Raw genomic sequence first — 461,373 nt, forward strand, 5'->3', positions numbered from 1 at the left:
GAAGTTTTCTAAGAAAGGTTTTTGTAATATGGATGAGCCAAACAATCCTTCTAGTCAGCAAAACCTAGCTAAACCAACAGAGAATAATCAAGAGTCGAAATCAGCACCAGAGATCAAGACAAGCACCAAAGTGGCAAAAGAAAAAAGTAACATAAAGCCCATCGTCTCACCCACACTCGATCCGCATCCGTGGCGCACGATGATGGAATACATGCAAGCACGCTTCCGTACCATCTCACAAAATGCCGCACAAAAATTAACCCGTCGTACTCTAAAAATTGGAATCTCTGCACGTATTTTTCATCCTTCCGAAGGCGCAAAAGGATTATCTAGCAAAACTTTGCAGTACTTAGAAGAGTCGATAGCCCACTGGGTAATGTCGCGTGACGTCATGGTGTTTATGATTCCATCGGTTAATACCAATGGCAGAATCCATCCCAGTAATATTCGCTTGCGTGACTACGCTAAGCACTTGGATGGTTTAGTTTTACAAGGTGGTGCGGACGTTGCACCAGAAACCTACGCAGAGCGAGCGACACGTCCAGAGTGGATTGGCGATCGCACACGTGATATGTATGAGCTTGAACTACTACATGAGTTTATTGAAGCAAGAAAGCCGCTACTGGGTATATGCCGAGGCTGCCAACTACTCAATGTCGCTTTTGGCGGAACGCTGTATCAAGATATCGCCACCGAAGTGCCCAATGCGATTCCACACGTTCACGATTTGTACGATAAAAACATGCACGAACTGCTGTTCACGCCAAATTCACATTTGGGAAAACTCTTCCCACAAAATACAGGACTCGTGAACTCGATTCATCATCAAGCGGTCAAAACATTAGGAAAAGGAATCGTGATTGAAGCGGTTTCCAAAAACGACAATATCATCGAGGCGATTCGCTTACGCGATTCAAAATTTGTCGTTGGTCTGCAATGGCATCCTGAGTTTCATAGCGCTGGTGATCCAAACTTAATTGACTGCACACCGATACTCGACAATTTTCTTCGTGCCGCGAGAGAGACGAGATTCTAAATTTGAGTTTCGCGCTACGAAAAATTACTGCAACACCCACGAAAGGACATCATGCTCGAACTCACACAACTTCAACATGACATGGCTTGGCCACTAAGCATACTACTAGCGTGGTTCATCGGCGAGTTTGCAAATCGATGGCTCAAGTTACCACGCATTAGTGCTTATGCAGTGGTGGGCTTTTTATTGGCGCCATCCCAACTCGGATTGTTACCAAGCAGCCAATCACCGACAATGCTGTTGATGGCGAATATTGCTTTTGGTTTGATCCTATTTGAGAGTGGCTATCGAATCAATCTGCGCTGGTTGCGCAGTAATCCTTGGCTGACCGCAGCGAGCCTAACTGAAGCGGTGTTAACTTTTGTCTGCGTCTATTTTTTGGTACTCGCTTTCGGGCAAACAGAAACGGCAGCGCTATTGCTGGCGGCATTATCAATGGCAACCTCGCCGGCTACGATTTTACGCGTAATCAATGAGCAAAAAAGTTCAGGTCAAGTAACGGAGCGTGTATTGCATCTGTCGGTGCTTAACTGTGTGTTAGCAGTATTAACCTTTAAAGTAATCCTCGGTCTGGTCATCTTTAAAACCTCGGGCAATATTTGGAACGCCAGCTACAACGGCTTAATCGTCTTACTCATTTCTGCCGCACTAGGTGTGACGTTTGGTGTACTCATACCTGCCGTCTTACGTAAAGCAAATCGTCTAAACCAAGATGGCACACTGGCGTTTACGATCGCAATCATCTTTATCGTTGCCTTGACTCACAGCCTAAAGCTATCGCCTGTGCTCGCCACCTTAACATTCGGTTTGGTGGTGAGACATCGCCGTATTATTTTAAATTCTTCACAACGCGGTTTCGGCGCTCTCGGTGATTTGTTAACCGTAATGTTATTTGTGTTTATCGCAGCAACGATCGAATGGCAACAGGTACTCGCTGGTATTAGCTTGGGCTTAGCAATCATATTCGTACGCCAGCTAAGCAAGACCATTGGCATCAGTATATTTTCTCGCGTTAGCGGCATCTCTTGGCGCAAAGGTGCGTTAGTCGGCATGGCAAGTTTGCCGATTTCCACCTTTGTTATCTTGGTGTTAGAACAAACCAGATACATCGGCGTTGATTTAGTCGACCAACTTGCGCCCTTAGCAGCGGCCGCTTTTACCTTAGAAATTATCGGCCCGCTATTCGTGCAACGTGCCTTGATTTGGGCGCAAGAAGTTCCAGAAAAAAAGGAGGCATAAGATGGCGCTAGAACAATTTAAACAATCTGCGGCACTCAGCATGGGTGTCGAACTAGAATTGCAATTAGTTAGTTTAAGCGACTTTGATTTACAAGCTGCCAGTCCAGATATGTTGGAGCTGCTATCGCGCAAAGCTTTTCCTGGCGTGGTCACGCCCGAAGTTACCGAGAGTATGTTGGAAATTGCGACCAGCGTGCAAACCAATCATAGCGGCCTACTCAGCCAATTAAGAGAGATGCGCGACATCTTGGTACAAGCCGCCGACAAGCTCAATATTGGCATCGGTGGCGGCGGTACACATCCGTTTCAAATTTGGTCTGATCGCCGCATCTTTAAAAAGCCGCGCTTTCAAGAAGTATCTGCACTCTACGGTTATTTAACCAAGCAGTTCACCATTTTTGGACAACATGTACATATCGGTTGCACCAGTGGCGATGAGGCGCTATTTTTATTGCACGCCTTGAATCGCTATGTACCACACTTCATCGCCTTGTCATCTTCATCGCCTTTTGTACAAGGACATGACACGCTATTTAACTCGGCTCGACTCAACTCCGTATTCGCATTTCCATTAAGTGGCCGCGCCCCGTTCTTCCTGAAATGGAATGAATTTGAAAATCACTATTTCACCAAGATGGAACACACAGGTGTCGTCAAAAGTATGAAAGATTTTTACTGGGACATTCGTCCTAAACCAGAATACGGCACGATAGAGCTGCGAGTCTGCGATACGCCATTAACGGTAGAGCGTGCGGCAGGTCTGGCTTGCTATCTACAAGCGCTATGCAAATATCTGTTAGAACGCAACGAACCCAATCCCGCAGAAGATGATTATTTAGTCTATAACTACAACCGTTTTCAAGCCTGCCGCTTTGGTCTCGATGGCACCATCGTCCATCCAAAATCATACGAGCAAATGCCGTTGCGCGAAGATATCTTAACGACATTGCGTAAAATTCAACCTCATGCCGATAGCCTAGGAGCTGGCGAAGCCATAGAGCACATTTATCAAGCCACACACACCGGAAGCGATGCCAGTCTTTTACGTGATGAATTTGCACATCGTGGCAGTGTTGAAGGGATGGTGGATTTTTCTTTGCAGAGGTTTAGACAAAGTGCGGCGTGAACATTAGCTTGCTACCAATTTATTTGCTTAACTGAATTGAAAGCGACACATGGGTCTCATTCACTATTTAGCGATGGCCGTCATATTGTTGGTGGCGGCCTATTTTATCGCCTTGGGTTTCATTGCCTTGATTAAACCATCGCTGGCAGCGCGATTCTTGCTCGGCTTTGCGCAGAACATAGTCGTTCATTACTGCGAATTGTTATTACGGTTGATTGTTGGCTTCGCCTTGTTGCATCTATGCGCCACGATGCCATTCACCAATGTGATCGAATTGTTCGCTTGGATACTGATCTTCAGCACCATGGTCTTGTTCGTTCTGCCGTGGCGCTGGCACCGCCAATTTGCGCAAAAAGTTGTGCCTTATGCCAATCGATATCTATCGGTGATAGGCGTCATCTCTTTGGCGTTGGGCATTAGCCTCATCTTCGCTCTCAATGCGAACGCACAGACACCTATCTTCGCGCCTAGGGCGGCACAGACATCACACTCATCACCGTCAACATTGGGCGAGCGTGTGCCGTTTAGTGTCATCAATGAGGCGAATTCTTTTCAGTACGGTTCTGTGTGTATCGATGCGGCGTATCGAGGGCAGGGCGTATTTCCGCGTTTGTTTGAGACTATGCGTTTGGGGATGTGTGCGCGTTATCCTATTGGCGTGACTGCATTTAATACACCCTTCAATCGCCTCAATCCGCATTCTTACCATGCGCATACCAAGAAGCTGGGAGTGACGGCAATTGATGAATTTGAATTTAATGATAAGCCGTATTATGGTTTGGCGTTTGATATGGCGCGCTCGGTGTTTCCTAGCAAGCTGTCGCCATAGTTGAACCTATTTGCTGTTTATCTTGTCTATTGCGCGCCTCTCTATCTACGCTTCTACGCAACAATCTCATCAAGAAAGAAAATTCTCGAATGAAGCTACAGCAGTTTACTTTAGGGCTGAAGTAGCCGCGGACTTTGTTGATCAATACGCTGTTGCCGCATAAGTAGATTTAACTGGCATACAGTTGCGCTCCCTTCACTTCGATGCATTGATATCGACAAAAGTACCAATTCAATTGAAAACTCTCTCACGATCGTGGGAGAGAGAATTGATTTAAGAAAATAGCTCAACTGTTGAACTCAATCGAGTGATTCCATCACGGCGCACATAAAAACAAATGCGGGCGCTTGACCAACACAGTCTCTGCGAGCTTTACTGTGGACTTTATGTTGGGATAGGCTTGTTTCAGTTCCGCTTCTATCCCAGGATAATTCCTACGGAGTTCAATCGATTTATCTTCTGTATAAATGAAATCGCCGATGTAAGTGATTTGACCAGCAGGTACATGAAAACCCTGTACTTGTTCTGAATGCGGATTGGGCAGATTGAATGGGCTATACGTGTAATAACCGGGGGCGAGATCGAATACGAAGTATTGCAGCGACTTTGTCTCTTTAGGCACCGAGGTGGTCATCCTATTAAAGCGCCAGCAATTGCCGGTGATCGCTTGCTTCTCAAGACTGTATTCGTCAAGGCTAAGAGAAAATCGTGGGTAGTTCCACACACCTTCTACAGCAACGCCAACAATTGCAATCCCGCGATCTTGCTTAGAGTTGATCACTTTTGCGTGCGGAATGGCATCAACATTATTTAGTAGCAAACATCCCTGCAAGGAACTTAACATCGTAAGGATTACAAGTGTTTTAATCAGCAACCGCATCTGTGTGGGCTTTCCTGTGTAGTGGTTGCAGTGAGCGTAATGTGTGTCATCGGCGTGATTAGACAATTCAGGATAATGATAGCTTCAATCTGTAAAGCGTATCGTACTAAATTGAAGTCACTGATCAAGCCAGTGCAAATTGATCTGGCTTGATTTCTAAGTCATGCGACTATTTAAGTAGCTTTGCTGAATCGACTAACTGTACTTCATGCATCATGTTTAAATACGCATCGAAATAAGGTTTATGCGAAGAGCCAACCACGCTTAACACGCGCGCGCCCGGTTGATTAGCAAATGCGCTGCGAATATTGGCGACCATCCGTAAATTACGCGTCTCCCACCATGCAACATACTGACGACCGTACAGTTCCGGCGTTGCATGTCGAATGCCGCCACCAAAGTCTGCTTTGATAAATGCACGCACTTTCGCCGGATCGTTATAGAAGCGATACAGGTTCAACACACCTTGTGCGGTATCCAATTTCGCTTCCAAAGCTTGCGACTCTTTTTTCTCAGGGATACGAATTTTGCTCCACATATCTTGCAAAGCTTCGCCATATTTTGGCCCAGCTCGATCTGTAATATCGTCAGCGACTAGGTGTGACATTTGGTTTACTCATACCTGCCGTCTTACGTAAAGCAAATCGTCTAAACCAAGATGGCACACTGGCGTTTACGATCGCAATCATCTTTATCGTTGCCTTGACTCACAGCCTAAAGCTATCGCCTGTGCTCGCCACCTTAACATTCGGTTTGGTTGTGAGACATCGTCGTATTATTTTGAATTCTTCACAACGCGGTTTCGGCGCTCTCGGTGATTTGTTAACCGTAATGCTATTTGTGTTTATCGCAGCAACGATCGAATGGCAACAGGTACTCGCTGGTATTAGCTTGGGCTTAGCAATCATATTCGTACGCCAGCTAAGCAAGACCATTGTCGTCAAAAGTATGAAAGATTTTTACTGAGACATTCGTCCAAAGCCTGAATACGGCACGATAGAGCTGAGGGTGTGTGATACGCCATTGACAGTAGAGCGCGCGGCTGGATTGGCTTGTTATCTACAAGCCTTATGCAAATATTTATTGGAACGAAACGAACCAAACCCCGCTGAAGACGACTATTTAGTCTATAACTACAACCGTTTTCAAGCCTGCCGCTTTGGTCTCGATGGCACCATCGTCCATCCAAAATCATACGAGCAAATGCCGTTGCGCAAAGATACGCTTAATTTTTAGTGTCGCATTAATGTTGCATAGCCCCATGATGCTGTACTCGAGCATTATAAGACTATTCGGCTGGGTGTTTATTGTTAGCACCATCGTCATGCTGGCTCTGCCTTGGAAATGGCATCAACGATTCTCTCGAAAAGTAGTTCCCTACGCGAATCAATATCTGAGACCGATTGGCATCGTCTCGATAGGGATCGGTTTCATTTTAGTGTGGAGTCTTTTTCCGGTACCAAGGCGGTAATTTAACACCATAAAATTTTTTCGAGAGCACAACTATTACAGATCGACAGTGATGTATATGTATTGTTTGAGAGATGGCGATTTTGATGACTAGTGAAGAGAAACTTCATCACCAAATGCGCGCAAATGTGACGGGTGAAGTATGAAATCACTAATTTCAACGTATGCTCTGTTCGTGAAAAAAATCGTCTGAGGAGTCTTTATCAAATTCCGACACTAAAGCGAAAAATGACTAAATCTTGATAGCAGATAATCTATCTCGGCCGTTGGTTTTTGCTTCGTATAATTGAGTATCTGCTGCTTCTAGTAACGAATCTACAGATCTACCATGCGTACCAATAGTTGAAGCAACCCCAATGCTGATAGTGACGATCGAATTCTCATTCGTTTTATTTTGAGGAATAGCTTGTGTACGCGTTTTCGTCAGCATTTGCTCCGCAAGTTTAACTGCGCCTTTAAGATCAGTATTTGGAAGTATACAGACGAATTCCTCTCCACCATAACGAGCAACTAAATCAATTGGGCGTTGCGTCACAGATTTAAGAATCTTTGCAATCTGCACTAAGCACTCATCCCCTTTCAAATGCCCATAAAGATCATTGTACTGTTTAAAGTAATCTACATCGATCATTAGGATAGACATCGGCTGTTCTTGGCGAATACACTGACGCCAATCAATTTGCAGCTGTTCATCGAAACGTCGACGATTCGCGATACCAGTTAATCCATCGATCAGGGCCATTGAACGTAGCGCGTCCGTTTGCAACTTAAGAATAAGATGTGTCTTTAAACGCGCACTTAAGACCAACTGATTAATTGGTTTCGCTATACAATCTGCTGCACCTAATTGAAATCCCAAAATTTCTTCGGCATCCTCAGTTTTCGAAGTCAAAAAAATAATCGGTATGTTTTTGGTATTCGGTTTGCTCTTCAAAATTCGACAAACCTCGTATCCATCTATTCCAGGCATCACGACATCTAACAAGATAATGTCCGGCATCTGTGCATCACACTGTGAGATGGCTTGCTCACCGTTAGTCGCCATAACAATGTCATACTCGTCCTTGAAAAGATCATGCACAAGACGAATATTCACCGCTTGATCATCGACCACCAGCACTTTTGGCTTACTTCCTCGTTCAACAATCAACCGGTCAAAAATCGCGTGCATTCTTTTTATTCCCTCTTTAACATTATTAAAACCTGAGCCAAAGCATCGTCAAATTTTAAGTTTCGAATCGACACTTCCAAATTCATTACGACGGAACTCTCTGACTCATCGAAACCATGTTTGATCGTATCAATGAGATCCAATGCGTTCATGTTACCAGCAATAAGTGCTGACTTAAGTGTCTGGAGGCGCTCCTCACGTTCTTCTGCTGTAAAGAGTACTTTCGGTGCTTGTATTGCTGCTGCGGCCGGTGTCGCTGCTAGGAATAGGCGATTTAATTGATCATTGCTTTGCACAACCAATGAAGTCATTGTGGAGAGCAATTCATAGGTCAACACGTCTTTCGCTTGCCCCTCTGGCGCTTCTTTTGCACGCTGTTCTAGCTCCGTTGCGATTTTGGCTAACTTCGCCGCCCCCACTGTGCTAGCCACACCTTTTAAAGCATGTAAAACCTCCGCCAGTTGCTTATTGCTTCCCTCAACAATCAAAAGGTTTAGCTCTGCGCTCAAACGATCATATTCAGGTACAAAGGCATCCAAAATAGTTCTATAGATGGTTTTATTACCGCCAAACCGTCTAAGGATGTGTTCTTGAGGCTCAGTCAAGCTTTCCTCGTCGAAATGCTTTACCTTTGTTCGATTAATCGGGGCAAACGGTTCGCGCTTTACGAGATCAAGAATAATTGGCACAACTTCTTCCATATCGATCGGTTTTCCGACGTGCCCGTTCATCCCTGCCAACATACATGCCAGTCTGTCTTCTTGCGATACGTTCGCAGTCATCGCCAAAATTGGAAGATCTGTGAATCGGTAGTCTGCTCGGATTCTTCGTGTCGCCTCCAAGCCATCCATATCTGGCATCTGTACATCCATAATTACAAGATCAAAGACACCCATACTCTCAGTTGCCAATATCACTCCCGACAAACCACCATCGGCTAGGGTAACGAGTGCCCCCTCAGATTTCATTAACTCGTCGACCACCTGTCGATTCAAGGGATTGTCTTCTACAACTAACAATTTCACCCCTTCTAAACGCTGCGCTGGTGCTGCCGCCTGCGTCATTGGAATTGCCTTTGGCGAAATCGCATTCTCTATCGACTCAATCAATTGAGCTGGTGTGACTGGTTTAGTTAAGAAAGCAACAAAGGGGGCCGTGTCTTTTCCAACGACTTCCGCCAAGACCTCTCGTCCGAAGCCCGTGAGCATAACAATTGCCGGGGGATAGGAGTTTGTGGTTGCTTTTTTGATGAGAAAAGCCGCACTCATACCGTCAATATCTTGCATGCGCCAATCCATGACGATGGCGTCAAAATGATTACCACATTCGATTTGCTCATTAACAAGTGCCAGCGCCTTATAGCCACCATCGACAGACATCACATCCCAACCGACATAAGCGAACATGGCGGTAATAATTTCAGTCGAAATCGGATTATCATCCACCACCAATATACGTTTTTTTTGCGCGCCTTGGTGGTGGACTATTCCACGACTCTCACGCACTGAAATTTGTAAAGGAATATCGAACCAAAAACGACTACCTTTGCCAATTTCACTCTCCACAAATAGTGTACCGCCCATCATTTCCACTAAACGTTTGCTGATTGTTAGGCCCAGCCCTGTTCCACCGAAACGACGTGAAGTAGACGTTTCAGCTTGATTAAATCCTTCGAAAATCCTGAGCTGCTGCTCTTTGCTAATGCCGATACCGGTATCACTTACACTAAACCTCAAAATCGCATTATCAATGACGCGATTTATCAATTGGACACCGACAATGACGAGACCTTCGCTGGTAAACTTGATCGCATTTCCCGCAAGATTAATCAGGACTTGTTGCAAACGCATTTGATCTCCGGTCAATTCGTTTGGTACGTTTGGAGAGAGATCAAACATTAACTCAACATTTTTTTGACCCAAATTTCCTGACAGAACCACACCAAGTTCACGCATCATTTGCTCTAATTCAAAGTGATGTGTTGAAAGCTCAAATTTGCCAGCTTCAATCTTGGAAAAATCCAAAATATCATTGAGTAAACTGAGCAGAGAACGTGCTGCACTTTGCGCCTTGATCGCATAATCGGCCTGTTGCTCCCCTAACTTGGTCTGTCGCAATAATTGCAACATACCCAACACCGCATTCATCGGTGTACGAATTTCATGACTCATATTAGCGAGAAATTGGCCTTTCGCCACGCTCGCTTGCTCCGCGTCATTTTTAGCTCTCACTAAATTTGTTTCAAACTCTTTACGTTCAGTGATATCGAGATTAATTCCCGTCACCAAAGTTGCCTTACCATCTTTATCGCGTTCAACATAGGCACCGGCTTGAACAAATCTGTATGATCCATCCGCCTGTTTAACTCTAAAAATTGGAGTGTAACGACAGCGCCCTTCTACCGCGCCGTGCAACTGGCTCTCAGCATCCGCAATATCGTCAGGATGTACTCTCGAACGCCAATGTTCATATCGCAAATGCGAACCGATCTGTTCTTCATCATAATCATACATGCGATACATTTGTTGATTCCAGGACAGCGCATTGGTCGCCACATCCCACGTCCAAACACCCAGTTGCGCGACCTCCGCAGCAAGCACCATTTGGTCCCTCGCTGCAGAAAGTGCACGCTGCTGCTCTTGCTTGGTCGTAATATCGATACGCAGAGCAATAAATTTTTCGATGTCTCCTTGTGCATTTTTGTGTGGTGCGATCACTGTATCAAACCAGCGCAAGCTACCGTCCGCACACTTGTTACAGATTTCGCCATTCCACACTTGGCCATCCAACAATGTTTGCCACATTGTTTTCCAAAATATAGGCGGGTGAGATGCAGAATTTAAAATACGATGTGTCTTCCCGATCAAATCTTCTTCTTCAAATCCATGCACTTGACAGAAATAGTCGTTCACTTCCAGGATCGTTCCTTCAGCATCAGTTACGGAATAAAGTAACTGTCGATTAATCGTGTCTAATAAAATTTGATATTCACTTAAGGCGATGTCCAATTTTTGACGATTCTCCACTAACTCAGTCACATCGTGAACGAAGGAGTAAAAACCTTTTACCTCACCATCGACAAGATCGGGCAAATAATGCGCTAAAGAATGACGAATCTTTCCATCGGACATGACAATCGCGCGCTCAAATAATTGAGGCTCGCCACGCAAAACTGCTTCGATATTGGTCAAATTTTGTTGAAACAATTGCGGCCCCAACAAATCAAGCATCGAAGTTCCCGGTAGAGTTTTGTGATCAACTCCAAACCAATTCTGGTAGGCATGATTGGCAACTCGATTGATCAGTTGTTTATCCCAATAGCCAATAATCGACGGCACAGAATCAAGCACGGTCTGCAAGTCTCTCTTCGCGGCCTCTAATTCGACAGTTCTCTCCTGCACCTGTCGTTCTAAACTACTATTGAGGGAGATAATTTTCCGTTCAGCCGATTTCAGTTCTGTGATATCGCGTACAGTTTTGGATGCCCCTACCAGTTGTCCTTTGTGATCAATAATCGGCGCAACCGATATTAAAACATCGATACGTTTACCATCTTTACATTGACGCACTGTATTGAAACTGGCAACATGCTCACCTCGTCGCACGCCGGTCAAAATTTCTTCCTCTTCGTGAAAAGCCTCTTTTGGAATGATTAAGTCAAGCAAGGATCGACCGCAAGCTTCGGCTGCGGTATAGCCAAACAGCACCTCAGCGCCCTTATTCCAGCTAGTCACGACCCCATCGAGGTTTTTCCCAATAATGGCATCAGTCGACGACTCGACAATCAATGCCAATTCCCGACGCGTCATATCGAGATCAATTACACGCCTTCTATTTGTGAGATATAAGAATAATGAAATCGCTGCCAAGAAGCTGGTCGCGATACCGACCACTTGAATAGCTACCAACGACCATAGGGGTAAGCTTGCGATAAATTTAGGAGAAACGGTGATGCTAAATTTCCATACCCTACCAAAAACCTCACGTTGCATTTCTCGCAGAAAAGAATGATCTTGCGCGTTGTTCCCAGAATATGAATCATAGAAAGGCTCAATTCTTTGTGGATTGGTGATGTCGGCGATAGACAATTGTGCTAGCTGACGGTCAAAGCCTGCGGCAGTCAAGATATCTTGCATCGACAACACTGCGTAACTCCAACCAATGCTCAATAAATTTCTTTCTTCCTCTGTCGGTGGCGTTTTTGTGGTTGCATAAATAGGTAACAAAAACAGAAATGACTGTTTGGGTTTGCTCGCTAGTTGAACCAAAGTAATCGGTCCTGTCATTACCGCCAGCCCCGAGCGAGTTGCAGCGATTGCAGCCGTTCGTCGGTTGATTTCTGATGCAATATCGAGACCAATCGCCTGCGCATTACTCTCAGCGGGTTCCACGTATTGGATGACGAATCGTTCCTGCATGTGTGGTGTTAACTGGCGTATGGAAAACTGCGGTGCATCGTCTAGACGTGCTTGTTGCAAAAAATTAAGTTCGTTTTCAGGCTTAACTCGCCGGATAAAACCAAAGCCGCGCGCACCAGGAAATTCCTTTGCAATATCACGGGTGTCAGCATATCTTCTAAATTTTTTTCGAGTAATCTGATTCGTATCGTCAACTATTATTGCGCCACGTGCACCTCGCAATCCATATTGATAAAGCCAGAGACGATCAACAACCGCATTAACTTCTTTTCCAAGCAAGGCGTCCGCTGCTTTACTCACCGTCTGTCGATTGTCATATTCTGCTTTCTTATATAGCAAGGTAGTCAACACTAATCCAGAGACAAGTAACGCGATTGGAGAAAGAAGCGCTAAGTGGCGATACTTATTTTTACGAATTAATTGCAAACTCATAGATTTAGTCTCTGTCAATTATCAAAAAAGCATAGATGATCTATATTTCTTTCCCCACGCTGTTGAACTAAGTCATTCTTGGTGCACTCACAATCATCCGCTAAACTGCCTCAACAGATACATCACGCCAAACTTTCCGAATTCAATCATTATTCTTAGTCAAGAATTCATCTATTTGACTTGCGGGCATAGGTCGCGCAAACAAATATCCTTGCATAATGTCACAACCTAATCCTAATAAGGTGTCCGCTTGATCACGCGTTTCAACGCCTTCAGCGACTAAGCGTAAACTCAGACTCTTTGCCATTTGTACGATTGCTTCTACGATTCCAGCATCACTACGATCGACCATCATATCTCGTACAAAACTTTGGTCGATTTTTAAGACATCGACAGGAAAACTCTTGAGATAAGTTAAACTCGAATACCCTGTCCCGAAATCATCAATCGCAACAGTGGCGCCGACTTCTCTAATCGCCTCTAGGATAGTCTGTGCTTTAGTTGCATCACCGGCGAGGATACTTTCAGTAATTTCTATTTCAATAAATCTAGGATCAATTTGTGTCTCATCGACGATCTCTCGGAGTGTTGCGATGAAAGCCCCTTCCATCATCTGCACTACAGACACATTCACTGCGATACGCAAAGAATAGCCCATTTGATGCCATTTTTTTCCGTCTAGGCAAGCTTGTTTAAGAACAAATTTCCCCAGCGGGATGATCAGTCCTGTTTGTTCAGCGGCAGGAATGAAATATGCAGGCGAGACTAATTGACCATCTTGATTGCGCCAACGCACCAATGCTTCAACCCCAACCACAATTTTTTTTCTTACATCTAACTTCGGTTGATAGTGAACCTCAAATTCGTGATCCTCAAGTCCAGCTCGAATTTGACGCGTCATCGTTAAATGGGCCTTTAGTACGTCCTCAATCTCAGCAGAAAAAAACCGCACACGATTTCGCCCTTCTTGCTTCGCCCTGAACATCGCCCCATCCGCATGGCGATATAGCGACTCCATGTCGTCGCTATCATCAGGGAAGATACTAATGCCGATACTCGCTGACAAATCGAAACGATTGCCATCAACGAAGAATGGCTCTGCAACTGCTTTCAATAAGCGATCGGCTAAGGTCGAGATAATCTCGAGTTCATCAATACGCGGTGACAAAATAACAAACTCATCCCCTCCTTGCCGACTGATGGTATCGATTTCACGTAAATTTGATTTTAAACGAATTGCAATTTGTTGAAGTAAGTGATCCCCAACAGTATGGCCTATTGAATCATTGATTGTCTTAAAGTGATCTAAATCGAGAACTGCTAATGCGACACGACCACTCTCTCGTTTGGCGGTCGCTAACGCTTGTTCTGTACGATCACGTAGCAACATTCGATTTGGTAAGTTGGTCAGCGCATCATGATTGGCCAAATGCGTCATCTTCACGGCCATCGCGCGAGCTTCACTGACATCATGAAAAACGATGATGGTACCGGTGATTTTTCCATTGTGGTCGCGAATTGGCGCGGCAGAATCCTCTACCTCAAATGGCATCCCATCTCGCCGAATTAAAGTACAGTTTAAAGCCATACCGACAATACGGCGCTCCTTGAGTGCTATCCTTATCGGGTTTTGCAATACATGACCATCAATCCCCTCACGTAATGGCATCACCAACTCAATCGACAAACCGATTGCTTCACTACCCAGCCAACCAGTCATTTCTTCGGCAATAGGATTAAGAAACGTAACAATACCCTGATCATCAGTAGCAATCACAGCATCCCCTATCGAATTAAGGGTAATGCGGATACGCTCTTTTTCGTCATGCAAAGCAAGTTCTGCTTGTTTGCGTGCGGTAACATCAGTCATCAACATCAAGAAACCACAAAATTGTCCATCTTGTTCACGACGCACAAAAGAAACTTGGCCATGTAAGAATTGTCCATTTGCTCGAATAAAGGCAATGTCGAATGAAGGATTAAAACCCTCTAACAAAGCCTTAAGATACGGCGCAACTGTCGCAAAATTGATGTCACCAATGACGTCAGCGAGCGCGAGTCCGGGCATTTTCTCTGCACTAATGTCAAACCATCGTCCTTCCAAATCGTTCGAAAAGACATTACGACATTGTTCATCCCACTGCGAAATAAAGGCAGGTAAATTGTGAACAATATCTCGAAGATCTCGTTGTACTTCGTCTAACAGTCGAGACTTCCTTCGTAACGATAAATGAGTTTCAATACGGGCTCGCGCCACAGGAAGATTGAGAGGTTTGGTTAAAAAATCGACGCCGCCAAGGTTCAAAGCTGCAATTTGATTACTGTCATCGTGATGCGAGGTAATAAAGATGACCGCAACATCTGCTAACAATGGATCAGCCTTAATCGCTTCACACACGGCCAATCCATCCATACCAGGCATCTCAATATCCATCAGAATGAGGTCAGGCACAACTCGCTGGACCATTTGTAGCGCTTGAGGTCCGCTATTTGCGAACAACACTTCGCCTAAATCTCGCACAATTTCATGCACTAGCAGGACATTACTTGGCTGATCATCAACAATCAAAATCGTCGCCACACTTTGCTTGGTTACCATCTGTAACTCCCTCATTAATGTGCGCCATAAATTTCAAATGCGTCGCTCAAACAACTCGTTGCATGTGCTTTAACACTGGCTCTTAATACAAAATACTAACTCAATTCGATATCTAAGAGTAATTAATAATACGAACCGGCAATATCGCGCAACAACTACTTTCTGACGTTTTATACACGTCACAGAATACAGAAAAGCACCTTTGCGCAAGGAATCACATCGGCAATATTTGAAAGAATGAGGCCTGCTACGAACTAACTTCGTGACAATAACAAATTGAGGAAATGGGCTGTATGTCTGTCACTGTGCTAACGTATGAGGCGTGATTGGTGAGAATTATTATTACTTTAGTTTTTCATGTACATCGGAAGGTATCAATCTCATCAAACCTGTGGGCCTGGAAGTTAAGTTTGTTTATCAAGCCAGAGTAAATTGATCTGGCTTGACTTTCAACATATGTGACTATTTAAGTAGCTTTGCGGAGTCAACCAACTGTACTTCATGCATCATATTTAAATACGCATCGAAATAAGGTTTATGCGAAGAGCCCACCACACTTAACACACGCGCGCCAGGTTGATTAGCGAATGCGCTGCGAATATTGGCGACCATCCGTAAATTGCGCGTCTCCCACCATGCAACATACTGACGACCATACAGTTCCGGTGTTGCATGTCGAATGCCGCCACCAAAGTCTGCTTTGATAAATGCCCGCACTTTGGCCGGATCGTTATAGAAGCGATACAGGTTCAACACACCTTGTGCGGTATCCAATTTCGCTTCCAAAGCTTGCGACTCTTTTTTCTCAGGGATACGAATCTTGCTCCACATATCTTGCAACGCCTCGCCATATTTTGGCCCAGCTCGATCTGTAATATCGTCAGCGGTATGATCATCGGTTGCATAAACACGTTCTAAGCCTAATCTCGCAGCTAACACCGCAGCGACTTCAAAATTTTCATTCGAGATAGGAGATTCGCGGTTTAAAAATTTCAGCATGCTTTCGGCAATGCCATCGGATGCTTTACGCTCGCTCGCATCTAGTCGTAACCATTGCACTAAGGCGGATGCTCTATCATTTGCTGCTAAGAAAACCGCGATCAAACGACGACGTTCCGCGGGGCTTGGTTTCGTACTGGGCTGCTGCGACCAGGTTTTTAAGGTCGACTGAATTTCAATCAAAGCTTCTTGCAAACCCAAACCGATCGCCTTCTGTGCAGGCGCGGGATCCCAGCAATAATCTTTAAAAACATCTGGATGCGTCAACGCATTGGTTCGCACGAACTCGCACTGCTCGCCAGATAAAGCTTCTATCGTAATAATTTGCGGCTTAAATTGCGCCAATCGATCAAGCAAGCTCGATAAGTTCGCGCGATTCAACTTATCGCCATACGCACTCAAATGCGGCGATCCCAACACCAATACTTGTGTCGGTTTTCCATACACATCTTTTTTCCATGCACGCGGATCAAAGTCAGCGGTTTGCGCCTGTGCCACGGTGTGAAATAAACTGGCGCAACATGCCAAAGCCAACAAAGTTTTTTTCATAGCTAGTCTCCTCAATAATGAAAGTCGGGCTAGCTTATCAAGCCAAGAAACTGATAGAAATCGGAGAGTGATGGAGTGTCAAATGGAAGGGATGCACTGCACATAGTTACGATTGAAATGCAGCGACTCTTTTTAAGAGTGTGCCTTGTAAAAAGAAGTTTCCTCGACCTTGAAGAGACTAAACACAAAACAATCAAGCCTTGCGACAAAACGTTTTATAACAAACGTCTGTCGCAAGGCTTGACCGTATCGCGTGCTTGATCCGCCGTACCTTTTAAGTGTCAGCGTTTCAATCTAAATTACATCAATTAAAACTTATACTCATACGTCATACTAAAGTTGCGTGCTGTCGGTACGGCACGTGCTGATTGGCTACGTGTATTACCCACACTAGCGTAGGTGAGGGAATCATAAGCCGAACCACCCAACAAATTATTCAAAGCAAAACGAATTTGACTTTGTTTGTCGAACTTCCACAAGGCATACACATCCACATTCTTCGGTGTCTTGACATATTGACGCTCGGTCAAGCTAATTTGCTGCCAATGTGAATCTTGAATTTTTGCGCTGATACCAGCAGTTAAAGGAATATCTTTTGCACGATAGTTCGCACCAAACGTGAACACATATTCATACGGTGTGAGTGAATTATAGGGTGTCGCCAAATCCTTCACGTTTGACCAGAAGTGAGAGTAGCTGGCAGAAAAATCCATATCAGGTGCATTATCCATCCAACGCTTCAATGGAAATTGCGTGGAAAGTTCTAAGCTTTGACTTTGTGCCTTACCTGCGTTCACAAACTGCTTCCAATACGATTTGTCCGCTTCAAATACGACTTCGCGATGAATATCTTTAATCGCTTGCGCTTTTGCACGAATGGCGTAATTAAGACCATCTTTACCATTATGTTCAAACGCTGCATCAAAGCTCCATGAGAGTTCTGGACGCAAATTTGGATTACCGACAATGTTCGGGCTTTCGATCGAATTGTTGATCACATAGATCTTCGGCATCAACAGTTGTGTGCCTTCAGGTGCCTTGAAAGTGCGCGATACGCCAAGACGAATCCGCTCTGTATTTTGCGGATCAAGCTGCCACATGGTTTGAATCACAGGGCTCAACACACTAGCGCGATTGGTGACTTTTTCACCGTCATTGTTTTCAGTACGAATGCCTTGTGATTCCCAGCGCAAACCGAGTGACACAGAAGAATTTTTCTTAAACTTCCAATCATCTTGTACGAAGAAAGCGGCATTATCCATAACCGAATTAGCGCTATGTGGGCGATAAATTGGCTTTTGGTTCAATGGGAACTGATCGATTTGATTGTTATCCACATCAACATCCGCACGCCAACCAGACCAACCCACGACCAAATCATGCTGAGCATTAGTTGGGATATTTAATTTACCGTTGGTCATACCGACGACGACATGCACATCGGTGTTCAAATCACGATTAAATTTGAGTGTGCCATCAGGCTGATAATTTTGTGATTGCGAACGGGCGATAAAATTTTGCGCTTGAAAACCTGCCGTCACATCAACGCCAATCTGATTATCCAAGCTGGTCACTGCTTTGAGCGTGCTACCAAAATTCGTACCTTGGTTACGATCTTTCGATGTTGTTTTGCCGATTTCAAAAACACGACCTGACAAGTTATTGAATTGGCTGGTGCTCTCAGAATTAAAACGGTTATGCGCAACAATCGAAGTCGAGGTCAGATTGATGTTGGAATCAGTCTTGTATTGAATACGTGGAGAAATACGCAGAGATTCATCGCTACGCTTGGCGTTCGAAGTATTTTGGAATTGACTCTTACTACCGGATAACAGATTTTCATTCACATAGTTAATCGTGGTGTCTTCTGGCTGACCAGCACTCATACGGTCTTTTGATAAGCTGACGCTGACGGTATGCGACAAGTTACCGTTTTTATCTGAATGGAACCAATCTACGCCACCGTTGTTCTTGAACATGTGACCAATGCTAGCTTTAATACTGTGCTGCTTATTAGAAGCCGCTTTCTTCAAAATGATATTGATCGTACCAGCCATCGCTTGTGTACTAAATTGCGCATTCGCACCGCGATAAATCTCCACACGCTCAATCATATTCAATGGAATATCTTCAATCGTAATGCCACGTGGCGCTTCGCCATCAATCAAAATTTGGGTGTAACCTGCCGCCATTCCTAACAAATGCAGTTTATTATTGGTCACTTGCACGCCCGGCACACGCTTCATCGCATCAACGATATTATTATCGCCAAAACGCGTCAGTTCTGCATTGCTCACGATAGAGCGTGAAGCGGTTTCTGTACGTGCGAATTGTTCTTGCGATTTACCTTGCACTTCAACACGTTGTGTTTGTTGCGACGCTTGTGTTTTAACTTCGCTAGGCTGCTGTGCGTGCGCAGAAGCAGCAATCACGTTGCAGAGAATAAGAGTAATAAGTGAGCTTTTGGATGTTTGCATGATCGTCTCGAATTAAAAAAGAACAGCAGAAATAATTGGCTAGCTGTTGATGGCTCGCACTGTATCTAATTTCTATTTTTGATTTAAGCGATATGCGACGAAACGACAAAAAGTGGGCCTGAAAAAACGATTTTCCATGCCGAACATATTTCATTAGAGTGATGAAACCATCGTTTTCAATGTCAGGAAAGTTCGCTTAGACCGTTAGCAATAGTTTGGTACGGTCACGCAAATGTGCGTGGCGAGGGAAGTTTGATGGTGGTGAATAAAAACCTTAGTTCACAGTAACGGTGTGTGAATTAAGGTTCGTAAATATTGCAAATAGGTAGATAAAGTGAGCTACTTCAATCTCATCCCCCCATTCAAAAAAATTAGAACGTACGACGAGAAATGTCATGTTGACCTACACGGAAATCAAAATCAGCGTTCTCGCTTGTATACGTTGTACCAAGTATTACTTGGTTGATTTTCGAAAACGTGGGTCTTAATTTTATCCACCGTTGCGTCCGGCACGTCGTCCGGCTGAAAGTGGCCGGAGCTATTGGTGACAATGATGTCATACTTGGTCACTGTTCTTCCCCATTTTTGACGCTCACCTAAATTGTTAACGTGGATCGTTCCAGCGGTTGTCACATCAGGATCGCCGCCAACTAGAGCAGGATGCGGTAACTTCTCACCGTTACGATTCGCTCGTTTAATCTCATCATTGTGGTGTACATACATAAGTTCCGAGCCACTTCCAGCGAGATTTGGAATCTCGGTGCCATTCTCCATCCGGTAATGCGCCATTCGTCTATAAGTAATTTCTCGATTATTTGTAACGGCTGTGGTCAAGCGCGCTAATTTTGAATTATAGCTACCGCCGCCAGTTGCAATCGCGTTGTACGATGGTCGCCATGCGCTAAAAATATTGTTATATTCGGCATGCAACAAGTCCGCAGCGACTGATTCAGGTCGTGTTTGTTTGCGTTGAATTAAGACAGCGGTATCAGATTTCGCTTGTAAAGGTGTAGCGCTTACCTTATCACTTTGACCTAGTTGCATTGCTTTCGCACCCATCACATCTGCCTCGTTTTCCAGCCCTACATCGTCGTTCACCGGCACCCCGGGCTTTAATTGCATAGTTGGCTTGACGCGTGACTGCGCCTGTTGCACGACATGCCAAGCTTCATGCGGTAGATGCTGCTCTTGACCCGATGCGACATGAATCTCATTACCCTGCGCGAACGCATGCGCGTTGAGTTGAGCAGGTCGATCTGAGTTGTAATGCACTTGGACATGATCCATATTCATGCCAGAAAGTGCTTCGATACCTGCTTTTAGTTGAGTAGGCAAACCGGAATTGTTTGTTAAAGATGCTGAGGATTTCTTTTGTAATGCTGTATTTATTAGTGATCTTTCCTGAACTAGTTCCTCATCTTCCGCTCTTTGAACGGTAACCAATTTCCCTTGAACGGGCTCCTCTTCTTCAACTTTTTGTACCGTCGCAAACTTTCCTTGTACTAATTCTTCATCTTCGGCTCTTTGTGCAATTTCAAATTTAGCTTGCACAGGTTCTTCATCTTCGACCTTTTGCAAAGTCGCAAACTTTCCTTGTACTAGCTCTTCATCTTCGGCTCTTTGGATAGCTTCAAATTTGCCTTGTACCGGCTCTTCGTCTTCGACTCGCTGAAGTGTTATATTGCTTGCCCCATTTAAGGCGTCTTTGCGTTCTTGAAGTTGCGCTGTCTGGACGCTAGCATTCATCATATCTTGTCGATTCGCTTGGCGCGAGACAACTTGGCGCTGGTCTAGCATGGAACTAGTAGCCAATGCTGATCTGCGCGCTTGAACTGTTTGGCTCACGCTATCTGCGTGATGATTTGATGTGGCTGCAATTCTTGTTTTCATGATGCATCCTTCTTTTCAAAAAAGAACATTACCCAAAGTAAACCACCCAGTAATTTGGTCGCACTCAAAAAATGATCTTGCAACCTTCCGATTTCGCACTGGCGAAACGCCCATTAGACAAGAGATCATTTCACCACCCTATAAGAGGCCAGCAATTTGTGTGCCCAAAAGCGCAGCACATTTATACCAGATATATGACAAAATTTATCTAAAAAGAATGATTAAGGGTTAATTTAACGCATGTAAATTGACTTGAATCGTTTTGCAAACATGTAAAAACCACGATTTGAGCGCAACTCAAGCTGTGTTGACACGAAAAGTGCAAATTAGAAAAACGAGGCCGATTCTAAGCTGGTAGCAAATGTGGTTTTAGCTTGTCACTCAACCATTCGATAAATTTCTGAGTGCGCTTCGCCAAATGACGACGGTCAGGGTAGAGGATAGAGACTGGCATTGAGGGCGCTTGGTAGTCGGGCAGAATCGAGACCAAATTTTGTAGACTCGCCGCGTGTAATTGTCCAAACTGCGGCACCTGAATAATGCCAAAGCCAGCCTGACACGCGGCGTGATAAGCGTCGCTGTTGTTCACGGTCATCCCACCTTTCATCGCCAGATAATGCGTCTTGCCAGCTTGTTGATATTCAAAACCGAGCGACTTATTTCCAAAATTGCTCACATAATGAATCAAAAAGTGTGCTTGTAAGTCATCAAGTTCACGTGGCGTTCCCCACTGTTCTAAATAGGTTTTGCTGGCTAAATTGACTTGCCCCAAATAACCCAAAGGGCGGGCAATCAAGCTACTGTCATGCAAAGTACCGACCCGCATCACACAATCAAAACCTTCTCGAATTAAATCCACCCGACGATCGGTACAGCTAAGTTCTATCTCTATCCCTGGATGCAGTGCTAAGAATTCTGGAAGAGCAGGAATCACAATGTTTCTCGCTGCGGCGACAGGTAAATCAACTCGCAAGCGTCCGTGCAAAGGTGTTTGCTGTGAATCAAACAAACTCGTCAACTCTGCAAAATCATATAGTAAATCTTTGCTGCGTTCGTAATACAACATGCCATCTTGCGTCATTTGCACGCTGCGCGTCGTTCTTTGTAGTAACCGCGTACCCAGCTGCGTTTCGAGCTGCTTAATTGCTTCTGACACCGTCGCTTTCGGCAAATTCAAACTGTCTGCAGCTTGCGTAAAACTACGCAAGTCAGCTACCCGCAGATAAATACGCATTGCTTCTAATTGATTCATCAGACTAACCCGATCACAACAGCACAAACGAAGAGAATTAATGTTGTTCGATTTTTCTGAACAGTGTAAACAAATTTAGCCCATTTATCGACATGAATGATCAATTTAAACTGCGCAATATCCAATGCTCCTCTTGAGTGTGGAACTGATTTTGACGACAGAACAAGAACTGAAAGGAAATAATAGAATGACGAAAATAGACGAATCCTCACCAAGCATCGCTTTGATTACAGGTGGTAGCCGCGGTTTGGGAAGAAGTGCCGCACTGCATCTGGCAAGACATGGTGTCGATATTGTACTCACCTACCAACAACAAAAAGATGCGGCTCAAGCGCTGGTGCAAGAGATCCAGCAACTAGGACGTAAAGCAGTTGCTATACAACTGGACGTTGGCAATATCGCCAGCTTTCCTAGTTTTATACAAAGTCTAAGTGAGGCATTAACTACGCATTGGCATACCAATCGATTTACGATGTTACTCAATAATGCGGGTATAGGTGCGCACCAACCGTTTGCTGAATTCAGCGAGGAGCAATTTAATCTACTGATGAATGTACATTTGAAAGGCGTGTTCTTTCTCACCCAACAATTGCTACCTCTCATCGAAGATGGTGGTCGCATCTTAAATGTGTCGTCAGGTTTAACCCGCTTCTCTTTACCCGGCTACAGCGCATATGCCGCCATGAAAGGCGCAGTTGAAGTACTAACACGCTATTGGGCAAAAGAACTTGGTGATCGAGGCATCAGCGTCAATGTGCTGGCACCTGGTGCTATCGAAACCGACTTTGGTCACGGCGCAGTACGAGATAACGCTCAACTCAATCAGTTCGTTGCCAATCAAACAGCCTTAGGACGCGCTGGCTTACCAGACGATATTGGCGCTGTCGCTGCGGCTTTGTTGGTACGAGATACTCAATGGATTAACGGTCAACGTATTGAAGCTTCTGGCGGGATGTTTTTGTAAATAGGCGTAACTCCTCAAATTCGCAGAAACCTAAAATCATCAGCCTTACTGCAACCAAGTTAATTGTCCTAACACAGCAAGACCTTTTACTATTGCTTAAATGACTCAGGCGGTGAAGTTTAAGGGTTTGGGATTGGGCACCTCACAGTTTCAGGTTGGGGTCCAATTCCAAACTGAGCATTTTATTCTTTTCTTTGACTGGTAAGTTTGTCGCTCTTACCACGTCAGCAAAATCGGCTTTAGTTTTACTGCCCGAACTAGTCATATGATTTTGAACCGCTGCGACAAACGATGCGCCTTTCGCTGGATTTGATAAGAATGCTCTGGTTGCAAGCGGCCCCCCACCGTTACCCCGAAGTATCAAATAGTCTTTTGATTCCTCTTTAGCGGCTTTATCGACAGGACCGTCAGATTTATTTCTGCTTCTAACAGGTCCGCCACTACCTTTTTTTCGCTCCACATTCATAAGGTCGTCGAACATCCGCCCGATACGAATCGACACCGGTAATAAGTTCACTTTGGTATTGGTTGTCGGTAACACAGACGGTGTCATTCCTTTTGGTGTCGTGGTGGCGGTGGGCTGATCACGGAGATCTTGCGGTTCTGGTTGGAACATAAAGCCACTAAATGATGGCTGCTGTCCCATATGAATCATGGTTCCACCGAATGTCGTCGCAGTTTCAAAATACCCTGCAAGAAATCCTGAATTTGTGCGTTTAATTCCTGGCCGTGTATGTTGAGCACTACTATTTGGTTCAATTACAAGGTCTTGAGCGGTTTGCTTCGATGACTGCAAATTATGAAAATGTGCGCCCTTATTAAAGGCGAGCAATGGAATATTCTTTGTACCACCTTTATCAACCGTTCCAGTCCAAAATGTTGGCACCCAACGTCTAAAGGTAACACTAGTGTTCTTTAGATCAGTAGCCGTTTGATTTCCTTTCGTGGGGAGCATATTCAAGATCGCACGATTGATGACACCCGCATCAACAAGTTGCTCACCTGTGCGGACATAATCATCACCCTGATATTCAACCTTGACGGAATAATCGAACTTATGACCATGTGACATCAAATGCTCTGGCACACTTTCCCAACCGCGCATCAAGCCCTGATTGAAATTTTTGTTCTCTTGCGGAGCGAGATTGCCATGTACATCGGCTGTTTGCCCTTCCATCAAAGTATGCTCGACAAGATGGCCCCCATCATAGGTATTACCTAGATTCTGTCGATTGAAAATGGCGCGCTCCATCACTCCAAAATGACCGTATGGACCGATCACTGAATTGTCTCGATTTTTTGAGTCCGCCTTAGAACTCGATTTTGGGTCGATTGAGGCGACCACCTCTCCCGCTCGAGAAAACGAGCCAGAATAAGTGGAGTCATTTGGCAAAATTTTCTGCAAGCTATGAAAGGTGTAGCTCTCGCTCAAGCCTGCACTTTTGAAAAATCCCTGAAATGCGGCGTGGAGAGAGGCTAGCGGTGTTGCCGCGTTTAGCTCGCGAGGTGAGTTAGACTTAAACTTCGATTTACGCTGCATCACCGACTCAGTTACTACCGTATTCTTCCAAGAATCTAAAGCCGACGAGCTTTTTGCTTGCGTCAGAACCCCAGCGCTCTTTTTCCTTTGCACTGAGCCAAGCCCTAAGGCTTTTGCCCCCATCACATCCGCCTCGGTTTCCAAACCCGCATCATCATTCACTGGTGCACCAGCCTTCATCTGCATCGTAGGCTTAACGCGTCCCTGCGCCTGCTGTACCACATGCCAAGCCTCGTGCGGCAAATGCTGCTCTTGTCCAGGTGCGACATGAATCTCACTACCTTGTGCATAAGCATGCGCATTCAATTGGGCTGGTTGTGCAGAGTTATAGTGCACCTTCACATGATCCATGCTCATGCCTGATAAAGATTCAATACCCGATTTCAAATTATCAGGAAGACCTGTGTTATTGGGCTGTGGGGATGTGGTTTCTACCTCGCGGCGCTGCGCCATCAAATCCTGCGTCTGCGCTTGAATTGCCTCTTCATCTTCCATCTTTTGCAGTACGGGCACATCGGTCATAGCGCTCATAGTTCTCAATTGCGTGCTACGTATACTATTTTGCGCCAGTTGATCAGACAGTTTAAGCTGTCGGGTTTGCGAACTATTGTTAACGATATCTTGTAGCCTACGCTGGCTAATCGCTTGTGATCGCTGATCAACAAACACAGGTGGCGCATCGTAAGCCGATGCTTGTTCAACTCGGGCGTGTGCAGGTTGTGTTGCCTCGGAATGTGCATGCTGCATAGGTACGGCTGAACTCATACTTGAACTCGCTCTCTATCTGCGCGCGACAGTTATAAAGTCGTGCAAAATGAAAAATAAGCAATTACTATTCTATTGTTTTTACTAATTTAATATCAAGTATGATAAATGATTTTTACCATAACTTTCTCTTTCACTGCAATCCGAGTTAGATGCTTACTATATGTTCCACACATAAACCAAGTTCGTAAAGAACAACACTCACATAAAAAGCGCATGACCCATGTGAAAATACCTTCATATTCTTTGTACCGCATGAACTTTATTTATACCGCAATCGTAATCGTACTTTGTGTTTGGGCAATCTCTATTTCACTTAACAGGATCGCTGATTCAATTTCTCAAGATACCTATCGAGCACAGGCGTTAAAGCAGTTTATGGAATATCGTACACATTCTTCGACACTTGAATTCATTCTTATTGGCTCAGAAGCAGAGATCATCAAATCGAGCGAAGATATTGTTAACAATGAAGGCTGGATTATGTCGTACTCTCTCACATGCTATGCCCGAAACGCTCATGGCGAATATTTTATGTTTGTCTCAAATTATGAAGATAAACCATTCTGCAAACACATAAGTCACGCAAATGCTAAGTTAATTTTAGAGCACAAATATCGAGAGCCAATTTGAGTTGTTTTCAAATTAGAAGATCAATATAAGCCGCAATATATGATCGACTGAGCCGCAAATTATCTCGCGCTAAAATCATTCTTTGCTACGCAAACAATACACAGCTTCGGTCGCGGATGTTTTTCCTTTCATACCGCCTTCTACCTCAGCGGTATGCAAGACCTCAATCGCATAAGCGCCTGCGTAGTGTTGTTCTACTTCCGATCGGGAAATCGAAAATGGTGGTCCGTCAACGACGTTTTGATCGTACTCATAGGTGATTAGTAATTGCGGCGCGTTGTCACTAAGGTCTAACAAATGCTTGGTGTAAGCTTGGCGCATCGTCAGTGGCAAGGCGACTAAGGCTGCGCGATCATAGATTGCATCAATGCGACCTAGGTGTTCTGCCGTAAGCTCAAAAAAATCGCCCACAAAAATACGTAACTGGGTCGTTTGATAGCAGCGCATACCTAGTACATCGCTGATCTCAGGCTGCACGCCAAGGTCTGCAAATAATTCTTGAACCGCGACTTCGCTCAATTCCACACCAACAAGCTGCAATCCAAGCTGCAAGAAGTAACTGACATCTCTAGTCTTACCACACAAGGGCAAGAACACAGTTTGCCCAGCTTGCAAGCCGAGGGTCGGAAAATACGCGGGCAAATACGGATTGATCTGCTCGCGATGAAACCCAATCTCGCGGCGTTGCCATTTGTCGTGCCAAAATTGTGCATCCATATCATCCTCGCTAAGTTTGATTAAGAGAACCCTGTACGCACAGCAAGTTGCGCACGAGTCTCATCGATTGAAGACATTAGCATACAAGTTCAAGTACACTTGAAGTCAAGGATTTTTTTGGAGTAAGACGATGGACATAGCCGAAGTGGTCAAACAAACTAGCATCCCCGCCTCACGTTTGCGTTATTACGAAGAACTCGGTCTAATCACCAGTCACAGTCGCAAAGGTCTGCGACGTCAATACGCGCCCGAGGTTCTTGAGACCATCGGATTTATCATATTGGCTCAGTCTGCCGGCTTTTCGCTGGCGGATATCAAAAATCTATTAGGGCCGGCAACACAAGGAAAACAACAGCTAAAACGCGATATGCTCGCCAACAAAGCAGCAGAAATCGACCGCCAAGTTCGCCAGCTACAAGCTATCGCTAAGAGCCTGCGCCATGCCGCCGTATGCCCAGCAAGCAGTCATTTTGAATGTCCGAGCTTTTTAAAACTTATGCGTAATGCGATGAAGCTTGGTAAAGGAGCACGCTAGGGTCGATTCATAGGAACAATGACAGCACCCAATTGGCTGACTGGCAATGCTATCGGCATCATGGTTTTTACTATTGAATTATTAGTGAATGCTAAAAGGCGAGGCCATATCGTATTAGCATATTTTCAGTCGACAGTTTCGAAGAAATGATGTGCGAAGCTTGTACAGCGATCAAAAAAGTTTTAGTACGCCTGAAATCACATTCTACGAGGTGGTATCTAATCGAAACTTTCCTTCTCCTTTTCTTTGTTGGGTAGCAAGCGACTGGCGGCGGAGTGCACTGGCTGGTCGCAAGAGCTAGTACTTTTATGCTAAAAATTGTGGTGCTGATGCAGGCTTCTTACACTAGCTGTCTTTACAGGCCGATACTTTTGACCGAGATACTTATGTTCTTATTCACTATCAAACCACCACGTGCATTCACTCTATTCGCCCTCGCATTGACAGGATTGAGCTTGAGCGCTTGCCAAACCGTACAAGATCAACGCATACCGCTGCCAGCAGACTTTGAACAACGAGCGGAAATGATCATCATACGCAAGCCCATCGCACAATATAAAGACCAGCACTTCGAACAAAACACGCCGCAATTTTTGGTGCGAGCAATGCATATTTCACGCGAAAAATCTGAACGCAGTGAACAACTTTTTTCAAGTAGCGGAATCAGTGGCTTACAACTAACCGGGGCAGATCGCTTTACCCGCTTTTTGTGGAATGAAGTCTTAGGGATGCGTTCAACGATACGGCAACAGTACAAACTCGCCAGCGAACGTGCATATCGCTTTCAAGTGCTTACCGCGGTAAGCTCTACGCTAATTCCAGAACCAGTCGATGTGCAATGCCAACTCTATCAACTAGATGATGTCGCCCATGTAGAACAACAGAAGCGTGACCGCCAAGGCAGGGATAGAAATACTACTACGACAGAACGCGATCGGCTCTACAGCTTCTTACGCTGCGAGCTGATCTTGCAGGATCAAGTCTGGCAACTCGGTCTTGACGCCGAAGGCAGTCAAGTACCAAGTATAGAATTAGGGCGCCCTATTTCCGAGAGTGCAAACGACTTCTACCTGATCGAACATGAAAAAGGACGCCAATTCTTAGTCGATGGCGAATGGCGCAACTTGCCATTCGCCGTTGCCGCCACATCCGGTCTGCATTTTTACAAAGACAATGCGCATGTAGCAGCGATGTCGTTTGAAGGACAAACACCAAAAATCTGGATAGAAAAAAGCAATGATACAAACGCGAAAAAGATACTCTTCGCAGCCTCTTACGCACTCATGATGTATGACTGGCTCGACCAAGAATGGCGCAGCCCGCTTTGAGTAGATTGTGACATTGTGACTAAGCTCAACTCTCGAACTTCAGGCGGATGCAACGCATCTCCGCATAGTACGTGTCACAGCAAGGCTTTATCATCGCATTGTTCGTATCAATCGCAATACGCCTTTGTAAAATCACACCCACATTTCATGCATTGTCGGTTCACAGAACCAGCATAGTAAGTTCCATTTGCAGTTCTTTTCCCTTGATAGGAAACAGAGGTACCACAATTTGGACATCGAACGCGGAACGCTAAAACATTGCCGATTAAGATCCACCCAAAAAATACGTATGGCATATGATCGCTTGCAGCGAACAAACTACCAATCAACAACCCGACAACGATGACGAAAAGGATTACCGACCAAAACTTTAAACGAACTGACATTTTCATACGCGGTTTGCTTTCTCCAAAGTTGGACATCGACAGCAGCCTCAAAGGTCAATTTTACTTTAAGCTCTACGTGAAGAGCTAGAGCTTGGTAAGCAACATCAAACGCCTAGGAGACCCATGACTCGAATTTCAAGTGCGATGGGAGGTGGGAAAACAGGATGTATCGATCATCTTTCGTATCCATGTCAATCTATTCACATCGGGTAATCCATGTACTTCACGTGCCGTCAAAGGCTATTACATCGCACCGCCAGGCATCAAAAGGTCGTGCTAACAACGCCCCAATCAAAAATAGAAAAGAAGATTAACGCTGATGAGCAATACCGCTTACCGATGTGGCATAGCGGCATCACCTACGATGCTCTAATTCATTATGAAATAGAGCAGCGGTGCGAATGACTAAGACATTCACACCTGCTATTTAACTGCTGTGAAATTAAATACGCCTTACTTACACAAGCGATTAAGGCAACTATCGATTTCAAAACATCACCGACGCTTAAACTCAAGACCCACAAACACCAAACCCGCACCGCCACGTTCTAATTCGAAATGACTCAATCGCCGATCACGATTTTGTTGGAGCGCTCGCTGCTCGTCACGCTCTGCTAATTTTTGCGCAATCAAAAGCTGTGCCAATTTTTTATTCGCATATTGGCTACGCTCGGTTTGTACCTTCACACTGATTCCACTTGCCAAATGCGTGGCACGAATTGCGCTATCGGTCTTGTTGACGTGTTGCCCGCCCGGGCCGCTGGCGCGACATGCTTGGAATTTGATGGTGTCATCAGCGGTGCACTCGTCATTTTGAAACAAGCGCAAACCGATGAACCAATTTTTGCGCGGATATCGTAAGCGATAAGGGCTTTCGCAAATCCACTGTAGGCTGCCCTGCCACTCTTGTATCCATGCGGTTGATGAATTTTCATTTTCACCCTCGAGACTCAACAACAAAGATTTATAATTGGATGCGCGCGCAGCACTAACGCTCTCAATTAACTCTAGACGACAAGCATGGCGCTTCGCCTCAGCTTGCAAGGTTTGCCAAACCTTCGCCACGCCTAGACAACATTCTTCTGGCCCTTGTCCAGCGCTGATTTGTACTAAGATCATACGCAGCACCTTCCTGAAGTTTTATAACTGATCAAAGGCTTGAGCTTGGCAACCACCTTGATTAAACCTGCTTCTTGTAGCGATGTAATCACACTGTCGATAGGTTTATAGGCCTCGGGGGCTTCTTCAAAGATCAAGCCTTTGTCGTGGCATACCACCCGACTATCGAGCGCGGTTCTGCTTAATTGCGCAGCCGTGTAACGTTGCTTGAGACGCGCTTCACATTCGCTACGCATCCACTTTCGCCCAGCGCCATGCGCTAAGGAAAATAGACTCTGGCTTGCCATTTCGCCGCGTACAGCTTGTACTACAAAAGAGTAATCACCACGTGAACCTGGGATCACAATCAAACCCTCGTCCGCAGGCGCGGCGCCTTTTCTGTGCAAGAAGCCACGCACGCCATCGATGCTAACTTCACTCAAGAAATTATGATGAATGTCTAGTACGGTTTCAGCATCCGTCGCCAAATTCGCGCAAATACGCTCAGCGATTAAACGTCGATTACACAACGCAAAATCTAAAGCCTGCTGATGTTGCTGCCAATAGACGATTGCGGCGGTGTTGTCTTCAGCGAGCCCGAGATGCCCAAACTGATCAATATGTTTGCGCAAAATGTGCCCACCCAAACCGCGTGAGCCGCTATGCACCAACAACATCACTTGTTTGCGATCTAATCCATGCGCAGAAAAAATGTCTTGATCAAACACTTCGATGATTTGCTGTAACTCGGCAAAATGATTGCCACCGCCTATCGTACCCAAGCTTTGTTCAAAACCACTATCTTGCAGTTGAAAAAAGCGCACGCGCTCGCGCCAAACATCATTTTGCTCTATCAAAGGAGCATCGATGTTGCCCAAACGTTTCACTAATTTATCTAGCGAGATCTTAGCAATCGAGAGATCGGTTTTTAGCAAGCGCATACCGCAACCGATGTCGCCACCAATCAATGCGGGATAGAAGCGGCCAGTCGAAAAGAAAGCCGCGCCCACAGGATAGCCGCGCCCCGGATGTAAATCCGGCATACCAACCACCCTGTGCATGCCAGGCAGTTTTGCTGTTGTTTGTAATTGTTGGATTGCGCCTCCTTCAATCCATGTTTTTGGTGAGGCGATCACAGAAACATTTTCTGCGATGATTTGTAATGAGGAATTGCCCATTCGGTTTCAACCTGTAAAAGTGCAGGTCGTCGCCAGGACGTGTTGATCGTAAATCTATTTAGCTAAAAATCTGCTGAATCTGACTATTCAGATTGAAGAGGTAAAAGAAATACGCTTAAGCCTGACGCAACCCGCTAATAAAAAAAGCGTGTAGTGGGAACAGGTTGATTGCATTCATGATGAGCTCCTTTTTATCGTTATTATGAGAGAGAGGGAATTGAAGTCGCTGTGGACTTCGGTTTGGATTATAGCAAGCTTTCTTTTTTGAACCAACAGGCGGTTTCATGACTCGACGCTAGCTTATATGCAACCAACACAGTAGTAATAGCAAACCCCAGCTCCGAATACCATGACTTTACGAGTGACGTTTGTTCGTGCTGGGGATTTATGCTGTCTTAGAGCTTAAATTATTGCCGTTTAAAAATTTTCCCAGCAAATGACTACGTACGAACAGGTGATAAGTGAGAAATGCGATGCCCAAGGTCGCGCAGAGTGAAAGGCTGAGCTTCACACCCCAATGCAAGTTCACATCCATTAAGGGAATTTGGATGACAAAGATCAATGGCAAGTGAACGAGGTAGACCCAATACGAGGCATCAGCGATATAACGCAGAGCGCCTCGTGGTTTGTCGAGCCAGCGTTGGCCGAAGATGATGCACACCAGTGTCATCCAATATCCGATGTAAGCTTGTAGTAGCACCAGAACTGCTTGCAGGAGTAGATCTGGTTTTGCCATGCCATTGGTTTGCAGAAGGTAGAGAAACAGCGCGTAGGCTAATAGCGATATCAACAGTAATCGTGGCGCGAACGGGCTGAGCTGTTCTAGCCACTGTCCTTGATGAAACAGACGAAAACCGATCAGGAAATACGTGCCGTAAAAAAGAATCGCCCACCATTGCGGGAAGAAGCTTTCCGGTGCGGGGAAAGGTGCTGGCACATCGAACAGTGCGGGCATCAAAAGCAGCGGTACAAGGCCGACCGTCTTCATTGGTGTCCACGCGCTTAGCGCACGGTCTAATCGAGCGAAATGTTTGTGCAACTCCAGTGTGGATGCCACCCAAACGAGGATGCAAAAACACATCATGTAGGCTAAGAACCAAAGGTGTACCAGTGTCGGTGGTGCGGATGGCGCTTGAGGATTTGCCAGCCAAGGCTTAATCATTTGCAGTAAGGGCGATAAATGCTCTACTTCTGTTATCGCGGTTCGAATCAGCCAGCTCATCGAGAAGTAGACGAGTGGCCAGAACGCTATCAAGGGCAAGACGATGCGCATGAAACGGTTCTTTAGCATGCCACCTATGCCGCGTTTTTGCACTAACAGAGCTGCGAAGAAACCCGCCACCACAAAGAACAAAGGCATGCGAAATAGATGAACAAACCAAGCAAAGGCATCGACGATGAGCGATTGCCCTTTGTCCGCAGTTGGCCAGAATGGATGTGCCAAGACGCTATAGGCGAGAGCCGCATGAAACACCACACCCGTCAACATCGCTAAGGCGCGCAGATTGTCCATGTAGTGTAAACGTGTATGCACTTCTGGCCTCTGCGCCGCAGTGTTCATAGAAAGGAATCCTTGCGACGATACACGGCACGGGCGAAAGCAAGCGCCAACAGCATCACGGTCAATTCCAAAGCAAAAAGACCTAAAGCTTCTGGGCTCAACACGACCTCATTCGATTGAATCTTCTTGCCGATGGCGTCAATGGTGCCGATAAAGACCATAAATGGGCCAACGAAAGTCGAGACCGCAATTTGTACGAAGATGTTCCACCCCTCTGATTCCAACACCAAGGCCGCGCTCAGTGAAATGAAAAAGTTCGTCGCCAAGAAACAGTAAATCAAAAATGACCAAATCAAAATACCGTCGGGCAAAGGCGTGAACAACACTAAGAATGCCGTCCCTGCCAACACAATCGTAAATGGTACGAGATACAGCACCAAGTTGGCGAAGACTTTGCTCCAAAAGAATGTCATCGGCGTCAAAGGCAAGCTCATCATGAAAGACAAAGTATGCTCCCTGCGCTCATTGAGTAGTGAGCTCTGAATCGCAAAGCCACCGACACAAATCAAGAGCACCAGCAAGATCATGCCGCCTGCATAAAATGCCCAGGTCTTTGCCATGCCGATCAGCGTCAAACCAATCAGTAGCCCAATCACATAAGCGGCAAACTGCTTCTGATACATGTGAAACTCTTTGAGTATCAGCCTTTTAATCATATGCCTTGTTTGCTGCGTTTCGCTGGTATTGTTTTGCGTTAGTGTGCTCATGATTTATCTCCCGCGCGAACGCTGGTCACGAATATGTCTTCTAAGTTCATGGGTTCGACTGCCTTCACCGTCAGATTCATTTGTGCCAAACGCGTTTCGAATACATCACCCGCATTGCGCACCTTGAGTTCAATGATGGACCCGTTATTGCGCGCACTGATTACTTCGGGGATGTCTTTCAAGCCATCTTGCCAAGGTCCATGACAAATAATGCGGCGCCAACTCGATAAGAAGCTTTCTTTATCTTCGGATGCCACCAGTTTGCCTTTGTGAATGAAGCTAATGGAATCGGAAAGCTGTTCGACATCGACCGTGTTATGCGATGAGAACAACACACTGCGTGACTCGTCCCGCAATACATCGGCCAAGGCTTCCAGCACTTCTGCCCGCGCGACAGGGTCTAAACCCGTGGTGGGCTCATCGAGTAGCAAGAGCTTAGGGCGGCGTGCCAGGATCAAGAGCAAAGCGGCTTTCACTCGTTGTCCGTGAGAGAAACCACCTAACTTCTGTTGCGACTTCAGATCAAAACGTTTGAGCAATTGCGCAGCGTAGGTTTCATCCCACTCCGGAAAAATCCCTTGGATAAAGTCCATATGCCAACGCAGCGTCTGCGTTTTGTATAAGCGCATGTCCTCAGAGGCATAACCCACATCGCGTTTCGCTGCCACCTGCGCTTCAGGCAAGCGATGGCCACAAACGTCGACTTCACCCGCATCGGCGCGAATCAGGCCCATGAGGATACGCATAATGGTCGATTTACCCGCACCATTGGCGCCCACCAAGCCCATGATTTGCCCCGTGGGCAATTCCAAATCGAGCGGGTGCAGCACAAAGTCAGCGTAGGTTTTTTCCACCGCGCGCAATGAAATAGCGAGATCGGTTGGCAAATTCATTTGATGGTCCTTGTCAAAGAAGTGGTGGTGGTGTTTGCATTCGCTGCTTTGCTAGATGATGAAGCTGCGGCAATTGCGGTCATGGCAGCACTCACATGCTCAGCCACTTCTTTGCCATCCATACCCAATTTGTGTGCAGCACCGACCATGCCCATGAGGTGCGTATCAAACTCTTCCCGCACCAGCTGTTTAGCGAGATCTTGAGTTTCGGCGACGAAGGAACCTTTACCTTGCCGAGTGACGATCACGCCCGCCCGTTCTAGTTCGAGATAGGCACGTTTCACCGTGATCACACTCACGCTACTCGCGCTAGCCAGCTCACGTATCGAGGGCAGAGATTGACCTGGCCGCCAATCACCGGCCATCACCTTGGTCGTGATCTGTTCCATGATCTGTTCGTACATCGGCGTACTGTCGTGATTGGAGAGAAAAAGTTTATCTGTTGTCATTATCTGCAGCCTTGTTGGGGTTCCGTGCCTTGTTGGGGTTCCGTGTCTAACTGAGCATATCAAGTATATACAGATAAATACAGGAGTCAAGTTTTCATTGCAGTTGCTTATTTCCTAGTGCGGAGTTCTGAGTAAGAAACGGGAAATTGAAGTTCGAAGCCAAGAGGGGTGCGGACTTTGTTTTTTGATGTTGGCATCCACATACTCAACACTTAATTTTGTCGCTAGAAATTTCTACACCAACATAACAATATGTCTGCTATGTGTCTATTTTTTGCGATATTTCTCTCTCTTAGAGAGTTATAGGATTAAGATAGAAAGCAATCATTGAGCGAATCCTCATTCAATAATTCAATTAAATCGTGATTAGATTGTTTTTTTTAATTCATCATCAACAATGGACAAGAATAATCAGTCTGGACATGTATGAACCAACAAATGCTCTCGCTGGCGAATTTCACAGAAGATAATCTGCGCGCCATTCTTCAAGCACTTCCCGCACTGATTTGGCTGAAAGATGCCGATGGGGTTTATCTTGTCTGTAACGAGCGTTTTGAACAATTTTTTGGTGCCTTGGAAAAAGACATCATTGGTCATACCGACTATGATTTTGTCAGCAAAGAAATGGCTGATTCATTCCGCGCTAATGATCTGTTAGCCATGCAAAAGGGCGGCCTAAACATTAACGAAGAATGGATTAGCTTTGCCCATGACGGACACCGCGAACTAGTCGAAACTAGCAAAACACCTTTGCACAATTCCGATGGCAAACTCATTGGTATTTTAGGTATTTCGCACGACATCACCAAACGCAAACAGCTAGAAAAATACGAAAAGTTTCGCAGTTCCACCTTGGAATTACTGGCGAAAAATATCCCTTTGCCCAGCGTGTTAGAAGCCATCGTACGCGGGGTTGAGCAGCTACATACCGACATCATGTGTAGCATTTTGTTGCTCGATAAAGAAGGTAAACATCTGGTCGATGGCGTCGCCCCTAGTTTGCCTAGCTTCTACAACCAAGCCATCAATGGCGTCGCCATCGGTGTGGGCGTAGGCTCATGTGGAACTGCGGCATTTTTAGGTCAGCGGGTGGTGGTGGACGATATCGCCAGCCATCCTTATTGGGCGCCGTATGCCGAGCTCGCAGCGCAAGCGGGTTTGGGCTCATGTTGGTCGCAACCAATACTCTCGTCCGAATTGCAAATATTGGGAAGTTTTGCCATCTACCACCGAAAAAAAAATGCACTCGCTGATTTGGATGTCTACATCATTGAACAATCAGCACAACTTGCCAGCATTGCCATCGAGCGCAAACGAATAGAATTGAAAATGCAGCATATGGCCTTCCATGATGCGCTCACTGGTCTGCCGAATCGCAGCTTGCTCGACGATAGGTTAGAACAAACCAAGGCCGCTTGCAGACGTCACCATTGCTTTGCCGCTGTGTTGTTCATCGACCTCGATAATTTCAAACCACTCAATGATGAACATGGTCATAACGCGGGCGATTTACTGCTGCAAGAAGTCGCACAACGCATCAGTCTTTGCGTACGCGAAGTCGATACCGTCGCCCGCTTTGGTGGTGATGAATTTGTGGTGATCTTCAGCGAATTAGAAACTGAGCAGACGCAGGCCGAACAGCTAGCTTGCAACATCGCAGAAAAAATTCGGGCGTCCTTATCCATGCCCTATCAAATCGACATTCCAAACGCACACAAACAAACCAGCGTTCAACACCACTGCACTGCCAGCATCGGCGTCGTCCTGCTACGCCACCTGCACAACAATGACATCGACATCGTCAAATTGGCCGATCAAGCGATGTACCAAGCCAAAGCCAAAGGTCGCGATACGATCTGCTTCCTAGACAGCAATCCCTAAATTCTTGGTTAGCAGAATATCAGCTAACGCCATGCGAAGAACTTCGACATCGCATTCTCCGTCTAATTTATTTACAGATAAATGTTGGGCGCTCGTGGATGAATGTGAAATGTGAAGCCATAGTCTAAGTGCGCCTCTGTGCTTCTACCGCGAAGACTTTGCCTCCACTTCACTTTAGTTGCTGACAAGGCTGCACAAATACGTAAAAATAGGATTTTTCTTCTCCACCTTCATCGTGACTATCACCCGCACCACACGTATTGTAATCGCCGCTTGGCTGTTGTTCTGGGCATTGCTGGTCGTCACGGCGGTGCAAGATTTTGTTCGAGATGGTGGGACAGCGATTTGGCAGCCAGTGCTATGGGAATTGTCGTCGGCGGTATCGGCGACCTTTTTGATGCTGGTGCAATTGCACTTAATGCGCCGGCATGATCATCTACTGGCAAGCCCATGGCTTTGGTTTCGACTGCAATTGATTTGGATACCATTCAACTCACTGTTGTTTGTTCCGATGGCATTTGGTATCCGCCATGGCGTGTATGCGCTGATGGGCGAAACCTATACGCACCAAGCTTGGCCGCAGCTATTCTTATATGAGTCGATCAAAGTAGCGCTGTTCTTTGCCATCTTCATCGTCACACGCTTTGGCGTATTGTCGTTTCAAAAAATGTTGGACGAGAGAGCACGTGCTGAACAGGCCAAGCAGCTATTGAAACAGGCACAGCTGTTCCGACTCACGCAGCAGATGCAGCCACATTTTCTATTCAATGCGCTCAACACCATATCGTCGCTCATGCAAACGGATGTGACACGCGCCGATGCCGTTTTGCAGCAGTTAGCGGATATGTTGCGCGCCAGTCTTGATTTGAGTGAGCAGTATGAAATAACACTCGCTAGCGAACTGCGACTGGCGCGGGCTTATGCGGCCTTAATGACCGAGCGCTTTGTTGATCGGGTAGAAATCGAATGGGACATCGATGAAGCAAGCTTGGCGTGTAAAGTGCCGGTGATGAGCTTGCAACCATTGATTGAAAATGTATTTAAGCACACGGTGGAGTCGCGTCGTCACATGACGCGCATCAAGGTGAGTGCCGCGTTATTACAAGGCCAATTAGTGCTCAGGGTGGAAGACGATAGCGGTAGTTTAGGGCCAAGTGGAAACGGCATTGGCATCGTCAATTTGCGGGCGCGGCTTGAAGCTCTGCATCTTGATCACGCTAGCTTTAGCCTAATGCAATTGTCACCAGCTGGGGTACAAGCAGAAGTGAGTTTGCCATGCGTGTATTGATCGTAGATGACGAGAGGCCTGCACGCGACAAGCTGCGCCGCTTATTGGCACAGGAGTCGGATATTCTCAATATAAGCGAAGCGCGCGATGGCATCGAGGCACTTGATCTGATCGCCGCAGAAACACCCGATGTCGTGTTTCTTGATATTCAAATGCCAGAGGTAAGCGGGATCGAGCTAGCGGCTTCTTTACCCACACCTGCACCACTGATCGTATTCGTCACCGCTTACGACCAATATGCCATTCGTGCTTTTGATACGAATGCGATTGACTATCTGCTTAAGCCCTACGACCAAAGGCGTCTGCTTCGTGCGCTGGAGCGAGTGCGTGAACGCATGTTGGCACAGAAAGTAACCACAGAAAACTCAGCAACCAAAGCAACAAGTTCAAGCCCAGCATCAGGTCTACCAGTCCGCCAGCTTTTAGTGAGTGAACGCGGCAAGACGAGAGTGGTTAAGGTCGAACAGATTCAATGGATAGAAACCGCCGATAATTATGTGATCTTGCACACGCTGGATGCCCACCTACTTCTGCGCCAAACCTTGACCGGATTACTTGAACAGTTAGGCGAGGCTTTCGTGCGCTGCCATCGGCGTGCGGCGGTACAAACCGATTACATCGAAACCGTCGTCGCACTCGAAAAAGGCGATTGCGAACTCGTCTTGCGTGGCGGCGCTCGGGTTCCGTGTAGCCGCCAGTTTCGCGCTTCGGTGATGGAAAAGCTATAAACTCTGTACCGAGTAAATACGCTGATAATCCAACTCGCCCCAGCCATAATCCAATTCGCCCCATCTCGCTAGCGTCTCCATTTATTCGCGATTAGTCTGCATCCTGTTATCACTATCAGGTCGCATACCATGCACACAAATCACCATGACAGCAGCCGCCAGTTCTTTCTGGACTGGGTACGCATTTTCGCTTTTTTTGTTCTTATTTTTTATCACGTGGGGATGTATTACGTCACCTGGGATTGGCACGTGAAGAGTGTCTACGCTAGCAATGCGATTGAGCCCTTGATGAAGCTTTCTGCACCGTGGCGGCTCGGCTTATTGTTCTTGGTGTCGGGTGTCGCATCGAGCTGGATGCTCAATAAACTCAGCGTTGGTGGTTTTATCCGTCAACGCAGTGCGCGACTCTTAATCCCACTCGTCTTCGGCATGTTGGTCGTAACGCCGCCTCAAGCCTTTGTTGAAGCAGTTGAGCAAGTCGGCTATCAGGGAAACTACTTCGATTTTATGAAACTGTATCCACAGGCTTATCACGGTTTTTGCGATAAGGATGGCTGCCTCGATCTTCCGACTTGGAACCATCTGTGGTTTGTACCTTACCTTTGGATTTACTCCTTATTATTGGCTGGAATCGCCCTCAGCCTTGGCAAGCATTTTGAGTCAGTCGGCAATTTCTTAGCTAAACATCTAAACGGTTGGAAGTTGATCGTGTTACCGACACTGCTACTTGCGTTGATCCGTATTTTATTAGCGAATCGGTTTCCGACGACGCACGACTTAGTCAACGATTGGTTTAATCATGCCAATTCATTTAGCTTGTTTTTGCTCGGTGCTTTGTTAGCGCGCCAAACTGAATTCTGGCAACGCTTGGATGCCGCGCGGTGGACTTTGCTTGGCACAGCACTCGCTTGCTGGGCTTTGGTGCTGGTCTTCGACGCTTGGCCTGACGATAGATGGCCAGCCACACCGTTTCCGTTTTGGAGCAAGCTGTTTCACTTGATTTACTCACTATGCCAGTGGAGTGCGATTGGCGCAGCATGTGGCTTCGCGCATAAGCACCTTCAGTTTGATAGCCCGAAACGACGCTATCTAACGCAAGCGGTTTTCCCGCTATATATTTTGCATCAGACTTTCATCGTGGTATTCGCCTATGTACTTAAACCAGCTTCGTTAGCGCCGGGTATTGAAGCGATAGTGTTAATCGTACTAACGATTACGAGCAGCTTTGCGGTATTTGAAATGGTGCGCCGCGTGCCAGTACTACAACCCATGTTTGGCTTGCGTGCGGACAAAGTCTTGGCACTGAAATCGACTACACCTCAGTAATAAAGAACAAACACCACCATGTCGGATAAACAGGCTTCAACATCCACACATTGGGTATTGGAGCCATTTCGACATCTCATTCGATTAGACACAGTTGCTGGGTTTGTTTCAATCAACAGGCGATTGGCTTGAATATTTCAACTATGTGCGCTAATATATTAACAGTATACTTAGTTTATGTGCTCATTGCTTTGCATGAATTTCCTATGTTTTTAGGCGAAAGCAAATATGATGAGTGGATGTCTGTTATTCCGGCTGTGCTGATTTAAAAGTTAAAAGTACGATCGCGATAGCAAAGACAATATGCACTCTAAGATCAACCGATGTTTAGCAAGTTTTGACATGTGATGGGCTTAGAGCCTTAACTTTAGCACTGTGATAGCGCAACCAATAAGCCTCCAGTTTTACAGAACGTGTTTAACTGTTATGACCTATTTGGTGGAATTTATATGTAATGTTTTTAAATGTAGGGCTTACGCAAAATTGCGCTAGCTAGGCGTGTCGCCGAAGACAGTACATTTGTTCGGCGAGGCGACAACAACAACGCTAGCGTCTGTTTTGCGTGAGTCCTAAAATAATAGGGAATATGATGGAAACGAATAGTAAAGATTGGCGATATACGGTGATGCCAGCGGTGTTCACATGGCTAAAAGAGTCAGAATCCGGCACTCTTGAAATTGACTTTGATGAGACAAAAAGACAAGCCGCATTGGTGTTAAAAGCGCACGGTAAGGGCGGCAGCAGATTTGGCGGGTTAGTCGCCTCTGGTACGCTCGGTGAAAACAGCTATCTAACTCCCGAACAACGTCTCGCGTTACTCAAATCCCTATCTGACGTTGCTAAAGAATACGATGTCCCGTTGATCAGTGGCGCCGCAGCAGAAACCAAAGAGCAGCTCGCGACTATCATTGAAGGACTCGCAGCGGTTGGTGTGAATACCGTCATGGTCATGCCGCCAAAAACGAAGGAAGCTCCCTCTGAAGAAGAAATGTATGCCTACTATGCACTTGCAGCAGCCACTGCAAAAAAAGTTGGCGTCACCATCATGCCGTATAACAATCCTGATGCTGCCGGTTATCATGCACTGTCAATCGAACTGCTTAGAAAACTGTCTGCGCTACCTGAAGTCGTCGCTCTTAAAATATCGACGCTCGATGTGTCAATTATCGAAACGCTGATTGTAGAGAACAAAGATTTAAAAGTCTTGGCAGGCGTTGATTCCGTCACGGTGCATGCGGGACTGGCTGGCGCATGCGGCGGCATTACCGGTGTAGGGACAATCTTCCCCAAAGCAAGTATTACGATGCAAGAGCACGTCTTAAAAGGCGAATGGGCTGAGGCAAACAAAATTTCTCAAGCGCTCAATTCCATCTCCTATCTTGATGCGCAGCCTTTGCTGTTGGAATATCTGAAGCTTGCGATGGGCATTCATCATAATGATGTCGAAGGTGGACTGCGTACTTATGGTAAGAAATTGACGCAACAGCAAATTGATGATGTGCGCGCAAGATATCTTCTTGCAAAACAAAGACTGGAACTTCTTGATTTGGTGGACTGATTCTCTCAAATTGAAGATCTACGCAAAATCGCACTACCTAGAGCCGGCCCCGAATGCTTAAATCGGGGGCGTGTCTTTATCTAATTCTGTCTGATTTTATTTTTATTCAATCGATCGTCGTACTGGCGAATGTTTTTTTATCCAAGCTTTGGCATGAATAACAATCATGTCGTTTCGGTCTTCCCATCGTTTGTTTGACGCATCATGAACTGGGTCAAGATCATCGCATGCATAGTAGATTCCATACAGAAGCGCTAATCCATGTGAATCGCATGCGTAAGATTGATCGTTAGGGAAACCATAATTCCAAATTACGCTCTCCATAAGTTGATGTAATCCACTTGCTGGATCAACTTCACCATTGGCAATCGGTATCAAGCAATATTCCGCCAGCACCCTGACAGCATCACTTTCACTAAAAACAGGAATATCGCAGTAGGCTAGCATTTCTAAAAACGTCGGATAGACATCATCATGACTGGGATCTGCATTGCTTAAAATATCCAAGCAATTATCAGAGAAAAATCCCTGATCCATCATGGAGGAAATACTCACTTGCATCGTTTCTGGTAGCAAGCTTCCTAAACTCAATTCAGCTGATTGGCGGCATAAAATTTCTTTGGTGAGCGTCATCGTTGTTTTAGTCATTTTTTAGCACCAACAAATGGGGGCCCATTTGCACCCGTAGTCAAGAAATCGACCAACTATTCGTAATCACGAATCTAAGGCATCGGGCTTCTTCAGAACCTTCTTATCTGCCGCACTCAAACGACGTTCAACTTTTTTCACGTCTTCGCATGCTGGCACGTTGCTTTTCGAATCGGATACCTTTTGACTAACTTAAGTTCGGGGCTCAAATATGATACATTTTTCTTTTTAAAATTCCATTTATTTTATCAATGAAAATCTACACTTCACACATCTACGAGCTAACAGACTGGAACCCTCCAAAAAATGCGGAATTCGTTCCATATCGTGAGGTCTTTCGAAAATCGATTCAAGACGATATGGATATTTGTAAGCTACCCACCTCGAGCGACCACGAAGTGCATATCATTCGATTTTTCAAAAGCATCAAGCAAGCAATGCGAACTATGGCAATCGTGTCTTTTATTGCAGAAGAAGCTTCAACAAAAGAACAAGCTGAAGAGATTATACGGAAACATGCGGGTAGCAAAGCGGGCTCACGTAAATCTGGGCAGATTTGGGTGAACGGTGAATTGGAAGAGATGCGGCTCAAAGCCTCTCAGTTCTTACGGAACAGCAATGCACTCACCGCCAGTTCTTTCGAGAGTCAGAACAACTTGCGGTTCGTTGCTGATGGCTTAGGGTTCGCCATTATCGACACAACGAAAATTTATAACTTTAACGAAGAAGAGTATTTTCAAAGACCCGCGCGGGTATCGAGAGTCTCCTGTCTTGCCCATGCCTACCTTAGTGTCTTAGATGACGTTATCGAAAGGCTGGGTGATGCCGTCAAACAGAACGGAACAAACGCGGAAAAAGAACTCAAACGATGGTCGGAGTTTATGACCGCCTGTTATTTTGCTGAGCCGATTAAACAATCAACGAATGAAGTTGGCCCATTTTTTCGAGCGATTCGCGATCGACAAATGGTCACTCAATTTGCTGTAGAAGTCACAGAACAGCTTCGGTTATTAGCTGAGTTGATTCGAATTGAGCGAAACGAACAACAAGCAACACGAGATAAAAAAATTCAATTTCGCTTAACTTTTGTGAATATTCTTATCGCCGCACTCGCGTTAGTGCAATGCACCCAAGTCACACCAAAGGTTTGGTCAGACTTTTCTCAACAATGGGGCGACAAATTCGCGGGCTCTAATAATGCCAATAAAGTGGAGCAGAAAGACACGAATTCAACAAAAAGGGAAGACTCGAAAAAGCAAACAATAAAACACAAGGAAAAATCCAAAGTGACTGATACGCATTAATAAATCAATGAAAGGGCATCACAAAAAGCCTGGTTAATTGAGGTCAAGCCTTACATTTGACATTCAGCGATCAATCCACACCACGCTCTTTCTGTCTTACAGCTCGACTAACCGTCGCGTAACTTACCCCAAATTGGCTACCTACTTGCTCAAGCGTGTAGTGTCCACTTAAGTATGTCAGTGCCATATTTTCGTTTCGCGTATTTCCCAGATTGGCAAAGTAATCCAATGGCTTCACGGGGGGCTTGTTTTTGTTTTTTGGGGATGTCTGCCAGCATACTCTTGCACAACGGTCTCGCCGATTCAATCTCCCGTCAATTTAGTTACGGTAACAGTCTAAAACTGCTTATCGAACTGTTATTTGGTAAACACCGCCAACGCCTGTCCAAAACTACCGATCGGTGTGGTGGATGGATCATTCGCATCAATAAACGTCAAGTGTTTGAAATTGAGCATTTGAGTAAATAGCGTGATGATTGTGCCCTGATCCAAAAAGGCATCGAGGTGTACTCGTGGCTGTCCATATTCGAGTTCTGTGACATGATTCAAGAAAATCTGGCGATGACTGGGTTCTTGCAGTGTTAGAAAGCTAAATATAAAGACGCCACCGGGTTTGAGTGCGCGATAGCAATCCTTGGCGTACAGAAAGGTTTCTTCAATCTGTAAATGAGTAAACAAGCTCCAAGAATAAATCATATCTTGGCTATCGTTATCGGCGTGGATCGAATAATCGGGGTGAACAAAAAAGCGGAACCCGGGATTACACGAAGTGGCATAGTTGACCAAATCAGGGATGATGTCCGCTCCTCGATATTCGCCATGCCAGCTATGCCGCAGCAGGGCGGAGGCGGTACGGCCAGAACCGCAGGCAAGATCGTAAATAGCTTGCCCGTTTTGCAAACCAAAGCGACACAGGACATGGTATTGTCGGTCACCAAAGTCACGAAAACTCTCCAACGTGGAGGAACCGACCGCCTTGGCCATCGCCAAATCAAGGTTGTCTGGGTGGCCATCAATCAGCGTGCGTACCAGCCGGGTATAGTCCTGAATCGAATGGCTGTTCGGATCAAAGCGCACCAACTTGCGTCCTTCTCTTTTACCATATAATTCGTAATGCTCTAGACCGGAGCGGAAGTAGCCGCGCTCCACGCCAAGTCGCACATCTTCGTTCATAGACAGGTAAATAGTTTCGTTAAAGTTGCTTTCCGTCATCGCAATCGCCTCAGTTATTTGGAAGATAATACATTTAGATTGTCAAAATAGCGTTTATTTCTGAAGTATCCAGCATTAACCAACAATAATAAAACAAGTGGTCGGGACGACCCATATTTTGATTTCTGATGCACTAAAAAAGCCTAATCTCTTGAAGCTGTCACTGGCACCTCCCACCGTTAATGCGAACCAATGCACCGCTGCAATAACCTACAGTATTTTTGGAATAATCTGGGCAAAGAAGAACGAATGAACGGGGTCGGGTCTTCCACTTAACATTCAGCAGTCAATCAACACCACGTTCTTTCTGTCTCACTGCCCGACTAACCGTCGCATAACTTTCCCCAAAATGACTACCTATTTGCTCAAACGTGTAGTGCCCGCTTAAGTAGGCCAGTGCCATATTTTCGTTTCGCGTATTTCCCAAATTGACGAAGTAATCCAATGGTTTGATCGGGGCTTGTTTTTGTTTTTTGGGGATATCTTTGAGTGATTGTTCGGGATCGAGCTTGCATTGCATATCGAGTACAAAATCATCGTCACCGAGATAAATTGGTTCTTCAGGCTCTGCCAAAGAGAAGGCTGTCCTTTGCCCTGCTGTACAAATTCACGATAGCGCTGCTGTGCGATATGCGTGGTCTTGGCAAATCCACACTGAACGCAATCAGTCGTCAGACAAACTTGCGCGGTTTGTTTCAATCAACAGGTGGTAGTGATTGTCCATCAGACAGTAAGCGTGGCAATACCAATCATAGCGATCCACCGCGATTTTCAACAGCGATAAAAACCGCTGGCTATCATCGTCATTCGCATAAATATTCGCGCGTGCATTGCCGCGGGCGGTGACGTGGTACAAGGCACCTGCATACTCTATGCGCAATAGTCTCGCCATCTGCTTAGGTTAGCGCAGTCATATAAGACAAACTTTTGTTTCAAATTTACACGTTTATGTAGTTTTTTTATTTTCTATAATTTAATTAATGGCCATTACCTATAAAATTCGAAAAGCTAAAAAATAAGCAGTCCTATTTCGATTTACAATCATCACTTCAACACACACACAAGAAGTTTATGTCTACGGCAAATATCAATACACAAATGCTCAGCTGGGCGCGTACGCGTTCTGGCATCGCTTTGTCTGATTTTGCTCAAAAGTGTCATGTGGACGAAGATCGTTTATTGGCTTGGGAATCGGGCGAGACTGCGCTAACTTTTAGTCAGGCTATGCACTACGCCGAAAAGGCTTACATCCCTTTTGGCTATTTATTCCTATCTACCCCGCCAGAAGATGAGCTACCTATTCCTGATTTACGCACAATCGATGGTCAAGGCGTACAGCGCCCAAGTGCCGAGCTATTAGATTTGGTCAAATTAATGTTGCAACGTCAGGAATGGTACAAAGACTATTTGAAACAACATTTGTCTGAGGCTAATACTATCGTCGGTCGCTTTAGTGTAAGTGACGGCGTTACAACCATCGTTCAAGATATGCGGAAACACTTAAACATCGGTGAGCATCCTCAACGTGGTAATTGGGAAGATTATTACCGTGACCTTGTGAAACGCATAGAATCCCTAGGGATTTTAGTCATGCGTCAAGCGCATCTAGGTCATTTTACTCGACCACTTAAAGTCGAAGAATTCCGTGGCTTCGCCATCGTAGATGAATTGGCACCGATGATTTTTGTCAATCACGCCGATGCGATGGGCGCACGTTTATTTACTTTGATCCATGAGCTCTGTCACATCTGGATAGGGCAATCTGGATTGTCTGATGGCAGTACGCAAACTCAAAGGCAAGAAGAAATTTTATGTAATGCAGTTGCCGCAGAGTTGCTAGTACCAGAGCAAGAGTTTCGTAGCCTATGGATTGATCAACTAGAAAATTGGCAAGCCAATCTCCCAGCACTCGAAGCGCGTTTCCATGTAAGCACTTGGGTACTCGCGCGACGTGCGTTGACTTTGGGCTTCATCTCTCAAGAAGAATACGGATTTTTTATCAGCGCAAAAGTCAAAGCGCATAAAAATAAAGAAGCTAACGGCCCTTCGTATTACACAATGAAGAAAGCACAAATCAGCACAGCATTCTCCAAGGCAGTGGTGACCGAGGCACTCAGCGGACAGCTTTTATTACGCGAGGCAAGTGCCTTGTTAGGTGGTATCAAACCACACAAAATCGCTCATTTCGCTAAGGAGCTAGGCCTTTGAGATACTTGTTAGACGCCAACACTTATATACAGGCGAAGAACCAATACTACGGTATGGATATTTGTCCCGCATACTGGGATTGGTTAGATCAACAATTTCAATTTGGTGTGGTCGCTAGTATCCACATGATCGCCAAAGAACTCAAAGATGGTAACGACGAATTAGCTAGTTGGGTGAAAGAACGCCCTGCACATTTCTTAGCGAATGACGATGTGGCTACACAATCTGTGTTTGCACATATCGCACAAACCGTAGTAGCAGGCGATTACAACCCTGGGAATCGAGATAACTTTCTAGCGAAAGCTGATCCGTGGATTATTGCAAAAGCAAAAACGATAGGCGCAACTATCGTGACGCACGAAGCTTTTGCAGCCGCTAATACGAAGAAAGTCAAAGTACCAAATATCTGCCAACAATTCGACGTGCCTTGCGTGAATACGTTTCAGTTTCTGCGGGAATTAAAGGCGCGGTTTGTGTTGTCTGTTTAGTTTTTGATTGATGCTGCCCCCTTTGATTGAGAGTCGATTTCTTCACAACATCCTTAGCATTCATGTTTAAAAAATTGCTCAAAATATTGCGCTTACCAATTTCCATTGAAGAACTACGGAACTGCGAAGAATGGATTAACTTCACGGATTACTCCAGTAGTGACCCGTTTTCGATTACACATCGAAACATTCTAAGTATTCCCTCAAACAAAGAAGGTTTCGAGGGATTTCTCTCATTTCAGTGGGCATACGACGACGAGGGTACATTTCGGCTGCCCACAAAAGACGAACAAAAATTGATCAGTGCTGTAAGCAATACTCTCGACGAGAGATTCAAAAAAGATCCCGACTCTTTTCTTCTCCTTCATTTAGCGTCGAATGGTCTTTCACAATGGCTTGTTATGACGAAGAACCCCAGTGCTGTATGGATACAGACAGGAGAAGCGATCAGTGTATCGAAGAAAGTAAACGCATTGCATGATCAATTCTCGCCAGTGTTTCGAACAGAAAAAATGCACGATCCAGAATGGAAAATAGTAAAAGATATGCAGAGAACTCTTAGATCATTCTCGTATAAGAAGATATCTAGCCTTTAGAACCTTCGAGTTATGAATTGGGGTTCAAGCCTTACATTTGACATTCAACAATCAATCAACACCACGCTCTTTCTGTCTCACAGCCCGACTAACCGTCGCGTAACTTACCCCGAAATGAGTACCTACTTGCTCAAGCGTGTAGTGCCCGCTTAAGTAGGCCAGTGCCATATTTTCATTTCGCGTGTTTTCCAAATTCACAAAGTAATCCAATGGTTTGATCGGGGCTTGTTTTTGTTTTTTGGGGATGTCTTTGAGTGATTGTTCGGGATCGAGCTTGCATTGCACATCGAGTACAAAATCGTCGTCACCGAGGTAAATTTGATTCTTCAAGCTCTGCCAAGGAGACGGTTGTCCTTTGCCCTGCTGTACAAATTCACGATAGCGCTGCTGAGCGATATGTTTGGTCTTGGCAAATCCACCCAGAACCCAATCGGTCGTTAAGCACGCAGCACCTTCTGCCATGCCTGCGGTAGCGCGATAACTGCTCCACGGCCAATCTTTAGCGCTTCGAACCATGCCAGCACGTACCGGATTTAAAGCAATATAGCGCGCCAACTCAAGCAGGTAGGATTCTTTCTGCACCAAAATAGCTTTAAATCGCCCCTGAAAAACATGGCCGACGCGTTGATACTGCCGATTGACATACTGGGTATAAGAACCATTAAGCAATTTCATACCGTCAGACAAACTTGCGCGGTTGGTTTCAATCAACAGGTGGTAGTGATTGTCCATCAGACAGTAAGCGTGGCAATACCAATCATAGCGATCCACCGCGATTTTCAACAGCGATAAAAACCGCTGTCGATCATCGTCATTGGCATAAATATTCGCTCGTGCATTCCCGCGGGCGGTGACGTGGTACAAAGCACCTGCATACTCTATGCGTAAGGGTCTCGCCATTTCAATTTCCCGTCGGTTTAATTACGGTAGAGTCTCGGATGGTGAAAGAGGAATGTCAAATGTAAGGCCTGATAATCATCTAGCCGCCTCCCTCCAATAGCGTATGCCGTTGGAGTAAAGTTGAGTTGCGAAACGAAACTTTAACAGGGAGGACGGTATGTTATTTTGCGGCATAGACCTACATTCGAACAATAGCGTTGTCGTTATTTTGGATGAATCAGACAAAGTGATTTACAGCAGAAGGCATCCGAATAATTTCGACGAGATATGCAGTGCGTTGATGCCGTATCAATCGCAACTCGCGGGTGTCGTGGTGGAATCAACTTTTAATTGGTATTGGTTGGTGGATGGCTTGCAAACACAAGGTTTTCAAGTCCACTTGGCCAATACGACCGCCATCAAACAATATGACGGTTTGAAGCATCGGGGAGACGAATCGGACGCACGTCATTTGGCGCACGTGTTTCGTTTAGGGCTATTGCCCACTGGGCATATTATGCCGAAGGAACAGCGTGCAGTTCGTGATTTGGCACGCAAGCGTATGCAATTGGTACAGCAACGTTCAATACATATTTGATCGATTGAAACGCAAATGGATCAACAACGCGGCGCACATTTATCGAGCAATCTCATTAAGAAATTATCGTGCAGCGATATTGATGCGATGGGTCTCGATGCAATGGCGTCAATACCGATGAAAGCGAATTTGAGTCTGATGCAATCGACAGATCAACAAATCGACCTGATTGAGAAAGCACTGGCAAGCCATTGCCAACAGCATCCTGGCTTTCCTTTGCTTAAAAGTGTGGCTGGCATTGGTGATGTACTGGCAACCGTGATTCTGTTGGAAACGGGTTCGATAGAACGATTTAAAGATGTCGGTAACTACGTGTCGTATTGCCGTTGTGTTAGTAGCATGCACACCTCCAACGGCAAGAAGAAAGGCGAAGGTAATACCAAGAATGGCAATCGTTTCTTAGCTTGGGCGTACGTTGAGGCCGCTAATTTTGCGATACGTTACAGCGAAGTGGCGAAGAAATTTTATCAACGTAAAAAAGCCAAACGCAACGGGATTGTGGCGATCAAAGCGGTCGCGCATAAATTAGCAAGAGCCTGTTTTCATATGCTTAAAACAGGTGAGGTATTTTCGGTGGAACGATGTTTCACTTAAGGTTTGGCAAGGCTGCGTGAGCCAGTAATCGGGGTTGGATGACAAACCACTAGGCTTGATTGGACGCGTAGTTTTCGCCATTCATTTGGACTGTCGACGCAAGTCAAATCGAACAGATGGATGTCAAACCATTAGGACTGATTGGACACGTTGCATTTGCCATCACAATAGTTTGTTTAAAATGAGTCGTCTCGCAGTTGCAACTTCGGTGAGCCACAAGGGGTTGGAACCGCAAGGTAGCCACAGATCTGCCCATCAATTGGACACAAAGCGGTACTGAGATGCTTCTGGAGTAGCAATGCGACTTGGGCGAAAAACAGCAACAATATTTTCGCTAGAACCACATGGGTGACTGGTGCGATTCACGCAACCACACATTGAAGCAAAAGGCACGACGGCATTTTGAAACGAATGTGTGATGGCGTGATAAGAAAATTTTTATCGCGGTAATTTGCGAGTATTTGGTTCGACTACTTGACTACCGGGGGCTAATGGGTGACCCCGTGCTCCTCCGAAATTAGAGCTTTTCAATCAAGTGTAGTTCCGTCTTGTACCCCATCATGGTCAGCTGTTCGACAACGCCACGGAGCGCCACTTTGCTAAAGAACGGAATGTTGAGCTTCTTCGTGCGCGCGTTCATTTTCTTCAAGACGCCATACACAATGGTGAAGTCCGATGGGTTGATGTTCGCCACTTTGGGCAACAAATTGACAAAGCCGGAACGAGCATGCTTCGTTTCGCGCTTCCCAGCTTCCCTACGGGCGTCTTTCCGGAATTTACTGTCAAGCCGAAACGATTGCGCCGAAACCAGTCCCTGGTTCCACAGATGACTGAGCGGCGCGGACGCCTCAGAATCTTTAAGGTGGATAAACTGCTGTTGCTTAGAAAAGAAGTCGCAGGGTTCCAAATTCGAGCCATTCGCTCCTGTGGGGGAGACTTTGGTCTGATCCATGCACAGCAGATCGGTATACCTTGGATCGCACAATTCAGAGATCAAAGCGCGTTCATTTTTGGCAGTGGACGACGACAGAAAGGCAGGTTTAAGCACCTCTAAATAGGACTGTTCCACTTCTTGATAGTAGTCGTCGCTGACCCCGAACCACTGCCCATCGAACAATATATAAGTGGTATTATTGTGGATGGTTTCGTAAACAAAACAGTCATACACCTTCATGCTACCAAATGATTTTCTAGGGTCTGTGCTCATCGCACGGACTTCATGAGTACGAATATCCTCGATGTCCTTATTTTTTGCGAAGTTGCCCGTCAGTTCGTGAATATAATCTTCGATTGCCAACGTGGAGAAGCGTTCTTTCTTTTGCGGAAGGTTCGAACCGTAATAGCAGAGTTCCGGCACTTGGTCTGGTCCAAGGAAATCCGGCACTGCCAAATGCAGATCAGAGAGCTTGCCAGCAACTAGGTCGCGCAGTTCAGAAAATAGCGCGGCGTTGAGGTCATCAAGAAGTGCGCCTCTATGCACCGGTTTGATTTGATCAATGAACTTAAAATCTTTCTTGTATTCCGTGGCGTTATAAATATTGAGTAGTTCTGCGCAAAAATGCGGCAAACTAGAGATCGCCATCTTCTTTCGCACTTGCAGCGCATCTTTGCCGGACATTGCCTTTGCGAGCGCAACATCGCTCGGTTTGCCAGACGCAAGACGCAGCAAATCACGATTAGTATCAAGCCCAAATTCTAGCAGATCGCTTTCGCGGCTGGCTTGGGTTCGGCGCTGGATCACCGTGGAGTCAAGGCTGGCGCTATCAAGTCCGCGCAATTTGTCACGTGCGACGCTGTTCAGAACAACGCGAAGACCGAATTGTCGCTCCATACGATCGGTCTCAATGGCGTGATGACCTTGCCCGAAGCATATGGTGAACAGGCGCGTGGCCCCTGTTGATCCCACCTCGATTAGCAATACGGCGGACGAGTGCTGGCCGCTCAGCTTAGCTTTAAGGCCGGGAGCACCAGATTCGAGGAAGTTAGCCCAATCGGGTGGCTCTGCATTTGGTGTCTCGTAGAATAACAAACCGTAATTGCAATCATGTTCTACCAACCGATGTTCGGCTTTCAGGGCGTCAGCTGACTTGACGCCAGGATTCATGAGACGAATCGACAGGTCTACGGTAGTTTCAAGATTGGCGTTGGACGAGGTTGCCTTTTTTCTGGTGGATACTGAGGTCGGCATCGCTTCCTTCTTATGAAATTTTAATGGTAGGATGAATTGGTCACTTCGTCTTAGCGCGCAACGTCAATTCCGATAGCTACAAGTCACAGATGGCTATGAATTGCCAAACTTCAATGGAACAAAAAATAGACTCGAAACTGGCCACATATTAGTTCGTTTACATTTCATTGATCACGCATACCATTCTCGGAACTTTATGAGATGCCGTCGAAAAAATACTCCAGTACATAAATATCAAACGCACCTAGTCCGTCTACATTTGTGGTTATTTTGGATCTAATTTCACGCAATTGATTGATTGCTGAATGCAGAGAAAGGGTTTCATCTTCAAAATCAATAAGTCGGGCTAAATGAATTTTTTTTGTCAACATTCGCGGCATCCCATATTCTTCTAATTCCATAACGCACGAGGGCAGAAATGCCTTAGATAATCGTGCAATGAATGGGGAAATGTCTATTTTGTGCTCTGGAATAATCTCTCTCTGAATGACATTTATATCGTTCAATAGTGCTGTCAGCTTAAATGTTGCCTTACGCTCCATTTTGAAGAACTCTTCGATAGCTACATTGTGTTCATCAAGTTGATCCAAAAGCTCGGGTATCGAATTATTCCAATTGGAAGATAGAACTCTTACAAATTCCACAAATTTTGTATGAGTTGAATCCCATTCAGCAGGAATTAATTTTAAAACTCTATAAAGAATCCAGCTCCAATTTTCGTTGGTCGCGGCATTTAAATTTGCGAGCCCTCTCCATGTTTTTTTATCTTCGTTGATTGCTAGAGCGATTGCCATAATTAGCTCAGTATCGCCAGAAACTAATGCGCCTTCGTCCCTCAACCGATCAAATACTTCTTGGCCAAAAACTTCGGTCATCGACTCTTTATAGTGTATTATTTTTGCTAGCTGCTCCTTTGAAAGTGCCTGTTTGTACTCTCCTTCGCTAACATCAGCCAGTAATTGATCAGGAAAAGTTAACTCTAGCTGTGTGTCCTTATGAATCGGAGGCTCTTCAAGTATGTATATGTTCCCGACGAAATGCTTAAACATTCGTCCACCACGTCCAATAATGTTGCGATAAGTAAAATCGTTAAGTTTCAATTTTCCGTTCTTGTTGCTCCAAACAATGACGTTTTCAGCAGATGTATTCACTCCTTCAATAATTGAAGAGGTTGATACAAGCGTTTGTAATCCACCCACTTTTTCTTCGAAAAGGCGAACCTGGATTTGGCTTAATGATCGATGCAGTTGACCTGTGTGAACGCCAATACCCCTTTTCACTAATGCTGTTAACTTCCAATTCGGATGGTAGTTTGTCGCAAGCCATTTAGAGAAATTTATTAATAACTCGCTACTCTCCTTTTCCGTACTCTCAATCAGTAGAGTCGCTACACTATCAACGTTTGCATATGAGCCAACATAGATAAGTGATTTAGATTGCTGCTTAAGTATTCCTAACAATGCATCATTCTTCTTCTGAGCATCCTTATTTATATCTTTATACAGGTCATGCTTTTCAAGGAACACTGTATTGAAATCAAGAGGTAAGAACAGCATATCCTTAGTGAATGCACTATCGGCAAGATGTGAAATATTCGGTGCCAAATAATATTTTTGCGAGGCTTTTTCCCCAAGTTTCATCATCGCTTTTAAAAGTGCAGGCGAGCGTTCCTTATCAAATTCTCGACTTGCCTTGTAAAATTCATCGACAACAAACAGATCCAAATGCTCTAGTTTATCAAAATACTGAATAGCCCTTTCCTGAGGAAATATCAAAATATTCTTTTCGCCGAGTTCAACATCTGAAGTAGTTACAATTTTATATTCGGAAGAAAATTTCTTACTCAGACGTCGCCTAGTTTCATCCGTCAATGCAATCGTAGGCACAAGAATCATGACATTTTTTGGTCGTTTTATCGCAATATATGCATCAATGATTAAACTTTTTCCAAAGCTAGTTGGCGCACTAACGGCAAGGTTCGTTCCATCTAATAGATGCTTCAGCACCAGTGACTGTTCGCTATGAAGCGTTACTGGTGCTGACTGTCCTATATCTACTTTAAACGACTCAAAAACGAACCGATCTTGCCAACTTGATGTATTGGGATCCAAATAGGGGAAAAGGCCAGATTCCCTTATAAGATGATTCACCAGTTGATCGTACGGTTGATTAATTTTATTAAGCTTATCAAGTAAGCGAATGAGACAATTCCTCGCCTCAGCTTTTTGATTAGCCTGCAGCAAATCGTTGATAGCCACGCATTCTTCAAAGATTTCCATTAAGCTTTATCCCTTATGAAACGCAACGGCGTTAGTGAAATTTTTTATTAATTTCGGCCTATCCGGAACAGGAAAAAGAATGATATGAAACTTAACTTCTGAATATTTACCTACCGTGTGAGCCAGTTTGTCGATTTGTTTCTTAAAGTAGGCAGTAGCTCTTTCTAAATGGTAGGTACGAATTTTTTGCCGATAGTCATCGTTCATCTCCTTTGCGGCGTTGGTGATCGCGCACTCATGCAGAAGTAAAATAGGGATGTGAATCTTCGATTTAATGTTATCCATCGAAATATCTGGAGAAAGCGCGAGCTTAATTTTGGTCGCTAACTCCTTATTTGTAACTAAGTGATCTATGTCAGACATATTCGTAATGATGCTGTTTTCTTTTTTTAATTTTGCGGTATTGAGAGAGTTTCCTACCGACTCAACGATCTTTGGCAGTCGTGCATCCTCGATGCTGTTGAAAAACTTTGCTTCTCCAAACCAAAGTGAAAAATCGTCGTCGCCCTCAATAACGATATGAACGCTATCAGCACCCTTTGCGTTATCCTGAACGTTCTGTTTGTGAAAAATCTTTGGCACAACTGATAACGCCTTGTAATGGTGATGCATAATCCCATATAGGACAATTTCTGCAAGTTCGCTACCCTGTCCAATATCCCCCTCCGTTTCGGATAGTCGAAGATTCTTAGCAGAATTCCTTAGAGTAGTTGAATTTTTTCCTGATAGCTTTTCGCGTTCTTGAGCAGACAATGCTGTCAAGGCAATATTGTCCCAAACGAAGTTTTCAAATCGTTCATATCGCCAAGTTTGATCTTCAAAATCATTTACTAAACTCAAAATGCTCTTGTTATTAGCAGGAGAAATTACTACATCCTTGAAGATGTCAAGATAATGGTCGTCAATAAGTATTTCGAAATCTATCATGGTCGCGCGCTCAAAGATTTAATCATTTTTTTGTGTAATACACCTTTTGTACGAGAAACCCTCTTTGCTGCCATCTTTCAGAACGGCACAAAAGCATTGGGATCCATAATCCGCAGCCATCACCTCAAAATGACTAACTCCAGCACCATTCTTTTCTAAATAGTTTGGGTGTCTCTTAAACAATCCAAATAGATGAACGGTATCCTCAGGGGTGACAATTTCGCCAGGAACATACCGATTAAGTATTTCTTTGAAAAAGGCGTGAGCCAAGCTCTGGTTTGCGAAATGCACTGAATCGAGAGTTACAAATTTTCCTCGTACCATTTCTCATTTTCCTAAACGTTGAGACAAAAAAATTTATCGTTTTGCATTACTTCAGTTGTGTTTATATGTAATTGGCAGTCCGCTTACATGTAAAAAAAATGGCGATCAGTTGATCGCCATTTTTTTACTTACTTAATTTTTTATGTGTTGATGCATTGGTGCTGCGCTTCCGGAAAAATTTTTATTGATGCTGAATCATATCCGATAATTCTCATTTCACATTCATCATTTCAAATAATTTTTCACATTATTTTCAACTCAAAAATGCGTGGGCACAAAAATCGTGCCCACCCTAAAGTTCAACAACATTCAACCTCAAGCCAACCCACGCAACTCCCGCAAAGCCACAGACACAGGCGCTAAATCCGCACCCTGCGTCGTAATCGTCGCCAACAATTGATTCAACTTCGCAATCGCTGCTGTGTGTTGTTCGCGCCATGTTGCGATGTCTTCTTGGCGTGATAGCAGTGATTTGGTGACTTGGCTGGCGATGGAATACACGTCGTCGCGGGCGCTGCCTCGGGCTTGTGTTTGCCATAGCGTGTCGGTAGGTAGGCGATTGATTTGATCGCGCCAGCCGGTTAAGCCGAGTTCGGCATCGACACCAAAATAAGTGCGCGCTGCTTTTTCTAAATCACTGCCTGTGCTTTGTGCGAGGTCGACTAAATCCAACGCTGGGAAGATGAATTCCAAGGCGGCGAGATTTTCGGCGAGGCCTGCTTCCACACCAGCTTGTACCAAAGCTGCGCTGGCTTCTTGCAAGCTGGCGTAGGCCGCTGCTGGCAACCATGTGGAGACATTGGCGCGGAGTTCGCGTGCGCCTGGTTGATAGCGTTGGATCAGCGTTGGTAAATCGGCGTTTTGAGTGCGAGCGCGTAGCATCCAACGTGAGGCGCGTTGTGCGATCGCTGTTAATTTGCTGAGCAAGTCTAATTGCAGTTTGGAATCGACTTTGTAATCCAAGGCGTCGATTTGATCCCACAGCGCTTCTAAGTCAAAAATCTCGCGCGCTAAGGTGAAGGCGCGAATCACATCGGCGGCGGAAGCGGCGGCTTCTGAGGCGATGAAATTGACAAAGGTGGCGCCAGTGCGATTGACCACCGTGTTGGTGATGAAGGTGGCGATGATCTCGCGCTTCAATTGGTGATTGGCAATCGCTTCTGGGAACTTCTCTGATAAAACTTGAGGGAAGTAGGCTTTCAAAGCGCGGCTGAAGAAGGGATCGTCTGGCAAATTAGACGCGACCAATTCATCAAACACCGCCATCTTGGCGTAGGCTAAGACGACTGCGTTTTCTGGTGCAGTTAAGCCTTGTTTGTGGGCGCGACGACGGGCGATTTCTTCATCCGATGGGAGGAATTCAATCGCACGGTTTAAGCGACCTTGGCGCTCTAAGGTTTGCATCAAGCGTTGTTGACCATCGAGTACATACAAAGGACGGTGGCAAGCGATGTCGAGTGCTTGGCCTTGGTAGTAGTTGTCGGTTAACACTAAGTGGCCGACTTCATCGGTCATCGAGGCTAACAAGTCATTCCGTTGTTTGAGCGTGAGATCGCCTGCTTCGGTGATCGCGCCGACCAAGATTTTGATATTAACTTCGTGATCAGAGCAATCGACACCAGCGGAGTTATCAATCGCGTCGGTGTAGATGCGGCCACCTTTTTGCGCGAATTCGATACGACCGTTTTGGGTGCAACCGAGGTTACCGCCTTCTGCCAAGACTTTGCAGCGCAGCTCGTTACCATTGACGCGGAAAGCGTCGCTGGATTTGTCGCCGACTTGGGCATGGGTTTCAAACGTGGCTTTGACGTAGGTTCCGATACCGCCGTTGTAGAGCAAATCGACAGGCGCTTGCAAGATCGCTTTGAGCAATTCGACAGGCGTGAGTTCTGCGGTCTCTATGCCTAATACAGCGCGGGCTTCGGGACTCAAGCTAATTGATTTAGCACCACGTGGATAGACGCCACCGCCTTTCGAGATCAAGTCTTTGTTGTAATCATCCCAGCTGGAGCGTGGTAGATTGAACATGCGTTGGCGTTCAGCAAATGATTTAGCAACATCGGGATTTGGGTCGATGAAAATATGGCGGTGATCGAATGCCAGAACCAATTTAATTTGTTCGGATAAGAGCATGCCGTTACCAAACACGTCGCCCGACATATCGCCGATACCCGCGACCGTGAATGGCGTGGTCTGCGTGTTGTGACCGAAAGAGCGGAAATGACGCTTGACCGATTCCCATGCACCGCGTGCGGTGATGCCCATTTTTTTGTGGTCGTAACCAACTGAGCCACCAGAGGCAAATGCATCGCCTAACCAGAAGCCGTAATCGGCTGAAACGCCATTCGCAATATCAGAGAAAGTTGCCGTGCCTTTGTCAGCAGCAACCACCAAATATGGATCATCTGGATCATGGCGCACCACTTTGGTCGGTGGCACGACATTGCCTTTGACGATGTTGTCGGTCACATCTAACAGACCAGACAAGAAGATCTTGTAGCATGCCACGCCTTCGGCTTGGTAGGCCTCGCGATCCGACATCGCGGGTGGATTTTTGAGGACGAAACCACCTTTAGAGCCGACAGGCACGATGACGGTGTTTTTAACTTGCTGCGCTTTCACCAAACCAAGAATCTCGGTACGGAAATCTTCACGACGATCTGACCAACGCAAACCACCGCGCGCGACTTTACCGCCGCGTAAATGCACACCTTCGACACGTGGGGAATAGACCCAGATTTCGAACAAGGGTTTTGGTTCTGGTACGCCTGGCACTTCGCGTGGATTGAGTTTGAAACTCATGTAAGGCTTGAACGCGCCGGTCTCTGTGGTTTGCCACAAGTTGGTACGCAGCGTTGCCAAGATAGTGGCGATGAATTGGCGCAAGATGCGATCTTCGTCGAGGCTGGCGACTTGGCTCATCGCGGCTTCGATTTGTTCGCGGATATGCTTTTGTGCTGCATCACGATCACCAACAAAATCCGGTTTGAAACGTGCGCCGAATAATTCTGCGATCAATTGCGTGATGCCACAGTTTTTGTTCAAAGCCGCTTCGATATAGTTTTGGCTGTAGGCGAAACCGAGTTGTTTGAAGTAGCGTGAGCATGCGCGCAAGACTGCGATAGAGCGGGCGTCGAGTGCGGTGTTCAATACCAAACGATTCAGATCATCGCTCTCAACTTCGCCGCGCCATGCTTGGCAGAACAATTCTTCAAAACGGGCTTTGACCGCAGCCAGATCAGTTTCAACTGGTAATTGCAAACCCAAATCATGAATCCACAATTCGCTCGCGCCATCTGCCACGTGGTAAGGATGTTCGTCGAGTACGCGTGCACCCATGCGTTCTAGCACAGGTAGAGAATCGGACAGGGCGACTTTGGAGGTGTTGTAAATCTTAAAGCGCAATAAGCCCGCGACGGCATCTAAAGGACGATACAGTTTGACTGCCAATGGCGCGGCATTTGATAAGCCTGCCAAGATATCGGCATCTTCGGCACCTGCTTGTGGCGAGAAGTCTTCGCGATATCCACTTGGGAAAGCATTCGCAAAACGATTTGCCAAATCTAAACCACGGCCTTCGCCATGCGTGCGCAAGAGTTCGTTGCTGCAATCGTCTTCCCAACGTTGCGCGAGTTTGGCGATGCGCGCTTCGAGCGCGGCGACGTTCACATTCGCACTCATCGGTGCATCAGCTTTAGCGCGTACCAAGTAATGGATGCGTGCTAATGGGCTATCGGTCAGCATCGGTGTGAATTCGATCGAATGTCCGTCTAAGGCGGCCATTAATTCGCTACTGATCTTGACGCGCAATTCGGTGTTGTAACGATCACGTGGCACAAATACTTGCGCGGAAGTGAAACGACCAAACGGATCACGACGCAAGAACAAACGCACACGCTGACGCTCTTGCAAACGCAAAATGCCAATCGCGTGATCGGTCAAAGTTGCGGTATCGACTTGGAATAATTCATCGCGTGGATAGTCATCGAGAATCGATTGCAAGGCTTTTGCTGCATGGCTTTCTGGTACCACGCCTGCTGCGCTCATCACGGCAGCGGTACGTTGGCGCACTTGTGGAATTTCGCTGACGGGTGCGGAATACGCGGTGGAAGTATAGAGACCGAGGAAGCGCGATTCACCGATCACTTGTCCCGCATCATTAAAGCGTTTGACCGCGATGTAATCGAGCCATGCTGGGCGATGCACGGTGGCGCGTGTCATGGCTTTGGTGACTAAGACCGTTTCGTCGGAATCAATCAATGCCACAACTTCTGGCGGCAATAAGGTTTCGTTAGTATTGACCTTGCCGCGCAAAATGCCGAGGCCAGAATCTGGCAATGCTACCAAACTAACTTGATTGCCATTGCGTTTAAGTTCGTAATCGCGCGCACCCAAGAAAGTGAAATGGCGGTCTTCTAACCAACGCAAAAAGGCGATGCCTTCGCCATGACTTTGATGCGTGCTAGTGAATTTTTCTGAGGCGGTGATGAGTTCTTTAACACGACCTAACATTGGCTGCCAATCGACGACAGCACTGCGCACATCGGCAAGCACGTGCATCAAATCATCGACCAGCGCTTGTTGATCGGCTGCGCTGACGATGCGATCGCATTCGACCAAAATCAAGGATTCCACCGGATCATTACGGCCAGCAGCAGTTGCTGCGGCAACGGTACTGACTTCGGCAATACTGCCATCGGCATTGCGCGCTACGCTCATCAAAGGATGCACGATCCAGTGTGCGGTACGACCTGTGCGGTTAATCGCCATCGTGACGGAATCGACCAAGAACGGCATATTATCGTTCACGATTTGCACCACGGTGTGCTCGCTGACAAAGCCATCTTCTGCCAAACTAGGGTTAAACACGCGGATCTTCGGCGTATTCGCCGCACGCGGAGTGTCTAACAAGCGCCAATGCGCGTTCGCCAAGGCAAATAAATTCGCCGCGCCACGGGCGGTGATTTCATCGGGATCGGTGTTTTCAAAATAAGCAGCGATAAAGCCGCCTTGACGTTTGCTGGCTGAGCCAGAATGTTCTTGGGCATATGCCATGAGTTCGGCAAAATGGGATGAGGTCATGCTTGTTCCTTACTTGTTTAAAGTTCAAGAAGTGCCAATTTGTTTTAGTTTTAATGTTTGATTGCACGCACTTTCTGGGTAAGAAAGCTGACAATCAAACCTAGTGGAAAGTCTCTAGAAATTCCCATATTGCAAGTATCCTCCATTCGAGAGGGAATGACAAATGCAGCGAGGAAATTCCAACAGCGAGCAGACCACTAGCCAAAGTGGCGCTAGTGTAGCTTTAATTGAAATTGGCGGGCGGTAAGACCAGTGCGTGGAATAAGATTGTTTGGTTTAAATCAAATGCCAGTCGCGCGACAAACTGCCTGCCTTGTTGGAATGTTTAGCTGTCTGTGCTGCTTTGGGTGTTTTGTTGTTTGTGTTCGGGATCGTGAGAACCGATCAGCTATGCAAGCTAGCTCAGGTATTTTTATTTGAGCTAGCAAGAAGGCTTGATAGAATGATCAGCATTAAATCAGTATTAACGCAGCACGCTATTGCCGATTCTTATGTCATCAATAGAATGGATACAAGCCACAAGCTAGATCTAAAGCACCGCGCGGGTTGCACCCGCCCTACGAAACTAACTGGACAGCACAATGAACGAACCACTGTTTTTGACTGAATACCATTCTACTTCTAACAGAAATGTCGTCGTGGTCGATGAGGGCTCTTCCGTTTGGTGCTATCTGACCGAACCCAACGGCGATAACCCGATAGCGGATTGCTGGCTTTTGAATACTATAGACGCACCAGAGAACTTAGATGATTTCGGCTCATCAGAATCCGCTCCACCAGCGACGCGACGTTATGTCACTGATGCTGCTAAACGGGCAGTGCCAAGCGAAGCGTCGATTAAGCTTCTTTGGTCTAAGGATGGCGAATCGGTTGCGGTCTATGTTGGACAAGAGTTACTCGGCTTCATCGCGCATAACAATCCAAGAGGTTTTAGTACAAACTTGCGAGAAGAGGGTCCGTTTGGCTCGCCGCTTGATCGTGAGCTGTTTTCAATGCTATTCATGTCGGCATGACGATCCGTCCAAGACTCTAGCGAACATGCATGCTTGTAATATGTAGGGTGGGTGTATTTGTTTCCGAGTTGGTTGACCCTGCGTGGTTTGTTGAGGTTGAGGCTAATGCAGCCAAACGAGATAAAATTAATTCCTAACTTACGAAGCAGTCTTAAGTGTAATAAGTGTCTCCTCCGAAAAATCAAGCGCTTCAAGATATTCACGAGCAGGCAAACTCAATGAGGAGGCGGCATCACACGCCAACTTTACACTCAGCACACCACTTCGGTGATTGGCATCGCTCTTGAAAATGTTGGTGTCAATCACAAAGCTTTAGCCGCCGCCCCATTCTTCCAAAAATCAGCGCGCAAGCACTTTCTGGAACACAAAATACAACCTATCGTTGTCGGCAGAATCGGGCTTTCCGCTTCATCGACAGCGTTGATCAATCCAAAATGGAGACTTTCAAACTCAATCGAAAGAACCCAGTGGCAGACTTAGTCCAAATGCAGCCCTTCGCACAAGCGACGTTCGAAAGGGATGTCAAAACAGTAACCGATAGTCAGCATTGGAATCATCAATTCCAAGTCAATCGATGGCCTGTCTATGTAACTATAACGCCGAACAAGATGAGTTTGATTCATAAACTGAGTTATTCCACCGAGCAGATGATTGGCGGGAGAATCATCTTCAATATGGAGGACTTACAACAAAGGCGCACGACCGACATCTTGACGTCCCGTCATGGCGAAAAGTCCAATCAATAGATGCGAGATAAGCTGACCAGCTCAACAACTTTATTGAATATTTTTTCAAACAATGAGCCAAAAAGTAGGCTCGCTGAAGAACACTGACCATGGGATTGTCAAACATTTGACATGAAAATAATGAACGTCGTATAATTTTGTACGAAGTTCATTTTTTGGAGTGTTGATGGTAGACCCCGTTGCCGCCAAAGGCAAACGCCGAGAGCGCAAACGAGAGCAAACCGCGAGTCACCTCGCGGCTACTGCTTTCCGTCTGTTTGAGACGCATGGTTACAATATGGTCTCGATGGAATTGATCGCTGATGAGGCCGATGTAGCCAAAGCCACGCTTTACAACTACTTCCCGGTCAAAGAAGCCCTCCTCGCGCATTGTTTTCGGGAGGATATCGCTGCCGGCATGGTGGAAAGAGCGGCCACACTTGCTGCATTCAAGACCTTTGAATCCCGCATGAACTATCTGCTGTGCGAGTCAGCTGTTTGGCATACAGCGCGAAAGGCTTACTTGCCTCACTACCTCCGGTATCTGACCAGTCAGGCTCGTTATGGTGAAGAGACGCCCTGCGAAGGAAATGCCAACAGCGGTAGCCGCCAAATTCTCACCCTGATGTTCGAGGCCGCACAGCATTCTGGCGAGGTAGACAATCGGCAGACGGCTGCACAAATCGCCTGGAACTTTGAGTACCTACTCTTCGGTGCGATTACCGCTTGGCTCAATGACCCAAGCGTGGACCTGACACAAAGATTTCTTGCCGCTTTTGATCTCGCCATGCACGGCATAGCAAACACGCCTCGAACGAAACCACCGACATCAAGTGTCACAGGAGCCAAAAATGACGATTGACAGCAGCAACAACATAGCGCCCATCAGAACAGCCCCACTGGGTCTGCCGCTAATCTCTTACATACAGAAGGACCCGTTGGGCGCGGCCAGTCACTTCCAGCGCCACTTTGGCGATGTCGCGCGACTGAACATCTTGTTTCGCCGCATCTATTACTTTTTCAGTCCTGATGCAGTACGCCAGATTCTGGTCGATCATCAGTCCGACTTCACGCGCGAAGCTCGCTTGCTCAAGATCTTTGAATCCTTTCAAGGAAAAAACGTACTCACCACCGAAGGCGCGGACTGGGAGCGTCAACGACGCATATTGACGCCGGGTTTTTCACCCAAGCGCGTCGTCGGTTACTTGAATCTGATGCGTGATGCTATCGATGCCAGCGTTGGCGAAGAACTCCCGGTCGTGCCCGGGCGCAGTGCATTGGTCGATGTTGACTTCCTGACTACGCGAATCACGATGGACGTCATTCTGCGCACGCTTTTTTCTCATGCGACGACACAAGCCGAAGCCAACAGAATTTCAATGGCCATCCGCGCATTAACCCGACAAAGCATGCGTGAGGTTTACTGGACCTTTATTCCACCAAACTGGCTACCTTACCCCGGTCGTGCTGCCAAGCTTAAGCACATCAAAACCATCAGCGACCTAATTACTACGCATATCAAAGCACGAATCAGCAAACCCAAAGACATCGGCACACACAATGACGTGCTTGACATGCTGCTGGCAGCACGTGACGACGCTCCGACGACCGGCAGCGCATCGCTGACATCGCAGGAAATCCACGACAACTGCATCCTGCTCTTCAGCGCAGGTTTCGATACCGCGTCTTCAGCACTGACATGGTGGATTGGTTTGATGGCGACACATCCGGATATCGTGGAAAAGTTGCGCAGCGAAATAGAGGGCGCAAATCTTGGAAATCCGCCGATGGAAGACATCGCGCGTCTACCTTATCTAAACGCTACGATCAAAGAGGCGATGCGTCTTTACTCGCCGTCCACGGCTTTGTTTACCCGCGTCGCGCTTCGCGACGTCATGATCGGTGAGACAGCGGTTTCAAAAGGCACACTGGTAGCTGTGCCGATCTGGAGCTTGCATCATGATGAGCGATCATTTGCAGAACCGGACAGCTTTCGCCCCGACCGCTTCATGCCCGACGCTTCGCCTATCCCACGCAGCGCCTACATGCCGTTTGGGGCGGGGCCACATTTCTGCCTCGGGCAGCATTTCGCCAGTATGGAAATGGCGTTGATTGCCGCTCATCTCGTGCAGAATTTTGACTTCGCCCTAGAAGACGGCGCGGTTCTGCCCGAACCCTTTGTGGACCTTGCGCTTAAGCCCAAGTCGACCATGCGTGTACGGTTTACGCGGCGCGATGCACGCAAGAAGCCGACGTCATGAGGTGACTGTTGTTATCGAATCTATTATGTTCAACGAATGACATGAGATGCTTGCTCGCACAATCCGTTTTAGCCGTTTCGACACTCGTACACAAAGAAGACGAACGCCAATACAGTTTTGTGACAACGGATGGCAACAAGCTGGCCTATTCCTGAATTGGCAAAGCTAATAAATCAGTGTTGTTGATCGAGAGGCCTCATTAGAAATACTAGATTCATCCGAACGCTCATCCGGCACGTCAATGCCTTTTCTTGGTTGTTAGTCAGCACAAAGCACATCATGGAAAATTAATATGCAGATTCTGTTCTTCATTGCAGGCACTCTCGGAATCATTACAGGTATTGTTCACTCCGTGCTTGGAGAAATACTGATTTTTCGGCATCTCCGCAACGGTGGGCTTGTTCCCACACTTGGTGCACCTCCGCTTCGTGGACGAAATATCCGCATCATTTGGGCAACATGGCACTTGGCCTCGGTCTTAGGCTGGGCTTTTGCCGGCGTTCTAATGCGGCTTGCATTTGCCCCGCATGACACTTCGCTTCTCCCTTTCGTTTTAAATGCGATTATTTTTGCAAATCTTGGCGGATCTCTGTTGGTACTTGTAGGAACCAAGGGGCGGCATCCAGGCTGGATCGCGCTGTTAGCTACCGCTGTGTTCACATGGTTTGCCGCGAGTGCCTCATAACAACGCAACCAAATGAGCCTCTTTAAGAACATTTACTCAAGTCATTATCGGGCGCGAGCATTCCAAAACTTAAAGTCACCTCTTACTAATCATTTTACTCATTCTTCATTATTAATTAGGGAGCGCAAATGCGACATTTCATTTTCCCGACCGTACTTTGTGCACTCTTGTCTTTCTCGTCGCAAGCGACTCAGCTCGACAGATGGCAGGTGCCGGTAGCGATGAAAAAACTCGACAACGGACTAACGGTCGTGGTGTCGGAAGACCGTAGCTCACCTACGGTCGGTGTAAGTGTTGTATACCGCGTAGGCATGCGCCTAGAACCGCGCAACCGCAGCGGCTTCGCGCATCTGTTCGAGCACCTGATGTTCGAAGGCTCGCCCAACGCGAAGGAAGGTGTGTTCGACAAGGTGATCACTGGTGGCGGTGGCCGCTACAATGGCTCCACTGGCCCGGATTTCACCAATTACATCGCGCTTGCACCGGTCACTGCGCTTGAGCCGATCCTGTGGCTCGAGGCGGATCGCATGAAAACGCTTGACTTCAATCCCGCTACGCTCAAGAACCAAAAAGATGTGGTGAAAGAAGAAATCCGCATCAATGTGAAGAACCAACCCTACGGCGGCTTCATGTGGATCGACATCGGCCAGCACGCTTTCCAAAAATGGGAAAACAATCACGACGGTTACGGTAGCTTCGAGGATCTCGAAGACGCGAGCCTGCAAGACGTCATGGCGTTCCATCACGATTACTATGGACCCAACAACGCGGTGATTGGTATCGCCGGAGATATCGCTGCTGCTGAGGCGTTCGAGCTTGCGGAGAAGTACTTCGGTGGCATCAATGCTCGCCCTACGCCAAAGGCTCCCGACTACAGCGAAGGCTTGAACACGCAGGAAAAACGTCTTCAGCAGACCGATGAATTAGCGCAAGTGCCAGCGATCGCCGCAGCGTGGAAGATGCCTGCACGGGGCAGCAAGGATCAAGCACCAATGGCCGTGTTGAGCGAACTTCTGGGGGCCGGCAACGCCTCACGGTTCTATCAAGGCCTTGTCAAGGGTCGAGAGATAGCACTCAATGTCGATACGCACGGACTTGTTGGACCATGGGAATACGATGGCCCAACGCTGTTCACCGTCTTTGCGCTCTATAAGCCCACTACGAATGCTGACGCCGTGCTTTCCGCACTCGACGAGGAAATCGCCAAGCTAGGCAGCGAAGGCGTGGGTGAAGCAGAACTCGCACGCGTCAAGACGCGAATGCTGGCCGATTGGTACAAGCATCTAGAACCCTTCATTGGTCGCGCAGATATGCTAGCCAAACTGCATACGCTGTGGGGGGACGCAAATGTCGTGAATACCATTCCTACATGGATAGAATCGGTCTCCGCAGCTGATCTGCAGCGCGTTGCAAAGACCTATTTAACCTTGAGCAATCGTACTGTCATCGACCGTGTACCCGTCGCAAGAATCAACGCGGCGCCAACGACTGTATCCAAGTAGGAAGACGACCATGAACATGACTACAATCCTCGCATTCACCGCAGCCACTCTGTTGTCTAGCTCCGCCCTCGCTGGATCTAAGGCCGAGCTACCGAAACACCTGCCGTCGTTTGGGGCTGAAAAGCCACTGCCGGTCCCCAAGATTGAAAAGAGAATACTCGCGAACGAAATGGAAGTGTGGGTAATACCGAGAACGGGTCTCCCGCGCGTCGATGCGGTGCTCGCGGTGCGCGGAGCGGGTTTGGCCGCCGACACGGCAAACACATCTGGCTTCGCTGGTCTGCTCGCCGATCTGCTCATCGAAGGTACCGCCAAACGCAGTTCGCGCGAGATCGCCGAAACAACACAGGGTTTTGGCGGCGCAATCGACGCAATCGCTAGTGCTGACGGCATCAGCGTACGCGGTAACGCGCTCGCATCGCAAACGCCACAAATGCTCGGCCTGCTGGCAGAGATCGTTCGTACGCCGAGTTTTCCCGAAGGGGAAGTCCGTCTTGCTCAAGCTAACGCGCTGCAGGGCTTGAAAGCACAGGAGGCTCAACCTAGCTTCAAAGCTGAACGCGCCCTAACGCAGGTCATTTATGGCGATCATCCCTACGCCCGCATCACGCTGTCTGAGGAAGCGATCAGTGTCCTCACGTCACAAGCGCTGCGGCAGGCACACGCCGCTCGCTTCCGACCGGATCGCACGCTCCTGATCATAACGGGTTCTATTGCGCCGTCTCAAGCCATGCGCATTGCTGAAGAGGCCTTTGGCAGCTGGCGTGCGAGCGTTAGAGTTCCGGTCGAGGACACCACGGCAGCGCGCACCATGCCACCGACGTACGTTCTGATCAATCGTCCTGGAAGCGTCCAATCGACGATCCGGCTTGGCCGCCCAGCGATCGCCGCTACCCACGCCGACTACATCCCACTACAACTTGCCAGCACGGTACTCGGCGGCAGTTTCAGCTCGCGCCTGATGCAGAATCTTCGCGAGGATAAGGGCTACACCTACAGTGCACGTGGTGGCTTGAATGTACTGCGTACTGGCGGCCGCGTAACAGCATCTGCCGATGTGCGCAACGAAGTCACTGGCGCAGCGCTCAAAGAGTTCGTTAGTGAGCTGCGACGCATGGGCGATGAACTCGTGCCGACACAGGAGCTGGAAGACACCAAACGCTATGTCGCCGGCGGTTACCTTATCTCGACTCAAATGCAGGGCGCTGTCGCCACAACCCTCGCCAATAACTGGTTGGTCGGCCTGCCAGCGGAGTTCCTTGGTGAGTACGTACAAAAAATGCGTGCAGTTAGCTCCGCGCAGGTACAGGCAATGGGCCGCAGGTATCTCGATCCAAATGCAATGTCAGTCGTGGTGGTAGGCGACTCAAAAGCAGTAGCAGAACAGTTAAAGAATTACGGTAAGTTCCAGAATCGCGAACACTGATCGCAAAAGTGTTCAAACATCGACTAGAAGACTTTTTATGAAGCGTAGTGGTATCACTCCTTTGTTTTAACGACGCAAGATAAGCTACGTACAGCTCTCATTTTTTTGCAACACACGCCCAGTGCAATTTACCAAGACTAGACTAAAGAGACTGAGACCAGAAAACTTAAATGAGCTTGGCCCATCAGAATCCGCTCCACCAGCGACGCGAGGTTATGTCACTGATGCTGCTAAACGGGCAGTGCCAAGCGAAGCGTCGATTAAGCTTCTTTGGTCTAAGGATGGCGAATCGGTTGCGGTCTATGTTGGACAAGAGTTACTCGGCTTCATCGCCCATAACAATCCAAGAGGTTTTAGTACAAACTTGCGAGAAGAGGGACCGTTTGGCTCGCCGCTTGATCGTGAGCTGTTTTCAATGTTCTTCATGTCGGCATGACGATCCGTCTAAGATTCCAGCGAGCATGCATGTTTGCAATATGCAGGGCGATTGCAACCCGCGCTAGTTAAACCCGATCGACAAACAAGAAGCGATTCGAACTTGTTTAAGCCAGTTTAACGACCTTGACACCATCTATTTGTACATCAACTTGCTCTAGCATCTGCGCGCGAACCCGATTGCGACCCGCATTCTTCGCGGCGTATAGCGCAGCATCGGCGCGTGCTACTAGGTCTTTGCCTGTATCACCTTCTTGATAAGTCGATACGCCAACACTGATCGTTATGTGTTGGTCTTGTACGAACTGCTGTTGCTCGACTGTGACGCGTAGGTTTTCTGCTAGCGATAGCGCACCTTCGAGGTTGGTGTAAGGGCAAATCACAATAAATTCTTCACCACCCCAACGTCCAACCAAATCAATCTCGCGTGTTCGTTGACGTAATAATTCCGCCAATCCGACCAATAATTGATCGCCAGCTTGATGTCCATAGAGATCGTTGATCCGTTTGAAAAAATCGATATCGAGCATAATCACGCTCATGGATTGCGCTGCGCGTTGTGCGCGATGGATTTCGATATTGAGAGTCTGGTCGATTTTAAGGCGGTTGTATAAACCAGTTAATTGATCGGTTTCGGCCAGATGGATCAATTTGCGATTGAGATGACTGAGCTTGCGGTTCCAATAAAAAAAGATGAGCAATAACACCACCGCGCCACCCAATAATTTCCAGAACAATCGATAGTCGATTCCTTGCTGCACTTTCACCGAGACATGGCGATTCGAAATCATTTCTCGCTCTTGCGGTGTGATGGTGCGTGCGCCTTTGTCTAGAATACTCAAGAGCAGCGTCTCATCTTTAAGAACGCCGATACGTAGTTGGTTGACGAACTGCGGTACTTGACCGGCAATCTTTAAATTAAACAAACCTTCTTTCTTGATCGCGTAGGCCGCCACGATTAGAGAGCGTACGGTCAAATCTGCCTGCCGTGTAGAAACGAGCTCTATCGCTTCCTCCTCGGTATTAGTCAACACCACACGTAAGTTGGGAAACTCTTGTCGAATCCGCTCTTCTACCATGGTGCCACGCGGCAGCGCTAACACCTCATTCACTAAGCCACGCAAATCACCGACATAAGCATGCTCTTCTCGCGCGACCAGAATATTGGGATCAGAAAAAATCGGCGAAGTGAACTGTAACCAAGCAGCGCGATTAGCGCTTTCATTCAAAAAACTGGTGATCTGACAGCGACCTGCTTTCGATGCAGCTAAACTTTCTTCCCAAGTTTTAGTTTGCACCAATTGCGTCTGCAAGCCAACCCGCTGCACTACTAACTGAACCAAGTCGGCACCAATTCCTTCATGCTTGCCTTCTGGGGTAATGTGCTCAAACGGCACCCAATCTGGATCGACGCACATCGTGATTGGCTTCGCCTTTTGAATATAGGCGCGTTCTTCTGGCGTGAAATTGATAGCTGTCGCCGATATGGGGGCATCATTAGCAACACTCGCGAGGGTGTTCGCAGAAACAGCATTCACAGTCATTGCTGAAAGCAATAGTAGAACGGGCTTCAATAAGGGATAAAAGGTGGAAACCAGAGCTTTACGCATGACGATTATTTGCAAATAGAGTAAGGCTTTAGATAGGACAGATAATTAAAAGTTCACGCACGGCGCTATTCCGGCAATAATGCGCTAGCTTGGTTTCATTCGACAATCACATTCAAGTAAATCCGCTGTATTGCGTAGGGGTCACCATTGTTTATGATGGCAATGTAGCATTTCAGCAAAAGCACACTTTTAGATAAATCAAAGAAGCGACAGATAAATCTAGCGGGCTGAGGCAATTGGAAAGTAATCAAAGCGCAGCAGACTCCAGATCATGTTCTGAGCCACGCACATGCCGAAAAGACTACAATCTAGACATAATTTAGCATTAATTTTGCCCGCACTGATTTTGGATTCTTACCAATTGACAACTCGATTCATTCACTCCAACAAACACCACTACAAATGCGACTTCAAATGTTACTTCGCGCCCTTAATTCACCATTGCAATTACGGAACAGCAGCCCTGGGTGGAGCTTTTCCATGGCAGTTTGCTGTTTCTTGGGGTCATTGGACTGCGGCATAAATCACTTTAAAAACAGAAATACTAGATGAGTACGCAAACTACCTTAGCCCATGCGCTATTCCAACAAGCCTACGCGCTTCATCAACAAGGCAAAATACAACAAGCGAAGCCACTATATGAACAAGCGATCACGCAGTCACCCGACTTGACCGATGCCTACTTATTGCTCGGTGTAATCGCACAGCAGATGCGTGACTCTCCATTAGCAATACGTTACTTTGAACATGCGATACAACAGCGGCCCAAGTTTGCTGTAACCTATTGTCACCTTGGCGTCGCTCAAAAGAGTTTAGGTCAATTTGATCAAGCGCTTAAGAACTACGATCGAGCAATTGCACTTGACCGCAACTTGGCTGACGCATTTTACAATCGAGGTATTTTAAAATCTGAATTAAGATCGTTTGCATCAGCATTGCAAGACTACGATGCGGCCATTACCTTACGTCCTAACTATCCAGAAGCTTTCTGCAATCGCGGCATCGCCCTCCGTCAACTGAACCAAGTGTCAGAGGCACTCTCTAGTTATGACCAAGCGGTCTCCTTAAGACCAAATTTTGCGGATGCGGAATACAACCGTGGCCTGTGTCTGCTGCAATTGGGTAAATTTGAGCATGCGTGGTCGGCGTATGAATGGCGTTGGCAATGTGAGGGAATTAGCGCTTCGAAAAAGCGTCGCCAATTCAGCCAACCAATGTGGTTAGGGGAGACTGACTTAGTTGGGAAAACCATTTATGTGTACAGTGAGCAGGGTTTAGGGGACACTTTACAATTTTGCCGTTATATCCCTTTGATAAAAGCGCTGGGCGCATATGTAATATTTGAAGTACAAGCCCCCCTACTTCAGTTATTGCAAACACTTAAGGGCGTCGATGCATGTATCGTCCGCCCTGAACATTATCCGCAGTTTGATTTTCAGATTCCTTTAATGAGCCTACCATTGGCGTGTAAAACCTTGGATCTAGCGAGTATTCCAAACGATATCCCTTATCTGAAAGCAGATGAAAACAAGTTACGAGATTGGCGTCAAACATTGTCTGCGTACAAAGGTCGAAAAGTTGGATTGGTATGGAATGGAAGCAGTAATCATAAGAATGACCAACAGCGCAGTATCGATTTAGCGACTTTACTTGCCTATCTGCCGACCCATGAGGAACACATTCAATACGTCAGCTTACAAAAAGAATATAGGCCGCAAGATCATCAAGTGCTGCAAGCACACCCAAAAATCCTCGATTTTTCAGACAAACTACATGACTTTTCTGACACCGCCGCACTTTGTCAATCGCTTGATCTCATTGTAAGCGTCGATACTAGTGTTGCACACCTCGCTGGCGGTTTAGGCAAGCCCGTGCTGTTATTACTTCCATTTAATGCAGATTGGCGTTGGCTACTTGAACGTGAAGATAGTCCATGGTATCCAAGCCTACACTTAATCAGGCAAACCAAGATAGACGACTGGCACACATCACTATCAAAGCTTGGGACAAAAATTGAATGCGCTTTGGGTTAGCAATGTATGAGCCTAGTTTTCAATATGCTTCCCAAAGCCTAACGCAGTGTTCGATCGAGACATAACTGGTTTTCTAAGAAGAGAAATAAGTAGTTTGAAGCAAACGCAATCCTATTTGGTTTGCTCAAGTTCCTCTAATCGCAGCAAAATCTCTAAACGCCGCTCTCGTTTAATCTCTTGCCAATGCCGATTTTCTTGCGCACCAATCATCGCGTAAAGAAGGTTCAAACTGGTCGCTTGATTTGTTGATTGATGTTCCGATTGTATTCGCGCATAAAGTACAAACACGTCAGCTGCCATAAACTGTTCTACCGATGTCACGCCTATGCTGTGCAACATCGCTTTTGACTTTGGTCCTAGCCCGCGGAGGTCTGTTATATCGTTCATGGCAAACTAAAATGAGCAAAGATTTTGGCTGGGTAAGTCGCTTTATAGAGAGCGATCAGCTTAGCAGAAAGCCGTCTATGTTCACATTTTATTTGCTGCACTGCTAGCGACAACTACCTTCGTCACTTTGCGAGGGCTTCGAACTTTTAAACATCTCATTCAATAGTGGAGAAGATTGCAGCAACTTGGCCTTGGTGCGCTGCGTTTCTAGCTTGGATTCGGTACGCAAATTATTGCTAGTTAAAGCCTGAAACGACACTCTTTGCAAACCCAGATTACGTCTTTTTTTGTACATAGTTAGCTCCAAGCAATTTCATATTAACGATGAAAAACGAGTGTTCTAGTATGTACAATTACCAAACAAAGTTAGATCAACCGCGTCCATCGGAAGTCACTTTGACATAGCTAAATTTGTCACACTAGTGCGATGTGATAGAGCAAATCTACTTTGGGATGAGTTGCAAGATGCTGGGATTAATGGTTAGAAGATTGGGGTAAAGATTTGTGCGAACCGGGGTTCAGTTTGTGCTACTGACTACGCAAAAATCTCAACTTCCCTCTTTCAGTTGAAGATAGAATCGAGCAGAAAATTTGTCTAACTTAATTTGATCAGTGTGTCCATTACGACCCAATATGAAACTATTGAAGCTCTTCATCGCTTTCGCCTTATTGACTAGCCTGTTAATCTATTGGCGTTGGCAAGTTGCGGATGAAACAGTGAGAGAGATCGTGGCTACGACTACGCATGTCAAAAGTCCTGCGCAACTAGCGTCTAAAGACTTAACGCCAACGAGGTCACCGAAAACGCAATCCGATAAACCTATCGTGACCACTACTGAACTACCTGCCTACAACACTCCGCTCAAAGAGATTTACGAGCCACTCAAAAAACGTGTTCAACAAAACGATGCCAAAGCTGCGTGTCGGCTCGCCGAAGAGCTATTTCGGTGTGGCTATTTACTTCCAGAGCGCAAGAAACTCATTTCCCAACTTCAACAAGAAGCAGAAAGCACAAAGCTAAACAATTCAACACCGTTGAAATGGCAAGAGCGACTGAACGCATACAGAGCAGAAGATGAAATTGATCAAGCTGTTTGTAAAGGATACGAAGAATATGACGAAATTGAGGCTTGGCGATTTAAATTTGTCGCGGCATTGAATGGTCACATCAATTCTATGGAAGATTTCGCCACCAAACCGTATTGGAATCCGAATGATCTCAATGCAAACATTGACGCTTGGAAGGCTTTTCAAGTTTACCGCGAAACGTTTTTACAACAAGCAGCAAGCGCGGGATCAGCGTCTGCTGCACTCACACTTATTGAAGAATATAGTGGTGATTCTTCGATCATGCGCGGACCACTTGCGCCACTTTCAAAAATCCGAGTTGATTTCAGACAAGCAGCAAAATATGCGTATGTGTATAACTTAATTTCTAGAAGTGATGCTGGCAACAATCATTATGTTAACCGCGCATTACAACAAGCTGCACGTCAAATCACTCCTCAAGATTTGACAATCGCCAAACAAGAAGCCGATCAATTATTTAAATCATGGGGTTCTGATTACTTGCAAAAGAGAGGCGCTTCCTTCCAGCAGCAGAAAAAACAAGTCGGCGCAAACTGTAATAATCAGCTGTAATCACGCAAAACATGCTGCGCAAACGAGATCGCTTGCGCAGCAACGCATTATGGTTTCATCGAAAGTGTTTTCTTCAAACCCAATTCACCACCAACCACAGGCAGACTCAACGAAGTCTTAGCGAGGTCAACACTGAGCTCGGTGCCTGCTTTTGGCCATAATGTGAAGTCTTGATCACTGGACATGATCATCAAAGCTAAACGTTTGCCTGCAGGGACGATTCTGTCAATCGGCTGCAAGTCAAAAGTTAAGTCAACAAATTGGCCTGGTACGAGTGGCGTGCCTGATAGTTTGGAATCGTAATTGCCCGTTTTAGTTAATGCGCGATGATTTTGTGGATCGGCCCAACCGCGTGAAATCACACCTGCTTGTCCGGCTGAACCAACGACTTTGCCATCGAAAGGCAACATCACTAGCCATACCGACAAATTGGCTGCGGCTTTATTAGCAGCAACGCGTAGCTTGATGCTCGGTGTGCCGGATAAGTGCATCGCGTCGCTTAATTCTGGTGTCGCATAGATTAGGCGATGGGGCGATTGTTCGGCTTGTGCTAAAACACCGCCTTTTATCTGCACGTCGTCGATCAATTTTTCTATGCTCGCTTTACTTGGCGTGGATAAATTCAAATTACCGGCTTTGTTGCCGCCAGCACCTAAATATAAATTCACTGTACTGGATTCTGGATTTGGAAAATCTAAGTAGGGCGTTGGTGGCGTGCCGCGTTCTGCGTTTTCGCGCACGATCATGGCACGCGCATCGCGCTCTACGCCATTATCGACGCCATACAAATAATGCGAGAACCAGCGATTGCGCATTTCTAATGGTGGTGTGCCGCCACCATGTCCACCTTGATGCAGATACAACTGTGTTGGTACGCCTTGCTTTTTCAAAGCGTCATAAATGCGTATCGAATGCTCGGGCATCACGTTCCAATCTTGCTGACCATGCGCCAACAAGGTGGCTGCTTTGACGCCTTTGATCTTGGTCAGCAAATCGCGCTCTGCCCAAAAATCATTGTAGTCGCCATGCTTGCGGTCAAATTTGGCGGGGTACAAACCATCACGAATTGTCTTGTTGCAGTACTCGCGTTTTTCTGGGGCGCCGCTGTAGATGAAGTCATATAGTTGATCAATGTCTTCACCCAAATAGCCGCCTGGGTGACGGACCAAACCATTGCTGCGATAGTAGTGGTAGTAAGACGTATTTGGTGCAATTGGGATAATAGCTTCTAAACCTGCCACACCTGTGGTCGCTGCAGCTAGAGGAATGGTGCCATTGTAGGAAGTACCGGTCATGCCGACTTTGCCTGTGGCCCAGCTTGCTTTAACTTCTTGATTGCCATCGATGGTGGTGTAGCCTTTAGCACGGCCATTGAGCCAATCGATTACGGCTTTTGGAGCGAGTTCTTCTGGCGCGCCACCAACCGTCGGACAACCTTGTGACAAACCGGTACCGGGCGCTTCAGAATGTACCACTGCGAAACCACGTGGCAACCACGTATCAATTTCTGTACGTGAAATTTCTGGACGTACTGGGATAAATTTCGCTTGCTCATTGACTGGACGCGGTGGTGGCTCACTGCCTAACTCGTGCTTCACATCCCACATCTTTTGGTTTTTCATGGTGCCGGCAAAATAGGGCGATGATTCATAAACCACCGCCACTTTTAAACCTTCCGTCTCGGTTTGCTTAGGACGCGTGACAGCAACGTGTACGCGATCTGGCTTGCCATCAGCATCGCTATCAAACTCGGTCTCTACCCATAATTCTTGTTTAATCCATTGCGATTTATCTTGAAAACCCGGCACGATTTGGGCTTGTCCGTTATAGAAAACCGGAACGGTCTTCGTATTGGCTGTAGCATCTTGCGCCGTACTATTCGTCGAAAAAGCAGCGATAAGCGCGAGGCTTAACAGGGATCGTTGGCACAGTGTTTTGGAATATGCGTGGCTAGTTTTCATATTGAGTTGGCTGTGAAAGTAATCAATTAAGGAGTTGAAACTGGGTAAGTAGACCGCAATTATGCGCAGAAGTTTCGGTTAAATATATTAAGAAATTAAAATTTAGTGAAGCTTTGTGGTTAAAAAATGCTTACCTCGACTAAAACTCGTCGGCAAAGCGTGCTTACTCTTGACGGCAGAATGAGTTCAGTTTCGGTTAAAGACTCCTTCTCCCGTAAGCGGGAGAAGGCAGGGATGAGGGCAGTTTAGACTAACGAAATGTATCTTTAAATGCTGCGTTCTGTATTGAGAACAGATGCAATTGATATGTTTTCTCGCTTGCCAGCCGCCCTCACCCCAACCCTCTCCCGCTTGCGGGAGAGGGAGTGTTATCAGAACTACGACTTGACTGATAGACCAAGGTATTTCATCTCACACGATCAAAAAACACTACAAAACCCAGCCCATGCTTGCTATGCTGCGCATCCCGATGAGTGTTTAAGGTTTTTTATTCATGCAACGCCGTTCTTTGTTTCTCGTATCTGCAACTTTGTTGATTTCTGGTTTAGCCGTTTCTGGCTATTACTTGCTCCGCTCTGAGTCACCTTTACCCACACCACTCAAAACAGTGTTTGCCAAAAAACCGCTGGTCACCGATATGCAATGGGAAGCGCAGATCACGCCGTTTGCGATCCAGTATTCGCTGAATCAAGATCCGAATAGCGCAGAAACTTTTAGCGACCCGAATGGCATCGCTTTTGATGCGCAAGGCAATATCTATATCGCTGATGCGGGCGAACATAATCGAATTATAAAAATCAATAAGAAGGGCGAGTCTGTCATCTACGCTGGCAGCACCGAAGGTTTTGCCGATGCGATTGAAGGCAGCGCACAATCAGCCAAGTTTCACACACCGTCGGCGCTCGCATTCGATAAAGAGGGCAATCTTTATGTAGCGGATACTGGTAATCACGTGATTCGCAAGATTACTCCGAAAGGGCAAGTATCGACCTTGGCAGGAAATGGCGTCGCTGGCTATCGCGATGGCGCAGCACAGCAGGCGCAATTTAATGGCCCGATCGGCCTTGTGGTTGCCAAGGATGGCAAGGTCTATGTGGCAGATACCTACAACGACAAAATCCGCGTGATTTTGCCAGATGGCACGGTACAAACCATTGCTGGCGGCGCGATTCCTGGCTACCAAGATGGCGTCGGTACAGCCGCCTTATTTGATACGCCTAGTAGCATCGCTATCAATAGCAAGGGCGAACTAATCATCGCAGACACCCGTAATAATGCGGTACGTAAGATCAATGCATTGGGCGAAGTTTCCACATTGATCTATAGCGATCCTAAAGATAGAGAAGCCTTACTACGCCGTCCAGCTGGTTTAGCGATCACGCATGATGATCACATTTATGTCAGTGAACTCTCACATGGTCGCATCATGCAAATAGCGCCGAGCGGGGAGACTCGTGGCCTCACTGGTGTCGATATCGATATCATTCCCGGTGACGATACCAGCCCACGTATGCGCAGCCCTATGGCTATCGCCGTCAATCCGCATGGCAATCTGTTGGTCAGCGACAGTGGCATGAATCGCTTACATCAAGTTCATCGAAAAGATGCCAAAGAAGGCTTGAGCATGTCGCCGCAAGTCTTACGCATCGTCGAGCCAGTCGCGCCTGTAGTTCAACCATCATTGTGGCCTCTGTTACCGCAAGATCAGCCCCATGAAGTCGTTGGAACCATAGGCGAAGTGCGTGGCGAATATGGTGGCGACAGTCGACATCATTTTCATCGCGGTGTCGATATGCAAGCCAATATGGGCGAGTCTGTAGTCGCGATTAAAGATGAGAAAGTCAGCTCACCTGTGCCAGCTTGGGCGGCTGGCACCATCAACGAGGGTATGCGGATCAGTAAGCTATCGTATATCCACATGAAAGTCGGGCGTAAGCTGAATGAATCCGTGCTCGATCCTCAAAAATTTCGCGTGATCAAAGATGCCAACGGCAAGCTACAACAAGTTCGCGTCAAACGCGGTACGCGCTTTCAAGTTGGTGAAGCAGTTGGAACCATCAACAGCATGTATCACGTTCATTTGAATTACGCGCCCGAAGGCGATGTAGTTAATCCGCTGTCGCTACAATTCATCGGTTTCAAAGATAGCGTCATTCCGCAAATCAATCGTATCGATATCGCGGATCAAGACGGTAATATTTTGGGCAGACCTGTCATGGCAGCGACTAAAGCCAAGGGCAAGAAGAAAGACAAAGCGCCAGCAGCCGTCTCGCCAAGTAACACGCCATTAACGCTATCACGCAGCTTGGAACAAGTCAGCATCATCGTCGATGCCTTCGATCAAGCCGATGGCAATATCGCACGCCGTCGTTTGGGCTTATACGAACTCGGTTATCAGATCCTGAATGCCGATGGCACACCGCTACCAAGTTTTGAAAAACCGAAAATGACGATACGTTTCAACCATCTGCCAGCTGATGAAGAAGCCGTTAAAGTAGCTTATGCCGAAAATAGCGGCATTACCGTACACGGTAGCGCCGCGACCAAATTTTTATACAACATCACCAACGAAATCCATGATGGCCATGCCATCATCCAGTTCTGGCAGATCAAAGATTTACCTGCTGGGGATTATCTGATTCACGTCCACGCAGCAGATTACGCGGGGAATATTGCAAACCGCAACCATGTGTTGCGGGTGCGTTTGGAATAGCTTTTGGAAGAGCGATTTTATGCCGCGTAAAATTGGCTACAAATGTTCGTTCACTTCCGCTTTATTTCACACAGCTAAATGAAGAAGAAAAAATGTCTCGTTAACGAGTGAGCCATAAATAAGCAAAAAGACTAGCCTACTAACTTACGCCAAACATATGCGCCAAAAGATAAAAATACGTCGGGCGACACCCGATGATGCAAATGCAATTGAAGCGCTTTACCGCGAGTTAGTGAGCAATCCCACCATTCACGTTAGCCCACAACGCCTCGAGCAAGTGGCTCGAGATGAACATACTTTTTTACTTGTGGCCGATTGCGGCGGAGTAATAACAGGAACGGCGTTGCTTTCACTATGTTTAGACGTCATGTTTGGCGAACAGACCTTCGGGGTCATTGAAAACGTCGTGGTGAGCAGTAATGCTCGTTCGTCTGGAATTGGCGCGAAGCTGATGCTCGAAATTGAGCGCATCGCTACTACGAATCAATGCTCCAAGCTCATGCTACTCAGTACTGCAAGCCGAACTGATGCGCATCGATTCTTTGCACGTCATGGTTTTCAAGATGGCAGTAAACGAGGCTTTGTTAAATATCGTCGTGATTTTAATTTGGTTACGTAATTGTGATCCCGAATCTATCATCTACCACCCAAAAACCATGATCAAAATCCTAGAAAATTCCAAAGAGCACTTAAGCGAGTTCATCCGCCTCAACGAAGAATAGATCAGTCATTATTTTCAACTTGAGGAAACGGACAAGAAACTGGCGGCCGATCCGCATCAAGTTATTGACAAGGGCGGCTACATATTTTCCTTAGTTAGCGGCGAGGAAGTGGTTGGTGTCTGCGCCTTGTTTAATAACGGCGATGGTGTCTACGAATTAGCGCGCATGGCCGTATCGCCCGCGCATCATGGCAAGGCTTATAGCAATTTATTGATGCAGCACTGCTTGGACAAACTCAAAACCATACATGCGAAAAAGGTCTATCTAGTGTCCAACACCAAACTAACAGCGGCGATCCATTTGTATAAAAAGTTTGGTTTTCAAACCGTGTTCGAAGGGCCACATCCGGTTTATTCCCGAGCGAATATCGTCATGGAACGCGCGCTTTAAAAATTTTGTAGTTACGATATTGCCTTAACTCAGTGCCGAATATTGACGCAAAGCTTGTCCCATAAAATCCACAAAACTGCGTACTTTAGCGGAACCATCTCGTCCCTCTCGATGCACGATGTGAATCGGTAAGGGCGCTGATTCATACTCGCTGAGGATAGTTTTTAAACTGCCTTGTTCTAATTGATGCGCGACTTGATACGACAGTAATCGTGTGATGCCCGCCCCCTGCATCACGGCGGCAATCGCACCATCATTACTAGTCACTGTTAGACGTGGTTTGATACGAACCGCGGCAACGTGATCGCTGTCGACAAACTTCCATTCTATGGATGGACTGACACCGGTTGCTGCCACTATATGATGCTGCTTCAGATCTTCTGGAGTTTGTGGAATGCCATGTTGCGCCAAATAGTCCGGTGAGGCGCACAACACGCGACGCACTTGCCCCACCCTTAGCGCACGCATGCTTGAATCTGGCAGCGCGCCGATGCGTACGCCAACGTCCACGCCCTCTTCCATCATATTCACGACGCGATCTAAAAACAGGGCGGACACATCGACCGCTGGATAACGCTGTAAGAACTCAACGATATGTGGCATCACGAATATCTTGCCAAACAAGACCGGCGCGGTCACCGTCAAATGCCCACGCGGATCGGCATTAATCCCGGCTGCCGCCTCATCGGCTTCCTGCACCTTGGCGAGAATCTGTCGCGCATCATCTAAATAGCGTTGTCCAGCGTCGGTCGGCCTGACAAAGCGGGTCGTCCGGTTCAATAATTTCACACCCAGACTCTCTTCCAATGCCGCCACAGCCCGTGTTACTGCAGGTGGTGACATACCCAGACGTCTGGCTCCTGCCGCAAAACTTTCTTCCTCGGCCACCGCAACATACACCGCTATTTGATGAAACCTATCCATAAGAACCCCATTATTCCTATTTTCGCAATAATCAATTGTAATCCATGAGTATTCTTCATTTCAATGACGATAGGCACAATGCATGCATTCGCTGAACACCGACAAGAAATACCGGATCAAGGCGATGCAAACCAAATCGACATTCACTTATTGAAAAGGAAATACCATGAGCCGCATTCATCTCGTCACCAACGAAACAGCCACGCAAGAACAACAAGCATTGTTCGATGCGATCCAATCGCAATTGGGTGTAGTACCTAATTTTTTAAAAATCTTTGCTAACTCACCAGTGGCTTTGAAATCATTCCTCGGCCTATATGGCGTAGCGAATGAAGGCAGCTTAGATCCTTTAACCCGTGAACGCATTGCGCTCGCTATGGCTCAGCAAAACTCTTGCGAATACTGCCTATCAGCGCACACCGCATTAGGAAAAAAAGCGGGCTTGAGCAATGATGAAATCACGGCTAACCGCGCTGGCAGCAGCCAAGATGCAAAAGCGGCGATCGCCGTGAAATTGGCACATTCCTTAGCAGAACACAAAGGTGAAATCACCACAGCAGAATTGATCGAAGCCCGCAATGCTGGTTTCACTGATGGCGATATCGTCGAGATCATTACTCACGTTGGCATGAATATTCTGACGAATATTTTAGGCAAAGCCAGCCGCGTAGAAATCGACTTCCCGAAAGTCAACTTAGCGTAATCGTCCAGTGCTCAATGAAGTTTTTCATTGAGCACGACTAGCCAAAGCACTTCAACACTTAAGCATTTCACTATTTCATCATTAAAAAAGGAGTACATCATGTTTCACTCAACTTTACGTCGCACTATCTTGGCTTCCACTTTTTTGGCAGCATTTGCGGTCGCCGTTGGCACGCCGCTGACTGCACAAGCACAAGATCAAAACTCAACTGCTGCTGTCAATCTTGATACCCAAGGTGTGGCTTTGCACGGCTACGATCCAGTTGCTTACTTCACCGTGAAGGCTCCAACTTTAGGCAAGGCCGCTTACACGCATACGTTCGAAGGCGCCACCTATCGCTTTGCATCAAAAGACAATTTGGATAAATTTAAAGCACATCCAGCACAGTACGCACCGCAATTTGGTGGCTTCTGCGCCATGGGCGTGGTCTTGGAAAAGAAGCTCGACGGTGATCCGCAAGCATGGCGCGTAGTCGATGGCAAACTGTATTTGAACGTCAATAAAGACATCCAGAAAAAATGGTTAGAAGACGTGCCTGGTCATATCGTCAAAGCCGGCCAAGCTTGGCCATCGATCAAAAACAAAGCCCCAAAAGATCTGTAATCGAATCACACTTAAGCGATTTGATCTCATCCAATGTATATCGAGATCAGATCGCCCATCTTTGTCAGTTGAGGCTAGTCAATTAAAGCACAACTATCTAAACGAAAGAGAGAACACCATGCCTGAAATCACCATGTATAGCACTGGCACCTGCCCTTATTGTGTCCAAGCACAGGTACTCTTGGTCCGTAAAGGCGTCGAGGTCAATAAAGTGATGATCGATCAACTGCCGCAAGAGTTCGAACAAATGCTTGCTCGCACCGGCCGGAGAACCGTGCCACAGATTTTTATTGATGATTTGCATGTCGGTGGCTTTAGCGATTTGTACCAACTAGAACAAACAGGGCAGCTCGATCAACTTTTACATGGCGTTGCCGGAAAGAGCAGCTAATATGCAAACCAAGCCAAGCATCTCATTGCTAAAACCCATTGTTCATGCGCAGGAAGGCTTGCAAATCTTGTTGCCAATGACCGATCTGCTGTTGCGTCTCTATGTGGCTAAAATTTTCTTTATGTCTGGGTTGAGTAAATTACGCGATTGGGAAATGACCGTTTCCTTGTTCACCGACGAATATCATGTGCCTCTATTGTCGCCAGAAGTCGCTGCTTATGCGGCGACTGGTGCTGAGTTACTTCTACCTGTGCTCTTGGTCTTGGGGCTGTTCAAACAACTTGCCGCGCTTGGTCTGTTGGCCGTCAACTTTGTCGCTGTCGTCGCCTACTACAGTGTGTTGCAAGACATCCCTGCTGCGCTACAAGATCATATTGAATGGGGCTTGATGCTGATGTTGCTTACCTGCTCGCCCGCCAATTTATTTCAAGTTGATCACTATTGGGGTCGGCGCAAGACTAAGCATTCGATATAACGATCGCGACCACAAACCCATCACAGTTGTAAGATTCTTTTAATCAATCCAACATCTTGGAGAACACCATGCCACGTGCTTTCGCCACCATCAATTTCACGCCTAGCGTCAAAGCTGCACAAACACGTTACCACAGTCGTGAAGCGAATATGGGCTTTGAGTTAGCAGACGACACGCGTGGCGATTTGACCCTGCGTGAAGCGGAATTCATCGAAGCACGTGACAGCTTTTACCAAGCGACGGTGAACGAAGATGGATGGCCGTACGTGCAGCATCGTGGTGGGCCGATTGGCTTTCTCAAAGTCTTGGATAAAAACACCATAGGCTTCGCCGACTTTAGCGGCAATCGCCAATATCTGAGTGTGGGCAATTTACAAGCCAATGAACGCATCGCCATGATCTTGATGGACTATCGCGAACAAAGACGCATCAAGATTTGGGGGCGCGTCAAAATCGTTCACGAACATGAAGCACCCGAACTCATCGCCCGCTTAGAAATGCCAGCCTATCGCGCTCGCATTGAACGGGCTTTCATCATCACGGTCGAGGCCTGGGATTGGAACTGTCCACAACACATCACGCCGCGCTACACCGACCGCGACATCGAGCTCTTGCTAGCCCCCATGCAGGCGGAAATTGCCACGTTCAAGCAAATGCAAAAATCCAGTGATGAAACAAAAACGGCAAGCACGCCGACCGTGCCCGCTGCTGGTCTTGGCAACGGTCCATTGAGCCTAGTCGTCAGCGGTATCCGCCAATTAACACCAAAAATTCGCGCGATTGAATTACGCGACCCACAAGGTGCTGATTTGCCCAAAGTCGAAGCTGGGGCACACCTTAAGCTTCCCGTCATCTTGAGCAATGGGAAAACAGCGGTGCGTCATTACTCAATCGCATCGAATCCGGCGCGACGCGATATTTACGAAATCGCCGTATTACGGGAAGATCAGGGCGAAGGCGGCTCCGCCTTTGTACATCAACACTATCAATTGGGAAGCCTGCTGCATTGCGAACTGCCAAAGAATGACTTTCGTTTATCAAGCAACATCCGCCCCGTTCTCTTGATCGCCGGCGGTATCGGTATCACTGCCATTAAACCCATGGCGCAAAGCTTATCGGCTAGCGGTAATGAATTCGTGATCCACTATGCAGCGGCAAGCGAACGCCACATGGCCTTTGGTGATCGGCTACGCCATGACTTGGGAACACGATTGCATTGCTATTTTTCGGATCAAGGGCAACGTCTGGACATCGATGAATTGCTGCAACATGCCAACAAAGAAAGTGACATCTATATATGCGGCCCGAATCGTATGATTAATGCGGTGATGGCGGCAGCCAAGCACTATGGCTTCGGCGAAGAACAAGTCCATTACGAACATTTTTCTGCGAAAAGAACGACTGAAAATCGTCTCTTTGATGTCGTACTTAAACGCTCGAATAAAGTCATACCGATTCAAGCCAACCAAACCGTCTTGCAGGCATTAAGCGAGGCTGAGATCGATATGCTATCCGATTGCGGCGTGGGCAATTGTGGTACCTGTGCGGTCAAAGTGTTAGCAGGCGAAGTCGAACATCGCGATCATGCGCTCAATACCAAGCAACGAGAGAATAATTTGATGTGCGTATGTGTCTCTCGTGCCCTTACCGACACGATTACCCTAGATCTCTAAACCCAATAAGGACAACGATGACCATCGAAACCAAACCACCTTTACCGCCTTTCAATTTAGCCAGTGCAACACAAAAAGTACGACTAGCCGAAGACGGTTGGAATTCGCGCGACCCGCAGCGAGTCTCTTTGGTCTATACCGAAGATAGCCAATGGCGCAACCGTCATGAATTCTCCGTCGGTCGTCCTCAGATCATCGCGTTCTTGCAAAGGAAATGGCAACGCGAACACGAGTACCGACTGATCAAAGAACTTTGGGCACACGATCAACATCGCATTGCGGTTCGCTTTGCCTACGAATGGAAAGATGAAACTGGGCAATGGTTTCGCTCTTACGGCAACGAAAATTGGGAGTTCGAGGAAAACGGCCTGATGCACAAACGCTATGCCAGCATCAACGATCTAGCAATTAGTGAAAGCGAGCGTCTCTTTCATTGGCCGCAAGGCAGACGACCAGACGATCATCCTAGCTTAAGTGAATTGGGGCTTTAAGAGATAAAGCCTAATAAACCTTGCTCACATATGTCGGATGATTTCCCGATCATTTGTACACTACCAGCTCCGGGTTATAGATGAATAGCTGGTCAATTTCAGGCAAAAATCAGAAAATATCTACGATTCCTCTGTTGCTAATCGCAGCTTCGCTCTGTAAATTGCGCGATACATAATCACCCACGAAGCTCACAACGATCACGCTATCATCCGGTTTTGGCAGATCAAAGATTTGCCAGCGACGGATTATGCAGGTAATGTCGCAAACCGCAGTCATGTTTTGCGGGTGCGTTTAGATTGATAGTTTTAGAGTGATTTCGATTACGTTCAAGTAATTCAAGTAAGCATGAAATAGGACTTACCCAAAATTGCGCTGGCTAGGCGGGAAGCCGAAGACAGTACGGTTGTACGGCGAGGCGAACCAACGACGCTAGCGTCTGTTTTGCGTAAGTCCTAGAAACAATAAAAGGAGACATTTGACATGGGCATGACCATCTGGATTCACACACTAGAAGGAAGAAACTATTCACATGACAGCGATGATCATTCGCAGATGTGCCGTCATCTAGACGCAATCGATGAAACTTGCAAAAAGATAGGCGTGAAGTCCCTAAGTGAATTTATGGACTACACAGATCAAGAATACAACTATGACGAATTTGGTGATGAAGACGAGGATGAAGATGTTGCCTTAGATCCTGAGACTGGCCTTGGATACGGTATTGACGACATGACTTGGTTTGATTCGCAAGAAGGCTTATCTAGCTTTAAAGCATTGAAAACTGCCGTTGCCTCATCGGTTATTACAGGCCTCGACGCAGATGAAATCGTCGATCTGATGGAAGAATTGGAAAATTGCATCACCATTTTAGAAAAGTCGACAGCGCAAGCTGGCAAGTTCCATCTAAGTTTGATCGAATAAAATCCTAGTTGAACAGATCGCGCAAGAAGAGCAGAGCAACACGATTTAGTCTTGTCGCGCTGCTTTGCTCGATTTCCTGAAATAAAATACATTGCTTTTAGTTTAATTCAAGTATCATCGGGTCGATATCAATTTTTTACATTTACTGTAAATCTATAGAATGCTACGCATCCGTCGACTCACACAATTATTACTAGCACTGTGCGCTTGTGCGTTTATTTCCGCTCTCATGTCGCTTGGTCTTTACCGCTTGTTTGCAGTTAAAGCAGTCAATCAAATATCGCCTGAAATGCTTGCTGAGATCAGCAATATTCAAGATATCAATGTCATCAAAAGCTTCTTTTTACCCTTCGTTACTTTAGCTACTGAACTTCGAGATAGCGCGGATCGATTAGCCGGGTGGGGATTGTCCTTCGTCATCATCTGGGCATCATTAATTGGATTCGTGGCAATCGCCTTATATCGACAAATCATCTCTACACAGCAAGTTGAGATCAATCCACAATCAGAAAATACGATCGACCGTGCCTTCGCTGGAAAAGTCGAACTATGGAAAATCTTCTGGGGCGTCTACGTCATTCTGTTACTAGTGATGCAGGTCATTGCAAGTAAATTATTTGCTGCCTTCTCAGAACTAATATCAATGCATGGGCTAGCAAGTCTAATTTTGATTCCGATTGGACTGGCGATTCCTATCACCCTGCATTTGTTAGCTGCACTCTTAGTATGGAAATCGGCGACGAATACCTCCCATCGCTTTTGGACTTACCTTGCAAGAACTGTCGTCGTTGCAATTACTGTGCTTCCTAGTATTAAAGGAATTTATATCGTGCAGCTGCTGCTAGCTTAGATAAAAATTTTCAAACTAGCATTACAGGTTGATAGATTGCTGAAAAAAATTGCTTGGATAAGTTACTTATCTTATTGGGTAAGATAAGTAACTTCACTACAATGTTCTCGATAAAATTGATATGCTGTTCACGCATCAGTACATATCAATGCACATCAGCAACCCAAATTGAATTTCAGCTTAAACCTATGTCACCAGAATTCAGCATCATCTTACTCAATATTGTTATCGCCTTACTTGCTTATCTTTCTGTGTATCCAACGCTGGCGGGCAATGATTTCAACAAGATTGCGTTCTACGATATTTTTACATCAGCGATTGCACTGGCGATTGTTGGTTACCATTACTGGGGTAGCGACTATCAATTTAATTTATTGTTCGCTGAGGTCAACTGGTTTTGGTACACCTTAGCGATTTATACCGCTGTCGAGATTCCATTGATGTGGTGGTATTTCAAGAAAAATGGGGTGTCGATCAAGCGCTAAGCCGCTAGAGTAAAGCGACTTACTGATTCTAATACCAAGCTATATTGCTACGAAACTAGTATATCTTTCAGCTTGCTTCAAAGCTGCTTCAACAACACATAATCACGCTCGATGATGTCGCCGAACTGATAATCCATCCAACCCACGTGTTGAAAGCCGACTTTTTGATAATAGGCTAAAGCGCGCGCATTGTGTTCCCACATGCCTAACCACAATTGATTTGCACCGAAAGTTTTTGCGGCTTTTTCTGCTTCTGCTAATAGCGGTTGTGCGATGCCTTTTCCATGCCATTCTTTTTTGACGTAGTAACGATATAAGGCAACCGCATTCTCTGCTTCGATAGAAGGCGGGGCTGGATTGTTCACTACTTGTGCGAAGCCAACCAAAGCCTCATCATGGTAAGCCAGAATCACCACATAATTTGGATCGGCAATTTCTTTACTTTGCTGCGCGACGCCGAAGTTTTTATCACAGTGAGTACGAATCTGCTCTGCGTCATTTTGTTCAGCATAGGTCTCAATAAAGGTTTGCCGTGCTAAATCAGCTAAAGCTGAGGCATCTTCTTGCTTGGCAAGTCGAAATTGCGGTACTGCTGATGAATATGCTGGTGCTGGAGAGTGCATAAAAATGTCAATCGAAACGGAATTATCTTAGCATCACTGCGTCACGTGTTTTATGTGGTGGACAGCTAAGCTGAAAGCTAGCGAGAGTCCTAGCGTGTGCGAGTGCTATTTTTGGGGCCTCTTGTTTGGCTTAGTAGGGCATGGATTTTTAGGGTCTAGCGGACCATACACCTTTTGCATACCAGCGATGCCGCCAGTTTGCACAATATAGAACTGTTTGCCATCTGCGCTGATATGTAAAAAATGCTTGTAGCCATCCGCAATGCGCCCGAGTTCATTTAATTGATACAGATGACCGCTGGACTCGTAGGCAGGCACCGGATCTGCTAAAGGCAAATCGACGACCAAGCCAGTCGCGTTGACGCAGGGCTGAAAAACTTTGACAAGGGGATGTTGATCTTTCGTATCAGCTGGCGCGCCCAGCGATACATCGATAGGCAATTCCGTAGGCATTTTCTGTTGTGCCGAGGCTGACATGGCGATTGGCCCTAAAGTGGTTAATGCGAGGATATTCACAAAGGCAGTTAGCTTTCGATAAGTTAGAACGTGGTCGTTTTTCATGCGCTTATTGTCGATACTAAGGAGAACACTGAATACTTGTAGTGCTTCCATCTTAACAGCTTCACAGACTAGTCGCGAAACGATAAGCAAAAAGACAACAGGAAAAGTAGGTAAAGTTAAACCAACCCTAGATCTAACGGCGTCACGCCAGCAAAAACCTGCTGCATTTGACTCGCGCTCAATCCATAACTGCGCGCAAATACGCCGCCAAGGACAGCACGGTATTCATTCAACACCGGATAGTCACGATTTTGAAACAAACTATTGGCGGTCAAGGCAATTTGTTCGCCGACAATGCGACCACCTTTCACTCCGCCCCCCAACACCCAGTAAACACTGCCATGCCCATGATCCGTGCCGCGTTTGCCATTTTCACGGAAAGTCCTGCCAAACTCACTAATCACCACCACCGTGGTGTTCTTCCACACACTGCCCATTTCCGCTTTATAGGCCAATAAGCCGCGCCCCAATTCTTCTAACTTATTAGCTAACACGCCATTGGCACCACCTTGATTGACATGGGTATCCCAGCCTCCGACGTCAATAAATCCTAGCGCATATTTATCGCGCATCATTTTGCCTATGCGTTTGGCTTCTAGTGCGAATCCTTTGGTTGAGATAGCGTCGCGATTGCCATCATTATTGAGCGTGACTTCTTCTGCTTTCATGTTTTGAACTACTTCACCACGCACCGCAAAACCATCTTCGACTTGCTTTTCCAAAGCTGTTTTGCCATACATCTGGGCGATGATCTTGCTTTGTCGGTCGTCTAAACTATTTTTGCTAGCTTTTTGCAGAGCGACATTCGCAACTTTCGTTTCGCCTCGCATGATGATAGGAAGTTGTTCCGTGAATGACATCGCACTTGTCCCATTCAATTGCGCGGCTAAGCGATTCATAAATCCAGATTGAAAGTTACGACTTCCGCCAAGCTCTTGCCCCATCTCGATACTATCTTGCGTTTCGAAATGACTACGCGACAAATCATGAGTTCCTGCAAAAGGAATAAACGCCGCTTCACCTGCTTGAAACATCGGATAAATCGAATCACGCAGCGCCGGATGCAGTCCCCAATCCGCATTCAATGCAAGTGCCGACAGCGGATCAGCACTCGGTTTGGCGATGGCGATATTTGGTCGCGACTCATAATAAAAGCTACTACTAATAGGCACCAATAAATTACTCGCATCATAAGCACCACGCAAAAACACCACCAAACAACGCTGTTGAACCGTTGGTGCAGCCAATAGCTGTGTGCTAAAACCCGTTGCGCTCAAGCTTGTCGCTGCGACGGCAAATGATTTTAATAAGTCTCGACGATTCATCGTATTCACCTAAGATGGCTAAAGAAGTAATTAAGATTGAAAATGAAATTGCGCAGATGTGTTCAAGATGAACAAATCTATCGACGCATCATTTCTGGTGTTGAAAGAAAAAAAGCATTCCATTCTGGCGCTGAACCAGATTGGCTCAACGCATCGCGAGAACTCTGGCTAAATTGTTGACTAAGCTCTTTCACGTAAACATTCTGCGCCAGCGCAGGGCGAGCGGCTTCCCGATGTTGTGCGGTAGTTTCTTCCATCTCTGTTTTAAACAAATTCGGCGCGCCACGTGCGATCAATCGAGCAACATCAAAGCGTGCCGTCATTTGTGCCGGACTTGCCCAAGCCATTTCCTTCATAGAATAGCCATCAGGCGTTTGATGCCCATTTGCTTGTTGCCCCAAGCTATTAATCCAACTCAAGATCGGGCCAGTATTCACGATCATCTTGTCTTCATACGCAAGTCGTACTGATGAAATGACGTAATGCATAGGGTCTTTGAATTTCTTACCTAAAGAAGCGACAAATTCCGAGGATTCGAACATAGTTCGCAGTACGCGCGGAATATCACCTTTACTCTGCAAAAATTGTTCCGCCATGCTTTGCACCAAAGCATCAGAAGGCGCATCTGAGACAAAGAACTGCGCCAATTTCTGGCTGATAAACTTGGCAGTGGCAGGCTGACGCATTAACAAATCCAAGACCTGATCAATCTCACTAAGCCCTTGCCCTTTGATCGTAGTACCCAGTAATTTTTTCTCACCAAAATCATGCCGTCTTGGATGAAACTCAGTCAAGCCGAATCGTTGATAGCCGGCTAACTGCGCTTGATTTAGACGTGGGTTATCGGCTTTGACACGAATCCCCAAACCAGTCAACACACGCGCTAATTCTTGCACGTCGGTTTGGGTATAACCGCTACCAACCCCCATGGTATGTAGCTCTAATAATTCACGCGCATAATTTTCGTTGATCTTATTCACCGCATTGTGTTCATTATCGAGATAGCGCAACATCGCCGGATGTAACAGCGTCGCTTTTAAAAGCGCACGGAAGTTTCCAAGCGCATGTGGACGAATCGCGGTTTCTTCAAAATCAGCTAACATCGCTCTTACATTGTCTTTGCGATTCGAAATGTTGAAATGGTTCATCCAAAACCAATTCATTTGTTCTAGCAATTGATTCGAAGAATAAATCGAACGTAACAAAGAACGTGATGCTGCTTCGCGCGCAATTCGGTTTAGTTCTTGTTGATACGCTTGGCGCAGACTGTCGTCGGTGCCTCGCATCTTGGCAGATTCTTCACGCTGTTGATCAAGAGCTTGCATCATTTCGACAAAAGGTTTTTGCGAAATCGTCATCGCATCAATCTGACTTTGAATTTGCGCTGGAACTTGCGCTGATTGCGCCTGCAGTTGCTGCAATAAGTAGGCATCCGGCCCCAGCGCGCGTAATTGTTGTTCACTGGTCTTATTTGCGCCCCAAGTCAAGCGGTTGCTCAAGGCATACGAGTTGACTTGTGCTTGTTGAAAAAAATCGGAAGCACGCAGCGTTTGCGTCTGAGATGGTGGCTGAAGCGATTGATTACTACAAGCAGAAAGCCCACACAGCGCGCTCAGCACGAATAGACTCGGGGACAGAATCGAAGACAGTTTAGACATAGAACACTTTCCATTTTGAACAGAGTTCAACAATGACAAAATACGAAGTCTTCAGAATAAATCTTCGCCCTTTAAAATGCACGGGGTATTTAGTAACTTTAGGCGCAAGCTGGTAAGAACTTGTAACAGAAACTGGGCACGCTTCTGCAACATAGAATAAGAAAAAAATAACGATAGTTTTCACTATCGTTATTTTTTTATAAAACGACTTACTCGGTGATGAATTAATTCACAAAATTCACGCGACGACCATTCACATTGCGTTGCGCAGGATTACCGTACACGGTAACGCTGCCTGAGCCATTACTTTGTGCGTTGACGTTTTGTGACACTGCGGCATACACTGAACCAGAACCGTAGCTACTTAAATCCGCACTCAAACTTTTTACAGAAGACAATTGTGCAGAACCTGATCCATGTGTATTAGCGACTAAATTACGTACACTGCCGCTCGCATTGACCGAGCCAGAACCATTCACAGAAACCGATAATTCATTGCCATTAACAGCGCCCAAACTCAAAGAGCCAGATCCTTGCACGTTGACTCTTGCGTCATTGCTCATCAAGCCAAGCGCATTAATACTACCCGAACCACTATTGACAACTTCGAGACGCATTACACGACCATCTAAGTTGATGCTACGTGAGCCATAATTTTTCACTGCTAAGTTACCGCCATTTAAGCCACTAATCATCATGCGACCAGAACCATTCGATATCACTTCGGTTAATGCTGGTACGGTGTATACGACACGAATTGGATTGCTGCTATTGAATTTTTCATCAATCCAGATTTTTTGCGTATCGCCATTGACTTGTGTTTGCACCAAATTGAGAAGGTTGCTATCGCCACTGATTTCTAATCCTGCAGCACCACCAACACGCACTTCCACTTGCATAGGGCCACTGACATTCAACGCAGATGCGCCATTAACCTGACGTTTATCTAATTGCAAATCGCCATTACCTTTAATCGCATTGCTACTCCAAGAGGATTCAAAACGCGCGTCATTACCATCGGGAGCGATGATGATGGCACAACCTGAAAAGGCAAGAATAGAACACAGGGCAACAATAGTACGCATAATAATTTTTCCAATAAAAGTTAATCAGGCGCTGAACTTACCATCAATGAGCGTAACGGCTTCAGCCACAGACGCACTGTATCGAAACTCGCTGACTCGCTCTAGCACCAAGCGATGAACTGACGAGAAAATGGTCTGAAGCGTATAAATCGCGGTCTAAAAGACGGGGCTATTGCGGTTATCCACAATAGACGCTGTTTGTCTGTCTATCGATAATGTTTGCAAGGATCGCTCAGCCGTCGAATAAAGTGTCGCTGTCTATCCTCGACTCACCCACCTTAGTAAACCATAGAACTAAGCACGGTGATACCTATAGGACTTATGCAAAATTGCGCTAGCTAATTGACAGAAAAAGCACTAACGACTGTCTTGAGCGAGTCCTAGGCTATTTAATAATTATCAGGGGACAAACATGAAACGCCTTACTGGACATCTGTATTTCTGGGTTCTTGTTGCCATATTCTGTGGCGGCTTGTTCGGATTTCTTGACGCAGCAAATGCGGTCAAATTAAAGCCACTTGGCGATGGCTTTATTGCCTTAGTCAAAATGCTCATCAGCCCAATTATTTTCTGTACCGTGGTGCTTGGTATTGCTGGCGCTGGCGATATGAAAAAAGTCGGTCGGGTTGGTGGCAAAGCGCTGATCTATTTTGAAGTAGTGTCGACGCTAGCGCTCGCGATTGGTTTGATCGTGGTAAATATTCTGAAACCTGGTGCGGGCTTTAATGTCGACCCTGCGACCTTAGATGGCAAAGCAGTCGCTAGCTACGCCAAAGCGGCACATGATCAAAGCACAGTCGATTTTCTACTGCACATTATTCCAAAAACCTTCACTGACGCATTCACTGGATCTGGCGACTTACTACAGGTTTTGTTGGTCGCAGTATTGTTCGGCTATGCCATGATGCGCATGGGTAAAACAGGCCAAGCAGTGCATATGTTTATCGAAGAAGCATCACATATTTTCTTCGGCATGATGAATGTGATTATGAAGTTAGCACCAATTGGTGCGGGTGCTGCGATGGCGTTCACTATCGGTAAGTATGGTCTCGCCTCCTTAAAACCTTTGGCCGCTTTAATGGGTAGCTTCTATCTGACTTGTACTTTGTTTGTGGTAGTGGTGTTGGGCTTAATTGCCAAATTTGTCGGCTTTAGTATCTTCCGCTTTATCGCTTATATCAAAGAAGAGTTATTGACCGTACTTGGCACCTCCTCTTCCGAATCCGCCTTGGTGCCTTTGATGAACAAATTAGAGAAAATGGGTTGCTCAAAATCTGTCGTCGGTTTAGTGGTTCCTTCAGGCTACTCTTTTAATCTAGATGGCACCAATATCTATATGACGATGGCAGCAATCTTTGTTGCGCAAGCCTTAAATATTGATCTAACTTTAACGCAAGAATTAACAATGTTGGCAGTTGCGATGTTGACTTCCAAAGGAGCCTCTGGCGTGACGGGCGCGGGCTTCATCACTTTGGCAGCGACACTGGCAGTGATTCCAACGATTCCTGTTGCTGGCTTGGCTTTAATTCTCGGCATCGACCGTTTTATGTCTGAAGCACGCGCTCTAACTAACTTTATTGGCAATGGTGTAGCAACGGTTGTAGTCTCGCATTGGGAAGGTGAATTGAAGCATGATGTCATGCACAAAGAATTAGGCAAACCTGCCGTCGCAGCCAAATCAAGCAAGACCGCAAACACTGCAACAACAGCGACAGCATCAATGTCAGCGCCAGCTGCAGATCAATTATCTGCATAAAATACGCAATCTTAAAGTCACGCCAATCAAGTACGCAGAGAAGCTTAGCTTGGTTGGTGTGAATCCACGATAAGCTTTATCGAGGCGAATGTTGTTTTAAACACGCCAAATTGCGCTATGTGTGACCAGCACGTTTGCAGGCGCACTTAAATCAATCAAAATGCATGATCACCTTCTTTGGAGTTGTCATGCATTTTTTCTTTCCTGCTCAAGCCAAACATCGTTGGAGTTTGATCGCGCTGTTACTGTCTTTAGTGTTGCTGATTTATCTTTCTTTATCGCAGATACAACCCAAGCTGAAGCAAAACCCTGTCGACGCAGCCACCGAATTTTCACTACCAGCGGCACAAATCCAATTACAAAAGATCACCCAATACAAACATCCTATCGGTAGCGCAGGACATAGCCAAGTGCGCGACTACCTGCTGGCGGAATTAAAAGCACTGGGCTTAGAGCCACAAATACAAACAAGTTTCGTAAGTTCAGAAAGAGGTCACGCAAGTGGACGGGTGCAAAACATTGTGGTGCGATTAGCGGGGCGGAATAGCCAGCAAAATCAAGACAAAAAAGCTTTACTACTGATGGCACATTATGATGCGGTGCCAAACAGTTTTGGTGCCGCAGACGATGGCGTTTCAGTAGTATCCATGCTACAAACCTTGCGTGCACTAAAAGCACAAGCGCCACTTGCGAACGATGTAATTTTCTTATTCAGTGATGGCGAAGAAGTTGGGCTATTAGGCGCTTCGGCATTTGCGCAATCCCATCCATGGATGAAGGATGTCGGTATGCTGCTCAATTTTGATAATCGAGGGAACGCTGGTCCGATCATGATGTTCGAACCCTCTGCGGGCAACCGTCATCTGATTACTGGCTTAGCAAAAGCAGTACCGGAAGTGATCAGCAATTCATTGATGTATGAGGTCTATAAAGCCTTACCAAATGACACCGACTTCACGGTATTTCGTAAGCGAGGTGTCGCTGGACTCAATTTTGCGATGATACAAAATATTTCTAGCTATCACACGCGTTACGATCGCCATGATCTGATCAATCCGGCGTCACAACAGCAACAGGGACAGATGATGTTGCAACTGGTTCGGCATTTTGGTGAGCAAGATTTGCGTACGCACAATGTGTCGATGGGTGCGTCGATGGCTGCCTCGGTGAATGCGGAAGACAGCGTGTATTTCAGCCTTCCACTGTTCGGTCTGATTCACTATCCGGCAACGCTTGCCTTACCACTTGCCCTGTTCCTGACCGGATTAGCGATCACCGCTTTTTGGCTGACGACAAGAACGACGAAATTACGTCTCTTGGCTACCATTGCCAGTGCATGCAGTTTTATCTTGGCGATCGTCGCTATTGGATTTTTATCACAACAAGCTTGGAATCTCGTATTTAAGTTTTATCCGGCCTACTTGGAAATGCATGATCAAGACACCGGACATTTTTATTTGCTGGGAATACTGATCATCACCGCTCTCGCTTTTGGTCTCATTCAAAAAATACTGACGCGCTGGATTCATGTGAAAGAACTCGCTTTTGGCGCTATGTTGGTATGGGTCGCGATCTTACTATTTATTAGTGCGCGCTTCCCAGGTGCCAGCTTTCTATTCGCTTGGCCCCTCCTGTTTGTGCTGCTTTCTTACTGTTATTTAGCACTTAAGAAAGTACCTGACACATCTTTGGCTTATGCGTGGATTTTGCTAGCGGGCGCGGGATTTTCTATCCTCTTATTTTCACCACTGATTTTATTATTCAACATCGCTTTGGGTTTTCATTCATTAGGGGTGCCAGTGATTTTATTCACACTTTTATTAGGTCTATTAACGCCTTTACTGGTTTGGATCTTGCATGAAATCCGTGCTCGCATTGTGCTCTTGATTGGCCTCGTTGCGATCAGTTTAGGCGCGATTGCTACCGCGAATTTCCATGAAACACATCCAATCCCAACGCAATTAAGCTATGTTGCGATGCCTCAGAAAAATTTGTCGCTCTGGCTCACGCCACAACGCCATCTCGATCGCAAAACACTGAGTATGTTCGGCGAATCAAGCGTACAAAAGACTTTGCCCGAGCTATTCGGCAAAGAGCATGCTCGCAGCGCTTGGGCATACTGGAGTGCGCCCGCACCAGATGCTGGAATCGCTGCGCCGATAGTTTCGATACAGTCAGATCAACTCATCGAGAATCAACGCGAGATCCTCATCCATATTACTAGCCCAGATTCAGCAAGCAATACGCGGATTCAAATCGAAGGCGTGAGCGTTTTATTTGCCAGTATTCAAGATCAAGTTCTGATCAAAACAGCGAAAGAAAAGTGGATGACGAGTGTTCATGCGATACCAAAAACTGGCGTCACTTTACGCATTCGGCTCGCCAAAGATCTGACTGGCAAAAATGGGAAGATACGCGTGACAGATACTTTCTATGCTTTACCGAACAAGCTTAGTCATGTCGCGCTTCCGACGTCGGTCGATTTTGCCGCACAAACGATTACCTTGGTCGATATCCCTGAATAGAGGCCTAGACAATAAGAAGTAAACATCTTCAAGATTTCTGCAATGCCGCCAATAGACCATCGGCGGCATCTTCGATGTAATCTAACACCGTATCAAAACCACGACCGCCACCGTAATAAGGATCGGGCACCACATCGGATGGGCTATGGCTGGCATATGACATCATCAACTTGAGTTTATGTTGATACTTTGCCGGACATTGATTTTGTAAATGCCTTAGATTTTCTTTGTCCATGGCAAGGATCAAATCAAACTGTTGAAAATCGGCATCGCACACTTGGCGCGCTCGCTGTGGCGACAAATCATAACCGCGCTTCAAGGCATATTCTTGAGATCGCGGGTCGGGTTGTTCACCAACATGGTAGGCATGGGTTCCCGCCGAATCAATCTGCAATTGCGCGAGCATGTCAGCCGCGTCGGCTTTACCGCGAAACACACCTTCGGCAGTAGGCGAACGACAAATGTTCCCCATGCAAACAAATAATATCGAAGTCGTTTTGTGCGGATTCATGATGAGTGCCTCCTCTTGTGAAGCCGTAATTATAGTCAGAGATGACGCAAGCCTCACGTCAACATAGCCTTAGCCTTCATGGTATGTTTTAATAGCGACCTCGCTGCACTTGATTCATATCGCCAACCAGTATGTCTCACCACATTCCCACATTGCTACAACAAGCGATCATCAAACATCAACAAGGTTTTCTGCAACAAGCCGAAGATCTCTACGTGCAGGTTTTGCAAATCGATGCACAACAATTTGATGCTTTGCACATGATAGGTTTGATCGCGAAACAGCGAGGTGATACGCAAACGGCGCTAAACTTTTTTGCCAAAGCAATCCAGAGCAATCCGCGCGACGCTAAAGTGCATTGCAATTTAGGCGCGACATTCCAGCAAATTGGCAATTCCAAACAAGCACTTGCTTGCTACGATTTGGCACTATCGATCAATGCTGACTACGCCTTAGCTTGGAATAATCGCGGCAATAGTTTGCGGTCCTTAGAACGCTATCCCGAAGCTTTAGAAAGTTTTACTAAGGCGCTGGAACTACAAATCAATTATCCCGAAGCCTTTTTAAACCGTGGGATTTGTTTGCAGGCACTAGAGCAGCACAGCCAAGCCATACAGGATTTTGATGATGCACTCAAACTCAAGCACAACTATATCGAAGCGGAATTTGCCCGCGCGTTTAGCTTGCAACAGTTGCGCCTATACGATCAGGCGTATGCAGCTTATACCCGTGCCCTAGAGTTGACACTGACTGCCGATGGCCGTCATACCAATCCAGAAAAAATTGCGGCGATGTACTGCAATCGCGGCATGGTTTCGACAAAATTGCAGCGCGACATCGCAGCGCTAGAAGATTTTCAACACGCAATCTGCTTGCGCCCCCAATTTGCCAAAGCGTATTTGCATGCAGCGCATGTGTATCAGCGTCTACAACAAAAAGAAGCAGCGCTTGAACATTATCAAGCGGCTCTAGCAGCAACGCACAGCCAAGGTCAACCCGACGAGTCATTACAACAGCAAGTTACCTATCATCTGGCTGCGTTAGGGGCAGCACCAACGCCAGCAGCAGCGCCTGCTAGTTACGTCAAAGAGCTATTTGATCAATATGCAGATCACTTTGATACGCATTTACAAGAACAGTTGGCATATCAAGTGCCGCAACTCTTGCAGGCCGCTTTGCAGGACTTGAGGATAGGACAAAACAGGCTATTAAGCCATGCGATTGATCTTGGTTGTGGCACGGGCTTATGTGGAGATTTTCTTGCGGCGATTGCCACGCGTGTCACTGGGGTCGATTTATCTGAAAATATGCTAGCAAAAGCCCGAGCAAGAGCGGTCTATGATGACTTGGTATGCGATGATATTTTGCATTATCTTGCGCAGCAATCCAACACAGCCGACTTACTGATTGCCGCTGACGTGCTCGTGTATTTGGGCGACTTAGAACGCTTGTTTGCTTTGTTCCATGATCGCTTACAGGCCGGTGGCTATGTCGCTTTCTCAGTCGAGGAATCCGACTCAGCCGAAATCTGCCTACAAGCATCGCAGCGCTATGCCCATTCAGCCCCTTATCTTACAAGGCTAGCAGACCAATACGGATTCAACATATCACATTGCAGCCGACACTTTGGTCGGCGTGATGGACAACAAAACCTTACTAGTTTAATTTTGGTTCTACAGAAGAATTAAACTCAAGTTCAAACAACAATGCGTGCTACCAATTTGCGCGTGATAGGTGCAAATAATAAAACTAGTGGGAAGGCACAAGCCCACGCTACCAAAAAGGCGTGCAACCAGCGTGATATAAATCCACCATCCAAGCCTGTGTTCACTGCCGTTAAGATACCTGACATACAAAATGCCATTAGCATCGACATGATGAAGGCAAACGTTAGTTGTTGTTTCTTTTCTTTGGTCATAAGCAATTAGGATTGGTTTTATTGAAAAAATAGAGCAACGCTAACACCGACGCCACCGAACCAGATCAAGGAGCGCAGTGTGCTGCGATTGAGTAAATACGCGGCAACATAAAGGCAGCGCAAAATAATAAAAGCGATGGCCAGACCATCAATATTCGTCTGATTGGCTTGTGCTTGCTGCGCCAAAACTACGCCAGCGATAAACAAAGGCAAGGCTTCAAAACCATTTTTTTGTGCAGCGATTGCACGCTGTGGCCAGCCAGTGAGTTTGGCCTCCCATTCACGTGGATGGTCGTTATCGTAACCGCCTTTGCGGCGCGATAATTTAGCGCTACTGGCCTTAGCAAAACCGACCGTAATTACCGGCAAAAAACAGGCTGCTAATACACACCAATTTGCGATAGTCATCAATTGCTCCCTCTGTGATTAGAAATACTGCATCCATCGTACTGAGATGCTGGATTTACGAATTGTCCTTTACTAACTGCGCTGATTCACCTTTGCGATAGCTAGCGTCGCATCATAATCGAATTTGCTTTATCCAGTTTGAGAGCACCATCTAAAGTGATAGCGAATAATCATCTATCAATTACCCGCCGAAAATCAGTGCAATTTAATAGATCGGTTTTTTCGAAGTAAATGTCATTTATATTCGATTTGAAAGAAGCATCAATCACCCATAGATTAGTGGTGTGGCGCCGGACGTCACACAACGACAAGGAGAAATAATATGCAAATCGATATACAAGCACGTGGTTTTGAATTAACCGATGGCTTACGCGAACATACCAAAAAGCGTCTAGGTTTTGCGACCGATTGGGCACATGATGAACTGCGCACGATTCATGTCAGATTGTCTGACGTCAATGGTCCACGTGGTGGCGAAGACAAACGCTGTTTGATCCAAATCCCGCTGGTTGGCATGCAAGACATCGTGATCGACGAATTAGAATCCGATCTCTATGTTGCCATCGACAAAGCGGCAAATCGTATGGAACGCGTGTTAAGCAAACGGATAGAGCGTGCTCGTGAACATCCGCATGCTAGTCTTAAAAAGCATCACACAGACAGCCCAGCAGAAGCGCTGACCGACGATGCAAATTAACAGTGCACTGAGTATGCGGTGTCTAAGATCCGGCCATAAGTATTAAGAAGTATTAAGCAATTTCACACTTTATCGTAACCCAATTAAGGAGTTGAGCAATGAGGCAATATCGCACAGATAGTCCAGAAGCCATGGCAAGAATCATCGCTTTATCGATGCTGGTTGATGGTGGTTTAGATAAAACGGAATTGGATGTGATTCATCATCACAGCGTGTTGGAACATATCGGCATATCAACCGCTACATTTAACGATATCGTTCAAGAATTATGTGAAGACATGCTGCAATCGATGCCTGGATATCACCTAGGACGAATTGACCTTGATGACGAACTGACTGAACGCAGCATTGATGCCATGCTGATAGAGATCCAAGACCCACAGCATCGCAAGTTCTTACTGCGTATGATGCTGGCAGTGGTCGATGCGGACAACTACTTAAGTGACAGTGAGACGATTTTGCTGTCTCGTGCTATGCAAATTTGGGATCTGGAATTGACTAAAGAAAGCAAACAAGCCCACAACCCGAACGATATGCTTACGCAGCAATCTAACGCACGTCCACCTTCAATTATTGAAATGCATTTTTAATCGTCGATCTAACCATGCCAAAAAAGTTTTTGCGTCGGGTATTACCTAATCAACAAAGCATACAGCAGTTCTCGGTGAGCCGGCGCTTTACCGGCCGGCTAGATATTCCAGAATTATGGGAAGTGCAACGCGATAAAATCGCAATCGGTTTGGCTATCGGCGTTTTTTGTGGAATGATTCCCGGCCCCTTGCAAATGATTTCAGCGCTCGCGCTAACGATTTTATTGCGAGTCAATTTGCCGATGGCTTTAGTCGGAACATTTTTGACCAATCCGCTGACCATCGTGCCCTTATACATGCTTGCCTATATGGTGGGACAAAGTATTTTGGGTGAATCAAACTGGCAGGCACTACCCGCTTTACCAGTGGCAGATTGGACCGCACCAATTACGGCTATTCAAAATTGGACTAACTGGATCGGTGACTTGGGTGCGCCTTGGTTGGTCGGTATGCTGATTCTTTCTTGCGCCATGGCGGCGCTGGCGTATTGCGGCATGCAGTTAATTTGGCGTGTTAGTCAATATATGATGATGCGTAATCGACTAAGGCAGCGACAGGCGAGAGCCAGCAGACTAGATTAAATGCACGGCGAGACGAAGCTTAAGTCCGCAACTGTTTGCGACAACCAGGCAACTCGCCGCGCCAAGCCTTAAAAGCCGCGAACAAAGTCGCAACAAGCCAAGCGGCACTCAATAAGGTATCGATAATTCTATCGCTGGTACTACATTTGTCTTCTAGTTGGCAATCGACATGCACTAGTAAAACACCTAATACAGAAATGCCTGCAAAAGCACCGACAGAATAGCCTAGCGTGCACAGCACACGACGCCAAATCGGTGGATATTGAAATTGCGGGTCGGATTTAAATTGAGCACTTTGCATACAAGGCGATTTTTCGAATAACAATTAAGACATCAGCCATGATTGGCGGCACCACTGCACGATCAGCACCACGGTGCGACACCGCGACGCTTGGCTGGTGTCTATGCATATGTCCATTCCACATCGATAAGGCAGAAGCGCATACGCAGCGTGCAATTCTGGCATCAAGAATGGATTTTCACAAGCATGTTGTCAATTCACACTCAGCACACATAAGCTAATTTGTGCTTCATTCTCACTTCATACAGCACGGCTACAGTGCAGACTCTTCAACTTGGAGTCGAACATGCAAAAAACTTTATTTATCAAATCCCTGACTGTCGGGCTGCTAATGCTGATTATTGGCATTCCATTAATGATGATTGAAGACACAATCAAAGCCCGTAGTAATTTTCGTAACGAGGCGGTGCGAAGTATTGCAGCTGATTCAGTCGGACAGCAAACATTACTCGGACCGATTTTGGTAATTCCTTACAGCGAACAATACGAGGAAGAAGAAGTCGTCAATGCCGCTACAAAACACACAATCAAACGCCAACGTAACTTACAAAAACGTTTATATGTGTTCCCCGATGAACTAAAAATGCAATCGACGATTGATACCGATCAACGCTATCGTGGCATACATAAAGTGTTGGTATATAGCGGCCAAAACGATATCAATGGTAGTTTTCATTTGCCAAACCAAAGTGCATTTCAACGCGAAAAATCCGGTTCAACGATCGTGCTTGGAAATGCCTTTGTGAGTATCGGGCTCAGTGATACGCGGGGCTTAAAAAATGTACCTAGCATGCGTTGGGATGCTCAAGAAATCGAATTCCAACAAAATAGCCAGCTCAACTATATCAAGCAAGGTTTGCACGCGCTTATCGGAAAAATCCCGACTGAAAATAACAAAACTATTGCCTTCACACTCAGCTTACATATCGATGGTATCGAACAATTCTCCTTAGTTCCGATCGCAAAAAATAATCAAGTGACGATACGCTCTAAATGGGAACATCCACAATTCTATGGTCGCTTCTTGCCGTCGCCCAAAGAGCGTAAGATCGATGCCAGCGGCTTTCAGGCTACTTGGAAAATTTCTTCTTTATCTAGCAACGCACAACAACAATTTTTGGGGAGCGAATACGGTCAACAAGAGACGAGAGTGCTGACCAGCGCTCCTAACGGGGTCGAAGCCGCTGCACCAAGTGTGGCTAGCGTCGATAGCTTTGGCGTTGCCTTTATTGAGCCGATTAATATCTACTCACAATCTGATCGCGCGATTAAATATGGTCTGCTGTTTGTCGCACTGAGTTTTGCTGCCTTCTTTCTGTTTGAACTCTTAAAACAATTGCCTATCCATCCAATTCAATATGCTTTAGTTGGGCTGGCATTAGTTCTGTTTTTCTTGCTGTTGGTGAGTTTGTCTGAACACCTACAATTTGTTTGGGCCTATATGATTGCGAGTACCGCTTGTTTATCCTTGATCAGCTTTTATCTCAGCTATGCATTAAGAAGTTGGAAACGCGGGGTCGGCTTTGGTGTCGCACTCACGCTCTTGTATGGGGTTCTGTTTGGCCTGCTTCAATCTGAGAATAATGCCTTGGTCATGGGAAGTATCTTACTGTTTAGCGTGCTGGCAGCCATCATGTTAATCACTCGCAAAGTCGATTGGTATCAAATCGGCAAACAATCCCTAAGCAATAATTCAACGACGACAGCTTAAGTCATCAACAAGTCATCAAAAAACGCGGCTAGTGCTCATCTTAGGCTAGCCGCTATCCATGCGATAAAGCATTTTATTTTTGGAAATAAGTGTCGCTATTCTCTGCTGTAAGTGGCACTTAAGTTTTCATATACACTTTTATAGAAACAGCCGAAAAACCACGAAACATCATTTGCAGATGCGTACTCTGCAAATGTGGTCTAAGATTACTCCAAGACAAATTTTGTCGAACGATTTGTGGATACAAGTTCACCCTAGTTCGCACATATCGCATCGTCTTCGCGCCTACCGATTTGCATTCCATTTTCGAGCAAGCTGAACTTTTCATGAAGATAGGTTTTACGCTGTTACGATTGCTAGGAACTTGGCGATTTACGCTAAGTGTGCTGCTATGCTGCGCGATATTCCCCACTACTTTGGCCGCTAATTTAGGCTCGCTACGTTTCGATCACATTGGCCCTGACCAAGGCTTTAGCTATCAATCCATTACAGCGATTGCACAAGATCAGCAAGGTTTTATGTGGTTTGGTACGCAAGCAGGCTTGATTAAATTTGATGGTTATCGCAGCACGGTATTTCGCAGTGATCCGCTCAACCCGAAAACATTGAGTGACAATTTTACTTCTGCGCTTTACGTTCACCGTGACGGCAATCTATGGGTAGGCACGCAATCTGGTTTAAGTATTTACGATCGCCACAGCAATAGTTTCACCAACTTTCTGCGGGGCGGAAAAGACGCTGTTTTATCGGGTAATTACAAAGTCTATGCTATCGTCAACGATGGTGCCGAAGGACTGTGGCTGGCAACCGATTATGGCTTAATGCATTTTGATATGCGCAGCCATCAGTTTGAGGACTATCAACATGACAAAGACGATCCTACTAGTTTGCGTGACAATCTAATCACTGACATGGTCAGCGATGCACAGCATAATTTATGGATAGGCACGCCGATCGGCCTAGATCAATTTAATCCTGTCACCAAGAAGTTTACACACATCCAACTCGACTTAAATAATCGCTCTAAGTTACGCCAAAATAGCATTATTTCCCTGTCTATCGACCGCCAACAAGTCTTGTGGATAGGTAGCGATGCAGGTCTAAGCAAAATCGCACTCACTAGTGAAAACAAACAAGTTCAAGCATTTGGCGATGCCGAGGGTTTTGAACTTGCGCATATTCAAACTCTGTATCACGATAAAAACGATACGCTTTGGGTAGGTACGATCAATCAAGGATTGTTTCGACTCAATCAAACTAGCGGAAAATTTGAACAATTTCGACATCGCCCACTCGATCCTAACAGCCTGCTCCATAACCATGTCAGCAAAATTCTGCAAGATCAAACTGGTGTACTGTGGATAGGGACGAGATCATCCGGTTTAAGTCGTGTCGATCTGGCGAGTGGTGGCTTTCATCGCTATGTTCAACTACAAGATGATGCCACTGGCACCAGTGACAATCGGATTCGTGCGATCACAGCGGCGGACCCCGACCATTTATGGCTAGGCACTTACTCCGGCGGTTTGTTAAAAATGAACTTAAACAATCGCAAGGTCGAAATCTGGCAAAAACAAACTGGAAAAAAACTCGCGCTACAAGACAATCAAATCGTCAGCTTTTTGCCGGAGAAAAACGGCAGAATGTGGATAGGCACGCGAACCGGTCTGACTTTTTTTGATCCAGCAAAAAACACCTTTACGCCCGTATTTATCAGCCATGATGCGAACGATAATTATATTGAACGTTCGATACTCGATCGCACCGGTACCTTGTGGGTTTCTAGCCGTGGCGGCCTACACCGAAAACTGCCGGGTCAAAATCACTTCACCACATTCCGACACGACGCTGATGATCCACATAGCCTAACCAACAATTGGGCAATGGCTTTGGTGGAAGATCATCAAGGAAGAATCTGGATCGGCACCATGAACGGCTTGGATTATTTTGATAAACAAACCGAACGCTTTGTGCATTTCCGCCACGATGAGAAAGATACGCGGAGTCTGAGCCACAATCGTGTGCACAGTTTATTCGTTGATAGCAAAAGTCATTTATGGATAGGTACCTCAGGCGGTTTGAATCAAATGAAACAAGGTGCCGATGGGCGTATGCAGTTTCAATTTTTTCCAACGCGTGCCGATGGTTCGGCCGAATCAGTAGGTGGAATTTTAGAGGACAAATCTGGCAATATTTGGATCAGTAGCACCGCAGGGATTTCGCGCTTGGATATCAACACTGCTAAGTTCAAAAATTTCACAGATAAAGACGGCATGATACAAGGTTCGTTTTTAATCGGTGCGGTGTATCAGTCCGAAGATGGCATTATGAATTTCGGTGGCTGGACAGGTTTGACACGATTCAAACCAGAAGAAATTTCGGAAAACACCATTCCTCCTAAAGTTCTGATCACGGACTTTCTAATCTCGAATCAATCGCTTAGCAAATTGCATAAAGATGGTGAGCCGCGGCTGCAAACTTCGATACATGAAGTCAAAGATATTTATTTAAGCTACCTTGATTCGATTTTTTCTATCGAATTTTCTGCGCTACATTATGCCGATCCCAACGAAAATCGCTATGCCTATCAACTAGAAGGATTTGATCAAAAATGGGTTGAAACGGATGCCAAGAAACGTTTTGCGACGTATACCAATCTTGATCCAGGTCGTTATGTATTTAGGGTAAAGGCCAGCAATAAAAATGATGTGTGGAGTGAGCAAGCGCAGGAATTAGTGATTTATATCGCACCGCCGTTTTGGAAGACATGGTGGTTCAGAATTTTAGTACTGGTTTTCTTGATCGGGCTGACCTATGCCATCTTCTTGCTCAGAGTACGTCAACTGATGCAGCAAAAACTTTTGCTGGAAGAGCAAGTCGCACACCGCACGCAAGAACTACAGAACCAAAAAGTCGCGGTCGAAAAACAAAAAGAAACGCTCGAACATGCGCACAGAAATATCTCGCTATTAAGTGAGATAGGAAAACGAATCACCGCCACACTCAACACCGAAGCGATTATTGATTTACTGTACCGTAATGTAAATAATTTGATGGACGCGACTGTGTTTGGGATCGGTTTCTATGATCGAGACCGACAGCTAATTGAATTTCCATTCGTGATTGAAGATGGAAAACCATACGCTCCATACGTGCGCGATTTCAACAATAAAAATCAACTGCCAGTCTGGTGTATTGAGCATAAGCGTGAGATTTTTATCGCAGACTTGTACCAAGAGTATCAAAACTATATTCAAGACTTGTCATTCACGATTAATCCAGAAACTTGGGGCGCGGTGTTAGAAGATGGCAGTCCTTCTGGAACGCCACTTTCTGTCTTATACGTACCATTTTTCGTCAAATCAGAAATTCGCGGCATCATCTGTGTGCAAAGCTACCAGACACATGCCTACGAAACGACCGACCTCGACGTGTTACGCACATTGGCATCGTATGTTGGAATTGCGATGGATAATGCAGAAGCCTATCAACGACTACAAGAGACACAGGCGCAATTGGTCGAACGCGAGAAACTGGCAGCGTTAGGATCTTTAGTTGCAGGTGTTGCGCATGAGTTAAATACACCACTTGGCAATAGCTTGCTCATCGCCAGTTCAATTGAAGACAATGTGCAACAGATTTCGGAAAAAATTGAATCGGGTCCAGTGAAACGTTCTGATTTCAAAAATTTTGCTGAACGCTGCCAAGAAGCGGTCACGATGCTGCTACGTAGCTTAAATACCAGCGCCAATTTGGTTAGTAGTTTTAAGCAAGTCGCTGTCGATCAAGCCAGTGCACAGCTAAGACATTTCGATTTAAAACAAACCACTGCCGAAATCATCGCCACGATGATGAATCAAGTACGGCACGCGGAACACCAACTGGTCGTCGATATTCCTGAAAAAATTACGATGCACAGTTACCCCGGCCCTTACGGACAAGTACTGATTAATTTATTGCAAAACGCCATGCTGCATGCATTTGATGGTCGCAAGCATGGGCAGATGACGATTAGCGCGCAACGCTTAGGGAATGATCATGTGCAAATCACATTTAAAGATAATGGCGTCGGCATTCCTGAAGATTTTCTGCACCGTATTTTTGAACCTTTCTTTACCACAAAGCTCGGTCACGGCGGCTCAGGATTGGGCTTAAACGTCACTTACAATATCGTGACCTCACTATTGGGCGGGCAAATTTTTGTTGAAAGTGTGATGGGCGAGGGCACAACGTTTCGTTTGGAACTACCTCTTAATGTGACTTAGGTGATGAAAAAAAACGCTGTAAAGATGCATCAACAAAATAATTCACGCAATGCAGATGAACGCCTTGTTGATGTGTGAGATCGACATCTTGTTGTAGTCGATCTCACACCGTCGCAGCTTACTTCAATCAACTTAGCTTAGCTAACTTAGCTAATTTAATTTACTTAACTTACCTAACTAAGCTCAAGCTATTTATCTCAGATTTCAGTCTCAGATTTCAGTCTCAACTTTTAATCGGCGTGACCAAACCTTTTTGCTTCGCGGTTTGTATCAAGCTCCAGATTTGCTGCTCTGCTTGTTGCGACATTTTATCCATCTGTTTGCCCATCTGATCCATTTGCTTACCGAGCGCTTCCATTGGCTTTGCCGCGTCCGCCATTTGTTTCTCTAAGGCTTTTAGTGGCTCAAGCGATTTCTCGTATTGTTGACTTAATTGTTGCTGCTGTTGTTGAAACACCTGTGCGTTTTTTTGAAAATCTTGCATTAGATGCTGATACTTTGATTGCTCTTTCTGTAGTGCGCTCAAAGCATCTTGACGTGCTTGCGCATCTTTAGCGTTTTCGACTTTTGCTGCGGCAGCTTGCATTTTCAATTCAAACGCAGCCATTTTAGCTTCATGGGCTCGCATTTTTGCATCGAACTGTGCACTGATTTTTTCATCAAATCCTGGCTGCACGTCGCTCAATGTTTGCATTTGTTCGCCCAATCTTTCCATCACCGCGCCATGCGCTTCCATCTTTTTGCCTTGCGCTTCCATTTGCTCGCCCAAGTCCTGCATCGGCTTATGCGCAGCGTTGGCTTGATCCAATATGGCCTGGTCTTTGATTAAATATGACTGCCCTTTCTCGACAAACCACAAGAATTCTTGCGAATTTTCGCGCTTAAGCTTTTCAATTTCAGCCATTCCTTTGCGGTCACTACGCACGAAAGTCGTAGCGCTGCGATCTGGCTTAACCAAGGCAAACTGCATAATATTTTTTTCGCTTTTACTTTGCACTAGTGGTGGCATCGCAGCGACGCTGGTTGTCAGCGAAGTGTTGGTAGCAGTATTAGCTGAAGTGGTGGTCACCATGGTGCTAGCGCTTGTACTAGAAGTTGTACTAGCAATCGTAGTCGAGCCAGTGTTAGCAATTGCCTCAGCAGCGACGGCTGGTACAGGATGTGGCGACGCAATCGGTGTCGCCGGACTCAATACATTGGCCTGCGCAAATAATGCAAGACATGTGGCTCCCAATCCAAGACTTGGCAGTACCAGTTTCCAGCCCGCGGTCTTGATTGTTGCATCGGTTTGTATCAATCGTTTAATACGTAACATAAGATTTCCTCCATGTGCCCCTTGGGCGAGTTGAGGTTGAATAAACTGGAATTGCTCCAGCTCGGATAATGCAAGTGCTAGACGCCGCGGTTCGCCTAACAGACTTGCAGCTAAATCATCTGCAATTTGTTCTCGCTCTTGTCGAATTTGCTTGGATAACCACCAAACAACTGGGTGATAAAACAAGACAATTTCAATCAAGCTCTGCAACAAATTAATCAGATAATCAAAACGTTTTATATGTGCGACTTCATGCGCCAATAAGGCTTCCACCAAATGCGGTGGCATACCACTCAATAGTGAGGCCGGTAGTATCACGATCGGGCGCCACCAACCAGCGGTAACTGGGAACGGCAACTGCGTTGAGATTCCCAAACGTAGAACAGATTTCACTCCCATTGCGGTCGCAATCTGTTGCAGCTTGGCTTGCCAAATCGGATCACTGAACTGTTTCGCGCTCTTCACTTGTTGCGATACCCAACGCAAACCCAGCAACAATCGCAAGATCAAGACAGCGACACCGATTGCCCACATCACCGCCAAATACGGCAACACAGGCTGAAGTGCCATCCACTGCTGATGGGCGAAATGTGACACGGCCATTTGCTCCGCTGGATCGCCCATTTGCAAGACGCTGTTCGCAGGAACCGGTGATGAGTCCTTGATATGTGTCTGCGAAATCGTTTGTGCGCTAGCTTGAGCGGGCGCATTTTGAATCAGGTAATTAATTGGAAGCAGTAAGCAAAAACTCAGCGCGATGCAGTTCAACAGATAACGCGACTGCGCCGACGCGTGACGTAATAAGCGCAGCAAGCCAGCGACAACAACAGCGATCACCACGCCTTGCCAGACAAAGTGGAGTAGGGCTGTTGCTCCCAGCATGATCCATGCGTCGAAATTGGCGCTCATTTTTTGCCCCCGTTTTTGTCCTCGTGCAGGAAAGCTTGAATTTCTGCACGATCTTTATCGCTAACATGCTCCTTCAAAGCCGCCATGATTAATTCTTTACCCGATCCTGAGAAAGCACGCTGTATAAAATCCTTGAGCAAATTGGTTTGCAATTTTTCTTGTGGCTGCGCTGCTGCATACACATGCGAACGCGCACTTTCATCCCGCGTAAGCAAACTATCGGCATGCATAATTTGTAGCTGGCGCAAAACTGTCGCTTGATTGATCTCTGGACGATCTGACTGCACCCGTTCGAAAACTTGTTTTGCTGTGGCAGGACCTTGTTGCCACAACACGCGCAATAAGGCTAATTCTGCCGCGGTCGGCTTGCGAACCGGCGAAGTGATAGCACTCGTCTCGGGCGTTGTTGCATTATTTTGCGTTGCGGAGTTACTGGCTTTTTTTGCGATCGACATACAGTTTCCTTTTCTGAATATCGTCAGCATAGACCATCTAGAAAATTTTTTCTAGAAAAATTTTTCTAGATCGATCGAAATCTTTAAAGAAGTCGCCGAGACCACACTAGACGACTCAATATTTGCCACTTGGAAATAGTTATTAGTCATCACTTAAAGACAACAAAAAACAACAGTTTTCATACAAATTAATACAATTTTCTGAAAATCTATTTGTTTAACTTAGTTGTTGAATACATACTTCGATTTGATGCTGAGTTTGATATAAATCAAATTCTTAGTATCAGATGAACAATTATGAAAAAACTGTTTGTTTTGATTAGTTGATTTAAATTAAAAACAGTTGATACATAATTGGAGTTAGAACGCGTCAATTTATCGACAGTTCATGCAATTCAACTTACTTTTAATGCCAAACCTGGGGAGGCAAAATTATAATGAAAAAATTAGTAAAACTTACATTGGCTGCATCTGCTGTGATGTCTTGCTTTGCAGCACAAGCTGGTGAAATCCGAGGAATCAATGCTTCAAATGTGATTCCAAATCGTTACATTGTGGTGTTCAAAGACAATGCGATGATGAGCGCTAGAGGAGAGCGTCAAACATCCGAGATTGTTGCCAAGGGTGTGGGTATGCGCTTCGGTGCCAAAGTCGAACGCTCATTCAACCATGTTTTAAATGGTGCAGTTATTACAACGGATGTAGAAAACGCGAAGCGCATGGCGGATGATCCAGAAGTTGCGTATGTGGAAGCTGACCAAATTATGCGTATCAGCGGCACACAAACCAGCGCAACTTGGGGTCTTGATCGCATTGATCAAACCAACTTACCTTTGAATGGTTCTTTCACTTATCCATCGAGCAGCGGCGTACACGCTTACATCTTGGACACCGGTATTCGCGGCACACACAATGACTTCACTGGCCGCATGGGCAACGGCTACACAGCGGTCAATGATGGTCAAGGTACAAACGATTGCCAAGGTCACGGCACACACGTTGCGGGTACGGTGGGCGGCACCACTTGGGGCGTCGCTAAAAACGTTACCTTGCATCCAGTTCGCGTATTGGGTTGTGATGGTAGCGGTTCAAATTCTGGCGTGATCGCGGGGATGGACTGGGTTACTGCCAATGCAGTAAAGCCAGCAGTCGCTAATATGTCTTTGGGTGGCGGTGCTTCTCAAGCAACCGATGATGCGATTGCGCGCATGACCAATGCGGGAATTACCACAGTGGTTGCAGCTGGTAACGACTCAAGCAATGCATGTAACTATTCACCAGCACGCGCACCGAGCGCCATCACCGTCGGCTCCACCACTAGCAGCGATGCGATGTCTAGCTTTTCGAACTATGGTTCTTGCGTTGATGTCTATGGCCCAGGTTCCAATATCACATCTGCGTCTTATAGCTCCAACACTGGCTCTACATCCATGTCAGGTACATCGATGGCATCACCACATTTAGCTGGTGTTGCAGCACTGTATTTGGCAGCCAATCCAAACGCGACACCATCACAAGTGACGACAGCCATTGTCAATAATTCTTTGACTGGCAAAATCACTGGCATCCCATCTGGTGTGAATAAATTCGTCAACATTCAGTTCTTGAATGGTGATGTAGTGACACCGCCAACCGGTGGCGAATTAACGAAAGATGTGGCGAAATCCTTCTCTGCTGCTACTGGTCAAAGTGCAGCTTACACTTTCGTCGTACCTAGTGGCGCAAGCAATCTGACCTTCAAAATGTCTGGTGGTACTGGTGACGGCGACTTGTACACCAAGTTAGGCTCAGCACCAACTACCACTTCTTATTTGGCGAAATCAGATGGCTCTACCAATACCGAGACCATCACGATTGCAGCACCAGCCGCAGGTACTTACCATCTGTTAGCGAATGCTTATGCAGCAGTCAGTGGCGCATCGATTGTGGCCAGCTATCAAACCGGCACGACACCACCGACTGGCACAGCATTGGTGAGTGGCACGGCGCAAGGTGTGACATTGGCGACTAATGCATCGAAGCTGTACTACATCACAGTGCCATCTGGTAAAACCAGCCTGACATTTACTTTGTCTGGTGGCACAGGTGACGGCGATTTGTATGCACGTATGACAACCGCACCAACCACAACCAGCTACACGAAGAAATCGGATGGTTCCACTAACACCGAAACCATTACATTTAGTGCGCCAACTGCAGGTACTTACTACTTGCTAGTTAATGCATACGCTGCTGTGAGTGGCGCAAGCGTGAAAGCGGTCGTGCAATAAGTTGTTAACTCAGGTCATCAACGATTTATCAAATCAATGGTCCAATTCCCATCGAAACTAAGTCGATGGGATGGCACTAACTAGTTGATGTGAATGCCTGAAATTGCGTGAGATTGATCTCCATAAAACGAGAAAAATCTCACCAACAAAAAGCCGCTGATTCTGATATCAGCGGCTTTTTCTTTACTGATCAATCAAGCGTATAGATTCTCTGCTCTTTGCAGCAAAACCCAACTCGTCAAAATGTATTTGTCGCCTGAAACCGGCACACAGCCACGATGGGTATGTGTGAAATAGGCGGGCGCGATTACCATACGTCCCGTGCGCGGGGTGATCGACTTCTTTTGATAATAGAACTCCGTCTCGCCACCTTGTTCAACATCATTTAGATAGAACATAAATAGCAAACTGCGGTGCAACTGTTCATTATGCGGAGCCATGGGGAATACTTCACAATGCCAATAACGATAATTACCCAAACCTTGCGGATATTTTTGCGCTTGTACATTTCCCAAGCGATACAGATACTTCATTAAATCCGCCGTCTTACCGCTAGCTAACTCGTCATAATTCTCAATCGTTAAAGGGGTCGCTTGGCCAGTCAACGGATGCGGCAAAGTGAGTGCCAGTGGAGCGATCAGTGCAAACCGGTATTTCTCCATATAGGCAGTAAGATATTCGGCCGTCACGCTAGAAATGTGCTGCAATAATTGTGCGTATTCAGGATGCGAATTCAGTAGTAGGTCTTGACTGATCTTTTTACTGGTGTCCACCAAGCCACCCGCCTTACCTTGGATTAAATGCGGGCTTTGTTCAAAAGTGGCGATCATCTGCTGACAGAATTCGGGGCTCAAGGCCCCGTCATACACTTCAATAAAATCGTCCATTTGTCCCCCATTATTTGCTGTGGTTTTTATCGTTTTGTTGCAATCAGATTTATCCGAAAATCTGCATAGACATTCCATTTTATCAACCAATGCAGAACGAGGGAAACACTTTACTCAACCGCTATGTTTTGCGCCGACAAACGATCACGCGGATAAGCTTTTCCACGCAAAATCACGTGGCTAATGGTGTCGTATGCACCTATTTCACGTAATGGATTGCGCTTAAGTAAGAGCAAATCAGCCTGCTTGCCAATCTCAACGCTACCGATCCTGTCTTGCATACCAAGTGCACGTGCGTTCTGTATCGTCAATGCGCGAAATAGCTGTGGCAAACTAATCCCCGCTTCTAACCAACGATCCATTTCCCAGCGCCCATTCACGCCCGGAAATTGGGTATAAAACGGACCACTCGGTGTGTCACTGCCGAACAACAAGGGCACATCACGCTGATTCAGCTTTTTCGTCATATTCACCACGGTTGCCAAAGGCTTGGCGTAGCTATTCTTGATAGCCTGATACATCACGACGGGCGATTGATTTTCTTTGACAACTTCTTGCGCCAACAAGTTTTTCATCCATTGACCAGACTCCGTTTGATACCACGTCGCTAATCGTGCGGGAATTGCATGCGAGACAGCGGCTTGTTGAAAGAAATCTGGATTCAGCATTTCTTGTTCGCCGTAGAGAACTTGTATGGTTGGCTGTACCGAAATACCAGCGCGATTAAGTTCATCGGCAATCTGTGCAAGCCTTTGCTGGTTAGCAAATTGCTCGACATTTTTTGCTTCATGCCACAATCCATGCACCAAAGTTGTGACACCAGTCTTCAAAGCAAATTCATAAGCCGCTTGTGAATTGCCATGCAAGTAGACCGGCATCTTCAAACTTTTCGCCTGTGCCACGACCTTTTGAATCAATTCGACCGAAGGCACGGGTAAGTTCTTTTGTGCGCCAAATCCGGTTTCATAAAATACCTTGATGCACTGAGCACCGTCGTTTTTAGCATAGCTCACCACGGCTTCGGCTGTATGCTGTGCGGGATCGAAGCTGGCTGGATAAACTTGCGCTTGGGCGGGGTCGAATAGCATGTACTTAGTACCAGCGACTTGGAACTGCAATTCTTTTCCGATCCAAACTGCTGGATAACCATTCGGTATGGTCACAGGTGCGCAAAAATGTGCGGTGGGCGCAAGCGCTTGCTTATTCCAATTTGCGATAAATGTTGGATCACCGGTCAAATCTAATACCGTAGTAAAACCAAAGTAGACATAACTCCGAGGCATTTGTTGTTGCGCCTGATTGAGCATGACAAGATCTTTTTCCTGTCCCGCTCGATAACCGGGAATACCATCAAGATGGACATGGCTATCGATCAAACCAGGTATTAAGAATTGCCCACGCCCATCGATTTCTTGATCGACTTTGACTGCCGCTGCGGCAGCCGACTTACTTAGATTTTTCGTAATCCGGTCGATTTTACCGTCACGGATAAACACATCGGTCGGCGCAGAAACTTTCGTTTGATCACCGCTAATGATTTGTACTTGCTTAATCAATAAAGTATCAGCGTGCGCATACGCGCCATGCAATGTTGCCAAACTGATCAAACCAAGTAGGCTAGAAAAACGTAAAGTGGATGAATAAAGTAGCGCTTGAAACATCATCTGTCCTCCATAAAAAAGAAGTCAGTTTGCTGATGCACTCACACTTTTTCGACCTAAAACGCGATTAAGGTCAGAAAAGTAGCTAGAAAAGACTTAAAAACGCATTAAAAATATGTTTTATTCAACAAATTCAGCTTTGAATTGTTTTTTTGATGATGTGAAGAAAATCGCACATACATCGATGGCAGATCGTTTATCATGATCAATATGACATCAATTATCAGCCACATTCAAACCGCCAACGCCGTTTTATGCTTGTTAATGGCGGTGCAATTACTCAGCATGTCGGCGATGCGCCCCACACCAAAACGATTACTTGCGCTCAATTGCTTGCTATATGCACATCAAAGTTTGGCCTTGGTGATTATGTTCAACAGCAACATAGACCGCAGCTTAAGTGGATTTGGCTTCACCCGACCACTGTTCGCCATGCTGCTCGGCCCTGCCTTGTATCTCTATTTTTCTTGTGTGCATCGCCAGCCTTCGCAAATTAAGCTAAGTGACGCAGTCCACTTCTTGATTGGCATTCTCATTTTTGCCCTGTTGGTCTGGATCAAACCCTTGCGCGCCTTCATTGATCTTGCAATTACGAGCAGCTTTGTGATCTATTTTTGCTTGATCGCGCTACAAATGCGCGCAGGAAAGCGAGCGCTTGCTCACCTAGATAGTCATGCTGAGCCAGCATATCGCTGGTTGGTATGTCTGATGATCATGGCATTGATTAACATCACGCTTGAATTGGCAGTGAATTTAGAAATGCGTGCAGGCGTCAAATTACGCGAGTCAACATCCTTGCTAATTGCCAGCCTTGCTTTCTTTCTCATCAATATCACGATGATCGTGGCAGCACTCCGCCGCAGTGCGTGGCTAGAATGGATGTATCAATTTGGACAACAAACTCTGCAAGCCACCATCCAAGTAAACCCCAGTGCGATTGACCCGGAGCTTGCCCAACAGACCTTTGAACGCTGGCAAAATCTAGTCAAAACCGAACGACTACATCAACTTGAATTTGGCATTACGTTGGCGCAAGCAGCAAAAAAATTACAAATGCCAGCACGCCAATTATCGAATGCAATCAACCAAATTTACGGCCACAGCTTTTCGGTGTATTTGAATGATCAACGCATACAAGAAGCGCAAAATCGTTTAATTGAACATCCCGACATGAGCATCATCGACGTCATGCAAGCATCTGGCTTTAGTAGCAAATCTAATTTCAATAAAGAGTTTTTGCGCGTTTGTGGCACTTCACCTTCCGCATATCGCGACATGCACAGACAAGCTGCATCGACCGCAGCAAACGAACTCGCCTAAATTCGATGAGGTAGGCGAGTTCTATCCAGTCTATTTTTGCCCTGGGTGATAACGACGCTTCGTATGCTTGGCGATATCTTCAGGGTAAAACGACACGTCTTTAAATTCGCCTTTGCTGTACATCTCGCCTTGGTCATTAAAATGCGGCGAAGCTGGATCGCCGCTATTACCACCCGCCAAAATACTCTTAGCCTGCACCCGCGGACCAAATGACACCGCGGCGACAAAGCTATTCCCACGATCACCATAAATGCGTTTGGTGGTTTGCTTGCCGACCATACCAAATGCGGCCAACGATCCCCAGTTGCCCGAAGCAAACGCCACTGGCCAACTTGGTTTGTTGTCGTCATAAGTTGCCTGAATATCGCCAGATAAGCGCTGAAAGCGATTGATTTCGCCCCACGGCGTTTGCCATTGTCCGAAATCATCTTGCAAACGCTGACTTGCACGCTTCAATGCTGCTAGCAGAGCAGGTGCCGAAACGCTGGGCAAGTAATCCACGATAGGAATGTTTTTATGCTTTGCTTCGCCGCCGTGCTGCAATACCAGGTCTTGCGCCCAGTAAATAGCGAGCGAAGTCGCGCTTGAGTTTACAGTCGCGCGCATATCCCAATTCCGCAGTGCTTGAATTTGCTCCGCAAGCATGGGATCTGGTTTGGCTTCATACGCCTTAAACAAAGGCGGTAATAATGATTCGAATGCGGTTAATTCGCTGTCATACGCCAGTTTGATTAATCCGTTCAAATCGAGATTTTTCGCGTCCTGTAACATCTTCACCGCATGTAAGCCGCGCGCGTTTTCGCCGTTACTCCACATATAGCGCGGAAAATCTTGCAGACGGGGACTACTGCTTTCTGCCCCAATACCAGAAGCCGAGAACGGCCAGTTATTGGTATTTTGTATCCATCCCGTTGCTGGATTGAAAATCTGAATAATCTCTTTAACTGGATGCAAACCCTGCCAATCTGCAGAACGCAAACTGCCATCAACTGGTTTGGTCCAATCAAGCTGCGGGTTGCGGCGCGGTACAAAATTGCCGTGGAAGTAGGCGATATTGCCATCTCGATCAGCGTACACCGTGTTGTTCGATGAATTCGCACGCAACTCCATCACTTTGGCAAAACCCGCATAATCGCGCGTCTTCGTACGCAAATACGATTGCATTAAAGCCTTGGTCGGCTCATTCATCAATTGCACCGCGATCCACTTTCCATTTGCCGAGCGCACCACCGGACCATGATGACTAAAGTAAGTCTTAATCTTGCGGTTCACCATGCCATTAAATGCCTTAAAAGGCAGCGTCTGCTCGACTACTTTGAGTGGGCGTAATTGCCCTTCATACAGATAAAAATACTTATCGCCCTTTTGCGTTACATTCAAAGCAAACTCATCAATCACATCCGCCGCGTTAGAAGTGTGCATCCAACCGTTGTATTGATTAAAACCTTGGTACACGAAAAACTGTCCCCACGTCACGGCACCATAGGCATTCAAACCTTGCCCACTCATGACATGCACTTCTGGGCGGAAATAAAATGAGGTGTGTGGATTAATCATGAGCATCGCTTGCCCATTCGCGGTACGCGATGGCGCAATCGCAAAACCGTTAGAACCGCGCGGTTCAGGTAGGCTTACTGGCTCTTGCTGCGCTAACAATTCCGGCTTGTCACCGTATAAAGCCTCTAAGTCTTTCAAATTGATGGACTCAATATCGCCGCCGATACTACCTTCGCTAAAGGCTAAGGCCATCCACGGTTCAAAATGGCTAATCAAACGCGGCTTAACTTCAGGATGGGTATGCAGGTAATAATTCAAACCATCGGCAAAGGCGATCATCAACTGCTTTAACCATGCGGGACTTTTCGCGTACTGCTGCTTTAGCTGCGCGGGCTGGATAAATAACTTCATCCGCAAATCGCGCCAAATTTCGACTTCACCTTCAACCTCTGCCAAACGCCCCAGAGCATTGATGTAATTGAGCTCGATGCGCTTAAAGTCGTCCTCCGCCTGCGCGTACAAAAGACCAAACACCGCATCAGCATCGCTCTTACCCTGCACATGCGGAATCCCCCACTGATCGCGAGAAATCGTCACCTTTTTTGCAGTCGCTTGCCAACGAGCGCGGTCTTTTGCATCCGCAACTGGGGCCGCCGGAGCAATTGGCGCACTATGCGCAATGGCCAAACTACTAATACCTGAACCCAGCAACAAGCAGATTGCCAACATTTTTTTGTGGAACAAAAAGGTCTTCAAGCCTGTCTGAGAATTGTTTAAAACATGTAAGCGCATATCTTGTCCGTATTCAAGTTAAGCAGAAGTATTCTGCGTGAAAGACTAACACAGCTAACATGCAATGCAGCAGAATAAGGCGAGTTCATAGAACAGTCTTGTCTCAATTAACTACCGCCATTGCATGATGAAGCACGAATAAGTTAGAGACTCACCGAGGATAGATGAAGTTCCCAAACTGCATAAAGCACATCGCAAACGTAATGCGATTGTCTAAATTGATAACTAAGAAAACTTCTAAACGGATCGGGAAACAAACTGAACAAGGGCATTCAACCGAAACACGTAATCAAGGCGAAACGAGGTGCATCATGATCAAACTAGCTCGATATGGATTCTATCTATGGATGCTGATCTTTACCCATGCTATAGCAGCGCAAGCACTTCCCGAAAAGTTCCAGCCCGGTCTGATATCAAATGGCGGGGTATTCGGCTTTACGCTCTCACCTGATGGCAAGACTGCATTGTGGGTAGAATCCCAAGGCAAACGAGAAAAACTCATGATCATGGAATCGCATCTTCAAAACGGCAAATGGTCGCAACCCAAAGTCGCGCCATTCTCAACTGACAAGGGAGAATGGAAAGACATCGACCCTATCTTTAGCCCCGATGGACAAACCGTACTATTTCAGTCAAACCGCCCAGTAGGCACCAATTCAGTCTATCCAGCAAACCAAACAAGCAAACAAGCACCAAAAACAGATTTTGATATCTGGGCGGTAAAACGAAACGCCAAAGGCTGGAGCGAGGCTTTTCACATGGGTGATGTAATCAATACCCAAGCCTCAGAATCGTATGCGTCTATCGCAAACAATGGCAACATCTATTTTATGAAAGACCATGAAAGCCAAGCTGGCAATTCTGATCTATTCGTCGCCAAGCTAGTCGATGGAAGATACCAAAAACCAGTCAATCTAGGCGCACCAATCAACACCGAGCAGTTCAGAGAATCCAATCCATTTATCTCACCCGATGAAGACTATCTCATCTATTTTTCTTCTGACACCGCTGGCCATGGCGAGGTAGATCTCTACATCAGCTTCAATGAAAAAGGGCGATGGACAAAACCAGTCAATTTAGGTTTACCGATCAACTCAACATTCGCCGAGTTCTGTCCGTTTGTACATCAAGGAAAATTGTATTTCACTCGCCAGAAAAAAGAAGCTGACAGAATGATTGAGGACATTTACGTGGTCGATTTTGATCCTTATTCCTATAAGGCGCTGGTGAGATAAATATAGTGCTTACACCGAATCGCTTCCTTGACGCGATCCAGAAGCTTGGTAGAATTTAACTCATTTGAATGACGCTTTCCATAGAAATTTCAATACTGGTCAAATGCACAGTGCATCTCTGGAAAGCTAATATGCAAAAGACTTTAGAGGGCTTCTATGAAAAGTATTATGCGACAAGTCGCTTTTTCACCCGTCATTTCACCTTCTATATCTAGTTAGATGCCATGCCCAAGCACTGCTGCGACCAGATGCAAGAGCAAATAGACAACAAGTGCGCAGAGCACTCATCGCCCTATGAGTGCCCGGATTGCTTGGTCAATTATTCTCCTGTGTTTAACGAGTACAGAATCATCGTGCATGATGGCGGCTCAAGTTCTATCACCATAGCTTTTTGCCCTTGGTGTGGAGCGCACTTGCCCGAATCGCTCCGTGATCGCTGGTTTGAAGAGCTTGAATCACTCGGCTTCGATGATCCGTTCGCGCAAGACATACCAGAAAAATACAAAACTAATGAGTGGTACAGCATCTAACATGGCGATCAACCTCACTCCCTTCGGTCGCTGGACCCTGCGCGATAAAGCCGCGCAGCGCCGGTTAGCTTTACGTTAAACATCAGCACTAAGCCATGCCTAAACAGCCCCTAATTTGGAACGAGTGTCCAAACTGCCTTACATCTTCGCTGATCCAAGTTGAGCGATGTGGTGCTTGTGGCATGGAATTTTCTCAAGCGACCACGTCTATCATTGTCCTCGATGAAGCAGCACGAACTCTTATTGGTAGCTGGGGCGGTTTGTACTTTGACATAATTCAATATTTAGGCGATGTGATTTGCGTCTGCGAAGGTGGTGTTTTTAGGTTTAGTCCAGAAGATGGTGTTTGTTGGCAAACTGAAATTCCTATCATTACCAATTTTCAAATAAATGGTTCATCATTTACAGTTTCGGATCGGTCTTTTTCATTGGTAGACGGTAAGCCAATCTCGAGGGAGCATAACGATGTTTAACTCAACAATCGACAAAGACGCGTTTTCGCGCCTTTCATCTCGGCTTTGAGGCCGTATTTTTTAGTCCCTCAATCACAAAGCCTCCCAAATAAAGTAAATACCCTCGAAGAAGTATAAGTTCAATCCTCGCCCGATGAGCAGGATGTATGGCGCGTTTTAAGGCTATTGATCAATCACGAAACACTTGTCGAACTCTGTTCTTTTGTACACCAAGGCAAATTGTATTTACTCATCAGAAAATAGAAGCTGACAGAATTTGTGAAATAACCCGGGAACAAATGCAACAGCACACACGAACACCACAGCTTAAAAATTGTGTTCAAAATTCAGCCGCATCGTACGATAAGCGGCCTTTGTTTCTAACTTAGTAGTGGTGAATCTTCGGTCATAAAACTCAAAACCATCGGCGTAAGCGCGCTTTAATGCGTTATCAATGCTAAAGCGCAATTGCGTTTTCTTATCAAATTTCCAGACCCCATACATATCAAGATTAGTTTGCGCCTGATGTAATTGACGTTGACTCAAACTGACCATGAGTGGATTGCCGTCACGATAACGCAAACTAGCGCCTAGACTTAAGGGTATATCTTTCGCGGTATAGTCAATGTTCGTGTTTGCACTCAAACTGATTGGTGTGAGCCGATTGTCCGGTGGTGGTAAATTCGATAGCGAAGTCCAGTTTTTCGACACAGCAAAACTGAAATTCAATTCAGGTGCATTAGCAACAAATCGCTTCAAAGGAAACTGCGTATCGAAACTGAGGCTCTTACTAATTGCATGCCCAGCATTCACATATTGCTTCCACCAATCATTGCCAAATTTAAGTATATCTTGTCGGTGTAAATCATCGATCTTACGAAAGACTGTCCGTAAGTTGTAGTTCCATTTATCGGCACCGTTATGCTCATACGCGGCCTCAAATGACCACGCCAACTCGGGTCTAAGACGCGGGTTAGCTAAATCACTAGGATTTTCTATTGAATTATTAATGAGCTTGAATCCTGGATTGACCAATTGAAAGTTCGTTGGCGCGTTATAAGTTCGCGCAACACCAATACGTATACGATCAGTATTTTCAGAATTTAATCGAGGTAACTGCCATAAAGTTTGTACAATTGGACTCCAAACATGGGCATTAAAACGGCCAGAAAACAATTGATTTCCAGCGGTCTCTACCTGCACCGTCTCCCAACGTAAGCCGATAGATGCGGAGGATGTTTTTTGAAAACGCCAATCATCTTGGGCAAAAAATGCTAAGCGCGACACGACCGAACGAGTACGCTGATCATTGACTAACTGCGTCACTGCGCCATTAAGACCAAGCTCACTATCGACACTCAAGCTGCGCTCATTAACTACCTGACTGCTGGCATTCCACCCAGCTACGACATCATGATTTTCAAATCCGGGCGCCCTTAATTTCAGGCTACTATCGACACCACCACTGCGACGAACTCGCTTGATATCTCGATCCAAAACTAAGACCGCATCTTCAGTAAAGTGCAGTTGGTTCAAATAATTTTTTGTGTAGCCGCCATTCAAACCCAAGGTCAAATCAATATTCACATCCTTCCAAATGCGATCACCGATTCTTAATACGCTATTCGCTGATTTTGTATAGTCGTTGACGCGAACGTTTTCATGAGTAACCAGAAAAGCAGGGCCTTTTAGAAAGCGATAGTCCTCAGTGATCTCAACCGGAAAATTGTAAAACGCGAATCCAGAATCCAAACCAACATAAAAACCATCGGGTGCTTTATATTGTATCTTCGGATAGATACTGATCATCTTGCTTTTAAATTTGCTTTCAAAGTGTGTGTCATATTCGCTGACAACGATATTGTCAGAATCACGTGTGCGAACTGAAGAGCGTTTCGGTGGGCCGAAGGCGTTACGATCAATTCCTGCTGCAATCGATAAGGCATAAGACAACTTGTCATGCGTTGACGATCCTCGCCAATCCAGTTTAGTCGTAGGTAAATACGCGTCACTTGCGCTTAACTTAATTTGTTGCTGTGCTTCACGTGGAATTTTTTTCAGAATAATGTTGATCGTTCCTGCGATTGCAGCACTACTGAATTCCGCGTTACCTAGTCGATAGATTTCAACGCGGTCAATCATACTCATCGGAATATGGTCGATATTTGTACCGCGTAGCGGCTCACCATCGAGCAAAATTTGCGTGTACTGTCCACCCATGCCGGTCAATTGTATCGCACCGTTATTCACAATCACACCGGGTACACGTTTGATCGCATCGGTAACAGAGGTATCACCAAAACGCATCAATTCGGCATTTTCCACAACCAGCTTTGACGGGGCATCGCGCTTTGCATTTTCAGTAGCTGACTTGGCTTTTATTTCAATTTGCTGAGTTTGCTGAACTTTTTGCTCGACGTTTTGGGCTTGAATATTCGAACTGAAACCCGCTAGTAGAGCGCAAACAAGATTAATTGGAAGCTGGTTTGTACCAAGAGTTTTTTTCATCTGATCAAGCTCATTTTCCTTACGCACTAATGACGAGAAAGACGATATATAGAGCGATAAAAGTCACGCCTAAAATACGCCATACATAGTTGGAAATATTTTTCTTATATGAAGTCATCAGAATTGTGAATTCAACTAACTGCCTTCGTCCAACGAGGATAAATCCTAAACTCCGCTTGTTACATAGGCTTAAACCGCCAAGCATAAGCCTGACTTACTTTTAAAACTTCTTTGCTGCCGCGTAATTCAACCGTAACTTTGCCTAGTTCGTCACGATGTGCTTTGGCGATGGCGTCGGCGCGGACGACGACGCTGCGGTGTATTTGCCAGAACACCTCTGGATCGAGTCCTTCGATAATTTCTTTTAAGGGCTTGCGCACGTGTGCTTCATCATCGGTACATACGACACGGGTATATTTTTCGTCCGAGGTGAAAAATAGGATTTTATCGATAGGGAACATCTTGATCGTATCGCCGACGCTGGCGCTAATCCAACGTATGCGTTCGACATTTTGTGGCCGTAGTCGCTTGTCTAATTCTTGCATCAGACTACTTAAATCTGTTGGTGTAGCTTTGACTTCTAAGCGGGCTTTGAGCCTTGCGATGGCATCGACTAGGCGTTCTCGTGAAATCGGTTTGAGCAAATAATCAATCGCACCTGCCGAAAATGCTTCAAGCGCGTGATTATCGTAAGCTGTGGTGAACACGGCGTGACAGCGACCTTTGGTCGCATTGGCGACATCGAGACCTGTCATGCCTGGCATACGAATATCAAGAAACGCAATGTCGGGATGATGCTGATGTATCGCCTCTAAAGCGTCTGCGCCATGTTCGCATTCGGCGATGATGTCGAGTTCGGGCCACAAATCGTTTAGCATGCGGCGTAGGTCTTTGCGTGGTAAATCTTCGTCGTCGGCAATAATCGCTGTGGTCATAGTTATCCTTACACTTTGATGCTATTTTTAAATAGTTTTTTTTACGTTTTACATTATCAATGAATTTGTACTACCTGAGCAATTAAATACGCAACGAAGAATGCGCTCGGTTAGCGCCCCCCAGATATTCGATGAAGCTACCGTTAAGCGATCAAGGGAATAACAATGCTGGCAATCACACCACCTTCAGGTCGTGCTTTTAAAGTGAGTTTCGCTTTATCACCATACATGGATTCTAGACGTTCACGGATATTGGCTAAACCGATACCGGAACCAGAAGTAGTACCGCCAAAACCCACACCGTTATCGCTCACCGATACTTCTAATTTTTCTTCATCACCATCATCAAAATAACGCGCATTGACAGCAACATGAACCGGACCAATTTTTGGTTCTATGCCATGTTTAATCGCGTTTTCAACTAAAGAGATCAAAAGCAAAGGTGGAAAGGCCGCGTCTTTTAATTCTGATTCGACGCTGTAGCTAAGGCGCGGAATTCTGGCTTGCATTAAACCTAAATAGGCGCGCGCAGCCTCTAGTTGTTTGGCTAAGCGGCCTTGTTCGCTGGTGCCATCACCGCGCATTTGTGGAATCGTTGAACGTAAATAATCCACCAAATGATCGACGATCGCGGTAGCGCGCAACGGTTCCGTCAAGATTGCTGAGCGTACGCCTGCCAAGGTATTGAATAAGAAATGTGGTTCGACTTGGGCAACCAATACCGATAAGCGCAACTCGGCTTCGCGACGCGCATCTTGCGCGCGTTTTAATTCTTGTTGACGTAATGCCTCTGCAAGACGCTTACGTTGTCGGAAGAAAAACCATAAGTCAAAACCGCTCGCGGTGTAGATAATCAAAAACGCGATAGGGAAGGAACCGATGATCAATTGAATTAACTTGTCCAGCTTGACACTGTCGTTGTCCGCGGGTTTTTCCTTAGTTTCAGCTTTTGCCACGCTCGCTGAATTTTCCTCGTTCTTTGTTGAGGAAGCTGCAGAAGTTTCAGCTGGAACGGAAGCTGGTGTTTGCGCTGAAGCCGCATTCGCCGTCGCTGATGCGCTTGCATGTTGATGATCCGCATTACTCTTTTTGTTTTTTGAAACGACTTTATAATTCGCATCGCCATAGATCACAAACTTTGCCAAGTTATCTGTCGCCTGCGCAACGCCATAACTAATCGCCACGCCTGAAAGCAAAGCAATACACAATAAGATCGTCTCTTTACGACTCGCAAAATTCTTTTTTCTCACCCACACCGCCATTGCTTGACCAACGGTCGTCAAGCTAAGCGCCGCCAACATCACTGGCACCATGGTAACGGCATAGACTTTCCAATCCCCCTTGGTGACCGCAGCAATCACCGTCACCAAAGCAGCGATAAAAATATAGACGCCAACAAAGGCAACGGTACGATAGCGAAACCAGGTCTTCGAAAAGACCGGGAAGTTACGATAGCGATTTAACCAAGTATCACTTTGAATCGATACTTCTGACGGTAGAGCTTGTTCAGACATAGCAGGTTGGTTGGGAATTGATGACGGATTCATGACGCCTCCTTATTGATAGCATCTACTATAAGTGAGCGCTGAATGCAGAAGTAAAGTTGCGATGAAATCGATTATGGCTAGACAAAAGCTGCCGAACGGAAGATGAAATCAAAAGTTCAAATCGAGCTGAACAAAGCCCATTTAAGCTGGACTACTTGGTGGATCACCAGCGCTAGCCGGTGTCTCTGAGCTTGATTCGGCTTGCTGCTTTGAACGAGCCTGACCAGCGATACGCAATATCGTATTACGAATGGATGTTAGCACCGCAGTAGTATTAAATGGTTTCACAATAAAACCAACAACACCGCGACTTTGTGCGGCGGTGATCATTTCTGCATCCATCTTAGCGGACACCAGAAAAATCAGGGCTTTTGGTAATTGCGCTCGCACATTGTCTAACAAGGCAAGTCCAGCTTGATCTGCTTCACCGATATCCATACAGACAATTTGCGGTTGCAGTTTCACCATTTTGGCGAGATTGACTGAACTATGATTGCCATCACCAATGACTTCATGCCCGCCATTCATCAGCACCGAGCCCAATAAATTGCGCGCAACGGCTTGATTGTCGAGAATATAAACTTTTAACATGGTGAACCAAAGAGAGAATAAGTTGAGTTCATCATAATGGAAAACCTCGTGCTTGTATTCACAAAAGCGGCGAAATCCTAAGATTCGCAACAAGCTTCACCACAAGCATCCGAGGATTTCATTATTTTGCGGCTGGCTTTGCGTTCTTTACGTAACGATTGAGCCATTGGTCTTGTTCCCAAAGCATGTGCATTAAGGATTCTCTCGATCGATAAAAATGACTCTCGTACGGCAGCATGACCAAACGTGATGGCGTTCCCAAGCCTTGCAAAGCTTGATACATACGCTCACTCTGCATCGGGAAAGTGCCGGGATTATTATCGTCTTCACCATGTATCAATAGCAAAGGCGCATCAATATCGTCGGCATAATTAAACGGTGACATTTCTTTATAAGTGTTAAATGCGCGCCAATAGTTACGATCTTCTGATTGAAAGCCAAACGGCGTCAAACTACGGTTATAAGCACCCGAACGCGCAATGCCAGCTTTGAACAAACTGGTATGCGCCAACAAATTGGCAGCCATAAAAGCGCCATAACTATGACCACCAATCGCGATCCGATGACGATCAGCGACGCCCAATTTAACCACTTCATCCACCGCCGCTTGGGCGTTCATTTTGAGTTGTTCGATAAACGTATCGTTTGGTTCTTTGCGCCCTTCACCAATAATCGGCATAGAAAAACCATCTAAAACCGTATATCCACGTGCCAGCATCACTTGTGGACCTTGCACATTGATACGATTAAATTTATACATGGAGCCGCTAACCTGACCAGCACTTTCGGCAGATTTGAATTCGCGTGGATACGCCCACATCAACATCGGTCGCGGTCCATCACGTTTTTCATCGTAACCTGGCGGCAAATAAAGTGTTGCGCTTAGACTCACGCCATCTTCACGTTCGTAATGAATTTGGCGTTTCTGGATACCACGAAATTTAGGTGTTGGATGCGGATAATTGGTTAATGCCTTCGGCGCAGCGGTACCTGCCAAATTACGCAAGAATAAATTCGGTCTTTCGTCTGCTGCTTCGCGACTAGTAATGATCTGATGTCCTTGATCATCTAACACGCCTAACACTTCTTCGTAGTAGGGCGCTTTCGAGCGCCATAAACGAATCACTTTTTCTGTAGGAATATAGTAACGATCGAGAAATGGTCGATCACCTTCTGGGCTAGCACCAACACCCGTCAAAAACATGGACTGTTCATCGGAGGTGAGGCGAATTACTGAACGACCATATTGATTTAATTCCATTACCGGTGAGCCGGGATTGCTGTACTGATCTTCCGTTTTTCGGTGAAACAATAAGTCTGGCTTGGTAAATGGCGCACCTGGCTGTATCCGCCAAGTGCGCGTTTCTCGGGTTTTAGCGGAACTCTCGGTGACCAAAGCGACATGATCATTGCCCCACAAAACTTGGTTAAAGCGCCAAGGCATTTCCATCAACTTTTGTGGAGCACCTCCAAACGGAACACCGTGCTGCCACAATACGTCAGAAATACGAGCATTCGCGTCAGCTTCTACACCATGTGCTTCAAGCCAATACAGAGTGGCAGGCTGATCATTACGCCAAGCAAAATTACGCGGACCGGCTTGTACTGCATCGCTAGCACTTGGTAGACGTTCACGCATCACCACATCGGCGACGGTTTTGAGTTTCTTGCCGTCGATGCTCCAAACTTCAATCAAGTGACCAAATCGCTCCCACGGCAATTGATAGGAGTACGGGCGTTTCAATTGCGTTGTAAGTACCCACTTGCCATCTGGCGAGGCAAGCACTTTGGATAAAGTCATGACAGGACCAAAACGACGTACCGATCCATCGATATGCACCACGGCTAATTGGGTTTGCAATTGCCAATCCAGCATATTGGCATCATGCGCATTTTTTAATAAATCTGGATAAGTACGCGTCTGCGCCAATTTGCCGCCACGGGTTTCTTGCATATTTGGGCCAATCGGCACGCGAGGTTCAATCGGTGCTGGCTTTTGCGAGCGTGGTAGGAGTCGAACCAATAATTGATCACTGCCGTTTAACCATGAAAAACCGGCGCCCATTACTGCATTCAGTTTTTCATAAATCAATGGACGAGCCGTCGCTTGTTTCACATCGAGCAACCACAACTCCACGCCATTGCGCGCCCAGACGCTAAATGCCAACCATTTCTCATCAGCAGACCAAGCCATATCGGCGATTTTGATCTTGCTTGGCAAACCCGTCACCTTACGAATTTTGCCGCTAGGGATATCTAATAAACTCAAACCATCACTAAAACCAGTACGCGATGCGGCACGCAATTTAGGATGTATGCGCAGACCTGCTAGCTTTAATTCGGGTTGTGCAATCTCGGCAATGCTTGGTAGGCCAGGAATATTGACTAACAAACCCGTCTTATTTTTTGGTCCAAGCCGAAACTCGGGACCACGCGGCGCATCCACCAAAGATTGCAATTCAGCAGATGGCAATTGATAACGACTATCGCTGGCAACAGCGGGCGTAAGCAAACCAAGGCTGAAACTGATTCCTAGGCTAACAAGCAAACCACCAAGTGAACTGCTAACTGAGCTGCTAAGCGATCTGTTAAATAAGCAGCGAGCAAACACGCTGCCACGCTGGATAAATCTTGACGACATGACTTCGTCCTTATGAATTCATCAATAGCGTATGCAGCATTCCTTCACATTGGCGCCACATACCGAAAAGCAGGCATTATAAAGACAAAAGCAGGCATATTCTCGCAGGGTGGGCGAACTAGCGGTCAGCGGGAAATTCTTGGTACTGTAAAAATTTCATTTAATGCATCCTTATTCCCTGTGCTTATTAAACGCACAAAAACGCCGACAGTCTGTTGTTTTGCGATGAATTCCAAGACGAAAATACGCTCTTTGAAATGCTTTATTAGCATTTCCAAAGTAGACTAGAACGCTGATTAACCATGCAAAAAGGGCGAGCATTTGCCCGTCTCGATAGAAATCATGTCAGAACTCAATCAGTTACAAATCGCGCAAAGATTGCAGCACTTGACCGAACTTAGTCTGGCTCTGAATGGTCTGGCAGATACCAATTCCTTGCTTGAGCGAATACTACAAACCGCAAAGAAGTTGACCAATGCGGATGGCGGCACCCTGTATCGCATCGACAAAACCAAAACGCAGCTTGATTTTGACATCGCCATCAATGACAGTTTGCATATTCATGTAGGCGGTTCGCAGCCGCGTAGTACCGATATGCGGGCGATCCCATTATTCGATGAAAACGGCCAACAAAACTTGCAAGCGGTGGTCGCTTATGCAGCAAATTTGAAGCAATCAATACGTATTGCCGATGTCTATGCGGCGGATTTATTTAGTTTTTCTGAAATGCGACGCTTTGACGAACGCAATCACTACCACTGTCAATCTTTATTGACGGTGCCTATGCTCAATCACGAATCTGAATTGATTGGGGTTTTACAGTTAATCAATGCTACTGACCCGACAAACCAGCAAATCATTCCGTTTAGTGAAACCGATCAAAGTTTTATCGAAGCTCTCGCATCACAAGCAGCGATTGCGTTGAGCAACCAAGAATTAATTTATCAGCTAGAAAACTTGTTTGAATCCTTGGTCAATTTGATCAATATTGGGATCGACGAAAAATCACCAAACACTGGACGCCATTGCCAGCATGTACCCGAGCTAACCATGATGCTAGCCGAAGCGGTGCATCGTAGCGACTTGGCCGTGTTCAAAGATTTTAAGATGAGTGAACGTGATCGTCGCGAATTATGGATGGCAGGCCTACTACATGATTGCGGAAAAATCACGACACCGGTGCATGTAATTGAAAAATCCACCAAGTTAGAAACCATTTTTGACCGTATCCACTTGATCGATGCACGCTTTGAGATTCTAAGACGCGATATAGAAATTCGTTATCTCAAAATGGCTGCGGAACAGCCTGCCAATCAGAATAAGTTCATGTCCGAAATGCAGCAAGCCTTAGCACAAATCGAACTCGACCGCGCCTTTTTGCGTCATGCCAATATCGGTGGTGAACGCATGCGTGATGAAGATCAAGAGCGGGTACAAGAGATAGCCAAACAAAGTTGGATCGATAGTCATGGCGTACAACAGCATTTACTCACAACTGATGAAGTTGAGAATCTCACCATCAAAGCAGGAACCTTAACCGCAGAAGAGCGCAAGATCATCAATAACCATATCGCCGTCACGATCCGAATGTTAGAAGCGTTGCCTTGGCCTAAGCACTTGAAAAATGTCCCCGAGTTTGCGGGTGGTCATCATGAACGTATGGATGGTAAAGGATATCCGCGTGGCTTAACTGGTGAACAGATGTCCGTACAAGCCCGAATTATGGCGATCGCTGATATTTTTGAAGCATTGTCCGCCAAAGACCGCCCCTATAAAACCGGAAAAACCCTGACGGAATCTTTAGACATACTCGGTAAATTTAGTCTGAATGGACACATCGATCCTGATCTATTTCACGTTTTTGTCAAAGAAAAAGTGTATTTGGAATATGCGAAAAAATTCATGGATAGCGCACAAATTGACGAAGTCGATGAAAGCAAAATCCCCGGTTACCACCTAGCGATTCCTACTTAAGCCAGAACTTATCGGTCAACATCAAGCATGATCATGAAACGACGCGTCGGGTTTATTCCCATATTCAGCTTGATATTTGTATTGATAGCGATTGCCGAAATCGTATGGCTGCACAAGCTACAAAGATTGGATCATCTACTATCTGATTTTCTCGTCAAAACACATGCAGAAAAATTACAAGCAGATCCCGATATCGTGATCATCACGATAGACGACGCAAGTTTGGCGGAGATGGAAGGGAAAGTAGGGAAATGGGTATGGCCACGCTCTGTACACGCCGAAATCCTTGAAGCGATCTACCAACAACAACCGAAAGCCATCGTCTTTGATTTAACCTTCAATGAAAAAGATAAAGATCGTCCCGAAAGCGATCAATTATTTAATGAGGCAATTCGTGGCAAACAACATGTCTACTTTCCGATTACCTTACGCTCGTTAAATAACGACGCCTATGTGGGACGTTTGAGCGATCTGCAACAAGCACTTGGACTGATCAAAACCGCACAAGCAGATCCTGGCGCGCGCGGTGGTTTTCTACCACCGCTGGCAATTGACATGGCATCTTGGCAAGTCGGCACCATCAATTTTAATCATGATCGCGGCATCGGTCGCAGCTACGATTTATATAGCAATTTATCGGGCTGGTTAATGCCTTCCTTGCCGGCGAAAGTGATGCAAAGCCTAGGTTATCCAGTACCGCAGCAAGCTGAGATCTTGTTATCGTGGCGTGGCAGCAAGTATCCGTACAAGCGGATTTCTTATAGCGAACTATATGCAGATATTGACCGCGCTAAGCCCTTACGCCCAGCCAATGAATTTCGCAATAAGATCGTGATCATTGGTGCTGATGCTTCATCTTTGCACGATATTCGTCCAACGCCGATTGATAACGAATACTCCGGCCTCGATATTCTGGCAACCGCGATGGACAATCTAAAGAATCAGCGCGCCATGCAGATGCCTTCACAGTGGCCATTCTTACTAGTCACATTGATGGCGATTGCTGCCATTTACATTTGCTTTGTGAAACGCATCAATGCACTCATTCCAGCGGTGGCACTCAGCATGATCACGCCGCTAAGTATCGTGCTTGCCTATCTAGCCTTATCGCAATTGTGGATCATTCACATCATCACGCCGCTGTTGATCGTATGGGCGTATTACTTCAGTTTAGCCTTGCGTGAATATTGGATAGTTCATCGTTCTTATCAAGCAACCATCAAAGAATTTGGACGTTATGTCAATCCCCATGTAGTCAAAGATTGGATCGCAAAAGAAGGCTCAGAACATGTCGGCGAGAAAGCCGAAAGTCGCAACATCACCGTACTGTTTTCAGATATCCGCGGTTTCACTAGTCTGTCGGAAAATCGCAGCCCTGAAGAAGTGGTGGCATTACTCAATCGCTATTTCACGCTACAAGTTGAGGTGATTTTCCGCTTTAACGGCACCGTTGATAAATTTATAGGCGATTGCATTATGGCATTTTGGGGTGCGCCACTCGATAACCCGCAACATGCGCGCGATGCGGTGATGGCGGCAATTGAAATGTCTAAAGTATTGGAGAAATTTAAAGCAGAGCTTGAAGATACCAACCTCGATTTTGATGTCGGCATCGGTCTGCACTCGGGACCTGCAGTGGTCGGCTCGATTGGTTCTGCTGAGCGAAAAGAATTTACCGCGATTGGCGACACCGTTAATCTCGCTAGTCGAATCGAAGGCTTAACCAAAGGCGTGTCGCGTATCTTGGTATCCGCCGAAACGATGCAACTATGTGGTGACGCGCTTGACTTTCACCCAGTTGGCTCCTATAAGGTAAAAGGACGTGAACAAGAAGTCATTTTGTTTTCACCACTCGCTCCAATTAGTCCTCCCTCGCCACAAAACGATAAGGATGCAATATGAATCATCAGCAAAAAGTCTTAGCACTTGCTTGCGTAATTGGCTTATCCAACAGTCCATTACATGCAAATGCACAAAATACTGGACAAGCTACAGTAGCCCGTAGCGCCGAACTCAAAGCCCAACCTTTTAGTGATGCCGCGACGGTAAAAATGCTGGCAGAAAATCAAAAACTGGACGTACTCTCACGCAAAGCAAGCTGGATGGAGGTGCGAGATCAAGCGCAGACGGGTTGGGTCAAGATGCTTAGTTTACGTTTTGAAAGTAAGGGCGCGGAAACCAGCAGCAAAACCGGTGATACCGTCAAAAGCCTACTAAGCTTTGTGAAAACAGGTTCTAGCGGCAGTACCACTACCACTGGGGCAAAAGGCTGGAGTAAAGAAAGTTTTGCGAACCTCACACCAAACCCTGACGCGTTCGAAAAAATGAAGTTATTGTCTAGCGATAAATCTGATGCCATCAGTTTTGCAAAACAAGAGAACTTAAAAGAGCAAGAACAAGCCTATCTAAAAACCAAGGGAGAGCAACCATGAAGCCAATCATGCGTTCATCCGTGGGTTCAGCTGTGCGTTCACCGGTACGTCCCTCCATTCGTATCACTATCCTGTTAGCCAGTCTGCTATTTGCTGCGCAAATCTCAGCGGAGCCACAATTTAAATTGGACATAGGCAAAGCTTTTTCTGCACTAAAAAACACCAAGAGTGCTATCGTTCCGTTAACCGAACAAGAAGAGATCGCATTGGGTCAAGGTGTAGCCAGCAATTTGATGAGTCTAGCGCCTTTGGTCGCGGATAAGGAAGTCCAGCAGTATGTGAATCGAGTCGGGCGTTGGATTAGTCTACATAGCGAACGCCCCGACTTACCTTGGACATTTGCCGTACTCGATCATGATGATGTCAATGCCTTTGCCGCACCTGGTGGTTATGTGGTGCTCACCAAAGGAATGCTGCTTAAATTACGAAGCGAAGCGGAGTTAGCTGGTGTGTTAGCGCATGAGATTGCCCACATTGTACGCAAACATCATTTAAATGCGATTCAAAGTAGCAGTGGGAACCTTGCCATCAAAGAGGGCGCAAGCTTGTTTATGGATGCAAAAGGAAAAACAGGCAAAACAGATCAGTTTTTATTGAGCGCAATTAGTGCAGGTACAGAAATTTACGGCAAGGGTTTAGATAAAGAAGATGAGTTTGATTCTGATCGCGTTGGTATCGTACTGGCTGCCAGAGCTGGTTATGATCCATATGGTTTGCCTGCGGCACTACAGACCTTGCAAAGTATCACCTCAGACAGCTCTAGCTTGCAATTGATGCTGGAAACACATCCAAAACCGAATGACCGTTTGGCACAACTCGATCAAATCATGGGTAAAGATTTTGATCGCTACGACAATTTGCCTGCGCTACCAGGGCGCTTTGAAAAATTGATTGGTCGCTTAAAAGTAACACCGAAATAAACAACCCAAATAAATACGCTCTTAAATCGGTACAAAAAAACCTGCAAGTTGGAGCTTGCAGGTTCTTTATCGTGATCAATACATGTGATCAACGCATTAACGCTCAATCGCCAGCGCAACGCCCATACCACCACCGATACACAAACTTGCCAAACCTTTTTTAGCATCGCGGCGTATCATTTCGTGAATCAAGCTCACCAGAATACGGCAACCTGATGCGCCGATAGGGTGGCCAATCGCAATCGCACCGCCATTCACGTTGATCTTATTGGTATCCCAGCCCATTTCACGATTCACACCGATTGCTTGCGCGGCAAAGGCTTCGTTGATTTCCATCAGGTCGACTTCTTCATGCGTCCAACCAGCTTTTTTCAAACATAATTGTGCTGCTGGCACTGGCCCCAAACCCATGATCGTTGGATCGATACCGGCGGATGAATACGCCTTGATTTTTGCTAACACTGGCAAACCCAATTCAGCTGCTTTTTTGGCGGACATCATAATTACTGCTGCTGCACCGTCATTCAAACCAGAGGCATTTCCTGCGGTGACCGTACCCGCTTTATCAAAGGCTGGGCGTAATGCCGCCAAGGATTCTAATGTGCAACCATGTTTGATAAATTCGTCCGTATCGAACACGGTCGTGCCTTTTTTGCTGACGATTTCGTAAGGAATAATTTCATCGACAAACTTACCGGCCTTTTGTGCGGCCTCAGCTTTGTTTTGTGAAGCTAAAGCAAAAGCATCTTGTTCTTCACGCGTAATGCCATGTTTTTTTGCGACGTTCTCTGCCGTGATACCCATGTGATATTGGTTATACACATCCCACAAGCCGTCAACGATCATCGTGTCGACGAGTTTTGCATCGCCCATACGGAAACCATCGCGCGAACCCGCTAACACGTGTGGAGAGGCACTCATGTTTTCTTGACCACCTGCAATCACGATATCTGCATCGCCCGCCATAATTGCCTGTGCTGCTAAGTGCGTTGCTTTCAAACCGCTACCACACACTTTATTAATCGTCATGGCTGGGACCATGTTCGGCAAACCGGCACGAATCACCGCTTGGCGTGCCGCATTTTGTCCCACACCAGCAGTTAATACTTGCCCCAAAATCACTTCACTGATGGCTTCTCCGCTCAAGCCAGTTTTTGCTAATAAGGCTTTAATCACATGCGCGCCTAAATCAGATGCGGCAACTTTAGCCAAGGAACCACCGAATTTACCAACCGCGGTACGTCCAGCGGCAACGATTACGACTTCTTGCATGTGTAACTCCCTAAAGAATTAAGTCAAAGTTGGGGTGAATTCATAAGAGTACACCAGTCTGTTCGGCTTCGTACGCAATTGGCTAGGAAAATATTGCATTGCGTCAGAATTGCTGATTTTTTATGCAACTAATCTGGTTTTTCTAAAAATTGCGGACGAAAAAAAAGCCTTCTTTTCAGAAAGCTTTTTTTGCGCTGCCACTTCTAGGATTCAAACAAGTTCAATTGTACTTGTGGTCGAGCGTGGCGACTTCTTAGTCGTTTAGGGCGTGGTTTAAGCACACCCTGATCGGCTAAATTACTTCTTTTTTGCAGTTGTGGTTGCTTTTTCAGCAGCTTGTGTGAATTGCTTGGTTGCATTCGCCAAGTTGTCTTCCAAAGTTGCCACAGCTTGTTTGGTTGTTTTAGACAATTGTTCGTAGCCTGCGTTGATGTTACCAACCACTGTTTTCAATGCTGTTACTGCTTGCTCGGAACCTGCTGGTGCATTTTTTGTTACTTCGTCGATCAAAGAAACAACTTTTGCATTAGTGTCAGCGATATGAGATTCCACTGCTTTAGTGAATTCTTGTTGTGTTGCTGAAGTGATGCTTGCCAAGTGACGGCCATATGCCAATGCTTTTTCTGCATTTGGTTTTGCTTGTGCAGAAGCCAAAGCGATCAATTCTTGTGCGTCTTTTGCTTTCAACAACTGTTGTGTTGCTGCTGTGCCTTCTTCGAAAGTTGCTTTAGCAGCGTTCACGTTCAAGGACACGAATTGTTCCAAACCTTCAAACGCTTTTTGGTTCAATGCGGTGATGGCAGCGAATTGCGCTTCTAAGCTAGTCTTAGTAGCAGCGATAAATTGTTCTGGTGTTGTGTACATGGAATTCTCCGATAAGTTGAGGATTTAGTTTGAATCAAAACGGCAGTGAGTCCAAAAAATCTTAAACATGGTGCACCGCAACAATTCGCATTCTACTGACTATTTTTTAAGCGTCAAGCTTTTTTTGTGCATTGCATCAAAATTGTTATCGGAGAGGGTGCTTTTATTTGCTTTACGATAATTTTCTTTTGTTTTTCAAGGATTTAGCCGATTGTTTCAAAGTATGGCTGGTCGTATTAAGTGAGTAAAAATTAATCATTATTTGACGATTGAATGCCCAACTCTGGTGCTGATTTTTATTGACGACTTTCTAGTAATAATAAGCGCCGTTTATTTTCTAAACCACCTGCATAGCCTTGTAAATCACCATTGGCGGCAATGACTCGATGACAAGGAATTACGATCGATAAGGGATTACGCCCGTTTGCCACACCTAAGGCACGAATTGCTTTAGGCCTGCCTATCTGCTGCGCCAATGCAGAATAACTACGCACTTCGCCATAAGGTATCGTTTGCAAGGCTCGCCAAACCTCTTGCTGAAATGGCGTACCTTGTGTGCGATCCAAAGGCAAATCAAACTCACGTAACTGACCGGCAAAATACGCATCTAACTGTTGTGCAGCATCTTTTAGCAAAGCATCATTCGAATCCGCATGCCAAGCACTATCTGGCTGTAAATGCTTGTGTTCAGAAAAATAGATACCAGCCAAGCCTAGCTCACTCGCCAGCAAACGTAGCGGTCCATATGGCGATGGATGAATCAGAAATTTTTTAGGCATAATTTATTCGCTAAAACAAAGTTATAAAGATTGCCAAAGTAACAGAGCGGCATAACTACGCCACGGCGACCATGCTTCGGCACGTTGAAGTAGTTGCTTTTCGGTGCAGCGCAAGGCCATCTGCGATGGATCGTGACTAACCGCCTTTTGTAATCCGAGATCGCCCGCTGGAAAAGCATTGGAAAAACGCAAGGCGCGCATGGCGATGTATTGGGCAGTCCATTCACCAATCCCTGGCAATGCCTTTAATGTTCGAATTACCTCGTCTAAGCTGATACCAAGCTTAAATTGCAAACCACCCACTGCGGTAAATGCAGCGAACTGCTGTATCGTCGCAGCGCGTGTCTTCGGTACCCCTATGGTCGCGATCTCTTCTACGCTCAATTGCGCTAAACAATCGGGACTGGGAAAGTGATGCGAAATGCCCTGCCAAGGGCTCTGCATAGGAACACCAAATTTCTGCACCAAACGCCCGGCAACCGTGGTCGCGCCAGCGACACTGACTTGTTGCCCAAGAATTGCGCGAATCGCCAATTCGAATGCATCAAAACTTCCGGGTACCCGTAAACCTGGGGTACGACTCATTTGCTGTGCCAGTAGTAGATCTTGTTGCAAATGTTGTGCGATCACGATCGGGTTTGCTTCGACATCGAATTGTTGACGAATCCTTGCGAGCAAAGGCAAAAGAACCGAACTCAAACTAGGTGCGATGTGCAAAAGTAACTGCTGTTTATCGGCCGCGTGACTTACCTCAACCCAGCCAGTTTTTCCATCTAGCTGCACGCTACGACGGTAACAAGCTTGTTGTAGATCGACCTGTTCTAAACCTAACATCGCGCGCCCATGTAAATAGGTTAATAGCTGATCCCATGCATACGGTGGTCGATATGCCAGACGCAAGCTGATTCCTTGCTGACTTTCAGTAGGCGTTTGTGTGCGCCGGATAGAGGCTGGCGACATTTTGTAACGTGCCTCAAATAAGGCATTAAACCGACGCACGCTGCCAAAGCCAGAAGCAAACGCGATTTCTGTCATGCTTAGCTTGGTCTCTTGTATCAGTTTTTTAGCAAATAACAAGCGCTGAGTCTGTGCCAATTCAACTGGACTGACACCAAATTCCTGCAACATGACACGCCGCAATTGACGTGAAGATAAACCGACCTGCTCAGCCAATGTTTCAACGCTTGCTTCGTTTAACGCGCCCGCACTAATTTTTTGCCATATCGCGTGCGCCAGATTTTGTTGCAAGTTATACGGCGCTAACTCTGGCCGACAACGCAAACAAGGCCGAAAACCCGCTGCTTCTGCCGCCGCTTGTGAACTAAAAAAGACACAGGAAGTCTGACGAGGTGTTTTGACGCGGCAAATTGGGCGACAATAAATTCCCGTGGTCGTGATACCTGCAAAGAAGACGCCATCAAAGCGTGCATCTTTTGCGGCAAGCGCGCGGTAAAAATCATGATCTTGTGCGGAAATGTGCGGCTGCATTTTTTCTATTATCAAGTGAAACAAAATAGGTAAAACGAATAAGAACCCAAATTGCAGACAATTCGTCAAATCGACAACAAGGTCACACAAGAGTTAATTAGGTAAGAACAGTTGCTCGTTAGCTTAACCCCGAATATCCTAAGCGACTAGCCATTTTCGGACAAACAAATGTTGGACTAGCCAAATAAAAAAGCAGCACATGAACGATCTTATCCAGCGCATAGAAGAATGCTCACGACGCCATCCGCAATTGGCGATTTCGCTATTTCTAAAGTTAGAACAACGCGCCTACCAAGAAAAACGTTTGTCGCAGGCATTGAATGCCTTGGTTCGCCGTTTTTTTATTTGCGAACGTTTAGGTAGTGGAGACACCCTCAATGATGCGCTGTATTCAGGTCTACAAAGCGCAGAGCACCAAGGTTTAACCTATCAAGCGGGCCGCATCATGCTTTGCCTTGGTCGCATTCGCTATACACAGGGCATTTATAAAGAGGCGATTTATTTTTGGACGCGTTGTATCGATCTTTGCAAAATTACCCACGATACCGAGGTCGCGATTGAAGCCCGTATCGGGCTTGGGCAGATTTATGATGCGATGGGCGATTGGGAAACCGGCGCCAGTTTCCACCGACAAGCAGGCTCCCAACTAGAAACCTTTGATCGCCCTTATCTCAAAAGTAAGCAAGCGATTAATTTGGGCGTCAATTGCATGCAGTTGGGCCAGATCGAACAAGCGACAGAACTATTTCATCAAGCGCTAGCACATGCAGAGTGTGGCAATATTGCAGAGTATGTGGCTGAGGCGCATTGGTATTTAGGCGTATTAGCGCAACGCCAAGGGCAAACCCAAGTTGCTTACGATGAAGTGCAATTGTCGATTCAGTTAGCACAGGCATGTAAATATCAATGGTTACTGAGTGCGGCATTCAATACTTTGGGCGAAATTTTCATTGAACGGCAACAAACTGCACAGGCAATCGAGATCTATCTTCAAGCTTTACAGTACGCAGAACAAACTGGCTCTCGCAAACAAAGTGCGCAATGTTGTCAGGCACTTTCCGCACTCTATGAGGCAAACGGTGAACCTGCATGGGCGCTGAAGTACGCGCGTCTTCATCATCAGATCACGACTGAAATTGCCGAAGTCAATGTAATTGATCAATTCAGTGCGCTACGTGAATATGATTTATCAAAAAAGCCTCCAGTTGAACTATTGCTTGATTTATCGTCGAATAGCCAATTAGAAAATAAGAGCTTATCCGAAGCGTTGAATTATGTCGGCAGTGAAGCAATCAATATTTTGGAAATTGATACCGTCTGCTTATGGCTGAAAGATGGGCAGAAATTACGCTGCGAAATGTTGGCGAATAGCTCTGCGAATGAACATCCTGAAGAACTCACCAAGCAAACTTCTTTGGGTTTCGGAGTTGGAAAAATTCTTGAACCGCAGGAATTTCTCAAATATTTTCAAGTAGTGCAAAACTTGCACACGCCGATTGCCATACATGATTTGCGCATCCACCCAGCGGCTGCTGAACTGAGCGCTCTATATCAGCCATTAGCGCTGTGTTCACTACTAGAGATTTCCGTGCGTTTGCATGGCAATCAAATTGGCGTGATTAGTTTTGGTAAAGCAGGCCAAAGAAAAAATTGGTCGCGCGAAGATCTTTTATTCGGTAGCCATATCGCCAATTTAATTCAACAAATCTTAAGTCTAGACGAACATCGCAAAGCGCAAAGTCGTTTGGAAAATCGCGTTGCAGAACGTACTCAAGAGTTACAAGAACGAACCGAGCTGCTTCGAACCGCCCACCAAAATATTTTTATTCTCAGTGAAATCGGTAGAGAGATTACTTCTCAACTTGACCGTGAAGGCATTATTCGTACCTTGTATCAACATGTGCATAAACTGATGCCTGCAGAATTTTTATCGGTCGGTGTGTACAAGGCCGAACAAGGCTTGATCGACTTTCCTTGCAATATTTTGCACGGCAAAGATCTATTGCCCTATCACCGCGATTTGCAAGATCCTGATTTATTATCGGTATGGTGTATTCAACATAAAAAAGCAATCTACATCAATGATGTGCATGAAGACTACTTACATTACATCGGCATCGATGGCTTAGATAAACTGTTTGCCGAAGAATCTCTCGATAATAAAGACATCCATTTTGCGCCGCTCTCTTTGATCTATGTGCCTTTGATTGTTAAAGACCGATTGCTTGGCTTACTTTCGATGCAAAGCTCGCAGCGTAACGCTTTTGAACGCATGCACGTTGATATGTTGACGACGCTCGCTGCTTACACCGCGGTCGCATTCGATAATGCCGATACCTATCAACAACTATCTTCGGCACAACAGCTACTAATGTCGAAAGAAAAATTAGCGGCTTTAGGCGCTCTGGTTGCTGGGATAGCGCATGAAATCAATACGCCACTAGGAAACTGCTTGCTCACGGCAACAACCTTAAAGGAAAGCTCAAACAAATTTATTCGTCTTTATACCGAGAACCAATTAAAGCGTTCGGACTTTAATCATTTCACCAGTGTTTTACATGAAGCCAACGAAATGTTGATGCGAAACCTATTAAACGCGAGTGATTTGGTCAGTAGCTTTAAACAAGTGTCGGTCGATCAAACTAGCCAGCAACGTCGTTCGTTTAATTTGCTAAAAACCAGTCAAGAAATCGTGCGCACCATGCAAAGTCGGATCAATAAACAGAATCACCAATTGTTGATTGATATCCCAGAACAAATCGAAATTGATAGTTATCCAGGCCCATATGGTCAGGTGATTACCAATTTCATCAACAATGCACTTTTACATGGCTTTGAAGGTCGCGATGCTGGCATCATGCAACTAAGTGCTAAACTGACCGATCGCAAACATATCAAGATATGCTTTAGCGATAATGGTAATGGCATTCGCCCTGAACACTTGCGACGCGTGTTCGATCCGTTTTTCACTACTAAATTAGGGCACGGCGGCAGCGGCTTAGGTTTAAATATCGTGCATAACATCGTCACAGATTTGCTACGCGGTACGATCAAGGTGGATAGTAAGCTTGGCGAAGGAACAAAAATCACCCTGCAATTACCAGTATGTGTGGATTGAAATAAAAAAAACGCCTCCCAAGCTACTGAGAGGCGCGAAGTCCCACCAAGAAACGGTACAAATCGAATTGTTTTTGGATATACGCGGTAGCAATGAATTTGAGTTTAGAACATCATCCAAAAGGTCTTTCAAGGCGGATTTCAAAACTCACTGCGCAACGCATTTTAAAACTCTGTTCGAGATAGGATTCAGAGTCGGTTACTTCACCCAACTCTGAATCACACTCGCATCACCTCATTAAGAGTGATAAGCGGATTCACCATGACTAGTGATATCCAAACCCTCACGTTCTTCATCTTCCGCCACACGCAAACCAATCACCAAATCGACCAATTTGTAAGCGATCACAGAAACGATAGCTGACCAAATGATTGTCACACCAACTGCTGTTGCCTGAGTCGTGACTTGACCAACGATGCTGTAGGCGTCTGCGGACATTTTGTTGGCAACGTAATCAAAAATACCTTGGCCGCCCAATGCAGGTGACGCAAACACGCCTGTCAGTAAAGCACCTAAGATACCACCGACACCGTGAACACCGAATACGTCTAGAGAATCGTCCGCGCCCAACATACGTTTGAGACCATTCACACCCCACAAACAAACGATACCAGAAGCCAAACCGATCAATAAACCACCCATAGGGCCAACGAAACCACATGCTGGTGTAATCGCGACTAGGCCAGCGACAGCACCAGAAGCAGCACCCAACATCGATGGCTTACCTTTGCTCATCCATTCACCGAAAACCCAAGATACTGTTGCAGCCGCTGTCGCCAATAAGGTATTCACAAAAGCTAAGGCCGCAATATCATTGGCTTCATAAGCAGATCCTGCATTAAAACCAAACCAACCTACCCACAACAATGATGCACCGATCATGGTCATAGTCAAAGAGTGTGGTGCCATCGCTTCTTTACCGTAACCGACGCGCTTACCGATCATGAAAGCACCAACCAAACCCGCAACCGCTGCATTAATATGAACCACAGTACCACCAGCGAAATCTAAAGCGCCCATTTGGAACAAGAAGCCCGCTTTTGCGGTTTCTGTCGCTAATGTCGCAGCGTCTTTGATCGCATCCGGACCTGTCCAGAACCATACCATGTGTGCGATTGGTAAGTAGCTGAAAGTGAACCAAATCACGACAAATGCCAATACCGCTTTGAACTTTGCACGTTCCGCAAACGCACCAATAATTAAGGCACAAGTGATCGCTGCGAAAGTCGCTTGGAATGCGACGAAAACAAACTCTGGTATCACTACGCCTTTAGAGAAAGTCGCTGCACTCGTGAAACTTGCTTGTACAGGATCCCAAATTCCTTGCAGTAAGACGCGATCGAATTTTCCAATAAAACGACTGCCTTCAGTGAACGCAAGTGAGTAACCGTAAATACACCAAAGCACAACGATCACTGAAAAAATCATGAACACCTGTAATAAAACAGAAAGCATATTTTTGGCACGCACTAAGCCGCCGTAAAACAGCGCCAAGCCTGGGATCGCCATCATTGTCACTAATAAAGTAGCCACCAGCATCCATGCGGTATCGCCTTTATTTGCGGTTGGCGCAGGTGCAGCGGCAGCTGGTGCAGCTTCTGCTACGGCAGGAGCTACGCTTGCAACATTTGCGCCACTTGCAGCAACAGACTCACTGCTCGTAGTCGCACTTGCTGTCGATGCAGCTGCGACTTCAGCAACTGCAGATGTCACACTCGCAGCAGCACTCGCGCTGGCCGCTAAATCTTCGGTATTTGCCCAAACAGTTTGCGCCATCGCCAGCACACAAACAAAGGCGGCAAGAGATTTCAATAGTTTTTTCATTTTCTACTCTCGTCGATTAAAGTGCTTCATTGCCAGTTTCGCCAGTACGAATACGGACGACTTGCTCTAAGGAATAGACAAAAATTTTGCCATCGCCAATCTTGCCTGTACGTGCCGCTGTCTCGATCGCTTCAATCGCACGATCAACGATGTTATCTTCCACCGCAGCTTCGATTTTTGTCTTAGGCAAAAAATCGACGACGTATTCGGCACCGCGATAAAGTTCGGTATGCCCTTTTTGACGACCAAAGCCCTTGACTTCAGTCACAGTAATACCTTGTACGCCTAATTCAGAAAGTGCTTCACGCACTTCGTCTAACTTGAATGGTTTAATGATTGCCGTTATCAGTTTCATGATGGTCTCGGTAATGTTTTAGTTTGGTCTTCGATTTGAACTAGAACTTAAAATGCTTTTACTGCCGACAGGACTAAACTGGTTTTGCCAGTGAACTTGCCTGCGGGTGTGTAGTAGTACTTAACATCAGTGTTGGTACCAATGACTGCTAAGCTAAAATTGACGCCGACCAATTCTTTGGTCACGCCGAGTTTCCAATCGTTGTACGAGTAGGAGGAATTGTTTTTGATGGTTTGACGACCGTAGTGCAAGTTCAGGGTATAACCTTCACCCATGTCCAAGTTCGCGCCTAAGTCCAAGTAGCCACTATTTTTGCTATCAACAAAGCCGAACAAATTCGTCACAGAGTGAGAATATTTTGCATAGACTGGACCTGTGCTGATTTGGCCGTAAATTTCCGTCGTATTGGCATCGACAAATCCAGCCACATTTTTTAATCCATTACTGGGATAAACATAAGACAAAACGCCGACGTCATAGCTCACATCATTGGTGATCGAACCACGTTTGCCCGCATACAAATCCATTTCGATTTCGCCGCTACCACCTGCGTCTTTAGTCCATTTAATCGTTGATAACCACGTGCCGGCATACAAACCGTGGGTGTTGTTAACGTAATCAGCACCGCCTTGTAATGCAGGTTTCAAACGAGATTGCGAAATACCGCGATAGCGATAATCGCTAACCGCACCCAAATTAAAACTCACTTCGTGTTCAGGCTTTGCTTCTTGAGCTGAGACATTGCTCGCAAATAAACCACTAGCAAAACAACTACTCATTGCTGCACAGAATAAAATCTTTTTCATGGCGCTTCCCTCAGTTAGTTAAATATCAGTTCGTGTTAGTTCGAAAATTGGTGGCGCGAAGTTGAACGCTTTCTTGCTTACTAGCAGATCTCGTGCCAGCTTTATTGCAGTGCGCAAATTCAGATTGATTTTCAGTGGGAAAGGTGAGCGTCAACCATTAGAGAGGCGTGAATTCGCCTGTTTTGGCCTATTACGCCTGAGGTGCGTGAAGAAAATTGCGGATTTCCATGAACAAACAAACTTCTTAACTAGAGTAATTTATTTGCATTTATTTATACTAATTTTTTATTTCTCGCACTAAAATGACGCAAATTCATGTTGAGAAAAACCTATAATGCACCGGAAAAGCACTTTTCTATTTTCCATCCACTGGTAGTCATGCATTAAGGCCTACCAATTCACATTAGGACAGCTCTCATGGAACCGAATCAATTTTTTAATGATATGCAAGCCAAGATGCAACAGGCTTTAGAAAATTCACCTGCCAAAGATATCGAAAAAAACCTGAAGGCAATGATGTCGCAAGGTTTTGCCAAACTCGATTTGGTCACACGTGAAGAATTTGATATTCAGGCGCAGGTGTTAGCAAAAACGCGCAGCAAACTCGAAGCTTTGGAGTTACGAATTGCTGAATTGGAAGCACAATTACGAGACGAATAGCAGCACGCTCGTCTCTATTATGGGATAAGCAAACAGGATGGCACTCGCAGTTCTTAAAAGTCGCGCCTTAAATGGCATGGATGCACCAGAAGTCACTGTCGAAGTCCATCTTGCAAATGGTCTCCCCGCATTTACGATTGTTGGCTTACCTGAAACCGAAGTTAAAGAATCCAAAGATCGGGTTCGAGCCGCGTTACAAAACGCCCGTTTTGATTTTCCGGCACAGCGTATCACCGTCAACTTAGCGCCTGCCGATTTACCCAAAGAATCGGGACGCTTTGACCTACCAATCGCTTTAGGAATTTTGGCAGCATCAGGCCAAATTCCTGACGATGCATTAGACCAGTATGAGTTTGCTGGCGAATTGTCACTCTCTGGCGAACTAAGGCCTATCCGCGGTGCGCTTGCGATGACTTTCGCGATTTGCAAAAGTGCGCAGCGCAATCAATCCGCAGCACGCGCATTTATGCTTCCAAAACAAAATGCTGAGGAAGCCGCATTAGTCAGTGATGCAAAAATCTATCCCGCCGAATCTTTGCTACAAGTCTGCGCCCATTTTGCAGCTCGTGATCCAGATTCGAAAATTTCACCGCATCAAAGTCAGCCACATAAAAATACGATTAGCTATCCTGATTTCAGCGATGTGAAAGCGCAAACCCAAGCCAAACGCGCCCTAGAAGTAGCGGCAGCAGGGCGGCACAGTATCTTGCTAATGGGGCCACCAGGAACAGGTAAATCGATGCTGGCGAGCCGTTTTCCCGGAATCTTACCTGGCATGACAGACCAAGAAGCGCTTGAATCTGCCGCAGTGCAATCACTCAGTAATGGCTTTAGTTTGGCAAGATGGAAGCAACGCCCCTACCGCAATCCGCACCATACTGCCTCTGCGGTCGCTTTGGTCGGTGGTGGTGGAACACCTCGACCTGGAGAGATATCTTTAGCGCATCATGGCGTCCTTTTTTTAGATGAGTTACCAGAGTTTGACCGCAAAGTATTAGAGGTATTACGCGAACCTTTGGAGTCAGGCCAAATTCATATTTCGCGCGCTGCCAAACAAGCTAGTTTCCCCGCACGCTTTCAGTTAATTGCGGCAATGAACCCTTGCCCTTGCGGCTACTTCGGTCATACTAATAATAAGTGCCGCTGTACGCCCGACGCTGTGTTGCGATATCAAGGAAAAATCTCGGGTCCTTTACTCGATCGCATTGATATGCAAATTGTTGTGCAAGCGCTGCCACAAGATGAGTTATTTGCTTCTCATCAAAGCGAGAATAATGCAGCTATTCAAGCTCGTGTCGAATCAGCATTTCATCGGCAAATCAACAGGCAAGGCAAATCCAATAATCTACTCGACACCAAAGAAATCGATTTGTTTTGTACTGCCGACGCAGCCACAGAACAATTACTACGCAGTGCGATGCTCAAATTAAATTGGTCGGCGCGAGCCTATCACCGCGTCTTAAAAGTCGCCCGCAGCATTGCAGATTTAGCAAACTCTCCAAGTATATTACCGGCGCATGTGGCGGAAGCGATACAGTATCGACGTGCTTTGCGTGAACATTAACTTCCAGCAATAAGAGCTTCGCAATTTTCAAAACTTTGGCTTACACTGTTACTTAACGGTAAGTACATAAGGCACACATTACCGCTACTATTATTCGCCTTCTCGCTCGCTTCAATTCTCTTTTTCTAAGCAGAAATAAACTAAGCAAATTCTCTTTTTCACGAAATACGATTGTGCAGCTTGTTAGCTAAGGTCGGAAAACGATAGACGCCGACAGTTTTTTACAACATAAGTCGAGGTTTCTACATGAGTATCAAACGCAGAATTTGGGCCCTTCCTGTCATCGCGACCGTGATTTTTGGTGTTGGTATTGCGGCCAGTGTCTATTTTTCGACGACAGCGATGAAGTCCATCAAAACTACGGAAACGATTGATTATCCGGTGCTAGATCGATCAAAAAATATCCAAGCGGATGTGCAGGGCATCGTCGACGCGCTCAAACAAGCCGTTGGTGAAGATGATAAAAAAGGTTTAGATGTCATTGCTGAGCGCGCGAAGAAAGTTAAAGAGAAGTTTAAGAACCTTGCCAGCCTACCGGGTCAGCAAGCCTTGGGCGACCGCTTAGGAAAAGAATTTGACGCGTATTACACACCAGCGATTTCGGTTGCCAAGATCATGCTCGGGGTCGATCAAGGTGATCCGCAGGCTGCGATTGGACAAATGCAATCCTCATTAAAAGTACTAGAGGACGATTTAAAGAAGACCGTTGATACAGCACAAGCACAGTTCACCGCCGGCGTTGATCGCAGTGCAGATAATGTGAGCCGCGTGTTATGGACAGTGATTATCGCGGGTTTGATCGTCATTCTGGTACTCGGTGTAGTCTCCTACTTCATCATTCGCACAGTATGGGCGCAATTAGGTGGCGAGCCTGAATACGCACAAGAAATTGCCTCGGCAGTGGCGTCGGGCGATTTGACCATGCATATCGAGGTCGAGCGAGGCGACACAAGCAGCTTGTTGGCGGCACTCGCTGAAATGCAAAGCCGTTTGCAAAATATGGTTTCTGAAATTAAGACTTCAGCTGAAACGATCAAAGTAGCAAGTGCAGAAATCGCCTCGGGCAATACAGATTTGTCTTCTCGTACCGAGTCTCAAGCCAGCAGCTTAGAAGAAACTTCCAGCTCAATGGAAACCATGACCGAAACGGTTAAACAAAATGCGGACAATGCCCGCCAAGCAAACAAAATGGTACAAACCGCGTCAGAAGTGGCAGTGAAGGGTGGTGATGTGGTTAGTCAAGTCGTCACAACGATGGATGACATTAACCAATCGTCTAAGAAAATCGTCGACATTATTAGCGTGATCGATGGCATTGCATTTCAAACCAATATTTTGGCATTGAATGCGGCAGTTGAAGCGGCTCGGGCAGGTGAACAAGGTCGTGGTTTTGCGGTGGTTGCGTCTGAGGTTCGCAGTCTGGCACAACGTAGCGCGGCAGCGGCAAAAGAAATCAAAACCTTGATTGGTGACTCAGTGGATAAGGTCGCGACTGGTTCTACTCTAGTCGATCAAGCAGGTCAGACCATGGAAGAAATCGTTGCGTCTGTTCGCCGCGTCAGTGACATCATGTCGGAAATTACCGCAGCAAGTCAGGAACAAAGTACTGGCATTCAAGAGATCGGTTCCGCAATTAATCAAATGGATGAAATGACGCAGCAAAATGCAGCATTGGTTGAAGAAGCTGCGGCCGCTGCAGAGTCATTAGAAGAACAAGCGGATTTGTTGACCAAAGCCTTGGACGTCTTTAAGTTGAATAACACACACAACTCGGCCAAACCAGCCAGTCGTGCCGCACCAGTCAAACCAAGTAACAAAGCGTCACCAGTCAGAATCGCTGCTGCGCCGTCAGCAAGCAATACCAAAACGGAAAAAGAAAATGATGATTGGGAAGAGTTTTAAATCGAACTGCTAGTACTTCTAGCCCCCAAAAAAAAGCCAGCGTATCTCTATGGAATATGCTGGCTTTTTTATTGAAAATTTTATGAGAAAATTAGAGGCACACAACTCTCAACAACGACAGCCTCAAATTTCTGTACAACCTAGCTTGAGCAATACTATTTTATTTGGCCTTCAAAAATGCTTGTGCCAAAGCGACCCAATAACTCGCGCCAATCGGTAACAGGTCGTCATTAAAATCATAACTTGGATTATGTAGATTGCATGGTCCTAAACCATGACCAGCGCTGCGATGATCGCCCGTACCATTTCCTAAAAACACATAACAGCCAGGCTTGGCTTGCAGCATGTAAGCAAAATCTTCGGCACCCATAGTCGCTTCGACTTGTGTATCGACATGATCACTACCGACCAAATCGCGCATCACCTGTATCGCAAATTCGGTTTCATTCACATGATTGATTAATGGCGGATAGTTGCGTTGAAACTTGAATTCAATTTGCGCATCAAAAGCCTCTGCCGTAGATCTTGCGATGGTTTCCATACGTCGCTCAATTAAATCGAGCACATCAGTGCTAAAGGTTCTGACGGTACCGATTAATTTAGCCTCGTCAGGAATCACATTGGTCGCGCTACCCGAATGAATCTGCGTCAAAGATAATACTGCGGGTTCTAAAGGATTGACATTGCGGCTAACGATGGTTTGCCAACTTTGCGCAATTTGGACTGCGATCATGACTGGATCAATGCCTTTTTGCGGTTGTGCTGCGTGAGCACCTTTTCCAAGTACTGTGACTTCAAACTCGTTAGACGAAGCCATCATCCCGCCTGTCTTCACAGCGAATTGACCAGCCGCAATTCCCGGCCAATTATGCATACCAAATACCGCATCCATCGGGCATTTCGTAAACAAACCATCTTCAATCATCCGACGTGCGCCGCCACCACCTTCTTCCGCTGGCTGGAAAATCACATAAACCGTGCCATCAAAATCGCCCGTTTGCTGCAAATAACGTGCAGCACCCAATAGCATCGCGGTATGTCCATCATGACCGCATGCGTGCATTTTTCCTGGATGTTTTGATGTATGAGAAAACTGATTGATCTCTTGCATAGGCAAGGCATCCATATCCGCACGCAAACCCAAAGCACGCGAGCTAGAACCGCGCTGAATCACGCCGACCACACCGGTGCCAGCCATACCGCGAATCACAGGAATTCCCCATTCCTCTAGCTTTTGCGCAACCACATCAGCGGTGCGAAATTCTTCAAAACACAATTCAGGATGTGCATGGATATCTCGCCGAATTGCTTGGATTTCTTGTTGGAATTGTAGAATAGGGTCAAATAATTTCATGCTTATCTCCAGACTGCTTTTATGCGAATACAGAGCTAAAGTGTAAAGCATTTCCCTTAAAAACAATGCAGCTTGATTTGGGTACTATCAAGGAAGTAATGAGGCGCGAGAAATTAGGAATAGAAACTGGGTGTAGAGGCAAATCGAAATACGAAAGCGAAGATGCTAGATGAAAGATAAAGAAAATAGACAGAAAATTAAAAACAGTTAGAGAAAATAGCTGAATGAACAATAAAAAAGCAAGATATATATTTGGTTTATATCTGGTATACGAAAAATCAAGCAGACTTATTTGCTGCACTGCGATAAAGTAACTCCTGTCTCCTCCAACACCTCTTAAAGGTTTGGACTTAACCCGCAGCCTAGGCTAGCGGGTTTTTTTTTCGCCGCAACAATTTACGATTCAATTGACCAAAAGAAAACAGCGCCAATTGATCAATTGGCGCTGTCGATTATTCGAGAAAAAATGAGATTTTAGTGCAACAAAACAGCCTGTCCCATATAGGAATCAAATTTAGCAAGAAACTCGTCAATTTCTTCTATGCTAGGCTCATTTGAAATCAATTCTTGTACATCGTGACGGAAGGTCTCGGCCTGAATCCCACCAATAAAGCATTCACGGCGCACGGATTTATCGGTAATTTCGTATCCACCAAAACGTAATACTTCATGATCTGTTTGTGCACCAAACTCGACCACGCTGTATTGGTCGCTGTTATAAATAATATTCATTTTGTTCTTCCTCGCTGGTATTTATCTCTATTCAAGAACAAACCAAGGTGCTTTTGATCGATTTTTGGAGGCTAGACGAATCTGCTTCCGTATGAATAGTTACGGCAAGGAAATGGCTGAACTTTAGCTCAAAGTATTATTTCATTTTTGCGCTGCAAAATGCGCGCGTAAGTTGGACTTGATAAGGAAGTATTCAGAGCGGGCAAATGTTCTGCATCGTTCATAGCGATAAACAAATGACTAAGCCCTTGGCGCAATAAGCGATTTAAGGTCACACGCATGGCAATCTGGCCGATACAACAAAAGCAGCCTGGTGCGATCCGTTCCAATTTGATATGTGATGATGCTTGCAAAGACATGGAACCAGTCGGCAATCCTTCTAGCAATACACCATATTTTTGATACTCTGCAGCAGCGCAGAGTTTTTGTAGCTCGGTAGTTATCCAAGCTTCTCGCTCAGAATAACTACCTCCTGCAACAATGGTTAATCTAGTAAGCTTAGTTGACTCAAGCTTACTCGCCACGCTTACCATATTTCACAGATTCAACGCCCAATTGCTTCAGTTTGCGATACAAATGGGTACGCTCTAAGCCGGTTTTTTCAGCAACACGAGTCATGCTCCCACCTTCGCGATGCAAATGGTATTCAAAATAAATTCGTTCAAATGCATCACGCGCTTCGCGTAAAGGCAAATCAAAAGATAAATTATTAAATGAATGTTGATGGTTCTGCAGCATGTGATTTCCCATTGAGAAATCACGATTTTCATAGTTGGCTGGCGTCGCTGAGAACTGTGTAGTGGCAACGACATTAGAAGTAGTTTCCGATACATTGACGCGTGCAACAGGCACCACTGGACGTGGTACTTCAATATTTCTGGTCAATCCTTGCTGTACCGCTTTTAATAACTTTTGCAGGGCAATTGGTTTTTCTAAGAAATTGAGCGCGCCGATACGGGTCGCTTCAACCGCAGTATCAATCGTAGCGTGACCCGACATCATAATTACTGGCATCGTCAACAAACCATCACGCTGCCACTCTTTTAGCAAAGTCACGCCATCGGTGTCAGGCATCCAAATATCTAACAAAACCAAGTCAGGGCGCGATTGCGCTCTTGCTTCGCGAGCTTGTTGTGCATTTTCTGCTAATTGAACGACGTGTCCCTCATCGCCCAAGATTTCCGAGAGTAGCTCTCGAATTCCCATTTCGTCATCGACGACTAATATGTTTGCCATAAATCTACCCTAAACCCTACTCCGCTATATTTACGTGATGTCATTCTTCTCTAAGGAAGCTCTTGAACTATTTTTGACCTTAGTTTTATCTTGATGAGATCAAACCTCGCATCATACTAAGGTATTTACATCTGGTGCTAACTTTAACAGCAAAATCGAAACTTTGGCACCGTTTGAATCAGTTCGATTTTGAATATCGATCTTACCGCCATGTTCATCGACAATTTTTTTCACCATCGCCAAACCTAAACCTGTACCGCGCGGTTTAGAAGTGGCATAGGGCTCGAACGCGCGAGCCAATATTTTATTGGAAAACCCTGGTCCATTATCGATCACTGACAAACGCACAGCGACTCGCTCTGTTTTATCAGCGCTAATGTAATGAACGATTTCAGCAATCACATCGATGCGAGGAATCTGTCCAGATTTTACATTTTCACTCACCGCATCCTGTGCATTTTGGAGCAAGTTATGTATGACTTGGCGAATCTGGGTCCCATCCCCCATGATTAAAGGCAAATCATTAGCGATTTGTAAGTGAATAATATCGCGTCCATCACCCGATAAGTATAAATGCAAAACATCATCAATTAAGGCAGATAAGTTAATCTTTGACAAAACTGCTTGCGGTATTTTGGCGTAATCACGGAAATCATCCACCATCCGCTTCATCGAGGTCACTTGATTGACGATGGTGGTCGTACTCTTACTCAAAAATTGCGCATCGAGCTCGTTTAATTTATCCACCAATTTCATTTGCAAACGTTCTGCTGACAACTGAATTGGCGTTAAGGGGTTTTTAATTTCATGCGCTAATCGACGTGCTACTTCACCCCACGCAATCGAGCGTTGCGCTGAAATGATGTTCGTAATATCGTCGAAAACGATCACATAACCGACACCGGAATTGACTGGAAGATGTGAGCCGCGCGCCAATAAGGTAACGCCTTTTTCTTCTTCGCTATTAGCGACTAATTTATCGCCTTCATTAATTCCTTCAAAAATCGAACTAGGCAATTCGATTTGTTGTTGCCAATGTTCTTGTTCGGGACCGCCAGCCGATTGTGCATGTTGTTCTGAAAATGCTTTATCAATTGCTGCCGCAAATACTTGTAGCCCTTGAATCTGCGATAAAGGTTTACCGATTTCTTTATCCAAGGCACGTCGTAAAATTCGCTCAACGGAATGGTTACAACTCACCAGACAAGCATTTTGATCTAACACCATCACACCGGCAGACATACTACCTAACACCGACTCTAAATAAGCCTTGGCGTTTTCAAGTTCATTACGATTTTTTTCTACCGCGGATCTGGCTTCAAATAATTGATGCGTCATCGTATTAAACGACTGCGTCAAGCTACCTAATTCATCTGAGGTGGTAGTGATAGGGCGGGGCGACAAATTGCCTTCTGCGACCGCTTTGGTACCTTCAGCCAATAATAAAAGCGGTCTAGCTAATTCACCAGAGATAAAAAATGCTGCGGTAATAGCGCCAAAAATCGCAAACAAAAGAAGCAAAGTTAAGGTGACCAAGTACATATTCTTCAAACCATTACGACTTGAAGATCGCTCCCGATGTTCCGCAATCGCGTTGGTAAATACTTTTGCTTGCGTATCTAGTAATTCAGGGACCGCTTGAATAACTTGTAGATAGTTTCGTTCTTTTTGAAAGCGAGAATCAATACCCGAAGATTGCAGAGGAATAATCACCCGCAAAAATTCTTGGTTACTGTTTTCGGTATTAGTATGTTGGTGTGCTTCGGTAAACAAATTACGGGTTGCATCTTCGCCAGCATGGTCTACATGACTACTAAATTGCGAATACTTACCTTCGGCACGCACCGTTTGTATCATGCCTGCGGTGGGTAACTCTGGCACCAACACGCCTGGGTTTTCGTTCGATGTCGCAATCACGCGCCCACGGTGGCTAACAATGGTGGCTTCCTTCACCTGCATTTGTTCGCGCAAACGAGATAAGCGGATAGGCAAAGAAGATGACATCGAACTATCGGCAATATCAGCAAGCTGATTCGCCATACTACGTGCCTTACCTTCGAGATCTTTTAAAGTGTAATCTAAAGCCGTATGCCCTAAGTTCACACCAGAATTTAGCAAGGGATCGAGTTTGACGATAAACCACGAATCAATCGAACGGGTAACGAACTGCACTGACACCAGATAAATCAAAGAGCCCGGCAAAATCCCCGTCAATGCAAATAGAATCACCAATCGCGTCATAATCCGCGAGCCAAATTCGCGTTGACGATAACGGCGTATCAATTGCCACAGCAAGGTGGTTACCATCGCTAATAAGCCGCAAGCAACCACCGCATTCGCCATTAATAGCAAAGGCAGATTTTCATTGATGGCACGAAAACGACTTGAGTTTTCTGTCGCTGTCATCAAGATGAACAACAAGACGCTCATCAGAACGCCGCCAATCACCAAACCTTGCCGCAAAAATCTTGTCACTTGTCGTCAGCCTTGAACGTAAATCGTTTCCACTCAGAGGCCAAACGCCAATCACTATTGCTAAACGAAGTTATTAACATGGGTTTTGATAATTGATTGCTGTCCAGTTTAAGGCGCACAGCAACATTGTAGGTAGCACTCGGGTTTAGCGCTTTTTTATCGGCTACTAGCCAGCGCCGTGGACGCCACACTAAAGCCATCGCTTCTTCTAAGCTAGCAAAATTCTGTTTTAAACCACCATTCACCGCAGCAGTATATTGACGTCGCCACAAATCATATTGAATTCTGACTGTCTGCGAAGAACGTATTGTTTTTTCATCGAACCAATACCAACGTGGTCGATTGATTTCAACCTCTGCCGTAAAGGAAACTGGAATCCCTTCGTTGATCGCATTCTTTAAATCCGATCCCAATTCAAAAGAGAATGAGACAAAAACGCGGTAGCCTTCATCGGTGCTTTCCAGTTTCGCATTCATTACTTCAACGTCAGCGGCTTGAACATAGGCGGACGAAAACAGCATGGGCGCGAAACACATCAGCGCCCATGCAAGAAATATTGATCTCGAAATATGGATCAAGCCTTTGAACATGTGAAAACCAGAAATTCCTAAACCAAGTAATTCAATAAATAGTAAATTATTAAAACTCAACAAGTCTTATTGACATCATAACTTGAAACAAGTTTCAAACTTCTGGTTTTTGAAACAAGGCGTAAAACAAACCATCGTGTTCGTTGTTGATTTCTGACGTTGGTAGTAACTGTCCAGGTGCATCCAAGCGAATTGCTGCGTGTCGTTGTGCAAATGCCTTTGCTTGATTTTCCGATTCAATCGGCCAAATTGAACAGGTCGCTAGCAATAACTTTCCACCCGGTTTTAGCATGCGCCATAAGTTATCCAAAATACGACTCGAAGTGACTGCTAATTGTGCCGCATCGGTTTTACGACGCAACCAACGTATATCGGGATGACGACGCACAACGCCCGAAGCGGTGCAAGGCACATCAGCCAAAATTCGATCAAATTGTTGACCATCCCACCAATTCGACCAACTCGCATCTCCTTCTTTGATAGTGGCAAACAATTGGAGGCGCGCCAAGTTTTCATGTATTTTGTCTAAACGCTTAACATCAACGTCAAGTGCCAATAAATCGACTTTTGCCAATTCCAGAATATGTCCGGTCTTTCCGCCGGGTGCGGCACATGCGTCTAATACTTTATGACCATCTTGTAGATCCAACAAAGGTGCAGCCAATTGTGCAGCGGCGTCTTGCACCGACACCATGCCTTGGGCAAACCCTGGAATATTTTGTACCGGCATCGCTTTACGTAAGCGAATCGCAACAGGGCCAATTTGGCTTGCCTCGATCTGCGCTTGTTTAAGCAATTCCAAATAATTTTCAACCGAGCTCATTCTTTGATTGACACGCAAGGTCATGGGCGGCGGCGTACTAGCGGCATTTAAAATCGCTTGCCAATCTTGTGGATAGGCGGCTTTACATTGGTCAACCCACCATTGTGGATAATTCCAACGCGCTGCAGCTTGTTTCACGACAATCGGTAATAGTTCATTTTTCTCGCGCAAAAATCGACGCAGAACTGCATTAACCATACCTTTAGCGAAGATCATATTAGGTGAAGAGGCTGCTGCGTTGACAGCTTGATCAACCACAATAAAATCGTCGTAAGGCGCTTCTTCAATATCTTCTGTGACGAGTAAGCTCAAAGCACAGCACAACAGTCCATAAAGTACCGGTGGTTCTGGTGCTTTTGAAGTCATTAAGGAAATCAAGGCATCTACACGACCAATTTGTCGCATAGTGCGATAAGAAATATCTTGAATCGCGCCACGTGCTTGTGGGCTAGCATCTGTTTGTGTAAAAACTCTCGATAATGCCTGCGGTAAAGCGACGCCTTCTAAAACATAAGCAACGGCTTGTGCAGCACCAGCTAAACTAAATGCCAAAGAATCTGATTTAATCTGCAAAGTTTCTGGCTCGGGCTGCACTGGCTTTGTTGACTGAATTGGTTTCGTCGACTTGCTTGCAGTTTTTGACTGAATAGGTTCTTTACTAAGCTGCGCTTGCGATGCTTTGCGTGTTGGACGCGTTAATATTTTTCTGCTCGGCTCTACCATAAGAATTCCATTATTCTTTACTTATTTAAATTCGATTGTATTCAGTGATTTCATCGACGAATCTTAGCGTCGTCGTTGTTACTGTCGGTGACGTGGACTGACTTAAACTAATCCTTCATCTGGGATGAAATTTTGTTGATCTAACCAGATTCGCACATCTTCAAATACCGTTAATGCGTCTAATTCATTAAAAACTTCGTGATAAAAGCCGGGATATATTTTTGTTTGTAAATAATGTCCATTTGCCGAAGCTTGCAGTTTTGCTTGAAAATTTTTTGCTCCTTGCGGATTGACGACGACATCGCCATCTGCAATCAATAGCAGGCTTGGAATTTTTAATGCGGTCGCATGATCTTTCACATACTGCATCGTAGTTAGCATGCTTTGAAACAAACTCGCACTGATTCTGGCATGGACTAAGGGATCATTTTGATATGCTGCAACGACCTCACTATCATGCGACAAATAACGTCCATTAGTGCCATGCCCAACCGCTAGATGCGGAACCACAACGCGACTAACTTTAAATAAACATTTTTCTAACCAACTAGTATGAACTGAGAAGGCTGGCGAAGACAAAATCAAACCGCTTAAGGGTGTTAATCCTTCCAATGCAAATCGGGTCGCGAACAAACCACCCATGCTGTGTGCCAATATCAATGGCGCTTGAGTTAATTGTTTAGAGAAGTCATGAATGACCAATCGCATATCACGTAAGATTGCATCCGCATCGGGAATATCACCACGAGCCCCAGCAGATTGGCCGTGCCCACGAAGATCAAAACTTCTTACCTTAAAACCTAAGGCATTAAAAAATCTGGCGACATGTACATAGCGACCAGAATGCTCACCAAGACCATGCATGATCACAATTCCAGGTGCATGTTCAGAATGCTCTAGAGGCCAATCACGGATAAACAGAGAAGTGCCGTCAACAGCGTCTAAAAAAAATTCATTGGTATGTTCTACATGTGCGGTCATTGCTTTATATTCCCCACAAAACATCCGTTTGTTTTTTGTTTGCGGCTTTGAGCATTTCTAATATGGGATAAAGACGCGCTGATAAGCTAACGAAATCGCGTTTCTTTCTTTTTTCAATTTCATCTAAATCTTCTTCGTCTTCCAATTGCATTTTCTCTTGTTGTAGACGTTGTTGTTTGTCTGCTTCGATTAATTGTTCAATTTGCTGTATCGCATTTTCACTTTCAGCAGCAGTAATCACGCCACGATCGACATTTTTATTCAACATCTCTAATACCGAGGCGATATGTTCTTTATACATAATCACTTCAGCTGCTGCTTTTGATTTAAAAATAATTAGCATAATAATTTTTTAGAATAAATTTAATCGGTGAAAATACAGCAGAATCAGCACTTTAATTAAGTTTGATCGAGTCAAAAAACATATCCGCAATATCGGGGGTAAATGCTTTTTCTTCTCCCATCATCACGATTTGCATAACCCAGGGACCATGTTGAGTAAAACGAGCTAGCATTTTGATCGCTTGTCCATTTTGCTTCTTGCCGATCGCGGTAATCGTGTTTTTGGGGCTGGAATGATGACTAGAATTAACAGCAGATGTGGCATTTGTTTGAACTATTGAGCCCTGAATATTTTTTAACATCCCTGCTTGCATAGCGCTCAAAGCACGTTGCTGCTGTTGTGCTTGTAAACTTTTATCATTGTTTTCAATTTTTGCATAGGCGATCGCAAAGCTGAGTTGATTCACATCAGCGGCTGTCATATGTAATTTGACTTTGATTCCATCAAGCTCTATGTCTCGACTATGTGTTGCCGGTTTTCCAGGAAAAGTAGCGACAAATGGCGCGTCTGCGTTTCTAATTTCACGCCAATCAAATTTGGGTGTACAGGCGGTAATACCAAACGCTATCAAGATAATAGAAATCGACTTGAGTAAGTTATTCATACATTTTTTCCTACATATTTTTTGAGCAATATTTATAAGATAGAAATTTAAAAATTTTTATCAAATAGTCGAATGGACTCCATTGTAGGTCATGTATCGCTTGAACTGACATTCAAATTCATCTCTTCAAGATTTTATCCAGTCATTGCGCTGATTTACTTGGTATTTACTTGCCATTTATCCGCTCAATTTACCGTTGATCTATAGCTTTACACGCTTAATCGCAGAAGCATAGAACGGTTTTTTTTCTATTGCTATTGTGTAGTCATAGCAGGAACCGAAAGCGGTAAATCAAATACCAACAATGAGGAGAACAACATGACTACACAAAATTTAGAAACACAAGCCAATTCATCGACAACAGAATTGATAGTGCTTGAAAACGCTTCATCCGAATATGCAGAAAAATCGACTAACTCAGGAGCAGAAAACATGAACACGAATACTAAAAACCCAGTGCTTGAATTTGTTTTAAACGTGGCAGAAACAGCTAAATATGTTTGGCAACGTTATGCAGAATGGATTATTGATGTCTCTTGGGGAAAATTATTGCTGGCTAGTTTGTTGACATTAATCGTCGGTGGTTTGTTATCTATCCAATCCTTCGCAAATTGGCTTGTCATTGGTTCTTTGTTACTGAAGTGTTTTATTGGCAAAGAAGATCAAGTGCAAACTAGCACAACCGAAACACATAAGCCGGCAGAACAAAAGCCTGATGAGGAGAGCTAACATGAAAACGGATGATAAGAACAAAGTACTTTTGTTCATGCTGGATTTGATGGAGACAGGCAAAGTATTTTGGTGGAAGTTTTTTGATTGGCTGGCCGTCATTTCATGGAGCTACCTCATCTTTGTCTCGTTCTTAGCAATGATCATTGGTGCGATCTTAGGCTTAGGCGGATTTATACCTCTGTTAGCTTTTGTATCAATCATGATTAAAAGTTTGGCAGGCGGCAAACGTAAGGCGGAATTAGTAGCGACTGATGCCGTGACACGCGCTGATGTTGAAGCTTTAGAGCGTCGTGTTTTAGAAGCCGAAATGGCGACTTTGCAAGCACAGATTGAACCACATTTTTTATTTAATACCTTGGCTCTGATTGGCCAATTGATAGAAACGGATCCACATCAAGCATCGATTGTTCATCATCATTTAATTAAATATTTACGTGCCGCTTTACCGCAAATTCGCGAACAAGGTGGTGGCAAACTAGGGCAACAATTAGAACTGTCACGCGCTTACTTGAATATCATGCAAGCACGTATGCAAGAACGTTTGACTTATCAAATTGAATGCCCAGCTGCGCTAGAGCATGTCGCTTTTCCATCAATGATGATACAGACTTTGGTCGAAAATGCGATTAAGCATGGCTTAGAGCCAAAAACAGATGGTGGTCACATTCAGATTATTGCGCGTCAAGGTGAACGGGAAATTCAAGTTGAGGTTAGTGATAACGGTATTGGTTTCGATTTACATGCAGATGATGGAATTGGTTTAAGCAATATTCGTGAACGTTTAAAAGTTTTATATGGTTTGAAAGCGAGTTTGGTGATCGAGATTCCTGAAACCGGTGGCGCTAAATTGACATTACATATTCCAGAAACAAATAATGAACATGCATAAAATCACAGCAATGATTGTGGATGATGAAGCCCCAATGCGGGCACATCTACGTAGCAAATTAAATCAAATTTGGCCTGAACTCAGCATTATTGCGGAAGCGCAAAATGGTATTGTGGCGATAGAAGAAGCAGAAAAATTACAACCACAAATTATTTTTTTAGATATTCGTATGCCAGGAAAAAATGGTATCGAAGCAGCAGCTCAGTTGGCGCAAAATGCGATACTTATTTTTGTTACTGCTTATGATGAATATGCAATTCAAGCGTTTGAACGCGGTGCGATGGATTACCTATTAAAGCCTATCGACGTAGAACGTTTGCAGCAAACTTGTCAGCGTTTACAACAAAGAATTGCAGAAAAAAATACTAGTCAGTTAGCTCTATCAAATACCAATCAAGATCAAATAAAAGTAGAACAGCTAAAGCAAGAACATCAATCAAAACAAGTAGAACAATTATTGACACAATTAATGCAGCAACAAATCCAACAAAAAGAATATTTGCGTTGGATACAAGCCAGTGTTGGCAGTAGTTTGCGCATGATTAGTACCAAAGAAATTTTATTTTTTAAATCGGATGAAAAATACACTTTGGTACAAACAGAACAAGCAGAATTTTTGATTCGTAAAACCTTAAAAGAGTTGGAAGATGAATTAGATCCTAAAGAATTTTGGCGCATCCATCGATCTACATTAGTCAGAGTCAGTGCGATTGCGGAAGTTACGCGTGATTTTCGTGGTCGACAAATGCTAGGTTTAAAAGGATGTTCCGAAAAACTCGAAGTGAGCCGCAATCATACCCATTTATTTCAACAAATGTGAATTATTTCAGCAGTTTTTTTTGAGACGAAAAAAGCGACGTTTTTCTTTTAATTGAATAAGTTTATATATATGAATAGTAGTAGTTGTTAACGTTGAAATATTTTGTGGATAAGCGAAGTTAACCATGCAAAATCAAGGCTCTATAGAAAATATAAGTAGGCGGAAAATCTTTGTATGAATACTCAACAAAATTTGTATAAGTTTTTGTGCTTGAACAAGTAAGTGGGTTCCACACAAAATCTCCAACACTTATACACAGCCTTATCCACAAAAAAATATTTTTCTTATTGTTGTTTTTGTTGGCAACAGTGTCTTAGTCGATTTGTATTTTTCGATTTTCAAAATAATTCTTCAGAATTTCTAAGCTATACGGTGCGGCAACGTTTTTGACAAAACTAAGAAAGTCGACATCTGCTGTTTCATCGGCGCTATCAGAAATTGTACGCAAAATCGCAAACTGTAAGTTTTGTTCATCACAAACTTGCGCTATCGCTGCACCTTCCATTTCTACCGCCAATAAATCTGGTAAAGCTTGTTTCAACTCGCTTAACACATGGCTATCGTGAATAAATTGATCACCACTAGCAATTAATCCTGTACGTGTTTTTACCGTTTGCAGTTGAAACTCTTCAATTTGGCTTGCAGAAAAATGTGCTGGCATCGTTTGTATAAATTGGCTGGTCGCATTTTGCAGTGCTTCTTGTAAATTTTTATCGACAAGAAAGCGTGATTTTCCCGTTAAAGGAATTTCAAAACGCGGAAATAACGGTGATGCATTCATATCGTGCTGTAGTAAGGCATCAGCGATCACGATATCGCCGACCTTTAAGCTTGGATCAGCAGCACCTGCCACCCCACTTAAAATCAATTGTGTCACGCCAAAATGATGGATTAAGAGGTTCGTGGTACTTGCTGCGGCTACTTTTCCTATACCAGCTAGCACCATGACTATCGGATGTCCGTAAAACTCGCCTTGTATGAACTCACGTTTAGCGATGTGGTGGACTTTTTTATTGCTGATGAAGTTTTGTAATCCCTCTTGTTCTTCACGCATAGCAAAGATGAGACCAGTGGTGTTGGGTTTAATAGAAATAGACATGTTTGCTAAAAATGGCTGGGTGAGAGTAAGCAGCTTTGTTTTGTATACATAAGGTATATATATACATAGTAGTAGTAGTTAACGTTGGCAAATTTTGTGGATAAGCGCGTTTACTGAATTGAAATCAAGGATTTAGCGCAAGGATAAAGACTAGGACAATGCTTGTACAGAAAAAGAATAGTTTCTGCATAAGATTTGGGCTGTGGAAAGCATCTGTGGTTTTGCACATAAGCTCCTCAAGATATGCAAAGACTTATCCACAGATTTTTGGCGTATTTTGGTGTTAAGTGAGTATGAATTTTTGTAAATAATTAGTTGGATTTATTTATTTTTTCAAACACAAATAGGGAGCCATACAGTGCGCATCGATCTTTGCTTTGTAATTCTTGATTCCTAAGAGGATTGGTTTGCCAATGCGATTCTGTTGATTGAAAGACGCGTTGTGGAAGTGGTAATTGTGTGCCTAAACTACGAATAAGCACTTTGGCACCAGGCGCGGCGCAACGATTAATTTCTTGCCATAGTGTGTTGATATCGTTCGGATGTAAATAATCGAGGTGATCTTGTAAGACGAAGGCGTCGATCGATTCTGCGTGTTGCTGTTGTAGAAAATCGATTAGGCGACTTTGTTGAGGATGTACGCGATGTGCGTATTGGCGTAGTTGTGGAAAGACCGCCTTTTGTAAATACAAAGGTAGACTTTGTTGTTGTGTAATTTGGTAAGTTTGGCCTAGTACTTGCTGTGCAAAATGGTTATCGTGAAGCGCAAAATCACAAAATAGGCGACGTAATCTTTGTATCAAAATTTGTGAAACTTCGTCTTGATTGGCGTTTTTGACGCGACTGATTTGGTTTTGCTTAAAGCCTAATCGATGTAATACGAAGCGACGTCGCATTAAGAACAGAAAGTAAGGATTCTGTAATGCTGGCAAAATATCTTGCTCAAAAATACGATTTTGCTGTTCTAGATTTTGTGCTTGTTGCAGCTTGTCAAAACGTGCCCCGAGCTGTTTTAATAAAAAGCGTAAACAACGCAGGCTAAGATTGTAGTAACCGTGCTCTTGTAAATTTTGGCTAAAAGCATAGTAGCGTGGACGACCTAGTAGATTGCGCTGTTGCCAATAACGACTGGCTTGATCGGATAAATTGGCGCGCAAATGGCGTTGATAGCGTTTTAGATTATCACTTTGCTTTGGTAAGGCTAGAAATTTCAAGACAGCGTCATAGTCTGGCAAATGCATTAGGGCTTTGGCTTTAATCTCAAGCAAGGCTAATTGGGCTGGATTGTTATCTACACAGTGCACCGCAGCGGGTTTGGTGCTGAGATAAGCCAAAGCATGACACGCTCCGGCGGCAATAGTCACGATATTCGCTGCAGGCTTGAGCGCTAAGGCTTCTAAATCGATATGACTATCGGCCCAAGTTTGTGATTGGATTAATTTGTTTTGCGGTTTAGCTTCAGAAAAAAACTGTTTCGTCGCGAAAAAATCAAGAACCCAATTTTTGAAAACAGAACTTAGTGTTTTATTCTGAAAATAGGCTTTCGTATTCATGATGGACACCTGAAGTTGGGCTAGAGTTGAGCTAGAAATAAAATTAGGACTTACTCTAGGCTGATCAGGTGACAGGCTTATGACAATTATTTTTATCTATCGAGGATTAATAATTTTTGTTTTTGCTAATTGCCTGAGTTGGTCAAAGTTGACCACAGCTGACTGCTATCGGTGGTGGCGACAATTCTGGTTTTTCTCCTGCTTTTGGATGTCTTACGCAGTAGGTTCCGTAGGGCGTCTTGATTTTACTTACAGGTCGACCATCGTAAGCAAATTTCTTCTCAACAATTACACCCTCGCGTTGAATTTGCGCCGCATCGGCGATGGCATTTGAGAATTTTTTCATTGCTTCACTACTGTTTTTACTATCTGGCCTAAAGTTTTTCTCTTGTTTTAAGAAATCTTCTTTTAAGCTTAGGCTTAATTCACGGATATTTTTTTGTAGGGGAATTGCTGTCGTTGCGCTTGCTACTTCTGAGCTTGGGTCAGGTACAACTACTTGCATCTCAGATTTGCTAGAGGTTGATATTGCGTTTGATTCTTGAATCTCGTTTTTGTTATCGATTCGAATTGTTGGTGTAGCCTTGTTTATTTTTGAGGCTTTCGCTTGCTGGATTGATTCAGCGGGGCCTTGTGTAGATTGGCGCGAAGGTATCGCACTTAAAAATAGGACTTTGTGTGAGTACTTTGGATTTTGGTTAGATGTTACTGTCCTTAAGAACAACAAAATTGTCCCTATGTGTATCAACAAAATAAGGCAAAGGCTTAGGTATCGGTAAAAACGATGCTTGGATATTCCGCCTTGGATAGCTTGAGTTTGTTGGAAATACATCAAATAGGATTTGAATAATTTAGACGAGGACTAAGTATTTTTGCACGGCGATAGGCGGAATTTAACACGCCTAGCTTGTATCAATTCATTTACTTTAATCACTTTTTCAAAATAAGTAGATACTTTTTTGCCTTTTTTTAGAACAATAATTGCTAATTTTAGGCTGTGATGAGACTTTGTATTTACTTCTATTTTGGTGATAAATGATTAGGAACCGCGCGACCAAATAAGGGTCTGAATAAACCCGCAATTTGATGATGATTTGACGATGTTCTGCGCTTGTGAGAACAGTGGGCTTGAGCGATACTGCGGGCTTGCTTATCCGCGTGTTTGGATAAATACAAAATAATTACACTTAAAAAGAAAGGCAATACGGAGATGGATTTTAGTAACCCAACCAGCATCACTTTCATTATCTATATCCTCGCGATGTTAGGGATAGGATTCGCCGCTTGGCGTTTTACGAATAATTTATCCGATTACATTTTAGGTGGCCGCAGTTTGGGTGCTTTTGTCACGGCGATGAGTGCTGGTGCATCGGACATGAGTGGCTGGTTGTTGATGGGTTTGCCCGGAGCTTTGTATTTTTCGGGGGTTTCTGAAAGTTGGATTGCGATTGGTTTGACTTTAGGCGCTTGGTTTAACTGGCATTTGGTGGCAGGTCGTTTGCGTGTGTACACCGAATTGACGAACAATGCGTTGACTTTGCCTGATTATTTTACGCATCGCTTTGAAGATACCAGTAAGTTATTACGGATTATTTCTGCGATTGTTATTTTGGTGTTTTTCACGATTTACTGCGCTTCTGGCATGGTTGCTGGTGCGCGCTTATTCCAAGAAACTTTTGGCATGAGTTATAACGTATCTTTGTGGGCCGGTGCTGCAGCGACGATTATTTATGTGTTTATTGGTGGTTTCTTGGCAGTGAGCTGGACCGATACAGTGCAAGCGACTTTGATGATTTTTGCTTTGTTATTGGCACCAGTGATGGTGATTATGCATGTGGGTGGTTTTAGTGAAGCGATCACCGTGATCCAAAACATCAATCCTAAATACACGGATTTATTTAGCGGTACTTCCTTGATCGGCATTATTTCTTTGTTGGCTTGGGGTTTGGGTTATATGGGACAGCCACATATCTTGGCGCGTTTTATGGCTGCGGAAAATTTTGGCACGATTAAGAACGCACGTCGTATCGGTATGACTTGGATGATTTTGTGCTTGGGTGGTGCGATTGCAGTCGGCTTCTTTGGTATCGCTTACTTCGCTATGCATCCAGAACAAGCGGGCGCGGTGACGGCAAATAAGGAAACGGTGTTTATCTCTTTATCGCAAATTTTGTTTAATCCTTGGATTGCCGGTATTTTGTTATCCGCAATTTTGGCAGCGGTGATGAGTACTTTGTCTTGTCAGCTTTTGGTGTGTTCATCTGCTTTGACAGAAGATTTTTACAAACCTTTCTTCCGTCCAAATGCCTCACAAACTGAGTTGGTGTGGTTTGGTCGCATGATGGTGTTAGTGGTTGCTGTGATTGCGATTTCGATTGCGGCGAATCCAACTAGTAGTGTATTGAGTTTGGTTAGTAACGCTTGGGCAGGTTTTGGTGCAGCATTTGGCCCAGTGGTCTTGTTATCCTTGATCTGGCCTAAGATGAACCGCAATGGTGCTTTAGCGGGTATGTTTGTCGGTGCCTTGACGGTGTTGGTGTGGGGTGAGTTCAAATGGTTTGGTCTGTATGAATTGGTACCAGGCTTCTTCTTTGGTTGCGCTGCAGTTTGGATTGGCAGTCAGTTTGGCGCACCAGCATCAGAAAAAATGAAAGCAGCATTTTCAAGTATGCGCGCGCAAATTAGCTGATTTAGATTGATTGAATCTAGAAGCAAAAAGGGCGGTAAGGTGAAAACTTTACCACCCTTCTTATTTTTCTTTTCTCAGTTTTAAAATTACTTATCACTGAGTTGGTTTTTACGCCAGTAGTCTGGATTTGATAAAACCAGCTTTCTAATTTCTGAGTTTGTTACAGCAGCAAGTTGAGGAACATGCTCAAATTCATGCTTGGCATACCAACCTTCAATTGAAATGTTTTCTTCGTCTGTCGCTATAAAAACACCGTCAAGATAAACATAGGTTTTTCCTAGCTCAATTTCAGATTGCATGGCCTGCATATTTTCAATCCATTCTGATATTTCTTCATGTGTAGCTTGCCTTTTACTGTAGCTATACAGATCTTCAGCTGCAATTTCTTCCCATGTTTTGTCAATTTCAGTTGCAACAGCAAAAGAAAATGCCTTTCTGCATTTTGTGCATGAAAATAACCAGCCACAACCGCACCAAGGGCAATCTAATTGCCCGGGATCGCCAACCAAACTTTCCGTACAAGAACAAAATGAAATGAACTCATCATTCTTTTTTGTTAGATATAAAATGCTCATTCGTTTTCCGTGCAATTTAACTAGGGTTTTTCCGCTACAGTCTTCAAGTTCTTCAAGCCATCTTCAAAATCTGGCCCGACCATTTTATCCATAAATGGAGCAAACAATTTCATCATAAAATTGCCTTCGCTACTGCCGACCATAGACCAAGTGACTTTGGTGGAACTACCTTCGGGCTCTAAGGTTAATGCTCCGTTAGATGGTTTGCCCATACCTTCAAAGTGCAATTCATAATTGACGACTTGGTTGGCTGCCACGGTGGTCAGTTTCATGCCGCCATTGCCTTGGCTTTCACTCTTCCAATCCCATGCTGCGCCAGCACCACTTTCTGGACCTGAAAAGAGGATCGCCAAGTTGGGATCGCGCTGATTCCAGACTGACCATTTTTTCCATTCTTTCGGGCTAGCAATCAAAGGATAGATTTTTTCTGGACGTGCTTGGATTTCAATACTGCGGATCACGCCATAATGATTAGGCATTAGGTAGGCAAGGGCAATGATGAAACCAATCAGGCACAAGAGAGCAATTAGCATGCGTTTGAGGATTTTCATCACAATTTCATCCTTTTTTTCTAAATGATATAGGCCATTGATTGTGCTTGATGGCGAGACTTCAAAGCAAGCGATTCACGGCATTCTTCCATGCTTGTAGTCGACTTGTGGCTTGCATCTGACTAATCTGTGGTAAAAAGCGCGCTTGCTCTTTCCATAGTGAAGCACATTCTTCTGCTGAATTGTAGATACCTGTTTGTAATCCCGCTAGATACGCAACGCCGAGCGCTGTTGTCTCGATTATTTGCGGACGAATGACAGGAATACCGAGCAGATCGGCCTGAAATTGTAAGAGCGCATCGTTGCTTGCGGCACCGCCATCAACTCGTAGTTCGACAATTGGAACGGGACTATCTTTTTGCATCGCCAGTAGCAACTCGGCGGTTTGAAATGCGATCGCTTCAATCGCCGCGCGGGCGATATGTGCAGCCGTACTACCGCGGTGTAAGCCGAAGATGGCACCACGTGCATTGGCGTCCCAATAAGGGGCACCCAAACCGGCAAAAGCGGGAACGAAGATTACGCCATCGCTATCGCTAACACTACTTGCTAATGCAGCGATACCCTGTGCGCTAGGCGCGAGTTGTAACTGATCTCGTAACCACTGCACCACAGCGCCACCGATAAAGACGCTGCCTTCCAACGCATATTGTGAATGTTGATTGGTTTGGCAAGCGGTGGTGCTGATTAAACCATGCTGAGATTGACTGCAAAAGGCACCGGTTTGCAATAAGCTGAAACAGCCGGTGCCATAGGTATTTTTTGCCATACCAGAGTGAAAGCATGCTTGTCCAAACAGCGCAGATTGTTGATCACCTGCGATACCAGCAATTGGGATTGCACTGCCAAACAAATGGCTGGCACCAAAATCATGACTAGATGGATGGACTTCAGGTAGAAGCTGTCGTGGAATATCAAATAAATCTAATAATTCGGTATCCCATTGTTGGGTATGAATATTCCATAACATGGTGCGTGAAGCATTGGTGACATCTGTGACATGGCGGGTCTGTCCGCTGAGTTGGTAAGCTAGCCAACTATCGATGGTGCCAAACGCGAGTTCACCGCGATCGGCCAGCGCGCGCGCTTCTGGCACGTGGCGCAGAATCCATGCGATTTTGCTGGCAGAGAAATACGGATCAAGCAGCAAGCCCGTTTTTTCTTGTATGGTTTTGCCATAGCCTTGTTGCTTTAATTCTTCGCACCAAGCTGCTGTGCGTCGATCTTGCCAGACAATCGCGCGGCAGATTGGTAGACCTGTTTTGCGATGCCAAACAACGGTAGTCTCACGTTGATTGGTAATGCCGATCGCAGCAATGTCTTGTACTTTGATGTTGGATTGCTTGAGCACTTGATGGATGGTGGCGAGTTGGCTCTGCCAGATTTCCATTGCGTCATGTTCTACCCATCCGGTGAGCGGAAAATATTGGGTAAATTCTTGTTGTGATGAGGCGACTAGATTACCGAGATGATCAAAAAGAATAGAGCGTGAACTGGAAGTACCTTGGTCAAGTGCGAGTAAGTAAGCCATGTTTGCGCTCCTATTGATGGTCGTTCAACTGCTCCAGACTTCACCACCAAAAATATCGATTTGGGTTAGATATAGACGGCAATCAAGTTCATATTGATGATAGTTCGGTTCCATATAAGTACAAAGCTGATAGAAGGCTTTGTCATGCGCTTTTTCTTTGAGATGCGCGAGTTCATGGACTGCAATCATTTTGAGAAATTCTTCCGGCACGGTTTTGAATAAACTAGCGATGCGAATTTCATTTTTGGTTTTGAGTTTACTACCTTGGACGCGCGACACATAGGTGTGTGTGCCAAGCGCGTTTTTGATCACATGCAATTTATTGTCGTACACGACTTTGCTGATTTGATCGCCGTTGCGTAGTGCGGCGTTTTTTAAATCTTGGACGTATTGATACAGTGCTTTATCAGTGCGAATTGCGTGGGTTTGCGGATACTTTTTGCGTAAATGTTGTGCTAACTGATCGTTCGCGATTAACTGCCTAACCTGTGCTTGTAAGTGCTCAGGATAGGCGGTTAAGTAAGTCAATTTGTTTGATTCAGTATTCACCTTATTTTTTCGCTGGGCTGACTTTTAAAAGTCGCACGTCGAATATCAAATCTGAATTCGCTGGAATCAAACCATTACCAACCTCACGCGCACCATAGGCAAGCGCCGCTGGAATAATTAAGGTACGTTTGCCGCCAACTTTCATGCCTTGTACGCCAAGATCCCAGCCACGGATAACTTCGCCACCATTGATGGTAAAACTAAATGGCTCGCGTTTGACTGAGCTATCAAATTCTTTGCCTTTTTGCCCTTTGGCTTTAGGATCGCGCAACCAACCAGTGTAGTGTACCGTGACCGTGTTGCCGCTCTTGGCTTCATCGCCTTTGCCTAATTTGCTGTCGATTTTTTCGATTTCTGGCATTTTGATGACATCGAGTAATTCGATATCGAAAATCAAATCGGCGTCTGGTGGAATTACTCCTTTACCTGCACCACGTGAACCGTAAGCGAGTGTGGAAGGAATCATCAAGGTACGTTTGCCACCAACTTTCATACCGGGCACGCCTTGTTCCCAGCCGCGAATCACACGGCCTTCACCAAGATTGAAACTAAATGGTGCGCGTCCGACCGAGCTATCAAAAGCTTTGCCGCGCTGATTTTCTGCTTGTGGATCACGTAGCCAGCCAGAGTAATGTACGACGACTGTTTTACCGGCGACAGCTTCGATACCTGTGCCAACAACCGTATCGATTTTTTCCAAAACAGGTACTGCTACTGGTGTACTAACTTCTTGACTAACAGCCGCATTGCTGGCGCTGGTTGCGGTCGCACTTGCTACATTTTCTTGCTGCGTTTTTTGTTCAACTTTCTGCTCCGCTTTTTGTTCTGTCTTTTGTTCCTGTGCATGTACAGGATGAATACAAACAGTCGTTGCGAGAGCGATGCTAATCAAGAGTGGTGATTTCATAAGCTTGATATCCTTTGAGTCTTGGTTAATTATTGTAATGGTGTATAGGCCTTAAGCTGTTTGCGTATAAGCCTTGATCTAAGAACGTTTTAGTTTGGCTTCAAACGCCATATCTAATTTGCTGGCCTTACGTGGTGCTTCTTTATTGAGGCTGTTAACGAAGCGAACGAATTCATCGATTTCTAAAGGGGCGCATAATTTTTCTTGGGTTTCTGGATCATGTCCAAGTACCAGATAGAAATGCCCGCTGGCGGTGGAAACCATAGAGTAGGCTGCATTGTTGCTACGCTGTTGTAGTCGTAGAACTGCATTACTCGCTTTGGTGGAACGTGCCATGAAAACCTTCAAGTGAAATCGTAGAAGAAGACGCAGAAATTGCGCCGCAAACTGGTATCGCTAAGCTGCAACATGATAATCTAGTCGCTGGCTTTAGAGAATAGCAGAAGGGTAATCATGTCGATCATTTCACATTACATCAATGGCACCATCGTCAACGCAACAAATGCGCGTAGTCAAGCCGTGTTGAATCCAGCGACTGGCGCGGAAGTCGCACAGGTCGCGTTAGCCGATCAACCTTTAGTTGATCAAGCAGTAGCGGCGGCGAATGCGGCATGGCCAGTATGGTCAGAGACAGCACCTCTGCGGCGCGCACGCGTGATGTTTAAGTTCAAAGAATTGCTGGAACAAAATCAAGAGAAAATTGCTGCGCTCATTACGCGTGAGCACGGTAAGATTTTTTCGGATGCGATGGGTGAAGTGACCCGTGGTATTGAAGTTGTTGAATTTGCTTGTGGTTTGCCGCAACTGTTAAAAACACAGTTCTCAGACAATATCGGTGGCGGCATTGATCACTGGAATATTCGTCAATCGCTTGGTGTGACGGTTGGTATCACACCATTTAATTTTCCTTTTATGGTGCCAATGTGGATGGCGCCACTTGCCATTGCTTGTGGCAATAGTTTTATTCTTAAACCGTCGGAACGTGATCCCTCAGCTTCCTTATTGATCGCTGATTTGCTGCAACAAGCCGGTTTGCCAGATGGTGTTTTCAATGTGGTGCAGGGCGATAAAGTCGCAGTTGATGCCTTGTTGGCACATCCTGATGTCGCTGCGATTTCATTTGTGGGATCGACACCGATTGCCCAGTACATTCATAGCGAAGCGAGTCGTTTAGGAAAACGCGTACAAGCCTTAGGCGGAGCGAAAAATCATTTAGTGGTCATGCCTGATGCAAATCTTGATCAAGCGGTAGACGCATTAATGGGAGCCGCCTACGGTTCGGCAGGCGAGCGTTGTATGGCGATTTCTGTCGCGGTCGCGGTTGGTGAAATCGCCGACGCATTAGTGGCGAAATTGAAGCCACGCGTGCAGGCATTAAAAGTAGGTGATGGGATGGCAGCACAAGTTGAAATGGGGCCGGTAATTAGTGCGGCACATAAGGCGAAGATTGAGAGCATGATCGCTAGCGGCGTGGCGCAAGGAGCGCAGCTCGTAGTTGATGGTCGTGGATTACAAGTGGCAGGTCATGAACAAGGCTTCTTCATTGGCGGCAGTCTATTCGATCATGTGCAGGAGGGTATGCAGATTCATCGTGAAGAAATTTTCGGACCGGTGTTATGCGTAGTTCGTGTTCCTGATTTCAGTGCGGCGCTCGATCTAATTAATCGTCACGAGTTTGGTAATGGCGTGTCCTTATTCACTGCCGATGGTAATACCGCGCGGGAATTTTCTCGTCGAGTGCAGGTTGGTATGGTCGGAATTAATGTGCCCATTCCGGTACCGATGGCATGGCACTCATTTGGCGGTTGGAAGCGTTCTTTGTTTGGCGATATGCACGCTTATGGCGAAGAAGGAATTCGCTTCTATACGCGCTATAAATCAGTAATGCAGCGGTGGCCGGACAGCATTGTGAAAGGAGCGGAGTTCACGATGCCTGTAGCGAAATAGAGATTTGATACGTAAGCGATTTAAAAAGCCAGAACTGCGAATATCAGCGCATTGCTCTGGCTAAGTGTGACTAAAACTAACAAGCCGTGTAGTTACCTGGATCAACTTCAAGCATTTTGGTAATTTTGAGATAGTTCTTGATTCGCATTTGTTGTTGCTTGTAGCCGATATTGTCGACAGGTTTTGAGCATTCGAGCGCACCATTGATGCTGCGTACAGTTTCACCAAAGCCTAATTTTTGTTTCATCGCAACATGGCTTGGTAGTGGGCCTGAGCCTTTGATTTCCATCCAATACCAAAGTGCGGTTTTCCACGCAACGGCTGGATCGCGTGAAACCATATCTGGATCATTTAATAGATCTAAGCCAAGTGCCTTGCCTGCCAGTGCGTAATTAAAATTCCAACTTAGTTGAATAGGGCCGCGTCCAAAGTATTGTTTACCTGGAGCGCAGGGTACGCCTTGTTTATCGTTGCAGTAGTGATCGTGCACGCTTTTATCAAGCTCGTTTATCGCTTGTAGTTCTATTGATTCATGCATGATATTGGCGAGAAAAGCTGCGACTTCTCGCTTGTTTTCTGCTTCGCTGCCGAAGTTACCAAATTCGGGATAAGCTTTAATCGCTTCTTGTAAACCTGCATAGGTGTAGAACGGTATGCGCTTGGGAAATAATTGTTCAAATTGCGCTTCGCTAATCATAAAGCCAGGTGCTTTTTCTGATTTTGTTGGTGTGAGATGACACGCTGATAGGCTGATTGCAATTAAGGCGGCACTGACGGCACTGAGAGTAGAGAGGTATTTCATCGGATCTTTAACTTTCTAACGCGTGTTGAGAATCGGTTTGAAAACAAGCGAGCTTAGCTTAATCAAAGATTTATCAGAATGCAAAGAAGTGGTATTGAACTATGAAAAATTATATGCAGAGTCGCTGTTCAGAGTCGATTAAGCTCGAATCTGAACTTGTACAGACGAAAAAAATGGCGAACCGAAGTCCGCCATTTTTAAGCTTACGTACTAAGAATAAGAACTAATTCAATTAGAACTTAATCGTCGCACCTACACTGAAATAACGACCAACTGCGTCGTAGTATTGTGGGAAGGTGTTACCACTATTAGTACCAGTAGAACCAATCGTAGAACCAACAACTGGTGGCAACTTGTTAGCTGCATTGTTAACACTCAAGTTCAAGCGGATGTTTTTGTTGAAGTTCCAAACTGCGCTCAAATCGAAGTAGCTATATGCATCAATTTTTGCGTAAGCTGGCAAGAAGTTGGTGCCACCTGGTTCTTCAATTACACCACTCACATAACGCCAGTTATAGCCAAATACGAATTCACCCACAGTCCATGCTGTACGTTGGTTGAATTTGTTTTTGTATGTTGGGCCACCGCAAGCGACAGAGTAGTAGCCTAAGCAATTGCGATCAACAGAAGCTGGTGTTGGTTGAGCGTGATATGACGTAGTTTTGTTCAAGTCAAAGCCCAAATCCAAACGACCATGTTTCGCATCCAGACCCAAGACTGTCATTGGCATTTGGTACTTGACACTCAAATCGTAGCCAGCAGTACTTTGTGTACCGAGGTTAGACAAAGTTGTCACGACACCTTTAGAGTCTGTGCCGTTGAAGCTACCATTTGCTGTGCTACGGAATACCAATGCGCATGACGCGTTCATCGTCAAACTTGGGTTGAATTTCGTAGAGTAGCAGCCATCCAATACGTCAGTGGTAGTTGGAGAAGAGATCGCCTTAGTGATATCGATTTTGTAGTAATCGAGGCTGATTGCCAATTTTGGCAAAGGCTCAATCACGAAACCGATTGTTTTGGTTTTCGCTTCTTCAGGTCCGAGGTTAGGATTACCACCAGTTTGACGGTTAATTTGACCAGCAGAAGGTTTGTCGAGTGAACCGATAACACTAGCTGGAACGCCAGTTAAACGGCACAAATTAGACAAAGTTCCTGCAGTGTTGGCTTCTGCAGCATTGATCAAATTCAATTGGCATGGATCTGTTGCCAAGTTACTCAAACCAGTTGTTTGTGGTGCAAACATTTCGTTGACGTTTGGTGCGCGAGTCGCCAATTGAACCATACCGCGGAAACGGATAGATTTCACTGGTGCCCATTCACCACCGTATTTGTAGCTACCATAGTCTTGTGAATTTTTCGCTGTTTCGAAATTCGTTTGACGATAACCTAATTCCAAATTCAAAGCACGTGCGAAAGGCAAATCTTTGAGCAATGGAACCAACGCTTCAACTGCATACTCTTTCAATTTGAAAGTACCAGTACGATCTGGTGTAGGTGCACCAGTACCGAGTACCTCGCCTTGCAATTGTGATGCCGCATCAGATTTTGTATAGGCAGTTACTTTACGTTGTTCGGTACTTACCGCTACTTGGATTGGTTGTTTTGCCCAAGGGCTGCGGATATTACCCAAGTCACCTGTAGTCGATACCGCTGCAACATCTTGTTCAACACCTTGCATCAAAATCGCGCTTTGGTTGATGAAGTTAGCTTGTTCTGGCGTAATCGAACCAGCTGCACCCCATACGTTCAAAGGTACGCAACCATTTGACGCGTCAACGCATTTACCTGCGGCGACAGAATTCAAAGCTTGCTTAACTTTGGATAATGAGCCCCAGTTCTTACGAATTTGAGTTTGATCTGCTGTACCACGGCTCCAGTACGCGTCATAGCTCCAAGAACCAGCGATTTCACCTTTCGAACCTAAAGTGTATTGCAATGTTTTGTTATCGAAATCGTTGAAGCGTGGACCCAATTCAGTAATACGACGACCGATCGTCAATGGAACGATAGTTGAATTACCAACTACGCAATCCGCAGCTGCAATACCACGACGTTGACATAATTGTTCACGTGCAGCAGCTGGAATAAATGGATTGCCGATAGGTACATTGAACGTGTTATTGAAGGTACCTGATTCAGCCAAAGTAGAAGCTACTTTACTCGCTGTGTAAAACATCTCGCCATAAACTTCAAAATTATCATTAATTTTGTAGTTAGCTAAAGAAGTTGCTTGTGAGCGATCCAAGCCCGTTACGTAGTAATTGAGCGGGTTAAAGTTGTACAAGCCAACTGGTTGTACCAATTTGCCCGTTGCTGGATCGATTTGCCAAGTACCAGCCAATGCGTCCGTACCGCCTGTACCTTTGGTGGTGGACATCGCTGCTGGCACTGTTGTGCCGGAACCATCAGGAGCGCCTGTTACTGAGTTCAACGCGCTCAGACCATAAGAGCGTGTACCTTGTGTCAAAGGATCAGATTTAGTACGACCTAAGCTCAATACCACATTGCCACGGCCTTCGTCTAAGCTTGCACCCATGGTGACGTCAGTACGGTAACGTTGTGCATCACCTTTGCTAGTTGTACCGTAAGAGGAGTTAACTTCGAAACCTTGGAAATTCTTTTTTAAATTGAAGTTAGCAACACCGGAAACAGCATCTGCACCGTAAACTACGGATGCACCACCAGTGACCAAATCAACGCGGCTTAATAAAGCAACAGGAATTGAGTTGGTATCAACTGTACCGCTCAAGTCGTAAGGAACGATACGACGACCGTTCACCAATACCAAAGTACGGTTAGAACCCAAACCACGCAAATCAATTGTTGCTGCACCACCGGAGCCATTGTTGGTACCTGGACCAATCGCTGGAACCGCAGCTGGTAAGCCTTTGAAGAATTCTTCAACAGCTACTGGCTGTGAAGATTTGATTTCTTCTGCAGTGATGGAACCGATAGGGCTATTTGATGTCGTACCAGGGGAGGTAATGCGTGTACCAGTAACAACAACAGTTTCAACTTTTTTGTCTTGTGCCATTGCTGGTAAAGCCATCGCGCCCATACTCGCGACAACACCACCTGTAAACATCAGTCGCATAGAACGCGACAAGATTTTTTCAATCATTTAGTACTCCTTGTGGATATGATGATTTTTTTGAGGAACTGCACCATTTGTTGATAATTGTGAGATTTGCTACTTCCCTCTTGCGTTATCTTTCTTTCAGCACGTCTTTATTGCGTGTCTTTGATTGCATACACTAGCTTTAGTAGATGCAGGCGCAATGAGACCATTTCCACTTACGTCATGTCAATTAAAGATACTGTTCTGTTTGAGCGATACAACAGTGTTTTTCGCCGTAGAAAAAGAGTGTTGTTTTTGTAGTTAATTTGCGGCAATTCGATTGATTTTTCGGTGCTTTCGTGAGCGTAGACTGCGGTTTTTGTTGCATAGTGAATGAGCTTATTTGTTCGAACTTAATTCTGTTTTTTTGCCAATTTTTGCTTATGTGGGAGTCATGTGTTTGACTATGTATTGTTAGGTTTCGCAGCTTTTTTTGCTGGATTTATTGATGCGGTGGTTGGCGGTGGTGGTTTGATTCAGTTGCCAGCCTTATTTTCGGTTTTCCCTGGCGCTGCTCCTGCCAGTTTGTTGGGTACCAGTAAATTTGCTGGCGTATGGGGAACATCCGTTGCAGCGGTAAATTATGTGAAAGCTGTGCGCTTGCCTTGGGCAGTGATTGTTCCTGCATGTGTTGCAGCTTTCGCTTTTTCATTTCTTGGCGCGATCACCGTTACACATATACCTCCAACTTATCTTCGGAAGGCATTGCCGTTCATTCTAGTTGCGATAGCAATATATACGTTTTGGAAAAAGGATTTAGGCACACAATCTAAGCTCATGTACTCTGGTCGACAAGAGCTTTACTTGGCATTGTTGGTTGGGTGTGCGATCGGTTTTTATGATGGATTCTTTGGGCCTGGTACTGGTAGCTTTTTTATCTTCATTTTTGTTCGTGTTTTTGGTTACGATTTTCTGCATGCGTCTGCCTCTGCCAAGGTATTGAATGTAGCTTGCAATGCTGCTGCTTTACTTTGGTTTGGGTTCAGCGGTCACGTTATGTGGATGCTAGGATTGGGTATGGCGGTGTGTGGCGTGATCGGTTCCGTTGTGGGGAGTCGTGTGGCGATTCAGCGGGGTAGTGGATTTGTTCGCATCCTCTTTTTGTTTGTGGTAAGTTGTTTGGTGATGAAAACGTCCTATGATGCTTTTTTGAAGTAGGGATGTTTCACGTGAAACATATAATTAAGGATTCTCGGAGTGTATTTTGAGTCAGTTCACAAATAAAGTGTTTTCTCGTACAAGTTTAGGGGATACAGAAATTCGGCTGCGTGATCTCGGTTTGTCGAGATCAGAGCAGTTGGTCCTGGTTGCGGTTGACCAAGAGATTACTTACGTCACATTGGCAAAAGCCTTCGAGCAAGATGATGCGCTTGATTTGGATTCGGTGCTAGTTACACTGCTTGGTCGAGGATTGATAAGTGAAGTCGTTGAGACAGTGAGAGCTGAGACGTCGAATGTAAATAACAATCCTAGTGCGAGCAAGCTTGATTTAGATGAATTTTATTCTTCTTCATTAGATCCTTTGCATAGTGGGTCTGGCTTGATGGTCGACACGCGCAATAACTTTGTGCGATCAGTTCAAAAACATCCATATAAGCAAGCGAGTATGGATGATGTTGATATTCCCTTGTCGTTAGAGTTGGATACCAAGCTAAGGATTAAGAAGGAAAAGCGTAAGAGCAAGTTAGTTCAGGTATTTCCTGAACCGCCAAAGCCAAAGAAACGTAGGCGCTCAAAGCGTACGAAGGTGGTTCCTGTGAGTAAGTGGCCAATGCGTATCTACGCAGGCTTAACGATTTTGGGCGTGATTTTGTTGGTGTTCGCATTATTTGCTGGTGCTTGAATTTGTTTCACGTGAAACAAATTGTAGGTTTTTTGATTTTTTGTCGAGAGAATCCGGTGTTTGAAAGCTAAAAACTACTATAATCGTGCCTCGCAACTATTTTGCGATATCTTCACCAAGTAACTCCTCCTTGAGCTATCCACATGTTTTATCCAAATGAATTCGATGTCATCGTCGTCGGCGGAGGTCATGCCGGTACAGAAGCTGCGTTGGCTTCCGCCCGCATGGGGCAAAAAACCCTATTGTTGACCCACAATATAGAGACTTTAGGTCAAATGTCTTGCAATCCATCGATCGGTGGAATTGGTAAAGGACATTTGGTTAAGGAAGTTGATGCCATGGGCGGTGCGATGGCGATTGCAACCGACGAAGCAGGTATCCAGTTCCGTATCTTGAACTCGTCTAAAGGACCTGCGGTGCGCGCAACACGTGCACAAGCTGATCGAATTCTATATAAACAAGCGATCCGTAGTCGTCTGGAAAATCAAGAAAATCTATGGATTTTCCAACAAGCGGTCGATGACCTCATGGTGGAGGGTGATCGTGTAGTTGGCGCCGTCACGCAAGTTGGCTTGAAGTTTAAGGCGCGTGCGGTCGTGTTAACTGCGGGTACTTTCTTGGATGGGAAGATCCATGTCGGTCTAAATAGTTACTCCGCTGGTCGTGCAGGTGATCCACCTGCTATCTCATTGTCTAGTCGACTCAAGGAATTGGCTTTGCCGCAAGGGCGATTGAAGACTGGCACACCTCCAAGAATTGATGGCCGCAGTATTGATTTTTCGAAGATGGAAGCCCAGCCGGGTGATCTTGATCCAGTTCCCGTATTCTCAGTAATGGGAAGTGTTGCTATGCATCCGCGACAAATGCCATGCTGGATTACCCATACAAATACAAAAACCCATGACATTATTCGAGCCGGTTTAGATCGTAGCCCGATGTACACTGGTGTAATTGAAGGTGTTGGCCCTCGTTACTGCCCATCGATAGAAGACAAGATTCATCGTTTTTCGGGCAAAGATTCCCATCAGATTTTCCTTGAGCCAGAAGGGCTCACTACCAACGAATTCTATCCAAACGGCATATCAACAAGTTTGCCGTTTGATGTACAGCTCGATCTTGTGCGCTCTATGCAGGGGATGGAGCATGCCTATATTTTGCGTCCTGGCTATGCGATTGAATACGATTACTTTGATCCTCGCGGTCTAAAAACTTCGCTTGAGACACGTGCGATTCAAGGCTTGTTTTTCGCAGGTCAGATCAACGGCACGACAGGGTACGAAGAAGCGGCAGCGCAAGGCATGTTGGCGGGCTTAAATGCAGCATTGCAAACGCAGGGCAAAGAGGCTTGGGTTCCGCGTCGTGACGAAGCTTATCTCGGTGTGTTGGTTGATGATCTTGTGACCAAAGGCGTGCAAGAACCTTACCGTATGTTCACTAGTCGCGCAGAATTCCGCCTCAGTCTGCGTGAAGACAATGCTGATATGCGTTTAACCGAAATTGGTCGCCAATTAGGATGTGTCAGTGACAAACAATGGCAAATGTTCGAAGAAAAACGTGAAGCCGTTTCACGTGAAATGGAAAGATTAAAATCGACTTGGGTCAATCCTCGTATCGTCGAAGATATCGAAGCAGAGCGCGTGGTCGGGAAAGCTTTGGAGCGTGAGTATTCCTTGGCTGATTTATTGCGTCGTCCGCAAGTTACTTATGATCAACTGATGACACTCAAAGGTAAGGAAGGGCAATCTCTGGGTGGTGAAGCGGTCACCGATCCAGCTGTCAAGGAACAGATAGAAATTCAAATCAAATATTCGGGCTATATCGGACGTCAAGCCAAAGAGGTGGAGCGTCAAGCACACTATGAAAATTTGAAAATGCCAACCGACTTTGATTATTTAGAAGTGAATGGTTTGTCGATTGAAGTGAAGCAAAAACTCAATGCGCAGCGACCAGAAACCTTAGGGCAGTGTGGTCGTATCTCTGGTGTGACACCAGCCGCTTTGTCGTTGTTGCTGGTGCATTTGAAAAAACGTGGTTTTAAAGGTTTTGCCAATGCAGCTCCTGCCAATGATGAAGAACTGAATGACAAAGTGGTGGGTGAATAGTTTATGAGTCGTTTCGATAAAGAAGCTCTGGGAAAAGAGTTAAGAGAAGGTATTGCCTCCTTAGGTTTGCCATTGACCGAAGAGCAAGTGGAAAAGATGTTGGCTTACCTTGCTTTGTTGATCAAGTGGAATTCAGTTTATAACCTGACTTCAATCCGTGATCCCCACGATATGGTGAAGCAGCATTTATTGGACTCCTTGTCGGCGGTTCACGCATTTACGCAAGCCAAGAATATTTTGGATGTCGGTTCAGGTGGCGGTTTACCTGGCATCGTTTTAGCGATTGTTTTTCCAACCGCTTCGGTCACGATGATTGATATCGTCAACAAGAAGACCGCATTCTTAACCCAAGTAAAAGCGGAGTTGAAACTCAAAAACGTCACGGTCCATACTGGGCGAGTTGAGCTGCTGAAAGTTGAGCATCAATTTGACGTGATTACTTCCCGTGCCTTTTCTGAACTCAACAACTTCATTAATTGGTCGCATCATTTGTTGGCAGAGAACGGACGTTTTCTCGCCATGAAGGGAGTTTCGCCAACGCAAGAAATTGAACGATTACCAGACGGATGGGCGGTCGAGAGTATTGAACCTTTGCGAGTACCAGGTTTGAATGTGGAAAGACATTTGGTGCATGTGAAGAAATTAGGCTCAGCCAAATAAGTCAGCAAATATAAGTAAGCAAATCAAGTTACACGTGAAACAGCAGTTCTGGGATTTTCTTTTAACCGCAATTATTCTAAAAAGTATCTATGGCTAAAATTTTTTGCGTTGCCAATCAAAAAGGTGGTGTAGGAAAAACTACTACAACGGTCAATCTAGCAGCTGGTTTGGCGAAGCTGGATCAACGCGTTCTGCTGATCGATCTCGATCCTCAAGGCAATGCCACGATGGGGGCAGGTGTCAACAAAGCAAAGATAGAGTTGTCTGTTTATCAAGTTTTGCTTGGTATGGCCGATGTAAAATCTGCCGTAGTAAGATCAGAATCTGGTAAATTTGACATTCTTCCTGCTAACCGCGAGCTTGCTGGCGCTGAAGTCGAAATGGTCGAGTTGGAAAATCGAGATAAGCGTCTGCGCTTAGCCTTAGACGAAGTAGGCGCAGACTACGACTTCGTTTTGATCGATTGTCCGCCGGCATTATCGATGCTGACTTTGAATGGTTTATGCGCTGCAAATGGCGTCATTATTCCTATGCAGTGTGAGTATTACGCACTGGAAGGATTGTCAGATTTGGCCAATACGATCAAGAAAGTGTCTGCGAATTTGAATCCTGATTTAAAAATTGTTGGATTACTGCGCGTGATGTTTGACCCACGCATGACTTTGTCGCAGCAAGTCTCGGACCAATTGGAGCAACATTTTGGTGACAAAGTATTTAAGACCGTGATCCCGCGCAATGTGCGCTTGGCAGAAGCGCCATCGTATGGAATCCCTGGTGTCGTGTTTGACCCATCCTCCAAAGGAGCGCAAGCCTATATCGCCTTCGGCGCAGAGATGGTGGAAAGAATTAAAGCAATCGATAAAAAATAATTTTATTTTAAGTATGAACATGGCAATCAAAAAACAAAAAGGCTTGGGGCGTGGCTTAGACGCTTTACTCGATGGTGCAGGGGATTTTGCTGAAGCGGTACCGACAGTGGTTGGAGCTCCAACCAGCTTGCCAGTAACACAAATGCAAGCGGGTAAATATCAACCGCGTACGCGTATGGATGAAGGCGCATTGGCCGAATTAGCAGCCTCCATTAAAGCGCAAGGTTTGATGCAACCCATTTTGGTTCGTCCTATCGGTCAAGCGAATGGCGTCACCAAATATGAAATCATCGCCGGTGAGCGTCGATTCCGTGCTTCCCAATTAGCTGGATTAACAGAGGTTGCGGTCTTGGTGAAAGATGTGGACGATCAAGCTGCGGCAGCAATGGCGTTGATCGAAAACATTCAACGCGAAGATCTCAATCCACTCGAAGAAGCGCAAGGTATCCATCGTTTGATCTCTGATTTCACATTCACCCATGAACAAGCGGCAAACGCGGTTGGGCGCTCAAGAAGTGCCGTATCGAACTTGCTGCGTTTATTGAATTTAGCGCGACCAGTGCAAACCATGTTGATGGCAGGTGACATTGATATGGGACACGCACGCGCTCTGCTGGCGGTTGATGCGGCAACACAGATTCAATTGGCGAATCAAGTCGTCGCGAAACGCATGTCGGTGCGAGACACTGAGAAGTTGGTCGCTAAAACGACGGCTGAACTTGCTGCACCAAGCAAACAAAAAGACAAAGCCGAAAAGTCACGTGATATTACTCAACTCGAAGAAGAGTTGTCGGATTTATTGGCAACACAAGTCACTTTGAAAATGGGAAGCAAGGGTCGTGGTCAAATGGTCATTGATTTTGCCGATCTTGATTCTTTAGACGGCGTGATATTAAAGATTCGCGGTCAATGAGTTTTGCTGCACGAGATTTTGAAGTCAAAGTATTAAGTTTGCCGATAATCCTCGGCAAACTTGCTAAATAGTCGAACAGTATTGGGCAAACGAAATTTAAAACAGAATTTGTTGCGTTGCATCAAACGTTTGACCTTGCTTATACATGCACGTATAATTCCGTGGCTTTGGAAAATCTGCCCAAAAATGCGCAAAACCCGCACCAAAATTGCGTTGGAGCAGCACCAAAATAGATCACACAAAACATCAAGCTAGCGATAAAACGCTAAAACGCAGCAAATAAAAAGAATTAAAAAGCAGCGTTTTTTGATGAAAAACGAAAATTTGTTGTAAAAACTGGGGAGTGGCATGGCGCGCATTATCCTGTTGCAAATTGCAGCAGCTTTCATCGTGGCGCTCGTGGCCTTATTAGTGTCTGGTCTCTCCGCTGGTTTATCCGCTTTGCTCGGCGGTCTCTGTTGCGCGCTTCCGAACGCGTTTTTTGCTTTACGCTTGTTAAGTAGCGTACGAAAACTCGGCGGTGCCAACCCGATGAATTTTTTTGTCGGTGAGTTTATAAAAATTGCACTGACCATTGCTCTCATGGGAGCGGTGGTTTTGTTTTACCCCGGATTGAATTGGCTGGCGTTTCTCGCTGCATTCATCGTGGTAATGAAAAGTTATTTAATACTACTCTTTAGGCATTGATTATGAGCGCATCAGAAAACGCCCCAACCCCGTCAGAATATATATCCCATCATCTTGGGCATTTAAATAATGCCAACCAACAGCAAACAGCGTTGGTGGATATGTCTTATATCAACTACGACACCATCATTTGGTCGGTGTTCTGTGGTTTGGTAGCAATTATTTTGATGTACATGGCATCCCGTAAGGCAACTTCTGGTGTTCCAGGCCGTTTCCAATGCGCGATTGAAATGATTGTTGAGATGGTTAATGATCAAGCAAAAAGCATTGTCCACGGTAATGTTTCCTTCATCGCACCAATGGCTTTGACTGTATTCATGTGGGTTTCTTTAATGAACGCAATGGACTTCTTGCCAGTCGATTTGTTCTCCGTTTGGTTGTTCCCATTATTGGGTATTGACACCCATACTTATCACCGTGTTGTTCCAACTGCTGATTTGAATGGTACTTTGGGTATCTCCGTTGGCGTATTCATGTTGATGATGTACTACTCAGTCAAGATTAAAGGTGCAGGCGGCTTCATTAAAGAATTGTGTACAGCACCGTTCGGTCCAATGATGTTGCCATTCAATATTATGTTGAACGTGGTTGAATACGCAGCTAAGACCTTCTCACTCGGTATGCGACTGTTCGGTAATATGTTCGCTGGTGAGTTGTTATTCTTGTTGATCGCTTTGCTCGGTGCTTACAGCCATTTTGGCGGTATCGGACAATTGATTGCTGGTTCGATTTGGGCAATCTTCCACATTTTGATCGTATTCTTGCAAGCCTTTATTTTCATGATGTTGACTTTGGTGTACATGGGTCAATCTCACGAGGCGCATTAATTTAGAGCAGTAGTTGAGCAGTAATATTGGTTTGTATCGAATTTAGTTTTTTGGTTTTAGTTTTTGGTTTTGGTATTTTAATTTTTTAACTTTTAGGGAGTTTTCTCATGACTAACGTCGCATTTGTAGCTTTGGCTTGTGGTTTGATCATTGGTTTGGGCGCTTTGGGTGCTTGTATCGGTATCGCTATGATGGGTGGTAAATATTTGGAAGCGTCTGCTCGTCAACCAGAATTGATGGACAAGTTGCAAGGCAAAATGTTGTTGTTGGCTGGTTTGATCGACGCTGCGTTCATTATCGGTGTTGGTATCGCGATGTTCTTCGCAACTGCGAACCCATTCCAAGGTTAATTTAATTTCCTTTTTCTACCGCAGCGTTGGTCAGCAGATCGGCGCTAGCGGAACGATAATTCACACAAGGAAACGACGATGAATCTGAATCAAACTATGTGGTACCAAGCTGGGGTGTTTTTCATCCTAGCTTTGTTTACCATGAAATTCGTTTGGCCACCATTGATTGGTGCCATCGATGCACGTATGAAAAAAATCGCAGACGGCCTAGCTGCTGCGGATCAAGGGCGAATTGCAGTCGAGGAAGGTAAGAAACAAGCACAACTCGAATTGGCTAAGGCTCGTGAAGAAGGCTTAAAACAGGTTGCGAATGCTGAAAAGTATGGCCAATCAATCGTTGAAGAAGCTAAGAATGCTGCTAGTGCAGAAGCTGCGCGTATCATCGCTGCCGCTCAAGCAGAAGCTGCTAATCAAGTCACAAAAGCACGCGAAGAATTGCGCGACCAAGTTGCCGCTTTGGCAGTAAAAGGTGCAGAGCAAATTTTGAAACGTGAGGTTAACGCTTCTGCTCATGCAGATTTGTTGAACCAATTGAAGACTGAGCTGTAATCATGGCAGAACTCGCAACGATCGCTCGTCCTTACGCAGAAGCGTTGTATCGCGTTGCTAAGTCCGGTAACTTGTCCGCTTGGTCGGAACTGGTTGCTGAGATGGCGCAAGCCGCAGCGCATCCCGATGTAGTGGCTCTTGCACACAACCCCAAAGTCTCCGCAGCGCAAACTGCGGAGGCTTTCTTGTCCGTGTTGAAGTCTCCTGTAACTGCTGAAGCAAAAAACTTCGTGCTTACATTGACTGAATATGACCGTTTAACCGCTTTGCCAGAAATCGCTGTGCAATTTCATGCTTTGCAAAATGCCGATGCTGGCTCCGCAGATGCTGAAATCACAAGTGCGTTTGAAATGACAGATGCGCAGGTTAGCGAATTGGCGGCAACACTGGAAAAGAAATTTGGTCGCAAACTGCACCCAACCGTGAAGGTAGACTCTTCCTTGATCGGTGGTGTGCGTATCGTGGTTGGTGATCAAGTGTTAGATACTTCGGTTCGTGCCAAGCTGCAACAGATGCACAACGCTTTGACAGCTTAATGCTGTTCAAGTACTGAAACAATTTTAGGAGTTAGTATGCAACTCAACCCATCAGAAATCAGCGAGTTGATCAAGAGCCGTATTCAAGGCCTTGGCGACGGTGCTGAGATTCGTAATCAAGGTACGGTTATTTCCGTTACCGACGGCATCTGCCGCATCCACGGTTTGTCCGATGCGATGCAAGGTGAGATGTTGGAATTCCCAGGCAATACATTTGGTTTGGCTTTGAACTTGGAACGTGATTCCGTTGGTGCCGTTATTCTCGGTGACTACGAGCACATCTCTGAAGGCGACACAGTGAAATGTACTGGTCGTATTTTGGAAGTTCCTATCGGTCCAGAATTGCGCGGCCGTGTAGTTAACGCATTGGGTCAACCAATCGACGGAAAAGGTCCTATCAATGCAAAATTGTCTGCGCCAATCGAAAAGATTGCTCCAGGCGTTATTGCACGTCAATCCGTTTCTCAACCATTGCAAACTGGTTTGAAGTCTATCGACTCCATGGTTCCAGTTGGTCGTGGTCAACGTGAATTGATCATTGGCGATCGTCAAACTGGTAAAACAGCGGTAGCGATTGACTCCATCATCAATCAAAAAGGTCAAGGCGTTACTTGTATCTATGTAGCGATTGGTCAAAAAGCATCTTCCGTTAAAAACGTTGTGCGCGCTTTAGAAGCACACGGCGCGATGGAATACACCATCGTTGTTGCGGCAACTGCAGCTGAATCTGCAGCGATGCAATACGTTTCTGCGTACTCTGGTTGCGCAATGGGTGAGTACTTCCGTGATCGCGGTGAAGACGCATTGATCGTTTATGATGATTTGTCTAAACAAGCGGTTGCTTACCGTCAAGTTTCCTTGTTGTTGCGCCGTCCACCAGGCCGTGAAGCTTACCCAGGTGACGTGTTCTATTTGCACTCACGTTTGTTAGAGCGCGCAGCACGTGTTAACCCTGACTACGTAGAAGCATTCACTAACGGTGAAGTTAAAGGTAAGACAGGTTCATTGACAGCATTGCCTATCATTGAAACACAAGCTGGTGACGTTTCTGCTTTCGTTCCAACTAACGTCATTTCGATTACTGACGGCCAGATCTTCTTGGAAACTTCTTTGTTTAACGCAGGTATTCGTCCAGCGATTAACGCGGGTATTTCCGTGTCTCGCGTTGGTGGTGCTGCTCAAACTAAAGTTATTAAGAACTTGTCCGGTGGTATTCGTACTGACTTGGCGCAGTATCGCGAATTGGCTGCGTTTGCGCAGTTCGCATCTGACTTGGATGAAGCAACCCGTAAGCAATTGGATCGTGGTGCACGCGTAACTGAATTGTTGAAACAAGCTCAGTACGCACCATTGTCAATTTCTTTGATGGCAGTGACTTTGTTCGCAGTGAACAAAGGTTTCTTGGATGACGTACCTGTGAAGAAAGTATTGGCTTTCGAAGCTGGCGTACACAACTTCATGAAAACAAGTCACGCAGCTTTGTTGCAAAAGATTGAAGAGACTAAGCAATTGGACAAAGATGGCGAAGCTGCCATGGCTGCTGCAATCGCTGATTTCAAAAAATCCGGCGCATTTTAATTTACCGTAGCTAGAAGGAGTCAATACTCATGGCTGTAGGTAAAGAGATACGTGGCAAGATCAAAAGCGTAGAGAATACGAAGAAGATCACGAAAGCGATGGAAATGGTCGCTGCTTCTAAAATGCGTAAAGCGCAGGACAGAATGCGTGCGGCTCGTCCGTACAGTGAAAAAATTCGTACGATCACAGCAAACTTGTCACAGGCCAACCCAGAGTACACGCATCCTTTCATGGTTCAACAAGATCAAGCTAAGAAAATTGGCTTGATCGTTGTGACAACCGATAAGGGTTTGTGCGGTGGCTTGAATACCAACGTTTTGCGTTTGGTCACCAACAAGATGCGTGAACTCGAAGGTAAGGGTTCAAAAATTGAAGCGGTCGCGATTGGTAATAAAGGTCTCGGCTTCCTGAATCGCGTAGGTGCGAAAGTTGTGTCACATGCGACACAATTGGGTGATACACCTCACCTCGATAAATTGATTGGTCCAGTGAAGTTGTTACTGGATGCGTATCAGGAAGGCAAGCTCGATGCGGTTTATTTGAGCTACACCAAATTCATTAACACCATGAAGCAAGAACCGGTGGTTGAGCAATTATTGCCTCTGACATCGGACAAGCTGGAAACAAATAAAGCTTCCCATTCTTGGGACTATATTTACGAACCAGATGCAGCTGCGGTGATCGATGAATTGTTGGTACGTTATGTTGAAGCACTGATTTATCAAGCAGTTGCAGAAAATATGGCGTCTGAACAATCGGCACGCATGGTGGCGATGAAGTCAGCTAGCGATAACGCAGGTAACGTGATTGGTGAGTTGAAACTGGTTTATAACAAAACCCGTCAAGCTGCAATTACGAAAGAGCTCTCCGAGATCGTCGCCGGCGCGGCAGCGGTCTAAACGAATTTTAATATTATTGAAGGAACGAACATGGCTAATGGCAAAATCGTTCAGTGTATCGGCGCTGTTGTGGACGTTGAATTTCCACGCGACGCGATGCCTAAGGTTTACGATGCCTTGAAAATGGAAGGCTCCGATCTGACATTGGAAGTCCAACAGCAATTGGGTGACGGTATCGTCCGTACGATTGCTTTGGGTACATCTGATGGCTTGCGTCGTGGCATGATGATTAGCAACACAGGTAAACCAATTATGGTTCCAACCGGCAAAGCAACATTGGGCCGTATTATGGACGTATTGGGTAACCCAATTGATGAATGTGGTCCGGTTAGCCGTGAATCACAAGCATCGATTCACCGTAAAGCACCTGCTTACGACGAACTCTCTCCATCGCAAGAATTGTTGGAAACCGGTATCAAAGTTATTGACTTGGTTTGCCCATTTGCGAAGGGTGGTAAAGTTGGTTTGTTCGGTGGTGCGGGTGTTGGTAAGACCGTTAACATGATGGAATTGATCAACAACATCGCTAAAGCACACAGTGGTTTGTCCGTGTTTGCTGGTGTTGGTGAACGTACTCGTGAAGGTAATGACTTCTACCACGAAATGGCTGACGCTAACGTGGTTAACTTGGAAAAGCCTGAAGATTCCAAAGTAGCGATGGTGTACGGTCAGATGAATGAACCACCAGGTAACCGTTTGCGCGTTGCTTTGACTGGTTTGACGATCGCTGAAGGTTTCCGTGACGAAGGTAAAGACGTGTTGTTCTTCGTCGATAACATCTATCGTTACACATTGGCTGGTACTGAAGTTTCCGCGTTGTTGGGCCGTATGCCTTCCGCGGTAGGTTACCAACCAACTTTGGCTGAAGAAATGGGCCGTTTGCAAGAACGTATTACTTCCACTAAGACTGGTTCTATTACTTCTATTCAAGCGGTTTACGTTCCAGCGGATGACTTGACAGATCCATCTCCAGCGACAACCTTTGCTCACTTGGATTCCACCGTTGTTTTGTCTCGTGACATCGCATCTTTGGGTATCTATCCAGCGGTTGATCCATTGGATTCCACATCTCGTCAGTTGGACCCACAAGTGGTTGGTCAAGAGCACTATGAAACAGCACGCGCTGTTCAAGGTACTTTGCAACGCTACAAAGAATTGCGTGACATTATCGCGATTTTGGGTATGGACGAATTGGCCCCTGAAGATAAGTTGATCGTTGCTCGTGCACGTAAGATGCAACGTTTCTTGTCTCAGCCTTTCCACGTTGCTGAGGTATTTACTGGTTCTCCAGGTAAATACGTTTCACTGAAAGATACAATCAAAGGCTTCAAGATGATTGCATCCGGTGAACTCGATCACTTGCCAGAACAAGCGTTCTACATGGTAGGTACAATCGACGAAGCGATCGAAAAAGCGAAGAAAATGGCAGCTTAATTATTCTTTCCCCTGGGGGGAAAGAGTGACCTCTCCCTCCCCTTCAAGGGGAGGGGCGGGGTGGGGATGGGGTAGCATCGAGTTACTTAAGGCATCTTGAGTGCTTCAATTAGACCCCCATCCCCCTCCCGACCTCCCCCTTGAAGGGGGAGGAGTGGTTAAAGCAAATTAAAAAGGTTAGCACATGGCACATACTATTCACGTTGACGTGGTTTCTGCAGAAGAGAGCATCTTTTCTGGCGAAGCTGAATTCGTCGCGTTGCCGGGTGAATCAGGTGAATTGGGTATTTATCCAAAACACACACCATTGATCACACGTATTAAGCCAGGCGCGGTACGCATTAAGATTGCAGGTCAATCCGAAGACGAATTTGTATTCGTTGCAGGTGGTATCCTGGAAGTTCAGCCTGATGCGGTTACAGTGTTGGCAGATACGGCGATTCGTGGACATGATCTTGATGAAGCGAAAGCCGCTGAAGCTAAGAAATTGGCAGAAGAAGCTTTGGTTAATCGCGATGCAGGCATCGATTACGCGCAAGCGCAAGCCGAGTTGGCATCTGCGATCGCGCAATTGGCAGCGATTCAGAAATTACGTTCGAAGCGTTAATTCTGTAAAGTTTTTCTTTGCAGAAGCAGTAAAGTGGTTTTAATATAGAAGAGGCAGCTAAGGCTGCCTTTTTCTTTTTTCGCCCTCTAATTAATTGGATTTCCAACTATGAGCGACACCGAAACAGAAACACAAATCGACGCACAAACGAATGCGCAGATTGATGATTTATTGAACCAGGCAAAAATCATTGCGATCGTTGGGATCTCGAATAAACCAGAGCGCGATAGCTTTAAAGTTGCACAGTACTTAAAAGAGCACAATTATCAAATCCTGGCGATTAATCCCTTGTTGCAGGGACAGACAATTTTAGGCGAGCCTTGCTATGCGAGTCTGAGTGAAGCGAAACAGCAGAGCGGGATGGAAATTGATATTGTTGATTGTTTCCGCAAAGCGGACGATATTCCACCGATCGTTAGCGAAGCCATTACAGTTGGTGCAAAAGCAGTTTGGATGCAGCTAGAAATTACGAATGAAGATGCGGCTGCGCAAGCGCGTTCAGCGGGTTTGGCAGTCGTGATGAATCGTTGTACGAAGATTGAACATAAACGCCTACACAACATCACCGATTAACTTAATTTAGGTGTCGCTCATGAGTATTTCAACACAATTTATCGCTACCAAGAATAGCCAAATTTTAGATAAAGACGCTAGCTTGCGACCTTTGGCAGTGAATAGTAATAAAGAGTTGATGAAGGCGAAGACCTTAGAGTTAAGTGAGCAAATTGGAGAATTTCAAAACATCCTTTATGCACAACAAAAGCATAAGCTGTTGATTGTGCTACAAGGCATGGACACTTCGGGAAAAGACGGCACGGTGCGCGTAGTGTTTGGTCGCACCAATCCTGCAGGTGTGCGCAGCATTAGTTTTAAAGCGCCAAGTGCAATTGAGCGGGCACATGATTTCTTATGGCGAATCCATCAGCAAGTTCCAGCTGCCGGTGAGTTAGCGATTTTTAATCGTAGTCACTATGAAGATGTGTTAATCACCAAAGTCCATGGCGATATCGACGAGGCAGAAGTACAGCGTCGGTATGCGCACATCAATGCATTCGAGCGCATGTTGAGCGAGACCGGTACCACCATCTTGAAATTCTTTTTGCATATCTCCAAGGATGAACAAAAACAACGACTACAAGAACGTTTGAGTGATCCGAATAAGCATTGGAAATTTAACGGACAAGACTTAACCGAGCGCGCATCTTGGAGCGCATACCAAGAAGCCTATCAAAGTGTGATTCGGGCGACGCATCAACAGCACGCACCTTGGTTCATTATTCCGGCAAACTCAAAAACACAAAGAAATCTAATCATTGCGGGCATTGTTGCTGAAAAATTAGCCGCTATGGATTTGAACTACCCCAGCCCACAAGCTGACTATTTCAAAATTAAAATCGAGTAGTAAAAACGGCTGTTGTGCACTCAGCTTGGACGATCAAATTTGTTGCTTTCACCTATTTATCCACAAAAACAAACATAATATTTATCTCAAGAAATTAATTGAGAGAAAATAAAATCATAAAATTTCTTTTAAATTCAAGTGCTTATAATACCTAATTAAATTGAATCCTGCATTGGTGCTGCAAAGCACTAAATTATTCAAAAATTGCCCACAAAGTTATCCACAGCTAAGGTGGCAGTAATTATGCGGAAGTAATTAGCTCACATTTGCTTCTTTAACACCAGCAAGACATTGCAATAAAATCTCTATAGTTTCCTCTTTGGAAGCATTTCATGCAGGGTCGACTGTTCGTAATGAAAACATGCATCCAAGTAGGATTGATAAAAAGTAGCAGCCACGCCTCACTATCAACTTCAGCCTCAGGGTTTTTACCAATATTGGAACTTGCCACGCACTACTTAGTCGAAGCCGTATGAAAATAATAAGAGGAGATACTTCGGCACCTTGTCTCTATTTCTCTTTTTCATACCCTCCACAACAACAATAAAGGCAAGAGCATGCAAGAACAATTCAACAAAAATATGAAACCAGGGCGAGTTAGCGTGCTCGCATTTTGTATCTTGATTGGACTTAGTCCGATTAGTTCCGCACAAGATGCGACATCGAAAAAGATTGTCGAAATCGGTACGCAAGATCCCCAAGTAATGACTTGGTTAGATATTCTGACTAATCGTTTTGGTGGACGCATGACGGGTAGTGATAACTACAGTCATGCCGCACGTTGGACCAAAAATCAAATGCAGCAATGGGGAATTGAAGCGGAGTTAGAAGAAGCAGGGCAACAAAGTGTCGGCTTTAACCGTGGACCTTGGTTTGGCAAAATCCTTACCCCCGTTGAAAAGCCTTTGCGTTTTGGCACACCAAGTTATACCGCTGGAACCAAAGGTGTGCAGCGTGGACCCGCGGTCTTAGGTCCGGCGACTGTGGCAGAAGCGCAAGCGCGCATGGCAGAATTTAAAGGTGCTTGGGTCTTGATTGCTGGAGAAAGTCGCGGCATGGGACGTGATGGTCGAAAAGAATATAAACCTGACGCGATCACCTTAAAACTAATCGAAGCCGGTGCGCTTGGTACTTTGCAAGCGGGTAAAGAACCGCTGTCCTTGCTCGATGCAAAACCAACTACTTGGGAAACATTACCAAGCTTACCTGACATCAAGCTCAACGCAACGCAATACTATGAAATCCAAGAGCAAATAAAAAAGGGCGAAAAGCCAGAACTAGAATTTGATATTCGCAATTGGTTCTTCCCTGGTCCAGTAGCTTTTCATAATGTAGTCGCGCGAATTAAGGGGACAGAGAAACCCGATGAATACGTTGTCATAGGCGCACATTTAGATAGTTTTGATAGCGCAACTGGCGCTGTTGATGATGGCTCAGGTATGTCGCCGACAATCGAAGCAATGCGTTTATTGGCAAAAGCGGGTGCTAAACCAAAGCGTAGTATTGTGATGTTAGCGTCGGCAGGTGAGGAGCTAGGGATTTTAGGTGCAGCCGCCTTTACCGAGAAACACGCAAAAAGTATGGATAAGATGGTGATGATGCTCAATCGCGATGGTGCACCAGGCGCTATATCAGGCATCACTGTGCCTAGTGCTTGGAAAGCACCATTTGAACGTGTCGCCAAAAGTTTGCAAGGACAATCTGGTGAATTTGGTTTTGAACTAAAAACCAGTGATTATCCACGCATACGTGCAGAAGCTTTGTCTGGCACCGATGCCTCGGCATTTTCTATGAAAGGTGTGCCGACGCCATCGGCATCGAACAAAACAGATTTCGTCTACGGTCGTACTTGGCATACCTTATTGGATACCTATAACGAGGTCGTGCCTTATGCCAAAGCGCAGCAACACTCGGCAATCGCTATTGCATTAATGGCCTATGAAGTGGCAAATGCGCCAGAAACCTTGAGCCGCGATGGTTATTACTTGCCGTCTGGTCTGTACGTCGAGCTAGTCACAAATCAAGGTAATGTTTTAGTCGAGTTGCAAGCAGAACTAGCTCCCGCCAATGTAGCGCGTTTGGTTGCTCAGCTCGAAACAAACTTTAAACCGCCTGCATTTAACCCCGGTGCAGCCCGTCCAAGCACGCCACCTGCACCGATTGGGCAAGCAAACATCGTTAATGGCAAATGGGAGTTTCGTTTGCATGGTAAATGGCCAGAAACCGTATTGAATGAGATGGCGAAAAAAGCTGTTAACTTACAGGGTCATGTGGTCGCAATCAATGCGCAAGGTCATTTATTGATAGGCACGGCAGATAGTCAATTCACAAGTGAATTCAATGTAATCGGTAGACTCACTGCCGGACAAGAGACTTTGAACAAAATAGATAGCAATACTGAGTTCAGACAAATTCGCGTAATACGCGTTGGTGCAGAAGCAAAAGCTTTTCTAGGAGAAGGGCAACAAAAGAAATAAGTCATTTTGCGCAGCAAGGTTTTGAGAAGAATCCGTCTTAGCAATATGGCGGATTTTTTTATGCCGTTACTTTGCCATTCGCGCCAAATTCACAGTCCCTAAGGCACAAAAATAGCTGATCGGTCGCATCTTTCTCGATTCCCTCTTATCAAGCAAGGATGATGCGGTCTCACGTTGTTGGTCATTGAAAGATCCGCAGCGAAGTTCGGATAGATTTCTATTTTTTTGAGGGATATTTTTATGCGTTATTTGGCATTTGTTGACGGCGTTACTCGGGGTGCGTTGCGCCTTCTTATTAGCTTTTCCTTAGTCTTCTCAAGTTTGATTATCGCGGGTTGCGGTAGCAGTGGTCATGTCGATGATCGAGGCAACGAAGTCGTGATTGATGGACACAAGCTTGACAGTATCATTAATAAATCTGGGCGTTATAACGTCTATCTCACAGGTACTAGCAATAACATTGTCATCGCAGAGAAAAATCAAGTTGGTCGCATACGTGTGACAGGCGTCAACAATGACCTCAGCATACGCAATAGCGCAATGGTCGAGCAAATTGATTTAGAAGGCGAGGGGAATACGCTGTATATACCGAAAGGTTTTGTGTCACGCATTTCGAGGAGTGGGGTAGGAAATAAAATTATTGAGAAATGACATGCTGAAGGTTTACCATGAATGTTCGGATGTTGTTGCGCCTTGCGCTATTATTCGCTTTCTTGTTTAGTTCACTTGCTTCTCTTGTTGGTGGACTTGATGGCGTTAGGATCTAGGCTAAATTGACTTGATTGATTTTAGTGATCAGCAATTTTTCCTAAGATCTCGCACGTAAAAAATAGGGAAACGACATTGCGATACTTGCGCTTATTACTGGCATTTCTGGCTTGCCTCTGCCTAATGTTGGCAATCATCGGCATTTTTGTTCCCGGATTGCCAACCGTGCCATTCCTCTTATTGGCTGCTTGGTTGTCTGCAAAAAGTTCACCGCGCTTGCATCAATGGCTACATCGTCACGCAGTGTTCGGCAAAATGTTGCGCGACTGGGAGGCCAATAAAAGCGTTTCCCGAAAGAGCAAAATCATTGCTATATTGATGCTCATAGTGAGTTATACATTGATGTTATTGCGCGTGAATAATCTCTGGGTTCTGGGCGCTGCCGCATTACTTTTCTTGGCCGTCGCGGTATTTTTAATCAGTCGACCAGAACCGAGTTAAATTTCGTCTCTTTTGCAGTCTATTCATCGAAAAATGCAGTTCGTCGGTTTTGCGCTGACGCCACTACCCACAGCGATTACGATTCAATTTCTTTAATATCTGGCATGACATTAGCTAAACAGATGTAGTTATGCCGAACGTCGCATGAAAGTCTATCTTTTTCATGTTCATACGAGAGGAAAAAGAAATGAATCATCTACAAAAAATGTTGTTTGTAATGGCAGTTAGTAGCATTACACCGAGTTTGGTACTTGCGGCAACACCTATTGAGTCCACAAACTCAGCATTAGCGTCCAAGTCTAGCGAAACAGAAAGTCTAGAACGCTCTCTCAATCCCAAGCTGATCGAACAATTCTCACCTGGCTTAGCAGTAGCGGTAGTCTCGAATGGCAAAGTGATTTTTTCTAAGGGATTTGGTACAACCCAGATTGGTGGTAGCGTTGCAGTGACACCAGATACGCCGTTTTATATTGCCTCCAGTACCAAAGCTTTTACCGCCCACATCAGCTCTGATCTGGCACGTACCCATCCGCATTTAATGACAACGCCGGTGCAAAAATTGATGCCGACTTTGCGTTTTCATCCTAGCGTGAATGCAGAACAAGTGACGCTCGAGCGCCTGTTGAATCATACACATGGTATTAGTGGGGATGGTCCGGTGACTTATCGAACTGCTTTTACGGGTGAGTTTCAATCGACCTCGGAGTTATTGGCGTTCTTGTCGCATCATCCTGCCTCTGCTGCTGGAAATAACTTTGAATATTCCAATCTCGGTCCGGTGCTTGCTGGCTATATTCTCGAACATCTCACCGGAAAAGCGTGGCAAGATTTGGTCGATGCATCGATTTTTCGCCCTTTGAATATGCGTAATAGCGCAAATCGTTTGACGCAACTAGATCCGCAAAAAATCGCGCAAGGACATGAATTCTTTGGCGATGCGTTTATGGTGAGTAAGGCGAAAAAAGTTGATAAAAACATGCACGCCGCTGGCGGCACTTACAGCAGTGCAAATGATTTAGCTGCTTGGTTGGGCGCCCATTTGCAACAAGGCCAATGGCAAGGAAAAGCGATTTTCCCGCCAGAATTGGTGGCAGATGCTTGGAAACAAACCGCTACGCAAAATCGTACCGTCGCTGGTATGAAACGCGTGGGTTGGTCACTCGGTTGGGATATCGCTGAATACAAAGGACAAAAAGTCTATTTGCGCCCAGGTGGTTTCACTGGTTATAGCGCGCACATGTCGATGATGCCGGAGCGCGGTTTTGGCGTTGTGGTTTTGAGTAATGGCGGGACGCTCTCCAGCATGATGAATCAACATATTGTTGATGTGATCTACGCTAGTTTGCTGAATGAACCTGAACATGAGGCAAAACGGCTAGAAGCGGAGACTAAGCTTCAAAGCAACTACACAAAGATGCTGCAAGCACAGCTCGCCGAGAAGCAAAAACGCGCAGCGCGACAATTGCCATTACCACAGCCTATGAGCACTTATTCAGGAATTTTTGAGAATGAACTGGGAAGTTTACAGTGCCAAATTAGAGACAATCAACTGATACTCAAGATGGGTATTGCTGAAGCAGATACCGAAGTCTATAAAGCCGATGAACACGCATTTAGAACCGAGTTGCTAGGGCGAGGACAGATTCTGACTTACGTGATGAAAGAAGGTAAGGTGGTCGGATTGAATTTAGGCGAGAAGTTTTTTGCTAAGAAAAACTGAAAATTCTCATTGTGCTTGTCGAGAAACTTTTCTTCGAGCACAATGTTTCGTGAACCATATCCAACCGTTTCAACTAGATCAGCTAAACGAAAAGGAGAATCAAAGTGATGAAGCATATCTTGGTTTTTACCGCACTAATAAATTGCGCTGCTTATGCTGCGGCACAGGCACCGACCGCTGCACAATGCCCGTTTGAGCCCGAGTATTTGTCTAAACATTTCGGGCATCCTTTTAAAGCGGGCGTGCCAGAGCGCGGAATATTGGGAAAGGCATGTGTGTATAGTTCAGACGGGCCAAAAATTTGGATTGATGCGGGTGCAAATCCAGCCCCGTCGGTTGAGATGTACCGAAAAATGAGTAATCCACCGGGTACGACATTTACCGCAGTGAATAATGACCCTGATAAAGCGGTTCATATCAATGCCAAAGCTGATGCTCCCTCATTTGCCTCGATCAGTTATTTGCGCAAGGGCATCTTAGTAAATATTACCGTCACTGGCGTAGATGATAAATCGGCGATTGCATCTTGGAATAGCAAACTGGTGCAATTGAAACGCATTCCATGAGACGAGATTTAGCGTCTACTTGGTGTCACAGCGTGACTTATTATTTGATGATCTTACCGACGATCAGTGTCACGTTTATGGCATCTACTTGTAGGAGGCTCTGGTGAGCAATCCGCAGCGCATAGCAAGCTACTGGGATTTGCTTGAGCCTATTTGGGATCAGATCGATATTTACACCAATCCCGAAACTTTTTTGGCGCAATTTGCCCAATTGCCGCAAGCAGTTGGCGATTTATATGCCGCTCATTGGCTAGTATCCGAAGTAGTGAATGGTGCGTTTCCGCAGTTTTTCTCTAACTCAACAGGCGTGCTGGCACCAGAAGCGCTTATTGCTTTCCGAAGAATTGGTTTAACAGATGCTGCCGATATCACCGAAGCTTGTATGACATTTTTTGGTGACTCATATCCACGCGATCGCGCTGTGCGGGCAACGATGATTGATTGGGTTTGGGCAGAAACCTTATCAGAAGACGATGAATATAATCTCGACATCTTGCTCGACTTATCTAGTCAATTCTTGGATGCGATTGGTAAGGATCAGAATGTATTCAATCTTGCTGCGGATGAATATGCAAACCGTTATCGTGCTAGCTTGAAATAATTTGGCGGCTTCAATTTGTTATGAGAAACTCGATCTTTTAGTCGAATGTGCAAATCGATTATCATCACTCGCATGTTCAAGATCAGGAGTAAGGATGCAAGTTCAAAAAATCGCTGCTTTTTCTGACGGTGAGGTTGGGGGAAATCCTGCAGGTGTATGTATCACCGAACAATTTCCAAGCGATAGCGAGATGCAGAAAATCGCGGCTGCAGTTGGATTTTCTGAAACCGTATTTGCGGTACCCATCGGTGCAGATTGGCGTGTTCGCTACTTTTCTCCAGAATCCGAAATACCATTCTGTGGTCATGCGACGATCGCGCTCGGGGCTGCATTGGCATTGCAACAAGGTAATGGCGTGTTTTCTCTACAGTTGAATCAAGCAGTGATTACGGTCGAGGGCAAATCAGAACCGGGACGAATTTCTGCCGCACTACAATCGCCACCAACGCGTAGCATGGTCGCTTCGCCGCAATTAGTTGCTGAAGCATTAGCGATGTTTGGATATCACGAAACGGATCTCGATCCACGGATTCCACCAGCGCGCATTCATGGTGGCGCAGATCATTTGGTATTGGCGTTGAAGTCGCGATCTGCATTGAGTGCGATGCATTATGATCTGGCGGCAGGTCGTGTTTGGATGAATCGCGAAGCTTTAGTGACGATTTTATTTGTGTTTGCGGAGAGCAATCAGTTGTTCCACACGCGCAATGCGTTTGCTTCTGGAGGGGTGTTAGAAGACCCCGCAACTGGCGCTGCTAGCGCAGCATTTGCCGGTTATTTGCGTGACTTAGCTTGGCCCCATGCTGGTCATATCGATCTTGTGCAAGGTGAGGACATGGGCATGCGTTCTTGTATTGCCGCTGATTTTAGTGCTGAACTTGGTAGTTCAATTCGTGTTTCTGGTCGAGCCCGACTGATCGTTAATTGAATAAGCGTCTCTATAAAATTTTATCCGCACTGAATAATTGTTGCGACCAAGGTTTTTTCGTAAATCTTGATAATGTGCAAATTGCAAAAAATGACTTACCATAGCCGCCTGCGCGAACTGGTGTCATTCGTCGCCAATTGCTCGCGGATTTTTTCTACTATTCATCTCGCATTTTCAATTCCGCTTCTATGACAGATAAATTGAATCAAGATAAGTTACCCACGCCCGTCGCCGCCATCGCAAGCGCTGCGAAAGAAACCGCAAAATTGATGGCTGCTGATGGTGAACTCAGAAAAGGCTATGGCATCGTTAGTGGCGTATGGGCATTAGGATTAGCGATTTTGTGCCTGCTCGGTGTGTTGGCATTTCATTTTCCGCAGTATTTGACGACGCCTGAATTACGGCGTCAGTATTCCCCTGATTTGATTCGTCATTTGATGTTCGCCGCCTTGGTGTTATCTGGATCGATTAGCTTGGTGAATTTGATTTTGAACCGTGCTCGCAGCATTAATGCTGTCGCGGGTTTGCTGGTATTAATTAGTGTCTTACTAGGCGGATCACACGTGCCAGTTGACGATTTTCCAGATCACACGCCGTATATCGGCTTGGATTGGTTTATCTTAGATTTGCTAGGTTCGACCTTGATTTTTGTCGGCTTAGAAAAGCTTTTCCCTTTATATCGTGGTCAACCGATTTTTAGAAAAGAGTGGCAAACCGATTTGGTGCATTTTGCGGTCAATCACTTCATCATTGGCCTGGCCTTATTGACGGTCAACTTCTTGATACACAAGATTTTTGGTTGGATTGCGATTCCTGCGCTGCAAGAATTAGTACAGGCTATTCCTTTTGTACTGCAACTGATTCTGTGTATTTTTGTTGCTGATCTGGCGCAGTATTGGACGCATCGCGCTTATCATGAAGTACCATTTTTATGGCGATTCCATGCGGTGCATCACAGCACCAAGACGATGGATTGGTTAGCGGGGTCACGTATGCATATTTTGGAATTGATCGTCACGCGCGTTTTGGTTTTAGGTAGTTTGTATGTGCTTGGTTTTGAAAAAACCGTGATGGATGTCTATATCATCGTCGTTGGATTCCAGGCAGTCTTTAATCATGCCAATGTGCATCTTCCTTGGGGGCCGCTCAAATATGTGATCGTGACGCCAGATTTTCATCATTGGCATCATTCCTCCGACGAGATCGCTATCGATAAAAACTATGCGGCGCATTTCTCGTTTATTGATTATTTGTTTGGAAGCGCGATTAAAGGACAAACTGGCTTCCCCAAAAACTATGGTGTATTTGGTGATTACATGCCGGATGGATTTACTGCACAACAGCGTTTTCCTTTCCATGTTGATCCATATCGCGCAGGCACCGCGGCACGTCTACGTTCACAACGTCGCAAACGCGATGCTGGTAAAGCGGGTGCGCGTGCTACCGACCAAGAATAAAATCCTTTGTATGTGAAAGCAAGATGATTGCCATGCAAACCAATCCCATGCTGCAGCAACTCAACTTTTTGCGTGAGATTGATCGCCTAAAATCGGTGATACGGCAATCCCCTTTGTTAGACCAAAGCCGCAAAGAAAATAGCGCTGAACACTCTTGGCATTTAGCGATGTATGCTTTGCTGCTACATGATCACGCGCATAGTCCCGTCAATCTAATGCGCGTCATCAAGATGCTGTTGATTCACGACATTGTTGAAGTGGATGTCGGTGACACGCCGATTCATAGCGGTGCTTCGCCGCAAGATCAAGCGCTACAAGAGCAACAAGCCGCTAAACGTTTGTTTGGTTTATTACCCGTAGCGCAAGGCGCCGAGCTACATGATTTATGGTGTGAATTCGAAGCTGCCAGCACCGACGATGCCAAGTTTGCGAAAGCGCTAGATCGCGTGCAACCTTTGCTAATCAATGTCGCCACCAATGGCGGTACTTGGGCTGAAAATAATGTTAATTTAGAGATGGTGCTACAACGCTATGGCCCGATAATTGAACGCGGATCACCCGCTTTGTGGGCGCATTGTGAACAAGCAGCGCGCGCGCATTTCGCAGCAAAGGCGTGAAGGAGTTAGGAATCATGGATAAATTTCAGGCAGAACAAGCGGCGGATGCTTTAATTTCTTCTGCTTCGCAAGAGCGAGAAGATCAACGCAGTCAGAGAAGTGTAGCGGCATTCGCACAGCATGAAAAACGCAAGATCGCTTGGGCTGGATTGGCTGGCTTTGCGATCGGTGCAATCACCGCACATTATCTACAAGTGCCAATCGTGCGCGGTGGCTTTTGGGGAACGATGTTGCTTAGTTTGCCAACTACCGTTTGGGTGCTGATAAGCATTCAAAAGCACCGCAAAGACAGTGCAGAAACTGCGGCTTCCGCCGCACAAAAGACCGATTTCGAATAATGAAGCAATTGATTTTTACAAAGGGCTCGGGCAAGCACGATCAGATGGACGTGGTGTTGGACGGCGTTTCGGTAGAAACGATTAATTGTCCAAAACAAGACATCATTCCGCATGACATGGTGCATTACGGTGTCGAAAGCATCTTGCACAAACGTGGTTTTGTGAATCGCATTTTGCATGGCGAAGCTGCCTCGTTTCAAATGCAAGCCGACGCCGAGAGTGACGGCGTAGAACGCTTGGTGGAAGTGTTTCAGGCAGACGGCTGGTCTGGTTGGATTAGCCAAGCAGCGGATATGCTGGCGCTGTATCAAGTGACTTGCCATGCACGGCAATGTACGCCTTTAGCATTAGATGAAAATGATATTGAAGCCGTCCGCAACAAATTATTGGAACTCAGCGCACAATGGCAGGCGGTGTCGATTGGCGATAGTTTGAAACTAGATTTTGTGTAATTCGAATTCACGAGGATGAGCAATGCACGATCGTCAAACTAATCAAAAACGCACTAGCTCACTTGTACTACTATTGTGCCCGCTGCCATTTTTGCTCGGCTGTTTGATGATGGTTGCTGCCTTTTGGCAGAATGACGCCGATTACGTTTTCGGAAGACTAAAGACAGTTGATGCTATCTTGATCGATGTAGGGCCAGCACATCCATCATCAGGTAGACCACGCTTTTTCCCCACTTTTCGTCTATCTGATGGACAGGTTTTAAAGTTAGAAAATGCGATGGTCGCAGATGAGATTCCACCCGCTAATCAAACTGTGCAATTGCGTTGTAGCCTACGCAAATCAGGTCACTGCAAGACGCCAGCAAGCCCAGATATCGATCCCGTTTTCTATGCGATTGCGGCTTTGTGGATGGCTTTAACGTTGGTGATTACAGTTGCGATGTGGCGAACTTTGTATTATCGCTTGCTTGTCCGTGCAAGCTGAATAGTCAAAGCAAGCCCACTAAACGAGCAAATCGAACAAAACAAACCGAATAAAACAAATCGCGCAAAACCAGAGGAGAGAGCGATGGAACACAAAGTATCCGACATTGGCCAAATCGCCATCACAGTCAGCGATGTTTCGCAGGCCTTAGTGTTTTACCGTGACGTGCTTGGTCTGGAATTTTTATTCAGCCCCGCACCAACCTTAGCATTTCTGCGCGCAGGCTCGGTGCGAATTATGCTCAGCACACCACAAGGCGCAGGCCCTGTTGGCGCTAATTCCGTGTTGTATTTTAAAGTGAACCAGATAGAAAACGTCTTCAACGCAATCGTCCAGCGCGGCGCTCAAGTAGAACGCCCACCGCAATTAGCTGCACAAATGCCCGATCACGCGCTATGGATAGGATTTGTGCGTGATCCTGATGGAAATTTAGTTGGGGTGATGGAAGAGAAACGGTGAGTGTTTGAGTGTTGGGTATCATCAATTTATATTCTGTTTAGTCGTAACAATAAAACTGAACAGAAAGTAGGAGTTTTTTGTTGATGTGGAGTGGGGCTATTTGAAGTGTTCGTGTAATTACTACCGTACGAATTAACTGTACTTCTGACCGAATGTTTAAATCGAGCCTTTACTGAGCATTACTAAACTAAGCTAAGCCTGATGCGGACTTTCAGACGAATTAAATAAATTGCCAGTTTTTTTTATAGTCGGTTATTTTTACAACTTGTCATACTAATTTAGGTTAAATACCCACACCGAGGATTGAATGGAAGATTTTGGCACTAGAAGACATGCATCACTTAAAGATAAATTAGCTGCTGAGGCGGTGGTGGAGCGTGTTTATCTTGCGGTGGAGCAGCTTTGCATTGGACAAGGAGATGTGAGGAAACGTCTTATTACGTCAATACTGACTTTGATTCCACTTCGAGAGTGTGAGTTTCCCGAATGTGTTCAAATGGACTTTGATTGGGTTATTCGCGAATCAACAAAGTACAAGTCAAAATACCCACAATTTCAAGGTGATCTGGAAGTGACGATGATGCGCATTCGAAATACAACAGGTCAGAAAATCGCACAAAGAATATTTCATATTTATTCATCAATCCAGAGCATTAGAGGCTTTCCGCTTCTGGAGTATCGTGCGCAGGACGAGTAGACATCTTTGAGCGTATGGCACCGATTACAACAGATGCCCAGTATTTGTCGCCCGAAGAAAGAAAAATTGTGCCCTAGCATCGTGGTCAAAGCCGCTTCGACATACGGCCAAAACTGGACTTCTAGTAAGCAGGCCTCCTTTGCATAGTGCGTTAGGATACACATGGAACCTTGGAATATTAACGAAACTCGTCAGCATATTGCACGCTTATTTGGTCGTGACCAATTGCTAGTTGCAAAGGACAGTCTTCGATCTATAGATGATCGCATGACTTACGCTGCGATTCACTATCAAGATGCGGCGAATCTGATTGATGCTTACGTTAACGAACATCTAAAAAACGCTTCGCTGTTTGAAGTTCTGTATCTCGACGATGAGAATTTCTCGACTGACTTCAATTTCTTCATTCGTAAAGTTGGAGCGCATCTTATTGCATGTATCCAAAGCATTCATACGTTACCAGACATACTAGCTCACGCAATTTACTACTCATTAGCCATTAATTTGACTCAGAAACCCATTAAAGAGCGAATGATCACTGCATCGTCTGTGGGAAAGAGGCATTGGAAATTTCTGACGCGAATTCATTACGTCTGAAACTCATTGAAATTACAAATGGTGTTAATTTCCATCATCTTTCCGCTCTTGCCAATCATTCAAAACATAGAAGTATTATTTTTCCGTCGATGAACGAAGATTGGACAGGGTTACGTGCGGAGCGCCATTCGGTGATGTTTTCAGCGTTTGAGTACGATGGAACTTCATTTATGCAAGTTTCGGCTAAGGAATTCTTGGTGGAGGAGAGTGACCGTTGTTTCAAGTTGGTTATTCAAGCGGGTCATATGCTGAATGATGTCCTACGGCATCGTTTACCTGAATATAAGGCTTGAAAATGATGCGCACTTCTTCACGTCTCTAGGTCTTACTGAAATGTGTACGTACCTTTTTTGTTAATGGTAAAAAATTGTATGGTTAAGCAAAAAACCTTTGTATCAATTTCTCTTCTTTTGGGCGGTGGAGAACACAAGCTTTTTATTTAATCTTAAAGCACTTTTTTGGTTCTTATGCCGTCTATGTAAATGCTTTGATTTGGTTGTTTTTTGGGGGACTATTAATCGGTTCCTCTATTAAAGATTTACGAGCAAGTCCAACTAATTCTACCAATCAAGAATGCGATAAAAAGACTTTTGTACTTGGAAGACTTAGAAATCGGATTTCTCGAAAGAAGAGAAAACAGAATGGCGTATAGGTGATCGCTTGAGGTTAAAACGCCTGTTAATGTTATCCTCCTTCAACTGGCACCCGCAAGTCATCCAAATAATCACGCGCAATATTCACACTGCACGACACGCCTAGATGCTGTCTTTGGGTTTGCAACCATTGCTCGGCGCAGGTTTTTCCAAGATCACGTAATTGGTAAATTAAATGCGCATCCGTTTGAGATTTACTGGCAGCGGAATAGGCTTCGAGTTCTTCGCCGCCGTCGATGCGATGCATGAGGACGTCTTTGTAGCGCGTCGGGTCTAGCTTGCCTTCCGCTAGTAGGCGTTTCACAAAATCAATCGCGCGCATTTCTGCGATGAGGGCGGCGTTAAAGGTCATTTCGTTGAGTCTGTCCAAAATATCGCTCGACGTTTTTGGCAAACTGTCGCGATGGATAGGATTGATTTGTACCAGCATCACGTCGCGGCTTTTGCATTCGTAAATTAAGGGATGAATTGCTGGGTTACCGGAATAGCCGCCATCCCAATAATGCTCACCTTCGATCTCGACCGCTTGAAATACCGTGGGCAGACAGGCAGATGCCATCAGTGCGTCGGCAGTCAAACGCTTGCCGCTAAAAATCTCGGCTTTGCCATTGCTGACCTTGGTGGCTACTACAAACACTTTCATCAATTTGCAGTTTGCTACACGCTCAAAATCGATGTGGTTTTGTAGAAAAGCTTTTAAGGGATTGATATCTAAAGGATTGCTTTGATACGGCGAGACCGCGTTGCTCCACATACTGCCTATCGATTCTGAGATGAGTTGCGCAGGCGAGGGTGCGCCGACCAGCGCTGCCATGCCGCCAAATATCATATCGAACGGTACGCGTTGCGCTTGCACCAGGCTATTTGATAAAGCGCCCATCTGAATCACGCCATCCCAAAAATCTTTGAGTGATTGCCGCGCTGCTTCGCGCTTTGCTAGATCAGATTTTTTATCGGCAAGCGCAAAGCCATGCGCCATCGCGACCGCATTCATCGCACCAGCGCTGGTGCCACTGATGCCTTCAAACTGAATCTGTCCGTCGTCTAATAAGCTATCCAATACGCCCCAAGTAAATGCACCGTGTGAACCGCCACCTTGTAGTGCGAGATTAACGATTGGTCGTTGATTAGCTTTGGCATTCACACTCACAGATGTCCTCTTGAATCTTTTGTTGAAGTTGCGCGTTGGTCGAAAACAACGCGAACAGAGTATAGCCCTTGTTGAAATTCAGGTGTACTAGCTTGTTGTCAGACACGATTCTGATAAGCTAAGCGCTAGTCTTGAATCAAACGGCTTCAAAAGGTGGATAAATGAATACAAGTGATGCAGTCCAACAGGTCGTCGCACAGCTCCAATCCTTGGGGCTCGATTCTTATCGCAATACGATGTTGAAGCATGGCGCGCAAGAGCCCATCCTTGGTGTCAAGATCGATGAGATGAAGAAGCTGATGAAGCCATACAAAAATGATTTGGGATTTGCTTGCGCCTTATTTGATACCGGCATTTATGACGCGCAGTACATGGCGGGTTTGCTAGCCGATGGCAGCAAAATGACAGAAGCGCAATTACAGCATTGGGTTGAAAACGCCAATTCGCACGGCATACGCGAATACAGCGTGGCGTGGGTGACCGCAGAAAGCCCACATGCAATGCCATTAGCACTCACTTGGATCGATTCCCCTAATCCAGAAATCGCAGCGACGGGCTGGAATGTATTGAGTAGTTATGTTGCTGTGACAGCAGATAGTCAATTAGATTTGCGCTTATTGCATACGCTACTCAAGCGTGTCGAGAGCGACATCCACCAAGCACCAAATCGCGTGCCTTATTGTATGAATGGCTTTGTAATTGCTCTTGGCTCGTATGTTGTCGAGTTAAGCAAGCAGGCTTTAGAAGCTGGTCGGCGAATAGGTCAAGTCAATGTTGATATGGGTGAAACCGCCTGCAAAATTCCATTTGCACCAGATTACATCGATAAAGTTAGTCAGCGCGGAAGTGTGGGTAAGAAGCGCAAGACAGCTAAGTGTTGAGCCTCGTATTCAATTGAGCCACCACAGCGTTTTGCGCCCAATTGGCATGGAATCACTTTTTATCATGCCGATTCGTTTTGATAAATCTAGGCACATTCATAGCAAACGATTTCTTCGAGATTGCCAGTCTCATCCATCGTAAATAGATTGAAAACATCAAAGTAATCTTCAGGATTTTCTATCTCGTCTTCGATCAGATCCTCGTAGTTTTCAATACCTTGATACGAATATTCAACAACAATTTTGCTTGGATTATCTTGGATACGCTTGGGCTCGAGCGTGCCTACTTTTGCACAATTGTCGCCATTCATTCCGTCCCAACCATGTTTGTCGGGTGAGAATATCTCTTCTCTTTTTTCACAAACAGGGCAAGCAAGAACGATGGGGGCTAAATGCATTTTCCCATTGTGTGAGGCGAACACATGCAGCATTGGATTGCCGCAAGAACACAAGATCTGTTTGCTCAAAAATTCTTTTGAAACAGCCCAATCTGATTTGGCATTTGTCGCATCAACCAGCGTAAATGTGCCAAAGCAACGAGGTTTTTTGCCTATAAATTCGTCATAAATGTCGGACATGGATTACTCTTTTAGTCTGTTTAGTTCAGCGAGGGAGTGGTAAAGGAATCTTGTTAGATCTATTTTCAGAAAATCTGTCCCCCCGCAATAAATCTCAACACCCTTATCGAGGCAACTTAGCCACTTCATGCTGTCAAACATCGTCTTGATCGTAGGCGTACCGGTCTTTAGTTCAGCACGTTCGCCATTGACCATTAAAGCGAACCAATTTCGACCTGCCACATTGGGTACTTCACCCTTGTGAAAAGTACCGACTTGTATGATCTCGGTAGGAATCATGTCGACTGTCATTGCCATCGAGATGGGCAGTCCAAGAAATAGTGACGATAAAAGTGGTTTTGCTAAAGGCATGATGTCCTCATTCAATTTATGCGGAGGCGTCAAAGTTGGGTGTTGCTGTCATACACGTGTTACATAGTCTAACGAAGCTGTATAAAAACCCAAAAACCAAGCAAAGCATGCGCTGGCGTCTCTGGATTTTTCATAGGATTAGTAAAAATTAATTTCATAAGCGGCAATGTGCCACAAAGCGGCTATCTAAGGCAAGTACGGGGAGGCGACTTGAGCTTTCTTCTCGACCTCTTTGTTCACATCGCGTATCGATGATGCGCTAATTTTTCGATGTTATGAACCAGGCAGTACAGATGCCATTGCGTATTCACTTTCTTTTGCCCACGCAGCGTAAAGCGATCGAGCTTTTTGTTATAACGAAGATTGCCAAATACAGGTTCGACGGTTGCGAGTCTTCTACTGTATTGTTTGCGACCTTCGACGCTATCGATTCGTTGCTTCATTGCTTCGGTATAGCGCATCGGTGACACTTGATTCTTATGGAAGATCGCTACTTGTCGCACCTGTGTTTTGTCCGGTGTCCGCAAGCACTGTTGACGAAGTTCACATGGCAGGCAATCGCGTTTTGCACCAGTGAATTTATGGTGCTGCCTCCCATTCACGGTGCAATGACTACCATTGCTGTAAAGGCGCTTTCCTGCAGGACAAATGGCACAATTCTCTTCAACGAGATGCGTAAAATCGCTTGGCCTAAAAAGGCCTTTTCGTTCTTGGTTGGGATTCGCTTTATTCCACAATGGGTCGGGCAATTGTTTGTATTTACTTTGTTCTTTAAAACGTTCATCACGTCTGCGCATAAGACCATCGGCAATCAGCGCAGGAATACCTTGCTCAAACAATGCTTTCACATTTGCTTCGCTATGGTAGCCTGCGTCAGCGGTAATCACGGTATCGCGTTGTCGAACTTGGGTTGTTTGTTCAATCATCGGTAGCAGAATACTTTGCTCACTGCCCGAACTGTGCGCTTGCGCAGCCACGATAATCTGATCTTGACTATCGACCGCTGCAACCGCGGTGTAGCCTTGAATGACGCCTTTGGAGGTAGCCATCTTGGCGCTTTCATTGTCGGTCACATTACTTTTACGAATGCTGCCTTTTTCGCTTTTACGTTCTGCATTCGTCGCCAAAAATGTGCGAATGCGTGACGCTTCATGTTGTAGTTTGCGAATCTGTTTTTGCTCCCGTTTGTTGATCTCTGATGACTCTTGATCGTTACCTTGGTGCGACGCCATGATCCGCTTGATCGCCTTTTCCATGCGGTCTGCCTCATGTGCGAGTTCAGCATGTGTTCCACTGCGCTGTTTGGATGCATTGCTAGGGAGCTTCACACCATCAATCGCAAACATCTGCCCACCAATCAAACCCTGACGCTGACAAATCATCAGTACTTGGGTGAAGAGCTGCGCAATTTCTTTTTCCAATTCGCGAATGAATTTGGCGATCGTCGTGAACTGTGGCGCGCTGTCACCCGAGATCGCCATGAACAGGACATTCTCACGACAAGCACGTTCAATCGCCCGGCTTGAATTCATCCCTCGACTGTACGCGAGCAGGATGATCTTTAACATCACAGTAGGATCATAAGCAGGTGCGCCTGTTTCATCGTTGCGATAGCGAGCCACGATGGCAGCACAATCAATTTCTTGATCGATGAGGTAATCCAAAGCAAACTCAAAACTACCTGGTGTCAACTGCGCCTGTAAATCGATCGGAATAAATCGTGGTTGTCGATCGATGACTTTGAATCGTGCCATACTCCCTCCTCGTCGGTTGAGGTTTGAACGTATACCTCGTTGAGGTCGTTTACATCGTTTGGGAATTTTTTTGTGGTTGAAGGACTAAAAATACAGCCTCAACGTAGAAATTGAGCCGAAAACGGCAGCCTGCCGACGGTTTATGCCGCGGCTTTTGCACAAGAGCGACCTATTGCATTTTGTGTTGGCTACGCACAGAGATGCTTGTACTTGCTTGATACGCATGTGATTGCCGGAGCATAGAGAACTAGCATCAGCCCTACGGCGCTAAGCGGTACTAGCGCAAACACCTTACTCCAGCCAGTCAGCTTCCCAATTTCGATGTTCCCTGCAGAGATTGTGATTCTTGGAGCAAAGCAGCCGTACAGGCAAGCACACAGGAAAAACAGACCAAAGAATCGCGTGACACCGATAGCGCCGAACCAATGGTCGGTCGCAAGGGTAAGTGCAAAGACGATCGCCATTCCGATGTATTTGTGCAGATGATTTCCTAGGACCTAATGAAGAGTGCGGACGTCATTATTGAGCCCCAGACGACCGTTCTGTTATGTTGCGTTTCTTGATCCAAAACCACCATAGCGAGAAAATCATTGCTGCATAGAGAAATAGAATGCTTAGTAAGCCCCCATCTTCTTGCGTTACCTCATACATCCCATTTGAATCGGTTGTGACGGTCACTGTCTCAGATGAAATTGGATCTGCCTTGATAATCAGATATGTATTTGAACGTTTTTCATAAGAGCCACTATATTCAGATTTCATTCCAGAAAGAAAAACCATTTCTCCGTGGTATTTGGATAGAGCCGTCTTCGCTTCTGGCCAAGGATATAGAAAGCCATAGAGTGCCATAAGCGGCAAAAGTAGCAAGACCACAGGGCTAAGGTACTTAAAGAAGGTCAAGAAGAATTTTTTTATCATTTGCATGGGTGATCCAAGACACAGAACGATTGAGTTGAGAGGCGCGCGCCTCGAAACGTAAATTCGAAAAAAGGCTAATTTGCGCGCGCTTTTCGAACGATTTGTTATGCATCAGACAGCCACCATTTCTGATGTGCAACGCGGCAAAATGCTTTTGATCGTAGCAGCGAAACTTTGGCAATCAAAATCTTTCGGCTTTCTTTTAGCATTTTCGATGCGTTCCACCGCAACAATTAATGCAGTATTTAACTTAATCAATTGTTCTTCAATCGACAGATCCTTTACGTCTTTCCATTCAATCTGTCCAACAGAAATAAGTTGCTTGGTCTTCGGACGAAAGGACATAAAATCGCGAGTGTCTTTGAACCAACGCCCCCACTCCTCAAGCTCTGCAATCTCTAAACCAAAAACAAACTCTTCTATGGAACTTCCGAAGGATAAGTTTGCAAGCTCCGACACCAAGAAATCTTCAAATTTAGGAATGCAAATCCGCCACAAACCAGTTTCCTGCGTAGCACCGTAGTAAATGGGTAGATCGGTTTTCGAATGACCTTCGAAAATTACCTCACCACCTGATGTCGTCGCTACTCTAAATTTCATGATGCATAACGTGTTTTCCGCGACAGTTCGTCGAATAAACCCGACACAGTTCGCATAAAAAATTCAATAAATATTCGTGAAACCCTTTTCTAGCAGGGCTCTTCAGGAATCCACTACATATTTAATTAGTATTAAATTTTCTATGAAAACCGTCACTGATAAAGATGGCCATTCTATCAAGCCGTTTGGTCGAGTCAAGCGAACAATGCATGTGATGTCGGAGCGTCTTGTGGGGCAGAGTGGTTAGGGCGAATCTTTATCTTTCCTTGGCATTCGGAGCACCCGCACCTCCTTTGACATTTTACGTATGCGGTTTGGGCTGAGATCAGGGATAATAGCGGATTACCTATATTGCTCTGTGAAAGCACGCTATGTCTAACCAATTTGCTCCGCTTAAAAACGATACCTTTTTACGCGCTTTAATGCGTCAAGAAACCGAGTACACACCCTTGTGGCTGATGCGTCAGGCGGGGCGTTATTTGCCGGAATATCGTGCTACGCGTAAGGGGGCGGGTTCGTTTATGAGCTTGGCGAAAAATCCTGATTTTGCGACGGAAGTAACGATCCAACCATTAGATCGCTTCAAGCTCGACGCGGCGATTTTGTTTTCAGATATTTTGACCGTGCCTGATGCGATGGGCTTGGGTTTGTATTTTGAAGAAGGCGAAGGTCCGAAGTTTGAACGTCCTTTGAAGGATGAAAAATCTATTTTGGATTTGAAAGTGCCAGAAGAGGGCAGCTTGCAATATGTGTTTGATGCCGTGACGCAGATCCGTCGTACTTTGGATGGACGTGTTCCTTTGATCGGTTTTTCTGGCAGCCCATGGACTTTGGCTTGTTATATGGTGGAAGGGCAGGGTTCGCGCGAGTTTCATGGTGTGAAGACTTTGATGTACAAGCGTCCTGATTTGATGGATCGCATTTTGACTTTAAATGCGGAAGCGGTGGCGACCTATTTGAATGCACAGATCGATGCAGGTGCGCAGGCGGTGATGATTTTTGATAGCTGGGGCGGTGCTTTGGCAGACGGGGCATATCAACGTTTTTCATTGAAGTACATGCAAGATGTGGTCAGCAAATTGCAAAAAGAAAAAGATGGCAAGCGCATTCCTTGTATCGTGTTCACCAAAGGCGGTGGTCTGTGGTTAGAAGATATCGCGAATATTGGCGCTGATGCCTTGGGCTTGGATTGGACTGTGAATCTTGGTCAGGCACGTGCGCGTGTCGGTGACAAAGTAGCATTGCAAGGCAATCTCGACCCAGCCGTCTTATTCGCTGAGCCTGATCAAATTCGTAAAGAGGTCACAGCAGCTTTGCATTCTTATGGCAAACCTAGTGCGGGTCATGGACATGTTTTCAATTTGGGACATGGTATCTCGCAATTTACTTCACCGGATGCGGTCAGTGTCTTGGTTGAAACTGTGCATGAAGTGAGTCGTCAACAACGACAAGCCTCCTGATCTGCTGATGATTGGTCTTCGACCTTGTGAAATTATTGAGTTTAAACAAGGTCGTGGTTCAAGTGGTTTGGGAATGGTGTGTGTTTGGATCGAAAGTGCTGCCTGGGTTTTGTGTAGGATTTTCAAGCAGCATTAGTGCTGAAAAGCCATATTGAATGTGTAAGCTTGAAGTTTCGTCATGTTGCTGTGCAAAACATAATACTCATGCGGCTTCGCGAACATAATCGTGGATAGAACAAGTAATTTCGCGGTGGATAAGTCTGGTTTAGGACTAGATTTTTTAGTAGTTATTCACAAAAAAGACACACGAAAAAATAATATGAAAATTTGTTTTTTGCTTCAAACTGTTTTTTCTAAGTCGTTGTTTATAAACAGATTTTTTTGTGCATCGCAATTGTGCATTCTGTTGAAACCCGCATAGAGACTAGGTTGGCGGCTTGTCAAGATACCTTTGTCCACAAAGTTATCCACAGTTTGTGTGGATAGAGTAAAAAGAGCTTATGAAACCGATAGTTAGCGCATTACCTCAAGCCTTACATTAAGTTCGTGGAACCTATTTACCTCACTATTGCTTTAGATACCCCTCTTGACAGGTTATTTGATTACCGTTGGGAGCCGGTTGCGGATGCTCCTTTGCCACAAGTTGGGCAAATCGCCTTGGTGCCGTTTGGACGGCAAGAAATCGCTGGTCTAATTTTGGCAGTAACAACGCAGACTGACGTTCCTGCCGACAAAATCAAGTCGGTACTGGCAGTGCGCCATCAATGTCCCGCATTGGATAGCCGATGGATAGATTTATGTCGATTCGCCGCCGATTACTATCAACGGCCTTTAGGTGAGGTCGCGATTCCGGCATTGCCCAAAAACTTGCGTGTGCCGAAAGCAACTTCACTGGAACGCAATTTAAAAAAGTTAGCAAAGCTGACTGCAGCGCAGGATGCACGCGCGGTTCAAGAGCCTGCCTTAAATGTACAGCAGCAGAATGCGGTGGATACTATTTCTGCCAAAACCGCATTTGCAGCATATTTGTTACATGGCGTGACTGGCAGTGGTAAAACCGAAGTTTATTTGCAAACAGCAGCACGGGTGTTGGCGCAGAATCAACAAGCACAAGTCTTGATTTTGGTTCCCGAGATTAATTTGACACCGCAATTAGAAAGCAATATTCGTGGTCGGTTTCCGGGTTTGCAGATCGCAACTTTACACAGCGGTATGGCAGAAGGTGAGCGCCTACTCCATTGGTTGGCCGCGCACACTGGTCAGGCGAGAATTATTCTCGGCACCCGATTGGCCATTTTGTCGTCTTTGCCACATCTTAGATTGATCGTGATCGACGAGGAACATGATCCTTCTTATAAACAACAAGAAGGTCTGCGCTATTCTGCCCGCGATTTGGCTGTGTGGCGGGCACACCAACTAGGCATTCCGGTGGTGTTGGGTTCCGCTACACCATCCTTGGAAACCTGGCAGCACGCCAAAGCTGGGCGTTATCAAAAACTAGAGCTAACTGAGCGCGCTGTGCAGTCCGCTGTTTTGCCGGTCGTTAAGATTATTAATACGGAAAGAGAAAAGCCTTCCGAGGGTTTAACGCAGAGATTAGTGTCAGCGATTCGACAGCGTTTAGAGAAAGGTGAGCAATCACTACTGTTTTTGAATCGTCGTGGTTATGCGCCCGTGATTCATTGCGATGCCTGTGGTTGGATTAGCAATTGCACGCGTTGTACCGCGCATTTGGTCATGCATAAGTTGGACAAGAAATTGCGCTGCCATCATTGTGGTCTGGAGCAAAGAATTCCGCGCGCTTGCCCAACTTGTGGCAATGTCGATTTGCAACCACTGGGGCGTGGCACGCAAAGATTAGAAGAAGGCTTACAAGCGATTTTCCCGGAAGCCCGAGTTTTTCGGATTGATGCTGATTCAACCCGACTCAAAGGCAGCGCCGAAGCTGCGTTTGATACCGTGCATCGCGGTGAAGTGGATATTTTGATTGGTACTCAAATGGTGGCAAAAGGGCATGACTTTAAAAATCTTACCCTAGTGGCGGCACTGAATCCCGATAGTGCGTTGTTTTCTCAAGATTTTCGTGCCAGTGAACGCTTGTTTGCGCAATTGATGCAGGTGGCTGGGCGTGCTGGACGTGCTGCGCAAAAAGAGGGGGGCAATGCAAGCGAGGTGCTGATACAGACGCGTTATCCAGATCATCCTTTGTATCACGCTTTGATGGCGCATAATTATCAGGGGTTTGCGGATGATCTTTTAGAAGAACGTCAACAAGCAGCGATGCCGCCATTTATTTATCAAGCTTTATTTCGTGCCGAAGCGAAAGAATTGGAAACGGCAATTTTGTTTTTGAAAGAGGCGGCAAATTGCACACCGCATGCGGGAATCACGATCAATGATCCAATTCCGATGACGATGACAAGGGTACATAATGTTGATCGCGCCCAGTTATTGATCGAATCAAGCTCACGTCCGGCCTTGCAGGCTTTTCTCAAAGTATGGATTGCTGATTTGCGCGCACTGAAGACGCGTGTGAAGTGGGGGGTGGAAATTGATCCGGTGGATATTTAGATTTAAGCATTTTGATTTGTAGTTCTTAGTCTCTCGATATCAAATTGAGCGTGCCGAATGCACAAAATATCAGCGTTGATTTTGCAACTCAATTGCATTAAGGCATAATGTTGGAAACTCTTATTCGCATTTTGAGGAAGTTGATTGTGAACTGCAAAGGGAAAAAATCAACAAACTACGCAAGCAAATCACACATAAGTAATCAGCAAGCAATTCGCAAGCTTAATGTAAGTAAAAGACCCGCATGAAAACTAAGCAAAGTATTCCTATTGTGCCAATTTCAGATAAAGCTGATATGGCTGAAATCGAGGCCAAACTTCGCGCTGCACAGGTGCGCGTGACGCAAGCGAGATTAGAAGTATTGGCTTTGTTGTGTGCTCAACATCGCGCCATGTCGCACACAGAAATGCAAGACGCGATGCCGCAAATGGATAGAGTTACCTTGTATCGTGCGCTCGATTGTCTGACGGAAGCTGGTTTAGCGCACAAGATTGCTAGTGATGATCGTGTCTTTCGTTTTAGCGCGGGTAGTGAAATGGCACAAACCACGAGCACGCATGTCGCAGGTGCTCATGCGCAACATCATCATGGGCATTTTAAGTGTACACGCTGTGCCAAAGTGTTTTGTCTAGAGCAGCCCGATACGAATCACAGCTTGCGCGACCAACTGCAGGAAACCTTAGCCTCGACAGCGCTTAAAGGATTTCAAAGTCACGATATTGAAGTCACCATCAAAGGATGGTGTGATCAATGTAGTGCAGCGTAATTTCATCTCAATTATCGACATTCATCATGGCATTAATTCCAACGACCATACTGACCGGCTTTCTTGGTGCTGGCAAAACGACATTGTTAAATCGCATTCTGCAAGAGCAGCACGGCTATAAGATCGCCGTGATAGAAAACGAGTTTGGCCAAGAAAATATTGATAATGAAATCTTGGTGCAAGACAGCAATGAGCAAATTATCGAAATGAATAATGGCTGTATTTGCTGCACGGTGCGCGGGGATTTGATCGTCGCCTTGAATACCTTAACGCAAAGAAGAAATGCAGGTGAATTGCAATTTGATCGCATTATTATTGAAACTACCGGCTTGGCAAATCCTGGTCCAGTGGCACAGACTTTCTTCGTGGATGAAGAAGTTGGTTTGCATTACATGCTCGATGCGGTAGTGACCGTGGTCGATGCCAAACATGGCATGATGCAGTTAGACGAACATGAAGAAGCGCAGCGGCAGATCGGTTTTGCTGACAAGATTTTGTTATCCAAAGCAGATTTAGTGAGTGCTGAAGAATTAGCCTTGTTAAAGAATCGCATTATTCGAATGAATCCACGTGCGCCAATCAAGGCGGTTGATTTTGGCAAAATCGCCATTAGCGAAGTGCTGGATTTGAAAGGCTTTAATTTAAATGCAAAGTTAGAGCTTGACCCAGATTTTTTGGCAGCAGAAGAACATCACGATCACGAACATCATCATGACGAACATTGTCACGATGATTGTACACATGCGCATCATGACCACCATCATGCACGTCACTCTGATGAAGTTGCGGCCTTTGTCTATAAAACTACCCGTCCTTTTAATACCGAAAAGCTAGATTATTATCTTGGTGGATTGGTCCAAGTGTATGGTCCACGCATGCTTCGTTATAAAGGAGTGTTGTATATGGAACACGCTGATCGCAAGGTCATTTTCCAAGGGGTACACCAAATTATGGGTACTGACATAGGAGGAAAATGGGCGGAAGATGAAATCAAAGAAAGTAAAATGGTCTTTATTGGTAAAAATTTACCGAAAGAGATTTTTATTCAAGGTTTGGAGCAATGTTTGGTATAAACTAGCGCCCTATTGAATTGAAACAGACGCTTTTCTGTCTTGATTGAATAGATTTGTATGCGGAACAAGCACGCTATATACTTGTCCTTGAGGGAAAGTGTCGGTAGCAACATTCCAATAAAGAAGAGTGTTCGGCCGCACTTGCGTATATTAACCTGTTGTATCGAAAGTAAGCGAAGTGGCAACTAAATCATCTAAATCAACAGCACCTGCTGGTGCTCCTGCAGCCCTCCTCACAGAAGAAGAAATCTTGAAGATGGGCGAGAAGGACTACATGAATGACGCACAATTGGCGTTTTTCAAAGCCCGTCTGCAACAACTTGAAAAAGATTTGCTGAAGAATGCCGACGAAACGACTGAGCATTTGCGTGAAACGGTCTTAGTACCAGATCCAGCAGATCGCGCCACGATCGAGGAAGAACATTCTTTAGAATTGCGTACCCGTGATCGTGAACGTAAATTGTTGCGTAAAGTGCAGCAGTCGATTGCCGCAATTGATGCTGGCGAATATGGCTGGTGCGAAGAAACTGGCGAACCAATTGGTGTTCCTCGCTTAATGGCACGTCCAACGGCAACGCTTTCTTTAGAAGCGCAACAACGCCGTGAGTTAAAGCAAAAATTGTACGGTGACTAAGCCAGTTCACTGGTTGATGAAGCTGGTTAATCAAAGAATGCGCAGAATTCACTGCGCATTTTTTTATTCGATAGCTGCAACTTCATTGCAAAAATGTAGTCGAATGCCAAGAACCGCGCTCGGCGTAAATTTACGCCAGTTGAGCTTCTTTTTCTGATTACGGTAAAATCCGCAAACATATTTTTGGAATAATCGCACTACTTTGCATAAACCGCATGTCCGACTTGACGATAAAACACCGACGACTTAAAGCCATTGTCCTGCTATGGACCATGTTGCTCGTGTTATTGTCAGCACAATGGCTGGGCTTTGCGCATCGGATGTCACATATCAGTACTAATACTGGTGAGGTGATGTCCTTGGCTTCCGATGGTAGCCAGTATCTGGGCATTCAAAAACTCAGTAATGCCAATGAATCGAGCCTGCATTCTTGTCTGCTATTTGATGCAGCTTGCATTAGCGATGGTTTGCAGCACAGTGTTCTTATATTGTTGGCGACCGCTTTGCCTGATTTTCCTGCCGTGCAGGAGAGTCAACCCGTCTGGTTAGCCTCGTTTTATGCCAACTTTTCTAGTCGCGCCCCACCTTTCTGAAAACAAGCTGTTAAGACTATTTTTTTAAAGTCATATTGTTGACCACGAGTCCTCATATTGACGCTTTTCGCTATTTGTTTTCAGGAATTCCTATGTTATTACAACGCACTTTGTTAGCCGCTGCCGTTTGTGCAGCATTCGCACCATTCAGCGCACAAGCGCAATCGACCACCACTGTGACTGTTTCCGCCAATCCCTTGGGGAAAGAAGAAAGTTTGCAGATTTTGAGCCCGACAAAGATCTTGTCAGGTTCTGAGTTGCGTTCGAAGATCGGAAGCTCCTTGGGCGAAACTTTAGGCAGTGAATTGGGGGTGAGTGCTTCTGGTTTCGGTGCTGGTGCATCGCGCCCGATTATTCGTGGTTTGGAAGGGCCGCGCGTAAAGATTTTGCAAAACGGAATGACGGTAGCCGATGTTTCTGGTTTATCTAACGACCACGCTGTCGCAAGCGAAACCGCAAGTTCGCAACAAATCGAAATTTTGCGTGGTCCGGCAGCACTGTTGTATGGAAGCGGTGCGATTGGCGGTTTAGTGAATGTCGTCGACGGACGCATTCCGACTAGTTTAAGCAAACAGTTAAACGGTGAGTTTGAAGTGAAATACGTTGGTGTGAACGCCGAAAAAAGCGCTTCATTTTTCTTGGATGGCTCCATCAACGATATCGCATTGCACTTAGACGGTAATAGTCGTGATACCAAAGACTATAAGATTCCTGGGTTTGCAGATGCGCACGGTGAAGGCGAAATGAAAGGACGTCTATCCAATAGCTTTACGCGTGAACATAGCTTGGGATTTGGAGCGACTTTGATCAAACCATGGGGGCATATTGGTGCGTCGATACAAAACATGCAGGATGTGTACGGTATCCCTACCGAGGAAATGTCGTATATCGATCTCGATCAAACCCGTTTTGATATAGATGCCGCGGTCTTCAAACCTTTTTTGGCGTTTGATACATTTAAATTTAAATTAGGTTCAACCGATTATCAACATACCGAGAAACTACAAGACGGCACGCCAGCAACCAATTTCAAAAACCGTACCTTGGAAACCCGTACAAGTTTGTCTCATACAAATTGGAATGGCTGGGAAGGCAGTCTTGGTGTTCAGACTGAACATGCGAACTTTTCTGCATTGTCTGCCGAAACTGGTCGTGCCGATACGGTGCCAACCACACGTAGCACTTCTAATGCTGTCTTCTTGGTAGAACAAAAGAACTTTGGCCCCGTGACACTTAGTGGTGGTGGTCGCATCGAACAAGTGAAGCGTCAACCAAAAGCCGAGTTTAATTTGCCTCAGCGCGAATTTAATTTACATTCGTTTTCTGTCGGTGGCTTGATCCCAGTTGCGAATGGTTATGCGGTTGTGACCAGCTTGTCCACAGCACAGCGCGCACCAACCACCGAAGAGTTGTATTCAAACGGACCGCATGAATCGACCTTAACTTTTGACATTGGTAATCATCAATTAAAGAGTGAGAAATCAAGAAATCTTGAGTTGAGTTTGCAAAAGACATCAGGCTTGGTGCAATGGAAGATCAATGCGTTTGTGAATAAAGTCGATAATTATGTATTTGGCGAAATTGACGGCCTACGTGTCGATGAAGAAGGACATGAAGATCCTGATGGTGAATTTACGCAGCGTTTTTGGAAGCAAGCGAAAGCAACAATTCGTGGTGGTGAAGCTGAGATTTCATATAACCAATTTGGTGAAGGATTTTCTATTCGTGGATTCGCAGATACATCGCGCGGGACTTTGTCCGCACGTGGCAGTTTGCCTTTGCAGCCAGCGAATCGTATAGGAGTCGATCTCGGTTATCGTAGCGGACCGTGGCGTAACACAATCAGCGTATTACACGCGCAAAAACAAGATCGTTTAGCAACTTCGGAAACTTATGTGACACCGTCTTTTACGAAAGTCGATTTGAATGTTACCTATACTCATCCGTATATGAATACGCAGATCACTTGGTTCGCGCAAGTGAAGAATTTATTGAACCAAGATATTCGATTGGCGACTTCCGTATTGAAAGAGACAGTGCCACAACCTATGCGTGGATTTATTGCAGGTATGCGCGTTAATTTCTAGATTGAGATTTCTGCGGAAGTTTGACGTGCGGGGGAGGCCTGGGCTTTCCCCTACATTTACGTGGGGCTAAGCAAGATAAGCAAGTAGTGATAAGTATTTTTCTCTATTGTTTTTTGTATTGAACGCTTGTTCTAATGAGTGCTCAAATTATTGGCAATGCTGATGTACTCGAATGCTTTTCTTGGAGTGATTTCGCTGAGCTCGACAGATTTTTTGTCCAATATCAGATTTTGATACAAAAATTTTCAAATCGCTTTTGTTTTCCGGTGTGCTAAGTGAGCAAAACTGCTCGATTTCCGACTATACTTAGAATTAGTTATCGAATCTTGATTTGAAGCATTTCAAAAACGAGTACAAGCTGGTCTGTTTACAAGATTGATCGGACAAGATTTTTGCATCATTTAATCAAAAGTTAGGTTGCCGTGGGGATTTTTAAGCTTTTCGGAAAGAAGCCTGGTCGTGAAGAGCAAACAAACTCTGAAAAACCAGCTTCTAAAAAATCGCGAGTGAAGGGTCAAAATACCGTCATTGGACAAGTCCAAGATGACGAGGCCTTGACACATGCGATGACCGAGAAAAAGCATATCGCGCGTGCCACCGAAAGAAAAATCGATGCGATTGAATTTGAAATGTCGCGCGATATGGGCAGACCCAAATCTGTACCCTCTAAAGTTGTTAACGATACGCCGCTAACCCGCACCGCTCCAAATCAATTTCACACCGATTTTGTCGCAACAGATTTTCAAAGTACCGTTGCGCTCGGCATGCAAACCACGGAACTTATTCTTGGCCATACCGATTTACAAGCAGCGCCAATGGCGCAGATTGAGTCGGTGCCGCTGTTGGAAGAGGCGGCGATTTTGTTTGCCACTGGTCAAACTAAAGTTGCTGAGCATATGCTGCGCAGTGCGATTGATCAGGACAATTTAGGAAACGCCACGCCTTTAGCTTGGTTCATGTTATTCGATCTGTATCAGATTGAACAAAATCAATATGCGTTTGAAAGCCTGTCCTTGGACTACGCAGGCAAGTACGAAACTTCGCCGCCTGTTTGGCGCAATTCTGAGATCAACCTAGATGCCGAAGAAAAGAAGGATGAAGGCGCAGTTCCAAGTTTAACTTTCCCCTCCAAGCTTGATGGCGAAATTATCAAGTTATTGCAAAAATTAAGCACCTTTAGCGAGACTAGCAAGGTCTTGAAACTTGATTTTGGACGCGTTAAGACCGTCGATCCGGTTGGTTGCGGTTTGTTATTGCGTGCGATTCGTAACCTACAAAAATCTAAGCACGATTTAGTTTTGGTCGCTGCACAAAATTTGACTGAACAAATTCGTTCTATTTTGGAAGTCGGTCGCCGTGATGAGACCGAAGCACCTTGGTTGTTATTGCTTGAGATTTTGCAATTATTGCAGCTCAAAGAAGTATTCGAAGAAGCTAGTATTGATTACTGCGTGACCTTTGAAGTCTCGCCACCAGCTTATGAAGCACCCACTAGCAAAATCACCACGGCTACGACCGAAGTTGTTAGCGAAGAAGAAAATACTGATCGATTCCTAATGCCTAAATCAATTGAAGGCAGTACAGAGGCATTGGTTAAACAGATTACCGCTTTTGCAAAAGATCACCAGACTATCATTCTTGATTGCTCGCAGTTGGATCGTGTTGAGTTTGGTGCATCAGCGCAGCTATTAAATGGTCTTGTGCCTATTTCTAGTAGCAAAGAAAAATCGGTGCAATTTCATGAAGTGAACTATTTGGTTATGCATTTGTTTAATGCAATGGGACTAAAGAACGTCGCTGCCATCTTCCCGCGTAAGCAATCTTAAGCTGATTCAATGGCCTTAGCCTTGTAATTAGCGAAAAACACCCCATTTCCGTATTTCTCAGCACTTCAAACTGATTGATGAAGTCGCTTTCGCCTATGCTTTTATTCGGCGGCAATTCTACGAGGATATTATGGAACAATTTCACGGCACCACAATTCTGACTGTACGCAGAGGCAATGTGGTGGCATTAGGCGGTGACGGACAAGTCACTTTGGGTAATATTGTGATGAAGGGTACGGCGCGTAAAGTGCGTAAGCTATATCACAATAAAGTACTGGCTGGGTTTGCTGGCGGCACTGCCGATGCATTCACGCTGATTGAGCGTTTTGAGGCGAAGCTAGAGAAACATCAAGGACACCTAATGCGCGCATCGGTTGAATTGGCAAAAGACTGGCGCACTGACCGCATGCTACGTCGCCTTGAGGCGATGCTATTGGTTGCCGATAAAGACACGACCCTAGTGATCACTGGAAATGGTGATGTGTTAGAGCCGAATGACGGCATTGGTGCGATCGGATCTGGCGGTACATTTGCGCAATCTGCGGCAATCGCCTTGTATCAGAATACCGATCTATCTCCGGTGGAAATTGTTAAGAAATCGTTGACGATTGCTGGTGAGCTTTGCATCTATACCAACCTCTCTCACACTATTGAGACCCTAGAATAAGTAATGTATTTGATATTGAGATCAAGATGATGAACATGACTCCGCAGGAAATCGTTTCCGAATTAGACAAGCATGTGGTTGGCCAAGATAAAGCGAAACGTGCCGTTGCAATTGCATTGCGTAATCGTTGGCGCCGTCAGCAAGTGGCAGAACCCTTGCGTTACGAAATTACACCGAAAAATATTTTGATGATAGGACCGACCGGTGTCGGTAAAACTGAGATCGCACGTCGATTAGCAAAACTTGCTGATGCGCCATTTATCAAAATTGAAGCAACCAAGTTTACCGAAGTTGGCTATGTCGGGCGCGATGTTGACACGATTATTCGTGATCTCGTCGATATCGGGATTAAGCAAACACGCGAAGCTGCCATGCGTAAAGTGAGGACGCGTGCTGAAGATGCTGCAGAAGACAGAATTCTAGATGTGCTATTGCCGCCAGCGAGAGATTTTGGCATTGGGCAAGATGCCGCAATTGACAACAACTCCACAGATAATGCGACACGCCAAACCTTTAGAAAGCGCTTGCGTGAAGGGCAGTTAGACGATAAAGAAATCGATATTGAAGTTGCTGATGCCGCGCCGCAAATGGAAATTATGGCGCCTCCAGGTATGGAAGAAATGACTGAACAGATCAAGTCTATGTTTTCTGGTGTCGGTGCTGGTCGTAAAAAATCGCGCCGTTTGAAGATCAAAGATGCTTTGAAATTAATGATTGAGGAAGAGGCCGCGAAACTCGTGAACGAAGAAGAGTTAAAGCAAGCGGCAATCAAAAATGTGGAGCAAAACGGGATCGTGTTTTTAGACGAAATTGATAAGATCGCGTCACGCTCGGAATCAGGTAGTGCCGAAGTGTCTCGTGCTGGGGTGCAGCGAGATTTGCTGCCACTGGTAGAAGGCACCACGGTAAATACCAAGTTTGGCATGATCAAAACCGATCATATTTTATTCATCGCATCGGGCGCGTTTCATTTTGCTAAGCCTTCAGATTTGATCCCTGAATTACAAGGCCGTTTCCCTATTCGGGTTGAGCTAGAATCTTTGTCGATCGCTGATTTCGAACGCATCTTAACCAGTACGGATGCCTGTTTGACACGTCAGTACGAAGCACTTTTGGCGACCGAAGGCGTCAAGATTGAGTTCTTGCCAGAAGGAATCCAACGCTTAGCGGGTATCGCTTATTCGGTTAATGAGACCACGGAAAATATCGGCGCACGTCGTCTATACACGGTGATGGAAAAACTGCTAGAAGAGATCTCATTTGACGCGCATCAAAATAGCGGAAAGACGGTGGTGATTGATGCTGCTTATGTAGAGCAACGATTGCAAGCCTTGTCGGTGAATGAAGATTTATCGCGTTATGTATTGTAGGATGGAGCAGACCGATTGATGCGGTAAAGTGGAGAGTAGGATGGCAAATAAGACTTTAGGCACACGTCAAAAATTGGTGTTTCGCCTCGATCCTGCTCAAAGCAAGCCGCGCAATCATGTTGTCGCACTTGCCAAACGTGGCGGTGCTGGTAGTCATCAGAAAAATGCGGCGGCATTGCGACAAGCACAGAAACAAGCCTTAAAGAAATTGCCAATCGACACGGAACAGGATTAAACTGCAATTGCTTATTGCGTGAATGCAATATTGAGACCTGTGGGTAAATATTGCGGGGGTCTTAAGCTGGTTAAACAACGGAGTCTGATATGCCAGGCTGTAGAAAGCGTAAATGCTTGAATAAGTTTCGCCGACCTATGCGTAGGCGAGATTTGTTGACGCGGATGTTAGTCGACCTTGGTATGACCTACGCCGAGTCGTTCGGCGGTCTGAAAGCGATCGCATTTTTACGCGAGAAAAATGTACCCGAGCCGGTAATTACTCGGGTGATTGGCAACGATTATCCCTTATATTGATTCAGCCTTGGCGTCGCGCGATAGCAGGCGCTCTATCATTTCACGTGCTGCTACTTGTTCAAATAAGACGCCAGCGACCGCATCGGTAATTGGCATCTCTATGCGCAAATCGTGTGCTAAGGCTTTTACTGCTTGCGCACAACGAACCCCTTCGGCGACATGACCTAATTCTTGTACGATGAGGTCTAGGGATTTACCTTCTGCCAATGCAAGTCCTACTTTGCGGTTGCGAGAGAGATTGCCGGTACATGTTAGGATCAAATCACCGACACCGGTCAGCCCCATCAAGGTTTCTAGACGCCCACCGAGCGCGGTAGAAAGTCGATTGATCTCTGCTAACCCTCGTGTCATCAGTGCGGCACGCGCGTTCAAACCTAATCCCAAGCCGTCGGCAACACCAGTTGCGATTGCTAGAATATTTTTGACGGCGCCGCCAACTTCGACACCGACCACATCATCACTAGAATAAATACGTAGATTAGGTCCATGTGCGGCATCAACCACCATGCGACAAAGCGTATTCGAACTTGAAGCTATCGTTAGCGCGCAAGGCAAGCCCTGTGCGACTTCTTGTGCAAACGAAGGGCCTGATAAAGCACCAGCTAGGATCTGATCTCCCAATTCTTGTTTGACCACTTGATGCGGAAGCAAGCGAGTTGATTCTTCAAAACCCTTGCATAGCCACACCACATTTTTGAGTGGGTAAGATTTGCACTGTTGCAAAATAGGTCGTAGGCCCGACACCGAACTGGCAATAATCAATAATCCATCGTCGAGCGCATGTCTTAGGGCTAAATCGAAGTCGGCACTCGCCTGTAAATTTGCCGGAAGTGGGAAACCTGGTAAGTAATGTTGATTTTCGCGCGCGACTTGTGCCGCCTCCATCGCAGCTTGATTGCGTCCCCACAAAATGACCTGATTTTTTGCTGCAAGTGAAATAGCTAAAGCAGTACCCCAAGCGCCAGCGCCGAGAACGGTAATTTTCATCGTCAACCTAATTTAGCGGTGTGTTATAAGAGTGTGCAGATCAAAGGCGGAACTTATAGTCCCCATACTTCGCTGGTTCGAACAAATCCTGTTTGACCATCGCGGTGCTTTACTTTGACCCAAGCACCAATTGCCGGTTCTGCCATTTCTAACAAAACGTTTTTATCTGCGCTAAATACCATGCTCGCAGATTCTTCTGGTGCAACGCGAATCCTAGCAGTCGCGGTTTTGACGATTAAGTTGCGTCTTGGGATTAAATCTTTTGCCTCTACCCAACTGAGGTCGCCATTCATATCGCGCACGCGGCACCACGCACCTGAAGTCAGAATGATTTCGACTGGCATACCAGCAGGTGCCACATAGATTTTCATGCCACGTGCGGAAGGCGCGTCATACATGATGATAGGCGTCGCTCCAACGGAACGAAACTCGAGCGCAAAAGAAGAAGTGGAGACAGAACCCAATCCTAACAAAACCAGTATTGATAGTCTGGAGATAAGGCGCATTGCGTAACCCTAGGATGAAGATCTAAAAGAGAAAACCCACTAGGTCTGGTTTCAGGCTTAGTGGGTTCGTCAAGCAATTCATCGCGTAATGCTTAAATTGCGTACGCAACAATTAGTGCGTAGTTGCAGCAGCTTCAGTGTTACCAGCTTCTGCAGCCAATCGAGCTTGTTCAGCCATATTTGCTAAACGTTGTTGGTAGAAAGCTTCGAAGTTGATTTCTGTCAAATGAATCGGAGGGAAACCAGCGCGAGAAATTGCATCCGCTACGTTAGAACGCAGGTAAGGATAGATAATATTTGGGCAGCCGATGCCTAACAATGGATCCATTTGATCTTGTGGAATATTGCGCGCTTCGAAAATGCCTGCTTGTTTTGCTTCTACCAAGAAAGCAACTTTGTCTTTTACTTTAGCAGTAACAGTCACTGTCACAGTAGCTTCAACGATGCCTTCAGCCAATGGCTCTGCGCCTACGTCCAATGTTACTTCGATGCTTGGTGCATCTTGTTCCAAGAAAATCGCTGGAGAGTTAGGTTGTTCGAGCGATAAATCTTTCAGATAAACGCGTTGAATTTGGAAAATTGGCTGCAAATTTTGGTCTGACATGTGACACTTTCTTAAAATTCTATAAATTAATCAGGAACAACTAGCTACTTACATAGGGACAATTGAAGAATATTCAAGTCCCATTCTGCCGTGATCCATGCGTGCTGCGAATAATTCATGCAAATAAACTATGCTGACTAACCAAGCAAACTGAGGTGACGAAACAGAATCAGCCTTCTATTGTAGCAAGCAGAGTGAAAAAACCGCAATCAAAGCCGCTTGTGCAGTGCGGTTTATGTTGGATTTAGCAGCGAATCAAGTTTTCCAGCACGGTCTAAGGCGGATAAATCGTCGAAACCACCGACATGTGTTTCTCCGATGTAAATTTGAGGCACGGTACGGCGCCCAGTTTTTTGCATCATCGCTTCGCGCACAGCAGGATCGAGATCAACTCTTACTTTCTCGATTTCTTCAACACCTTTTGATTTCAACAAACGTTCTGCCATGACACAATAAGGGCAAACAGCTGTGCTATACATTACTACATGGGCAACCATGACCACTCCTTACTTGATTGTTGGTAAGCCTTGCGACTGCCAAGCCGCAACACCACCGTCTAAACTAAATGCTTTCTCAAAGCCGGCTTTATTTAAAATTGATACTGCAGAACTTGATCGTACACCGCTGGCACACACGGTGATGACGACATTGCCCTTTGATTTTTCAATTTCTTTTATTCTTGATTCTAATTCTTTTAATGGAATGTTTTTTGCGCTTGGCAAGTGACCTGTCGCAAACTCTTCTGCGCTACGCACATCCAAGACCAAGGTTTTGGCTTGATTCATGTATTGAGTCGCTTGTAGTTGAGAGACTCTGGCGCCACGTCTTTGCAAGTTAGGAAGTAAAAGAGCCCCGCCAGAAATGATGGCGATAGAAAGCAGAAACAGATTGTCGCTAATGAAATTCACAGTTTTCCCGCGTTAAGAATGGTTATAAGTGGTTAAAGACAAGCGCCTCATTATAAAATAGATGGCGAAATTAGTTTTAAACTGTTTTAAATATCAAGCACATTCTATCTTGTCCTTTTCAACCCCGTAATTTAAGCAAATATTATGTATAAAATTGTATTGATGCGTCATGGCGAATCCACTTGGAATCTCGATAATCGTTTTACTGGTTGGACTGATGTTGATTTGACGGAGAAAGGCGTGGCAGAAGCGCGTCAAGCAGGAAAACTTTTGAAAGAAGCTGGTTTTACATTTGATTTGGCGTATACCTCCGTCCTCAAACGTGCGATTCGCACACTGTGGGGTACTTTGGATGAGATGGATTTGATGTGGTTGCCAGTGCAACATGATTGGCGTTTGAATGAGCGTCATTACGGTGCATTGCAAGGCTTGAATAAAGCGGAAACTGCGGCGAAGTACGGCGATGAACAGGTTTTGGTATGGCGTCGTAGCTATGATACGCCACCGAATCCTTTAGATGAAAATGACGAGCGCACTTCTTTTAAAGATCCGCGTTATGCCGCATTAAAGCGTGAGCAAATTCCCTTAACCGAATGCTTAAAAGACACCGTCGCCCGGGTGGTTCCTGCTTGGGAAGATTCGATTGCGCCAGCAATTCGTTCAGGAAAACGTATTATTGTGTCGGCACACGGCAATAGTTTGCGTGCTTTGATCAAGATGTTAGATGGGATTAGTGATGAGGATATCGTCAACTTAAACATTCCTAATGGACAACCATTGGTTTATGAGCTCGATGCGGATTTAAAACCAATTAAGAGTTATTACCTTGGCGATCAGGCAGCGATTGCAGCTGCTTTGGCAGCGGTCGCGAGTCAAGGGAAGTCGAAATAATTTGATGTTTTCCTTTTTGTTTCGTCACAGCTTGCGCGGCAAACGGCCTTTATCTCATTCGATAAAGGCCGCTTGCCTGCTTTGTTCACTTGGTCTTTGCTCGACTGTTTTGCTTTCTAATCCTGCATTTGCGCAAAGCGCACGTGCTAAGGAAAAGAAACAGGCGGAAGCGAGCCGCATAGAATTGCAGCAAAAATTAAAGGCGCTGAAAAAAGATATTAGCAAGACCGAGTCTGCGAAAGAAAAAGCCAGTGACGCCTTGGAAGAATCCGAACAGGCTATTTCTGAAGCCAATCGTTCGATTCGCGATTTGCAGCTTGAGCAGCAAGCGGCCAATGAGCACTTAAATCAATTAATCGCAGAGCAAGCCCGTTTAAGCGCACAAGTAGAACAGCAGAAAAAGCAATTGTCTGATTTTCTGCGACGGCAATATATGCACGGTGATAGTGACCGCATTAAATTACTTTTATCTGGCGACAACCCAAATCGAATTAACCGTGATTTGCATTACATGAGTTATGTCTCGCAAACACAGGCAAAAATGATCGCCGCGTTACGTACCAGCTTGGAAGAAATCGAAAAAAACAAACAAGCCGCGCAGGAAACCAAAGACGAGCTCGATGAAATCGCCCAAGAAGAGCGCGAACATAAACAAGGCTTAGAAAAAGAGAAAAAGCGTCACGCTGCATTGCTTTCACAATTGGCAAGCAAACTACATACGCAAAAGAAAGAAGCGGCGAGTTTGGAAAAAGACGAGCAACGTTTGAGCAATCTAGTTTCTCGTTTGAATAAATTGATGGAAGAGCAGGCCAGAGCAGAACAAGCGCGTTTGGCACAATTAGAAAAGCAGCGACAAGAGCGACTCGCACAAGAAAAAGCGCAACGTGAAAAAAATCAAGTTGCGGGCAAAAATTCAAGCAAGTCAGTGCCTGATGTCGAAGAAAACAAAGTTACCAAAGGCATGGTGGTTGAGCAAACGCCAGTCGCCGGAATGTTTGATGGACGAGAATTTAATCGTCTTAAAGGGCAATTGTTTTTGCCAGTGAAGGGCGAGTTAATTGCCCGCTTTGGCACAAAGCGCGGTGATGGGCCGAGTTGGAAAGGCTTGTTTATCAAAGCCAATGAAGGTGCGGAAGTGAAGGCGGTCGCGGCTGGTAAAGTCGTGTTTGCCGAGTGGCTACGTGGTTTTGGCAATATGATTATTTTGGATCATGGCGGCCAATACTTGAGTCTTTATAGCAATGCGCAAGCGGTGTTAAAACATGCTGGCGATGTCGTGAAAGCAGGCGACACGATCGCCAATGCGGGCAACAGCGGCGGTAATGAAGAAACAGGTCTATACTTTGAAATGCGTTACAAAGGTCAGGTATTTGATCCGATGACATGGGTGCGCAAATAATACGAAATACGAGCAATCCTAATCATAGTGAATCGTGGCAGTTCACTTTAGCTAGTCAAATCTGAAATAGAGAATGGGTAGTTTTGGGGTGCGGAGCAGAATAGGTTTCCATGCTGAGTTTTCTAGGTTTAGTACGATAGATATAATTAAGTACGATTAAGGCGATTGCAAGAAAATGGGCAGTAAATTAAAAAGTTTAGGCTTGGTTGGATTCGGCGTGGTTGTCGGAGTTGCAGCTTCGCTGCAATATTCTGCGCTCGCACAAAAAATGCAAGGTTTGCCTTTGCCATTAGAAAAACTCAGCGAGTTCACTGAAGTTTTCGGCATGATTAAGTCAGATTATGTTGAGGCGGTGGAGGACGAAAAATTATTGGACGAAGCGATCAACGGCATGTTTGGCGCATTAGATCCGCATTCTGCTTATTTAGACAAGAAAGCTTTCAAAGAATTACGCGAAGGTACAGAAGGAAAATTCATCGGTTTGGGTCTAGAAGTCGGTATGGAAGATGGCTATGTGAAAGTCATCTCGCCAATTGAAGACTCGCCAGCTTCACGTGCCGGCATTTTGCCTAGTGATTTAATTACTCGCATTGATGGTGTACCGATCAAAGGATTGAGCATCGATGACGCTGTTAAAAAAATGCGCGGTGAGCCGAACACAAAAATCACATTGACGATTGCGCGTAAGACCGAGGATAAACCTATCGTCGTTACTTTAACGCGCGAGCTAATTAAACAACATAGTGTCAAAGCTAAAGTGGTCGAGCCAGGTTATGCATGGCTGCGTATTTCGCAATTTCAAGAGCCAACACTAGACGACATGGTTAAGAAGATTAACGCGATCTATAGCCAAGAACCTGCGTTAAAAGGCTTGGTGTTGGATCTGCGTAATGATCCCGGCGGCGTATTACCTGGCGCGATTGGCGTTTCTGCGGCTTTCTTGCCGAAAGACGTGGCGGTGGTTTCTACTAATGGCCAAGTCGAAGATTCCAAGCGCATTTATTATGCCAAACGTGAATTTTATGCCGGCCGAGTTGGTAGCGATCCTTTAGCCAAGTTGCCCGCTGCGGTGAAGCAAGTACCGTTGGTGGTGTTGATTAATACGGGTTCTGCATCGGCGTCGGAAATTGTTGCTGGTGCTTTGCAAGATTATCGTCGTGCCACGATTTTAGGCACGCAAAGTTATGGTAAAGGTTCGGTACAGACTGTGCATCAAGTTACCGATGAGACTGCCATCAAGCTCACCACCGCACGTTACTACACACCGCTAGGGCGCGCGATCCAAGCCAAAGGTATACAACCGGATTTAAGGGTTGAAGAGACTGCCGATGGCGACGGCTTTAATGCATTGCGTTCTCGCGAGGCTGATCTGATCAAGCATTTGAGCAATGATAAAGAGGCCGAAGGCGAAACCACAGATCTTGATGAACTTGAAGAAGAAAAGCGTCTAATCGAATTAGCGAAGAAGAGCGTTCCTGTCGAGTTCGGCAGTAAAGAAGATTTTCAATTGCAGCAAGCCTTAAATCATTTAAAAGGTTTGCCAGTGAAAGTGACGCCTTTAAAAAAGTTAAAAGCTGAAACAGCCGCTAACGATGCTAACTTTTCTCCATCCAAAGCAAAGCCCAACGCACAAAAGAATTAATGCGTCAGTTTGAGTCAATCAAGATGCGTCAAAATGAATGCATGCATCTATGATTGCGATATAGATACTTGCATGTTGTTACTGACTGTAGCGCTTTTTTGCAGCAGTCTTAGTTGAAGAATTCCTATGAACGACGATCAATTATTGCGTTACTCGCGGCATATTTTGCTAGATCAAATTGGCATCGAGGGGCAGCAAAAACTATTGGATGCGCGCGTCTTGGTACTTGGCGCAGGCGGACTCGGTTCGCCAGCTGCTTTGTATTTAGCGAGTGCCGGCATCGGTCATTTGACGATAGTCGATGATGATGAAGTTGACTTGACCAATCTTCAGCGGCAGATCTTGCACACTACGGAGCGTGTCGGTCAGAGTAAGGTTGCATCTGCCAAGTTGAGCCTACAGCAAATTAATCCTGAAGTACAAGTTGAGGCAATTCAGGAGCGTTTGCAAGGTGATCGTTTGCGTGATTTGATTCGTGCTGCGGATGTGGTGTTGGATTGCAGCGATAACTTTGACACGCGGCATGCCGTGAATGCTGCCTGTGTTGAATTTGCGACTCCTTTGGTTTCTGGTGCTGCGATTTCTTTTGATGGGCAGATTAGTGTGTTTGATAGCCGCAAGCAAGATGCCGCTTGCTACGCATGTTTATTTCCAGCCGAGCAGCGTGTTGAAGAAGTACGTTGTTCGACGATGGGCGTGTTCGCCCCTTTGGTGGGTATCATCGGCACAATGCAAGCGGCTGAAGCCTTAAAGTTGGTGATGGGTCTGGGTCAAAGTCTACAAGGCCGACTGATGCTACTTGATGCGATGCACATGGAGTGGACCACGATCACGGTACCTAAAAATCAAGAATGTTCTGTTTGTGGGCAATCGCACCCTTAGTTTGCATTAGCAAAGTTTTGCTTGCATTGCGCCACGTAAGGCGTTGCAGATGATGATCTCATCTGCGCGTTTTAATTCATCAAGACTAAGCGAGCGTTCAATTGCTTGTAGTTTGGGATCTTCTAATAAGACACTGCGCATCACACCGGGTAACACGCCATCATCTAGTGGTGGCGTGAACCACTGTGTACCAAGGCGCACGAATAAATTGCTGCGACCACCTTCGGTTATATGGCCGTTGGCATTGACGAATAAGCTATCGAACGCGCCGAGTGATTCTGCTTGTTTCCAAGCGCGATCGTAAATTGCGCGGTGGCTACTTTTATGTGCCAGAAAAACAGTCGAAGTGGTACAAGGCTCTGGGCTGATCATCAGTTTAACTGGCTCGGTGATCGGTGTTAGCTCCACATACTGTATGTGGATTTCACCATCAGGTTTAAGCGACAAACGTAGCCGATATGGCTTAGCAGCTTGTAGCTGTGAACAAGCTTGTTTAAGCGCATCTTGAAGCGCCGTTTTATCAAACACAAAAGCAAAATAATTTGCGGATTTTTCTAAGCGATTGAGATGACGTTCTAGATGCCGACAGCCATCCTCATACGTCGCATAAATTGTTTCGAACAAATGAAAATCTGGACGTAAACCGGTTAAGAACTTAGCCTTCAACGCACATTCAGCAAACTCCTCGTGCGCTTTGCTATCAAATACGATACCTGCGCCTACCCCCATTACACCGGTGCGACAGCCATTCACATCTTCCGCTTGCAAAGCTAAAGTACGAATCGGCACAGACAAACAGAAGTCACCAATTTGCTCAGATGAGGCGGGCGGGTCAAACCAACCAATTGCCCCTGTATAGATACCCCGATCCTCGATTTCAATTTCACGAATGATTTCCATCGTTCGATGTTTCGGTGCGCCAGTGATCGAGCCGCATGGGAACAATGCTGACATGATCGTGTCTAGTCTCAGATCATCACGTAAGCGTGCGCTGATTGTTGACGTCATTTGCAATACGCTGGTGAAGCGCTGCACCTCAAATAAGGCGGGAACTTTGACTGAGCCTGTTTCTGCGATACGTCCTAAATCATTGCGTAATAGATCAACGATCATTAAATTTTCGGCACGGTTTTTAGGATCAAGACTGAGTTGTTCTGCAATCACGCGATCTTGTTCGTCATCACCGCTTGCGGCGGCGGTACCTTTCATCGGCTTCGCGATCAATTGTCCTTGTTGATGACGGATAAATAATTCAGGTGATAGTGACAAAATTGCGTCGCCATTCGGCAATGCGATAAACGCAGCAAAAGGTACCGGTTGTCGCAAGCGTAGAGCTCGATATAACGCGACGGCGGAACCGTAAGTTTCAAAGTGGAGTCGATAGGTGTAATTGACTTGATAGGTATCACCTGCCGCGATGTAAGCGCGAATTTTTTCGATGGCGTTCGTAAATTCGTCTTGATCAACGTTTGCGCGAATCGCACGTATGCCCGCGACTTCTTGCGCAGATTGTTGTGCTAGCCAATCGCTGACTTGCTGTTTCGTCCAATGCTGACATTGACGAAAGATCAGTAATTGCGTTCCTGGATGAACAAATTTTTGTGGCGTGCGAGAGGAAATTGCATGTAATTGGGCACCCGTTTCATACGCCAATACCGCCAGTACAAAGTATCCAGCATCCAGTGCCTGTTGCGCTTTTGTCCATAGTTGTGACCAATGATCGGCGTTGGGACATTCCACATGCTCGATTAAGTCGCTATAGAAACGGGAGTTCGCCTCATCGCTTTGCGCATCATCAAGTAGTGCGAAGCAGTGCTGAACTGAGTTGAGAATGCGGGTCGTTGTTGAAGAGCTGGACACAATATATACGCCTGAATCGAATGCACGTTAGTTTACCTGTAGATTGCTATTCTTGCAGCAGTGCCAGAATTTTTGATGGAATGTGAATAAAAGTAAAACTTGATGCGAATTAAAGAAAATAACTGCAACCAAATTGTGCCTGCTGCGTTAGCAGTGGAGAGTCGCTATAAGTCCGAATAAACGCGTTATAATGCGCGGACAAAGTGGCTCTATAAGCAGTCCTCAAGATGATAATTTGGTGGAGACTGCCAGCTACACATACAAAGTTTTACTTGGGTTGTCCTATTCATTCGCTCACTATACTAAAGCCATGATAAAAAAATCTCCTATCGCCTTGGCGGCACTCATTTTAGCCCTTGGAACTGCATCGGTTTCTGTACTTCCAGTGACTGCGCAAGCGCAAACTGCCGAAGAAAAAGCAAAGAAAGAAGTCATTCGTAGTGAATGGTCTAAGCCGTACACAGAAATTCAAAAGCTGATTGGTGAAAAACAATACCAAGCTGCTTTAGAAAAAGTTGCGGCATTAGATGCCTCTGACAAGAAAACAGATTACGAAGTATTTTTCTTGCATCGTACACGCGCTGCAATTGCCTCTGGTATGGGCGATAACGTCGCCTTGGCGAAGAGTTTTGATGCAATGATCGGCAGTGAGTTTTTGCCACCAGCGGATAAGTTGCGTTTCATGGAAGGTATGGCAGGAACTTTCTATAACTTGAAACAATATGCGGAATCACAAGTGTGGACTAAGCGCTATTTAGCTGCTAACCCAAGCAACACAATGATGCAAGATTTGATGGTACAAAATTACTACTTAGCAGATGATTTTACGAACGCTTTAAAAGAAGTCAAAGCGCAAGTAGCGAGTGATGAACAGGCTGGTAAAGTACCAGACGAAAAACGTTTGCGTTTATTGCACGGTTCTGCAATGAAATTGAAAGACATCGATTCTTCAACGCAAGCTTTAGAGTTATTAGTGAAATATCATCCAACCAAAGAATATTGGGCGGATTTGATGTATCGTCTGATTAGTAAGCAAGGTTTTAGTGATCGTTTGCGTTTAGATTGGTATCGTTTGATGTTGGCAAATGAGAACCTAGAAGACGATACGCAATATATGGAAATGGCAGAGATCGCCTTGTTGGCTGGTTTGCCATTAGAAGCAAAAAATATTGTCGACGCAGCCTACAAAGCAGGCTATTTCGGCAAAGGCAAAAATGCAGCTAAGCATAAGCCTTTGCAAGACAAAGCGAATAAACAAGCGGCTGATGATGCGAAAACCTTGGATGCTGGCGAAGCTGCAGCGAAAGCCACCAAGACTGGTTTAGCGATGACCAATATGGGCTATAACTTTGTCACTTACGGACAATATGAACGTGGTATCGCTTTGATCGAAGCTGGTTTAGCAAAAGGTGGTTTGAAATACCCAGAGGAAGCGAAGCTGCACTTAGGTATCGCTTATCACAAGGCGGGTAACAAAGCCAAAGCCGCTGAAGTGTTAAAAACGGTGCAAGGAAATGATGGTGCGGTCGAATTGGCTCGCTACTGGACTTACATGAAATAAGTGTGATTATTGTCTAGAAATTGCCTAGAAAAAAAGCAGTAAAGATTTCGTCTTTACTGCTTTTTTATTTGTGTTAACCCGTTATTTCGTGATTTTGCTGCGTGAACTTATTTCTATTTGATTGGTAAGGCAGTGGTGTTCTTTACTTCTTCCATCACTGCATAAGTATGTGTTTCGCGCACACCACTTAATTGAAGTAGTGATTTACCGAGGAAGTCGCGATAAGCATTCATGTCTTTAACGCGTGCTTTGACTAGGTAATCGAATCCACCGGCAACCATGTGGCACTCTAAAACTTCGGGAATGGCTTGGACTCCGCGTTTAAATGCATCGAACACATCTGGTGTGGTGCGGTCTAATACCACTTCGATAAAAACCAAGAGCGCTACATCGAGTAAGTGTGGATTAAGTTGGGCGGTATAGCCTAGAATGTAGTTTGATTCTTGCAATTTGCGAACACGTTCCAAGCATGCTGCTGGGGACAAGTTAACGCGCGTAGCAAGTTCTACATTACTGATGCGGCCGTCATTCTGTAATTCGGCCAAGATTCTTTTACTGATTTTGTCTAGCATAAGAAGGCATTGTTAGTAGTAGTTGAGTAATTATTACGTGTGATTTGAGGCTTGTTAATAATATTTGGTGGAATTGTCGCACAAAATAGAATATTTCGATATACCTCAGAATTTCCAGAATTAATCCTCGCCAATGATCTATACAATTAAATCATATTTGCTTTTATAAATAAATGATGAATCCTTCCATGAATCCAACCACAAGCAACATGCCTTTCCACGCCTTGCAGCAAGAATTGCTAGCAAATCCATCTGCATTACGAGTCAAAATTACTGAAGCTTATCGTCGCGACGAAGCCGAGGCGGTTGCTTGGTTGTTAGAAAATTTGCAGGAAATACCCGCAGCAAAAAACAACATTCATGAGCTCGCGAAGAAATTGGTTAGCTCTGTGCGCCAACAACGTACGCGCGCCTCTGGTGTGGATGCGCTGATGCATGAATTTTCTTTGTCATCGGAAGAGGGCGTGGCCTTGATGTGTTTGGCAGAAGCATTATTGCGGATTCCTGATGCGGCGACTAAAGATAGATTGATCGCTGACAAAATTAGTAAAGGCGATTGGCGCAAGCATTTAGGCGAATCGCCTTCCTTGTTTGTGAATGCGGCGACTTGGGGTTTGCTGGTCACAGGCAAATTGGTCAGCACCAATAGCGATCAAGGTTTGGGTTCGGCATTAACGCGTTTGATCGCAAAAGGCGGTGAGCCATTGATTCGTAAAGGCGTCGATTTGGCGATGCGTATGTTGGGCAACCAATTCGTCACAGGTCAAACCATTGATGAAGCCTTAAAAAACAGCCAAGACAATGAAGCGCGCGGCTATCGTTATTCTTACGATATGTTGGGCGAAGCGGCATTGACTATGCACGACGCTGCGTTTTACTACAAAGCTTACGAAACCGCGATTCACGCGATTGGTAAAGCATCGAATGGTCGTGGCATCAAAGATGGCCCAGGTATTTCTGTCAAACTTTCGGCTTTACATCCACGTTATTCACGTGCGCAACGTGCGCGCACGATGGAAGAATTACTACCACTGTTGAAAAAACTCTTAGTTTTAGCGAAGCAGTACAACATTGGTTTGAACATCGATGCGGAAGAGACCGATCGCTTGGAATTGTCCTTAGATTTAATGGAAGCATTGGCTTTCGATAAAGACTTAGACGGCTTTGAAGGCATAGGTTTCGTGGTACAAGCCTACCAAAAACGCTGTCCATTCGTGATTGATTATTTAATTGATTTAGCGCGTCGTAGTGGCCGTAAATTTATGGTGCGTTTGGTCAAAGGTGCGTATTGGGATTCTGAAATCAAACGTGCGCAAGTCGATGGCATGCCAGGTTTCCCCGTCTATACACGTAAGGTTTATACCGATGTGTCTTACCTGATGTGTGCGCAAAAATTGTTGGCGGTCACCGATGTGATTTACCCACAATTCGCAACGCATAATGCCTTAACTTTGTCGACGATTTATAGCTGGGCGCAAGAAGCTAAAGTCACGGATTACGAATTCCAATGTCTGCACGGCATGGGCGAAACTTTGTACGATCAAGTGGTGGGCGCAGATAAGTTGAACAAGCCTTGCCGCATTTATGCACCAGTCGGTTCGCATCAAACTTTGTTGGCGTATTTGGTTCGTCGTTTGTTAGAAAACGGTGCAAACTCGTCCTTCGTGAATCAAATCGTCGACGAAAAGATCTCGATTGATTCTTTGATTGAAGATCCAATCAGCATTGCAAGCAAGCTCGCTGGAAAAATGCATAGTGGGATTAATTTACCAGCGAATTTGTTTGGCAAAGAACGCCAAAATTCTGCGGGTATGGATTTCAGCAATGAACTGCAATTGCAAAAAATCAGCGCGCATTTCAGCGCATTCAGCCAGCAAGCCTTAACAGCAACGCCGCTATTGGCTGGCACGGTGTCAGCAACAAGCGCACGTCCAGTTCTGAATCCAGCTAACCATAGCGACGTGGTTGGTCAAGTCATCGAAGCCGATGCCAATGATGTACAAACCGCCTTGGCAGCAGCACAAGCGTATGCAGCAGAATGGCAAAATCAAACGCCAGCGGCACGTGCCGCGTGCTTGAGTAAAGCGGGTGATTTGTTAGAAGCACAGACTTTAGATTTCATGGCTTTAGCGATTCGCGAAGCAGGTAAATCCTTACCGAATGCTTTAGCCGAAGTGCGTGAAGCAGTCGATTTCTTGCGTTACTACGCAGCACAAGTTGAAAATCAGCCGCAAACGCAGGCATTGGGTCCGGTGGTCTGCATCAGCCCATGGAACTTCCCACTCGCGATTTTTATCGGCGAAGTCAGTGCCGCTTTGGCAGCAGGCAATGTGGTGTTAGCAAAGCCAGCGGAACAAACACCTTTGATCGCCCATCGCGCGATTCAACTGATGCACGAAGCAGGCGTGCCAGCGGGTGCTTTGCAATTCTTACCAGGTACGGGCGAAGTCGTTGGTGCGCAATTGGTGGCAGATAGCCGCGTTAAAGGCGTGATTTTTACCGGCTCGACAGAAGTTGCGCAAATCATTAATCGTACTTTGGCAAAACGCTCGGTCGCAGAAGGCATCGATATTCCATTGATTGCTGAAACCGGTGGTCAAAATGCGATGATCGTCGATAGTAGTGCTTTGCCAGAACAAGTGGTGAATGATGTGTTGTCATCGGCCTTTGACAGCGCGGGTCAGCGTTGTTCGGCTTTGCGTGTATTGTGCTTGCAAGAAGATATCGCCGATAAAACTTTGGAAATGTTGCGCGGTGCGATGCAAGAATTGCGTGTCGGTATTCCTGATCGTTTGGCAACCGATATTGGTCCTGTGATTGATGCCGAAGCGCAAAAAAATCTGCAAAGTCATATCGACGCGATGCGTGGTAAAGCCAAATCGTTCTACAGTTTAGAGTTACCTGCAAGTTGCAGCAACGGTACCTTCGTGGCACCAACTGTGATGGAAATTAATTCCTTGTCTGAATTGACGAAAGAAGTGTTTGGTCCGGTCTTGCACGTTTTGCGCTACCACCGCGATCAATTGCCAGCCTTGGTGGACGCGATTAACGCGACCGGTTTTGGTTTAACTTTGGGCGTACATTCGCGCATCGATGAAACAATTGAATTCATCACCCAACGTGCGCATGTCGGCAATATTTATGTGAACCGCAATATCGTCGGTGCAGTGGTTGGTGTGCAGCCTTTCGGTGGCGAAGGTAAATCTGGCACGGGTCCTAAAGCAGGCGGTCCTTTGTATCTGAAGCGTTTGCAACATAATCCGAACATGAGCTTCAGTGGCAATACGGTCTACGAGAAACAAGCGCCAGTTGCTTTGGATGCGTTCACCGTCTGGGCGAAAACCCATGGTCATGCCGATGTCGCTTTGTTGGCGGATCAATATGCACGTCAAAACCCTTACAAGATGACGATGTTGTTACCTGGCCCAACCGGTGAAACTAATACACTGGCATTTGCTTCACGCGGTAGCGTGTTCTGTGCAGCGAGTGATGTCGCGACTTTGCTCAATCAAATCGCAGCGGTACTTGCCACAGGTAATACCGTCGTTTTGGAAGAAAAAACCAAGGCTTTATTACCAGCTGATTTACCAAAATTGGTCAGTGATGCGATCAGCGTTGGTACTTCTGAGCACGTGCATTTTGCTTTGCTTGGCCGTGATATTGCAGCCAATTACAAAGTCGTTTTAGCGCAGCAAACCGGTGCGATTGTTTGTATCGCAGAATGCGATGCGAAGACTGAATTGCCTTTATGGCGTTTAGTCGCAGAACGTGCTTTGTGTGTGAACACGACTGCGGCGGGTGGTAATGCGAGCTTGATGAGTTTGCAGAGCTAAATTTCGAGTTGAGCCATAGGAAGCAATGTGCTGGAAAGAGCTATCACGAAAAAAGAAGCGGTGAGTTTAGTAGTTATGCTTGAAGCAGGATTAATCAGTCATGAACACTATTTTTGCTGGGCTGACGAGAGAATCAGGTTAGAGGACGCGCCTGATTTTTGGCTGTTGGAACTTGCGGCAACGAAAGACCCAAAGACTGCCATTAGCCTTTTGAATTCATACGCTTATTCCGAGCCATTTGAAGAATTTGCATCGGAAGAGTGTAATGACGAATTCGTTGCTGCAGAGTGGATTCGATATAAAAAAAGTGACATTTCGTGGGCTACGTTTCTTATCGAGTGTGGAGATTACACAGATGTTAATTGCGCGAGAGAAGATTGCGAGTACTTTTTTTACAAGCTAAACGATCTTGAAAGTTCGCAATTTTCAAAGTCATTGGAAGAAAAGCAAAGCGCAATTATTTTTAAGAGATTCTCAGATGTTATTCAGAGAGTTGAACATAAATATATTGAGTTTTTACCATATCTAAGAACATATCGTGAAACGTACATGGCTTAGCAAAGTGTCGGAAGGGATAAATCTACGCTTTGCTTAGGTTTTCTCCTGAGTAAGAAATAAGATTCAAAATTAGATTCTTTTGAATCGAAAAAAGCCGCAGCACTAATTTGGGCTGCGGCTTTTTTATGTCTACTGAATTTGAAATTAAAACGAAGACTGAATTTAGATTCCTATTTCAACAAACTAGGTGCAGGCAGAGCTGGTCGCGCTTGTTCAAACGCATAACCCATCTTCAATAAACTCGCATCGCTCCATGCTCCTGCAAAGAAAGACAAGCCAACTGGCAAACCTTTCACCAAGCCCATAGGCACCGTCAAATGTGGATAACCTGCAATGGCTGCCGGAGAACTTGCACTGCCAGTGATGGCATCGCCCTTTTTATAATTGATATCCCAAGCTGGGCCCGTGGTTGGTGCGATCAAGGCGTCGAGTTGATGTTTTTTGAGCGCGGCATCGATACCTTCTGGGCCAGACAGTCGCTTTGCGCGCTCACTTGCTTCAAGATACGCCTTGTCGCTTAAGGGACCTTTGGCTTGCGCCTGCTGCATGATTTCTTGTCCAAAATGCGGCATCACTTGCTTCGCGTTTTTCTTATTAAATGCCATTACATCGGCCATGCTACGGGTACTTACGCTGGTTGGAGTAGTGGCGAGATAGGCATTTAAGTCGGCTTTAAAATCGTAGAGCAAGACGGTATATTCATCTTTGCCAGTCTTTTCCAGATGCGGAATTTCTACTTGATCAATGATGATGGCGCCTTGTGCTTTTAAGATCTCGACGCTGCGGTTAAATAGGGCCAAGGTTTGTTTGTCATAGCCTTGGACCAATTTGCTGACAATGCCGATGCGTTTGCCTTTGAGCGCTTGCGTGTCGAGACCTTGGGTGTAATCGGTTTTGTGTTGATCCGCATCTTTGGTTGCAGCATCGTTAGCATCGCTACCTGCAATCACATTCATCAATAGCGCGGTGTCGCGTACCGTTAAAGTCATAGGACCAGCGGTATCTTGGCTGTGTGAAAGCGGTACTACGCCGCTGCGACTCACCAAACCTAAAGTCGGTTTGAATCCGACCAAACCATTCACTGCTGCTGGGCAGACGATGGAGCCATCAGTTTCAGTCCCGATTGCGGCGGGGATTAGGCGCGCTGCTACCGCCGCACCGGAGCCAGAGCTAGAACCGCAGGGTGTTTTATTTAGATTATAGGGATTGCGGGTTTGTCCGCCTGCGCTACTCCAACCGCTGGTGGATTTGGTCGAGCGGAAATTTGCCCATTCACTCAAATTGGTTTTGCCAGCCAGTACCGCACCCGCGGCGCGTAATTTAGCAACCAAGAAGGCGTCGCTGCTAGCGATGTTATTTGCCAATGCAAGTGAGCCAGCGGTAGTTGGCATGCCTTGAATCGCGATATTGTCTTTGACCATGATTGGCAAACCTTGTAACAGCAAACGTGGATTACGATTTTTGTCGGCTTGCTCAGCGTCTTGTTTGGCTTCGCTACGCACAGCACTGATAGCGCCCACGCGCGGATTGAGTTGTGCATGGCGGCCTTGGTATTGCTCTAAAACTTTGACTGCTGTGGTTTTTCCAGATTGCAAGTCTTGTTTGATTTGATGCAAATCTTCATTACTTTGTGCATGAATTGCGCCACTTAGCGTGATGCAAGCAAGTGCAACGCTGAGTTGAATATTGAGTGCAAGTAGCCGTTGGCGAGTGAATTGTTGTTGCATGAAGTCTCCTATCTTTATTGTTGTTTAGTCAGTGTTGTTGACGCAGTTTTTATAAATTGGTGGCTTTTGATTGGATGAGTGCAGGATGATTTAGTTCATCCATGGCAGGACTTGCTTACTAAGCGCGACCATCAAGATGTAGGCAAAGCAAATTAGTGCGAGTACGAAACTGAGATTCTGCGCCTGTGGACTGCTGGCGCGTTTGATCGCAAACGTACCAGCAAAGATATACGCCAATAGCGCGAGTATTTTGGCAGCCAACCAAGTCTGTTCGAAAGGATTGATGCTGGCAATAATCGCCATCCCGATTGCACTTGCTAACAATATGGTGTCAATTGTATGTGGAAGAATTCTGACCCACTTTTTTTGTAACATACTTGGGTTTTGCTTACGCCAATAAAAGCGCGTAACGAACAGAATCAGGCTGAGAGTAATGCAAGTTAGGTGTAAGTGTTTAAGCGGTAGGTACATGATGTCGTTTGAAGTTATTGAGGCGATTTCATTTTATTGGATAATCACTTTTATTGCTGCGGCATCGCTTCTAACCTACCTGCGCTGACACCCCACACGCCACCGCTGGCCAGAATCTCGCCATGACTGTTTTGATTTACGGTTAAACGGCTTGGTCGTTGGCGGAAACGGCCTTGTTGAATATGAATTGTTTGATCCGGCTTAACAAGTTGATGTGCGTAAAGATAGACAGCAGCAGGGCCTGCGGCACTGCCGGTAGCGATATCTTCGACCTTGCCGGCATTGTCCCAAGTGCGAATTTCATGGTTTTGGATATCAAAGATGAACAAAAATTTCGCATGGAGTTTAGCTAGTTCTTGTTCGAGATTCTTACCCGAAAAATGTACCTTATCGATTGCGCCGCTGTGTATCGGCAGGATCAAATAATCTAAGCCGGTGGAAATCACTTGAGGAGGGCATGTATCAAGCAAATCGCTAGCTTGCAAACCGATTTTTTGCAACACCCCGCTGACAGCTTGTTGCGATAGTGGCGCTTGGATTTGCGGCTTGCCTTGATTCATTTGACATAGATAGTGGTCAGCAAGATGCTTACTCGTCACTGCAATGGTTCGCTCTCCAACGCGGATAGACCAAGTGCATTCTTGCAGATCTTCAGCGTGAGTGCGATGCAAGATTGCAGCCGCGCCTAGCAGAGGATGACCAGCAAAAGGCAATTCTTCTTCCACCGTAAAGATTCTGGCGTTGGCACTGTACTCTTTGCCTGCTTGGATTTGCGACAGAAAGATCGATTCAAATTGCTGCATCTCTTGCGTGAGCGTTTGCATAAATTGAGAAGACCAATTTTCTGTATCTAAAAACACGGCTAATCCATTACCACTAAAGGCTCGTTCGGCGAATACATCGACGTGAAAATAGTTGTAATTCCGCATTTTTATCCTCTCTCTTTTTATTCGCACTGTAAACTCGGCATGCAATCCTGAGACGCTGCTCACGTCGAATCACTTAGTGACGTGAGCGCATTGACGATTATTCAGTAATACAGATTACTCGTTAATATTTTTTATCGCTGCGAGTAAGACAGTATCCTGTCCAGCATGGAAATCAGCAATCGTTGGTCGCACTAGGTGATGCGGTTGAATACCCACGCCAACAAATGCTTTTCCATCAGGATAGCTATCCAACTTGGTACATACGCGTGCCATTCCACCGCCAGGTAAGTCAAAAAATAAAGGCTGTCCTGTACTGCCCCCGGTCGCTTCACCAATAATTTTTCCTCTTTGCATTAAATCAAAGGCAAGGCTAAAGTCTTCTGCCGCCGAATAGGTGCGGGCAGACGTGAGCACCACCACTTTTCCAGCAAATTGATGTTGCGGGTCTGCTGCTTCTAGTGATTGTGGGAAGTGATGTAAAGATTCAGGATTGCCCCATGCACGTAGACTAGGCTTGTAATCGCGGGTGGCCGCTGCACTGGTAGCAAAGTCTTGTTTAGCGATGGTACTGAGAATCTTGAAGCCGACACCACCATCACCGCCACCATTCTCACGAACGTCGAAGATGATCGCTTTGGCTTTACTGATTTCCGAGAATGCTTTCAAATACGCGACGGCAGCAGTATCGTCATCAAAGCTATTCAGTGCAACATGGGCAATATTATTCGGCAGCATGCGCCAAGAAAAAGCTGGCAGGCCAGATAAAGCCTTATTTCGTTCTTTAAAACTAACTCGGTCGATCTTGATTTGATGGCGCTTGCCTTGCGTATCACGCACTTCTAATAGTGGCTTCTCCTTGGCCGATCCCTTTAAGAATTCATACGAATACATACGTGTTTCTAAGTCTTGCGGCGTAGAAGCACTGGCGTAGGGAGCAAGATCATTGCGCGCATAATCGTGCACATCTCGGTGATTGACTTCGAGAATTTCTGTGCCCGCTACCAGCCCTTGTTTGATGAGTTGCTGATCGCCGACTTCGGTAATGAAAACCCGGCCTTCAATTAGGCGTGTGCGAATCTTTGTAACAGCGAAGTCGGATTCATACAGCTCATCGGGCGCATAGACATTGGTGTGACCATCTTTCAATAGTGCACACATCTCCATCAATAATTTATAGTATTCCAGCGTACTCTTAGACGCGCGAACTTTCGGCAGGTAGCGTTGATAGACGGCATCCCAATCGAGTTCGCGTAAGGTATTGGTGTAGACGAAGTTGTATTTTACTTCTGACCAAAATTTAGATAAGCCAGCGACTTTTTCATCCACGCTGAGATTGGCCTTGTAAGCGGTTTTCCAAACGCTGGAATTCCATAAACGGCCAAGGAATTCGGCACGTTTCTGCATCGATAGCATCAGGCCTCCCCAGCGCGGATCTTGCCGTAAGCTTTGTAAATCACCGTCTTGTTGACTATGTTTAACATCGACAAATCCCGCATCTATTGCACGCTGTAGCCACGTGAATGCGAGATCGACATTGCCCTTTAAAGCATGGGCACAAGCAGCGTTATAGGCATAACTGCCGACTTCGGGCGCGGCATTGGCGATTCTTTGAAAAAGCTCAGCAGCGTTGGCGAATTCCTTCTTCTCTAAGGCCATTTGCGCTTCTTTTTCTAACCGTGCTAAATCTAGTTTGCTAATTGCCGCTGTGTTGGCCTGCTGTGCATGACTACATGCAGCGATGAATGGCGTGGCATATAGCAAGCCGCAAATGGCACTGCTAATCACTTTTTTTGTCAAGTTTTTACGAAACATCCGCATGACTTTGATCCTATTTTGTGCGTCAAAAATTAAACAAACTGAAACAGGCAAGAGTGTAAACATCTGAAGCGCGATAGAAAAGTAAAAATATAATAATTTAAGCAATTGTATGGAACATGTAACTTGCGATCGATAGTTCAACATAAATAGATGGTGAATAGCGGGATTTGCCCATTATTTACCCCGTATTTGCTGAGTAAAGTCAGTGCATGTCGTAGTGAATTTTCGCGTTGTTTTCAGCAGATTTCGATTATCATGCGGGCTGTGACTTTGTAATCATTTTTGATTTGGATAGGTTTATGAAACTTGCTTCTTCTTTATTGTTGGTCGTGTCTAGCGTATTCGCGCACTCTGCATTTGCTCAAGGTACTGCGAGCGCAACTGCCGACGCCACTGCAGCCAGCACACCACAAACGACTGCGCCCGCACCTTTACATCTGACCAAGTTAGGCATTATTGATAATGTGATTGGTACCGGTGATGAAGTTGTGAACGGTGCTATCGTTGAAGTGCATTACACCGGTTGGTTGTACAACCATAAAGCATGGAATTTACGTGGCGCACAATTCGATACTTCACGCGATAGCGGAACCCCTTTACAAGTAATGGTGGGCGCCAAGCAAGTGATTCGTGGTTGGGATATGGGATTATTAGGAATGAAAGTCGGTGGCAAACGCACATTGATGATCCCAGCATACCTCGGTTATAGCACGCAAGGTTCTGGCAATATTCCACCGAATACGCATTTGGTTTTTGAAGTTGAACTTGTTTCACTCAAAAAATAAAAAAACGATGGCACGCAGTTTACAAGGCAAGACTTTAGAAGCGATCTTGACCGAATTGCTTGAGGTGTACGGCTGGGACGGCTTGGCACATAGAATCGCGATTCAATGCTTTATCAACGATCCTAGCATCAAATCGAGCCTCAAATTTTTGCGTAAAACGGCTTGGGCTAGAGCAAAACTGGAGATGCTGTATTTGAGTTTACCCTAATGCTTAGTTGACCTGTGATTCGCTCAAAATTGACAGTGACTTAAGCTGCGCCCATACTCTACTTACTAGTTAACAGACCACTTTAATCGCAGTAAAAAAGGAATTCGTATGACCCTTCGTATCATCGCCACAGGTGGCACATTTGATAAACATTATGATGAATTGGCTGGTAAGCTGACTTTTCATGAAAGTCATTTGCCTGAGGTATTAAAACGTGCGCGCTTGACGGTGCCGGTTGAATTGGAAGTGCGTCCTTTAATTGATTCGCTCGATATGGTTGATCAAGATCGCAAAGAAATTCTAGCATCTTGCGAAAAGTCACCAGAGAAGGCGATCGTGATTATTCATGGTACCGATACCATGCGCGAAACTGCTCATGTGTTAGGTGCCGCGAAGCTTGATAAGGTGATCGTATTTACTGGTGCGATGATTCCTTATGGTGTAACGAATTCAGATGCATTTTTTAATCTTGGCTTCGCTTGTGCTGCCGCCCAGCTCATGCCTGCTGGAGTGTATGTGGCGATGAACGGTCAAGTTTTCCCTTGGGATAATGTGAAAAAAGATCGTAGTGTGGGCGTGTTTGTTCCTAACTAATTCGACCATAGGCGAGACAGTGGAAGTCTACAGTGGCGTTGTTTTACCCGTGCTTCATCATCAACTTGCACTATTTTTGCAAACGCATTACCAATCATTTTAATTTCTAGACGCCGATCATGAAACGCCTACTCTCCATTCTGTTCTGCTGCAGCTTGTTCATACTTGCTGGCTGTCAAAAAAATGTACAAGTGCGTTTCGATTCGGTGTATTTTTTCCAAACAGAAGAAGACTTACAAAAGAAGAAAATTAATCTCGAACAGCTATCGCAATACACTAGAAACTTACAGACCCAAGTCGCCAAAGTGATGCAAAAAGGGCAGACCACACCGGGCAATGGTTATGTGGTGGTGGCAGTGCGATCTGACCAAGAAGTGGCAGTGTGGTTAGATATGGAGCCTGTACTGCATGAATACTACGATTACGAAATCGTCGAGGCGATAAAAAAAATGCGCCCATTTGATGTCGATACTGGCATCGTCGTGTTCGCGATTAAGATGGCAATTGATACGCCCAAACACACCACCAAAGCGATTCCAGAGCCAAAAGACTGGATAGACGCGAAGAAAAAAGTTGGTGATCCGAATGACGTTGAACAAGTCGTGCTGTCGATTTGGCCGGAAGAGTAGGTTTTTGGTCGCATTACTTTCTCTGTTGGCTTTCGCTAATGTCGAACCTATCAATTATTCAAAGACTCGAAATGTCATTAGCCTCTTATGAGCGCGATGAAGTCACGCGTGATGATTTCGTACAATTCTTATCCAGTAGCATTCTTGCACTAGAAGGTGTGCCAGACAGTGTCCGTCATGAGCTACGTAATTATCAAAAAGAAATTGAGATAGAAGGCTATCTTGAGGATGAAGAGTTCGAAGCAAACACAATTGAGGTAAAAGAGAGTCTTGCAATCTGGCTTAAATCGTTGAAGTTGAAGTATTGTGGTGGAAATTGCTAACATTGCATTCGAAAATGGAGTTTGCTTGGGCGTTTTCAAACTTCTACTTATCTATCAGCGCGCCTTTTAATTTAACGTATTAACCCATGCACATCCAAAAAGTTTTATATCTGGGTTATGTCTGGCCAGAGCCGAATTCGTCTGCGGCTGGCAGTCGAACCATGGCGTTTTTACGTTTGTTTCGTGCGCAAAATTGGCAAGTCATATTCGCCTCAGTTGCGGCACTGTCACCGCATCGTGCTGATCTCTCTGCATTACAGATTGAAGAAAAACAGTTAGCGCTTAATTGCGATAGTTTCGATCAATTTGTGCGTGATTACCAACCTGATTTGGTGGTATTTGATCGCTTCTTTACTGAGGAACAATTTGCTTGGCGGGTCGAGCGTCAAGTACCAAATGCATTACGCGTATTAGATACTTGCGATTTGCATAGTTTGCGCGAAGCACGCCATCAATTATTAAAGCAGACTTTGCAAGCGTACCCAAATGAGCGCGAAAGACAAGCGGTATTGCAGCCCAGCTCTGATCGTGCAAGCTTGGTACAGCAAATGGCGCAAAGTGACTTGGCCTTACGTGAAATTGCGGCGATTTATCGCTGTGATCTGAGTTTGATGATTTCGCGATTTGAAACCGAATTATTGCGTGATGCTTTCGCTTTACCGAGTTATCTATTATGCGAAAACAATTTAATGCTGACAGCAAGGGCTGGTAGCTCGCCAGATTTTCAGCAGCGACAAGGGTTTGTCAGTATTGGTAATTTCCGACACGCGCCAAATTGGGATGCGGTGCTGTATTTGAAGCAAGCGGTGTGGCCGCGCTTGCGTGCCAAGATGGCTGATGCACAAATTGATGTGTATGGCTCGTATCCACCGCCGAAGGCGATTGCCCTGCATCAGCCTGAGCAAGGTTTTCATATGCGGGGTTGGGCAGATGATGCGCAACAAGTGATGGCGGCGGCGCGCGTGTGTCTTGCACCGATTCGTTTTGGTGCGGGAATTAAAGGTAAATTGGCGGATGCGATGGCTGCTGGTACACCTAGTGTAACGACGCGTATAGGTGCGGAATCGATGCATGGTGATCTGCATTGGGGTGGCGCGATCGCTGATCACTTAGATGATTTTGTGGACGCCGCGATTCGATTAGCGAGCGATCAGACGGAATGGCAATTGGCGCAACAACGTGGACAACAAATCTTGCAACAGCATTTTGATCACGACACCGCAGCAAGCGATTTTATTGGCGCTATTCTGCAAGCACGTGAACAACAGGCAGTGCGACGATTACAAAACTTTACCGGCGCGATGTTACGACATCACAGTATGAAAAGTACGCAGTATATGTCGCAATGGATACAACTAAAAAATCAAGGCATGACATCCGATCCGGCATGAATTTATTCGTCTGGATCTGATGCGGTTAATAAGAATTGATGATCGCTAGAATCGCCAGCGAGTAAGGCATCTAAGCCTTCGATAGGAATCGGTTTAGAGTATAAATAGCCTTGGAAGGTCAGGCAGTTATGATCGATCAAGAAGCGTCTTTGCGCGACCGTTTCGACACCTTCGGCAATTACATCCAAACCGAGATTTAAACCCAAAGAAATAATCGCCCGCACAATCGTCGCGTCGTTTTCATCATCATTCAAATCACGTACAAAGGACTGATCAATTTTTAATTGATTGAGCGGCAGTTTTTGCAGATAGGCGAGCGAAGAATAGCCAGTACCAAAATCATCCATAGAAAAGGCGATACCGAGTTTTTTCAATTGCTGCATTTTCTCGGTGGTCGCATCGACATTATCCAGAATCGTACTTTCAGTGAGTTCGATTTTGAGTCGACTTGGGTTAATATTGTGTAGACGCACGATCTCCGTCACCGTTTCGACAAAATTACTTTGTTGGAATTGCTTTGCACTGACGTTAACAGCCAAACTTAAATGCGCGGTTTTCGGATTGCGCCCCCATTTTTTTAATTGATTGCAGGCAGTTTCTAACACCCAGGTGCCGATAGGAATAATCAAACCAGTTTGCTCTGCCACTGGAATAAATTCTAAGGGTGAGATAAAACCGCGATCAGGATGTATCCAACGTAATAAAGCTTCCGCGCCAATCACATTACCATCCGCATCGACCTGAATTTGGTAATACAACTGGAATTGTTCTAGCGCTAACGCCACGCGTAGATTTGATTCCAACATCATTTTGACGACTAACACCGCTTGCATCGCTGGATCGAAGAAGCGAACGGCATTGCGCCCAGAAGTTTTGGCTTCATACATCGCGGTATCGGCGCGTTTGAACAGGTCTTTGACTGTGACATCGCCACCCTGGAATAGACAGACGCCGATACTTCCCGCACCGTGATGAATAAAATCAGTGATTTGGTAAGGCTCATTTAACAAAAGACGAATTTTTTCTGCGATCTTGTCGGCTTGCATCACCGCTTCATTGCGATCATGACTAAGTGCCTGTAGCACCACCACAAATTCATCACCGCCAAGGCGGGCCACGGTATCACTCTCGCGTACACAAGTTTGTAAGCGTTGCGCGGCTTCGATCAATAACAGATCACCGGCGTCATGACCACGTGTGTCATTGAGTGTTTTAAAGTTGTCGAGATCGATAAACAAAATCGCGCTATACGATTCGTCGCGCTGGTTCATAGCGATTAAATGCTGCAATCTATCCATCAAGAGACGACGATTTGGTAGATGCGTGAGCGGGTCATAAAACGCTAAATTCAGAATCTCATCTTCATAGCCTTTATGCCGACTGATATCGGTGAACGAACCGATGTAGTTGGTAATCATGCCGCTATCATTGGCAATCGCAGTCATGGTAATCATCTGCGGAAAGATATCGCCATCTTTGCGTGCAGCCCACAGCTCGCCTTGCCAGAATCGATGCTGATCTAAGGATTGGTAAATTTTGTTGAAGAATTCTTCGTCTTGCTGCGGCGTGACCAACATCGGAAGAGGCTTATCCACCAATTCATGCATATCGAATCCGGTAATACGTGCGTAGGCTTGGTTGATACGCAATACGCGCCAATGATTATCGGTAACGAAAATCCCTTCTTGTGATTCAAACGTAATCGCCGCAACGCGCAGATCTTGTTCGGCAATTTTACGTTCAGTGATGTCGCTAATGAAACAGTGCCATAGCGTACTGCCTTCTGCACTTTCTAGTTCTGGTAAGGCATCTAGAAATAACCAACGAATACTGCCATCACGACGCTGATAGCGAAACTCCATTTGATAGGGGCTTAAATGCTTGGTTGCATATTCGTGATTTTGTAGAAAAGTTTTTTTGTCGGCGTTATCGATGCGCGTCACTAAGATCGATGCATTCAGGCGGATTTCTTCGACACTTACCTCAAACATGGTTTCGATCGCATCACTTGCATACAGGATAGAAGTCGTGCGATCGCGGTGAATCCGGTATTGCATGACCACGCCAGGTAAGCGCGAAGCGACTTTATTAATTCGATCAAACGAATCCTTTAACTCATTACTAGCTTGCGTTCGTTCAGATTGCAGCGCATTGATGAGTAGTGCGGTCATCGACATGGTGCCGATGTATAGCCAGATAATGATCGAGCTCTCAGTCGGATCGAGTGATTGAAATGGGCCGCGCCCATTGTAGGTGGCGATGATGGCAAAAGCGCATGAACCCAATACAGTAATCGCGGTGAATAGGTTGCCAAGTCGAATTGCAGCCCAGATCATGACCGCCATCGCGATGAAAGTCAGTTGCAATGGGCTATTTTTCGTTAAGAAAATCAACCAATGTGATACAGCAAAAAAGCACACAAAGATTAAGGTTTCTTCGTAAATCAGCTTGGTTCGGATGCCACCGCGATGTAATGCAAATAATAGCGGTGCCAGTAATAAGATGCCCGCCATATCACCGGCCCACCAACTGATCCAGGCAAATTTGGGTTGTTCAAAATTGCCAGAGTGCCATAAGATAAAACAGCCCAGACTAGCAGAGATGCTCATGCCAAGGGCGCTACCGACAAAAAAGCGCAAGACATCTTCGCGACGCGGGAAATGTACTGAAAAGTGTTTCTTATTTAAGTACCAAGCGATGGCTGCAGGTGCGAGGGTGTTCCCCAGTGCCATGACCGAAGCACCATAAAGTGCTACGTCAGTGATTAAATTTAAACTGAGTGCAGCCAGAAAAATAGGGATACACATCACGAATCCCCAGCGCAGTAGCGCGACCAGTGCAATCCCGCTTGGTAGCCAGATCAAGGTCAGGTTCGGGGTCATGAAGGGAAAGTTTAAGCTAATGCCACCAGCCAAGAAAAATGCACAAAAAACCAAAAATAGACGCAGGCTGAAATGCAGGCGGCTAACATTGGCTTGAGCGTTTTGAAAAACTTGTGGTGGCATTATGCAGTTTTATTAAACTTAGAATAACCTCTGCATTATGCGCGAAAGCGCCGTCAAAAAACATTCCTGATGGCAAATTTTTGTCAATTTAAGACGTTGTGCAGCAATCCATTTTTTTGTGTTGTAGATTGTCCAAGCAATTAGAAAAATCGGATCATTTTTTAGGCGAGCCGACAGTAAGGAAATCCTTATAGCAATTTGAACGATAGCCTCACTGTAATCGCTACACAAACGCCCCAATTAACTTTGCAAATGACGACTTTGGCGTTTTGGGCTCGCTTTATGATTCGCGTTATCGTTGCTTGGCGCCTTTGCTGTGCTTGGCCGATTGTCTGAGCGCAAGACTTCGGGGCTTTGCTTGTGTTTGGCGTCGCCAGCGTAATCTTTACCTATCATCGTCAAAGCTTCTTGCTGTGGCATGCCTCGTTCTTGACACAGCCACTGCGTGACCAAATTAGCTAGGCGGTCTAAGGCAATTTTATGCGTTGCGTCGGTTTTGGCGTAAATCCAATCCGATAGCGCCATAAAATTTTCAAATGGGGCATCTGCCAAAATGACCGGCAAAGTGTGGCTAAAACGACCAGAATTGGCGATTAAGTCCCAGTAGCGTGCAAAACGTACTAATTTTTGCATCTCGGCAAATGGCACATCTTTGTTCGCCAAAATAGTGTAGGGCGGGTAAGGATCAAAGCGCATGCCGAACTCTTCGGTGTGACGAATAATCGGCGTCCCGCGTAGTCGCTTCAAAATACCAAATTGAATTTCATGCGGCCCTAATGCATACAGTTGATTAAAACCTGTTGCGAAACTGTTTACCGTCTCGCCCGGTAAGCCAGCAATCAAATCCACATGCAAATGGGCTTTTGAGTGTTGGCACAACCATTGGATGTTTTCTGCCGCCTTCGCATTGTCTTGCTTACGGCTGATACGGCTTTGTACTTCTGGGTTGAAACTTTGAATACCAATTTCAAATTGCAAACTGCCGTCTGGGAATTTTTGTATGCCTGCTTTGAGCGCGTCTGGCAAGTGATCTGGTACTACTTCGAAGTGGGCAAATACCGGATCGTCTGGGTTGGCTTCGAGTTTATCGAGAAAAAACTGCATGATCTTTAAACTGGTTTTGATGTTCAGATTAAAGGTGCGATCAACAAATTTAAATAAACGTGCGCCTCGTGCATGCAGTTTTTCCATCTCTGCTAAGAAGCGGTCGATATCAAAAGGCCAAGCAGTTTTATCCAGTGCGGATAAACAAAATTCACATTTGAACGGACATCCGCGCGAGGCTTCAACATACAGCGTGCGGGTTTGTATGTCTTTGTCAGTGTAATAATCGTATGGTAATTGCAATTCATCAAGCTTGGCTTGTACCCCAGCGTGAATTTTCATTAAAGGCTTAGGACCATTTAGGATCTGTTGGCAGAGTGCGGCGAAACTGATATCGCCCCAGCCAGTAATCACATAATCCGCTAAGCCAACAATTGTTTGCTCTTGCGTTTCGTATGAGACTTCAGGGCCGCCCAACACAATAATCACTTCAGGCGCAACGCGCTTTATCAACGCCACCAAGCGCGTGGTCTCTTCGACATTCCAGATGTACACGCCAAAGCCAATAATTAACTTTTCATCCGCGCGTTGCCAGCTCAATAAGCGCTCCAATAAGTCGGTTGTTTTGGCACCGATTACGAATTCTTGTAGATGGGTTTGCGATTGCAATTCGCCCATATTCGCATACAGGTAACGTAAGCCCATCGAAGCGTGAGCATAGCGGGCGTTTAAGGTGGACAGCAGGATGGTCATAAATTAATTACATTGCGAGGCGCATTAGTGGCATGAATAGCGTTGATGGCAAATCTCGCCACTCTCAGGGCTTTCAGAAAGGCCACATTGTACGCTGGCAAGCCGTTTCTGGCGTGATGCAGACCCATTTCTTGATCGGTATTGTTACAAAATATATTCGCCAGCGCATTTTGTGTCTTCGACCCCGTGTTTCTGCATTTCGTCGCAAGTTGATGGAAAGCGCAAATGGTGCTGGCTATAGTTCAACCATCGACGCAGGTCGAACCAAGTAAAAACCTAAATTAATCTGACTAATCTCAATAAAGGAGTATGCAAAATGAAAACGACATTTACGACTAAAGTCATCATCGCAACGGCATCTAGTTTCGTGCTAATGGGTTCTGCGCATGGCTTTCAAGCGAAACAGAGTGAAGCAGCTAAAGTGAACACTCTAAAGACACAACAAGTAACAGTGTCAGCAAAACGCATGAGCCCTGAAGAAAAATTGGCATTTGATTTGCAATCGACTGGCATGCAAACAGTCATCATCAGTGCTAAACGTTTGACTGCGGAACAAAAATTAGCAATGGACGCACAAGATCGTGCATGGCAAACAGCATCCAAAAGTAAAGCGAATTTGAAGGGCTAATCTTGAGAGGCTATTGCATGAAGATCGTGTTCAAACCAAGAGTGTGTCTTGTTTGAATCGACTTGGTAGTTAGCATGACAATTGACCGTACCAAGTTTTATTACACCAGTTTATTCGGTGCGATTTTCACACTTCATTCACACTCTTCATATTGCGTGTACAAATCGAAGTCTTTTTTCAGTTAGGTTGAAAAATGATTGAGCAAAATCGAGAAGACTTTGATTTATACGTGCATAAAAATTCAGCATAAAAAATCATAAATCGACAGATTCCTATGGTTGTTATCCTTAGCCTATGATTCAGGAATCGGGCAATAATTCTGCGCCAAATATGCGGTGACGGCCATGTTCTTTGGCTTTATATAATTGCGTATCCGCTAAATTAATCAGACTATTTGCACTGCCATGTGCTTTTTCTGGTTTACAACCAATACCAAGACTCACCGTCACAAACGGCGCGACCGAAGAAGTGGCGTGTTCGATTTGTAAATCGAAGACATCTTTGCGTATGGTTTCTGCCAGCTGCATCGCGCCAGCGAATCCGGTGTCAGGAAGTAGGCAAACAAATTCTTCGCCACCATAGCGAGCAATATTGTCACCAGATCGCATTAGACTTGTCTTTAAAGTCTTGGCGACGCGGCGTAAACAATCGTCACCAGCTTGATGTCCATAATGATCATTGAAGCGCTTGAAAAAATCTACATCGAGCATCACTAAACTGAGTGCAGTTTGATTCCGAATGGCGCGTCCCATTTCGGCGTTGACGCGCTCGTCAAAGAAACGTCGATTGTGTACCCCAGTTAACCCGTCGAGATAAGCCCAACTGCGTAGCAAGTCGGACTGCGCTTTTAACATTAAGTGAGTTTTAATGCGGGCGCGCACGATACGCGGATTGATAGGCTTCGAAATAAAATCAACCGCGCCTAGATCGAGACCTTTTTCTTCGGCAGATTCGTCCGTCTGTGCGGTGATAAAGATCACCGGAATATCGCGCGTGATGGAATCTGCTTTCAGTCGTTGACACACTTGATAGCCATCCATTTCTGGCATGACCAAATCTAATAAAACTAAATCAGGCTGTTTAGATGCACATAAGGCCAAGGCTTGCGCACCACTGGTTGCCATCAATACCTGATAGTCATGCGAAAGAATTTGGTACAACACTTGAATATTCGCAGCTTGGTCATCCACAACGAGTAGCCGTGGTTTACTTGGCAAAGGAAATAAGTCCTCACTTGGATGCGGCGGTTGATAGGTATTCGCAGTCACTTGGGGAGCCCTTCTAGCAATTCATTACTGAGAGTTTGTGCAAGCTTGAAATCGAGCATGGAAATGGCGTTTTCGATCGGCCGTAATTGCGAACCAAACCGTTTTTCAAAGCGTTTTTGTAAATCAAGGATGGTTTCAGTAGCAGCCATATCAGCGTTATCGAGTTGTTCTGCTAACTCTAATAAACCACGCCGGAAAGTTACTGGATCAAAATCCTTGTCAGTATCATCGACCGATTGATAGGTAGCGCTCGGTGGTTTGATGGCCTCATTCCGTTGCACCAAATAACGTGCCAATTCTGCGAGTTGTAACTCAAGATCATGAATTAGTTCACAGCTTTCTTGTATGCATAGACGCGCGCTTGCTATTTGTTTTTCTTGATGCGCTTGCACCAGCTTTTTCTCGATTTCCGCAAATATTTTCGCATGACCATTGGCTCCTAGTGTGCCGGATAAGCCTTTGACAGTGTGTAGATGGCGCAGTGCAGTGTTGATGTGATCAGGTACACAGCTCAGTAATTGTTTAGGCAAGTCTTGTAGATCTTTGCGGAACATGTCTAGCATACGTAAATAGACATCGGTTCGACCGCCAATGCGGTTCAACGCTGGATAAATATCAAATCCAAGTTGCTTTGCAGTAGTGGTTAATTCTAGGTCTTCCGGTATCGTTAAATTGCTATGGTCACGGTTGACTTCATCATCACGCGATGTGTGTCGCAAAATAACTTGAATCAAATTTTGTAAATCAAATGGTTTGCCTACGTGATCATTTAAACCTGCCTCTAAACAAGCGATGCGATCTGATTCCATGACATTGGCTGACATCGCAATGATCGGTAAATTGGTGCGTCGCATTTCACCACGAATTTTCCGAGTCGCCGTGAAGCCATCCATCACAGGCATTTGCAAATCCATTAAAACCAAATCAAACGGACGTCGTTCGCTAGAAATAATTTCAATCGCTTCTAAACCATGCTGCGCGAGCATCACTAATGCGCCTTCCGCCTCTAATAATTCGCGTGCAACCTGTTGATTATTTAGATTGTCTTCGACCAACAGAACGCGCAAATCTAGCAAGGGCTTGATTGCTTCGTTTGTTACGTTGTCGCTTTGTTCATCGACACCGCGTAAGTTGTCAGCAAGTTTGCGCGCATTGACGGGTTTGAACAGAACGCGATCAAACAGTAATTGATCTTTGAGTGATGCGCGTTGGAATAAACCTCGTTCGGTTTCTCGCAGCAACAGCAGCATGGTTTGTGATGCGGCATGCGCAATGGCGCGGATTTCGCGAATCACACTCCAACCATCGGCTTCAATACTGTCCCAATCAATCAGAATCGCTTGGTAATTCGTCGGCTCATTGCGTAATGCTTCGAGTGCCGCTTGACTACTGTCGACAAAATCGGTGGTATAGGAGAGCTCTTGGCACGCGGCTTTTAGGTGTTCGCGCACAAATAGATTGGCTTCTGCGATTAACAAATGGCGCGATGCGTTTACATCTTGCTGATCAGTTTGTATTTGTTGGTTCTCTGCAATCGGCAATTGAATTTTAAAATGGAAGCAGGATCCCACACCAATTGCACTTTCTACTTCTAGGCTGCCACCCATCATTTCTACCAAGCCTTGGCTAATCGCAATGCCCAAACCTGAGCCACCAAAACGTCGTGTGGTTGATGCTTCGGCTTGCGTAAAGCCGGTAAAAATTTTCTGATGATTTTCTGGTGCAATACCGATACCGGTATCCTTCACTAAAAAGTGTAGATGAACACTTTCGGTTGATTTTTCCAATACACGAATTGCGATCACAACTTCACCTTGTTCGGTGAATTTGACCGCATTACTACCCAGATTCGTCAGCACTTGTCGCAAACGCATGGCATCACCGACCAGACGCGCTGGAACTTGCGGATCAATATCAAATAGAATATCGACCGGTTTATTGTTGAGATTCATGAACAACAAATCCGACAGTTCTAGCAATAGCTGATCTAGTTTGAAAGGGTGTGGGTCGAGTGTCATTTTGCCGGCTTCAACTTTAGAAATATCTAAAATGTCATTCAGCAAATTAAGCAAAGATCGTGCAGCACCTTCGGTTTTGCTAGCGTAATCATTCTGTTGCGGTGATAGTGGGGTTTTACGTAGCAAACTGAGCATGCCCAAAATCGCGTTCATCGGTGTGCGAATTTCATGGCTCATATTTGCTAAGAAAGCCGACTTGGCTTGATTGGCGTCGTCCGCCGCTTGTTTAGCTAGCCGTAAGGCTTCTTCCGCTTGATATTGCAAAGTGATGTCACGATTGATCCCGGTGACTAAGATAGGCGTGCCATGCTCGTCGCGTTCGATGCCGCCAGCCGATTGTATGTACCGGATACCCTTGCTGGGGCTGATGATACGAAATACTGGGCTATAACTTTGATTTCCTGCAATCGCCGCTGCCAAGTGAGCTTCGGTTTCGGCCAAATCGTCGGGATGCACTTTGGCCCGCCAAAAGTCATAGAATAATTTGTTTTTCCTGAGATTGAGTGGAATTTCATAAATCTCGAACATTCTGTCATTGAAAACCAGCTCATCGGTACGTAGATCACGGCTCCAAATGCCAAGCTCAGCAATTTCTGCCGCCTTGGTCAGTTGATCGCGAACAGCTACCAGCAGTTGCGTACTTTTCTGTAATTCAGCTTCAGCCTTTTTACGCTCAGTGATATCCATCTGCGTACCAGAGACCCACTCGGGTTTTCCGGTTGTGGTGTAGGACGAAATTCTGCCGCGCGTCAGTACCCAAATCCAGTTGCCATTCTTATGTTTTAAGCGATTTTCACACTCGTAATATGGCAGGCTATGGGCAAAATGTTTTTGCATCAGGGCTTTGGCTTTTTGCAGATCGTCGGGATGTGTCAAGTTGTCCCAAGTCTGTACTGTTGGCGTCCCTAATTCATTTAATTCATAGCCAATCTGATCTGCCCAACGCTCATTCAAACGCATCTCGCCTGTGACGACATTCCATTCCCAAGTGCCTACATTGGTACCTTCAATGATATGCGCCAAGGCAGATCGTTGATTGGCTAAGCGGCTAGCAGCTTTCTTACTAGCAGTGATATCGGTACGGATAGAAATGTATTTTTCGATTTGTCCTTTTTCATTTTTGAAGGGGGCGATAAACGTATCGACCCAATACAAACTACCGGTTTTGGTGCGATTGCAAACTTCGCCACGCCAAGGTGTGCCGGTGGAAATCGTGCGCCACATATTCGACAGAAAGTCGGGCGATTGCACGCCGGTTGCGACGATTTTGTGATTACCTTCTAAAATTTCTTCACGCGTGTAACCACTAATGCGGCAGTAAGCTTGATTGACTTCGATGATGCGACCTTCATGATTGGCGATAGACACAATCGCATGCATATTTAAGGTGCTGAGTAAGGCATCGCTATCGCGTAATGCGGCTTGTAGACGTTGTTCCGCCAATTTATTATTGGTCACATCGGTGCAAATCGCGATGTATTTTTCGATGACGCCATCGGTATTTTTAAATGGGGCGATAAAGGTATCGACCCAGTACAGCCTTTGGTCGCGTGCGCGATTACAAACCTCGCCGCGCCATGGCGTTCCGTTAGAAATATCACGCCAGATATCTGACCAAAACGCGTTATCGTGTTCTTTCGAACTGATAATTCGATGATTTTGACCAATCAAGGCTTCGCGGCTGTAGCCACTAATTCGACAAAACGCCTCATTGACATCAATAATTTCACCGCTCGCATCGGTTACAGAAACGATTGCATGCATGTTTAGAGTGCTGAGCAAGGCATCCTTGTCGCGTTCTGCGGCATCGAGCTTTTTCTGTATTTGCTCATTGAAGCTGAGCTGCATCTTCAATAAGGAAGCGAGCAAAGTGCTGATTAGGCTCATCGCAACGAAAAATGCGATCGGTATGGTTCTGTGTAAGTTCGATTCAAATAGTGGGGTGCTGGCGATGGTCAACTTAAAATCACGTTTATGAAAGGTGATCACGCGGGTGCTGGAGAACATCGCCTTTTTTATTTGTAAGCCATGTTCTTTGGTATCTGATTTATCGGTTAGCTTGTTCACTGCATTCTTACTCAGAAAGCGTGTGATTTCAGAGCCATTAAACGCTGCTGTATTTTCTAACTGGAATTGCACGATGTCGTTGTCGACATCGGCAATTGACGACATCAATTCTTCTAGAAAAATGGGGGCATAGACGACACCGATTACGCTCGTTTGCCGTGTCTCTACGCTATCGTGGACAGAGGCGTTTTGGTATACCGGTACAAATAACAAAAGACTGGCTTTTTTCTCGGCTTTTGGTGGTGCATATATTAAAGAACTGATGCTTGGCAAACCAGAATTGATGGCTGCTTCAATCGCATCTCGACGTCGACGATCAGAACCAAAATCAGTTCCTGGAACGAAATGATTGCGGTAGGGCGATTCAAAATACTTCGCTAGATAGCGGGTATCGGTCTCGTTCGGGTCAAATTCTTGTAATTTGAAGTCACTTCTGCCATTGCGTTGTTGCTGACTTAGGTAGTTATCTACCTCGGCTTTTTTTACTTTCTCAATAAAACCAAAGCCGCGTACGCCAGGGTACTCAGTGCCGAGATCATGTGTTTTAATGGCGGCACTAAATTCTGCCGCGCTTAGTTGTTGATTGACGCCAAATAGACTTTTAATTCCATTTAAGCCAAATATCGGGGTAGAAAATCGTTGCTCGATTTCGTTGGTGAGCCGCTCTGCTTTATTTTTAAACTCATTTTCGAGCTTATTTTTTTCGTTATGATTCAGCCACCAAGTGCCTGCGGTTGCAAAGCACATGCCTAGAATAAAGATGGCAGTGGGGAGATATTTGGGTAATAACCACTGCTTTGTGAGCCAGAATTTCTTCACGAAAATCAGTCCATGCAGGTCGATGCGATTAAGAATTTTTAAGTATTGCGGGGTTTTGATATTGCCGTCAATCAAATATTTCTTTTGGGAAGTGTCAATTTGCGCGAAAATGCAACATTTTGAATGCAAAATGTTCAAACACGTTTGCGTCAGGACAGAATCGATCGCGATGGCGTTTGTAGAATAGCGATGCCAGCTTGTTTGCTTAAAAATAAGCTAATGAAAATAATGAAAAATTAACGAAGTACTCCGTTAAACTGCTTGCCGACATTGCACACCGTTTTGTAACCGATTCTTAGAAATTGCTTTCGTCTTTTTAATTACACCACTTATGAAAAAACATTATGCCGTTTATGGACTAGGCGCCGCCTTAGTTGACACTGAAATTACCTTGAGCGATGCCGATCTAGTCGCCATGAACGTGGATAAAGGCGTCATGACCTTGGTTGATGAAGCGCGCCAGGCCGAGTTGATTGCCGCTTTAGATCACCATTTGGTTGCTTCTAAGCGTGCCAGTGGCGGTTCTGCTGCTAACACCACGATTGCCGCCAGCTATTTTGGCTGTAAGAGTTTTTACTCTTGTAAGGTCGCTAACGACGAGAATGGTGCCTTCTATTTAGCCGATTTAAAAGCGGCTGGTGTTGCAATCCCTCAGCATATTACGCCGCCAGCTGGTATCACTGGCAAGTGCTTGGTAATGATTACGCCGGATGCGGAGCGAACCATGAATACCTTTTTGGGTATTAGCGCAGAACTCAGTGTCAATGAACTGGATTTGGCTGCCTTAAAAGAGAGTGATTTCGTTTATATCGAAGGTTATTTGGTCACTTCACCAACCGGGCGTAAGGCGGCGATTCAATTGCGAGAACAAGCGCAACAGCACGGAACACGTGTTGCATTGAGCTTATCCGATCCAGCCATGGTGCAATTCTTCCGTGATGGCTTATTAGAAATGATCGGTAATAAAGTCGATTTGATTTTCTGTAATCGCGATGAAGTTTTGGGTTTTACGCAATCCGACAGCTTTGAACAAGCTTGTGAATTATTAAAGCAATTTGCCGACAAATTTGCGATCACTTGCGGTGCTGATGGAGCGGTGGTATTTGATGGTGAGCAGTTACATCAGGTCAGTGCACCGAAAGTGCAAGCGATTGATACGAATGGCGCGGGCGATATGTTTGCTGGTGCGTTTTTATATGCGGTACATCGCGGTGTTGATTTCGTTCGTGCGACCGAGTTTGCCAATATTGCAGCCGCCACAGTAGTCACGCAATACGGACCACGTTTGCAAGCGCAGCAGTATCGCGATTTACGAAGCCAGTTCTTTGCGGACGAAGCATCAATGTGATCAAGCCAGCGTCGGTTTCGTCTATCAATTGACATGCTCACTTCATTCTCCAATCGGATAACTGGATATTTCGCCGCCGTGCTGCTAGCGGCGATGGGCATATTATTTTTTCTTTGGTATGTCGGGCTACCTGCAATCGGTCTCACTGGTGCGCGTGAAGAACGGCTATTGAGCGCGATTGCGCAGCTAGAAATGAAGGCCGATTTGCAGAGAAATTTGGTGATCGCCGATCTGCAAGATAGTAGTGCTGACCTGAGTTTTATTTCTGAAAGTGTCGAAATCAAGCGGATTTTGACATCGATGTCACTGATGGTTGCAGAAAAGGATTTAGAAAAGAATGCAGATAAGAAGGCTGACAAAAGTAGTGCAAGTAGCAGTGAAAAAAGCCTTGAAAAAAATCTTGAATCAGCAACCTTGTCGGCGCAATTAGAAAACAAATTTCAAATTTTAAGTAAAGCCCGTTCACGTCGCTTTCGTGGATTGATGTTGATCGATTTATCGCGCAAGGCGGTACTAGCGAGTGCCGCATCGGGTGAGCAGACAAGGATTCCTGAACAAGATTTGAATGCATTGGCGGCGAGCCCCGATTTTGATTCGCTAATTTTGAGCTGGTCAGATACGCAAAATAAAGCCGCAGAAGCCGCACACAAGGTACAAGCAATTGTGCTGCCAGTGAAATTGCATACAACAGAGCCAACAAAGATCGTCTTGCTTGGCTTATTAGATTTAGATTTGTTTTTGCAAGACCGATTGATGTTGGATGCCGATTTGGTCAAGCGTTTTGGCACGACTTTATTATTCGATGCGAAAGCAAATTTGGTTTTTAGCTTTCCTAAGGTTGCCAGTTCTACACCTTTGTATATTCCAGATCGTGCCGTTTTGGGTGGTTTTGAGGGAAGTGTGTCTCAGCGTAATGCCGCCGATGAAGAATTAATCGCGGTGTACCGCAACTTGCGATTAAGTCCGACGCAAATGTGGACTATGGTATTGGTGACAAAGAAAAGCGATGTCTTATCCGGACTACTAAGAAACATTGATTTCTTATTGGTTGCAGGTTGTTTGATTAGCTTATTGGCACTGAGCTTGATACGTATGTTTGCGCGGCGATTAACCCGACCATTGGATGGCCTTGCCAGCAGTGCAGCACAATTAGGGCGCGGAGATCTAGCGGTGCGGGCAGCCATCAATCCAGACGATACAGGTGAAATTCGCACCTTGACCACCGCCTTCAATGGCATGGCGGATGCCGTGCAGAATGCCCAAGAATCCTTAGAAGCAACGATTGCTGACCGTAGTCAAGAATTGGCGTGGTCAGAAGCACGTCACCTGACACTATTTAACGCCACTGCTAGTGCGGTGATTGTGATGGATGTGCGTCGTATGATCGATTGCAACCCTGCCGCCGTTAGCTTGTTTGGTGCGCGTGATCGTCAACATTTAATGCAGTGTAAGCCTATCGATTTGTCGCCAGAATTTCAAACGGAAGGACGCAGTTCTTTACAACTATCGAATCATTATTTTGCGCTGGCGCGTGAGCATGGTGCATATGCTTGCGAATGGATACATCAGCGTTTGGATATCGGCGTTTGTTTTGATGCAGAAGTATTGCTGAACTTAGTTGAGCTGGATGGTAAGAGTTTGATTCAAGCGAGCGTGCGTGATATTTCGGTGCGCAAGAAAGTGGAAGCGGCTTTACATGCGAGCGAGGAGCGACATCGCACTTTAGTCGAATGGTCGCCAGAAGGCATTAATGTGCATCGTAAAGGGTGCCTAATTTATGTGAATGCCTCAGCGATCCGCATGCTGGGCGCAAGTTCTGCCGAACAACTGATCGGTCGGCCGATTACCGAGATTATTCATTCCGATTTCCATCATCTGTTACAAACGCGCATTAAAACGATGAATGAACCTGGTGGACAAGAGCAAAGCTACGAAATCAAGTTTGTCAAAGTTGATGGCACCGCGATAGATGTGATGGCACAGGGAGCCTTAATTGAATTTGATGGCGCACCTTCGGTGTATGTCGCGTGGCACGATGCGACCGAAGCCAAGCGTCATGCCGAATCGCAACGTATTGCCGCTACCGCTTTTGAATCGCAAGAAGGTATGTTTGTGACAGATGCAAACTGGTTGATATTGCGAACCAATCAATCGTTTAATCAAATTACTGGATTTCATGCCGACGAAATTGTTGGCCAGCCACCGCGCTTTTTAAGTGAGCAGTTTAAGCAAGACAGCAGCTATCTTGCGATGCTTAATAGCATTGCTGAGCGCGGTGCATGGCAAGGCGAAGTCGCCGACCAACGCAAAAATGGTAGTGTGTTTCCGGCATGGGTGAATATTTCTATTGTGACGGATGAAGCTGGCGTCATCACGCACTATGTTGGTACCTTTAACGACATTACTCTGCGCAAAACGGCAGAAGATGAGATTCGTAATTTGGCGTTTTATGATCCACTTACGCAATTACCAAATCGTCGTTTGCTGATGGATAGATTGGAGCAAGCACTGGCATCGGGTAATCGCCATCACCGTAAAGGCGCTTTGCTGTTTATTGATTTAGATAATTTTAAGACGCTGAATGACACCTTGGGTCACGATCACGGTGATTTGCTATTGCGCCAAGTGGCTGAGCGTTTAAGTCTTTGCACGCGCGAGGGCGACACGGTGGCACGTTTGGGCGGCGATGAATTTGTCGTGATGCTAGAAAATCTCGATGAAGATATTTTTGACGCCGCGAATCAAGCAGAAACCGTAGCGATCAAGATTTTGTCTGAATTAAATCAAACTTACTGGTTAGGTGTGAATGAACATCACAGCTCGCCAAGTATCGGTGTCACGCTGTTTGGCGAGAAACCAGAAACGATCGCCGAACCGCTAAAGCGCGCGGATTTAGCGATGTATCAAGCAAAAGCTGCAGGTCGCAATACGGTGCGTTTCTTCGATCCGAAAATGCAGGCAATGGTTACGCAACGTGCTGAACTGGAAGAAGATTTGCGTGATGCGATGTTGAATGACCAGTTTGAATTGCATTACCAAGCGCAGTTCAATGATCAAGGGCAGTTGTTTGCGGCAGAAGCCTTAATTCGTTGGCGTCATCCTGAGCGTGGTTTGATCTCGCCAGCCGAATTTATTCCGATTGCAGAAGATACAGGCTTGATTACGATTCTCGGTTATTGGGTGCTCAACACCGCCATGCAACAGTTAGCAAAATGGGCGCAGTATCCAGAATTTGCTGGCCTGACTTTGGCGGTGAATGTGAGTCCAAGTCAGTTCCATCAGAAGAATTTTGTTGATCAAGTAACCGATGTGATCGATTTAACTGGCGCCGATCCACGTCGTTTGAAATTGGAATTGACGGAGGGATTTTCGATTTCGAATATCGAAGAAGTCATCGCCAGAATGGCTGCATTGCGGCAACGTGGTGTGAGTTTCTCATTAGATGATTTTGGTACCGGCTATTCTTCATTATCTTATTTAAAACGCCTGCCACTGGATCAATTAAAAATTGATCAAAGTTTTGTGCGCGATATTTTGATCGATCCGAATGATGCGGCGATCGCAAAAATGGTAATCGTGTTAGCCGATAGTTTGGGTTTAAGCGTGGTCGCTGAAGGTGTCGAAACGCTGGCGCAAAAGGCCTTCTTAGAGCAACAAGGCTGCCGCGCGTATCAAGGTTTCTTGTATAGCAAACCTTTGGCCTTGGCCGAGTTTGAAGCCTTTGCCCGACACGCTTATCAAGTTTCCTACACTTGACTGACTATTTATTCTGCAGTCGATACATCGTTGCGCAACACATCTATTCCGTAAAAATAAATCAAGAGCAAATCAATTTTGCAATGCTATTTTGCACGCATCTTAAATGTCGCTAGATTTGACCAAAAACTTTGTGGCTAAATCGAACAAATAGTCATAAATCATCGTGTAAATTCCTGTGATCTGGAACTTATCCTAATCAAGTAAGTCCTACTTGCTTCACGCTCGCTTTTGTTTGTTGTCCGACCGCATTGCTATTGCGTTTGGATAAACAAAGAGCCAGCGTCAAGTATCATCAGTAAGCGATTTCTCTACAAATTCTTTCCAAGTCTTTGGAGTAAACAGTAAAGATCAAAGAAAGCCCTTGTACAGAAGTCGAGGAAACAGGTTTGCAATTACCGACAATATCGATAAACAGGAGATGTGATGCAAAGACGTGATTTTCTACAAATGGGTGGTGCCGCTTTAGGTAGCTTGTTATTACCTTCATTTGCGCGGGCGATTGAGGTTGAAGAGCTATTAAAGCCAGTCTCCAACCAAGCCCGTAAGACCCTAGCCGATATCGCCTTAAATGCGGCGACAACAGCAGGCGCGAGTTATTGCGATGTGCGAATTGGACGTTACTTAAACCAGTTCATTTCTACACGTGATTTGAACGTAGAAAACGTGGTCAATACCGAATCTGCTGGTGTCGGTGTGCGTGTGATTGCGAACGGCGCGTATGGCTTTGCCGCTAGTAACGATATGTCACCCGATAGTATTGCGACAGCAGCGCGTCAAGCGGTGGCGATTGCGAAAGCGAATGCTAAATTACAAACTGAGCCAGTCCGTTTAGCAGCAGTGAAAGGTGTTGGCGAAGTCAGTTGGGCGACCCCGATCAAAAAAGATTGGCGTACTGTGCCAATCAAAGAGAAAGTGGAATTGCTGCTAGCCGCGAATAAAGCGGGGATGGAAGCTGGTGCCAATTTCATGCAATCGGTGATGTTCCAAGTCAATCAGCAAAAATATTTCGCCTCCACCGATGGTTCTTATATCGACCAAGATGTACATCGTTTCTGGATGCCAGTAAGCGCAACTGCGGTCGATACCAAAACCAATAAATTCCGTACTCGTCAAGGTTTGTCCGCGCCAGTTGGCATGGGCTACGAATATCTCGACGCACGTCCAGAAGATAAAGTACAAGCAGCTGGCGGTGTCGCCACCTTATACAAAAATTCCTATGACTTGATTGCCGATGCGCGCGCATGCGGTGCCAGCGCCAAACAAAAATTGACGGCGAAATCAGTCGTGCCGGGCAAGTATGATCTGGTCTTGAGTCCAGAACACTTGTGGTTGACGATCCATGAATCAGTGGGTCATCCTACTGAGCTAGATCGGGTACTTGGTTATGAAGCTAATTTTGCTGGCACTAGTTTCGCCACGATTGATAAGTGGGAAAGCAAAAAATTCAAATACGGTTCTAGCAATGTGAACATCATTGCCGATAAAACCGTACCTGGTTCACTCGGTGCAGTGGGCTATGACGATGAAGGTGTCGCCTGCAAACAGTGGGACATCATTAAAGACGGTATCTTGGTCAACTACCAAGCAACGCGTGACCAAGTACACATGCTCGGTCAAACCGAATCACATGGTTGTTCTTATGCAGATAACTGGAGTAGCGTGCAGTTCCAACGTATGCCAAACATCTCTCTGGCACCGGGTAGGAAACGTCTGACACCGGATGAAATGGTGAAAGACGTCAAGAAGGGCATTTACATTGTTGGTGATGGCTCATTCTCTATTGATCAACAGCGCTTTAACTTCCAGTTCGGTGGTCAGATGTATTTCGAGATCAAGAACGGCAAAATTGGCGAGCAATTGGAAGATGTTGCCTACCAATCGAATACCCAAGAATTTTGGAATGCTTGCAGCGCCACTTGCGATGAGCGTGATTGGCGTTTAGGCGGTTCCTTCTTTGACGGTAAAGGTCAGCCTAGCCAATCAAGCGCAGTCTCGCATGGTTCAAGCACGACGCGCTTTAATGGCATCAATGTGATTAACACCGCACGTAAGATTGCTTAAGGCGAGGATGACTATGAAACAATTGAATCAACTCAGCCAAGAAGAAGCAAAACGTATCTGCGACAAAGTCATGTCTTTTTCTAAGGCAGACGAATGCAACGTGCAACTTGGTGGCGGCAGTACAGGGAATATTCGTTTTGCCCGTAATGCTGTTTCTACCTCAGGGGTGATTGGTGATACGCAATTGGTAGTGGCGGTCGCCTTTGGCAAGAAGCAAGGTATTACAACCATCAATGAATTTGACGATGCATCCTTAGAAAAAGTGGTGCGACGCGCAGAAGATTTGGCACGCTTGGCACCGGAAAATCCCGAGTTCATGCCTGCTGTGAGCAAGCAAAGCTTTCAAGCATCGCCCACTTTTCATCAAAAGACTGCGGATATCGATCCTGAGTTTCGCGCTGAAGTCGCTGCCTATGCGGTTGAAGCCTGTCGCAAAAACAAATTAATTGGTGCAGGATTTTTCACTGATAACAATGGCTTTAGCTGCATCGCTAACTCCAACGGTGTATTTGGGTTTCAACGTCAAACGGGTCTAGATTTTACTTGCACTGTGCGTACTGAAGATGGTCGTGGCTCGGGTTGGGTCAAACGCTCAATCAACGATGCCAGCCGTTTTGATGTGCGCGAAGCAGTCGATGTGGCGATGGACAAAGCCAAACGCTCTTTGAATGCAAAGGCGCTAGAACCCGGTCGTTACACCGTCATCTTGGAACCCGCCGCTACTTCCGATTTGATCGGCAATATGCTTGGCAATTTTGATGCACGTCAGGCGGATGAAGGTCGCAGCTTTTTATCAAAGAAAGGCGGCGGTAATCGTCTCGGTGAAAAGCTGTTTGATGAACAGGTCAATATTTGGGCAGATCCTTGGCATCCCGAAATCGGTGTCTTGCCTTGGGATGGTGCTATGTTGCCGCGCCAGCGTACCGAAGTGATTAAAAATGGCAGAGTTAATTCGCTAGAATATTCGCGCTTCTGGGCACAAAAAAAGCAAGTCGCACCGATGGCGAGCCATGGAAATATGATCATGGCGGGCACCGATAAAACGACGGCTGAGTTGATCGCCAATACCAAAAAAGGGGTGTTAGTAACACGTACTTGGTATATCCGTCTGGTGGATCCACAATCAGTTCTATTAACTGGCTTAACACGCGACGGTACTTTTTATATTGAGAACGGCAAGATCATGTATCCGATCAAAAATTTCCGTTTCAATGAAAGCCCTATCAGTATGCTCAACAATATTGAGGAAATCGGTAAGCCAGTCATTATTGCGGGTGATGAAGTGCCATATCAAATGTTGATTCCGCCAATGAAGGTGCGTGATTTCAACTTTACTTCCTTGTCTGATGCTGTGTAGAAATCGGACTTACGCAAAACAGATGCTAGCGTCGGCGACGCGCCTAGCTAGCGTAATTTTGCATAGGTCCTAGGAATAAAAGAACAAAACAGAATTAATCACGATAGTATTTTTTTCAGGAGTTGCTATGGAACGACGTAGCTTTTTAAAGATCAGTGGCATCGCAGCGGGTAGCTTGATTATTCCCGTATGTGGCAATGCGATTGCCGCAGAAGAATTATTAAACCCCGTTGGTAAAGCATTTAAGAAAAGTTTGGCTGATGCAGCGATGAATGCCGCGACCAAAGCGGGCGCAAGTTATTGCGATGTACGCATTGGTCGTTATGTGAATCAGTTCATCACGACGCGCGATACGCGTGTAGAAAATATCGTTAATTCCGAATCGATGGGTGTGGGCGTACGCGTGATCGCAGGTGGCGCTTATGGCTTTGCTTCCACCAATGATTTGTCCTTAGATGCGGTTGCCAGTATGGCAAAGCAAGCAGTGGCAATTGCGAAAGCGAATGCGAAATTACAGAGCGAGCCGCTGATTTTGGCACCGGTTAAAGGTGTCGGTGAAGTGAGTTGGGCGACCCCATTCACAAAAGATTGGCGTGTCGTTCCGGTCAAGGAAAAAGTCGATATGCTGATTGCAGCAAATCGTGCTGGTCTAGAAGCTGGCGCGAATTTTATGCAATCGAATTTGTTCCAAGTGAATCAAGAAAAGTATTTTGCTTCTACGGATGGTTCTTATATCGATCAAGATATTCATCGCTTGTGGGCACCGATGACAGCGACCGCAGTCGATAAGGCGACCAACAAATTCCGCAGCCGTGAAAGCTTGTCTTCGCCAGTCGGTATGGGCTTTGAATTCTTTGACGCCAAGCCTGAAGATAAAGTCAAGGCGGCAGGTGGTGTGGCGACGCTATACAAAAATTCACTTGATGTGATTGAAGAAGCGCGTGAAGCCGGGCGTCAAGCACGCGAGAAATTAGCGGCGAAATCGGTCGAGCCAGGCAAGTATGATTTGGTCTTGAGCCCAGATCACTTATTCTTAACGATACATGAATCAGTTGGACATCCAACCGAACTTGATCGCGTTCTTGGTTACGAAGCAAACTATGCAGGAACCAGTTTCGCGACCTTGGATAAATGGCGCACCAAGAAATTCAAATTTGGCGCGGATCGCGTCAATTTCTTCGCAGATAAAACCACACCTGGTTCGCTCGGTGCGGTCGGCTATGACGATGAGGGTGTGCCATGCAAACGCTGGGATATCATCAAAGATGGCGTGCTAGTCAACTATCAAGCAACCCGCGATCAAGCGCATATCATTGATGAAAAAGAATCACATGGCTGTTCTTATGCCGATAGTTGGAGCAGCGTACAGTTCCAACGTATGCCGAATGTGTCCTTGGCCGCTGGCAAAACACCATTGACGCCTGATGAGATGGTCAAAGACGTTAAGAAGGGCATCTATATTTTAGGTCGCGGTTCTTACTCTATCGATCAACAACGTTATAACTTCCAATTCGGCGGTCAATTATTTTTCGAAATTAAAAACGGTAAGATTGTCGGCCCTGTTGAAGATGTCGCTTACCAATCGAATACCCAAGAATTTTGGAATAGCTGTAGTGCGATTTGTGATGAGCGTGATTGGCGTATGGGTGGTTCTTTCTTTGATGGTAAAGGCCAGCCAAGTCAAGTCAGCGCGGTGTCGCATGGCTCTAGTACAACCCGTTTTAACGGCATCAATGTGATCAACACAGCACGCAAAATTGCTTGATCCATTTCACGTAGCTAAACCAAATAAGCTTACTAAATAAGCCAATAAAAATAGGAAACATATGATGAAGAAAATGACTCAGGAAGAAGCAAAGCGCATCTGTGACCGTGTGATTGGGTTTTCTAAAGCAGATGAATGTCGCGTGGTAATTCAGGGCAGCCGTGCTGGCAATATTCGTTACGCGCAAAATAGTGTCTCGACCGCTGGCTTAAATCAAGATACGCAATTATCGGTCAGCGTCGCTTTTGGCAAGCGCCAAGGTACAGCGACGATCAATGAGTTTGATGATAAATCTTTGGAAAAGGCGGTGCGCCGTGCAGAAGATATCGCCCGCTTAGCGCCAGAGAATCCAGAATTCATGCCAGCAGCGAGCAAACAAGAATTCAAAGCAACGCCAACTTATTTTGAAAAAACTGCTGCAATTGATCCTGAATATCGTGCCGAAGTAGCGGCACAAAGCATCAGCCTAGCGAAGAAAAATAAGCTGATTTCAGCAGGTTTCTTCCTTGATACTTTAGGCTTTGAAGTGATTGCAAATTCGAATGGTGTGTTTGGATTTCAAGAATCGTCTAATTTGAGTTTTAGTTGCACAGCACGTACCGAAGATGGTCGTGGTTCAGGCTGGGTAACGCGTAGCGCGAATGATGTGAGTAAGTTTGATCCGCGCGAAGCGTCTGAGATTGCGATCGAAAAAGCCATGCGTTCGGTCGATGCGAAGGCATTAGAACCAGGGCGTTACACGGTGGTTCTAGAGCCAGCAGCTTCATCTGATATTTTGAATTTTATGTTCAACGCATTTGATGCGCGTCAAGCAGATGAAGGACGTAGCTTCTTGTCGAAAAAAGGTGGTGGTAATCGCCTTGGCGAGAAGATGTTCGATGAACAGGTGAATATCTGGACCGATCCCTGGAATGCTGATGCACCTGTGAGCCCATGGGATAGCGGATCCATGTTGGCGCGCGAGCCTATGTCTATGGTCAAGAATGGCAAGATTGAGTCTTTGCAGTATTCAAATTTCTGGGCCAAGAAGCAAGGCGTTGCACCGCGCGGTCGTGCAGGCAATACGATTATGTCCGGTGGTACCAAATCAACCGAAGAACTGATCGCCTCGACCAAGAAGGGTATTTTGGTGACACGCACTTGGTATATCCGTTCGGTCGATCCACAATCTTTATTGGTAACAGGTTTGACTCGCGATGGTACTTTTTACATTGAGAATGGCAAGGTCAAACATCCGGTCAAAAACTTCCGCTTCAATGAAAGCCCAGTCACGATGCTGAACAACATCGATGATTTGGGTAAGACTCAAGTGTTTGGTGATGGTCGCAAATCGGTGGTGCCAGCGATGAAGTTGCGCGATTTTAACTTCACATCTTTGTCTGATGCGGTTTAATTGAAAACGGATTGTCGTATTCAATTTGCTGTTGTGATGGGTTAGCTTAATTACAGGAACGGTGCTTGTCTTATCGTTCCTGTTTTCCGCTGATCTTGATTACATCGTCATCTCAGTCTTTGCCACTAATTTTGAAACCTGCATGTCGAATTTCGATTTCTACTTCACCCGTGTAATGTACGACTCCGGCGATTGGGATGTGGATATCCGTATGCCGAGCAATATTTTGAATTCACTGGTCGAGTACACCACCTTGCGAGTTGATACAGTAGAGCGGGTTACTGCATTGTCTGATCCCAAAATTTTGGAAGCGCCGTTTTGCTACATGGCCGGACATAAGTTAGTGCAATTGAGTGCGATAGAGCGCAAACATTTAGAACGTTATATCAAAGGTGGCGGCTTTCTATTTGTAGACGATTGCAATCACGATATCGACGGCTTGTTTGCCAAATCGTTTGAAGCCGAAATTGCACAGATTTTTGGCATCAAAGCTTTAAAGAAAATCCCAAATAATCATCCTTTGTATTCCTGCTTTTTTCGCTTCGATGGACCACCCAATACCAGTGTTGAGCTAAATGGTTGGGGCGATGATTTGGTGCATGATTATTTGAAAGCAGTTGAAATCAATGGCCGTATTCGTCTTTTGTATAGCAACAAAGATTATGGTTGCGAGTGGGATTATGATTTTCGGAACAAGCGGTTTTTAGCCGTAGATAATACGCGTTTTGCCGTGAATATTATTCAGTATGCTTTAGGAGCGTAGTATGCAGTCGAATGTGCCAGTGAGTTGGAGTGAAGCAGAAATCGCGGATTTGAGCGCCAAAGTGCATGCCCTGACCACAAGTATGTCGCAAGTGATTATTGGACAAAAGGATGTGATCGAATCTTTGGTGATTTGCTTGTTGGCGGGCGGTCATGCTTTGGTAGAAGGGGTTCCTGGATTAGGTAAGACGCTGTTAGTAAAATCCTTAGCGCAAGCGACAGATCTTGAATTTCGACGAGTTCAGTTCACACCTGATTTAATGCCATCAGATATCGTCGGTACAGAAATTTTGGAAGAAGACACCAGCACGCGACAACGCGTATTTCGTTTTCAAAAAGGGCCGGTGTTCACCCAAGTTTTATTGGCAGATGAGATTAATCGTGCGCCACCAAAGACGCAATCTGCTTTGCTAGAAGCGATGCAGGAACGCAGTGTGACTTTTGCTGGGCAAACGCATCGTTTGCCGAAACCTTTCTTTGTGCTAGCAACCCAAAATCCGATTGAGCAAGCGGGTACTTATCCTTTACCTGAGGCGCAGTTAGATCGCTTTTTATTGCGTATCGATGTTGGCTACCCAAGTGAAGACGAAGAAATGTTGATGGTAGAACGCACTACGCATGCTGGGATCGCTGATGCGGTCAGTGCGATGGATGTGCAGAGTCTGTTACGCCTACAAAGTTTGGTACGTGATATTGAAGTGGGTGAACATTTGGTACGTTATGCGACTCGCTTGATTCGAGCGACGCGCCCACAGTTGACGACGGTAGACAGTGTACGTAAGCATGTCGGTTGGGGCGCTGGTCCACGTGCTGGTCAGGCGCTGGTGTTGGCATCCAAAGCACGCGCCTTGATGCATGGACGATTAGCTGTGACACGTGAAGATATGGCGGCGATGTTATTGCCTGTGTTGGCACATCGCGTATTGCGTAATTTTGAAGCGGAAGCTGACGGTGTTGCGATTGCCGATATTTTGCTTGCGCTACGCGAGCAGATACGCGTCGAATAGTGACATCACGTTCGTCATAATAATTGAAATTCGTATGACCGCTTATGCTTGATAGCGCTTCTTTGCTGGCGCATAGCCAGGATTTAGATTTGATCGTTCGCCATGTATTGGCGGGGCTCGGTCATGGCTTGCATGCAGGACGTGAGCGTGGCGCTGGGGTAGAATTTTCTGAGTATCGCGCCTATGCGCCTGGTGATGAGTGGCGTCGTGTCGATTGGAAACTGTTGGCGCGCAATGATCGCTATTATGTACGTGAAGCCGAACGCGATAGTCATGTGGCGATTTGGTTATGGCTTGATGCCAGTGCTTCGATGTCTGAAGCGAGTTATGACCATCCGAACGTAAGCAAGCTCGATTTTGCACGGGTGATTTTTGCTTGTCTTGCTGCCGTAGCGCAACGACAGGGCGATGCGTTTGGTTTGCTGATTGCGCAAAACGGGCGATTTCAAATCACGCCAGCGGCTCGCGGTCCTCGGCAATTCCATCGCGTGATGGCGCAGCTAAAACAAACGAGCGCGGCCGGTGTTTTGCCTGATGCAGCTTTGCTCAAGGCGCAATTGCACTTTGCACGCGCACCTAGCCTGATTTTTGCGATTAGCGATTTCTTAGAGTGGCCATCGGCGTGTTCAGAAAGCTTGGTACGCTTGCGCCATATGCGACATGATGTGCGTGCCCTGTGTCTGCAAACGCGGGCTGAATGTGAAGCGGGATTTGCATCGACGCTTGCCTATGTTGATCCCGAACAAAATGCTGATCCGGTTAAATTTTCTGAAACCGCAAAGGCGGATTTCCTAGCAGCGCACATCGCACATTTTCAGCGCGTAGAACAACAGTGTCGTCAGGTAAATATTCCTTTCTTACGTGCTTGCATAGAGCAAGATGTCGGTAAGACACTCAGAGACTGGCTTAAGTTGGCAGGGCGCGCATGATGAACTTTAATCTTGGCTTGAGTCCTGCTTGGTGGTTGTTATTGCCGCTATTGATCTTACCAATCTGGTGGCTGCGCCAGCGACGTGAAACACTAGTCAGAAAAACACTCGCGACGGCAAAGTTTTTAGCCCCCGCAAAACCGCAATTGGTAAGGGTATGGCGTTGGCGTGAATGGTTATTGATGTTATTGCGTTGCCTGTTGCTGCTGATGGTGATCGTCTATTTAGCGAGTTTGTTTATCGCTTGGCGTGGCGATACCGTATTGGTAGGCGACGATCTTGATCCGCTGTGGTTGCAGCAACAGCTCAAAGAAACTGGTATGCAAAACGCTAAGCAGCGTCGTTTTTGCGCACGTACTGAATGTGATGTGCAAAGTTCGCAGCTTTTATATTGGTTGGTTGAACATCAAAAAGACTGGCAAGTCGATGCACGTATTTTGATTTTGGCGCGGGCAGGGCAGTTGGCATGGAGTGCAGAATCACCGCAGTTACTGCCTAAGACCGAAATACGGGTACAAGACTATCCGCTTAAAGCGCCAGTACGTACCCACTATATTGCATTGCGTAGCGATCATCCTGAAGTATGGCAAAGCTTGTTTCGTGCCTTTAGTGTGGCTGGCGATGGACAAGATCGCTATGTATGGCAGCAGCAAGCTGATGCCAAAACGGATTTAATCATTTGGGATAGTAATCAGTCTGTACCTAGCAATTGGCAAGCGCCGTACTGGTGGATGAAACGACCTGCAAAAGAATTGCCTAAGGATTGGATCGCGCAAAACAATCCTGCGCTAGCTGGATTGGCTTTACATCAATATCAGCGCGGAAAAGTTCGTTATTGGTTGACCGAGCAAGCAGGGCAATGGCCTATGTATAAATTAGAAGAGACGAAGCAATGGTATCGCGCCTGGCAACAAAGTCGCGCGCAACAAGTTGATTTGATCTATACCGGCATGCAATTGCCTCGTGCACAGGTCAGCCAAGCAAGTCAGCAAGAAAATACACGTCAATTATTATTACTGTGCTTGCTGGTGATTTTTGCTTTGGAGCGGATGTTAAGTCATGTCAAACGTCTCTGAATCAGTTATCAGCGAAGTGCTCACGCGCGTGTTCCAAACTTTATGGCGCACGGCTTGTCGCCATCATTTGCTGGCGTGGTTGGCCTTACTTGCACCTTGGATCATTTTGCGACAATTTGGGATCGTGATTCTAGGTCTTGCATTGATGGTTTTACATTTCTGGTGGTTGCGAAAACGACTAGTGAAAAATTGGCGTAGTTGGGCGAATGCCGATTTTCCAGAACTAGAAGATAGTATGCAATTGCTGGTGCAGTCAGAAGTTCAAGCTCAAGCGCCACAACAAAATGGGCAAGCAAATCAACGCACACAGAATGCCGCGCTAGCTGCTTTGCAAGCACAGCGCGTATTGAAGCGGCTGCCACAAGTTCTGCATCCGGTCGCTTGTCGCCATTTCATTCAACGGCATTTGTCTTTTTCGCGCCTTTGCTTGGCATGTAGTTGGATAGCTGCCGCGCTATTATTTTTTCTACCGATGTTGATGCCGTCTTTACTAGCGATGAATCAGTCAATGCCAGCGGCAGCTTCAGTAAAACCAGCGAATAAGCTCGATCTTAATGCGAGTTTGACGATGCACGTGGTGCCACCCGCCTATACCGGTTTAGTTAGCTTTGATTCTGCTCCTAAGGAATTACAAGTTCCCGAGAATAGCCTAGTCACATGGTGCATACAAACCGATCAAAACTTTGAAAAATTGCCGACTTTGAGCCTAAGTCACGGGCAGGAAATTCGCTTTACAAAAACGCAGTCACCGCTTGATCAAGATAAGGTTAAAGACAGAGCTAAAGACAAAATCAAGCTCTGTGCAAGTTGGCAAGCGAGTGAGACGGTATTTTGGCATTGGAGTGGCGATGCGGGGAAAAGCCGTACTGTATTGAAAGTGTTATTAGATCAAGCGCCACAAATCGATATTGAACAGCCAAGCGAATTGTTGCAGATTTTGGCGGCAGAAACGCGCCAAGTCAAAATCGCGCTGCGTATTGCAGACGACTATAAGATCAATCAAGCTACCATGCATATGACCTTGGCACGTGGCAGTGGTGAGAATATTCGTTTTAGTGATAGAGAATTACCTATTCCGCAAGGTAAAAATCCGCAAATTCGGCAATGGGATAAAACTTGGACCTTAACTGAGTTAGGGATGGAACCGGGTGATGAGTTGTATTTCTTTGTGCGGGCGACGGATAACGCCGATAAAAATCCGCATATTACTCGTTCTGCAACCTACACCCTGCGTCTACCAGCGCCAGAAGCGCAAGCAGAAGAAACTTCTGCCTTACCGATGTTGGCAAAACCAGAGTCATTGCGTAGTCAGCGTCAGATCATTATTGATACCGAACAATTGTTAGCAGATATCAAGGCCAATCCTAAGATGAATCCCAATTTGATTCGTAGCCGTAGCGAAACGATTGCTGGTGATCAAGGGACTTTACGCCGTCGTTACGGCAAATTCCTTGGCGAAGAATCGAGCTTATTCGGAGACGACGAGCATGCAGAAGGGCATAGCGCAGATGATGGACATGATCATGGCGATGCCGCACCACAAAATTTGGCGGCGCAGTATGGACATGCGCATGATCAAGAAGAAAATGCGACCTTGTTTGATGAAGCAACCAAGAAGATTTTGCGTCGTGCCTTAGTCGCAATGTGGGATGCCGAAAAAGCTTTGCGTGCAATCAGTCCAGCCACCGCTTTAGCGCCAGAAAACATGGCTTTAGAAGCGATCAAACAATTGCAACAAGCGGATCGGATCTATTTACACAAGGCTGCGTTTACACCGCCAGCAATCAAAGAGGACAAGCGTTTAACTGGTGATGTGTTGGATTTAAAAAATACCCAAAAGCAGCAAGACGCGGCACAGCAAATCGTTCCTGAAGAAATACAAAATTTACTGCGCGCATTGCAAAGCGAAAACGCCTTGCCAGCCTTGTGGACAACCACGGCGCGCGCTTGGTTTGCCGCGCATCTAACGAAAGAGGAACAACGCCTCGCTGCACAGGCCGCGATCTTGGATGTGGAAAACGGTTGCGCTCCATGCCGCCCAGTATTAGCGGGATGGATACGGCAGGCGATCCCGCAAGCCGAATTGATTTTGCAAGGGCGTGCTGAGTTCCAAGCAATACGCGAGAGCGGATTTGAACAGGCATGGAAAAAAATAAAGCCAAGCTCAAGTTCAAGTAAGCCAGAGGTGCAACGATGATGCATAGCTTGATTTCTTCAATGGCGCTTGAAACTTGGCAAGTCGCGCTGTGTCTGGGCGTAATGCTTGTAGTGCTATTCTCGACTTTGATGTACTGGCGACGAGCGAAGCGTAGCGATGCATTGATGCATACTGCGATCATCGCCTGTGCCGGAATTTGTTTTTGCATGATGATCATCGCGCCTAGCCTAACTTTGCAAAGCAATCCACTACGTATCGACAGTGCGAAAAGTCGTCACAGCATGGCGCAATGGGTGCAGCAAAGTCAGCATGCCGATTCCTATCAAATTCATGGTGATGGTTTGCGTTGGGCGCAATGGCAAGATTTGCCGCGCTTACCGATGCAAATCACAACAACAGCTGTTGATCCCAATTCGACCAAGCTTGACGAAGTGTTGGATTTAGATTTTCCTACGCAGCTCACACAGGGGCGAGTGTTTCAATTGAGCGTACAACGTCAACATGTTGATGGTGAATGGCGTTTGCAATTGCTAGCTGAAAATCAGCAAGTGCTAGCAGAAACGCGTGGTCGCGAGAAACGACTCAGTTTGCAATGGCTACCGCCGGCGGTGGAGCGTTTAGTATTACAAGCAAAAATACTTGATCAGCATGGTCGCGTAATCGAGCAAGGGCCAATTCCTTTAGAGGTGATCGCACCACAAAGTTTGTTGGTGCAAGCTCGCTTTGCCGCGCCGTCTTTCGATGCCAAGGTGCTCAATGCGCTGCTTAGTCAAAGTCAGGCTAAGTTAGATTGGCAAACCAAGTTAGGCAAGACGGTTACGCGATTTGAGACTGCTGCTGATGTATCAACACCAACACCAACATCATCACCAACGCAGGCGAGCACAGCTAAGCCGGATTTGTTGATACAGGATGCCGCGTATTTCGAACAGCAAAATGTTCGAGTACGTGCGCAAGTATTACAGCAAGTAGCGGCAGGTGCATCCTTAGTTATTCTTGGTGCGAACGCGAGCGATATTGGATTGTGGCGACGAGAATTAGATTTGCGTTTGCAAGCCAGCGATACAAGCAAAGAAATCATCATCGATCCTTTGATGAGCTTGAGTCCAACTGCGTGGATGCCGCAAGTCAAGTCAGATGCAAATTGGTATCAGGCTAAGGGACAAAGCTGGATGGCGCAGCGCGCTTGGGGGCAGGGGCAGATCGTATGGTTGGGTGTGGCTGATTGGCATCGTTACCAAATTAGTGCGACTAATTCTTTGCAAGTTTGGTGGCAAACTATCTTGGATCAAGCACAGGTGAAAAAAAGCTTGGATTGGGAAGTGCGGTCTGAACCAAGGATGCAGATTGTTGGTCAGCGTATGCGTCTTTGTGCGCAGGGCTTGGAACAAGCTGAGCTGGTCTTGGCAGGGCACGAGCAAGGTTTACCCTTGTTACCTGTACGTGATCATGCTGATGCCCAATGCACTGCATTTTGGCCGGAAAAGCCTGCTTGGTTAGATTGGCAAGCACGAGCAAGGACGAAGTCCGAAGTGAAATCAGCAGCAAAGCTAGTGCAAGGCAAGGACACTAGCACGCTTGCGGCTGGCGTTGTATACGTCTATCAGCCAGAAGATTGGCCGGCTTGGCAAAGAGCACAAGCACGCGCAGATACAGCAGCGATGTTGGCACTGGCCCCTGTGGTCGCCGATAACACCAAGGTTTTGCGTCGTAGCTTACCGACTTGGCCTTGGGCCTTGGGTTTGCTGGCAGCGATGCTATTACTATGGTGGCGCGAGCAGCGAGATAAATAAACCACTCATGGAAGCTCAATGTGAACTCACAGTCAGTTCGAAGTAAGCTCAAAGTAAGCTCAAAGACAGACAGTAAGAATCAAAAAAAAAAGCGAGACGGCTGTTGATAGTCATCTCGCTTTTTTGATGCGTGCTAGTTGTTACTGCGGCTTGTTAAGGCATTTTATTTTTGCTGTGCCTTGACGATTTTTCCGCCTTTGATGACTACCGCGACATTTTCTAAAACGCGCACGTCTTTGCTTGGATCGCCAGCAACTGCCACAATATCGGCAAAACGACCCGCTTCGATAATGCCCACGTCTTTGCTCGCCAATGCTTCTGCCGCATTGATCGTTGCTGCTTGAATCGCTTGCACTGGCGTCATGCCATACTTGACCATGGTCGCAAATTGTTTGGCGTTTTCACCATGCGGATAGATACCAGCGTCTGTGCCATAAACCATTTTGACACCTGCCGCGTGCGCACGACGGAAACCTTCGCGTTGTACATCAGCGACTTCACGGTCTTTACGCAGATTGTCTTCCATCACACCATTCTTCTTACCTTCAGATTGGGTGTAATCCGTATTGTAGATATCCATCGACAGATAAGTGCCATGTTTTTTTGCGAGTGCGATACCTTCGTCATCAATCAAACTTGCGTGTTCTATCGTATCGATACCAGCGCGAATCGCATCTTTAATACCTGAAGTGCCATGCGCGTGTGCGGCGACACGTATGCCCCATTGATGTGCTTCTTCCGCAATCGCGGTCATTTCTTTCAAGCTCATTTGCTGTTGACCAGGCTCGGTATTGTGCGAGAACACACCGCCAGTTGCACAGATTTTGATGACTTGCGCACCGTGTTTGCGAATTTCGCGTACACGTTTGCGACCTTCTTCCGGACTATCTGCATTAAATGGACTTTGTTGATTCATTGAAGGCGGGAAGAAGGTCGAATCACAGTGTCCACCTGTCGCGCCAAATGAATAGGCCGCGGCAACAATGCGTGGTCCCGGTACTTTTCCTTCATCAATCGCTTGGCGCAAACCAATATCATTCCATGCGTCTGAACCTAGCGTACGTACCGTTGTAAAGCCGGCTTCTAGAGTACGACTTGCATGTGGCACGTTCAGCATCGACCAAAAGCGATCGTTGTATTGCAAACTACTGTAGCCACCATAAGTTGGATCTGTATCTAAATGCACATGCATGTCGATTAAGCCTGGCACGATAGTCATACCGGCGAGATCGATTTTTTGTACTTTGCTGTCGGCACCACTCGCATTTTGTTTGACGCTAATGATGCGCCCATCACGAACCAAGATATGTGGATTCGCAATCATTTTGCCTGTTCTGACATCCAGCATTTGGCGTGCTGTGATCAGCGTGTCCGCAACGTCGACCTTATCTGAAGCGAGCACAGGAGCGCTCATGCAAAATGCAGCTGTGACGAGGGCGGAACAAATAGTTTTTTTCATTCGATACTCCGAGTTTGATGTAATTGCCTGTTTGCTTTGTAAGGGGGGGAGAAGGGATTTTCAGGCAGCCGCTCAGTATCGTACTTAGACCTGTGGTGGTCAAACGAGAATTGCAAAAATGATGCTCATGACCAACATTTTGCGTCGAAATTTGAACCCATTTGAAATTCTATTTGTAAAAAGCAAAAAGCCCACCAAAGGCGGGCTCTTCATGCATTGCGATAATTCATTAACAACCAGGGCTATCTGCCAAGTGCCATTAAGTTTCCGACACCCATGCTATCTGCGTGGTGTGCGTTCGGAATTATGCTGCCGTAGTTGTTTGATCATACAGCTACGGTGCAAAGTACAAATTATTTGCAGCAAATATTTGTGTTTGACGAATCATCGTCAAATCACAAAGTACACAAATCAGCCTATTATTTTGCGAAATTTTAGCCTTGCCTGATGCGTCCTATTGCGCCAAGCACGAATGATGGCGGCATCTGGAGTTTCATCACGCCTGATTAAACCATTTTCTATCACCCCATGCTATCTGCAAGTTGGCTTTAGCCGATTAGAACCAGTTTGTGCAGTCTGTCTGTCGGCTTTGTGGTCCGACCTACTTTGACTCTTTGCGGTTTGAATGTGGGTGTGAATCTAAATTAAATTCACCCATGCTATCTGCGTGGTGTAAATTCTTTTTAGCTGCCGCACCTAAGGGATTTCCCTCGATGCTGACCTGCATTCGCTTTGATGCGATATGTGAACATAGCGCATCAAATTTGCTTAGATTTTGTAGCGATTACAAAATCTGAATATTGCTAGCTTTATCGCCTTTAGGACTTGCACTGCGTTCGAAAGAAACGCGTTGATTTTCCGACAGGCTTTTGAAACCAGAAGATTGAATGTCTTGAAAGTGAGCGAATAAATCCGCGCCACCCGCGTCAGGTGTGATGAAGCCGAAGCCCTTAGCATCGTTGAACCATTTGACGATTCCAGTTTGAGTAGTCATTTTATTTCCTTTAATTTGATGGCTGCACTCATCGCGCTAAATACGATCAGGCGAGAAAATACGGCCGATAGGCAACATTGCCTGTTAGGCACTTAAAACCAAGAGATGAAACCGAAGGAGATAAAACAGAACGACTAGAAAAGAACAGCCATGCGGAATTGGGACCAACAATATTACGACCTGATGCAAGTACGAGACGGAATATACATGCTTTATCCAAAATCACCTAATCTTTTTTTTGTTATGAAAAAATCAGTGCTCATGGACTAAGTAGATTGGCGATTGTGTTGCAGATGCGTCGAAAGCATGCGTTCTTATTTTTTCAATATGATTTTATTGAGTGATAATGCGATCATGCAGCATCGTTGATTTCCGCTTTGATGAAAGAAGGAAAATATGCAGGTGAAGCCCAATAACAGTGTCGATAGTGTAGCTTCGGTAGCTAAGGTAGCTAACGAGAACAGCGCAACCCAACGTTTGATTTTCTTTAAACGATTACAAACCTTAACCAATAAGATTCACGCGAGTAATACCGTTGATCAAATTGTGTCGGATTTACTGACCGATATTTGTGACTTGTTTGATTGCGATCGTCTGACTATTTACATGGTGGCTCCTGATGGTAGTAACTTGATTTCTAAAGTCAAAAAAGGACTCAACTCATTCAAAGATATACGCTTGCCGATTTCCGACCAGAGTATCGCTGGATACGTCGCGTTGAATCGAGAAGTGCTGTGTATTAATGATGTTTATGATGAAGCTGAATTGCGAGCTATTTCGCCAGATTTGCATTTCCAAAAAGCGATTGATCAACGCACTGGTTATCGTACCAAAGAGATGTTAGTTGCTCCGATTATCGATGCCGCAAAAGGTGATTTACTAGGTGCAATCCAGTTCATCAATAGTCGTCATGGCACCAGTTTTAATGCGATTGCACAAGAAGGTGTGCGTGAGTTGTGCGAAACCTTGGCGATCGCTTTTGCGCAAAAGAACAAACCGCTGCCAATTCCGCCATCGAAATTGAATGGTTTGGTGTCTGATGGCATTTTATCTTTGCCTGAATTTGAATTGGCAATCAGCGCGGCACGCAAGAAACAAGCCGATTTAGAAGATATTTTGATCGATGAATTTCAGGTTCCTGTTGTGAAAGTCGGCTTGGCGTTGGCGAAGTTTTTTGGTGTGCCTTATGAGGCTTGGCAAGAAGGACGTGTGGTTGATGTAGAGTTGGTCAAAAAGTTGAAGCGTCAATATGTTGAAGAGAATAACTGGTTGCCGATTTCCGAGGATAAGAGCGGCATGACGATACTGGCCTTAGATCCAGAAAAAGTGAAAACCACGCGTGTCGTGAATTTGATTTTTCCTAGTGCGCGTTTACTGTTTAAGGTCACAACCAAGCGCGAATTCAAGCTTACGGTAGATCAGTTTTTTGGACAAAGCGCAGATAGTACCAGCGTCGGAGAATTGTTATCTGGCATGGAAACTGACGAGGATGACAACGCGGGCGGCAATCAAGAAGTGTCTGCGGCAGTCGAAAATGAATTAGTCAAATTACTTAATAAAATCATCGTCGATGCATATCAACAAGGTGCTTCAGATATCCATATCGAACCACGTCCAGGTAAAGAAAAAACCTTGATTCGTTTCCGTAAAGACGGTTCTTTGTCACCATATATTGAAATTCCCGCGAGTTATCGCAATGCCTTGTTGGCGCGCATCAAGATCATGTGCGATTTGGATATTTCAGAAAAACGTAAGCCACAAGACGGCAAAATTAAATTCAAAAAATATGGGCCGCTAGATATTGAATTAAGGGTTGCTACGATCCCTTCCGCCGCTGGCATGGAAGACGTGGTGATGCGTATTTTGGCGGCAGGCGAACCGATTCCTTTGGATAAGCTTGGTGTCTTGCCGCACAATCTGCGACGCTTGAAAGAAGTAGTCGAAAAACCTTATGGCATTTTCTTTGTGTGTGGCCCCACTGGCTCTGGTAAGACTACAACTTTGCATTCGGTTTTGCATTATTTAAATCGACCAGAAACGAAAATTTGGACGGCCGAAGATCCGGTTGAAATCACCCAAAAAGGGTTGCGCCAAGTACAAGTGAATCGTAAGGCGGGGATGGATTTTGCAACGGTGATGCGGGCATTTTTGCGTGCAGATCCCGATGTCATTATGGTCGGTGAAATGCGCGATAAAGAGACAGTTTCTATCGGGCTAGAAGCCTCCTTGACTGGGCATCTTGTGTTTGCAACGCTACATACAAACAGCGCACCTGAATCGATTATTCGTTTGCTTGATATGGGCATGGACCCCTTCAATTTTGCCGACGCACTATTGGGTATTTTGGCGCAGCGTTTGGCCAAGCGTTTATGTAATCAGTGCAAAGTCGCCTATCAGCCGACACAAGAGGAATTGCTCAGTTTATTGAATGAGTATTGCGCGGAATTATTGGCCACTTCTGCGTTCCAACAAAATGCAGAGGCGGCCAAACGGCAAGTGTTTCAACAATGGTCTAAGGATTATGCTGATGCCAAAGGACAATTTACTTTATATCGTCCTCAAGGTTGCGATAAGTGTGTGAATGGCTATAAAGGCAGAATCGGCTTGCATGAGTTGATGGTGGGTACTGATCCGGTCAAGAAGCTAATTCAAGAGCATGCGCGCGTCGCACAATTATTTACTGCGGCTCTAGAAGATGGCATGTTGACTTTGAAAATGGATGGCATAGAAAAAGTCTTGTCAGGCATTACCGACATGAAGCAAGTCAGGGTAGTTTGTATCAAATAACTTGCCGTGATCAGCGCTGACTACTTGATCACTAAGACTTGTCTTTGTCAGACTTAATTAACGTACCGTTTGCTGCGCCGTTTGTAGATTTATCAGCCGATGTTATCGCATCATTTGCGTTTTCTTCTGGATTGGCAACCAAAGGCGGTAGTTTTTTATTGATCAGTGGGAGGTTGTGGCGTTCGCTGCCATCTGCTTGTACCGCCTGTTGTGCCGAAAGCCAATCGCCATTGTCTTTGTTTGAAGTCATGTTGTGCCCCGATTTGGTGAATACCAAGAAAGATAAACAGCGCTCAGCATAATCTGGAGATAGACATGATTCAAAAAAAACGCGAGATTCTTTGCCTTTGCGCAAACCTTGATTCGCTGCAGACTTTCTTGAGTATCTAGATACTCAAGTATCAAAGCACCAAAGTACCAAAATACCTAAAGTAAGCGAAGGCTTAGCTGATCTTGGCAGCGGCTTCACTTTGATATGCAGGCAGGCGCGCACCGCAGTGTTGACAGAAGTTAGCGTCAGCCGCGTGACCTTCGCTTAAACATTCTTGGCAAGTGCGGGTTGTTGGTGTGCTCATAAAATGACGACGTTGTGCGGTCATTTCGGCAGTAACAATCCCGGTTGGAACTGCCAGTACGCCCCAGCCCATTAGCATCATTGTTGAGGCGATGAAGCGTCCCAGATCGGTCTTCGGCGTGATATCGCCAAAGCCCACAGTGGTCATGGTGGTGATCGCCCAGTAAATACTGGCAGGAATGCTGGTGTAGCCATGTGCTGGTCCTTCAACCGCGTACATTACTGTGCCCATAATCACGACGACCATTAAGACCACCGATAAAAAGACCAAAATCTTACGAGCACTGGCACGTAGCGCTAAACCCAGCGTGGTAAATTCAGTCAAATAAGCGGTCAATTTGAAGATGCGGAAAATACGCAGTAAGCGCAACACACGTACATCCACCAACACATATACTTCAGGGAAAAATAAAGCCAAATAGCTAGGTAGCATCGCCAGTAAATCGACGATGCCAAAAAAACTTAATGCATAGCGCATTGGATATTTTACGCATGCCAGCCGAGCGACATATTCAAGTGTGAAGAGCGCGGTGAAGCCAATTTCTACCCAACTAAAGACTGCTGAATACTTCGCATTTATCGTGGCGACACTGCCCAACATCACAAATAAAACACTCAATAAAATAGCGATAATCAGGACGATATCAAAACTGCGCCCAGCTCTTGTATCAGCCTCAAAAATAATCGTGTACAAACGTAAACGCCAACCATCTAAGGGACGTCCTAAGCTGGTGTCGGCAGGATTACGTTGTTCCATTGAGGTCTCTTCTGTAAAAATGAGCAAAAAGTAAGTGAAATCGCTTGTTTGAAGTCAGGCGCCAAAAAACTCGGCGTGTACCGCTTGTAAAGCGAGCTTGGTGTCGTCTTGATGCACTAGCATGTAGGCTGCGACTTCGCTCGCACCAGCCGCCGCCAAACATACCCGAACACCGCTCGCAATCGCTGCAGATAAAGCACGGCTGGCAATGGCGCTGCCAACATCTGAGGCTTCTAGTACGCCATCGCCGACTACCGCGACAATCGCGACTTCAGCATTGCGCGATACTTCGACCACTCCGGCTAAATGGTGCTCTGCTAATGCTGCATATGCTGCATCTAAATGATCGCGTGCGAGCAAAATATTGATTGCTGTTTGTGCCGTCAATACACTCTTGATATTGATGCCGAGACTGTCGAGCTGATTGGTGACGCGCGCTAAGATGCCGGCTTTAAAACCAACGCCGGGGCCGTGTAATTTTAAGATGGCGACATCATCGGTGGACGTCACACTTTTCACCACATCTTTGGTCACTTTGCGTTGTCCGTTAATGATCGTGTAGGGCTGTAAGCCGCGCTCAGGTTTAGTAATGTTCAAGATACGAATCGGAATGTCTTGGTCAAATAAGGGTTCGACAGTGCGAGGATGCAAAATTTTCGCGCCGAAGTACGATAATTCTGCTGCTTCTAAATAATTTAATTGCGCAATCGAACGTGGCGTTGTCACGGTTCCTGGATCAGCACTCAAAAAGCCATCGACATCTTTCCACACATCGAGTGATTCTGCAGCTATGCAGCAAGCAATCGAGGCTGCCGAATAATCGGAACCACCGCGTCCGAACAGGGTTGCCTTGCCATCACGATCGACTCCGTAAAAGCCGGGCACCACCACCACGCCGTCGCCTGCCAGTGCTTGCGCTACTGACTGTTTGCTAGCAGCAAAATCACAAGCAGAATTACCAAATACGCCATCCGTAATTAAGCCTATGTCTTCTGGCAAAGCTTCGCGCGCTTGGATGCCGCGGCTTTGCAATACTTCGGTCAATAACAAACTGGATAAGCGTTCACCGTAACTGAGTATCGCATCGTAGACAAAAGTCGGAACATCTCCGATGCAGTGAATGCCGGTCAAATAGCGATCTAATTGATCGATCCGCACCGCCAAGGCTTGTTCAATACGCTCGCGTTGTGCTTGGTCGGCAACGTTTGCCTCGATCAGTTCACGCTTCAAACGTCGTAAATGTTGTGTGTAACTTTGACTCTCCGCCAAGGCTGCTTTGGTACCCGCGCCTTCTTTGGCAGCTTGTACGCAAGTAATCAAGGCGTTGGTGATGCCGTAAAAAGCCGATACCACCAAGATTAAAGGACGCTGATAGGTTTGCACGACGTTAACAATACGATCAATGTCTTGTGGCTTGCGTAAATTCGAGCCGCCAAATTTCACAACGATTTTTTTCATTCTGTTTCCGGTCTGAGAGAGTGCGCCAAGCGTTTTTGTGGATGGCAGTTGGTTGAATGTGCGCGACTTTTATTATTTGTTTTATCAGGACTTTGCACAAATCGAGAGGCGGCTAGGTTACTGCACTGTGCTCTGCTGGTCAATCCGTAGACTTGATTAATTAATACGATTTTGATGCAGTGCTTTGCTAATTGGGCTAGAAATCCCGCTCTGTTCTGCTGATATATCAAAGCGCGGAAGGAATATAGTAAAAGAAATCCAGTGAACAAGCTTTGTAAGTTGAGTTTAAGCCTAACAAGCCCTATTGAATTAAATATTAAATTGAAATTTGTGCAAAATGAATCTAACTCCGCAAGCGAATCCGTGGCAAAGCCAGTCAGTACCGATCTGTGCGAATACGGTACAGCGGTATTTGCGCTTTAGCGGCTATGATCCGCGTGCGGCTGGTGGACGGCAAACGCTAAAATTAGAATTGCCGGAGGATTTTGAGCGCAGCGTGCAGCAACTGAGTTTAAGCTGCCATTCGGAATTACTTACACAATCGCATGCACATTCAACCCTACTATCTCGTTCACTCATTGCGAGCTCGCATAGTTTGACGCGTAGTCCGGCGGGCTTATGGCCGCCATTGCTCTTAAGTTTTTCTACCAAAGCACGTGAGCATGGTCAGTATCCATTAGAGATTCGTATCAGCTACAAAGACGCGGCTGGCGATGCGCATTTATGGATTTGCACCAGTACGATTTTGTTGCCAAGAGCGAACGCCAGCTTGAGTGAAATTCATCAAGTCTTTTTAGCGACACACAAAAACTACCGCGTCCATGCAGAGGATGGCGCGATTGCGCGCTTACAAGGTTTGCCACAAGGTAGCATTGCTACACCGATCAACTGTGATGTAGATATTTATGCTAAGGATGCGGCAATCGCGCAGCTTGATTTGCTGGCTTCCACAAACGGACTGAATCAACCAGGACAGCACGCAGTTGGATTATCTAGTCTTGCTTGGCATGAATTGCTGATGGAAGTGGAAGTACCAAGTTCGCTTAATTTGATGCAAGTGGCTTTACCGACCACGAGTGCTGAATCAAATCCAACTGACGTTGTGACTGAATCGACTAGCGCTACTGCGATCACATCTGCCAATTTAATCGCGAAATCTGATGCACATGCGATCCCGATTCGTTTGTTGGCAAAGCAGGAATGGTACTTGGGGCGTTATAAGGATTTTGCTGCTAAGCCAAGCGCTGATATTTGTTTGCAATATCAGCCACAAGCTGATCAAGATGCGACATTAGGCAAACGCATCAGCCATCGTCATGCGATTATTCAACGACACGGCGGGCGGGTGCATATCACTGACATTTCGCGTTACGGCATTTTGTTAGATGGCGTTATTTTGGAGAAGCATCAAGCGATGCCGTTGTTGCAAGGTGCGCATGTGGAGTTTTGCGCGAGTTTCAAAGGATTGGTCGAATTGCGAGTCGCGGCGATTTTGCCGCATGCGGTGGTATTGCACAGATTGGTGCGCGGCAAGCTAGTTGAATTGTTTTATTTACTCAATCCCGAGCAACGACCAGAAGTGGGGAACTTGCCTGCAATGCTGCAAGGGCATAGCCTATTTTTCCATCGTCACGGACAATTTTGGCATCACGATGCACTGAGTTTGCAAGATCGGGTGCTGGCTTCATCGACTGATCTGGCGGAACTTCATCCTAATCTGGCTAGCTATCGTTTTGAGTTGGCTACTAAGGTATAACTTAGTTATAACTAAGGTGCTAAGTAAGTGCTACGAAAGTGTTAATCAAGTGCCGCAGCTTACGCACATTCCATAATCCTGATTTGACGGGTTTTTCACCCTCTATTCCTGCCTATTAATTAGGCTACGGGTGCTATTCTTTTCCCTACTGCATCTTTTTGTATCGCGTCGCTCAGCTTTCGTTGCGCTGCAGGTTAGGATCGTTTTCACTGTTGGTTTGTTGCCGATCGCATTGGTCGGAAGGGATTTGGTATGCGCTCACTTTTTCATTCACTCAAGCTGCAATGCGCTCGCTGTGCTGCTTACTGTAGTTCCGCCGATCCCAAACAAGTAAACTATTGTCCACAATGCGGTTTGTTAGTTGGTAGCCCGCCGCACGAAGCGATTCTCAAGCGAGCGTATTGGTTGCCCGCTGATGATGAAATGGCGGTGTTTTTTGCGGTAGCATCGATTGATCAACTAGCGAAAACCGGCGTGCAAATTCCTGCTCGCGCGCGTGCCTATGTATTGCAGAACGAGCGCTGTATCGAATTGCCATCAGGTAGCTACGATGCCGCAAGCTTGCGTGCGCGTACTAGTTCGCTCCAGTCTGAACAAGCAATTGAATTATTGATTACGCGGTCTCATCCATTAGCCTTGAATTTTGTTTTTGACGATCTGCATACAGCCGAATTTTTGCCATTAACAGCGAATCTTTTATTGCGCGTGAAGTTGGATCAAGTTGCTCGCTTTGCTAGTCAATTCATGTTAGTGCCCGGTACGCTCAACACCACGCAATTGCAAGCCTTGCTGGCACCGCTGGTCAGACAAGCTTTATTGAACGTGATTCGAACCAAGTCTCTGCGCAGTATTCAAGATGAATTGGATTTTTATCCGCAATTAGATGAACAATTACTGTCGAGTTTAAACGCCAATTTTGCCGATTACGGATTGGCATTGACGCAAGTACTGACGCAACAACTCCAGCATCTCTCTTTGTCGAAAGAGCGTGAAGAACTCAGCGAACAGACCGAGCAACAAGCTCTACAGCTCGATAAAAGTCGCGCGCAATTTCAGCAAAGCAAACAAGCTGATGAGATGTATCGTGAGCGCGAATGGCAGAGAATAAGTAAGCAAGAAGAGCAGGTACGTTTGCGTTATCGCCATGAAGAAATGCGTGCGCAATTTGCCAAAGATTTAGGATGGCTGTATCTGCAAGGTGATTACGACAAAGCCAAGAAGCGCTTGAGTCGCGCCAAGTTGCAGCAAGATGAGGCGGAACGTTTGCAAACCATACGTTTGCGCGAATTAGATTTGTACGCGCAAATTGTCGATGCACGTACTCGTCAACAAGCAATTGACGCGGGTGGGGCTGAAATGATCCGCGCTTTAGAGCAGCGCGCTAAAGAACAGGATGAAACGCGACAAAATGAAGCGGATCAATGGTTGCATGTGCGTACTTTAGCGCGCATTAAAATGCGTTCGGAATCGGAATTAACGCAACTGCATAGCAAACAAGCAGCGCAATTATTGCAATTGCAAACCGCGCAGCAGATGCAAAAAATTCAGCTTGAACATGAGATCGCTCAAAATAGTTTGATAGCAGATCAAGCCGAACAAGCAGTGCAGCGTGAATTGCAAAAGCAAAAGCAGCAGCGTCTGCAACAAGCAGAGCAAGAGTTAGCAGATGAGCGGCAAAAACATGCTTTGATCAGCATCAGTTTAGAGACCGAATTACGGGCACGTGAATTTCAGCGTATGCAGGCATGGGAACAAGAATTACATAAGACCCGCATCGACGATCTACAACAAGAACAGCAAAGAACGCAGCAACTTAAACAGATTGATGCGGCGCTGAAATTGGCACAAGTACAGGAACAAATTGACACGATTCAACAGCGTGCCGAGCAAACACGTAGCGCTAGCCAGCAAGAAAAATTACAGCGCACCATAGAGCTGCACGCGCGCTTTCAAGATCAAGAGCAACAACGTCAAGAACAGGCTGCGTTGGCGGTGTACGCGATTGAAGAAAGTCGCATGAAATTACAGCAGCAACATCAAATTGCGATTGAAAAAGTGCAAATTGAGCGACTACAAGCAATTGCGAATTTTAGTGAGACTGGCAAGATTGCCACTGCTGATGCTGCGAATGCGAATGCCTTGGCGGATTTGATGAAACTGCAAACGCAAGCGAGCATGAGTGCAGAGCAAATTCTGGCAACGCAAGCGGGACAATCGAGTCATGCGGCGCAAGCCATGAGCGCGATGGCACACATTCAGCATGGTATGAGTTTGGAGCAATCAATGAAGATGCTACAAGATCGTTTGCGCGAAGAGCGTGAACAACGCGAAGCTGATCTGCAAAGACGGCATCAGCTTGACTTAAGCATCGTGCAAAATTTAATGCCGCTGCAACGCCCGCATGCGCCAGCAGCGGGTAGAAAATAGATTGTCAGAACCTAGCTTCAGAATTTCGTGTAGAACTAGGTGTTGAACCCGTGTCGAATCAAGATCATGCAAAAGCCATTACATAAAATCCGTGAATTGCGTGATCTTTTGAACGAAGGTTTGTTGAGCGAACAGGAATTCACGCAAAGAAAAAACGCGATTCTCGATACGGAATTTGGTCCGAACGGCAGCCTTGCTGCTAGTCGCAGCGGCAATCTCGGCGCCAGTCTTGGTGTTAGTGCGTCGCCGTTTGAATCACTCGATGGAACCGATCTCGGTTTTATCGCAGGCCAAGAGATAGGTGCGCAAGCGAAGCGTTACCAATTGGAACGTCTATTAGGCCAAGGTGGAATGGGACAAGTTTGGCAGGTCAGTGATCTAGCGACCCAAGCTGCAATTGGCCATAGTGAAAAACTCGCCATCAAAATCTTGCCACCACATTTCACCCAAAGTGCGCTGCATACGCGTTTATTAATTGAAGAAGCTTCGCTAGTACGTAAGTTAGCGCATGAGCATATTGTGCGCGTGTATGACTGGGCGCGTGATCCTGCCACCAATAGCTATTTCATTATGATGGAATACTTGGATGGCCAAGATTTTGATCGCTATTTGGCGCAGCATCAACGTTGTGAATGGCAACAAGCTTTACGGATGTTGTTGCCGGTTGCGCAAGCCTTGCAATATGCGTGGGAAAAACACAAATTGGTGCATCGTGATTTGAAACCGAGTAATTTATTTTTGACCAAAGATGGTCAGGTGAAATTGCTTGATTTTGGTATCTCTGCTCGGCTTCGTACCCAAACGAGTGCTGGACTCAGTACTCCGGGCTTTGCATCAGTGCGTTCACCGCATGCCGGTACTGCAGGTTATCGTGCGCCGGAAGCTGATATGTCAGCGCATGCTGATTCACCAGTATCGCCATATACGCCAGCATTGGATGTGTATGCGATGGCGATCATGATTTATCAAATGTTGGAAGGGCGGTTGCCGTTTGGTGAGTATCGACAAACCCAACAACAGGCACAAAAACCGTTGGGTATCAATCAAGCACAATGGTTGGTTTTGCAAAGCGGTTTTGCAATTGATACCAAACAACGACCAGCAACCGCTTTAGCGCTTTTGGCTGCCTTAATAAAAGCCGGACAACAAAGTAATCCGCCCGAGCTCTCGGCCTCTGTCGAGCAACATCAAAGCATGTCACCTTTTGAGAGCGCCGCGCAGCAACGTGCTGAGCAAAGACGACAACGCAAAGAGCTAGAACAGCAAAGACGTCAGCAAGCCTCTGCCGCATTGCATGCACTTGTGGAAAAACAAAAACGTTTGCGTGACTTAGAACAGCTAGAGCGAGAAACTGAGCGCCAAAATAAGGCGGCAGAGTTACGCTTATTACAGCAAGCTCAGCACGCCAAGACCAAAAGCCATGACACCGTCCAAGTGAGTAATATCAGTTGGGAAGAAGCGCAGCGTTATTTGGCTGCGTTAAGCAAAGAACGTGGCCTGCCGTTTTGAGCTTCGCGCTTGTCGAGCACAATACTAAAATCAGTTTGAAGTAGCCGCTGCTTAAGTATGCGTCGATGTTGCATCCACATTGCTGTCCGCATCAGAAATTAGGTCGTTTTGCTCAAAGGGATTTTGTCGTAAGGCTGTGATTAGGATATTCAGAGAGTCTTCTAATTGCGCATGTTTGTCCTGCGGAATTAGATTAAATACTTGCGCCGCATGATTGTTCAGTGCGCTTTCTAATTTTTCGGCACGCACCCGGCCGAGTGGCGTCAAACTCAGATTGACGCTGCGTTTGTCGAGTTCACTCGGCAATTTTGACACGACACCATCACCGACTAGTGCGTCGACCGCTCGGCTAATCCATGCTTTGTCCAAGGATAATCGTTCGGCTAAAGCTTGCTGTGTAATTCCATCGACACGCAATAATTCAGTAAGCACATGGCATTGCACATTCGAAGCCCCATCGACACATGCCGTTTGCGCGCGTTGAGAACGTACAAACAGACGACTGACTTCTCTAACTAAGGAGCCGGAATTGGATGGTGTGAGCATAGGAGATGGCGGAATCGAGTGGGTAGAGCTATTCGGAAGCGCACATCATAGGAAATCGCCATTTAGTTGTCAATAACAACTAAATGGCGATATTTGCATTTGTCTACAGAAAGCCTAAGCTTCTACTGTTAGTGTCAAAGTTACGCAGGTTCGGTAACAAGTCAATTAACGCAGAATCAGTGATGCCCAACCACTTGCCTAGTGTTGCTGCATATTGTTCGACTGAAGTCGTTGGTAACAAGCGCCCTTGACCGACATCGTCTTCGCCATTGTTCGCGACTAGCGGTGCAGTGCCATACAAGCTGCCGCCTTTGACCGCGCCACCCAACATAAAATGCATACTGCCCCAACCGTGATCACTGCCATCATTATTGCCAGTGAGGGTGCGGCCGAAATCGGAAGCGGTGAACGCAGTGACGGAATTGGCGACACCTAATTCGACAGTTGCGTTGTAGAAGGCGGCGAGTGCATCTGCTACCGTTTTTAGTAAGATCGGATGTTCCGTGAGTAAACCATCATGGGTGTCGAATCCACCTAGCGAAACAAAAAACACCTGTCTTTTTGCGCTCAGTGCTGAAGCGGATGCAATCATGCGTGCAACCATCTTAAGTTGCGATGCCAAGCGATTATCTGCGGGAAACGGCGTCGTGATGGGTGGCGCAGAGGCGAGTGCTGCGCTTAGCACTTGATCTGCTTCGATCGAGCGGGTACTGACCCGATTGTATTCATGTTCAAACAAATGGGTTCGACTTTGCGTGACGATTTGGCGTAGCGCGTCGGAGCAGGCGCTTGAACCAAATAGTGGTGTACTTAAGCCATTTAATGGAACCGATCCATTACTGGTAACTTGGTACTGCACCGCCTGTTTGCCCGATAAAAAGACCGCATTTCCCGAGACATTCACGCAAGTGAAGGTGGCTTTGCCATTGCCACTGACGAATAAGTCACCCATTCTGCCGCCCCAACCAGATACCGCACCCTCAGGTGAAGATGACTGCCAAATCGATTGTTGATCGTTGTGCGAGAATAGCTTAGGCGGTAGTGCTACCGACTTGTTTGTGTACTGCGTTTTGCTGGTTGGCTGCACTAGGCTACCAACGTTCAGTAGAGCACCAAGTTTACCGCTGTCGAACAAGGGCAGTATAGGGGCAAGCTCTGGTGCTAGCGCGTATTGGCGTTGCACACCATTTCTATCGATCAATGCTTGCGATGACTTGAGTGCAGTGGCGTGCAAGCGATCACGCGCATAAGCAAGATTTGGTCGTAAACTTTGGTAAGCATTGTAGCTTTGGCTGTCATATGGCACCAGCGTATTGGCATAGTCATTGCCGCCATATAAGAAGACGCATACGATCGCTTTATAGTCCTGCGCATTGGCGGCAGAAGCCTCCGCCATGGTAGCGAGATTCACCGCCCACGGTGTTGCCACCCCCGCTAGCGACAAGGCACCAACGCGTTGTAAAAAAGCGCGACGAGAAGGATTGGTTTCAGATGGATGATTCATGATGATCTTTCCTTAAACGTAGGCAGAATTATTTCAGGACGATAAATTCGGGTGATGCAAGCACTAGCAACAGCGCGGCATAGATGCGCTGATACTTGCTACGGTCGGCATTGTTGGTTCCGATCGAAATGCTGGCGATAGCATTTTGTATGGTTTGCACCGTGCTTGTGCTCAATTGTTCGGCAGCCAAAAGTAGATTGATTTCGGCAACTAAAGCCGCTGGCTTATCTGCCAGAGCTAACAAGCTGCTGTAATCCGCTTGCAAGTCATTACCGCCACGACTGCCATCAATGATGTCTTGCATAAAATTGACATAGCCAACTACCGAAGATTCGCTGACCATTTGCATTTCAGGTGCGCTTAAAGAAGCAGCCGCGATACTGGTATTCGGCGGTACATAGCCAGGGCGATAAAAATTAAATACGCTGGGCGAACGTAGTGGACTCTGTCCGAGCTTGGTTCCCGCATCGCTGGTATCGCCAATGCGCCATAGATCGGATGGCGAATTGGCGTTGAAAGCACGTGCCCATGCCAAGAAGCGTTGCAGTGGCTCACGTACTTTGCCGAAGTAAGGCAACTGAGTATTGTTCAGATTGCGGGCTTCTTCATCTAATAAAATGGCTTTGATCACTGCCTTCATATCGCCTTTGGCGTTGAGCCCGTTAGCTTGCCCATTATGATTAAATACCGCTGCTACGCGAGCCACATAGGCAGGACTTGGATTGCTGGTGACGAGCTTTTGTATTAGTTGTTTGGCGATGAATGGCGCCACATTGGGATGCGCGAAAATAATATCCAGACTACGACTTAAGGCTTCTTCGCCGCTAATGCCAGCCGGAATGGTTTGTCCCAAAAAACTGGATGCGCCGGTTTCATGTTTATTCGGATATTGACGCAAAGGACGGCGGTGATAATCGGGTGTTGAGGTGTTCCCGCCAGTGAGATCGAAATCCCAACCAGTGAAGACGCGCGCTAAACCAGTGATGTCTTCTAAGCCATAACTTTCGACGGCGACCCCATTCTGGGTTGCCAGACTGCCGTCTTGATTTAAGTTGACTAAGCCAATACTAAATAATTGCATTAATTCACGCGCATAGTTTTCGTCGGGTAAAGCGCCTGTGACGGGGTTGTATTTGCTGTTGCCACGATAAGTCAGATACAGACTCATCGCCGTGTTGGTCGAAATCTTTTGTAATAAATCGCGATAATTACCGAAGCAATTCGCTTCCAATAAATCGAGATAATTCGCCGCCGCAAAAGCTTTCCAGCCACCGCCATTGACCAAGCCTTCTATGCTCACCACTAAAATTTCGGATAGGGCAAAACAGATGCGTTGACGTAAAGTATCGGGAGAACTAATGAGTTTTTTCCAAGCGCATGAATCAAAACCGGCTTGCGAGTTGCGATACTCGCTACTATCCATGCCTTTTGAGCGTAACCAATCCCAACGACTTTGGCTGGCGGGCATCGCCATTTGTTGGTCTATCCATCCACTGTAGCCGAGCGCTTGAACACGCGCGATTTCCGCACGATTTGCGCCCATCGCAGCTTGCATCAAGAAACGAGCCGCCGCTGCATCGCTGATGGCGGTGGGAACGACCGTTGCGCTACTGGTGCTGTTGCTATTGTTGCCAACAGGCGGCGTCGCTGAAGTTTCGGTCGATCCTACTTTACCGTCGCCACCGCAAGCTGTGGCTAGCGCCGCGGCGCTGCTGGTCGCCACTATGTTGCGAATGAAGCTGTTATCGGTGTTAGTCGAGCTATGTGACGGAGTTTGAGATTCAGTGCTGGTCTCTTGTTGGGTTTTTTCATCAATGAGCATGTCGCGCCTCGCTGGAAAGTACAGGTAGGTAACTACCGAAGAAATCCCAGAGTAGTGAGCATGGCAGGAGTCGGCAAGAGTCGCTTCGTAAGCAAATGTGAGCGATGCAAATAGTGATTAACGCGTCATTTGCTAGTCAAAATGACGATGAATACCGAGCTAAAAGTGTAGAAAGAGTGCAGATTCTGTTACATCTCTTGCGCAAAAACACAATTGCGCGCGGCCATTTCATATGTATTTGGCAAATTATCTTGTTTGTTCGTATAGATAAAATAAATGTTCGTGCAATGCTTTGATACAAGCTTTTGCCCAAGATTAAGGTATCCTTGCCAACTTCAGAAAAAAGCAAAGCAATTTGAATCAAACCGCATGAAGTTGTACACAGAATCAAGAGAGCGCGAGCTAGAAGAACAAGGTGTTATTCATATCGAGTTGCGGATCAGACCACGTCGTCTGATCGCGATTTTGCTTGTGCTGGCGATGCATGGCTTGTTTTTCTATTTACTTTTGAAGATTCGCGCGGATATTCAAAGCGGCAAGCCAGTCAGCGGTCCCATGGTCTTCATTATGGAAAAAGTGAAGCAAGTGCAAAAGGGCGAGCCAGAGCCGAAGAAAGTGGCAGCTAAATCAGCACCGACAAAGAACACGACAGCGAAAAAGACCATCATTAGTCCGCCTAATCCCGATGGGATTATCGACCCCAATTTGCCAGCAGAGCCACCGAAGAAGTATGAAGATGCGGTGCCTGATATGGCAGCAATGTTGAATGCGGCACGTGAACGCCGACAAAAGGCAGAAGCCGCCGCTGCAGCCGAAAATCGTGCTGCCGAGCAAGGCCAACGTGGTTTGAGTCCACAACAAATCGCGGAAGCCAATGTAAGACGCAGTATGCAACAAGCCAGTGGGCAAGATGGTACCAATGGTGTGTTTCAAATTGTGAGTAAGAGCGTGAGAGTTGGCACCTTCACTTTCCGCGGTTGGAAAGTAAATAGCAATGGTTGGAAGCAAACCATCGAAGTTGATGCAGGTGTTGGTGGCAATCTTGATCTTGCGATGGTGCGTAAGATGATAGAAATCATTCGTACCCACTACAAAGGCGATTTTCGTTGGGAGTCAAATCGCCTCGGTCGTGTAGTCACTTTGTCTGCACGAGTCGAGGACAGCGCTGAGTTGGAAGCTTTTATGCTAGAAGAGTTTCCAGAATTTGCTAAACCAAAACGTTGAGCTACATCGCTAGCGCAAAGTCTTAAGACATAGAGGCAGAGACGAGTTGGGCTGGCTGTTGTGCTGCTTGATGTAACTGGCGTGAGCGCAATAAGCGTAAGGCGCGGCCGAGCAAAACACCACTAAAAATACCAAGCACAGAGCTCAGGCTAAGCACAAAGTTCAGGTTTTCTTGTAATTGTGGACGTAGCGTTAAACTCACCGTCATCCCATATTTAGTCATAAAAATACCCAGTATTAACATCAATGGCAGCCAACTTCCTGTCACTACAAATCGGGCGTTGTGCGGTTTGTAATCGTTCTGACATGCAGGAAATAGTTGGATAAATAACCCACAGCTCAGTACAAGACCGATGCTCCACGCGGCCAGTGTGATCAATTGCGCGCCTAATTGTTGATAAGTAGCGATCACCGACCAGATCATCATTGCGACTGGTAACAACATCAGACGTGCGGCAGAAACTTCGCGTGTTTTTGTTTGTAAGTAACCGACGATGCAAAGACCTGTTAACAGTAACCAGACCCAAGTTGGTGTATGTGTAAATAGCTGTGCCATTGTTGATCCTTTTATTCGACCGGTTTATTTGGTCATCGTCGTGAATGAGTGACGCTAGTGTGCTTGGTGCAGCGAATAACAGGCTAGCGATTTGCGACGAGTCGTCGCTTAGTGAGCGTGATTGGTTCTGCCATGTCGCCAAGCGGGTCGCGAGATTTACTGTTGCCGCGACGTATGCCTGCTAAAATACAAATCCTCTTTTTCGCACAAACATATAGAGTTAGCTCGTGATCAATTTACATCTTGGAAATATCGGACAAATTATTCAACTCGCCATTGCCCCAGTGTTTTTGCTGACTGGTGTTGGCACCAATTTGACGGTGTTGACCAACCGCTTGGCAAGAATTATCGATCGTTCTAGAGTGTTAGAGGATATGGTTAGCGCGCAAGGCGCAGAAACGCTAAGTCCGAATATGCGAATCGAGTTAGATGAGTTATATCAACGCTCGCATTTGATTAACCGTGCAATTACATTAAGCTCGACCTGTGCTTTGCTGATTTGCTTGGTGATCGCTGCTTTATTTTTAGGTGATGCACTCGATTTACATTTAGATAAAATTGTTGCCGCTTTGTTTGTGAGCGGAGTATTGGCCTTGATTGGTAGTTTCATTTACTTTCTACGCGAAATCTTTGTCGCCACCAAAACCTTGCGACGTCAACGTGAGCATGGCGCGCGCTTTTTGCCCTAGTAGACTCGCTTTGGCTGTGCTTATCCGCTCAAAGCGTGCACGAAAAACCACGGCAGCTTACTCATCTTTGTAAAAGCTCGGCATATTCGCCCGATTGCACTTGCTTGCGCTTGAATTTGCGGCACAATAGGATTTCTCAATTGCATCGAAATCACTATCGCATGTGATCCCCAATTTAGGAGTTGGTGATGATGACTGTGCCTATTATTTTAGATATCGAAGCGTCTGGTTTTGGATCAGGCAGTTATCCTATCGAAATTGGATTTTCCGGTCGTCATGGCGAAGGTTGGTGTTCGCTGATTCGCCCCGAAGCGGAATGGACACATTGGGATTTAGATGCTGCGCGGGTGCATGGAATTCCGCGTGAAGTGTTGATCGAGCGCGGTAACTCGGTGCAGTTTGTGGCGGAACAACTCAATTTTTTTCTCGGTGGCCGTACGGTGTATACAGACGGCTGGGGACAAGACTATGTGTGGTTAGCAAATTTATTCGAATCCGCACAAATCGTTCAGAAGTTCACACTAGCTGACTTGTATGAAATTATTGATGACGACCAGCTACCCGACTGGAATGCCACCAAGCAGCAAATCATCCAAGAGTTGCGCGTGGCAAGACATCGTGCCAGTAGCGATGCACGGGTATTACAACTAACTTGGCTAAGAACTTACGATGAAGCTAAAAAACAGACTGTATAAAAAATCAGTCTTTTTTCACGTAGTGCGATTTTCCAACTAGGCACTCCCGTATAATATCGGGATGCAAAATCTCTTACATAATCTCAATCCCGAGCAGCTCGCTGCTGTCACCTTACCTGCGCAATCTGCCTTAATTTTGGCGGGCGCTGGGTCTGGCAAAACCCGTGTGTTGACGACCCGCATCGCGTGGTTAATTCAAACCGGACAGATTTCACCCAATGGTGTGTTAGCGGTGACCTTTACCAATAAGTCAGCCAAAGAAATGCTGACCCGTTTGTCGGCCATGCTGCCGATCAATACACGCGGTATGTGGATAGGCACTTTTCACGGTCTATGCAATCGTTTATTGCGTGCACATCATCGCGATGCGGGCCTGCCACAAACGTTTCAGATTTTGGATTCGGGCGATCAGTTAGCGTTTATTAAACGTCTGTTAAAAGCAAATAATATCGACGATGAAAAGTATCCAGCCAAGACTGTGATGTATTTCATTAATAGCGCAAAAGACCAAGGTTTACGAGCCGCACAGGTTGATGCCTATGATGATTTCAATCGCAAAATGGTGGCTTTGTATGATCTCTACGATTTGCAATGCCAGCGTGAAGGCGTGGTTGATTTTGCGGAACTCTTGTTGCGAACTTACGAATTATTAAGCCGCAATCAACCGCTGCGCGAACACTATCAAGCGCGCTTCAAACATATTTTGGTGGATGAGTTTCAAGATACTAATGACTTGCAATATAAATGGTTAAAGCTGATGGCGGGCACGCAGGGCGCGGTGTTTGCTGTGGGCGATGATGACCAAAGTATTTACGCTTTCCGTGGTGCGAATGTGGGCAATATGTCGGCGTTTGAAAAAGAATTTCGCGTCGAAAACTTAATCAAGCTGGAGCAGAATTACCGTTCACATGGGCATATTTTGGATACAGCAAATGCTTTGATTGAACACAATAGCAAACGCTTAGGCAAAAACTTACGCACCGATGCCGGACATGGTGAACTAGTCAGAGTGTTTGAAGCCAGCAGCGATATACAAGAAGCGCAGTGGATTACAGAAGAAGCCAAAAACTTGATTCGTGATGGTTTTGAACGTAGTCAAATTGCGATTTTATATCGTTCTAACGCGCAATCACGTGTGATTGAACATGCACTGTTTTCTGCCAATGTTCCATATCGCGTCTATGGTGGACAACGCTACTTTGATCGTGCCGAAGTTAAGCACGCGATTGCGTATTTGCAGTTGATGGACAATCCCCATAATGATTCAGCGTTTTTACGCGTGGTGAATTTTCCTACGCGTGGCATTGGCGCGCGTTCGATTGAACAATTACAAGACGCAGCCAAGCAATACAATATTTCACTGTATGCTGCGGTGCCTTATGTCGCAGGTAAAGCTGGTTCTTCTCTAGGCAATTTCGTTAAATTGATTGAAGGCGCCCGTTTTGAAACGCAGAACTTACCTTTGCCAGAGATGGTGCAAGTGGTGCTTGATTTCAGCACTTTGATTACGCATTATCAGAGCGAAAAAGAAGGCGCAGACCGCATCGAAAACTTAGAGCAATTGGTGAATGCGGCAACCTTGTTTGTAACAGAGGAAGGATTTGGGCATGATGCGCCCGCATTGGCTGGGCCAGCTTCTAAGCCAGCAAATACCTTGATTGCGAATGATCAAGGCATAGAAATCATTGATGCTGATGCGGCATTACCGACCGTGATGTCACCGTTGTCTGCATTCCTATCACATGCCTCATTAGAAGCGGGCGATAATCAAGCGCAAGTTGGACAAGATGCTTTGCAACTGATGACCGTGCATGCCGCAAAAGGTTTGGAGTTTGATGCGGTTTTCATCGGTGGTTTAGAAGAAGGATTATTCCCGCATGAAAATAGTAGCCAAGAAGAATCAGGTGTAGAAGAAGAACGTCGGCTGATGTATGTTGCGATTACACGTGCACGCCAACGTCTGTACATGACGTTTTCGCAAACGCGGATGTTACATGGGCAAACACGTTACAACATGCGTTCACGCTTCTTTGATGAAATGCCCGAAGAAAGTCTGAAATGGCTATCGCCAAAAATTCAAGCTACATGGTTTGCACGTCCAAAGTCAGCTTGGGACGAAGCTCCTGAATCAGGTGCAAATGCGATTGCGCAACAGATCAGCAAGCATCAAACAAGCACTGGCTGGCGGATAGGTGAAAATGTCGCCCATGCAAAGTTTGGCGAGGGGGTGATTGTGAATATTGAAGGCAGCGGCAGTAATGCGCGTGCGCACATCAACTTTGGAAAATTCGGAATGAAATTACTCGATTTGAGTATCGCGAAATTGGAAAAATGTTGATACTTGCGGCGTCGGTAACAGCTTAAACATCAATATAAAGATGAAGCACACTAGGCTGCATGCCTTGCAGTCTAATGTGCGTACTTGAATATCTGAGTAACTTCAGTAACTAAATGCGATAAGCAGTGGTCGTCATGACTTTCGCCATTGCTTGCATCATCACTTTGACTGGCGCAGGTAAATCTACTGCACCTAAGTCGCCGGCCGCAGCGCCATGTGCAATTTCATCGACACGCATTTGCTCAACGATCACACGTGATTTTTGATCCTGCACTGGTAGATCTTTGAGATGGCTAGCAAGATGTGCTTCCACTTGTTTCTCAGTTTCTACCACAAAGCCTAAGCTGATCGCGTCGCCGCAGCGTCCAGCGATCAGGCCGCAAGCATAAGCGCCTGCATACCAGAGAGGATTGAGTACGCTGGTATGTGAGTTGAGTTGTTTCAAGCGCTCAGCGGTCCATGCTAAATGATCTTCTTCTTCAATACTTGAGCGTGCAAATTGTCGTTTCACATCCTCTGATTTCGAAAACACAGCTTGTGAGTCGTATAAAGCTTGCGCGCAAATTTCACCAACATGATTCACTCGCATCAAGCCAGCGCTATGTTTCTTTTCTTCATCCGATAAGCTATCGTCAGTGATTGCTTTAGCAGGATTTGCGCGCGACGCTCGCGCTTGACCTGAAATCACGCGCAAGGCGCGATCAAAATGAGTGATTAAGCGATCAGTAGTATTGGGAAACATGGTGGCCTAGTAAGCGTAGTAAGTAGATAGACTAGAAAGCAGCAATTGTAAGTTGATTGCATCGATTGCTTCAATTGGCGGTGAAGTTCAAGCTAAAAAACTTGCGCCAAGACAATGCATTGCGTTAACAGAAAAATTATACTGAAGACAGTTTTTCTGAGCGTTTTTGGTGCTTTGTTGTTGCAATGCCACATAAAATTTGAATATGTTCTATAATAGCGCAATTCTCTTTGCCCAAAACAGTGCAATTTGTTCCAATGCCACTAAGCATACGAGGCAAGAAGTCGCCATATTTTTGATAATAAGGTGCTTACAAGAGACAAGAGAGACAAAATCTTTGGTTGATATTGGGAGGCAAATTACCAATGAGTATCAAACCAAGAAAAGTTTATTAACCTTTGGAGAGTTTTTCGATGAAAAAATCACTTATCGCTTTCGCAGTATTGGGTGCATTTGCATCTGCTGCTTCTGCACAATCTTCTGTCGTGTTGTACGGTGTAATCGATGCATCTGTATCTCACATGTCTAATCAAACAGTAGCTGGTGGCAAGAAGTTTTCTTTGGACGCGAGCAACTTGTCTTCTTCACGTTGGGGCCTGAAAGGCACTGAAGATTTGGGCAATGGTTTGAAAGCAAATTTCAATTTGGAAAGCTCTTTGAACGTCGATACAGGTACAGCAGGTAACTTGTTTGACCGTAATGCTTCTGTTGGCTTGTCAGGCAGCTTCGGTACAGTCAATGTTGGTCGTCAAACAAACTTGGCATACGACACTTTGATCCAAGTTGATCCATTGAACGTTGCACACGTTGGCACTAACCCAAATATCGCTTTGGGTTCTTTGAACAATGTTGGTTTGTTTGGTACTCACGGCACTAGCGTTGGTTCTTCTTCTCCAACACGCCAAAACAATTCCGTGAAATATGCATTCCCATCCGTATTGGGCGGCATCAATTTCGGCGCAATGTATGGTTTCGGTGAAAAAGCTGGTGACGCATCTGCAAGCAGCTACGCTGGTGCATCTGCTGGTTTCAGCCAAAATGGTTTGACAGCTGTGTTCTCTTACGCACAGTTGAAAGATGCAACAAATAGCTCAACAATTCGTTCATACACTGGTGGTGCGAAGTTCGTTGTAAATTCTGACTGGACTGTAAAAGTTACTTATGCAGAAAACGAATTGAACACAACAGGTCGTACAATCAGCGTTTTCGGTACAGGCTTTGACTATGCTGTATCTCCACAAACAACATTGACAGCTGCTTACTACGCTAACCGTCGCTCTGGCGATGTAAAAGGTAAAGCAGATCAATTCGTTGGTGTTGCTAAATACGCTTTGAGCAAACGTACAGCATTCTACGGTTCTTTCTCTTACGCTAAAGCAGATACAAAAGCAGCTAAAGACCAAGAATTGGGCTTGTTCATCGGTGCTGGTAACAAGACAGCAACGCGTACAACAGTTGGTGTGTTGCACTCATTCTAATTCCTCGGATTTAGTTTGAAAAAAAGACTGCTTCGGCAGTCTTTTTTTTTGAACTATTTGACTATCTTTCCTTCTAAGCTGCGCCTTATTTTTGCTGACTTTTCTTCAGTCTGCGTTTCTTTAATTTGTGTCATTCGTTTATTTAATCAGATCGACTATGAAATTTTTTTCCGTATTGTGTTTCGGTGCTTTGCTGTTTTCGACTACGGCACATGCTGGTTTTCAGGCACATCAGTTGCAGAAAAATGAAGTCGTGAAGTTGGATGGCAAATTAGATGAGGCAGCATGGAAATTGGTAACACCTCACACTAACTTCTTTCAAACGCAACCATTTGATAATGTTGCCGCACATTTGCGTACAGAAGTGCGGGTCATGTATGACGATCGTTTTTTGTATGTGGGTGTGACTGGTTTTGATAATGACCCAAGTCAGATTAGAGATTCGTTTGCGCGTCGAGACAAGATTAGTATTGATCAAGATTTCTTTGCGCTGTACATAGATCCTAGTAGCGGTCATAAAGCAGCGCAGGTATTTTATGTCAATGCGCGTGGCGCTTTGATGGATGGCATTTATAGCGATACCTCGGGTGACGACACGGCGCCAGATTATGAATATTCTGCCAGCCCAGCACGTTTTGATGGTGGATGGAGTGCGGAATTTAAAATCCCATTTTCCTCGATTGCTTATGACAAGCATTCGACCACACCTTGGAGTTTACTGGTATTGCGTAATATGACGCGCGATCAGCGTTATCGTATGTATAGCGGTGCCGTTACGCGTGCAACCAATTGCAATTTGTGTTTTTCGAATACGATTGAAGGTATGCAGCATTTGCCTTCGGGTATGAGCTGGAACGTCACGCCACAGTTAGTTGCGCGACGTGCGCAAGATCAAGTCGATGGCAAGCCCAAGCTAGCTAGTTCATCCAAAGATGTGAGTTTAGATTTTAAGCTACGTCCGACCTCCGCTATCACTATCGATGCGACTTTAAATCCTGATTTTTCGCAGATCGAATTGGATTCACCGCAATTGTCAGGTAACACCCGTTTTGGTATTTTTGTCCAAGAAAAACGCCCGTTCTTTTTAGAAGGTGCGGATATTTTCCGTACCCCACTCAATGCGATCAGTACCCGTACGATCGCTAATCCTGATGTGGGATTGCGATATACCCAACGCGATGCAGATAAAGATTTTAGTATCTTAACTAGCCGAGATACTGCTGGTGCTTTAGTCTTAGTGCCGCAAACTTATTTTACTGGTTACGCCACCAGCCAGGTTGCATCGACAGCGACTGATGCGCGCGCGAATTTCCGTTTAGGTTCTTTATCTTTGGGTGGCGTGTTGACGGATAGACAGTATGCACAAGGTGTGGGTTATAACCGAGTCGCGGGGCCTGATTTTGTTTGGCAGATTGATCGCAACCAATTGATGCGCGCACAAGTTTTGATGAGTACGACAAATGCGCAAATGAACGCACAAGGTAATCTGGCGCGGGCTAACACGACGAATGGTCACGCTGCTTATTTCGATTGGTCTCGCGGCAATGATGCTTGGGGTATGTCGGTCAACTTGAGGGATTTCAGCAAGGATTTTCGTGCAGATAATGGATTTTTTTCGCAAGTCGGTTTTCGTAGCATCAACTCCGAAGTGACCAAAAAATTCGGTCGTACTGGTGTATTGAACGAGTTCAATACATACATCAGCGCAGAATATAAACTCGATAGTGAAGGCAATGTGCTGTCGAAGATACTAACGCCAGGTGTTCGTATTGCTGGGCCGTTTGATAGTTCTGCATACTTGAACTTGAGTCCGACTGTGCGTAGTCGCGTCAATCAAGATGGCGAATTATTTTCGATTGGGCGTGTTGCAGGTGGATTCGCTGCCAGTCCGGGCAAACAAATTGCTAGAATTGCGACGGATTTCACGGTCGGTGATGTCATCGATATCATGGCGAATCGTTTGGGCCGTGGTGGCTCTTATTCCATGAGTGCGAAACTTCGACCGATTGATCGCCTTGAGTTAGAGCCAAGTTTTGCGACCAACTGGATAGAACGCGATGATCAACAAAGTGGGCAAACAAGCGAGCGCACCTATAAAGAAACTGCCTTGCAAATTAATAGTATTCTGCACTTGAGTGCGAAAGATACGATTCGGATGATATTGCAAGACGCCAGCACCAAGCGCGATCCTAAAGCCTATCAACAGGCGGTTGCTTCACATAGTAGTCGTAGCGTCAGTTCATTTGTCTACACCCACCGTGCAGGCGTTGGCAGCGCTGTTTATCTGGGTTGGACCGTGACGAAAACAGATACGCCAGGCTTCGTTGCCAAGCGCAAACAAAGCGAGTTATTCACTAAATTCTCTTGGCAGATTTAAGTAGAAATTTTCATTAAGAGCGAATAGATTACATTTAAGAATGCATGCTATTCGCTTTTTTTCTACGCGGCATGATCGTTATCGTTTCAAGTCGCCTTCCATGTTTGTACACCACGCCATACTTGCCTTTCAACCTGACAATCTTGCGGGAAATGCTGCATAAAATCGGTGCGCATCGCCGTCGCAAATTGCGCAAGATAGCGTTCGTAGTCGGCGAGTGATTGCGCTTGATAGCATGTGCGAAAGTGGTTCTCCTCGATCTGGGCAAAATGGATTTGCACAAAGCATTGCGTCGCCCAAATTTCCGGTATGTGCTTATCTCGCATATAGCTTTCGAACTTTTGTGCCTGTGATGTTGGCAGCTTTACGCTGACCTCGTAAAAAATCATGAATACATCCTTCGCCATTAAAAATTAAGAAAAACAAAATACTGTTAAGAATTGTCAAACGCATCAAATACAACAGAAGCGTTGCTTTTCTGTATCTTGCCATACAAAAACATGCATGTCGGCATTTCCCCTCGCAATACTTGAGCCTATACTAAATTCACGCGGTACATGAGTTAGTCTACTGGATCGCATGTTATGTAGCGATCAGTTATCAGATTTTGCAGCTCTCAAATAAGGAGGATGGAAAATGGGTAGATTGAAAGCAGTCAGCATGTATAGAGCAATGCTCGCTCTGGGTTTAGTGGGTTTGGCAGGAAGTAGTCAAGCCGTTGACTTCTCCTATTCAGGTTTCGGTAATATCACCGCAGGCAAAGTCTTCAGCGCGTCCGGTTTAGAAGTGGGCTTTCCCGATAATAATAAATGGAAGTGTCCTTGTTACATCGCCGATTATTCACATGGTAGCGTGTATGAATCACGTTGGTCTTTAAAGCCCGAATCTCGCTTGGGTTTGCAGGGAACCGCGACCTTTACTGAGAATTTATCGTTCACTGGCCAATTGATGGCGCGCCATGCTGCTGGTGATGCTGAGCTTGGCGTCGAGCTTGCTTTCTTGACTTATAACCTCAGCCCAAAATGGACACTGCAAGCGGGGCGCAAACGTTTACCGCTATTCTTCTATTCCGATTTTCAAGATGTTGCTTATGCCTATAATTGGACACGTGTGCCACCGGATGTTTATGGTTGGCCAGTCGTCAATTACAACGGCGCAAACTTGACCTTCCGTGACGATATCGGCGGTTGGGCGGTAAAGTCTAGCGCTTATTTTGGTAAAGAAAATGCCAAAGAAGTTGCGATTGCCAAGCTAGGTGATCCTTCACGGGTGGATGTGCAGTGGGACAATATGTATGGCATCGATCTTGAACTCAATCGAGATTGGTTCACGGTGCGTGCTGCGGTGAATAAATCCAAGCAGCGACGTTTGCGTATGGGACCAACCGGTTTGGTACAGTTCTCACCTGATATCAGCTACGGCAAATATTCGCCGCAGACATATAGTTCTTTGTCGATGAATGTCGATAAAGATGATCTAGTGGTGAGAACGGAATTTTCGAAAATTGATCAATCTTCGCAGCGCGGTAGTTACAGTGGCTACTTAATGGCGGCAGGTTATCGTTTCGGGAATTTCTTGCCAATGATGACGATCAGTCGCTTTAATTCTTTTGATGGCGTTGGTAAAGCGATTGAAGTCGATCGCAATGTCGGACTGACTTTGCGTTATCAATTGAGTGATAGTAGCTTCCTTAAGTTTCAACTTGATCGTAGTCGTTGGGATTTCTTAAACGGCACTGACAACACACGCAAGTTGGCAACTGTTTCTTATGACTTCACATTCTAGAGGAGAAATATCATGCATTTTTCCTTTTCTAAACTATGCGTAAGTGTCGTGGTCGTCGGCTTGTTTACTAGTAGCGCAGCGATTGCCGATGTGGTTGTGATTGTGAATCCTGCGAACTCGGCAGCGATTGATGAAGAGCAGATTGCAAAAATCTTTTTGGGACAAACTAAAACTTTTTCCAATGGTAGTGAAGCAACGCCGATTGATCAAAAAGAAGGTCCCTTGCGTGAAGAGTTTGGTAATAAGTTACTCAAGAAAAATCCATCACAGTTAAAGGCACAATGGGCAAGGCAGATTTTTACTGGTGGTGCTAAGCCGCCTAAAGAAATGACGAGTGATGATGAGATTTTGAAATTCGTTGCCAGCACGCCGGGCGCCATTGCTTATGTAGATTCGTCTAAAGTGAACAAATCCGTGAAAGTGGTGAAGCATTAGCGGTGAGTGCAAATTTAAAACCGACATGTGTTTGCGGCAGCCAAAGTGCTGCCGTTTTTTTATCCGCTAGAGCTGTCGTATTCAGTCATTTATAGCGAAGTTTCTGCACGTAGTAATTCCACCAATCGTCGTCCAGCGCGGCCTAAATTTTGATTGCGGTGGTGTACCATTTTGGGAATGAAACGATAACGCGAATCTTCTACAAATTTAACTTCAACTAATTGCTTCTTCTTGAGTTCAGTTTGAACTAAAAAGCTGGGCATCCAGCCATAACCCAAGCCCATTAACAAAGCTTCTTTCTTGGCGAAAAAGCCGTCTAAGTAAAACACACGTTCGCTGCCGAATATGTGTTGATCATTGCTGCTTTGGCTGGAATCTTGTACCGATAATTCCGTATGTGCTTGTAATTGTGCGAGGCTGATATTTCGCATTGCTGCCAGCGGATGTGAGGCACTCACACACAAAATACACTCGATTTCTGACAAATTTTCTGCACGTAGATGTGGATGTGCAACATAGTCTTTGACGATCATTAGATCCGCATTATCGGTTTCAAAGCGATGTTGTACACCCTGTAAAAACTCCACCTTGACTTGGACGCGGGTTGGTGCGCCTTCATCGGCGAGATTCTTCAATGCTTTGAGTATCGATTGCAGCGGCAAGATGCCATCAATGATGACCAAGAGTTTGGCTTCCCACTCTTGATTCAATTCTTGTGCCAACACTTCTAATTGATTCGCTTGAATCAGCAGACGCCGACCTTCTGACAATATGACTTCACCTGCCGATGTGAGTTTGACCCGATAGCCATCACGATCAAGCAGGCTTAATCCTAGTTGTTGTTCAAGTTGCTTGATTTGGTAGCTGATGGCTGATTGGGCGCGATGTAAACGCAGAGCAGCTTTGGCGACGCTGCCTTCACGTACCACGGTATCGAGTGCCAATAAAAAATTCAGATCTAAGCTCATAAGATTATAAAAAGCGAGGTCAACATGATCAAATAATTAGATTGTGTTATGCAAAATATTACGCTTTTTTTGTTTAAGTGTGTTGGTTACAGTGACAAGAAAATTCACTAACGCGGTGTTGGTGAACATAATTTGAATGGAGACCGACGATGACACAAGCAAATCCACTGAAGCTCAAGGGCATAGAATTTACTGAATTCTGTGGTCCATCCGCAGACTATCTAGAAAAATTATTTTGGGCTTTTGGTTTTTCGAAACTGCGTCAACATGCATCGAAAGCGATTACCTATTTCCGTCAAAATGATATTCATTTCCTCATCAACAATGAGCGTCAAGGCAATTCCGCCGCCTTTGCGCAGAAGCATGGGCCATCAATTTGCGCTATGGGGTGGCGGGTCGAAGATGCGCAGTTTGCTTTGCAAGAAGCGGTGAAACGCGGTGCCCGTGCAGTAGCAGATGCAGACAAAGATCATGCTTATCCAGCAGTGTACGGAATCGGTGATAGCTTGATCTATTTCATCGAGCCCAGCACCGGTGCTTTAACGATCTATGAACGCGATTTCGTCGCTTTGCCGTCGCCCTTGCTACAAGCGGACAAAGGATTCCTCTGTGTTGATCACTTGACCAATAACGTCCCATTTGGTGAGCAAGAAAAATGGGCCAATTTTTATAAGAGCATTTTTGGTTTTACTGAGGTGCGTTACTTTGACATTCAAGGCGCTAAAACTGGATTGACAAGCTACGCGCTGCGTTCCCCCGATGGCAGTTTCTGTATTCCGATTAATCAGCCGAAGAATGAACAAGATCAAATTGCCGAATATCTGCGCGATTACAACGGACCTGGCGTGCAGCATTTGGCGTTCTTGACCAAAGATATTTTGCATTCACTAGATCAATTACAGGGTAGTCAGATTGAGACTTTGGATATCGATGACGAATACTATCAAGACGTGTTTCAACGTGTTCCGAATGTGCGTCAAGATCACGCCAGAATTGCACAACATCAGGTCTTGGTTGACGGTGATGAAGACGGCTACTTGCTGCAAATTTTCACTAAAAATATTATTGGCCCTATTTTTATCGAGATCATTCAACGTGAGAATAATTTGAGTTTTGGTGAAGGCAATTTTGGTGCCTTGTTCCGCTCTATCGAAAAAGACCAAGAACGTCGCGGCGTAATTTAAGGAGTGTGAACATGACATCACTATCAACATCAGTAAGCTCGGCAACCTCAGCAAGCTCAGCAACATCATCAAGCTCCGCGTTCGGATTACAGGGCGTACATCACGTCGCATATCGCTGTCGCGATACTAAAGAGACAGTGGAGTTTTATCAAAAAGCTTTAGGGATGGAATTTATGCTGGCGATCTCGGAGGATCGCGTGCCATCGACCAAAGAAGAAGATCCCTATATGCATGTGTTTTTGGATGCAGGAAACGGCAATGTCTTAGCATTCTTCGAGATTCCGAATTCGCCACCTATGGGCCGTGATCCGAACACCCCAGCATGGGTGCAGCATCTGGCGTTTAAAGTCGATAGCTTGGCTGATTTGATGGCGGCAAAAACGCATCTGGAGAGCTTAGGCTTGGAAGTCATCGGGCCGACGAATCATGAATTATTCCAGTCGATTTACTTCAATGATCCGAATGGGCACAGGATTGAACTTGCTGCCAATACTTCAACGCCAGAGATGTTGCAGCGCTTAAATCAATTGGCACCGCAAATGTTGGTCGATTGGACGGCAAGTAAGCGTACCGTACATCACGCCGCATGGTTACATGAGAAGGAGTTTGCTCAATAGGCGGGGCGAAATCATGAAAAACGATGCTGAGGAACTCAAGAATTGAGTTAAGCATTACCCCAAACATCAAGACATATCATCAAGTATCACTAGGTATCACTAAGCAAAGCGGAAGAAATTCAGCTTTGCTTTTTTTGCATGTGCGCTTCGATGTGGCGTTGAATTTGACCTTCTCCATTGATGTTTATCGGTGATTTGCTATTCGGTTTCGCGTTTGTTGTTTTGTATTCTTAGATCTTCAATTTTCCGTAAAGCGTCTGAAAATTCCTGCATAATTGCTCTCGTAAAAAATACGCTGAAACCCACCCAGATCGCACCCAAGTTCAGCACGAGTTTTTTTAATAAAGCTATCTTAGTGAGAGAGCATTTGACAGTGATGCCGATCAATCCATCTATGAGCGTCGAAACCGAACAAGAAATTGCGCTATTACGCGAGCGGAATTCTTCGCTGAATATCTTGAGCGAATTTGCGATTGCCTTGTTACGCTTACGCACCCGAGAAGAAGTATTGTGGTACACCGCGAATGAAGTCGTGGGTCAAATGGGTTTCGCGGATTGTGTGATTTACTTGTGGGATAGCCATAAGCAGCTACTGATTCAACAATCAGCGTTTGGGCATAAGCTTGATGAGGAAGGTGTGATCAGCAACGCGCTAGAACTGCGCTTAGGCGAGGGAATTGTCGGACGTGCCGCATTGCGCAGAGAAGTAATTATCGTCAACGACCTCAGTGGCGATGCTGGGTATGTGGTCGATTTGCAGGAATCTGGCTCAGAGTTAGCGATACCGATTATTTATTCCGACCAATTAATTGGCGTGATTGATAGCGAAAATCTCGAGAAAGATTTTTATACACCCGATCGCATTAAGATATTAACGGCGGTCGCATCCATGGTTGCTGCGAAGTTAGCACAAACAAATTTGATCGATCAGCTGGAATCGTCGATCAGTGAGTTGGAATATGCAAAGAAGCTGCAAAGCGTACTCTTTAATATCGCCGCATTAACTTACGAAGATGAGAATTTCTTCACAGTGTATGAGCGTATTCATCATCTGATTGCTGAATTGCTTTACGCAAAATCCTTCTTTGTCGCGGTCTATAACGACGAGACGCGGCGTATAGAATTTCCCTATTTTGTGGATGAGCGTCATCCAGATTTGCCGGCTGACATTGGCCCCATCGATACCGAGATGCGCGGTATGTCGGCATGGGTGATTTTCAATAACACTTCACTTTTGCTTAATCGTGAAGAAATCGTTGAGCGCATAGAGCGTGGTGATTTTGAATTGCTCGGAACGATTGCAGAATCTTGGTTGGGTGTGCCAATCAATGCTGGCGATGATTTAAAAGGCGCCTTAGTGGTGCAAACTTATTCGCCTTTAGTTGAATATCTCGAAAAAGACAGAGAATTACTGAGCTTTGTTTCGCGTCATGTGTCGAATCTATTGAAGCGCAAAGTCACTGAAAAGAAATTACAACATTTAGCATTGCACGACTCCCTGACGGGTTTGGCAAATCGAACTTTGTTTCTTGATCGCGTTGCGCACGCATTGAAAAAACAAGACCGCCAAGGACAAAGACTGTGCGCTGTTTTGTATATGGATGTGGATCTATTTAAGACCATCAATGACCGCTATGGGCATGCGGTTGGGGATGCGCTGTTGACCCAGTTTGGGCGTTTGTTGACTCAGCAAACGCGTCAGCTTGATACAGTGGCACGGCTTGGTGGCGATGAATTTGCTTTGTTTTTAGAAGATATCGAGTCGCAAGAAACGGCGGTGCAATTAGCCGAGCGTATTATTTTGGCTTTGCAGCAACCGATTGCTGCGAATGAGGCCTTGATCATTTGCTCGACCAGTATCGGCATCGCTTTTGCGACGGATTCTGCGATTTCCGCGAGCGAGATTATTCGTCGCGCTGATGCTGCTATGTATCAAGCCAAGTCCGCAGGTCGTGGCCATTACCAACTGTACGATCCTTTATTAGATCGCGCCAATGTACGTGATTTAGTATTGGGTGAAGAAATTCATACGGCATTAAATGAGCAACAGTTTGTCTTGCACTACCAACCCGTGATGAATGTGGCGACTGGCGTCGCAGTTGGTTTTGAAGCACTACTGCGTTGGCTACATCCTTTGAAGTCTTGGATTCCACCTAATGAGTTTATTGATTACGCTGAGAAGCACCGTTTAATCGAAAAAATTGATCGCTATGTTTTGCGTCATGCTTTGCAACAAATGCGTGTATGGCGCGAGCAAACAGGGGTTTCGCCCAAGGTGAGCGTAAACATTTCTGGTCGTCATTTTGCTAGTCCAGAGTTTATTGATACGGTATTGGCCTTGCTGCATGAATTTAAGATTGAACCGAATACCCTAGGCATAGAAATTACCGAACGTGCGGTCATCGAGAAATTTGCGATTGCACAGAACAATATTCAGGTACTGCAAAAAAATCATGTACGCGTTTTGTTAGATGATTTCGGTACTGGTTATTCATCGCTCAATTATTTACATCAATTGACCTTAGATGTAATCAAGATCGACCGTACTTTTGTCAAAGGAAGTCGCGGCAGTAAGCAAGATAACCCTATCGTCAATAGTATCGTGGCATTGGCGTCGGCAATGAATTTAACCGTCGTTGCAGAAGGGGTCGAAACGCAAGATGAGTTAATGGTATTGCGCGATGCTGGATGTGATCTGTGCCAAGGTTTTTATTTTTCCAAAGCCTTACCAGCGGATCAGGCGATTGCTTATTTCTTGGCACATCAAGATTTGAATAACGCGGCTTCTGAGTAAACGTTTGTGGCAAGCCAAGCTAGCGCTAGTTTGGATGCGTAATGACTACCGATGTCATGCTGATAGCACCCATCACTAATTCTTTGTTGACGATAGCGATTTGATCTCCTTCCCGTTTTGCTCCGAGAACATAAAGCAGTGGTAAGTAGTGCTCTACCGTTGGCACCGACAATTGCGCATCTTGACCATATTGCGTGTAATTGACGACACTGGCAAAGTCTTCGCGCAGTATTGCTTCTCGAATTTGTGTGTCAAAGCGCTGCGCCCAATCGAAACCATCAATGCGCATATCCAGTCGTCGCAAGTTATGCACGATATTGCCGCTAGCGATGATCATGATGCCTTCATCACGTAAGCTCGCCAATTGTTTGCCTAGGCGAAAATGAAAGTCTTCGCCTTCATGCAGATTCAAACTCAGTTGCACGATGGGTATATCTGCAGCTGGATACATTTTGATTAAAACCGACCAAGTGCCATGATCCAAACCCCAAGTGTGGTCTTGATGTACATGCATAGGCCCTAATAATTGGCTGATTCGTTGCGCTAGTTCAGGGCTGCCCGGTGCCGGATAGTTTGCCGCAAATAAGGCGGGTGGAAATCCACCGAAATCGTGAATGGTTCTTGGCTTCGACATCGCAGTAACCGCCACATTAGTGGTCATCCAATGTGCAGAAATTGCCAAGATTGCCTTTGGCTTAGGAAATTGCTTGCCTAGCTGTTCCCACATGGCAGTAAATTGGTTGTCTTCAATCGCATTCATAGGGCTGCCATGACCGAAAAAAATAGCAGGTTGAATTGGCGTTTGCATCAGAATTTCCTAACTAGATAAATGGTCGAGACGATCGCGCAGCATTTCTACAAATTTCAGTTTAATTCGCAGTTGCAGTTGCAGTTGCAGATGAGGTCATTTCACATGGCTTCAATGCCCAGTCTGCAGCAGCACGAGCGTGTAAGCTCGTAGTATCAAATAAGGGTACTGCGACATCACCATTATGAACCAATAGAGAAATCTCGGTGCAGCCTAGGATAATTCCCTCCGCACCACTTTCAATTAGCGCAGACATGATGCGCAAATAGTCTTGGCGTGAAGACTCGCGGATGATACCTAAACAGAGTTCATCGTAAATAATGCGATGGATAATTGCGCAATCAGCTTCATTTGGGATTAATACTTTTAAGCCATGTTGTTGACGCAGGCGGTCTTTGTAAAACGCTTGTTCCATCGTAAATCGGGAGCCGAGTAAGCCGATTGTTTGCAATCCTTGCGATCGAATTTTCGTTGCAGTTGGATCTGCGATGTGCAGCAAGGGGATTTTGACCGCTGCTTCGATAGTCCCTGCGACTTTATGCATCGTGTTGGTGCATAAAACGATGGCATCTGCACCGGCACGCTCTAGTGCCTGTGCTGCTTGTGCCAAAATCTCACCAGCGGCGTCCCAATCGCCTCGTCTTTGCAGTACTTCAATTTCGTGAAAATCGACACTGAACAAAATGATCTTTGCTGAATGCAAGCCGCCCAGTGCATGCTTTACCGCTTCATTGATTTGACGATAATAAGGAATGCTTGATTCCCAGCTCATACCGCCGATTAGACCAAGCGTTTTCATTGATTGTCCTCACTTCTCTGAGTTCTGCTTTGTTCGTGTTGATCGTTGTTATAGAAATTTCGATTTACTGTTTCAGTCGATCACAAGGTAGGCGTCGAATTTGCATTGAGCTTACTTGAGCGTGATACGTTTCTTGATAACTTCCTTGAGGTCACTAGCATTTCCATCCATACTTTTTTCTGCTTGAATATGTAGCTCTGCTTGTTTTTCATTTTTAGACCAAATTACTTGCTTGAGTTTTCCTTTGGGCAGCTTTGGAAGATTATTCACCCGTAGTTTGTCGCGATTAAAACTGGCAATTCCAAGTGAGCCACTGATTTGAAAGATGGCATAGCGCCCCGATGGTGAAATACTAAACTCAGTACATTGGCAAAGATAACGTTTATCAAAATACAGAAATTTAAAACTCTGATTACTATGCCAGCGGCCAGACACATTGATTTGTTTTGATTCTTGAAATCGATAGCCGTGTCCGAGATCTTTGTTGATTTGCGTCAGCACTTGCGCATCTGCCGCAGCGCTGATGACATTCAGCAAGAGCAATGCTGTAAATAACTTACCGATTCTTTTACTTAGCTGGCACGTCAATTTTTGGTGAGGTTGATTGAATCCGTAATTCATTCCGCCGCCATTTTTAGAGTCATCGGAATAAATGCCAAACCATGCATTTCTTGTTTTTCTGCGGTGGGAACGAAACCAAATTTGCGATACATTTTTTCTGCAAACAGAGATGAGTTGACGGTAAAAACTCCCGGATTACCATGCGCCAGTGCGTACGATTTAACGTATTGCCAGAGTTGCGTGCCATAGCCTTGCTGATGATGTTCAGGATCAACAAATAAATGGTAAAGATGGGCATTGTCACGAATACCGATTGCGCCGACGATTTTTTGATGATCGTCAATTCCCAGCCAGTAGCGAAATTGGCTTGATTGCAAGCGTTCTGCCATAGCCGCAGGCGTAATGCTGGCAAAAAATGGTTCTGCATCACGTCCATCTTCGTGGATAGTGAGATAACTGATAATGCGATGAACCAAGTGACTCAGCACTTCGGCATCTTCTAGCACAGCTGGGCGGATCAACATAAGCGACTTTTTTTAAACGGAATTGAATGATTATGCGGCAATACAGATAGGCGTTGTTAAGAACTCAGAATTTGCATTTAATCATAGACCACTTGCGCTATTTCAGGCAATCTTAGCATCACTCAGTTTAGGTACTATTGCGATGGTTTTCACAGGAAAAAGTCTATGTTGGGCTTAACACGTCGGCGTTATATTTTATTGGCTACTTGCGTTTATGCGGTGTTTGCATGTGCATGGATATTTCTATCCGATCAACTACTGACTTTGTTTACTGATGTTAGTTCGATGCTTTGGCTATCTACCGTCAAAGGTATTTTCTTTGTTGTAGCAACGACGACTTTATTTTATTTTGCGATGCATGCAGTACCAGTTGGACGTGATCGACGTGCTTTTACTTTATCTACCAATTTGGCTGATGAGCATCATCCGTTAAGACATTCGCCTTGGTTAGTGTATGGTCTGACCTTAGCACTTACCGCGGGGATGTTTGTGCTTCACCAGACTGTTGCCATTGGTGTTCATGGTGAACCTATGCTGATATTGTTCATTTTTCCTATCGTACTTAGTGCGATGTTAGGAGGTTTGTGGTCGGGATTGTTGTCCACGAGCTTAGCTGCGTTGGCTATTTATATTTATGTGTTAGACCCAAGAGGCAGCTTAGCAGTCAATGATTCGACTGATCTCTTTCAATGGTTGATTTTTGTGGTGAATGGAATTGCCGTTAGTGTTTTGAGCGAACTGTTGCAACACGCAATGGCAAAAGATGAGAAACATAGGCGCTTACTAGATGCGATTGTCTCGGGAACCTCCGATGCGGTTTATGTCAAAAATTTGCAAGGTCGCTATGTCATGGCAAATCAGGCGATGGCGAATCATTTAGAAATACCGATAGAAGACATTCTTGGTGCGCATGATAGTGAATTATTTGATACAGGTTCTGCACAATTCATTATGGGTAACGATCAGCGCATGCTGACGAGTGGTAATCAACAAGAGCACGAAGCTCACTTGACGACTAAAACCGGAAAGAAACTAGTATTTTTGGCGACCAAAGGTCCTTTAATCGATGAAACAGGAGAGATCTGTGGCGTATTTGGTATTTCGCATGAAATCTCTGAATTGAAGCGGATCGAGCAAGACTTGCAGCTTGTCTTACAAGAGGCTGGTGATGCGATTTGGATTACGAATCCAAAAGGGGAATTTATATTTGCCAATCCGTCTGCATGCAAGTTAACTGGACATAGCTTATCGCAACTTCGGACGATGTCGATTCCTGATTTGCTCGATGATGTGACTAAACTGAAATTAGCCGCGCATTTACGAGAGTTGGCAGCAGAGAAGTTCATTCGTCGAGAGTGGCCTTTATTGCGAATTGACGGTAATTTGGTGCAGGTTGAGATGATTACCAAACGATTACCAGACGGTCGATACGTTGCATTTGGGCGTGATTTAAGTGAAGTGCAATTGACGCAAAATGCTTTGAGAGAGCGCGAGAAGCAGTTAGCACGTGTGTTGGAAGGAACTGATCAAGGTTATTGGGATTGGAATTTGAAAACCAATGAACTGGAAGTCAGCGCGCGTTGGGAAACGATGTTAGGTTATCAGCCTGGAGAAATGAAAATATCACCAGATAAATGGTCAAACTATGTTCACCCATTGGACTATCCAAAAGCATTGGAATCGATTCAGAAACATTTGTCGGGAGAAAGTGCGCTACACGAATTGGAGATGCGTTGTTTGACTAAGCGTGGCGAATGGCATTGGATTTTGACTCGGGGTCGGGTCGTGGAGTGGGATGCGGATGGGGCACCCGCTAGAATGTCCGGCACACATACCGATATCGCCGAGAGAAAGGTACTAGAGCAAGCGCAGCGTGATGCTGCCACAGTTTTTTCAAGTAGCTATGAAGGCATCATGATGGTGGATATTCATGGTCTCATTAGCAAAGTTAATCCGGCATTTACACGAATTACAGGTTATCGTGACGACGAAGTGCTTGGTAAGAGCCCAAAGATTCTGGCATCTGGGCGTCATCCCGCTGAGTTTTATCAACACTTATGGCGTGACCTAATCAAAAATGATTTTTGGCGAGGTGAAGTATGGAATCGCCGCAAGTCAGGTGAGGAATACATTGAGTTGTTATCAATATCGGCAGTACGCGACGAGCTTGGTACGGTATTGCATTACATTGGCGTTTTTTCAGATATCACGCAATTAAAAGCGCATGAAGATGAACTCGATAAGATCGCCCATTACGACACCTTAACGGGTTTGCCAAATCGTCGTCTATTGAGCGATCGTCTAGGACAAGCGCTAATCCGGGCGCAGCGAGATCAAAGTTTGTTAGCCGTTTGCTTTTTGGATTTAGATGGATTTAAGTTGGTGAACGACCAGCATGGTCACCATATTGGTGATCAATTATTGATCGGCGTGACCGCGCACCTACGTAATGTATTACGTGCTAACGATACCTTGGCTCGTATTGGTGGTGATGAATTTGTGATTTTGTTGTCGGACATAAAAAACTCGATGGAATGTATGCAAGTGTTAGATCGCGTCTTGCTTGCTGCCAGTCATTCAGTTCGGGTTGATGGCATTGTGTTACAAGTCACAGCGAGTATCGGTGTAAGTTTATTTCCGGATGATAATGCCGATGCCGATAGCTTAATGCGACACGCAGATCAGGCCATGTATGTGGCAAAAAATGCAGGGAAAAATCGTTACCATTTGTTTGATCCCGAGAGTGATAGAAAGGCGCAGCTTCATCGTAGTTTTCTTGAATTATTAAACACAGCGCTGATAAATCGTGAATTTGTTTTGTATTATCAACCGAAGGTCGATTTGCGTGATGGGCGCTTGGTTGGTGCAGAAGCTTTGATTCGTTGGAAGCATCCCGAGCGAGGCATCTTATCGCCAGCCGAGTTTTTATCCTATATTCATGGCAGTACGCTCGATCAAAAACTAGGTGAATGGGTGATACAAGAAGCGTTAACGCAAGGTGAGATCTGGCATCGACAAGGTTTAGCAATTTCAATTAGTGTGAATATTAGTGCTGATCATCTTTTGCATAGAGATTTCAGCACACATTTGGCGTTTGCTTTGTCACAGCATTCGGCGATGCCGGCGCAATGTTTTGAATTGGAAGTATTAGAAACGGCTGCAATTGTCGATATCGAGCAAGCCGTCGATATCTTGCAAAGCTGCCGTCGTCTAGGTGTGCGTTTTTCTTTGGATGATTTTGGGACTGGTTATTCCTCGCTGACTTATTTGCGCAAACTGCCGATTGATACGCTAAAAATTGACCAAAGCTTTGTACGCGATATGCTGCATGATGCAGAAGATTTAGGCATCGTTGAAGGTGTGATCCGTTTAGCCAATGCGTTTCATCGCGAAGTGATTGCTGAAGGCGTAGAGACTTTGGCACATGGTGCGACATTATTGAATTTAGGTTGTCATTTAGCCCAAGGCTATGGCGTTGCACGACCAATGCCAGCCGAGCAATTGAAGGCGTGGTCTGAGCAATGGCAGGCCGAACAAGCATGGTTACCACTTGCGCCAAATTTGCTGAAGGCTTCTTAGGACCGCGCAAGTGTCGAGAAATCGAGTAGCATGTCGGTTTTATCAAAATCTCAGCCTGGTGTAGTAAGCCAATATGTTGAGGAATTGATTGGTAATTTCCCCTTGATCTATACGCGAGCGGCCTAATATGTGTCGTTATAAGCGAATATAGATCGTCGCAATTTGTTGAAGAAGAAAGTGATTATGTCTGAAGAAAAAGAGAAGCAAGCTGAAGCCGCAAGTCCATTTTTGGAAGAGAAGGCGTTTAAATCGCGTACCGTTTTGGTTTTCGGTACGATCAACGATAAATTAGCGGCTGAAGTGAGTAAGCGTTTGATTGCATTGTCGGCTGAGTCGAATGAACCAATTACTTTATTGGTGTCTTCACCAGGTGGTCATGTTGAATCTGGTGATGTGATTCACGATATGATCCGTTTCATTAATGCGCCAGTGCGTGTGGTTGGTACCGGCTGGGTTGGTAGCGCAGCCGTGAACGTGTTTTTGGCAGTACCTAAGCAGCACCGCGTTTGCTTGCCAAATACCCGCTTCTTGATTCATCAACCTAGCGGTGGCGCTGGTGGACAGGCGACAGATATTGCGATTCAAGCACGTGAGATCGTAAAAATCCGTGAACGCATTGCTGCTTTAATCGCCAAAGAATCTGGTCAGACTTTAGAACGTGTGACGAGCGATATCGAACGCGATTATTGGATGACTGCGGTAGAAGCGCGTGATTATGGCTTGGTGTCGCGAATTATTGTGCAACAGAGTGAGTTAGATGCTTAATTAATTGAGCATTGCTTAATTGATTGATCACTGAGTTGCTGAGCGACGTGAGAGAAGTGCAGACGATGTCATCGTGCTGCACTTTTTTTTCCAATCAAGTTGGATCAGTCGGCGTATTTGGTGACTGTTTAATTGCGGTGACCTCGATTTCAATTTTCATACGCGGATCAGCTAGACCTGCGGAGATCATCATCGCAGCAGGGCGAATCTCACCGAAATATTGCCGTAGCACAGGCCAGCATAATTCAAATTCACTAGCATCAGGCACTACGTAATTGACACGCACCACATCGGCTAGCGTGGCGCCCGCTCGTGCAAGCGCTGCTTGGATATTCTTTAAGCATTGATCAGTTTGTGTGTAGATATCGTCGGCAATCGTCATATTGCTGTAATCAAATCCCGTGGTACCAGCAACAAACACCCAGTCTCCATGAACAATCGCACGTGAATAGGCGATTTTTTCTTCGAAAGTTGAGCCTGAACTAATTCTTTGTCTGCGCATGATGTTTTTGCTTTCTCAATCAGTTTCGTTTTACTTTATCAGTGCCTTATTGAAGCGCTGAATCAATTCATCCGGCACTTGCAAACTACACATCAGAAATCGTTCTGGACCTTGCGGCATACCTAGCGGTTTAAAGATATGCAGTTGTTCACCACCCGGTATAGTTTTGATCATATTGAGCGCTTCATCTTCAGGGACAAAGATAAAGTCAGCGCGGCGGGCGACTAACATCTTTGCCATGTTTAGGGATTCTGCAGTAGTGTTGACTACCACCACGCGCGAGCGTTCAATTGCATCATCAATCACGTTTCCATACGATGCCGCATCTTTCTTTAACATCTTGATGCCGGGTATGCTGAGTGTGCGCAATAAATCCATGGACTTTTCAGGTTGGAAATCGCGATGTGCAAGCATGACGGAAGGTCGGTCTGTATCATGAAAAATAGCCTGACTAAACTTGGCATATCTTTGTCGGTCTTTATTTTTAAACATACCAACTGCACAGACTGCTTCATCATTTGCTTCAACCACATTGAGTTGGCGCTTGAATGGTGTTTCCACCCAGACGTAAGAAATCCCGGCATGTTGCATTGCTTGCGCGGTTGGCGTGATGACTAGTCCGGTGATTTTTCCACGGGAATCACGATAAGAAATAGGGTCACGAATTTCGTATAAAAGCTTCAGCGGTCCCGCAGCAATGGCAGCGTTTGTGATCCCTATGAAACTGAATAATGCGGCAGAAAAAATACGGCGTAGTGTCATTCTATGGCAATAAAAAAATAAAAAATCACCATGAAATTTTTCGTGGCTAGCGAAGCATACGAACTTGTCACACGCTTGTCAAAATCAATCATAAGCATTGATATAAATGATTAGTCTCAATGATTAGTATCAATGAAAAGATTATGTGATCACTTTTACGATACTGCTAGATTTTCCTAGCGCATCATCGGTGTCAAGAACGTGGTGGAATAGCATAAGTGGTCACAACATGCGCGACTAATTCATCGCTACCATCCGAATACAAACTCACTTCCCCCACCGCTAAAGTTTTGCCGACTTTTATCAGCTGACAATGCGCAAGTAGGTCTTTATCTGCGCGTGGCTTGCGTAAGAAATTGATGCTGAGGTTGGTGGTCACTGCGAGCGGTACGATGCCGATTTCGGCTAACAAAGCAACGTACATCGCGACATCTGCGACCGCCATCATGACAGGTCCTGAAACCGTGCCACCAGGGCGCAAATGACTTTGATCAATGGCTTGGCGTACGCATGCGCCACGCTCTGACACCGACTCTACTACCACGCTACTTTGTGGAAAATCGCTACGCAGAAATTCTTGCAGTTGTTGAACATTTAATTGTGGCATGGTGATTCGAAACAGAATGAAATAGGCTACAGCCTAGCATAATCAGCAAAGATCGCTGCTCAGCTGTTCCTTAAGTTTAACTAAATGTAGCCTTGAATATTAATCGCTGTTATATGGCGCGGGTTTCGGTAGAATTTGTCACATCAATTTTGGTTTGTTTCATTTCACTTTTGCGCTTTATTGTTGATTGAAATTTGTAACTGCATATAGAAATAGGATTTGGACTATGACATCTACTCTCAAGCCCACTCGTCGTGGCTTTTTGCAATCTCTTAGCGGCTTGACTGCGGGTCTTGCTAGTTTAACCAGCCTGCAAGCGTCCGCGCAAACTGGTGCGCAAGCCAATAGTGATAAACGTCCCGCTGGAGCGAAGTACATGGGTGACTTCGCCGCGCCGAAATTGAATAAGGTGAAAGTCGCGATTATTGGTGTCGGTGCGCGCGGTTCAGGTCATGCGGCACAATTAGCCACAATCGAGGGCGTACAGTTTGTCGGTGTTTGCGATGTGGTTGAAGCAAGGGCAAAGAAATCCGCCGCTGTAGTCAGCAAATTTGGGCATACGCCAAAAGTCTATTACGGTGATGAGAATGGTTGGCGCACCATGCTCGCCGAAACCAAACCAGATGCGGTGTTTATCAATACACCTTGGAGTTCTCATGCACCGATGGCGATCGCATCGATGCATGCAGGTGCCCATGCATTTGTGGAAGTGCCGATTGCAACGACATTGAAAGAAATGTGGGATATCGTTGATGCATCAGAGGCGACCGGGCGTCACTGCATGATGATGGAAAACGTCAACTATGGTCGAGAAGAATTGTTGTATTTGAATATGGTAAGACAAGGTGTGCTCGGTGATTTGCTGCATGGCGAAGCGTCGTATATTCATGCCTTACGTTTTCAAATGGAGAATGGCGATTCAACTGGTTCATGGCGCACTTTTGAATACGCAAAACGCAATGGCAATCTATATCCTACGCATGGTTTAGGTCCGGTCGCACAATATATGAACTTGGCGCGCGGTGAAGATAATTTTGGTCGCATCACTTCGTTCTCTTCACCAGCCAAAGGTCGGGCAGCCTACGCGCAGAAGTCAACAAAGCTGACTACGCCAAAATTTAAAGAACTCGATTTCAAAGGTGGTGATCTTAATACTTCGATTATCAAGACCGCGTTGGGTAGAACGATTATGGTGCAGTGGGATGAAACCACACCGCGCCCATATTCTCGCCACAACACGATTTGGGGTGTGAATGGCGTGTTAGCTGGCTTCCCAAATCGTATTTCAGTCGAAGGCATCACCAGCAATTATCACAAGTGGGCAGAGGGCAAAGAATGGGAGGCGATTGCCGCAAAATATGAGCATCCTTTATATCTGCGTATGGGCGAATTAGCGAAGAAAATGGGTGGGCATGGCGGTATGGATTTCTTAATGCTGTTCCGCATTATTGAATGCTTACGCCTGGGCGAACCGATGGATCAAAACGTTTACGAAGGCTGCTTCTGGTCAGCGGTTGGTCCATTGAGTGAAAAGTCGGTAGATGAAGATGGCAGCTCACAAGTGTTCCCTGATTTCACCCGTGGAGATTGGAAGACAACCAAGCCTTTGAAAATTATTCTTTGATAGAAAGCTCTGTACAACTTACTGCATGATCGGAGTTTGTGCAGATGCCTCTAATATTGAGTACAGAAATGGCAAACGCACCGTTGAATTTCTTAACGGTGCGTTTTTGTTTGTGTATTTGTATTTTATGCTGACTAGATTGACTGAATCTACTCAAGTACGCCGTGTATGGAATAGCTGAATGTACCGAATTTTTCGTACTTCTGTTTTGTTGACTTCACTAAGTCAATCAATTCTTTCTTGGTGAATACCGCTTTTGCCTTCACACGAACCTCACTGCTGTTCCAAAAAAAATTCTCCTTGGAAAGGCGGATAGTGCAGTCGAAATGATGAGGACTATCGACTTTGCATAATTGAGCACCCCGCTTTAGATCATCTGTCTTTAGTTGAAATTCAAGTTCCACAGGACGCTTGAAATCCATCGCTGAAATCAGTCCATCGGTAGCGATGTCATTTATTTGATTGCAGGCCGACAGCAAGCTACACAAACAGAAAAGCACGATTAGCTGAAATGGATTCTTTGATTGCATGTGTGCCTCTATTGTTTGATGAATTTTATTTAACAATTAACTATTTTACTATCGAAAATCTCCATCGTCCTGAAATTCTTTGATCATCGCGTCGATAAACACACGGGTTCGCGCTGGCATTAAGCGCCTGCCAGGAAATACTGCCCATGCGTCAAATTCGGGTGAGTGCCAATCTGGTAAGACACGAATCAGACTGCCATCATGCAAATGGCATTGGGCGAAATGCTCAGAAATTAAGGTGATACCTAAACCAGCTAAAGCCAGTCGTTTGAGCATTTCAGGTGAATTGGCAGTGGCGACCCCGGGTGGGACACCTTCCCAACTTTGGGCTCCATTTTTTAGTCGCCACATCGCTGGTTCACCATTGCGTGCCAGTAGGCGCAAGGTTTGATGTTCCATCAAAGCCTCTGGCTCTTGTGGTTCACCGTGTTTCTCTAGATAGCTAGGAGCGGCATAAATTGCCGCAGAAAATTTCGCCAGTCGGCGTGCTGCGAGCGAGGCATCGTCGGGCAGACTGCCCATGCGTATCGCTAAATCAAAATTTTCACCGATCAAGTCGACCCGTCTTGGTGATAAATCTAACTCCAGCGTGATGGCGGGATAGTCGCGTAAAAACCGACTGATTAAGGCGGTCATCGTTTCATTGGCAAAATCGGCGGGCATCGATACGCGTAATCTACCACTTGGTTGCACCTGTCTTTGTTGGGTGAGTGCCAACGTCGCATCGACTTCAGAACTGACTTGCTGTGCATGCGCTAGCACGGCATTACCAAAATCGGTTACCACGAGTTTTCTAGTTGTACGCAAGAGTAAGCGCTCGCCTAGTTGTGCTTCTAGCGCGGTGATTCGTCGTGATAGGGTTGATTTTGGCATGCCTAACTTATCTGCTGCGCGACTAAAACTTGTCTCAGCAACGACACGTGCAAATAGGAGTAAATCATTTGGATCGAGATACATGCAGCCTCCGAAATAATAAAATTGTTCTATCAATGGAACAATCATATCCATTTTACGATCTTCTGCATTGAATATGGAACATATAAAGTGACAGCACATTCACTCAAGTGTGCAGTTCTAAACCAGTGTCACCTTATAAAGGAGCAATACCATGAACATTTTGCAGATCAATTCTAGTGCCCGTGTAGCCGGTTCTCATTCCACCAATTTAGCTAATCAAGTGAGCGCACGCTTACGTGAACAGCACAAGGACGCAAACTTTGTGTTACGCGATCTGGCCGTGACGCCACAACCAAGTTTGGATGAAACAGCATTGCAGGCACTGTTCACACCAGCCGATCAGCGTACGCCAGAACAAGCTGCGCGCGTTGCTTTGGATGATGCTTTGATTGCCGAAGCACAAGCTGCGGACATCTTGGTGATTGGCGCCCCTATGTACAATTTTGGTATCTCATCGCAATTGAAAAATTGGATTGATGCGATTTCTCGTGCGCAAGTCACTTTCCGTTACACCGCAAATGGCCCGGAAGGTTTATTGAAGAATAAGAGAGTGTATGTAGTTTTGACGCGTGGTGGTTTGTACCGCAACACGCCGAACGATACGCAAATGCCTTACCTGAAAAATTTCTTCGCATTTCTCGGTATGACGGATGTCGAATTCATTTATGCAGAAGGTTTGGCGATGGGCCCAGAAGGCGAACAACGTGCGATTAGCGATGCGCAAGCACAAATCGAAGCAGCATTGGCTTAAACTGCGTTAATTGCAGGACTCTTGTACTAATTTTGTACTTATTTTGTACTTCATCAGAAAAGGATGTAGCAGATGAACACCTCGATTCAATTAGAAACAGTCAACTTATCACGCGCAGTCGAGCAATTGGTAGTTGGTCAAGCGACTTCTGATGGCGCAGGTGTCAAGCTGACGCGCGTATTGACGCAACCCTATCAGTACCGTCTTGATCCTTTTCTGATGTTAGATGCGTTTGGTAGCGACAATCCTGATGAATACATCGCTGGTTTTCCCGACCATCCACACCGTGGTTTTGAGACGATTACCTATATGCTGGAAGGACGCATGCGTCACCGTGATAGCGCTGGCAATGAAGGCTTATTAGAAAACGGTGGAGTGCAATGGATGACCGCAGGTCGTGGCGTGATTCATTCTGAATTGCCAGAGCAAGAAAATGGGCGCATGGAAGGCTTTCAGTTATGGTTGAACTTAGCCAGTAAAGACAAAATGACACCAGCTTGGTACCGTGATTTTAAGAGTGCAGACATTCCTGAATTCACGACGCCAGATCAGGTTATGGTGCGTGTGATTGCAGGACAAAGTCACGGTGTACAAGGCGCAATGCAAAGGGCAAGCACTGAGCCGATTTATCTTGATGTGCAGATGCCAGCAGGCGCAAGTTTTAGCCAGCAGATTCCGCCCGATTTTAATGCCTTCATTTATGTGTATCGCGGCAATGTTCGCATTGGTGAACAACAAGTGCCTTTGCAAAGGATGGCGATTTTAAAAAAATGGCCAAGCGCAGATGGTGTCAAAATTCAGGCAGACGAGGCGGCTAAATTTATCCTCATCGCGGGTAAACCACTTGGCGAAACAATCGCGCAATACGGTCCGTTTGTCATGAATTCGCAAGAAGAAATTTTCAAGGCGATTGATGATTTTCGTCAGGGTAGATTAGTCGCGTCAGATTCCTAATTTGATCAGATGAAAAAGCGTCGATTTGGAGTTAATCAAATTGACGCTTTTTTGTTTTCTATCTAGCTGAAATTGCCCGCAACTGCAGAAACTTCTTTGCCATCGCTAATCCAATATTCGTGGCTGGCGGAGTAGTAGGTGATGAGAACCTTTAATTCATGTTCTGCTAATTTCTTGTCAAACGCTAGCGCCGAACTTGGATCATTAATCGAAATGGCGAGCAAAGATTCACCAGGCATGATTTTTTGTCCGACTAAAGGAGCAGCTCTCCATACTAGATTATTATTAGGGCCAAAAACAGCTTCTAAGGCGGTTTTTGCATCCGCGACAGCTTGACCATCCAGATAAATTTCAATTTTCTTGATAATGGCAAAACCCGTTCCACGATTGCGTATCAACACTCGAAATCCTGCCTCATCCAACTGTTTGCTCCAACTAATGAGTGGGAATCCCAAGCCTTGGCGTTGTGGTAGTGCGCGCTGACGTAGTGGCAATTCACGTCGAGATTTCAAATAGGAATAACCTGCAAGCATGCCAGCGACAAGAATCACCACAGAAATAATAAATGGTAGATTGCCTTGAGATAAGCTCGCTAAGTAAGGATCAAAAAGCAGTAGGAGTGTGAAAATCACCAACGGCGGTATGACGAAAGAACACACTATCCAGAGGAAGTACCTCTTCACAAAATTCTGTATTTCACAATACCTTGCAAACAGATAAGCTAACAAAATTGCTAGTAGCACAAAAAGTGTCAGCACCAATTGCAAATACCAGCGATGGACACAGACAAACTTTTCTATCGTTGATGAATTATCTTCTACGATTTCTTGTGGGCGATAGTTTTTAAGTAAGCACACAACGATTTGCTGACTCTGTAAGCAAGATTGTTCAAGGTCTATCACAGGCTTGGCAAGATTGTCGAAATTGGGAGACCAAAAACCAATTCCCCCAAAGTTATCTCCGGCATACAAAATGTCATCTTCTAACTGTTGCCAATTGCGATTGTCAAAATGAAGTACCGGCAGTAAATGGCGCAATAATTCACTACGGTCGGCTCCATGTAAGCTAGTCTCGCCTTCGATTGCACGACGCAATTGTTTTTTCGAATCGGTACTAGGTTCATTTAAAAGAACCAAAATTAACTCCCGCAAAGATGCTTTGTCTAGCTTATTGTTCGAACCACGGGAGTCACTTTTTTTGCGCAACTTGACCAGGTTACTTAAACCAAAAGCGGCGGACTTATTGCTTGGGTTGTTGACGAAGTTATCTTGCGAAACGAGAAGATTAATTAAGACATCATCATTCGCTAATTCTTTGCGTAAGGCGAAATAGAATTCATTAAACAATAAAGCAGAGTCAGCATCTAAGGGGTAATTGGGGAAGTAAATCGTTACGCCATCACCACGTGTAGGTCGAGACGAGATACCGAAACTAGCATACGGTTTGATGCGTGAACTAATGTCATTGAGCGGTGCTCGTAATAGTCCTGCAATGTTTTGAATGAGCTTTTTTAGTACAGCTTGTTTATTTTCACGAGAGAATTTTCTCCAATCTCCGCTCCAATCATTCTTCTGAATCAGCCAGTCAACCTTGGAGTTATATTGGCGGGCAGTGCGAATGAATTCATTATCTTTGGCGCTGCCGTTGCGGATGTCAAAAGCATTCGCGCCAAGTTTTAATTCGCCTACATTGTCGACAGTTAGGCCGTAATAAGCGACACGATTAAGTACGCTAAAGTTGACTACTTGTGTTTTTTGTTGATTTTTCCAGTAAGGATAAAAGCCATAAACAATGCCGTTAAACTCATCGAGTGCGCAACCGCAATCGCCGCCTTTAAGCGTGATGTTGTTAAGCTTTTCTGGAATACGCTTTTTTGCAACGTTTTCGATCGCGATCGCTAGATAAGAGTGGTAAAGCTGTTGTATGAGGTTTTGCGCTTGAGTGACACTGTTATCGTCACATAAGCCAACTTGCAGGCGGAACTGATTAAGCTCAGTAAAAATACTCTCGAGACTTTGGGGAAGTCGATTCCGCCCATCAGGCGCCTGTGCTTTTAGCGCCTCTAGTTCTTTTTGTAGCAGCGCAAAGTCATCATCGCTCATACGTAGACTACTCACGTAGGCGTTATTACTTGGTGAGTTGAGTCGACAAGCACCGATTCCCATGACGATCTTCGACACCGCAGCACTACGAAATAAATCAATATCTGCATAGTCAACGTCTTTGATTTGCTCTAACAACTTGACGATCATCGCGGGTACGCCAGTATTTTGAATATTACCTTTGAGCTCGTTTTTGATAGTCGCTAGTGATTGCTCGGTTAAATGGATATTATCGAATACCCGTGCGGCTTCAGCCACTGCGCGTTTCTCATCGTCGGTGAGAAATAAAGCGTCTGTGTTCAGCTTTTCTTCCAAAAAGCTATCAAATAATTCTCTGTTTTTAAAGTAGATCGTACCCTGCAGACGCAATTCATCAATCACTGCGACAGGGAAGTCACTGACTTCTTTGAGTCTCTTTAACGCATCTTCATTGACAAGGTAACCATCAAAGTCCGCTGCATTACGCGCAATCAAGGGCCATATTTGTTTTAGTAAATATTCCCTGCCACCCATTGCTTGCGCAGTTGCTGAACGTAAGGCTTCTGAGGAATTAAATTCTTTGTCTTTTAGTGTTGTGAGAACTTGTATGATTTGATCTTTTCCAACCAAAACATCTAAGTCAGCTTGATTCAGGTTGTAGACAAAATAGGCGCTGGTATCAACAAAATTTGGGGCAGATCTGGGTGCAATCTTTCGCATACCGCGAAATCGATTGACTAGGTCAATTAGTTCTTTGTCTGTACCTTGTCGTCGAATTTGGAAGTCTTGGTTCTTTGTTTTTTCCGGTTGCATGAAATCCCAGGCTTCAAATTCCGGGCTAAGTAGAATACCAAGCTCGGCACGATTCTTTTCGCCAAAACGGGCGATCCTGTCGACATTCTTCGCTAAGCCTGGGGCATAGCCTTCACCAGTATAAACCTTGAAACTAAAGCCAAATCGTTGTAGCCAAGACAGCGTAATCGGACCAACAATGCCGTCATCTAAAGGCTTCCCTTTTAATGCATAATCGTGCTGCCAATCATTGAGATCTTTATAGATGCTCTCTAGTTGCTTTTGCATTTGCAGTACTATTTCTTTGCTCAGCCCTTTGAAATCCTCTTGTCGAATGTTCTTGTTATAGCCGACCACGTTGACCGTTTTACTGTTCACATTGCCTGTATCTTTGCTGACAGCTGCTTTGTTCGGTGAGGCTTTATCGGTCTGCGTCGAAATACTGTTAATCTCAATTTGCGCCCAACTCATTTCGGCGCTGAATGGTAGACTAAATAGTAGACACAAGAGCAGACAAGTCTGGCGACCCCAACGGATTGCTGGAATCAATGTCGAAAATTTTCTGGCAAGATCTTCGGCATGCAAGCGCGTACAATCCTTCAGTGCTCGCGATAAATGATCGACACCAGATAATAGTGGAGCGTTGTGTAAGTGTTTCACAATGTTTTCCCATCCTTCATTAGTTCTCTACTGATACCACGTAGCAAATCGTCCTGTGTAATTACAGGGTGATCTCTCTTCACCGCGCGAATTGCGGCATAGCGAGCTACATTTAATAAGGCACCGCCCGCTAATTCATAGCGTTCAGCGAGTTCTCGAAAATTGACATCACTATGCAATCGTTCTTGGTTGATAAATAGCTTGTTCCATAGCCGCTCGCGCTGCTGAGCATCGGGCATCGCAAAATAAACTTCACTTTGGAAACGCCGTGAGAATGCCGCGTCTATATTGGCTTTTAAGTTGGTCGCCAGAATTACCACGCCAGGAAAATCTTCTACCCGTTGTAATAGATAGGAAATTTCTTGATTTGCATGGCGATCATTTGAATTACTGGTTTGGGTACGCTTGCCGAAAAGAGAATCAGCCTCGTCAAAGAACAGAATCCAGTTCTTGTTTTGTGCTTGGTCAAAAACACTCGCGAGATTTTTCTCAGTCTCGCCTATGTATTTGGAGACTACCATCGACAAATCGATACGATAGACATCAGCATGCGTCAGTTTTCCAATTAAACTTGCCGTTAGTGTCTTTCCTGTTCCCGGTGGGCCATAGAATAATGTGCGATAGCCAGGCTTTAAAGATTTTTGCAGTCCCCAGTCATTCAAAATATGTCTAGAGTGTGTGAGCCATGCAACGATATGTTCTACTTCCTCCATCACCTCTTGATTGAGTACCAAGTCATCCCAATTCAATGCAGTCTGCATCAGCTTTGCCGGAAAGTTCGCGCTAAAATCAGGTTTGTGGCGTTCACCTTCGATCAATCTTTGAAGGTATTCATGGCTTATCTGTAATTTTGCGCTGAACAGAGGCTCATCATTCGCTTGACTTTCGAGGCGTAAAATACCTTGTCTAATAAACGGATGCTCATCCTTGAATAGATTAGCTACATGCAAGCGTTTTTCCAAACTGCTACCTGCCAAAATGAAGGCAGCAGTTTCGCAAGTCGGCAAGAATCCTAAATGCGCTTTGCCGCGCCAACCGCCAATTTCACTGAAAGGGCGCGAAAGTGCAGAGTTTTGTAGTGAGAAAAAATCGAGCGCTTGTGGCCTTAAATGTGGCACCAAAGCCAGTACGAGCACAATACGTTCAAGGTAGGAGAAATCAAACTCTCGAACAACTTCTGCATATGCTGTATGGCTAGAGGAAAGGTCTGGCGCCGGAATCAAGCTCTGTAGATCCTTGTCACTCTCATTGTCTTTGAAATAGGCGTCGAAACGCGCGTCGCAAACGCGGCTAAACCAGGCAATTTCTTGTTCTAAACATTCAGTATTCAGCATATCGATTTATTTCTCTGAAAAGCAATTAGCGCCATGTCACATGAAGAGGAGCGAGCATCCACGGATACTTAATCATGGCAAAACTCCACGGCAAGCGATCAAGTAGCATGTCGAAGCTTCCTTGTCTCACCTTGAGGTGCCAGCTATCTTCTATGTAGTTGAGATGACCTTCGCGTATCAAAAATGTCTCACGTAGACCTTGTATTGAAGTTTTGCCAATGGCACTCCAATGTGCAATTACACCAGACAGCATTTGTTGGATAACTTCTTTCTCATCGGCGCTTATCTGTATTCCAATTGAAATCGGAACAACTGCGGGAATGCCACACAGCAGCTTATTTAAGGTCAACATAAATTCGGGTGAAGCGTCTTCACCTGTAACAATGTACTGTGTCAAGTGCACTGCTCGTTCAGCAGCCTGCCTATCAACGAATGCACCGTCTTTTGTCAACGAGAGTAGTGAAAACAATCGTTGTAAATAAGGCGCGACGATCACCAAGCCAGCATTTTGTAGAAAGCTAGCTTGTAGAATTTGCTCGTCGTCTCCTGGAAATTTGTCCTTGTTCGATGATGTTTGTTGATCGTGTAAATTGCGTTTGGGTGACCTTGCTTTTTCTTCTCTCTCTGCTATTTGCATAGAGATTCGGGTTTCCAACTGATGATCGAAATTTTTTAGTTTTTCTATGCAAGCCTCAATGGATTCGAGTTTGAAAGACAGTTGTAATTGTCGAATCAGCTGCGCTGTGAATTGCTTGATATCGGATGGAGTAGGATTCGCCAAACTTGATACGTAGATCGCTCGCCAACTAGCTTTGCTTAAGTGAATCAAATTTTCATGCAATAGAATCTGCAACGCGTTCTCTAAGCGGTAGATTAGCGTTGGAAGATGTTGACTGAGGTTGTTGTGCAGACGTCTGAATAACGCATCCAATTGACTCAAGCTAGCAAGCTCGCAAAGTCGATTAACCGCAGAGTTACTTTGTAAAGCCTCTTTGATATCTTTGAAGTGGTAAGTCGTCTGCGATAGCAATCGATGTAGTGCTTTCTGGAAATCTGCTTGCTCTCGGTAACCGATGCTTGTCTTGCTCTGTAAAATCACAACGCAAATTGTTTCCAAGTTTTGCAGCGTAGTTGGTGTTGCAATCAATGATTGATCGTGCTTGCTGAGGCTAACTGTGTCAACTTGTGAAAGATCTAGATTGGCTAGCGCCTTTAATGCAGCCCTCAATGATGTTTGTGAACGCAAGATACGCTGATCGATTGTTTTCTCTTGGATGGGTAGAGCAGGAGTGTTGTAGGTAGTTGTCTCTAGCGCTTCCTCTAAAGAGGGGTCTATTCTGTTGACTTTTGATTGGCATAACTCAAACGCATAGGCATTCCAAAAGGAATGCAGTTGATCCGCATTTAGCTGCATTAAACAGCATGTTACTAAGTCATCTTGTTGCTTTGTGCTGAGCTGCAAAATCTCTGGCTTTGTGGGCGACGTAGAGGTTGTAGGTGAATTTGCTTTTTTGTCGTACTGCCAGAGGTCTAACTGCGCCAGATTCGCGAATGGTCGTGTCTCAATGTCCAAGTAGCCGTTCTTATTCGATCTGTTGGTGTCAAGTTCGTGTAGTTCTTGAGCGCCTTGCGCTGTTTGGTCTAGTGAGTCCGCGTCTTCAAACGCTTTGAACATGTTGACTGCATTTATATGTTCAAACACATATTGCCAAGGTGGTGATTGAGAAACATCCATCTGATAGCCAAGGTGACTTAAAATCGCTTCAGTAAGTTTGCGATCCGTTGCGTAGATCGAAGAGATGATGAAGTGGGCTTGCTCAGCAATGTCGCGGCGATGCAAAGCCATTTCAAACACTCCCGAGAAGATTGGGCGTAAGCTGTGTCGTTGGAAATCTGGATATGTTTGGTATCGCCTCATTCTTGAGTCGAGCTGATCCCAGTTCAGCCATAAGCCACGCAATAGTTCTGCTGACTTTGGCGCGATAATTTCAAGCATATCGACAAGCATGTTGATGGGAGTATGTGCAATCAATCGTTCGCGCAACTCTTGTTTTACTAGGTATTTCCGCTGTACCTCTGCTAAAAGATGTTTATGATCCTGCAGAATTTGCGGCCAAATTGTCTCTAAGCTGATTATTCGAGCATGCAAAACAGCATCCGTTAGCTTGCCTGGAAGTGCGTCAATTTGGTGTGAAGATAGCGTATCAAATTGCCCTTGTTCTTGCTGATGCAGCGTTGGTGTGTTGGAATCGATCTGAGTCGTTGCAACGCCATGTGCTGATTGCTCAATAGAATAGATTCGGCGCAAGGGTGATTCCCAAGCTTGTTTAAGTTGTTGCGTTGAATCGCTGCGTGCTATCCATTTATTTAATTCTTTTAAATCCTTTTCTCCGAGCTGAAAATATTGCTCACTTAGTTTGAGAATCTGTTGCGTCAGGTGTAAAGGCAGTGAGCCTCTAAGCGATGACAAAACAAAAGGCAAGTCTTCTTGTTGAATGTTAGTGAGTAACGCAGCGATGGTTTCAAATGCATCAAGGTCCCTTGCAGTTAGTTCCTGCTGGTTATCGTTGGAGATAGATGTATCTCGATTTGTCGAACGATTCGCCGCAGTGTCTTCGACGATTTGCCCTTGACGAAATACAACCTGCTGTACTTGGTGAATAAGCCAATGCTTCAATAGCAGCAGTAGTTTTGGAGGCTGCATTTTTTGACGCAGATCAGCGGGCAGATGAATCTGTTCTCTCGATAACTGCGTCTTTAGTGCAGATAATTTGTCATTTTCAGGTAATAAAATTTGTTGTGTGAGACTAAGTTGGAAAACTGGCTTAACTTGGGACTCTACAAAGCCTGATACCTTGTTAGACAGATTATTTGCGTCGGCGCTTTCTGATGAAAATAAGGCGACTAATTGCTTGGTATCCTGCAATAATAGGTGAATCAGAATATCGGTATAACGTGCTTGTGGTGAATCACTTTGGGTGGCAATGAGTTGTAATTTCTGGTGAAGATTTTTTTCATTGATGGTTGAATGAAGTCCAGCCGAAATATCTTCTGAGATAAAAAGATGGTCGATCTGTGTACGCTCAAGCAGCCGCAAAATAAATCGATGTAATTGTGCCGCTGAAATCTCTTCTCTCAGCTGTGCTTTTAGCCGAAGCATGTGTGAAGGTGATCTTACGCATTGCTGGATGAGTTCCGTCTGAAATGCTTGCCAGTTTTCCTTGCTAGTAAATGCTGCTAGAAAGTTCGCTTGTAGCTCTGAAGTATAAAGAATTTCTGAGCTCTTCTTAGCCGTCGAATTTGAGTCGCTCGTGGACGGTTGATAAAATTCATCGATCGCCAATTTTAATGCGAGAGCTGATGGCGAAAAGTTCTTCTCACCAATCTGAAAAGCGTGCGCATCTAGCACTCGCGCTTGAGCATTTAGTGAATCCAGATTGATATGCTCTCCATCACGAAGCGCGTCGAGCGCGCAAGCAAGTAAATGTTCCGGAATCGGACTTGATTGCACAGCGACTTGTATATTTTTTAGCAGCAAACTGTAGTCGATCTTGTGATCGGTATCTTGATGTAACACCCACCAGTGGAGATACATATGCAGTTCACGCAGCTGCAAATTTAAGTCGGAGACAGAAAATTTACTCACACGCCAAGCATGAAAGCCTCTTAATAGGGGATGGTCTGGAGTGATCGATGAACTCTGCTTGAGTTCACTAAATGTGGTCAGAGGTGTCGATTGGAATTTATTTCCTATCTTCGTCGGAGTTGGCTTGTTTTGATTTTCTTGCTTCAATACCGCGACAAAGTAGGGAAGTGATATATCGTCGATATCTTCTAAGATAGATTCTTGAAAGGTCTCTCTCAAATCGGCAGGTATTCGCAGTAAGTTGAAAATAAAATTCGTAAATTCGCTTACTTGCAGAGATGTTTCCGACAGCGCCAAATGCTGAATTAATTGCTGAAACAAATTTTTTTTATTGGGTATGGTGTGGGTTACCTGATTCCCAGATAGCATCCGTTTTAGGCAACTGTCGATGGCACCATAAAAACGATCGAAGTACTGGTACTGCTCTTGGAGTAATTTTCCTATATTGGGGTGCAATATTTGTGTGAGAACCGTACATTGCGTCAGTGACATTTTGTCGATGATATCTAATTTTTGTGATCGTGTTAGTTCGATAAAATGAGATCGTATTTCTCGTGACTGATCGATTCTGAGATTGACAAAGAAGGTTTCAGTTGAGCGTGGATTCTTGTGGTCGAATCGTTCAAGAAAGTGCTTGTTCGGTATTTCCTTAGGCGTGATGTCTTGTTCCAGCTTGTTTGTCTTTATCTTATCGAACGACGCAATCACTTTCTCCGTCGATAATTCGGATGAGGGTAAACTGTTAGTCAGATCTTCGGCGAGCGCTGACTGCGGTTTATACAATTGCTCGAACTCGGTGCTAGAGAGTTGATTCGCTGGTACGACCCAAAGATAGGCAAATAGCGCCGTATCATATGTGCGCTGTTCAGTTGTACTTTGACTAGCATCTCTCAATTGTTGAGATCGATAAGCTTGAATGCATGCTGTGAGTTTCGGATGTATCCGCAGTAAGATTTGAACTTGATCGTTGAAGTCCAGTAATTGCCACCAACGACGCCAATTTGCACGACAGTTCGCTTCAAATGCGTCAGCATCTTCGTCTAGAAGTAGATGAATTGCGTTACTGATTAACTGAGGATCATCACTCGTGATGCAAATCTTTGATATTTGATTGATAGCGTTTGCAAATTTCTCTTCATGCAGCTTCCTTACTAATTGTTCGGAACGAACATTATCGTCGTTATGTATCTCTTGTTTGTATTCGACAAGGTTTGCGGCCAAGTGTGATTTAAATCTTTCGAACATCGATGTTGGAATCGCATTCGCTGGTGAAGACAAACAAGTTACTATAAATGCGTCGAGTTCCCACTGATTTTGAAGTTTGCCCGTAGCATTTCTCGTTGATAGATTAGATTGAATAAACCATGCAGCGTCTTTGTGAATGATGCTGATGAGATCAAGACAAGCAAAGGTAGGGAATTTTTCTAACCAAGTAGGCCAGTAACTTGCGCGTAATTGCCGAATGTCGTCGGCGCAAAACAATATTAATGAAGCCCAGTCAGACTCGAGTGCAGAAAAATCTCCATGCTGAAAAGCCAGTTTGTGGGTGTCTGTGAAAGCAATGCGACTTGTTGTCATTGCCTGTTCAGCGCTTCTGACATTTGCAATCTCGGCACGGTATTTTTCGGCCAGCTCGTTCGCTAATTGTGTGGATTGATCTCTTTTTTCAAAGGTGTCTCTGCCAGCGTTGACAAGATCTGGGTTAGCCAATTTTTTGCTTATCCGTTCCAATACCTGCATTAGCGCGACTCGTGTTGGCGTTGAGATCGCTGTATGGGTTTCTATGAAATATTGGTACTCAGTTTTTATCGTAGTGAGATTGCTTCCTTGAAATGCCATCCATGATTGCGCAATCTCAGCAAAAGAATTGCTACGATTTTGTATCGATGGCAAAATAAATTGCCAGAGCTTCTCTATGGCGGCTTGTTCTGAATGCTTGGTTTGTAAATGTAAAAACTCCAGTCCAAGCCAATCTAACATCAGTTCTCGCTCTTCTCTGGACCATGAGCGTAAGGCCATGTTGGTGATTTTAAATAAATCACCAACGTCGAACTGTTTAAGCAAGCGATTTAATTGGCGATTATCTCGTGTGATTTCGTGCAGAGGTAAAGGCGCACTTTTGGCATGTATGATTTCATGGAGCAAACGTTTATGCGCATGCTTTGCATCAGAAAGTCTTTCCCACTTTAATTGCCCAGTTTTGAGAAAATGCAGGAAGTCGGTATGTGCGTTCTCTACTTGCTCTAGGGATGAGTTTTGGGCACTTATTTTTGTCAGTACCTGTCTCAGAGAATTACTGAATTGCTCATGAAGGCGTCGGACTAACTCGCGTTCAGATTCGGCGATGAACACGCTACCTAAATCAATTTCTAGTGATTCAATTCGTCTCACCTGCGACGCTGAAATTTTGAACTCGCGACTAAGGTCTTCCGTCACCTCGTCAATTATCGGCAATAAGCGCATCTTGATCCATTCGGCCCATACACTTGCATCTGCCTTCTCATCGCTGAAAGACAGATCAAATACCAAATCATGTATGCGATTAATGCGACGCATATTTTTATATCCAATAACGATTAGGCTGAGTTGGACGATTCTTGTTCAAGAAAGCAATAATTTGATCGGCACATTGGTCTAACAGTGTTGCATCGCCTTGATAAGCATTTATGGTGTACTCTTGCATCGCCTTACTCCACTCTTGGTAGCGTTTCTCAAACTGCGCAAGAAAGGCGAAATCTAACCAGAAGAATTCTGGCATTAGGTGCGCAGGCAAATGTTGTGCGATTAAATTTTCTACCCAAATACGCGCCTTGTTTTCTGCGAAACGTGCAGTAAATCCAGGCAAAATTACGCTGATTCGATGCGAGTAAAATGTCGATTCGACTTCACGTTGATGTGTATCTCTGTGGGGACGGAACAAGATATGTTCAACCAGATGGAAGCCTTCGATGCTGAGGCTAATTTGTATCAGTGCTTCAGTTAAATTCGATAGAAAGACTTCAAGTTCGCTTTTCGGCAGTAAGCAGATTGGCCAATATTGTTCCACTTGCGTGCCTATGTTTTGATGATTGGATACTCGTAGGCACAACCAAACATGGTGTTCACCGCTTGGTAGAGATTGATAATTTTTCCAATCAACGCCGTATTTCAATAGGGATTCACAGATTGCACTATGAGGGAATGTAAACTCATAATCTGATCTTTGTTCTTCGTCAGTCGGTAACTGTTTCGGAATCGCATTTAATTGGCTAGTCCTCAGTTCAGAAGGAAAACTAATTTGCTTTTCTAATAGTGCTCTGTAACGAGAATCGCTGATAAATTGGAATTTTTCTTGTAAGCCTTGAATTAAGGAAGGGGAGTGATATCCTGCTGTAGCAGCTGCACTTCCCGTAAGAATACGTAAGCGTTTCTGCAGCGAAGATAGATTGTTATGGCTCCAAGCTTGCTGTAGATTACTTGCATTGCCGCGTTGGCTACTCAGCTCACAGAGGTGTTCAAGCAACTGTATTTTGCATCGAATGAGTTGGTGCTCAACTCGGTTGTGATGGTAGCAATCATTACGTCTAAATTCTTCGCTTGGAAATTGTTCCCCATACATTGCCAGTAGTGTGTCGAGTACGCGATTGCGACGATCTTCAAATGCATCTTGTTCACGTAATATCTTCGCTACTTCTTGTGGCGTTGCACTTTTTTGATAGACGGAGCGAATCGCGGGTATTTGTTGTTCATCTAAAAATTGCGAGAAATAACTACGATCAAGTTGCGGATTGATTGAGTAAATCTGGCGTACTTGCTGTAATGAAGCTAAATAGTTAGCCATTAATTGTTCGAATGGATATAAATAGGCTTTCAATTGACGTGCACGTGCGTGCACTTCTGCTGGTTCTGATTTAGGGACGCCGAAGTGATTTATCCCATAGATCGCAGGTGTATCCTCGCCAATCGAACGATACTGAGCAAAGTCGCGTGCGCTAGGTTTAGGTAATTCAATGAGTTTGTGAAAATCACTTCGATTTCGGCGAAATGCTTCGTACTCAAATTCGTATTTTTTTAGGTGTAAACTAACTTGTTCATGAAATGCGTGAATTTCCCTCTGTGAATCATGCTTCAAGTAGTTGTTGTTTAATCTCGCCGCTAATTTGTCTTCGTCGATTGGATTGCTGTTGATGCTTACAAGCGCAGTATTTCCTTGAATTAAATTTAAGGCATGGATTTGTTGCGCGTCGCTTGGGAATTGTAGTGTTGGGCAATTTGGATCGCTATGATTGAATTGTAGATGTTCATGTAGTTGACCTTCGTCGTCGACAAGCACTAAAGATCGCACATTTTTTACACCAGGAATATGACGTACTAAGGTAATTAGTTTGACGACGTCAATATCATAGCTACCGTCTAAGAAGCTCGCTTCATCGATAAATCCGCGTTCAGTTAGTGGGCCTGTGAACAGCTGCTCCCAATCTAAGCCCTTGCGTAGCGCTTCCTCAAAGCGCATGATTTGGCTACCCGATGAGACTAATTTTGCACAGCGAAAATAGATATCCGCATAGACTTCGGCACATGCTCGCCTATCATCTATTTCGATTTCTCCTGCAAGCCTAAACATTTTTGGCTGGACGATATGAATCGTTGCCAAATCACGCCCAAGGCTGCGTTGTGCCGATAATAATTCAATTACTTGCGCTCTAAGGTCTTCGCATAGTTCCGATGAAGCTTTTTGATTACGATTGGTTAGTGATTGATGTGGCTTTACAAAGACGGTTAGCAGTCCAGCAAAGCTATGTGGATTTTTGTTCGAGCTAATCCAGACGTCTTCAACATCGGGTAGGTGGTCGTAAATGAGTTTGCAATAATCGAGATCCGTGACTGCTAGATTCGGAAAAATCGACTGTGGTGGATAAAGTGCTTGTGCTTGAAAATTGATGTTGCCTTGCTCGTCGCACAAAAAATCGGCAACATCGAAGTCAGTACGATAAACTAAGTCAGTGATACCGTAGCAAAGTAATTCCAGTAAGGTGACTCCCGGATCATGGTAGTTATAATCCGTCCACTGTTTGCCCGAAAGTTCTTGCAAAAGAGCGATCCCACGACGGCGCAGGCCATCGAAATCGAGCTGATCGGGATCAGCCTGTAGACGTGGGATCGAATGTGGATTAGACACCGGTAGTTGCCTCTTGCAATTGTTGATGCATATTTTGTAGTAAGCGGTGCACGCGGTTATACGGCATCTCACCCAAGACCTCGAGAATCAGTCTGAGCTGGTTTGGACTTAAGGTGAATACTGCTAATTCATGCCCTTGTGCTGTTGGTGAAAACAGTCTGGATGCTTGCTGATTTAATTCACCGATGAGTTCAAAAACTTGCTTAAATGGACGCTCTGCTAAAGCCTCTAAAATCAAGTTTCCATTCGCTAAGCTAAGTGACAGAGTGATGTTTTGTTGTGCCATTATTTTTTTACCTTCCCTTTGGCATCGTATTGAGGTGAAGGTTGACGTAGAGGCTTTTGATCACTTTCTAGCATCAAAGTATCTGTCCATAGCTGTGTCATATGATATTTGATCCAAACATCGTCACCATAACTACAGCCAACCCGCATTTGTAATTTAAATTCAAAGGGCTTACCGTTGTCCTCGTTAACCCAACGTAATTCGATGCGGCTGCATTTATTTCCAAAATGGGTTTGATGATGATTGATGCTGCTATTTGAATTAAACGCATTGAGTGCAAAAGCATGTGTTAACGCGTAGCGCCCTTCACTATCTTTTCCGCCAACGCCGGCGATAATTTCCCACGCTTGGCAACCGGTCATCGCTTCACTAATGTCGTACCAATTACCATCTGCTGGTACTGCTAAGTCGCCAGCGCGGCCTATTCTGCCATTTGATGCAACCCAGCCTGCGACATCAAGTTCGTATCGCGGATTATTCTGACGAATACCGATAGCGTGACGATGAATGCCATCGAGCCCAGTTGTACTTGATAGCGTCAGTAACGATTGATCTCGATGATCTTGGATGCTTAGATTGTTGTTGGATTTGTCTAAGCCTATCGACCAAAGTGGATTACCAATGTTGATATCTTTATAGAAGCTCATTAATTTGCCATCGCGAAGTTGGGCGACTTTAAAACCCGCTTCTGGCGTTTTATCAAATCCCTCGTCCAACATGTTCAACATGGATTCAATCAAATCAGAAAAATCTTCTTCCGTTGGCATTTTTCCATGCTGGAATTGTTCCTGTAACATTTGTCTTGTGCGTCGGGTCATGGTTCTTTTCTCACCGGAATTATGAAAGTTGAGCCTACTTTTAGTTCGTTAATACCAATCGCTTTGGCTGGCTTTTGTTCGAACTGTTCGTTCACCACTATCCAATGTTCATTCATAGGAACGGCGATACTCCATGGATAATTAGGGCGTAAATTTTTCTCTTCGCGAATCGCTTTGGCATTGTCATGTAAGTCGTATCGCAGATCTTGCGTATCACCCAGTGGCGCTATTTGTAGTAGCGAGACGCCAGTAACTTCGTCTACGTATTCCAAGTCGTGGAGGAATGCCACAACGTTATGTTGCTGTATGGCCCAACCAAAATGTTGGGTCTGACCTCGCTGTATCCATGGAGATAAGTAATCACAAATAGCTTGATTGATCTCTTCGACATAACGTCCCGCGAAACGACTATTTGAATAGGCTGATTTTAGTTTGACGGTACAACGTACTTGAATTTCTTCGTACGTAGGATTCTCCACACTGATCGTCACATCAGCAGGAGCAAATTGTTGGATGTAGGCTTGAATTTCTTGGATTAAGTGTCCGCTCAAACTAGGCTTCTGGTTCGCATGTCCACCTAAACTTAAATGAGGAATAGGCACAATTAAGAGTTGTCCAGGACAAAGTCGATGATGAGGATTCTCTGCCGAGCATAAATGGGGAAAGCACTTGATTTTATATACTTGAGGGAATTGTTCGAGAATGAGTTGTTCATAATCGGCAGCCGTTAGTGCACGATTCTTATGTTTGAGTCGTTCGCTCGCCCGGATACGGAATTGTTGTGTGGTTTCTTGATCTCGTCCATTAAAACTGCGACGTAATTGCAGGACTCTACGCAGTCCAGGAACTTGAGTTCGACTACGTTGAATACTGAACGCTGCCAAGCTTGATTCGTTTTTTTTACCTGAATCAGGGAGGTAGTTCACCTTGATTGCTTGCGCAAACACGCCATATAAGCTGCAGAACCGCTCTAATCCATACTCGGCGGATACTGCCAGCCAATATAAGCCGGACGGCATGACAGTATTATTCTGATCGATCTCATCAGGGATCTGAATTTGAACGATACCACTGGTCATAAAGCCAAACGTGGAGTCGTCTAGAATATTCGCTGGTTGCATTTTGCGCCAACGATTTGATGATAAATACCACCAACATAAACCAGTGCTCGCCAACTTCGTCAAAGGAAGCGAATCTTCTCGGAGATAAAAATAGAGACTTAATGTTGCCCGTAATTGTGAAGCAGTGAGACCGATAAATAAGTTTCCTGCCGCCGGATATCGCGGTACCAAGGCTATGCGCTTCATATCACTATGACTCATTGCTTCCCAGCCTAGCGGATGCAGGTGCATAAATTGCTCGTGCCGACCATCGATATTTGTTAGTTGTCTTTGGTCAAAGCTAATTTTTGAAGTCGCTTGATAATTCAAAGTAATTCTACTGATTTGCGGCGTGTAGGGCGTATTTGGTAGTGCTTGAATCAAACCTAGCTTTTTATTGCGGGCGTTATGTGTCAGAACTTGGGTCAGCAATTGAGGATACTCTTGATGACCAAATGCACCATTTGGTGAATCTAGACTGATTTTAAACATGCCATTCATGGTGGCGGACGTGTAAGCGAATGGCACCGCACCGTCAGATTTTGCTTTGTTACTTATTTTGAATAAAGGTACCAGTTGGCTTAAGCTCCATGAATTTTCGTAATTCACCTGGTTGAATGGACTGCCATCAGGACGCGTTTCAAACTGAAATAATGGGATAGCTTGCGTTGCGTTGTTCCATTTGCCGTCAACTAAAACAGAAATCTTTGCCAGCACAGAATCTGCTTTCAGTGGTGTTTGGTAGGCGCGGTAGTGACTAGGAAATCCACCTAAGTTATTGGGTAGACCTGTCCATTCCACGTCGAGAGAAATATCTTGCAATTGTTTATCTGCGACTTCTTCGCTTCCTACAACTAGATAAGAGCCAATTTCAGGTAGTGGACCAAATGGTAGGAATGGTGACAGAGCACTTAGTTGCCCAATTTGATTATGCAAAATTAAATTCCGACAGCCTTTTACCTGTGTATCTATCTCAATCTCTTGTACAAACCAGTTACGCAAAATATCGTAAGGATAAGCATATTCATTTTGTGTCATCTCACACATCATGACCGGCAAATTGGTCTGAAATGATTCACCGTGCGTATTGGCTTGGTAGGCGCAAATAGCCGGTGCGCTAGCAGGTAAAACAAAGTTTAGCGCTAGGCAATTGGGCGGTATGTCTGCATTAAGCTCATGATATTCAGGGCGGTACTCGCCAATTGACAACCATCCGTCTGAGGTAGTTAAGGAAATCTTAAACATGCCTCGCAAAAGTTTAATAAACACATCACTTAAACGAATGCTGGTCGTGGGATTGGATGTATTGTTCCGCTTTTGTTGAGCATGCTCGGTGATTTCCTTAATGCTTGATTCTATGGTGTACGCAGCATTATCACGGAAGCGAAATAGCACGCGCACCACTCGTTCACCTTCTTGCATTTGTAATACTTTGCTCGCGATCGCAAAACCAAAGCGTGTAGCACGCGCCCCAGATAGATGCTCGCCAGGCTTAGGGGCGCCAAACAGCGGAAGTGGCGGCAGTTTTTCGTGATCAGTAGGTTGGCAATCGTCTGGTAATACTTGGATGGCTTGGTGGTAGCTCGATTTGGTAACTAGAAGACGATTTTCTTCGTGATTTTTCTCGAAGTAGATGCTGTGCAGCGAAACCACTTTGGCATCATTGAGTTGGGTCGAACTTTCTGCTTTGTAGATGATTTCATTTTGATCTGCATCGACACCAGCGACAAATTCGTTGGTTTGATCGATCAACATTTGCTTGGTATTGGGATTTGATTGTAAAACCAGATAAGCACTATCAGGGATTTGCGCACGTGCGCGCATACCTAAGATTTGTTGATAGTAGAAATCGATATGCTTGTCGCCAAAATGATTTAAACGTGTTTTCAATTGTTCGAATAGACGGATAAATGCAATCAACAAGCTTTGTGCTGGATCGTGTTCCTCACTAAGCATAGTTACTGGCAACAATTCCCGAACACCGTTTTGTAGCATTCTGAGAGCCTGATTGAAAGTGTGAAAATTATGTCGAACTTCTCCCAAACTTAAATTCTTGCCTTCATTGCTTTTAAGAGGTCGATCTTTCGTCGGTGTTGTAGGCCAATCGCTTAGCGATTTAAATTGCGCACTAAATAGAGCCGAACTGTACGGAACCAGCACGCGCGGTGTCGCTTCGCATAGTGTTTGTACTTCCCTTTTAAGGCCGCGCAGTATGCCTTCTAGTAAGCGTTTACTTTGAACTGCAGCGTTGCTTTGCAATACACTTAAAGAGAGCAGATATTGATTCAGTAGGCGTGCTAATAGCAGTGGTGAATCAAGCTGGTCTCGATAACAGACATCAATTTTCTTAATGATATCGTCCCGAAACCAATCTCGATACAGCGGCTGTGATTGTAGTCTTGCTTCAAAGTGTTGAGCGTGTGTAGCGGTATCTATTGCCAAAATATTTGCCATCAGAATGCATTCATCAGCTAAAAAAAACTGATTCCAATTGCCATCCACACGCAAATCTAACTGATGAAACTTCACCAGACGTGCATATTCACTCGCTAAGCTAAGTAATTGCTCGAAGCGCATTTCATTGAGCTGGAAATACTCTCCTCGTAACGCCTTTAACTGGCGTTGCGATTGACTTCGACCATCGCTAATGATTAATTGAGGTTTCATTTCAAGCTCGAATCTGTCTACAGTTGTACATCGGTACCTTCACGCAAATAGAATGGATAAACGATGTTATGACGCGTGTTCGTGCTAATCACGCGATAGACAATGGTGAAATTAATCTTTCCCTCATACGATTCTGATATGTCACTTAGTATCATTTCTAACTTCACACGTGGTTCGAAAAATAGAATTGCTCTAGTGATTAAGTCTTTGAGTAGAGTGATGGTGCTTTCGTCGATATTTTCATAAACATGGTGTTTTAAACCGCAACCAAAACTTGGCTGCATTACACGTTCGCCAGGGCTGGTTGAGAGCAAGATCAACAAGCTTTGCCGAATATCTTCCTCTGCGCTGACCATACTTACTTTGCCACGCTTAGAAAACTCTGGGGGAAAACTCCAACCAGTGCCAAGAAAAGAGGTATCGCGAGTCATATTATTGTCCTTATCCACCGACGATTACGGTTGGGAAACCAAATACGACATTGCCGCCGTGTGCAGTGGTATCACCCATACGAGCCGACGGACGGCCGCTGATGAATACAGTAGCACTCCCTTTGACAATCGTATCCGGAGGGCCGACGCATACACACATATCTCCCACCACAGCAGCTGGTAGTCCACCGATCAGTACGTTGGGAACACAGGGGCCAGTGATGGGGCCGCCAACATGGGGAACAGGAGGCAAGGCTGGCGTTACCATCGGGCAGACATGCATGTCTGTGATTCTGGAAGCGGGTGGCATGGTAGTTTCCTATGGGTGACTGTTGATTCAATTGATCATGACCATGGCACCTTTGACAGTTGTTTGGCCAGCCGCGGACAATTCTGCGCTCGCTGTTCCCTTTGCTGTCAAACTGATGTTTGCTGTACTGCTAATATTCAATCCGGTCGTGGTGACATCCATTTGTGCTGCAATTTCAACATTTTGCACCGCTGAGATAGCGACCTTGCCTAGCGCTTTGATAGTGATGTCTTTTGGACTATCAAGCAAAATACCACTAGTGCTTAATTCGACTTTGTTATTCGTTTGGTCTTGCAATAAGATGGACTGATCCTGATCGCTAATGACAATTTTGTTGTTTGCTGGTGTGATGAAAGTGATGACTTTATTTCCATCATCGAATTCCATCTTTAGCTTGCTACGCGTTACAAGTGCTTTGTAGTTATTTTCTGCGGTGAGTTCATAAGGAGGAACATGTTTGCTGCTGTACAGGCTACCCAGAATGACAGGGCAAGATGGGTCATTATTGAAGAATCCTAAGACGACTTCATCACCGATCTCTGGAATGATAAAACCACCAAACCCAGAGGACCCATAGAAACTGGCAAATCGTGCCCACACGCCAACTGTGCTTGCGTTCATTAAGGGAATTGAGACCTGAATTTTGTACTGGCCTTCGGGGTCAGCATCGAGTTTCAATACAATCCCAATATGTAAACCACAGATGCCTGCAGTCCAGCCGGCTGCTTCTGGTGCTTGAATTTGATATTGATCTGTGAACCAATAATTGGGCATACCAAATTCGACTTCAGTGACCCAATTGCCATCGGCAATTCGATGAATCACATTACTAGCAATAATATTCCCGTTGAAATGTTTGCCAACCGCAGCAAGTTCAATCAAAACGCCAGGTTTGGCCAGCGCGCTTCCTTGAAATTGCATGTGGCCACGAATGCGAGATAAGGCCGCTTTAGTCTGTTGCGCTTTACTCCACGCTGTAAGTGCAGCACTTTCGAGGGGCGCAGCAGTTTGCAAGCCAAAGTCGGCGATACCTAATACCTCAGCTAGTTTTTTCGCGTCGAGATCGCCTTGACCTGTAAGTGTCTCGGCTTGTGCAGTTTGCTGTACGATAGCGAGTTGAGATAAATCCCAACTCGTGCTGGTTACTGAATTTAGCTGAGAACGAGAATCGAGTTCTGCTTGAAATTCAATTAGATCCATTCCATAAGTCAACTTGAGTACGGGGCTTCCGCTACCAACGGGCGCTTTGACTGTCACTTTTCCAGCATCAACGATAACGAGAAAGCCGTTTACTTCGGCTCGTGTCATCATGTAATCCCAGTCGGTTGCGTAATACTGGACTAGTTCCTTGTACGTCACTGAGGTGGAATCAACAGTCGGAGTCAGACCAGGGTATGCGCTGATGAGACTAGAGATAATCTGGTTATCCGTTTTGTTGACATAATTTGCGTTCTTTCTGGCGACTGTCATTGCTAAAGCTTTGTCACGGCATTCGATAATTAAACGCGCATAGTTGTCACCACTAATTTTGACTGCGTGTGAAATGACAATTCCTGTGAAGATCACAGAAGTTGTATTGTCGTAGCCAGCGCTTATGACGACCTCTGTTCCGGGTTTGAAGTTGCCAGCATCCGCAATTGGAAAAATTGCATTTGGCATGTCGCCATCTAGCAAGGTAATCGTTGCGGAAGGAATTCGATTAGTACTATGGTTGGTTTCGACCGAGACGATTTGAATAATGTCGGGAATAGTCGCGCCGTCACAAGTGATGGTTAGGCTAAGAACACCGGAACTATTAGTTAAAGGTGAAATCGACATATCAGTTCTTTTCTAAACGTTTATTAATGGAATCATCAGCACTTAAGCTAGTGGTGGAAAGCGCAAGCTGATGCCTGGCTGTAAATTCCGAAAAGAACTTAGTCCATTGAATTTTGCGACTTCTTTGTAGTAAGCACTGTCGCGATAAATGCGTTCGCACAGTAAGGGTAATGTGTCCCCAGCTTTCACGATCACTAAATGGGTAAGATCTGGTGAGTTGTCGCCTTCTTCTTTGACGATTTGTTGAGGGCTGATGTATTCAACGAAATTCAATGAAATCTTTGCTCGCAGAGGCTCGCCGTTTGGTTTAAATAAGGTGTAGTCAAATTTAAGCCCTTCTGCTCTCCCATAAAAAACAAGACTTCCCCATAGAACTTGCACAATTGGTGCTTCGTGATTGTCGCCAACATAGGTATAGACTGCATCTCGTAGAGATTCGACCTGTTGTTTTACTGTTTTATTCGTTCCTGGCACAACACCCGTGCCGTCCAACACGAGTTCTTTTAGGCTTAATTTTTCTGGTTGGCTGGCGTGAAACTTGGCTTCACTTCCAGCTTGTCCCAAGGTTTGATTTTTGGAATACTTGATACTGTAATCGTGCCCATATCCTGATGGATTAATTAAGGCCTGAAAAACTGGTCGCGAACTATCAACGCTGATAGTTCCGTCTTTAGAGACACTACAACCAGATATCTTTAATAGTGTTTTTTGCCCAGACACGACTAGCGCTCCCGACGTTCACGCAAGATGCTTTGCATTAATTGGCGGCATTCCGCCAAGATCTCCTCTTTGATGACTTTCTTATCGAGAAAGGCATCGTCATCTTTATCAATTGGACGATTTACTATCGTTGTTTTGATAACTAGTTCTTTTATTTCGATGGACATAGTCAGGTTCGCTTATTTGCTACGTTTGGAGTACGTATAGGCAAAGGTCATCTTCTCGATTGCCACTTCATTTTTGGTTGCGTTAAAGCCCTCGATATCCCACTTAATTGGATAAGCATTAATGAAAGCCCATGCGCGAAGCACAGTACCATCCGCGCCATTTAGTTTAACGACGATGGTTTGCGGTACGATCAATTTCATAAAATCGCCCTCCAAGGTATCTTTGCACCATTTGACAAGAGGAGAATTCAGCATGGTAATGCCGCGCTTCAACTCCAGATTAGGATGCTTGATACTTTTAGGTAATTGATGAACAAAACGATTTTCACCGCCTTCGACCACCGCTTCTGTTTCCATTTCAAGTGCGATACCAGACACTTCGCTGAACGAAGCATCTGGCACCTGCGAACCATTGCCAAAGGTGACTGTAAAATAAAACGCGGGAGGGGGATACCCCCCCTCGAAAAATTCACCTGCCATTGCAATGCTTATTTGTTCGCAATCGTTAAGCCTTCGTGAACGATCTCAATAGATTCAATCGCCACTTCATTGCCTTCCGATTTCAAATCAGTACTAGAAATTTTTGTTGGCCATGCGTTGGTTAATGTCCAAACCATCGTGTCATTACCCTCTTCATCCAACAAACTAATAGTGACCGGTACGCGTTTGATCGTGTTTAATTTGATTTGGTTGAGCCAATCCCAGAACTTGTTATCACCTTTGAATACGCCTTTTTTCATCGTGATATTGCCGTATTTTTTCATGCCCGGCATTTTGATCACGGAGAAAACTGGGCTATTGCCATGACGGTATTTGATCTCTTCGGATTGGACATCCAAGCCAGAAACTTCTTGGAACGACATTTCGTTTGAATCCCATTTCACACGGAAATAGAATTTCGGCAAAGGCCACACATTTGCTGATTGTTTTGATCCATCATCTGCCATAACAAACCTCTTTAATAAATTAGTTAAAAAGTGGAGCTACCTCGGTCTTGTTGGACGCCTAGATGCGCCGTCAGACCCTTAACGTGATTAGTTGCTTCTATGATTTTTGCATTTGTTGCTGGAAGGTGATCTCAATAAACTCAGCTGGACGACTGAGTGCAACAAGAATAGTCACGCGCAAGATACCTTCTAGAATATCTTCAGATGTCATGGTTTCACCCAATCCAACATGCACACTGAATGCATCTTCAGGACTAGCACCAGCTAGACCGCCGCGTTTCCAAATGCTCGTTAAGAAGTTGCTAGCCATGCTCTTGATTGTGACCCAAGTGCCACTCACATTCGGTTCGAATACATAGGCCTTGGTTGCCAAACGTAACGATTCTTCCAACATAATCATCGTGCGGCGGACGTTGATGTAACGCCAATCCAAGCTATTACCATCTAAAGTACGTGCGCCCCAAACCAAGGTGCCTTCACCAATAAAGCTGCGAATCGCATTGATGGATTTACCAGCAGTCGTTACGTTCAGATCTTCCTGTTCATCATGGGTAATGTTCACTGCAGGAGAAATTACAGACGCTAAACTAACATTCGCTGGTGCTTTCCATACACCACGATTGTTATCAACCATGGTGTACACGCCAGCCATCGCAGCAGCAGGTGGCAACAAGTTCAGTTTTTGTTTGATAGCAAGCAGGATGTTTGCATAAGTCGGACTGACAGAGAACAAGATTTTATGTAGTTCATCGTCCGATAAATATGTTTTTGCATTGGGGTCGCGAGTTGCATCTCCTACTTGATTCAAAATGCTCTTCAAATCATCAGGCGCATTGTCGCCACCAGCTTCCGCCAATAGTAGGCTCTTTAGTTGACTTAAATCGCTGAAACTAGAGAAATCCAAATCGGTTGTCGCGATGATCGAGGTGTTAAGCCAAGGATAATAAGCAGCAGCGTAATTTAGATAGTTCGTACCCAAGTCACCTCGGAAAGTGACAATCACATCTTCTGGTGGATCTTTGCGATCTTTGTAGCCGTTATGCACATCAAGAATCGCAAAGCGATTTTTTTGTGTGCCACAATGTTTCAGACTGTATTGTTGGACCGCAATACAATCACCTTCTTCCAACGCGACGGCGTCTGGGATGACAACCATGGTTGGTTCTTGTTCTTTTAAGAGCAAATCTACACCGAGTTGCAACTCACTCTTCTTGATGCCTTCGTCGGTATAAGAACCGATAGAAACGATATAGCATGGTCCGCCGCCATTCTGAAAAAACAACTGCATGCTACGGAATAGATAAAAGCGCTGCGTGTCAGATTTGCCGCCTTTGCGTTTGACGACATATTCTTTGCCCGCACTTTTGAAATTACTGACAGCGTCGTCCGCTGATTTTTCAAGGATCTCAAATTGATCGTCCGGTGCTCCACCAAAGTAATTCTGGAACTCGGACATTGAAGTAATGCGCCAAGGTTTATTGGATAAAGAAGTGCCTTTGTTGTCGGCAAATTTGGTGTAACCAATAAATGCCGGCACTGCAGTCGCGACTTCTACGACGGAGTTGGGGAAGGCATTTTTTTCATTGATATAGACACCAGGGGTTTTAAACGCGCCAGCCATATGTGTTCCTTTGAAAATTATTGATGAATATAAATCTCCGCGACGACCAGTGTCTGTCCGCCCGGAACTCCTTCTTTGCCAATTTGATGAATACTGGCGTTTGGCAATCGCCGCATTAACACTCGTCCATTGGCACCCTCTTCACGTAGCTGAAAGCGTTGTGTTGGTATGCTTCTCATCGGAAACGGCACTTTTGATAAAAAGGCCGTCCCCGTGTTATTTACTAATTCAGTCGAGCGCTGAAATAACAACTCGTCTTCTTTACTGCTACCATCCAAATTAAAAATCTCAACAGCTTTTCTACCGATCGCCCCAGTAAAGAAATACTTCCAGTGCAAAGCCTTGGCCTTTAACTCAATTTCATAGCGCGTCATACCTTGCTTGAGTACATGTGCAATTCGTATGTAAAACTGCACTTGCATTGCATGCCTAGCGGTATCAATTAAACCTGCAGAGCTAGATAGGTTGATTGCATTTGTATCCAATTGAGTAGCCGTCAGTCTTACTGAATCTTTGTTTTCAAATTGAATTGGTTTATCTAATTCCCATTTTGTGTAGGAATTAAATGCTGGGTCACTCGCTGTCACCGAAAAAGTGAGGTTCAGCGTTGCCAGATCACCGTTCATTTCTGCTGATGCATCTCCTACAGAATCCACTCGCTGTTCTTGCCAAATCTCAAACCCCGACACGCTTCGTCTAAGTAGCAAGTTTTCTTGCTGCATGATGATCGCGCTGTCCTTATCTGGTGTAAAAACGAGCCCCATTCGATCTGGGTGTGCATCACCTTCAAAATATTCATGTTTGACTGCTAGCGCAAACACAGGCAAATAACGTGCCATAGATCAGCCTAACCAAGTAAGTTTTGGTTGGGGTCCGTGATCATTGGAACTTGACCAATGATTGCACCCGCATCAACCGTAATCATGCGAATTCTGTACAGGACAGAAGGTAGGTAGCGGCCGCCCATCAGACTCCACAAATTGTTTAAATCAGGAATCTTGAGATTCTCCATATCCAGTATCAGTTTTTCGATTCTGTTATCTAAGCCCGGACTGTTCTGGCGATCGAAGATGGCCTGTTGCTGAAAAAAGCTAATTGCTTGCGAGATAGTTTTGAGTGCTTCGGAATAATTTCCTGCGCCAAAGTTGGCGGACATCATCACATACAGATTCAGATATAAGGGATTGCTGTGGATTGCTTGTCGATCATTGCCACGATGTGGAAGCTGTGCTCGATACGGCAAATTATCTTTCTCAATATTTACTAGAGTTAGAACTAATTTGTTGTTTGCGTTGGCAGCGGCTGAGCCATCTAGTTCAACTAGATTTGAGACCACCACAACATCTTCAGCTAATTGAAAATTGTTTTTAAATTGCTGATTGAGTTGTTGTGCGAGATGGCTAATTGCTGCGTTGATCATAGTTTTTAGATTTTCTGTGATGTCGATATTTTTGTTGTAGTGTCAACGATCAGCTTAGTAAAAATGGCATTATTTATTAGTTGTAAAAGATAGAATAATATGTATACTAGATTAGCATGTAAATTATTAAATTATGAAGGTATGACTGCTGAAACAACAACAGCCAATCTGTCATTTTTTGATTGACTTTTTCAGCTTTGCAGAATGAACTGTCAAAAGAGCTAACGAACTACTTCTATCCTTGAGTGCGGTTGAGGTGTTATCAATTAGCTTCATTATTTGTTCAGACACCGTTACGTGTAAAAGTCGAACGATATACATGTAACTTTATTTTTACTTAAATTATTTCGCCAACATTCGTTCTACTTTCAGCCTTTCGGAAAACAGGTTCAGTTGAAATGCTTACCACGACAATGCTTTGAAACCACAAGGCGGTGCCAACGTTACAGTTACAGCTTCGTGGAGGTCGTAAATGTTTGACTTGTCAGCACCGAAGTAAGTTGTTCTTGCAAAACTTATGCCAATCATTGCGAATAGGTCTTTTGTACGACAAGACTGTTATTAAGCTTTCACATGCGCTTTTATACTGATGAAGCCGAATTGAATGCACAAAGAGTACAATGACGCCTTAACAGCAATTGGTCGTTTTCATGTCCCACGGTCTCAATCAACCTCAACGCGATGCAGTCAATTATATGGATGGTCCATGCCTGGTTTTGGCAGGGGCGGGTTCGGGTAAAACGCGCGTGATTACGCAAAAGATTGCGAATCTGATTGAATTGCATGGCTACGACGCCAAACATATTGCAGCGCTGACTTTTACCAACAAAGCTGCGCATGAGATGCAAGAACGTATTGCTAAGCTCTTAAAGGAACCGAAGCAAGCCAAACACATTACGGTTTCTACTTTTCACTCACTCGGCGTCAAAATCTTACGGCAGGAAGCACGTGCGCTTGGATTGAAAGATAGGTTCTCTATCATGGATAGCGACGATTGCTTTTCCTTAGTCCAAGACTTGGCAATCACCACCGACAAGCAATTGATACGCCGGATTCAAACCGCGATGTCTTTGTGGAAAAATGGTTTGGTCAGTCCCGAACAAGCGCTAGCCCAAGCGCAAGATGAGGATGAAGCACAGGCGGCGAGAATCTATGCAAGTTATGTCGCGACTTTATCTGCCTATCAAGCCGTTGATTTTGATGATCTGATTCGTTTGCCTGTCGAGCTATTCCGTCATAACGAAGAAGTGCGCGATAAGTGGCAGCGTCGTTTGCGTTATTTATTGGTCGATGAGTATCAAGACACCAATACCTGCCAATACGAATTGGTGAAGTTACTGGTTTCTGGCATAGGGAAAAAACCGATGTTCACGGCGGTGGGCGACGATGATCAGGCGATTTATGCTTGGCGTGGTGCGACCATCGAAAATCTAACCACCTTGCAGGTTGATTTTCCAAACTTGCGCATCATTAAGTTAGAGCAAAATTATCGTTCGAGTACGCGCATTTTACAAGCGGCGAATTCGGTGATTGGAAATAATCCCAAGCTGTTTGAAAAAGCCTTGTGGTCAGAACATGGTTTGGGAGATCCAGTCAAAGTCATGGGCATGCAAGACGATGAGCAAGAGGCTGCGCAAGTAGCGATGATGATTTCCGCACATCGTTTTGAGCGACGAGCAGCATGGGCTGATTATGCGATTCTGTATCGTGGCAACCATCAAGCACGTGTGATTGAGCAAGCGCTGCGTAAAGAGAGAATTCCCTATACGATTTCTGGCGGTCAGAGTTTTTTTGATAAAGCCGAAATCAAAGACATCATCGCTTATCTACGTTTGATTGCCAATGAAGAAGATGATCCTGCTTTTATCCGAGCGATCACCACGCCACGTCGCGGCGTAGGGCAAGCAACCTTGGAAGCGCTGGGCTCGTTTGCTGGACAATGGCAATGCTCCTTGTTTGAAGCAGTGTTCAAAGGTGGTATCGAAGCCTTGTTAACCGAACGTCAGCTAAGACCGTTGCGTGAATTCTGTACCTTCATCAACAATGTTGAGGCGCATGCTCATCGTGAAGGACATGCCGAGCAATTGCTCGACGATCTGATGAAAGAAATTAATTACGAATACTATTTGTATGACAATTTCGATGATCGTGCGGCACAGGCAAAGTGGCAAAACGTGATCGACTTCACGCAATGGCTAAAGCAAAAAGGCAATGGCGGCAAAGATGGCACCGATGATCATCGTAGCTTGCTCGATTTAACGCAGATGGTTGCCTTGATGAGTATGATGGAAGGAAAGGACGAAGATCCCGATGCCGTGCGCATGTCGACCCTGCATGCATCAAAAGGATTGGAATATCCGCATGTATTTTTGGTTGGCGTGGAAGAGGGCATCTTGCCGCATAAAGGTGATCCCGACGCCCCGGTCGAAACGATTGCCGCACGTATCGAAGAAGAGCGACGTTTGATGTATGTTGGGATTACCCGCGCACAACGTAGCTTACATATTACTTGGTGCAAGAAACGCAAACGCGCTGGTGAATCCGTGCATTGCGATCCTTCCCGCTTTATCAAAGAGATGAAGTTAGATGAAGGGGACGCCGTTCCCACGGATGATGAAGTCATCACCCCGCAAAACCGTCTAGCCAATTTAAAGGCCTTGCTCAGTCGCCCTAAAGAATAATTTAGTACGACTTAACATCAATCCTAGATTGATCCTAATTTGATCCTAATTAGTAAATCTAGCAAATTTGCAGCGATCTCGCATCATCGACCCTAGCAAATTTATCGCAAGATTTGTCAAATCACTCCATGCTATTGTTCTCGTCATTGCAGATGCTTAGACGGGAATACGATGACAGCCGAACTCACCACCATTAGCGCACATCGCGCCAGCTATGAACGACGTTTTCAACGCGTGATTGACTACGTCCATGAGAATTTAGATCGTGAACTCGATCTTATCCAATTGGCTGAAATTGCCTGCATGTCGCCTTATCACTGGCATCGCATTTACCAATCGTTTTACGGTGAAAGTTTGGCTGCAACAGTAAAGCGCTTGCGTTTGCAACGTGCTGCTGCTCTGCTGGCCAAAACAGAACAGCCGATTGAGCAAGTGGCACGTGCCTGTGGCTATCCCAATTTGCAATCATTCACGCGTATTTTTTCTAGCGTATATGGCATGCCGCCAGCAAAGTATCGTAAGCAGGGCAGCCATGTGCAATTTTCCGCCTCACCAACCATTAGGAGTAGCACGATGTTTACAGTCGTTATGAAAGAAATCGAAGCTTTGCATTTATTGGGTTTGCCGCACCAAGGTGATTACATGGGGATTGGACAAGCGTTTGACCAGTTACAAGGAATCGCAGCTAGTCGCCAGTTATTTGGCCCGCATAGTCGATCAATCGGTATCTATTGGGATGACCCATCTTTGGTAGAAGAAGCGCAATTACGTTCTTGTGCTTGTTTGGTGGTGAGCGCAGAACAACAAGCAAATCAAGCGAAAGCACCTTTGCAAGCTTATGACATTGCTGCGGCTAAATGCGCCGTCTTGCAATACCAAGGGCCGTACTCAGATATGCACGCTGCGTATGAATGGTTGTTTGGTGTGTGGTTGCCAGCATCGGGTTACGAAGCCGCTGATGTGGCTGTGTATGAAGAATATTTAAATGATCCGCGCGAAACTTCGCCGCTTGATTTGCGTACGGATATTTATTTGACCCTGCGAGTCAATTGAATCTGAATGGATTGCTTAGGACGATGTTGAATCTACGTTCTGTATTAAGGCGAAAAAAAAGCGTAGATCGTGCGATCTACGCTTTCTTTAATCGGTATCTAGTTAGCAACCGGAAGTATCTGCTGCAATGTTTGGAGCTGCTCCGACTGCGGCATCTGTATACACTACCGAGCATGTACCAGCAGTTTTAGCTGCCGCACTAGCACTCTTTGGAGAAATCTTTGCGATCGTTGATGTCGTGTTATCGATATCATAGTCTACGGATGAAATCCCAGCACCCCCGGCAACCGTTGCTGCACTTGGATATCCATTGACAATAGAGACAGAGGTACCCTCTAAATTAACGGTTGTTGGAGCTGGTGTCTTGACTAAGAAAGTGCCATGCACCATTGCAGAAGTTGCTGCTAACGAGCCACGTGCTGCATTCACGCTCGCTGCACGAGCATCACCACCTAAATCCGCAAAACGTGGCAATGCAGTTGCCGCCAAAATACCCAAAATAACGATCACAACGATCAATTCAATTAATGTGAAACCCGCTTGTTGTGGACTAATTTTTTTCATCATATTCTCCAAGTTCTCAATGCGAATCTATCGTCGTTCGCATGTTTGATGTTACGACAGTTTATTGAAAAAATGCATTTTTCAAAGGCATTATTTGCTTCAAATCAGCGTTTTTAACGGTTTATGACAGTTTCTTACAGTTAAGTGCCATTGCTTTAAAGCATTTTATTCATTATCCACCGAATTTCAGCTAAAACTCAACTGAAACTCGTCAAAACCGACGAATTTATTACCAGAAATGCACACATGGAGTGTGCCAACTTGAAATAGCGCGAGCTCTCAGTTACTCGCCAACTGCCGCGCCAGGCGCATGCCACCGACGCCGACCAACTTCCGTGTTCTCGCATGTTTGATCTTTGCAAGAGGTTTTGCTGCGGGAGTCTGCCCTATATCTGTGCTGTTTTTGCTAAGTGGATCAATCGTAAAAGCCGCCACCGCATCGGTCAGCTTGCTGGCTTGTAGGCGCATGCTTTCAGCCGCAGCCGCTGCATGCTCAACCAAAGCAGCGTTTTGTTGTGTAATCAAATCGAGTTGGCCAAGTGTTGCGTTCACCATTTGTATGCCATCGCCTTGCTCCACGCTGGCATCCGTGATTGCATGCATATTGGCATTCAGGTTGACGATAGAGGCGACTACTCGCTGCATAGTGTCACCAGCTTGTTGTACCTGACGATTTCCTGCTTCAACTTGTTTTACTGAATTGCCGATCAGTTGTTTGATTTCTTTGGCTGCCGCCGCAGAGCGCTGTGCTAGATTGCGCACTTCGCTTGCTACTACGGCAAATCCACGTCCTTGTTCACCCGCGCGAGCCGCTTCAACGGCCGCGTTCAAGGCTAAGATATTGGTTTGAAAAGCGATACCATCAATCACCGCGATGATGTCATTAATTTGTTTTGATGATTGCTGAATACCTTCCATCATTGTCGTCATTTGTTTAACTGCGACACCACCATCTTTGGCAATATCCGAAGCGCTGATCGCTAATTGATTGGCTTGCTGTGCGCTTTCGATATTCTGTTTTACAGCGATGGTTAATTCTTCCATCGAAGCGGATGTTTCTTCTAAGGAACTTGCTTGTTGTTCGGTGCGTGTTGATAGATCAGCGTTGCCATTCGCGATCTCTTCCGACGAGCTAGCAATTTGTTCGGTACTAGTGCGGATGTTTTTGACTAAACCAATCAAGACCAAGCGCATTGATTCAAATTCCGTGATCAATTGTGCGACTTCGTCTTTTCCTTTGGATTGGCTCGCCACACTTAAATTACCATCGCTAATGCGATGTACTGCATTAGTCAATTGACGTAATTCACGCGCGAACGCGATATAAAATCCCGCCAACAAATAGACCGCAACAAAAATCACTGTCGCAATTGCGAACAACATCGCATTCCGATTCCACACATGGTTTTGCAAACGCTGATCGAGTTTATGCGCGATAAAGCCAGCAATCGTGTTACTCAAATCGCGCCATTGATTGATGGTTTGTTGACCGGCTTTGAGATAGTCATTGCCACTGGTTTGGTTGAGTGTACTTAGAATCTCACTCTTGGTTCGTTCAAGGAACGCTAAATGCGCAGCGCTCACAGCTTGCTGTTGCGCACTTAGGTTTTGCAAACTTGGATGTGCTCTCAACACTTCCTCTAATTGAGCTTGTACCTTGGGCAGATCGCGTTGGCTGAGCATCACATTGGCGTTGATTAAGACATCTTCGTTCGGTTCCAACAAACCTGTATCAATATAAGGCGCGCCGCGCGCAGCGGTATCTGCCAGCACATTGCTTAATTCCGGCAAGGATTTGCTGTACAAGCCGATCAAATAATAGGTGTCAACTTGTGGATCGAGATTTAAATTGCTGTGGTCGGCGATTTCGGTTGCGATTTTTTGTAGCTGCGCTAACAGCTGATTGTGCGCGGCATAAGTCTCACGCGCTTTGGTGTTTTCAACAGCCTTGCTGAAGTTTAACCAAGCTTCTTGCAGCTCTTGCAGCGCTTTGTTCGACACCAAATCGGGATGCTGCTGTAATTGCAGCGAGAGTTGTTGCGATTGCGGCGCTAAAGATTCGCGCAAGTTGAGTGCCGCTTGCTTGGCGCTGGCATTGCCCGCCAAGCCTAAATGTTGGAGGCCGCGATGTTCTTGCACTTGCTGGCGAATCTCTTGCACTTGGCGCAGTTGTTGCAGACCGAGCTGTTCGGTCTCGGTTAAACGTATCGCTTTGTTGAGCTCGGCAATAAACAAACCAGACACAAGCAAGGCAGGAATCGCGAATAAGCAAGCAACGATTAAAAACTTAGGTAATAGTCGCAAACCTCGCATAAAAGACACAGCAGGTGAGAGAAAAGCTTGCATACAGTCTCCGAAAAAAAGTTGGCGACGAGAAATATAATTCCTCTCAATGTACGCAATTTTTATGACTAGCTTGTGACAGTTCGTGTTGAGTTTAGATGCTATTCAAGATGGCAAGCGACCACCGACGCACCCATCAAATCGGCTTGCAAATGTAGGCTCTGTAATAATTTTTGTCGTTGCGTTGGATCTTGTGGCAGCGCGAGTTTTAAATGTAGATAGTGATATTCGGCTGGTGGCGTGGCAGGGGTGCTGATACCAACAGCATCGGTGGCATTACTTGAGTTAGATTTTATCGACATCGACGTCACTTGCGGCGCGGTTTCGAGCAAACCTTGCTTCTGCATTTCAGCTACCACCGCAGCGAGTGGAATCGTAATGCAATCATGTGGCTCTAACCAGCGCTTGGTGCCATTCGCGGTACTGACAATGCCACCTGTAAGTTCAACCGCAGAATCAGAAATCTTCTCGTAATGAAACGCCTCCCAATCCGGCAAACCACGCTGGCGCTTGGCGATCTCTGCCATGATTTGAGCAACTTGACCGCCATGCGCAACCATGCCCACTGGCAGCATTTCTGAAAAATCTATCATTCGCTATATCCTCCAAAAGCGGTGTATTTGCCTACCAAATATTCAAGTGACATTTTCCATTCATCAATAAATGATCAAGAAAATGCCCGAAAAGCCATAATCGCTGCGAATTTTAAGTGTAATTAGCAAATCAAAGGTAAAATTCGCAATCGCTTTTTTCGGATTCGATACCTGAGTTGATGCGAGAGCTGAATTTGTAATTTCATTTTCACGCTTTGTTCGACTCAAAATGCTGGAAGTATTGTTTTACTTAAAATCACTGCAGCCTATGCTGCTTTATAAAAATTTCGAAAATCATAAAGGAAGACCAAGATGTTGAAGAAATCTCGTTTCGTGATCGGAAGTGCAATGGCAGTATTGGCATTATCCGCATGCTCAAAAGGCACTGACGCTCCAGCCGATGGCGCAAAAAGCGTGATCGCAGCTACCGTCAATGGCAAGCCAATTAGCACCAAACAAGTTGACATGATCATGAAGCAACAAGGCGCACAAGGCATGCCAGATACACCAGAAATGCGCAAAATGGTGATCGACAATTTGGCGATGGCATCTTTGGTTGCACAAGAAGCAGTCAAAAAAGGTTTGGACAAATCAGGCGATGTTGCTGACCAACTCGAAATGATGAAAACCAATGTATTGGCGCAAGGTTATGTTGATGACTACCTAAAAAATAGCCCAGTGACCGACGCAGAATACGCAGCAGAATACGCAAAAATCAAAGAGGCAACAGCAGGTAACGAATACTCTGCACGTCATATCCTGGTGGATAAAGAAGAAGACGCAAAAGCCATCATCGCAAAATTGAAAAAAGACGTTAAACAATTTGCTGGATTGGCAAAAGCACAGTCTAAAGACCCTGGCTCAAAAGATAAAGGCGGTGAATTAGGCTGGTTCGACCCACGTAGCATGGTGCCAGAATTTGGCAATGCCGTATCCAAATTAGAAAAAGGCAAATTCACTGAAGAACCGGTGAAATCACAATACGGCTACCACGTCATCATCGTTGACGACAGCCGCACAAAAGAAGCGCCAACTTTAGAACAAGTAAAACCACGTTTGACACAACAAATCCAACAACAAAACTTGAAGAAGTTCTTGGATGGTTTGAAAGAAAAAGCGAAGATCGAAATCATCGGTGAAAAAGCAGCTTCTGCATCAGCATCAGCAAGCGCAGCAGCATCCGCTCCAGCGGCAGCAGCGCCAGCAGCTAGCAAGTAATTTCAGTCGAATTTTTCGGCATAAAAAAAACCGCCACGAAGGCGGTTTTTTTCCATTCAAGACGAAACCAAAACTACGATTTCTTCACCTTCGTAGCCGCCTTCACAGTAGCAAATCTCCCACCACTACCACCACGCGCTGTCACTGGTTTTTTCTCGCGCTTGGTTTCCTTCTCCGCCACACGACGATTACCGCCCGTAATACGTTCTTTCAAAGGAACTGGTTTAGCATTGACCAACATCGTGCTGGTGCCGATTTCTTTGATCTCTAGTTTTTTGCCTGCGACCCAAACGCCTTTGAGGTGATTGAGGATGTCTTTTGGCATGCCGATTGGTAGATCGACGGTGGAGTAGTCGTCAAACAAGCCGATGTGACCGATCAGTTTGGCGTCTAGGCCTGCTTCGTTGGCGATGGCGCCGACGATGTTGCCTGGGGTGACCGCGTGTTGTTTGCCGACTTCGATGCGGAAAGTTTGCATTGGGATCGCGACTTTGCCTTTTGTCTCTGCGCGTTTTTTATCGGCTTTGGCTGGCGCTTCTTCGTCCGGAAGCGATGCCGCGCGGGCGACGACTTGATCTAGTTTGCTGCGATCAGATTTTTTTTCAAACTGATCATCACGCGGTGCGCGTTCGGCCCTTGGTGCGCGCTCTGAACGCTCAGTGCGTTCGCTACGCTCATTTGATCTACGTGGTGCGGCATCGGTATGCGTCGCAGCTTCACCATCGGCACGAATATTTAATGCTTGCCCTGCAACGCGCACGCCCTTTAAGTGAGTGAGCATTTCTTTTGGCAAATCATCGGGTAAATCTAAGACGGTGTAATCGTCGTAGATGTCGATGCGGCCGATAAATTTGGATTCGATATTCGCTTCATTCGCAATTGCGCCAACGATATTGCCGGGCTTGACGCCGTGTTCGTGTCCAACGGCGATGCGGAAGGTGCGCATGCCAGGTTCTGCCACGCGTGGGCTGTGCTCGCGACGTGGGCCACGGCTTTCGCGCTCGCCGAATCGGTCTCCGCGGTCTCCACGATCGCCACGCATAGGACGATCACCGCGTTCGCTGCGACTGCCGCGTGAGCTGACTTCATCGCGCCAGCTATCGTCGGTTTTGACTTCGCGTTTATTTTTATCGAGTAGCAAAGGCTCGTCGCCGCGTGCCATTTTGGCTAATGCTGCGGCGATTTCAATTGCCGGCACATTGTGCTCTTGCTCGTAAGATTCGATCACGCTGAGGAATTGTTCGAGTTCGCCTTCTGCCAGCGTATTGGTGATTTGATCTTTGAAGCGTGCAATACGCACATCATTAACCGCTTGAATCGTCGGTAATTCGAGTGGTGATACCGGTTGACGGGTAGCGCGTTCGATCGCTTTTAAGAGATTTTTTTCGCGGGGAGTGATAAACAAAATCGCTTCGCCACTGCGACCTGCGCGACCAGTACGGCCAATGCGGTGAGTGTAGCTTTCTGGATCATAAGGCACATCGTAGTTAACCACATGGCTAATACGCTCCACGTCGAGACCACGTGCTGCAACATCAGTCGCAACCAAGATATCAATCTTGCCGTCTTTGAGTTGTTGAATCGTGCGTTCGCGTTGTGCTTGTTGAATATCGCCATTGATCGCTGCAACAGAGAAACCGCGCGCGGCTAATTTGTCGGCGAGTTCTTCGGTACCGAGTTTAGTACGGGCAAAGATGATCATGCCGTCGAAGGTCTCTGCTTCGAGAATGCGGGTTAAGGCATCGAGCTTGTGCATGCCGCTGACCAACCAATAGCGTTGGCGAATATTGTCGGCTGTGCCGGTTTTTGCTGCGACGGTGATTTCGGCAGGTTTGTTCAAATAGGTTTGCGCGATGCGTTTGATCACCGATGGCATCGTTGCCGAGAACAGTGCGGTTTGATGACCTTCTGGCGTCTCTTGCAGGATGCGTTCTACGTCGTCGATAAAGCCCATGCGCAGCATTTCGTCGGCTTCGTCTAGCACGAGGGTTTTAAGTTGCGATAAATCGAGTGAGCCTTTATCCAAATGATCAATCACACGACCTGGTGTGCCAACCACCACGTGCACACCACGGCGCAGCGCCGATAATTGCGGACCATAGCTTTGACCGCCATAAATTGGCAAGACATGAAAGCCAGGGATGTAACGTGCATACGTCTGAAAAGCTTCCGCCACTTGAATCGCCAACTCGCGCGTTGGTGCCAACACCAGGGCTTGCGGTGCCGTTTGGTGAATGTCGATATTCGACAAAATAGGCAAGGCGAATGCAGCCGTTTTACCCGTACCTGTTTGTGCTTGACCTAAGACATCACGACCGCCCAATAATGTAGGAATCGTTGCAGCTTGAATCGGCGATGGCGATTCGTAACCAACGTCGCTCAATGCGCGTTGGATGGCATCACTCAATTGCAGGTCGGCAAAGGTGATAGAAGGGGATAATTGGGCTTCAGACATGGGGCGGGCTCACTAGAGGAACATCGGGTACAAGAGGCGCGTTTTTCACAGGATGCGAAAAAGCATAAGGCCGTAGTTTACTCTTAGATACCGTTTCTGCCTAATGGCTTTGCAATTTTTCGCTTAAAAATCATGGAATTAGCTTGGAATAGCAAGTATTTCGGTAGTAAAAAAATATCTTCTGTAAAAATGACAATGCCGCGTCGAATAAACCGCGGCATTTTTTGAACGATGGATGTTTGTTCTTGCTTATTACATTTAAGCGTTTATCGCTGTTCTATAAGCTATTGATAAACTCAGCCAACTTCTCCTGAAACACTTGCGCTTGGTCATACATAGGGAAGTGGCGGGCGCCAGCGATTGGTACCATGCGTAATTTCGGTGTACCTTTCATTAAGCCTTCGTAATAAGCGTGTTTTGCCTCGGCGGAGAGATTAGATGCAGCGAAATCTGGTGCGTAGTAGGGTGACACCATCGCCAGTGGCACGCTGATTGCTGGTAAGTCTTTGCGCAAATCGAGGCGGAATAAATCTGCCATGTATTCGGCGCTAGCAGCAGGATCACTTTGTGCACTTAAGGCAGCGATCTTATCGGCCAATTGCACATCAACCACACCCATTGTGCGCATGTATTGGACTTGTTGCTGTGCATAGGTTTTTTGATCGGCACTACCCATTTGCACACGCAAATTATCTGCCATTGCATTGCGTTGATCTTGATTCATATTTTCTGAACGTGGGAACACGGGCAAACCATCTACACCAAACACACCACGAATTAAATCGGAATGTGATTGGGCGAACCAGATCGATAAAGCTGAGCCCAAACTATGTCCAACCAACACTGGCTTGTGAATTTTTTGGGTTTGGATCAAGGTCAATAAGGATTCCTTTGCCTTCGCCATCTTTGGACCTGCCATCGCTGGTTTGCCATTAAAACCAGCCAATGTAATGACATATAGTTCGTGCTCTTTTTGTAGATGTTTGACCGTGTCATCCCATACATAGCCACCGCTCGATAAGCCGGGAATCAAAATGACTGGAGCACCTTTCGCATTCGCGTTTGCATATTTTTCGACATACATACTGCCCACTTGAAATTGTTCGACTTTGGCCGCAGCGCTTGCAGTTGTAGTTGTTGTCGTTGCTGGTGCTGCCATCGCTACTTGATAAGCTGTCGCCACGGTGCATGCGACAAACACGATAGTGGAAAAACTGATTTGGATTACTTTGCTCAATGTCATGATGTTCTCGCTTCTTGAATAGATGTTTGGGTTTGAGATCATTGGATAGAACTAAAATTAAAACTGAAAGTGTTTGCGCACACTGTTAATGCCGCACAGACTAATTGCAAAACAAGAATAGATAGTGATCGCGCTGATTTGTGTAAAACCACCGCCAGCTGCTTGACTGAAGAATGCAGCAAACAGACTTGTCGCCAATCCTGCTGCAACGATGTTTTGCGTTTGCTGTTTTACTTGTTCAATCGCTGAACGCTTGTAATGACGAAGTAAAGCCATACTAAAAATTGTCACAGGCAATAAAGGCAGCAAGTTCAATGCATGACGGCTGTGAGCGGTAACAATTTCATCTGCAAAAATCATGATCAAAGACCAGATCAGTGCTGCCAAAATAATTGCTGCGTTGAGTTCGTTGCGAGATTGTGCGTTGATTGTGAGCTTGTTCATGGTGTTCTCCTTAAATGAATTAATTGAATGTTTTTGCCACTGATGTAAAGTAAAGTTGACACCGCGGGCGATAAAAAAAGCAGGGAATCCAAAGACACCTTGCTACTAAAAAAAGACTACGTAATTTCTACTACTGCTACGCTTACTTGCATGTAAAGCACGCTTGACATGCGAATTTAAAAAATAAGCAGCGATGGAAAATTCCATGATCAGCTGCCAATTTAATCTTATTTTGCTCTCTACTTCGTTCATTCAGCGCTACTTGCATTTCGCTGCATTTCGCTTAATGTGTAAAGCATGTTTGACATATTAAACCAAAAAAAATCTTTGTCAAGCATCCTTTACATAAAATTTTAAAAGATTTTGAAATTTGTCGTTTCATGTGCGAAAACGATTTTCCCGTTGGCGGAAGAGGGGGAATGAGTGAGTCAGCAAATAGTGAGGTGCGTTAATGTCTAAGTGCTCAATTTCTTTGGTCGGCTTTTAGAAACTACTGTAGAGGAGACTGAATAATGGTCGTGTACGGACAAACTTGGTATTGAGTTGAGGATTTATGTTTGGGGGAGTGCACATCGTAGATGTAAAGCTTGTGCGAGTAGTAGCTTGTGTGGAGATTTCGGTGGAGTGTCATTCAAATATGCTGTGGCTTGTCTGAACTTCCCTCTCCCTAGCCCTCTCCCGCTTGCGGGAGAGGGGATGTTATCCATGCCTGAACGGTGATCGACTCTTGAAATAAAAAATCATTTCTTCTAAATGCGAATTATAAATTAAGGCAATTTGGGCATGGTTCAACCATGCCCAAAACCTTACGCTATTTACTCAACAACACAGGCTCACCTAAGCCCAATTCTTTCATGCGTGGTAATTGGGTTTTTGCATCTCCCACCACTAACCAGATCATCTTGTTTGGATCGAGGTATCTCTGTGACAGTGCTTTGATTTGATCTACCGTCATGGTTTTGACGATTTGTTCGCGCTCTTTCACATAGTTTGCGGTCCAGCCATATTTGCTGATGTTATCTAACATACCGAGTTTGGCTGATGCGGTTTCAAATGCGCGCGCATTACTCTTGATGAGGAAACTCTTGGTCGTTTCTAAATCGGCATCTGAATAAGTGACAGTGAAGTCTTGCAGGATTTTTTTGATCAATTGGGTTGATTCAAGCGTCACATTGGTGCGAACGCCGCTGCTAATGCTGAAATCACCGATGCTCTTGGTGCCGCTAAAGCCAGAGCGAATGCCATAGGTGTAGCCTTTACCTTCGCGCAACTCTTGAGTGAGACGCGAAGCAAAGCCGCCGCCACCTAAGATATAGTTCATCACATTCGCTGGGTAGTAATCTTTATCGGTTGCTGCCAGTGCAGGATAGCCAATTTGTAAAACGGATTGCTTCGCGTCAGGAATATCCACAAAATACACTTTCCCTTGCGTTTGCTGCGCATCTGACGCAACTAGATTCGCTGCAGGTAGTTCGACTTTCTTCGCCTGCCATTTCGTCGCCAATTGCGCTAATGACTTCTCGACGGTCGCTTTTGGTAAGGCACCGACCACATGCATACGGGTTACCGATGGCGACAGATTTTTTTGGTAATACGCTTTCAAATCATCCATCGTGATTGCTTTAACAGTTTCTTCTGAGCCCAAAATATTGCGTGAGCGAATATTTTTATCACCATAAATCAGCTTGTTATAAGCATTTGCGGCAACAACGTTAGGATTGGCTTCTTGTTGGCGAATTTGGCTAAGCATGTTTTGCTTTAACAAGGCAAATTCTTTTTCATCCCAACGCGGCTCTAACAGAATTTCTTCAAGCAAGGCCAAAGTTGCCTGGTAGTTGCGGGCTAAAGTGTTGACGGTGATACGAATGTCTTCAGTACGTGCAGTCACCGCAATCGATGCGCCCAACTGTTGTATTGCTTCTTCTAATTCTTGCGGTGTTTTCTTTGCGGTACCTTGTGTCATCATGCGTGCCATTAAATTGGCGACGCCGACTTTGTTGATGTCTTCCAAAAGTAAGCCACCATCAATTTGCATTTCAAACTGCACTAAGGGCACTTCATCATTTTGGATGCCATACACACGCAAACCATTTTGCAGTTTGCCTTCCCATACCTTAGGCACTTTCACCTCAGCCGCAGCACCGTAGGCAGGCTCTTGATCGCGTTTGATCTTCGATGGCGTTTTGGTATAGCTGGCATTGATATTTGGATCAACTGCGGCTTCTGCACCTTGTACAATTTTTTCTTCCACCACTTCGGCTTTGCTTGATCCGCTCAAAGCAAGATTGACTTTGCCTTTTGGTACAAAACTGGTCGCTACATAGTTTTTGCCTTTGATGTACTTTTCATAAACACGCATCACATCAGCGGGCGTCACCGCCAAAATGTTTTTGATGTCTTGCTCAACAAAACCAGGATTGCCCGTCAAGTAATTGTATTCCGCCAATTGCGCAGATTTGCCGAGCACGCTAGAGAGCGAATTGTAGAACTGCGTTTCTTGTCCTGCTTTAATGCGGTTGAGATCTTTATCGGAGATACCTTCTTTCTCAAATTTTGCAAAGGCTTGGCTCACTGCCGCAGCGACTTCGTCCAAAGATTTACCATCAAATGCACGTACGCTCAGCATAAATTGACCAGCCAACTCACCGGTACGATTGCCAATGCTGACGTTAGATGTGAGCTTTTTATCTTCAACCAATACTTGATAAAACGGTGCTTTTTTACCGCGTGATAAATACTGACTCAATACATCGAGCGCATAAGAATCGGCATGCAATTGTTCGACCGCAGGCCAGACCATGGTCAACGCAGGAACGCGCGCAAAATTATCTTCGTGATAGAGCTTGACGGTTTCTTTCACTACGCCTGCACGTTTTGGTAGCGGTTTGATTTCTTCACCACGTTGGATTTCGCCAAAATATTTTTCTACCCACTTCTTCGCTTGGGCAGGATCAAAATCACCAGCAATCACCAAGCTCACATTGTTTGGCACATACCAGCGGCGGAAAAATTCTTTGACATCATCCACGGTCGCGTTTTGTAGATCTTCTAGTGAGCCGATCACTTGCCAGTTGTAGGGATGATCCGCAGGGTAGAGCGCTTTGTCGATCACGTAGGAAGTATGTCCATAAGGATTATTGTCGACGCTTTGGCGCTTCTCGTTTTTAACGACTTGCTTTTCTTTCGCTAATACTTGATCCGTCACGGTATTGATAAACCAGCCCAGTTTGTCGGCTTCTGCCCAAATCATTTTTTCTAAAGCGTCTTTGGGCACGGTTTGCAAATAATTGGTACGGTCTTGTGAAGTCGAACCATTGGCGCCAGAGCCGCCAATGCGCGCCGACATTTTATCTAAGCCACCTTTACCTAGATTTTCAGATTCTAAGAACAATAAGTGTTCAAACAAATGTGCGAAACCAGTACGACCAGCTTTCTCTCTTGCGGAGCCAACATGCGCAGTCAGATTGACTGCCACCACAGGATCAGAGCGATCGACATGCAAAATCACATCAAGCCCATTAGCGAGCGTGAATTTTTGGTAGTCCACTTTCAGGCTGGCTTTGGCCGCTTTATTTTGATTTTTAGCCGCTGGCTTTTCAGTTGATGCTGTAGCTGCGTTGACAGGTACTGGTAGTGTGACAGAGCTGCCTAATGCCGCAGCGATTAAGAGGGAAAGACTTAAAGGTTTCATTCGATTATTCCTCAATCAGAGTTCTATTAAATTGGCCGTATTGTTTTCGTGAAATTTTAAATTGGCAACGATGGCTAGTATTCCTTACCCGCATGTTTATCGCAAGTGCATCGCATGCAGTTCTCGTTAGTGAATTGGATCAGGTAAGCAGATGCGTATCACTGCTTGGCAAACATTTTTATCGAGCTTGATGAGCTTAGTCCTTTATGGTCAATCTTAGTTCCTTGGCATATCACTGGCACAACTTATGCATGTCCAACTTCAAATGACTTTTCAGTGTCGCGCCTTAGCCTCAAAAGTGAGAGCCAACGAATAAAATTCATTTGTTAATTAAAATGACACTCGTTTTTATTAAATTTTATTGCTATTGTTCTTTAGTCCAAATTAAAAGCGCAGGCTATCCAAAGTATTGATCAGGGAGGGAAATAACCATGAGTCATCTAGTAAGACAATTTGAAGCAGGCAGACCGATGCAGCAAGTGCCCTCGTTCCGTTCGTTAGGTTTATTGGTAGCACAAACGCGACGTGCGGTTTTGTGTGGGTTTGCTGTATTTACATTAAGCGCATGTAGCACGATGCAAAACGGTGGTGCGCCAGCGCCTGCGTTTAGTTACGATGAAGATCTAAAAGCGCTAGAAACCATGTATCAAACTGCTGCCAAGCTCTCAACTTATGGCAGTAATCCGACGGCGCAACAGCGTAACGAATTTATTAATGGTCGATTGGCTTTATACAATATTCGTTATCAACGTTTTGTACGTGATCTCGGCGTAGACAAGCAACATTTAGATGCGGGTACCGATGGCGTATTGATAGGCTTGAATTTAGCCAGCGCAGCAACTGGTGCGATGCGCGCCAAGACCAATATTGCTTTGGCCGCGGCAGGCATCACCGGTGGCAAGGCGACTATCGACAAATACTTTTACTTTGACAAAACAATTCCAGCCTTAGTTGCGACCATGAACGCGCAGCGCAAACAAATCTTGATTGAGATTCTAAAAGGCAGCGCCAAGAGCATAGAAGATTATCCCTTGACCAGAGCGCTAGACGATTTGAATGCCTATGAAATGGCAGGCACTTTAATCGGTGCGATTGATGCGATCCAAGTCGATTCATTCAACAAAGACAAGCAAGCGACGCAAAACATTCGTGAGTTAAGCGTGCCCACCGAAGCGCAGTTGGCAGAGACCAAAAATTTAGCGGATGCATTAAAAACTTTGGCAGCAGATACACCAGAGAATCTGCAAAAAATCAATGCGGTGTTGAGCAAAGTTACCGGAGCACCTGCAACTTACACCGACTTCGCCACGGCTAAATCAGCGATCTCGCGTGAATTCCGCAATTCTGGCAGCAGCAAAGATAGCCTATGGCGAGATGCGCTCACCGCTGCAGGTATCGCTGTCAATTCGCCAGAACAGGGCAGTAAGTAGCAACAAAAAAAACATCTTCAACAATGATTTGATCGCAAACAAATCCTCGATATAAGGGAGCAAAGTATGGCAAACATACAAGCGCAAAGTGATGGCAATTTGTCCTTACAAAAAACAGAATTAGCAATTACCAATTTTGAGCTAAGGTTCGCGCAATTTCTTGATGCAGCAATGGTCAGTACGCCGACAAAAAATATAAACCAAATGAATTTCGAAGAACTCGATTTAGCCCAACCAAACGCGCTCAAGTTGAGTTTGAGTACCGACCAGCCGCCTGCTGGCTATAGCAAGATTTGGTCGGGGATGATGTTTATTGAAAACGTACCGGCCAACGTGACGGCGTGGCGCAAAAATACCTAAGCAAAGCGCATCACCCATACCAAGCAATAAATTGATATGGGCAGTGCGAATGGGTGACGTGAATCAATAAATCAAATCAGTGAAGCGAAATGAATTAAAACGAGCGCAAGGCCGCAGCAAGTGTGGCGCGCGCTCGTTGATAATTGCCCATGCGGCTAATCTGTTCATCGTTGACGGCCATTTTACTGACCACAGAAGCATGTTCTGCGACATCGGCTTGTTTGACACGGGTTGCCAATGGCACTTGGATTACCCGTTGAATGTATGCGTCGTAGCTTTCATTCGGGCGCCCAGTTAAGGTTTGCACCGCCTCGATCACTTCTTCCGTAAAGCCAGCAGCACGCAAATCTTCTGGCGTTTTTCCACCATCTTCAATCACATCATGCAAGATGGCGGTTTGACGTTCTAGCTCATCTTGTAAGCGCAACATTACGCGCATAGAGTGAAAAATTTCAGGATCGCCATCTTCACCAATACGCCCTGCATGGGCACGGGTGGCAAATTCAATCGCTGCTGCAAGTGTGGACATGAAAATACTCTCTATGCTGGTTAGCGTGTTCGCGTGTTAACAATTAACGGTAAAACGGCTCGACAACACCTTTTACTTTAATCATCATTGGCATGCCTTTGCGATCCAAAGTTTTGCCAGCTGGTACGGTGATCCAACCTTCGCTAATGCAGTATTCTTCAACGCCAAGACGCTCTTTGCCGTTTAACAAAATACCAACTTCGTGTTCAAAAATCTCGGCAACATAAAATTTACTACGAGGGTCAACTGAGAGGCGGTCAGGGAATGCAGGTTTGCTAGTATCAGTCATAAAATGGCTATCTTTAAAAAAAGTAAACGAGGTCTCTAGCGCAAGGCCAAAGACGAAAGGCGCTAGTTTATCTGTTTTTGTGCGGTCGTTGTTTGAATCTGCGCACTTGTGCTGTGGCTTACGCTACTACTTGGCTCATTTAATCTGTGTACGAAGCTGTAACAAATGTTGGTGAATCGCGTCGGTAGGATCGATAGGGCGTTGTTGTTTCGCGCTTAAATAGTGTTCCGTGAACACATCTAAATAAGCGGACAAGGTTTGCGCTGCCAGATGTTCGCCCGCTAATTCTAAACAGAGCGCTGCTACTTCAGACGTACATAAGTGATCGTCACGCCGCGAACGTCGTAGGCGATAACGTGATAACTGATCGGGTTTCAGACTTAATACCGGCAAGTTATTCAGATAAGGGCTCTTTTTAAAGATCTTGCGCGCCTCGGGCCAAGTTGCATCAAGCAAGATAAATAATGGGCGCTTACCCGTATTCATCTCGGGATGACGTTCTTCGTCAGTGAGTAGTTCAGACACCACACGTTCTGGTTCAACAAACTCACCAGGAAACACCACATATGCTTGCCATTGGGGATCTGCCAATAGTGCGAGTAAGGCAGGATCGACACTGGTGCGCGCCCAGCCAAACGCGGTGGTTTCTGGGATCACATCTGCGATTATCCAACCAGTGTTACTTGGCTTGAGCGTCTCATGTTCCGCCATCAATAAGCAAACCGCGGCGCGAGTCGGCACGATCGTTCTTAACGCACAAAAGCAGTGGCTCAATATCAAACGACACCCTGGGCATCGCTCACCACTTGGGCCGCCACGTGCGAGAAAAGGGCGGGTGCTACGTTCTAAACGTGCAGAACGTAAACGTGAGACAGCGTGCGGAGGATGTTTCAAAATCATGTTAGGTGGTAGCGTCGCCACAAGCTCGTGGTCAAATGCGATTCAAAATGCAAGAGACCAGCATTTTAGTCGAATGTGACCATCACAGCAGGTTTATCAAGAATTGGTATACAGTTGATTTCTCGTCTCTGAATACGACACTTTGCTCCACAGTTCACAGCATAATTCACTCTGCAAATAAGTTTTTGCATGAAATTTCGGCTAGCAACACCGCCATCTGACGGTGAACTGGTTTACTATCTAAGCACAATGCTGGAGACTTAAGTGGTAATCAAAACGAAAGCCTTGCTAAGGTGGCGTTTGGCGCTGATCATCTTTCTATGCTTACTTGTTCCTGGTAGCGTCATCGTCGGCCTCGCCTATTTTACGGTGCATCATTTAACCCGCAGTCATGCGATTGAGGTGGTTGGTACTTCTGCGCAGCATCGTTATGAACACTTGAGCAGTCTGCTGCAACAAAATCAACAACGTCTTGATACGGAACTCGCGCAATTGCAGCAGCGTTGTGCTGCATCCCAGACAAACTCACAGGCAATTTCAAAGACAAATCGTGCTTGTATAGAAGCTAGTTTAGCCAGTCTCATACAAAGAGAACGCGCCGAAGGAGCGATCTTTGTTGGCGCGGATAAGACAACAATACAGGTCGGTGAATTGCGCCCTAGTGCGCAAGTAGATGTGCCATTTTTGCCCGATCAATTGGCCTACTTTTTGCCGCGCGAGCAAGGGCGTGTTCCTAGCTTTTTAATGCGTGCAAAGGTTCAAAATCAAGATCAAAATCAACAGCGTCAAAGTACATTGATGCTCAGCTATTCAGCGAGTTCATTGCAGTTTATTTTTGTGCAGCCGCGTGAGTTAGGCAACTCGGGTGAAACTTTTTTGACGAATGCCAAAGGCTTTTTTATTACGAGCGCCAGATATAAGTCATTTCAAGGACATGGTACTGAACCGATTTCAACCAATCCTATGCAACGCTGTTTGTCAGAAGAAAATGGTGAAACCCTCGATCTAGATTATCGTGATGTGCCGATTATTCACGGCTTCCGTTATGTGAAAGAAATCGGTGGTGGTTGCATCATGGCGCATGTCAATCAAGCAGAAGCCTTTATGCCAGCGCAGGCATTGAGTGGCATCGCTTTTTTGATCTTGATTTTGTTGAGTGCTCTAGGTGCGATTTTTGCGGTGGCCTTGTCGAATAAAATCGCCAAACCTATTGAGGATATTACGCGCAATATCGCTGGCTTTAATTTAGATGCCGATCACACAAGGCAAGCGATGCCAGTGATTGATCCAACTTATCGCGAGATCGAACAACTCGCCGACACTTTCAATCACTTAGCAAATAAATTGGGTGAAGCCGTGCGCGATAAAGATGCGTTGTTAAATGCCTTGAATTTGCATGCAATCGTCTCGGTGTCCGATCCCGATGGAAATATCTTAGATATGAACGAGGCGTTTTGCCGTCGTAGTGGCTATTCTCGCGATGAGCTAATCGGTAAAAATCATCGCATCGTTAGTTCGGGAATGCAGGATCGACATTTTTGGGAAGAAATGTGGAATACGATCTCTAACGGCCAAGCTTGGCGTGGAGAGCTATGCAATCGATCGAAAGATGGTTCGATTTATTGGGTCGATACTTTCATCGCGCCGATGACTAACGCGCAAGGTCAAATTGAGAAATACATTTCTATTCGCGTTGATATCACGGTTAGTAAAAATAATGCCTTGGCGATGCAAGCATCGAACAGAATTACGAGCATCGCCTTAGAAGAGATGCGGGTAGCAGAAGAGCGCTTGGCTTTTGCATTTGATGGCAGTGGCGATGGTGTGTGGGATTGGGATTTGCAAACCAATAAAGTGATTCTATCCAAGCGTTGGAAATCGATGTTGGGATATGAAGAGCACGAAATTGGTAACGAATTGACAGAGTGGTCGAGCCGAGTACACCCCGATGATTTTCCGCAAGTGTTGGCAGATGTTCAGGCAAACTTGGATGGCACGACAGAATCGTTTTTTAATGAACATCGGTTTCGCTGCAAGGACGGTAGTTATTTGTGGGTATTAGATCGCGGTAAAGTGGTGGTGCGTGATGCCAATGGAAAAGCATTGCGCATGATAGGAACCCATACCGATATCTCGCAACACAAAGAGTTAGAGCGGATCAAAGCAGAATTGATTTCTACCGTGAGCCACGAGCTACGCACCCCAGTGACCTCGATACGCGGTGCCTTGGGTTTGCTAGAAGCTGGCGTACTCGGAGAGTTGCCTGCAAAGGCGATGGATTTTGTCAAAGTCGCACATCGAAATAGCCAGCGGCTATTGGTGTTGGTGAATGATATTTTGGATATGGATAAATTATTATCCGGCAAAATGACTTTGCATTTAGATGACATTAACGTCAACGCGATGATGCAAGATGCTATCACGGTTAACTCTCCGTATGCGGCGAATTATCAAGTGCAGTACGCGTATAGCCCCGACCCTAGTTTGCCTTTAGTGCGAGCTGATTATCAAAGACTGATGCAAGTGATGGCGAATTTGATGTCGAACGCAGCAAAATTTTCTGCGCCAGAAAAGTCGGTCGATATTCGTGTGCAAGCATGTGGTAAACAGTTGCGCGTTGAAATTCAAGACTATGGTTGTGGCATGCCTGTGGCGTTTCATTCACGCGTGTTTGAAGCATTTTCGCAAGCCGATAGCGCAAGCACCAGAAAGCAGGGCGGAACCGGTTTGGGCTTGAACATCACCAAGAAGATCGTAGAAGCGATGGGTGGTGAAATTGGATTTACATCGGAAGTCGATGTGGGTACGCAATTTTGGTTTACTTTGCCGATTGTTGATGAAGAGGCAGGTACAAATACTTCAGCACAAGTTAATCCAAATCAAAGCTAAAAATCAGTAAAAAAATCGGAGGCGAGTGCCTCCGATTATGTATCTACTTAATGTATTTACTTGCGAGACTATGCTGCGCATTCAATACAAAATATAAGCTTAGATTATTTCGCAAACTTAGCGTAGTAAGCGACTACCGCTGGATGTTCCGCAATACGTTTAGCATGTGCATTCAAGGCTGGCGCGACTTTTTCTACCAAATCGGTTGGAACGTGATCAAGACGACCAGAGTTCAGTGTGCGTACGTCCACAAACACTTTTAAATCAGCTACCGTCAAACGATTATCGGCAAAATAGTTACCGCCATTTGCTTGCAATTTCTTTTCTAACCAAGCCAAATACACAGGCATAGAGCTATTGACCAAAGCCAAACGCGCTGCTTTTTGTTCTTCGCCAGTCATGCGGTAAGTTGGCCCCATCTTGACGCCAGCTTCTTCCACCACATACATCACTTCATCACATAACAGCGCTTGATAGGCGTCTTCTGGGTACAAGCCAGCCAGTTTGCCAGCGTAACGCAGCATTGAATCGCATTGGGTAATCTGCACGCCATCAACTTCTAGCGTTGGTACTTGACCAAATGGCGTAGTCTTACGAACTGCGGCAAACTCTGGATAAGCAAAGCGGTGATCTTCAAAATCTACACCGCCAATCGCCAATGCAAGGCGAACTGGTTCTGCACGGCCGCCGTGCATGTCGAAATAGGTGATTTTAAGTTTTGGCATAGAAATTCCCTGAATTAGGTGAAAGGAACAAAGTAAATAAGCAAAGTTGATTTACTTATTCAAAAAGCGAAAAAGATCATATCACGCATCAATTTTCTTTTCAGAAGCCCACCGATTTTTTAAGGCAGCGACAAAATCTAGGTACGAGAATTCTGACAATCGGCGTGATTTGTGTAAGTCACACACATGCTTTCAATCTTCAGCCTCACCATCATTAGCTTTAAACAGATTTTCTAAGGCCGCTCGATTGCTTAAGGATTGATTATTTACCCGACTGCGTTTGCCATGAAACTCTTCCTCAATATTGTCGCGATAAAAACTCCACGCTGTGCTAGATGACGCTGTCGATAAACGACGCCAAGTTTCTTGACCAACGCCAGCGTAATCAATCGCTGTGCCATCATCAAGCTCGACCCGTAGTGTCCGTTCGCGCAGCTCATAGCCGATCGCACGTAGCTTGCCTGCATTAATTCGTTTCATTTCCATAGTGATTTCCTGACGATCATGAGTGGAAATATTCTAATCGATTGCAAGGTGGTGAGTGATGATTTTAACGCGCCTGCCTTACACCGATTTTTCAAAACAAACGCTATTTGCCATGCCCTGATATTGGCCATAGTTGGGCACAACTTGATAGCCATTTTTTTGATACAAACGAATCGCTTCAAGCTGTTTCACGCCCGTTTCTAAAAGACACTTTTGTTGCGCTAGCTCGCGCGTCCATGACTCTAGTTCTTGCAAAATAATCGACGCCACACCTTTACCGCGCGCGACAGGTGCCACATACATGCGTTTTACTTCCATCACTGAATCTGCATAAGGCTTAATCGCACCGCAGCCGATTGCTTGCTCACCGTCAAAGGCAACGACCACGTATTTCAAACTATCGGATTTATTGTACTGCGCATAAAACGCGTGCTCATCGCCATCGGTGGTAGCCAAATAACGATCAAGCTCGATTACCAAGTTTTGAAAATGCGGGTCTTGCGAGTCGGTTCTGATTAGTTGGATCACGTTGCACTCCTAAAGTTGTTTGCTTAATGCAAGCAAGGTCATGAATAAATACACCCCGTTTAAAAACGTATTGGCAAAGGCTTCTTTTTTATAGGTGTAATAAATCAAGCAGCAGCATCCAAATACATTCATCAGCAAAAAAGCTAGCGAAGTGCTTGTGATTATTTCTTGTGTATTCAATCCATACGCGATTAAGCAAACGATGCCGCCGCTCCAGCCTAAGCTATTTAAATAGCGATCTTGTTTGATGGCCTGCTTTTCCATACATTGTCCTTGGGTTGGTATTCATGCCGATTGTGCTGATGTCGATCGACTAAGTGAATAGGTAAATAGCTGAACAGAGGCTTAATGTACACTTCTGTTTAATGCGTAAAAATGCTAAATTCGATTTGATTAATGCGGATAATGAATTAAATCGATCAGCGCCATATACAGCTAGAGAGCGATCACAATGAATTTTCAACAAATCCAATACTTTCTGACATTGGCGGATGAACTGCATTTTTGGAAAACTTCAGAAAAAGTTTTCATCACCCAATCTGCGCTCAGTCGGCATATCAAAAGCATGGAACAAGAACTCGGCTTTGATTTGTTTGAACGCGATAAGCGCAATGTCAAATTGACGCCCGCAGGCGAATTCTTGCGCGATCAATATGCCAAATTGTTGGCCGACTACGATAGCGTAACGCGGCGCGCCAGCATGATCGCATCGGGCGAAGTTGGAGCGATACGGATAGGGCATCCAGCCTCGATCACCTTTTCTGTACTGCCCGATTTGCTGCTAGCCTTACATCAGCAGCACCCGCATATCATCGCTCACATGCTTGAGGTTGATGCCGCCGATGTTGATCCATTTTTGCAATCGCACCGAATTGATATTGCCTTCAATCGTGAAACCGCCAAAGCTAAGGATTTGCGATCAACCCATTTAATGACAGAAAACTTCGCTTTGGTAGTTCCCGCCCAGCATCGCTTCGCCAATAAAACAGAATTAAAGCTAAAAGACTTGTACAAATTGCGACACGAAGAATTTGTCTTGCCCGCGTTAAATGGTAAGAGTGAACACGCATCGCAACTCAGAGCGATATTTCAAGAAGCTGGTTTTGATCCTATCATTTACGCCGAATCGGATTTTGGCGTCACCTTGCTTGGCTTAGTGGCAAAAGGTTTGGGCATTTCCATCATGCCGATTTCATACTCGCATCACTTAAAGCACGCAGTTCATTTCATCAAAATTCCACCGACATCGGATCTACTCATGCTGTGGCGTGATGGCGATAATAATCCTGCCTTACAAATATTTTTGCAGGTGATTAATGAGTTTGATTTTAGTTTCGGATATCAAAGCTAAAGCGCGTAGCCGTGATTGCGCAGCTGCGGAATGATTTGAGTTTGCACGCACCACATCAATGTTTGGCATGATGTGATGCGCGTATTTGTTGTGCTTATTTGCAGTGCTTTTTGTATTACTGACTGGTGGTGCTTACATACCTAATGAACGCAGCAATTCATCACTATCATCATCACCAGCGGCGGCCGCAGCGGGTGCCGATTTGCCTTGATTTGCTTGTTGGAATTCGAGCAAATCATCTGGATCTGGCACTTCACTCACATCAAAATCATGCAGCTTGATGAACTCGGTGCGATCGATCGCCAATTCGAGATAAAAGATATTATTGTTCTCGGTGAAGAAGGACACGCGGCGGATCTCTGGGCGATCTAACGGCGTATCCACACTCAACATCACCTGCTTGGTCAGCACTAACATTTTTGGTTGGTTTTGGGTGATATTAGTTTGCAATTCGCGACGGATTTTTCCAGTGAAATCGCCAACGATTTGGTTCATCAATTCACCCAAGATATTCGCGACTTCATCCGAGGTAAATGCCGATGCCAACTCAGATTCTGGCATACCCATCGTCAGCATGTATTTGGCATAAATTTCCATCGCTGCTGGGCCAGAAAAATTCAACACCACCAAACCAGAAAAACCACCATCAAACAAAACGAAACAACCGATATCCGGTTTCAAGCCAATCTTGGTAATACGTTGCACCATGGCGGAATAATGAATCTTACTTTGCGTGGCGACATTCAGTACCCGTGTGACCGAATTGCACAAACCGGTGAGCAGGTCTTCCGTGCCATACACGACATTTTTTTCACTTTGATCCATTACAAACTCCTCTACAAAAATACAGCGATTTCAAGCGATGGGGTTGCACATCTGCGACGCTCGAAATAGGTTTAATCTTTACATCGAATATCATCGAACTGAAGGCTTGCCCCGTACTGATCGACGCTTAGAACGATCAACACAATAGCGAAAAAACCTTGGTAGTTGCCCGATATTTGATAAGTAGTGCGAAAACAGTTGCAGTTCGCCTAAGATAAAAATAGCAATTATATGGTTGAAATGCGCCAAATTATCGAAGACACAAGATGAACAAAGTATGCACTTAGCTGCAACTATTTGCCATATTGAAAGAATATGCAATGGCGCATCGTCCGTCTAGTAATTTCACCATTAATGTGGGATTTGTGGCGTAGCCGAGGGAGATCGACCTCAATTTGCAATGTATTCGCAAGTTTCAACGCCAGAAAAGTGATGGGCAAATGGGGTTTGGTGGTGGGTTTTGATGTGGGTTTCATGGCGTACATCGTTTATTGGATGTTCGCAGTTTGGTTTCCGTGGAAACTAGAGTCAAATTTTAAATTGAGTTTCTTCGATATGTGACTCATAGTCCGTAGACGTCTAATCGCTCGAGAAGCATCATATAGTCTCACCTTAATGGCTGGAGATGAAATATGGAAATGCAACAATTGCACATGACCGAGTACAACGCGATTCAAGATTTAAACTGTTATGAAATTAATGTTGAACAAAATCCAGATCGTTGGCGTGGTGGGTTTGTATGGTCTGTGAGTTTGGGAACCGAGGAACTAGGGAATGGCTTGGAGTTTTCGCGGAGGCTAGCTCAACAGAAGGCTGACGAGTACATGACCAATCTACTATGCCCTAATTGATAAAATAACGCGTACGTCATTCAGTAAAAACCGACATTTGATACAATTACTGTGTTTACATCCAGTAAAACTTGACTAGGAATAATTTAGGACGTATTGTCCTATAAAATTCCCAGCGAGGCATCAATGTCACACACGTTTCATCATCACGATTCAGAAGCAGTACTTAAATATTTAGCCGCCGCGCGTAAACTCAAAAGTCAAGAGGACATCGCTACCATACTTGGTGTTAATGCTCGCCAAGTACGTAGATGGGAAGCGCGTGAGAGTGACCCGCCGCCATACTTATCATACGCACTTCAACAAATTCTTCCTCTTGAGAACAATGATCCCAATGCAGGAAAAGATGCCCCATTTACTTTTATTGATCTATTTGCGGGTATTGGCGGCATACGCCAGGCATTTGACAGCATAGGCGGTCATTGCGTTTTTACCAGTGAATGGGACACGTACGCACAAAAGACTTACCTTTACAATTACCCGAACAACCATCAAATTAATGGCGATATTACCCAGATTCAAGCGGTAGATATTCCTGACCATGATGTATTGCTTGGCGGTTTTCCTTGTCAGCCATTCTCTATCGCGGGGGTATCAAAAAAGAATGCACTCGGTCGAGCACATGGTTTCGCAGACGAAACTCAAGGTACACTTTTTTTTGATATTTGCAAAATTATTGATCACAAAATGCCGAAAGCATTCTTGCTCGAAAATGTGAAGAATTTAACCTCGCACGATAAAGGCCGAACATTTGATGTCATAAAACGTTGGCTTATCAATTTAGGTTACAGCATCAGCTATCGCGTAATCGACGGTGCGCACTTTGTCCCACAACATCGAGAACGGATCATTATCGTGGGCTTTCGTAATGATTTGAAAGTAGATTTTGATTTACACCAATTAGATTTACCCGCTAAAGGTGAACGAAAGCTTGGCGAAATCCTACACAAAACCGATGGTACAGAACCTTTCTTGCCGTGGGATGGCGATGCTTATTTCGATCACAAAAAGAAAAAGCCTTTAGATAAATATACGCTCACCGATAATCTGTGGGTTTATCTGCAAAACTATGCAGCTAAGCACAAAGAAAAAGGAAATGGGTTTGGGTTTGGTCTAGTTACGAACGAGAGCGTCACACGAACCTTGTCTGCACGTTACTATAAAGATGGTTCTGAAATTTTAGTTAGCCAAGGAAAATCCAAAAATCCTCGGCGTCTAACGCCAAGAGAGTGTGCGCGTTTAATGGGATTCCCGGACACCTTCAAGATACCTGTGTCTGATACGCGAGCATACAAACAATTTGGAAATTCTGTTGTGGTTGATGTAATGTCACATGTTGCGAATGCAATGCTGCCGCATCTGACTGCAGAAACAGAAATTACCAAAGCACGACGTTCAAAAATCGCAGCTTAGAGTGTTCGCTTCCATTAGCATTTTCACGCTTTCAAATTTTTCTGCATCATGCTCTGAAGGACCAAACTAGTGATCCCAGCCAGTCAAGAAAATATTCAATTTTGGATTTCGAAAAGCACTCAGCTCTTCATCAAAAAATTATCACGCAACGATTGTGTCTGGGCTGATGGACCGGAGTTTGGCCATCAAAACGGTGTCTACATACCTCGCGAAATTCGAGAAACCGACTTCTTTCCTCCGCTACGAAATATCAATCTCGCAAAGCCACATATTTTCGAAACACAGTTCAGCACCTTTTGGCCAGAAACAGGTGAGTTCAAAACATCGAACCTGAAACACTATTCGAACAAAGGTTCGGAGATGCACTTTACGGGTGTTCCGAAAGAGTACTTCACGGAGCTCACACCTGCCTCAATGCTACTTGGTGGCACCTTGAAAAAATCACATGGCGAATCACACCATTGGTTCATGGTGATCGATTCAGCCTCCGATGAAGCCGAAATCCTCGAAACCATTTTCGATCTCAACGCAGATTTTCATTTCGGTCTCTTCGCACCTAAGAACATTTCAAATACCTCGCATGACGAATCTGAACAGCTAATACAAGAGCTCAGCGAAAGTTTAAAGGCAGGAACCCTAGACGCATTTATTGCATCGGTTTCACAGCTCCCGCCTTCATCAGTGTTAGCCTCTCGAGCGCAACAAGAATACCTCGCTCAACATGGGCTCCAAACCCTCAACCCATATGAGCTAGAAAATCCTGGCGACGCCATCATGAAGATTAGCCGGGACATCGAATACAAGTTATACAAACGTGCGGAACTTAGACATAGGGCAGCAGAAGTCGTCAGGATCATCACCGAGAAAAATACTGATCTCGTGACTGCCGTTGTGCGAGGATTCACAGAATTGGATGCAACTTTTCTGAGCGCTAGTCAGCACAGAAAATCACGCGCTGGTCGCTCGTTCGAGCAACACATCGGGCGACTACTAAGCGATGGCAACATCTCATTCGAGGAACAAGCAGTCACCGGAGGTCGCAGGCCCGACTTCGTTTTACCCAATTTAATGACCTTGAAAGACACCACAAGATCGTTCAATGACGCGTTGATATTATCTGCCAAGACGACGCTGAGGGAACGATGGAAACAAATTGCAATGGAGAAGTTCAACTGTTCTCTTTTTCTCGCAACCGTAGATGACCGCGTGTCGGCTGACGCTATCCATGATATGCAGCGCCAAGAGATATGTCTTGTTGTACCTGAGTCCTTAAAGAAGGCAAAGGAGACCTGCTACAAAGACAAGGAAAATGTAATTACTTTTCGAGCGTTTTTTGATGAACATATTCCACCTCGGTCGAACTTTAGATTTAACTAACGTCCTTGTTCCGAGTATGACTGATTTTCAACCTGCAGATAGACTCATCAATATCTAAGCATGAGATTCAGTAACATAAGTTCGTTTCGACAAAACAAGACTTAGTATGTCGGGACTAGAAATTAGATCTCAACGTGCCAACTAGCGCCTGTATCGAGCGAGTAGTCCTCGTCGTTGTATTTTTGCGGCTCGGCGTAAATTGCTCTGATCTTTCGATGCTCTTTGCATGCCAAAAATGCTCCAAGGGATTGTAGCTTTGTACCAAATGTCGCAATTGAGAGATTAAACTCTGACGAGTAACGATTAACAATCTCGTCTATAGTGTTTCTAGTTGAAAGGTAGTCTCGGGAATTAATTTCAGCGGCGAATGCAAGGTCAACGATTGAGTTAAACTCTTTACCGATTCGCACTAGCACCTCGTCGGACAACCTCGGGCAATCACTTCGATATTGTTCAAGGCCCTGTCCAAGTAAAACGACTTTTTGTGGTTCAGTGTTCTTTATAGTTATATGTGCGCGCTCATACTCATGTCCAACCATCAGTACAAGTAAAGATTTTTTCTCCGTGTGTTGGAATCCATTGAATCCAGGAATCGCACAGATATTCCGAACACCTCTTGTCAACCAACCATCTGCCTTCATTTCTGTACTGTATTTTTTTGGTTCAGTGTATATGATATGGATGCGACGAGCTGGCCTTAATTTCTTAAGATAATCAAGGACATACCACATCCTATCCCTAGGAAACGCTGTAATGTCAACGACAATTGCGGTTAACGAATCGATTCCTTCTTCAGCAAAAAACAAGTCAAGTTTTCTAATCCAGTCAATTCTCGACGCACGCTTATCGCTAATTAACCTAGGTTTTGATTCTGCGTAGGTCCCTAAGCCATTCACCAAACGATCTGTTCTTTCTTTGTAACTGGGTTTTAGCAAAGACTCTTCCGTTGCCAAAATCAATGATGTGACAAGCGCTGAATTATTAAAATTCAACTTAAGAATGGCTTCAGCTCTAGGTTCAAAACTACTATGACAAATCAGAATAAATCGACCATCAATAATTTCACCAAGATTGCGGTGCGTAAAATCAGTTGCTGGTAATCCCACACGATTCATATCAGATCCATTTGATTATTTTTTTTACCGACTTTCGAGCTAATTTTCGCCAAAAACCGCTGAGTGTCGGTTGCCGCAAGTACCAATGTTTCAACATCAATCTCGTGTCGGCCTTGCAATTTCGTTCCGATACCTACATGAGGGACCAATCGGCGATTGAGCAAAAAAGTTGGTAGACGTTCACTACCGGACTTACTTGAGTAATCAACTGACCGTCTTTGCAAAACCGACTCACGTACAGCCACCTCAAGTAAGGACCTAGCAAAGGACTCCGCAGTAATGTCACCTTTGATCGATATAGCAATAACCTCTGGATCTTTGCTGTCGGAGTACAATCGGCTTGCGAAGAACTGGGAAAGGCTATCAGCCAGAGTCACTAAATGAAGACTTGTTACCTCAAATTTTCGTTTCGACAATGTACTTACGTCCCCTGAGCTCCCTAAACTACGTAGCATATCTTTTGACCAAGCTCGAATCGCGCGATTTTGCACCACAGGTCCAATTTTTGTATCTGATGTTGGTGTCCAACCAGAAGCCAACGCACTGTTTACTATGGCGCTCCCGATTTCTAGGAATTGTCGGAAAATCCCTGAGGAGAGATCAATTATTGTTGAAGGGCCTGCATATTTATGCTCAATCTTCTTCGACTTTAAATGCCTAAAATACTTAGCATCTCCTTGTTTGGACCAGTAGCTCTCGAACGTCTGTGGCCGCGATGATTTTGGAAGGGCTTCATATTCCTCAAGCGCCATTCTTCGTACATCTTTTCTAATCTTGTCTCCTTGCTCCCAGTTGTTGAACAAGGTCTTGAAACTCAACTCGGGTTTCCAACCAGCGCGCTCCATCCGACGTTTACTAATTTCGTCAACCATACTTGTATAGTTGCCGCCGGCCGAATCTTGATTGAGGCCACGATCCAGCCAGTTCAAAGGGATCAAATGATAGTCGTCACCTTCACGATAAGTTCTACCCTCGCCAGCCAAAAAAGATTTTTGCCCCTCAGACATAATGCCAAATTTAAAACAGGCCAATGAATGATCGCGAATTGCAGCCGTCTTAAAGATTGAAGTCTGTTGATCTGCATTGAGCAAATCAAAATCGTCAATCAGAATGAAAAATGGTGTTTGAAGCCCCAAACTTTCCTTTACGTGCTTTAGCAATCCCATCAATGAGTTTGATAACGAGAGCCAAGGGCTAAAATTACTGGGGCAACCTCCCGGTAGGATCGATGCAACGTGCGCATCCACTTCTTCTAACATAAAATTACATTCGGTAAGAATCTCTTGGCAATATTCTTCAAACGTAAGGCTATTTAGGTCAGGAGAGAGCTTCAGGAGTCTAGTCGCATATTTTTGTATCTTTGATGTGGCACTAAGTGTGAGCTGCTCCTGTCGTGCCATTAAGATTAATGATCCAAACAACCTACTGACAACAAAACTTGTAAAACGATGTATAAATAACGTTTCAAGTCGCTCTTTAGATGCTACAGCATCGTAATCTGAACGATTCATTCCTGCATTCGAAAGACAACAGTAAATTCCAAAAGGTAGTCTGGACTCACCAAACGATTTTTTCACTTTCCCGTTTTTCTCAGATTTTAGTAGCGATGCTTGAACTTCGAACGAGAAATATCGAAGTAACATAGTTTTTCCCGTACCACGTTGGCCCTCAATGATCGTGTCGATGTGATTCGACAAACTTTGCAACGAATTGCTTTGATCAACAAATAGTCTGTGCACCGCCTCTGGGTCCATTCCATTGGCCATAATGTCTGAGAACGGGTTCACAAATTTGTACAAATTTTTGCTATTATGACCATCAACATCCTCGGCACCATGCGAGTCTCCTCTTGCCACGATGGCCCCAACGCCAACACTTGGTTTTACCACTTTCTTTTGCGGTAGCCGTGCACTTACATCTCGTGATTTCTTGTTATCAATAAACCACTTTCCAGACTCATCCGAAAAGACAAAAACCGAGGGTGTTACCACACCAGAGTCGCACTTAACGTCAATAATAGAAAAAGACTTTGCCCAAGTGGAGCCGGGGTACGCTGCACCCGCCACACCGGTAAAATAACCAGATCCATCGCCAGAATATTGAGCTTCCGACTTGTCCACGTGTACATGGCCATGAAGGTAAATGTGCGGACCGGTTTCTTGCCCTAAAAGCTTATTGAATTCTTGCCTATTCCATGCAGCGAGATCTTTCAATGGATGATGACCTACTGCGACGATTAGAGTCGAGTCAGACTTAAGTTTTTTTAGCGCACTATTCAGCGGGGCAATATCGATGCATAAATTACCTTCATCTTGGTTGCAGCAAGAAATAAGTGCGGTATTTACACAAATAAAAATTAAATCTCTTTGCGCCATACTTAAAGTGACCGTGTCTATGGCGGGATTATCACTCCACGTATTTAAAAAGCGAGGACACTCTGACTTCGCAGACTTAAACCATTGCATGAATGGTTCCAAGTGGGGGTGGCTCTTGTATATCTCCTTCCTTTGTAATCCAAACGATTCTGGATTTGGAAATGCCGTTCTGAGAATGCTCAAATTTGCTTTGCTTCTATCGGCGTCATGATTACCGGGTACGATAATAATTTTTGCGTTAAGTTTTTCGCCCAAAGCAGTTAGCCAGTCCTCCCCTTGTTGGAACTCACTGGGCCGTGCTGCCTGTGTCAAGTCCCCTGTGAAAACAATGATATCCACTTTTCGCTGCGCATCGAGAATGGCGTCACTGATCCCTTCAACAATTCGCTCCTGTTCCGCATTTTGATCAGGGCAACCAAAATGCACATCAGATAAATGTAAAATGCTAATGTCTGCCATCAAGGTCATATACGTTCACCTTGCAATTTCAAAATTTCACGGAACACCGCTCTGGCGAGCAGAGGGGGGACAGCATTACCAACCTGTTGCTGTTGAAATCCGATGGACCCGACAAATTCGAACGAGTCAGGAAATGACTGCAATCGGGCCGCTTCACGAACTGAGAGACCGCGATCGGCCCACGGATGGATCAGCATATTCTTTCGAAAATTTCCAATTACAATCGATGGCTCATCTGCTAACAATCTCCTGTAAATACCAGTGTGGCATCTTGAAACATCTGTATAGTTTTTCATTAAGCTGCGCGGTATATCTTCCCAATTTCCCCCCGGTGGAATATGTCTGTATCGTTCAATAATATTCGGGGCATTTCTGGTAACTAAATGATTACGACACTTTGTTAGTCTTTTTCTCATGCTCTTTGCAAATTTACTGTCCGCAGCACGTCCATATTTTTTTTCGCATTCGGAATTTCCATTCTCGAGATCAGGTAAATCTGCGATTGCGTCCCGTACCGTTACGTGCCTGGATATAACCGGGGTTGGTTCATCAATCAAAAAGCCATTTCGCGAGCCAACGATAAACAGTCGATTCCTTTTCTGCGGGACGCCGTAATCAGCAGAATTCAATATAAAATAACTCGTAGTAAATCCTATTTCCTGAAAGCCTTTCAGAACGGCCTCTAAGAAATAGCCTTCTGCGGTTTCCACCAGGCCTCGAACGTTTTCAAACACTATCCAATCGGGTTGAATAATTCTGACAATCCTCAGGTACTCCTTGAATAACCAATTATTCTCATTTCCGACCCCTCTGTTCGTCTGATTCGAGGTAGAGAAGCCTTGACACGGCGGCCCCCCAAAAACTATTTTTGAAACATTACTTTGCAATCGATCGAAATCATGTTTGCCAACTTGTCGAATATCGCAATTAAGCATCTTGGTGCCTAGGTGATTTCGACGAAATGTATTTGCAGCATTGACGTCTAGTTCAATTGCATATTTAACGTCAATACCGCACTCAACAGCACCAACTGACATTCCACCAGCACCAGAGAAAAGGTCAATCCCGATCATTGAACTCATAAAATGAAAAACTCAAATTTCTAATAAAATGTTCGAATGAAGAATGCCGCGCAGTAATTTCAAGCAACAAGAAAGAAACGGGAAATCAAACGTCAATATTCCCAGCCCGCAAAGCATTCCCCTCAATAAACGCACGACGAGGCTCAACATCGTCGCCCATCAAGGTCGTAAAGATTTGATCCGCAGCAATTGCGTCTTCGATTTGTACTTTGAGTAAGCGGCGTACTTTTGGGTCCATGGTGGTTTCCCAGAGTTGGTCTGGGTTCATTTCGCCTAGTCCTTTGTAGCGCTGTTTGGTGACGCCGCGTTCGGCTTCTTCGCGTAGCCAGAGCATGGCTTGGTGGAAGTCTTGTACTGCGATTTCTTTGGTGCGTTCGCCTTCGCCGCGGCGGATGAAGGCGCCTTCGCCTAACAAGCCTTTGAAGGTTTGTGCGGCGTTTTCTAATACTTTGTAATCGCTGCTGTCGACGAAATCGGCGTCGATGCTGCTGACTTTGACGTTGCCGTGGTACATGCGTTCTATGCGCAGGCTGAATGCGCCTGAGAGTTCGTCGCTGCGAACGACGGCTTTTACCGCTGGGTCGTTCATGGCTTTGGTGAGCTCTTGTGCGGATTGTTCTGCGTGTTCTGCATTGTCTAATTTAAGTACCACACCAGTCATAATCGCAGTCAAGGCAGCGCGGTCGATGACGCGGGTTAGGCGCGTCATGATGGCGTTGGCTAAGTTGAATTGGCGTACCAACTCGCCGAGTGCTTCGCCGACGATCGGTTCTGCGCCTGTGCTTGGGGTGAGTGCTGCGCCGTTCAATGCCACAGTGGTCATGTAGATCGCTTCTTCGGCATCATCTTTCAGATAACGTTCGTCGCGACCTGCTTTGACTTTATACAGCGGTGGTTGTGCGATGTAGATGTGGCCGCGTTCAACCAAGGATGGCATTTGACGGTAGAACAGCGTCAACAACAGCGTACGAATATGGGCACCGTCGACGTCCGCATCGGTCATGATAATGATGCGGTGGTAGCGCAGTTTTTCAACATTGAATTCGTCTGGGCCAATGCTGGTGCCGAGTGTGGCGATCAAGGTGGTGATCTGTTCGCTCGACAGCATTTTTTCAAAGCGTGCTTTTTCTACGTTCAAGACTTTACCGCGCAAAGGCAGAATCGCTTGGAATTTGCGATCACGACCTTGTTTGGCTGAACCACCCGCAGAGTCACCCTCGACGATGTAGAGTTCGCACAGCGCTGGGTCTTTTTCTTGGCAGTCGGCCAATTTAGAAGACAAGCCCAAACCGTCCATCACGCCTTTACGACGGGTGAGTTCACGCGCTTTACGCGCTGCTTCACGCGCACGTGCGGCCTCGACGATTTTGCCGCAAATGATTTTGGCATCGTTTGGCTTTTCCATCAGGTAGTCGGTCAGTGTCTTGGTGACGATTTCTTCGACTGGGCCGCGCACTTCGGATGAGACCAATTTGTCTTTGGTTTGTGAACTGAATTTTGGTTCTGGTACTTTCACAGACAAGACGCAAGTTAAGCCTTCGCGCATATCGTCGCCAGAGACTTCGACTTTGGCTTTTTTCGCGAACTCGTGTTCTTCGATGTATTTGTTGATGACGCGTGTCATCGCTGCGCGCAAACCAGTCAGGTGCGTACCGCCGTCGCGTTGCGGAATATTATTGGTAAAGCACAGCACTTGTTCATTGTAGGCGTCGTTCCATTGCATAGAAACGTCGACAGTAATGTTGGTGCCTTGGTCCGACATTTTCTCGCCCGTGGCTTGGAAAATGGTTGGGTGCAAAACGGATTTGTTTTTGTTGATGTATTCAACGAAACCGCGTGTACCACCTTCAAATGCAAACAATTCTTCTTTGCCGGTGCGATGGTCGTTCAATTTAATGCGTACGCCGTTATTCAAGAAGGAAAGTTCACGAATACGTTTCGCTAAAATTTCGTAGTGGAATTCAACATGCGTAAAGATTTCTTCATCTGCCCAGAAGTGCACTTCGGTACCGCGTTTGTCGGTATCGCCGATGACTTTGATTGGTGAGCAGAGTACGCCGTCAATAGTTTCTAATTCGCGGTTTTGTACGACGCCTTTTGAAAATTCCATCGTATGCAATTTGCCATCGCGACGGATCGTTAATTTCAATAATTTAGACAGCGCGTTCACGCAAGACACACCCACGCCGTGCAAACCGCCAGACACTTTGTAAGAGTTTTGGTCGAACTTACCACCAGCATGCAGTTCGGTCATGACGATCTCTGCCGCGCTACGTTTTGGTTCGTGCTTGTCGTCCCACTTGATTCCAGTTGGAATGCCGCGACCGTTATCGGTGATGGAGATCGAATTGTCTGTATGAATCGTGACGTTGATTTCGGTACAGTGGCCTGCCAAAGATTCGTCGATGGAGTTATCCAAGACTTCGAAAACTAAGTGATGCAAGCCGGTGCCATCAGAGGTATCGCCAATGTACATGCCGGGGCGCTTACGCACGGCTTCGAGACCTTCGAGAATTTGAATCGAGGACGCGCCATAACTAGCAGATGCGGCTGCGCCTGTTGGTTCTGGAACGGCTGGTGTGTTGTCTTGGGTATTCTCTGACATGGCTACCTTCTGAAATTAACAAGCAGCTTTTGGCTGCGATTTTTTTGAAACACTGCTTAAGCAGCGCTTCATTCGTGCTTTTCTTCGTTTTTTGTTCCCTCCCTTTCAAGGGGAGGGCTAGGGTGGGGATGGGTTTTAGTTAATCACTTTTTAGTAGATTAATGGTTGAAACCCATCCCCATTCCAACCTTCTCCTTGAAGGGGAAGGCGTAAAACATTCGCCCTACGACTGCTTTGCAAAATACATTTGTTGATCAAATCCGCATCGGCATAACAACGTATTTGAAATCACCATTCTCAGGAATCGTGATCAAGGCGGATGAATTGGAATCACCCAACGCGACATTGATTTGATCGACTTTGAGGTTGTTCAAGACATCTAACAAATACGTGACGTTAAAGCCGATATCGACGCTATCGCCGCCGTAATCGATTTCAATTTCTTCGACCGCTTCTTCTTGATCCGCATTGGTGGACAAGATGCGCATCAAACCTGGTTCGATCACACAACGCACGCCTTTGAATTTGTCCGAAGTCATAATCGCGACGCGTTGCAAAGAGCGCAGCAGTTTTTCACGGCTTAAGGTGAAATTGTTTTTATAGCCTTTTGGGATAACACGATTGAAGTCAGGGAATTTGCCTTCGACCAATTTGGAAATCAATTCGATATCGGCAAACGTCAATTTGACTTGGTTGTTGGCGATGTCGAGTTGCACTGGTTCGTCTTTGTCTTCTAACAGACGCTGCAATTCCAAAATTGTTTTGCGTGGAATGATGACTTCTTGACGTGCGAATTCTTGTTCGACCTCAACTTGTGCATACGCCAAACGGTGACCGTCGGTTGCAACCGCAATCACGTTTTTACCATCAACGACTAATAACAAGCCGTTCAAGTAGTAACGAATATCTTGCTGCGCCATGGAGAAATGCACCATGTTGAATAAATGCTTCAAAGCTTTTTGCGGCAAGCTGACGCTGGCATTGAAATGTTCTGCTTGGGCGACAGTTGGGAATTCTTCTGCTGCCAGAGTCTGCAAAGAGAAACGTGACTTGCCAGATTGCACCGTCATCTTCTTGTTGTCGAGCTTCAAGGTGACGTCATTGTCGTCAGGCAGAGCGCGCAAGATGTCGAGTAATTTACGTGCTGCAACCGTCGTCGCAGTCACTTCGCCACCAGAACCGATTTCTGCATGCGTAGTAATTTGGACTTCGATGTCGGTCGATAAAAAGGACACTTTTTCGCCGTCTTTGCGGATGAGAATATTGGCCAGAATCGGCAAAGTGTGCCGACGCTCGACAATACCACTCACAATTTGCAGGGGCCGTAAGAGGGTATCCCTGTGGGTTTTGACCAATTGCATTTTATATCCTCACTTGTTAATTCAATGTTAAAGGATGCTTCATCATAGGTCTTACGAAAAACAGACGCTGGTGTTGTTGCGTTCGCCTCGCCGTGCAAATGCACTGTCTTCGGCTCCGCGCCTAACCAGCGCAATTTTGCGTAAGCACTACATCGCCTACTTTGCTACATTGGGAGGACTTGCGAAAAACTGCCCATCATTTGTGTGGCCAATTTTACGTAAATCCTACGCCGGGTTTTGCTGCTAATTACTACTTACTCTTGTTTACTCTCCCTTCTCCCGCAAGCGGGAGAAGGGTCGGGGATGAGGGTGTTTCAGAATTTAATAATGGCATTATTTAGCGTCAAAAATATTGATCCTTCACGCCAACTATACTAATACTCTTTCTTGTTGCTGAACTTCCCTCACCCTAACCCTCTCCCGCTTGCGGGAGAGGGAACATTCAAGTTGCCTATTACCCCTTCAAAGTCTGCTCCAACACATGAATCTCATGGTTGCACTCAGGACTTTTCGCTCTATCTGCAGCGATCTTGCGTACTGCATGCAACACAGTAGTATGATCGCGTCCACCAAATAATTCGCCGATTTCCGGCAAACTCTTTTGCGTTAATTCTTTTGCCAAATACATCGCAATCTGACGTGGTCGCGCGATATTCGCTGGCCTACGTTTGGAATACATGTCTGCGACTTTGATATTGAAAAAATCAGCGACTGTCTTCTGAATATTTTCAACCGAGATTTGGCGGTTTTGTACTGATAACAAATCTTTCAAGGCTTCTTTGACGACATCAATCGTGATGTCTTTGCCGTGAAAGCGCGAGTACGCCAAGATCTTGCGCAACGCACCTTCGAGTTCACGCACATTGGAGCGCAAATGTTTGGCGACGAAGAAGGCAACGTCATCCGAAAACTGTACGCCTTCGGTATAGGCTTTCTTCAATAAAATCGCGACGCGCATTTCTAATTCTGGCGGTTCAATCGCCACCGTCAAACCCGAATCAAAGCGTGAAATCAAGCGGTCATCCATACCCGAAATTTCTTTCGGATAAGTATCGCTAGTGATAATGATTTGTTTCTTGGCCGCGATCAGCGCTTCAAATGCATAGAAGAATTCTTCTTGCGTACGGCTCTTACCGCCGAAGAATTGAATATCGTCGATCAACAATAAATCGAGTGAATGGTAATAACGTTTGAAATCGTCGAAACCTTTCTTCTGATACGCCGTCACCACGTCACGCACATATTGTTCTGCGTGGATGTAACGAATCCGCGCATTGGGTTTGTCATGCAAAATTTGATTGCCAATTGCGTGAATCAAATGCGTCTTACCTAAACCAACGCCACCATATAAAAATAGCGGGTTATACGATACGCCAGGATTATTCGCGACCTGAATTGCCGCTGCGCGCGCCAATTGATTCGCTTTACCAGTGACAAAGCTATCAAAAGTCAGATCAAAATTAATCCGTGAATTGTCACGACGTGGCGCTGTTTCTGGGATTGGATCTGGTGCGACTAAATCATTACTACCAATTTGTGATGTACGTTGACCGTGATCAGCCCCATTACCTTGACCAGCGTTCGCCGGTGGCGTTGTGGTTGAGATTGGTTTTTTGCCTGCGCGCGGATCGATGATGAATTCGACATTCACCGTATCATCCCAAAATTGCGCGGCGAACTCAGCGATACGACTGGCGAATTGGGCTTTGACCCAATCCAGTTTAAAGCGATTAGGTGCGCCAATACGCAGCAGACCTTCTTCAAAGTCCACCACGGTTAATGGCTTAATCCAAGCACTAAATTGTTGAGGCGTGAGTTCCTGTTCAAGTTGTGAGGAGCAGGCTTGCCAGAAATTTTCCATGAATCGCTTTACTGTTTACTTAATGCTTAAGTTTTTGTTCTTTTCAAAATCGACACCTAAATACCGCATCTTCTTACTAACGCGCTTACAGGTGAGCGATTTCCACTTTTAATGAGTAGTTGCCTTGGCTCGCATTCATTGCTGTTCTTATTTTATTTTGTTCGAGCCAACTAGCATCGTCCAAATCGTCGCTTAATTATAGCGGAGCAAATTGTCCTGATTTATGCAAATTCGCCGTTAATTCAGCGAATGTGTGTGGTGGCTTACGCAAAAAATAAAATTGAAATTTTGTTCAGATGACGCTGTGCTACGGCAATACTTCAGACCCCGCTATTCTACTCTTCGCAGCCAGAGTTATCCACAGGCGAGTTGAAATTTCTTTTCGTTAATACTCCTTGAAAACGAATAAAAGCGGTCAAATGGATTGACAGTCGCTTGAAAAATAGTGTCTAATTACGGGTTCCCTACCCTGTTTTGTTAGATGTGTGCTTTTATTGTCTTGACGCTATCTTGATAGTTTGTTGATGATAAGGGCGAAACCACAAGATGAAACTAAGCATGAGCAGCGGTTTTGGGGCAGTAATCGTGTGAATAGCGTGTTGCTATTGTTTATTGGGTGCTCTTCCATAACAGGGCCACATCAAGGCAACGGCGCATGCACTATTACCCGTAATTCCGATTTATTTTTTGCTCAAATAGTGAGATCAACATGAAACGTACTTATCAACCTTCCGTAGTTCGTCGTAAGCGCACTCACGGTTTCCGCGCTCGTATGGCAACACGTGGTGGCCGCGCAGTTTTGAACGCACGTCGTGCTAAAGGCCGTAAGCGCCTAGCAGCGTAATCGGCATCCAATAAATCCAATTCTAGGGGATATTGCCGCGTTGTTTGTCCTCGCAATACTCAAGTATTGCTGCGGGAAACGCCTTGCACTATCTCCCTACAATTGAATTTCTTGAATACCGAGCGACTAGTCGGATACATCGTCAATTAGTTGATTCAATAGGTTTAAAAATTATTGTGACTAATTTGACTGCCAATCCTGACCTAGCTCAATATCAGTTGTCCGGCGGTAGTTTTGCGCGGGAGCGACGAATTCTTAAAGCGGATGAGTTTTCATCCGCTTTTCGTTTACGTCCTGTGCAAAAAACAGCGCATTTTGTATTATATGCGCGCCCAAACGATTTACCGCATGCCCGTCTTGGTGTCGTCGCGGCAAAACGTTTTGCACCGCGCGCAGCGACGCGCAATATGATCAAGCGTGTGACGCGTGAGATTTTTCGACAGTCTAATCTAGCGAATGTGGATTGCATTGTGCGTTTATCGAAGCCAGTCAATAGTAAAGCCGGTCCTGCTACCAACGCACAATTGAAGCGTGATTTGCGGGTTGAGGTTTTGCGCCTGTTTGTCTCGCAAAAGGCTTCTTTGAAGCCGATCAATTCATCTCCTAATTTAACGATGTCGAGCGCACCATGAAAAAGCTGCTGCTACTGATACTCCGTGGATATAAGCTCGCGATTAGTCCTATGCTCGGACAAAATTGTCGCTTTTATCCTAGTTGTTCAGAATATGCGGCGGATGCAATTCGTGAATATGGCGCGGCTAAAGGTTCGCTGATGGCTTGCAAGCGGGTTTGCAAGTGTCATCCTTGGCATCCTGGTGGAATTGATCTCGTGCCACCTAAGTCGAGCCAAGATTCTGTAGTGAGTGGGGATGAAAAATCAGTAAATGCCTCCACATCAAGTCTCAGTCAACATAGTTAACTTTTTCGATCTTTAACACATACACAAGTGGATAAAATGGATATAAAGCGTACCGTCCTCTGGGTTATTTTCTCGATGTCTCTGTTACTCCTGTGGGATAACTGGATGCGTCATAACGGAAAACAATCCATGTTTTCTCCAGCGACTCCTTCGCAACAAGCGAAAACAGTGAGTGCTTCTGCCGTTGCGGGCGCGGCTTCCGCAAGTGCCGCAAGTGCAGCAACTACGGCAGCTCCTGCGAATGCAGCGGCAGCATCGACTGAAGTGAAAAGTGAAACCATCACAATTACCACTGACGTCGTAAAAGCGGATATCGACACGATTGGTGGTGAGATTAAGCGTCTGGAATTGTTGAAGTATCCTGATAGCGTTGATGCAAGCCAAAATGTGGTTTTATTCGATCAACGTGGTGATCAGATTCGTAAAGAAAAAACAGGCTTCTTTGGCTTGTTTAGTGGCACCAAAGACGTGGTCGTGCCAGCGCGTATTTATAAAGCTCAGACAGGTTTAGTTGGTGGTAATTTCCCGAATCACAAATCCGGTTTCGTGGCGCAACCAGGCAATCGTACTTTGGGCGATGCAAAGGAATTGAGCTTGGTCTTGGTTTCTGAACAAAACGGTGTGACTCTGACGAAAACTTACACTTTCAAAAAAGGTGAATATTTAATCGACGTCAAACATGCTGTGACAAATAATTCTGCGGCACCGATTGCACCATCTTTGTACATGCAATTGATTCATGATGGTACCAAGCCAACTGGTGGAAGTATGTTCACCGGCAACGTGGAATTCTACGCACCAGCTGTATACACCGATGCAGAGAAATTCCGTAAGTTGGATTTCGAGAAAATCGAATCTGGTAAAGAAGTTTTGTCGACGAAAGCGAATGACGGTTGGGTTTCTGTGATTCAGCATTTCTTTGTATCTGCATTTATTCCGCAAGACAAAGTGGCTCGTGAAGTATTCACGAAAAAAGTGGACACCAACTTGTATGCGGTTGGTAGCATTGTCGCTTTGGGCAATGTTGCGCCGGGTGCCACCGCCACAATGGATTCTCGTTTGTACTCGGGTCCACAAGAATCAGCAGTGTTAGAGAAAATTGCTCCAGGTTTGGATTTGGTTAAAGACTACTGGTACTTCGCGATGATCGCGCAACCGATGTTCTGGATTATGGAATTTATGCATAAATTCCTCGGTAACTGGGGTTGGACTATCGTGGTATTTACGATTGCGATTAAGTTGGCTTTGTTCCCATTGTCTGCGGCTGGATATCGCAGTATGGCGAAAATGAAAGTCGTAACGCCAAAGATGACGGCTTTAAAAGAGAAGTACAAAAACGAGCCGCAAAAGTTGAATATGGCGATGATGGAGTTGTATAAAACCGAGAAGATTAATCCGCTCGGCGGTTGCTTACCAATCTTGATCCAAATGCCGATTTTCTTGGCTTTGTATTGGGTCTTGCAGGCATCGGTTGAAATGCGCGGCGCACCTTGGATCGGTTGGATTACTGATTTGACTAAGCCAGATCCTTATCTTGTGCTGCCAATTTTGTACATGATTTCGATGTACATCACGACTAAGTTGAGCCCAGCACCTGCTGATCCAATTCAGGCAAAAATGATGTTGTTTATGCCTTTGTTGTTCTCAGTGATGTTCGTGTTCTTCCCATCTGGTTTGGTATTGTATTGGGTTGTGAATAATATTTTGTCTATTGGTCAGCAGTGGGTTATTAATAATAAAATAGTGCCACCTGAACATCGATAAGCAGTTCATCGATCACATCAAAAAAGCCCATACGTATGGGCTTTTTTGTTATTAACGAACGCTTTTTTTGCTGCAGATCATGTCGTGTTTACGATACATCCCTCAGCATAGAAGGCGGCAAAATTTCAACAACTTTCTTGTTGGCAAGGATAGAATTTCCCCATGACACATTCTTATGACAGTACGCCTATCGTTGCAATCGCTACCGCTCCCGGTCGTGGTGGTATTGGCGTGGTTCGTATTTCTGGTAAAGATCTCAGCGAGATCCTAAGTAATTTATTTGGTAGTACAGTCTTGAAGCCAAGACATGCGACCTATCTTGATTTCACACAAGCGGATGGCACGGTGATCGATCAAGGTTTGGCCATTTCGTTTAAAGCACCACATTCTTACACTGGTGAAGAAGTTCTCGAATTGCAGGGACATGGCGGACCAGTGGTGATGCAGATGCTACTGAGTCGCTGCTTAGAGGCAGGTAAAGAAGTTGGTTTGCGTTTGGCTGAACCCGGTGAATTTACGCAGCGTGCTTTCATGAACGATAAGCTCGATTTGGCGCAAGCCGAAGCGGTCGCCGATTTGATTGAAGCCTCGACAGAAGCTGCCGCCAAATCAGCATCGCAATCGATGTCAGGTGCGTTTTCAAAAGTGATCCATCAGTTGGTTGAAAAAGTGGTGCACTTACGTATGTTGGTTGAAGCCACATTGGATTTTCCTGAAGAAGAAATCGACTTTTTAGAAAAATCCGACGCACGTGGTCAACTGAGTGAAATTCAAAAATCTCTACGCGCGGTTTTCGAACAGGCAGCGCAGGGTGCTTTGTTGCGCGAAGGTTTGAATGTCGTGCTGGCAGGGCAGCCAAATGTTGGTAAATCATCTTTATTGAATGCATTGGCAGGTGATGACATTGCGATTGTGACGCCGATTGCTGGTACGACACGCGATAAGGTCACAGAGACGATCCACATCGAAGGCATTCCACTGAACATCATCGATACTGCTGGCATTCGCCACGATTATGATGAACCAGAGTCTGGCGAAGTTGTCGATAAGATCGATGCGGTCGAACGTATCGGTATCGAACGAACTTGGAACGAAGTGCAAAAAGCTGATGTGATTTTGCATTTGCTCGATGCCAGCCGTGGACCTACCCGCGCTGATGAAGACATTGCAGCGCGCTTTCCTAGTGACGTGCCCGTGATCTGTGTATGGACTAAAATCGACATTTCTGGGCATCACGCCAGTGTTGATACGGTCGGTGATTTAACCCAAGTGTATTTGTCAGCACAAGAGCATTTGGGCATGGATTTGTTGCGCCAGGAATTATTACGGATCGCTGGTTGGCAGCAGACAGGCGAGTCTCTGTATTTAGCGCGCGAACGTCACTTGATCGCACTAAAACACGCACACGAACATTTGGAACAAGCCGCTGCGTATGCTGCGCAGAATGATCAGTCCCTTGACTTGTTCGCAGAAGAATTGCGTTTAACCCAAGATCGTTTAAATAGCATCACGGGTGAGTTCACTTCGGACGATTTGCTGGGCGTAATTTTTTCGCGCTTTTGTATTGGCAAGTAAGTCGTATTCTCAGTGTCCTCCCTAGAGGACACTTAGGGTCTTTCGCAAATCCTCCACTAGGCGCTTACGACTACTGCGAGGATATTCCAAAGGTGAAAATGGCATGGTGCTATTGGCATAGTCATCGATGAGTTTTTTCAGCGCTGACAGATCTTCGTTTTGGTAATCAACACGCTTTCCGTTGTCGGTGATGGCACTCAATTTTTCCTGTAAAATTTCTTTATGCACGATATTGGCGATGCTATCTGGCTTCGCTACGCAAAGGCTGAATATGCCATTCAAGAAGTGCTGCCAATTGGTGTTGACTCTTTGCGCTATGCCAGCCGCGATTGCTGCACCAGCCGCATCAAAACAATCTTCTAAGCGATAAGTGTTGCTGTTTTTGATCGTTAAAGCTCGCACGAACTCCTCGACAAAACGTCGTTTTACAATCGCTCTTGCTTCGTCTTTAGGATGACGTTGTAAGGTGGTGAATGCATACCTAGTCCACGTTGCAGCCGCCGGATGAAAGTAGATTCCTGCTTTCAATTCCTCGACATAATCTGAATCGATCAGTTCACCAAAGACTACGGATTTACAGTGCCGTGAGTCGCTGATTTGGTACGATGGCGCCGGAATAAGTTGGGCATCCACCAGTTCTTCGATGTCTTGTAGGCTAAGCTCGCAGCGCAGGGCGAATTGTGTTTGATTGAGATAATACTGGTCGAGATAAGCTTGGGTTGAATTCATGGTTGTTTTGTGACTTTGCATCATTGATGGGCTGTGCGACTATCGGCTGGTGCTTGGTCTCGATCAGTCAGTCCGTAATCGCGAATCACTGCCGCGATCCGCAAACGGTAGTCAGAGAAAATAGCGCCACGTCCGATACTTTGTGCTGCACGATGCGACTCGACATTGCGCCAATTTTTCACGGCGTCTTCATCACGCCAAAAAGAGAGCGACAAAATTTTTTGAGGATCACTAAGACTTTGAAATCGTTCTATCGAAATGAATCCGTCTATATCGGCTAGCAGTAGTTTCAAGTCGGCGGCGATATCGAAATAGGCCTGCTTGTGTTCAGCGTGTGGTAAGACCTCGAAAATAACCGCGATCATATTATTTCCCTTCTGTTGTGTTTGATTCGTGAAACAAAGGAATCCGCCCATTGAGTGAAGGGCGGTACTGCCATTCCAATGCTTGCCATCGTTCCGCTGTGCTATGCGAAATCACATGCGACAGCGCGAGTGCAGATATTGAAAGCGCTAATGCCTGTCCTGGACATTGATGTCGGGCGTGGCTGAAAGTGAAGCTGTATCTGTCGTTTCTTTGTAGTTGAAAAGTCTCTGGATTTCGGTTTGCCTGTGGATCGCGATTGGCAGCAGCTAAAAGCATTAAAACGGCTTCGTCTGCCCGTAAAAGTTGACCAGCTATTTCGATATCCTGTGTCACAAAGCGGCGGGTATTTTGTACTGGTGGATCGTAACGCGCCACTTCAGCGATGAAATCTGTGATGCGTTCCGGCTGGGCCACAAGCTGCTCGCGAAGTTGCGGCTGCGTATGCAGAGTGACGATACTATTACCGATTAAACCAGCTGTGGCCTCATAAGTTTGCGATAGCAGGCCGATCAGATTGGCAATAATAGCATCGCTGTTGTGCCAGCCTTTTGACTCTGCTTCCGCCTGCAGGCGCGCTAAAAAACTCAGCGGCGAAGCTGTCGACATCCGTAACAATTCCATAAAGTATGTTTGCAGTTCACGGGCAGCGGCATGTGCATTTTGAATCTGTTCATCTGTGCTAAGCGGAGACAAACATGCAACGAAGTCACGCGTCCAATCGACAACTTGCGCCAAGTCATCATCCGAGAAACCACAGAGATGTGCCACAAGGCTGACAGGAAACGCCATTTGCCATGCATTGATGTGGGCACTCGATTGCAATGGAAAATTACCAGCAAGACGTTGGAATAATTCTTTCGCTGCGCTTTGATGCTGGCTGAAATTGATGTTCCGCAAGGAAGTTTGTAACACCTGTTTTGGGATGTGATGTTGGACACCTTCGTTCATGCGAACTAAGTACCCAAAAACTTCAGCAGCATTTCCCGATCGGATATTCGAGGGAATTTTGTCCGCAGGTGGTCGCACCACAAAGACCTCTGAGCTTAGTATCGCTTGCACTACTTCAGCGCTACTAGCGATCCAAAGTTTGAGTTCAGGGTCGTAACCTAATGCGGCAAGGTCTCGTAGCGCTCGATAATGTGGATACGGATTCGCATGACTGGCGAGAGTTAGTGGGTTTTCTATTGTTGGCATGGGAACATCTTTGCTGACTTGAAGAGTTCCAGTATAGGACTTGTCTAGCAATAACAATTCGCTTACCATCAAACTATGCCTGTACATTATGCCGATACCCGTCTTGCCGAAATTGCCGCTGCTATTGCCGAGCCGGCACGTGCGCGGATGTTGTGTGCTTTGATGGATGGGCGCGCACGAACCAGTACAGAATTGGCAGCGATCGCGGAAGTGACTGCGTCAACTGCGAGTACGCATTTGAGTAAGTTGCGCGATCAGGAATTGGTGCAAGTCGTTGCGCAAGGTAAACATCGCTATTATCAATTGGCTGGTGAGCAAGTGGCGGCGGCTATAGAAGCGCTGCTCCATATCGCTGCCATTCCCACGCCAAAGTTTGCGCCAACCACACCGCAACGATTGCGCCAGGCTCGCACTTGTTACGACCATTTAGCTGGTGAAATTGCAGTCGGCGTGCATGATGCAATGTTGCGCAAAGGTTGGCTACGTATCGATGCAATTGACAGCACAAAGTATGCAATCAGCGAGCAAGGTCATGCCGTATTTTCTGAATTTGGATGGGATTTGTCGAACATCGATAAATCGCGTCGTAAAAAGGCCTGCGCCTGTTTGGATTGGAGCGAGCGCAAACCTCACTTGGGTGGGGCACTTGGCGCGTTGTTGTTGCAATACGCCATGCAGCAACAGTGGTTCGAAGCCGATTTGGAAGGCCGTGCGCTGAGTCTTACCAGTAAAGGCAAGCGCCAGCTAATGAAGTTGTTCGATTTTGTCCCTCAAACTTGACTGCTTAATGCAGGAGATACGGCAGAAAATATTGCCGAAAATGATGTGGTCTTTCACATAAAAAAGTACACAGTAAGCCTTTTCGTTGCAGGTCAGGCAATTTGACCTGCGGCGCGAACTTGGTTATCCTTCGCACATTGCGCCGATTTGAAATCAGCTTGCGGGCGCGGTTTGAATAGTTAAATAGATATTTAAACAAATAAATACGGCTAAAGCGAGCTTGAATGCCGCAGTACCTCCCTTCATTCAGCCCCTCTTTTAGCCCCTTTTTAAATTCGAACTTACGCAAAACAGACGCTGACGTCGTTTTGTTCGCCTCGCCGTACAATTGTACTGTCTTCGGCTTCTTGCCTAGTCAGCGCAATTTTGCGTAAGTCCTAAAACATTTTTTTAAAGTTGAGACTAGTTTGGTCTCTAGGGAATAGCTTATGTCATCCGTTGGAATCGTCACGCCACAAGCGTATCGCTTCACCGAAGCTTTGCCTTTGCAAAGCGGCGCGAGTATCGCCGATTACACCTTGATGGTGGAAACTTACGGCACATTGAATGCCGATAGATCGAATGCGGTGTTGGTCTGTCATGCCTTAAACGCCTCGCATCATGTCGCTGGTTATTATGCCGATCAACCTAAAAATATTGGTTGGTGGGACAACATGGTGGGGCCGGGCAAGCCACTTGATACAAACAAATTTTTTGTGATTGGGATCAATAACTTAGGTTCTTGTTTTGGTTCCACTGGTCCGATGCATATCAATCCCGCGACTGGCAAGCAGTACGGCGCGGATTTTCCGGTTGTCACGGTAGAAGATTGGGTGCGTGCGCAAGCGCGTGTCGCGGATGAAATGGGTATCACCCAATTTGCTGCTGTCATGGGTGGCTCGCTTGGCGGTATGCAGGCTTTGGCTTGGAGTATTTTGTTTCCTGAGCGGCTGCGTCATTGCGTTGTGATTGCATCGACGCCCAAACTCTCAACACAAAATATTGCGTTTAATGATGTGGCACGGCAGGCGATTCTGACCGATCCCGATTTTCACGGTGGCGATTTTTATGCACACAAAGTCGTGCCCAAGAATGGCTTGCGTGTCGCTCGTATGATCGGTCATATCACCTACTTGTCGAACGACGATATGGCTGAAAAGTTTGGGCGTGAATTAAAAACAGGCGACTACCAATTTGGCTATGGTGTCGAGTTCGAGATCGAATCTTATCTGCGCTATCAAGGGGATAAATTCTCAGATTATTTTGATGCGAACACGTATTTGTTGATCACCAAAGCACTCGATTATTTTGATCCTGCACGCGAGCATGGCGGCGATTTGAGTAAGGCTTTGGCCGTGACAAAGGCGCAATTTTTGTTGGCGTCGTTCACTACCGATTGGCGCTTTTCACCTGAGCGTAGTCGAGAAATCGTGAAGGCTCTGGTTGATAATCGACGTACTGTTAGCTATGCAGAAATTGATGCACCTCATGGGCATGATGCTTTCTTGTTAGATGATGCGCGTTACCTGAATTTTATTGCTGCTTATTACAATCGCATTGCGCAGGAGTTTGCATGAACGTTCAAGAATTGAAATTGTTACGACCAGATCTCGCGTTTATTGCCGATTGGATTGCACCACAAGCGCACGTGTTGGATGTCGGCTGTGGTGATGGCGTCATGCTTGAATATCTGCAAACCGATAAACAATGCACAGGTTATGGAATTGAGATCGCTGATGACAAAGTCTTAGAATGCGCTAAGCGTGGTATCAATGTGATTCAACAAGATATGGAAAATGGCTTGAGCATTTTCGCAGAACATGCTTTTGATACTGTTTTGTGTTTATCGTCTTTGCAAATGATGAAGCATGTTGAGCCTTTGCTGCGCGATATTGCACGGGTTGCCAACGAAGCGATTGTTTCATTCCCCAACTTTGGATACTGGCCTCATCGCACCGCATTGTTGCGCGGCAAAATGCCAGTGTCGAAATCCTTGCCATTTGAATGGTACGACACACCAAACGTACGCTGTGCAACGATCTATGACTTTGCCGATTTAGCGGATGATGTTGGCTTAGAAGTGATGGAATGCGTCGCCTTACATGAAGGCAAACAGATACACTGGTTACCGAATTTGCGTGGTAGTCTTGCGGTTTTCCGTTTACGCAAGAAGTCTGCATAATGAATCAAATTGAACCTGCTGCGAAATCGCATTTATTACGTTCCAAATTGTTCTGGGTAAGTCTTTTGTATTTTTCAGAAGGCTTTCCTTTGGGATTGTTCTACGATTTATTTCCCGTGTATTTTAGGCAGCAGGGGGTTGAGTTATCGAAGATTGGTTTGCTCAGCTTGCTTGGACTGGCGTGGTCACTGAAGTTTTTATGGGCACCGGTTATTGACTACACGCGCCGGCATCGTTATTGGATGGCAGCGGTCGATATTGGCATGGGCTTGGTGATGATGTATTTCGCCTATAACGCTGGCTTTGGTTCTGGTGTTTGGGTGGCGATCGGCGTATTCACGGTGTTGTCAGCCACCAATGATATTGCGATTGATGGCTATACGATAGAAAGGCTCGATAAGCGCGAGTATGGATTAGCCAACGGATTTCGGATTGGTTTTTACCGCGTCGGCATGTTAACCGCAGGTGCTCTGTTATGGTTCTCGGATTATGCTGGATGGAATGCGACTTACTGGTTGTCAGCTGCGATTTTTGTTGGGATGGCGATTCTAAGTTTGGCAGCACCGAAAGAAGATGCGCGTAATCCGAATTTAAATCAAGTTAGTGCGAATCAGGAATTTGGTTTTCTTACTGAAAGCCCGGCACTCATGCTGTCGATTGCGATGTTTATTCTTGCCTTGTTATGGCCGATTATGAATGCGCTAAGTATCGAATCCATCGCCGTATTGAAAAAAACTTGGTGGTTTAAATCGATTCCTGTGGCCTTGATTTTATTGGCTGCATTTATTTTCCGTTATGGATTTCAGCGCATCTCTGCGACACATTGGGAATCATTGCAAAATGGTCCTGTCTTCGGGGCATTGATTTCACTGTTAAATCGCAAGCACGCGTTTGTGATTATCTGTTTTATTCTTATTTTCAAGTTAGCCGATTCCTCGATTGGTTTTATGATTAAACCATTCTGGGTTGATAGTGGTTTTACGAATACGCAGATCGGTATGATTTCGGTTAACTTGGGCTTGGCATTGTCGATTGCAGGTGGTGTGATTGGCGGCTGGTATACCGATCGCGTTGGCATTTACAAAGGTTTGTGGTTGCTCGGATTGACGCAAGCATTTTCTAATTTAGGCTATGTCATCGCGGCGATGACGATCCCGCAAGTTGCGCAAGGTAGCGAAATCGCCTTGTCTCATCAGGCGATTATGTATAGTGCGAGTGCCATCGAATCCCTGACCCAGGGTTTGGGTACTGGCGCATTTTTGGCGTTTATGATGGCGATTGTGGATAAATCGAAAGCCACAACAGAATATGCGATCTTGTCATCCATTTTTGCTTTTTCACGTTCAATTGCGGGTTGGGCAGGTGGCGTTGGTGCGCAAGAGATGGGATATACCTCCTACTTTTTGTTGACGTTTGTACTTGCGTTCCCTGCTTATTTGATGCTGCCTTGGATTAAGCAAGTATTGGAAAGCGCGAACAACGCAGGTAATGCAAGCAAGGTAAGTGATGCGGCATCGGCTTCAAAATAAATTGCTTGATACGCCTGTGTGCTTGAGACCTTGTTGGCATTGCGAACATTTGAATTCACAATACTTTGCAGTCAGAAAAAATGGAGAGTGTTATGATGAAAATACTTAAACATCATCATTTTGCTATGAAATCTTTAACTACTTCTTTGTTACTTGCCGCTGGTTTGATTTACGGCTTACCCGTGTTGGCGCAGAATAATGCGCCGCAAGAGGGAGTGAATGTCGGCAAGATGTCGATAATGCGTAAGATTGTTCCCAGCGGTGCACTAGAAGGGCAAGCTGCGCAACAATATATGCAGACCATGCAAACCGCGCAGCAAAAGCGTGAGCTAGCGCCGGATAATCATCCGCAAGTGATACGCTTACGCGCAATCGCAAAGAAGATGATCCCCTTCGCTTTGCCGTGGAATCCGCGTGCGAAGGAATGGAAGTGGGAAGTCAATCTGATCGCCTCGACACAAATTAATGCCTATTGCATGCCTGGCGGAAAAATCGCTTTCTACACTGGCATTCTCGATACACTCAAGCTAACAGATGATGAAGTGGCGATGATTATGGGGCATGAAATTGCCCACGCATTACGTGAGCACGGTGCAGAGCGAGCAGGCAAGTCGATGGCAATGAGTGGTGCAGCAAAACTGCTTGGAATTTTCGCTGAATCGAAAGGCTATGATGGCAACATGGTTGCAGGAATTGCTGGTACTGCTGGTAATGTGGCTATGCTTAAATTTTCTCGTGAAGACGAAACAGAAGGCGACATCGTTGGGATGGACTTAGCCGCACGTTCAGGATTTGATCCACGCGCTGGTGTGACCTTATGGCAAAAGATGGGTTTGGTGAATCAAAAAGCACCACCGAAGTGGTTATCCACTCACCCTGCTGGTGAAGATCGTATTAAAGAAATCCGTAAGCACTTTCCTGAAGTCATGCCTTTATATGCGCGTGCCAAAGGTGTCAGTTTGGCAAACTTGCCGCCATATCGTAGTAATGTAAAAGGTATACCTGACGTGCAGTGATCGCATCTGTTTCTAAACAAAAAAGCTTGGAGAACTTTTGTTCACCAAGCTTTTTTGTTTTGGAGTCGAGAGAGTCTGGGAGCAGCAATTACCAAACATATATCCATTAATATTGTTAAGCTGTGATTGTAGTCACCTCAAACAATTTGTGCTGATGGTTTATTTTCAGTAATTGATAATCAAAGGCGCATGATCACTAAAGCGCTCTTCTTTGTAGATTGAAGCAGACTTCGCCTTGGCGGCGATGCCAGGAGTGGCGACGTGATAATCAATGCGCCACCCGACATTATTTGCCCAAGCTTGGCCTCGATTGCTCCACCAAGTGTAGGCCTCACCGGTGGTTTCCGGATGCAGGCGGCGATATACATCAACCCAACCCATCTGTTCGAATAACTGCGTCATCCACGCTCGCTCTTCTGGCAGGAAGCCGGAATTTTTTTGATTACTTTTCCAGTTTTTCAAATCGATTTCTTTGTGCGCGATATTCCAATCACCACATATCACCAACTCTCTGCCTTCATTAATCAGTTGATGTAGGTGTGGTGCAAATTCATCCATGAAACGAAATTTAGCTTCTTGTCGTTCTGGAGACGACGAACCCGACGGGCAATACACCGATATCACAGACAGATCGCCAAAATCACAACGGACATAGCGGCCCTCTGCATCAAATTCTGCGCTACCAAATCCAATATGAACCGCATCGGGTTTGCCTTTGCTGTAAACACCTGCGCCTGAATAGCCCTTCTTTTCGGCGTAATGAAAATGACCATGGTAGCCATGCGGCTGCAAAAAATCCGCCGTCATATCCGCTTGCTGCGCTTTCAGTTCTTGTACGCAAAGAAAGTCAGGCGATTCCTTTTTCATCCAATCAAAAAAGCCTTTTTTAGCCGCCGAACGTATGCCGTTGAGATTGGCTGAGATAATTTTTGTCATCGTTTTGTATGAAAAGAATATTGAGTTTGAAATTGATTAAATCTGGTCGGGATTTAGAGCGCTTTATAGGGCGAAGAGCATAGCGTATTTTCTTGGTTTTATGTCAGACACAGCGTTTTTGTTGATAATTCTATTTGTGAAAAATTACATAATTCATACAGGTTCGGAACTGCGGAAAACGGGTCATACCACTCAATTGCGTTTATACTCTAGCCCATTCTAAAAAGGGCATCAAATATCGTTTGCCATCATTGCCACCTTCTACCCATATGCTGCTACCAAATAATAATGAGATAGACGTCGATCTATTGTCTAAAAAAATTGATGTAATTAAATCGCGAGGGGCATCGAATGCTCATATCACTGATGAAGGGAACATTTTATCTGCGGATGTAGATGAAAAAGAAGATAAGAATCAGATCAGTGAATCGGCGCAGACTGCAGATTTGATTCCTGAAACATTCTCAGATCGAGTGCGATTGTTGTTTTCTAAAGGGATTAGTATCCGTCGTCGAATTAGTTTAATCCCAGTTATCGGAAGTGTACTGATTTGGGCAACTTCAATATTCAGACTAAATTCTATACGTCATAAAATCGCTTTAGATTTCGATTCGTTAAGGCTCGAGAATCAACGATTGCAAGACCAAATTCATCAAAACCAATGTGTGTTGAAAGATCAGTTACTGCAGATCGAAAATCAATTGCGCAATCGACATGCACGAATCTCCGCCATAGAGAGTTTGTCACTACAAACGCGTGTGCAAGGTTTAGAATCATTTTCTCAGCAAGTGAACAGTGGCAATATTGAGCGCGACAATCGTATTGCAAATCTTGTTCGAGAAATTCGACAAATCGGTACGCAGACAGCGCCTATTTCTGCGCATCCAGTTTCTGATGCGAAATTGCCGCGACCTCCTGAGCATTCTAATGAAGTTGTCGTTCCAGGACTGGACGGTTTTTACTTGGAGTTTGAAGACAATTTCCGTGGTACCTCGGAGGACATTTCTGCTCGTTTAGAAGTATATCTACCGTATCTTTTGCAGTTTAGTAATGATGCAACGGCGACCGTCATTGATATTGGTTGTGGTCGAGGAGAGTGGTTGAAGTTGTTGCGGAAAAATTCTATTCAGGCGGTGGGAATTGATATGAACTCTGCGATGGTAGATGCTTGTGTGGAGCAAGGATTAAGCGCGCAGTGTCTTGATGCGATTCATTACTTGCGTCAACAACCTGAATCAAGTCTAGCTGCGATCACAGGATTCCACATTATTGAGCACTTACCATTTAAGGTTTTGCTAAGTTTGTTTGATGCCGCTTTACGTGCGTTACGTCCAGACGGCGTGATTATTTTTGAGACACCGAATCCAGAGAACTTGAGTGTCGGCGCTTGCAATTTCTATTTTGATCCTACGCATTTAAATCCTATTGTTCCCGCGGTGGCGCAGTTTATGGCAAAACAACGAGGTTTTGCGAAGGCAGAGATTTTGCGTCTGCATCCCTATCCCGATCATTTCAAACTTGTTGAAGATTCTGAACTAGCGAAACGATTGAATGCGGCGTTATACGGCCCACAAGATTTTGCTGTCATAGCGTGGAAGACAAATGCAAATTAAATCGATACATCAATTTCATCCCGCATGTCTTGCCGGAGATGGCGTCACCAACGGAATGCTATTTACGCAAAATATTTTGCGTGGATTGGGACTGAATTCTGAAATTTTTTGTGAGCACATTCCTCCTGAATTACAAACTCAGGTAAAGCACATCTCGCAACTTGGTTTAGAGAGCAATTATTTGTTGATGGTTCATCATAGCCTTGGCTATGACAATCATTTTTGGTTGGATGCCTTGCAGGTACCCAAGTTGATGGTGTATCACAATATTACGCCTGAAGAGTTCTTGCCGGTCGAGGGCCCGTTACGCCGATTGAGTTTGTTTGGCCGTCAGCAATTACATCAATGGGCTCCGCATTTTATTGGTGGAATTGGTGATTCCGCGATCAATACACAAGAGTTAGAACAAGCCAATTTTAAAAAGCGAAAGACGATCCCTTTGTTAGTTGATGTTGATAAGGTTCGTTCAGGTGATTTTAATGCTGAGTTACTTTACTCATTACGCGGCGTAGTTAACTTGTTGTTCGTCGGCAGGGTTTGCGAAAACAAGCAGCAACTAGCTTTACTAGATATGTTGGCAGCGTTGAAGCGTAGCTACAATCAGCCGGTGCGCTTGATTCTCGCGGGTGCGACCACAAGCGAAGCTTACGAATCGCAGATCAAAGAAAGAATTACCCAGCTTGGTTTAACGCAAAATGTTGTCTTGACTGGCAAAGTAGCGCAAGCCGATTTGTTGGCTTATTACCGAGCTGCAGATGTCTTTGTATGTATGAGTCAGCACGAAGGTTTTGGTATGCCGTTGATTGAATCAATGGTGTTTGACGTTCCCGTTTTAGCCCATGCTGCAAGTGGTATTCCCGATACGATGGGCGAAGGTGGGTTATTGCTGAAAGAATTCGATCCTACCGCAATGGCGGCCATGGTACACATGGTATTGACCGAACCTGCTTTGAAGCGTCGTATTATTGCTGGACAGCGACGTAATTTAGCGCGCTTTGAAGTTGCGAATGTGAGAGCCTCGTTATTCGATTATTTGAACCGTCTTGACTTGGATTTGAATCTCAATTCGCCTAGTGTTGCTGCTGTCAATCATGCTAAACAAGTTTGGCAAGTAGAGGGGCCAATTGATTCTAGTTATAGCCTCGCAGTTGTCAATCGTGCGTTTGCTCGTGCCTTGCAAGCGCAAGGAAAACAAGTGCGGATGCGTAGTTTGGACGCGGGCCAAACGAAAGAAATTAGTCCAGAATTTTTGCAGCAAAATTCTGATATCGCTAAGATGGTGGTTCGTGCTAACAGCACTGTGGAATCGCCGGATGTCGCCTTGCGTTATTGTTATCCGCCTTATCTTGACGATATGCGTGCACGTGTACGCGCAATTCATTGCTACGGGTGGGAAGAGAGTGGCTATCCAATTGAATTCGCGCAAGGCTTTAATCGTAAATTGGATGTGGTGTTAGCCCATACCGAATTCGTCAAGAGAGCATTGATTGATAATGGTGTCACGGTTCCGGTGAAGGTTATCGGTGGCGGTGCTGATCATTTGCTCAGCGTACAGCCAATTGCACCGACAGAACAGTTGAAGCGATTCTCGTTTCTACATATATCGTCTTGTTTCCCGCGAAAAGGCGTGGATGTATTATTGCAAGCCTATGCAAAAGCCTTTCGTGCAGATGATGACGTTAGTTTGGTTATCAAAACCTTCCCAAATCCACATAATGACGTACAACAACAGCTAGAGAATTTGCGTGCCAACGACCCCGATTTTCCTTCGGTCATACTGGTTAATCGAGATTGTTCTGATGAAGAATTAGCTGGTTGGTATCAAGCTTGTGATGCCTTTGTCGCGCCAACCCGTGGTGAAGGTTTTGGATTGCCGATTGCTGAGGCAATGCTGTTTGATCTGCCTGTGATTACAACCGCGTTTGGTGGCCAGATTGATTTTTGTGATGAACAATCGGCTTGGTTGTGTGATTTTGATTTTGAGAAATCACGGACGCATTTAGGTGCCATGCATTCGGTTTGGGCGAATCCAAAAGCAAGTCATCTAGCACAGTTATTGCGTGAGGTTTATAGTCTTCCAGAATCTCAGCGTCGGGTAAAAACAGAACTAGCTCGACAAAGAATTCTGCGCGATTTTACGTGGGCAAAGACAGCAGGAAATAGCATACAAGCGATTGCCGATCTTGAACGACAACCCTTGCTGCGTACAGAGCCAAAAATTGCTTGGATCAGCAGTTGGAATAAACGTTGCGGTATCGCTGCATACTCTGCTTTCTTGTCGAATAAAATACCGACAGATCGCCTGACGATCTATGCAGATCAATGTGATGAGCGAACCGCCCCAGATGGCGAAAATGTAGTGCGCAATTGGCGTATGGGATTTGATCACAATTTAGACCAGCTCTTCGCTGATATCGTTGCTGCTGAAATTGATGTGGTCGTGATTCAATACAATTTTGGTTTCTTTACTTTAAGTGAATTAGCGAAATTCATTGAGGCATTAGAAGCACGGCAAATTCACGTACATTGCTTCTTTCACGCTACCGCGGATTTGGTGCGTCCAGATCAAACTTTTTCTTTGGGTAGCATTGCGAGCGCTTTGTCAAAAGCGACGCGATTATATGTACATGGCGTGGCGGATTTAAATCGACTGAAAGATTTTGGTTTGCTTGAAAATGTTTGCTTATTCCCACAAGGCTTATTGCCAACACCTGTCAGTAATGTCGCAGCTATTCGGCAAAGCTTGGGTATCTCTGATTCCAAAAAAATAGTCGCGTCTTATGGCTTTTTATTGCCGCATAAAGGTTTGCCACAATTAATTCAGGCATTCGCAAAATTGCGCCAACAAGACGATAGTCTACATTTATTACTGTTAAATGCCTTGTATCCAGTATCTGAATCAAGTCAAGAGCTGGAACACTGTCGCGCATTAATTGCACAATTAGGTATCGGACGCGATGTCACCATGTTGACAGACTTTTTAGCAGATGAAGCATGCGCCGCACATTTACAGATTGCTGATTTAATTGTTTACCCATATCAGCAGACGCAAGAGTCTTCCAGCGCCGCGGTACGCATGGGAATCGCTTCTGGCGTCGCCGTAGCTGTAACACCGTTGACTATTTTTGATGATGTCGGAGATGCTGTGTACCGATTGCCTGGAACATCGCCAGTCGAGTTAGCAACTGGAATGCAGACTATATTGCATGATGCTGATTTACAGCGGACGCAGATTTCACAAGCGCGTGCATGGGCACAGTCACGGCAATGGCCATGGTTATCGAATCGATTATTAAACTTGATCGACGTACTGCAAAATGAGTAGGGATAGCTGAGTGTGACTATCAGATTAGGCGTAGCGCGTTTCGTTGGTTTATCACGTTGATGTAATGATGGTCGTTTAATGACTAACAGAATTGATTGAAAATTGAGAGTTCAAGATGAAAAATCTAAAACAAGAGTTTATCCATTTTGCAGTAGATGCTGAGGTAATTCGCTTTGGCGAGTTTGTAACGAAGGCTGGTCGTAAGTCGCCTTACTTCTTTAATGCAGGCCTATTCAATAATGGCGAGAATTTGGGCCGTGTTGCGAATTTCTATGCGCAAACATTGCTTGATTCAGGTATTGCTTTCGATATGTTGTTTGGGCCGGCGTATAAAGGAATTACTTTGGCTTCCGCGACTGCAGTTGCACTTGCTGCTAAAGGGCGCAACGTTCCATTTGCTTACAATCGCAAAGAAGCAAAAGATCATGGCGAAGGTGGATCAATTGTTGGTGCCAAGTTAGCGGGGCGCGTTGTTATTGTCGATGATGTCATCTCTGCTGGCACCTCGGTTCGAGAGTCTGTTGAAATGATTCGCGCTGCTGGTGCGACGCCATGTGCTGTATTAATTGCGCTCGATAGAATGGAGCGAGCTGGCAGCGATGATCATCTTTCCGCTTTATCCGCAGTTCAGGAAATCAGTAAGAACTTTGATATTCCTGTTGTGGCGATTGCCAGTCTAAATGACTTGTTTGAATGTTTGTCGCATGCAGAGGCTGCACCAGCTTTGGTTCAATATAAAGATGCGGTTGCTGCTTACCGTCAAAAATACGGTGCTGTATAAACTGAATAATTAGAGATTCGATCTTTTTATTTATTAAAGTTGCCTTGACCGCAACTGGTCTGCAATGATTGATGTATAAGCCAGTCGCTCTGTAGAGCAGAGTCTGTTTGTAAGTATCTTTGTAAGTCTCTAGTAGATCGGTGATAAAGCTAAAATGGGTCGATTTTGTCGAGGATTTGTTTTCTAATTGCCTAATGGCAAGACAATTGTTTGACAATCAACTGACAATTTTTCCTGATATTTAGGGCTGATAGCAGGTATACTGATCAGTTCAGATTTAAATGGAAAATGTTTTTTTTGCTTGTCTTTAAAAAAACACATTTTTTAGCAACAAATTCAATAATTTATTTGCCTGAAAGCAAGGTTTGTACATGAATAAAAGAGCGCTGGTGACTGGTATTACAGGACAAGACGGAGCATATTTAGCTCAGCTTCTGTTGGAAAAAGGATATCAAGTCTATGGTACTTATCGGCGCACAAGTTCAGTTAACTTTTGGCGTATTGAAGAATTAGGAATTCAAAACCATCCTAATTTGCATTTGGTTGAGTATGATTTAACAGACTTATCTTCAAGTATCCGATTAATACAATCAACCGAAGTGTCAGAAGTCTATAACTTAGCCGCGCAAAGCTTTGTTGGTGTGTCTTTTGAGCAGCCGGTGACGACTACAGAAATTACTGGCTTAGGGGCGCTCAATTTGTTAGAGGCAATTCGCGTTGTTAATCCAAAAATTCGCTTTTACCAAGCATCGACATCCGAGATGTTCGGAAAAGTACAGGCTGTTCCGCAAGTTGAATCAACACCGTTTTATCCGCGTAGCCCGTATGGCGTCGCAAAATTGTATGCTCATTGGATGACGATTAACTATCGCGAATCCTACGGAATTTTTGCATGTAGCGGTATTTTGTTTAATCACGAATCTCCATTGCGTGGGCGCGAATTTGTGACGCGCAAGATTACTGATTCAGTCGCTAAAATTAAATTAGGACAATTAGATTGCCTAGAACTGGGCAATATGGATGCAAAACGTGACTGGGGCTACGCGAAAGAGTATGTCGAAGGTATGTGGCGTATGTTGCAAGCAGAACAAGCAGATACCTTTGTTTTAGCAACAAATCGCACTGAAACAGTGAGAGACTTCGTGACGATGGCTTTTAAAGCTGCCAATATCCAGTTACATTGGGAAGGAAGCGCTGAGCACGAGATTGCAAGATGTGCAGAGACGAATAAAATCTTAGTGAAGGTAAATCCTAAGTTTTATCGCCCAGCCGAAGTAGAGCTTTTAATAGGCAATCCGCAAAAAGCGAAAGATGTTTTGGGTTGGGAGCCAAGCACGACTTTAGAGCAATTGTGTCAGATGATGGTTGCAGCCGATATTGAGCGAAATATCAATGGGAAATCTTACTAAGATTACGCGCCCTCGAGCGCTAATTACTGGGCTCAGAGGGTTCACTGGCGCTTACTTAGCAAGTGAGTTGACTGCTCGTGGCTATCAGGTTTTTGGTACTGCTTACGGCAACGAGGCTCTTGGCACAGGCGTTTACCATGTCGACTTGTGTGATCGTGAAGCAGCACAAGAAGTCGTAGACCGCGTACAACCAGAAATCGTGGCACATCTGGCTGCTGTCGCTTTTGTTGGACACGATAATCCAGAAGATATCTATCGGATCAATATCATGGGCACCAGAAATCTCTTGGAAGCCTTGTCACGTTTAAAAAATTCCCCCAAGGCTGTGTTGGTTGCGAGTAGTGCAAATATCTATGGAAACTCCACTGCTGGTACGCTAAGTGAGCAAGAGCCAGCGATGCCCGCCAATGATTATGCAATTAGTAAAATGGCGATGGAGCATGTGGCTAGACTATGGATGGACAAACTGCCCGTCTTTATTACTCGGCCATTTAATTACGTCGGCGTAGGACAAGCAGAAAATTTCTTGATTCCTAAAATTGTGAGTCATTTTAAGCGTCGTGCTCCTGTTATTGAATTGGGAAATATCGATGTTTCGCGTGAGTTTTCAGACGTACGTGCGGTAGCCTATGCGTATGCCGAATTACTTGGATTAAGTCCACGTGGTGAAACGATCAATATCTGTAACGGAAAAGCGTATACCTTGCGTGAGGTGATTGGATTAGCGGAATCGCTGACAGGCCACACTATCGATATTCGTTGCAATCCAGCTTTTGTCCGTGCGAATGAGGTGCGTACCTTGGTTGGTGACGCGAGCAAGCTGAAGAACTTGATTGGGGATCTTCCGTCGTATAGTCTACTCGACACCTTAGCATGGATGCTGGATGAGACTTCTGCGGCCGCTACGAAAAAAGAGCAATCGGTGAAAGCGGTTGAGGTATTTAATTGAATGTAGTGCTATCCATCGAGGCGATTCATCCGCCATTGGCAGGGATCGGTCGTTATGCTTGGGAGTTAGCGACACGTTTACCGTTTCAGCAAGAAATTGAAGCGGTTCGATATTTATCGGATGGTCAATGGCGTGATTTACCGACCCCCAATTTGGTTGAAGCGGTATCACCTGATGTTGAGCTTACAAGTGATACGGACAAGACAGTATTGAATTTCAAAGGACGCATGCGTAAGCGTCTTGAACAATTCCCACATAAACTAAGACGTAAAATCGGGCAAGTGCCGCTATTTGCGCGCGCTTATGGCAAATTCATGCCATTGTTAGCGAGCAATAATCTGGACGGCGTCAAGGATGCGGTATTTCATGGGCCAAATTATTTTGTTCCTAAAACACATTTACCAAGTATCGTCACAATTCATGACCTTTCAATTTATCGTTATCCGCAATGGCATCCGAAAGCGCGCATAGAGCGTATGCAAATGGCGATTCCAGAGGCGATTGAACGCGCAAGTTTAATTTTGGCGATTTCTGAGTCTACCCGTAAGGATATTATCGATCAATTTCAAATACCTGCTGAACGTGTACAAGTCACATTGCTCGGTGTTGATCAAATTTATCATCCGCGAACCTCGGCACAACTAACTCCTGTGCTATCAAAGTTTGGCTTGAGCATGCATGCGTATAGCTTTTTTGTGTCAACCATAGAACCGCGCAAAAACTTAACGAATCTGATTGCCGCGTATCGTTTATTGCCGATTGCAATGCGTCAACGATGGCCATTGGTCTTGGTCGGTGGCGGTGGCTGGCAAAGCGAAGATATCCATGCGGATATTCAGCGTGCGGTAAGTGAGGGCTGGTTGAAGTATCTTGGTTTTGTCGATCAGGCCGACTTGCCCGCTTTATATGCGGGCGCACGTTTGTTCACATATCCATCTTGGTATGAAGGCTTTGGTTTGCCAATAGCAGAGGCAATGGCTAGTGGCGTGCCAGTACTGACCTCGAATTGCTCTTCCATGCCAGAGGTGGCAGCAGGTGCGGCTAGGCTAGTTGAGCCCGGTGATGTTGATTCCATTCGGGAAGGGTTAGCACAAGCATTAGATGATGACGAGTGGCGCGAGCTTGCAGTTCAGCGAGGTTTGCAACGTGCCACAGAACTTAGCTGGGATGCCTGTGTTAGAAACACAGTCGCAGCTTATCAAAGCGTCAGCAATAAGTGAGATAAAAATGAAAGTTCTGCATTTTTACCGTACTTATTATCCGGATAGTTTTGGTGGCGTTGAGCAAGTGATTCGGCAGTTGGTAACTGCTACCTCACAACTTGGTGTCCGTGCTGATGTTCTGACATTAACTCGAAATAAAGAACTCGATATCGAGTTCGAAGGGCAAAAAGTTTTCCGAGCACCGTTGGACTTTGAGATTGCTTCGACTGGATTTTCATGGGCTGCATTAAAGAAGTTTAAGCACTTAGCGGCACAGGCTGACCTTGTTCATTACCATTTCCCATGGCCGTTTATGGATATCGCGCATTACGTTTGCGATATTAAAAAGCCCAGTGTCGTCACTTATCATTCGGATATCGTCAGGCAGAAGCAGCTTCTGAAAATTTATCAGCCACTTAAAAATAAATTTCTGAAAAGTGTTGATCGGATCGTTGCCACATCCCCTAACTACATGGCAAGTAGTGAGACGCTGAACACGTATAAACATAAGACTGAAGTCATTACCTATGGCTTAGAACGAGCAATTTATCCCAAGCACGATTTAGCATTGTGCGCACAATGGCGTGCCAAGCTACCTGAAAAGTTTTTGTTATTTGTCGGGATGCTGCGCTATTACAAGGGTTTGCATGTTTTGCTAGAAGCTGCCGCTGGCACGGATATTCCCGTTGTTATACTCGGCGATGGGCCAGAAGAGCGCGCCTTGAAATCACAAGCGCAAGCATTAGGATTAAAACATGTGTATTTTCTAGGGGCCTTGCCAGATCAAGACAAATCCGCATTACTGACATTGTGCTACGGTCTGGTATTTCCATCGCATTTACGATCAGAGGCTTTTGGCATTACTTTGCTTGAAGCGGCGATGTACGGCAAGCCTATGATCTCGTGCGAAATCGGCACCGGAACCTCCTACGTCAATGTAGATGGTGTAACAGGTTTGGTTGTGCCTCCAAGTAATCCATTGGCATTGCGCCAAGCGATGTTTGATTTGTATTCCAATCCACAGCAAGCGCTGGAATTTGGTAAGAGCGCAGAGCAGCGTTTCGAGTCTTTATTTACTGCACAAGTCATGGGACGTAAATATGTTGAACTCTATCAAGACGTGCTCAATACGCGCTAAGTAACTGGCTGCTTTCCTAATTTTTTTGCTAGAAAAAAGTCCCAGTTTGGCGCTTGCTGATTCTTATTTGCGAGTGACCGTAAATTCGGTATCTAACCAACTGCTGCCGATAAATTGGTTTTTATCCGCATTGATCACGTCAAACACGAGTAAATTGTCCTGCCATTCATAATTTTCATCGAGGTGAGATTCGCCACGAGTTAGTGCCGTAGTAACTGAGTATGATCCTGCGCCTAGCGTGCATACAAAGGGCAAGCGAAACACGAATTGTTGACCGCCTTGTAAATCAGTTTGTACTAATCCAGCGTGCCACGTATTGCTGCCCCAAATAATACTTCCCTGCTTATCGCGCAGCATGAATCCCAGAACCAATTGATCGATTGCTGAATTAATTTTGACTTCACAAACTAGTTCTACCGCTTGACCAACTTGCGCTACCGCGAGTTCTGCTCCGCTAACTTGGTCTTGTAAATTGAGCTTCACTACTTCTGCACGTTTATCCCCAGACTTTGTTTTTAGCCAGCCATTCTCATCGCGATTTTGTAAAATATTGAGCTGCGCATTTTCTTTTTGTGCGACGAATGCATTGTAATAATCAACAACTTCATCCGGTCGCCCTTGTTTCAGAATTTGTCCTTGATCTAACAGGATTACGTAATCACACAATGCTCGCACATCACTTAGACCATGTGTGACCAGAATAATTGAAGTGCCTTGCTCTTTAAATTGTTTAATTCGGTCAAAGCTACGATGTTGAAAATAGCTATCACCAACCGACAAAATTTCATCAACAATCAAGACATCTGGACGCACAGCAGTCGCCACAGCAAATGCTAGGCGCGCTTGCATACCGCTTGAATACACACGCAGGGGTTGGTCAAAAAAATCGCCAATTTCGGCAAAATTTTCTATGCCTTTCATCAGTTGTTCAAGCTCTTGTGCGCTATAGCCTAATAACCCTCCAGCCATATACGCATTTTGACGACCGGTAAATTCTGGATTAAAACCTAAGCCCAATTCAAGCATCGCACTAATGCGTCCGACCACATGAATATGCCCAGTGCTAGGGCGTACCGTGCCAGTAATCATCTTTAATAAAGTGCTTTTACCTGCGCCATTTTGCCCAATAATTGCGATAGCTTGGCCAGGTGCCACATCGAAGGAGATATCTTTATTTGCCCAGTATTCTTGACTGGTTTTGACAGGTACACCGACCCAGCTGAGCAGGCGAGAAAATAAACTACGATACTTGGCGTAACATTTGCCAACACCGCTGACCTGTAAAACATAAGAAGGTAATTGCGTCATAAAGCATCAACCAAATCAGGACTCGCACGACGGAAAATCCAGAATGAAAATATAAAAATACCGACAGCAATCATCGCGGGTACAAACAAATTTGACCAAGTTGGGAATTTTCCAAACAGCAGGGCATCTTGATAAATTTGGACAATCATCGCCATTGGATTGAGTTCTAGAATTGAGGTAAATTGTTTGGGTAAGGTTTCTCTCGTGTATACCACTGGAGTGAGCCAAAACCACAATTGCAAGACGATCGTAATTACTTGACCGACATCGCGCGAAAATACATTTAATAAGCCGAGTAAGATGCCCAAACCGAATGCGAATAGCATGATGATTGCAATTCCCACGAGGACACTTAACCAAGCGACTGTTGGCATATGTCCGAGCAACAGGAATATGACAAAAATAGAACTCAGTAAGAGCAAATGATTTAACAGTGCGCTACCACCGACAATTAAAGGCAAGCACAGTCGAGGAAAGGCGATCTTTTTTAAAGTATTCGAGTAATCGATAAACACGGTAGTGCAGCGAGTGACTATCTCCGCGAATAAACCCCAGGCAGCCGTTCCTGCCATCAAATAAATTGCATAAGCAGACTTGCTGTCGACGTGCGGTAGTTTTGCTGCAAGTATTTCTGATAAAACAATCGCAAAAATGGCGGCTTGCGCTAGTGGATTCAAAATCATCCATAATGCGCCTAGCTTACTGCGCGCAAAACGGCCAAGAAACTCTGCCTTGATTGAGGATTGAATGAAATGACGGAAGCGCCAGATCGAGAGAAGAAATGCTTTCAATTACGCCTACCTTTTATCTATGTATTAGGCGTCAGCACGGCCGTAAATATCGCCGAAACGAACGATGTCATCTTCACCCAAATAAGTGCCTGATTGCACCTCGATCACTTCGAGATCGGTCGTGCCAAGATTCTCAAGTCGATGCTTAACACCCAAAGGAATAAAGGTTGACTCATTTGGCTGCAAGGTCATGACTTCGTCACCGCGGGTTACTGTCGCCACACCAGACACAACGACCCAATGTTCAGCACGATGATTGTGTAATTGCATGGATAAACGACCACCAGGTTTGACCACAATGCGTTTCACTTGAAAATGTTCACCACTATCGACTGAGTCATAGTGACCCCATGGACGGTAAACTTTTCTATGATTATCTGTTTGTTTGTACTGACCAGCCTTTAGACGCGTAATGACTTGTTTCATGCCAGAGGTATTGGCTTTATTGGTTACCAAAACCGCGTCGGGTGTTTCAATAATGATGGCATCTTCCATTCCAAGACAAACTAGCAAGCGACTATCTGCCATTGCTAGACAATTCTTTGAATTCTCCATCATCACATCACCACGCGCACAATTGCCTTGAGCATCTTTTTCGGAGATTTCCCACACGGCATCCCATGCACCCACATCTGACCAGCCAACATCGAGCGGAATGACACAGGCTTGAATACCTAAATCGGTTGTTGCGTTCAGTTTTTCCATCACAGCATAGTCGATTGAATCTGACGGACAGGAAGAAAAATCTTCTTTCGCAATGCGTACAAAATCACAGTCTGATTTTGCATTTGTCATAGATTGCGCACACACCGTATACATGCTCGGATTAAAGTGTTTGATCGCACGTAGCCAGATGCTTGCACGCATCATAAAAATGCCACTGTTCCACAGGTATTGACCAGAATTGAGGTACATCTGCGCTGTTGCTAGATCAGGTTTTTCGACAAAACCATCAATCGCATAAATCGCATCTTCTGCAATTGCGCCACCCATCTTGATATAACCATAGCCAGTTTCAGGGCGATGGGCTTTGATCCCAAAAGTAATAATCGCACCATTTTTCGCTTGCTCTAGCCCAGACTCAACAGCGGTTTGAAAAGCAGTTTTATCTGCAATAACATGGTCCGCCGGCATTACCAACAAAATCGCATCGTCTTGTTGTGTCACTGCGGCAATCGCTGCTAGTGTTAATGCCGGAGCCGTATTTTTACCGACGGGTTCTAGTAACAGCGTTTGATCTTCTAAACCGATGTCTCGTAATTGCTCCGCAGTGATAAATCGATACTCTTCATTGCACAAAATAATCAAGCGTTGAGCAACGGTCAATGAGCCGCACACATCAGTTACACGACGTGCAGTTGCTTGCAGCATCGATTCGCCACCATCAAGCGCGAGCAATTGCTTGGGATGCTTTTCACGAGAAAGCGGCCATAGACGTGTTCCTGATCCCCCAGACAAAATAACTGGTTGTAAATTCATTGCGTACTTTCGATATTGATTAATACTTTTTAATTTGTTCTTCGCGACTGCTATTTGTGCGATCTTTTCATCGCTACCATTTCTCGCGCTTCATTCTGTGTTTAATTTGGCGCCCAATTAAGGAGGTATTTCTTTTGAACTTGGTTCTAATTAGCACTAGTTTTTAAGTTTACTAATTTTGCTGATTCGAAACCAAGTAGCAGTGAAGCCGATAGTATATCTCGCTTGCTCGTTGATTCAGTAGAATATCGGTATCAGTCTTATTACAAAACTACCCATAATTCTATACAAAAACGATACTGCTTCTCTTAGCTTTTCTAGTCCAGCATGCTTTCGGTTAAAAACAAGATATCGGCTTGGAGTTCATTGTTTGACTTAGCTTTCGATAGCTTATGATTTACGTTCTTATTCAACGCTACAAGCATTGTTGTGATTGTCGAAGTTGCTCGATTAGGCGTTGCGTATGTATTGCTCTGGCCCAATCTTGTAAATGATGGTCGGTGTCAAAAAAATGGTCAGCAGGGTACATGAAATCAAATGGTTTTCCAACATAAGGAAGGCCCAAGTTACTCACTCGATCTGGCAATGATTCATAAAAACGCCGTTCTACTATAGAATTTTTATAGGAATCGTGAAATAGCAATGCGGTTGGTACAGCGATTAAGCATAGCTGGTTTTCGTGAGCCCATTTTGAGAATTGGCTCAATCTTTCCCATGCACCGTTTTCTTGAAGCGCTCGCTCTCCGTAACTCCATGCTTTTTTGGGAGATGCGGCAATCGCTATTGCTGCCCGATCATGTTCTTGTTGATGTTCGCGTCCAGAGAAAGTCTGATCACCTACGCTGTCAAGGTGATGCGCTCCGTAGGTTCCCGAATTGACCGGTGAATCTATCGGTTGGCGTAAGCCCTGAATCCATCGCTCTGGCGCCATTCCCAAAATAAATTGTGTCTTTTCATACTGCGTGAGTGAATTCCAGTAGGTTGGGTCTCGGCCAATCACATAGTCGATGATTTGCGAATTGGCTGCACCATCATCTAGGTAAAGTGCGTACTCCAACGGCAAGATAAGAATATCACCTCGTTTGGCAGCTTTTCGCGCCTGCGTTAGGATGTAATCCAAACCAAGTCCCGCGTTGACCGCTAGATTAATGGTTGGGCGTTGCCAATAAGCGCTCAGTTGCTTTGAGTCGATTCCGAACATCGCATTCGAACCAGCGACGACCAATACCTTAGGTTCAGTGATTTTCGCTGCAGCTTGCAGCTTGAGTTGGTATGCATCAAACACCCAACGCGATGTCGGCGTTGCAGTTCCTATTTGCGATGTGAGTCCTTGAATCCATACGAGACTCAACGTCACTAAACAAGTAAAAAAACCAATCCAGAATTTCATCGCTTCATGTTGTAATAAGTTGAGCAGAATTATTGATAAGATGATTCTTAAAAGTTGAAATACAAAAACTCAGTTGCAGGTCGCACGGCAATCCATTTAATCGCCATCCAGAGACAGAGTCCGCTGAGTGCTCCGATGAGCAATTGGTAGCTTAGACTTGCCTTGAGTTGATACGTTTGATTGGGTGTTGGATCATAAGCTAATAAAATTGCTGTATTGGGTAAAAACATCACAGTAAAGATACCGCATGCGATCCAGATCCAGCCAGTTTCTGGGCGAGTAGCGACAAATAATTCTATGAGCTCAATCATGTTTGTTGCGTTGATTATTGGTAGCGATGTAAAGCTAGAGCGATCAAATAGCGCGGCATAAAAATGTAGTGCACTAGAGAGATCTGTCGCGCGGAATAAGACCCATGCTAAGCATACAAAAATAAAGGTGCAGCATATGAAAAATGGTTTTAATAATGGAGATGGATTGGGAAGCAGTTTGCGCCAAGCGTGATTTGCTAACAACAATAATCCATGTAGCATGCCCCACAAAACGAAAGTCCATGCTGCGCCATGCCAAAGGCCAGCAAGTAACATTGTTAAGAACAGATTGCGAAATCTAGCAAAATTCCCATGTCGATTTCCACCTAAGGGAATGTATAAATAATCGCGCAAGAAATTGGAGAGCGTCATGTGCCAACGCCGCCAAAATTCGATGATGGAATCGGCTTTATATGGAGATAAAAAATTGATTGGCAACTTAAAACCAAATAGCAATGCTAGTCCAATTGCCATATCGGAGTAACCTGAAAAATCAAAGTACAGTTGCAAGGAATAGGCGAACATTCCTTGCCATGCCTGTGTCATTGTTAACGCAGCTTCTGTCGAAAGCTGAAAGGCACTGTTCGCAAATACTGCTAAGCTATCTGCTAATACAACCTTCTTAAATAAACCAATCGTAAAAAAAGCTATCCCTGCTGAAAACGCACGAGAATCAAGCAATAGTGGATTATGTGATGTCGAAACTTGCGAGATCAAAGGGCGATGATGAACGATAGGCCCAGCGATTAGTTGCGGGAAAAATGAAACAAAGAACAGGTAATCGAGTAAGTCATGATTACGCACTTCGCCTTTGTAACAATCAACTAGGTAGGCAATTTTTTGGAACGTTACAAACGAGATTGCAAGCGGCAACAAAATCGGTGGAAATGGTGCTGCTAAATCAAATAGTCCATAAATATTGGAAGCAACAAAATGTGCATATTTAAAATAAAACAGGACCAAAAGATTGAACGCCAGACCAGCGATTAGCCACGACTTGGCCTTGCTGAATTGACTTTGCTTACGCGATGTCAGTATCTGTTGTGCTAGCCAGAAATTAACACTAATTGAACCGAGTAGAACAAAAAGAAAAGAGACTTTCCACGTCGCATAAAACACGAAGGAAGCCAATATTAAGCCTGCAAGTGCGACACGTATGCCGCAAAGGCGTCTTAATAAAAACCAAGTGATTAGGGTGAATGGTAAAAACACCCCAAGAAAAATAAATGAATTAAAGAGCATGGAATTGGATTGATCAACTTGGCTGTTTGAGGGCAAGCATCTTAAGCTCTTCAGGCTTTCTAATAATCAAACGATGTAAATCTTTCTCAACGATACCTTGTTGTACCAAGTAAAGTAATGCGCGTGTGACTGTTTCGCGACTGGTATTAATCATCATCGCGATGTCTTGATGTGTAGGTAAATTTTCGATTACTTCCAAGCCACCTGGTGCGACCGTCTTAAATAAATCGATAAACGCATAAATCCGGCGTGAAGTATTGTTGATACTTAAAAGCGCACGGAATTCGGAATCGCGCTGAATTTTTTCTGCCAGATGCCGTAGCATTTTATTGGCGACGGAAGGCGAGTTTGTAAACAGCTGCATTGAAATTGCTGCAGGCAAGAACGCAACCAATACGTTACTCAAAGCAACTACCGACGCTGAGCGGGTTGAGCCATTAATCAAAGCAATTTCACCGAAGAAGTCACCTTCTTTGAGCATTCGCAAACCGATTGCGCGACCGTCCTCGGTAACATCAACTACTTGCAATTGTCCAGAAAGTAAAAAAAGCAAACTATCGCCAATACCACCTTTTTGTAAAACAATGTCGCGCTTGCCGAACAACTTAACGCGAAAATTTGTTTTAATTAATTTCATATCCTCTTCGGATAAATCCTTGAACAAAGGAATATTACGCAGACGAATTGAAAAATTCGCTGACTTGATTTGAAATTTCGCTTGTTTCGGCACATCGACATTTAAAAGTTCTGGACGTGTATTGTCCTGAGCCGCAGCGGCCGAATTACTTAATGCAACTGAAACAGCATTCTCAGAGGTCGTCATTTGTTAAATGTAGAAAAAAATTGAGCCAAAACCAATCAAGCAAACACCCCCTGTGTTTGCCAATATGTCGCGCCAGCAGAACCGACGCCCAGGTATAAAATGCTGAAAACATTCAATCAAAATACCCGCAAGAATCAAGCCTAACTGCCAAAGCAAAAGCTCTTGTATATCTTTAGCGATTAGTGCGGTGAACATACTTAAAACGGCATAACTAATAAAGTGTAAATACTTGTCGTTAGGCAAAGGCGGTAGCCAATGCGCTGGTAATAAACAACCTACCACGATCATCAAGATACAGACAATAAATAGGTAGCTAATTAAGTGAGGCGTGATAAAGGTATTCATTTTTGCCACTGCCAACTTATCTGAATTTGCTTACTATCAAAACTTAAAAATGAAACGTTCTCTCGATTTGCAATTTGACGATATTCTAATTGCACAGTATTGTTAGGATTGATTGCCCAACCTAACGCGGTACGAAACACATGATTACTTTGATGTTTTTTTACATTAATTAAACCAGCTAAATAGATCTTTGAATTTTGCCAGTTTTGATGTTGATAAGCGACTTCAGCAAAGATTGGTTTGCCTTCAATTTGCCATGGCGTTGCGCTACGTAAAAAAACGCCCGCAGTCCAGCCGCGTCGATTGCCCCCCAAGCGAAATTCATTACCGTAATCAAACATCAAACCGGCATTCAAATTGAAAAAATAATGGTCAGATTGTTTGGTGCCCAAAACACGCAATTCAACATTATTGCCATCGAAGTTCTTAATTGTTGGGTAGGCGATTTTGGCAAGCGATGAGACGATACTGTACTTCATGAGGGATTGTGAAGATTGCGGCACATCGAATTTAATTCTTGCAGTTACTTGTTTTTGATACAGTGCGCTGGCCAAACTTAAAATATTTAAGCTGGCTGAAGGATGTATCTTCCAGTTGTTTAAATTAAACTGACTTTCTACGCCTGTCGCTAAGCCTACTGAATTGAAGTTGGTTAAGGTCGAAAATTGACGCCCGCGCAATTGAAGATAAATGTTGTTCCCAGCCGCAGTCTCTTGAGATAAGTCTAGGGATGCACTGATGTAATTATCCGATTTAGGTAGATACTCTGGCAGTAGTTGTAAATTGATTGGGGTCCCAAAATCATCAATCGTAAATATAGAATTCAACGCACCTTGATTGGCATTGGTGTCGTAGCCACGTTCGATAGAAAAGCTTTGATTCACTTCAGGTGCTTTAATTGCGCATCCTGTTTTTCGATGAATTTCTATGATTTCTAAAATAGCAGGAGGCGGTGTAAAACGCTGAATCATGAAATTGAATAGCCGTTCAGCTTCTACACGATTTCCCAAGTTGCATTGCATGATCGCCAAATCTAACAAAGCACCTGCGTGCTGTGGTTCACTCTCAATCAACTTTTCTAAAAGTATTTTGGCATCTAGGTGGCGTTTTTCATTAATCGCCTTTAATGCTTGTAGGTATTGATCCGTCGCCGCATTTTGTGACGTATCGTCAAGTTGCGCAGGCGCGGCGATGCACATTAAGCTCGCAGTGAAGCCTAATGATGCGATCATTGATTTCAAAATAAAAGAAGCAAAATTCATTAATTCACAGAAACCGTATAAATAGTTGTTGCATGTTCTTTCCCGCGAAGTTTGCGCTCGCCCAAAGAGATAAACTGATGCTTTGTTGCGAGTTTTACTGCACCTTCGCCAATAATAATGTCATGCGGATAATGACGAGCCGTATCCTCAAGCCGTGATGCGACATTGACGCTATCACCAACAGCGGTATAGATGCTGCGTAATGAGCTACCAAAGTCACCAGCGATCGCGATTCCGCTCTCAATACCTATCCTCACGCGGATAGGTAGAAGTCCTTGTTCTTGCCGTCGACGGCTAAATTCTTGGACGTTTCTCACCATCTCAATGGCGGCATTAATTGCAAGGTCGGCATGTCCTTCTATCGCAAGAGGCGCACCCCAAAAAGCGACCAGTCCATCACCTGTGTATTTATCTAACGTGCCGCCATGATCGAGTACTGGTGCAGTTAGGCACTCTAAAAAATCACGCGTCAGTTGCGCCGATTCGGCAATCGAAAGTTGACTTACTTGTGTAGTGTAAGCCTCCATATCCGCAATTAAAGTCGTAATCGGTAAAGTCCTTGGTTTTAGGGGATCTTTTAGATCACTACGCAGCAATTCTTTAACCACCGATTGCGCCACATATTGCTCAAGTGTTCCAAGCAATCGACGTGAGCGCCGTTGTGAACGCGACCAGCCGAATGGGACTGAGACCGACAACAAAAAGAAGACGCTAAACAAAGGCGCATTAATAGAAAAATCAGGATCATGCAAACTTAATTTAGACGCTATAGCAATCCAGCATAACGCAGCGAAAACAAGCAAAGACGTGTTGAACAAAGCTGAATATCTCGGGAACGTGAACATCGTTACGATCGCAATCAAGATGGTATAAAGCAATGCAATTAACGCCCCTGGCCATTGGATAATGATTTTTCCTTCTTGCATATCGAGCAGATTTGTCAGCGCTTGCGCATGCACTAAGAAGCCATTGGTCGAATAATACAAAGGCGTTGTCACACGATCAGATAGACTTAATGAAGATGATCCAATGATGATTAACTTATCCCGCAAATAACCAGCGGGTAATTCACGATTCAGAATACGCGATGCCGGAATAACTAAATAAGCGTTCAGTTGCTTACTATAATTTACCCGAGAAAACCCCTGCTTATCGACCATTTCAAGTGTTTTGTTTACGACGGTTTTTTTATTGGTTGGCGATGCGCAGCAATCAAATAATGCAAGAGATAGTGTAGGGTAATAAAAGCCTTCAAAGTGACTCACCGTAGGTAAACGACGTAATACACCATCTTGATCGGGCAAATAGCCAATATTGCCAGCAAAGCCTTTTTTCGCTAACAAACTATGATTGCCGAGAAAACCCGTTGCCTGTGCCGCAATTGGTGGCGCTGGAAAATTGGGTTGATGCAGTTCGCCGAGCTGGACCGGCCAAGGACGATTTTTTGTATAGTCCAATGCTTGTGCTAAAACGATGGGCCCGAACTGAGACAAGCTCGCTAACCGTAAGTCGCCACTTTCGTCTTTGGGCTCGGCAAAAAATATATCGAGCGCAACGCCTTTCGCTTGATACTCACTAATCGACAATTCGATTAAATCTGCAATGCGTTCACGTGGCCATGGCCACGCTCCCATTTTTTCTATGCTCGACTCATCAATATCAAGCAAGGCAATCCGATTTTCTTCTATTGGACTTGCACGCCAAAACATAAACTGATCGCGCGTCCATTCATCCCCAGGAACTTGGTAGTTATTAGCTGATCCCCATTGCAAAGCGGCGCAAATAAACACCGACAAAATAGAAATGGATACCCAAATCCAATTTGTCAGAAATGCTGCTTTCAAGTGTGAGAACCACGATTGTTTCATGCAGGCCTATGCAGATCGTTCAAAGAGTATCGCCTTTGTTATAAGGAGCAACAATGCGACGTCAAAAGAAAATCGAAGCGATCACTTTTACTGCTTTATCGCTTCGTAAAAAAACAGGTTTTTCTGGACTTGTTTTTGTTCAGATGAAGTCTAGTTTATCTTTACCTAAGATGAGGATATTTCAGATGTTGATGAATAAAGATTTTGAGCTTATTAATACCCTAAATACTTTAATTAATGCCCCAATTTAATGAATGATTCAGAAATATTTAGAAATGGTTTTAAGTTTGTGTCATAGACCCCGTAAAAACATCTAAGCTAGCCAAGCATACCTAACATAATCAATGTGTGAATTACGAAATTGGATGAAGGATTGAATTAGCTCTACATTTTTCACGAACAATTGATCTGGTGCGAATCCTGCTGCATTCAATAAGTGTTTGTTAGGTGTAAACTTAAATACATGATCAAAATGCACGCTTCTTAAGATTGAGTGTAGTATAGCATCATAAAAATCTAAATTTGTGATGGTCGTCACAAATTTATCTTAAAATTGGGGGATAATGTTAGATGAGCTTGGAGGATTGTGATTGCCTTCTAGCGCAAATAGCGCCTAGCCATGCTGTTATGCATGTGTAATGTGAGCGCAAAAAAAGGAAAAGCTATGCATAAATTACCCAACTTCTCAAAATACATCATTCGTAGCTGCGCTGCGATGAGCATATTCTTTGGAGGCATTGCGCAAGCCATTGCTGGTGATGCCGCGCAAGTGGTGTTTGTTGCTGGTGACGCCAAGTTGTCGAACAAAGCATTGCGGCTAAATAGCATGGTAGCCGAAGGTGCGCAAATTAATACAGGTGCCGATGGTTTCGTTTATTTAAAAACGATCGATGGCGGCTTCCTTATTGTGCGCCCAAACAGCACAATTCGAATTGTGAGTTACCACGTAGATAAAGCGAAACCAGAAAATACGCGAATAAAGCTAGAGCTTTTAAATGGAGTTGCTCGAAGTATTTCTGGCGATGCTGTCAAGTTATCTCGCCAAAATTTCCGCTTTAATACTCCAGTTGCGGCGATTGGTGTGCGTGGCACAGATTTTACTGTATTCACAGATCAAGCTGTTTCACGCGTATCTGTGTTGTCGGGCGGTGTAGTTGTTAGTGGGTTCGGCGGTTCTTGCTTGCCTTCTGGTACTGGGCCTTGCGAGGGCGGAAGTGCTGTCGAACTATTTGCGTCCCAGCAAGGTAAGTTGCTGCAGATTATGAAAGATCAGTTAAAGCCAAATTTGTTTAATAGTAATAGCAGTTCTCCCGATACAGTCTCGCCACCACGTGCAGATGAGCCAAATAGCAAACCAGTAGCGGCAGGTGCAGGTATGCCTTCTGCTGGCATCGTGTTAGGTAGCGGAAATGATGTGGCGATCGATCCAATAAAAAGTGCGACTTTGCCTAGCTATATTCAAAACACGCAATCAACCACAAAGGCATTGGAAAATTCAATTATATGGGGGCGCTGGGCAGCTGTCGCAGGGCAAGAGCCTAATTTGGATTTGGCCAAGCAAAATCAAGCGCAAACAAAATTGATTGCAGCAAATCCCTACTATGCAATTTTTCAAACAAAATCGAGTGAGTGGCAGGTGCCCGTAGTGGGAAGTATGGGGTTCTCGTTGAAAGGTGGAGAGGCCTTTATTCTTAATGAGGCAAATAATAGCGTTGCGTCAGCTACGATGGAAAACGGTAAGTTATATTTAGATTTTGCGAATGCGCAGTTTAGTACAGGCTTTGATTTGGTTTCGAAAGGCGAACGATTCAATATGCAGGCGCGAGGAAGTATTGCTGCGGATGGCAAGTTGTCGGGCAATCCGCAATTTTCCGAGGGAACAAATATGGCAGTGCAGGGTGTTGTGACTGCTGAGAAGGGTGGATCCGCATCTTATTTGTTCCAGCGCCGTTTTGATGCCGATCGTTTAGGCTACGGCATTACTTATTGGTCAAAATAATTTATATAGAAAACTTCTAAGCTGTAAGTTCTGAAAAAAACCAGTAACCAGTAATGATTGGTTGCTGGTTTTTTTTGTTTTAATTTTTAAATTCTAAAAATAAATGCATAGTAGATATTGCAAGTTTGCAGCTCATGTTCAGGCATGGAACGTTGATGTAATACATTAAGTTCATTAAATAAATGTCTGTAAGCAAACATTCATATGGTTTTCCCCAGAAACACAATATATAATCGAAGATTGGTAATAGTGCGTCCAGGTTCTTTGTCGTTGTTTTTTTGAAACATGGCGGTAGAAAAATGGGCAAAACAACGCCAAATTGGTTGTGAGGCAAAGTTTTTTTGGTTTTGTGATGAACGTCACATCTCTAGATAAGATGTTCTGAGATTATTCGCCCTGTTGTACTGCGAATAGGTGCCTTAAAAGCAAGTTTCGCAATTTATCTAACTTAATTAAGGAGTTTTACATGGCTAATACAGCTGCTGATATTCAAAAGCTTTACATCGCTTACTTCAATCGCCCAGCTGACCCAGCTGGTTTGGCATACTGGATGGCTTCTTCAATGACCATCACACAAATCGCTAACAGCTTTGCAGAACAAGCAGAGTACAAGGCGGCATTCGCTGGCCAAACTACTGAATCTATCGTTTCTACTTTGTATGCAAACTTGTTCGGTTCTTCACGCGTTCCTGACGCTGCTGGCTTGTTGTACTGGGTTGGTCAAATCAACCAAGGTAAAGTAAGCTTGGGTGCTGCTGCGATCAGTATTTTGAACGGCGCTCAAGGCGACGACAAAATTGCAGTTGATTCTAAAGTAACTGCTGCAACTTCTTTCACAACAGCATTAGATACAGCGCCAGAAATCGTTGCTTACTCTAAAGCAAATGGCGTTGCATTGGCAAAAACATGGTTGAACGGTGTTACTACTGCTGCAACTGCAACTGCTGCTATCGCAACTCAAGACGCGACTATCGCTTCTATCGTTGATGCATCTGCAACTGGTGTTGTATTGACAAATGGTACAGACAAAGTTAACGGCGCAATTTTCGAAGCTGGTTTGGTATACACACCAGGCGGCGACGATCGTATCAACTCATTGCAATCTGAAGACGTTTTGACAGGTACTGGTACAACTGGCAAAAACACGTTGAACGCTGTAATGGGTAACAGCAACGATAACGGTGTAACTAGCGTAACTCCAACTTTGAACAATGTTCAAAAAATCAATGTTGAAGCAACTGGCGACACTAAGACTATGGATTTGCGTAATGCAGATGACGTCACAGCATTGGCAATCAACAAATTGACAAAAGAAGCATCAAGTGGCTTCACATTTGACAACATCACTACCAACAAAGCTGGTGGTATTGCAAATGACTTGACAGTGAAGAACTCTTCAGCTGTTGCTGGTACTGCAGCATTTAAATATGTTGACGGTGCATTGTCTAAGACAGCAGCATTGGGCGTTGGTGGTGATTCAGCTACAGTAAACGTATCCAACGTTACATTGGCATCTTTGTTCGTAGGTCAAAGCTCTGCTTCTAACGAAGGTTTCGAACAAGTTGCATTGAAATCTGCAGGTAACAACACAATTAAAGAAACAACTTTAGTTGATTTGGAAAACTTGACAATCACTGGTTCTGGCACATTGAAGATGGTTAATACAGACACATCTTCAAGCACAGAGCGTACAATCATGAACGCTGGTGGCTTGGCTATCGGTAACGGTATTGGTATCCGTACAATCGACGCAACTGGCTTCACTGGTAACGTTGATTTGGACATCACTAACGCGTCTGGTTCTAAAAATGACCCAAACAACTCCGGTGCAACATTCCACGCTTCTGTAAAAATGGGCGCAGGTAATGACACATTGTGGACAACAACAGCGCCAACAGGTGCTAGTGCAACTGACCGTAACGTAATCGATGGTGGTGCTGGTGCAGATACATTGCGTACATACGCTGGTGTTTCTTCTAACGCTTCTATCTCTAATGTTGAAACATTGGAAATGCGTGGTGGTTCACAATCTGCTGATATCTCTACTTTCGACGCAAACTTGAAGAAAGTTATCTTGCGTACTGAAGGCGCAGCAGGTGCAGCAGCATCTACATTCACATTGAACAAAACAACTGTTGCATTGGCTGCTAGCGATATCGAATTGCACCACTCAACAACAACAGCAAACACTGAAGGTACAACAACTGGTGATACAGTTGTCGTTAATTTGGCTACAACTTCAGGTACTGCTGACGCGGTTGCATTGTCAGTTGTGAACGATTTGAACACAGGCACAACATACAACTACGCAGTAACTGCTGCTGGCGTTGAAACATTGACTGTGAACGATAAAGACACAGAAACTAACCGTTTGACATTGAACAGTGCTTCTGCTCATACAACAGCTGTTGTATTGACAGGTGGTACAGCAACTACTGATTACACAGTAATCAACAACGTAGTAGCGAAAACTTTGGATGCATCTGCACAAGCAAGTAACTTGCGCGTGTCAGTTGGTGCTGCTGACCAAACTATCAAGTTGGGTACAGGTAACGACATTTTGACATTTGCAACTGTAAATGGCTTCAACGGTTCCGATACAATTACTGACGCTGGTGGTACAGACACAGTGCGCGCTGCATTCAATGCAGACGTAACTGGCGCACCATCTTTGACTGGTATCGAAAAGTTCCATATCGTTACAACTGCTGACGCAACTATCGATATGTCTAAAGCAACAACAGTAACTGAATTGGCAATTTTGTCAGACAAAGCTGTTGACGGCACAGGCGGCGCAACTGATTTGTCTCCAACAACAGCTGAGCCATTCAACATCACTACTGGTGTTGATACAACTGATACATTCAATTTGACAGGCACAGCATTGTCAACATTGAACTACTTCGGTGATAACGATAGCAACCAAACTGACGATTCTTCTGAAACACAAAACTTCAACGCTGTAACATTGGCTAACAACTCTGTTGCTAAGTTGAACGTTAATATCAACTCCAGCTTGGACGTTGATAAAGGCGCAGTTGCTTATAACTTGGGTAAATTGACTGCTCATGGCGTAACTGAAATGGTTGTTGCTGTTTCTAACGAACGTACAACTTCAAGCAAAATCGACACTATCACAACAGTAAACAACATCTACGCTAAAAACTTGGCTAGCTTGACTGTAACTGCTGGTGGTTTCGTGAACTTGGGCTTGGTATCTGGTAACGCAACAAACAACAATTTGACATTGTTGGATGCTTCTGGTGTTGGCCGTGATTTCGCTGTTCAAGTGAACTCTTTGGGCGATGCTGCAGTGATCAAAGCTGGTAAAGGTGATAGCTGGATCGACGGCCGTAACTCTGCTGGTAAATCTGCAACATACACAGCAACAAATGGCAACAACACTATCTACGCAGCATCTGGTAACGACACTATCACTACTGGTGCTGGCGTTGACGTGATCTCTGTAGACCGTGGTCAAAACGTTGTTTCTTCTGGCGCAGGTAACGATTTGATCGTTGGCTCTAACCAAGACAACACTGTTTCTGCTGGTAGCGGTTACAACTTGGCTAAGTTCAACCAAGTGTACGCAGCTGACGGTACAACTTTGGGTAACACAGGCTTGGTACACACAGCAGCGACAAACACTATCGCTGTTGAAGGTGGTGTAGCAACTGCAGTTGTATATGACAACGCTGGTGGTCAAGTACAAGAAGTTAACATCGCAACTAAAGCTGGTGACGCATTGTCTGTTTCCTTCTTGGGTGATGCATTGAACAGCGCAACGTTCAATGGTACAAACGCACAAGTTGGTGCAACATTCACTGCAACTTCTGGTGCTGATTTCTGGATCGGTGCTGGCGCTACAGCAGGTGCTGCTGAAACACGTTCTGGTGGTGACGGTAACGACATCTTGATCGGTTTGGGCGGTGATGATGTATTGAATGGCGATGCTGGCGACGATATCTTGTCTGGTGATGCTGGTAACGATACATTGTCTGGCGGTACTGGTGCAGATACAATCATGGGTGGTTCTGGTAACGATACTATCACTGGCGGTTCTGAAAACGATACTATCTACGCTGGTGCTGGTACTGATAGTGTTACAGGCGGTACAGGTAAAGATACTATCTACTTGAACAGCAACTTGGATCACACACAATGGACTCCAGGTACTGCAGCTGGCGATGCTGGCACAGTAAAAGAGCCAACATTTGCATTCAAAGGCGATGGCGCAGTTGATACAGTTGTAATCGCAGTTGGTGATTCTACTTCTACTGATTGGGACGTTATCACTGGCTTCGAAGTTGCTAACGATATCTTGGATCTGTCAGCATTGGTTCTCGGTACAACAGCAGCTGCAAGCAACGGTGGTTTGGTTACTGGCACTGGTGCAGTTTCCACTAACACAACAGTAACTGCAGGTGGCGTGATCACTTTCGGTAAGTTGGACGTAACTGGCACAGCAGGCGTTGAAACAACAGCAGTAGTATCTGCTGGTGCTGATGCAAATGCTGCTGACACAGTAGGCGTGATCACTTTGGCGCAAGCTTTGGCGTTCTTGGCACAAGAATTGGACGGTACAGGTATGTCTGTAGCGTTCGGCTATGACGGCAACGGTGACGGTGACTTCGTTGATGCTGAAGATTCAACAATCGTATTCCAAGATGCTTTGGTAGATACAGTTGTTCAATTGGTTGGTGTAAACGGTGTTACAACATTGGCTGGTGCTGCAGCTGCAAACACTATCGCTATCGTTTAATATCGATTAGCTCTAGTCATAAACAAGGTGCTGAAAAGCATCTTGTTTATAAAAATAAAATGCCGATTCTTAGGAATCGGCATTTTTTTTGTCGAGTAGCAGTGTAACTTTGTTATGCTGAATACTTTGTTTAATTGATTTGCTTGAATAGCTTGGTTTAATTGGTTGGTTTAATCGATTTAGTTGATTTGATGACAGTCATAATGGTAATTCTATATTTTTTGGGATAGGGGAATTTGCATGTCAGATTGGACGCATGGTTACGTTACAGATATTGAATACACTTCTAACTTCTATCCAGAGTTAGCACCAATTCTGATGCACTTTAATGCCTTGAGTAAGAATGTTGTCTTGCCTAAGGCAAGTTCTGTATTTAATTGGCTGGAAATCGGCTGTGGCAATGGACTTAGCACGAATGCTTTAGCTGCTTGCAATTCACAATCTGAATTTTATGCCTTTGATTTTAATCCAGTGCATGTGTTGAATGCGCAGCGTATGGCGGATGAAGCAGGGCTAAAGAATGTGCATTTCTTTGATGATAGTTTTGCAGACGCTTTGCAGCGAGATTTGCCAATGATGGATTTCATTGTCTTGCACGGCATTTATTCTTGGGTAAGTAAAGAAAACCAAAGCCTAATTGTGCAGCTGGTGCAAAAACTTTTAAAACCAGGTGGCGCCGTGTATATCTCTTACAATTGTCTGCCTGGGTGGTCAGGTAAAGCACCATTGCGCCACCTGATGACGCAATTTGCGGTTAGAACTGGTGGGCCAGTTGCGGACAAAGTTCGCGCCGCAAAACAGTTTGTAAATGAATTACAAGGGCTTAATTTAAGTTACTTTAAGGACAATCCTTCCGCAAAAAAAATGGCTGAGCGTTTACAGGCGCATGATGCGCACTATATGGCTCATGAGTATATGAATGCAGATTGGAACCTCTTTTATAGTAGCGACATTGCTGCGGATTTAAATTCCGCTAAGCTTAGTTTTGCTTGCTCAGCCGGTTTGTTGGAGAATGCAGATGAGCTTGGTCTCAGTAAAGAGACAATCCAAAGGATTGCGCAAGAGTCTGATCCTACAATGCGCGAGTTGCTAAAAGATTTTGCGAAGAATCAACAATTTAGAAGAGATATCTTTGTCAAAGGTAAGCGCAAGTACGCACCAGTAGAAGTCGAGAAAATCGCGCGTGAGTCTCATTTCACTTTGTTCGTGCCCCGTTCGTCTTGTATGTTAACGGTGCAGTCTTCGATTGGTGAAATAATTCTGCCAGGTGAGGTGTACGCGCCAATATTGGATGCGCTGGCACAGCAGCCACTTTCCTTGAGTGCGATTAGCGAACTAATGCAAGCACCACTTCACAGCGCAATAAATGCGATTGTCGTGCTTTCTGCCGTTGGTTATGTGCACGCGATTGATATTGATCCAGATTTAAGTGCCACCACATGTTTATCATTTAATAAGATTGTCGTTCAGCGCGCTTTGTACGGTGAGCCGATGGCAATTCTGGTTGCGAGTCGATTGCGTACTGCTGTACCAGTAAGTGAAATTGATCAGTTCTTCATAGCGGCACAATGGGAAAATGCAAGTGACTTGGCGGGTGCAGTTTGGCAAAAAATGCGAAGTTTAGGTAAGTCATTGATGCGAGATGGACAGGCGATCAAAGATGAGCACGAGAATCTAATTGAGCTCAAACAGCGTGAAATAGTCTTCCTTAAGGAAACCATGCCATTACTAAAAACTTGGGGCGTGCTGTAAAACTCAGGGTAAGTAATTAGTTAATGCTTTCTAACCCGCTTTTTTTTCAGAGTTGTATGTGAAAGAAGCGGGGGAATAAATAAGTTGTGCTTAAAAAGCATTCTGAAATTACGTCTACACGAAACGATATTCAAAAAAATGTGACGCATATCACATTTTTTGTTATTATATGCACTGATAATAGCGCCCGGCCTCTTTAGTAGCCGCCTGTCAAAATGATTCATTGTGCACTGATCGTGCGAGAGACTTATGAAATCTAAATTCCAGTTACCTAAGAACGAGATAATGGACGTTCTTAGTTCGTTTAAAAGCGCATTTCGTACAATCGGCGTGTTTAGCGCCATTATTAATTTGCTCATGTTGGCACCATCTCTTTACATGTTGCAAGTCTATGATCGCGTCTTGCAAAGTCAGAACGAAATCACTCTGTTGATGCTGAGCTTACTCGTCTTGGGGGCATTTGCCTTTATGAGTGCTCTCGAATTCGTACGTAGTTTTGTATTAATCCGAGTTGGTGCAAAACTAGATATGCAGATGAATAAGCGGATTTATACAGCAGCATTTGAGCAGAATCTGAAAAAAGGTGGCGGTAATCCAGGTCAAGCGTTACAGGACTTGACACAAATTCGTCAATTCTTAACGGGCAATGGCTTGTTCGCATTTTTTGATGCGCCATGGTTCCCGATCTATCTCGCAGTGATTTTCATGTTTGACGTGTACTTAGGGATATTTGCTACTGTTGCTGTCATCATTATGGTGGTTCTTGCCTATATTAATGAGAAAGTATCTAGCAAACCTCTGAAAGAAGCGAACGCGATGTCGATCATGTCTAGCATGCAAGCGACGAATAATTTGCGGAATGCTGAAGTCATCGAAGCGATGGGTATGTTGCCCAATTTGATGACACGTTGGTTCAAGCTGCATTCTCGATTCTTGCAGTTGCAAGCCGAGGCGAGTGAAAAATCCGGTATTGTTAGTGCTATCAGTAAATTTGTACGCGTTTCGGTGCAATCGCTTGTGCTTGGGTTTGGTGCCTTACTTGTTATTGAAGGAAAAATGACGCCAGGTATGATGATTGCTGGCTCGATTTTGCTTGGTAAAGCGACAGGTCCTATTGATCAATTAATTGGTGTTTGGAAGCAATGGAGCTCGGTAAAGAGTGCTTATGAACGTCTCAATGAACTCTTAACTAACAACCAACCGCGCAAGGCTGGTATGGATTTGCCGAAGCCTTTGGGGGCTGTTAGTGTGGAAGCGGTGACTGCTGCGCCACCCGGCTCACCTGTAGCAGTGATCAAGAATTTAACGCTCAGTCTACAACCTGGTGATGTGCTCGGCGTCATCGGTCCTTCTGGGTCAGGTAAATCAACTTTAGCGCGTTTATTAGTTGGCGTATGGCCATCTGCTGTAGGGAAAGTGCGCTTAGATGGCGCTGATATTTATCAGTGGAATAAAGACCAGTTGGGACCACACATCGGCTATTTACCGCAAGATATCGAATTGTTCGCTGGCACTGTCGCAGAAAATATTGCTCGATTCGGTGACGTCGATTCAGAAAAAGTGATTTTGGCAGCGAAGCGCGCTGGTGTACATGACATGATTTTGCATCTGCCAAAAGGTTATGACACTGTACTCACCGACGGTGGCGGTGGTTTGTCTGGTGGACAAAAACAACGCTTAGGCTTGGCACGTGCAATGTATGACGACCCTTCGTTATTAGTGTTGGATGAGCCGAATTCCAATTTGGATGACATTGGTGAACAAGCTTTATTATTAGCTCTCAATGATTTGCGTTCTCGCGGCAAAACGATTGTCTTAATTACTCATCGTCAATCGATTTTAGCTGCTACTAGTAAGCTTCTGTTAATCAGAGATGGTATGGCTGCTGCATTTGGCCCTAGGGATCAGGTATTGCAGGCACTTGCTCAGGCCCAGCAGCAAGCGCAACAACAAGCGATCCAAATGCACCAAGCAGCACAACAAGCAGCACAGCAAGCCGCGGAGGGTACGCAGCAACTGTCTGAAGATACGCAAGCACGCGTTCAAGCTGCTGCAGAAGAACAGGAGTAATTATGAATAATTTGGCACTTAGTAAGAAAAACGCTAGTGATGTAGTCACTCAGGATGTTGAACTGCTCGAAGTTGAAACTGATCCTAAAAGCTATTCTCGTCTTGGTTGGGGAATAGTGATTTTTGGTGTGCTTGGATTCTTTTTGTGGGCATCATTCGCTCCGCTCGACCGTGGTGTACCTTTGAGTGGTGCCGTGACAGTTTCCTCCAATCGTAAAGTGGTACAACATCAAATTGGTGGTACGATCGACGAAATTTTGGTTAAAGATGGCGAAGTGGTAAAGCAAGGCCAAGTACTTGTGCGCATGAACAATACGCAAGTCAAATCCAATGCAGAAATCACGCGTACACAATATTTCAGCGCAAAAGCAACCGAGGCTCGATTGTTAGCGGAGCGAGATGGCACAAAAACAATCAATTTTCCAGCTTTCTTGCAAAACGAAAAAAAGGACCCGCGAGTTGAAAATAATTTGTTAGTTCAGCAGCAATTATTCGCCAATCGTCGTGGCGCTTTGGAAATTGAATTAAATGCGTTCGAAGAGAACATTCTTGGCTTACGCTCACAAGCAAAAGGTCTTGAAGAATCAATGGTGAATAAAAAGCAGCAACAAGCTATCGTCAAGGAACAACTAGATGGCATGCGCGAATTATCTAAAGATGGTTACATCGCACGTAATCGTTTGTTGGAAGTCGAGCGTACATATGCACAAATCACAGGATCTATTTCTGAAGATTTAGGAAATATGGGGCGACTAAGTCGTCAGATTTCAGAAACCACTCTGAGAAAGCAACAGCGAATCCAAGAGTATCAGAAAGATGTGCGGATGCAATTGAATGATATTCAGAGGGAAGCAGAGGCGTTGCAAAATCGCTTGCGCGCTTTAGATTTTGATTTAAATAATGTAGAAGTGCGTGCTCCAGTTTCTGGTATTGTAGTTGGATTGAACGTGTTCACAAATGGTGCCGTCATTCCCGCTGGGGCTAAGTTAATGGAGTTAGTTCCATCCGGTGATGCGCTGATTGTAGAAGGTCATTTACCTGTACATTTAATCGATAAAGTTCATCCCGGCTTGAAGGTAGAATTAATTTTTACTGCGTTTAATGTGAATAAGACACCACATATCCCTGGTGTGGTTACGCAGGTATCCGCTGATCGCTCGATTGACGAGCATACTGGACAGCCTTACTATAAATTGAAAGCGGCCGTTGCTCCAGAAGGCTTGAAAATGATTTCTAAATTAGAAATTCGCCCTGGTATGCCAGTCGAACTTTTTGTGAAGACAGGCGAGCGCACGATGATGAATTATCTGCTTAAACCTGTGATTGATCGTGCTGGTTCTGCTTTGTCAGAGGAGTAAAACGATGCGTGTAAATTCTGTGCGTAAATCCGTTGTGGCAGTTGGTTGTGCTTTATTGCTGTTGCAAACGCAGGCGGCATCAGCAATTGGATTGCTACAAGCATATCAAGCAGCCTTGCAAAAAGATCCGACTTATTTGGGTGCCAAAGCAGAGCGCGTTGCAGGTAAAGAATACGAGGCAATAGGCCGTTCAGGCTTGTTGCCCTCGTTGCAGTACAGTTACTCCACCAGTAAAAATAAAGGTGAAACGATCACCGCGCCAAATATCTTGAATCCGAGTGGAATTACCGACCAAGATTACGCAAGTACGACACGAAATGTGAGTTTACGCCAAACGCTGTTTAATTTGGATGCTTATGCTCGATTTCAGCAAGGGGTGATTCAAACGCAATTGAGCGAGACACAATTTTCCGCACAATCGCAAGAATTGATTGTGCGTTTGGTCTCAGCGTATGTGGATGCGAAATTTGCAGAGGATCAAGTTCGTTTGTATACCGCCCAACGTGATACGTATCAAGAACAACGAAAGGTGAATGATAAGCTCTTTAAAAAGGGTGAGGGTACGCGAACAGATATGCTGGAAACACAGGCAAAGTTAGACGTGTCTGAAGCAATGTTAATGGAGGCTCGTGATAATTTCCAAAACACGAAGAATGCCTTGGAAAGCATCGTCGGACAAGAAGTGTTGGAACTTGATTCACTGCGGTCAGATTTTCGTTTGCACCCTCTGAACGAAAATAGCTTGGACGCTTGGCGTCAGATTGCCAACAAAAATAATCCTGAGATTGTGGCGGGACGATATGCGGTAGAAATCGCTGAGAAAGAGATCGATAAAAGTCGTGCTGCCCACGCACCACGGCTTGATTTAAACGCCTCTTACAACCGCGGTTTGTCGGAAACGATTACTACGCAAAAGCAAGATAATAATATTCGTAGCGTTGGCGTTCAATTGGTGATACCAATCTACTCGGGTGGTTATGCCAGTTCTGTGTCTAAGCAAAGTGTAGCGCGTCGTGATAAGGCTCGCGCTGAGCTCGATGCATCAGTCTCTAAAGTGCACAATGAACTTACTAAGCAATTTAATGCAATAAAGAGTAGTGCTGCAAAAATAGAGGCCTTACAAAAATCGGTTCAGTCCAGTGAATTATTGGTGGACGCAACCAAGCAAAGTATTAAAGGTGGTGTGCGTATTAATTTAGATCTTTTAAATGCGCAACAACAGTTAGTCTCAACAAAACGTGATTTAGCTCAGGCACGTTACACATACTTATTAAGCTTTCTTCGTTTGAAAGCTGCAGCTGGTGTTCTCGATATCGCTGACTTACAAATTATTGCAGGTTATTTCGGTGGTAACAAATGATGTGTTTTCGTCTGTAAGTAGGAAATCTTTTGAGCTGATAACAGACACTAGTAAGTAAAAAAATACATCCCCTAAAAAGCTTAGTTCATTACTGTGAACTAAGCTTTCTTGTTTTTTCGAGCGCCTCACTACCCCATAGCCATTAATTCTTCTTCCTCGCTGTGTTTACTATGGACTACCTGCAATAAAGTGAGATTGATCCTGTCGAAATAAACTGCATAGAAATTGACATATGCGTTCTATGAATACGCAAAATCGATAGGATGCGGTCTGCCTAATTCAATAAATTGTGTGTTTCGAATCATTGATAAAGTTGTAGTAAATCTTGTATAGAGAAATTTTTTCCGGTAGAGTCAATTTATTCCGTGTTAATCATTTCTTGACGAACCATGCACCTAAAAAATTCAATTTTACGGCTTCAGCCTGGCATCCATATTCTTCGTCATCCTAAGGGCGGTCCAGCGTTCACTGTATCGCGAGCACCTGGCGACGCAACATGCACTGGTCAGCTAGAAATATTAAGTACAGAGAAAACCCAAGGTGTGATATTGCGTGACGGTGCTGATTGTATCGTTCTGTTAGTCAAGCACGCACCAGTGGAAATGTTGATTACCGCCTATCTGGCATCCGCCGACGACATCCCGCCGACCATCCGCTTAGATACCGTTAGTTTAGACTCTGAGAGTAGACTACCAGTGCCTGATACGACGGGTGCAAAAACTGGAGCATTTAGAATAAATGAATTAGGTGTCAGTTTGATTGGCCATGTTGAAAATATGGGAGATATCGCCGTCAGCGATGGCGCTTTATTAGGAGACCCAAGCAAGCAGTTCAGATTAGAGGGATTTCAAGTAGTATGGCCAGACAAGCCGCCAGGTGTCGATATCAGTTACTTTGTATCGGTCGAGGGATCTGGAGAACTACCAAGTGTCACTGTTGGCAATTTCTGCGGCACGCGCGGTGAGGCTAGAAGAATCACCGAAGTAACATTTTCTTTAGTTGGTGTTGATGCGGCCAAGTTTGAATTAGCCGGCACTGCACATTTCTCTGGTGGGTTTCAAACACCAATTTCTTCAGGACTAACCTTAAGTGGTCCAAGTGGTTTTGAACATCTGACATGCTTAAGCTTGAAAGCCTTACCCTCAAGTAAAAAAACTAAAGTAACGAATGCTTGGTTGGATTCACCGAAGACTAAGACTTTTAAGGCTGGTGGGAAAGGTAAAGTGACTTCGAAAAGTCCAAAATCTTGATTTCCCATCTGGTCGCGAGGCAGGCATTTGTTGGACTGAAGGATATGGAAAATATATCAAGTTAAATTTAATTTTCTTCGATTTAAGATATTTTACGTTCTTGTAGTTGCATAACTTAATGTTAATTAAATTAAAATTAGTTATTTTTAACTTTGACGGTTGTAGATTATATAAACAATTCGTTTCTTACCTTATAAGTTATCCAAATCATGAAGAAAACAGAATCAAGTGTATCCTCGAAAAAACGTCCGTCGTCAAAATTTGTTAGTGCAACTACTGATAGTCATGAAGACTTGAACCCTCCCGACAGCACTGCTGCTGAAAAATCAAATGAATATCGGATAGTTAGAGCAATCACCAAAGAAGACAAAGAGGGTATTTTCGGTTTTATCGATTCGGTTGATGAGCAAGGAATTCGGGCATGGGCAATAAATCTTGATGATATCTCAGAGCCAATCACTTTAAATATACAATTGAATGACCTCGTAATTGGATGTGCATTTGCCAATTTGCATCGCGCAGATATTAGCGAAATAGTTGGACAAAAGGTCTATTGTGGAGTGCAGGTTTTGTGGAAAAGAATGTCTATTCCTCAAGAACATGAGCATCTTCAAGATCATGCCGAAGTTAAATTGCACTTGGTTCTAGATGGCTCGAATTTAGCATTAGCTCCGGTCATGATCTCCTTTGATAAGTTATCGAGTTGGTTTAGAGCAAGTGTTGTAAAGAAAAACGAAAAAAAATCTATTTCACCGACACAGTGCAAATCAAGTTTTGACGTGTCTTGCAATACAGATTTAGCACAAGATTTAAATAATGATGTCAAACTCATTGCGTATTACTTGCCTCAATTTCATCCTATTATTGAAAACGATGAATGGTGGGGAGCTGGCTTTACCGAGTGGACCAATGTAACCCGAGCGATTCCTTATTTTAAAGATCATTATCAACCACATATTCCTAGTGAGCTAGGCTATTACGATCTTCGATTGCCAGAAGTAAGAGAAGCCCAAGCCAAATTAGCGAAGGAGCATGGGATCTATGGTTTTTGTTACTACTATTATTGGTTTGAGGGGCGCAGATTATTAGAGCGTCCATTACAAGAAGTGTTCGATTCTGGCAAACCAGATTTTCCATTTTGTATCTGCTGGGCAAATGAAAATTGGTCACGGCGTTGGGATGGTTCTGAAAACGAAATTCTAGTACAGCAAGTACACAACGAACAAACTGACGAAGAATTTATTCGCGATGTAATTCCACTATTTAAAGACCCTCGGTATATTCGATTAAATGGGGCTCCCATCCTGATCATTTATCGGCTGTCATTGATGCCAAATCCTGCAAAAACAGCAGAAATATGGCGAGAGATTTGTGCTGCTAATGGCATCCCCAAAATTCATCTTTGCATGGCAGAGACATTTAATCTAACAGAACCTCGCCAATATGGATTTAATTCTTCTGTTCAGTTCCCACCACATAATTTGGTAGCAGGGTTAGAAAACGACAAAATTGATGGCTTAGCTGAGAGCTACACTGGCAATATTTACGACTTTGAGAATGTTGTTGAGGAACAATTGGGAAGAGGTATTCCTTTATATCAACAGTTTCCGGGAGTGATGACTGCTTGGGATAATACTGCACGTAAGAAGAAAGCCGGAAATGTTTTTATTAATGCGACTCCTGATTCTTACGAGACTTGGCTTCGCGGTGCGATTGATCGAGCTAGGCAATCCTTGCCGAAAGGTGAGCAATTAGTATTTATTAATGCTTGGAACGAATGGGCAGAAGGAACACATCTGGAGCCTGACCAAAAAAATGGGCGAGCCTACCTAGAGTCAACAAGACGTGCACTTAAAGGAACATCTAATTGGCACCTCTTGCTGAATTACGCTGATCAGCTCTCTGAACTGACTGGAGAAACTAAAAAGAATTTCATTGCTGATTTACGCTTCTCGTTGGAGCGCTTAACCAAAGTAAATCAACATCTACTCGGTGTGATGGGTAACTATGGTATTCCAAAGTTCTGGACAAACATGAAGAAAGGCTTACCTTATGCTTGGAATGGCTTAAGGTTCTATGAAGGTGGTGCTTCTGATTTGTTCAATCTGAATCACTATTCAAAATTTCATGGACAAAAAGTTGTTGTTGATTCACTTCAAAAACTAATGCTTGATGGCTGGGCTTATCACAGTCCACAACAAAAATTAGCTGCTGATACGCCAACTTATATTGTGTTGCAGAATATTGCGTTGGACGAGAGTTATTTTGCACCGATTGTTCATCGTTATGAACGTGCCGATGTTGCTGAATATAATCAAAATCCCAATATGCTTTTTTCAGGAATAAAAGCGATGGTGGATATATCGTCAGTGCCGCCTGGCACATACGAATTGATTGTTGCATGTCAGATCGAGAAGCGTGTAGTTATGACACCATTTAAAGTGGAGATTGAAATTGTCTAAGCTTCTTTTTGGTGACCTAGTTTCTGTTGTTATACCTGCCTACAATCATGCCTCATTTATCAGGGCGGCACTTGATTCTGTTTATGTGCAGACATATCCCAATATTGAATTGATCTTATTGGACGACTGTTCAAAAGATCGCACTTTGGAAATCGCAAAAGAGTGGGCTGAAGAAAAAAAAGCAAACGAACGTTTTGTGCGAGTCATCATCGAAGCAAATCAAGTCAATCTCGGTGCTCATAACACAATTAATAAGGGATTGGCACTCGCTCAGGGGAATGCTCTAACAGTGCTCAATTCTGACGATCTGTATGCTCCTACACGCCTAGAAATCTTACTGCAGCAAGCAGAAAAGCATCAAGCTGATTGGCTTTTTACGGGTATCCGTGTCGTTGATGAAAAGGGGGCTCGAATGTATTCAGAGCTCGCTATTGGTATTGAGACGTCAATCGATTATGCGGCCAACTTTCCCTCAGTTGGATTTGCTTTGCTTAAAAAAAATATTGCTGTAACTACAGGAAATCTCTTTTTTAGTCGCGAACTTTATGACAAGGTGGGGCCCTTCAAGAAATTAAAATATTGCCATGACTGGGATTTTGCATTGCAAGCATGTTTGTTTAGTGCCCCTCTACTGGTCGAAGAACCTCTTTATCAATATCGAATTCACGGGGCAAATTCATTTGCTGCACTTCAAGTAGAGCAATATTTAGAGAGCCAAATTGTCTATAAAAATTATTTTTCGAAGTGTCAGACGAGTATGTGTATCAATCTTAATGCTCCCTCCTCTTTGAATTGGCCTATGTTTTTTGATAAATGGATAGCAGCAGATTCAGTTCTAAGCTGGGTATTTTATTTAGTTGGGGCAGAAGTTGTGAGATATGATCGTATGACTCAATTAATGAATCAAGCCAAAGATGTGTCGTGACCACATAGAGTATTTTATATTTTAAAACTTAAATTTATGAAAGAGTAATTCCATTAAACAAGTATAAAAAAATTGGAAATAATTTAGATATAAATACTTAAACGGATAAAGAAAATATGCAAATGTTTATTGTTGTGGGTATGCCGCGTACTGGCTCGACTCTTTTACAAACGACCCTGGCGCAACACCCCCAAATTAAAATGTATGGCGAATTGTTTCACAGAGTAAAAGTCGAGCGTGAAGGACCTCATGCGATTAATGAAGATGGATCTAAAATATTTTTTGACGAAGAAAATGACGATGCAATTGATTTTCTTCGAAAAAATGTATGGAACGAAAAAAACAGTGAATACGGTGCCGTTGGCTTTAAGCTCTTTGGTGAGCGCGTCGATTGCATTGGAACCGAGAAGTTATTCTTGCGTTTAAGAGAAGCTTTTCCATCGCTCAAGTTTATTCATATAGAACGTAGCGACCTTTTGGCATGCTGGGTGTCACGAGAGGCCGCGAAAAAAACTGGGCAATGGGTGGATGCTTCAACGAAAGACAGTGCAGGAGACAAAAAAAACGTAAATGATTTGCGGGTTACGGCCAATCCAATTGCTCTTGAGTCTTTTTTTCAAAGCTATATTGAAGTTAATAGTTTCCTTCGAAGTGACTTCTTCCCCAAGGCAAACTATTTACATGTTGATTATGAGCAGCTTTCCAGTGAATTTGAAACTGTATCAATGTCAGTATTTGATTTTTTAGGGCTACCGCAGATCAGTGTGCAGCCTGCTACTCGCAAACAAAGACAATTGAGCGCGGAAGAACAAATTCAAAACATCGAAGATGTGCGTCGATATTTTGCTTTATCTAAGTATGCTTTTTTGGTATCAGACTCTCGCTCAAAAAATAATCAATTAACTTACAGTGGGCTTCATGACGCAGCCCAAAAGTTATCTACTGATGATTGGATTGAATATGTTGGACAATCTACTGAGAGAGAAATGACATTGGCAGGCGTGGCTATGCCAACAGCACCACCAGCAGAGAAACAGGCAATTTTTCATGGTAACTCTGGCGCCAGCGCCATTCAATCTGCTGCGCCTGTTTATAAGTATGTATTAGATATTTGTCGCCAACAAAATATAAGTTCGATTAAATCATTATTAGACTTTGGTTGCGGTTGGGGGCGTTTTACCCGCTTATTCGTTCGCGATGTAGAAGAAGCGGGTCTTATTGGCATCGATCCTTGGGCGGAAGCATTGCAAATGTGTCGTGAACATATGCCCTATGCTGCTTTTGTTCGATCACAATTCAATCCACCATTAGCTTTTAGAGATGGTTTTTTTGATGTGGTATTTGCAAATTCGATTTTTTCACACCTTTCAGAATCTAGTGCTCTTGCCTGGATCGAAGAGATTGCTCGAGTCTTACGCCCAGGCGGTTTATTAATTGCAACTACGCATTCAAAACACTGGTTAACTGCAGTAAAAGAGTTTCAAAGCGGTGAACGAGTTTGTCAATCTGATTGGCATCAAGCTTTCAAGAATTCTAAAGTTGATATTGCAAATGCGATTGATATTCACAAAAATGGAGAATTTGTTTTTATCCCTACGGGAAACGGGCAAGATAATCGCGATTACGGTGATAGTTTTGTTCCTGTTGAATATGTAAGAAAAAACTGGGGACAATTTCTAGAGTTTGTAGAGTTTGTAGATGATCCTGTTCGTTTTCCTCAGGCAACTTTTACATTGCGCAAAACAACCGCATAATCGTAAATTACTTATAAAAAAGAAGTCTAACTGCACGGATTTATTTAATTTTCAAACCGTAAATTAAATAGAACTTTACTATTGGTTAGAAATCATGTTTTTAACATGATTGCATCATCTAGCATGTTACTTTCGGAGATTGTAACAATTATTCATGTAATACAGTCTGTATTTTAATTGCCTACTTACATTAACTTGATAAATAGCATCTGTTTTAGTCTTAACTTAAGGTTGAGTAGTAGGCTTCTTTGAAAATAAAGCATTATTCAGGGAGTATATTTTGAAATTGCATGTAAAAAATATAGTTGATTGTAAGATAAAGTTACTTTGTAGCCTATAAAAAGATAGCAAATAATGGTCATTAAAAACGCCAACTCATTTCTTCATCCAACGGAACAGCAAAGCGACATGGATGTCGTAAAACTATTCCAAAGAAAAATCCAATTTTTCTTTGACGAGCAATGGTATCTAAAACGTTATCCTTTGGTGAAATTAGCCATTGCTCAGAATGAATTTATCAATGCTTGGCAGCATTATTTGTCTATTGGATTAAAAGAAAACTATAGTCCGGGCCCTTTTTTTGACGCGCCATTTTATTTGTCGAAGGTGCCTCAGGCCACTAGCCCAAATTCTTTGGGTGCGATGGCACATTATTTACAGATTGGAGATGACAAAGGCATTTCGCCACATTGGTTGTTTGATACCGACTTTTATTTGCAAAATAATAGCGATGTCAAAGAGTTGTCATCGCAGGGGCAAATTGATTCCATTTACCTACATTATCTTTCAACCGTTCGGAAAGAACGTCACCGACCGCATCCCTTGTTTTCCGGTAGTTTCTATGAGTCACAAATCAAGAATGAGCGGGTACAAAATTCATTCCAGCATTTTCTTGAAAAAGGCCAATTTGATTGTGTGAATCCATCCACTTTGTTTGATTCGGAGTGGTACTTAACTATGTACCCCGAGATTTCGAGCATGGTGGGGCGAGGGAAAAAAGTTGGGAGTGTCATTGAGCATTTTCTACGCTATGGCATCAATGAAAATAAGTCGCCATTACCAGATTTTGACATCGATTTTTATTTAAAAAATTATAAAGATATTAGTGACGCTTATTCCGCTGGGACAATCAAGCCAATCCATCATTGGCTATTTATTGGCGCGAAAGAAAATCGTAACCCCAATAGATACTTTAATTCAGTCTATTATCTAGAAAAAAACCCTGAAGTAGTAAAGGAAATCATTGCATACAATATGCAATCACCGTTCGAGCATTTTTTATGGATGGGACGAAAACGTGGCTTAAAAGCCAATCCTTCTCTAGTCGACCTTTATGTAGAAGAAGATGCAGGGAAAATTATTTTTGCCCGTAAGGCAGAAGTCGTTGCAGACAATATTATTTCCTCGGGTGGTCTTACGCTTAATACCTCCGCTGAACCGCAAATTACCTTTGTTATTCCCGTTTTTAATGAGATAAATTTTACGCTTCAGTTATTGGCGGAATTAGACGCCAAGGTGAAGTTACCCTATGAGGTTGTTGTTGTTGACGACGCATCAACCGATATGACAAGCTCAATAGAGCAATTAGTGTCGGGAATTAAAGTCATTCATTTGGAGCAGAACGTGGGTTTCCCGTCCGCCTGCAATATTGGCTGGAAAATGGCAACCGCACCAGCTGTCGCATTTCTTAATAACGATATTGAAATCGGGTACGGCGCGGCTCAATACGCGCTTGACACACTTCATTCAGAAGAAAACGTCGGGGCTGTTGGTGGTCGCATAATTCGAACTCATGGCAAGTTACAAGAAGCTGGATGCATTGTATGGAACGATGGTTCAGTTCTTGGGTATGGTAGAGATAAGTCACCAGTTGACCCTGAGTTCACCAGAAGAAAAGATGTGGATTATTGCTCGGCTTGCTTCTTGGTAGTGAAGAAGACCGTTTTAGACTTGTTAAATGGGTTTGACGAGACCTTCGCACCTGGTTATTACGAAGAAACTGATCTATGTGCCAGAATTTGGGAAAACAGTTATCGCGTTATTTACGATCCTAGAATCTATATTCATCACTTTGAGTACGCCTCGTTTTCTAAGGCGCGGCCTCCAACAGTTTCTGCCGCTCTTATTGGCAAACATAAAAAAGAATTTGTTCGTAAACAGCGCTTTTTTATTGAGAGGCAAGAGGCGCCAGCAATACACTATTCATTCCGTGCATCGGATAGACAAAACAAAAACAAGCAATGGATTTTACTGATCGAGGATCTTATTCCTATACCTCGGCTCGGCTCTGGTTTCGGCAGAACTAATCAGGTTGTTCAATCCTTATTGCAACTTGGTTTTGCCGTCACCATCTATATTCAAAGTAAGCGCGAAACTGCACAAAAAAGCGAAATAATGCAGTATTTGTATGGTGTTGAATTAATCTACGCTGATGATAATCACGAGGACGATTTAAATACATTTATTCAAAATCGTTATTCTAACTTTCATGCAATCTGGGTCTGTAGAACACATACTATTGCAAAAATAAGGCTTTCATTGCAGAACCTTTTAACAAAAAAGGATAGACCTAGTTTAATTTTGGATACCGAGGCAATCGCTAGTAATAGGGGCTATTCTTTAAGCAGTATTCTTGGATCTTCAGGATGGTCTAAAGCGCATTTTTATAAAGAAGTGCGTGACGAACTGGCTGGTGCCGAGTTATTTGACGAAGTAATTTTAGTCAATGAGGCGGAAAAACAGTTGGTGGATGAGGTTCTTCAATTAAAGAAAACCAGTGTATTGCGTCTCAGTTTAGAAAACCAAGTTGAGACTGTAAGTAGTAAGGCCGCCTGGAAAAAACGAGCAGGTTTTCTTTTTGTGGGTGCAGTTTTCGATGCAAGCACACCCAATTACGATAGCCTTCTTTGGTTCACAAAGTCTGTCTGGCCGCTTATTCTGAAAGAAATTCCGACTGCAACATTAAATATTGTTGGTCATTGGGACAGTAAACTTAAGAAAAAAGCGGAAGACTTTAGTGAGCAAGCCGGAATTATTTTTTCTGGTGCAATCGCAAACCTTAATGATGTTTATTCTCAGCATCGAGTATTTGTGGCACCGACTAGATTTAGCGCTGGCATTCCAGTGAAAGTACAAGAATCTGTAAGCCACGGATTACCAGCGGTGGTCACCCCGCTATTAGCTCAGCAATTATCTTGGAAAAATGGGGAAGGAATCTTATTTGATGATAATGGTGGCTGCTCGGAGTTTATCTTTGCTGCCGCCTGTATTCAACTATACAATAATTTTGACCTTTGGCGTTCAACTGCGGAACAAGGTTTAGCTGCGGTCGATAGAGATTGTTCGCCACAACATTTTCGTGATCGGATTGTAAAAACGATTTGCCGTTAACGCAGGTCCGATTGCTCAGAAAACTTGCACATGATGAGGATCAAAAGAGTAAGCATGCAAGTTTATAGATTTATGAATAGCATGCGATATCAACTATGCGTTGTTTAAGAATTTCGACAAATCGCATGGAGAGATTTGTGCTTTGAAGCCGCCGGTAATTGCGACGCTCCCAGTTATTACATTTTAAATGGGTAAGTTAAATGAAGTCAGATAATGAGATTTACCGAGAAATTGCAGGTGCTTGTGCGGCCAGTATCTGCTGGATGATCGATTCAATTGTTATTTTGGACGGTGAACTGAAAATCGAGGGATGGGCAATATTGTCTGAAGGGGCGTTCGATGATGTCGTGTTTGCCGTCAATGGTACGAAATTTTCAAGAATAAATTATCCGTTGCGTAGCCCAGACTTGGCCGAACATTTTTACTATTTCAATAATACAGAGAACGCTCGGTTCAGTTGTCAGATTGAAATTGAGAAAATACCGAATAGACAATATTATTGTTTGGAATTTATACAGAACAACAATCAGGCCAAGGCTGCAAGAACATCATGGTGGTACTCAACTCATCAGGTAGTACTTCCACGATTTGAAAGCGAAAGAATTGGTAGAGTAATTGGTTCCAATACCAATTTCAATTTCGAATTGGGGGGAGCTACTCTGTACAATAGAATTGAGTTGTACTTACAGAATAAATTTGCAATTAGGTATGCAGATCTGAGTGCAATTCTGGATTGGGGTTGCGGCGCGGGTCGCCTGCTGAGGCATTTTGATCAATTAAGCGGAACAGAAGTATACGGTGCAGATATTGATCACGATAATCTTGAATCATGTATTGAAGAATTTCCTTTTGCGAAGTTTTCTCTACTTCCACTTAGACCGCCAACTAATTTACCAGAGCAGTATTTTGATCTGATTATTGGGATATCTGTCTGCACCCATCTCTCCGAGGAAAATCAATTTCTTTGGCTTGAGGAGTTGAATCGGATCTCCAAGCCTGGCGCTTTAGTTCTGCTCTCTGTGCAAGGCGATGCTCAATCTGCTTTATACCGAGAAAGTGCATCTTTAATTCGAGAGAGGGATTCAAAGGGATTTGTTGTAAAAGGCGTTAATCCAGAGATAAACGGAATAATTGGTAAGTCTGATTATTATTTAGACGTCATTCAAACCCGTGAGAATATTTTGACCAACTGGAGACGCCATTTTGAAGTCATAGAATTTTTAGATGGTTTTGCAGCAAACCAAGATCTTGTCGTTTTAAGAAAACGAAATTAGTGAATATTTTTATGTTTAGCGAAGGGGCAAGAATGAGTACTTGCTGGAGCTGGATCGCTGTTTGGTTTCAAGTTGATTGAACATAAGCTATGTGATTGATGCAAATAACGCTTGTGTTGAGAATCTAGATCCGTCGCATGTTGATAATGAATTCCAATAAAAGACAATATCTGCGACTTTTTGCAAAATGAAAGAACTTGTAATGACCAAAATCAGTAAAAATGTTCAATGGCAGCATATTCAAGTTAGTCGTCAAGACCGAGAGAAGCAAAACGAACATCGTAGTTGCATCATCTGGCTTACAGGCTTATCTGGAGCGGGTAAGTCAACCTTAGCTCAAGCGCTGGATCTATATCTATTCGAGCAAGGAATGCGATCTTTTGTTTTAGATGGCGATAATGTTCGGCATGGGCTTTGTGGCGACTTAGGTTTTGCCAACGATGATAGGGTTGAGAATATCCGACGTGTAGGCGAAGTCGCCAAATTGTTTTTGGATGCTGGAGTGATTGTTATTGCGGCGTTTATTTCACCATTTAAGCAAGAACGGGATCGCGTGAGAGCTCTGGTCGCAGATCGAGATTTTATTGAGGTTTATTGTGAATGCCCTTTGACTGTGTGTGAACGGCGTGATGTTAAAGGTTTGTATAAGAAGGCAAGGTCTGGCGATATTGCTAATTTCACAGGTATTTCCTCTCCTTATGAGGTACCAGAAAGTCCGGAAATAATCGTCAATACACATGCGCAGGCAATTGATGAGTGTATTAATGATATTGTTGCTTATCTTTCCTTTGGTGGATATTTAGACAAAAATTTGTGACGTCGAGAGATATTTTTTAAATATAAAATATATTATTTGTTTAAATATTTTTTGGAGCTCGTTTATTTGAAAAATAATGTTGCATATCCCAAAATCCGACTTATAATACTTTCTCAAGTGTAAAATTATTTTTAGCATGAATGTCCAACATTCAAGGAGTCAAGCATGTACGATAAGGATGGAAGTGCCGTTCAAACAGCATTACAGCAAGCAAATCCTGTTGTTTTTAGCGAGTCAACAATCAATCAAATCTTGGCGTTAGCTACAAAAGACAATACTAAGGTTACTTTTGATGAGACGACTCCTGACGCGAGTGGTAATGTGACTGTAGGTTCTGGAACTGATGTTGTTTTAGTGAACTCTTCTAATACTTTCGCTACGACCGTTAAGCCGCCTGCAAATGCTCCTGTCGTAATCTTTCAAGGTAAAGGCGGCGTGGTTGCTTCGATTAATGATCCTGCCGCGACAGTCCCTTCTGCTGATCAGACGAAAGTTGATCGCATTGTGATTGGCTCAGCTGGTAACGATATAATCGCTATAGGTGATGCAAGAAATACCAAGATTATCTTGGGTACCGGCAATAGCACTGTAGGAACTGGCCTCGGTGTCGATACAGTTGAAGCTGGCTTAGGCAATAGCACAATTATTGGAGGTAGCGGTGATTATGCAGTTGTTAAGTTAGCCGGTAATGCATCAAACTACGTTGTAGCTGGGAATAATGGTCATGTAGTTATAACAGATATGACAACAAAAAAGACTACGGATATTTCAAAAATCCAGTATGTTCAGTTAGATAATGGTAATGCTTTAGTCTTTGCTAAGAATTCATTAGAGGGACAAATAGCTACTTTGTACCATACAATGTTTGGACGCTATGCCGACGCTGGTGGTTTGGATTACTGGTTTGATGCAGCTAAAGGTGGGGCGACATTAAAGCAGATTGCAGGGGCTTTCGCTGCATCGAGTGAATATGCGCCGTATGTCTCACAGACCAACGAACAATTTATTCAAAGCTTGTACAAAAATACGTTTAATCGTGCTGGTGAAGATGCAGGTGTGGCTTATTGGTTGGATCAATTGAGTCACGGGCAGACAAGGGTTGATGTTATTTCAAATTTTGCTACGATTGCCATACAGAATGTTATGCATGAGGCGCCAAATCAAGAGGCGCAAATTGTTGGTTCAGTGTCGATTGTTACCGGTATTGTTTAGTAAAATTTATGCATAACACAGAGGGGGCTTTTGCCCCCCTTTTTTTTGATCTGTGTGTTCCTTCGCTGCGTGCTGATGCAGCGCTTAACATGGCATTGCAGGCATTGGAGTGTGAGGACTTCGCCACTGCACTGATTTCCGCAGAATATGTTTGTCGTCGTTTCCCAGCGAGTAGTATCGCGGCAGTTCTGCGCGCTCAAATTCTGCAGCGCTGCCAACCTCAGATCGCTTCTAAAGCGTGGTACCACGCCTGGTGTATCGATCCGCAAGATTTTTTTCTACAAGATGCTTTACTTGATGCTTGGTTCAGTTCTGGTGCTAAGCAAAGTGTTCTTGAGTTGGCGCCTTTATTTTTACCAGCACGTTGTAAAAAGTACGGGGCGCAATACTTTTCTTTGGTCAATCATATAGCAGGTGAAGAAAAAGCGACTTTGGGTGTGTGTTGGAGAACCGACGTTGCGATAGCGGGTAGAGTTTTTGCCCCTCCAAAAGTGAATGGTGAATACCCAAAAGTTCGTTTGCTTATCTCAAATCAGGATCACCAATTTGCTTACGAGCTAACGGCAGATGGACAAGTTTTTACAATAGATTGTCCATATCCAAATTCAGTTTGGTCAGTTGCTTTTGTTCAGGTTGAGCAATCATCTGCTCCCCAAATGTTGTATGGGTCACCATTAAGTTTTTCTGCTATTGAGCACCGCATAGGATCGCCTAAATCGCAGGCACTTCGCGTTACACAAGACTTGACTTCGGATTCGGCTCGTAATCGTGTTTGCATTTTAATTCCGGTTTATCGTGGCTTCATGCAGGTGCAAGCTTGCTTAAATAGTGTGCTGCAAAGTTTGGATGATAATAAGGCGGAGATATCGGTCTTAGTGATCGACGACGCTAGTCCTGAGCCTGCTATTTCCAAATGGCTAGATGATTTAGCCGCACAAGCAAAAATTATCTTGCTAAGAAATACCTATAATCTTGGTTTTATCGAAACTGTAAATCGTGGGCTACGTCGCGCCGCAATGATGGATGCCGATGTGTTGTTACTTAACGCGGATACTTTGGTACATTCCAATTGGGTAGATAGGATGAGCCATGCGTTATATAGTGCCGCAGATATTGCTTCGGTCACACCATGGTCAAACAATGGCGAGATCAGTAGCTTTCCAAAAATTGCGGTAAATAGTCCGACACCTAATTTCCAGCAAATAATGCGTATTGATGGGCGTGTGGCGGCATTGCACGAGTCTGGTCAAATATCTGATGTAGAAGTTCCCGCTTGTTGTGGATTTGCGATGCTAATGCGGTCTGAAGTTATACGTCAAATTGGCCTGTTGGATGGATATGAATTGATAAGAGGTTATAGTGAGGA

375 protein-coding genes and 2 pseudogenes (2 of these 377 cut by a window edge) are annotated in these 461,373 nt (G+C 45.3%); 204 read left to right on the forward strand and 173 right to left on the reverse strand.

All coding sequences use genetic code 11. The features are described 5' to 3' along the window. The 4 genes in view from IE103_RS06565 to IE103_RS06580 are tightly spaced (at most 51 nt apart) and all read left to right on the forward strand, a layout consistent with a single transcriptional unit that may run on beyond the window. Positions 1-1,036, forward strand: the 3' portion of a protein-coding gene (locus IE103_RS06565; protein WP_229827142.1) for a gamma-glutamyl-gamma-aminobutyrate hydrolase family protein. 5 nt of this gene lie to the left of the window's left edge; 1,036 of the gene's 1,041 nt are visible here — the last part of the coding sequence; the start codon falls outside the window, past its left edge; the stop codon is at positions 1,034-1,036. A gap of 51 nt (positions 1,037-1,087) precedes the next feature. Beyond that, a complete protein-coding gene (locus IE103_RS06570; RefSeq protein WP_189345253.1) occupies positions 1,088-2,275 on the forward strand; it encodes a cation:proton antiporter in 1,188 nt (395 codons plus the stop codon). A 1-nt stretch (position 2,276) separates the two neighbouring features. Then, positions 2,277-3,401, forward strand: a complete 1,125-nt coding sequence (locus tag IE103_RS06575) for a YbdK family carboxylate-amine ligase (protein ID WP_189345254.1) — start codon at positions 2,277-2,279, stop codon at positions 3,399-3,401. Between the two features lie 49 nt (positions 3,402-3,450). Continuing rightward, entirely contained in the window at positions 3,451-4,230 is a 780-nt protein-coding gene (locus IE103_RS06580; RefSeq protein ID WP_189345255.1) for a hypothetical protein, read from the forward strand. A gap of 316 nt (positions 4,231-4,546) precedes the next feature. On the opposite strand, the gene IE103_RS06585 is transcribed toward IE103_RS06580, so the two are convergent. Next, positions 4,547-5,050 carry a hypothetical protein gene (locus IE103_RS06585; RefSeq protein WP_189345256.1) on the reverse strand — a complete coding sequence of 168 codons (504 nt, stop codon included), beginning with the start codon at positions 5,048-5,050 and terminating at the stop codon, positions 4,547-4,549. Between the two features lie 229 nt (positions 5,051-5,279). Further along, entirely contained in the window at positions 5,280-5,717 is a 438-nt protein-coding gene (locus tag IE103_RS06590) for a DUF5694 domain-containing protein (RefSeq protein WP_189345257.1), read from the reverse strand. Between IE103_RS06590 and IE103_RS18645 the strand changes: the two are divergent. Together IE103_RS18645 and IE103_RS18650 are read left to right on the forward strand one after the other, a co-directional pair. Next, a pseudogene (locus tag IE103_RS18645) lies at positions 5,711-6,337 on the forward strand (cation:proton antiporter domain-containing protein); the annotation flags it as partial. The gene IE103_RS06590 and the pseudogene IE103_RS18645 sit on opposite strands and share 7 nt — an antisense overlap. Before the next feature lie 37 nt (positions 6,338-6,374). After that, on the forward strand, positions 6,375-6,581 hold the full coding sequence (locus IE103_RS18650; RefSeq protein ID WP_373295234.1) for a DUF2065 family protein: 207 nt from the start codon (positions 6,375-6,377) through the stop codon (positions 6,579-6,581). A gap of 231 nt (positions 6,582-6,812) precedes the next feature. Here the strand turns inward: IE103_RS18650 and IE103_RS06610 are convergent, their stop codons facing one another. The 7 genes from IE103_RS06610 to IE103_RS06640 all read right to left on the reverse strand — a co-directional run bounded on the left by IE103_RS06610 (position 6,813) and on the right by IE103_RS06640 (position 22,370). Continuing rightward, entirely contained in the window at positions 6,813-7,751 is a 939-nt protein-coding gene (locus tag IE103_RS06610; RefSeq protein ID WP_189345261.1) for a diguanylate cyclase, read from the reverse strand. Between the two features lie 5 nt (positions 7,752-7,756). Next, positions 7,757-12,601 (reverse strand): PAS domain-containing hybrid sensor histidine kinase/response regulator, encoded by a 4,845-nt coding sequence (locus tag IE103_RS06615; RefSeq protein WP_189345262.1) that lies wholly within the window; start codon positions 12,599-12,601, stop codon positions 7,757-7,759. A gap of 142 nt (positions 12,602-12,743) precedes the next feature. Beyond that, entirely contained in the window at positions 12,744-15,200 is a 2,457-nt protein-coding gene (locus tag IE103_RS06620) for a two-component system response regulator (protein WP_189345263.1), read from the reverse strand. Between the two features lie 462 nt (positions 15,201-15,662). Continuing rightward, entirely contained in the window at positions 15,663-16,748 is a 1,086-nt protein-coding gene (locus IE103_RS06625; protein WP_189345264.1) for a DUF5694 domain-containing protein, read from the reverse strand. A gap of 308 nt (positions 16,749-17,056) precedes the next feature. Continuing rightward, positions 17,057-19,225: a TonB-dependent receptor plug domain-containing protein gene (locus tag IE103_RS06630; protein WP_189345265.1), complete on the reverse strand. Its 2,169-nt coding sequence runs from the start codon at positions 19,223-19,225 to the stop codon at positions 17,057-17,059. 420 nt (positions 19,226-19,645) lie between these two features. After that, entirely contained in the window at positions 19,646-21,115 is a 1,470-nt protein-coding gene (locus IE103_RS06635; RefSeq protein ID WP_229827145.1) for an eCIS core domain-containing protein, read from the reverse strand. Positions 21,116-21,461: 346 nt separating this feature from the next. Further along, positions 21,462-22,370, reverse strand: a complete 909-nt coding sequence (locus IE103_RS06640) for a LysR family transcriptional regulator (RefSeq protein ID WP_229827185.1) — start codon at positions 22,368-22,370, stop codon at positions 21,462-21,464. Between the two features lie 184 nt (positions 22,371-22,554). On the opposite strand from IE103_RS06640, the gene IE103_RS06645 reads away from it, so the two are divergent. Next, positions 22,555-23,331 carry an SDR family NAD(P)-dependent oxidoreductase gene (locus tag IE103_RS06645; RefSeq protein WP_189345267.1) on the forward strand — a complete coding sequence of 259 codons (777 nt, stop codon included), beginning with the start codon at positions 22,555-22,557 and terminating at the stop codon, positions 23,329-23,331. Positions 23,332-23,473: 142 nt separating this feature from the next. On the opposite strand, the gene IE103_RS18335 is transcribed toward IE103_RS06645, so the two are convergent. Together IE103_RS18335 and tmpT are read right to left on the reverse strand one after the other, a co-directional pair. Then, the gene (locus IE103_RS18335; RefSeq protein WP_229827148.1) at positions 23,474-25,636 is read right to left on the reverse strand and encodes an eCIS core domain-containing protein; all 2,163 of its coding nucleotides are present in this window, start codon (positions 25,634-25,636) and stop codon (positions 23,474-23,476) included. A gap of 708 nt (positions 25,637-26,344) precedes the next feature. Further along, entirely contained in the window at positions 26,345-26,986 is a 642-nt protein-coding gene (gene tmpT, locus IE103_RS06655; RefSeq protein ID WP_189345268.1) for a thiopurine S-methyltransferase, read from the reverse strand. A 130-nt stretch (positions 26,987-27,116) separates the two neighbouring features. Between tmpT and IE103_RS06660 the strand changes: the two genes are divergently transcribed. Both IE103_RS06660 and IE103_RS06665 read left to right on the forward strand, forming a co-directional pair. Continuing rightward, on the forward strand, positions 27,117-27,521 hold the full coding sequence (locus IE103_RS06660) for a helix-turn-helix domain-containing protein (RefSeq protein ID WP_189345269.1): 405 nt from the start codon (positions 27,117-27,119) through the stop codon (positions 27,519-27,521). A 386-nt stretch (positions 27,522-27,907) separates the two neighbouring features. Beyond that, on the forward strand, positions 27,908-28,849 hold the full coding sequence (locus IE103_RS06665; protein ID WP_189345270.1) for a hypothetical protein: 942 nt from the start codon (positions 27,908-27,910) through the stop codon (positions 28,847-28,849). 881 nt (positions 28,850-29,730) lie between these two features. Here IE103_RS06665 and prfH read toward each other — a convergent pair. The 6 genes from prfH to IE103_RS06695 all read right to left on the reverse strand — a co-directional run bounded on the left by prfH (position 29,731) and on the right by IE103_RS06695 (position 35,121). Beyond that, positions 29,731-30,354, reverse strand: a complete 624-nt coding sequence (prfH, locus tag IE103_RS06670; protein WP_189345271.1) for a peptide chain release factor H — start codon at positions 30,352-30,354, stop codon at positions 29,731-29,733. Beyond that, entirely contained in the window at positions 30,351-31,511 is a 1,161-nt protein-coding gene (locus IE103_RS06675) for an RNA ligase RtcB family protein (RefSeq protein WP_189345272.1), read from the reverse strand. The genes prfH and IE103_RS06675 overlap by 4 nt, the downstream gene beginning before the upstream one ends. A gap of 385 nt (positions 31,512-31,896) precedes the next feature. Continuing rightward, positions 31,897-33,072 (reverse strand): acyltransferase family protein, encoded by a 1,176-nt coding sequence (locus IE103_RS06680; RefSeq protein ID WP_189345273.1) that lies wholly within the window; start codon positions 33,070-33,072, stop codon positions 31,897-31,899. After that, entirely contained in the window at positions 33,069-33,779 is a 711-nt protein-coding gene (locus IE103_RS06685; RefSeq protein ID WP_189345274.1) for an ABC transporter permease, read from the reverse strand. The genes IE103_RS06680 and IE103_RS06685 overlap by 4 nt, the downstream gene beginning before the upstream one ends. After that, positions 33,776-34,672, reverse strand: coding sequence for an ABC transporter ATP-binding protein (locus tag IE103_RS06690; protein ID WP_189345275.1), 897 nt, complete (start codon positions 34,670-34,672; stop codon positions 33,776-33,778). The genes IE103_RS06685 and IE103_RS06690 overlap by 4 nt, the downstream gene beginning before the upstream one ends. Then, complete coding sequence (locus IE103_RS06695; RefSeq protein WP_229827149.1) at positions 34,669-35,121, reverse strand: GntR family transcriptional regulator; 453 nt, start codon at positions 35,119-35,121, stop codon at positions 34,669-34,671. Before IE103_RS06695 ends, IE103_RS06690 begins: the two co-directional genes overlap by 4 nt. Positions 35,122-35,547: 426 nt before the next feature. Here IE103_RS06695 and IE103_RS06700 point away from each other — a divergent pair, with 426 nt between their 5' ends. From IE103_RS06700 to IE103_RS06720, 5 genes are all read left to right on the forward strand, one after another. Further along, positions 35,548-37,002 (forward strand): sensor domain-containing protein, encoded by a 1,455-nt coding sequence (locus IE103_RS06700; RefSeq protein WP_189345276.1) that lies wholly within the window; start codon positions 35,548-35,550, stop codon positions 37,000-37,002. A 235-nt stretch (positions 37,003-37,237) separates the two neighbouring features. After that, positions 37,238-38,290: a sensor histidine kinase gene (locus IE103_RS06705; protein WP_229827150.1), complete on the forward strand. Its 1,053-nt coding sequence runs from the start codon at positions 37,238-37,240 to the stop codon at positions 38,288-38,290. Next, complete coding sequence (locus tag IE103_RS06710; protein WP_189345277.1) at positions 38,278-39,018, forward strand: LytR/AlgR family response regulator transcription factor; 741 nt, start codon at positions 38,278-38,280, stop codon at positions 39,016-39,018. Before IE103_RS06705 ends, IE103_RS06710 begins: the two co-directional genes overlap by 13 nt. A gap of 129 nt (positions 39,019-39,147) precedes the next feature. Beyond that, positions 39,148-40,344, forward strand: coding sequence for an acyltransferase family protein (locus tag IE103_RS06715; RefSeq protein ID WP_189345278.1), 1,197 nt, complete (start codon positions 39,148-39,150; stop codon positions 40,342-40,344). 586 nt (positions 40,345-40,930) lie between these two features. After that, a complete protein-coding gene (locus IE103_RS06720; protein WP_229827151.1) occupies positions 40,931-41,902 on the forward strand; it encodes a dihydrodipicolinate synthase family protein in 972 nt (323 codons plus the stop codon). Positions 41,903-42,004: 102 nt separating this feature from the next. On the opposite strand, the gene IE103_RS06725 is transcribed toward IE103_RS06720, so the two are convergent. Beyond that, a complete protein-coding gene (locus IE103_RS06725; protein ID WP_189345279.1) occupies positions 42,005-42,550 on the reverse strand; it encodes a hypothetical protein in 546 nt (181 codons plus the stop codon). 251 nt (positions 42,551-42,801) lie between these two features. Between IE103_RS06725 and IE103_RS06730 the strand changes: the two genes are divergently transcribed. Further along, a complete protein-coding gene (locus tag IE103_RS06730) occupies positions 42,802-43,854 on the forward strand; it encodes a hypothetical protein (protein ID WP_189345280.1) in 1,053 nt (350 codons plus the stop codon). 357 nt (positions 43,855-44,211) lie between these two features. Here IE103_RS06730 and IE103_RS06735 read toward each other — a convergent pair whose 3' ends face one another. From IE103_RS06735 to IE103_RS06745, 3 genes are all read right to left on the reverse strand, one after another. After that, positions 44,212-45,066 (reverse strand): class I SAM-dependent methyltransferase, encoded by an 855-nt coding sequence (locus tag IE103_RS06735; protein ID WP_189345281.1) that lies wholly within the window; start codon positions 45,064-45,066, stop codon positions 44,212-44,214. A 286-nt stretch (positions 45,067-45,352) separates the two neighbouring features. After that, positions 45,353-45,640 carry a helix-turn-helix domain-containing protein gene (locus IE103_RS06740; protein ID WP_189345282.1) on the reverse strand — a complete coding sequence of 96 codons (288 nt, stop codon included), beginning with the start codon at positions 45,638-45,640 and terminating at the stop codon, positions 45,353-45,355. 90 nt (positions 45,641-45,730) lie between these two features. Continuing rightward, positions 45,731-45,958 carry a transposase gene (locus IE103_RS06745; RefSeq protein WP_189345283.1) on the reverse strand — a complete coding sequence of 76 codons (228 nt, stop codon included), beginning with the start codon at positions 45,956-45,958 and terminating at the stop codon, positions 45,731-45,733. 179 nt (positions 45,959-46,137) lie between these two features. Here IE103_RS06745 and IE103_RS06750 point away from each other — a divergent pair, with 179 nt between their 5' ends. The 3 genes from IE103_RS06750 to IE103_RS18655 all read left to right on the forward strand — a co-directional run bounded on the left by IE103_RS06750 (position 46,138) and on the right by IE103_RS18655 (position 48,358). Then, a complete protein-coding gene (locus tag IE103_RS06750; protein ID WP_189345284.1) occupies positions 46,138-47,274 on the forward strand; it encodes an ImmA/IrrE family metallo-endopeptidase in 1,137 nt (378 codons plus the stop codon). Next, positions 47,271-47,762 carry a DUF4411 family protein gene (locus tag IE103_RS06755; RefSeq protein ID WP_189345285.1) on the forward strand — a complete coding sequence of 164 codons (492 nt, stop codon included), beginning with the start codon at positions 47,271-47,273 and terminating at the stop codon, positions 47,760-47,762. The genes IE103_RS06750 and IE103_RS06755 overlap by 4 nt, the downstream gene beginning before the upstream one ends. Positions 47,763-47,824: 62 nt before the next feature. Next, a complete protein-coding gene (locus IE103_RS18655; protein ID WP_189345286.1) occupies positions 47,825-48,358 on the forward strand; it encodes a DUF695 domain-containing protein in 534 nt (177 codons plus the stop codon). 51 nt (positions 48,359-48,409) lie between these two features. Here IE103_RS18655 and IE103_RS06765 read toward each other — a convergent pair whose 3' ends face one another. Beyond that, positions 48,410-49,258, reverse strand: a complete 849-nt coding sequence (locus tag IE103_RS06765) for an REP-associated tyrosine transposase (RefSeq protein WP_189345287.1) — start codon at positions 49,256-49,258, stop codon at positions 48,410-48,412. Positions 49,259-49,415: 157 nt separating this feature from the next. Between IE103_RS06765 and IE103_RS18685 the strand changes: the two are divergent. Continuing rightward, a pseudogene (locus IE103_RS18685) lies at positions 49,416-50,429 on the forward strand (IS110 family RNA-guided transposase). A gap of 517 nt (positions 50,430-50,946) precedes the next feature. Here the strand turns inward: IE103_RS18685 and IE103_RS06775 are convergent. From IE103_RS06775 to IE103_RS06795, 5 genes are all read right to left on the reverse strand, one after another. After that, the gene (locus IE103_RS06775) at positions 50,947-52,617 is read right to left on the reverse strand and encodes a DUF6119 family protein (RefSeq protein WP_189345288.1); all 1,671 of its coding nucleotides are present in this window, start codon (positions 52,615-52,617) and stop codon (positions 50,947-50,949) included. 194 nt (positions 52,618-52,811) lie between these two features. Then, positions 52,812-54,896: a DEAD/DEAH box helicase gene (locus IE103_RS06780; protein WP_189345289.1), complete on the reverse strand. Its 2,085-nt coding sequence runs from the start codon at positions 54,894-54,896 to the stop codon at positions 52,812-52,814. 6 nt (positions 54,897-54,902) lie between these two features. Continuing rightward, complete coding sequence (locus tag IE103_RS06785; RefSeq protein ID WP_189345290.1) at positions 54,903-55,823, reverse strand: HamA C-terminal domain-containing protein; 921 nt, start codon at positions 55,821-55,823, stop codon at positions 54,903-54,905. 18 nt (positions 55,824-55,841) lie between these two features. Further along, the gene (locus IE103_RS06790) at positions 55,842-56,147 is read right to left on the reverse strand and encodes a DCL family protein (RefSeq protein ID WP_189345291.1); all 306 of its coding nucleotides are present in this window, start codon (positions 56,145-56,147) and stop codon (positions 55,842-55,844) included. A 315-nt stretch (positions 56,148-56,462) separates the two neighbouring features. Further along, complete coding sequence (locus IE103_RS06795) at positions 56,463-61,229, reverse strand: NAD-glutamate dehydrogenase (RefSeq protein WP_189345292.1); 4,767 nt, start codon at positions 61,227-61,229, stop codon at positions 56,463-56,465. Positions 61,230-61,810: 581 nt separating this feature from the next. Here IE103_RS06795 and IE103_RS06800 point away from each other — a divergent pair. The 8 genes from IE103_RS06800 to IE103_RS06835 all read left to right on the forward strand — a co-directional run bounded on the left by IE103_RS06800 (position 61,811) and on the right by IE103_RS06835 (position 69,277). Next, complete coding sequence (locus tag IE103_RS06800) at positions 61,811-62,242, forward strand: hypothetical protein (protein WP_189345293.1); 432 nt, start codon at positions 61,811-61,813, stop codon at positions 62,240-62,242. 467 nt (positions 62,243-62,709) lie between these two features. Further along, positions 62,710-62,988: a hypothetical protein gene (locus tag IE103_RS06805; RefSeq protein WP_189345294.1), complete on the forward strand. Its 279-nt coding sequence runs from the start codon at positions 62,710-62,712 to the stop codon at positions 62,986-62,988. Between the two features lie 166 nt (positions 62,989-63,154). Beyond that, positions 63,155-63,829 carry a TetR/AcrR family transcriptional regulator gene (locus IE103_RS06810; RefSeq protein ID WP_189345295.1) on the forward strand — a complete coding sequence of 225 codons (675 nt, stop codon included), beginning with the start codon at positions 63,155-63,157 and terminating at the stop codon, positions 63,827-63,829. Beyond that, complete coding sequence (locus IE103_RS06815) at positions 63,819-65,228, forward strand: cytochrome P450 (RefSeq protein ID WP_189345296.1); 1,410 nt, start codon at positions 63,819-63,821, stop codon at positions 65,226-65,228. The genes IE103_RS06810 and IE103_RS06815 overlap by 11 nt, the downstream gene beginning before the upstream one ends. 292 nt (positions 65,229-65,520) lie before the next feature. Beyond that, the gene (locus IE103_RS06820; protein ID WP_189345297.1) at positions 65,521-65,913 is read left to right on the forward strand and encodes a hypothetical protein; all 393 of its coding nucleotides are present in this window, start codon (positions 65,521-65,523) and stop codon (positions 65,911-65,913) included. A gap of 128 nt (positions 65,914-66,041) precedes the next feature. Then, entirely contained in the window at positions 66,042-67,415 is a 1,374-nt protein-coding gene (locus IE103_RS06825; protein WP_189345298.1) for a M16 family metallopeptidase, read from the forward strand. A gap of 10 nt (positions 67,416-67,425) precedes the next feature. Next, entirely contained in the window at positions 67,426-68,841 is a 1,416-nt protein-coding gene (locus IE103_RS06830) for a M16 family metallopeptidase (protein WP_189345299.1), read from the forward strand. Positions 68,842-68,962: 121 nt separating this feature from the next. Next, positions 68,963-69,277, forward strand: coding sequence for a hypothetical protein (locus IE103_RS06835; protein WP_189345300.1), 315 nt, complete (start codon positions 68,963-68,965; stop codon positions 69,275-69,277). Between the two features lie 106 nt (positions 69,278-69,383). Here the strand turns inward: IE103_RS06835 and IE103_RS06840 are convergent, their stop codons facing one another. After that, positions 69,384-70,886: a diguanylate cyclase gene (locus tag IE103_RS06840; RefSeq protein WP_229827155.1), complete on the reverse strand. Its 1,503-nt coding sequence runs from the start codon at positions 70,884-70,886 to the stop codon at positions 69,384-69,386. Positions 70,887-71,434: 548 nt separating this feature from the next. On the opposite strand from IE103_RS06840, the gene IE103_RS06845 reads away from it, so the two are divergent. Beyond that, a complete protein-coding gene (locus IE103_RS06845; protein WP_189345301.1) occupies positions 71,435-72,919 on the forward strand; it encodes a tetratricopeptide repeat protein in 1,485 nt (494 codons plus the stop codon). Positions 72,920-73,030: 111 nt separating this feature from the next. On the opposite strand, the gene IE103_RS06850 is transcribed toward IE103_RS06845, so the two are convergent. Both IE103_RS06850 and IE103_RS06855 read right to left on the reverse strand, forming a co-directional pair. After that, entirely contained in the window at positions 73,031-73,306 is a 276-nt protein-coding gene (locus IE103_RS06850; protein WP_189345302.1) for a TfoX/Sxy family DNA transformation protein, read from the reverse strand. A 103-nt stretch (positions 73,307-73,409) separates the two neighbouring features. Then, positions 73,410-73,601, reverse strand: a complete 192-nt coding sequence (locus tag IE103_RS06855; protein WP_189345303.1) for a hypothetical protein — start codon at positions 73,599-73,601, stop codon at positions 73,410-73,412. A 338-nt stretch (positions 73,602-73,939) separates the two neighbouring features. Between IE103_RS06855 and IE103_RS06860 the strand changes: the two genes are divergently transcribed. Then, positions 73,940-74,947, forward strand: coding sequence for a hypothetical protein (locus tag IE103_RS06860; protein ID WP_189345304.1), 1,008 nt, complete (start codon positions 73,940-73,942; stop codon positions 74,945-74,947). Between the two features lie 47 nt (positions 74,948-74,994). Here the strand turns inward: IE103_RS06860 and IE103_RS06865 are convergent, their stop codons facing one another. Continuing rightward, positions 74,995-76,908, reverse strand: coding sequence for a Xaa-Pro dipeptidyl-peptidase (locus IE103_RS06865; RefSeq protein WP_189345305.1), 1,914 nt, complete (start codon positions 76,906-76,908; stop codon positions 74,995-74,997). 493 nt (positions 76,909-77,401) lie between these two features. On the opposite strand from IE103_RS06865, the gene IE103_RS06870 reads away from it, so the two are divergent. The 3 genes from IE103_RS06870 (at position 77,402) to IE103_RS06880 (ending at position 80,733) form a co-directional block, all read left to right on the forward strand. Then, entirely contained in the window at positions 77,402-79,621 is a 2,220-nt protein-coding gene (locus tag IE103_RS06870; protein WP_189345306.1) for an NHL repeat-containing protein, read from the forward strand. 157 nt (positions 79,622-79,778) lie between these two features. Continuing rightward, positions 79,779-80,240 carry a GNAT family N-acetyltransferase gene (locus IE103_RS06875; protein ID WP_189345307.1) on the forward strand — a complete coding sequence of 154 codons (462 nt, stop codon included), beginning with the start codon at positions 79,779-79,781 and terminating at the stop codon, positions 80,238-80,240. Between the two features lie 142 nt (positions 80,241-80,382). Further along, positions 80,383-80,733 carry a GNAT family N-acetyltransferase gene (locus tag IE103_RS06880; protein WP_373295235.1) on the forward strand — a complete coding sequence of 117 codons (351 nt, stop codon included), beginning with the start codon at positions 80,383-80,385 and terminating at the stop codon, positions 80,731-80,733. A gap of 24 nt (positions 80,734-80,757) precedes the next feature. On the opposite strand, the gene IE103_RS06885 is transcribed toward IE103_RS06880, so the two are convergent. Further along, positions 80,758-81,657 carry a LysR family transcriptional regulator gene (locus tag IE103_RS06885; RefSeq protein WP_189345308.1) on the reverse strand — a complete coding sequence of 300 codons (900 nt, stop codon included), beginning with the start codon at positions 81,655-81,657 and terminating at the stop codon, positions 80,758-80,760. Between the two features lie 166 nt (positions 81,658-81,823). Between IE103_RS06885 and IE103_RS06890 the strand changes: the two genes are divergently transcribed. From IE103_RS06890 to IE103_RS06930, 9 genes are all read left to right on the forward strand, one after another. Next, positions 81,824-82,360, forward strand: coding sequence for a carboxymuconolactone decarboxylase family protein (locus IE103_RS06890; protein WP_189345309.1), 537 nt, complete (start codon positions 81,824-81,826; stop codon positions 82,358-82,360). Between the two features lie 99 nt (positions 82,361-82,459). Further along, the gene (locus IE103_RS06895; RefSeq protein WP_189345310.1) at positions 82,460-82,963 is read left to right on the forward strand and encodes a YHS domain-containing (seleno)protein; all 504 of its coding nucleotides are present in this window, start codon (positions 82,460-82,462) and stop codon (positions 82,961-82,963) included. Positions 82,964-83,081: 118 nt separating this feature from the next. Beyond that, on the forward strand, positions 83,082-83,354 hold the full coding sequence (gene grxC / locus IE103_RS06900; protein ID WP_189345311.1) for a glutaredoxin 3: 273 nt from the start codon (positions 83,082-83,084) through the stop codon (positions 83,352-83,354). A gap of 1 nt (position 83,355) precedes the next feature. Then, complete coding sequence (locus tag IE103_RS06905; RefSeq protein WP_189345312.1) at positions 83,356-83,829, forward strand: DoxX family protein; 474 nt, start codon at positions 83,356-83,358, stop codon at positions 83,827-83,829. 68 nt (positions 83,830-83,897) lie between these two features. Then, on the forward strand, positions 83,898-85,502 hold the full coding sequence (locus tag IE103_RS06910; RefSeq protein ID WP_189345313.1) for a pyridoxamine 5'-phosphate oxidase family protein: 1,605 nt from the start codon (positions 83,898-83,900) through the stop codon (positions 85,500-85,502). 17 nt (positions 85,503-85,519) lie between these two features. After that, positions 85,520-85,993, forward strand: a complete 474-nt coding sequence (locus tag IE103_RS06915) for a nuclear transport factor 2 family protein (protein WP_189345314.1) — start codon at positions 85,520-85,522, stop codon at positions 85,991-85,993. A 481-nt stretch (positions 85,994-86,474) separates the two neighbouring features. Continuing rightward, the gene (locus IE103_RS06920) at positions 86,475-86,915 is read left to right on the forward strand and encodes a hypothetical protein (RefSeq protein WP_189345315.1); all 441 of its coding nucleotides are present in this window, start codon (positions 86,475-86,477) and stop codon (positions 86,913-86,915) included. 229 nt (positions 86,916-87,144) lie between these two features. Then, positions 87,145-87,765, forward strand: coding sequence for a hypothetical protein (locus IE103_RS06925; protein WP_189345316.1), 621 nt, complete (start codon positions 87,145-87,147; stop codon positions 87,763-87,765). Between the two features lie 188 nt (positions 87,766-87,953). Next, positions 87,954-88,250, forward strand: a complete 297-nt coding sequence (locus IE103_RS06930; protein WP_189345317.1) for a hypothetical protein — start codon at positions 87,954-87,956, stop codon at positions 88,248-88,250. Positions 88,251-88,327: 77 nt separating this feature from the next. On the opposite strand, the gene IE103_RS06935 is transcribed toward IE103_RS06930, so the two are convergent. The 5 genes from IE103_RS06935 to IE103_RS06955 all read right to left on the reverse strand — a co-directional run bounded on the left by IE103_RS06935 (position 88,328) and on the right by IE103_RS06955 (position 93,502). After that, positions 88,328-88,873 carry a GNAT family N-acetyltransferase gene (locus IE103_RS06935; RefSeq protein ID WP_189345318.1) on the reverse strand — a complete coding sequence of 182 codons (546 nt, stop codon included), beginning with the start codon at positions 88,871-88,873 and terminating at the stop codon, positions 88,328-88,330. 105 nt (positions 88,874-88,978) lie between these two features. After that, positions 88,979-89,485: a hypothetical protein gene (locus IE103_RS06940; RefSeq protein ID WP_189345319.1), complete on the reverse strand. Its 507-nt coding sequence runs from the start codon at positions 89,483-89,485 to the stop codon at positions 88,979-88,981. A 65-nt stretch (positions 89,486-89,550) separates the two neighbouring features. Further along, on the reverse strand, positions 89,551-90,759 hold the full coding sequence (locus IE103_RS06945) for a DUF1501 domain-containing protein (RefSeq protein WP_189345320.1): 1,209 nt from the start codon (positions 90,757-90,759) through the stop codon (positions 89,551-89,553). Between the two features lie 77 nt (positions 90,760-90,836). Then, entirely contained in the window at positions 90,837-92,417 is a 1,581-nt protein-coding gene (locus tag IE103_RS06950) for a DUF1800 domain-containing protein (RefSeq protein WP_189345321.1), read from the reverse strand. Between the two features lie 224 nt (positions 92,418-92,641). Continuing rightward, positions 92,642-93,502, reverse strand: a complete 861-nt coding sequence (locus tag IE103_RS06955) for a GIN domain-containing protein (RefSeq protein WP_189345322.1) — start codon at positions 93,500-93,502, stop codon at positions 92,642-92,644. A gap of 412 nt (positions 93,503-93,914) precedes the next feature. On the opposite strand from IE103_RS06955, the gene IE103_RS06960 reads away from it, so the two are divergent. Continuing rightward, positions 93,915-95,258 carry a dicarboxylate/amino acid:cation symporter gene (locus IE103_RS06960; RefSeq protein WP_189345323.1) on the forward strand — a complete coding sequence of 448 codons (1,344 nt, stop codon included), beginning with the start codon at positions 93,915-93,917 and terminating at the stop codon, positions 95,256-95,258. Between the two features lie 188 nt (positions 95,259-95,446). Then, positions 95,447-97,783 carry a M20/M25/M40 family metallo-hydrolase gene (locus IE103_RS06965; protein ID WP_189345324.1) on the forward strand — a complete coding sequence of 779 codons (2,337 nt, stop codon included), beginning with the start codon at positions 95,447-95,449 and terminating at the stop codon, positions 97,781-97,783. Positions 97,784-97,811: 28 nt separating this feature from the next. Here IE103_RS06965 and IE103_RS06970 read toward each other — a convergent pair whose 3' ends face one another. Beyond that, a complete protein-coding gene (locus IE103_RS06970) occupies positions 97,812-98,294 on the reverse strand; it encodes a low molecular weight protein-tyrosine-phosphatase (protein ID WP_189345325.1) in 483 nt (160 codons plus the stop codon). Positions 98,295-98,425: 131 nt separating this feature from the next. Here IE103_RS06970 and IE103_RS06975 point away from each other — a divergent pair, with 131 nt between their 5' ends. Further along, a complete protein-coding gene (locus tag IE103_RS06975; protein WP_189345326.1) occupies positions 98,426-99,982 on the forward strand; it encodes a tetratricopeptide repeat protein in 1,557 nt (518 codons plus the stop codon). An 8-nt stretch (positions 99,983-99,990) separates the two neighbouring features. On the opposite strand, the gene IE103_RS06980 is transcribed toward IE103_RS06975, so the two are convergent. After that, entirely contained in the window at positions 99,991-100,212 is a 222-nt protein-coding gene (locus IE103_RS06980; protein ID WP_189345327.1) for a DUF2798 domain-containing protein, read from the reverse strand. Between the two features lie 18 nt (positions 100,213-100,230). Next, the gene (locus IE103_RS06985) at positions 100,231-100,620 is read right to left on the reverse strand and encodes an MAPEG family protein (RefSeq protein WP_189345328.1); all 390 of its coding nucleotides are present in this window, start codon (positions 100,618-100,620) and stop codon (positions 100,231-100,233) included. Positions 100,621-100,942: 322 nt separating this feature from the next. Between IE103_RS06985 and hpf the strand changes: the two genes are divergently transcribed. The 3 genes from hpf (at position 100,943) to IE103_RS07000 (ending at position 102,488) form a co-directional block, all read left to right on the forward strand. Then, on the forward strand, positions 100,943-101,317 hold the full coding sequence (gene hpf, locus IE103_RS06990; protein ID WP_189345329.1) for a ribosome hibernation-promoting factor, HPF/YfiA family: 375 nt from the start codon (positions 100,943-100,945) through the stop codon (positions 101,315-101,317). A 98-nt stretch (positions 101,318-101,415) separates the two neighbouring features. Beyond that, positions 101,416-101,907 carry a hypothetical protein gene (locus tag IE103_RS06995; RefSeq protein ID WP_189345330.1) on the forward strand — a complete coding sequence of 164 codons (492 nt, stop codon included), beginning with the start codon at positions 101,416-101,418 and terminating at the stop codon, positions 101,905-101,907. A gap of 14 nt (positions 101,908-101,921) precedes the next feature. Beyond that, complete coding sequence (locus IE103_RS07000; protein ID WP_189345331.1) at positions 101,922-102,488, forward strand: DUF2062 domain-containing protein; 567 nt, start codon at positions 101,922-101,924, stop codon at positions 102,486-102,488. Positions 102,489-102,507: 19 nt separating this feature from the next. Here the strand turns inward: IE103_RS07000 and IE103_RS07005 are convergent, their stop codons facing one another. Together IE103_RS07005 and IE103_RS18535 are read right to left on the reverse strand one after the other, a co-directional pair. Further along, complete coding sequence (locus IE103_RS07005; protein WP_189345332.1) at positions 102,508-102,789, reverse strand: hypothetical protein; 282 nt, start codon at positions 102,787-102,789, stop codon at positions 102,508-102,510. Continuing rightward, on the reverse strand, positions 102,770-102,898 hold the full coding sequence (locus IE103_RS18535) for a hypothetical protein (RefSeq protein ID WP_268248952.1): 129 nt from the start codon (positions 102,896-102,898) through the stop codon (positions 102,770-102,772). Before IE103_RS18535 ends, IE103_RS07005 begins: the two co-directional genes overlap by 20 nt. 177 nt (positions 102,899-103,075) lie before the next feature. Between IE103_RS18535 and creD the strand changes: the two genes are divergently transcribed. Both creD and IE103_RS07015 read left to right on the forward strand, forming a co-directional pair. Next, entirely contained in the window at positions 103,076-104,500 is a 1,425-nt protein-coding gene (gene creD, locus IE103_RS07010; protein WP_189345333.1) for a cell envelope integrity protein CreD, read from the forward strand. A gap of 326 nt (positions 104,501-104,826) precedes the next feature. Continuing rightward, positions 104,827-108,765 carry a sensor histidine kinase gene (locus IE103_RS07015; protein ID WP_189345334.1) on the forward strand — a complete coding sequence of 1,313 codons (3,939 nt, stop codon included), beginning with the start codon at positions 104,827-104,829 and terminating at the stop codon, positions 108,763-108,765. Positions 108,766-108,988: 223 nt separating this feature from the next. Here the strand turns inward: IE103_RS07015 and IE103_RS07020 are convergent, their stop codons facing one another. Both IE103_RS07020 and IE103_RS07025 read right to left on the reverse strand, forming a co-directional pair. Then, positions 108,989-110,989: a M56 family metallopeptidase gene (locus tag IE103_RS07020; protein ID WP_189345335.1), complete on the reverse strand. Its 2,001-nt coding sequence runs from the start codon at positions 110,987-110,989 to the stop codon at positions 108,989-108,991. Further along, positions 110,986-111,444, reverse strand: coding sequence for a BlaI/MecI/CopY family transcriptional regulator (locus IE103_RS07025; RefSeq protein WP_189345336.1), 459 nt, complete (start codon positions 111,442-111,444; stop codon positions 110,986-110,988). Before IE103_RS07025 ends, IE103_RS07020 begins: the two co-directional genes overlap by 4 nt. Before the next feature lie 437 nt (positions 111,445-111,881). Between IE103_RS07025 and IE103_RS07030 the strand changes: the two genes are divergently transcribed. Then, the gene (locus tag IE103_RS07030; RefSeq protein ID WP_189345337.1) at positions 111,882-113,714 is read left to right on the forward strand and encodes a S8 family peptidase; all 1,833 of its coding nucleotides are present in this window, start codon (positions 111,882-111,884) and stop codon (positions 113,712-113,714) included. Positions 113,715-113,908: 194 nt separating this feature from the next. Here IE103_RS07030 and IE103_RS07035 read toward each other — a convergent pair whose 3' ends face one another. Together IE103_RS07035 and IE103_RS07040 are read right to left on the reverse strand one after the other, a co-directional pair. Then, positions 113,909-114,601, reverse strand: coding sequence for a 2OG-Fe(II) oxygenase (locus tag IE103_RS07035; RefSeq protein WP_189345338.1), 693 nt, complete (start codon positions 114,599-114,601; stop codon positions 113,909-113,911). A 110-nt stretch (positions 114,602-114,711) separates the two neighbouring features. Further along, positions 114,712-116,265, reverse strand: coding sequence for an amidohydrolase family protein (locus IE103_RS07040; protein WP_189345339.1), 1,554 nt, complete (start codon positions 116,263-116,265; stop codon positions 114,712-114,714). Between the two features lie 207 nt (positions 116,266-116,472). Here IE103_RS07040 and IE103_RS07045 point away from each other — a divergent pair, with 207 nt between their 5' ends. Then, a complete protein-coding gene (locus tag IE103_RS07045) occupies positions 116,473-117,582 on the forward strand; it encodes an AraC family transcriptional regulator (RefSeq protein WP_189345340.1) in 1,110 nt (369 codons plus the stop codon). 30 nt (positions 117,583-117,612) lie between these two features. Here IE103_RS07045 and IE103_RS07050 read toward each other — a convergent pair whose 3' ends face one another. Further along, positions 117,613-119,871, reverse strand: coding sequence for a penicillin acylase family protein (locus IE103_RS07050; RefSeq protein ID WP_229827158.1), 2,259 nt, complete (start codon positions 119,869-119,871; stop codon positions 117,613-117,615). 311 nt (positions 119,872-120,182) lie between these two features. Between IE103_RS07050 and IE103_RS07055 the strand changes: the two genes are divergently transcribed. The 3 genes from IE103_RS07055 to IE103_RS07065 all read left to right on the forward strand — a co-directional run bounded on the left by IE103_RS07055 (position 120,183) and on the right by IE103_RS07065 (position 122,109). Next, positions 120,183-121,106 carry a TolB family protein gene (locus tag IE103_RS07055; RefSeq protein ID WP_189345341.1) on the forward strand — a complete coding sequence of 308 codons (924 nt, stop codon included), beginning with the start codon at positions 120,183-120,185 and terminating at the stop codon, positions 121,104-121,106. Positions 121,107-121,330: 224 nt separating this feature from the next. Continuing rightward, a complete protein-coding gene (locus IE103_RS18660) occupies positions 121,331-121,636 on the forward strand; it encodes a DUF6980 family protein (RefSeq protein WP_189345342.1) in 306 nt (101 codons plus the stop codon). Positions 121,637-121,818: 182 nt separating this feature from the next. Beyond that, positions 121,819-122,109 carry a hypothetical protein gene (locus IE103_RS07065; RefSeq protein WP_189345343.1) on the forward strand — a complete coding sequence of 97 codons (291 nt, stop codon included), beginning with the start codon at positions 121,819-121,821 and terminating at the stop codon, positions 122,107-122,109. A 306-nt stretch (positions 122,110-122,415) separates the two neighbouring features. Here IE103_RS07065 and IE103_RS07070 read toward each other — a convergent pair whose 3' ends face one another. The 5 genes from IE103_RS07070 to IE103_RS07090 form a co-directional block, all read right to left on the reverse strand. Continuing rightward, positions 122,416-124,596: a TonB-dependent receptor plug domain-containing protein gene (locus tag IE103_RS07070; protein ID WP_189345344.1), complete on the reverse strand. Its 2,181-nt coding sequence runs from the start codon at positions 124,594-124,596 to the stop codon at positions 122,416-122,418. A 179-nt stretch (positions 124,597-124,775) separates the two neighbouring features. Continuing rightward, positions 124,776-125,531: a LytR/AlgR family response regulator transcription factor gene (locus IE103_RS07075; protein WP_212683217.1), complete on the reverse strand. Its 756-nt coding sequence runs from the start codon at positions 125,529-125,531 to the stop codon at positions 124,776-124,778. A 143-nt stretch (positions 125,532-125,674) separates the two neighbouring features. Beyond that, positions 125,675-127,078, reverse strand: a complete 1,404-nt coding sequence (locus IE103_RS07080; protein ID WP_229827159.1) for a sensor histidine kinase — start codon at positions 127,076-127,078, stop codon at positions 125,675-125,677. 141 nt (positions 127,079-127,219) lie between these two features. Continuing rightward, positions 127,220-127,669, reverse strand: coding sequence for a response regulator (locus IE103_RS07085; protein WP_189345345.1), 450 nt, complete (start codon positions 127,667-127,669; stop codon positions 127,220-127,222). 121 nt (positions 127,670-127,790) lie between these two features. Next, positions 127,791-130,310, reverse strand: a complete 2,520-nt coding sequence (locus tag IE103_RS07090) for an alpha/beta hydrolase family protein (protein ID WP_189345346.1) — start codon at positions 130,308-130,310, stop codon at positions 127,791-127,793. Positions 130,311-130,652: 342 nt separating this feature from the next. Here IE103_RS07090 and IE103_RS07095 point away from each other — a divergent pair, with 342 nt between their 5' ends. Genes IE103_RS07095 through IE103_RS07110 form a run of 4 tightly spaced genes read left to right on the forward strand, consistent with a single transcriptional unit; the run spans position 130,653 to position 135,636 of the window. Further along, entirely contained in the window at positions 130,653-132,284 is a 1,632-nt protein-coding gene (locus IE103_RS07095) for a GAF and HD-GYP domain-containing protein (protein WP_189345347.1), read from the forward strand. Between the two features lie 33 nt (positions 132,285-132,317). After that, entirely contained in the window at positions 132,318-134,186 is a 1,869-nt protein-coding gene (locus IE103_RS07100) for a CHASE2 domain-containing protein (protein WP_189345348.1), read from the forward strand. Further along, positions 134,183-134,716, forward strand: a complete 534-nt coding sequence (locus tag IE103_RS07105; RefSeq protein ID WP_189345349.1) for an SH3 domain-containing protein — start codon at positions 134,183-134,185, stop codon at positions 134,714-134,716. Before IE103_RS07100 ends, IE103_RS07105 begins: the two co-directional genes overlap by 4 nt. A gap of 8 nt (positions 134,717-134,724) precedes the next feature. After that, the gene (locus tag IE103_RS07110; protein ID WP_189345350.1) at positions 134,725-135,636 is read left to right on the forward strand and encodes a M48 family metalloprotease; all 912 of its coding nucleotides are present in this window, start codon (positions 134,725-134,727) and stop codon (positions 135,634-135,636) included. Positions 135,637-135,732: 96 nt separating this feature from the next. Here the strand turns inward: IE103_RS07110 and IE103_RS07115 are convergent, their stop codons facing one another. From IE103_RS07115 to IE103_RS07130, 4 genes are all read right to left on the reverse strand, one after another. After that, on the reverse strand, positions 135,733-136,908 hold the full coding sequence (locus tag IE103_RS07115; RefSeq protein WP_189345351.1) for an acetyl-CoA C-acetyltransferase: 1,176 nt from the start codon (positions 136,906-136,908) through the stop codon (positions 135,733-135,735). 297 nt (positions 136,909-137,205) lie between these two features. Next, positions 137,206-137,772, reverse strand: coding sequence for a phasin family protein (locus tag IE103_RS07120; protein WP_189345352.1), 567 nt, complete (start codon positions 137,770-137,772; stop codon positions 137,206-137,208). Between the two features lie 296 nt (positions 137,773-138,068). Continuing rightward, a complete protein-coding gene (locus IE103_RS07125) occupies positions 138,069-138,551 on the reverse strand; it encodes a methylated-DNA--[protein]-cysteine S-methyltransferase (protein ID WP_189345353.1) in 483 nt (160 codons plus the stop codon). Between the two features lie 21 nt (positions 138,552-138,572). Next, the gene (locus tag IE103_RS07130) at positions 138,573-140,039 is read right to left on the reverse strand and encodes a DNA-3-methyladenine glycosylase 2 family protein (RefSeq protein WP_189345354.1); all 1,467 of its coding nucleotides are present in this window, start codon (positions 140,037-140,039) and stop codon (positions 138,573-138,575) included. 199 nt (positions 140,040-140,238) lie between these two features. On the opposite strand from IE103_RS07130, the gene IE103_RS07135 reads away from it, so the two are divergent. Beyond that, a complete protein-coding gene (locus IE103_RS07135) occupies positions 140,239-143,157 on the forward strand; it encodes an ATP-binding protein (RefSeq protein WP_189345355.1) in 2,919 nt (972 codons plus the stop codon). 237 nt (positions 143,158-143,394) lie between these two features. Here the strand turns inward: IE103_RS07135 and IE103_RS07140 are convergent, their stop codons facing one another. From IE103_RS07140 to IE103_RS07150, 3 genes are read right to left on the reverse strand one after another with little or no spacing between them, the layout of a single operon-like run. Continuing rightward, on the reverse strand, positions 143,395-144,981 hold the full coding sequence (locus IE103_RS07140) for an ammonium transporter (RefSeq protein WP_189345356.1): 1,587 nt from the start codon (positions 144,979-144,981) through the stop codon (positions 143,395-143,397). 16 nt (positions 144,982-144,997) lie between these two features. After that, on the reverse strand, positions 144,998-145,336 hold the full coding sequence (locus IE103_RS07145; RefSeq protein WP_186891440.1) for a P-II family nitrogen regulator: 339 nt from the start codon (positions 145,334-145,336) through the stop codon (positions 144,998-145,000). Between the two features lie 47 nt (positions 145,337-145,383). Next, positions 145,384-146,142, reverse strand: a complete 759-nt coding sequence (locus IE103_RS07150; protein ID WP_189345357.1) for a TorF family putative porin — start codon at positions 146,140-146,142, stop codon at positions 145,384-145,386. A 417-nt stretch (positions 146,143-146,559) separates the two neighbouring features. Here IE103_RS07150 and IE103_RS07155 point away from each other — a divergent pair, with 417 nt between their 5' ends. The 3 genes from IE103_RS07155 to IE103_RS07165 all read left to right on the forward strand — a co-directional run bounded on the left by IE103_RS07155 (position 146,560) and on the right by IE103_RS07165 (position 150,268). Then, positions 146,560-146,802, forward strand: coding sequence for an accessory factor UbiK family protein (locus IE103_RS07155; protein WP_189345358.1), 243 nt, complete (start codon positions 146,560-146,562; stop codon positions 146,800-146,802). A gap of 37 nt (positions 146,803-146,839) precedes the next feature. After that, the gene (locus IE103_RS07160) at positions 146,840-148,366 is read left to right on the forward strand and encodes a YifB family Mg chelatase-like AAA ATPase (RefSeq protein WP_189345359.1); all 1,527 of its coding nucleotides are present in this window, start codon (positions 146,840-146,842) and stop codon (positions 148,364-148,366) included. 246 nt (positions 148,367-148,612) lie between these two features. Continuing rightward, positions 148,613-150,268, forward strand: a complete 1,656-nt coding sequence (locus tag IE103_RS07165; RefSeq protein WP_189345360.1) for a methyl-accepting chemotaxis protein — start codon at positions 148,613-148,615, stop codon at positions 150,266-150,268. A gap of 160 nt (positions 150,269-150,428) precedes the next feature. Here the strand turns inward: IE103_RS07165 and IE103_RS07170 are convergent, their stop codons facing one another. From IE103_RS07170 to IE103_RS07215, 10 genes are all read right to left on the reverse strand, one after another. Then, positions 150,429-151,622: a M20 aminoacylase family protein gene (locus IE103_RS07170; RefSeq protein ID WP_189345361.1), complete on the reverse strand. Its 1,194-nt coding sequence runs from the start codon at positions 151,620-151,622 to the stop codon at positions 150,429-150,431. A 474-nt stretch (positions 151,623-152,096) separates the two neighbouring features. Then, positions 152,097-152,354 carry a BTH_I0359 family protein gene (locus tag IE103_RS07175; RefSeq protein WP_186891486.1) on the reverse strand — a complete coding sequence of 86 codons (258 nt, stop codon included), beginning with the start codon at positions 152,352-152,354 and terminating at the stop codon, positions 152,097-152,099. 128 nt (positions 152,355-152,482) lie between these two features. Then, positions 152,483-152,878 (reverse strand): GTPase, encoded by a 396-nt coding sequence (locus tag IE103_RS07180; RefSeq protein ID WP_189345362.1) that lies wholly within the window; start codon positions 152,876-152,878, stop codon positions 152,483-152,485. Then, entirely contained in the window at positions 152,868-153,590 is a 723-nt protein-coding gene (locus IE103_RS07185; protein WP_189345363.1) for a response regulator, read from the reverse strand. Before IE103_RS07185 ends, IE103_RS07180 begins: the two co-directional genes overlap by 11 nt. A gap of 111 nt (positions 153,591-153,701) precedes the next feature. Next, positions 153,702-156,065, reverse strand: coding sequence for a sensor histidine kinase (locus IE103_RS07190; RefSeq protein WP_189345364.1), 2,364 nt, complete (start codon positions 156,063-156,065; stop codon positions 153,702-153,704). Beyond that, positions 156,062-156,715, reverse strand: a complete 654-nt coding sequence (locus tag IE103_RS07195; RefSeq protein ID WP_229827160.1) for a DUF4390 domain-containing protein — start codon at positions 156,713-156,715, stop codon at positions 156,062-156,064. The genes IE103_RS07190 and IE103_RS07195 overlap by 4 nt, the downstream gene beginning before the upstream one ends. Before the next feature lie 34 nt (positions 156,716-156,749). Further along, positions 156,750-158,201 carry a 16S rRNA (cytosine(967)-C(5))-methyltransferase RsmB gene (gene rsmB / locus IE103_RS07200; RefSeq protein WP_189345365.1) on the reverse strand — a complete coding sequence of 484 codons (1,452 nt, stop codon included), beginning with the start codon at positions 158,199-158,201 and terminating at the stop codon, positions 156,750-156,752. A 102-nt stretch (positions 158,202-158,303) separates the two neighbouring features. Next, positions 158,304-159,182 carry an alpha/beta hydrolase gene (locus IE103_RS07205; protein WP_189345366.1) on the reverse strand — a complete coding sequence of 293 codons (879 nt, stop codon included), beginning with the start codon at positions 159,180-159,182 and terminating at the stop codon, positions 158,304-158,306. Between the two features lie 4 nt (positions 159,183-159,186). Further along, complete coding sequence (locus tag IE103_RS07210) at positions 159,187-159,525, reverse strand: DUF1840 domain-containing protein (RefSeq protein WP_189345367.1); 339 nt, start codon at positions 159,523-159,525, stop codon at positions 159,187-159,189. A 52-nt stretch (positions 159,526-159,577) separates the two neighbouring features. Next, positions 159,578-160,129, reverse strand: coding sequence for a hypothetical protein (locus IE103_RS07215; RefSeq protein WP_189345368.1), 552 nt, complete (start codon positions 160,127-160,129; stop codon positions 159,578-159,580). A gap of 318 nt (positions 160,130-160,447) precedes the next feature. Here IE103_RS07215 and IE103_RS07220 point away from each other — a divergent pair, with 318 nt between their 5' ends. Genes IE103_RS07220 through IE103_RS07230 form a run of 3 tightly spaced genes read left to right on the forward strand, consistent with a single transcriptional unit; the run spans position 160,448 to position 162,570 of the window. Continuing rightward, positions 160,448-160,858, forward strand: a complete 411-nt coding sequence (locus IE103_RS07220; RefSeq protein ID WP_189345369.1) for a hypothetical protein — start codon at positions 160,448-160,450, stop codon at positions 160,856-160,858. Position 160,859: 1 nt separating this feature from the next. Beyond that, positions 160,860-161,750, forward strand: coding sequence for a sensor histidine kinase (locus IE103_RS07225; RefSeq protein WP_189345370.1), 891 nt, complete (start codon positions 160,860-160,862; stop codon positions 161,748-161,750). Next, a complete protein-coding gene (locus IE103_RS07230; RefSeq protein ID WP_189345784.1) occupies positions 161,743-162,570 on the forward strand; it encodes a LytR/AlgR family response regulator transcription factor in 828 nt (275 codons plus the stop codon). Before IE103_RS07225 ends, IE103_RS07230 begins: the two co-directional genes overlap by 8 nt. A gap of 313 nt (positions 162,571-162,883) precedes the next feature. Here the strand turns inward: IE103_RS07230 and IE103_RS07235 are convergent, their stop codons facing one another. From IE103_RS07235 to IE103_RS07245, 3 genes are all read right to left on the reverse strand, one after another. Continuing rightward, positions 162,884-163,669: a 5'-methylthioadenosine/adenosylhomocysteine nucleosidase gene (locus tag IE103_RS07235; RefSeq protein ID WP_189345371.1), complete on the reverse strand. Its 786-nt coding sequence runs from the start codon at positions 163,667-163,669 to the stop codon at positions 162,884-162,886. 311 nt (positions 163,670-163,980) lie between these two features. Then, a complete protein-coding gene (locus tag IE103_RS07240) occupies positions 163,981-165,222 on the reverse strand; it encodes a DUF3419 family protein (protein WP_189345372.1) in 1,242 nt (413 codons plus the stop codon). Between the two features lie 142 nt (positions 165,223-165,364). Further along, on the reverse strand, positions 165,365-165,727 hold the full coding sequence (locus IE103_RS07245) for a hypothetical protein (RefSeq protein WP_189345373.1): 363 nt from the start codon (positions 165,725-165,727) through the stop codon (positions 165,365-165,367). A 705-nt stretch (positions 165,728-166,432) separates the two neighbouring features. Between IE103_RS07245 and putP the strand changes: the two genes are divergently transcribed. After that, a complete protein-coding gene (gene putP, locus IE103_RS07250) occupies positions 166,433-167,911 on the forward strand; it encodes a sodium/proline symporter PutP (protein WP_189345374.1) in 1,479 nt (492 codons plus the stop codon). Positions 167,912-167,997: 86 nt separating this feature from the next. On the opposite strand, the gene IE103_RS07255 is transcribed toward putP, so the two are convergent. The 6 genes from IE103_RS07255 to IE103_RS07280 all read right to left on the reverse strand — a co-directional run bounded on the left by IE103_RS07255 (position 167,998) and on the right by IE103_RS07280 (position 172,360). Further along, positions 167,998-168,486, reverse strand: coding sequence for a hypothetical protein (locus IE103_RS07255; RefSeq protein ID WP_189345375.1), 489 nt, complete (start codon positions 168,484-168,486; stop codon positions 167,998-168,000). 20 nt (positions 168,487-168,506) lie between these two features. Continuing rightward, the gene (locus IE103_RS07260) at positions 168,507-169,037 is read right to left on the reverse strand and encodes an SRPBCC family protein (RefSeq protein WP_189345376.1); all 531 of its coding nucleotides are present in this window, start codon (positions 169,035-169,037) and stop codon (positions 168,507-168,509) included. A 61-nt stretch (positions 169,038-169,098) separates the two neighbouring features. Next, positions 169,099-170,568, reverse strand: a complete 1,470-nt coding sequence (glpK, locus tag IE103_RS07265) for a glycerol kinase GlpK (RefSeq protein WP_189345377.1) — start codon at positions 170,566-170,568, stop codon at positions 169,099-169,101. A gap of 24 nt (positions 170,569-170,592) precedes the next feature. Beyond that, positions 170,593-171,117 carry a YgjP-like metallopeptidase domain-containing protein gene (locus tag IE103_RS07270; RefSeq protein WP_229827162.1) on the reverse strand — a complete coding sequence of 175 codons (525 nt, stop codon included), beginning with the start codon at positions 171,115-171,117 and terminating at the stop codon, positions 170,593-170,595. A gap of 1 nt (position 171,118) precedes the next feature. Further along, positions 171,119-172,024: an FKBP-type peptidyl-prolyl cis-trans isomerase gene (locus IE103_RS18575; protein WP_189345378.1), complete on the reverse strand. Its 906-nt coding sequence runs from the start codon at positions 172,022-172,024 to the stop codon at positions 171,119-171,121. 78 nt (positions 172,025-172,102) lie between these two features. After that, entirely contained in the window at positions 172,103-172,360 is a 258-nt protein-coding gene (locus tag IE103_RS07280; RefSeq protein ID WP_189345379.1) for a hypothetical protein, read from the reverse strand. Between the two features lie 117 nt (positions 172,361-172,477). Here IE103_RS07280 and IE103_RS07285 point away from each other — a divergent pair, with 117 nt between their 5' ends. Further along, positions 172,478-173,971 carry a CoA-acylating methylmalonate-semialdehyde dehydrogenase gene (locus tag IE103_RS07285; RefSeq protein ID WP_189345380.1) on the forward strand — a complete coding sequence of 498 codons (1,494 nt, stop codon included), beginning with the start codon at positions 172,478-172,480 and terminating at the stop codon, positions 173,969-173,971. Between the two features lie 76 nt (positions 173,972-174,047). Here the strand turns inward: IE103_RS07285 and IE103_RS07290 are convergent, their stop codons facing one another. Further along, entirely contained in the window at positions 174,048-174,773 is a 726-nt protein-coding gene (locus IE103_RS07290; RefSeq protein WP_189345381.1) for a chitinase, read from the reverse strand. Between the two features lie 232 nt (positions 174,774-175,005). Continuing rightward, on the reverse strand, positions 175,006-177,897 hold the full coding sequence (locus tag IE103_RS07295) for a TonB-dependent receptor domain-containing protein (protein WP_189345382.1): 2,892 nt from the start codon (positions 177,895-177,897) through the stop codon (positions 175,006-175,008). Between the two features lie 393 nt (positions 177,898-178,290). Here IE103_RS07295 and IE103_RS07300 point away from each other — a divergent pair, with 393 nt between their 5' ends. From IE103_RS07300 to IE103_RS07460, 33 genes are all read left to right on the forward strand, one after another. Further along, positions 178,291-179,052 carry a TSUP family transporter gene (locus IE103_RS07300; RefSeq protein ID WP_189345383.1) on the forward strand — a complete coding sequence of 254 codons (762 nt, stop codon included), beginning with the start codon at positions 178,291-178,293 and terminating at the stop codon, positions 179,050-179,052. Positions 179,053-179,098: 46 nt separating this feature from the next. Further along, positions 179,099-179,737: a hypothetical protein gene (locus IE103_RS07305; RefSeq protein WP_189345384.1), complete on the forward strand. Its 639-nt coding sequence runs from the start codon at positions 179,099-179,101 to the stop codon at positions 179,735-179,737. Between the two features lie 143 nt (positions 179,738-179,880). Beyond that, positions 179,881-181,839 (forward strand): tRNA uridine-5-carboxymethylaminomethyl(34) synthesis enzyme MnmG, encoded by a 1,959-nt coding sequence (gene mnmG, locus IE103_RS07310; protein WP_189345385.1) that lies wholly within the window; start codon positions 179,881-179,883, stop codon positions 181,837-181,839. Positions 181,840-181,842: 3 nt separating this feature from the next. Then, positions 181,843-182,499: a 16S rRNA (guanine(527)-N(7))-methyltransferase RsmG gene (gene rsmG / locus IE103_RS07315; protein WP_189345386.1), complete on the forward strand. Its 657-nt coding sequence runs from the start codon at positions 181,843-181,845 to the stop codon at positions 182,497-182,499. An 89-nt stretch (positions 182,500-182,588) separates the two neighbouring features. Next, on the forward strand, positions 182,589-183,368 hold the full coding sequence (locus IE103_RS07320) for a ParA family protein (protein WP_189345387.1): 780 nt from the start codon (positions 182,589-182,591) through the stop codon (positions 183,366-183,368). A 19-nt stretch (positions 183,369-183,387) separates the two neighbouring features. Then, complete coding sequence (locus IE103_RS07325) at positions 183,388-184,281, forward strand: ParB/RepB/Spo0J family partition protein (protein WP_189345388.1); 894 nt, start codon at positions 183,388-183,390, stop codon at positions 184,279-184,281. Between the two features lie 348 nt (positions 184,282-184,629). Next, positions 184,630-184,968 (forward strand): ATP synthase subunit I, encoded by a 339-nt coding sequence (locus tag IE103_RS07330; RefSeq protein WP_189345389.1) that lies wholly within the window; start codon positions 184,630-184,632, stop codon positions 184,966-184,968. A 2-nt stretch (positions 184,969-184,970) separates the two neighbouring features. Continuing rightward, positions 184,971-185,795, forward strand: coding sequence for a F0F1 ATP synthase subunit A (gene atpB / locus IE103_RS07335; RefSeq protein WP_189345390.1), 825 nt, complete (start codon positions 184,971-184,973; stop codon positions 185,793-185,795). A gap of 107 nt (positions 185,796-185,902) precedes the next feature. Next, on the forward strand, positions 185,903-186,145 hold the full coding sequence (atpE, locus tag IE103_RS07340; RefSeq protein WP_186891519.1) for a F0F1 ATP synthase subunit C: 243 nt from the start codon (positions 185,903-185,905) through the stop codon (positions 186,143-186,145). A gap of 78 nt (positions 186,146-186,223) precedes the next feature. Continuing rightward, positions 186,224-186,694 (forward strand): F0F1 ATP synthase subunit B, encoded by a 471-nt coding sequence (locus tag IE103_RS07345; protein WP_189345391.1) that lies wholly within the window; start codon positions 186,224-186,226, stop codon positions 186,692-186,694. A gap of 2 nt (positions 186,695-186,696) precedes the next feature. Further along, positions 186,697-187,230: a F0F1 ATP synthase subunit delta gene (locus IE103_RS07350; RefSeq protein ID WP_189345392.1), complete on the forward strand. Its 534-nt coding sequence runs from the start codon at positions 186,697-186,699 to the stop codon at positions 187,228-187,230. Between the two features lie 36 nt (positions 187,231-187,266). Continuing rightward, positions 187,267-188,808: a F0F1 ATP synthase subunit alpha gene (gene atpA, locus IE103_RS07355; RefSeq protein WP_189345393.1), complete on the forward strand. Its 1,542-nt coding sequence runs from the start codon at positions 187,267-187,269 to the stop codon at positions 188,806-188,808. 29 nt (positions 188,809-188,837) lie between these two features. After that, complete coding sequence (atpG, locus tag IE103_RS07360) at positions 188,838-189,707, forward strand: F0F1 ATP synthase subunit gamma (RefSeq protein ID WP_189345394.1); 870 nt, start codon at positions 188,838-188,840, stop codon at positions 189,705-189,707. A gap of 30 nt (positions 189,708-189,737) precedes the next feature. Next, complete coding sequence (gene atpD / locus IE103_RS07365) at positions 189,738-191,141, forward strand: F0F1 ATP synthase subunit beta (RefSeq protein WP_186917569.1); 1,404 nt, start codon at positions 189,738-189,740, stop codon at positions 191,139-191,141. A 184-nt stretch (positions 191,142-191,325) separates the two neighbouring features. After that, a complete protein-coding gene (locus IE103_RS07370) occupies positions 191,326-191,748 on the forward strand; it encodes a F0F1 ATP synthase subunit epsilon (RefSeq protein WP_189345395.1) in 423 nt (140 codons plus the stop codon). A 108-nt stretch (positions 191,749-191,856) separates the two neighbouring features. Continuing rightward, entirely contained in the window at positions 191,857-192,321 is a 465-nt protein-coding gene (locus tag IE103_RS07375; RefSeq protein ID WP_189345396.1) for a CoA-binding protein, read from the forward strand. Between the two features lie 19 nt (positions 192,322-192,340). Next, complete coding sequence (locus IE103_RS07380) at positions 192,341-193,150, forward strand: PPK2 family polyphosphate kinase (RefSeq protein ID WP_189345397.1); 810 nt, start codon at positions 192,341-192,343, stop codon at positions 193,148-193,150. 557 nt (positions 193,151-193,707) lie between these two features. Beyond that, positions 193,708-195,627, forward strand: coding sequence for a M28 family peptidase (locus IE103_RS07385; protein ID WP_189345398.1), 1,920 nt, complete (start codon positions 193,708-193,710; stop codon positions 195,625-195,627). Positions 195,628-195,867: 240 nt separating this feature from the next. Next, positions 195,868-196,278 (forward strand): hypothetical protein, encoded by a 411-nt coding sequence (locus IE103_RS07390; RefSeq protein WP_189345399.1) that lies wholly within the window; start codon positions 195,868-195,870, stop codon positions 196,276-196,278. A 192-nt stretch (positions 196,279-196,470) separates the two neighbouring features. Then, the gene (locus IE103_RS07395; RefSeq protein WP_229827163.1) at positions 196,471-196,836 is read left to right on the forward strand and encodes a YbaN family protein; all 366 of its coding nucleotides are present in this window, start codon (positions 196,471-196,473) and stop codon (positions 196,834-196,836) included. 187 nt (positions 196,837-197,023) lie between these two features. Then, positions 197,024-198,556: a serine hydrolase domain-containing protein gene (locus IE103_RS07400; RefSeq protein ID WP_189345400.1), complete on the forward strand. Its 1,533-nt coding sequence runs from the start codon at positions 197,024-197,026 to the stop codon at positions 198,554-198,556. A gap of 104 nt (positions 198,557-198,660) precedes the next feature. Then, positions 198,661-199,122: a hypothetical protein gene (locus tag IE103_RS07405; RefSeq protein ID WP_189345401.1), complete on the forward strand. Its 462-nt coding sequence runs from the start codon at positions 198,661-198,663 to the stop codon at positions 199,120-199,122. A gap of 103 nt (positions 199,123-199,225) precedes the next feature. Then, complete coding sequence (locus IE103_RS07410; protein WP_189345402.1) at positions 199,226-199,723, forward strand: DMP19 family protein; 498 nt, start codon at positions 199,226-199,228, stop codon at positions 199,721-199,723. Between the two features lie 94 nt (positions 199,724-199,817). Beyond that, on the forward strand, positions 199,818-200,651 hold the full coding sequence (locus IE103_RS07415; RefSeq protein ID WP_189345403.1) for a PhzF family phenazine biosynthesis protein: 834 nt from the start codon (positions 199,818-199,820) through the stop codon (positions 200,649-200,651). A 188-nt stretch (positions 200,652-200,839) separates the two neighbouring features. Then, on the forward strand, positions 200,840-202,108 hold the full coding sequence (locus tag IE103_RS07420) for a sterol desaturase family protein (protein ID WP_189345404.1): 1,269 nt from the start codon (positions 200,840-200,842) through the stop codon (positions 202,106-202,108). Positions 202,109-202,140: 32 nt separating this feature from the next. Further along, positions 202,141-202,725, forward strand: coding sequence for an HD domain-containing protein (locus IE103_RS07425; protein ID WP_189345405.1), 585 nt, complete (start codon positions 202,141-202,143; stop codon positions 202,723-202,725). 14 nt (positions 202,726-202,739) lie between these two features. Beyond that, positions 202,740-203,063, forward strand: a complete 324-nt coding sequence (locus IE103_RS07430; RefSeq protein WP_189345406.1) for a hypothetical protein — start codon at positions 202,740-202,742, stop codon at positions 203,061-203,063. Next, on the forward strand, positions 203,063-203,515 hold the full coding sequence (locus IE103_RS07435) for a hypothetical protein (RefSeq protein WP_189345407.1): 453 nt from the start codon (positions 203,063-203,065) through the stop codon (positions 203,513-203,515). The genes IE103_RS07430 and IE103_RS07435 overlap by 1 nt, the downstream gene beginning before the upstream one ends. A gap of 22 nt (positions 203,516-203,537) precedes the next feature. Continuing rightward, positions 203,538-203,999, forward strand: coding sequence for a hypothetical protein (locus IE103_RS07440; RefSeq protein ID WP_189345408.1), 462 nt, complete (start codon positions 203,538-203,540; stop codon positions 203,997-203,999). Positions 204,000-204,083: 84 nt separating this feature from the next. After that, positions 204,084-204,458 carry a VOC family protein gene (locus IE103_RS07445; protein WP_189345409.1) on the forward strand — a complete coding sequence of 125 codons (375 nt, stop codon included), beginning with the start codon at positions 204,084-204,086 and terminating at the stop codon, positions 204,456-204,458. 307 nt (positions 204,459-204,765) lie between these two features. After that, positions 204,766-205,155 carry a hypothetical protein gene (locus IE103_RS07450; RefSeq protein ID WP_189345410.1) on the forward strand — a complete coding sequence of 130 codons (390 nt, stop codon included), beginning with the start codon at positions 204,766-204,768 and terminating at the stop codon, positions 205,153-205,155. Between the two features lie 162 nt (positions 205,156-205,317). Next, positions 205,318-205,752: a hypothetical protein gene (locus IE103_RS07455; protein ID WP_189345411.1), complete on the forward strand. Its 435-nt coding sequence runs from the start codon at positions 205,318-205,320 to the stop codon at positions 205,750-205,752. Next, a complete protein-coding gene (locus tag IE103_RS07460) occupies positions 205,719-206,045 on the forward strand; it encodes a hypothetical protein (RefSeq protein ID WP_189345412.1) in 327 nt (108 codons plus the stop codon). The genes IE103_RS07455 and IE103_RS07460 overlap by 34 nt, the downstream gene beginning before the upstream one ends. 391 nt (positions 206,046-206,436) lie before the next feature. On the opposite strand, the gene IE103_RS07465 is transcribed toward IE103_RS07460, so the two are convergent. Beyond that, positions 206,437-207,555: a patatin-like phospholipase family protein gene (locus IE103_RS07465; RefSeq protein WP_229827164.1), complete on the reverse strand. Its 1,119-nt coding sequence runs from the start codon at positions 207,553-207,555 to the stop codon at positions 206,437-206,439. 161 nt (positions 207,556-207,716) lie between these two features. Here IE103_RS07465 and IE103_RS07470 point away from each other — a divergent pair, with 161 nt between their 5' ends. After that, positions 207,717-208,436: a DNA alkylation repair protein gene (locus IE103_RS07470; RefSeq protein WP_189345413.1), complete on the forward strand. Its 720-nt coding sequence runs from the start codon at positions 207,717-207,719 to the stop codon at positions 208,434-208,436. 86 nt (positions 208,437-208,522) lie between these two features. Here IE103_RS07470 and IE103_RS07475 read toward each other — a convergent pair whose 3' ends face one another. The 5 genes from IE103_RS07475 to IE103_RS07495 form a co-directional block, all read right to left on the reverse strand. After that, positions 208,523-209,014, reverse strand: a complete 492-nt coding sequence (locus IE103_RS07475) for a hypothetical protein (protein WP_189345414.1) — start codon at positions 209,012-209,014, stop codon at positions 208,523-208,525. A 3-nt stretch (positions 209,015-209,017) separates the two neighbouring features. Then, entirely contained in the window at positions 209,018-209,365 is a 348-nt protein-coding gene (locus tag IE103_RS07480; RefSeq protein ID WP_189345415.1) for a hypothetical protein, read from the reverse strand. 236 nt (positions 209,366-209,601) lie between these two features. Next, positions 209,602-211,119: an IS1182 family transposase gene (locus tag IE103_RS07485; protein WP_189345416.1), complete on the reverse strand. Its 1,518-nt coding sequence runs from the start codon at positions 211,117-211,119 to the stop codon at positions 209,602-209,604. 519 nt (positions 211,120-211,638) lie between these two features. Continuing rightward, positions 211,639-212,043, reverse strand: a complete 405-nt coding sequence (locus tag IE103_RS07490; RefSeq protein ID WP_189345417.1) for a hypothetical protein — start codon at positions 212,041-212,043, stop codon at positions 211,639-211,641. 105 nt (positions 212,044-212,148) lie between these two features. Next, positions 212,149-212,637: a hypothetical protein gene (locus IE103_RS07495; RefSeq protein ID WP_189345418.1), complete on the reverse strand. Its 489-nt coding sequence runs from the start codon at positions 212,635-212,637 to the stop codon at positions 212,149-212,151. Between the two features lie 371 nt (positions 212,638-213,008). Here IE103_RS07495 and hemE point away from each other — a divergent pair, with 371 nt between their 5' ends. The 12 genes from hemE to IE103_RS07555 all read left to right on the forward strand — a co-directional run bounded on the left by hemE (position 213,009) and on the right by IE103_RS07555 (position 226,215). Then, positions 213,009-214,097, forward strand: a complete 1,089-nt coding sequence (hemE, locus tag IE103_RS07500; RefSeq protein ID WP_189345419.1) for a uroporphyrinogen decarboxylase — start codon at positions 213,009-213,011, stop codon at positions 214,095-214,097. A gap of 546 nt (positions 214,098-214,643) precedes the next feature. Further along, positions 214,644-216,668 (forward strand): primosomal protein N', encoded by a 2,025-nt coding sequence (locus IE103_RS07505; RefSeq protein ID WP_189345420.1) that lies wholly within the window; start codon positions 214,644-214,646, stop codon positions 216,666-216,668. A 244-nt stretch (positions 216,669-216,912) separates the two neighbouring features. After that, positions 216,913-217,434 (forward strand): Fur family transcriptional regulator, encoded by a 522-nt coding sequence (locus IE103_RS07510; protein ID WP_189345421.1) that lies wholly within the window; start codon positions 216,913-216,915, stop codon positions 217,432-217,434. Positions 217,435-217,460: 26 nt separating this feature from the next. Further along, positions 217,461-218,507: a CobW family GTP-binding protein gene (locus IE103_RS07515; protein WP_189345422.1), complete on the forward strand. Its 1,047-nt coding sequence runs from the start codon at positions 217,461-217,463 to the stop codon at positions 218,505-218,507. 178 nt (positions 218,508-218,685) lie between these two features. Then, positions 218,686-219,141 carry an RNA polymerase-binding protein DksA gene (dksA, locus tag IE103_RS07520; RefSeq protein WP_186891579.1) on the forward strand — a complete coding sequence of 152 codons (456 nt, stop codon included), beginning with the start codon at positions 218,686-218,688 and terminating at the stop codon, positions 219,139-219,141. A gap of 215 nt (positions 219,142-219,356) precedes the next feature. Continuing rightward, entirely contained in the window at positions 219,357-219,734 is a 378-nt protein-coding gene (locus IE103_RS07525) for a hypothetical protein (RefSeq protein WP_189345423.1), read from the forward strand. A 92-nt stretch (positions 219,735-219,826) separates the two neighbouring features. Beyond that, entirely contained in the window at positions 219,827-221,821 is a 1,995-nt protein-coding gene (locus tag IE103_RS07530) for a TonB-dependent receptor (protein ID WP_189345424.1), read from the forward strand. A 506-nt stretch (positions 221,822-222,327) separates the two neighbouring features. Further along, a complete protein-coding gene (locus IE103_RS07535; protein WP_189345425.1) occupies positions 222,328-223,647 on the forward strand; it encodes an STAS domain-containing protein in 1,320 nt (439 codons plus the stop codon). A gap of 130 nt (positions 223,648-223,777) precedes the next feature. Beyond that, positions 223,778-224,314 carry an ATP-dependent protease subunit HslV gene (hslV, locus tag IE103_RS07540; RefSeq protein ID WP_189345426.1) on the forward strand — a complete coding sequence of 179 codons (537 nt, stop codon included), beginning with the start codon at positions 223,778-223,780 and terminating at the stop codon, positions 224,312-224,314. 29 nt (positions 224,315-224,343) lie between these two features. Further along, on the forward strand, positions 224,344-225,684 hold the full coding sequence (gene hslU, locus IE103_RS07545; protein WP_189345788.1) for an ATP-dependent protease ATPase subunit HslU: 1,341 nt from the start codon (positions 224,344-224,346) through the stop codon (positions 225,682-225,684). 40 nt (positions 225,685-225,724) lie between these two features. Continuing rightward, on the forward strand, positions 225,725-225,919 hold the full coding sequence (locus IE103_RS07550; RefSeq protein ID WP_189345427.1) for a hypothetical protein: 195 nt from the start codon (positions 225,725-225,727) through the stop codon (positions 225,917-225,919). A gap of 89 nt (positions 225,920-226,008) precedes the next feature. Further along, entirely contained in the window at positions 226,009-226,215 is a 207-nt protein-coding gene (locus tag IE103_RS07555) for a hypothetical protein (RefSeq protein WP_189345428.1), read from the forward strand. Here IE103_RS07555 and IE103_RS07560 read toward each other — a convergent pair. The 5 genes from IE103_RS07560 to IE103_RS07580 all read right to left on the reverse strand — a co-directional run bounded on the left by IE103_RS07560 (position 226,207) and on the right by IE103_RS07580 (position 229,220). Then, entirely contained in the window at positions 226,207-227,202 is a 996-nt protein-coding gene (locus tag IE103_RS07560; RefSeq protein WP_189345429.1) for an NAD(P)H-dependent glycerol-3-phosphate dehydrogenase, read from the reverse strand. The genes IE103_RS07555 and IE103_RS07560 overlap by 9 nt on opposite strands. Positions 227,203-227,255: 53 nt before the next feature. After that, the gene (locus tag IE103_RS07565) at positions 227,256-227,708 is read right to left on the reverse strand and encodes an SH3 domain-containing protein (RefSeq protein WP_189345430.1); all 453 of its coding nucleotides are present in this window, start codon (positions 227,706-227,708) and stop codon (positions 227,256-227,258) included. Positions 227,709-227,820: 112 nt separating this feature from the next. Beyond that, positions 227,821-228,312, reverse strand: a complete 492-nt coding sequence (gene secB, locus IE103_RS07570) for a protein-export chaperone SecB (RefSeq protein ID WP_189345431.1) — start codon at positions 228,310-228,312, stop codon at positions 227,821-227,823. 233 nt (positions 228,313-228,545) lie between these two features. Further along, positions 228,546-228,809: a glutaredoxin 3 gene (gene grxC, locus IE103_RS07575; RefSeq protein ID WP_189345432.1), complete on the reverse strand. Its 264-nt coding sequence runs from the start codon at positions 228,807-228,809 to the stop codon at positions 228,546-228,548. 9 nt (positions 228,810-228,818) lie between these two features. Continuing rightward, entirely contained in the window at positions 228,819-229,220 is a 402-nt protein-coding gene (locus tag IE103_RS07580) for a rhodanese-like domain-containing protein (protein WP_189345433.1), read from the reverse strand. Positions 229,221-229,364: 144 nt separating this feature from the next. Here IE103_RS07580 and gpmA point away from each other — a divergent pair, with 144 nt between their 5' ends. The 4 genes from gpmA to IE103_RS07600 all read left to right on the forward strand — a co-directional run bounded on the left by gpmA (position 229,365) and on the right by IE103_RS07600 (position 234,034). Further along, positions 229,365-230,111 carry a 2,3-diphosphoglycerate-dependent phosphoglycerate mutase gene (gene gpmA / locus IE103_RS07585; protein ID WP_189345434.1) on the forward strand — a complete coding sequence of 249 codons (747 nt, stop codon included), beginning with the start codon at positions 229,365-229,367 and terminating at the stop codon, positions 230,109-230,111. A 4-nt stretch (positions 230,112-230,115) separates the two neighbouring features. Next, complete coding sequence (locus tag IE103_RS07590; RefSeq protein ID WP_189345435.1) at positions 230,116-231,510, forward strand: murein hydrolase activator EnvC family protein; 1,395 nt, start codon at positions 230,116-230,118, stop codon at positions 231,508-231,510. A 175-nt stretch (positions 231,511-231,685) separates the two neighbouring features. Next, the gene (locus IE103_RS07595; RefSeq protein WP_189345436.1) at positions 231,686-233,152 is read left to right on the forward strand and encodes a S41 family peptidase; all 1,467 of its coding nucleotides are present in this window, start codon (positions 231,686-231,688) and stop codon (positions 233,150-233,152) included. A gap of 126 nt (positions 233,153-233,278) precedes the next feature. Continuing rightward, a complete protein-coding gene (locus IE103_RS07600) occupies positions 233,279-234,034 on the forward strand; it encodes a HesA/MoeB/ThiF family protein (RefSeq protein ID WP_189345437.1) in 756 nt (251 codons plus the stop codon). 6 nt (positions 234,035-234,040) lie between these two features. Here IE103_RS07600 and pabB read toward each other — a convergent pair whose 3' ends face one another. Then, on the reverse strand, positions 234,041-235,894 hold the full coding sequence (gene pabB / locus IE103_RS07605; protein WP_229827166.1) for an aminodeoxychorismate synthase component I: 1,854 nt from the start codon (positions 235,892-235,894) through the stop codon (positions 234,041-234,043). Between the two features lie 310 nt (positions 235,895-236,204). On the opposite strand from pabB, the gene IE103_RS07610 reads away from it, so the two are divergent. Then, complete coding sequence (locus IE103_RS07610) at positions 236,205-237,455, forward strand: hypothetical protein (protein ID WP_189345438.1); 1,251 nt, start codon at positions 236,205-236,207, stop codon at positions 237,453-237,455. A 113-nt stretch (positions 237,456-237,568) separates the two neighbouring features. On the opposite strand, the gene IE103_RS07615 is transcribed toward IE103_RS07610, so the two are convergent. Beyond that, on the reverse strand, positions 237,569-238,027 hold the full coding sequence (locus IE103_RS07615; protein WP_186891595.1) for an Lrp/AsnC ligand binding domain-containing protein: 459 nt from the start codon (positions 238,025-238,027) through the stop codon (positions 237,569-237,571). Between the two features lie 176 nt (positions 238,028-238,203). Here IE103_RS07615 and putA point away from each other — a divergent pair, with 176 nt between their 5' ends. Further along, complete coding sequence (putA, locus tag IE103_RS07620; protein WP_189345790.1) at positions 238,204-241,860, forward strand: trifunctional transcriptional regulator/proline dehydrogenase/L-glutamate gamma-semialdehyde dehydrogenase; 3,657 nt, start codon at positions 238,204-238,206, stop codon at positions 241,858-241,860. Between the two features lie 27 nt (positions 241,861-241,887). Then, positions 241,888-242,418, forward strand: coding sequence for a hypothetical protein (locus IE103_RS07625; RefSeq protein WP_189345439.1), 531 nt, complete (start codon positions 241,888-241,890; stop codon positions 242,416-242,418). Between the two features lie 170 nt (positions 242,419-242,588). Here the strand turns inward: IE103_RS07625 and IE103_RS07630 are convergent, their stop codons facing one another. From IE103_RS07630 to IE103_RS07645, 4 genes are all read right to left on the reverse strand, one after another. Continuing rightward, complete coding sequence (locus IE103_RS07630) at positions 242,589-244,145, reverse strand: amidase (RefSeq protein WP_189345440.1); 1,557 nt, start codon at positions 244,143-244,145, stop codon at positions 242,589-242,591. Positions 244,146-244,235: 90 nt separating this feature from the next. Beyond that, entirely contained in the window at positions 244,236-244,616 is a 381-nt protein-coding gene (locus IE103_RS07635) for a SirB2 family protein (protein WP_189345441.1), read from the reverse strand. Between the two features lie 50 nt (positions 244,617-244,666). Beyond that, positions 244,667-245,545, reverse strand: a complete 879-nt coding sequence (locus IE103_RS07640) for a PhzF family phenazine biosynthesis protein (RefSeq protein WP_189345442.1) — start codon at positions 245,543-245,545, stop codon at positions 244,667-244,669. Between the two features lie 114 nt (positions 245,546-245,659). Further along, entirely contained in the window at positions 245,660-247,363 is a 1,704-nt protein-coding gene (locus IE103_RS07645; RefSeq protein ID WP_189345443.1) for a S41 family peptidase, read from the reverse strand. 299 nt (positions 247,364-247,662) lie between these two features. Here IE103_RS07645 and IE103_RS07650 point away from each other — a divergent pair, with 299 nt between their 5' ends. From IE103_RS07650 to IE103_RS07675, 6 genes are all read left to right on the forward strand, one after another. Then, entirely contained in the window at positions 247,663-248,148 is a 486-nt protein-coding gene (locus IE103_RS07650) for an FKBP-type peptidyl-prolyl cis-trans isomerase (RefSeq protein ID WP_189345444.1), read from the forward strand. 7 nt (positions 248,149-248,155) lie between these two features. Beyond that, entirely contained in the window at positions 248,156-248,356 is a 201-nt protein-coding gene (locus IE103_RS07655) for a VF530 family protein (protein ID WP_189345445.1), read from the forward strand. 108 nt (positions 248,357-248,464) lie between these two features. Beyond that, entirely contained in the window at positions 248,465-248,950 is a 486-nt protein-coding gene (locus tag IE103_RS07660; protein ID WP_189345446.1) for an asparaginase domain-containing protein, read from the forward strand. Between the two features lie 119 nt (positions 248,951-249,069). After that, positions 249,070-249,579, forward strand: a complete 510-nt coding sequence (locus IE103_RS07665; RefSeq protein WP_189345447.1) for a hypothetical protein — start codon at positions 249,070-249,072, stop codon at positions 249,577-249,579. A gap of 71 nt (positions 249,580-249,650) precedes the next feature. Beyond that, a complete protein-coding gene (locus tag IE103_RS07670) occupies positions 249,651-249,902 on the forward strand; it encodes a hypothetical protein (protein WP_189345448.1) in 252 nt (83 codons plus the stop codon). Between the two features lie 86 nt (positions 249,903-249,988). Continuing rightward, positions 249,989-251,293, forward strand: coding sequence for a glycosyltransferase (locus IE103_RS07675; RefSeq protein ID WP_189345449.1), 1,305 nt, complete (start codon positions 249,989-249,991; stop codon positions 251,291-251,293). A 2-nt stretch (positions 251,294-251,295) separates the two neighbouring features. Here IE103_RS07675 and IE103_RS07680 read toward each other — a convergent pair whose 3' ends face one another. Together IE103_RS07680 and IE103_RS07685 are read right to left on the reverse strand one after the other, a co-directional pair. After that, positions 251,296-254,298, reverse strand: a complete 3,003-nt coding sequence (locus IE103_RS07680) for a bifunctional diguanylate cyclase/phosphodiesterase (protein ID WP_189345450.1) — start codon at positions 254,296-254,298, stop codon at positions 251,296-251,298. A gap of 240 nt (positions 254,299-254,538) precedes the next feature. After that, the gene (locus tag IE103_RS07685) at positions 254,539-256,095 is read right to left on the reverse strand and encodes a B12-binding domain-containing radical SAM protein (protein WP_189345451.1); all 1,557 of its coding nucleotides are present in this window, start codon (positions 256,093-256,095) and stop codon (positions 254,539-254,541) included. Between the two features lie 32 nt (positions 256,096-256,127). Between IE103_RS07685 and IE103_RS07690 the strand changes: the two genes are divergently transcribed. Both IE103_RS07690 and IE103_RS07695 read left to right on the forward strand, forming a co-directional pair. Continuing rightward, positions 256,128-256,367, forward strand: a complete 240-nt coding sequence (locus IE103_RS07690) for a hypothetical protein (protein WP_189345452.1) — start codon at positions 256,128-256,130, stop codon at positions 256,365-256,367. Positions 256,368-256,411: 44 nt separating this feature from the next. Next, entirely contained in the window at positions 256,412-256,723 is a 312-nt protein-coding gene (locus IE103_RS07695; protein ID WP_189345453.1) for a hypothetical protein, read from the forward strand. Between the two features lie 299 nt (positions 256,724-257,022). Here IE103_RS07695 and IE103_RS07700 read toward each other — a convergent pair whose 3' ends face one another. Continuing rightward, positions 257,023-257,991, reverse strand: coding sequence for a diguanylate cyclase (locus IE103_RS07700; RefSeq protein ID WP_229827168.1), 969 nt, complete (start codon positions 257,989-257,991; stop codon positions 257,023-257,025). Then, the gene (locus IE103_RS07705) at positions 257,988-262,895 is read right to left on the reverse strand and encodes a PAS domain-containing protein (protein WP_189345455.1); all 4,908 of its coding nucleotides are present in this window, start codon (positions 262,893-262,895) and stop codon (positions 257,988-257,990) included. Before IE103_RS07705 ends, IE103_RS07700 begins: the two co-directional genes overlap by 4 nt. A gap of 331 nt (positions 262,896-263,226) precedes the next feature. On the opposite strand from IE103_RS07705, the gene IE103_RS07710 reads away from it, so the two are divergent. From IE103_RS07710 to IE103_RS07765, 12 genes are all read left to right on the forward strand, one after another. Further along, positions 263,227-264,243, forward strand: a complete 1,017-nt coding sequence (locus IE103_RS07710) for an adenosine kinase (RefSeq protein WP_189345457.1) — start codon at positions 263,227-263,229, stop codon at positions 264,241-264,243. A 33-nt stretch (positions 264,244-264,276) separates the two neighbouring features. Next, a complete protein-coding gene (locus IE103_RS18580) occupies positions 264,277-267,999 on the forward strand; it encodes a bifunctional diguanylate cyclase/phosphodiesterase (RefSeq protein ID WP_189345459.1) in 3,723 nt (1,240 codons plus the stop codon). A gap of 426 nt (positions 268,000-268,425) precedes the next feature. Further along, positions 268,426-270,063 (forward strand): TldD/PmbA family protein, encoded by a 1,638-nt coding sequence (locus IE103_RS07720; protein ID WP_189345460.1) that lies wholly within the window; start codon positions 268,426-268,428, stop codon positions 270,061-270,063. Positions 270,064-270,085: 22 nt separating this feature from the next. Further along, positions 270,086-271,420: a TldD/PmbA family protein gene (locus tag IE103_RS07725; protein ID WP_189345792.1), complete on the forward strand. Its 1,335-nt coding sequence runs from the start codon at positions 270,086-270,088 to the stop codon at positions 271,418-271,420. A 127-nt stretch (positions 271,421-271,547) separates the two neighbouring features. Then, positions 271,548-273,185, forward strand: coding sequence for a TldD/PmbA family protein (locus tag IE103_RS07730; protein WP_189345462.1), 1,638 nt, complete (start codon positions 271,548-271,550; stop codon positions 273,183-273,185). Between the two features lie 64 nt (positions 273,186-273,249). Next, positions 273,250-274,578, forward strand: coding sequence for a TldD/PmbA family protein (locus IE103_RS07735; protein ID WP_189345793.1), 1,329 nt, complete (start codon positions 273,250-273,252; stop codon positions 274,576-274,578). A gap of 142 nt (positions 274,579-274,720) precedes the next feature. Continuing rightward, the gene (locus IE103_RS07740) at positions 274,721-275,341 is read left to right on the forward strand and encodes a DUF4159 domain-containing protein (protein WP_189345464.1); all 621 of its coding nucleotides are present in this window, start codon (positions 274,721-274,723) and stop codon (positions 275,339-275,341) included. 1 nt (position 275,342) lies between these two features. Then, positions 275,343-276,347 (forward strand): AAA family ATPase, encoded by a 1,005-nt coding sequence (locus IE103_RS07745; protein ID WP_189345466.1) that lies wholly within the window; start codon positions 275,343-275,345, stop codon positions 276,345-276,347. Positions 276,348-276,391: 44 nt separating this feature from the next. After that, a complete protein-coding gene (locus IE103_RS07750; protein ID WP_189345468.1) occupies positions 276,392-277,276 on the forward strand; it encodes a DUF58 domain-containing protein in 885 nt (294 codons plus the stop codon). Beyond that, complete coding sequence (locus tag IE103_RS07755; RefSeq protein WP_189345470.1) at positions 277,273-278,352, forward strand: BatA domain-containing protein; 1,080 nt, start codon at positions 277,273-277,275, stop codon at positions 278,350-278,352. The genes IE103_RS07750 and IE103_RS07755 overlap by 4 nt, the downstream gene beginning before the upstream one ends. Further along, the gene (locus tag IE103_RS07760; RefSeq protein WP_189345471.1) at positions 278,336-280,549 is read left to right on the forward strand and encodes a hypothetical protein; all 2,214 of its coding nucleotides are present in this window, start codon (positions 278,336-278,338) and stop codon (positions 280,547-280,549) included. The genes IE103_RS07755 and IE103_RS07760 overlap by 17 nt, the downstream gene beginning before the upstream one ends. Then, complete coding sequence (locus IE103_RS07765) at positions 280,546-282,303, forward strand: hypothetical protein (RefSeq protein ID WP_189345473.1); 1,758 nt, start codon at positions 280,546-280,548, stop codon at positions 282,301-282,303. Before IE103_RS07760 ends, IE103_RS07765 begins: the two co-directional genes overlap by 4 nt. A 163-nt stretch (positions 282,304-282,466) precedes the next feature. Here IE103_RS07765 and IE103_RS07770 read toward each other — a convergent pair whose 3' ends face one another. Together IE103_RS07770 and IE103_RS07775 are read right to left on the reverse strand one after the other, a co-directional pair. After that, positions 282,467-283,762 carry a Xaa-Pro dipeptidase gene (locus IE103_RS07770; RefSeq protein ID WP_189345475.1) on the reverse strand — a complete coding sequence of 432 codons (1,296 nt, stop codon included), beginning with the start codon at positions 283,760-283,762 and terminating at the stop codon, positions 282,467-282,469. A 784-nt stretch (positions 283,763-284,546) separates the two neighbouring features. Beyond that, positions 284,547-284,756 carry a cold-shock protein gene (locus IE103_RS07775; protein ID WP_189345477.1) on the reverse strand — a complete coding sequence of 70 codons (210 nt, stop codon included), beginning with the start codon at positions 284,754-284,756 and terminating at the stop codon, positions 284,547-284,549. Positions 284,757-285,152: 396 nt separating this feature from the next. Here IE103_RS07775 and IE103_RS07780 point away from each other — a divergent pair, with 396 nt between their 5' ends. Further along, entirely contained in the window at positions 285,153-287,543 is a 2,391-nt protein-coding gene (locus tag IE103_RS07780) for a GspE/PulE family protein (RefSeq protein ID WP_189345479.1), read from the forward strand. A 31-nt stretch (positions 287,544-287,574) separates the two neighbouring features. Here IE103_RS07780 and IE103_RS07785 read toward each other — a convergent pair whose 3' ends face one another. The 3 genes from IE103_RS07785 to IE103_RS07795 all read right to left on the reverse strand — a co-directional run bounded on the left by IE103_RS07785 (position 287,575) and on the right by IE103_RS07795 (position 290,332). Then, a complete protein-coding gene (locus tag IE103_RS07785) occupies positions 287,575-287,793 on the reverse strand; it encodes a hypothetical protein (RefSeq protein ID WP_189345481.1) in 219 nt (72 codons plus the stop codon). Between the two features lie 193 nt (positions 287,794-287,986). After that, positions 287,987-288,874 carry an ion transporter gene (locus tag IE103_RS07790; RefSeq protein WP_189345483.1) on the reverse strand — a complete coding sequence of 296 codons (888 nt, stop codon included), beginning with the start codon at positions 288,872-288,874 and terminating at the stop codon, positions 287,987-287,989. Between the two features lie 54 nt (positions 288,875-288,928). Continuing rightward, entirely contained in the window at positions 288,929-290,332 is a 1,404-nt protein-coding gene (locus IE103_RS07795; RefSeq protein WP_189345486.1) for an aspartate kinase, read from the reverse strand. 337 nt (positions 290,333-290,669) lie between these two features. Here IE103_RS07795 and IE103_RS07800 point away from each other — a divergent pair, with 337 nt between their 5' ends. The 3 genes from IE103_RS07800 (at position 290,670) to IE103_RS07810 (ending at position 296,024) form a co-directional block, all read left to right on the forward strand. Then, entirely contained in the window at positions 290,670-292,088 is a 1,419-nt protein-coding gene (locus IE103_RS07800; RefSeq protein WP_189345488.1) for an FHA domain-containing protein, read from the forward strand. 252 nt (positions 292,089-292,340) lie between these two features. Further along, positions 292,341-294,515: a coiled-coil domain-containing protein gene (locus IE103_RS07805; RefSeq protein ID WP_189345489.1), complete on the forward strand. Its 2,175-nt coding sequence runs from the start codon at positions 292,341-292,343 to the stop codon at positions 294,513-294,515. A gap of 66 nt (positions 294,516-294,581) precedes the next feature. Beyond that, on the forward strand, positions 294,582-296,024 hold the full coding sequence (locus IE103_RS07810; RefSeq protein ID WP_189345491.1) for a serine/threonine-protein kinase: 1,443 nt from the start codon (positions 294,582-294,584) through the stop codon (positions 296,022-296,024). 51 nt (positions 296,025-296,075) lie between these two features. Here the strand turns inward: IE103_RS07810 and IE103_RS07815 are convergent, their stop codons facing one another. The 3 genes from IE103_RS07815 to IE103_RS07825 all read right to left on the reverse strand — a co-directional run bounded on the left by IE103_RS07815 (position 296,076) and on the right by IE103_RS07825 (position 299,896). Next, positions 296,076-296,570, reverse strand: a complete 495-nt coding sequence (locus IE103_RS07815) for a MarR family winged helix-turn-helix transcriptional regulator (RefSeq protein ID WP_189345494.1) — start codon at positions 296,568-296,570, stop codon at positions 296,076-296,078. A gap of 103 nt (positions 296,571-296,673) precedes the next feature. Beyond that, the gene (locus IE103_RS07820) at positions 296,674-298,074 is read right to left on the reverse strand and encodes a DUF1501 domain-containing protein (protein WP_189345496.1); all 1,401 of its coding nucleotides are present in this window, start codon (positions 298,072-298,074) and stop codon (positions 296,674-296,676) included. A gap of 28 nt (positions 298,075-298,102) precedes the next feature. Then, a complete protein-coding gene (locus IE103_RS07825; RefSeq protein WP_229827169.1) occupies positions 298,103-299,896 on the reverse strand; it encodes a DUF1800 domain-containing protein in 1,794 nt (597 codons plus the stop codon). 369 nt (positions 299,897-300,265) lie between these two features. On the opposite strand from IE103_RS07825, the gene IE103_RS07830 reads away from it, so the two are divergent. Further along, positions 300,266-301,120: a hypothetical protein gene (locus IE103_RS07830; RefSeq protein ID WP_189345497.1), complete on the forward strand. Its 855-nt coding sequence runs from the start codon at positions 300,266-300,268 to the stop codon at positions 301,118-301,120. A gap of 22 nt (positions 301,121-301,142) precedes the next feature. Here the strand turns inward: IE103_RS07830 and IE103_RS07835 are convergent, their stop codons facing one another. Next, positions 301,143-301,676 (reverse strand): DUF6622 family protein, encoded by a 534-nt coding sequence (locus tag IE103_RS07835; protein ID WP_189345499.1) that lies wholly within the window; start codon positions 301,674-301,676, stop codon positions 301,143-301,145. A 230-nt stretch (positions 301,677-301,906) separates the two neighbouring features. On the opposite strand from IE103_RS07835, the gene IE103_RS07840 reads away from it, so the two are divergent. From IE103_RS07840 to IE103_RS07850, 3 genes are all read left to right on the forward strand, one after another. Next, positions 301,907-302,365 (forward strand): DUF2721 domain-containing protein, encoded by a 459-nt coding sequence (locus IE103_RS07840; protein ID WP_189345795.1) that lies wholly within the window; start codon positions 301,907-301,909, stop codon positions 302,363-302,365. 188 nt (positions 302,366-302,553) lie between these two features. Then, positions 302,554-303,060, forward strand: coding sequence for a 3'-5' exonuclease family protein (locus IE103_RS07845; RefSeq protein ID WP_229827170.1), 507 nt, complete (start codon positions 302,554-302,556; stop codon positions 303,058-303,060). Positions 303,061-303,121: 61 nt separating this feature from the next. Next, positions 303,122-305,398 carry a UvrD-helicase domain-containing protein gene (locus tag IE103_RS07850; RefSeq protein ID WP_189345501.1) on the forward strand — a complete coding sequence of 759 codons (2,277 nt, stop codon included), beginning with the start codon at positions 303,122-303,124 and terminating at the stop codon, positions 305,396-305,398. Between the two features lie 109 nt (positions 305,399-305,507). On the opposite strand, the gene coq7 is transcribed toward IE103_RS07850, so the two are convergent. After that, positions 305,508-306,140 carry a 2-polyprenyl-3-methyl-6-methoxy-1,4-benzoquinone monooxygenase gene (gene coq7, locus IE103_RS07855; protein WP_189345502.1) on the reverse strand — a complete coding sequence of 211 codons (633 nt, stop codon included), beginning with the start codon at positions 306,138-306,140 and terminating at the stop codon, positions 305,508-305,510. A gap of 413 nt (positions 306,141-306,553) precedes the next feature. Here coq7 and IE103_RS07860 point away from each other — a divergent pair, with 413 nt between their 5' ends. After that, entirely contained in the window at positions 306,554-307,618 is a 1,065-nt protein-coding gene (locus IE103_RS07860) for a porin (RefSeq protein ID WP_189345504.1), read from the forward strand. 157 nt (positions 307,619-307,775) lie between these two features. Next, positions 307,776-309,995 (forward strand): carbohydrate binding family 9 domain-containing protein, encoded by a 2,220-nt coding sequence (locus IE103_RS07865; RefSeq protein ID WP_189345506.1) that lies wholly within the window; start codon positions 307,776-307,778, stop codon positions 309,993-309,995. A gap of 86 nt (positions 309,996-310,081) precedes the next feature. Here the strand turns inward: IE103_RS07865 and IE103_RS07870 are convergent, their stop codons facing one another. Next, a complete protein-coding gene (locus tag IE103_RS07870; protein ID WP_189345508.1) occupies positions 310,082-310,384 on the reverse strand; it encodes a DUF4286 family protein in 303 nt (100 codons plus the stop codon). Positions 310,385-310,631: 247 nt separating this feature from the next. On the opposite strand from IE103_RS07870, the gene IE103_RS07875 reads away from it, so the two are divergent. Together IE103_RS07875 and IE103_RS07880 are read left to right on the forward strand one after the other, a co-directional pair. After that, positions 310,632-311,780 (forward strand): hypothetical protein, encoded by a 1,149-nt coding sequence (locus tag IE103_RS07875; RefSeq protein ID WP_189345510.1) that lies wholly within the window; start codon positions 310,632-310,634, stop codon positions 311,778-311,780. 12 nt (positions 311,781-311,792) lie between these two features. Continuing rightward, complete coding sequence (locus IE103_RS07880; protein ID WP_189345512.1) at positions 311,793-312,215, forward strand: type 2 periplasmic-binding domain-containing protein; 423 nt, start codon at positions 311,793-311,795, stop codon at positions 312,213-312,215. Positions 312,216-312,304: 89 nt separating this feature from the next. Here the strand turns inward: IE103_RS07880 and IE103_RS07885 are convergent, their stop codons facing one another. Next, positions 312,305-313,183 (reverse strand): LysR family transcriptional regulator, encoded by an 879-nt coding sequence (locus IE103_RS07885; RefSeq protein ID WP_189345515.1) that lies wholly within the window; start codon positions 313,181-313,183, stop codon positions 312,305-312,307. Positions 313,184-313,332: 149 nt separating this feature from the next. Between IE103_RS07885 and hppD the strand changes: the two genes are divergently transcribed. From hppD to IE103_RS07900, 3 genes are all read left to right on the forward strand, one after another. Then, positions 313,333-314,367 carry a 4-hydroxyphenylpyruvate dioxygenase gene (gene hppD / locus IE103_RS07890; RefSeq protein ID WP_189345517.1) on the forward strand — a complete coding sequence of 345 codons (1,035 nt, stop codon included), beginning with the start codon at positions 313,333-313,335 and terminating at the stop codon, positions 314,365-314,367. Positions 314,368-314,378: 11 nt separating this feature from the next. Continuing rightward, entirely contained in the window at positions 314,379-314,984 is a 606-nt protein-coding gene (locus IE103_RS07895; RefSeq protein WP_189345519.1) for a VOC family protein, read from the forward strand. 394 nt (positions 314,985-315,378) lie between these two features. Next, positions 315,379-317,778 carry an EAL domain-containing protein gene (locus tag IE103_RS07900; protein ID WP_189345521.1) on the forward strand — a complete coding sequence of 800 codons (2,400 nt, stop codon included), beginning with the start codon at positions 315,379-315,381 and terminating at the stop codon, positions 317,776-317,778. A 25-nt stretch (positions 317,779-317,803) separates the two neighbouring features. On the opposite strand, the gene ygiD is transcribed toward IE103_RS07900, so the two are convergent. The 4 genes from ygiD to IE103_RS07920 all read right to left on the reverse strand — a co-directional run bounded on the left by ygiD (position 317,804) and on the right by IE103_RS07920 (position 320,470). Next, positions 317,804-318,586, reverse strand: a complete 783-nt coding sequence (gene ygiD / locus IE103_RS07905) for a 4,5-DOPA-extradiol-dioxygenase (protein WP_189345522.1) — start codon at positions 318,584-318,586, stop codon at positions 317,804-317,806. A 61-nt stretch (positions 318,587-318,647) separates the two neighbouring features. Then, a complete protein-coding gene (locus IE103_RS07910; protein ID WP_189345524.1) occupies positions 318,648-319,385 on the reverse strand; it encodes an aspartate/glutamate racemase family protein in 738 nt (245 codons plus the stop codon). A gap of 111 nt (positions 319,386-319,496) precedes the next feature. Then, on the reverse strand, positions 319,497-320,006 hold the full coding sequence (locus IE103_RS07915) for a hypothetical protein (protein ID WP_189345526.1): 510 nt from the start codon (positions 320,004-320,006) through the stop codon (positions 319,497-319,499). Further along, complete coding sequence (locus tag IE103_RS07920; RefSeq protein ID WP_189345528.1) at positions 320,003-320,470, reverse strand: GNAT family N-acetyltransferase; 468 nt, start codon at positions 320,468-320,470, stop codon at positions 320,003-320,005. Before IE103_RS07920 ends, IE103_RS07915 begins: the two co-directional genes overlap by 4 nt. A gap of 165 nt (positions 320,471-320,635) precedes the next feature. On the opposite strand from IE103_RS07920, the gene IE103_RS07925 reads away from it, so the two are divergent. Beyond that, positions 320,636-324,049 (forward strand): EAL domain-containing protein, encoded by a 3,414-nt coding sequence (locus IE103_RS07925; RefSeq protein WP_189345530.1) that lies wholly within the window; start codon positions 320,636-320,638, stop codon positions 324,047-324,049. A gap of 183 nt (positions 324,050-324,232) precedes the next feature. After that, positions 324,233-324,814, forward strand: coding sequence for an ATP-dependent Clp protease proteolytic subunit (locus tag IE103_RS07930; protein ID WP_189345532.1), 582 nt, complete (start codon positions 324,233-324,235; stop codon positions 324,812-324,814). A 94-nt stretch (positions 324,815-324,908) separates the two neighbouring features. On the opposite strand, the gene IE103_RS07935 is transcribed toward IE103_RS07930, so the two are convergent. From IE103_RS07935 to IE103_RS07945, 3 genes are all read right to left on the reverse strand, one after another. After that, positions 324,909-325,316, reverse strand: a complete 408-nt coding sequence (locus tag IE103_RS07935) for a RidA family protein (RefSeq protein ID WP_189345534.1) — start codon at positions 325,314-325,316, stop codon at positions 324,909-324,911. A gap of 30 nt (positions 325,317-325,346) precedes the next feature. Then, positions 325,347-326,078, reverse strand: coding sequence for a substrate-binding periplasmic protein (locus IE103_RS07940; protein WP_189345536.1), 732 nt, complete (start codon positions 326,076-326,078; stop codon positions 325,347-325,349). A 193-nt stretch (positions 326,079-326,271) separates the two neighbouring features. After that, positions 326,272-326,685, reverse strand: a complete 414-nt coding sequence (locus IE103_RS07945; protein ID WP_189345538.1) for a PaaI family thioesterase — start codon at positions 326,683-326,685, stop codon at positions 326,272-326,274. A 226-nt stretch (positions 326,686-326,911) separates the two neighbouring features. Here IE103_RS07945 and IE103_RS07950 point away from each other — a divergent pair, with 226 nt between their 5' ends. Beyond that, complete coding sequence (locus tag IE103_RS07950) at positions 326,912-328,309, forward strand: Gfo/Idh/MocA family protein (RefSeq protein ID WP_189345539.1); 1,398 nt, start codon at positions 326,912-326,914, stop codon at positions 328,307-328,309. Between the two features lie 149 nt (positions 328,310-328,458). On the opposite strand, the gene IE103_RS07955 is transcribed toward IE103_RS07950, so the two are convergent. Beyond that, positions 328,459-328,839, reverse strand: coding sequence for a hypothetical protein (locus IE103_RS07955; RefSeq protein ID WP_189345542.1), 381 nt, complete (start codon positions 328,837-328,839; stop codon positions 328,459-328,461). A 48-nt stretch (positions 328,840-328,887) separates the two neighbouring features. Further along, positions 328,888-329,796 carry a LysR family transcriptional regulator gene (locus IE103_RS07960; protein WP_189345543.1) on the reverse strand — a complete coding sequence of 303 codons (909 nt, stop codon included), beginning with the start codon at positions 329,794-329,796 and terminating at the stop codon, positions 328,888-328,890. A gap of 151 nt (positions 329,797-329,947) precedes the next feature. Here IE103_RS07960 and IE103_RS07965 point away from each other — a divergent pair, with 151 nt between their 5' ends. Beyond that, entirely contained in the window at positions 329,948-330,547 is a 600-nt protein-coding gene (locus IE103_RS07965) for an FMN-dependent NADH-azoreductase (RefSeq protein WP_189345545.1), read from the forward strand. 72 nt (positions 330,548-330,619) lie between these two features. Next, positions 330,620-331,501: a pirin family protein gene (locus IE103_RS07970; protein ID WP_189345547.1), complete on the forward strand. Its 882-nt coding sequence runs from the start codon at positions 330,620-330,622 to the stop codon at positions 331,499-331,501. A gap of 62 nt (positions 331,502-331,563) precedes the next feature. Here IE103_RS07970 and IE103_RS07975 read toward each other — a convergent pair whose 3' ends face one another. From IE103_RS07975 to IE103_RS08055, 17 genes are all read right to left on the reverse strand, one after another. Beyond that, positions 331,564-335,034, reverse strand: a complete 3,471-nt coding sequence (locus tag IE103_RS07975; RefSeq protein ID WP_189345549.1) for an ABC transporter permease family protein — start codon at positions 335,032-335,034, stop codon at positions 331,564-331,566. Beyond that, positions 335,031-336,368: an ATP-binding protein gene (locus tag IE103_RS07980; RefSeq protein ID WP_189345551.1), complete on the reverse strand. Its 1,338-nt coding sequence runs from the start codon at positions 336,366-336,368 to the stop codon at positions 335,031-335,033. The genes IE103_RS07975 and IE103_RS07980 overlap by 4 nt, the downstream gene beginning before the upstream one ends. A gap of 25 nt (positions 336,369-336,393) precedes the next feature. Further along, positions 336,394-342,570 carry a contractile injection system tape measure protein gene (locus IE103_RS07985; protein ID WP_189345553.1) on the reverse strand — a complete coding sequence of 2,059 codons (6,177 nt, stop codon included), beginning with the start codon at positions 342,568-342,570 and terminating at the stop codon, positions 336,394-336,396. Positions 342,571-342,574: 4 nt separating this feature from the next. Beyond that, positions 342,575-345,172: a hypothetical protein gene (locus IE103_RS07990; RefSeq protein ID WP_189345555.1), complete on the reverse strand. Its 2,598-nt coding sequence runs from the start codon at positions 345,170-345,172 to the stop codon at positions 342,575-342,577. Further along, positions 345,165-345,458: a hypothetical protein gene (locus tag IE103_RS07995; RefSeq protein ID WP_189345557.1), complete on the reverse strand. Its 294-nt coding sequence runs from the start codon at positions 345,456-345,458 to the stop codon at positions 345,165-345,167. The genes IE103_RS07990 and IE103_RS07995 overlap by 8 nt, the downstream gene beginning before the upstream one ends. Beyond that, positions 345,458-346,276 carry a hypothetical protein gene (locus IE103_RS08000; RefSeq protein ID WP_189345559.1) on the reverse strand — a complete coding sequence of 273 codons (819 nt, stop codon included), beginning with the start codon at positions 346,274-346,276 and terminating at the stop codon, positions 345,458-345,460. The genes IE103_RS07995 and IE103_RS08000 overlap by 1 nt, the downstream gene beginning before the upstream one ends. Continuing rightward, positions 346,273-350,043, reverse strand: coding sequence for a baseplate J/gp47 family protein (locus IE103_RS08005; protein ID WP_189345561.1), 3,771 nt, complete (start codon positions 350,041-350,043; stop codon positions 346,273-346,275). Before IE103_RS08005 ends, IE103_RS08000 begins: the two co-directional genes overlap by 4 nt. A gap of 17 nt (positions 350,044-350,060) precedes the next feature. Continuing rightward, a complete protein-coding gene (locus IE103_RS08010) occupies positions 350,061-350,474 on the reverse strand; it encodes a GPW/gp25 family protein (protein WP_189345563.1) in 414 nt (137 codons plus the stop codon). A 10-nt stretch (positions 350,475-350,484) separates the two neighbouring features. Then, complete coding sequence (locus tag IE103_RS08015; protein WP_189345565.1) at positions 350,485-350,784, reverse strand: PAAR domain-containing protein; 300 nt, start codon at positions 350,782-350,784, stop codon at positions 350,485-350,487. Positions 350,785-350,811: 27 nt separating this feature from the next. Continuing rightward, entirely contained in the window at positions 350,812-352,602 is a 1,791-nt protein-coding gene (gene vgrG, locus IE103_RS08020) for a type VI secretion system tip protein VgrG (protein WP_189345566.1), read from the reverse strand. Between the two features lie 42 nt (positions 352,603-352,644). Beyond that, entirely contained in the window at positions 352,645-353,322 is a 678-nt protein-coding gene (locus IE103_RS08025) for a CIS tube protein (RefSeq protein ID WP_189345568.1), read from the reverse strand. A 2-nt stretch (positions 353,323-353,324) separates the two neighbouring features. Then, positions 353,325-353,489 (reverse strand): DUF5908 family protein, encoded by a 165-nt coding sequence (locus tag IE103_RS08030; RefSeq protein WP_189345570.1) that lies wholly within the window; start codon positions 353,487-353,489, stop codon positions 353,325-353,327. A 12-nt stretch (positions 353,490-353,501) separates the two neighbouring features. Further along, positions 353,502-353,969 (reverse strand): phage tail protein, encoded by a 468-nt coding sequence (locus IE103_RS08035; RefSeq protein WP_189345572.1) that lies wholly within the window; start codon positions 353,967-353,969, stop codon positions 353,502-353,504. Between the two features lie 8 nt (positions 353,970-353,977). Beyond that, positions 353,978-354,436 (reverse strand): phage tail protein, encoded by a 459-nt coding sequence (locus IE103_RS08040; protein WP_189345574.1) that lies wholly within the window; start codon positions 354,434-354,436, stop codon positions 353,978-353,980. Between the two features lie 97 nt (positions 354,437-354,533). Further along, on the reverse strand, positions 354,534-356,057 hold the full coding sequence (locus tag IE103_RS08045) for a phage tail sheath family protein (RefSeq protein ID WP_189345576.1): 1,524 nt from the start codon (positions 356,055-356,057) through the stop codon (positions 354,534-354,536). A 17-nt stretch (positions 356,058-356,074) separates the two neighbouring features. Further along, complete coding sequence (locus IE103_RS08050; protein WP_189345577.1) at positions 356,075-356,896, reverse strand: hypothetical protein; 822 nt, start codon at positions 356,894-356,896, stop codon at positions 356,075-356,077. An 8-nt stretch (positions 356,897-356,904) separates the two neighbouring features. Then, a complete protein-coding gene (locus IE103_RS08055) occupies positions 356,905-357,477 on the reverse strand; it encodes a Pvc16 family protein (protein ID WP_189345579.1) in 573 nt (190 codons plus the stop codon). Between the two features lie 650 nt (positions 357,478-358,127). Between IE103_RS08055 and IE103_RS08060 the strand changes: the two genes are divergently transcribed. Both IE103_RS08060 and IE103_RS08065 read left to right on the forward strand, forming a co-directional pair. Then, positions 358,128-360,158 (forward strand): UvrD-helicase domain-containing protein, encoded by a 2,031-nt coding sequence (locus IE103_RS08060; protein ID WP_189345581.1) that lies wholly within the window; start codon positions 358,128-358,130, stop codon positions 360,156-360,158. A 171-nt stretch (positions 360,159-360,329) separates the two neighbouring features. After that, a complete protein-coding gene (locus IE103_RS08065) occupies positions 360,330-361,211 on the forward strand; it encodes an AraC family transcriptional regulator (RefSeq protein ID WP_189345583.1) in 882 nt (293 codons plus the stop codon). Positions 361,212-361,313: 102 nt separating this feature from the next. On the opposite strand, the gene IE103_RS18585 is transcribed toward IE103_RS08065, so the two are convergent. The 3 genes from IE103_RS18585 to IE103_RS08080 all read right to left on the reverse strand — a co-directional run bounded on the left by IE103_RS18585 (position 361,314) and on the right by IE103_RS08080 (position 364,711). Further along, positions 361,314-361,778 carry a pilus assembly FimT family protein gene (locus IE103_RS18585; RefSeq protein WP_189345584.1) on the reverse strand — a complete coding sequence of 155 codons (465 nt, stop codon included), beginning with the start codon at positions 361,776-361,778 and terminating at the stop codon, positions 361,314-361,316. Positions 361,779-362,054: 276 nt separating this feature from the next. Beyond that, positions 362,055-364,121 carry a methyl-accepting chemotaxis protein gene (locus tag IE103_RS18590; protein WP_189345586.1) on the reverse strand — a complete coding sequence of 689 codons (2,067 nt, stop codon included), beginning with the start codon at positions 364,119-364,121 and terminating at the stop codon, positions 362,055-362,057. A gap of 98 nt (positions 364,122-364,219) precedes the next feature. Continuing rightward, on the reverse strand, positions 364,220-364,711 hold the full coding sequence (locus IE103_RS08080) for a hypothetical protein (protein ID WP_189345588.1): 492 nt from the start codon (positions 364,709-364,711) through the stop codon (positions 364,220-364,222). Between the two features lie 312 nt (positions 364,712-365,023). Between IE103_RS08080 and IE103_RS08085 the strand changes: the two genes are divergently transcribed. Beyond that, positions 365,024-365,929, forward strand: a complete 906-nt coding sequence (locus IE103_RS08085; RefSeq protein WP_189345590.1) for a peptidylprolyl isomerase — start codon at positions 365,024-365,026, stop codon at positions 365,927-365,929. Between the two features lie 73 nt (positions 365,930-366,002). Here IE103_RS08085 and IE103_RS08090 read toward each other — a convergent pair whose 3' ends face one another. The 4 genes from IE103_RS08090 to IE103_RS08105 form a co-directional block, all read right to left on the reverse strand. Then, positions 366,003-368,384, reverse strand: coding sequence for a DEAD/DEAH box helicase (locus IE103_RS08090; protein WP_189345592.1), 2,382 nt, complete (start codon positions 368,382-368,384; stop codon positions 366,003-366,005). Positions 368,385-368,661: 277 nt separating this feature from the next. After that, entirely contained in the window at positions 368,662-369,627 is a 966-nt protein-coding gene (locus IE103_RS08095; RefSeq protein ID WP_189345594.1) for an alpha/beta fold hydrolase, read from the reverse strand. A gap of 57 nt (positions 369,628-369,684) precedes the next feature. After that, a complete protein-coding gene (locus IE103_RS08100; RefSeq protein WP_189345596.1) occupies positions 369,685-370,071 on the reverse strand; it encodes a hypothetical protein in 387 nt (128 codons plus the stop codon). Positions 370,072-370,882: 811 nt separating this feature from the next. Next, positions 370,883-373,762, reverse strand: a complete 2,880-nt coding sequence (locus IE103_RS08105; RefSeq protein WP_189345597.1) for a M16 family metallopeptidase — start codon at positions 373,760-373,762, stop codon at positions 370,883-370,885. Between the two features lie 431 nt (positions 373,763-374,193). On the opposite strand from IE103_RS08105, the gene IE103_RS08110 reads away from it, so the two are divergent. Both IE103_RS08110 and IE103_RS08115 read left to right on the forward strand, forming a co-directional pair. After that, the gene (locus tag IE103_RS08110; RefSeq protein ID WP_189345598.1) at positions 374,194-375,192 is read left to right on the forward strand and encodes a hypothetical protein; all 999 of its coding nucleotides are present in this window, start codon (positions 374,194-374,196) and stop codon (positions 375,190-375,192) included. A gap of 66 nt (positions 375,193-375,258) precedes the next feature. Next, a complete protein-coding gene (locus IE103_RS08115; protein WP_189345599.1) occupies positions 375,259-375,552 on the forward strand; it encodes a hypothetical protein in 294 nt (97 codons plus the stop codon). 94 nt (positions 375,553-375,646) lie between these two features. On the opposite strand, the gene IE103_RS08120 is transcribed toward IE103_RS08115, so the two are convergent. The 3 genes from IE103_RS08120 to IE103_RS08130 all read right to left on the reverse strand — a co-directional run bounded on the left by IE103_RS08120 (position 375,647) and on the right by IE103_RS08130 (position 377,270). After that, the gene (locus IE103_RS08120) at positions 375,647-376,081 is read right to left on the reverse strand and encodes a hypothetical protein (RefSeq protein ID WP_189345600.1); all 435 of its coding nucleotides are present in this window, start codon (positions 376,079-376,081) and stop codon (positions 375,647-375,649) included. Between the two features lie 43 nt (positions 376,082-376,124). Then, positions 376,125-376,370, reverse strand: a complete 246-nt coding sequence (locus IE103_RS08125) for a DUF3297 family protein (protein WP_189345601.1) — start codon at positions 376,368-376,370, stop codon at positions 376,125-376,127. Positions 376,371-376,505: 135 nt separating this feature from the next. Further along, positions 376,506-377,270: a tRNA-uridine aminocarboxypropyltransferase gene (locus IE103_RS08130; RefSeq protein WP_189345602.1), complete on the reverse strand. Its 765-nt coding sequence runs from the start codon at positions 377,268-377,270 to the stop codon at positions 376,506-376,508. Positions 377,271-377,534: 264 nt separating this feature from the next. Between IE103_RS08130 and IE103_RS08135 the strand changes: the two genes are divergently transcribed. Next, on the forward strand, positions 377,535-380,159 hold the full coding sequence (locus IE103_RS08135; RefSeq protein WP_189345603.1) for a PAS domain-containing sensor histidine kinase: 2,625 nt from the start codon (positions 377,535-377,537) through the stop codon (positions 380,157-380,159). A gap of 104 nt (positions 380,160-380,263) precedes the next feature. Here IE103_RS08135 and IE103_RS08140 read toward each other — a convergent pair whose 3' ends face one another. The 4 genes from IE103_RS08140 to IE103_RS08155 all read right to left on the reverse strand — a co-directional run bounded on the left by IE103_RS08140 (position 380,264) and on the right by IE103_RS08155 (position 382,162). Next, positions 380,264-380,884, reverse strand: a complete 621-nt coding sequence (locus tag IE103_RS08140; RefSeq protein ID WP_189345604.1) for a glutathione S-transferase — start codon at positions 380,882-380,884, stop codon at positions 380,264-380,266. A 192-nt stretch (positions 380,885-381,076) separates the two neighbouring features. After that, positions 381,077-381,370 (reverse strand): KTSC domain-containing protein, encoded by a 294-nt coding sequence (locus IE103_RS08145; protein WP_189345605.1) that lies wholly within the window; start codon positions 381,368-381,370, stop codon positions 381,077-381,079. 78 nt (positions 381,371-381,448) lie between these two features. Beyond that, positions 381,449-381,898 carry a GNAT family N-acetyltransferase gene (locus IE103_RS08150; RefSeq protein ID WP_189345606.1) on the reverse strand — a complete coding sequence of 150 codons (450 nt, stop codon included), beginning with the start codon at positions 381,896-381,898 and terminating at the stop codon, positions 381,449-381,451. A gap of 9 nt (positions 381,899-381,907) precedes the next feature. After that, positions 381,908-382,162, reverse strand: a complete 255-nt coding sequence (locus IE103_RS08155; RefSeq protein WP_189345607.1) for a hypothetical protein — start codon at positions 382,160-382,162, stop codon at positions 381,908-381,910. A gap of 187 nt (positions 382,163-382,349) precedes the next feature. Here IE103_RS08155 and IE103_RS08160 point away from each other — a divergent pair, with 187 nt between their 5' ends. Next, on the forward strand, positions 382,350-383,249 hold the full coding sequence (locus IE103_RS08160; RefSeq protein WP_189345608.1) for a LysR family transcriptional regulator: 900 nt from the start codon (positions 382,350-382,352) through the stop codon (positions 383,247-383,249). 132 nt (positions 383,250-383,381) lie between these two features. On the opposite strand, the gene IE103_RS08165 is transcribed toward IE103_RS08160, so the two are convergent. After that, entirely contained in the window at positions 383,382-384,074 is a 693-nt protein-coding gene (locus IE103_RS08165) for a DUF3334 family protein (protein ID WP_189345609.1), read from the reverse strand. Positions 384,075-384,389: 315 nt separating this feature from the next. On the opposite strand from IE103_RS08165, the gene IE103_RS08170 reads away from it, so the two are divergent. From IE103_RS08170 to IE103_RS08185, 4 genes are all read left to right on the forward strand, one after another. Continuing rightward, the gene (locus IE103_RS08170) at positions 384,390-384,635 is read left to right on the forward strand and encodes a hypothetical protein (RefSeq protein ID WP_189345610.1); all 246 of its coding nucleotides are present in this window, start codon (positions 384,390-384,392) and stop codon (positions 384,633-384,635) included. A gap of 71 nt (positions 384,636-384,706) precedes the next feature. Next, positions 384,707-384,925, forward strand: a complete 219-nt coding sequence (locus IE103_RS08175; RefSeq protein ID WP_189345611.1) for a hypothetical protein — start codon at positions 384,707-384,709, stop codon at positions 384,923-384,925. 126 nt (positions 384,926-385,051) lie between these two features. Then, on the forward strand, positions 385,052-386,338 hold the full coding sequence (dcm, locus tag IE103_RS08180; protein WP_189345612.1) for a DNA (cytosine-5-)-methyltransferase: 1,287 nt from the start codon (positions 385,052-385,054) through the stop codon (positions 386,336-386,338). Between the two features lie 69 nt (positions 386,339-386,407). After that, positions 386,408-387,715 carry a type II restriction endonuclease gene (locus tag IE103_RS08185; protein ID WP_189345613.1) on the forward strand — a complete coding sequence of 436 codons (1,308 nt, stop codon included), beginning with the start codon at positions 386,408-386,410 and terminating at the stop codon, positions 387,713-387,715. Between the two features lie 122 nt (positions 387,716-387,837). Here the strand turns inward: IE103_RS08185 and IE103_RS08190 are convergent, their stop codons facing one another. The 6 genes from IE103_RS08190 to dnaA form a co-directional block, all read right to left on the reverse strand. After that, the gene (locus tag IE103_RS08190; protein WP_189345614.1) at positions 387,838-388,830 is read right to left on the reverse strand and encodes an HFX_2341 family transcriptional regulator domain-containing protein; all 993 of its coding nucleotides are present in this window, start codon (positions 388,828-388,830) and stop codon (positions 387,838-387,840) included. After that, positions 388,827-391,673 carry a metallophosphoesterase family protein gene (locus IE103_RS08195; protein ID WP_189345615.1) on the reverse strand — a complete coding sequence of 949 codons (2,847 nt, stop codon included), beginning with the start codon at positions 391,671-391,673 and terminating at the stop codon, positions 388,827-388,829. The genes IE103_RS08190 and IE103_RS08195 overlap by 4 nt, the downstream gene beginning before the upstream one ends. Then, the gene (locus tag IE103_RS08200; RefSeq protein WP_229827171.1) at positions 391,670-392,746 is read right to left on the reverse strand and encodes a DNA cytosine methyltransferase; all 1,077 of its coding nucleotides are present in this window, start codon (positions 392,744-392,746) and stop codon (positions 391,670-391,672) included. The genes IE103_RS08195 and IE103_RS08200 overlap by 4 nt, the downstream gene beginning before the upstream one ends. Before the next feature lie 85 nt (positions 392,747-392,831). After that, positions 392,832-395,351, reverse strand: coding sequence for a DNA topoisomerase (ATP-hydrolyzing) subunit B (gene gyrB, locus IE103_RS08205; protein WP_189345616.1), 2,520 nt, complete (start codon positions 395,349-395,351; stop codon positions 392,832-392,834). A gap of 254 nt (positions 395,352-395,605) precedes the next feature. Continuing rightward, positions 395,606-396,712 carry a DNA polymerase III subunit beta gene (gene dnaN, locus IE103_RS08210; protein WP_189345617.1) on the reverse strand — a complete coding sequence of 369 codons (1,107 nt, stop codon included), beginning with the start codon at positions 396,710-396,712 and terminating at the stop codon, positions 395,606-395,608. A gap of 454 nt (positions 396,713-397,166) precedes the next feature. Next, positions 397,167-398,573: a chromosomal replication initiator protein DnaA gene (gene dnaA, locus IE103_RS08215; RefSeq protein ID WP_189345618.1), complete on the reverse strand. Its 1,407-nt coding sequence runs from the start codon at positions 398,571-398,573 to the stop codon at positions 397,167-397,169. A 709-nt stretch (positions 398,574-399,282) separates the two neighbouring features. Between dnaA and rpmH the strand changes: the two genes are divergently transcribed. From rpmH to mnmE, 5 genes are all read left to right on the forward strand, one after another. Next, on the forward strand, positions 399,283-399,417 hold the full coding sequence (gene rpmH / locus IE103_RS08220; protein ID WP_061535510.1) for a 50S ribosomal protein L34: 135 nt from the start codon (positions 399,283-399,285) through the stop codon (positions 399,415-399,417). Between the two features lie 83 nt (positions 399,418-399,500). Continuing rightward, positions 399,501-400,049, forward strand: a complete 549-nt coding sequence (locus IE103_RS08225) for a ribonuclease P protein component (RefSeq protein WP_308426977.1) — start codon at positions 399,501-399,503, stop codon at positions 400,047-400,049. After that, a complete protein-coding gene (gene yidD / locus IE103_RS08230; protein ID WP_189345619.1) occupies positions 400,046-400,336 on the forward strand; it encodes a membrane protein insertion efficiency factor YidD in 291 nt (96 codons plus the stop codon). The genes IE103_RS08225 and yidD overlap by 4 nt, the downstream gene beginning before the upstream one ends. A 36-nt stretch (positions 400,337-400,372) precedes the next feature. Then, the gene (gene yidC, locus IE103_RS08235; RefSeq protein WP_189345620.1) at positions 400,373-402,100 is read left to right on the forward strand and encodes a membrane protein insertase YidC; all 1,728 of its coding nucleotides are present in this window, start codon (positions 400,373-400,375) and stop codon (positions 402,098-402,100) included. A gap of 162 nt (positions 402,101-402,262) precedes the next feature. After that, complete coding sequence (mnmE, locus tag IE103_RS08240) at positions 402,263-403,675, forward strand: tRNA uridine-5-carboxymethylaminomethyl(34) synthesis GTPase MnmE (RefSeq protein WP_189345621.1); 1,413 nt, start codon at positions 402,263-402,265, stop codon at positions 403,673-403,675. A 21-nt stretch (positions 403,676-403,696) separates the two neighbouring features. Here mnmE and IE103_RS08245 read toward each other — a convergent pair whose 3' ends face one another. The 3 genes from IE103_RS08245 to IE103_RS08255 are packed head-to-tail and all read right to left on the reverse strand — an operon-like array spanning position 403,697 to position 405,964. Further along, complete coding sequence (locus IE103_RS08245; RefSeq protein WP_189345622.1) at positions 403,697-404,404, reverse strand: DUF6058 family natural product biosynthesis protein; 708 nt, start codon at positions 404,402-404,404, stop codon at positions 403,697-403,699. Between the two features lie 20 nt (positions 404,405-404,424). After that, positions 404,425-404,769, reverse strand: a complete 345-nt coding sequence (locus tag IE103_RS08250; protein WP_189345623.1) for an antibiotic biosynthesis monooxygenase family protein — start codon at positions 404,767-404,769, stop codon at positions 404,425-404,427. 1 nt (position 404,770) lies between these two features. Next, positions 404,771-405,964, reverse strand: a complete 1,194-nt coding sequence (locus IE103_RS08255) for a cytochrome P450 (RefSeq protein ID WP_189345624.1) — start codon at positions 405,962-405,964, stop codon at positions 404,771-404,773. Positions 405,965-406,039: 75 nt separating this feature from the next. On the opposite strand from IE103_RS08255, the gene IE103_RS08260 reads away from it, so the two are divergent. From IE103_RS08260 to IE103_RS08280, 5 genes are all read left to right on the forward strand, one after another. Continuing rightward, on the forward strand, positions 406,040-406,744 hold the full coding sequence (locus tag IE103_RS08260; RefSeq protein ID WP_189345625.1) for an ArsR/SmtB family transcription factor: 705 nt from the start codon (positions 406,040-406,042) through the stop codon (positions 406,742-406,744). A 428-nt stretch (positions 406,745-407,172) separates the two neighbouring features. Further along, entirely contained in the window at positions 407,173-408,300 is a 1,128-nt protein-coding gene (gene metX, locus IE103_RS08265) for a homoserine O-succinyltransferase MetX (RefSeq protein WP_189345626.1), read from the forward strand. Further along, a complete protein-coding gene (metW, locus tag IE103_RS08270) occupies positions 408,297-408,905 on the forward strand; it encodes a methionine biosynthesis protein MetW (protein WP_189345627.1) in 609 nt (202 codons plus the stop codon). The genes metX and metW overlap by 4 nt, the downstream gene beginning before the upstream one ends. Continuing rightward, positions 408,905-410,434, forward strand: coding sequence for an MFS transporter (locus IE103_RS08275; protein ID WP_189345628.1), 1,530 nt, complete (start codon positions 408,905-408,907; stop codon positions 410,432-410,434). Before metW ends, IE103_RS08275 begins: the two co-directional genes overlap by 1 nt. Positions 410,435-410,526: 92 nt before the next feature. Continuing rightward, a complete protein-coding gene (locus IE103_RS08280; protein ID WP_229827172.1) occupies positions 410,527-411,450 on the forward strand; it encodes a M48 family metallopeptidase in 924 nt (307 codons plus the stop codon). Positions 411,451-411,615: 165 nt separating this feature from the next. Here the strand turns inward: IE103_RS08280 and IE103_RS08285 are convergent, their stop codons facing one another. Further along, the gene (locus IE103_RS08285) at positions 411,616-412,386 is read right to left on the reverse strand and encodes an exodeoxyribonuclease III (protein WP_189345629.1); all 771 of its coding nucleotides are present in this window, start codon (positions 412,384-412,386) and stop codon (positions 411,616-411,618) included. Between the two features lie 242 nt (positions 412,387-412,628). On the opposite strand from IE103_RS08285, the gene IE103_RS08290 reads away from it, so the two are divergent. The 7 genes from IE103_RS08290 to IE103_RS08320 all read left to right on the forward strand — a co-directional run bounded on the left by IE103_RS08290 (position 412,629) and on the right by IE103_RS08320 (position 422,803). After that, the gene (locus IE103_RS08290; RefSeq protein WP_189345630.1) at positions 412,629-413,999 is read left to right on the forward strand and encodes a class I SAM-dependent methyltransferase; all 1,371 of its coding nucleotides are present in this window, start codon (positions 412,629-412,631) and stop codon (positions 413,997-413,999) included. Further along, positions 413,989-417,324 (forward strand): glycosyltransferase family 4 protein, encoded by a 3,336-nt coding sequence (locus IE103_RS08295; protein WP_189345631.1) that lies wholly within the window; start codon positions 413,989-413,991, stop codon positions 417,322-417,324. Before IE103_RS08290 ends, IE103_RS08295 begins: the two co-directional genes overlap by 11 nt. A gap of 115 nt (positions 417,325-417,439) precedes the next feature. Continuing rightward, positions 417,440-418,105, forward strand: coding sequence for an orotate phosphoribosyltransferase (pyrE, locus tag IE103_RS08300; protein WP_189345632.1), 666 nt, complete (start codon positions 417,440-417,442; stop codon positions 418,103-418,105). A gap of 371 nt (positions 418,106-418,476) precedes the next feature. Continuing rightward, complete coding sequence (gene gmd / locus IE103_RS08305) at positions 418,477-419,514, forward strand: GDP-mannose 4,6-dehydratase (RefSeq protein ID WP_189345633.1); 1,038 nt, start codon at positions 418,477-418,479, stop codon at positions 419,512-419,514. Further along, entirely contained in the window at positions 419,498-420,463 is a 966-nt protein-coding gene (locus IE103_RS08310; RefSeq protein ID WP_189345634.1) for a GDP-mannose 4,6-dehydratase, read from the forward strand. Before gmd ends, IE103_RS08310 begins: the two co-directional genes overlap by 17 nt. A gap of 5 nt (positions 420,464-420,468) precedes the next feature. Continuing rightward, on the forward strand, positions 420,469-421,683 hold the full coding sequence (locus IE103_RS08315; protein WP_229827192.1) for a glycosyltransferase family 4 protein: 1,215 nt from the start codon (positions 420,469-420,471) through the stop codon (positions 421,681-421,683). 7 nt (positions 421,684-421,690) lie between these two features. After that, positions 421,691-422,803, forward strand: a complete 1,113-nt coding sequence (locus tag IE103_RS08320) for a glycosyltransferase family 4 protein (RefSeq protein ID WP_189345636.1) — start codon at positions 421,691-421,693, stop codon at positions 422,801-422,803. 63 nt (positions 422,804-422,866) lie between these two features. Here the strand turns inward: IE103_RS08320 and IE103_RS08325 are convergent, their stop codons facing one another. From IE103_RS08325 to IE103_RS08365, 9 genes are all read right to left on the reverse strand, one after another. Then, positions 422,867-424,111, reverse strand: a complete 1,245-nt coding sequence (locus IE103_RS08325; RefSeq protein ID WP_189345637.1) for an ABC transporter ATP-binding protein — start codon at positions 424,109-424,111, stop codon at positions 422,867-422,869. Beyond that, on the reverse strand, positions 424,108-424,902 hold the full coding sequence (locus IE103_RS08330) for an ABC transporter permease (protein WP_189345638.1): 795 nt from the start codon (positions 424,900-424,902) through the stop codon (positions 424,108-424,110). Before IE103_RS08330 ends, IE103_RS08325 begins: the two co-directional genes overlap by 4 nt. Positions 424,903-424,926: 24 nt before the next feature. Continuing rightward, the gene (locus IE103_RS08335; protein WP_189345639.1) at positions 424,927-426,381 is read right to left on the reverse strand and encodes a mannose-1-phosphate guanylyltransferase/mannose-6-phosphate isomerase; all 1,455 of its coding nucleotides are present in this window, start codon (positions 426,379-426,381) and stop codon (positions 424,927-424,929) included. A 415-nt stretch (positions 426,382-426,796) separates the two neighbouring features. Beyond that, positions 426,797-427,771 carry a hypothetical protein gene (locus IE103_RS08340; protein ID WP_189345640.1) on the reverse strand — a complete coding sequence of 325 codons (975 nt, stop codon included), beginning with the start codon at positions 427,769-427,771 and terminating at the stop codon, positions 426,797-426,799. Between the two features lie 47 nt (positions 427,772-427,818). Beyond that, a complete protein-coding gene (locus tag IE103_RS08345; protein WP_189345641.1) occupies positions 427,819-429,324 on the reverse strand; it encodes an MBOAT family O-acyltransferase in 1,506 nt (501 codons plus the stop codon). Positions 429,325-429,337: 13 nt separating this feature from the next. Next, a complete protein-coding gene (locus IE103_RS08350) occupies positions 429,338-430,147 on the reverse strand; it encodes a Crp/Fnr family transcriptional regulator (RefSeq protein WP_189345642.1) in 810 nt (269 codons plus the stop codon). Positions 430,148-430,150: 3 nt separating this feature from the next. Then, positions 430,151-430,492, reverse strand: coding sequence for a VanZ family protein (locus tag IE103_RS08355; RefSeq protein ID WP_189345643.1), 342 nt, complete (start codon positions 430,490-430,492; stop codon positions 430,151-430,153). After that, positions 430,489-431,724: a tetratricopeptide repeat protein gene (locus IE103_RS08360; protein ID WP_189345644.1), complete on the reverse strand. Its 1,236-nt coding sequence runs from the start codon at positions 431,722-431,724 to the stop codon at positions 430,489-430,491. Before IE103_RS08360 ends, IE103_RS08355 begins: the two co-directional genes overlap by 4 nt. A gap of 29 nt (positions 431,725-431,753) precedes the next feature. Further along, positions 431,754-433,622, reverse strand: coding sequence for a CHASE2 domain-containing protein (locus IE103_RS08365; RefSeq protein WP_189345645.1), 1,869 nt, complete (start codon positions 433,620-433,622; stop codon positions 431,754-431,756). Between the two features lie 53 nt (positions 433,623-433,675). On the opposite strand from IE103_RS08365, the gene IE103_RS08370 reads away from it, so the two are divergent. The 16 genes from IE103_RS08370 to IE103_RS08445 all read left to right on the forward strand — a co-directional run. Then, positions 433,676-433,873, forward strand: a complete 198-nt coding sequence (locus IE103_RS08370) for a hypothetical protein (RefSeq protein WP_189345646.1) — start codon at positions 433,676-433,678, stop codon at positions 433,871-433,873. 413 nt (positions 433,874-434,286) lie between these two features. Then, on the forward strand, positions 434,287-435,621 hold the full coding sequence (locus IE103_RS08375; RefSeq protein ID WP_189345647.1) for a FecR family protein: 1,335 nt from the start codon (positions 434,287-434,289) through the stop codon (positions 435,619-435,621). A gap of 466 nt (positions 435,622-436,087) precedes the next feature. Further along, positions 436,088-440,383 (forward strand): DUF4214 domain-containing protein, encoded by a 4,296-nt coding sequence (locus IE103_RS08380; RefSeq protein ID WP_189345648.1) that lies wholly within the window; start codon positions 436,088-436,090, stop codon positions 440,381-440,383. Positions 440,384-440,623: 240 nt separating this feature from the next. Continuing rightward, positions 440,624-442,135, forward strand: a complete 1,512-nt coding sequence (locus tag IE103_RS08385) for a class I SAM-dependent methyltransferase (protein ID WP_189345649.1) — start codon at positions 440,624-440,626, stop codon at positions 442,133-442,135. A 249-nt stretch (positions 442,136-442,384) separates the two neighbouring features. Beyond that, the gene (locus IE103_RS08390) at positions 442,385-444,205 is read left to right on the forward strand and encodes a type I secretion system permease/ATPase (protein WP_189345650.1); all 1,821 of its coding nucleotides are present in this window, start codon (positions 442,385-442,387) and stop codon (positions 444,203-444,205) included. Between the two features lie 2 nt (positions 444,206-444,207). Beyond that, the gene (locus IE103_RS08395; protein ID WP_189345651.1) at positions 444,208-445,563 is read left to right on the forward strand and encodes an HlyD family type I secretion periplasmic adaptor subunit; all 1,356 of its coding nucleotides are present in this window, start codon (positions 444,208-444,210) and stop codon (positions 445,561-445,563) included. Between the two features lie 4 nt (positions 445,564-445,567). Then, on the forward strand, positions 445,568-446,923 hold the full coding sequence (locus IE103_RS08400) for a TolC family outer membrane protein (RefSeq protein WP_189345652.1): 1,356 nt from the start codon (positions 445,568-445,570) through the stop codon (positions 446,921-446,923). A gap of 389 nt (positions 446,924-447,312) precedes the next feature. Beyond that, a complete protein-coding gene (locus tag IE103_RS08405) occupies positions 447,313-448,173 on the forward strand; it encodes a hypothetical protein (RefSeq protein ID WP_189345653.1) in 861 nt (286 codons plus the stop codon). A 209-nt stretch (positions 448,174-448,382) separates the two neighbouring features. Next, positions 448,383-450,635 (forward strand): glycosyltransferase WbsX family protein, encoded by a 2,253-nt coding sequence (locus IE103_RS08410; RefSeq protein WP_229827173.1) that lies wholly within the window; start codon positions 448,383-448,385, stop codon positions 450,633-450,635. Next, positions 450,628-451,560: a glycosyltransferase family 2 protein gene (locus tag IE103_RS08415; protein ID WP_189345654.1), complete on the forward strand. Its 933-nt coding sequence runs from the start codon at positions 450,628-450,630 to the stop codon at positions 451,558-451,560. The genes IE103_RS08410 and IE103_RS08415 overlap by 8 nt, the downstream gene beginning before the upstream one ends. 116 nt (positions 451,561-451,676) lie before the next feature. Beyond that, complete coding sequence (locus tag IE103_RS08420; protein ID WP_189345655.1) at positions 451,677-453,314, forward strand: Stf0 family sulfotransferase; 1,638 nt, start codon at positions 451,677-451,679, stop codon at positions 453,312-453,314. A gap of 354 nt (positions 453,315-453,668) precedes the next feature. Next, a complete protein-coding gene (locus tag IE103_RS08425; RefSeq protein WP_189345656.1) occupies positions 453,669-456,704 on the forward strand; it encodes a glycosyltransferase in 3,036 nt (1,011 codons plus the stop codon). Between the two features lie 200 nt (positions 456,705-456,904). Then, on the forward strand, positions 456,905-457,978 hold the full coding sequence (locus IE103_RS08430) for a class I SAM-dependent methyltransferase (protein ID WP_189345657.1): 1,074 nt from the start codon (positions 456,905-456,907) through the stop codon (positions 457,976-457,978). Positions 457,979-458,180: 202 nt separating this feature from the next. Next, positions 458,181-458,795 carry an adenylyl-sulfate kinase gene (cysC, locus tag IE103_RS08435; protein WP_189345658.1) on the forward strand — a complete coding sequence of 205 codons (615 nt, stop codon included), beginning with the start codon at positions 458,181-458,183 and terminating at the stop codon, positions 458,793-458,795. A 165-nt stretch (positions 458,796-458,960) separates the two neighbouring features. Continuing rightward, entirely contained in the window at positions 458,961-460,007 is a 1,047-nt protein-coding gene (locus tag IE103_RS08440; protein ID WP_189345659.1) for a DUF4214 domain-containing protein, read from the forward strand. A 338-nt stretch (positions 460,008-460,345) separates the two neighbouring features. Continuing rightward, positions 460,346-461,373, forward strand: the 5' portion of a protein-coding gene (locus IE103_RS08445; protein ID WP_189345660.1) for a glycosyltransferase family 2 protein. Its footprint extends 691 nt past the window's final position; the window shows 1,028 of its 1,719 coding nt (coding positions 1-1,028); the start codon lies at positions 460,346-460,348; its stop codon lies beyond the right edge, outside the window.

Origin of the sequence: Affinundibacterium macrobrachii (assembly GCF_014652415.1) — a bacterium.
Lineage (GTDB): Bacteria > Pseudomonadota > Gammaproteobacteria > Burkholderiales > Burkholderiaceae_D > Undibacterium > Undibacterium macrobrachii.

Excerpts from the sequence above, each read along its gene's own strand:
- IE103_RS06570 (WP_189345253.1), top strand. The coding sequence starts at position 1,088 with ATGCTCGAACTCACACAACTTCAACATGACATGGCTTGGCCACTAAGC.
- IE103_RS06575 (WP_189345254.1), top strand. The coding sequence starts at position 2,277 with ATGGCGCTAGAACAATTTAAACAATCTGCGGCACTCAGCATGGGTGTC.
- IE103_RS06580 (WP_189345255.1), top strand. The coding sequence starts at position 3,451 with ATGGGTCTCATTCACTATTTAGCGATGGCCGTCATATTGTTGGTGGCG.
- IE103_RS06590 (WP_189345257.1), bottom strand. The coding sequence starts at position 5,717 with ATGTCACACCTAGTCGCTGACGATATTACAGATCGAGCTGGGCCAAAA.
- IE103_RS18650 (WP_373295234.1), top strand. The coding sequence starts at position 6,375 with ATGCTGTACTCGAGCATTATAAGACTATTCGGCTGGGTGTTTATTGTT.
- IE103_RS06610 (WP_189345261.1), bottom strand. The coding sequence starts at position 7,751 with ATGCACGCGATTTTTGACCGGTTGATTGTTGAACGAGGAAGTAAGCCA.
- IE103_RS06615 (WP_189345262.1), bottom strand. The coding sequence starts at position 12,601 with ATGAGTTTGCAATTAATTCGTAAAAATAAGTATCGCCACTTAGCGCTT.
- IE103_RS06620 (WP_189345263.1), bottom strand. The coding sequence starts at position 15,200 with ATGGTAACCAAGCAAAGTGTGGCGACGATTTTGATTGTTGATGATCAG.
- IE103_RS06625 (WP_189345264.1), bottom strand. The coding sequence starts at position 16,748 with ATGAAAAAAACTTTGTTGGCTTTGGCATGTTGCGCCAGTTTATTTCAC.
- IE103_RS06630 (WP_189345265.1), bottom strand. The coding sequence starts at position 19,225 with ATGCAAACATCCAAAAGCTCACTTATTACTCTTATTCTCTGCAACGTG.
- IE103_RS06635 (WP_229827145.1), bottom strand. The coding sequence starts at position 21,115 with ATGAAAACAAGAATTGCAGCCACATCAAATCATCACGCAGATAGCGTG.
- IE103_RS06645 (WP_189345267.1), top strand. The coding sequence starts at position 22,555 with ATGACGAAAATAGACGAATCCTCACCAAGCATCGCTTTGATTACAGGT.
- IE103_RS18335 (WP_229827148.1), bottom strand. The coding sequence starts at position 25,636 with ATGAGTTCAGCCGTACCTATGCAGCATGCACATTCCGAGGCAACACAA.
- tmpT (WP_189345268.1), bottom strand. The coding sequence starts at position 26,986 with ATGGATGCACAATTTTGGCACGACAAATGGCAACGCCGCGAGATTGGG.
- IE103_RS06660 (WP_189345269.1), top strand. The coding sequence starts at position 27,117 with ATGGACATAGCCGAAGTGGTCAAACAAACTAGCATCCCCGCCTCACGT.
- IE103_RS06665 (WP_189345270.1), top strand. The coding sequence starts at position 27,908 with ATGTTCTTATTCACTATCAAACCACCACGTGCATTCACTCTATTCGCC.
- prfH (WP_189345271.1), bottom strand. The coding sequence starts at position 30,354 with ATGATCTTAGTACAAATCAGCGCTGGACAAGGGCCAGAAGAATGTTGT.
- IE103_RS06675 (WP_189345272.1), bottom strand. The coding sequence starts at position 31,511 with ATGGGCAATTCCTCATTACAAATCATCGCAGAAAATGTTTCTGTGATC.
- IE103_RS06680 (WP_189345273.1), bottom strand. The coding sequence starts at position 33,072 with ATGAACACTGCGGCGCAGAGGCCAGAAGTGCATACACGTTTACACTAC.
- IE103_RS06685 (WP_189345274.1), bottom strand. The coding sequence starts at position 33,779 with ATGAGCACACTAACGCAAAACAATACCAGCGAAACGCAGCAAACAAGG.
- IE103_RS06690 (WP_189345275.1), bottom strand. The coding sequence starts at position 34,672 with ATGAATTTGCCAACCGATCTCGCTATTTCATTGCGCGCGGTGGAAAAA.
- IE103_RS06695 (WP_229827149.1), bottom strand. The coding sequence starts at position 35,121 with ATGACAACAGATAAACTTTTTCTCTCCAATCACGACAGTACGCCGATG.
- IE103_RS06700 (WP_189345276.1), top strand. The coding sequence starts at position 35,548 with ATGAACCAACAAATGCTCTCGCTGGCGAATTTCACAGAAGATAATCTG.
- IE103_RS06710 (WP_189345277.1), top strand. The coding sequence starts at position 38,278 with ATGCGTGTATTGATCGTAGATGACGAGAGGCCTGCACGCGACAAGCTG.
- IE103_RS06715 (WP_189345278.1), top strand. The coding sequence starts at position 39,148 with ATGCACACAAATCACCATGACAGCAGCCGCCAGTTCTTTCTGGACTGG.
- IE103_RS06720 (WP_229827151.1), top strand. The coding sequence starts at position 40,931 with ATGATGGAAACGAATAGTAAAGATTGGCGATATACGGTGATGCCAGCG.
- IE103_RS06725 (WP_189345279.1), bottom strand. The coding sequence starts at position 42,550 with ATGACTAAAACAACGATGACGCTCACCAAAGAAATTTTATGCCGCCAA.
- IE103_RS06730 (WP_189345280.1), top strand. The coding sequence starts at position 42,802 with ATGAAAATCTACACTTCACACATCTACGAGCTAACAGACTGGAACCCT.
- IE103_RS06735 (WP_189345281.1), bottom strand. The coding sequence starts at position 45,066 with ATGACGGAAAGCAACTTTAACGAAACTATTTACCTGTCTATGAACGAA.
- IE103_RS06745 (WP_189345283.1), bottom strand. The coding sequence starts at position 45,958 with ATGGCGAGACTATTGCGCATAGAGTATGCAGGTGCCTTGTACCACGTC.
- IE103_RS06750 (WP_189345284.1), top strand. The coding sequence starts at position 46,138 with ATGTCTACGGCAAATATCAATACACAAATGCTCAGCTGGGCGCGTACG.
- IE103_RS18655 (WP_189345286.1), top strand. The coding sequence starts at position 47,825 with ATGTTTAAAAAATTGCTCAAAATATTGCGCTTACCAATTTCCATTGAA.
- IE103_RS06765 (WP_189345287.1), bottom strand. The coding sequence starts at position 49,258 with ATGGCGAGACCCTTACGCATAGAGTATGCAGGTGCTTTGTACCACGTC.
- IE103_RS06775 (WP_189345288.1), bottom strand. The coding sequence starts at position 52,617 with ATGCCGACCTCAGTATCCACCAGAAAAAAGGCAACCTCGTCCAACGCC.
- IE103_RS06780 (WP_189345289.1), bottom strand. The coding sequence starts at position 54,896 with ATGGAAATCTTTGAAGAATGCGTGGCTATCAACGATTTGCTGCAGGCT.
- IE103_RS06785 (WP_189345290.1), bottom strand. The coding sequence starts at position 55,823 with ATGATAGATTTCGAAATACTTATTGACGACCATTATCTTGACATCTTC.
- IE103_RS06790 (WP_189345291.1), bottom strand. The coding sequence starts at position 56,147 with ATGGTACGAGGAAAATTTGTAACTCTCGATTCAGTGCATTTCGCAAAC.
- IE103_RS06795 (WP_189345292.1), bottom strand. The coding sequence starts at position 61,229 with ATGACCTCATCCCATTTTGCCGAACTCATGGCATATGCCCAAGAACAT.
- IE103_RS06800 (WP_189345293.1), top strand. The coding sequence starts at position 61,811 with ATGAACGAACCACTGTTTTTGACTGAATACCATTCTACTTCTAACAGA.
- IE103_RS06810 (WP_189345295.1), top strand. The coding sequence starts at position 63,155 with ATGGTAGACCCCGTTGCCGCCAAAGGCAAACGCCGAGAGCGCAAACGA.
- IE103_RS06815 (WP_189345296.1), top strand. The coding sequence starts at position 63,819 with ATGACGATTGACAGCAGCAACAACATAGCGCCCATCAGAACAGCCCCA.
- IE103_RS06820 (WP_189345297.1), top strand. The coding sequence starts at position 65,521 with ATGCAGATTCTGTTCTTCATTGCAGGCACTCTCGGAATCATTACAGGT.
- IE103_RS06825 (WP_189345298.1), top strand. The coding sequence starts at position 66,042 with ATGCGACATTTCATTTTCCCGACCGTACTTTGTGCACTCTTGTCTTTC.
- IE103_RS06830 (WP_189345299.1), top strand. The coding sequence starts at position 67,426 with ATGAACATGACTACAATCCTCGCATTCACCGCAGCCACTCTGTTGTCT.
- IE103_RS06840 (WP_229827155.1), bottom strand. The coding sequence starts at position 70,886 with ATGCGTAAAGCTCTGGTTTCCACCTTTTATCCCTTATTGAAGCCCGTT.
- IE103_RS06845 (WP_189345301.1), top strand. The coding sequence starts at position 71,435 with ATGAGTACGCAAACTACCTTAGCCCATGCGCTATTCCAACAAGCCTAC.
- IE103_RS06850 (WP_189345302.1), bottom strand. The coding sequence starts at position 73,306 with ATGAACGATATAACAGACCTCCGCGGGCTAGGACCAAAGTCAAAAGCG.
- IE103_RS06855 (WP_189345303.1), bottom strand. The coding sequence starts at position 73,601 with ATGTACAAAAAAAGACGTAATCTGGGTTTGCAAAGAGTGTCGTTTCAG.
- IE103_RS06860 (WP_189345304.1), top strand. The coding sequence starts at position 73,940 with ATGAAACTATTGAAGCTCTTCATCGCTTTCGCCTTATTGACTAGCCTG.
- IE103_RS06865 (WP_189345305.1), bottom strand. The coding sequence starts at position 76,908 with ATGAAAACTAGCCACGCATATTCCAAAACACTGTGCCAACGATCCCTG.
- IE103_RS06870 (WP_189345306.1), top strand. The coding sequence starts at position 77,402 with ATGCAACGCCGTTCTTTGTTTCTCGTATCTGCAACTTTGTTGATTTCT.
- IE103_RS06875 (WP_189345307.1), top strand. The coding sequence starts at position 79,779 with ATGCGCCAAAAGATAAAAATACGTCGGGCGACACCCGATGATGCAAAT.
- IE103_RS06885 (WP_189345308.1), bottom strand. The coding sequence starts at position 81,657 with ATGGATAGGTTTCATCAAATAGCGGTGTATGTTGCGGTGGCCGAGGAA.
- IE103_RS06890 (WP_189345309.1), top strand. The coding sequence starts at position 81,824 with ATGAGCCGCATTCATCTCGTCACCAACGAAACAGCCACGCAAGAACAA.
- IE103_RS06895 (WP_189345310.1), top strand. The coding sequence starts at position 82,460 with ATGTTTCACTCAACTTTACGTCGCACTATCTTGGCTTCCACTTTTTTG.
- grxC (WP_189345311.1), top strand. The coding sequence starts at position 83,082 with ATGCCTGAAATCACCATGTATAGCACTGGCACCTGCCCTTATTGTGTC.
- IE103_RS06905 (WP_189345312.1), top strand. The coding sequence starts at position 83,356 with ATGCAAACCAAGCCAAGCATCTCATTGCTAAAACCCATTGTTCATGCG.
- IE103_RS06910 (WP_189345313.1), top strand. The coding sequence starts at position 83,898 with ATGCCACGTGCTTTCGCCACCATCAATTTCACGCCTAGCGTCAAAGCT.
- IE103_RS06915 (WP_189345314.1), top strand. The coding sequence starts at position 85,520 with ATGACCATCGAAACCAAACCACCTTTACCGCCTTTCAATTTAGCCAGT.
- IE103_RS06920 (WP_189345315.1), top strand. The coding sequence starts at position 86,475 with ATGGGCATGACCATCTGGATTCACACACTAGAAGGAAGAAACTATTCA.
- IE103_RS06925 (WP_189345316.1), top strand. The coding sequence starts at position 87,145 with ATGTCGCTTGGTCTTTACCGCTTGTTTGCAGTTAAAGCAGTCAATCAA.
- IE103_RS06930 (WP_189345317.1), top strand. The coding sequence starts at position 87,954 with ATGTCACCAGAATTCAGCATCATCTTACTCAATATTGTTATCGCCTTA.
- IE103_RS06935 (WP_189345318.1), bottom strand. The coding sequence starts at position 88,873 with ATGCACTCTCCAGCACCAGCATATTCATCAGCAGTACCGCAATTTCGA.
- IE103_RS06940 (WP_189345319.1), bottom strand. The coding sequence starts at position 89,485 with ATGGAAGCACTACAAGTATTCAGTGTTCTCCTTAGTATCGACAATAAG.
- IE103_RS06945 (WP_189345320.1), bottom strand. The coding sequence starts at position 90,759 with ATGAATCGTCGAGACTTATTAAAATCATTTGCCGTCGCAGCGACAAGC.
- IE103_RS06950 (WP_189345321.1), bottom strand. The coding sequence starts at position 92,417 with ATGTCTAAACTGTCTTCGATTCTGTCCCCGAGTCTATTCGTGCTGAGC.
- IE103_RS06955 (WP_189345322.1), bottom strand. The coding sequence starts at position 93,502 with ATGCGTACTATTGTTGCCCTGTGTTCTATTCTTGCCTTTTCAGGTTGT.
- IE103_RS06960 (WP_189345323.1), top strand. The coding sequence starts at position 93,915 with ATGAAACGCCTTACTGGACATCTGTATTTCTGGGTTCTTGTTGCCATA.
- IE103_RS06965 (WP_189345324.1), top strand. The coding sequence starts at position 95,447 with ATGCATTTTTTCTTTCCTGCTCAAGCCAAACATCGTTGGAGTTTGATC.
- IE103_RS06970 (WP_189345325.1), bottom strand. The coding sequence starts at position 98,294 with ATGAATCCGCACAAAACGACTTCGATATTATTTGTTTGCATGGGGAAC.
- IE103_RS06975 (WP_189345326.1), top strand. The coding sequence starts at position 98,426 with ATGTCTCACCACATTCCCACATTGCTACAACAAGCGATCATCAAACAT.
- IE103_RS06980 (WP_189345327.1), bottom strand. The coding sequence starts at position 100,212 with ATGACCAAAGAAAAGAAACAACAACTAACGTTTGCCTTCATCATGTCG.
- IE103_RS06985 (WP_189345328.1), bottom strand. The coding sequence starts at position 100,620 with ATGACTATCGCAAATTGGTGTGTATTAGCAGCCTGTTTTTTGCCGGTA.
- hpf (WP_189345329.1), top strand. The coding sequence starts at position 100,943 with ATGCAAATCGATATACAAGCACGTGGTTTTGAATTAACCGATGGCTTA.
- IE103_RS06995 (WP_189345330.1), top strand. The coding sequence starts at position 101,416 with ATGAGGCAATATCGCACAGATAGTCCAGAAGCCATGGCAAGAATCATC.
- IE103_RS07000 (WP_189345331.1), top strand. The coding sequence starts at position 101,922 with ATGCCAAAAAAGTTTTTGCGTCGGGTATTACCTAATCAACAAAGCATA.
- IE103_RS07005 (WP_189345332.1), bottom strand. The coding sequence starts at position 102,789 with ATGCAAAGTGCTCAATTTAAATCCGACCCGCAATTTCAATATCCACCG.
- IE103_RS18535 (WP_268248952.1), bottom strand. The coding sequence starts at position 102,898 with ATGCATAGACACCAGCCAAGCGTCGCGGTGTCGCACCGTGGTGCTGAT.
- creD (WP_189345333.1), top strand. The coding sequence starts at position 103,076 with ATGCAAAAAACTTTATTTATCAAATCCCTGACTGTCGGGCTGCTAATG.
- IE103_RS07015 (WP_189345334.1), top strand. The coding sequence starts at position 104,827 with ATGAAGATAGGTTTTACGCTGTTACGATTGCTAGGAACTTGGCGATTT.
- IE103_RS07020 (WP_189345335.1), bottom strand. The coding sequence starts at position 110,989 with ATGAGCGCCAATTTCGACGCATGGATCATGCTGGGAGCAACAGCCCTA.
- IE103_RS07025 (WP_189345336.1), bottom strand. The coding sequence starts at position 111,444 with ATGTCGATCGCAAAAAAAGCCAGTAACTCCGCAACGCAAAATAATGCA.
- IE103_RS07030 (WP_189345337.1), top strand. The coding sequence starts at position 111,882 with ATGAAAAAATTAGTAAAACTTACATTGGCTGCATCTGCTGTGATGTCT.
- IE103_RS07035 (WP_189345338.1), bottom strand. The coding sequence starts at position 114,601 with ATGGACGATTTTATTGAAGTGTATGACGGGGCCTTGAGCCCCGAATTC.
- IE103_RS07040 (WP_189345339.1), bottom strand. The coding sequence starts at position 116,265 with ATGATGTTTCAAGCGCTACTTTATTCATCCACTTTACGTTTTTCTAGC.
- IE103_RS07045 (WP_189345340.1), top strand. The coding sequence starts at position 116,473 with ATGACATCAATTATCAGCCACATTCAAACCGCCAACGCCGTTTTATGC.
- IE103_RS07050 (WP_229827158.1), bottom strand. The coding sequence starts at position 119,871 with ATGCGCTTACATGTTTTAAACAATTCTCAGACAGGCTTGAAGACCTTT.
- IE103_RS07055 (WP_189345341.1), top strand. The coding sequence starts at position 120,183 with ATGATCAAACTAGCTCGATATGGATTCTATCTATGGATGCTGATCTTT.
- IE103_RS18660 (WP_189345342.1), top strand. The coding sequence starts at position 121,331 with ATGCCCAAGCACTGCTGCGACCAGATGCAAGAGCAAATAGACAACAAG.
- IE103_RS07065 (WP_189345343.1), top strand. The coding sequence starts at position 121,819 with ATGGAATTTTCTCAAGCGACCACGTCTATCATTGTCCTCGATGAAGCA.
- IE103_RS07070 (WP_189345344.1), bottom strand. The coding sequence starts at position 124,596 with ATGAAAAAAACTCTTGGTACAAACCAGCTTCCAATTAATCTTGTTTGC.
- IE103_RS07075 (WP_212683217.1), bottom strand. The coding sequence starts at position 125,531 with ATGACCACAGCGATTATTGCCGACGACGAAGATTTACCACGCAAAGAC.
- IE103_RS07080 (WP_229827159.1), bottom strand. The coding sequence starts at position 127,078 with ATGAATCCGTCATCAATTCCCAACCAACCTGCTATGTCTGAACAAGCT.
- IE103_RS07085 (WP_189345345.1), bottom strand. The coding sequence starts at position 127,669 with ATGTTAAAAGTTTATATTCTCGACAATCAAGCCGTTGCGCGCAATTTA.
- IE103_RS07090 (WP_189345346.1), bottom strand. The coding sequence starts at position 130,310 with ATGTCGTCAAGATTTATCCAGCGTGGCAGCGTGTTTGCTCGCTGCTTA.
- IE103_RS07095 (WP_189345347.1), top strand. The coding sequence starts at position 130,653 with ATGTCAGAACTCAATCAGTTACAAATCGCGCAAAGATTGCAGCACTTG.
- IE103_RS07100 (WP_189345348.1), top strand. The coding sequence starts at position 132,318 with ATGAAACGACGCGTCGGGTTTATTCCCATATTCAGCTTGATATTTGTA.
- IE103_RS07105 (WP_189345349.1), top strand. The coding sequence starts at position 134,183 with ATGAATCATCAGCAAAAAGTCTTAGCACTTGCTTGCGTAATTGGCTTA.
- IE103_RS07110 (WP_189345350.1), top strand. The coding sequence starts at position 134,725 with ATGCGTTCATCCGTGGGTTCAGCTGTGCGTTCACCGGTACGTCCCTCC.
- IE103_RS07115 (WP_189345351.1), bottom strand. The coding sequence starts at position 136,908 with ATGCAAGAAGTCGTAATCGTTGCCGCTGGACGTACCGCGGTTGGTAAA.
- IE103_RS07120 (WP_189345352.1), bottom strand. The coding sequence starts at position 137,772 with ATGTACACAACACCAGAACAATTTATCGCTGCTACTAAGACTAGCTTA.
- IE103_RS07125 (WP_189345353.1), bottom strand. The coding sequence starts at position 138,551 with ATGCCTAAAAAATTTCTGATTCATCCATCGCCATATGGACCGCTACGT.
- IE103_RS07130 (WP_189345354.1), bottom strand. The coding sequence starts at position 140,039 with ATGCAGCCGCACATTTCCGCACAAGATCATGATTTTTACCGCGCGCTT.
- IE103_RS07135 (WP_189345355.1), top strand. The coding sequence starts at position 140,239 with ATGAACGATCTTATCCAGCGCATAGAAGAATGCTCACGACGCCATCCG.
- IE103_RS07140 (WP_189345356.1), bottom strand. The coding sequence starts at position 144,981 with ATGAAAAAACTATTGAAATCTCTTGCCGCCTTTGTTTGTGTGCTGGCG.
- IE103_RS07145 (WP_186891440.1), bottom strand. The coding sequence starts at position 145,336 with ATGAAACTGATAACGGCAATCATTAAACCATTCAAGTTAGACGAAGTG.
- IE103_RS07150 (WP_189345357.1), bottom strand. The coding sequence starts at position 146,142 with ATGAAAAAGATTTTATTCTGTGCAGCAATGAGTAGTTGTTTTGCTAGT.
- IE103_RS07155 (WP_189345358.1), top strand. The coding sequence starts at position 146,560 with ATGGAACCGAATCAATTTTTTAATGATATGCAAGCCAAGATGCAACAG.
- IE103_RS07160 (WP_189345359.1), top strand. The coding sequence starts at position 146,840 with ATGGCACTCGCAGTTCTTAAAAGTCGCGCCTTAAATGGCATGGATGCA.
- IE103_RS07165 (WP_189345360.1), top strand. The coding sequence starts at position 148,613 with ATGAGTATCAAACGCAGAATTTGGGCCCTTCCTGTCATCGCGACCGTG.
- IE103_RS07170 (WP_189345361.1), bottom strand. The coding sequence starts at position 151,622 with ATGAAATTATTTGACCCTATTCTACAATTCCAACAAGAAATCCAAGCA.
- IE103_RS07175 (WP_186891486.1), bottom strand. The coding sequence starts at position 152,354 with ATGAATATTATTTATAACAGCGACCAATACAGCGTGGTCGAGTTTGGT.
- IE103_RS07185 (WP_189345363.1), bottom strand. The coding sequence starts at position 153,590 with ATGGCAAACATATTAGTCGTCGATGACGAAATGGGAATTCGAGAGCTA.
- rsmB (WP_189345365.1), bottom strand. The coding sequence starts at position 158,201 with ATGGTAGAGCCGAGCAGAAAAATATTAACGCGTCCAACACGCAAAGCA.
- IE103_RS07205 (WP_189345366.1), bottom strand. The coding sequence starts at position 159,182 with ATGACCGCACATGTAGAACATACCAATGAATTTTTTTTAGACGCTGTT.
- IE103_RS07210 (WP_189345367.1), bottom strand. The coding sequence starts at position 159,525 with ATGCTAATTATTTTTAAATCAAAAGCAGCAGCTGAAGTGATTATGTAT.
- IE103_RS07215 (WP_189345368.1), bottom strand. The coding sequence starts at position 160,129 with ATGAATAACTTACTCAAGTCGATTTCTATTATCTTGATAGCGTTTGGT.
- IE103_RS07220 (WP_189345369.1), top strand. The coding sequence starts at position 160,448 with ATGACTACACAAAATTTAGAAACACAAGCCAATTCATCGACAACAGAA.
- IE103_RS07225 (WP_189345370.1), top strand. The coding sequence starts at position 160,860 with ATGAAAACGGATGATAAGAACAAAGTACTTTTGTTCATGCTGGATTTG.
- IE103_RS07230 (WP_189345784.1), top strand. The coding sequence starts at position 161,743 with ATGCATAAAATCACAGCAATGATTGTGGATGATGAAGCCCCAATGCGG.
- IE103_RS07235 (WP_189345371.1), bottom strand. The coding sequence starts at position 163,669 with ATGTCTATTTCTATTAAACCCAACACCACTGGTCTCATCTTTGCTATG.
- IE103_RS07240 (WP_189345372.1), bottom strand. The coding sequence starts at position 165,222 with ATGAATACGAAAGCCTATTTTCAGAATAAAACACTAAGTTCTGTTTTC.
- IE103_RS07245 (WP_189345373.1), bottom strand. The coding sequence starts at position 165,727 with ATGCAAGTAGTTGTACCTGACCCAAGCTCAGAAGTAGCAAGCGCAACG.
- putP (WP_189345374.1), top strand. The coding sequence starts at position 166,433 with ATGGATTTTAGTAACCCAACCAGCATCACTTTCATTATCTATATCCTC.
- IE103_RS07255 (WP_189345375.1), bottom strand. The coding sequence starts at position 168,486 with ATGAGCATTTTATATCTAACAAAAAAGAATGATGAGTTCATTTCATTT.
- IE103_RS07260 (WP_189345376.1), bottom strand. The coding sequence starts at position 169,037 with ATGAAAATCCTCAAACGCATGCTAATTGCTCTCTTGTGCCTGATTGGT.
- glpK (WP_189345377.1), bottom strand. The coding sequence starts at position 170,568 with ATGGCTTACTTACTCGCACTTGACCAAGGTACTTCCAGTTCACGCTCT.
- IE103_RS18575 (WP_189345378.1), bottom strand. The coding sequence starts at position 172,024 with ATGAAATCACCACTCTTGATTAGCATCGCTCTCGCAACGACTGTTTGT.
- IE103_RS07280 (WP_189345379.1), bottom strand. The coding sequence starts at position 172,360 with ATGGCACGTTCCACCAAAGCGAGTAATGCAGTTCTACGACTACAACAG.
- IE103_RS07285 (WP_189345380.1), top strand. The coding sequence starts at position 172,478 with ATGTCGATCATTTCACATTACATCAATGGCACCATCGTCAACGCAACA.
- IE103_RS07290 (WP_189345381.1), bottom strand. The coding sequence starts at position 174,773 with ATGAAATACCTCTCTACTCTCAGTGCCGTCAGTGCCGCCTTAATTGCA.
- IE103_RS07295 (WP_189345382.1), bottom strand. The coding sequence starts at position 177,897 with ATGATTGAAAAAATCTTGTCGCGTTCTATGCGACTGATGTTTACAGGT.
- mnmG (WP_189345385.1), top strand. The coding sequence starts at position 179,881 with ATGTTTTATCCAAATGAATTCGATGTCATCGTCGTCGGCGGAGGTCAT.
- rsmG (WP_189345386.1), top strand. The coding sequence starts at position 181,843 with ATGAGTCGTTTCGATAAAGAAGCTCTGGGAAAAGAGTTAAGAGAAGGT.
- IE103_RS07320 (WP_189345387.1), top strand. The coding sequence starts at position 182,589 with ATGGCTAAAATTTTTTGCGTTGCCAATCAAAAAGGTGGTGTAGGAAAA.
- IE103_RS07325 (WP_189345388.1), top strand. The coding sequence starts at position 183,388 with ATGGCAATCAAAAAACAAAAAGGCTTGGGGCGTGGCTTAGACGCTTTA.
- IE103_RS07330 (WP_189345389.1), top strand. The coding sequence starts at position 184,630 with ATGGCGCGCATTATCCTGTTGCAAATTGCAGCAGCTTTCATCGTGGCG.
- atpB (WP_189345390.1), top strand. The coding sequence starts at position 184,971 with ATGAGCGCATCAGAAAACGCCCCAACCCCGTCAGAATATATATCCCAT.
- atpE (WP_186891519.1), top strand. The coding sequence starts at position 185,903 with ATGACTAACGTCGCATTTGTAGCTTTGGCTTGTGGTTTGATCATTGGT.
- IE103_RS07345 (WP_189345391.1), top strand. The coding sequence starts at position 186,224 with ATGAATCTGAATCAAACTATGTGGTACCAAGCTGGGGTGTTTTTCATC.
- IE103_RS07350 (WP_189345392.1), top strand. The coding sequence starts at position 186,697 with ATGGCAGAACTCGCAACGATCGCTCGTCCTTACGCAGAAGCGTTGTAT.
- atpA (WP_189345393.1), top strand. The coding sequence starts at position 187,267 with ATGCAACTCAACCCATCAGAAATCAGCGAGTTGATCAAGAGCCGTATT.
- atpG (WP_189345394.1), top strand. The coding sequence starts at position 188,838 with ATGGCTGTAGGTAAAGAGATACGTGGCAAGATCAAAAGCGTAGAGAAT.
- atpD (WP_186917569.1), top strand. The coding sequence starts at position 189,738 with ATGGCTAATGGCAAAATCGTTCAGTGTATCGGCGCTGTTGTGGACGTT.
- IE103_RS07370 (WP_189345395.1), top strand. The coding sequence starts at position 191,326 with ATGGCACATACTATTCACGTTGACGTGGTTTCTGCAGAAGAGAGCATC.
- IE103_RS07375 (WP_189345396.1), top strand. The coding sequence starts at position 191,857 with ATGAGCGACACCGAAACAGAAACACAAATCGACGCACAAACGAATGCG.
- IE103_RS07380 (WP_189345397.1), top strand. The coding sequence starts at position 192,341 with ATGAGTATTTCAACACAATTTATCGCTACCAAGAATAGCCAAATTTTA.
- IE103_RS07385 (WP_189345398.1), top strand. The coding sequence starts at position 193,708 with ATGCAAGAACAATTCAACAAAAATATGAAACCAGGGCGAGTTAGCGTG.
- IE103_RS07390 (WP_189345399.1), top strand. The coding sequence starts at position 195,868 with ATGCGTTATTTGGCATTTGTTGACGGCGTTACTCGGGGTGCGTTGCGC.
- IE103_RS07400 (WP_189345400.1), top strand. The coding sequence starts at position 197,024 with ATGAATCATCTACAAAAAATGTTGTTTGTAATGGCAGTTAGTAGCATT.
- IE103_RS07415 (WP_189345403.1), top strand. The coding sequence starts at position 199,818 with ATGCAAGTTCAAAAAATCGCTGCTTTTTCTGACGGTGAGGTTGGGGGA.
- IE103_RS07420 (WP_189345404.1), top strand. The coding sequence starts at position 200,840 with ATGACAGATAAATTGAATCAAGATAAGTTACCCACGCCCGTCGCCGCC.
- IE103_RS07425 (WP_189345405.1), top strand. The coding sequence starts at position 202,141 with ATGCAAACCAATCCCATGCTGCAGCAACTCAACTTTTTGCGTGAGATT.
- IE103_RS07430 (WP_189345406.1), top strand. The coding sequence starts at position 202,740 with ATGGATAAATTTCAGGCAGAACAAGCGGCGGATGCTTTAATTTCTTCT.
- IE103_RS07435 (WP_189345407.1), top strand. The coding sequence starts at position 203,063 with ATGAAGCAATTGATTTTTACAAAGGGCTCGGGCAAGCACGATCAGATG.
- IE103_RS07440 (WP_189345408.1), top strand. The coding sequence starts at position 203,538 with ATGCACGATCGTCAAACTAATCAAAAACGCACTAGCTCACTTGTACTA.
- IE103_RS07445 (WP_189345409.1), top strand. The coding sequence starts at position 204,084 with ATGGAACACAAAGTATCCGACATTGGCCAAATCGCCATCACAGTCAGC.
- IE103_RS07450 (WP_189345410.1), top strand. The coding sequence starts at position 204,766 with ATGGAAGATTTTGGCACTAGAAGACATGCATCACTTAAAGATAAATTA.
- IE103_RS07455 (WP_189345411.1), top strand. The coding sequence starts at position 205,318 with ATGGAACCTTGGAATATTAACGAAACTCGTCAGCATATTGCACGCTTA.
- IE103_RS07470 (WP_189345413.1), top strand. The coding sequence starts at position 207,717 with ATGAATACAAGTGATGCAGTCCAACAGGTCGTCGCACAGCTCCAATCC.
- IE103_RS07475 (WP_189345414.1), bottom strand. The coding sequence starts at position 209,014 with ATGTCCGACATTTATGACGAATTTATAGGCAAAAAACCTCGTTGCTTT.
- IE103_RS07480 (WP_189345415.1), bottom strand. The coding sequence starts at position 209,365 with ATGCCTTTAGCAAAACCACTTTTATCGTCACTATTTCTTGGACTGCCC.
- IE103_RS07485 (WP_189345416.1), bottom strand. The coding sequence starts at position 211,119 with ATGGCACGATTCAAAGTCATCGATCGACAACCACGATTTATTCCGATC.
- IE103_RS07490 (WP_189345417.1), bottom strand. The coding sequence starts at position 212,043 with ATGCAAATGATAAAAAAATTCTTCTTGACCTTCTTTAAGTACCTTAGC.
- IE103_RS07495 (WP_189345418.1), bottom strand. The coding sequence starts at position 212,637 with ATGAAATTTAGAGTAGCGACGACATCAGGTGGTGAGGTAATTTTCGAA.
- hemE (WP_189345419.1), top strand. The coding sequence starts at position 213,009 with ATGTCTAACCAATTTGCTCCGCTTAAAAACGATACCTTTTTACGCGCT.
- IE103_RS07510 (WP_189345421.1), top strand. The coding sequence starts at position 216,913 with ATGAAAACTAAGCAAAGTATTCCTATTGTGCCAATTTCAGATAAAGCT.
- IE103_RS07515 (WP_189345422.1), top strand. The coding sequence starts at position 217,461 with ATGGCATTAATTCCAACGACCATACTGACCGGCTTTCTTGGTGCTGGC.
- IE103_RS07525 (WP_189345423.1), top strand. The coding sequence starts at position 219,357 with ATGTCCGACTTGACGATAAAACACCGACGACTTAAAGCCATTGTCCTG.
- IE103_RS07530 (WP_189345424.1), top strand. The coding sequence starts at position 219,827 with ATGTTATTACAACGCACTTTGTTAGCCGCTGCCGTTTGTGCAGCATTC.
- hslV (WP_189345426.1), top strand. The coding sequence starts at position 223,778 with ATGGAACAATTTCACGGCACCACAATTCTGACTGTACGCAGAGGCAAT.
- hslU (WP_189345788.1), top strand. The coding sequence starts at position 224,344 with ATGAACATGACTCCGCAGGAAATCGTTTCCGAATTAGACAAGCATGTG.
- IE103_RS07550 (WP_189345427.1), top strand. The coding sequence starts at position 225,725 with ATGGCAAATAAGACTTTAGGCACACGTCAAAAATTGGTGTTTCGCCTC.
- IE103_RS07555 (WP_189345428.1), top strand. The coding sequence starts at position 226,009 with ATGCCAGGCTGTAGAAAGCGTAAATGCTTGAATAAGTTTCGCCGACCT.
- IE103_RS07560 (WP_189345429.1), bottom strand. The coding sequence starts at position 227,202 with ATGAAAATTACCGTTCTCGGCGCTGGCGCTTGGGGTACTGCTTTAGCT.
- IE103_RS07565 (WP_189345430.1), bottom strand. The coding sequence starts at position 227,708 with ATGCGCCTTATCTCCAGACTATCAATACTGGTTTTGTTAGGATTGGGT.
- secB (WP_189345431.1), bottom strand. The coding sequence starts at position 228,312 with ATGTCAGACCAAAATTTGCAGCCAATTTTCCAAATTCAACGCGTTTAT.
- grxC (WP_189345432.1), bottom strand. The coding sequence starts at position 228,809 with ATGGTTGCCCATGTAGTAATGTATAGCACAGCTGTTTGCCCTTATTGT.
- gpmA (WP_189345434.1), top strand. The coding sequence starts at position 229,365 with ATGTATAAAATTGTATTGATGCGTCATGGCGAATCCACTTGGAATCTC.
- IE103_RS07590 (WP_189345435.1), top strand. The coding sequence starts at position 230,116 with ATGTTTTCCTTTTTGTTTCGTCACAGCTTGCGCGGCAAACGGCCTTTA.
- IE103_RS07595 (WP_189345436.1), top strand. The coding sequence starts at position 231,686 with ATGGGCAGTAAATTAAAAAGTTTAGGCTTGGTTGGATTCGGCGTGGTT.
- IE103_RS07600 (WP_189345437.1), top strand. The coding sequence starts at position 233,279 with ATGAACGACGATCAATTATTGCGTTACTCGCGGCATATTTTGCTAGAT.
- IE103_RS07610 (WP_189345438.1), top strand. The coding sequence starts at position 236,205 with ATGATAAAAAAATCTCCTATCGCCTTGGCGGCACTCATTTTAGCCCTT.
- IE103_RS07615 (WP_186891595.1), bottom strand. The coding sequence starts at position 238,027 with ATGCTAGACAAAATCAGTAAAAGAATCTTGGCCGAATTACAGAATGAC.
- putA (WP_189345790.1), top strand. The coding sequence starts at position 238,204 with ATGAATCCTTCCATGAATCCAACCACAAGCAACATGCCTTTCCACGCC.
- IE103_RS07630 (WP_189345440.1), bottom strand. The coding sequence starts at position 244,145 with ATGCAACAACAATTCACTCGCCAACGGCTACTTGCACTCAATATTCAA.
- IE103_RS07635 (WP_189345441.1), bottom strand. The coding sequence starts at position 244,616 with ATGTACCTACCGCTTAAACACTTACACCTAACTTGCATTACTCTCAGC.
- IE103_RS07640 (WP_189345442.1), bottom strand. The coding sequence starts at position 245,545 with ATGCGGAATTACAACTATTTTCACGTCGATGTATTCGCCGAACGAGCC.
- IE103_RS07645 (WP_189345443.1), bottom strand. The coding sequence starts at position 247,363 with ATGCGGATGTTTCGTAAAAACTTGACAAAAAAAGTGATTAGCAGTGCC.
- IE103_RS07650 (WP_189345444.1), top strand. The coding sequence starts at position 247,663 with ATGAAACTTGCTTCTTCTTTATTGTTGGTCGTGTCTAGCGTATTCGCG.
- IE103_RS07655 (WP_189345445.1), top strand. The coding sequence starts at position 248,156 with ATGGCACGCAGTTTACAAGGCAAGACTTTAGAAGCGATCTTGACCGAA.
- IE103_RS07660 (WP_189345446.1), top strand. The coding sequence starts at position 248,465 with ATGACCCTTCGTATCATCGCCACAGGTGGCACATTTGATAAACATTAT.
- IE103_RS07665 (WP_189345447.1), top strand. The coding sequence starts at position 249,070 with ATGAAACGCCTACTCTCCATTCTGTTCTGCTGCAGCTTGTTCATACTT.
- IE103_RS07670 (WP_189345448.1), top strand. The coding sequence starts at position 249,651 with ATGTCATTAGCCTCTTATGAGCGCGATGAAGTCACGCGTGATGATTTC.
- IE103_RS07675 (WP_189345449.1), top strand. The coding sequence starts at position 249,989 with ATGCACATCCAAAAAGTTTTATATCTGGGTTATGTCTGGCCAGAGCCG.
- IE103_RS07680 (WP_189345450.1), bottom strand. The coding sequence starts at position 254,298 with ATGCCACCACAAGTTTTTCAAAACGCTCAAGCCAATGTTAGCCGCCTG.
- IE103_RS07685 (WP_189345451.1), bottom strand. The coding sequence starts at position 256,095 with ATGACCATCCTGCTGTCCACCTTAAACGCCCGCTATGCTCACGCTTCG.
- IE103_RS07690 (WP_189345452.1), top strand. The coding sequence starts at position 256,128 with ATGAATAGCGTTGATGGCAAATCTCGCCACTCTCAGGGCTTTCAGAAA.
- IE103_RS07695 (WP_189345453.1), top strand. The coding sequence starts at position 256,412 with ATGAAAACGACATTTACGACTAAAGTCATCATCGCAACGGCATCTAGT.
- IE103_RS07710 (WP_189345457.1), top strand. The coding sequence starts at position 263,227 with ATGAAAAAACATTATGCCGTTTATGGACTAGGCGCCGCCTTAGTTGAC.
- IE103_RS18580 (WP_189345459.1), top strand. The coding sequence starts at position 264,277 with ATGCTCACTTCATTCTCCAATCGGATAACTGGATATTTCGCCGCCGTG.
- IE103_RS07720 (WP_189345460.1), top strand. The coding sequence starts at position 268,426 with ATGCAAAGACGTGATTTTCTACAAATGGGTGGTGCCGCTTTAGGTAGC.
- IE103_RS07730 (WP_189345462.1), top strand. The coding sequence starts at position 271,548 with ATGGAACGACGTAGCTTTTTAAAGATCAGTGGCATCGCAGCGGGTAGC.
- IE103_RS07735 (WP_189345793.1), top strand. The coding sequence starts at position 273,250 with ATGAAGAAAATGACTCAGGAAGAAGCAAAGCGCATCTGTGACCGTGTG.
- IE103_RS07740 (WP_189345464.1), top strand. The coding sequence starts at position 274,721 with ATGTCGAATTTCGATTTCTACTTCACCCGTGTAATGTACGACTCCGGC.
- IE103_RS07745 (WP_189345466.1), top strand. The coding sequence starts at position 275,343 with ATGCAGTCGAATGTGCCAGTGAGTTGGAGTGAAGCAGAAATCGCGGAT.
- IE103_RS07750 (WP_189345468.1), top strand. The coding sequence starts at position 276,392 with ATGCTTGATAGCGCTTCTTTGCTGGCGCATAGCCAGGATTTAGATTTG.
- IE103_RS07755 (WP_189345470.1), top strand. The coding sequence starts at position 277,273 with ATGATGAACTTTAATCTTGGCTTGAGTCCTGCTTGGTGGTTGTTATTG.
- IE103_RS07760 (WP_189345471.1), top strand. The coding sequence starts at position 278,336 with ATGTCAAACGTCTCTGAATCAGTTATCAGCGAAGTGCTCACGCGCGTG.
- IE103_RS07765 (WP_189345473.1), top strand. The coding sequence starts at position 280,546 with ATGATGCATAGCTTGATTTCTTCAATGGCGCTTGAAACTTGGCAAGTC.
- IE103_RS07770 (WP_189345475.1), bottom strand. The coding sequence starts at position 283,762 with ATGAAAAAAACTATTTGTTCCGCCCTCGTCACAGCTGCATTTTGCATG.
- IE103_RS07775 (WP_189345477.1), bottom strand. The coding sequence starts at position 284,756 with ATGACTACTCAAACTGGAATCGTCAAATGGTTCAACGATGCTAAGGGC.
- IE103_RS07780 (WP_189345479.1), top strand. The coding sequence starts at position 285,153 with ATGCAGGTGAAGCCCAATAACAGTGTCGATAGTGTAGCTTCGGTAGCT.
- IE103_RS07785 (WP_189345481.1), bottom strand. The coding sequence starts at position 287,793 with ATGACTTCAAACAAAGACAATGGCGATTGGCTTTCGGCACAACAGGCG.
- IE103_RS07790 (WP_189345483.1), bottom strand. The coding sequence starts at position 288,874 with ATGGAACAACGTAATCCTGCCGACACCAGCTTAGGACGTCCCTTAGAT.
- IE103_RS07795 (WP_189345486.1), bottom strand. The coding sequence starts at position 290,332 with ATGAAAAAAATCGTTGTGAAATTTGGCGGCTCGAATTTACGCAAGCCA.
- IE103_RS07800 (WP_189345488.1), top strand. The coding sequence starts at position 290,670 with ATGAATCTAACTCCGCAAGCGAATCCGTGGCAAAGCCAGTCAGTACCG.
- IE103_RS07805 (WP_189345489.1), top strand. The coding sequence starts at position 292,341 with ATGCGCTCACTTTTTCATTCACTCAAGCTGCAATGCGCTCGCTGTGCT.
- IE103_RS07810 (WP_189345491.1), top strand. The coding sequence starts at position 294,582 with ATGCAAAAGCCATTACATAAAATCCGTGAATTGCGTGATCTTTTGAAC.
- IE103_RS07815 (WP_189345494.1), bottom strand. The coding sequence starts at position 296,570 with ATGCTCACACCATCCAATTCCGGCTCCTTAGTTAGAGAAGTCAGTCGT.
- IE103_RS07820 (WP_189345496.1), bottom strand. The coding sequence starts at position 298,074 with ATGAATCATCCATCTGAAACCAATCCTTCTCGTCGCGCTTTTTTACAA.
- IE103_RS07825 (WP_229827169.1), bottom strand. The coding sequence starts at position 299,896 with ATGCTCATTGATGAAAAAACCCAACAAGAGACCAGCACTGAATCTCAA.
- IE103_RS07830 (WP_189345497.1), top strand. The coding sequence starts at position 300,266 with ATGAAGTTGTACACAGAATCAAGAGAGCGCGAGCTAGAAGAACAAGGT.
- IE103_RS07835 (WP_189345499.1), bottom strand. The coding sequence starts at position 301,676 with ATGGCACAGCTATTTACACATACACCAACTTGGGTCTGGTTACTGTTA.
- IE103_RS07845 (WP_229827170.1), top strand. The coding sequence starts at position 302,554 with ATGATGACTGTGCCTATTATTTTAGATATCGAAGCGTCTGGTTTTGGA.
- IE103_RS07850 (WP_189345501.1), top strand. The coding sequence starts at position 303,122 with ATGCAAAATCTCTTACATAATCTCAATCCCGAGCAGCTCGCTGCTGTC.
- coq7 (WP_189345502.1), bottom strand. The coding sequence starts at position 306,140 with ATGTTTCCCAATACTACTGATCGCTTAATCACTCATTTTGATCGCGCC.
- IE103_RS07860 (WP_189345504.1), top strand. The coding sequence starts at position 306,554 with ATGAAAAAATCACTTATCGCTTTCGCAGTATTGGGTGCATTTGCATCT.
- IE103_RS07865 (WP_189345506.1), top strand. The coding sequence starts at position 307,776 with ATGAAATTTTTTTCCGTATTGTGTTTCGGTGCTTTGCTGTTTTCGACT.
- IE103_RS07870 (WP_189345508.1), bottom strand. The coding sequence starts at position 310,384 with ATGATTTTTTACGAGGTCAGCGTAAAGCTGCCAACATCACAGGCACAA.
- IE103_RS07875 (WP_189345510.1), top strand. The coding sequence starts at position 310,632 with ATGGGTAGATTGAAAGCAGTCAGCATGTATAGAGCAATGCTCGCTCTG.
- IE103_RS07880 (WP_189345512.1), top strand. The coding sequence starts at position 311,793 with ATGCATTTTTCCTTTTCTAAACTATGCGTAAGTGTCGTGGTCGTCGGC.
- IE103_RS07885 (WP_189345515.1), bottom strand. The coding sequence starts at position 313,183 with ATGAGCTTAGATCTGAATTTTTTATTGGCACTCGATACCGTGGTACGT.
- hppD (WP_189345517.1), top strand. The coding sequence starts at position 313,333 with ATGACACAAGCAAATCCACTGAAGCTCAAGGGCATAGAATTTACTGAA.
- IE103_RS07895 (WP_189345519.1), top strand. The coding sequence starts at position 314,379 with ATGACATCACTATCAACATCAGTAAGCTCGGCAACCTCAGCAAGCTCA.
- IE103_RS07900 (WP_189345521.1), top strand. The coding sequence starts at position 315,379 with ATGAGCGTCGAAACCGAACAAGAAATTGCGCTATTACGCGAGCGGAAT.
- ygiD (WP_189345522.1), bottom strand. The coding sequence starts at position 318,586 with ATGCAAACGCCAATTCAACCTGCTATTTTTTTCGGTCATGGCAGCCCT.
- IE103_RS07910 (WP_189345524.1), bottom strand. The coding sequence starts at position 319,385 with ATGAAAACGCTTGGTCTAATCGGCGGTATGAGCTGGGAATCAAGCATT.
- IE103_RS07915 (WP_189345526.1), bottom strand. The coding sequence starts at position 320,006 with ATGAATTACGGATTCAATCAACCTCACCAAAAATTGACGTGCCAGCTA.
- IE103_RS07920 (WP_189345528.1), bottom strand. The coding sequence starts at position 320,470 with ATGTTGATCCGCCCAGCTGTGCTAGAAGATGCCGAAGTGCTGAGTCAC.
- IE103_RS07925 (WP_189345530.1), top strand. The coding sequence starts at position 320,636 with ATGTTGGGCTTAACACGTCGGCGTTATATTTTATTGGCTACTTGCGTT.
- IE103_RS07930 (WP_189345532.1), top strand. The coding sequence starts at position 324,233 with ATGTCTGAAGAAAAAGAGAAGCAAGCTGAAGCCGCAAGTCCATTTTTG.
- IE103_RS07935 (WP_189345534.1), bottom strand. The coding sequence starts at position 325,316 with ATGCGCAGACAAAGAATTAGTTCAGGCTCAACTTTCGAAGAAAAAATC.
- IE103_RS07940 (WP_189345536.1), bottom strand. The coding sequence starts at position 326,078 with ATGACACTACGCCGTATTTTTTCTGCCGCATTATTCAGTTTCATAGGG.
- IE103_RS07945 (WP_189345538.1), bottom strand. The coding sequence starts at position 326,685 with ATGCCACAATTAAATGTTCAACAACTGCAAGAATTTCTGCGTAGCGAT.
- IE103_RS07950 (WP_189345539.1), top strand. The coding sequence starts at position 326,912 with ATGACATCTACTCTCAAGCCCACTCGTCGTGGCTTTTTGCAATCTCTT.
- IE103_RS07955 (WP_189345542.1), bottom strand. The coding sequence starts at position 328,839 with ATGCAATCAAAGAATCCATTTCAGCTAATCGTGCTTTTCTGTTTGTGT.
- IE103_RS07960 (WP_189345543.1), bottom strand. The coding sequence starts at position 329,796 with ATGTATCTCGATCCAAATGATTTACTCCTATTTGCACGTGTCGTTGCT.
- IE103_RS07965 (WP_189345545.1), top strand. The coding sequence starts at position 329,948 with ATGAACATTTTGCAGATCAATTCTAGTGCCCGTGTAGCCGGTTCTCAT.
- IE103_RS07970 (WP_189345547.1), top strand. The coding sequence starts at position 330,620 with ATGAACACCTCGATTCAATTAGAAACAGTCAACTTATCACGCGCAGTC.
- IE103_RS07980 (WP_189345551.1), bottom strand. The coding sequence starts at position 336,368 with ATGCTGAATACTGAATGTTTAGAACAAGAAATTGCCTGGTTTAGCCGC.
- IE103_RS07985 (WP_189345553.1), bottom strand. The coding sequence starts at position 342,570 with ATGCGTCGCATTAATCGCATACATGATTTGGTATTTGATCTGTCTTTC.
- IE103_RS07995 (WP_189345557.1), bottom strand. The coding sequence starts at position 345,458 with ATGGCACAACAAAACATCACTCTGTCACTTAGCTTAGCGAATGGAAAC.
- IE103_RS08000 (WP_189345559.1), bottom strand. The coding sequence starts at position 346,276 with ATGACCCGACGCACAAGACAAATGTTACAGGAACAATTCCAGCATGGA.
- IE103_RS08005 (WP_189345561.1), bottom strand. The coding sequence starts at position 350,043 with ATGAAACCTCAATTAATCATTAGCGATGGTCGAAGTCAATCGCAACGC.
- IE103_RS08010 (WP_189345563.1), bottom strand. The coding sequence starts at position 350,474 with ATGACTCGCGATACCTCTTTTCTTGGCACTGGTTGGAGTTTTCCCCCA.
- IE103_RS08015 (WP_189345565.1), bottom strand. The coding sequence starts at position 350,784 with ATGCCACCCGCTTCCAGAATCACAGACATGCATGTCTGCCCGATGGTA.
- vgrG (WP_189345566.1), bottom strand. The coding sequence starts at position 352,602 with ATGTCGATTTCACCTTTAACTAATAGTTCCGGTGTTCTTAGCCTAACC.
- IE103_RS08030 (WP_189345570.1), bottom strand. The coding sequence starts at position 353,489 with ATGTCCATCGAAATAAAAGAACTAGTTATCAAAACAACGATAGTAAAT.
- IE103_RS08035 (WP_189345572.1), bottom strand. The coding sequence starts at position 353,969 with ATGGCAGGTGAATTTTTCGAGGGGGGGTATCCCCCTCCCGCGTTTTAT.
- IE103_RS08040 (WP_189345574.1), bottom strand. The coding sequence starts at position 354,436 with ATGGCAGATGATGGATCAAAACAATCAGCAAATGTGTGGCCTTTGCCG.
- IE103_RS08045 (WP_189345576.1), bottom strand. The coding sequence starts at position 356,057 with ATGGCTGGCGCGTTTAAAACCCCTGGTGTCTATATCAATGAAAAAAAT.
- IE103_RS08050 (WP_189345577.1), bottom strand. The coding sequence starts at position 356,896 with ATGGCACGTTATTTGCCTGTGTTTGCGCTAGCAGTCAAACATGAATAT.
- IE103_RS08055 (WP_189345579.1), bottom strand. The coding sequence starts at position 357,477 with ATGATCAACGCAGCAATTAGCCATCTCGCACAACAACTCAATCAGCAA.
- IE103_RS08060 (WP_189345581.1), top strand. The coding sequence starts at position 358,128 with ATGTCCCACGGTCTCAATCAACCTCAACGCGATGCAGTCAATTATATG.
- IE103_RS08065 (WP_189345583.1), top strand. The coding sequence starts at position 360,330 with ATGACAGCCGAACTCACCACCATTAGCGCACATCGCGCCAGCTATGAA.
- IE103_RS18585 (WP_189345584.1), bottom strand. The coding sequence starts at position 361,778 with ATGATGAAAAAAATTAGTCCACAACAAGCGGGTTTCACATTAATTGAA.
- IE103_RS18590 (WP_189345586.1), bottom strand. The coding sequence starts at position 364,121 with ATGCAAGCTTTTCTCTCACCTGCTGTGTCTTTTATGCGAGGTTTGCGA.
- IE103_RS08080 (WP_189345588.1), bottom strand. The coding sequence starts at position 364,711 with ATGATAGATTTTTCAGAAATGCTGCCAGTGGGCATGGTTGCGCATGGC.
- IE103_RS08085 (WP_189345590.1), top strand. The coding sequence starts at position 365,024 with ATGTTGAAGAAATCTCGTTTCGTGATCGGAAGTGCAATGGCAGTATTG.
- IE103_RS08090 (WP_189345592.1), bottom strand. The coding sequence starts at position 368,384 with ATGTCTGAAGCCCAATTATCCCCTTCTATCACCTTTGCCGACCTGCAA.
- IE103_RS08095 (WP_189345594.1), bottom strand. The coding sequence starts at position 369,627 with ATGACATTGAGCAAAGTAATCCAAATCAGTTTTTCCACTATCGTGTTT.
- IE103_RS08100 (WP_189345596.1), bottom strand. The coding sequence starts at position 370,071 with ATGAACAAGCTCACAATCAACGCACAATCTCGCAACGAACTCAACGCA.
- IE103_RS08105 (WP_189345597.1), bottom strand. The coding sequence starts at position 373,762 with ATGAAACCTTTAAGTCTTTCCCTCTTAATCGCTGCGGCATTAGGCAGC.
- IE103_RS08110 (WP_189345598.1), top strand. The coding sequence starts at position 374,194 with ATGAGTCATCTAGTAAGACAATTTGAAGCAGGCAGACCGATGCAGCAA.
- IE103_RS08115 (WP_189345599.1), top strand. The coding sequence starts at position 375,259 with ATGGCAAACATACAAGCGCAAAGTGATGGCAATTTGTCCTTACAAAAA.
- IE103_RS08120 (WP_189345600.1), bottom strand. The coding sequence starts at position 376,081 with ATGTCCACACTTGCAGCAGCGATTGAATTTGCCACCCGTGCCCATGCA.
- IE103_RS08125 (WP_189345601.1), bottom strand. The coding sequence starts at position 376,370 with ATGACTGATACTAGCAAACCTGCATTCCCTGACCGCCTCTCAGTTGAC.
- IE103_RS08130 (WP_189345602.1), bottom strand. The coding sequence starts at position 377,270 with ATGATTTTGAAACATCCTCCGCACGCTGTCTCACGTTTACGTTCTGCA.
- IE103_RS08140 (WP_189345604.1), bottom strand. The coding sequence starts at position 380,884 with ATGCCAAAACTTAAAATCACCTATTTCGACATGCACGGCGGCCGTGCA.
- IE103_RS08145 (WP_189345605.1), bottom strand. The coding sequence starts at position 381,370 with ATGGAAATGAAACGAATTAATGCAGGCAAGCTACGTGCGATCGGCTAT.
- IE103_RS08155 (WP_189345607.1), bottom strand. The coding sequence starts at position 382,162 with ATGGAAAAGCAGGCCATCAAACAAGATCGCTATTTAAATAGCTTAGGC.
- IE103_RS08160 (WP_189345608.1), top strand. The coding sequence starts at position 382,350 with ATGAATTTTCAACAAATCCAATACTTTCTGACATTGGCGGATGAACTG.
- IE103_RS08165 (WP_189345609.1), bottom strand. The coding sequence starts at position 384,074 with ATGGATCAAAGTGAAAAAAATGTCGTGTATGGCACGGAAGACCTGCTC.
- IE103_RS08170 (WP_189345610.1), top strand. The coding sequence starts at position 384,390 with ATGCAATGGCGCATCGTCCGTCTAGTAATTTCACCATTAATGTGGGAT.
- IE103_RS08175 (WP_189345611.1), top strand. The coding sequence starts at position 384,707 with ATGGAAATGCAACAATTGCACATGACCGAGTACAACGCGATTCAAGAT.
- dcm (WP_189345612.1), top strand. The coding sequence starts at position 385,052 with ATGTCACACACGTTTCATCATCACGATTCAGAAGCAGTACTTAAATAT.
- IE103_RS08190 (WP_189345614.1), bottom strand. The coding sequence starts at position 388,830 with ATGAATCGTGTGGGATTACCAGCAACTGATTTTACGCACCGCAATCTT.
- IE103_RS08195 (WP_189345615.1), bottom strand. The coding sequence starts at position 391,673 with ATGACCTTGATGGCAGACATTAGCATTTTACATTTATCTGATGTGCAT.
- IE103_RS08200 (WP_229827171.1), bottom strand. The coding sequence starts at position 392,746 with ATGAGTTCAATGATCGGGATTGACCTTTTCTCTGGTGCTGGTGGAATG.
- gyrB (WP_189345616.1), bottom strand. The coding sequence starts at position 395,351 with ATGTCAGAGAATACCCAAGACAACACACCAGCCGTTCCAGAACCAACA.
- dnaN (WP_189345617.1), bottom strand. The coding sequence starts at position 396,712 with ATGCAATTGGTCAAAACCCACAGGGATACCCTCTTACGGCCCCTGCAA.
- dnaA (WP_189345618.1), bottom strand. The coding sequence starts at position 398,573 with ATGGAAAATTTCTGGCAAGCCTGCTCCTCACAACTTGAACAGGAACTC.
- rpmH (WP_061535510.1), top strand. The coding sequence starts at position 399,283 with ATGAAACGTACTTATCAACCTTCCGTAGTTCGTCGTAAGCGCACTCAC.
- yidD (WP_189345619.1), top strand. The coding sequence starts at position 400,046 with ATGAAAAAGCTGCTGCTACTGATACTCCGTGGATATAAGCTCGCGATT.
- yidC (WP_189345620.1), top strand. The coding sequence starts at position 400,373 with ATGGATATAAAGCGTACCGTCCTCTGGGTTATTTTCTCGATGTCTCTG.
- mnmE (WP_189345621.1), top strand. The coding sequence starts at position 402,263 with ATGACACATTCTTATGACAGTACGCCTATCGTTGCAATCGCTACCGCT.
- IE103_RS08245 (WP_189345622.1), bottom strand. The coding sequence starts at position 404,404 with ATGAATTCAACCCAAGCTTATCTCGACCAGTATTATCTCAATCAAACA.
- IE103_RS08250 (WP_189345623.1), bottom strand. The coding sequence starts at position 404,769 with ATGATCGCGGTTATTTTCGAGGTCTTACCACACGCTGAACACAAGCAG.
- IE103_RS08255 (WP_189345624.1), bottom strand. The coding sequence starts at position 405,964 with ATGCCAACAATAGAAAACCCACTAACTCTCGCCAGTCATGCGAATCCG.
- IE103_RS08260 (WP_189345625.1), top strand. The coding sequence starts at position 406,040 with ATGCCTGTACATTATGCCGATACCCGTCTTGCCGAAATTGCCGCTGCT.
- metX (WP_189345626.1), top strand. The coding sequence starts at position 407,173 with ATGTCATCCGTTGGAATCGTCACGCCACAAGCGTATCGCTTCACCGAA.
- metW (WP_189345627.1), top strand. The coding sequence starts at position 408,297 with ATGAACGTTCAAGAATTGAAATTGTTACGACCAGATCTCGCGTTTATT.
- IE103_RS08275 (WP_189345628.1), top strand. The coding sequence starts at position 408,905 with ATGAATCAAATTGAACCTGCTGCGAAATCGCATTTATTACGTTCCAAA.
- IE103_RS08280 (WP_229827172.1), top strand. The coding sequence starts at position 410,527 with ATGATGAAAATACTTAAACATCATCATTTTGCTATGAAATCTTTAACT.
- IE103_RS08285 (WP_189345629.1), bottom strand. The coding sequence starts at position 412,386 with ATGACAAAAATTATCTCAGCCAATCTCAACGGCATACGTTCGGCGGCT.
- IE103_RS08295 (WP_189345631.1), top strand. The coding sequence starts at position 413,989 with ATGCAAATTAAATCGATACATCAATTTCATCCCGCATGTCTTGCCGGA.
- pyrE (WP_189345632.1), top strand. The coding sequence starts at position 417,440 with ATGAAAAATCTAAAACAAGAGTTTATCCATTTTGCAGTAGATGCTGAG.
- gmd (WP_189345633.1), top strand. The coding sequence starts at position 418,477 with ATGAATAAAAGAGCGCTGGTGACTGGTATTACAGGACAAGACGGAGCA.
- IE103_RS08310 (WP_189345634.1), top strand. The coding sequence starts at position 419,498 with ATGGGAAATCTTACTAAGATTACGCGCCCTCGAGCGCTAATTACTGGG.
- IE103_RS08320 (WP_189345636.1), top strand. The coding sequence starts at position 421,691 with ATGAAAGTTCTGCATTTTTACCGTACTTATTATCCGGATAGTTTTGGT.
- IE103_RS08325 (WP_189345637.1), bottom strand. The coding sequence starts at position 424,111 with ATGACGCAATTACCTTCTTATGTTTTACAGGTCAGCGGTGTTGGCAAA.
- IE103_RS08335 (WP_189345639.1), bottom strand. The coding sequence starts at position 426,381 with ATGAATTTACAACCAGTTATTTTGTCTGGGGGATCAGGAACACGTCTA.
- IE103_RS08340 (WP_189345640.1), bottom strand. The coding sequence starts at position 427,771 with ATGAAATTCTGGATTGGTTTTTTTACTTGTTTAGTGACGTTGAGTCTC.
- IE103_RS08345 (WP_189345641.1), bottom strand. The coding sequence starts at position 429,324 with ATGCTCTTTAATTCATTTATTTTTCTTGGGGTGTTTTTACCATTCACC.
- IE103_RS08350 (WP_189345642.1), bottom strand. The coding sequence starts at position 430,147 with ATGACGACCTCTGAGAATGCTGTTTCAGTTGCATTAAGTAATTCGGCC.
- IE103_RS08355 (WP_189345643.1), bottom strand. The coding sequence starts at position 430,492 with ATGAATACCTTTATCACGCCTCACTTAATTAGCTACCTATTTATTGTC.
- IE103_RS08360 (WP_189345644.1), bottom strand. The coding sequence starts at position 431,724 with ATGATCGCATCATTAGGCTTCACTGCGAGCTTAATGTGCATCGCCGCG.
- IE103_RS08365 (WP_189345645.1), bottom strand. The coding sequence starts at position 433,622 with ATGAAACAATCGTGGTTCTCACACTTGAAAGCAGCATTTCTGACAAAT.
- IE103_RS08370 (WP_189345646.1), top strand. The coding sequence starts at position 433,676 with ATGCGACGTCAAAAGAAAATCGAAGCGATCACTTTTACTGCTTTATCG.
- IE103_RS08375 (WP_189345647.1), top strand. The coding sequence starts at position 434,287 with ATGCATAAATTACCCAACTTCTCAAAATACATCATTCGTAGCTGCGCT.
- IE103_RS08380 (WP_189345648.1), top strand. The coding sequence starts at position 436,088 with ATGGCTAATACAGCTGCTGATATTCAAAAGCTTTACATCGCTTACTTC.
- IE103_RS08385 (WP_189345649.1), top strand. The coding sequence starts at position 440,624 with ATGTCAGATTGGACGCATGGTTACGTTACAGATATTGAATACACTTCT.
- IE103_RS08390 (WP_189345650.1), top strand. The coding sequence starts at position 442,385 with ATGAAATCTAAATTCCAGTTACCTAAGAACGAGATAATGGACGTTCTT.
- IE103_RS08395 (WP_189345651.1), top strand. The coding sequence starts at position 444,208 with ATGAATAATTTGGCACTTAGTAAGAAAAACGCTAGTGATGTAGTCACT.
- IE103_RS08400 (WP_189345652.1), top strand. The coding sequence starts at position 445,568 with ATGCGTGTAAATTCTGTGCGTAAATCCGTTGTGGCAGTTGGTTGTGCT.
- IE103_RS08405 (WP_189345653.1), top strand. The coding sequence starts at position 447,313 with ATGCACCTAAAAAATTCAATTTTACGGCTTCAGCCTGGCATCCATATT.
- IE103_RS08410 (WP_229827173.1), top strand. The coding sequence starts at position 448,383 with ATGAAGAAAACAGAATCAAGTGTATCCTCGAAAAAACGTCCGTCGTCA.
- IE103_RS08420 (WP_189345655.1), top strand. The coding sequence starts at position 451,677 with ATGCAAATGTTTATTGTTGTGGGTATGCCGCGTACTGGCTCGACTCTT.
- IE103_RS08425 (WP_189345656.1), top strand. The coding sequence starts at position 453,669 with ATGGTCATTAAAAACGCCAACTCATTTCTTCATCCAACGGAACAGCAA.
- IE103_RS08430 (WP_189345657.1), top strand. The coding sequence starts at position 456,905 with ATGAAGTCAGATAATGAGATTTACCGAGAAATTGCAGGTGCTTGTGCG.
- cysC (WP_189345658.1), top strand. The coding sequence starts at position 458,181 with ATGACCAAAATCAGTAAAAATGTTCAATGGCAGCATATTCAAGTTAGT.
- IE103_RS08440 (WP_189345659.1), top strand. The coding sequence starts at position 458,961 with ATGTACGATAAGGATGGAAGTGCCGTTCAAACAGCATTACAGCAAGCA.